Annotated in this window: 343 protein-coding genes, 1 tRNA gene and 3 riboswitches (1 of these 347 cut by a window edge); of the genes, 208 read left to right on the top strand and 136 right to left on the bottom strand. The window is 71.0% G+C overall.

Translation table 11 applies throughout. The annotated features are described in order from the left end of the window. A protein-coding gene (locus tag AC07FA_RS03895; protein ID WP_479073065.1) for an aminotransferase class V-fold PLP-dependent enzyme crosses the window boundary here: on the bottom strand, positions 1-953 show its 5' portion. It extends 430 nt beyond the left edge of the window; the window shows 953 of its 1,383 coding nt (coding positions 1-953); its start codon is at positions 951-953; the stop codon falls past the left edge of the window. Positions 954-1,224: 271 nt separating this feature from the next. Here AC07FA_RS03895 and ctaC point away from each other — a divergent pair, with 271 nt between their 5' ends. From ctaC to AC07FA_RS03915, 4 genes are all read left to right on the top strand, one after another. Beyond that, complete coding sequence (ctaC, locus tag AC07FA_RS03900; protein ID WP_479073066.1) at positions 1,225-2,193, top strand: aa3-type cytochrome oxidase subunit II; 969 nt, start codon at positions 1,225-1,227, stop codon at positions 2,191-2,193. Next, positions 2,190-3,926, top strand: a complete 1,737-nt coding sequence (gene ctaD, locus AC07FA_RS03905; RefSeq protein ID WP_479073067.1) for an aa3-type cytochrome oxidase subunit I — start codon at positions 2,190-2,192, stop codon at positions 3,924-3,926. The genes ctaC and ctaD overlap by 4 nt, the downstream gene beginning before the upstream one ends. After that, a complete protein-coding gene (locus tag AC07FA_RS03910; RefSeq protein ID WP_479073068.1) occupies positions 3,923-4,321 on the top strand; it encodes a cytochrome c oxidase subunit 4 in 399 nt (132 codons plus the stop codon). The genes ctaD and AC07FA_RS03910 overlap by 4 nt, the downstream gene beginning before the upstream one ends. A gap of 131 nt (positions 4,322-4,452) precedes the next feature. Continuing rightward, positions 4,453-5,712: a L,D-transpeptidase gene (locus AC07FA_RS03915; protein ID WP_479073069.1), complete on the top strand. Its 1,260-nt coding sequence runs from the start codon at positions 4,453-4,455 to the stop codon at positions 5,710-5,712. Positions 5,713-5,767: 55 nt separating this feature from the next. Here AC07FA_RS03915 and AC07FA_RS03920 read toward each other — a convergent pair whose 3' ends face one another. Continuing rightward, a complete protein-coding gene (locus AC07FA_RS03920; protein ID WP_479073070.1) occupies positions 5,768-6,169 on the bottom strand; it encodes a response regulator transcription factor in 402 nt (133 codons plus the stop codon). Between the two features lie 187 nt (positions 6,170-6,356). Here AC07FA_RS03920 and ctaE point away from each other — a divergent pair, with 187 nt between their 5' ends. From ctaE to AC07FA_RS03950, 6 genes are all read left to right on the top strand, one after another. Next, the gene (gene ctaE / locus AC07FA_RS03925; protein ID WP_479073071.1) at positions 6,357-6,977 is read left to right on the top strand and encodes an aa3-type cytochrome oxidase subunit III; all 621 of its coding nucleotides are present in this window, start codon (positions 6,357-6,359) and stop codon (positions 6,975-6,977) included. Between the two features lie 55 nt (positions 6,978-7,032). Beyond that, positions 7,033-7,842: a cytochrome bc1 complex diheme cytochrome c subunit gene (gene qcrC, locus AC07FA_RS03930; RefSeq protein WP_479073072.1), complete on the top strand. Its 810-nt coding sequence runs from the start codon at positions 7,033-7,035 to the stop codon at positions 7,840-7,842. After that, entirely contained in the window at positions 7,839-8,891 is a 1,053-nt protein-coding gene (gene qcrA / locus AC07FA_RS03935) for a cytochrome bc1 complex Rieske iron-sulfur subunit (RefSeq protein ID WP_479073073.1), read from the top strand. Before qcrC ends, qcrA begins: the two co-directional genes overlap by 4 nt. Continuing rightward, entirely contained in the window at positions 8,888-10,513 is a 1,626-nt protein-coding gene (gene qcrB, locus AC07FA_RS03940) for a cytochrome bc1 complex cytochrome b subunit (RefSeq protein ID WP_479073074.1), read from the top strand. Before qcrA ends, qcrB begins: the two co-directional genes overlap by 4 nt. Before the next feature lie 124 nt (positions 10,514-10,637). Continuing rightward, a complete protein-coding gene (gene trpD, locus AC07FA_RS03945; protein ID WP_479073075.1) occupies positions 10,638-11,702 on the top strand; it encodes an anthranilate phosphoribosyltransferase in 1,065 nt (354 codons plus the stop codon). Between the two features lie 81 nt (positions 11,703-11,783). Continuing rightward, a riboswitch (SAM riboswitch) is annotated at positions 11,784-11,900 on the top strand. Positions 11,901-12,073: 173 nt separating this feature from the next. After that, entirely contained in the window at positions 12,074-13,450 is a 1,377-nt protein-coding gene (locus tag AC07FA_RS03950; RefSeq protein ID WP_479073076.1) for an aminotransferase class V-fold PLP-dependent enzyme, read from the top strand. A gap of 86 nt (positions 13,451-13,536) precedes the next feature. Here AC07FA_RS03950 and AC07FA_RS03955 read toward each other — a convergent pair whose 3' ends face one another. Beyond that, positions 13,537-13,818 (bottom strand): Lrp/AsnC family transcriptional regulator, encoded by a 282-nt coding sequence (locus tag AC07FA_RS03955; RefSeq protein ID WP_479073077.1) that lies wholly within the window; start codon positions 13,816-13,818, stop codon positions 13,537-13,539. Further along, the gene (locus AC07FA_RS03960; RefSeq protein ID WP_479073078.1) at positions 13,815-14,567 is read right to left on the bottom strand and encodes a rhomboid family intramembrane serine protease; all 753 of its coding nucleotides are present in this window, start codon (positions 14,565-14,567) and stop codon (positions 13,815-13,817) included. The genes AC07FA_RS03955 and AC07FA_RS03960 overlap by 4 nt, the downstream gene beginning before the upstream one ends. 162 nt (positions 14,568-14,729) lie before the next feature. Between AC07FA_RS03960 and AC07FA_RS03965 the strand changes: the two genes are divergently transcribed. The 5 genes from AC07FA_RS03965 (at position 14,730) to AC07FA_RS03985 (ending at position 20,244) form a co-directional block, all read left to right on the top strand. After that, positions 14,730-14,972, top strand: a complete 243-nt coding sequence (locus AC07FA_RS03965) for a hypothetical protein (protein WP_328909734.1) — start codon at positions 14,730-14,732, stop codon at positions 14,970-14,972. 35 nt (positions 14,973-15,007) lie between these two features. After that, a complete protein-coding gene (locus AC07FA_RS03970; protein ID WP_479073435.1) occupies positions 15,008-16,369 on the top strand; it encodes an NYN domain-containing protein in 1,362 nt (453 codons plus the stop codon). Positions 16,370-16,662: 293 nt separating this feature from the next. Then, entirely contained in the window at positions 16,663-17,688 is a 1,026-nt protein-coding gene (locus AC07FA_RS03975) for a C40 family peptidase (protein ID WP_479073079.1), read from the top strand. A 248-nt stretch (positions 17,689-17,936) separates the two neighbouring features. After that, entirely contained in the window at positions 17,937-18,968 is a 1,032-nt protein-coding gene (locus AC07FA_RS03980; protein ID WP_479073080.1) for a C40 family peptidase, read from the top strand. Positions 18,969-18,984: 16 nt separating this feature from the next. Next, a complete protein-coding gene (locus tag AC07FA_RS03985) occupies positions 18,985-20,244 on the top strand; it encodes a Cif family virulence factor (protein ID WP_479073081.1) in 1,260 nt (419 codons plus the stop codon). Here the strand turns inward: AC07FA_RS03985 and AC07FA_RS03990 are convergent. Further along, positions 20,220-21,476 (bottom strand): glycosyltransferase 87 family protein, encoded by a 1,257-nt coding sequence (locus tag AC07FA_RS03990; RefSeq protein ID WP_479073082.1) that lies wholly within the window; start codon positions 21,474-21,476, stop codon positions 20,220-20,222. The genes AC07FA_RS03985 and AC07FA_RS03990 overlap by 25 nt on opposite strands. A gap of 100 nt (positions 21,477-21,576) precedes the next feature. Between AC07FA_RS03990 and AC07FA_RS03995 the strand changes: the two genes are divergently transcribed. After that, positions 21,577-22,719, top strand: coding sequence for a glycosyltransferase family 4 protein (locus AC07FA_RS03995; protein ID WP_479073436.1), 1,143 nt, complete (start codon positions 21,577-21,579; stop codon positions 22,717-22,719). Positions 22,720-22,798: 79 nt separating this feature from the next. Here the strand turns inward: AC07FA_RS03995 and AC07FA_RS04000 are convergent, their stop codons facing one another. Continuing rightward, entirely contained in the window at positions 22,799-24,595 is a 1,797-nt protein-coding gene (locus tag AC07FA_RS04000) for an AMP-dependent synthetase/ligase (protein WP_479073083.1), read from the bottom strand. Between the two features lie 279 nt (positions 24,596-24,874). On the opposite strand from AC07FA_RS04000, the gene AC07FA_RS04005 reads away from it, so the two are divergent. The 6 genes from AC07FA_RS04005 (at position 24,875) to AC07FA_RS04030 (ending at position 29,838) form a co-directional block, all read left to right on the top strand. Continuing rightward, positions 24,875-25,684, top strand: a complete 810-nt coding sequence (locus tag AC07FA_RS04005) for a metallophosphoesterase family protein (protein WP_479073084.1) — start codon at positions 24,875-24,877, stop codon at positions 25,682-25,684. 98 nt (positions 25,685-25,782) lie between these two features. Next, a complete protein-coding gene (locus AC07FA_RS04010; protein ID WP_479073085.1) occupies positions 25,783-26,226 on the top strand; it encodes an SRPBCC family protein in 444 nt (147 codons plus the stop codon). A gap of 4 nt (positions 26,227-26,230) precedes the next feature. Continuing rightward, positions 26,231-27,436 carry an ArsA family ATPase gene (locus AC07FA_RS04015; protein ID WP_479073086.1) on the top strand — a complete coding sequence of 402 codons (1,206 nt, stop codon included), beginning with the start codon at positions 26,231-26,233 and terminating at the stop codon, positions 27,434-27,436. 60 nt (positions 27,437-27,496) lie between these two features. Further along, positions 27,497-27,964: a DUF5304 domain-containing protein gene (locus AC07FA_RS04020; RefSeq protein ID WP_479073087.1), complete on the top strand. Its 468-nt coding sequence runs from the start codon at positions 27,497-27,499 to the stop codon at positions 27,962-27,964. A gap of 86 nt (positions 27,965-28,050) precedes the next feature. Continuing rightward, entirely contained in the window at positions 28,051-28,992 is a 942-nt protein-coding gene (locus AC07FA_RS04025; protein ID WP_479073088.1) for an ROK family glucokinase, read from the top strand. A 72-nt stretch (positions 28,993-29,064) separates the two neighbouring features. Next, positions 29,065-29,838, top strand: a complete 774-nt coding sequence (locus AC07FA_RS04030) for an endonuclease/exonuclease/phosphatase family protein (protein WP_479073089.1) — start codon at positions 29,065-29,067, stop codon at positions 29,836-29,838. Between the two features lie 35 nt (positions 29,839-29,873). On the opposite strand, the gene AC07FA_RS04035 is transcribed toward AC07FA_RS04030, so the two are convergent. After that, the gene (locus AC07FA_RS04035) at positions 29,874-30,557 is read right to left on the bottom strand and encodes a hypothetical protein (protein ID WP_479073090.1); all 684 of its coding nucleotides are present in this window, start codon (positions 30,555-30,557) and stop codon (positions 29,874-29,876) included. Further along, complete coding sequence (locus AC07FA_RS04040; RefSeq protein WP_479073091.1) at positions 30,550-31,329, bottom strand: alpha/beta hydrolase; 780 nt, start codon at positions 31,327-31,329, stop codon at positions 30,550-30,552. The genes AC07FA_RS04035 and AC07FA_RS04040 overlap by 8 nt, the downstream gene beginning before the upstream one ends. A gap of 243 nt (positions 31,330-31,572) precedes the next feature. Between AC07FA_RS04040 and AC07FA_RS04045 the strand changes: the two genes are divergently transcribed. The 4 genes from AC07FA_RS04045 to AC07FA_RS04060 all read left to right on the top strand — a co-directional run bounded on the left by AC07FA_RS04045 (position 31,573) and on the right by AC07FA_RS04060 (position 35,356). Continuing rightward, positions 31,573-32,331: a lysophospholipid acyltransferase family protein gene (locus AC07FA_RS04045; RefSeq protein ID WP_479073092.1), complete on the top strand. Its 759-nt coding sequence runs from the start codon at positions 31,573-31,575 to the stop codon at positions 32,329-32,331. A 32-nt stretch (positions 32,332-32,363) separates the two neighbouring features. Continuing rightward, entirely contained in the window at positions 32,364-33,587 is a 1,224-nt protein-coding gene (macS, locus tag AC07FA_RS04050; protein ID WP_479073093.1) for a MacS family sensor histidine kinase, read from the top strand. Next, positions 33,584-34,279, top strand: coding sequence for a response regulator (locus AC07FA_RS04055; RefSeq protein WP_479073094.1), 696 nt, complete (start codon positions 33,584-33,586; stop codon positions 34,277-34,279). The genes macS and AC07FA_RS04055 overlap by 4 nt, the downstream gene beginning before the upstream one ends. 72 nt (positions 34,280-34,351) lie before the next feature. Further along, positions 34,352-35,356: a 2-hydroxyacid dehydrogenase gene (locus AC07FA_RS04060; RefSeq protein WP_479073095.1), complete on the top strand. Its 1,005-nt coding sequence runs from the start codon at positions 34,352-34,354 to the stop codon at positions 35,354-35,356. Between the two features lie 33 nt (positions 35,357-35,389). Here AC07FA_RS04060 and AC07FA_RS04065 read toward each other — a convergent pair whose 3' ends face one another. After that, the gene (locus AC07FA_RS04065; RefSeq protein WP_479073096.1) at positions 35,390-37,276 is read right to left on the bottom strand and encodes an anthranilate synthase family protein; all 1,887 of its coding nucleotides are present in this window, start codon (positions 37,274-37,276) and stop codon (positions 35,390-35,392) included. A gap of 94 nt (positions 37,277-37,370) precedes the next feature. Continuing rightward, complete coding sequence (locus AC07FA_RS04070; protein WP_356707688.1) at positions 37,371-37,427, bottom strand: trp operon leader peptide; 57 nt, start codon at positions 37,425-37,427, stop codon at positions 37,371-37,373. A gap of 167 nt (positions 37,428-37,594) precedes the next feature. Here AC07FA_RS04070 and AC07FA_RS04075 point away from each other — a divergent pair, with 167 nt between their 5' ends. Together AC07FA_RS04075 and AC07FA_RS04080 are read left to right on the top strand one after the other, a co-directional pair. Next, positions 37,595-38,950: a class II 3-deoxy-7-phosphoheptulonate synthase gene (locus AC07FA_RS04075; RefSeq protein ID WP_479073097.1), complete on the top strand. Its 1,356-nt coding sequence runs from the start codon at positions 37,595-37,597 to the stop codon at positions 38,948-38,950. A 163-nt stretch (positions 38,951-39,113) separates the two neighbouring features. Next, positions 39,114-39,383 carry a (2Fe-2S)-binding protein gene (locus AC07FA_RS04080; protein ID WP_479073098.1) on the top strand — a complete coding sequence of 90 codons (270 nt, stop codon included), beginning with the start codon at positions 39,114-39,116 and terminating at the stop codon, positions 39,381-39,383. Positions 39,384-39,413: 30 nt separating this feature from the next. Here the strand turns inward: AC07FA_RS04080 and bfr are convergent, their stop codons facing one another. Continuing rightward, positions 39,414-39,893 (bottom strand): bacterioferritin, encoded by a 480-nt coding sequence (gene bfr, locus AC07FA_RS04085; RefSeq protein ID WP_383792074.1) that lies wholly within the window; start codon positions 39,891-39,893, stop codon positions 39,414-39,416. A 154-nt stretch (positions 39,894-40,047) separates the two neighbouring features. Here bfr and AC07FA_RS04090 point away from each other — a divergent pair, with 154 nt between their 5' ends. Next, positions 40,048-40,680, top strand: a complete 633-nt coding sequence (locus AC07FA_RS04090) for a sulfite oxidase-like oxidoreductase (protein WP_479073099.1) — start codon at positions 40,048-40,050, stop codon at positions 40,678-40,680. Between the two features lie 18 nt (positions 40,681-40,698). On the opposite strand, the gene AC07FA_RS04095 is transcribed toward AC07FA_RS04090, so the two are convergent. The 6 genes from AC07FA_RS04095 to thiO form a co-directional block, all read right to left on the bottom strand. After that, on the bottom strand, positions 40,699-41,256 hold the full coding sequence (locus tag AC07FA_RS04095; RefSeq protein WP_479073100.1) for a DUF4396 domain-containing protein: 558 nt from the start codon (positions 41,254-41,256) through the stop codon (positions 40,699-40,701). 69 nt (positions 41,257-41,325) lie between these two features. Next, on the bottom strand, positions 41,326-42,189 hold the full coding sequence (locus tag AC07FA_RS04100) for a deoxyribonuclease IV (protein ID WP_479073101.1): 864 nt from the start codon (positions 42,187-42,189) through the stop codon (positions 41,326-41,328). Between the two features lie 6 nt (positions 42,190-42,195). Further along, positions 42,196-44,121: a Stk1 family PASTA domain-containing Ser/Thr kinase gene (gene pknB, locus AC07FA_RS04105; RefSeq protein WP_479073102.1), complete on the bottom strand. Its 1,926-nt coding sequence runs from the start codon at positions 44,119-44,121 to the stop codon at positions 42,196-42,198. A gap of 99 nt (positions 44,122-44,220) precedes the next feature. Continuing rightward, entirely contained in the window at positions 44,221-45,015 is a 795-nt protein-coding gene (locus AC07FA_RS04110) for a thiazole synthase (protein WP_479073103.1), read from the bottom strand. A 4-nt stretch (positions 45,016-45,019) separates the two neighbouring features. Continuing rightward, entirely contained in the window at positions 45,020-45,244 is a 225-nt protein-coding gene (thiS, locus tag AC07FA_RS04115) for a sulfur carrier protein ThiS (protein WP_479073104.1), read from the bottom strand. Further along, positions 45,241-46,431 carry a glycine oxidase ThiO gene (gene thiO, locus AC07FA_RS04120; RefSeq protein ID WP_479073105.1) on the bottom strand — a complete coding sequence of 397 codons (1,191 nt, stop codon included), beginning with the start codon at positions 46,429-46,431 and terminating at the stop codon, positions 45,241-45,243. Before thiO ends, thiS begins: the two co-directional genes overlap by 4 nt. Continuing rightward, positions 46,429-46,541, bottom strand: a riboswitch (TPP riboswitch). Its footprint overlaps the gene before it by 3 nt. A gap of 129 nt (positions 46,542-46,670) precedes the next feature. Between thiO and AC07FA_RS04125 the strand changes: the two genes are divergently transcribed. The 5 genes from AC07FA_RS04125 to AC07FA_RS04145 all read left to right on the top strand — a co-directional run bounded on the left by AC07FA_RS04125 (position 46,671) and on the right by AC07FA_RS04145 (position 51,096). Beyond that, positions 46,671-47,915: an NAD(P)/FAD-dependent oxidoreductase gene (locus AC07FA_RS04125; protein ID WP_479073106.1), complete on the top strand. Its 1,245-nt coding sequence runs from the start codon at positions 46,671-46,673 to the stop codon at positions 47,913-47,915. Positions 47,916-47,985: 70 nt separating this feature from the next. Beyond that, positions 47,986-48,351, top strand: a complete 366-nt coding sequence (locus AC07FA_RS04130; protein ID WP_479073107.1) for an Rv2175c family DNA-binding protein — start codon at positions 47,986-47,988, stop codon at positions 48,349-48,351. Between the two features lie 78 nt (positions 48,352-48,429). Continuing rightward, a complete protein-coding gene (gene thiE, locus AC07FA_RS04135) occupies positions 48,430-49,080 on the top strand; it encodes a thiamine phosphate synthase (RefSeq protein WP_479073108.1) in 651 nt (216 codons plus the stop codon). A gap of 136 nt (positions 49,081-49,216) precedes the next feature. Then, positions 49,217-50,134 (top strand): methylenetetrahydrofolate reductase [NAD(P)H], encoded by a 918-nt coding sequence (gene metF, locus AC07FA_RS04140; protein WP_479073109.1) that lies wholly within the window; start codon positions 49,217-49,219, stop codon positions 50,132-50,134. A 50-nt stretch (positions 50,135-50,184) separates the two neighbouring features. Further along, a complete protein-coding gene (locus tag AC07FA_RS04145; RefSeq protein ID WP_479073110.1) occupies positions 50,185-51,096 on the top strand; it encodes a hypothetical protein in 912 nt (303 codons plus the stop codon). A gap of 16 nt (positions 51,097-51,112) precedes the next feature. Here the strand turns inward: AC07FA_RS04145 and AC07FA_RS04150 are convergent, their stop codons facing one another. The 5 genes from AC07FA_RS04150 to AC07FA_RS04170 all read right to left on the bottom strand — a co-directional run bounded on the left by AC07FA_RS04150 (position 51,113) and on the right by AC07FA_RS04170 (position 57,093). Then, a complete protein-coding gene (locus AC07FA_RS04150; RefSeq protein WP_479073111.1) occupies positions 51,113-52,630 on the bottom strand; it encodes a phytoene desaturase family protein in 1,518 nt (505 codons plus the stop codon). Positions 52,631-52,661: 31 nt separating this feature from the next. Continuing rightward, positions 52,662-53,279: a DUF4126 domain-containing protein gene (locus AC07FA_RS04155; protein ID WP_479073112.1), complete on the bottom strand. Its 618-nt coding sequence runs from the start codon at positions 53,277-53,279 to the stop codon at positions 52,662-52,664. Between the two features lie 367 nt (positions 53,280-53,646). Continuing rightward, positions 53,647-54,261, bottom strand: coding sequence for a TetR/AcrR family transcriptional regulator (locus AC07FA_RS04160; RefSeq protein WP_479073113.1), 615 nt, complete (start codon positions 54,259-54,261; stop codon positions 53,647-53,649). Between the two features lie 29 nt (positions 54,262-54,290). Then, the gene (locus AC07FA_RS04165; protein ID WP_479073114.1) at positions 54,291-56,378 is read right to left on the bottom strand and encodes a YhgE/Pip family protein; all 2,088 of its coding nucleotides are present in this window, start codon (positions 56,376-56,378) and stop codon (positions 54,291-54,293) included. Then, a complete protein-coding gene (locus tag AC07FA_RS04170; RefSeq protein WP_479073115.1) occupies positions 56,350-57,093 on the bottom strand; it encodes an ATP-binding cassette domain-containing protein in 744 nt (247 codons plus the stop codon). Before AC07FA_RS04170 ends, AC07FA_RS04165 begins: the two co-directional genes overlap by 29 nt. 165 nt (positions 57,094-57,258) lie before the next feature. Between AC07FA_RS04170 and AC07FA_RS04175 the strand changes: the two genes are divergently transcribed. The 3 genes from AC07FA_RS04175 to AC07FA_RS04185 all read left to right on the top strand — a co-directional run bounded on the left by AC07FA_RS04175 (position 57,259) and on the right by AC07FA_RS04185 (position 59,293). Continuing rightward, a complete protein-coding gene (locus AC07FA_RS04175; protein WP_479073116.1) occupies positions 57,259-57,786 on the top strand; it encodes an SAV_6107 family HEPN domain-containing protein in 528 nt (175 codons plus the stop codon). Between the two features lie 101 nt (positions 57,787-57,887). Further along, entirely contained in the window at positions 57,888-58,646 is a 759-nt protein-coding gene (locus AC07FA_RS04180) for a methyltransferase (protein WP_479073117.1), read from the top strand. A gap of 248 nt (positions 58,647-58,894) precedes the next feature. Further along, positions 58,895-59,293 (top strand): DUF3040 domain-containing protein, encoded by a 399-nt coding sequence (locus tag AC07FA_RS04185; protein ID WP_479073118.1) that lies wholly within the window; start codon positions 58,895-58,897, stop codon positions 59,291-59,293. Positions 59,294-59,426: 133 nt separating this feature from the next. On the opposite strand, the gene AC07FA_RS04190 is transcribed toward AC07FA_RS04185, so the two are convergent. The 4 genes from AC07FA_RS04190 to AC07FA_RS04205 form a co-directional block, all read right to left on the bottom strand. Continuing rightward, entirely contained in the window at positions 59,427-61,850 is a 2,424-nt protein-coding gene (locus AC07FA_RS04190; protein WP_479073119.1) for a transglutaminase TgpA family protein, read from the bottom strand. Beyond that, positions 61,847-63,217 carry a DUF58 domain-containing protein gene (locus AC07FA_RS04195; RefSeq protein WP_479073120.1) on the bottom strand — a complete coding sequence of 457 codons (1,371 nt, stop codon included), beginning with the start codon at positions 63,215-63,217 and terminating at the stop codon, positions 61,847-61,849. Before AC07FA_RS04195 ends, AC07FA_RS04190 begins: the two co-directional genes overlap by 4 nt. Continuing rightward, complete coding sequence (locus tag AC07FA_RS04200; protein WP_479073121.1) at positions 63,217-64,266, bottom strand: AAA family ATPase; 1,050 nt, start codon at positions 64,264-64,266, stop codon at positions 63,217-63,219. The genes AC07FA_RS04195 and AC07FA_RS04200 overlap by 1 nt, the downstream gene beginning before the upstream one ends. A gap of 229 nt (positions 64,267-64,495) precedes the next feature. Beyond that, positions 64,496-65,059 (bottom strand): beta-class carbonic anhydrase, encoded by a 564-nt coding sequence (locus AC07FA_RS04205; RefSeq protein ID WP_479073122.1) that lies wholly within the window; start codon positions 65,057-65,059, stop codon positions 64,496-64,498. 402 nt (positions 65,060-65,461) lie between these two features. On the opposite strand from AC07FA_RS04205, the gene rsmH reads away from it, so the two are divergent. From rsmH to AC07FA_RS04285, 16 genes are all read left to right on the top strand, one after another. Further along, entirely contained in the window at positions 65,462-66,427 is a 966-nt protein-coding gene (gene rsmH, locus AC07FA_RS04210; RefSeq protein WP_479073123.1) for a 16S rRNA (cytosine(1402)-N(4))-methyltransferase RsmH, read from the top strand. A gap of 49 nt (positions 66,428-66,476) precedes the next feature. Beyond that, complete coding sequence (gene ftsL / locus AC07FA_RS04215; RefSeq protein WP_479073124.1) at positions 66,477-67,148, top strand: cell division protein FtsL; 672 nt, start codon at positions 66,477-66,479, stop codon at positions 67,146-67,148. 4 nt (positions 67,149-67,152) lie between these two features. Beyond that, positions 67,153-69,129, top strand: coding sequence for a peptidoglycan D,D-transpeptidase FtsI family protein (locus tag AC07FA_RS04220; RefSeq protein WP_479073125.1), 1,977 nt, complete (start codon positions 67,153-67,155; stop codon positions 69,127-69,129). Between the two features lie 63 nt (positions 69,130-69,192). Next, the gene (locus AC07FA_RS04225; RefSeq protein WP_479073126.1) at positions 69,193-70,932 is read left to right on the top strand and encodes a UDP-N-acetylmuramoyl-L-alanyl-D-glutamate--2,6-diaminopimelate ligase; all 1,740 of its coding nucleotides are present in this window, start codon (positions 69,193-69,195) and stop codon (positions 70,930-70,932) included. A 4-nt stretch (positions 70,933-70,936) separates the two neighbouring features. Beyond that, complete coding sequence (locus AC07FA_RS04230; RefSeq protein WP_479073127.1) at positions 70,937-72,367, top strand: UDP-N-acetylmuramoyl-tripeptide--D-alanyl-D-alanine ligase; 1,431 nt, start codon at positions 70,937-70,939, stop codon at positions 72,365-72,367. Next, complete coding sequence (gene mraY / locus AC07FA_RS04235; RefSeq protein ID WP_479073128.1) at positions 72,364-73,434, top strand: phospho-N-acetylmuramoyl-pentapeptide-transferase; 1,071 nt, start codon at positions 72,364-72,366, stop codon at positions 73,432-73,434. Before AC07FA_RS04230 ends, mraY begins: the two co-directional genes overlap by 4 nt. Beyond that, positions 73,416-74,858 (top strand): UDP-N-acetylmuramoyl-L-alanine--D-glutamate ligase, encoded by a 1,443-nt coding sequence (gene murD / locus AC07FA_RS04240; RefSeq protein WP_479073129.1) that lies wholly within the window; start codon positions 73,416-73,418, stop codon positions 74,856-74,858. The genes mraY and murD overlap by 19 nt, the downstream gene beginning before the upstream one ends. Positions 74,859-74,968: 110 nt before the next feature. Then, on the top strand, positions 74,969-76,420 hold the full coding sequence (ftsW, locus tag AC07FA_RS04245; RefSeq protein ID WP_479073130.1) for a putative lipid II flippase FtsW: 1,452 nt from the start codon (positions 74,969-74,971) through the stop codon (positions 76,418-76,420). Between the two features lie 6 nt (positions 76,421-76,426). Next, positions 76,427-77,521 (top strand): undecaprenyldiphospho-muramoylpentapeptide beta-N-acetylglucosaminyltransferase, encoded by a 1,095-nt coding sequence (gene murG, locus AC07FA_RS04250; protein ID WP_479073131.1) that lies wholly within the window; start codon positions 76,427-76,429, stop codon positions 77,519-77,521. A 50-nt stretch (positions 77,522-77,571) separates the two neighbouring features. After that, positions 77,572-78,366, top strand: coding sequence for a cell division protein FtsQ/DivIB (locus AC07FA_RS04255; RefSeq protein WP_479073132.1), 795 nt, complete (start codon positions 77,572-77,574; stop codon positions 78,364-78,366). Positions 78,367-78,642: 276 nt separating this feature from the next. Further along, positions 78,643-79,857: a cell division protein FtsZ gene (ftsZ, locus tag AC07FA_RS04260; RefSeq protein WP_479073133.1), complete on the top strand. Its 1,215-nt coding sequence runs from the start codon at positions 78,643-78,645 to the stop codon at positions 79,855-79,857. Next, positions 79,854-80,606: a peptidoglycan editing factor PgeF gene (gene pgeF / locus AC07FA_RS04265; RefSeq protein WP_479073134.1), complete on the top strand. Its 753-nt coding sequence runs from the start codon at positions 79,854-79,856 to the stop codon at positions 80,604-80,606. The genes ftsZ and pgeF overlap by 4 nt, the downstream gene beginning before the upstream one ends. Before the next feature lie 6 nt (positions 80,607-80,612). Then, on the top strand, positions 80,613-81,332 hold the full coding sequence (locus AC07FA_RS04270; protein ID WP_479073135.1) for a YggS family pyridoxal phosphate-dependent enzyme: 720 nt from the start codon (positions 80,613-80,615) through the stop codon (positions 81,330-81,332). A 125-nt stretch (positions 81,333-81,457) separates the two neighbouring features. Continuing rightward, on the top strand, positions 81,458-82,081 hold the full coding sequence (locus AC07FA_RS04275; protein ID WP_073725275.1) for a cell division protein SepF: 624 nt from the start codon (positions 81,458-81,460) through the stop codon (positions 82,079-82,081). Between the two features lie 72 nt (positions 82,082-82,153). Further along, positions 82,154-82,438 (top strand): YggT family protein, encoded by a 285-nt coding sequence (locus AC07FA_RS04280; RefSeq protein ID WP_479073136.1) that lies wholly within the window; start codon positions 82,154-82,156, stop codon positions 82,436-82,438. A 49-nt stretch (positions 82,439-82,487) separates the two neighbouring features. Further along, entirely contained in the window at positions 82,488-83,621 is a 1,134-nt protein-coding gene (locus AC07FA_RS04285; RefSeq protein ID WP_479073137.1) for a DivIVA domain-containing protein, read from the top strand. Positions 83,622-83,874: 253 nt separating this feature from the next. Here AC07FA_RS04285 and ileS read toward each other — a convergent pair whose 3' ends face one another. Continuing rightward, a complete protein-coding gene (gene ileS, locus AC07FA_RS04290) occupies positions 83,875-87,021 on the bottom strand; it encodes an isoleucine--tRNA ligase (RefSeq protein WP_479073138.1) in 3,147 nt (1,048 codons plus the stop codon). A 569-nt stretch (positions 87,022-87,590) separates the two neighbouring features. Here ileS and AC07FA_RS04295 point away from each other — a divergent pair. The 5 genes from AC07FA_RS04295 to AC07FA_RS04315 all read left to right on the top strand — a co-directional run bounded on the left by AC07FA_RS04295 (position 87,591) and on the right by AC07FA_RS04315 (position 92,174). Beyond that, positions 87,591-88,352, top strand: coding sequence for a TraR/DksA family transcriptional regulator (locus AC07FA_RS04295; protein WP_479073139.1), 762 nt, complete (start codon positions 87,591-87,593; stop codon positions 88,350-88,352). A gap of 57 nt (positions 88,353-88,409) precedes the next feature. Next, positions 88,410-89,051 (top strand): signal peptidase II, encoded by a 642-nt coding sequence (lspA, locus tag AC07FA_RS04300; RefSeq protein WP_479073140.1) that lies wholly within the window; start codon positions 88,410-88,412, stop codon positions 89,049-89,051. Positions 89,052-89,074: 23 nt separating this feature from the next. Then, entirely contained in the window at positions 89,075-90,016 is a 942-nt protein-coding gene (locus AC07FA_RS04305; protein ID WP_479073141.1) for an RluA family pseudouridine synthase, read from the top strand. Beyond that, on the top strand, positions 90,013-90,489 hold the full coding sequence (locus AC07FA_RS04310) for a GNAT family N-acetyltransferase (RefSeq protein ID WP_479073142.1): 477 nt from the start codon (positions 90,013-90,015) through the stop codon (positions 90,487-90,489). Before AC07FA_RS04305 ends, AC07FA_RS04310 begins: the two co-directional genes overlap by 4 nt. A 98-nt stretch (positions 90,490-90,587) precedes the next feature. After that, positions 90,588-92,174: a Na+/H+ antiporter gene (locus AC07FA_RS04315; protein WP_479073143.1), complete on the top strand. Its 1,587-nt coding sequence runs from the start codon at positions 90,588-90,590 to the stop codon at positions 92,172-92,174. Positions 92,175-92,190: 16 nt separating this feature from the next. Here the strand turns inward: AC07FA_RS04315 and AC07FA_RS04320 are convergent, their stop codons facing one another. Then, complete coding sequence (locus AC07FA_RS04320; protein WP_479073437.1) at positions 92,191-93,330, bottom strand: mechanosensitive ion channel family protein; 1,140 nt, start codon at positions 93,328-93,330, stop codon at positions 92,191-92,193. Positions 93,331-93,375: 45 nt separating this feature from the next. Here AC07FA_RS04320 and AC07FA_RS04325 point away from each other — a divergent pair, with 45 nt between their 5' ends. After that, a complete protein-coding gene (locus AC07FA_RS04325; RefSeq protein WP_479073144.1) occupies positions 93,376-93,945 on the top strand; it encodes a dienelactone hydrolase family protein in 570 nt (189 codons plus the stop codon). 71 nt (positions 93,946-94,016) lie between these two features. On the opposite strand, the gene AC07FA_RS04330 is transcribed toward AC07FA_RS04325, so the two are convergent. From AC07FA_RS04330 to AC07FA_RS04350, 5 genes are all read right to left on the bottom strand, one after another. Beyond that, positions 94,017-95,009: a zinc metalloprotease gene (locus AC07FA_RS04330; protein ID WP_479073145.1), complete on the bottom strand. Its 993-nt coding sequence runs from the start codon at positions 95,007-95,009 to the stop codon at positions 94,017-94,019. 285 nt (positions 95,010-95,294) lie between these two features. Continuing rightward, entirely contained in the window at positions 95,295-96,947 is a 1,653-nt protein-coding gene (locus AC07FA_RS04335; RefSeq protein ID WP_479073146.1) for an alkaline phosphatase D family protein, read from the bottom strand. 135 nt (positions 96,948-97,082) lie between these two features. Then, on the bottom strand, positions 97,083-97,898 hold the full coding sequence (locus tag AC07FA_RS04340) for a DsbA family protein (protein WP_479073147.1): 816 nt from the start codon (positions 97,896-97,898) through the stop codon (positions 97,083-97,085). A gap of 48 nt (positions 97,899-97,946) precedes the next feature. Next, complete coding sequence (locus AC07FA_RS04345) at positions 97,947-98,666, bottom strand: hypothetical protein (RefSeq protein ID WP_479073148.1); 720 nt, start codon at positions 98,664-98,666, stop codon at positions 97,947-97,949. A 65-nt stretch (positions 98,667-98,731) separates the two neighbouring features. Further along, the gene (locus tag AC07FA_RS04350) at positions 98,732-100,057 is read right to left on the bottom strand and encodes a DUF2252 domain-containing protein (RefSeq protein WP_479073149.1); all 1,326 of its coding nucleotides are present in this window, start codon (positions 100,055-100,057) and stop codon (positions 98,732-98,734) included. A 169-nt stretch (positions 100,058-100,226) separates the two neighbouring features. Between AC07FA_RS04350 and dnaE the strand changes: the two genes are divergently transcribed. Then, complete coding sequence (gene dnaE / locus AC07FA_RS04355) at positions 100,227-103,766, top strand: DNA polymerase III subunit alpha (RefSeq protein ID WP_479073150.1); 3,540 nt, start codon at positions 100,227-100,229, stop codon at positions 103,764-103,766. Between the two features lie 90 nt (positions 103,767-103,856). Here dnaE and AC07FA_RS04360 read toward each other — a convergent pair whose 3' ends face one another. Then, the gene (locus AC07FA_RS04360; RefSeq protein WP_362842782.1) at positions 103,857-104,039 is read right to left on the bottom strand and encodes a hypothetical protein; all 183 of its coding nucleotides are present in this window, start codon (positions 104,037-104,039) and stop codon (positions 103,857-103,859) included. Between the two features lie 255 nt (positions 104,040-104,294). On the opposite strand from AC07FA_RS04360, the gene AC07FA_RS04365 reads away from it, so the two are divergent. From AC07FA_RS04365 to AC07FA_RS04380, 4 genes are all read left to right on the top strand, one after another. Beyond that, a complete protein-coding gene (locus AC07FA_RS04365) occupies positions 104,295-105,548 on the top strand; it encodes an NYN domain-containing protein (RefSeq protein ID WP_479073151.1) in 1,254 nt (417 codons plus the stop codon). A gap of 178 nt (positions 105,549-105,726) precedes the next feature. Beyond that, complete coding sequence (locus AC07FA_RS04370; RefSeq protein WP_479073438.1) at positions 105,727-106,710, top strand: ABC transporter ATP-binding protein; 984 nt, start codon at positions 105,727-105,729, stop codon at positions 106,708-106,710. A gap of 31 nt (positions 106,711-106,741) precedes the next feature. Beyond that, a complete protein-coding gene (locus AC07FA_RS04375; RefSeq protein ID WP_479073152.1) occupies positions 106,742-107,617 on the top strand; it encodes an ABC transporter permease in 876 nt (291 codons plus the stop codon). Between the two features lie 67 nt (positions 107,618-107,684). Further along, a complete protein-coding gene (locus AC07FA_RS04380; RefSeq protein ID WP_479073153.1) occupies positions 107,685-108,350 on the top strand; it encodes an ABC transporter permease in 666 nt (221 codons plus the stop codon). Here the strand turns inward: AC07FA_RS04380 and ybaK are convergent. The 4 genes from ybaK to AC07FA_RS04400 form a co-directional block, all read right to left on the bottom strand. Then, positions 108,347-108,844, bottom strand: a complete 498-nt coding sequence (gene ybaK / locus AC07FA_RS04385; protein WP_479073154.1) for a Cys-tRNA(Pro) deacylase — start codon at positions 108,842-108,844, stop codon at positions 108,347-108,349. The genes AC07FA_RS04380 and ybaK overlap by 4 nt on opposite strands. 17 nt (positions 108,845-108,861) lie before the next feature. Further along, positions 108,862-109,641, bottom strand: a complete 780-nt coding sequence (locus AC07FA_RS04390; protein WP_479073155.1) for an LON peptidase substrate-binding domain-containing protein — start codon at positions 109,639-109,641, stop codon at positions 108,862-108,864. Between the two features lie 5 nt (positions 109,642-109,646). Further along, the gene (locus tag AC07FA_RS04395; RefSeq protein ID WP_479073156.1) at positions 109,647-110,687 is read right to left on the bottom strand and encodes a hypothetical protein; all 1,041 of its coding nucleotides are present in this window, start codon (positions 110,685-110,687) and stop codon (positions 109,647-109,649) included. Between the two features lie 210 nt (positions 110,688-110,897). Then, positions 110,898-112,502 (bottom strand): oxidoreductase, encoded by a 1,605-nt coding sequence (locus AC07FA_RS04400; protein ID WP_479073157.1) that lies wholly within the window; start codon positions 112,500-112,502, stop codon positions 110,898-110,900. A 147-nt stretch (positions 112,503-112,649) separates the two neighbouring features. On the opposite strand from AC07FA_RS04400, the gene hisD reads away from it, so the two are divergent. The 12 genes from hisD (at position 112,650) to AC07FA_RS04460 (ending at position 125,885) form a co-directional block, all read left to right on the top strand. Next, positions 112,650-113,972 carry a histidinol dehydrogenase gene (gene hisD / locus AC07FA_RS04405; protein WP_479073158.1) on the top strand — a complete coding sequence of 441 codons (1,323 nt, stop codon included), beginning with the start codon at positions 112,650-112,652 and terminating at the stop codon, positions 113,970-113,972. Beyond that, entirely contained in the window at positions 113,969-115,111 is a 1,143-nt protein-coding gene (locus tag AC07FA_RS04410; protein ID WP_479073159.1) for a histidinol-phosphate transaminase, read from the top strand. Before hisD ends, AC07FA_RS04410 begins: the two co-directional genes overlap by 4 nt. Beyond that, positions 115,108-115,704 (top strand): imidazoleglycerol-phosphate dehydratase HisB, encoded by a 597-nt coding sequence (gene hisB, locus AC07FA_RS04415; protein ID WP_479073160.1) that lies wholly within the window; start codon positions 115,108-115,110, stop codon positions 115,702-115,704. The genes AC07FA_RS04410 and hisB overlap by 4 nt, the downstream gene beginning before the upstream one ends. Continuing rightward, positions 115,701-115,868, top strand: a complete 168-nt coding sequence (locus AC07FA_RS04420) for a hypothetical protein (protein ID WP_479073161.1) — start codon at positions 115,701-115,703, stop codon at positions 115,866-115,868. The genes hisB and AC07FA_RS04420 overlap by 4 nt, the downstream gene beginning before the upstream one ends. 9 nt (positions 115,869-115,877) lie before the next feature. Beyond that, on the top strand, positions 115,878-116,519 hold the full coding sequence (gene hisH, locus AC07FA_RS04425) for an imidazole glycerol phosphate synthase subunit HisH (RefSeq protein ID WP_479073162.1): 642 nt from the start codon (positions 115,878-115,880) through the stop codon (positions 116,517-116,519). Beyond that, a complete protein-coding gene (priA, locus tag AC07FA_RS04430) occupies positions 116,519-117,244 on the top strand; it encodes a bifunctional 1-(5-phosphoribosyl)-5-((5-phosphoribosylamino)methylideneamino)imidazole-4-carboxamide isomerase/phosphoribosylanthranilate isomerase PriA (protein ID WP_383788347.1) in 726 nt (241 codons plus the stop codon). The genes hisH and priA overlap by 1 nt, the downstream gene beginning before the upstream one ends. Then, a complete protein-coding gene (locus AC07FA_RS04435; protein WP_479073163.1) occupies positions 117,241-117,639 on the top strand; it encodes a RidA family protein in 399 nt (132 codons plus the stop codon). The genes priA and AC07FA_RS04435 overlap by 4 nt, the downstream gene beginning before the upstream one ends. After that, entirely contained in the window at positions 117,636-118,391 is a 756-nt protein-coding gene (gene hisF / locus AC07FA_RS04440) for an imidazole glycerol phosphate synthase subunit HisF (RefSeq protein ID WP_479073164.1), read from the top strand. The genes AC07FA_RS04435 and hisF overlap by 4 nt, the downstream gene beginning before the upstream one ends. Before the next feature lie 202 nt (positions 118,392-118,593). Beyond that, entirely contained in the window at positions 118,594-119,526 is a 933-nt protein-coding gene (bdeA, locus tag AC07FA_RS04445; RefSeq protein WP_479073165.1) for a bis(hydroxyethyl) terephthalate hydrolase, read from the top strand. Positions 119,527-119,715: 189 nt separating this feature from the next. Beyond that, complete coding sequence (locus AC07FA_RS04450; protein ID WP_479073166.1) at positions 119,716-122,523, top strand: helix-turn-helix transcriptional regulator; 2,808 nt, start codon at positions 119,716-119,718, stop codon at positions 122,521-122,523. A 209-nt stretch (positions 122,524-122,732) separates the two neighbouring features. Next, positions 122,733-124,070, top strand: coding sequence for a PucR family transcriptional regulator (locus AC07FA_RS04455; protein ID WP_479073167.1), 1,338 nt, complete (start codon positions 122,733-122,735; stop codon positions 124,068-124,070). A gap of 240 nt (positions 124,071-124,310) precedes the next feature. Then, positions 124,311-125,885: a sodium/solute symporter gene (locus tag AC07FA_RS04460; protein WP_479073168.1), complete on the top strand. Its 1,575-nt coding sequence runs from the start codon at positions 124,311-124,313 to the stop codon at positions 125,883-125,885. A gap of 42 nt (positions 125,886-125,927) precedes the next feature. Here AC07FA_RS04460 and AC07FA_RS04465 read toward each other — a convergent pair whose 3' ends face one another. Continuing rightward, a complete protein-coding gene (locus AC07FA_RS04465) occupies positions 125,928-126,560 on the bottom strand; it encodes a TIGR03085 family metal-binding protein (protein ID WP_479073169.1) in 633 nt (210 codons plus the stop codon). Positions 126,561-126,645: 85 nt separating this feature from the next. Here AC07FA_RS04465 and hisI point away from each other — a divergent pair, with 85 nt between their 5' ends. The 11 genes from hisI to lgt all read left to right on the top strand — a co-directional run bounded on the left by hisI (position 126,646) and on the right by lgt (position 135,484). After that, complete coding sequence (gene hisI, locus AC07FA_RS04470; protein WP_479073170.1) at positions 126,646-127,038, top strand: phosphoribosyl-AMP cyclohydrolase; 393 nt, start codon at positions 126,646-126,648, stop codon at positions 127,036-127,038. Positions 127,039-127,049: 11 nt separating this feature from the next. Continuing rightward, positions 127,050-128,543: an anthranilate synthase component I gene (locus AC07FA_RS04475; protein WP_479073171.1), complete on the top strand. Its 1,494-nt coding sequence runs from the start codon at positions 127,050-127,052 to the stop codon at positions 128,541-128,543. Positions 128,544-128,557: 14 nt separating this feature from the next. Next, positions 128,558-129,217: a TIGR02234 family membrane protein gene (locus tag AC07FA_RS04480; RefSeq protein ID WP_479073172.1), complete on the top strand. Its 660-nt coding sequence runs from the start codon at positions 128,558-128,560 to the stop codon at positions 129,215-129,217. Between the two features lie 94 nt (positions 129,218-129,311). Then, complete coding sequence (locus AC07FA_RS04485) at positions 129,312-129,560, top strand: HGxxPAAW family protein (RefSeq protein ID WP_479073173.1); 249 nt, start codon at positions 129,312-129,314, stop codon at positions 129,558-129,560. Between the two features lie 80 nt (positions 129,561-129,640). Then, a complete protein-coding gene (locus AC07FA_RS04490) occupies positions 129,641-130,129 on the top strand; it encodes a DUF2752 domain-containing protein (RefSeq protein WP_479073174.1) in 489 nt (162 codons plus the stop codon). Positions 130,130-130,253: 124 nt separating this feature from the next. Beyond that, positions 130,254-131,063: an indole-3-glycerol phosphate synthase TrpC gene (trpC, locus tag AC07FA_RS04495; protein ID WP_479073175.1), complete on the top strand. Its 810-nt coding sequence runs from the start codon at positions 130,254-130,256 to the stop codon at positions 131,061-131,063. Between the two features lie 8 nt (positions 131,064-131,071). Continuing rightward, a complete protein-coding gene (trpM, locus tag AC07FA_RS04500; protein WP_362842715.1) occupies positions 131,072-131,287 on the top strand; it encodes a tryptophan biosynthesis modulator TrpM in 216 nt (71 codons plus the stop codon). 139 nt (positions 131,288-131,426) lie between these two features. Beyond that, complete coding sequence (gene trpB, locus AC07FA_RS04505) at positions 131,427-132,665, top strand: tryptophan synthase subunit beta (RefSeq protein ID WP_479073176.1); 1,239 nt, start codon at positions 131,427-131,429, stop codon at positions 132,663-132,665. Further along, positions 132,662-133,483 (top strand): tryptophan synthase subunit alpha, encoded by an 822-nt coding sequence (gene trpA, locus AC07FA_RS04510; RefSeq protein WP_479073177.1) that lies wholly within the window; start codon positions 132,662-132,664, stop codon positions 133,481-133,483. Before trpB ends, trpA begins: the two co-directional genes overlap by 4 nt. 75 nt (positions 133,484-133,558) lie before the next feature. Beyond that, a complete protein-coding gene (locus AC07FA_RS04515; protein WP_479073178.1) occupies positions 133,559-134,383 on the top strand; it encodes a DsbA family protein in 825 nt (274 codons plus the stop codon). 99 nt (positions 134,384-134,482) lie between these two features. Continuing rightward, positions 134,483-135,484 carry a prolipoprotein diacylglyceryl transferase gene (gene lgt / locus AC07FA_RS04520; RefSeq protein ID WP_479073179.1) on the top strand — a complete coding sequence of 334 codons (1,002 nt, stop codon included), beginning with the start codon at positions 134,483-134,485 and terminating at the stop codon, positions 135,482-135,484. 66 nt (positions 135,485-135,550) lie between these two features. On the opposite strand, the gene AC07FA_RS04525 is transcribed toward lgt, so the two are convergent. Genes AC07FA_RS04525 through AC07FA_RS04555 form a run of 7 tightly spaced genes read right to left on the bottom strand, consistent with a single transcriptional unit; the run spans position 135,551 to position 143,418 of the window. After that, entirely contained in the window at positions 135,551-136,357 is an 807-nt protein-coding gene (locus tag AC07FA_RS04525) for an HpcH/HpaI aldolase/citrate lyase family protein (protein ID WP_479073180.1), read from the bottom strand. Next, the gene (locus AC07FA_RS04530) at positions 136,354-137,553 is read right to left on the bottom strand and encodes a CaiB/BaiF CoA transferase family protein (RefSeq protein ID WP_479073181.1); all 1,200 of its coding nucleotides are present in this window, start codon (positions 137,551-137,553) and stop codon (positions 136,354-136,356) included. Before AC07FA_RS04530 ends, AC07FA_RS04525 begins: the two co-directional genes overlap by 4 nt. After that, entirely contained in the window at positions 137,550-138,434 is an 885-nt protein-coding gene (rbsK, locus tag AC07FA_RS04535; RefSeq protein WP_479073182.1) for a ribokinase, read from the bottom strand. The genes AC07FA_RS04530 and rbsK overlap by 4 nt, the downstream gene beginning before the upstream one ends. Next, a complete protein-coding gene (locus AC07FA_RS04540) occupies positions 138,431-139,798 on the bottom strand; it encodes an ADP-ribosylglycohydrolase family protein (RefSeq protein WP_479073183.1) in 1,368 nt (455 codons plus the stop codon). The genes rbsK and AC07FA_RS04540 overlap by 4 nt, the downstream gene beginning before the upstream one ends. After that, complete coding sequence (locus tag AC07FA_RS04545) at positions 139,795-140,979, bottom strand: ADP-ribosylglycohydrolase family protein (RefSeq protein WP_479073184.1); 1,185 nt, start codon at positions 140,977-140,979, stop codon at positions 139,795-139,797. Before AC07FA_RS04545 ends, AC07FA_RS04540 begins: the two co-directional genes overlap by 4 nt. Next, positions 140,924-142,267, bottom strand: coding sequence for an ADP-ribosylglycohydrolase family protein (locus AC07FA_RS04550; RefSeq protein ID WP_479073185.1), 1,344 nt, complete (start codon positions 142,265-142,267; stop codon positions 140,924-140,926). The genes AC07FA_RS04545 and AC07FA_RS04550 overlap by 56 nt, the downstream gene beginning before the upstream one ends. Next, on the bottom strand, positions 142,264-143,418 hold the full coding sequence (locus AC07FA_RS04555) for an ADP-ribosylglycohydrolase family protein (protein ID WP_479073186.1): 1,155 nt from the start codon (positions 143,416-143,418) through the stop codon (positions 142,264-142,266). Before AC07FA_RS04555 ends, AC07FA_RS04550 begins: the two co-directional genes overlap by 4 nt. A 285-nt stretch (positions 143,419-143,703) precedes the next feature. Here AC07FA_RS04555 and AC07FA_RS04560 point away from each other — a divergent pair, with 285 nt between their 5' ends. From AC07FA_RS04560 to AC07FA_RS04570, 3 genes are all read left to right on the top strand, one after another. After that, positions 143,704-144,438, top strand: a complete 735-nt coding sequence (locus tag AC07FA_RS04560; RefSeq protein ID WP_479073187.1) for a VIT1/CCC1 transporter family protein — start codon at positions 143,704-143,706, stop codon at positions 144,436-144,438. Between the two features lie 409 nt (positions 144,439-144,847). Further along, complete coding sequence (gene gltB, locus AC07FA_RS04565; RefSeq protein ID WP_479073188.1) at positions 144,848-149,407, top strand: glutamate synthase large subunit; 4,560 nt, start codon at positions 144,848-144,850, stop codon at positions 149,405-149,407. Further along, the gene (locus AC07FA_RS04570; protein WP_479073189.1) at positions 149,400-150,860 is read left to right on the top strand and encodes a glutamate synthase subunit beta; all 1,461 of its coding nucleotides are present in this window, start codon (positions 149,400-149,402) and stop codon (positions 150,858-150,860) included. Before gltB ends, AC07FA_RS04570 begins: the two co-directional genes overlap by 8 nt. A gap of 152 nt (positions 150,861-151,012) precedes the next feature. Here the strand turns inward: AC07FA_RS04570 and AC07FA_RS04575 are convergent, their stop codons facing one another. After that, positions 151,013-151,927 (bottom strand): rhomboid family intramembrane serine protease, encoded by a 915-nt coding sequence (locus tag AC07FA_RS04575; RefSeq protein WP_479073190.1) that lies wholly within the window; start codon positions 151,925-151,927, stop codon positions 151,013-151,015. Between the two features lie 148 nt (positions 151,928-152,075). Here AC07FA_RS04575 and AC07FA_RS04580 point away from each other — a divergent pair, with 148 nt between their 5' ends. After that, positions 152,076-152,687: a HutD/Ves family protein gene (locus AC07FA_RS04580; protein WP_479073191.1), complete on the top strand. Its 612-nt coding sequence runs from the start codon at positions 152,076-152,078 to the stop codon at positions 152,685-152,687. On the opposite strand, the gene AC07FA_RS04585 is transcribed toward AC07FA_RS04580, so the two are convergent. Further along, a complete protein-coding gene (locus AC07FA_RS04585) occupies positions 152,666-152,953 on the bottom strand; it encodes a hypothetical protein (protein ID WP_479073192.1) in 288 nt (95 codons plus the stop codon). The two genes, AC07FA_RS04580 and AC07FA_RS04585, sit on opposite strands and share 22 nt — an antisense overlap. Before the next feature lie 155 nt (positions 152,954-153,108). On the opposite strand from AC07FA_RS04585, the gene AC07FA_RS04590 reads away from it, so the two are divergent. After that, positions 153,109-153,606 carry a pyridoxamine 5'-phosphate oxidase family protein gene (locus tag AC07FA_RS04590; RefSeq protein WP_479073193.1) on the top strand — a complete coding sequence of 166 codons (498 nt, stop codon included), beginning with the start codon at positions 153,109-153,111 and terminating at the stop codon, positions 153,604-153,606. Positions 153,607-153,631: 25 nt separating this feature from the next. Here the strand turns inward: AC07FA_RS04590 and AC07FA_RS04595 are convergent, their stop codons facing one another. Further along, positions 153,632-154,612 (bottom strand): acyl-CoA dehydrogenase family protein, encoded by a 981-nt coding sequence (locus AC07FA_RS04595; RefSeq protein WP_479073194.1) that lies wholly within the window; start codon positions 154,610-154,612, stop codon positions 153,632-153,634. Next, positions 154,612-155,757 carry an acyl-CoA dehydrogenase family protein gene (locus tag AC07FA_RS04600; RefSeq protein ID WP_479073195.1) on the bottom strand — a complete coding sequence of 382 codons (1,146 nt, stop codon included), beginning with the start codon at positions 155,755-155,757 and terminating at the stop codon, positions 154,612-154,614. Before AC07FA_RS04600 ends, AC07FA_RS04595 begins: the two co-directional genes overlap by 1 nt. A 45-nt stretch (positions 155,758-155,802) precedes the next feature. Here AC07FA_RS04600 and AC07FA_RS04605 point away from each other — a divergent pair, with 45 nt between their 5' ends. The 5 genes from AC07FA_RS04605 (at position 155,803) to AC07FA_RS04625 (ending at position 160,747) form a co-directional block, all read left to right on the top strand. Further along, positions 155,803-156,651: an SDR family oxidoreductase gene (locus AC07FA_RS04605; protein WP_479073196.1), complete on the top strand. Its 849-nt coding sequence runs from the start codon at positions 155,803-155,805 to the stop codon at positions 156,649-156,651. 30 nt (positions 156,652-156,681) lie between these two features. After that, positions 156,682-157,293 (top strand): TetR/AcrR family transcriptional regulator, encoded by a 612-nt coding sequence (locus tag AC07FA_RS04610; RefSeq protein WP_479073197.1) that lies wholly within the window; start codon positions 156,682-156,684, stop codon positions 157,291-157,293. 28 nt (positions 157,294-157,321) lie between these two features. Then, positions 157,322-158,479 (top strand): acetyl-CoA C-acetyltransferase, encoded by a 1,158-nt coding sequence (locus tag AC07FA_RS04615; RefSeq protein WP_479073198.1) that lies wholly within the window; start codon positions 157,322-157,324, stop codon positions 158,477-158,479. Positions 158,480-158,709: 230 nt separating this feature from the next. Beyond that, the gene (locus AC07FA_RS04620; protein ID WP_015607926.1) at positions 158,710-158,913 is read left to right on the top strand and encodes a cold-shock protein; all 204 of its coding nucleotides are present in this window, start codon (positions 158,710-158,712) and stop codon (positions 158,911-158,913) included. A gap of 181 nt (positions 158,914-159,094) precedes the next feature. Then, positions 159,095-160,747: a DEAD/DEAH box helicase gene (locus AC07FA_RS04625; RefSeq protein ID WP_479073199.1), complete on the top strand. Its 1,653-nt coding sequence runs from the start codon at positions 159,095-159,097 to the stop codon at positions 160,745-160,747. Positions 160,748-160,909: 162 nt separating this feature from the next. On the opposite strand, the gene AC07FA_RS04630 is transcribed toward AC07FA_RS04625, so the two are convergent. The 4 genes from AC07FA_RS04630 to AC07FA_RS04645 are packed head-to-tail and all read right to left on the bottom strand — an operon-like array spanning position 160,910 to position 164,311. Continuing rightward, positions 160,910-161,959 carry an NAD(P)H-dependent flavin oxidoreductase gene (locus tag AC07FA_RS04630; RefSeq protein ID WP_479073200.1) on the bottom strand — a complete coding sequence of 350 codons (1,050 nt, stop codon included), beginning with the start codon at positions 161,957-161,959 and terminating at the stop codon, positions 160,910-160,912. Beyond that, positions 161,959-162,696, bottom strand: a complete 738-nt coding sequence (locus tag AC07FA_RS04635; protein ID WP_479073201.1) for a CoA-transferase subunit beta — start codon at positions 162,694-162,696, stop codon at positions 161,959-161,961. Before AC07FA_RS04635 ends, AC07FA_RS04630 begins: the two co-directional genes overlap by 1 nt. After that, a complete protein-coding gene (locus AC07FA_RS04640) occupies positions 162,696-163,550 on the bottom strand; it encodes a CoA transferase subunit A (RefSeq protein ID WP_479073439.1) in 855 nt (284 codons plus the stop codon). The genes AC07FA_RS04635 and AC07FA_RS04640 overlap by 1 nt, the downstream gene beginning before the upstream one ends. Before the next feature lie 11 nt (positions 163,551-163,561). Then, positions 163,562-164,311 carry an enoyl-CoA hydratase family protein gene (locus AC07FA_RS04645; protein ID WP_479073202.1) on the bottom strand — a complete coding sequence of 250 codons (750 nt, stop codon included), beginning with the start codon at positions 164,309-164,311 and terminating at the stop codon, positions 163,562-163,564. Between the two features lie 89 nt (positions 164,312-164,400). Here AC07FA_RS04645 and AC07FA_RS04650 point away from each other — a divergent pair, with 89 nt between their 5' ends. After that, entirely contained in the window at positions 164,401-165,408 is a 1,008-nt protein-coding gene (locus AC07FA_RS04650) for an SDR family oxidoreductase (protein WP_479073203.1), read from the top strand. Positions 165,409-165,456: 48 nt separating this feature from the next. On the opposite strand, the gene AC07FA_RS04655 is transcribed toward AC07FA_RS04650, so the two are convergent. After that, a complete protein-coding gene (locus AC07FA_RS04655; RefSeq protein WP_479073204.1) occupies positions 165,457-166,350 on the bottom strand; it encodes a hypothetical protein in 894 nt (297 codons plus the stop codon). Between the two features lie 242 nt (positions 166,351-166,592). Here AC07FA_RS04655 and AC07FA_RS04660 point away from each other — a divergent pair, with 242 nt between their 5' ends. Further along, positions 166,593-167,366: a S1 family peptidase gene (locus AC07FA_RS04660; protein WP_479073205.1), complete on the top strand. Its 774-nt coding sequence runs from the start codon at positions 166,593-166,595 to the stop codon at positions 167,364-167,366. Positions 167,367-167,379: 13 nt separating this feature from the next. Here AC07FA_RS04660 and AC07FA_RS04665 read toward each other — a convergent pair whose 3' ends face one another. After that, complete coding sequence (locus AC07FA_RS04665; RefSeq protein WP_479073206.1) at positions 167,380-169,188, bottom strand: glycoside hydrolase family 35 protein; 1,809 nt, start codon at positions 169,186-169,188, stop codon at positions 167,380-167,382. Between the two features lie 141 nt (positions 169,189-169,329). On the opposite strand from AC07FA_RS04665, the gene AC07FA_RS04670 reads away from it, so the two are divergent. Further along, positions 169,330-170,208, top strand: coding sequence for a helix-turn-helix domain-containing protein (locus AC07FA_RS04670; RefSeq protein WP_479073440.1), 879 nt, complete (start codon positions 169,330-169,332; stop codon positions 170,206-170,208). A 25-nt stretch (positions 170,209-170,233) separates the two neighbouring features. Further along, the gene (locus tag AC07FA_RS04675) at positions 170,234-170,560 is read left to right on the top strand and encodes a chorismate mutase (RefSeq protein WP_479073207.1); all 327 of its coding nucleotides are present in this window, start codon (positions 170,234-170,236) and stop codon (positions 170,558-170,560) included. A 128-nt stretch (positions 170,561-170,688) separates the two neighbouring features. On the opposite strand, the gene AC07FA_RS04680 is transcribed toward AC07FA_RS04675, so the two are convergent. Next, complete coding sequence (locus AC07FA_RS04680; protein WP_479073208.1) at positions 170,689-172,047, bottom strand: outer membrane protein assembly factor BamB family protein; 1,359 nt, start codon at positions 172,045-172,047, stop codon at positions 170,689-170,691. A 370-nt stretch (positions 172,048-172,417) separates the two neighbouring features. On the opposite strand from AC07FA_RS04680, the gene pepN reads away from it, so the two are divergent. The 3 genes from pepN to AC07FA_RS04695 all read left to right on the top strand — a co-directional run bounded on the left by pepN (position 172,418) and on the right by AC07FA_RS04695 (position 177,974). Continuing rightward, positions 172,418-174,922 (top strand): aminopeptidase N, encoded by a 2,505-nt coding sequence (gene pepN / locus AC07FA_RS04685; protein ID WP_479073209.1) that lies wholly within the window; start codon positions 172,418-172,420, stop codon positions 174,920-174,922. A gap of 227 nt (positions 174,923-175,149) precedes the next feature. Beyond that, complete coding sequence (locus AC07FA_RS04690) at positions 175,150-176,547, top strand: pyridoxal phosphate-dependent decarboxylase family protein (RefSeq protein WP_479073210.1); 1,398 nt, start codon at positions 175,150-175,152, stop codon at positions 176,545-176,547. After that, positions 176,544-177,974 carry a lysine N(6)-hydroxylase/L-ornithine N(5)-oxygenase family protein gene (locus AC07FA_RS04695; RefSeq protein ID WP_479073211.1) on the top strand — a complete coding sequence of 477 codons (1,431 nt, stop codon included), beginning with the start codon at positions 176,544-176,546 and terminating at the stop codon, positions 177,972-177,974. The genes AC07FA_RS04690 and AC07FA_RS04695 overlap by 4 nt, the downstream gene beginning before the upstream one ends. Positions 177,975-178,091: 117 nt before the next feature. Here AC07FA_RS04695 and AC07FA_RS04700 read toward each other — a convergent pair whose 3' ends face one another. Continuing rightward, entirely contained in the window at positions 178,092-179,906 is a 1,815-nt protein-coding gene (locus AC07FA_RS04700; RefSeq protein WP_479073441.1) for a bifunctional metallophosphatase/5'-nucleotidase, read from the bottom strand. Between the two features lie 125 nt (positions 179,907-180,031). Between AC07FA_RS04700 and AC07FA_RS04705 the strand changes: the two genes are divergently transcribed. Continuing rightward, positions 180,032-180,739 carry an SIMPL domain-containing protein gene (locus AC07FA_RS04705; RefSeq protein ID WP_479073212.1) on the top strand — a complete coding sequence of 236 codons (708 nt, stop codon included), beginning with the start codon at positions 180,032-180,034 and terminating at the stop codon, positions 180,737-180,739. 120 nt (positions 180,740-180,859) lie between these two features. Beyond that, on the top strand, positions 180,860-182,287 hold the full coding sequence (gene pyk, locus AC07FA_RS04710) for a pyruvate kinase (protein WP_479073213.1): 1,428 nt from the start codon (positions 180,860-180,862) through the stop codon (positions 182,285-182,287). A gap of 6 nt (positions 182,288-182,293) precedes the next feature. Here the strand turns inward: pyk and AC07FA_RS04715 are convergent, their stop codons facing one another. Both AC07FA_RS04715 and AC07FA_RS04720 read right to left on the bottom strand, forming a co-directional pair. Continuing rightward, entirely contained in the window at positions 182,294-183,052 is a 759-nt protein-coding gene (locus AC07FA_RS04715) for a transcriptional regulator (protein WP_479073214.1), read from the bottom strand. 109 nt (positions 183,053-183,161) lie between these two features. Continuing rightward, positions 183,162-183,236 (bottom strand) — tRNA-Leu (locus tag AC07FA_RS04720). Positions 183,237-183,333: 97 nt separating this feature from the next. Here AC07FA_RS04720 and AC07FA_RS04725 point away from each other — a divergent pair. Then, positions 183,334-183,990: an ANTAR domain-containing response regulator gene (locus AC07FA_RS04725; RefSeq protein WP_479073215.1), complete on the top strand. Its 657-nt coding sequence runs from the start codon at positions 183,334-183,336 to the stop codon at positions 183,988-183,990. An 85-nt stretch (positions 183,991-184,075) separates the two neighbouring features. On the opposite strand, the gene AC07FA_RS04730 is transcribed toward AC07FA_RS04725, so the two are convergent. The 7 genes from AC07FA_RS04730 to AC07FA_RS04760 form a co-directional block, all read right to left on the bottom strand. Continuing rightward, positions 184,076-184,792 carry an ABC transporter ATP-binding protein gene (locus AC07FA_RS04730; RefSeq protein ID WP_479073216.1) on the bottom strand — a complete coding sequence of 239 codons (717 nt, stop codon included), beginning with the start codon at positions 184,790-184,792 and terminating at the stop codon, positions 184,076-184,078. Then, positions 184,789-185,715, bottom strand: a complete 927-nt coding sequence (locus AC07FA_RS04735; protein ID WP_479073217.1) for an ABC transporter ATP-binding protein — start codon at positions 185,713-185,715, stop codon at positions 184,789-184,791. The genes AC07FA_RS04730 and AC07FA_RS04735 overlap by 4 nt, the downstream gene beginning before the upstream one ends. Beyond that, positions 185,712-187,493 (bottom strand): branched-chain amino acid ABC transporter permease, encoded by a 1,782-nt coding sequence (locus AC07FA_RS04740; RefSeq protein ID WP_479073218.1) that lies wholly within the window; start codon positions 187,491-187,493, stop codon positions 185,712-185,714. The genes AC07FA_RS04735 and AC07FA_RS04740 overlap by 4 nt, the downstream gene beginning before the upstream one ends. A gap of 5 nt (positions 187,494-187,498) precedes the next feature. Then, the gene (locus tag AC07FA_RS04745; RefSeq protein WP_382731659.1) at positions 187,499-188,428 is read right to left on the bottom strand and encodes a branched-chain amino acid ABC transporter permease; all 930 of its coding nucleotides are present in this window, start codon (positions 188,426-188,428) and stop codon (positions 187,499-187,501) included. 104 nt (positions 188,429-188,532) lie between these two features. Beyond that, positions 188,533-189,741: a branched-chain amino acid ABC transporter substrate-binding protein gene (locus tag AC07FA_RS04750; protein ID WP_479073442.1), complete on the bottom strand. Its 1,209-nt coding sequence runs from the start codon at positions 189,739-189,741 to the stop codon at positions 188,533-188,535. A gap of 607 nt (positions 189,742-190,348) precedes the next feature. Beyond that, entirely contained in the window at positions 190,349-190,819 is a 471-nt protein-coding gene (locus AC07FA_RS04755; protein ID WP_479073219.1) for a PaaI family thioesterase, read from the bottom strand. Positions 190,820-190,918: 99 nt separating this feature from the next. Beyond that, positions 190,919-193,192, bottom strand: coding sequence for an FdhF/YdeP family oxidoreductase (locus AC07FA_RS04760; protein ID WP_479073220.1), 2,274 nt, complete (start codon positions 193,190-193,192; stop codon positions 190,919-190,921). 182 nt (positions 193,193-193,374) lie between these two features. Here AC07FA_RS04760 and polA point away from each other — a divergent pair, with 182 nt between their 5' ends. Then, entirely contained in the window at positions 193,375-196,086 is a 2,712-nt protein-coding gene (polA, locus tag AC07FA_RS04765; protein ID WP_479073221.1) for a DNA polymerase I, read from the top strand. Between the two features lie 78 nt (positions 196,087-196,164). On the opposite strand, the gene AC07FA_RS04770 is transcribed toward polA, so the two are convergent. After that, a complete protein-coding gene (locus tag AC07FA_RS04770; protein WP_479073222.1) occupies positions 196,165-197,058 on the bottom strand; it encodes a DUF4184 family protein in 894 nt (297 codons plus the stop codon). 195 nt (positions 197,059-197,253) lie between these two features. On the opposite strand from AC07FA_RS04770, the gene AC07FA_RS04775 reads away from it, so the two are divergent. The 3 genes from AC07FA_RS04775 to pgfA all read left to right on the top strand — a co-directional run bounded on the left by AC07FA_RS04775 (position 197,254) and on the right by pgfA (position 200,301). Further along, positions 197,254-198,960 carry a lytic transglycosylase gene (locus tag AC07FA_RS04775; protein ID WP_479073223.1) on the top strand — a complete coding sequence of 569 codons (1,707 nt, stop codon included), beginning with the start codon at positions 197,254-197,256 and terminating at the stop codon, positions 198,958-198,960. 163 nt (positions 198,961-199,123) lie between these two features. Beyond that, positions 199,124-199,261 carry an SPW_0924 family protein gene (locus tag AC07FA_RS04780; protein ID WP_383783522.1) on the top strand — a complete coding sequence of 46 codons (138 nt, stop codon included), beginning with the start codon at positions 199,124-199,126 and terminating at the stop codon, positions 199,259-199,261. A gap of 56 nt (positions 199,262-199,317) precedes the next feature. Continuing rightward, positions 199,318-200,301, top strand: coding sequence for a cell envelope lipid trafficking protein PgfA (gene pgfA / locus AC07FA_RS04785; protein WP_479073224.1), 984 nt, complete (start codon positions 199,318-199,320; stop codon positions 200,299-200,301). On the opposite strand, the gene hrpB is transcribed toward pgfA, so the two are convergent. Both hrpB and AC07FA_RS04795 read right to left on the bottom strand, forming a co-directional pair. Continuing rightward, on the bottom strand, positions 200,288-202,789 hold the full coding sequence (gene hrpB, locus AC07FA_RS04790; RefSeq protein ID WP_479073225.1) for an ATP-dependent helicase HrpB: 2,502 nt from the start codon (positions 202,787-202,789) through the stop codon (positions 200,288-200,290). The two genes, pgfA and hrpB, sit on opposite strands and share 14 nt — an antisense overlap. A gap of 74 nt (positions 202,790-202,863) precedes the next feature. Further along, positions 202,864-203,676 carry a class I SAM-dependent methyltransferase gene (locus tag AC07FA_RS04795; protein WP_479073226.1) on the bottom strand — a complete coding sequence of 271 codons (813 nt, stop codon included), beginning with the start codon at positions 203,674-203,676 and terminating at the stop codon, positions 202,864-202,866. Between the two features lie 395 nt (positions 203,677-204,071). Between AC07FA_RS04795 and rpsA the strand changes: the two genes are divergently transcribed. Continuing rightward, on the top strand, positions 204,072-205,586 hold the full coding sequence (gene rpsA, locus AC07FA_RS04800) for a 30S ribosomal protein S1 (protein WP_328909576.1): 1,515 nt from the start codon (positions 204,072-204,074) through the stop codon (positions 205,584-205,586). A gap of 103 nt (positions 205,587-205,689) precedes the next feature. Here the strand turns inward: rpsA and AC07FA_RS04805 are convergent, their stop codons facing one another. After that, positions 205,690-206,649, bottom strand: coding sequence for a right-handed parallel beta-helix repeat-containing protein (locus tag AC07FA_RS04805; protein ID WP_479073227.1), 960 nt, complete (start codon positions 206,647-206,649; stop codon positions 205,690-205,692). A 326-nt stretch (positions 206,650-206,975) separates the two neighbouring features. Between AC07FA_RS04805 and AC07FA_RS04810 the strand changes: the two genes are divergently transcribed. The 3 genes from AC07FA_RS04810 to AC07FA_RS04820 all read left to right on the top strand — a co-directional run bounded on the left by AC07FA_RS04810 (position 206,976) and on the right by AC07FA_RS04820 (position 209,032). After that, entirely contained in the window at positions 206,976-207,914 is a 939-nt protein-coding gene (locus AC07FA_RS04810; RefSeq protein WP_479073228.1) for a PAC2 family protein, read from the top strand. Between the two features lie 44 nt (positions 207,915-207,958). Continuing rightward, complete coding sequence (coaE, locus tag AC07FA_RS04815) at positions 207,959-208,561, top strand: dephospho-CoA kinase (protein WP_479073229.1); 603 nt, start codon at positions 207,959-207,961, stop codon at positions 208,559-208,561. 102 nt (positions 208,562-208,663) lie between these two features. Beyond that, positions 208,664-209,032: a tetratricopeptide repeat protein gene (locus AC07FA_RS04820; RefSeq protein ID WP_479073230.1), complete on the top strand. Its 369-nt coding sequence runs from the start codon at positions 208,664-208,666 to the stop codon at positions 209,030-209,032. A 9-nt stretch (positions 209,033-209,041) separates the two neighbouring features. On the opposite strand, the gene AC07FA_RS04825 is transcribed toward AC07FA_RS04820, so the two are convergent. Further along, positions 209,042-209,326 (bottom strand): DUF6343 family protein, encoded by a 285-nt coding sequence (locus tag AC07FA_RS04825; protein ID WP_479073231.1) that lies wholly within the window; start codon positions 209,324-209,326, stop codon positions 209,042-209,044. Between the two features lie 135 nt (positions 209,327-209,461). Here AC07FA_RS04825 and AC07FA_RS04830 point away from each other — a divergent pair, with 135 nt between their 5' ends. After that, positions 209,462-210,166, top strand: a complete 705-nt coding sequence (locus tag AC07FA_RS04830) for a class I SAM-dependent methyltransferase (protein ID WP_479073232.1) — start codon at positions 209,462-209,464, stop codon at positions 210,164-210,166. Positions 210,167-210,357: 191 nt separating this feature from the next. Next, positions 210,358-210,816, top strand: coding sequence for a DoxX family protein (locus tag AC07FA_RS04835; RefSeq protein ID WP_479073233.1), 459 nt, complete (start codon positions 210,358-210,360; stop codon positions 210,814-210,816). 26 nt (positions 210,817-210,842) lie between these two features. Here AC07FA_RS04835 and AC07FA_RS04840 read toward each other — a convergent pair whose 3' ends face one another. After that, complete coding sequence (locus AC07FA_RS04840) at positions 210,843-211,196, bottom strand: hypothetical protein (protein WP_479073234.1); 354 nt, start codon at positions 211,194-211,196, stop codon at positions 210,843-210,845. A 205-nt stretch (positions 211,197-211,401) separates the two neighbouring features. Here AC07FA_RS04840 and AC07FA_RS04845 point away from each other — a divergent pair, with 205 nt between their 5' ends. The 3 genes from AC07FA_RS04845 to AC07FA_RS04855 all read left to right on the top strand — a co-directional run bounded on the left by AC07FA_RS04845 (position 211,402) and on the right by AC07FA_RS04855 (position 216,665). Next, positions 211,402-212,286, top strand: coding sequence for a slipin family protein (locus tag AC07FA_RS04845; RefSeq protein WP_479073235.1), 885 nt, complete (start codon positions 211,402-211,404; stop codon positions 212,284-212,286). 246 nt (positions 212,287-212,532) lie between these two features. Continuing rightward, positions 212,533-215,394, top strand: a complete 2,862-nt coding sequence (locus AC07FA_RS04850) for a DEAD/DEAH box helicase (protein WP_479073236.1) — start codon at positions 212,533-212,535, stop codon at positions 215,392-215,394. Further along, positions 215,391-216,665 (top strand): SWIM zinc finger family protein, encoded by a 1,275-nt coding sequence (locus tag AC07FA_RS04855; protein ID WP_479073237.1) that lies wholly within the window; start codon positions 215,391-215,393, stop codon positions 216,663-216,665. Before AC07FA_RS04850 ends, AC07FA_RS04855 begins: the two co-directional genes overlap by 4 nt. A gap of 153 nt (positions 216,666-216,818) precedes the next feature. Here the strand turns inward: AC07FA_RS04855 and AC07FA_RS04860 are convergent, their stop codons facing one another. Both AC07FA_RS04860 and AC07FA_RS04865 read right to left on the bottom strand, forming a co-directional pair. Next, positions 216,819-217,442 carry a cysteine peptidase family C39 domain-containing protein gene (locus tag AC07FA_RS04860; protein ID WP_479073238.1) on the bottom strand — a complete coding sequence of 208 codons (624 nt, stop codon included), beginning with the start codon at positions 217,440-217,442 and terminating at the stop codon, positions 216,819-216,821. Continuing rightward, entirely contained in the window at positions 217,439-218,650 is a 1,212-nt protein-coding gene (locus tag AC07FA_RS04865; protein ID WP_479073239.1) for a pyridoxal phosphate-dependent aminotransferase, read from the bottom strand. Before AC07FA_RS04865 ends, AC07FA_RS04860 begins: the two co-directional genes overlap by 4 nt. A gap of 85 nt (positions 218,651-218,735) precedes the next feature. Here AC07FA_RS04865 and AC07FA_RS04870 point away from each other — a divergent pair, with 85 nt between their 5' ends. Continuing rightward, on the top strand, positions 218,736-219,413 hold the full coding sequence (locus AC07FA_RS04870) for a winged helix-turn-helix transcriptional regulator (RefSeq protein WP_479073240.1): 678 nt from the start codon (positions 218,736-218,738) through the stop codon (positions 219,411-219,413). A 95-nt stretch (positions 219,414-219,508) separates the two neighbouring features. Next, the gene (locus AC07FA_RS04875; RefSeq protein ID WP_479073241.1) at positions 219,509-220,153 is read left to right on the top strand and encodes a nucleoside/nucleotide kinase family protein; all 645 of its coding nucleotides are present in this window, start codon (positions 219,509-219,511) and stop codon (positions 220,151-220,153) included. On the opposite strand, the gene AC07FA_RS04880 is transcribed toward AC07FA_RS04875, so the two are convergent. Together AC07FA_RS04880 and AC07FA_RS04885 are read right to left on the bottom strand one after the other, a co-directional pair. After that, the gene (locus AC07FA_RS04880; protein ID WP_479073242.1) at positions 220,150-221,094 is read right to left on the bottom strand and encodes a carbohydrate kinase family protein; all 945 of its coding nucleotides are present in this window, start codon (positions 221,092-221,094) and stop codon (positions 220,150-220,152) included. The genes AC07FA_RS04875 and AC07FA_RS04880 overlap by 4 nt on opposite strands. Beyond that, a complete protein-coding gene (locus AC07FA_RS04885; RefSeq protein WP_479073243.1) occupies positions 221,091-222,041 on the bottom strand; it encodes a pseudouridine-5'-phosphate glycosidase in 951 nt (316 codons plus the stop codon). Before AC07FA_RS04885 ends, AC07FA_RS04880 begins: the two co-directional genes overlap by 4 nt. Before the next feature lie 101 nt (positions 222,042-222,142). Between AC07FA_RS04885 and AC07FA_RS04890 the strand changes: the two genes are divergently transcribed. Further along, on the top strand, positions 222,143-222,505 hold the full coding sequence (locus AC07FA_RS04890; RefSeq protein WP_479073244.1) for a cupin domain-containing protein: 363 nt from the start codon (positions 222,143-222,145) through the stop codon (positions 222,503-222,505). A 31-nt stretch (positions 222,506-222,536) separates the two neighbouring features. Here AC07FA_RS04890 and AC07FA_RS04895 read toward each other — a convergent pair whose 3' ends face one another. The 3 genes from AC07FA_RS04895 to AC07FA_RS04905 form a co-directional block, all read right to left on the bottom strand. Further along, positions 222,537-223,838, bottom strand: a complete 1,302-nt coding sequence (locus AC07FA_RS04895; protein ID WP_479073443.1) for an MFS transporter — start codon at positions 223,836-223,838, stop codon at positions 222,537-222,539. Positions 223,839-224,004: 166 nt separating this feature from the next. After that, a complete protein-coding gene (locus AC07FA_RS04900; protein ID WP_479073245.1) occupies positions 224,005-224,553 on the bottom strand; it encodes a methylated-DNA--[protein]-cysteine S-methyltransferase in 549 nt (182 codons plus the stop codon). A 47-nt stretch (positions 224,554-224,600) separates the two neighbouring features. Continuing rightward, complete coding sequence (locus AC07FA_RS04905) at positions 224,601-225,476, bottom strand: glycerophosphodiester phosphodiesterase (RefSeq protein WP_479073246.1); 876 nt, start codon at positions 225,474-225,476, stop codon at positions 224,601-224,603. A gap of 215 nt (positions 225,477-225,691) precedes the next feature. Here AC07FA_RS04905 and AC07FA_RS04910 point away from each other — a divergent pair, with 215 nt between their 5' ends. From AC07FA_RS04910 to AC07FA_RS04930, 5 genes are all read left to right on the top strand, one after another. Beyond that, entirely contained in the window at positions 225,692-226,570 is an 879-nt protein-coding gene (locus AC07FA_RS04910) for an MHYT domain-containing protein (protein WP_479073247.1), read from the top strand. A 39-nt stretch (positions 226,571-226,609) separates the two neighbouring features. After that, complete coding sequence (gene uvrB / locus AC07FA_RS04915; protein ID WP_479073248.1) at positions 226,610-228,730, top strand: excinuclease ABC subunit UvrB; 2,121 nt, start codon at positions 226,610-226,612, stop codon at positions 228,728-228,730. Between the two features lie 136 nt (positions 228,731-228,866). Continuing rightward, entirely contained in the window at positions 228,867-229,481 is a 615-nt protein-coding gene (locus AC07FA_RS04920) for a TerD family protein (protein WP_362842502.1), read from the top strand. A gap of 147 nt (positions 229,482-229,628) precedes the next feature. Then, the gene (locus AC07FA_RS04925) at positions 229,629-231,593 is read left to right on the top strand and encodes a TerD family protein (RefSeq protein WP_479073249.1); all 1,965 of its coding nucleotides are present in this window, start codon (positions 229,629-229,631) and stop codon (positions 231,591-231,593) included. Positions 231,594-231,856: 263 nt separating this feature from the next. Then, positions 231,857-232,873 (top strand): TerC family protein, encoded by a 1,017-nt coding sequence (locus AC07FA_RS04930; protein ID WP_479073250.1) that lies wholly within the window; start codon positions 231,857-231,859, stop codon positions 232,871-232,873. Between the two features lie 106 nt (positions 232,874-232,979). On the opposite strand, the gene AC07FA_RS04935 is transcribed toward AC07FA_RS04930, so the two are convergent. Beyond that, positions 232,980-233,636, bottom strand: coding sequence for an MBL fold metallo-hydrolase (locus AC07FA_RS04935; RefSeq protein ID WP_479073251.1), 657 nt, complete (start codon positions 233,634-233,636; stop codon positions 232,980-232,982). Positions 233,637-233,646: 10 nt separating this feature from the next. Continuing rightward, on the bottom strand, positions 233,647-234,333 hold the full coding sequence (locus tag AC07FA_RS04940; RefSeq protein WP_479073252.1) for a maleylpyruvate isomerase family mycothiol-dependent enzyme: 687 nt from the start codon (positions 234,331-234,333) through the stop codon (positions 233,647-233,649). A 175-nt stretch (positions 234,334-234,508) separates the two neighbouring features. Here AC07FA_RS04940 and uvrA point away from each other — a divergent pair, with 175 nt between their 5' ends. From uvrA to AC07FA_RS05010, 14 genes are all read left to right on the top strand, one after another. Beyond that, positions 234,509-237,574 (top strand): excinuclease ABC subunit UvrA, encoded by a 3,066-nt coding sequence (gene uvrA, locus AC07FA_RS04945; RefSeq protein ID WP_479073253.1) that lies wholly within the window; start codon positions 234,509-234,511, stop codon positions 237,572-237,574. 270 nt (positions 237,575-237,844) lie between these two features. After that, complete coding sequence (locus AC07FA_RS04950; RefSeq protein ID WP_479073254.1) at positions 237,845-238,273, top strand: Rieske (2Fe-2S) protein; 429 nt, start codon at positions 237,845-237,847, stop codon at positions 238,271-238,273. A 76-nt stretch (positions 238,274-238,349) separates the two neighbouring features. Then, entirely contained in the window at positions 238,350-240,458 is a 2,109-nt protein-coding gene (gene uvrC / locus AC07FA_RS04955; protein WP_479073255.1) for an excinuclease ABC subunit UvrC, read from the top strand. After that, the gene (gene rapZ / locus AC07FA_RS04960; RefSeq protein WP_479073256.1) at positions 240,455-241,441 is read left to right on the top strand and encodes an RNase adapter RapZ; all 987 of its coding nucleotides are present in this window, start codon (positions 240,455-240,457) and stop codon (positions 241,439-241,441) included. Before uvrC ends, rapZ begins: the two co-directional genes overlap by 4 nt. Beyond that, a complete protein-coding gene (locus AC07FA_RS04965; RefSeq protein ID WP_479073257.1) occupies positions 241,438-242,472 on the top strand; it encodes a gluconeogenesis factor YvcK family protein in 1,035 nt (344 codons plus the stop codon). Before rapZ ends, AC07FA_RS04965 begins: the two co-directional genes overlap by 4 nt. Further along, the gene (gene whiA, locus AC07FA_RS04970; RefSeq protein WP_266745531.1) at positions 242,463-243,452 is read left to right on the top strand and encodes a DNA-binding protein WhiA; all 990 of its coding nucleotides are present in this window, start codon (positions 242,463-242,465) and stop codon (positions 243,450-243,452) included. The genes AC07FA_RS04965 and whiA overlap by 10 nt, the downstream gene beginning before the upstream one ends. A gap of 468 nt (positions 243,453-243,920) precedes the next feature. Then, a complete protein-coding gene (gene gap, locus AC07FA_RS04975; protein ID WP_479073258.1) occupies positions 243,921-244,931 on the top strand; it encodes a type I glyceraldehyde-3-phosphate dehydrogenase in 1,011 nt (336 codons plus the stop codon). Between the two features lie 112 nt (positions 244,932-245,043). Then, the gene (locus tag AC07FA_RS04980; protein ID WP_479073259.1) at positions 245,044-246,255 is read left to right on the top strand and encodes a phosphoglycerate kinase; all 1,212 of its coding nucleotides are present in this window, start codon (positions 245,044-245,046) and stop codon (positions 246,253-246,255) included. 6 nt (positions 246,256-246,261) lie between these two features. Continuing rightward, positions 246,262-247,038: a triose-phosphate isomerase gene (gene tpiA / locus AC07FA_RS04985; RefSeq protein ID WP_479073260.1), complete on the top strand. Its 777-nt coding sequence runs from the start codon at positions 246,262-246,264 to the stop codon at positions 247,036-247,038. Positions 247,039-247,157: 119 nt separating this feature from the next. Next, positions 247,158-247,388 (top strand): preprotein translocase subunit SecG, encoded by a 231-nt coding sequence (gene secG / locus AC07FA_RS04990; RefSeq protein ID WP_362842466.1) that lies wholly within the window; start codon positions 247,158-247,160, stop codon positions 247,386-247,388. A 109-nt stretch (positions 247,389-247,497) separates the two neighbouring features. After that, positions 247,498-247,833 (top strand): RNA polymerase-binding protein RbpA, encoded by a 336-nt coding sequence (locus AC07FA_RS04995; RefSeq protein WP_136207022.1) that lies wholly within the window; start codon positions 247,498-247,500, stop codon positions 247,831-247,833. Between the two features lie 154 nt (positions 247,834-247,987). After that, a complete protein-coding gene (gene pgi / locus AC07FA_RS05000) occupies positions 247,988-249,640 on the top strand; it encodes a glucose-6-phosphate isomerase (RefSeq protein WP_479073261.1) in 1,653 nt (550 codons plus the stop codon). A gap of 5 nt (positions 249,641-249,645) precedes the next feature. Beyond that, a complete protein-coding gene (locus AC07FA_RS05005) occupies positions 249,646-250,149 on the top strand; it encodes a PH domain-containing protein (protein ID WP_479073262.1) in 504 nt (167 codons plus the stop codon). Next, a complete protein-coding gene (locus tag AC07FA_RS05010; RefSeq protein WP_479073263.1) occupies positions 250,146-251,645 on the top strand; it encodes a PH domain-containing protein in 1,500 nt (499 codons plus the stop codon). The genes AC07FA_RS05005 and AC07FA_RS05010 overlap by 4 nt, the downstream gene beginning before the upstream one ends. On the opposite strand, the gene AC07FA_RS05015 is transcribed toward AC07FA_RS05010, so the two are convergent. From AC07FA_RS05015 to tkt, 6 genes are all read right to left on the bottom strand, one after another. Beyond that, complete coding sequence (locus AC07FA_RS05015) at positions 251,642-252,007, bottom strand: VOC family protein (RefSeq protein WP_479073264.1); 366 nt, start codon at positions 252,005-252,007, stop codon at positions 251,642-251,644. The genes AC07FA_RS05010 and AC07FA_RS05015 overlap by 4 nt on opposite strands. A gap of 79 nt (positions 252,008-252,086) precedes the next feature. Then, the gene (pgl, locus tag AC07FA_RS05020; RefSeq protein ID WP_479073265.1) at positions 252,087-252,869 is read right to left on the bottom strand and encodes a 6-phosphogluconolactonase; all 783 of its coding nucleotides are present in this window, start codon (positions 252,867-252,869) and stop codon (positions 252,087-252,089) included. Next, positions 252,866-253,897, bottom strand: coding sequence for a glucose-6-phosphate dehydrogenase assembly protein OpcA (gene opcA / locus AC07FA_RS05025; RefSeq protein WP_479073266.1), 1,032 nt, complete (start codon positions 253,895-253,897; stop codon positions 252,866-252,868). The genes pgl and opcA overlap by 4 nt, the downstream gene beginning before the upstream one ends. Then, a complete protein-coding gene (gene zwf, locus AC07FA_RS05030; protein WP_479073267.1) occupies positions 253,894-255,426 on the bottom strand; it encodes a glucose-6-phosphate dehydrogenase in 1,533 nt (510 codons plus the stop codon). The genes opcA and zwf overlap by 4 nt, the downstream gene beginning before the upstream one ends. 5 nt (positions 255,427-255,431) lie before the next feature. Continuing rightward, on the bottom strand, positions 255,432-256,550 hold the full coding sequence (gene tal / locus AC07FA_RS05035) for a transaldolase (RefSeq protein ID WP_479073268.1): 1,119 nt from the start codon (positions 256,548-256,550) through the stop codon (positions 255,432-255,434). A gap of 34 nt (positions 256,551-256,584) precedes the next feature. Then, positions 256,585-258,672, bottom strand: coding sequence for a transketolase (gene tkt / locus AC07FA_RS05040; RefSeq protein ID WP_479073269.1), 2,088 nt, complete (start codon positions 258,670-258,672; stop codon positions 256,585-256,587). Positions 258,673-258,958: 286 nt separating this feature from the next. Between tkt and AC07FA_RS05045 the strand changes: the two genes are divergently transcribed. The 3 genes from AC07FA_RS05045 (at position 258,959) to AC07FA_RS05055 (ending at position 261,589) form a co-directional block, all read left to right on the top strand. After that, the gene (locus AC07FA_RS05045; protein ID WP_479073270.1) at positions 258,959-259,912 is read left to right on the top strand and encodes a heme o synthase; all 954 of its coding nucleotides are present in this window, start codon (positions 258,959-258,961) and stop codon (positions 259,910-259,912) included. A 97-nt stretch (positions 259,913-260,009) separates the two neighbouring features. After that, positions 260,010-260,366, top strand: coding sequence for a hypothetical protein (locus AC07FA_RS05050; RefSeq protein ID WP_479073271.1), 357 nt, complete (start codon positions 260,010-260,012; stop codon positions 260,364-260,366). Positions 260,367-260,452: 86 nt separating this feature from the next. Further along, positions 260,453-261,589, top strand: coding sequence for an amidohydrolase family protein (locus AC07FA_RS05055; protein WP_479073272.1), 1,137 nt, complete (start codon positions 260,453-260,455; stop codon positions 261,587-261,589). Between the two features lie 27 nt (positions 261,590-261,616). Here the strand turns inward: AC07FA_RS05055 and AC07FA_RS05060 are convergent, their stop codons facing one another. The 3 genes from AC07FA_RS05060 to AC07FA_RS05070 all read right to left on the bottom strand — a co-directional run bounded on the left by AC07FA_RS05060 (position 261,617) and on the right by AC07FA_RS05070 (position 264,352). Further along, a complete protein-coding gene (locus AC07FA_RS05060; RefSeq protein ID WP_479073273.1) occupies positions 261,617-262,588 on the bottom strand; it encodes a COX15/CtaA family protein in 972 nt (323 codons plus the stop codon). A gap of 73 nt (positions 262,589-262,661) precedes the next feature. Beyond that, positions 262,662-263,429 carry an ABC transporter permease gene (locus tag AC07FA_RS05065; RefSeq protein ID WP_479073274.1) on the bottom strand — a complete coding sequence of 256 codons (768 nt, stop codon included), beginning with the start codon at positions 263,427-263,429 and terminating at the stop codon, positions 262,662-262,664. Next, positions 263,426-264,352 (bottom strand): ABC transporter ATP-binding protein, encoded by a 927-nt coding sequence (locus AC07FA_RS05070; RefSeq protein WP_479073275.1) that lies wholly within the window; start codon positions 264,350-264,352, stop codon positions 263,426-263,428. Before AC07FA_RS05070 ends, AC07FA_RS05065 begins: the two co-directional genes overlap by 4 nt. A gap of 168 nt (positions 264,353-264,520) precedes the next feature. Here AC07FA_RS05070 and AC07FA_RS05075 point away from each other — a divergent pair, with 168 nt between their 5' ends. From AC07FA_RS05075 to AC07FA_RS05110, 8 genes are read left to right on the top strand one after another with little or no spacing between them, the layout of a single operon-like run. Next, a complete protein-coding gene (locus AC07FA_RS05075) occupies positions 264,521-265,258 on the top strand; it encodes a helix-turn-helix transcriptional regulator (protein ID WP_479073276.1) in 738 nt (245 codons plus the stop codon). Continuing rightward, a complete protein-coding gene (gene sufB, locus AC07FA_RS05080) occupies positions 265,255-266,676 on the top strand; it encodes a Fe-S cluster assembly protein SufB (RefSeq protein WP_479073277.1) in 1,422 nt (473 codons plus the stop codon). Before AC07FA_RS05075 ends, sufB begins: the two co-directional genes overlap by 4 nt. Before the next feature lie 59 nt (positions 266,677-266,735). Next, positions 266,736-267,917, top strand: a complete 1,182-nt coding sequence (gene sufD, locus AC07FA_RS05085; RefSeq protein WP_479073278.1) for a Fe-S cluster assembly protein SufD — start codon at positions 266,736-266,738, stop codon at positions 267,915-267,917. Continuing rightward, the gene (locus tag AC07FA_RS05090) at positions 267,917-268,234 is read left to right on the top strand and encodes a bifunctional 3-phenylpropionate/cinnamic acid dioxygenase ferredoxin subunit (protein ID WP_185301523.1); all 318 of its coding nucleotides are present in this window, start codon (positions 267,917-267,919) and stop codon (positions 268,232-268,234) included. The genes sufD and AC07FA_RS05090 overlap by 1 nt, the downstream gene beginning before the upstream one ends. A 7-nt stretch (positions 268,235-268,241) precedes the next feature. Further along, on the top strand, positions 268,242-269,006 hold the full coding sequence (sufC, locus tag AC07FA_RS05095) for a Fe-S cluster assembly ATPase SufC (RefSeq protein ID WP_479073279.1): 765 nt from the start codon (positions 268,242-268,244) through the stop codon (positions 269,004-269,006). Further along, a complete protein-coding gene (locus AC07FA_RS05100; RefSeq protein WP_479073280.1) occupies positions 269,003-270,271 on the top strand; it encodes a cysteine desulfurase in 1,269 nt (422 codons plus the stop codon). The genes sufC and AC07FA_RS05100 overlap by 4 nt, the downstream gene beginning before the upstream one ends. Positions 270,272-270,297: 26 nt before the next feature. Then, the gene (gene sufU, locus AC07FA_RS05105) at positions 270,298-270,753 is read left to right on the top strand and encodes a Fe-S cluster assembly sulfur transfer protein SufU (protein ID WP_479073281.1); all 456 of its coding nucleotides are present in this window, start codon (positions 270,298-270,300) and stop codon (positions 270,751-270,753) included. Beyond that, positions 270,750-271,085 carry a metal-sulfur cluster assembly factor gene (locus AC07FA_RS05110; RefSeq protein ID WP_173312305.1) on the top strand — a complete coding sequence of 112 codons (336 nt, stop codon included), beginning with the start codon at positions 270,750-270,752 and terminating at the stop codon, positions 271,083-271,085. Before sufU ends, AC07FA_RS05110 begins: the two co-directional genes overlap by 4 nt. A 151-nt stretch (positions 271,086-271,236) precedes the next feature. Here the strand turns inward: AC07FA_RS05110 and AC07FA_RS05115 are convergent, their stop codons facing one another. After that, the gene (locus tag AC07FA_RS05115; RefSeq protein ID WP_479073282.1) at positions 271,237-272,274 is read right to left on the bottom strand and encodes a DUF7847 domain-containing protein; all 1,038 of its coding nucleotides are present in this window, start codon (positions 272,272-272,274) and stop codon (positions 271,237-271,239) included. 208 nt (positions 272,275-272,482) lie between these two features. Further along, positions 272,483-273,397 carry a winged helix-turn-helix transcriptional regulator gene (locus AC07FA_RS05120; protein WP_479073283.1) on the bottom strand — a complete coding sequence of 305 codons (915 nt, stop codon included), beginning with the start codon at positions 273,395-273,397 and terminating at the stop codon, positions 272,483-272,485. A 51-nt stretch (positions 273,398-273,448) separates the two neighbouring features. Here AC07FA_RS05120 and AC07FA_RS05125 point away from each other — a divergent pair, with 51 nt between their 5' ends. Together AC07FA_RS05125 and dapD are read left to right on the top strand one after the other, a co-directional pair. After that, positions 273,449-274,846, top strand: coding sequence for an MFS transporter (locus tag AC07FA_RS05125; RefSeq protein WP_479073284.1), 1,398 nt, complete (start codon positions 273,449-273,451; stop codon positions 274,844-274,846). Positions 274,847-274,889: 43 nt separating this feature from the next. Beyond that, complete coding sequence (dapD, locus tag AC07FA_RS05130) at positions 274,890-275,888, top strand: 2,3,4,5-tetrahydropyridine-2,6-dicarboxylate N-succinyltransferase (protein ID WP_479073285.1); 999 nt, start codon at positions 274,890-274,892, stop codon at positions 275,886-275,888. A gap of 46 nt (positions 275,889-275,934) precedes the next feature. Here the strand turns inward: dapD and AC07FA_RS05135 are convergent, their stop codons facing one another. Together AC07FA_RS05135 and dapA are read right to left on the bottom strand one after the other, a co-directional pair. Beyond that, positions 275,935-276,105, bottom strand: coding sequence for a hypothetical protein (locus AC07FA_RS05135; RefSeq protein ID WP_479073286.1), 171 nt, complete (start codon positions 276,103-276,105; stop codon positions 275,935-275,937). A 45-nt stretch (positions 276,106-276,150) separates the two neighbouring features. Continuing rightward, entirely contained in the window at positions 276,151-277,056 is a 906-nt protein-coding gene (gene dapA, locus AC07FA_RS05140) for a 4-hydroxy-tetrahydrodipicolinate synthase (protein ID WP_479073287.1), read from the bottom strand. A 147-nt stretch (positions 277,057-277,203) separates the two neighbouring features. Between dapA and AC07FA_RS05145 the strand changes: the two genes are divergently transcribed. From AC07FA_RS05145 to AC07FA_RS05170, 6 genes are all read left to right on the top strand, one after another. Further along, positions 277,204-277,863: a DUF4232 domain-containing protein gene (locus tag AC07FA_RS05145; RefSeq protein WP_479073288.1), complete on the top strand. Its 660-nt coding sequence runs from the start codon at positions 277,204-277,206 to the stop codon at positions 277,861-277,863. Positions 277,864-277,881: 18 nt separating this feature from the next. Further along, positions 277,882-278,676 carry an SGNH/GDSL hydrolase family protein gene (locus AC07FA_RS05150; RefSeq protein ID WP_479073289.1) on the top strand — a complete coding sequence of 265 codons (795 nt, stop codon included), beginning with the start codon at positions 277,882-277,884 and terminating at the stop codon, positions 278,674-278,676. A gap of 59 nt (positions 278,677-278,735) precedes the next feature. Beyond that, positions 278,736-279,449, top strand: a complete 714-nt coding sequence (locus AC07FA_RS05155; RefSeq protein WP_479073290.1) for an antibiotic biosynthesis monooxygenase — start codon at positions 278,736-278,738, stop codon at positions 279,447-279,449. A 75-nt stretch (positions 279,450-279,524) separates the two neighbouring features. After that, on the top strand, positions 279,525-281,009 hold the full coding sequence (locus tag AC07FA_RS05160) for a hypothetical protein (RefSeq protein WP_479073291.1): 1,485 nt from the start codon (positions 279,525-279,527) through the stop codon (positions 281,007-281,009). 239 nt (positions 281,010-281,248) lie between these two features. Continuing rightward, complete coding sequence (locus tag AC07FA_RS05165) at positions 281,249-282,739, top strand: alkaline phosphatase PhoX (RefSeq protein WP_479073292.1); 1,491 nt, start codon at positions 281,249-281,251, stop codon at positions 282,737-282,739. 266 nt (positions 282,740-283,005) lie between these two features. Continuing rightward, positions 283,006-283,236 carry a hypothetical protein gene (locus AC07FA_RS05170; RefSeq protein WP_073720249.1) on the top strand — a complete coding sequence of 77 codons (231 nt, stop codon included), beginning with the start codon at positions 283,006-283,008 and terminating at the stop codon, positions 283,234-283,236. 108 nt (positions 283,237-283,344) lie between these two features. Here AC07FA_RS05170 and AC07FA_RS05175 read toward each other — a convergent pair whose 3' ends face one another. Next, positions 283,345-284,568 carry a TerD family protein gene (locus AC07FA_RS05175; protein WP_479073293.1) on the bottom strand — a complete coding sequence of 408 codons (1,224 nt, stop codon included), beginning with the start codon at positions 284,566-284,568 and terminating at the stop codon, positions 283,345-283,347. 127 nt (positions 284,569-284,695) lie between these two features. Further along, positions 284,696-285,505 carry an NAD-dependent epimerase/dehydratase family protein gene (locus tag AC07FA_RS05180; RefSeq protein ID WP_479073294.1) on the bottom strand — a complete coding sequence of 270 codons (810 nt, stop codon included), beginning with the start codon at positions 285,503-285,505 and terminating at the stop codon, positions 284,696-284,698. A gap of 256 nt (positions 285,506-285,761) precedes the next feature. Between AC07FA_RS05180 and AC07FA_RS05185 the strand changes: the two genes are divergently transcribed. Beyond that, positions 285,762-286,721, top strand: coding sequence for a 5-dehydro-4-deoxyglucarate dehydratase (locus AC07FA_RS05185; RefSeq protein WP_479073295.1), 960 nt, complete (start codon positions 285,762-285,764; stop codon positions 286,719-286,721). After that, positions 286,718-287,908 (top strand): hypothetical protein, encoded by a 1,191-nt coding sequence (locus tag AC07FA_RS05190; RefSeq protein WP_479073296.1) that lies wholly within the window; start codon positions 286,718-286,720, stop codon positions 287,906-287,908. The genes AC07FA_RS05185 and AC07FA_RS05190 overlap by 4 nt, the downstream gene beginning before the upstream one ends. Here AC07FA_RS05190 and AC07FA_RS05195 read toward each other — a convergent pair. Further along, complete coding sequence (locus tag AC07FA_RS05195; protein WP_479073444.1) at positions 287,891-289,117, bottom strand: MFS transporter; 1,227 nt, start codon at positions 289,115-289,117, stop codon at positions 287,891-287,893. The two genes, AC07FA_RS05190 and AC07FA_RS05195, sit on opposite strands and share 18 nt — an antisense overlap. Before the next feature lie 197 nt (positions 289,118-289,314). Here AC07FA_RS05195 and AC07FA_RS05200 point away from each other — a divergent pair, with 197 nt between their 5' ends. The 14 genes from AC07FA_RS05200 (at position 289,315) to AC07FA_RS05265 (ending at position 306,373) form a co-directional block, all read left to right on the top strand. Further along, positions 289,315-289,971: a GntR family transcriptional regulator gene (locus AC07FA_RS05200; protein WP_479073297.1), complete on the top strand. Its 657-nt coding sequence runs from the start codon at positions 289,315-289,317 to the stop codon at positions 289,969-289,971. A gap of 32 nt (positions 289,972-290,003) precedes the next feature. Further along, the gene (locus tag AC07FA_RS05205) at positions 290,004-290,906 is read left to right on the top strand and encodes a dihydrodipicolinate synthase family protein (protein ID WP_479073298.1); all 903 of its coding nucleotides are present in this window, start codon (positions 290,004-290,006) and stop codon (positions 290,904-290,906) included. Then, positions 290,903-292,630 carry an L-arabinonate dehydratase gene (gene araD, locus AC07FA_RS05210; protein ID WP_479073299.1) on the top strand — a complete coding sequence of 576 codons (1,728 nt, stop codon included), beginning with the start codon at positions 290,903-290,905 and terminating at the stop codon, positions 292,628-292,630. Before AC07FA_RS05205 ends, araD begins: the two co-directional genes overlap by 4 nt. A gap of 115 nt (positions 292,631-292,745) precedes the next feature. Beyond that, positions 292,746-293,675 (top strand): carbohydrate ABC transporter permease, encoded by a 930-nt coding sequence (locus AC07FA_RS05215; protein ID WP_479073300.1) that lies wholly within the window; start codon positions 292,746-292,748, stop codon positions 293,673-293,675. Beyond that, the gene (locus tag AC07FA_RS05220) at positions 293,672-294,583 is read left to right on the top strand and encodes a carbohydrate ABC transporter permease (protein ID WP_479073301.1); all 912 of its coding nucleotides are present in this window, start codon (positions 293,672-293,674) and stop codon (positions 294,581-294,583) included. Before AC07FA_RS05215 ends, AC07FA_RS05220 begins: the two co-directional genes overlap by 4 nt. A 17-nt stretch (positions 294,584-294,600) precedes the next feature. Then, positions 294,601-295,941 (top strand): pectate lyase family protein, encoded by a 1,341-nt coding sequence (locus tag AC07FA_RS05225; protein ID WP_479073302.1) that lies wholly within the window; start codon positions 294,601-294,603, stop codon positions 295,939-295,941. Beyond that, complete coding sequence (locus tag AC07FA_RS05230; RefSeq protein ID WP_479073303.1) at positions 295,938-297,113, top strand: Gfo/Idh/MocA family protein; 1,176 nt, start codon at positions 295,938-295,940, stop codon at positions 297,111-297,113. The genes AC07FA_RS05225 and AC07FA_RS05230 overlap by 4 nt, the downstream gene beginning before the upstream one ends. After that, on the top strand, positions 297,110-297,937 hold the full coding sequence (locus tag AC07FA_RS05235) for a DUF6807 domain-containing protein (RefSeq protein ID WP_479073304.1): 828 nt from the start codon (positions 297,110-297,112) through the stop codon (positions 297,935-297,937). The genes AC07FA_RS05230 and AC07FA_RS05235 overlap by 4 nt, the downstream gene beginning before the upstream one ends. Next, positions 297,934-299,472 (top strand): glycoside hydrolase family 43 protein, encoded by a 1,539-nt coding sequence (locus tag AC07FA_RS05240; RefSeq protein ID WP_479073305.1) that lies wholly within the window; start codon positions 297,934-297,936, stop codon positions 299,470-299,472. Before AC07FA_RS05235 ends, AC07FA_RS05240 begins: the two co-directional genes overlap by 4 nt. A gap of 45 nt (positions 299,473-299,517) precedes the next feature. Next, positions 299,518-301,521, top strand: coding sequence for a pectinesterase family protein (locus AC07FA_RS05245; RefSeq protein ID WP_479073306.1), 2,004 nt, complete (start codon positions 299,518-299,520; stop codon positions 301,519-301,521). A 62-nt stretch (positions 301,522-301,583) separates the two neighbouring features. Beyond that, positions 301,584-302,918 (top strand): ABC transporter substrate-binding protein, encoded by a 1,335-nt coding sequence (locus AC07FA_RS05250; RefSeq protein ID WP_479073307.1) that lies wholly within the window; start codon positions 301,584-301,586, stop codon positions 302,916-302,918. A 112-nt stretch (positions 302,919-303,030) separates the two neighbouring features. After that, a complete protein-coding gene (locus AC07FA_RS05255; protein WP_479073308.1) occupies positions 303,031-303,828 on the top strand; it encodes a rhamnogalacturonan acetylesterase in 798 nt (265 codons plus the stop codon). 23 nt (positions 303,829-303,851) lie between these two features. Then, entirely contained in the window at positions 303,852-305,153 is a 1,302-nt protein-coding gene (locus AC07FA_RS05260; protein WP_479073309.1) for a pectate lyase family protein, read from the top strand. Between the two features lie 113 nt (positions 305,154-305,266). Next, complete coding sequence (locus AC07FA_RS05265; protein WP_479073310.1) at positions 305,267-306,373, top strand: pectinesterase family protein; 1,107 nt, start codon at positions 305,267-305,269, stop codon at positions 306,371-306,373. A gap of 50 nt (positions 306,374-306,423) precedes the next feature. Here AC07FA_RS05265 and AC07FA_RS05270 read toward each other — a convergent pair whose 3' ends face one another. The 8 genes from AC07FA_RS05270 to AC07FA_RS05305 all read right to left on the bottom strand — a co-directional run bounded on the left by AC07FA_RS05270 (position 306,424) and on the right by AC07FA_RS05305 (position 313,691). Beyond that, positions 306,424-307,140 carry a hypothetical protein gene (locus AC07FA_RS05270; RefSeq protein WP_479073311.1) on the bottom strand — a complete coding sequence of 239 codons (717 nt, stop codon included), beginning with the start codon at positions 307,138-307,140 and terminating at the stop codon, positions 306,424-306,426. Further along, a complete protein-coding gene (locus tag AC07FA_RS05275; RefSeq protein WP_479073312.1) occupies positions 307,140-307,712 on the bottom strand; it encodes a SigE family RNA polymerase sigma factor in 573 nt (190 codons plus the stop codon). Before AC07FA_RS05275 ends, AC07FA_RS05270 begins: the two co-directional genes overlap by 1 nt. A 151-nt stretch (positions 307,713-307,863) precedes the next feature. Next, a complete protein-coding gene (locus AC07FA_RS05280; protein WP_479073313.1) occupies positions 307,864-309,315 on the bottom strand; it encodes a peptidoglycan D,D-transpeptidase FtsI family protein in 1,452 nt (483 codons plus the stop codon). 64 nt (positions 309,316-309,379) lie between these two features. Then, positions 309,380-310,060, bottom strand: coding sequence for a response regulator (locus AC07FA_RS05285; RefSeq protein ID WP_479073314.1), 681 nt, complete (start codon positions 310,058-310,060; stop codon positions 309,380-309,382). Beyond that, positions 310,057-311,319, bottom strand: coding sequence for a sensor histidine kinase (locus AC07FA_RS05290; RefSeq protein ID WP_479073315.1), 1,263 nt, complete (start codon positions 311,317-311,319; stop codon positions 310,057-310,059). Before AC07FA_RS05290 ends, AC07FA_RS05285 begins: the two co-directional genes overlap by 4 nt. Next, a complete protein-coding gene (locus AC07FA_RS05295) occupies positions 311,316-312,344 on the bottom strand; it encodes a hypothetical protein (RefSeq protein WP_479073316.1) in 1,029 nt (342 codons plus the stop codon). Before AC07FA_RS05295 ends, AC07FA_RS05290 begins: the two co-directional genes overlap by 4 nt. Positions 312,345-312,444: 100 nt before the next feature. Continuing rightward, positions 312,445-312,918 carry a GNAT family N-acetyltransferase gene (locus AC07FA_RS05300; RefSeq protein ID WP_479073317.1) on the bottom strand — a complete coding sequence of 158 codons (474 nt, stop codon included), beginning with the start codon at positions 312,916-312,918 and terminating at the stop codon, positions 312,445-312,447. 2 nt (positions 312,919-312,920) lie between these two features. Continuing rightward, entirely contained in the window at positions 312,921-313,691 is a 771-nt protein-coding gene (locus AC07FA_RS05305) for an IclR family transcriptional regulator (RefSeq protein ID WP_453542491.1), read from the bottom strand. Between the two features lie 157 nt (positions 313,692-313,848). Between AC07FA_RS05305 and AC07FA_RS05310 the strand changes: the two genes are divergently transcribed. Then, positions 313,849-315,369 (top strand): aldehyde dehydrogenase (NADP(+)), encoded by a 1,521-nt coding sequence (locus AC07FA_RS05310; protein WP_479073318.1) that lies wholly within the window; start codon positions 313,849-313,851, stop codon positions 315,367-315,369. Between the two features lie 80 nt (positions 315,370-315,449). Next, positions 315,450-315,830 (top strand): hypothetical protein, encoded by a 381-nt coding sequence (locus AC07FA_RS05315; protein ID WP_479073319.1) that lies wholly within the window; start codon positions 315,450-315,452, stop codon positions 315,828-315,830. Here the strand turns inward: AC07FA_RS05315 and AC07FA_RS05320 are convergent. Beyond that, complete coding sequence (locus AC07FA_RS05320; protein WP_479073320.1) at positions 315,821-317,242, bottom strand: MFS transporter; 1,422 nt, start codon at positions 317,240-317,242, stop codon at positions 315,821-315,823. The two genes, AC07FA_RS05315 and AC07FA_RS05320, sit on opposite strands and share 10 nt — an antisense overlap. A 70-nt stretch (positions 317,243-317,312) precedes the next feature. On the opposite strand from AC07FA_RS05320, the gene AC07FA_RS05325 reads away from it, so the two are divergent. The 4 genes from AC07FA_RS05325 (at position 317,313) to AC07FA_RS05340 (ending at position 320,751) form a co-directional block, all read left to right on the top strand. Continuing rightward, on the top strand, positions 317,313-318,284 hold the full coding sequence (locus AC07FA_RS05325) for a GlxA family transcriptional regulator (RefSeq protein WP_479073321.1): 972 nt from the start codon (positions 317,313-317,315) through the stop codon (positions 318,282-318,284). Between the two features lie 20 nt (positions 318,285-318,304). Continuing rightward, a complete protein-coding gene (locus AC07FA_RS05330; RefSeq protein WP_479073322.1) occupies positions 318,305-318,808 on the top strand; it encodes an N-acetyltransferase family protein in 504 nt (167 codons plus the stop codon). 59 nt (positions 318,809-318,867) lie between these two features. Then, positions 318,868-319,596, top strand: coding sequence for a DsbA family oxidoreductase (locus AC07FA_RS05335; protein ID WP_479073323.1), 729 nt, complete (start codon positions 318,868-318,870; stop codon positions 319,594-319,596). Between the two features lie 93 nt (positions 319,597-319,689). After that, positions 319,690-320,751, top strand: coding sequence for an aminotransferase class V-fold PLP-dependent enzyme (locus tag AC07FA_RS05340; protein ID WP_479073324.1), 1,062 nt, complete (start codon positions 319,690-319,692; stop codon positions 320,749-320,751). 32 nt (positions 320,752-320,783) lie between these two features. Here AC07FA_RS05340 and AC07FA_RS05345 read toward each other — a convergent pair whose 3' ends face one another. Continuing rightward, positions 320,784-321,293: a MarR family winged helix-turn-helix transcriptional regulator gene (locus tag AC07FA_RS05345; RefSeq protein WP_479073325.1), complete on the bottom strand. Its 510-nt coding sequence runs from the start codon at positions 321,291-321,293 to the stop codon at positions 320,784-320,786. Between the two features lie 178 nt (positions 321,294-321,471). On the opposite strand from AC07FA_RS05345, the gene AC07FA_RS05350 reads away from it, so the two are divergent. Continuing rightward, a complete protein-coding gene (locus AC07FA_RS05350; RefSeq protein ID WP_479073326.1) occupies positions 321,472-322,542 on the top strand; it encodes an alkene reductase in 1,071 nt (356 codons plus the stop codon). Between the two features lie 16 nt (positions 322,543-322,558). On the opposite strand, the gene AC07FA_RS05355 is transcribed toward AC07FA_RS05350, so the two are convergent. Genes AC07FA_RS05355 through AC07FA_RS05370 form a run of 4 tightly spaced genes read right to left on the bottom strand, consistent with a single transcriptional unit; the run spans position 322,559 to position 326,804 of the window. Next, on the bottom strand, positions 322,559-323,611 hold the full coding sequence (locus AC07FA_RS05355; protein ID WP_479073327.1) for a LacI family DNA-binding transcriptional regulator: 1,053 nt from the start codon (positions 323,609-323,611) through the stop codon (positions 322,559-322,561). A gap of 42 nt (positions 323,612-323,653) precedes the next feature. Continuing rightward, positions 323,654-324,568 (bottom strand): carbohydrate ABC transporter permease, encoded by a 915-nt coding sequence (locus AC07FA_RS05360; protein WP_479073328.1) that lies wholly within the window; start codon positions 324,566-324,568, stop codon positions 323,654-323,656. Further along, complete coding sequence (locus AC07FA_RS05365; protein ID WP_479073329.1) at positions 324,565-325,491, bottom strand: carbohydrate ABC transporter permease; 927 nt, start codon at positions 325,489-325,491, stop codon at positions 324,565-324,567. Before AC07FA_RS05365 ends, AC07FA_RS05360 begins: the two co-directional genes overlap by 4 nt. Next, positions 325,488-326,804, bottom strand: a complete 1,317-nt coding sequence (locus AC07FA_RS05370) for an extracellular solute-binding protein (protein WP_479073330.1) — start codon at positions 326,802-326,804, stop codon at positions 325,488-325,490. The genes AC07FA_RS05365 and AC07FA_RS05370 overlap by 4 nt, the downstream gene beginning before the upstream one ends. A gap of 180 nt (positions 326,805-326,984) precedes the next feature. Here AC07FA_RS05370 and AC07FA_RS05375 point away from each other — a divergent pair, with 180 nt between their 5' ends. Both AC07FA_RS05375 and AC07FA_RS05380 read left to right on the top strand, forming a co-directional pair. Next, the gene (locus AC07FA_RS05375) at positions 326,985-329,030 is read left to right on the top strand and encodes a beta-galactosidase (RefSeq protein WP_479073331.1); all 2,046 of its coding nucleotides are present in this window, start codon (positions 326,985-326,987) and stop codon (positions 329,028-329,030) included. Between the two features lie 68 nt (positions 329,031-329,098). Beyond that, positions 329,099-330,655 carry a glycoside hydrolase family 53 protein gene (locus AC07FA_RS05380; protein WP_479073332.1) on the top strand — a complete coding sequence of 519 codons (1,557 nt, stop codon included), beginning with the start codon at positions 329,099-329,101 and terminating at the stop codon, positions 330,653-330,655. A gap of 3 nt (positions 330,656-330,658) precedes the next feature. On the opposite strand, the gene AC07FA_RS05385 is transcribed toward AC07FA_RS05380, so the two are convergent. The 6 genes from AC07FA_RS05385 to AC07FA_RS05410 form a co-directional block, all read right to left on the bottom strand. After that, positions 330,659-331,669, bottom strand: a complete 1,011-nt coding sequence (locus AC07FA_RS05385; protein ID WP_479073333.1) for a VOC family protein — start codon at positions 331,667-331,669, stop codon at positions 330,659-330,661. A gap of 85 nt (positions 331,670-331,754) precedes the next feature. Further along, positions 331,755-332,648 (bottom strand): ectoine hydroxylase, encoded by an 894-nt coding sequence (gene thpD, locus AC07FA_RS05390; RefSeq protein ID WP_479073334.1) that lies wholly within the window; start codon positions 332,646-332,648, stop codon positions 331,755-331,757. A gap of 3 nt (positions 332,649-332,651) precedes the next feature. Then, positions 332,652-333,050, bottom strand: coding sequence for an ectoine synthase (locus tag AC07FA_RS05395; RefSeq protein WP_136328578.1), 399 nt, complete (start codon positions 333,048-333,050; stop codon positions 332,652-332,654). Positions 333,051-333,113: 63 nt separating this feature from the next. Further along, on the bottom strand, positions 333,114-334,376 hold the full coding sequence (gene ectB, locus AC07FA_RS05400; RefSeq protein ID WP_479073335.1) for a diaminobutyrate--2-oxoglutarate transaminase: 1,263 nt from the start codon (positions 334,374-334,376) through the stop codon (positions 333,114-333,116). A gap of 76 nt (positions 334,377-334,452) precedes the next feature. Further along, positions 334,453-334,917, bottom strand: a complete 465-nt coding sequence (ectA, locus tag AC07FA_RS05405) for a diaminobutyrate acetyltransferase (RefSeq protein ID WP_479073336.1) — start codon at positions 334,915-334,917, stop codon at positions 334,453-334,455. Between the two features lie 383 nt (positions 334,918-335,300). Next, positions 335,301-336,407 carry a pyridoxal-phosphate-dependent aminotransferase family protein gene (locus AC07FA_RS05410; protein ID WP_479073337.1) on the bottom strand — a complete coding sequence of 369 codons (1,107 nt, stop codon included), beginning with the start codon at positions 336,405-336,407 and terminating at the stop codon, positions 335,301-335,303. A 104-nt stretch (positions 336,408-336,511) separates the two neighbouring features. On the opposite strand from AC07FA_RS05410, the gene AC07FA_RS05415 reads away from it, so the two are divergent. Together AC07FA_RS05415 and AC07FA_RS05420 are read left to right on the top strand one after the other, a co-directional pair. Continuing rightward, positions 336,512-337,612 carry an amidohydrolase family protein gene (locus AC07FA_RS05415; RefSeq protein ID WP_479073338.1) on the top strand — a complete coding sequence of 367 codons (1,101 nt, stop codon included), beginning with the start codon at positions 336,512-336,514 and terminating at the stop codon, positions 337,610-337,612. Between the two features lie 322 nt (positions 337,613-337,934). Further along, the gene (locus tag AC07FA_RS05420; RefSeq protein ID WP_479073339.1) at positions 337,935-338,855 is read left to right on the top strand and encodes an SCO1860 family LAETG-anchored protein; all 921 of its coding nucleotides are present in this window, start codon (positions 337,935-337,937) and stop codon (positions 338,853-338,855) included. A 56-nt stretch (positions 338,856-338,911) separates the two neighbouring features. Here the strand turns inward: AC07FA_RS05420 and cobC are convergent, their stop codons facing one another. Then, positions 338,912-340,453, bottom strand: coding sequence for an Rv2231c family pyridoxal phosphate-dependent protein CobC (gene cobC / locus AC07FA_RS05425; RefSeq protein WP_479073340.1), 1,542 nt, complete (start codon positions 340,451-340,453; stop codon positions 338,912-338,914). A 110-nt stretch (positions 340,454-340,563) separates the two neighbouring features. On the opposite strand from cobC, the gene AC07FA_RS05430 reads away from it, so the two are divergent. Further along, complete coding sequence (locus AC07FA_RS05430) at positions 340,564-341,286, top strand: ZIP family metal transporter (protein ID WP_479073341.1); 723 nt, start codon at positions 340,564-340,566, stop codon at positions 341,284-341,286. 69 nt (positions 341,287-341,355) lie between these two features. On the opposite strand, the gene AC07FA_RS05435 is transcribed toward AC07FA_RS05430, so the two are convergent. The 7 genes from AC07FA_RS05435 to AC07FA_RS05465 form a co-directional block, all read right to left on the bottom strand. Next, on the bottom strand, positions 341,356-342,714 hold the full coding sequence (locus tag AC07FA_RS05435; RefSeq protein ID WP_479073342.1) for a cobyrinate a,c-diamide synthase: 1,359 nt from the start codon (positions 342,712-342,714) through the stop codon (positions 341,356-341,358). Next, the gene (cobO, locus tag AC07FA_RS05440; protein ID WP_479073343.1) at positions 342,708-343,316 is read right to left on the bottom strand and encodes a cob(I)yrinic acid a,c-diamide adenosyltransferase; all 609 of its coding nucleotides are present in this window, start codon (positions 343,314-343,316) and stop codon (positions 342,708-342,710) included. Before cobO ends, AC07FA_RS05435 begins: the two co-directional genes overlap by 7 nt. Continuing rightward, positions 343,316-345,358, bottom strand: coding sequence for a putative cobaltochelatase (locus tag AC07FA_RS05445; protein WP_479073344.1), 2,043 nt, complete (start codon positions 345,356-345,358; stop codon positions 343,316-343,318). The genes cobO and AC07FA_RS05445 overlap by 1 nt, the downstream gene beginning before the upstream one ends. Continuing rightward, positions 345,355-347,025: a cobyric acid synthase gene (locus AC07FA_RS05450; RefSeq protein WP_479073345.1), complete on the bottom strand. Its 1,671-nt coding sequence runs from the start codon at positions 347,023-347,025 to the stop codon at positions 345,355-345,357. The genes AC07FA_RS05445 and AC07FA_RS05450 overlap by 4 nt, the downstream gene beginning before the upstream one ends. Beyond that, positions 347,022-347,966 carry a cobalamin biosynthesis protein gene (locus AC07FA_RS05455; protein ID WP_479073346.1) on the bottom strand — a complete coding sequence of 315 codons (945 nt, stop codon included), beginning with the start codon at positions 347,964-347,966 and terminating at the stop codon, positions 347,022-347,024. Before AC07FA_RS05455 ends, AC07FA_RS05450 begins: the two co-directional genes overlap by 4 nt. A gap of 104 nt (positions 347,967-348,070) precedes the next feature. Further along, positions 348,071-348,260: riboswitch (cobalamin riboswitch) on the bottom strand. A 70-nt stretch (positions 348,261-348,330) separates the two neighbouring features. After that, a complete protein-coding gene (locus tag AC07FA_RS05460; RefSeq protein WP_479073347.1) occupies positions 348,331-348,561 on the bottom strand; it encodes a hypothetical protein in 231 nt (76 codons plus the stop codon). A gap of 19 nt (positions 348,562-348,580) precedes the next feature. Then, complete coding sequence (locus AC07FA_RS05465) at positions 348,581-349,837, bottom strand: inorganic phosphate transporter (protein WP_479073348.1); 1,257 nt, start codon at positions 349,835-349,837, stop codon at positions 348,581-348,583. A gap of 277 nt (positions 349,838-350,114) precedes the next feature. On the opposite strand from AC07FA_RS05465, the gene AC07FA_RS05470 reads away from it, so the two are divergent. The 3 genes from AC07FA_RS05470 to AC07FA_RS05480 all read left to right on the top strand — a co-directional run bounded on the left by AC07FA_RS05470 (position 350,115) and on the right by AC07FA_RS05480 (position 353,478). Continuing rightward, positions 350,115-350,774: a class II aldolase/adducin family protein gene (locus tag AC07FA_RS05470; protein ID WP_479073349.1), complete on the top strand. Its 660-nt coding sequence runs from the start codon at positions 350,115-350,117 to the stop codon at positions 350,772-350,774. A gap of 79 nt (positions 350,775-350,853) precedes the next feature. After that, positions 350,854-351,981 carry an alpha/beta hydrolase gene (locus AC07FA_RS05475; RefSeq protein ID WP_479073350.1) on the top strand — a complete coding sequence of 376 codons (1,128 nt, stop codon included), beginning with the start codon at positions 350,854-350,856 and terminating at the stop codon, positions 351,979-351,981. A 186-nt stretch (positions 351,982-352,167) separates the two neighbouring features. After that, entirely contained in the window at positions 352,168-353,478 is a 1,311-nt protein-coding gene (locus AC07FA_RS05480) for a hypothetical protein (protein WP_479073445.1), read from the top strand. Between the two features lie 32 nt (positions 353,479-353,510). Here the strand turns inward: AC07FA_RS05480 and AC07FA_RS05485 are convergent, their stop codons facing one another. After that, a complete protein-coding gene (locus AC07FA_RS05485; RefSeq protein ID WP_479073351.1) occupies positions 353,511-353,924 on the bottom strand; it encodes a VOC family protein in 414 nt (137 codons plus the stop codon). Between the two features lie 231 nt (positions 353,925-354,155). On the opposite strand from AC07FA_RS05485, the gene AC07FA_RS05490 reads away from it, so the two are divergent. The 3 genes from AC07FA_RS05490 (at position 354,156) to AC07FA_RS05500 (ending at position 357,280) form a co-directional block, all read left to right on the top strand. Next, a complete protein-coding gene (locus AC07FA_RS05490) occupies positions 354,156-355,754 on the top strand; it encodes an ABC-F family ATP-binding cassette domain-containing protein (protein ID WP_479073352.1) in 1,599 nt (532 codons plus the stop codon). 360 nt (positions 355,755-356,114) lie between these two features. Further along, a complete protein-coding gene (locus AC07FA_RS05495) occupies positions 356,115-356,336 on the top strand; it encodes a helix-turn-helix domain-containing protein (protein ID WP_328909431.1) in 222 nt (73 codons plus the stop codon). A 152-nt stretch (positions 356,337-356,488) separates the two neighbouring features. Continuing rightward, entirely contained in the window at positions 356,489-357,280 is a 792-nt protein-coding gene (locus tag AC07FA_RS05500) for an enoyl-CoA hydratase/isomerase family protein (protein WP_479073353.1), read from the top strand. A 13-nt stretch (positions 357,281-357,293) separates the two neighbouring features. Here the strand turns inward: AC07FA_RS05500 and AC07FA_RS05505 are convergent, their stop codons facing one another. After that, the gene (locus AC07FA_RS05505) at positions 357,294-358,004 is read right to left on the bottom strand and encodes a hypothetical protein (protein WP_479073354.1); all 711 of its coding nucleotides are present in this window, start codon (positions 358,002-358,004) and stop codon (positions 357,294-357,296) included. Between the two features lie 93 nt (positions 358,005-358,097). Between AC07FA_RS05505 and AC07FA_RS05510 the strand changes: the two genes are divergently transcribed. From AC07FA_RS05510 to amaP, 5 genes are read left to right on the top strand one after another with little or no spacing between them, the layout of a single operon-like run. Next, positions 358,098-358,568, top strand: a complete 471-nt coding sequence (locus tag AC07FA_RS05510) for an Asp23/Gls24 family envelope stress response protein (RefSeq protein ID WP_479073355.1) — start codon at positions 358,098-358,100, stop codon at positions 358,566-358,568. Positions 358,569-358,603: 35 nt separating this feature from the next. Further along, entirely contained in the window at positions 358,604-358,795 is a 192-nt protein-coding gene (locus AC07FA_RS05515) for a hypothetical protein (protein WP_479073446.1), read from the top strand. Next, positions 358,792-359,145 carry an Asp23/Gls24 family envelope stress response protein gene (locus AC07FA_RS05520; protein WP_479073356.1) on the top strand — a complete coding sequence of 118 codons (354 nt, stop codon included), beginning with the start codon at positions 358,792-358,794 and terminating at the stop codon, positions 359,143-359,145. The genes AC07FA_RS05515 and AC07FA_RS05520 overlap by 4 nt, the downstream gene beginning before the upstream one ends. Continuing rightward, positions 359,142-359,831: a DUF6286 domain-containing protein gene (locus AC07FA_RS05525; protein WP_479073357.1), complete on the top strand. Its 690-nt coding sequence runs from the start codon at positions 359,142-359,144 to the stop codon at positions 359,829-359,831. The genes AC07FA_RS05520 and AC07FA_RS05525 overlap by 4 nt, the downstream gene beginning before the upstream one ends. A gap of 5 nt (positions 359,832-359,836) precedes the next feature. Next, a complete protein-coding gene (gene amaP / locus AC07FA_RS05530; protein WP_479073358.1) occupies positions 359,837-360,415 on the top strand; it encodes an alkaline shock response membrane anchor protein AmaP in 579 nt (192 codons plus the stop codon). Between the two features lie 27 nt (positions 360,416-360,442). On the opposite strand, the gene AC07FA_RS05535 is transcribed toward amaP, so the two are convergent. The 5 genes from AC07FA_RS05535 to AC07FA_RS05555 all read right to left on the bottom strand — a co-directional run bounded on the left by AC07FA_RS05535 (position 360,443) and on the right by AC07FA_RS05555 (position 365,244). Continuing rightward, positions 360,443-361,198 carry an SDR family oxidoreductase gene (locus AC07FA_RS05535; RefSeq protein ID WP_479073359.1) on the bottom strand — a complete coding sequence of 252 codons (756 nt, stop codon included), beginning with the start codon at positions 361,196-361,198 and terminating at the stop codon, positions 360,443-360,445. Between the two features lie 4 nt (positions 361,199-361,202). Further along, positions 361,203-362,996 (bottom strand): glycoside hydrolase family 15 protein, encoded by a 1,794-nt coding sequence (locus AC07FA_RS05540; RefSeq protein ID WP_479073360.1) that lies wholly within the window; start codon positions 362,994-362,996, stop codon positions 361,203-361,205. Between the two features lie 91 nt (positions 362,997-363,087). After that, a complete protein-coding gene (locus AC07FA_RS05545; protein ID WP_479073361.1) occupies positions 363,088-363,897 on the bottom strand; it encodes an SURF1 family cytochrome oxidase biogenesis protein in 810 nt (269 codons plus the stop codon). A gap of 69 nt (positions 363,898-363,966) precedes the next feature. Then, a complete protein-coding gene (locus tag AC07FA_RS05550; RefSeq protein ID WP_479073362.1) occupies positions 363,967-364,200 on the bottom strand; it encodes a hypothetical protein in 234 nt (77 codons plus the stop codon). Between the two features lie 63 nt (positions 364,201-364,263). Next, complete coding sequence (locus AC07FA_RS05555; RefSeq protein WP_479073363.1) at positions 364,264-365,244, bottom strand: DEDDh family exonuclease; 981 nt, start codon at positions 365,242-365,244, stop codon at positions 364,264-364,266. A gap of 194 nt (positions 365,245-365,438) precedes the next feature. Here AC07FA_RS05555 and AC07FA_RS05560 point away from each other — a divergent pair, with 194 nt between their 5' ends. The 4 genes from AC07FA_RS05560 to AC07FA_RS05575 all read left to right on the top strand — a co-directional run bounded on the left by AC07FA_RS05560 (position 365,439) and on the right by AC07FA_RS05575 (position 368,930). Continuing rightward, positions 365,439-366,152, top strand: coding sequence for a VIT1/CCC1 transporter family protein (locus tag AC07FA_RS05560; RefSeq protein ID WP_479073364.1), 714 nt, complete (start codon positions 365,439-365,441; stop codon positions 366,150-366,152). 121 nt (positions 366,153-366,273) lie between these two features. Beyond that, on the top strand, positions 366,274-367,170 hold the full coding sequence (locus AC07FA_RS05565) for a sterol desaturase family protein (RefSeq protein WP_479073365.1): 897 nt from the start codon (positions 366,274-366,276) through the stop codon (positions 367,168-367,170). Further along, positions 367,170-367,865, top strand: coding sequence for a lysoplasmalogenase (locus AC07FA_RS05570; RefSeq protein WP_479073366.1), 696 nt, complete (start codon positions 367,170-367,172; stop codon positions 367,863-367,865). Before AC07FA_RS05565 ends, AC07FA_RS05570 begins: the two co-directional genes overlap by 1 nt. 21 nt (positions 367,866-367,886) lie before the next feature. Continuing rightward, positions 367,887-368,930 carry a zinc-dependent alcohol dehydrogenase family protein gene (locus AC07FA_RS05575; RefSeq protein ID WP_479073367.1) on the top strand — a complete coding sequence of 348 codons (1,044 nt, stop codon included), beginning with the start codon at positions 367,887-367,889 and terminating at the stop codon, positions 368,928-368,930. 80 nt (positions 368,931-369,010) lie between these two features. On the opposite strand, the gene AC07FA_RS05580 is transcribed toward AC07FA_RS05575, so the two are convergent. After that, positions 369,011-370,549, bottom strand: a complete 1,539-nt coding sequence (locus tag AC07FA_RS05580) for a S8 family peptidase (protein WP_479073368.1) — start codon at positions 370,547-370,549, stop codon at positions 369,011-369,013. 300 nt (positions 370,550-370,849) lie between these two features. Here AC07FA_RS05580 and AC07FA_RS05585 point away from each other — a divergent pair, with 300 nt between their 5' ends. From AC07FA_RS05585 to moaA, 3 genes are all read left to right on the top strand, one after another. After that, complete coding sequence (locus AC07FA_RS05585; RefSeq protein ID WP_479073369.1) at positions 370,850-371,209, top strand: DUF485 domain-containing protein; 360 nt, start codon at positions 370,850-370,852, stop codon at positions 371,207-371,209. Next, on the top strand, positions 371,206-372,846 hold the full coding sequence (locus AC07FA_RS05590; RefSeq protein ID WP_479073370.1) for a solute symporter family protein: 1,641 nt from the start codon (positions 371,206-371,208) through the stop codon (positions 372,844-372,846). The genes AC07FA_RS05585 and AC07FA_RS05590 overlap by 4 nt, the downstream gene beginning before the upstream one ends. A gap of 188 nt (positions 372,847-373,034) precedes the next feature. After that, a complete protein-coding gene (moaA, locus tag AC07FA_RS05595) occupies positions 373,035-374,024 on the top strand; it encodes a GTP 3',8-cyclase MoaA (protein ID WP_479073371.1) in 990 nt (329 codons plus the stop codon). Here the strand turns inward: moaA and AC07FA_RS05600 are convergent. Next, positions 374,007-374,255, bottom strand: coding sequence for a hypothetical protein (locus tag AC07FA_RS05600; protein ID WP_479073372.1), 249 nt, complete (start codon positions 374,253-374,255; stop codon positions 374,007-374,009). The two genes, moaA and AC07FA_RS05600, sit on opposite strands and share 18 nt — an antisense overlap. Before the next feature lie 220 nt (positions 374,256-374,475). Further along, positions 374,476-374,853 carry a DUF3099 domain-containing protein gene (locus AC07FA_RS05605; RefSeq protein WP_479073373.1) on the bottom strand — a complete coding sequence of 126 codons (378 nt, stop codon included), beginning with the start codon at positions 374,851-374,853 and terminating at the stop codon, positions 374,476-374,478. A 207-nt stretch (positions 374,854-375,060) separates the two neighbouring features. Between AC07FA_RS05605 and AC07FA_RS05610 the strand changes: the two genes are divergently transcribed. Then, positions 375,061-375,339, top strand: a complete 279-nt coding sequence (locus tag AC07FA_RS05610; protein ID WP_479073374.1) for a GlsB/YeaQ/YmgE family stress response membrane protein — start codon at positions 375,061-375,063, stop codon at positions 375,337-375,339. The last annotated feature ends 108 nt before the right edge of the window (positions 375,340-375,447 follow it).

Genomic DNA, 375,447 nt, shown 5'->3' on the forward strand with positions numbered 1-375,447 from the left:
GAACCGGACGATACGGAGAAGCCGGCCCGGTCCAGTTCGTGGAGCACGGTCTCCCCGTCGACATAGAGACAGGAGAACGTCACCAGGTGCGGCAGCCGTCGCACCGGATCGCCGACCACCTCCACATCGGCCACCAGCTGCGGCACCCGCGTCCTGATCCGGTCCACCAGGCCCCGCAGCCGTACGGACTCGGCGACCGCCTCGGCCCGCACCGCCCGCAACGAGGCCGCCGCCGCCACGATCGCCGGAAGGTTCTCGAACCCGGCCGCGCGCCCCGACTCCCGCTCGTCCGCGGGGCCTTGGGCGGCGAACCGGACGCCCTTGCGTACGGCCAGCAGCCCCACGCCCGCCGGCCCGCCCCACTTGTGGGCGCTGGCGGCCAGCAGCGACCAGCCGTCGGGTACCGGCCCCCAGGCCAGCGACTGGGCCGCGTCCACCAGCAGCGGCACCCCCGCCGAGCCGCAGATCCCGGCGACCTCGGCCACCGGCTGCTCGGTGCCGACCTCGTGGTTGGCGGACTGCAGACAGGCCAGCGCGGTGTCCTCGCGCAGGGCGTCGGCGAACGCCGCGGGGCCGACCGCCCCGGACCGGTCGACGGCCACCTCGGAGAACGAGCCGCCCGCCGCCTCATGGGCGGCGGCCGAATGGAGCACCGACGAGTGTTCGACCGCGGAGACGACCAGGTGGCGGCCGACACGCCGACGCCCCGAAAGGGCCCCGGCGATCCCGGAGTGCACCGCCCGCGTCCCCGAGGAGGTGAACACGAGCTCGTCGGGGCGGCATCCGACGGCCTCCGCGGCGGCCTCCCGGGCGGCGTCCAGCAGCATCCGGGCCCGCCGGCCCTCGCGGTACAGCCGGGCCGGATCGGCCCAGCCCTCGTCGAGTGAGGCAAGCAGCGCCTGGCGGGCGACGGGATGCAGGGGGGCCGAGGAGGCCGCGTCGAAGTAGGGCACGGCGCCACGCTAGCCCGCACCGGGCCCGGCGCACGGAAGGGGATGCCGGGCGGGGCAGGAGAGGGGGCGTCAGATGGCGCCCGGAGGCCAGGATTCCACCCCTTCGGGGAGTCGGACGGCGCGTTGGGCACCCTCCCCGCGCGACCCCAGATAGCGTCCAGTAGGGTTTGGTCCGCATAAACATCCAAACCCCTGCCCGCGACAGGGCCGGCGACCGACCAGAGAGACGGGCGCGCCGACCGTGCGGGCGAGACTCTCGGGAAGGCGCTACGTGAGTCCCAACGGCTCCGACCGCTCGTCGCGGCGCCCGATGCGGCGGAAGCTGCCGCAGGTGCTGACTGCGGGCCTGGTTCTGGCGACGGCCTCCGGTTGTTCGTACAACTGGGAAGATTTTCCCCGCCTCGGTATGCCCACACCGGTAACGGAAGAGGCCCCTCGGATCCTCTCCCTCTGGCAAGGCTCGTGGGCGGCAGCGCTCGTCACGGGTGTCCTTGTCTGGGGGCTGATCCTCTGGAGCGTCATCTTCCACCGGCGTTCGCGCACCAAGGTGGAGGTCCCCGCGCAGACCAGGTACAACATGCCCATCGAGGCGTTGTACACAGTGGTTCCCCTCATCATCGTCTCGGTGCTCTTCTACTTCACCGCGCGCGATGAATCGAAGCTCCTGGCGCTCGACGACAAGCCGGCCCACACCATCAACGTGGTCGGCTACCAGTGGAGCTGGGGCTTCAACTACATCGAGAAGGTGGAGGGCCAGCCCTCCGCCGGCAGCGAGATCCCCAAGGAGCTCGACGCCATCCCCGACCGGTTCCGTGAGGACTTCCCCGAGGGCGCCGGCGGCGTCTACGACGTGGGCGTCCCCGGCACCCGTAACCCGCAGAACGGCAACCCGGGTCCGACCCTGTGGCTGCCGAAGGGCGAGAAGGTCCGCTTCGTCCTGACTTCGCGTGACGTCATCCACTCCTTCTGGGTGGTGCCGTTCCTCATGAAGCAGGACGTCATCCCGGGCCACACCAACGCGTTCGAGGTCACTCCCAACCGGGAGGGCACCTTCATGGGCAAGTGCGCCGAGCTCTGCGGCGTCGACCACTCCCGGATGCTCTTCAACGTCAAGGTCGTCTCCCCCGAGCGTTACCAGCAGCACCTCAAGGAGCTGGCGGAGAAGGGTCAGACGGGCTACGTGCCGGCAGGCATCGAGCAGACGGACCCGGCCAGGAATGCGGAGACGAACAAACTGTGAGCATCCTCAACGAACCTCAGGGTGCCGCGGCAGCAGACGACTCGTACGAGGACGAGCTGCCGGTACGGCGCAAGCAGCCGGGAAACGTCGTCATCAAGTGGTTGACCACCACTGACCACAAGACGATCGGCACGCTCTACCTGGTCACGTCGTTCGCGTTCTTCTGCATCGGCGGACTCATGGCGCTCTTCATGCGCGCCGAGCTGGCCCGTCCGGGCACGCAGATCATGTCGAACGAGCAGTTCAACCAGGCGTTCACGATGCACGGCACGATCATGCTGCTGATGTTCGCGACGCCGCTGTTCGCCGGGTTCGCCAACTGGATCATGCCGCTGCAGATCGGCGCGCCCGACGTGGCGTTCCCGCGGCTGAACATGTTCGCGTACTGGCTGTACCTCTTCGGCTCGATCATCGCGGTGGCGGGCTTCCTGACCCCGCAGGGTGCGGCCGACTTCGGCTGGTTCGCCTACTCCCCGCTGTCGGACGCCGTCCGCTCGCCGGGTGTCGGCGCCGACATGTGGATCATGGGTCTGGCCTTCTCGGGCTTCGGCACGATCCTCGGTTCGGTCAACTTCATCACCACGATCATCTGCATGCGCGCGCCCGGCATGACGATGTTCCGCATGCCGATCTTCACCTGGAACGTGCTGCTCACCGGTGTGCTGGTCCTGCTCGCCTTCCCGGTTCTGGCAGCCGCGCTCTTCGCGCTGGAGGCGGACCGTAAATTCGGTGCGCATATCTTCGACCCGGCCAACGGCGGCGCATTGCTCTGGCAACACCTCTTCTGGTTCTTCGGCCATCCAGAGGTGTACATCATTGCTTTGCCATTCTTCGGAATCGTTTCCGAAGTGATTCCGGTGTTCAGCCGGAAGCCGATGTTCGGCTACATCGGTCTCATCGCGGCGACCATCTCCATCGCGGGTCTTTCCGTGACGGTGTGGGCGCACCACATGTACGTCACGGGCGGCGTGCTGTTGCCGTTCTTCTCGTTCATGACCTTCCTGATCGCGGTGCCGACCGGTGTGAAGTTCTTCAACTGGATCGGCACCATGTGGAAGGGGTCGTTGTCCTTCGAGACACCGATGCTCTGGTCCGTCGGCTTCCTGATCACCTTCGCCTTCGGTGGTCTGACCGGCGTCATCCTGGCCTCGCCGCCGATGGACTTCCACGTCTCCGACTCGTACTTCGTCGTCGCGCACTTCCACTACGTGGTGTTCGGCACCGTGGTCTTCGCGATGTTCTCCGGCTTCCACTTCTGGTGGCCGAAGTTCACGGGCAAGATGCTGGACGAGCGGCTCGGCAAGATCACGTTCTGGACGCTGTTCGTGGGCTTCCACGGCACGTTCCTGGTGCAGCACTGGCTCGGTGCCGAGGGCATGCCGCGACGCTACGCGGACTACCTCGACGCGGACGGCTTCACCGCTCTGAACACGATCTCGACGATCTCCTCGTTCCTGCTCGGCCTGTCGATCCTGCCGTTCTTCTACAACGTGTGGAAGACCGCCAAGTACGGCAAGAAGATCGAGGTCGACGACCCGTGGGGTTACGGCCGTTCGCTTGAGTGGGCCACGTCCTGCCCGCCGCCGCGGCACAACTTCCTCACCCTGCCGCGGATCCGTTCCGAATCCCCGGCGTTCGACCTGCACCACCCGGAGATCGCGGCGCTCGAACAGCTCGAGTACCACTCCGACACCGACAAGGCTCTCGCCGGTGGCAAGGAGGCAGGCAAGTGAAGATCCAGGGCAAGCTGTTCATCTGGCTGAGCGTCTTCATCCTCGCCATGGCCATCACGTACGGCGTGTGGTCGAAGGAGCCGGTCGGTACCACCGCACTGGTCCTGTCCTTCGGGCTGTCCATCATGATCGGCTTCTACCTGGCCTTCACGGCCAACCGGGTCGACGCGATGGCCCAGGACAACAAGGAAGCCGATGTCGCGGACGAGGCCGGCGAGGTGGGGTTCTTCTCCCCGCACAGCTGGCAGCCGCTCGCGCTGGCCATCGGTGGGGCCCTCCTCTTCATGGGCGTCATCTTCGGCTGGTGGCTGGCCTACTTCTCGGCCCCGATCCTGCTGATCGGCCTCTTCGGCTGGGTCTTCGAGTACTACCGCGGCGAGAACCGCACCCAGTGACACCGCACCACCCGTAGGACCCGTTCCACCTCGCAAGGGGCCCGGCCGCTCAGTACCGAGCAGCCGGGCCCTTTCGCTCGTTTGCAGTCATTGAACGCGCTGGATCGGATGAATCTTCTTACGTTGAGTTCATGACGCACACGCCGCGCATCCGCACCGTAGTGAGCTGCACTCTGCTGGTCGTGACCCTGGTTGCAGGTGCGACCGCCTGTGGCGAGCCCGATGGTCATCAGCTGTCTGCCAGGCCGTTCGACGCGGCCGAGCAGGTGTCCTTCAACGGCCCCTCCGGCAAGGAGAAGGCCGACCCGGACAAGCCCCTCGAAGTCACCGTCAAGGGTGAGGACGGCCGCATCACCGACGTGACCGTCGCGGACGCGGAGGGCCGCCGGCTCGCCGGGGAACTCACCGCGGACGGCAAGCGCTGGCACTCCACGGCCCCCCTGGCCGCCGGTGCCCGGTACACCGTCAGGGTCTCCACCGAGGACGAGGACGGCGCTCCCGGCAGCCGTACGTTCTCCTTCGGCACCGCCTCGCCCAAGAAGCTCCTGAAGGTCTCCTTCGGCCCCGAGAAGGGCACCTACGGCGTCGGACAGCCCATTACGGCGGAACTCAGCGCTCCGGTCACGGACAAGGCCGCCAGGGCCACCGTGGAGCGTGCGCTGAAGGTCAGGTCGACACCCGCCGCCACCGGCTCCTGGTACTGGGTCGACGACAAGAACCTGCACTTCCGTCCGCAGGAGTACTGGCCCGCCAACGCCACCATCGACATCCGGAGCAGCCTCGCGGGCATCAAGGTGACCAGCTCCCTCTACGGAGCCGCGGCGAAGCCCCTGAAGCTCACCACCGGGGACCGGATCGAGGCCGTCACCGACGCCTCGGACCACTCGATGACGGTGAAGCGCAACGGAGAAGTGATCAACACCATTCCGGTGACCACGGGCAAGCCCGGCTTCTCCACGCGCAACGGCGTCAAGGTGGTGCTGGGCAAGGAGTACTACGTACGCATGCGCGGTACGAGCATCGGCATCGCCGAGGGCTCGTCCGAGTCGTACGACCTGCCGGTGTACTACGCGACCCGGGTCACCTGGAGCGGCGAGTACGTGCACGCGGCCCCCTGGTCGACCGGCTCCCAGGGCAACGCCAACGTCAGCCACGGCTGTACGGGCATGAGCACCGGCGACGCCGAATGGTTCTACGACACCGTGCGCCAGGGCGACATCGTCAAGGTCGTCGGCAGCATGGGCGACACGATGACACCGTTCGACAACGGCTTCGGCGACTGGAACCTGTCCTGGGAGAAGTGGCAGGAAGGCAGCGCGCTGCACAACGGCACGCCCGACAGCGCGGTCGGGAACACCGTCCAGGCGGCGCGCCTGCGCCCCCACGTCTGACCCGGCCGGAGTGCGCTGCCCCTCAGCGGGACCGCGGACAGGAGACCGGGAACAATCAGGCGTCCACGGACAGTCTGCCCCGCAGCAGGGCCGCGAGGGCGTCCGCGAACTCGACCGGCTCGACCGGCAGGGTCACCGCGGCGTCCGCGCGGCTCCAGGTGGCCAGCCAGGCGTCCTGCGGGCGCCCGATCAGCAGCAGCACCGGCGGGCAGTGGAAGACCTCGTCCTTGATCTGCCGGCAGACACCCATACCGCCCGCGGGGGCCGTCTCACCGTCCAGCACGCAGACGTCGATGCCGCCGTTGTCGAGGGCGGTCAGGACGGCGGGCAGGGTCGCGCACTCGACGAACTCCACCGGGGGCACGTCCGCCGCCGGCCTGCGACCTGCTGCCAGCCTCACCTGCTCGCGGGTGTTGGCGTTGTCGCTGTAGACCAGGACCGTGGCGGTCGGCTGCATTGTTCCTCCGTGACATCTGCGTCTTCGGGGCTCTCCGGGCATGAACCGATGCGCGGATCGTACTCCGACCGACAGCCTGTCAGCACCGGTAATGACACCGATTCGATGGGCCGTTCGGGGAGGACACAGGCGGTTGACACACCGAACGGCACCCCCGGGAGTGAGGGCGGGATAAGCGACCGACATAATGTCGGTCGTGGCGACAGCAACGACAGTAGAAACCGGGCACGCGCACCCGTCGGTCAATCGACCGAACCTCACCAGCGTCGGAACCATCATCTGGTTGAGTTCCGAGCTGATGTTCTTCGCGGCCCTCTTCGCGATGTACTTCACCCTGCGATCGGTGACGGGACCCGAGCACTGGAAGGAGATGGCTCATCATCTGAACTTCCCGTTCTCGGCGACGAACACCACGATCCTGGTGCTCTCCTCACTCACCTGCCAGCTCGGCGTCTTCGCCGCGGAGCGGGGCGATGTGAAGAAGCTCCGCACCTGGTTCATCATCACGTTCGTGATGGGTGCGATCTTCATCGGAGGCCAGGTCCTGGAGTACACCGAGCTGGTCAAGGACGCGGGGCTCTCCCTGTCGTCCGACCCGTACGGCTCGGTGTTCTACCTGACCACCGGCTTCCACGGTCTGCATGTGACAGGCGGTCTCATCGCCTTCCTGCTGGTTCTCGGCAGGACGTACGCAGCCAAGAGGTTCACCCACGAACAGGCCACCGCCGCCATCGTCGTGTCCTACTACTGGCACTTCGTCGATGTCGTGTGGATCGGCCTCTTTGCCACGATCTACATGATCAAGTAACCGGGCTCGCACCCACACACCATCGACGCAGAAGATCCTGACACCGGGGTAATCCGTGAAAAAGCTCTCCGCACGACGACGCCATCCGCTGGCGGCGGTCGTCGTACTACTCCTCGCGCTGGCGGCTACCGGGGGGCTGTACGCCGCTTTTGCGCCTGCGGGTAAGGCGCAGGCAGACGAAACCGCCCAGTCCCTCGCTATCGACGAGGGCAAGAAGCTCTACTCCGTAGGCTGCGCCAGCTGCCACGGAACCGGCGGTCAGGGCACCACCGACGGGCCGTCCCTCGCGGGCGTGGGCTCCGCCGCCGTCGACTTCCAGGTCGGTACGGGCCGTATGCCGGCACAGCAGCCGGGCGCCCAGGTACCGAAGAAGAAGGTCATCTACACCCAGGCACAGATCGACCAGCTCGCGGCGTACGTAGCGTCGCTCGGCGCCGGTCCGATCACGCCGACCGAGAAGCAGGTCAGCCCCGACGGCGCGGACATCGCCAAGGGCGGCGACCTGTTCCGTACCAACTGCGCGCAGTGCCACAACTTCACCGGAGAGGGCGGCGCGCTGACACACGGCAAGTACGCCCCGAGCCTTGAAGGCGTGAGCCCGAAGCACATCTACGAGGCCATGCAGACCGGCCCGCAGAGCATGCCGTCCTTCCCCGACACGACGATGCCGGAGCAGCAGAAGAGGGACATCATCGCGTACGTCAAGACCGTGAACGGAGACGACTCCGAGAGCCCCGGTGGGCTCAAGCTGGGTGGTCTCGGTCCGGTCAGCGAGGGTCTCTTCGGCTGGATCTTCGGACTCGGCGCACTGATCGCAGTTGCCGTTTGGGTCGCGGCCCACACCGCTAAGGCCAAGAAGTCATGAGTAGCCAAGAGATTCCAGAAGAGATCCTGCCGGTCGAGCAGGACACCGCGCACGGCGCGGTAACGGTGGCGGACGACCCGTTCGCCGACCCGGGGCTGCCGGCCCACAAGCCGCGCATCCAGGACATCGATGAGCGGGCCGCGAGGCGCTCCGAGCGCGCGGTCGCGTTCATGTTCACGCTGTCCATGCTGGCGACGGTCGCGTTCATCGCGTCCTACGTCATCTTCCCGGTCGACAAGATCGTCTTCATCTGGCCGTTCGGCCACGTGAGTGCGCTGAACTTCTCCCTGGGCGTGACCCTGGGTCTGGCGCTCTTCTGCATCGGCGCGGGCGCCGTCCACTGGGCGCGCACCCTGATGTCCGACGTGGAGACGGCTGCCGAGCGTCACCCCATCGAGGCCGAGCCCGAGGTCAAGGCGCAGGTTCTCGCCGACTTCGCGGCCGGTGCCGAGGAGTCCGGCTTCGGCCGGCGCAAGCTGATCCGCAACACCATGTTCGGCGCGCTGGCCCTGGTGCCGCTCTCCGGCGTGATGCTGCTGCGCGACCTCGGTCCCCTGCCGGAGAAGAAGCTCCGCACCACCATGTGGGGCAAGGGCAAGCAGCTCATCAACATGAACACGATGGAGCCGCTGCGTCCCGAGGACATCGTCGTCGGCTCGCTGACCTTCGCCATGCCCGAGGGCCTGGAGGAGGACGCGCACGACTTCCAGACGCAGATGGGCAAGGCCGCCCTGATGATCGTCCGGATCGAGCCGGACGACATCAAGAACAAGCGTGAGCGCGAGTGGGCCCACGAGGGCATCGTGGCGTTCTCCAAGATCTGCACCCACGTCGGCTGCCCGATCAGCCTGTACGAGCAGCAGACACACCACGTGCTCTGCCCGTGCCACCAGTCCACCTTCGACCTCTCCGACGGCGCCCGCGTCATCTTCGGTCCGGCCGGTCACCCGCTTCCGCAGCTGCGGATCGGCGTGAACAATGAGGGCAACCTCGAGGCGCTGGGTGACTTCGAAGAGCCCGTCGGTGCTGCATTCTGGGAGCGCGGATGAGTACTGCGACAGACACGAAGCGCAAAGCGCCCGCCGGTGAGCGGGTGGCCGACTGGGCAGACGGCCGGCTCGGCATCTACGGCCTGGCCAAGGCCAACATGCGCAAGATCTTCCCGGACCACTGGTCCTTCATGCTGGGTGAGATCTGCCTCTACAGCTTCATCATCATCATCCTCACGGGTGTGTATCTGACGCTGTTCTTCCACCCCAGCATGAACGAGGTCGTGTACCACGGCTCGTACGAGCCGCTCCAGGGCATCCGGATGTCCGAGGCGTACGCCTCGACGCTGCACATCAGCTTCGACGTCCGCGGTGGTCTGCTCGTCCGGCAGATCCACCACTGGGCCGCGCTGATCTTCCTGGCCGGCATGTTCGTGCACATGATGCGCGTCTTCTTCACGGGCGCGTTCCGCAAGCCGCGTGAGATCAACTGGCTGTTCGGCTTCCTGCTGTTCGTCCTGGGCATGTTCACCGGGTTCACCGGTTACTCGCTCCCGGACGACCTGCTGTCGGGCACCGGTGTGCGCTTCATGCAGGGTGCCGTCCTGTCGGTGCCGGTCGTCGGAACGTACCTCTCGATGTTCCTGTTCGGCGGGGAGTTCCCCGGCGTGGACTTCGTCGGACGGTTCTACTCGGTCCACATCCTGCTGCTGCCGGGCATCATGCTCGGGCTCGTGGTCGCTCACCTGATCCTGGTCTTCTACCACAAGCACACGCAGTTCGCGGGCCCCGGCAAGACGAACAAGAACGTCGTCGGCATGCCGCTGCTGCCGGTGTACATGGCGAAGGCCGGAGGCTTCTTCTTCCTGGTCTTCGGTGTCATCGCCATCATCTCGGCGATCGCCTCGATCAACCCGATCTGGGCCCTCGGCCCGTACCGCATCGACCAGGTGTCGACCGGCGCGCAGCCCGACTGGTACATGGGCTTCTCCGAAGGTCTCATCCGTGTGATGCCGGGCTGGGAGATCAACCTGTGGGGTCACACGCTCGTCCTGGGTGTGTTCATCCCGCTGATGGTCTTCCCGCTGGTCCTGGTCGCGATCGCGGTCTACCCGTTCATCGAGTCCTGGGTCACCCGCGACAAGCGCGAGCACCACATCCTGGACCGCCCGCGCAACGTGCCCACCCGCACGGCGTTCGGCGTCGCCTGGATCACCTGGTACATGGTGCTGCTCGTCGGTGGTGGTAACGACCTGTGGGCCACGCACTTCCACCTGTCGATCAACGCCATCACCTGGTTCGTGCGGATCGCGTTCTTCGTGGCCCCGGTCATCGCGTTCATCGTCACGAAGCGGATCTGCCTCGGCCTCCAGCGCCGCGACAAGGACAAGGTGCTGCACGGACGCGAGTCCGGCATCATCAAGCGCCTGCCGCACGGTGAGTTCGTCGAGATCCACGAGCCGCTCAGCCCGGGTCAGCTGCACACGCTCACCGCGCACGAGCAGTACAAGCCGGCCGAGATCGGCCCCGCGGTCGACGAGAACGGCGTCAAGCGCAAGGTCTCTCCCATGGAGAAGCTGCGCGTCAAGCTCAGCAAGGGCTACTACGGCGAGGACAACCAGGTCGCCAAGCCCACCGCCGAGGAGTACAAGGAGATCACCAGCGGCCACGGCCACCACTGATCACCTGAACTGATCGCCACAGCGAGAGCCCCGTCCATCGAGTGGACGGGGCTCTTTGCCGCCTCCGGGGCTGGATAAGGTGGATGCCATCCCCTTATCGGCTTGTGGACCCCAGGAGCGGACCATGAACGTTGTGACCCCGGTCGGCGGCGACAGCGTGGCGGCTCGTTCCTGGCCGGGCGTGCTGAACCCGCTGCTGCGTGGCGAAAACCTGACCGCGGACGACACCGCGTGGGCCATGGACCGCATCATGAGCGGCGAGGCGACCGACGCGCAGATCGCCGGATTCGCCGTCGCGCTGCGGGCCAAGGGCGAGACGGTCGACGAGGTCACCGGCCTCGTACGGACGATGTACGCGCACGCCAACACCATCCACGTACCGGGCCGTACGGTCGACATCGTGGGCACCGGCGGCGACCTGGCCAAGACGGTCAACATCTCCACCATGTCGGCGATCGTCATCGCGGGCGCCGGTGCCAAGGTCGTCAAGCACGGCAACCGCGCGGCCTCCTCGGCGAGTGGGGCATCCGACGTCCTGGAGAAGCTCGGCGTCAACCTAGAACTGACGCCGCAGCGGGTCGTGCAGGTCGCGGAGGAAGCGGGCATCACCTTCTGCTTCGCGGTGAAGTTCCACCCCGCTCTGCGGTACGCGGCCAAGGCCCGCAAGGAACTCGGTGCGCAGACCACGTTCAACATCCTGGGCCCGCTCACCAACCCGGCCCAGGTGCGCTCCCAGGCCGTCGGCGTCGCCGATCTCCGGATGGCGCCCATCGTGGCGGGCGTGCTCGCGGACCGGGGCAACTCGGCGCTGGTCTTCCGCGGCGACGACGGCCTCGACGAGCTGACCACCACGGCGACCTCACGGGTCTGGGTGGTCCGGGACGGTGCGGTGCGCGAGGAGGCGTTCGACCCGCGTGACGTCGGCCTGGAGATGGTCCCCGTGGAGGCCCTGCGCGGCGCCGACGCCTCGTACAACGCGGACGTGGCCCGCCGGCTGCTCGACGGCGAGACGGGCCCGGTACGCGACGCGGTGCTGCTCAACACAGCGGCCGCGCTGGTCGCCCTGGACGCGGGGGCGGGCACGCTGAACGAGCAGATCGCCGCCGGGATCGTACGGGCCACCGAGTCGATCGACTCCGGTGCGGCCAAGCGGGCGCTGGAGCGCTGGGTGGCGGCCAGCAACGCCTGACACGGGCACGGTGGGCGAGGCGCGGTCCGGATAGCGGACCGCGCCTTGCGTCTGTCCGTACGTATGGCAAGATGCTGCGCAGGTCATGAGTGACAGCGAATAGGCCCCGGCTCGCTGTCCGGCAACCCTCCGTCCGTGGCGGGGTGCCCCGGGTGAAGACCAGGCCGCAGGCAGCGAGGTCTGCGGCAAGCGCGGGCCCCTCGGCATCTGTGAATGCCAACCCCCGGGGTCCTGGTCCCTAGGGAGTCTCTTGTGAGCAAGCGAATGCGTTAGGGCCTCTCCGCCCTCCTCCGCGCACCCTTTTCTCTTCTCCTGCGCTGCCGCGTATCCGTCGGCGCGCGGAATTCGCCTGCCTGTTACGGGAGTTCGCCATGTCTGTCTCCGCCGCTGCCCTCGACCAGTCCGTTTGTGCCCCGCTGCCGGTTCTGGGCAAGGACGTCACTGTTCCTCTCGTTACCGGTGGCGAAGTCACCTATGCCGCCCTCGACTACGCGGCCAGCGCCCCCGCGCTCCAGCGGGTGTGGGACGACGTCGCCGCGTACGCCCCGTACTACGGCAGCGTCCACCGGGGTGCCGGTTACCTCTCGCAGCTCTCGACGGACCTCTTCGAGAACAGCCGCACGACCGTCGCGGAGTTCCTGGGCTGCCGACCGGACGACCAGGTGATCTTCACCCGCTCGACGACCGACTCCCTCAACCTGCTCGCTGCCGCGATCCCCGCGGACTGCCAGGTGTTCGTCTACGAGACCGAGCACCACGCCTCGCTGCTGCCGTGGCGCGACGCCCGGGTGACCTACCTCAACGCCCCCCGTACCCCGGGGCAGGCCGTCGAGGCCCTGGAGCGCGCGCTCGCCGAACGCGACCCGCACGGCCCGGCGCTGGTCTGCGTCACCGGCGCCTCCAACGTCACCGGCGAGCTGTGGCCGGTCAGGGAACTGGCCGCCGCCGCCCACGCCCACGGCGCGCGGATCGTGCTGGACGCCGCACAGCTCGCCCCCCACCACCCGGTGGACATCGCGGAGCTGGACGTCGACTGGGTCGCCTTCTCCGGACACAAGCTGTACGCGCCGTTCGGCTCGGGAGTCCTCGCGGGCCGCGCCGACTGGCTCCAGGACGCGGAGCCGTACCTGGCCGGCGGCGGCGCCTCGCGCAAGGTCGCCCGGCGCACCGACGGCGGTGTGGACGTGGAGTGGCACACCACCGCGGCCCGCCACGAGGCCGGTTCGCCCAACGTCATCGGCGTCTACTCGATCGCCTCCGCCTGCAAGGCGCTCACCGAGGCGGGCTTCGACACCCTCGTCGCCCGCGAGCAGCACCTCGTCTCGGTCGTCCGCGCCGGGCTCGCCGAGGTCCCCGAGGTCCGGGTGCTCTCCCTGTTCGGCGACGACGCCCCGCGGGTCGGCGTCATCTCCTTCGTCGTCGACGGCTGGAACAGCTCGCACTTCGCCGCCGCGCTCTCCGCGGAGTACGGCATCGGCGTCCGCGACGGACTGTTCTGCGCCCACCCGCTGGTGCGGACCCTGCTGGGCAGTGACGCACAGGACCCGGGCGAGTGCGGCGCCCCGGAGGCCGCCCCGGGCGAGCGGTCGCTGAACGCCATCCGGGTCAGCTTCGGTGCCGGTACGCCGGACGAGCACGTCGAGCGTTTCGTACGGGCGGTCAAGGAGCTGGTCCGCGAGGGCGCCCAGTGGAAGTACCGCACGGAGGACGGCCGCTGCGTCCCGGACCGCGGAACGGCTCAGGTCTGACGGGACCACAGCACTTCGGCCGGGTACGGGAAGCCCGTACCCGGCCGGAACGCTGTGGCCCAGGACAGCTCCTGGGCCTGCACGGCCTAGGCGTCCAGGCCGATCGCGAAGGCCGCTTCGAGGTCGTGCTGCGAGTACGTACGGAACGCCACATGCGTGTCGGTTCCCTCGACGCCCGGGATCTTGCTGATCCGGCCGGGGATGACATCGGCGAGATCGTCGTGCTTGGCCACGCGGACCATGGCGATCAGGTCGTACGTACCGGTGACCGAGTAGACCTCGCTGACACTGTCCAGCGCGGCGATGGCCTCGGCGATCTCCGGAATCCGGTCCACGCTGGTTTTGATGAGCACGATCGCGGTGATCACGGCTGGCTTTCTCCCTCGGTGGCCGTGGCTGGAGACTTCACTCTAGCCCCACGGCGATAGCACACCCAGGCGTAGAGGAACCCGGCGGCGAAGCCCGCAACATGGGCGAGATACGCCACGCCCGGACTGTTCCCCACACTCTGTGCCGCCAGCCACTGAAGGATGAACCAGAAGATCAGCACGATCCAGGCGGGGAAGCGCAGCGGCAGGAAGAAGAGGAACGGGAAGATGCTCGTGACCCGCGCTCTGGGGAAGAGACAGAGGAACGCGCCGAGCACCGCGGAGATCGCCCCCGACGCGCCGACCAGCGTCTGGTCGGACTCGGCGTGCGCCGCCGCGTAGACGAGCAGGGCCAGATAGCCGCAGCAGACGTAGAAGACGGCGAACCCGAGGTGGCCCATGCGTTCCTCGGCCATCGCCCCGAAGACGTACAGGAACAGCATGTTGCCCAGCAGATGCAGCCAGCTGCCGTGCACGAAGAGCGCGGTGAGCGGGGTGAGCAGGGCGCGCGCCGAGCCGTCCCACAGTTCGCTGGGGATCACGCCCCACCGCTCGAAGTACGCGGCCTGCGCTGCGAGCAGCCGGTCGGCGGCCCCGTACGAGGGGTTGAACCCGGACAGCGGGCTGATCAGGAACACGGCGCAGCACAGGGCGATGAGCCCGTAGGTGACGGGCGCTCCGTTCGCCGAGGCCGCCCTCCGGATCCTCCTGGCCTTGTCCCGCCAATCGACTTCCCGGCCATCGATCATGCACAGAGCATGACGCACCGGGGGAGAACGGGACAGACCGCCTCGCCGTGTCTATGGGTATGCGCGAGGCCGTAGGGTTACGACAGGACATCCGCAGTTCGACGGCGCACCGCGAGATCGTTGAAACAGACAGCTCGACGCACGACGAAAGAGGACGCAACGATGACGACGGTTCCCATGCCGACCGACGGGACCCGCTGGCGCTGCACGCTCTGCGGAAACCTCACCCGGTTCGACGTGACCCGCTCCTCCAAGGTCGTGGAGTACGTCCATCTGGACCTGGCCGGGGAGTCGAGCGTCGAGGAGCGCGAGGTGGTCAGTGAGACCATCGAGTCGGTGCGCTGCCGTTGGTGCAACGCGGTGGACCAGATCGAACTGGTAGACAGGCCGGGCGCCGACTCCTGACGGAGCCGCGGACAAACATATTGGGGTGACGGATGGTGGAGCAGCCGACTAACGGCGCCGAACCGGCCGATGAGGCCGAGGGCGCCGTCGAGGCACTCGACCGCCCGCTGCCCGAGGGAGTGCGACGGCGGGTCATCGCGCTGGTCTCGGACGCGTTCGGCGGCCTGACCGTCGGCGAGCTTCCCACTCAGCTCAGACAGTACGCCCGTTTCACCCCGACCCGGCGTGCGAAGTTCGCCGGGAACGCGATGGCGGCCGCCCTGGAGAGCGAGCCGGTGTTCCGCCGCCGCATCGGGGAACGGATCGCCCAGGCCCAGCCCGAGCTGGCCGCCGCGCTGGAGACCGGCGCGCCGCCCGCCGCCGCCGATCCCGTCGACGTGGCCGCCGCGGCCTATGTGCTGCGGCCGTCCGGCTGGGTCAAGCTGGTCGCGGCCGCCGGTGAAGAGGTCCAGCGGGCCGACGCCGAGCGGGCCGACGAGGAGACCCGGCGCGAACTCGAGCGGCTGCGCGAGGAGCTGGCCCAGGCCCGCAGCCACACCAGGAGCGAGACCGAGCGGCTGCGCGCCGAACTCGACGCCGCCCGCAAGGAAGCCGAATCACTGCAACGCAAACTCCGCAGCGCCCTCAGCGAGGTGAAGCGCGGCGAGGCCGCCCTGCGCCGCGGTGGCGCCGAGGCCGACAGCGTACGGGCCGAGGCGGCGGCGCAGATCTCGGCGGCCGAGAGCGAGTCCCGGCGGCTGAAGGCGAGGCTCAGTGAGGCGGAGGCGTCCGTCGAGGCGAGCCGCAGGGCCGCCAGGGAAGGGCGCTCGGTCGAGGACATGCGGCTGCGGCTGCTGCTCGACACGGTGCTCGACGCGGCGCAGGGTCTGCGGCGCGAACTGGCCCTGCCGCCCTCGTTCATCCGGCCGGCGGACAGTGTCGAGGCGGTCGAGCCCGGCCGGATGTCGCCCAAGGACATTGCGGCCAGGGCCCTTTCGGAGACCGACCCGGCCCTGCTCGACCAGTTGCTCGCGCTGCCCCAGGCGCATCTGATCGTGGACGGCTACAACGTCACCAAGACCGGGTATCCGCAGATGCCGCTGGAGAAGCAGCGGTTGAGGCTGCTGGGCGGTCTCTCGGTCCTGGCCGCGCAGACCGGGGCGGAGATGACCTGTGTGTTCGACGGGGCGGAGCTGGCCGCTCCGGTCCTGCTCGCACCGCCTCGCGGAGTGCGCGTGCTGTTCAGCAAGGCGGGCGTGACCGCCGACGAGCTGATCCGGCAGCTGGCCCGCGCGGAACCGTCCGGCCGGCCCGTCGTGGTGGTCTCCACGGACCGCGAAGTGGCCGACGGGGTGGCGAAGGCGGGCGCGAGGCCCGTTGCGTCCGCCTTGCTCCTGAAGCGGCTTTCGCGCGTCTGACGCCTTGTGTCCCGCATGTGTGGCATGCCGGGATTCTGGGGAACACACCGTCAAGTCGCCACTACAGGCGGTGCGATGTGAGAAAAGAAGTAGCGGGTGTGGCGAGATTTTGCTCATGAGGATTTGAACTGATCACAAGATGGTCACTAAGGTCGGGCCTCGAACCTTCGCACGGTTGATCACCCATCCGGGGTGGCAGTGAAGGAACCGCCGAGTCCGTGACGTGCACGGAGCCGGGGATTCTCATCCCCCACAGCCCGGTAGGCGGCTCGAGGAAGAAGGAGCTCGCCTTCGTGGCGTCCCACCGTCGTCCCAAGCAGCCGAGCCGCACCCGCGTGACCGTGCTCACCGTTACCGCGGCCGCGGCCGTGGCTCTGACCTCCCAGGCAGCGCATGCCGACCCCAAGCCGACCAAGAACGAGGTCAAGGCGAAGGTCGACAAGCTCTACCACGAGGCGGAAGCGGCCACCGAGAAGTACAACGGGGCCAAGGAGCAGCAGGACAAGCTCAAGAAGCAGGTCGGCGCGCTCCAGGACAAGGTCGCCCGTGGCCAGGACGAGCTCAACACCCTGCGCGGCGAGCTCGGTTCGCTCGCCACCGCGCAGTACCGCTCCGGTGGGATAGACCCGTCCGTCCAGCTCTTCCTCGCCTCGGACCCGGACAGCTTCCTGGACAAGGCCTCGGCCCTTGACCAGCTGACGGCCAAGCAGACCGAATCGCTCCAGACGATCCAGGCGAAGCAGCGCACCCTCGCGCAGCAGCGCAAGGAGGCCCAGGAGAAGCTGGGTGACCTCGCCGACGTGCGCGAGGCGCTCGGTGAGAACAAGAAGAAGTTCCAGGGCAAGCTCGCCGACGCGCGGCAGCTCCTCAACACCTTGACCGCGGCCGAGCGCGCGAAGATGCAGCAGGAAGAGGTGCGCGCCAGCCGGGCGTCGAGCGACCGGGTCAGCCTCGGCAACGAGGTCCCCGCGTCCGCCCGCGGCGCCGCCGCGCTCCAGGCCGCCTCCACGCAGCAGGGCAAGCCGTACGTGTCCGGTGGCACCGGCCCCAGCTCGTTCGACTGCTCCGGCCTGACCCAGTGGGCCTACGCCCAGGCCGGTGTCCAGATCTCCCGTACCACGTACACCCAGATCAACGACGGTGTACGGATCGGGCGCAGCGCGCTGAAGCCGGGCGACCTGGTCTTCTTCAACAACACCTCGCACGTGGGCCTGTACGCGGGCAACAACCAGATCCTGCACGCCCCGAAGCCGGGCGCCGTGGTCCGTTACGAGTCGATGGACTACATGGGCACCTTCCAGTTCGGCGTGCGCGTCTGACGCCCGAACGGGCGAATTGCGGCACCCCTCGCTGACGCCCCGCCCCGCCGGAGACCAAGGTCACCGGCGGGGCGGAGCCTTTTCCCCCTCCGCGACGCCCGGCGCGGTCTTTGGTCACCGTGTAGTCGTCCGATTACTGTCTGCCTGCTGTGCGGCTCCCGGTCGTCGTTCCGCCCGTCCAGGGCGGCAGGGGCCGCGCACCGTCCGCGAACATGCGGGCGGGTACGCGGAAGGGAGTACGGCTTCCTGTGGTGTCCCATCGCCGTTCCACACAGTCCGGCCTCAACCGGACCGTCCGGGTCACTGTCCTCTCGGCCGCCGCGGCGACTGCCGCGGCCACTCTCGGAGCCGCCCCGGCGAGCGCCGACCCGCAGGACACGCACGAGGCGACCAGGGCCCGGGTCGACCGGCTGTACGGCGAGGCGGAGAAGGCCACCGAGCGGTACAACGAGGCCGACGAGAAGGTCGACCGGCTGCGGGGCGTGGTGAGCAGGGCGCAGGACACGGCGGCCCGCGGCCAGGAGCACATCAACCGCATGCGCACGGCCCTGGGCTCGGTCGCCGGCGCGCAGTACCGCACCGGCGGCATCGACCCGTCGATCGCGCTGCTGCTCTCCTCGGACCCGGACACCTTCCTCGACCGGGCCGCCACCCTCGACCGGCTGAGCGCGCGCCGGACCATCGAGCTGCACAAGCTCCAGCAGGCGCAGCGGACCGTCGCCCAGACCCGCGCGGAGGCCACCAGGGCCCTCACCGAGCTGGAGAGCAACCGGGCCGCCGTCGCCCGCCACAAGCGCACCGTCGAGGGCAAGCTCGCCCAGGCCCGGCAGCTGCTGAACTCGTTGCCCGCCAAGGAGCGGGAGACCCTCGACCGGGCCTCCCGCTCAGGACGTGACGAGCCGGTCCAAGCCCTCTCGGACCGGGCGCCGGGCTCGGGGCGGGCGATGGCCGCCCTCTCCGCGGCCAGGCAGGCGCTCGGACTGCCCTACGTGTGGGGCGCCAACGGGCCCAGCGGATTCGACTGCTCCGGGCTCATGCAGTGGGCGTACGCCCAGGCCGGGGTCGGCCTCCCGCGCACCTCCCAGGCCCAGCGCTACGCCGGCCGGATGGTGCCGCTCTCCGACGCCCGCCCCGGGGACCTGGTCGCCTACCGCGCGGACGCCAGTCACATCGGGATGTACGCGGGCAACGGCCAGGTGATCCACGCCCCGTACCCGGGCGCCCCGGTGCGCTACGACCCCGTCGGCATGATGCCCGTCTCCTCGGTCACCCGCCTGTGACCGTACGATCGGCAGGATGGCTGTTCAGCGGCGTGGCACAGGGCGGAAGCGGGCCCGGGCCCGGCGCACGGCGGGTGCCGTGCTCGCCGGGCTGCTGTTCGCGTCCGCCTGCGCGTCCCCCGGCGACCCGGTCCGGGACACGGCCGCCCAGGGGATCCGCGCCACCCTGGACCGCCGCGCGGCCGCGGTCCTGAACCACGACCCCGCGGGATATCTGGCCGTGCTCGCCCCGAAGGCCACGGCCCTGCGGGCCGCCCAGCGCGGCGAGCTGGCCAACCTCACCGACGTACCGCTGAAGTCGTGGTCGTACGAGGTGAGGGCCGTGACCCCGCACGGCGGCGGCCGGGCCACCGCGGACGTCGACCTCCGGTACCGGATCGACGGCTACGACCGGGCACCCGTCTCCGCCGCCCGCACCCTGGAGCTGGCCCGCGACGACGCCGACGGCCGCTGGTACATCGCCGCCGACCGCCCTGCCAAGGGCGCCGCGGGCCAGCTGTGGCAGCAGGGCGACGTCCAGGTCGTCCGGGGCAGCCACAGCCTGGTCCTCGGGGTGGGCCGGTCCGACGCCGAGCTGCGCCGGGTCGCCGACACCGCCGACCACGCCGTGCCCGCCGTCTCCGCCGCCTGGCCGGAGTCCTGGGCGCGCCGGGTGGTCGTGCTCGTACCGGACTCGGTGGAGGACATGGCGGGGCTGCTGGGCTCGCCTCCGGCGAGCTACCGGGGGATAGCGGCCGTCACCACCGGTGAGGTGGGCGGCTCCGGCAGGGCTCCCGGCGCCGCCGACCGGGTGATCGTCAATCCGCAGGCGTACGCGATGCTCGGCACCTTCGGGCAGCAGATCGTCCTCACCCACGAGACCACCCATGTGGCGACCCGTGTCCGCACCTCCCCGGCCACCCCGGTCTGGCTCTCCGAGGGCTTCGCCGACTGGGTGGCCTACCGCGAGGAGAGCCGCCCGGCCGACCTGATCGCGCCCGAGCTGGCCGAAGCGGTCCGCGGGGGCGCACTGCCCGCCGCGCTGCCCGTCGACGAGGACTTCGGCTTCGGGGGCGACGCGGGGAAGCTCGCGAGGGCGTACGAGGGGGGCTGGATGGCCTGCGAGCTGATCGAGGACCGCTGGGGCGAGGAGAGGCTGATCGCCTTCTACAAGGCCGTGGGGGGCCATCCGGGACGGGACGGGGCGGTGGAGCAGGCGATGCACACGGTGCTCGGTACGACGCCCGAGGACTTCACCGCGAGCTGGCGGGACTACGTGGCGGCCCGGCTCGGCTGACGTTCCCCCCGCTCCGGGCCGTCGGCGGCGCCGGTCCGCGGCTCCTTCCCCAATGGGGCGGGCACGGTCTCCCGCCACAGCCGCAGCCCCGCGGCCAGCGTGGCGGCGACCAGCAGCCCGTTGCGTACGAGGAGCAGCGCCACCCCCACCGTGTCACTGGCGACCACGTGCGCGAAGCCGAGGGGGAACTCCAGCAGCGTGACGCCCGTGGCCACCAGCACCAGGCAGGCGGGAAGCACCATCCGGCTGCCCCGGAACACCAGGCAGACGGCCGCCAGGCCGACCAGCCACAGCATGTACTGGGGACTGATGACCCGGCTGGTCGTGGTGAACAGCAGGACCGCCGTGAACGCCGCGTCCGCCGGAGTGCGCACCGTGAAGGTCCGGGCCCGCAGCCGCCACACCAGGAGCCAGCCGAAGGCGAGCACCGTCAGCCCCATGGCGAGCGTGGAGACCAGCGGGACGTACGGGCCGAGGAACTCCATCGAGCCGTAGCGCAGCTCCACCCCGCCCCGCCAGCCGAACTGCCGGGCCACGTGGAACACCAGCGCCCCCAGCGACTCGATCTCGGTGCCCCGGTCTCGCTGGAACGACAGGAAGGCGAACGCGCCGGGCAGTGCCGCCGCGCACAGCACGGCCAGCGTCACCGCCGTCGTCGCGGCGGCCGACCACGCGCTCCGGGTCGCCCGCCCGCGCGCCGTGCCGGCCAGCAGCAGCACAGGCCACACCTTCAGCAGCGCCCCGAAGGCGGCCAGCGCCCCCAGCACCCGTGGGCGGCGCACCCCGGCCAGCAGCGCCGCCACCGCGACGGCGGCGACCATCAGGTCGTAACGGGCGTAGGAGGTCGGGCCGAGGAGCGGCACCCCCGCCACCCACACCCAGGCACCCGCGCCGCTCCTGTCCGGCCCCCGCCCCGCACGCAGCAGCAGTCCGAGGACCAGCGCGTCGCAGAACAGGACCAGGACGTAGAAGGCCGACGGATAGTCCAGGGACGGCAGCAGGGCGGGGGAGAGGACGGCGAGCGCGGCGAGGGGCGGGTACTGCCAGGTGACGTCGTCCACCGGGTAGGTGCCGCTCCTCAGCACCTCGTACCAGCCGTGGTAGATCGCCGACACATCGCTCGTGACGTCCGGCCCCGGGACCGTGAAGACCTTGAGGACACAGAGCAGCAGCACCGCTCGGGTGAGGGCCCACACCGCGAGGGACAGACGTGTACCCATTGCTCCCGTCATGACTGCCTCATCCGGTTCGGCGGTGGTTCCGGTGAGCCATGATGCCGGGCGGGACGGGGCGGGAGCGATGAAGCGGGGCCGTTCGGTACTGTCGGCGGCGATGGACAAGACCCTGATCGTGACGAACGATTTTCCGCCCCGGCCCGGTGGTATCCAGGCGTTCCTGCACAACATGGCGCTGCGCGTGGACCCCGGACAGCTCGTCGTCTACGCCTCCACCTGGAAGCGCGGCGCCGAGGGTGCCGCGGCCACCGCCGCCTTCGACGCCGAGCAGCCCTTCACCGTCGTGCGCGACCGTACGACGATGCTGCTGCCGACCCCGCGCGTGACCCGGCAGGCGGTGCGGCTCCTGCGGGAACACGGCTGCTCGTCCGTCTGGTTCGGCGCCGCGGCCCCGCTCGGCCTGATGGCCCCGGCCCTGCGCAGGGCGGGTGCGCGCCGGATCGTCGCCACCACCCATGGGCACGAGGCGGGCTGGGCCCAGCTGCCGGCCTCCCGGCAGCTGCTGCGCCGCATCGGCGAGGGCACGGACACGATCACGTACCTCGGTGAGTACACCCGCTCCCGGATCGCCGCCGCGCTCACGCCCGGGGCGGCGGGCCGCATGGTCCAGCTGCCGCCCGGGGTCGACGAGAAGACCTTCCACCCGGCCTCGGGCGGGGACCGGGTCAGGGCCCGGCTCGGGCTCTCGGACCGGCCCGTCGTCGTCTGTGTGTCGCGGCTCGTCCCCCGCAAGGGCCAGGACACCCTGATCCTCGCCATGCCCGCGATCCTCGCGCGGGTGCCGGACGCGGTCCTCCTGATCGTCGGCGGCGGACCGTACGCCAGGGAACTGATGAAGCTGGCCGCCGAGACGGGCGTGACGGACTCCGTGCGCTTCACCGGGCCGGTGCCGTGGGAGGAACTGCCCGCGCACTACGGCGCCGGTGACGTCTTCGCGATGCCGTGCAGGACCCGGCGCGGCGGGCTCGACGTCGAGGGGCTCGGCATCGTCTATCTGGAGGCGTCCGCGACCGGCCTGCCGGTGGTGGCGGGCGACTCGGGCGGCGCGCCCGACGCCGTGCTCGACGGCGAGACGGGCTGGGTGGTCCGAGGCGGCTCCGCGGAGGAGTCGGCCGACCGGATCGTCACCCTGCTCGGCGATCCGGAGCTGCGGCGGCGGATGGGGGAGCGGGGCAGGGCCTGGGTCGAGGAGAAATGGCGCTGGGACCTGCTCGCCGAGAAGCTGAAGACACTGCTCTGAGCATCTGGCGGGGCGTCAGTCAGCCTGCGCGAAGGGCCTGTCCCCACGGGGGAGACAGGCCCTTCGCGCAACTGCTGGATCAGGCGCGGTAGATGGACTCGACCTCGTCGGCGAAGTCCTTCGCCACCACGTTGCGCTTCAGCTTCAGCGAGGGCGTGATGTGGCCCGCCTCTTCGGTGAACTGCGCGGCCAGGATGCGGAATTTGCGTACGGACTCGGCCTTGGACACCGCGGCGTTGCCGTCGTCCACGGCACGCTGCACCTCGGCCAGCAGCTCCGGGTCCTCGCGCAGCGACACGGCCGTCGAGCCGACGGGCTTGCCGTGCTCCTCGGCCCAGCGGCTCAGGAACTCCTCGTCCAGGGTGACCAGCGCGCCCACGAACGGACGGCCGTCTCCGACGACCATGCACTCCGCCACCAGCGCGTGCGCGCGAATCCGGTCCTCGATGACGGCCGGGGCGACGTTCTTGCCGCCCGCCGTCACGATGATCTCCTTCTTGCGGCCGGTGATCGCGAGATAGCCGTCCTCGTCGAGCGTGCCGATGTCGCCGGTGTGGAACCAGCCGTCGGCCAGCGCCTCGGCCGTCGCCGTCTCGTTCTTCCAGTAGCCGGTGAACAGGTGCTCGCCGTGCAGCAGCACCTCGCCGTCGTCGGCGATCCGGACGACCGAACCGGGCAGCGGCTGACCGACCGTGCCGATCTTCTGCCGGTCCCACGGGTTGAAGGCGGTGGCCGCACACGTCTCGGTCAGGCCGTAGCCCTCCAGCACCGTGAAGCCGATACCGCGGTAGAAGTGCCCGAGCCGCTCACCGAGCGGCGCGCCGCCGGAGATCGCGTACTCGCCCCGGCCGCCGAGCACGGCCCGCAGCTTGCTGAAGACCAGCTTGTCGAAGACCTTGTGCTTGACCTTCAGACCGAGGGACGGGCCCTGCGGGGTGCTCAGCGCCCGGCTGTACGTGATCGCCGTGTCGGCGGCGCGGTCGAAGATCCTGCCCTTGCCGTCGGCCTGGGCCTTGGCGCGCGCCGAGTTGTAGACCTTCTCGAAAACCCGCGGCACACCGAGGATCAGCGTCGGCCGGAAGGACGCCAGCTCATCGGTGAGGTTCTTGATGTCCGGTACGCAGCCGAGCTTGATCGGGGCCATCACCGAGGCCACCTCGACCAGCCGGCCGAAGACGTGGGCCGCGGGCAGGAAGAGGAGCACGGAGCACTCGCCCGTACGGAAGAGGGGCTTCAGCCGCTCCACCACGTTGCCGCACTCCGCGAAGAAGCTGCGGTGGGTCAGCACGCAGCCCTTGGGGCGGCCCGTGGTGCCCGAGGTGTAGACGATGGTGGCCGGATCGTCGGCCTTGGCGCTCACCGTGCGCAGATCCATGGTCTCCTCCGAGACCTGCGCCCCGGCGGTGGTCAGTTCGCCGACCGCGCCCTTGTCGATCTGCCACACGTGGTGCAGCTCGGGCAGTCCGTCGCGCACGGAGGCGACGGACTCGGCGTGGGCGTCGCTCTCCACGATGACCGCGATGGCACCCGAATCGCCGAGTATCCACTGGACCTGCTCGGGGGAACTCGTCTCGTAGACCGGGACGGTGACCGCGCCCGCGCTCCAGATCGCGAAGTCCAGCTGCACCCACTCGTAGCGGGTGCGCGACATCAGGGCGACCCGGTCGCCGGGCTGGACACCGGACGCGATCAGGCCCTTGGCCGCGCTTCTGACCTCGGAGAGGAACTGGGTGGCGGTGACATCCGTCCACACACCGGCCACCTTGCGGCTCATCACCGCGACTTCGGGATGCTGAGCGGCATTGCGGCGGATGAGATCCGTCAGGTTGCCGTCCGAGGGGACCTCGTACAGGGCCGGAAGGCTGAACTCGCGCAAGACTGCTGCTCCTCATCGGGCTCCGGTGCCACGGCTCTGTGTGACGCACCGGATGCGGTCCAAGACTGGCACGTGCTCCGTGGGGTGAGCACGACTGGACTGCCCGGACGTTACCCACCGGTACGTGGTTCCCGATAGGGGGTTCCGGCCAGATGTCTTATGCATCACACATAGAGGTGGGCCTTGGGCGCACAGTAGTGCACCCATGTGACGACCCGGAAGTAACCGCAGGTCCGGCCGCCCCTACCCACGCGACGGACCGAGATCTAGGGTGATCGGATGCGAGGCAGCGGAGTGGACGGCCGGAGCGCGGCCGTGAAGAGCGGTACGCGGGTCCACGTGGTCAGCGACGTGCACGGCAACACCGAGGCGCTCGCCCGCGCCGGGGACGGGGCCGACGCCCTCATCTGCCTCGGTGACCTGGTGCTCTTCCTCGACTACGCCGACCACTCGCGCGGCATCTTCCCCGACCTCTTCGGGGTGGAGAACGCGGACCGCCTCGTCGAGCTGCGGACCGCCCGCCGCTACGAGGAGGCCCGCGCCTTCGGCCGCACCCTGTGGGCGGGCATGGACCGCAACGCGGCCATCGTCGCAGCGGTACGCAAGCAGTACGCGGAGATGTTCGCCGCCCTGCCCACCCCGACGTACGCCACCTACGGCAACGTCGACATCCCCGCCCTCTGGCCGGAGTACACCGCCCCCGGCACGACCGTCCTGGACGGTGAGCGCGTCGAGATCGGCGGCCGGGTCTTCGGCTTCGTCGGCGGCGGGCTGAAGACCCCGATGAACACCCCGTACGAGATCAGCGACGAGGAGTACGCGGCCAAGGTCGAGGCCCTCGGTCCGGTGGACGTGCTCTGCTCGCACATCCCGCCCGACGTCCCCGAGCTGACGTACGACACCGTGGCCCGCCGCTTCGAGCGCGGCAGCCCGGCCCTCCTCCACGCCATCCGGCGCACCCGCCCCCGGTACGCGCTTTTCGGCCATGTCCACCAGCCCCTGGTCCGCCGGATGCGGATCGGCGTCACCGAGTGCGTCAATGTCGGCCACTTCGCCTCCACCGGGCGGCCATGGGCCCTGGAGTGGTGACGCGGACCGCGGAACGACGACCGTCCCGTACGCGATAGCCTGCACGCGGCAGACCTCTGCCGAACGCGACCGGTACACCGCACTGGAGGGCCACGGCGATGGCTGAACACACCAGCTCGAGCATCATGATCGAGGCGGCACCGTCCGACGTCATGGGAGTGATCGCCGACTTCGACCGCTATCCCGAGTGGACCGGCGAGGTGAAGCAGGCCGAGGTACTGGCCGGCGACGACCGGGGCCGCGCCGAGCAGGTCCGTCTGGTCCTGGACGCGGGAGCGATCAAGGACGACCACGTCCTCGCGTACACCTGGACCGGTGAGAACGAGGTCAGCTGGACGCTGGTGAAGTCCCAGATGCTGCGGGCCCTCGACGGCTCGTACACGCTGGTGCCCGTCGGCGACCGCACCGAGGTCACCTACCGGCTGGCCGTCGACGTGAAGATCCCGCTCCTCGGCATGATCAAGCGCAAGGCGGAGAAGGTCATCATCGACCGCGCCCTCGCCGGACTCAAGAAGCGCGTCGAGTCCGTCCCGCGGGGCTGACCGCGTGCGTACGGTCCTGGTCACCGGTCCCGGCGGTGCGGGCCGTACGACGGTCGCCGCGGCGACCGCACTGGCCGCCGCCCGCGCCGGCCGGCGCACCCTGCTCGTCTCCGCCGACGCCGTACCCGGATTTCCCACCGGTACGGAACCCGTGGAGGTCACCGACGGCCTGCGGTACGCCCGCATCGACTCCGGCGCGCACTTCCGCGACGAACTCGTCGCCCTCCAGGACCGCGCGTCCGGAGTGCTCGGCCTGCTCGGCGCCAACCGCCTCGACGCCGAGGAACTCACCGAACTGCCCGGCAGCGCCCAGCTCGCGCTCCTCCACACCCTGCACCGCGCCGCCGGGGGCGACTGGTCCAAGGACGGCACGCAGGTCCTCGTCGTCGACCTGCCGCCGCTGCGCGAGGCCCTCGCCGTACTCGCCCTGCCCGAGCAGCTGCGCCGCTATCTGCGCCGTCTCCTGCCCCAGGAACGCCAGGCCGCACGCGCCCTGCGCCCGGTCCTCGCCCAGCTCGCCGGGGTCCCCGCGCCCGCGCAGTGGCTGTACGAGGCCGCCGCCCGCAAGGACGCCGAGCTGGCCGCCGTGCAGGCGCTGACCGAGGACGGATCGACGACGGTACGCCTGGTCGCCGAACCCGGCCCGGCCGCCGAGGACACCCTGCGCACCGCCCGTGCGGGACTCGCCCTGCACGGACTGCGCGTCGACGCGCTCGTGGCCAGCCGGGTGCTGCCCCGGCACTCGGCGGACCCCTGGTTCGCCGGTCTCGCCGCCCAGCAGGAGAAGTGCCTCGGACGCTGGTCGCAGGAGTGGGCCCACGGGACGCCTCTGCTGGAGACGGCCCACCTCGGCCACGACCCCCGGGGCCTCGACGATCTGGCCCTCCTCGGCGGCCTCGCGCCCGACGACCGGACACCCGGCCGCGCCGACGGCCCCTGGTGGACCGAGGACACCCGGGCACCGGACACGTCCGGCGAGCCGGCCGACGGAACGCTCGTCTGGTGTCTGCCCCTGCCCGGAGCGGGCAAGGAGGACGTCCAGCTGGTCCGCCGCGGCGACGAACTGCTCCTGACCGTCGGCCCGTTCCACCGGATCGTGCGCCTGGAGTCCGGGCTGCGCCGCTGCACCGTCTCCGGAGCCGCCCTCACGGACGGTGTGCTGCGTGTCCGGTTCACGCCGGACCCGGCGCTCTGGCCGCGGAGCCGATGAACGGTTTACCCCCGTTCGGGTAACGTCGGTAGTACGCCACCCTTGCCGCAGGAGCCCGTCATGAGTGAAGCCACCGATCGTCCCGCCGACGGCGACGCGTGGGCCGATGCCTGCGCCGAGGACCTCGAAGCCGAGAAGGCGAGGCGCCGTGCCCAGCACGGTCCGCAGCCCGGCTCCGCCGCCGAGGAACTGCGCAAGCTGGTCGACGCGGTGGCCGACAAGGTCGCCTCGCTCCAGTCGCCGCTGCTCGGCGTGGCCGCCCAGGGCGCCGTCCAGCAGGTGATCAAGCAGGCGAAGTCCGCGGTCGAGCCCGTCATCGAGCGCAATCCGGACCTCTTCGGTCATCTCGCCGCGGCGGGCAACGAACTTCTGGCCGCCTACCGCTCGGCCGTCGAGGGCCAGGAGGCCCGCTGGACCCGCACCACCGAAGGCGCGGGCGGCACGGAAGGCCCGAAGAAGGCCGCCGACGACGCGTCCGACCCCCGGGACGAGGGCCCGGGCGGCAGCGAGCACATCGACCTGGACTGACCCCGGGCCGTAGGCAGTAGGCCCAGCGCCTTCCCTGCCTCGGGTACGGTTGGCCGTAGCGGGGCTCGACCGAAACTGAGGGATTCATGGGACTCACCATCGGCGTCGATATCGGCGGCACGAAGATCGCGGCTGGAGTGGTCGACGAAGAGGGCCAGATCCTCTCGATGTTCAAGGTACCGACCCCGCCGACGGCCGAAGGCATCGTCGACGCGATCTGCTCAGCCGTGGCCGGAGCGAGCGAGGGACACGATGTCGAGGCAGTGGGCATCGGCGCTGCCGGATATGTCGACGACAAGCGCGCCACCGTGCTCTTCGCACCGAACATCAAGTGGCGGCACGAGCCGCTGAAGGACAAGGTCGAACAGCGGGTCGGCCTGCCGGTCGTCGTCGAGAACGACGCCAACGCCGCCGCCTGGGGCGAATACCGCTTCGGCGCGGGCCAGGGCCACGACGACGTCATCTGCATCACGCTCGGCACGGGCCTGGGCGGCGGCATCATCATCGGCAACAAGCTGCGGCGCGGACGCTTCGGCGTGGCCGCCGAGTTCGGGCACATCCGGGTCGTCCCGGACGGCCTGCTCTGCGGCTGCGGCAGCCAGGGCTGCTGGGAGCAGTACGCCTCCGGGCGCGCGCTCGTCCGGTACGCGAAGCAGCGCGCCAACGCCACCCCGGAGAACGCCGCGATCCTCCTGTCGCTCGGTGACGGGACGGTGGAGGGCATCGAGGGCAAGCACGTCAGCGCCGCGGCCCGGCAGGGCGATCTGGTCGCCGTCGACTCGTTCCGTGAGCTGGCCCGCTGGGCCGGAGCCGGACTCGCCGACCTCGCCTCGCTCTTCGACCCCTCCGCCTTCATCGTCGGCGGCGGTGTCTCGGACGAGGGCGAACTGGTCCTCGACCCGATCCGCAAGTCCTTCCGCCGCTGGCTGATCGGCGGCGAATGGCGCCCGCACGCCCAGGTGCTCGCCGCCCAGCTCGGTGGCAAGGCCGGCCTGGTCGGCGCGGCCGACCTGGCCCGCCAGGGCTGAGTCCGCACAGCGGCACCGGACGCCCGTCGCGCCCTCTGGGGAGCGGCGGGCGTCCGTCGTATCGTGAAGCCCATGGTCATGACGCCGCTGCCCGACTCCCGTACCGAGCCGGACGGTTCGGCCGTCATCAGAGTGCTCAGCTACAACGTCCGGTCGATGCGTGACGACACCGAGGCTCTGGCCCGTGTCATCCGCGCCTGCCGCCCGGACCTGGTCTTCGTCCAGGAGGCCCCGCGCTTCTTCCGCTGGCGCAAGGCGGCCGCCAGGCTCGCCGCCCGTACCGATCTGGTGATCCTCAGCGGCGGTGCCACGGCGGCCGGACCCCTGCTGCTCTGTTCGCTGCGGGCCACGGTGGAACGGACCGAGGACGTACTGCTGCCGCTCACCCCTGGTCTGCACCGCAGGGGCTTCGCCACCGCCGTGGTGCGGATCGCGGGTACCCGGATCGGACTCCTGAGCTGCCATCTCAGTCTCCAGCGCGATGAGCGCCTGGCCCAGGCGGACCTGCTGCTCGAACGGCTGGACGCCATGCGGGTGCCCCACGCGATCGCGGCGGGCGACCTCAACGAGGGGCCGGACGGGCCTGCGTTCACACGGCTGGCCGGGCGGCTCCAGGACTGCCGGGCCGTACGCCCCTGGGGCGGCGAGCACACCTTCTCACCGGACGAGCCCCGGCGGCGCATCGACGCGGTCTTCGCCACACAGGGCGTCGAAGTCCTCGGCTGCGGGGTCCCGTCGGGCCTCACGGGCGTCACGGAAGCAGATCTGCGGGCCGCCACGGACCACCTTCCGGTGCTGGCGGCACTCCGGGTGCCCGCCCTGTCCACGACGGCCCGACAGGCCTGACCGTTCGTTCGCGTCGTCACGTCACGCGGCGCGCCTCAGACCACCGCGCCGCGCCCCGGGTCGTCGTCGTCCTCGTCGTCGTGGGGCATCCGTGCCACCAGCGTCGCGAAGCCGCCGAGGAATCCGCCGATGGAGAGCGTGGTCAGCCACCACGTCATCTCCCACTGCAACAGCACGGCGATCAGCATCAGGACCGGACCACCGACGACCGCGAGCCAGGCGAACTTCGCCGTGACATCGGCCTCCGGCAGCGGCGGCGGCTCCGGCGGGACGAAGTGCCCCTCCTCGCTGTCGTCGGGACCGTCGGTGTCGCCGTCCTTGGGTTCCTCGACCTCGTAGCCACGCGGCCCCGCGACCCCGGGCGCGAAGACGACGGAACTGCCCAGCGCCTTCTTCTCCGGAGGCTTCGCGGGCTTGGGCGACTTCGGCTTGTCCGCACCCTTGTCCGTGTCGTCGCCCGCACCCGCGTCCGGGTCCAGGACGTTGAGCTGGTCGTCCTCCAGCAGCGCCAGATCCTCGATCGACTTGAAGGGCTTGGCGCCCGGCGGGTCCGGCGGCTCGTCGCCGTACCCCGCGACGATGGCCTCCCAGGCCGCGTCCTCGTCGATCGGCCGGCCCTCGTCGATCGGCCGGGCCTCCTCGGGGACGCCGCTGCCCTCCGTGGGACGCGGTTCGCGCTCCTCGTCACTGCCTGTGCGCTCCGCGTCGTGCTCAGCCACCGGACGTGCTCCCCTTCTTCCCGACGCTGGGTGCGAGACGGCCGACGAACGAGTAGCTCTCCTCGAAGATCCGCTCCGCGTCATGGTCCAACGTCGCCACGTGGTAGCTCTGTTCCAGCAGGATCTCCTCGACGTCCGTCGAGGACACCCGGCTCAGGATGCGGGCCGAGTCGGCGGGCGGCACGACGTGGTCCTGGGGACTGTGCAGCAGCAGCAGAGGCTGGGTGACCTGAGGCAGTTCGGCGTCGACCAGGCGGAAGAAATTGCGTACCGAATGGGCCGCGTGCAGCGGCACCCGGTCGTAGCCGGTCTCCTCGACACCCTCCAGCGCGATGTCGCTGGTGAGGCCCTTGGTCGTACGCACGAGATGGCGGGCGACCGGCAGGGCGTACGCCGAGAGGCCGTGCACCTTGTTCGCCGGATTCACCAGCACCAGGCCCGAGACCGCGTCCCCGTGCTTCGCCGCCAGCCGCAGCGACAGCGCACCGCCCATGGAGAGCCCGAAGACGAAGACCTGGCCGCACCGCTCCCGAAGGACGCGCAGCTCCCGGTCCACCTCCGCGTACCAGTCCTGCCAGCCGGTGACGGCCATGTCCTCCCAGCGGGTGCCGTGTCCGGGCAGCAACGGGAGCGAGACGGTGAGTCCCCGCTCCGCGAGGTAGTCGGCCCAGGGGCGCAGCGACTGCGGCGATCCGGTGAATCCGTGGCAGAGAAGGACGCCGACCTCTCCGCCCTCGTGGCGGAACGGCTCGGCTCCAGGGAGGACCGGCACCGGGGGTCTCCTGTTCGTGAGGCTGTGACGGGTGGGTGAAGCACGCGTGACGGGTGGAGCGGTGGGGCTGAAAGGGGAGTGCGGAGAAGGATTACTTCACCGTACGCGACCGGACCGACACCGACCAGGGCCGTCACCGGTCACAGCCGCACGCCCGGCCGCCGGTGCGGCCCCGTGCCGGGCGGAAGCCCGGCCGATCGCACAGGTTAAGGTCTGTCGGACAGCACACAGGAGGCACCCGAGTTGATCTACGGCGCAATGAAGTTCTCCATCGGCGGCCCTCTGAAGTTCGCTTTCAGGCCGTGGGTGGAGGGCCTGGAGAACATCCCCGCACAGGGGCCGGCGATCCTCGCGAGCAACCATCTGTCGTTCTCCGACTCGTTCTTCCTGCCGGCCGTACTCGACCGCAAGGTCACCTTCATCGCGAAGGCCGAGTACTTCACGGCGCCGGGCGTGAAGGGGAGACTGACCGCCGCCTTCTTCAAGGGCGTCGGCCAGCTCCCGGTGGACCGTTCCGGCGCCCGCGGCGCCGGTGAGGCGGCCATCAAGGCGGGCATCCAGGTCATCGAGAGCGGCGGGCTCTTCGGTATCTACCCCGAAGGCACCCGCTCGCCCGACGGCCGTCTCTACCGCGGCAAGCCCGGTGGCCTCGCCCGGGTGGCCCTCGCCACCGGCGCCCCCGTCATCCCTGTCGCGATGATCGACACGGAGAAGATCCAGCCGCCCGGGCAGCTGATGCCCAAGCTGATGCGGCCGGGCATCCGGATCGGCGAGCCGCTCGACTTCAGCCGCTACCAGGGCATGGACGGCGACCGCTTCATCCTGCGTTCGGTGACCGACGAGGTCATGTACGAGATCATGAAGCTCTCCGGCCAGGAGTACGTCGACATCTACGCGACGGCCGCCAAGCGGCAGCTCGCCGACGACGAGAAGCGCGCCCGGAAGCAGCAGCACGAGGCGGAAGCGGCGAACAAGGACGAAACGGACCGGTCCGGCGCGTAGTGGCGTCGCCGTCCGTCCGGGGGGTGGGGGAGATGACCAAGCGCGAGCGGGTCGTGCGGATGTCCGTCGAGCAGCCGTTGTGGCGTGCTCTGACCGCGTACCGCCTGCTGACCATGGCCTACGCGGTGCTCCTCGCGGCCGTCGGCCGGGAGAAGTACGAGCGGCTGTGGGTGGCCGTCGCCTTTCTGGCCGTGATGGTCCTCTGGACCCTCGCCACCCTCCCCAGGGTCGCCAACGCCGCGCGTTGCACCAAGCGTTTCCTCGGCGCGGACCTCGTCATCGCCCTCACGGGCGTCCTCCTCACCCCGCTCGCCGACTTCGACGCCCGGTACGTCGACGGTCCGACCCTCCCCTCGATCTGGACGGCAGGCTCCGTCCTGGCCTTCGCGATCAAGGGCGGCTGGCGGTGGGCGGCCTTCGCCTCCACCTTCGTCGCCGTCGCCAACATCGTCGAGCGCGGCCACCCCAGCCGGGACACCGTGCACAACGTCCTGCTGGTCTGGGTCGCCTCCATCGCGATCGGGTACGTCGTCGAGGTGGCCCGCGCCAGTGAACGCACCCTGGCCCGCGCCCTGGAGATCGAGGCCGCCACCCGCGAGCGGGAGCGCCTGGCCCGCGACATCCACGACAGCGTGCTCCAGGTCCTCGCGATGGTGCAGCGCCGCGGCACGGCACTCGGCGGCGAGGCCGCCGAACTGGGCAGGATGGCCGGCGAACAGGAGGTCGCCCTGCGCACCCTCGTCTCCAGCGGGCTCGTCCCCACCACCCGGGTCTCCGAGGACGCGGCCGACGGCGCCGTGGTCCGTACCGTCGAGATCGACGAGAGCCGGACCGGGGAAGCCGACTGCGATCTGCGCGCCCTGCTCGCCCCGCACGCGGGCTCCCGGGTCAGCTTCGCGGAGCCGGGCGCTCCGGTGCTGCTGCCGCCGGAGGCCGCACGGGAGCTCGCCGCCGCTGTCAGTGCCGCCCTGGACAATGTGCGGGTGCACGCGGGACAGGGTGCCCAGGCGTGGATCCTGGTCGAGGACGAGCGGGACGAAGTGATCGTGACCGTCAGGGACGACGGACCGGGCATCCCGGAAGGCAGGCTCGCCCAGGCGGAGGGGGAGGGCCGGCTCGGGGTGGCGCTGTCGATCCGCGGGCGGCTGCGTGACCTGGGTGGCACGGCCGCGTTGATTTCGGTGCCCGGCCAGGGCACCGAGGTCGAGTTGAAGATTCCGAAAGTTTCACGGGGGAAGGCAGGATCGGCCCGATGAGTACACCGAACGCGCGGGAAGCCCAGGAGCGGCCCACCAGGGTGATGGTCGTCGACGACCACCCGATGTGGCGTGACGCGGTCGCCCGCGATCTGGCCGAGTCGGGCTTCGACGTGGTCGCGACCGCGGGCGACGGCCCCCAGGCGGTGCGCCGGGCGCAGGCCGCCAGGCCCGATGTCCTGGTCCTCGACCTGAACCTGCCGGGCATGCCCGGCGTCCAGGTCTGCAAGGAGCTCGTCGGCTCCCACCCGGGGCTGCGCGTCCTGGTGCTCTCCGCGAGCGGTGAGCACGCCGACGTCCTGGAGGCGGTGAAGTCGGGCGCCACCGGCTATCTGCTGAAGTCCGCCAGCACCCAGGAACTGACCGACGCCGTGCGTTCCACGGCCGCCGGCGACCCGGTCTTCACCCCGGGCCTCGCCGGTCTGGTCCTCGGTGAGTACCGCAGGCTCGCCTCCGACCCGGCGCCCGTGGCGGCCGACGTACCGAAGGCTCCTGAGCTCACCGACCGCGAGACGGAGGTGCTGCGCCTGGTCGCCAAGGGACTCTCGTACAAGCAGATCGCGGAACGGCTCGTCATCTCCCACCGCACTGTCCAGAACCACGTGCAGAACACCCTCGGCAAGCTCCAGTTGCACAACCGGGTGGAGCTCGTGCGGTACGCGATCGAGCGCGGCCTCGACGACGTCGGCTGAGCGGCGCCCCGGGGGCGCGGGCCGTATATTCGCGGGAACCGGCCCGTACCCCTGCGCGCAACGGGAGACGTCGTGGAAATCCTGGCCTTCGGTGTGCAGTCCGACGAGAAGCCCCTGATCGAGAGCGCCTTCGCGGGGCAGCACGAGGTCCGTTGCCTGGACGTCTTCCTGAACAGGGACACCGCACCGATCGCGGCGGGCTACGAGATCATCTCCACCAGCGTCAACGCCGACCTCGGCGGCGCGGTTCTCCAGACCCTGGCCGCGGGTGGCACGCAGATGATCGCCCAGCGCTCCACGGGCTTCAACAACATCGACCTCGACGTCGCCGAACGCCTGGGCCTGCGCGTCGCCCGCGTCTCGTACTACTCGCCGCACTCCGTCGCCGAATTCGCCTGGACGCTCGCGATGGCGGTCAACCGGCGCATCATCCGCGCCGCGAGCCGCACCCGGGACTTCGACTTCCGTCTTGACGGCCTCCTCGGCCGCGACATGCGCGGACGCACGGCCGGAGTGATCGGCACCGGAAAGATCGGCGAGGCGTTCACCCGGATCGCCCACGGTTTCGGCATGAACCTGCTGGGCTGGGACGTCGCGGAGAACCCGGCGTGCCTGGAGCTCGGCATGAAGTACGTCGAGAAGGACCGACTCCTCGCCGAGGCAGACCTGATCAGCCTCCACGTGCCGCTGCTGCCCGCCACCCACCACATCATCGGCAGGGACGCCCTGGCCGCGATGAAGGACGACGCGATCCTGGTCAACTCCAGCCGCGGCGGACTCGTCGACACCACGGCGCTGGTCGCCGAGCTGCGGGCGGGCCGCTTCACCGGCGTGGGACTCGATGTGTACGAGGCGGAGGCCGGGCTCTTCTTCCTCGACAAGTCCCTGGAAGGCGTCGACGACGACACCCTGGCCAGGCTCGTCACCTTCCCGAACGTCGTCGTGACCTCCCACCAGGCGTACTACACCCGGGAGGCGGTGGGCCAGATCGTCGACGCCACCGTGCGCAACGTCGCCGACTACCTGGCCGGCCGCCGCAGCGAGAACGTCCTCGTGCCGTCCCTCCCCGGGAAGTGAGGCCCCGGCGGTGCGCCGGGGCCAGGCCCTCCGTCAGCTGAGCACCGGCAGCCCCGCCAGCAGCTCGGTCACGATCGCGGACCCGCGCAGCGTGAGGACCGACTCCGGGTGGAACTGCACCGAGGCGAAACCCTTCCCGCGCAGCGCGTGCAGCTCGCCGGTCGCCGTGTCCATGCTCACCTCGATGGCGTGGGCGGCCAGCTCGGCGGCCGTCGACTCGTCGCAGCGGGCCGTGAAGCTGTTGTAGAAGCCGACGGTCTCCGGACGGCCGAACAGTTCGATCCGGGTCTGCGCACCCTGGTACGGCACGGTCTTCCGTACGATCTCCACGCCCAGTTCCGCCGCGATCAGCTCGTGCCCGAGGCAGACGCCGAGCAGTCCGTGCCGGTGGTCCCGTAGCAACTCGGCCGCCAGCGCGCGCAGCAGCCGCATCTTGGGATCGGTGGCGTCGGCGGGATTCCCGGGCCCCGGTCCGAGCACGACGGGCCCCTCGTGCGCCCGTACGGCATCGCGCAGCCCCGGCTCGTCGTACCGGCGCACCGACACATCCAGCCCCGACGACCGCAGCAGATGGGCCAGCATCGCGGTGAAGGTGTCCTCGCCGTCCACCACCAGGGCGTGACCGGACAGCTCCCGCGTACGTTCCCGCATCCGCAGCCAGAACGGCGCGAGCCCACCGCGCCGGTCGTCCAGCGCCGCCTGCACCCGGGGGTCGGAAGCCAGCTGCGGGCGTGCCGCCTCCGCGCGGGGCCGCCCCGGCCGCACGCCCAGGGCCGCCAGCACCCCTGCCGCCTTGGCGTGGGTCTCGGCCACCTCGCTCTCCGGGTCCGAATGGCGTACGAGCGTGGCGCCGACCGGCACCTTCAGCCGGCCGTCCGCCGAGATGTCGGCGGTCCGGATCAGGATCGGCGAGTCCAGGGTCTGGGCCCCGTTCGCGTCGAGGCGCAGCAGGGCCAGGGCGCCCGCGTAGTAGCCACGGCCGCCGGGTTCGTACCGCTCGATCACCCGGCACGCGTTCTGCACGGGGGAGCCGGTGACCGTCGCCGCGAACATGGTCTCCTTCAGGACCTCCCGGACATCCAGCGAGGAGCGCCCGCGCAGTTCGTACTCGGTGTGCGCGAGGTGGGCCATCTCCTTCAGCCGGGGGCCGATCACGACCCCGCCCATGTCGCCCACGGTGCACATCATCTTGAGTTCCTCGTCGACCACCATGGAGAGCTCCTCGGTCTCCTTGCGGTCGCCGAGGAAGGCCAGCAGGCTCGTCGCCGTGGGTCCGCCGGCGGGGTAGCGGTAGGTCCCGCTGATCGGGTTCATCACGACCGTGCCGCCCGACATCCGCACATGCACCTCGGGGCTGGCGCCGACCAGTGTGCGGTCCCCGGTGTGGACGACGAACGTCCAGTACGCGCCCCGCTCACCCGACAGCAGCCGTCGGAACAGCGCCAGCGCGTCGCCCCTGCCGAACCCGGGGATCTCACCGCCGAAGGTCCGCCGGATCACGAAGTTCGCGCCCTCGCCCTGCCCGATCTCGTCCTCGATGACCCGCCGGACGGTCTGCGCGTACTGCGCGTCGGGCACGTCGAAAGCCCCGCCCTCCACGCGCACGTCATGGTCGGGCAGCGCGGCGAGCACCTCGTCGAGCGGCAGCGCGTACGACTCCTGGGCGAGGAGTACGGACAGCGGGGTGCCGTCGTCGCGGACGTCGAAGCCCCGCTCCGCGATCTGCCGGAACGGCACCAGGGCGAGCGAGGGCTGCTCGCCCACGGGGATCTCGGCGAGCCGGTCCACCTCCCGGACCCGGCCGATCAGTACGTCGACGGTGTCGTGGTCGTGGCCGGGCGTGCGCCTGCGCAGCAGCGCGAACGGCGGGCAGTCGTCCTGGAGCAGTCTGCGGATGAGGTCGGTCACGCGGTCGGGCATGGGGTGTTCCTTCCGGCAAGGAGGAGGAACGGCCCCGAAACGCAGAGAAGGCCGCCCCCCGGGCGGCCTTCGCGAAGTGTGTACGCGCGATGAGTCAGCGGGCCGCCGGATGAGCGGTCCACCACCAGTTCTGGACTGTCTGCGCGAACATGCCGTGGATCGTAGCGCATGACCGTCGGACGGGGCTTCCCTCACGCCCCGACTCACGCCCCGAGTCACGCCCCGTGGCGCGGACCCTCCATGAGGCGACTTCGGACGGTCTGTCTCACCAGGCGAGCGAGTGCCGGGCGGGGGGCGGCGACCCCGTAGTCTTGCTGTGTGATCGTGAAAGCTGAATCCCAAAGCGTCGCCGACAAGGCGACCTGGCGAGACCTTCCCGCGGCGCAGCAGCCCGAGTACCCCGACTCCGAGGCCCTGCGCGATGTGCTCGCGGACCTCGAGTCGTATCCGCCGCTCGTCTTCGCAGGCGAGTGCGACCAGCTGCGTGCCCGCATGGGAGCCGTCGCCAAGGGCGAGGCATTCCTGCTGCAGGGCGGCGACTGCGCCGAGGCGTTCGACGCCGTGTCGGCCGAGCACATCCGAGCCAAACTCAAGACGCTGCTCCAGATGAGCGCCGTCCTCACCTACGCGGCCTCCGTGCCTGTCGTGAAGATCGGCCGGATCGCCGGTCAGTACTCCAAGCCGCGCTCCAAGTCGACCGAGACCCGCGACGGCGTGACCCTGCCGACCTACCGCGGCGACTCCGTCAACGGCTTCGACTTCACCGAGGCCGCCCGTATCCCGGACCCCCAGCGGCTGAAGCAGATGTACCACGCATCCGCTTCCACGCTGAACCTGGTCCGCGCCTTCACCACCGGCGGTTACGCGGACCTGCGCCAGGTGCACGCCTGGAACCAGGACTTCGTGAAGTCGTCGCCCTCCGGCCAGCGCTACGAGGCACTGGCCCGCGAGATCGACAACGCGCTGAACTTCATGAAGGCGTGCGGCACGGACCCGGCCGAGTTCAAGGCGGTCGAGTTCTACGCCTCGCACGAGGCGCTGCTGCTGGACTACGAGTCGGCGCTCACGCGCACCGACTCGCGTACCGGCAACCTGTACGACACCTCGGGTCACATGGTGTGGATCGGTGAGCGCACCCGTCAGATGGACGGCGCGCACATCGAGTTCGCCTCCAAGATCAGTAACCCGATCGGCATCAAGCTCGGCCCGACGAGCACCGTGGACGAGGCGCTCGGCTACATCGACCGCCTCGACCCCGACCGCGAGCCGGGCCGGCTGACCTTCATCGTCCGCATGGGCGCCGACAAGGTCCGTGACAAGCTCCCCGAGCTCGTCGAGAAGGTCACCGCGTCCGGCGCCACCGTGGCGTGGGTGACGGACCCGATGCACGGCAACACCTTCGAGGCCGCGTCCGGCCACAAGACCCGCCGCTTCGACGACGTCCTCGACGAGGTCAAGGGCTTCTTCGAGGTGCACAAGGGTCTCGGTACGCACCCGGGCGGCATCCACGTCGAGCTCACCGGTGACGATGTCACCGAGTGCGTCGGCGGCGGCCACGAGATCTTCGTGGACGATCTGCACCAGCGGTACGAGACGGCCTGCGACCCGCGCCTCAACCGCAGCCAGTCCCTCGACCTGGCGTTCCTGGTCGCCGAGATGTACCGCGACCAGTAGGAATCACCGGACTGTACGACTGTGGGGCACGGATCGATGTGATCCGTGCCCCACAGGCCGTTCCGGGGCTTTTACCCGCCAGGGGTGGCGGGTAAGGTTAGGTTAGCCTCACCGAAAAGATCGGGGCGGCCTCAGTGATCGACCCCGGCGGGAGGTGAACCGCGTGTACGTCTGCTCGTGCTTCGGAGTGACGGAACAGCAGGTCAAGCAGCATGCGGACGCCGGTGCCTGTACGCCCCGGCAGATAGCCTCCGCCTGCAAGGCCGGCACGGACTGCGGTGGCTGCGTCCGGAGGATCCAGGCCTTGCTGGGGCGCGGTGACTGCCCGCGCCGCGAGCTTCTCGATCAGAAGCAGGAGCCGGTGGCCGGTTCCCTCGGCGCGGCGGCTGTCGTCGCCGGTTCGCCCGGCGTCCGGCTCTCCGACGCGGCCTGAGCCCTTCCAGGTTCTTTTCGGGCCCCTGGCTCAGCTGTCCGGCTGCTCGATCAGCTGGGCGATGTAGAGCGGCTCGCCGAGCTTCTCGACCAGTTCCAGCTGGGTGTCGAGGTAGTCGATGTGGTGCTCCTCGTCCGCCAGGATGGACTCAAAGATATTTGCGGACGTGATGTCGCCCTTGTTGCGCATCAGCTCGATGCCCCGCTTGAGGCGGTCGATCGCCTCGACCTCGACCTGTCGGTCCGCCTGGAACATCTCGGTGACCGTCTGGCCGACCCGTACATGGAAAAGCCGCTGGTAATTGGGCAGGCCGTCGAGGAACAGAATGCGGTCGGTCAGGATCTCGGCGTGCTTCATCTCGTCGAAGGACTCTGCCCGGGTGTACTTGGCGAGCTTCGTCCAGCCGAAGTTGTCCTGCATCTTTGCATGCAGGAAATACTGGTTGATGGCAGTCAGTTCGGCGGTCAGCTGTTCGTTCAGGAACTCGAGGACCTCGGGGTCGCCCTGCATCGCAGAGGCTCCTTCCAACCGGTGTACTGGGCAAGTTGGCCGCATCCTCGCATCGCGCTTCCCGGTCGTCCAGTAAGTGCACGCTTAGTACGAGTTGCCCGAATCAGGTCTGCCCTGGTCATGACCACCCCTGCCTGTCTGTCACCATGGAGACATGGGTCAGCCGGAAAGCCGGGAATACAGCGAATCAGGGCAGTCCGAGCTTCCGCCGGGGCAGCGCCTGCAGCGTGGCTGGCCGGTCACCCACTACGGGCCCGTACCCAAGTTCAAGCCCGACCGCTGGGAGTTCCGGGTCTTCGGGGCCACGGCGGACGGCGAGAAGCGCTGCTGGAACCATCAGGAGTTCACGGCGCTGCCGTTCTCCTCGGTCGTCGCGGACCTGCACTGCGTGACGAAATTCAGCATGGTCGGCGCCGAATGGGGCGGGGTTCTCGCCCGGACCCTCGTGGAACTCGCGCCGCCCGCACCCCATGTCACCCATGTGATGGTGTGGGCCGAGTACGGCTTCAGCTCGAATCTCCGTCTGGATGACTTCGTCGCCGACCGGACCGTGTTCGCCACCCACAAGGACGGCGAACTGCTCACCGCGGAACACGGCTTCCCCGTGCGGCTGGTCGTGCCCCATCTGTACGCCTGGAAGGGACCCAAGTGGGTCCGGGGCATCGAGTACATGACCGCTGACCGCCGCGGTTTCTGGGAAGAGCGCGGCTATCACAACATCGGCGATCCGTGGAGTGAGCAGCGCTACTCCTACCAGGAAGAGCCCGGGGACGGCCCCGAGCTCTGACCGGCGAGGCTCCGTGCCTCAGTGGTGGTACTGGTGCACCACGGCGTGGCCCTTGCCGCGGCCGATCATCCACTTGTTGACCGGCACCGTGATGACGAAGGCGGCGGCCAGCGCGATGGCCAGGACGATCCAGAACATCGCATCGCCCAGATGGGCGTCCATGGCCCCCGGCCACAGGGCGAGCACGCCGTTGTCGATCAGCTCCATCACCGCGATCGAGAGCGTGTCGGCGGCGAGCGCGACCCGGAAGGCCGTACGGAAGTCGACGCCGGCCCTCAGGACGCCGCGCAGGGTCAGCGCGTAACCGAAGACGAACGCCAGGGCGATCGCGAGCACCATCGTCGGCATGTTGCCCCAGCCGAGTGCGGTGCCGATCACCATCCCCAAAATCTCGCCGATGGCGCAGCCGGTGAGGCAGTGCAGCGTGGCCTGGGCGGCCATGGCCCAGCTGGCCTTGCCGGGGCCGGAGCCCGGGTGCGCGTGCCCGCCGTGTCCGGCGTGGGCGTCGTGACCCGTGTGCGCCTGGTGGCCGTGTCCGGCGTGCGGGTCCTGGTGGGTGTCGGGGTCGTGCTGCATGATCTTCCCCCAAAGCCGGATAGCGGTTCCTGTCGACAACAGGAACCGTATACCCCCTAGGGGTATTCCTCAAGCGATCGCGGGACCGCGCAGCTCCTTCAGCCGCGCCACGTCCGCCGCATGCCCCGCCTTGCCGCCGGGCGTCTCGATGACCAGAGGGACGCCGTCGGTCGCCGGGTGGGAGAACAGCTCCCGGAACGGCTCCGCACCGATGTGACCCGAGCCGATGTTCTCGTGCCGGTCCTTGTGCGCCCCCACCACGTCCTTGGAGTCGTTGGCGTGGATCAGCTTCAGCCGGCCCTCGCCGACGGTCTCCACCAGCAGATCGAGGGTCTGACGCATGCCCGCGGGGCCGGTCAGATCGTGCCCCGCCGCGTAGATGTGGCAGGTGTCCAGGCAGATGCCCAGCTTGGGATGGGAGTCCAGCGCCTCGAAGTAGGGCCCGAAGTCCCAGGTGCGTGAGCAGAGCGAGGAGCCCTGACCCGCCGTCGACTCCAGCAGCAGATACGGGTCGTCGTCATGCGTCAGCTCGTCGAGCAGCGGCCTCATGTGCGTGCGCACCTGCGCGAGTGCCTCCGCCGGGGGCCGTCCGCCGGTCGCCGAACCCGTGTGCACCACGACACCCAGCGCGCCGATCTCCCGGGCCCTGCGCAAGGAGTGCCGCAGCGACTCCACGGACCGTTCCACCGTGGCTTCCGTGTGCGAGCCGAAATTGATCAGATACGGCGCGTGGACGTACGCGGGGATCGACGCGGCCGCGCACTCCGTGCGGAACAGCTCGTCCTGCGCCGGATTCCCCGGCGGCGTCGCCCAGCCGCGCGGATTGGCGACGAAGACCTGCACGGCCTCCGCGCTCAGCTCTCGCGCGTAGTCGAGGCCGATCTTGGCGAGACCGCCCGCCACCGGGACATGGGCGCCTACCGGGTTTCGCATGTGGATCTACAGTCCCTTGGTCCTGATCGTGATCGTGGAGCCCTCGGCGGCCTCTTCGCCGCCGTCGACGGACTGCTTCTCGATGGTGTCGCTGAAGGACAGGAACGGCCGGTCGACCTCGACCTCGAACCCCGCCTCTTCCAGTGTGCTTCTGGCCTCGTCGACATCCATACCCGTGACGTCCGGGACGTCGAGCATCCGCGGCCCCTTGGAGACCGTGAGCTCCACGGAGTCGCCCTCGGCGGCCTCCGCGCCTTCGGCCGGTGACTGCTCGGCGATATCGCCCGCGACCTCGGCGGAACTCACCCGGCCAGGCCGCACCTCGGCCTTCAGGCCCTCCTCCGCCAGCGCGGCGGTGGCGTCCTCGACGGACAGGCCGGTGACATCCGGCACGTCGACCGGGCTGCCCTTGCTGACCACCAGAGCGACGGCGGATCCGGTGTGACGCTCGGTGCCGGCTGCGGGGTCCGTACGGACGACTTCGCCCCGCGCCACGTCCTCGCTGAACTCCCGGGTCACCGTCCCGGGCACGAGACCGGCTTCCTTCAGATCACGTCTGGCCTCGGCGAGAGTGACGCCCTCGACATCGGGGACGTCCACCGTCTCCGGGCCCCGGGAGACGACCAGCCGCACGGAGCCGTTGCCCCGGATGCGTTCGCCGGAACGCGGGTCGCTGCTCAGCACCGTGCCACGGGCGGCCGTGTCGCTGTAGGCGCGGTCGACGCGCTTCACGTCCAGACCGGCGTCCTCCAGGCGCTGCTCGGCGGACTTCTGGGTCTGGCCCAGCAGTGCGGGGACCCGGGTGAACTGCCCCGAGTTGATGTACCAGACGCCCCCGCCGACGCCCAGCACCAGCAGGACGGCGGCGAGCGCGGCGGCTATCCCGCGCCGGGGATTGCCGCGGAAGAGGCCGCGGCGGCCGGGGCCGGTCCTCCGGGGCGGCAGGGACGGCGGCATCTCCAGCCGGCTGGTGTGGTGGGTGGTGCCCTGCCCCGGCGGGAGTACCGGCGGGATCACGCTCGTACGGTCGTCGGCGGCGTCGTGCTCCTCGCCGCGGGCCTGCGGGGGCGTCGCGTCGAGCTGCTCGTCGGTGAGGGCGGACCGGTACTCCAGCGTTTCGGCCAGCAGCACCACCGCGTCCTGCGGACGTACCCCGGGGTTGCGGGCGGTGGCGCTCGCCACCAGGGCGTCCAGCTCCACCGGGAGGCCCGGGACGACCGCGGACGGGGCCGGTACGTCCTCGTTGAGGTGCTGGTAGATGACCTGGGCGGCGGTGTCCCCGGTGTGCGGCTTGCTGCCGGTGAGCATTTCGTAGAGGACGACCCCGCACGCGTACACATCGGCCCTGGTGTCGGCCGTGCCGTGCTCGATCTGTTCGGGTGCGAGATACGACACGGTGCCCAGGAGCGACCCCGTGGTCTCGGTGACGGTGCCCACGGCCCGGACCAGCCCGAAGTCGGCGACCTTCACCCGGCCGTCGTCCCCTATCAGGACGTTCTCCGGCTTCATGTCGCGGTGCACGAAGCCCGCGCGGTGCGCGGCGCCGAGGGCGGCCAGGACCGGCTCCATGATGTCCAGAGCGGCCCGGGGCCGCAGGGCACCGCGCTCGCGAAGGACGTCACGCAGGGTGCACCCCGCCACGTACTCCATCGCCAGGTAGACGTACGCCCCCTGGGCCCCCTGGTCGAAGACCGCGACGACATTGGGGTGCGCGAGCCTGGCCACGGACTTGGCCTCGCGGATGAAGCGCTCGACGAACGAGGCGTCGGTCGCGAGTGCCGGGTGCATCACCTTGAGCGCGAGCACCCGGTCGAGCCGGGTGTCCATGGCCCGGTAGACCGTGGCCATGCCGCCGACGGCGATCCGCGCGTCGACGCGATAGCGGCCGTCGAGCAGCTGCCCGACCATGGGGTCCTGGAGGGTCGTATCCACGCACCGAGTCTACGAGCCACCGCTGACACCCCGGACGGTCCGGGCAGCTCCGGGGCGCTACTGCAGCCGAGCCGTGACAGGGACACGTACCCTGCGGTTCTAGAACGCCGGACGCTCCGGATCCAGTACGGCCCGGCCCTCGCCCGGGGACGAGGCCTCCGCGAAGTGGCGGCGGGGAATCCGGCCCGCCCGGAACGCCAGGCGCCCGCCCTCCACCGCGTGCCTCATCGCGCCCGCCATCAGCTCCGGCTCCTGCGCCCGGGTCACCGCGGACGCCAGCATCACGGCCGAGCAGCCGAGCTCCATCGCGAGTGCGGCGTCCGACGCGGTGCCGGCTCCGGCGTCCAGGATCACCGGCACCCCGGCCCGCTCGACGATCAGCTGGAAGTTGTGCGGGTTACGGATGCCGAGTCCGGAGCCGATGGGTGAGCCGAGCGGCATGATCGCCGCGCACCCCACGTCCTCCAGCTTCCGGGCCAGCACCGGATCGTCGTTGGTGTACGGCAGAACCGTGAACCCGTCGTCCACGAGGATCTCGGCGGCGTCCAGCAGCTCGATCGGGTCCGGCAGCAGCGTGCGCTCGTCCGCCACGACCTCCAGCTTGACCCAGTCGGTTCCCAGCGCCTCCCGGGCCAGCCGGGCGGTCAGCACGGCCTCGCCCGCGGTGAAGCAGCCCGCCGTGTTCGGCAGGACGCGGATGGAGAGCCGCTCCAGGACGGAGAGGACCGAGCCCCGCACGGTCGGGTCGAGCCGGCGCATCGCCACCGTGGTCAGCTCGGTGCCGGAGGCGAGCAGGGAACGCTCCAGGACCTCCAGGCTCGGAGCGCCGCCCGTGCCCATGATGAGCCGGGAGGAGAAGGGCGTACCGCCCAGGGTGAAGAGATCGTCGGACATCCGGTCAGCCTCCCTGGACCGCGGTGAGCACCTCGACGCGGTCTCCGTCGGTGAGCGCGGTGGAGGACCACTGGCTGCGCGGGACCACGGTCTCGTTGACGGCGGCGGCCACTCCGGAGTGCGCGGTGGTGAGCGTCGCCACGAGGGTGTCCAGAGGGGTGTCACGGGGAACGCCGCGGTGTTCCCCGTTCACGGAGATCAGAACGGGGCCGGACAGGGACTCGGTCATGCGGGCTGCTCCTGACGTACGGGGGCGGCGGAGGGCGAGGGGGCGAAACGGCTCGGCGTGAAGGCGCGGCCCACCTCCGGCAGCTCGCCGGTGGTCAGCACATGCGCCATCACCTCGCCGGTGACCGGGGTCAGCAGCACCCCGTTGCGGTGGTGGCCGGTGGCGAGGTGGAGACCGGGCAGGGCCGTCGGGCCCAGCAGCGGCGCGTTGTCGGGGGAGGCCGGGCGCAGGCCCGCCCGGGTCTCGGTGAGCGGCAGCTCGGTGATGCCGGGCACCAGCTCGTGCGCGTCGCGCAGCAGCTCGTACACCCCTCCGGCCGTGACGGTGGTGTCCCAGCCCATCTCCTCGCTGGTGGCGCCGACGACCAGCTCGCCGTTCTCCCGGGGTACGAGATAGAGGTGGCTGCCGCGGACCACGGCGCGCACTGTCCGGCTGAGGAAGGGGGCGTACGCGGGCGGCACGGTCAGCCGCAGCACCTGGCCCTTGACCGGGCGGACCGGCGGCACGACCTCGTCGGGCAGCCCCGCGAGCCGGCCGCTGAGGCTTCCCGCGGCGAGGACGACCTGATCGGCGGAGAGCTCCGTCCCTCCCGCGAGCACGGCGCCGGCGGCGCGGCCGTGCGTGACGGACAGCCGCTGCGTCCACGCCCGGTGGAAGACCACCCCGGCGCGTTCACAGGCGGTCAGCAGCGCCGTGGCCAGTCGCCTCGGATCGACCTGGTGGTCGCCGTCGACCCGCAGCCCGCCGCGTACGCCCGGCGCGAGCATCGGTTCCAGGCGGCGGCACTCGCGACCGGTGAGCCACTCGGACTCCAGCCCCGAACGCTGCTGCAACGCGTGCAGTTCGCGCAGATGGGCACGGTCGTCGGAGTCGAGTGCCACGGCCAGGGTGCCGCAGGCGCGGAAGCCGATCTCCTGCCCGCTCGCCTCCTCCAGTTCCGCGGCGAACGCGGGATAGCGGGCGGCGGAGGCGACGTTGAGGCCGAGCAGGGTCTGCTCGCCGTAGTGCAGTTCGGTGACGGCGGCGAGCATCCCGGCCGCGACACCGGCGGCCCCGCCGCCCGGTTCGGGATCGGCGACTGCTGTGCGCAGGCCGCGCTGAGCCGCCCGCCAGGCGGTCACCAGACCGATGATGCCGCCCCCGATGACGAGGACGTCGCATCCGTTCGTGTTCCGTGGAGCACGCATGGGCTTCCAGCCCCTCCCTTCGCCGGCATGACCCGGATCAGGTTCGTACGGTCGGAGGCCGCCCAGCCTCCCTCTCAGCCCGGTACGTCCGGGCTCCCGCGAGTCTTTTACGTGGGCCACCCTAAACCCCGTCACCCGTGGTCAGTAAGACCCACTGGACGACCTGCCCGGGTCACCGCGTCCCGACCGTCGCGAAGGAGCCACTTCCTGACGTGTCGTCAGGTGTTTAAGGTGGACGGGTGAGCGAGCAGACGGAACAGCAGACAGCGGGACGGCGCTCCCGGCACGTCGTGGTCGTCGGGGCGGGGATGGCCGGCGTGCAGACCGCCGTGGCCCTGCGCGAACAGGGCTTCACCGGACCCGTCACACTGATCGGCGCAGAACCGCATCAGCCGTACGACCGGCCGCCGCTCTCCAAGGCGGTCCTGCTCGGCAAGGCCGAGGACTCGGCCTTCGACATCGACTTCGAGGCCCTGGACATCACCCTGCGACTCGGGCTCGACGTGACAGGACTGCGGTCCGGGGCGCACGAACTGGACACCCTGGACGGCCCCGTCCCGTACGACACCCTGGTCGTCGCCACCGGAGCCGAACCGGTCGAGCTGCCCGGCTCCGAGGGTGTCCCGGGCGTCCACCTCCTGCGCACCCTCGACGACGCCGCACGGCTGCGGCCCGTCCTGGAGCGGCAGCACGACATCGTGGTCGTCGGGGCGGGCTGGATCGGCGCGGAATTCGCCACCGCAGCCCGCGCCGCGGGCTGCGCGGTCACCGTGGTCGAAGCGGCCGAGCGGCCCCTCGCGGGCGCCCTGCCCGCCGAGGTCGCCGCCCCGATGGCCCTCTGGTACGCGCGGAGCGGCGCCGAACTCCTCACCGGCGCCCGGGTGGCCCGGATCGAACCAGGCGCCGTCGTCCTGGCGGACGGCCGCGTGATCCCGGCGGGAGCGGTGGTTGTGGGCATCGGTGCCCGGCCCGCCACCGGCTGGCTGGCCGGCTCCGGCATCGCACTCGGCCCGGACGGCTCGGTCATCGCGGACACCGCGCTGCGCAGCTCACTGCCCGATGTGTACGCGGTCGGGGACTGCGCCTCCTTCCCCTCTGCCCGCTACGGCGAACGCCTGCTCGTCCACCACTGGGACAACGCGCTCCAGGGGCCGCGGACCGTCGCCGCGGCCATCGTCGCCACCGACGGTGGCGAGCCGCCGCAGCCGTACGACCCGGTGCCCTACTTCTGGTCCGAGCAGTTCGACCGGTTCGTGCAGTACGCCGGCCACCACGCGGGCGCGGACACCCTGCTGTGGCGCGGGGACCCGGCGGAAGCCGCCTGGTCGGTGTGCTGGCTGCGCGCGGGGGTCCTCGTCGCGGTGCTGGCCGTCGGCCGCCCACGCGACCTGGCACAGGGGCGCAGACTCATCGAGTCGGGCGCCCGCGTCGACCCGGAACGGGCCGCCGACCCCTCCGTACCGCTCAAGACGGCGAAGCTCTGACACCACCTCGTGACCCCCTTACGGTCGGCCCGGCTACCGACTGTCAGTCCGGGATGGCACGCTTGTCCTTGTGACCGAGATTGACGCAAAGATCGATGCTCTCGTCCCTGCCTGGCTCTACCTCCCCGACATCGCGGAAATGCTCGATATCGAGGTGACGCGCGTGCGGCAGCTGGTGAGGGATGGCCAGCTCATCGCCGTACGCCGTGGTGAGAACCGGGCACTCCAGGTGCCTGCCGCCTTCATCGACGGCAACAAGGTGGTCAAGGGCCTCCCGGGGCTCCTGACGGTCCTGAGGGACGACGGCTACAACGACGGAGAGATGCTGGAGTGGCTCTTCACTCCCGACCCGACCCTGCCCGGTACCCCCGCGCAGGCGTTGAGTGAGAATCGCGGTACGGAGGTGAAGCGCCGCGCCCAGGCGCTCGCCGTCTGACCGAGACAACCGCACACGGAGTGCGGGCCGTGCCACAGGCCGGCCCGCACCCCGCCGTACCGACGGGGGAAACTCACCATGTCCACGCCTCGCACGCAGCTGTCCGAAGCCCGGCTCTATCTGTGCACGGACGCACGCAAGCGGCAGGGTGACCTCCCCGCGTTCCTGGACGCCGTCCTCAGCTCCGGCGTGGACATCGTCCAGCTGCGCGACAAGGGCATGGAGGCCGCGGAGGAGCTCGAACACCTCGCGGTGTTCGCCGACGCCTGTAAGCGCCACGGGAAGCTCCTCGCGGTGAACGACCGCGCCGACATCGCCCACGCCATCGATTCCCACGTGCTGCACCTCGGGCAGGGGGATCTGCCGGTGCCCGCGGCCCGCGCCGTCATCGGCCAGGACGTCGTCATCGGCCGCTCCACCCACGCCGAGTCCGAGGTCGACGCCGCGGTCGCCGAGCCCGGCGTCGACTACTTCTGCACGGGCCCCTGCTGGCCCACCCCGACCAAGCCCGGCCGCTACGCACCCGGCCTCGGGCTCGTCCGGTACGCGGCCTCGCTCGACCAGCCGCGCCCCTGGTTCGCGATCGGCGGGATCGACGCGGGCAACCTCGACGAGGTGCTGGACGCGGGCGCCCGCCGGGTCGTCGTCGTACGGGCGATCACCGAGGCCGACGATCCGGCCGCGGCCACCGCCCACCTCGCCGGGCGTATCAGGGCACGTACCAGCTGAGCAGGGCGTTGTCCGGGCCCGCCGTCCGCGCCCGCTGTCCGGGGTGTTGTCCGAAGGGTGGACAACAACCCGTTCAATTCGGGCAAATAGCACCGATCTGGTTGGGGGACCGCTCCGCCCTGGTTAACCTCCCAGTATGGCCCTTGGCACACCCTCCACCAGGACGGATCACGCGCGCACCGTGCGTGAGCTGCTTGCGACCGGCAAGACCTCGTACTCGTTCGAGTTCTGGGCGCCCAAGACCGAAAAGGGCGAGCGGAACCTCTGGAACGCGCTGCGCCGGGTCGAGGCGGTCGCCCCGAGCTTCGTCTCCGTGACGTACGGGGCCGGCGGCTCCACCCGCTCCGGGACGGTCAGGGCGACACAGCAGATCGCCGAGGACTCCACGCTCACGCCCGTCGCGCACCTCACCGCCGTCGACCACTCCATCGCGGAACTGCGCAACATGGTCGGCCAGTACGCGGACGCCGGAATCCGGAACATCCTCGCCGTGCGCGGAGACCCGCCCGGCGACCCGATGGGGGAGTGGGTCAAGCACCCGCGAGGTGTGCGGTACGCGGCGGACCTCGTCCGGCTCATCAAGGAATCCGGCGACTTCTGTGTCGGCGTCGCCGCCTTTCCCGAAATGCACCCGCGGTCGGCCGACTGGGAGACCGACATCGGCCATTTCGTGGACAAGTGCCGTGCCGGTGCGGATTACGCGATCACACAGATGTTCTTCAATCCGGAGGACTATCTGCGGATGCGTGACCGCGTGGTCGCGGCGGGTTGCGAAACGCCCATCATTCCCGAGGTCATGCCGCTCACCAGCGCCCGGCAGCTGGAAAGGTTCGCGCAGCTCAGCAACGCGTCCTTCCCTTCCTCGCTGAAAGAACGCATCCTCGCCGCCAAGGACGATCCGGCCGCTGTACGCTCCATTGGCATCGAGTTCGCAACGGAGTTCTGCGCGAGGTTGCTCTCCGAGGGTGTCCCCGGACTGCACTTCATCACGCTCAACAACTCGACGGCAACGCTCGAGATCTACGAGAATCTCGGACTGCACAAGCAGTCGTGACCGGCCGTACCCGCCACCAACCGGGGCGGTGGCCGTAGGAGGGGGCGGGCGTGGGCTGGACGGTCCTCTACATCGCATTCGGCATCGTGGCGTTGTGGCTGCTCGGTGAGGTGCTTCTGCAGTACAAGGCGCGGCTGCGCTGGCGACTGCTCGCCTTCGGCGGATTCCTCGGTGTGGTCATAGGCGTGCTGATCCCGTCCGTGCCGGTGATCGCCCTCGGCGCGATCGCCTTCGCGACCGGGCAGACCTATGTGACGCTGTCCTTCCGGCGGGGCTTCTCCACGGGCTGGGCCATAGGCGGCAGCCCCGGCGAGAGCCGGCGTCGCCGCCGCGGAGCCGAGCGCGCCGACACCAGGGAGCCCACCCTGGAGGTCTCCGACCTGGAGTACCAGGACGAACCCGAAGCCCCCGCCCCGGTCTACGCGCCGGAGCCGCTGCCCGACGACACCGGGCAGTACGGCGTCTACACCGAGACGGCCCACGCGGCCGCGGGCGGCGTCGGGAGCCGGCCGGAGCAGGACGAGGCCCCGTACGACCCCTACGCGCCCTACCCCGACTACGGCCAGCCCGCCCAGGACCCCTACGCCGGGCAGGACGGCTACGCCCCGCAGGGCACGCCCCCGGGCCAGGACACGTACGCGGGGCAGTACGACTACGGCACGGGCCAGCAGAGCTACGCCGCGTACTCCGACCCGTACATCGGGACCGGCACCACCGCCGGCTCCGCCCCGTACGGCTCGTACGACAGTTACGGCAACGGGTACGACAGCTACGGGGGCCAGCAGCAGTACGCCGAGCCCTACCCGCAGCAGTACGGCTCCGACACACCGCCGGGCGGGGTCTGGGTTCCGCACCAGCGCGAGGCCGGGCAGTACCCGCCGGCGCCGCCGCAGGAACCGGCCGAGCCGGCGCCCTACGGCAACGGGTACGACACCGGTCACAACGAGCCGTACCGCTACTGAGGCGGACTCCCGGGACTCACCGGGAGCCGCGGAAGCCGTCGCCCTCCACGATGAGTCCGGCGACGAGCGCCCCCGACATCCCGGCGTGCGCCAGTCCGCCGCCGGGGTGCGACCAGCCGCCCGCCAGATACAGACCCGGCAGCCGGGTGCGGTTGCCGCTGTGCAGCCAGGCGCCGCCGGCCCCGGCCAGCGCGGGCGCCGGCACCGAACCGCCCTCGGCACCGGTGTCCGCCGCCGTCTCGGCGGGCGTCCGCACCTCCGCGTGGATCACCCGGTCCCGCAGGCCGGGAACGGCCGCGCAGGCCACGCCGACGACCGTGTCCGCGTACCGCTCGCGCAGCGCCGCGTCCGTCCAGTCCACCGGGCCGTGCGGGGCCACCGTCGCCATCAGGGTCACCGCCTCGTGCGCCGCGTCCGGGCGGGTCGAGGGATCGTCGGGCCGGTCCACCGTCACGGTCGGCCGCTCGGCGATCCGGCCTCCGAACACGGCCTCGTGCTCCGCCGCCCCGTCCGCGCCGTGCACCACGGTCCGGTGCACGGCACCGGACTCCCGGGCGCCGCGCAGGGACAGCAGAACCAGGAACCGGCCCGGCACCGGCCCGCTCCCCGGACGCGGCTGCGCCACCACGTCCCCGTCCTGCCACAGCTCCTGACCCGGCACCAGCTCCGCACGCGGCTGCGCGGCCAGCACCACGTGATCGGCCTCGGCGCTCTCCCCGTCCGCCAGCTCGACGCCCGCCGCGCGGCCGTCCTTATCGACGATCCGGACGACCTCGGCCCCGAAGACGAAGGTCACCCGCCGCGCCAGGCACCGCTCGTACAGCGCGTCGGCGAGCGCCCGCATGCCGCCGGTGACGTACCAGCTGCCGAAGGTCTCCTGCATGTACGGCACGAGGGCGGCGCTCGCCGGAGCGCGGCGCGGGTCCAGCCCGTACGACAGGGCGTACCCGTCCAGCAGCGCTGCCAGCCGGGGGTCCGCCAGCTCCCACGCGCCGATCTCCACCACCGTCCCCGCCTGCCGGGGCGAGCGCAGCAGCCTGCGCTGCCGGACGGCGGGGTAGGGATCGCGGCCGAGGACCTGCCAGTCGGGTCGCAGCGGCTCCTCCAGCAGAGGGCGCCGCGAACGGTCCCAGGCGTCTCCGGCCCGGTCCAGGAACGTGCCCCAGCGGGCACCGGCGCCCGCTCCGAGCGCCTCGTCCAGCGCGGCGACCGCGCCGGCCCGCGAGGCGTTGGGCAGGGACACCGCGGTGCCGTCCGCGAAGACATGACGGCTCGCCGGGTCCACCTGGGTCAGCGTGACGCACTGCTCCAGCGACTCCTTGCCGGTCTTCACGAACAGATCGCGGTAGACGGCGGGCAGGTGCAGCAGGGCCGGCCCGGTATCGAAAGCGAAGCCGTCACGGGCATACCGGCCGACCGAGCCGCCGTACGTGGCGGACCGCTCGTACACCGTCACCCGGTGGCCTGCCACGGCGAGCCGGGCCGCCGCCGCCATCGCGCCCGTCCCGGCGCCGATCACCGCAATTCGTGCCATGTCAGTGACCCTAAGGGGTGCCACTGACAGCTCACCCGGGAGGCCGGTGCCCGCCCGCTTCCGCCAGACGTCTCTCCTCGCGCCGCTGCGCCCTGCGGCGCAGGAACCGGCGAATCCGCGAGGCCAGGAAGACGAGTATCACGATCCCCAGAAGCAGCAGCGTCGCGGCGATGGACGCGGCCGCCAGCGGATGGAACATGGCGAAGGTGATGATCCCGGCGACGCCGAGGTCCTCGGCCGTGCTCACCGCGATGTTGCTGAACGGTTCGGGGGAGGTGTTGACCGCCATCCTGGTGCCCGCCTTCACCAGATGGCTCATCAGCGCCGTGGAACCACCGACGGCCCCGGCCGCGAGCTCCGGCAGCGAACCGCTCTCGCCGGCCAGCAGCGCGGCGACGACGGCGCCGGACAGCGGCCGGACGACGGTATGCGCCGCGTCCCAGGCCGAGTCCACGTAGGGGATCTTGTCGGCCACCGCCTCGCACAGGAACAGCACCCCGGCCACCACGAGGACATCGGTGCGCTGCAACGCGGCGGGCACCTCGTCGGTGAGACCGGTCGCACCGAAGACACCGAGCAACAGGACCACCGCGTAGGCGTTGATCCCGCTCGCCCAGCCACTCGTGAACACCAGGGGGAGTACGGACACGGACGCGATCGTAACCAGACACGCTCCGGCGCGGGTGGGGCTGAGCACACAGCTCTGAGTATCCGTACCTAGCGCGGGAGATGAGTAGGGACACGGATAGGCGTTGACCTGCGCAGACGGCAGAGTGTGGGGCACGGAAGGGGCGCGGCTCCGAGACCGCCGACACGGGGCGGCGGAACGGCGCGGTTCCCCTGACGCAACGGGGGTGCACGGCGGAGGGCCCGGGACCACGGGGGAAGCACGGGGTCACGGGGGAAGGGTTCTCCGGCAGCACGGAAAACGCCGGTCCGGTGGAGTTCGAGGGGGATCGAACTCCACCGGACCGGCGTCTTCGTGTCCAGGCCGTACGGTGCTCCCCGGCTCCGGGTCAGCGCCGCCCGCTGACCCGCCCGTGCAGCAGCAGGGAGAGCGCGGAGTGCACATCGTCTATCGACCGCTCCGGCTGGAACGCCTGCCAGTCGAGCGCGGCCACCAGCACCATGCCGACGAGCGCGGCCGCGGTCAGCGGAATGTCGATCTCCTCGCTCAGCTCGCCGTTGCGGACACCCTCCCTGAGCACTCCCTCGACGACGGCCACGGCTTCCTGACGCACCACCAGGAGGGTGCCCTGCCAGGCGCGGTTGGTGCGCCAGAGCTCGGCGACGTACAGCTGGGTGAAGGCCGGGTAGCGGTCGATGAAGACCAGGCCCGCCCGGATCATCGCGTCCAGGGCCTCCACCCGGGTGCCGCCGCGCGCCTCGGTCTCCTCCGACGCGGAACGCAACGAGGCCGTGAGCAGCCCGACGCCGTGCCGCAGCAGCTCCTCGAAGAGCTCGGTCTTGCTCTTGAAGTTGTAGTAGACCGTGCCCTTGGCGACGCCGGCGCGCTCGGCGATCTCGTCCACCGTGGTCGCGGAGAACCCCTTCTCGGCGATGAGGGTCACCGCTGCCTCGTAGAGCTTCTGCCGGGTGGCCCGGCGGCGCGTGGTGCTACTGCTTTCCATGCGGTCGATTCTCACAGGTCCGGGCGCGCTCACAGACTGAGCTCCGGATGCAGCCGGTCCAGGGTCCACACCTGCTTGCGCCGCGCGGAGACGGCGGTCAGGGCCAGCGCTCCGGCGGTGAACGCCGCGAGGACCGCGCACGCCTGCCAGACCGGGCCGAGGCCGCCTCCGGTGATCAGCCGGCGCAGGCCGTCGACGATGTAGCTCATCGGCAGGAACGGGTGGATCGCGCCGAAGAACCCGGGGCTCGTCTGCACCGGGTACGTCCCGCCCGCCGAGGTCAGCTGGAGCATCAACACCGCCAGGACGAGGATGCGGCCCGCGGCCCCGAAGCGTGCGTTGAGCCACTGCACGATCGCCGCGAAGCAGCAGGTGACCAGCGCCAGGAAACCGATCGTCGCGGCGGGGTGCGCCATCTGGAGGCCGAGCCCCCAGTGCAGTACGGACATCAGCGCGGCCACCTGGAGCACACCGATCGCGACCACGGGCAGCCACCCGGCGAAGGCGATCCGCCAGGCGGAGGCCCCGGCGGCGAGCGCCCGCCTGTTCAGCGGCTGGATCAGCATGTACGCCACCATCGCGCCGACCCAGAGGGAGAGCGGGATGAAGTACGGGGCGAAGCCGGTGCCGTAGTTCGGGGCCGCGTGCAGGGACGAGGACGCCAGCTTCACCGGATCGGCCATGACACCCGTCCGCGCGTCACGGTCCTTCTCCGAATAGTCGGGGATCTTGCCGACGCCGTCGTTCAGCCCCTGGGCGAGGGTCGCCGACCCGTCACCGAGCCGGAAGAGCCCGCTGTCGAGGTCCGTGGCACCGGTCTTGAGCTTGCCGACGCCCGTGTCCAGGTCGGACGAGCCCGTCTTCGCGGTGCCCAGGCCGGTGTGGAGGGTGTCGGCGCCCTTGGCGACCTTCTGGGCACCCGTGTTGAGCGCGTTGATCTTCGCGACCGCGGATTCCAGGTCGGTGTCCAGGTGCGGTGAGCGCTGCGCGAGGGCTTCGGCCTGCCCCTGGAGTGTCGTGAGATGGCCACGGAGCTTCTTCAGGTCCCCGTCCTGGTTCTTGACCAGTACGTTCACGTCGTCCGCGACCTTCGCGACGTCGGCCGCGGCGGTCACGGCCCGCTTCAGCGGCGGACAGACGCCGGGGTCGGGCAGCAGCTCGTCCTCGCACCGGGTGCGGTGGATCTCGGTGAGCTCGTCGGCGGCGGTGTGGGCGGCGGTCGCCGCGGTGGGCGCCGTCTTCACCAGCAGGTCGAGGTTGTCCCGCACGGTCTTCGAGGAGTCGGCGACCAGCCGGGCGGTGTCACCGATCGCCCGGCCGTTGTCCTTGAGGAACGGGCGTACGTCCGCGGCGATGCCGTTGACCTTGTCGGCGAGGAGCTGAGTGCCGTTCGCGACCTGTCGTGAGCCGGTTTCGAGATCGCCCGCGCCCTTGTCGAGCTTGGTGATCCCGCCGGCCAGTCTGCCGCTGCCCGCCTTGGTGTCCTTGAGCCCGCTCGCGAGGTCCTCGGACCCCTTCTTGGCCTTGGAGATGCCGCCCTTGAGGTCGTCCGCCCCCTTGGCCGCCTTCTCCGTGGCGTCATGGATGTCCGAGAAGGAGATGAAGATCCGGTCCAGGAACCCGCGGGAGGCGTTCGTCGAAGCCGCCGTGCGCACCTCGGAGAACACCGTCCGGGAGATCTGCCCGACGATGTAGTTGTTCGCGTCGTTCGTCCGTACCTGGAGTGCGCCGGTCTCGGGGGAGTCGCCCGAGCTGGAGGCGATCCGCTTGCTGAAGTCGGACGGCATCGTCAGCGAGAGGTAGTACGTGCCGTCCTCGACGCCCCGGCCTGCCTCGGCGGAACTCACCTCGTGCCAGTCGAAGACCTTGGAGTCGCGCAGCTTTCCGGTGATCTCGTCCCCGGCGGCGAGGCGCTTGCCCGAGACGGTCGCCCCCCTGTCGTCGTTGACCAGCGCGACGGGAATTTTGTCGAGGCGCCCGTACGGGTCCCAGAACGACCACAGGTACAGGGCTCCGTACAGCAGGGGCAGCAGCAGGAGCGCCACCAGTGCGGCGCGCGGCAGCTTTCCCCTGCCGAACCGCTTCAGCTCAAGCGCGGCCAGTTTCGGCGATCGCATCGGCCGTCCCCTCCTCGGTCGTGGTACCGGTACGTACGGTGAGCGCGCCCTCGGGGGCCTCGCTGCACACGGCGAGCACTGTCGTGCCGTCCTCGGCGATGGCGCGCAGCAGTGCCCAGGCCTCGTCGCGCTCGGCGCCGGAGAGCTTGAGGTCGGTGTCGTCCACGGCGAGCAGCCGCGGACGGGCGATCAGGGCGAGGGCGATGGACAGGCGCAGCGCCTCCAGCCGCTCCAGATCGCGTACGGAGGTCCGCTCGGCCTTGGGCAGGGCGGCGGGGTCGAGTCCGGCCGCGTCCAGGGCGGCGTCGATGCGGGCCCGCGCGGTGGCGGCCCGTTCGGCACGGGGCCGGAGCAGTGCGCGCAGCGAACCGTCGAAGCGGCGCTGGAGCAGGGCCCGCTCGCGCAGGTGCTCGGCGACGGTGAACGCCGGATCGAGCTCGCTGACGCCGGGAACCGGCCCGAGGGCGCTGATCCTGCGGACGGCGGCGAGCTTGCCGGGCATGCGCAGGCCGCCCGTCTCGGCGTGGCCCTCCGTGGAGCGCATCCGGCCGGTGAGCGCGAGGAGCAGGCAGGTGCGCCCCGAGCCGGACGGACCCTCGACCGCGACGAGCGAACCGGGCCCGGCGGTGAAGCCGACCCCCCGGAAGGCCCAGCCGCGCGGTCCTCTGAGTCCGAAGTCCTCGGCGCTGACGGCTGCCCCGTGCGGGCTGTCCACAGACCCTCCCCTTTTGAACTGACCAGTCAGTGCAAAAACTTAGCCCGAACTCGCGGTCGAAGCAAAAGACCAGGTCAGCGGCGGGCGGGCAGGAATTGTCAGTGGTGCCCGTCACGATGGATACAGACGGCCACGAAGCCGTCACGCGACGACAGGAGGTTCGTCATGGCCAGCTCGTCCGCAGCCGCCGCTCCGCGGCGCCGCCCAGGCAGCCCTGCCCCCTCACCGACCGGTCCCGCAAGCGACGTCCACCCCGTGCTGCGCCGCGCCACGGCGCCGCCCGCCGCGCTCGACCTGCTCGCCAAGGCCCACGGCGGCCTGGACGAGGCCGCCGTCCTCGACGTGCCGAACGAGCGGTACGCCACCGCCCACCTGGCCGCCCTGCGCACCGCGGCGGCCGTGCTCGCGGCCCGCGGCCGCCCCGAGACCAGCAGGCGGCGGCGGGAGCGGATTCGCAGCGCCTGGGAGGTCCTGCCGGAAATAGCCCCGGAGCTCACCGAATGGAGCGCCCTGTTCGCCTCCGGGGCGGAGCGCAGGGCACGTGCGGAAGCCGGCATACCAGGAGCGGCCACCAGTCGTGACGCCGACGATCTGCTGCGCGACGCCGCCCTGTTCCTGCGGCTGGTCGAGCGGCTGCTGGTGCTCCAGCCGGTGCTTCCCCAGCCGAGAAAAGGGCGGTCCGAAGCGGGGTGAGCTGGGCGGCGGCGCGAGGCAATAAGGTGGACGCACCCGTACCACCTGCACTGTTCACGCTCCGCCGTCAGTGGCGGCACCGTGCCGAGGAGTCAACTGCCGTGTCGGACCAGCCGCGCCCCCGCGCCTCCCTCCGTACCGCCGTGGTCTGGGAGGTCCTGAAGGACGCTCTCGACCGCCGGGTCAAGGCGACCGGCAGGGACACCCTGGACGTCCTGGACACCGGGGGCGGCACCGGCAACTTCGCGGTGCCCGTCGCCCGGCTCGGCCACCGGGTCACCGTCGTCGACCCCAGCCCCAACGCCCTCTTCGCGCTGGAGCGCCGCGCCGCCGAGGACGGCGTGGCCGAGCGGGTCAGCGGGGTCCAGGGAGACGTCCTCGGCCTGTTCGACGTGGTGGAGCCCGGCAGCTACGACGTGGTGCTGTGCCACGGCGTCCTGGAGTACGTGGACGACCCCGCCGAAGGCGTGCGGAACGCGGTCCACGCGCTCCGTCCGTCCGGCGCCCTCAGCCTGCTGGCCGCCGGACTCGGCGGCGCGGTCCTGGCGCGGGCACTCGCCGGTCACTTCACCGAGGCCCGCCACGCGCTGACCGACCCGGCGGGCCGCTGGGGCGAGGGCGACCCGGTGCCCCGGCGCTTCAGCGCCGACCAGCTCACCGGGCTGGTCGCCGCGGCCGGCATGGAGGTGGGAGCGGTCCACGGTGTACGGGTCTTCGCCGACCTCGTACCGGGCGTCCTGGTGGACACCGAGCCGGGCGCGGTCGAGGCGCTTCTCAAGCTGGAGGCCGCCGTGGCCGAACTGCCGTCCTTCCACGCCGTCGCGACCCAACTGCACGTTCTGGGCGAGAAGCGCGCCTGATCAGCAACGCAAGCGCAGACGGAGTACGGCTCCGGGACCCCGATCCGCGCTCCGGCCCCGTATGATCGGGTGACACCATTCGGCATGACGGATCGGACGCCGGGGAATCTACGCCTCAGCAGACGAACCGACATGGCGGTCCGGACTGGTTAATGGCTACAGGGCGGGTTTCACGGGGGCGAATCCCTGCCTATCCTGGAAGGGCCGCATACCGGTCGCCCCCCGCGGCCGACGACTAGGAGGACTCCGTGCCGCTCTCGGAGCACGAGCAGCGAATGCTCGAGCAGATGGAGCGAGCGCTGTACGCCGAAGATCCCAAGTTCGCGACAGCGCTTGAGGGAAGCGGGCTGCGTACGTACACCCGACGACGGGTCTACCAGGCGGTCGCTGGCTTTCTGGTGGGTATCGCGCTCCTCATGGCCGGAATGGTCGCCCAGCAGATCTGGATCAGTGTGGTGGGGTTCCTCGTCATGCTGGGCTGCGCCGTGCTCGCGGTCACCGGGTGGCGCAAAGCGCCCAAGCCCGGGGAGCAACAGCAGACGGGGAGCGGGGCCACAGGCGAACGCCGACAGCCCAAACAGCGCCGGTCAGTGATGAACCGGATCGAACAGCGGTGGCAGCGCCGCCGTGACGAGCAGGGTCAATAAGCACTTCCGTCCCCCGGGAACATGCCGGGAACGGGCTGAATACGTAACGCCGGACACGTACGGGTGAGGGGCGGCCGCATTTCTGCGGCCGCCCCTCAGCTGTTCCCGTGGCCGACTGCTCCGGGCGGGCTGGTCAGCCCCGCTGGCGGGCGAGCCGGCGGAACCGTCCGGCCCACCGGTCGGGCCCCGCCCACTCCGCCCATCTGCGGGCGAGCGCCGCCCAGCGCTCCGAAGCCGCCCACACCACCCGGACAGCCGAGCGGGGTGCGATCACCGCGCGCAGCCGGGCCGGGCGGCCGACGGAGGCGCGCAGAGCGGCCCGAACAGCCAGGACGTCCTCGGTGAGCCCCGTGGCCGCCCGTGGCTGCGGGGCGTACAGCACCTGCTCCACCGCACCTGCCACCCGGTGTGCCGACGCCGCGGCGGTGCCGTCCAGCTCGCCCAGCCGCACGATCCGCGCCGCCGCCTTGCGCGGCGTCTGCGAATCGTCCGGCGGGATGCCGTGGTCCCAGGCCGTGTCCGTGAGTTCACGCCAGGCCGCCATCGTTCTGGCCGTGGCGCCGGCGGGCGTACGGCCCGTGGAGGAGCCCAGCCTGCGTCCGCGCGCCCGGGTCCGCCAGAGCAACGGCACCAGAGGCAGCCCCAGCACCAGCACGGCGCCGAGACTCAGGAGCAGCACCGTGCCCACCGGCATCCCCGGATCGGTGGGACCCACCGCCCCGGGGACCGCCGAGGGACCGCACTCACCCTGTCGGCGCAGCTGCTCCGGGCAGTTCTGCGAGGCGGACGGGGCGGCCGAAGGAGCCTCCGAAGCGCCCGCCGACGGCTGAGCCGGATCGTCCGCACCGCCCGTGGGGGCATCCGGCAGCGTGTACGACGGGGTGGAGCCCCGGGTGGGCGTCGGCTCGAACCGCGTCCACCCCACGCCCTCGAAGTACAGCTCGGGCCAGGCATGGGCGTCCCGCAGTCCGACGGACACCGAGCCGTTCGCCTGGAACGTCCCCGGTGTGAAGCCCACCGCGACCCGGGCCGGGATGCCCAGGGTCCGTGCCATCGCCGCCATCGTGAACGAGAAGTGGACGCAGAAGCCCTGCTTGTCCCTGAGGAACCGGCCGATCGCCGCCGTGCCCGTCCCGGAACTCACCGTCGTGTCGTAGGTGAAGCCGCCCTCCGAGGCGAACCAGTCCTGCAGGGCGACGGCCCTCTCGTACGCGTTGGCCGAGCCGTTCGTCACCTCGGCCGCGGTCCGGCGGACCACGGCCGGCAGCGAATCGGGCACCCTGGTGTACTCACGCGCCAGATCGGAGGGCGGCGGGCCCGCCGAGGCGAGCTGGTCCGCGGTCGGCCGTACCACCAGGCTGCTGACCTCGTACTTCGCGTTGCCCGTCGTCTGCCCGTCGTCGCCGACGAGGGTGCGGCCCTCGGGCTCGTACCGCCAGCGCCCGCCGATCTTCACCTCGGTCGCCGGGTAGGGGAGCGGCAGATACGTCTGCTGGTACGAGGGCGACGAGGAGAGGTTCGTCCTGATCTCCGTGACGGCGACGCCCGATCCCAGCCCGGCGGGCTGCGGGAGCCGTCCCGGCACATCCGTCAGCCGGCGGGTCGAGGGACGCCACTCGCTTCCGTTGAACTGGTCCAGGGCCAGGATGCGCAGATAGAAGTCCTCCGGGGCCCCGGAGCTGGTGCGATACGACATCACCTCCCGGTCCTCCGGCTGGTTCAGATTGTTCTGGAGCGAGACCAGCGGATTGACCGCGGAGATCGTGCCCCCGCCGCCACCCCTTCCCGCCCCTGAGCCCGAGCCGGCCAGGAGCCCGCCGTCGAGCGCGGGCAGGGCCGCCGGGACGACCAGGGCGATCCCGAGCGTCAGTGCCCCGATACGCCGGCCGGTACGGACCGAGGCGAGCGCCCGCCCGCCCGGATCCGCGATACCGGCGGCCAGACCGCCCGACGCCCTGGTCGCGCCGCCGAAGACCCGCCCCCACTGGGAGAGCCGATTGCGGCCCTCGGCCAGCAGCAACAGCAGATAGCCGGAGGCGGCCAGCAGGAACCAGAGCCAGCCCGCGCCGCCTTCGGACAGCCCGGCGGCGACCGAGTAGAGCGCGAGGAGAGGCAGCCCGGCAGGGGCCGCGCTGCGGAAGGTCACCGCGAGCGCGTCCACCGCGAGACCGATCAGCAGTACACCGCCGACCAGCAGCAGCCGGATGCCGTCCGTCGCGGGAGCCGGGATCGCGTACTTGCCGACGTCGTCGGCGCCCGCGGTGAACAGCTCACCGAGCCATCGGACGGCCTCGGGGCCGGGCAGCACGCCGAAGGACGCCTGATCCCTGGCGAACGCCACGGTCAGCAGCACCGCGGTCACCAGAAGCTGCGCGGCGACCGTCAGCGTCCTCGCCAACGGCACCCGGCGGGCCAGCGCGCCCACTCCGCTCTGGATCGCCAGCAGAAGCGCCGCCTGCAGAATCCAGCCGGCGGGGTCGACGAGCGGCAGCAGGGCGCCCGACGCCATCAGCGTCGCCGCGAACGCGCAGAGCGCCAGCCGACCACGACCGCTCATGACCATCCCCCAGAGAAACCCTTGAGTCCGCCGGTCGCGGCGGACTGTGTGTCGCCGTGCTGCTGACCGGCCTGCTGCCACAGGCGGGCGAGCCGCCTGCCGGGCGGAACGGCCACGGCCGTCCACCCCGACTCGCGCAGCAGCCGCAAGCGCGCCTCGACCGGGGCGGGCGGCGTCCCGTCCCCGCCCCGCACCCAGCCCTCGCTGTCCACGACGAACGCCACGGCGGCGCCGCTGCGCTGCCGCATCCGGCTCGCCACAGCGACCTGCTCCTCGTCGAGATCGCCGAAGAACGCGATCAGCAGCCCTTCGTTGCCGCCACGCAGCACGTCGTAGGCGCGCGACAGGCCGCCGCCGTCCGAATGGTCGACGACCGCGAGCGTGTCCATCATCAGTCCCGCGGAATCGGCGGACTCCTGGGTCGATCCGGCGAATCCGTCGGAGCCCTCGCCCGGTACCGAACTGCCGTCGTCCGTGAGCAGCCGCACGGCGAAGCCCCGCTCCAGCATGTGCACCAGCGCCGAAGCGGCTCCCGAGACGGCCCACTCGAAGGCCGAGTCCGGACCGGCTCCCTGGTACGCGATGCGCCGGGTGTCCAGCAGCACCGTGCACCTGGCCCGCTGCGGCTGCTCCTCGCGGCGCACCATGAGTTCGCCGTAGCGCGCGGTGGAGCGCCAGTGGACGCGGCGCAGGTCGTCACCGTGCCGGTAGCCGCGCGGAATCACATCGTCCTCGCCCGCCAGCGCCAGTGACCGCTGACGCCCGTCGCCGTACCCCGACGCCTCGCCGGCGAGCCGCAGGGTCGGCAGCGACTCGGTGCGGGGGATGACGGTCAGGGTGTCGTACGCACTGAACGAACGGGTCAGCTCGCACATCCCGAACGGGTCACTGAGCCGCAGTTGCAAGGGCCCCAGCGGGTAGCGCCCGCGCAGGTCCGAGCGGACCCGGTAGGACACCTCGCGCCTGCCGCCCGCCTCCACGCGGTCCAGTACGAAGCGGGGCCGCGGCCCGAGCACGTACGGAACGCGGTCCTGGAGCATGAGCAGCCCGGTGGGCAGCCGGGAGATGTTGTCCATGCGCAGATGCACCCGCGCCTCCGATCCGGCCGGTACGCGCGACGGCGACAGCCATCGGCTTCCGGTGACCCGGTAGCGGGTGCGGTAGAGCACGGTCACGCAGATCAGCGGCAGCACTGCGAGCAGCAGGCCGACCCGCAGCAGGTCGGCCTGGCCCAGCACATAGGCGCAGACCGCGGCGGCGACGCCGGCCGCGAAGAAGGAGCGGCCGCGTGTGGTCAGCCCGCTGAGGGCGGCCCGGAGGCCGCCCTTGTCGCTGTCGTCCACGGCGCCGGGCCCCCCGGCCGCCATCACAGCCGCCGTGTGCCGGGCGGCTGCTGCCCGTACACCGGGCGGCGGGGCTGATGCGGCGGCGCGGCCGGGGCCGCCCCGCCCCCGGAGGTGGGTACGGGCGTGTGCTGCAGGATCTCCAGCACCACCTGTTCGGCGGTCCTGCGGTTCAGCTGGGCCTGCGCGGTGGGCAGCAGCCGGTGGGCGAGCACCGCCACCGCGAGGGCCTGCACATCGTCCGGCAGGGCGTACTCGCGCCCGCTGAGGGCGGCCGACGCCTTCGCCGCGCGCAGCAGGTGCAGGGTCGCGCGCGGTGATGCCCCGAGTCTGAGATCCGGATGGTTACGGGTGGCGCCCACGAGCTCCACCGCGTACCGCCGGACGGAATCGGCCACGTGGACCGTACGCACCGCGTCGATCAGCTTCACGATGTCGTGGGCGTGCGCCACCGGCTGGAGGTCGTCCAGCGGCGAGACGCCTCCGTGCACGTCGAGCATCTGGAGCTCGGCCTCGGCGCTCGGATAACCGATCGACACCCGGGCCATGAAGCGGTCGCGCTGGGCCTCGGGCAGCGGGTAGGTGCCCTCCATCTCGACCGGGTTCTGGGTGGCGACCACCATGAAGGGATTGGGCAGTTCGTACGTCTGCCCGTCGATGGTGACCTGGCGTTCCTCCATCGACTCCAGCAGTGCCGACTGGGTCTTGGGCGACGCGCGGTTGATCTCGTCGCCGATCACGATCTGGGCGAAGATCGCGCCCGGTTTGAACTCGAAGTCCCGTCGCTGCTGGTCGAAGATCGACACCCCGGTGATGTCCGAGGGCAGCAGGTCGGGAGTGAACTGAATACGCCGCACCGAGCAGTCGATGGACCGCGCCAGGGCCTTGGCCAGCATCGTCTTGCCGACTCCGGGGACGTCCTCGATGAGGAGATGTCCCTCCGCGAGCAGCACGGTCAGCGAAAGCCGTACGACCTCAGGCTTGCCCTCGATCACACTCTCCACCGACCTGCGCACCTGCTCCACTGTGGTGGTCAGATCTGTGAGGCTCGCTCGATCGTCATAGGTCGTCACCCGGCCCTCCTCGGCACCTTTGTGCAGGGCCGGGGCGCATCGCTGCCCGGCCCACCCCGACATACGGACACTCCGCGGAAGGCCCGAGGAGACGTCACACCCGCATTCTTGTTGCCGTTACCGCTTCGTGTCACTCGCCTGTGGATAAGTGGGTGCGATATGTCGGGTGTTGATGCGAATTCGGTGCGCGATGACCGCTCGCGGTATCCCGGGGTGGGAGCCAGGGGCGTCAGGAAGCCGGCGGGATCTCGCGCAGCAGACCGGTGGTCACGTCGAAGACGAAGCCGCGGATGTCGTCCGTGTGCAGCAGGAACGGGGAGGTGCGCACCCGCTGCATCGACTGACGTACGTCCTGGTCGGCGTCGGAGTACGCCTCCACCGCCCAGACCGGCCGCTGTCCGACCTCGAGCTCCAGCTCGTGCCGGAAGTCCTCGGTGAGCGATTCCAGACCGCAGTTGGTGTGGTGGATGAGGATGACGCTGCGCGTGCCGAGAGCGCGCTGGCTGATCGTCAGGGAACGGATCACGTCGTCGGTGACCACGCCGCCCGCGTTGCGGATGGTGTGACAGTCGCCGAGCTCCAGACCGAGCGCGGCGTGCAGGTCGAGGCGGGCGTCCATGCACGCGACCACGGCCACGCGCAGAACCGGCCGGGCGTCCATGCCGGGGTCGCGGAACTTGTCCGCGTAGCGGGTGTTCGCTTCGATCAGCCGATCGGTGACGGTGCCGCCGGAACGGGCCGCGTCCGCGGCGGGTGCTGAGGGTTCGGCGGGGGAGTGCGCGGAAGTCGACATGGATACGACGTTAGCGTTCACGACCTGCCCCGGCGTGCTGAGGAAGGGGACAAAAAACGTCAACGTGGCTTGTTGTGAGGTAACCCACAACCCTCACTGGAGTGCACCCGGTCGAGTGAGCGTCCGCGTGCGAAGAGGCCGGTGCGACGCGCTGTCCGCTTCGTTGATCGGGAATCGATCGAATGGCAGGGTGGACTAAAGTAACGCGAAGTTACCGACACACCCCGCACATTCCTCATATTCCGTACGCCCCCGTGATGTGCGGCGTGCGTGCGGCCCGGCCCTCTCCCGCTCTCCGGTCGGTCGGCGCCCCTTCGGCGGCGCCGGTGGACCTCCCCTTCTGAGCGGGCGGGGACCAGGCCGCACGCGCAAGCCGCGCGTGAACCGAGCCTGAGAGGGCGCATGAGCCAGACCCGACACGTCCCGGTGATGCTCCAGCGATGCCTGGACCTGTTGGCCCCGGCTCTGGAGGACCCGGGCCCCCGGCCACCGGTGGTCGTCGACTGCACCCTCGGCCTCGGCGGACACAGCGAGGCGCTCCTCGCCGCCTTCCCGACGGCCCGGCTGATCGCGCTCGACCGGGACAAGGAGGCACTCAGGCTCTCCGGCGAGCGCCTCGCCCCCTACGGCGACCGCGCCACCCTGGTGCACGCCGTCTACGACGAACTGCCCGAGGTTCTCGACCGGCTGGGCGTCCCGAAGGTCCAGGGCGTCCTCTTCGACCTCGGTGTCTCCTCCATGCAGCTCGACGAGGCCGACCGGGGATTCGCGTACGCCCAGGACGCCCCCCTCGACATGCGCATGGACCAGACGACCGGGATGAGCGCCGCCGAGGTGCTCAACACCTATCCGCCCGGCGAGCTCGTACGGATTCTGCGGCAGTACGGCGAGGAGAAGCAGGCCAAGCGGATCGTCTCCGCCGTCGTGCGCGAGCGCGACAAGGAGCCCTTCACCAACAGCGCCCGGCTCGTCGAACTGATCCGGGACGCACTGCCGCAGGCCGCCAAGCGAACCGGCGGCAACCCGGCCAAGCGCACCTTCCAGGCCCTGCGCATCGAGGTCAACGGCGAACTCACCGTCCTGGAGCGGGCGATCCCGGCGGCCGTGGCCTCCCTGGCCGTCGGCGGCCGCATCGCCGTCCTCTCGTACCACTCGCTGGAGGACCGGCTGGTCAAGCAGGTCTTCGCGGCCGGCGCCGCCAACACCGCGCCCCCGGGCCTGCCCGTCGTCCCCGAGCGTTACCAGCCACGGCTGAAGCTGCTGACCCGGGGCGCGGAACTGCCCACGGAGGAGGAGGTCGCCGAGAACCGGCGCGCCGCCCCCGCCCGGCTGCGCGGCGCCGAGCGCATCCGCGAGGAAGAGCGATGAGCACCTCCGCTCCGGCCGGCCCGGCACCGGGGACGTCCGAGGCGATGCCGTGACCAAACCGGCCGAACAGTTGAAGGGGCGGGCCGCACGGCTCGCCCGGCTGATGCCGTCGGGGCCCAGCAACGCGGCCCGTACCCCCTTCGTCCTGCTGGTCGTCCTGCTGCTCGGCGGCGGCCTGATCACGCTGCTCCTGCTGAACTCCGCGCTCAACGAGGGTTCGTTCAGGCTGAGCGAGCTGAAGCGGGAGACCACGGAACTCACCGACGAGCAGCAGGCCCTCCAGCGAGACGTCGACAGCTCGTCCGAGCCGGACGCACTGGAGCGGCGCGCCAGGGAACTGGGCATGGTGCCGGGCGGCAGCCCCGCCTTCCTCGGCCCGGACGGCAAGGTGCGGGGCACGCCCGTGGAGGCCACCGCGGAGCCGGCACCCGTGGCCCCGCCGCAGCCGCTGGAAACCCCGCTCGACAGCTCGCCCACCCCCTCCGCCGACGCCTCCACGGCCACCTCGGCGGATCCCGCCGCCTCGCGGTCCGCCTCCGGATCGCCTGCCCCGGGCGCGTCGCAGGCCGCAGCACAGTCCGCCTCCACCCAGGGCTCGGGCGCCCCCGGAGCCCTGTCGCGGACCCCCGCCGAACCAGCACCCGAGCCCGCAGCAGAGACCCCGCCGGCCGCGCGGCAGCGCGCCTCGGCGCCCCCGCCCCCGACGAGCCCCGGCAGGTGACGCAGTGCCGTCCAAGGAACCGCCGCGCCGCCGCGTACCCGGCCCGGCACGCCCCCGTAACGCGGCAGGCGGCTCCGGCCGCCCCCGGCCAGGCAGTCGCCGCCCGCGCCCCTCGTCGGGGCGGCCGCGCGGCAGGGCCCCGCGGTCCCTCCGCCTCGGCAGCCCACGCCCGCGTCTGCGCCTGGTCGGTCTCGGTCTGACGGTCGTCATGCTGGCGTTCGTCGTCCGGCTCCTCCAGGTCCAGGCCGTCGACGCCAGTGCGTACGCGGCCAAGGCCGAGCAGAACCGCTACCTCGAGTACACGGTCGCCGCCGAACGCGGAGAGATCACCGACCGCAACGGGATCGCGCTCGCCACCAGCGTCGACGCGCACAACATCACCGCCGACCCCAAGATGTTCACGCCCGAGGACAGCAAGGCCCCGGACGCGCCTCAGCAGGCCGCCGCGCTCCTCGCTCCGATCCTCGGCAAGGACGTCGAGGAGCTGACGAAGAAGCTGTCGGCCCCCAAGAGCCGCTACACGCTCCTGGCGAGCAGGCAGACCCCGCAGGTCTGGAAGCAGATCAAGGACCTCAAGGCCGCCTTCGCGGAGAAGGCCCAGGAGGACAAGGCCAACGGCGGCCCCGGGGCCAACGTGCTGGCGGGCGTCCTCCAGGAGCCCACCACCAGGCGGGTCTACCCGAACGGTGATCTGGCCGCCGGGATACTGGGATTCGTCAACGGCGAGGGCAAGGGCGGCGGCGGCCTCGAATCGAAACTGAACGAGGAACTGGCCGGGCAGGACGGAAAGATCCGGTACGCCCAGTCCGGCGGCCGGCGCGTGCCCACGGCCGGAGCCAGAGAGGTCCCGGCCGTCCCCGGCGCCGACTTCGAGCTCACGATCGACCGTGACATCCAGTGGGCGGCCCAGCGGGCCATCGCCGACCAGGTCAAGAAGTCCAAGGCGGACCGCGGCTACGTGATCGTCCAGAACACGCGGACCGGCGAGGTGCTGGCCATGGCCAACGCTCCGGGCTACGACCCGAACGACCTCTCGCAGGCCAGCGCCGCCACCCTGGGCAACGCGGCGCTCCAGGACGTGTACGAGCCCGGCTCCACCAGCAAGGTCATGTCCATGGCCGCCGTGCTGGAGGAGAAGGCCGCCACGCCCGGCACCCACGTCACGGTCCCCAACCGGCTGCACCGCGGCGACCGGCTCTTCAGGGACGACGTCGACCACCCGACCTGGTACCTCACCCTCAACGGCGTACTCGCCAAGTCCAGCAACATCGGCACGATCCTGGCGACTGGTCAGCTCGGCAAGACCCAGGCCCAGGCGAACAAGGTCCTCCACTCGTATCTGCGCAAGTTCGGCATCGGCTCCGTCACCGGGCTCGGCTACCCGGGCGAGTCGCCCGGGCTCCTCGCGAAGCCGCAGGACTGGTCGACCTCGCAGCAGTACACGATCCCGTTCGGCCAGGGCCTCTCCCTGAACGCCATGCAGGCGGCATCGGTCTACTCGACGATCGCCAACGGAGGCGTCAGGATCACGCCCACCCTCGTACGCGGGACCAAGGACGCGGACGGCGGATACACCGCCGCGCCCGCCCCCGAACAGACCCGGGTGGTCAGCGAGAAGACCGCCAAGACGCTCTCGGTCATGCTCGAGTCCGTGGTCGACGACCACGAGGGCACCGGCACCAAGGCGGCGATCCCGGGATACCGGGTCGCGGGCAAGACCGGTACCGCCAACCGTGTCGACCCGGAGCGCGGCGGCTACCACGGCTACACCGCCTCCTTCGCGGGCTTCGCGCCCTCCGACGACCCGCAGGTCACCGTCTACTGCGCGATCCAGAACCCCACCAGGGGCAGCTACTTCGGCGGCCAGACCTGCGGCCCGATCTACAAGAAGGTCATGGAGTTCGCGCTCAAGACGCTCCAGACCGCACCGTCCGGCAGCAAGCCCGCCCGGCTGCCGGTGTCCTTCCAGCCCGGCGAGTGACAAGGGGCGCGCTGCGGGTCCTGGCCGGGCTCACGATCCGCAGTAGCCCCGAGGGAACCCTCAGTGACAACGATCACCCCTGATCCCGGGAACCGGAACGAGAAGTACCGCGACCCCGGCCCCTCGCTTCGCGAGAGGCCGGGTGAGCCCGGTACGCTCACCGCCGTGCCCCACCCTGATCAGTCCCAGAACACCCAGAAGGACGCGCCTGTGAGCTACCCGGGAGCGCCCCGACCGGACCGGCTCCGGCCCACTTCCCTCGGCGAGCTGGCAGCCATGCTCGGTGTCGAACCACCCGGGTCCGGCGAGGTCACCGGCATCACCCATGACTCGCGGGCCGTGCGCCCGGGCGATGTCTACGCCGCCCTGCCGGGGGCCCGGTTCCACGGAGCCGACTTCGCCGCCCAGGCCGCGGGGCTCGGCGCGGTCGCCGTCCTCACCGACCCGGCGGGCGGCGAGCGCGCCGCCGCCACCGGACTCCCGGTCCTCGTCACCGAGGACCCGAGGGGCCGGATGGGCGAAATCGCCGCAGAGATCTACGGGCGGCCTGGCGCCGCCCTGCTCCAGATCGGGATCACCGGAACGTCCGGCAAGACCACCACGGCGTACCTCGTCGAGGGCGGACTGCGCGGGGCCGGCCGTAACACCGGACTGATCGGCACCGTCGAGATGCGGATCGGTGACGAGCGCATCAAGTCCGAGCGGACCACCCCCGAGGCCACCGACCTCCAGGCGCTCTTCGCCGTCATGCGCGAACGCGGCGCGGAGGCGGTCGCCATGGAGGTCTCCAGCCACGCGCTGGTCCTCGGCCGGGTCGACGGCTGTGTCTTCGATGTCGCCGTCTTCAACAACCTCAGCCCGGAGCACATGGAGTTCCACTCCGGGATGGAGGACTACTTCCAGGCCAAGGCGCAGCTCTTCACCCCGCGCCGCAGCCGGCTGGGGGTCGTCAACTTCGACGACGAGTACGGCCGGCGGCTCATCGCCGAGGCGACCGTCCCGATCGTCTCCTTCTCCGCCGAGGGGCACCCGGACGCCGACTGGCGTGCCGAGGACGTCGAGGTCGGCCCGCAGGACAGCACCTTCCGGGTGGTGGGCCCCAAGGGCGAGCGGATCACCGCCAAGGCCCCGCTGCCCGGCCCGTTCAACGTCGCCAACAGCCTGGCCGCGATCGTCACCCTGGCCGTCGCCGGCGTCGACCCGCAGACCGCCGCCGACGGTGTCGCGGCCGTCCCGGGCGTCCCCGGCCGGCTGGAGCGCGTGGACGCCGGACAGCCGTACCTCGCCGTGGTCGACTACGCCCACAAGACGGACGCGGTCGAGTCGGTCCTGCGCTCCCTGCGCAAGGTCACCGAGGGCAGGGTCCACATCGTGCTCGGCTGCGGCGGCGACCGGGACACCACCAAACGCGTCCCGATGGGCGCCGCGGCGGCCCGCCTCGCCGACACCGCCGTACTGACCTCCGACAACCCCCGCTCCGAAGACCCCCTGGCCATCCTCGCCGCGATGCTCTCGGGCGCCGCCGAGGTCCCCGTCCACGAGCGCGGCGACGTCCTCGTCGACGCCGACCGGGCCGCGGCCATCGCCGCCGCCGTCGCCCGCGCCGAACCGGGCGACACCGTCCTCGTCGCGGGCAAGGGACACGAGCAGGGCCAGGACATCCACGGAGTGGTACGCCCCTTCGACGACCGCAAGGTCCTGCGTGCCGCCATCGCGCGCTCCATGGGCCGCGAGAGCACCGAGGACGCCTCCGAGGGCACCGCGGACCGCGCCCACACCCACGAGAACAACAGTCAGGGATGACCAAGTGATCACCCTTTCCCTCACCGAGATCGCCGAAATCGTCGGCGGGCAGTCGCACGACATACCCGATCCGGCAGTCACCGTCGACGGGCCCGTGGTCATCGACTCCCGGGAGGTGGAGCGAGGCAGCCTGTTCGTCGCCCTGCCGGGCGAGCGGGTCGACGGCCACGACTACGCGCAGCGCGCCGTCGAGGCGGGCGCGGCAGCGGTGCTGGCCGCCCGTCCCGTCGGTGTTCCGGCGATCGTCGTCGACGATGTCGAGGCGGCACTCGGCGCTCTCGCCCGAGCCGTCGTCGGGCGCCTCGGAGCCACCCTCGTCGCGCTCACCGGCTCGGCGGGCAAGACCTCCACCAAGGACCTGATCGCCCAGCTCCTGGAGCGCAAGGCCCCCACCGTCTGGACACCGGGCTCCTTCAACAACGAGCTGGGTCTGCCGCTCACCGCGCTGCGCGCCACCGACGAGACCCGGCACCTCGTCCTCGAAATGGGCGCCCGCGGCATCGGCCACATCCGCTATCTGACCGGCCTCACGCCCCCGAGGATCGGCCTGGTCCTCAACGTGGGCTCCGCGCACATCGGCGAGTTCGGCAGCCGCGAGGCGATCGCCGAGGCCAAGGGCGAACTCGTGGAGGCGCTCCCGGCCGCGGCGGACGGCGGCGTCGCCGTCCTCAACGCCGACGACCACCTCGTGCGGGCCATGGCCGCCCGCACAAAAGCCCGGGTCCTGCTCTTCGGAGAGGCCGCGGATGCGGACGTACGGGGAGAGAACGTCCGGCTCACCGAGGACGGGCGCCCCGCTTTCGAGCTCCACACACCCACCGGGTGCAGCGACGTGACCTTGCGCCTGTACGGTGAGCACCACGTGTCGAACGCGCTCGCCGCGGCCGCCGTCGCCCATGAGTTGGGCATGTCCGTGACTGAGATCGCCGTGGCGCTCTCCGAGGCGGGCACCCTCTCCCGCTGGCGCATGGAGGTCACCGAGCGTCCGGACGGTGTGACGGTCGTCAATGACGCCTACAACGCGAACCCCGAATCCATGAAAGCCGCACTCCGTGCGCTGGCTGCCATGGGCAAAGCCTCACGGGCCGGAGGGGGACGCACGTGGGCGGTGCTCGGTCAGATGGCCGAGCTCGGTGACGCGTCGCTCGCCGAGCACGACGCTGTCGGACGGCTCGCCGTCCGGCTCAACGTCAGCAAGCTCGTCGCTGTCGGAGGAAGAGAAGCCTCCTGGCTGCAACTGGGCGCATATAACGAGGGTTCGTGGGGTGAGGAGTCGGTGCACGTGTCCGACGCACAGGCGGCCGTCGACCTGTTGCGCAGTGAACTGCGCCCGGGAGACGTCGTGCTGGTGAAGGCGTCCCGGTCGGTCGGCCTGGAGAAGGTCGCTCTGGCACTGCTGGAGAACTCGGCCGAGGGCGAGGTCGCCGTCCGATGAGGCAGATCCTCTTCGCGGGGGCCATCGGGCTCTTCCTGACCCTGGTCGGTACCCCGCTGCTGATCAAACTCCTGGCCCGCAAGGGCTACGGGCAGTTCATCCGGGACGATGGCCCGCGCACCCACGGCAGCAAGCAGGGCACGCCCACCATGGGTGGTATCGCCTTCATCCTGGCGACGATCATCGCGTACGTCCTGGCCAAGGTGATCACCGGCGAGGAGATGCGTTTCTCCGGTGTCCTGGTGCTCTTCCTGATGGCGGGCATGGGCCTGGTCGGCTTCCTCGACGACTACATCAAGATCGTCAAGCAGCGTTCGCTCGGTCTGCGGGCCAAGGCGAAGATGGCCGGCCAGCTGATCGTCGGCATCGCCTTCGCGGTGCTCTCGCTCCAGTTCGCCGACATCCGCGGCAACACCCCGGCCTCCACCCGGCTGTCGTTCGTCGAGGACTTCGGCTGGTCCATCGGGCCGGTGCTCTTCTGCGTCTGGGCGCTGTTCATGATTCTCGCCATGTCCAACGGCGTGAACCTGACGGACGGTCTGGACGGCCTGGCCACCGGCGCGTCGGTGATGGTCTTCGGCGCGTACACCTTCATCGGGCTGTGGCAGTTCCAGGAGTCCTGCGCCAACGCGGACACCCTGACCAACCCCAGTGCCTGTTTCGAAGTGCGTGACCCACTCGACCTGGCGGTCGTCGCCTCCGCACTGATGGGCGCCTGCTTCGGCTTCCTGTGGTGGAACACCTCGCCCGCCAAGATCTTCATGGGCGACACCGGTTCGCTCGCCCTCGGCGGAGCCCTCGCGGGTCTGGCGATCTGCTCCCGTACGGAGTTTCTGCTCGCCCTCCTCGGCGGCCTCTTCGTGATGATCACCATGTCCGTGGTCATCCAGGTCGGCTCGTTCAAGATGACCGGCAAGCGCGTCTTCCGGATGGCCCCGCTCCAGCACCACTTCGAACTCAAGGGGTGGTCCGAAGTCCTTGTGGTGGTCCGGTTCTGGATCATCCAGGGCATGTGCGTGATCGTCGGCCTCGGCCTCTTCTACGCGGGATGGGCAGCCAAGAAGTGAGCAACGTGGACTGGCAGGGCAAGCACGTCACGGTCGCCGGGCTCGGCGTCAGCGGTATCCCCGCGGCGCGCGTCCTGCACGGGCTCGGGGCACTGGTCACCGTCGTCAACGACGGCGACGACGAGCGCTCCCGCACCCAGGCCGCCGAGCTGGAGGCGCTCGGTATCACCGTGCGCCTCGGCGACGGGGCGACCCTGCCCCCGTCCACGGAGCTGATCGTCACGGCCCCGGGCTGGAAGCCCGACAAGCCGCTCTTCCTCGCGGCCGCCGAGGCGGACGTCCCCGTATGGGGCGACGTCGAACTCGCCTGGCGGCTGCGGGGGCTCGACGGCAGGGAACCCGCCCCCTGGCTCGCGGTCACCGGAACCAACGGCAAGACCACGACCGTACGGATGCTGGCCTCGATCCTCGAAGCGGCGGGGCTGCGCACGGCCGCGGTCGGCAACATCGGCGTCTCCCTCCTGGACGCGGTCCTGGACGAGAAGCCCTACGACGTCCTGGCCGTCGAACTCTCCAGCTACCAGCTGCACTGGGCGCCCTCCGTGCGCGCCCACTCCGCGGCCGTCCTCAACCTGGCCCCGGACCACATCGACTGGCACGGCTCCATGGAGGCGTACGTCGCCGACAAGGGCCGTGTCTACGAGGGCAACAGCGTCGCCTGCGTGTACAACGTGGCCGACCGGGCGACCGAGGACCTGGTGCGCGAGGCGGACGTCGAAGAGGGCTGCCGCGCCATCGGTTTCACCCTCGCCACCCCCGGCCCCTCGCAGCTCGGCGTGGTCGACGGCATCCTCGTCGACCGGGCCTTCGTGGCCAACCGGCAGAAGCAGGCCCAGGAACTCGCCGAGGTCGGCGACGTCGACCCGCCGGCCCCGCACAACATCGCCAACGCCCTCGCGGCGGCGGCCCTGGCCCGCGCCTTCGGCGTCGAGCCCGCGGCGGTACGCGACGGCCTGCGGGCCTTCCGTCCCGACCCCCACCGCATCGAGCACGTCGCGGACGTCGCGTCGGTGACGTACATCGACGACTCCAAGGCCACCAACACCCACGCCGCCGAGGCGTCCCTCGCGGCCTACGACCCGATCGTCTGGATCGCAGGCGGCCTCGCCAAGGGCGCCACCTTCGACGACCTGGTGAGCGGGGCGGCGAAGCGGCTGCGCGGTGTCGTGCTGATGGGCGCCGACCGGGAACTGATCCGCGAAGCCCTGGCGCGACACGCGCCCGAGGTACCGGTGGTCGACCTGGCCCGGACCGACACTGGGGCGATGTCCGAGGCGGTCAGGGAAGCGGCGGGGCTCGCCCGGCCGGGCGACACCGTACTGCTGGCTCCGGCCTGTGCCTCGATGGACATGTTCGTCAACTACAACAAGCGGGGCGAGGCGTTCGCGGACGCGGTCCGCGCACTCGCGGCCGAGAGCGTCTGACGGGCCGGCCTCCGCGCCGTACTGTCCGGGGAACCGGGACACCGGTGACCGGGCCGCCGCCCCGGCCCCGGCGACAGCCCCGGGCACGAGCAGTGGAGGGGACAGCGACAATGCCGGCCGAAGAGAGTTCCGCGCGCAGCCGGGACCGCTCACGAGCGACCGCACCGGCCCGCCGGGCACTCACCCCGGGCCTCCTGGCCCTCTCCGCCCCCGCAGGCCCCCCGCTCCCCGCGGGCCTCGCCCTGCGGGGGCGGCTGGTCACCGGCTCCCGGCGGCCGGCGGCGCCCCGGGGCGGCCGGGCCGCCGGCAGCCCCCGTCCGCCCCGCGCGGGCGGTGTGCGGCGGCTCTACGAGCAGGCACGCCGGGCCTGGGACCGCCCTCTGACCGCCTACTACCTCATCCTCGGCTCCAGCCTGCTCATCACCGTGCTCGGCCTGGTGATGGTCTACTCCGCCTCGATGATCAAGGCGCTGGACTTCGACAAGCCCGCCACCTACTTCTTCCGCAAGCAGTTCCTCGCCGCCGCCATCGGGGCCGGACTGATGCTGATCGCCTCGAAGATGCCCGTGAAACTCCACCGGGCACTCGCCTACCCCCTGCTCATGATCACGGTCTTCCTGATGGTGCTCGTCCAGGTGCCGGGGATAGGGATGTCGGCGGGCGGCAACCAGAACTGGATCTACCTGGGCGGCCCCTTCCAGCTCCAGCCCAGTGAGTTCGGCAAGCTCGCCCTGATCCTGTGGGGCGCCGACCTGCTGGCCCGCAAACAGGACAAGCGGCTGCTGACCCAGTGGAAGCACATGCTCGTGCCGCTCGTCCCGGTCGCGTTCATGCTGCTCGGGCTGATCATGCTCGGCGGCGACATGGGAACCGCGATGATCCTCACCGCGATCCTGTTCGGCCTGCTCTGGCTGGCGGGCGCACCCACCAGGCTGTTCGTCGGGGTTCTCGCCGTCGCGGCCGCCATCGGTCTGCTGCTCATCAAGACCAGCCCGAACCGGATGGCCCGCCTCGACTGCATGGGTGCCAGCGAGCCGGGCCCCGGCGGCTCGTGCTGGCAGGCCGTACACGGAATCTACGCTCTGGCGTCCGGTGGATGGTTCGGTTCCGGGCTGGGTGCGAGTGTGGAAAAATGGGGTCAACTGCCTGAACCACACACCGACTTCATCTTCGCCATCACCGGGGAGGAACTGGGGCTGGCGGGGACGCTGTCGGTACTCGCCCTCTTCGCGGCTCTAGGCTATGCGGGTATCCGCGTGGCCGGACGCACGGAGGACCCCTTCGTGAGGTACGCCGCGGGAGGCGTGACCACCTGGATCACGGCCCAGGCCGTGATCAACATCGGTGCGGTGCTCGGCCTGTTGCCGATCGCCGGTGTCCCGCTCCCGCTGTTCTCTTACGGGGGGTCGGCCCTGCTGCCGACGATGTTCGCTGTCGGGCTGATGATCGCCTTCGCGCGAGAGGATCCCGCGGCGAAAGCGGCCCTGGCCATGCGGAGGCCCGGGGTGAGATGGAAGACGATGAGACGGCGCGTCAAGAAGCGTCCGTCCGGAGAGCGGTGAATTTCGGTGCATGTCGTACTCGCCGGTGGGGGGACCGCCGGCCACATCGAGCCCGCGCTTGCCCTCGCAGATGCCCTGCGCAGGCAGGACCCGACCGTGGGCATCACTGCCCTCGGCACGGAACGCGGACTCGAGACCAGGCTCGTACCCGAGCGGGGGTACGAACTGGCGCTGATCCCGGCTGTGCCGCTGCCCCGTAAGCCCACCCCCGAACTGATCACCGTCCCGGGACGGCTGCGCGGCACGATCAAGGCCGCCGAACAGATCCTGGAGCGCACCAAGGCGGACTGCGTCGTCGGCTTCGGCGGCTACGTGGCGCTGCCCGGCTACCTCGCCGCCAAGCGCGCCGGGGTCCCGATCGTCGTCCACGAGGCCAACGCACGCCCCGGCCTGGCCAACAAGATCGGTTCGCGGTACGCGCACGGGGTCGCCGTCTCCACTCCGGACAGCAAGCTCCGCGGTGCCCGCTACATCGGCATCCCGCTGCGCCGCACCATCGCCACCCTCGACAGGGCCCGGGTCCGTCCGGAGGCGCGAGCCGCCTTCGGCCTCGACCCCAACCTGCCGACGCTCCTGGTCTCCGGCGGCTCCCAGGGCGCCCGCCACCTCAACGAGGTGGTCCAGCGGGTCGCGCCCCTGCTCCAGCGCTCCGGAATCCAGATCCTCCATGTGGTCGGCCCGAAGAACGAATTGCCGCGTATCGACAACATGCCCGGGATGCCGCCCTACATCCCGGTACCGTACGTGGACCGGATGGACCTCGCGTACGCCGCGGCCGACATGATGCTCTGCCGCGCCGGCGCGATGACCGTCGCCGAACTCTCCGCCGTCGGGCTCCCCGCCGCCTACGTCCCGTTGCCGATCGGCAACGGCGAACAGCGGCTCAACGCCCAGCCGGTGGTCAACGCGGGCGGCGGTCTCCTGGTGGACGACGCGGCGCTCACCCCCGAGTGGGTGCAGGGCCACGTCCTCCCGGTGCTGTCGGACCCGCACCGGCTGTACGAGATGTCCCGCGCCGCCGCCGAGTTCGGACGGCGCGACGCCGACGACCTGCTCGTCGGCATGGTGTACGAGGCGATTGCCGCACGCCGTCAGGCGTGAGGCGGTGCAGGGCCCGGGGCGTGCGCCCCGGGCCCGGCTAAGGAGCGAGCGTGGCCGGACCGACGACCGCCCAGCGCGGCGCAGGGCAGCGGGCGGACACCCCCGCCCGCCCGCCGCACATCGGCCCCGAGAGGCGCCGGATCGGCCGCCGGACGCTGCTGATCCTGATCGCGGTGGTCGTGGCCCTGCTCACCGCGGGCGGAATCTGGGTGCTCTACGGCTCGTCCTGGCTACGGGCCGAGCAGGTACGGATCACCGGTGTCGACGTGCTGACCGAGGCCGAGGTAGAGGACGTCGCCGCGGTCCCGATCGGGGCTCCGCTGATTTCCGTTGACACCGACGCGATGGCGAACAGGTTGCGCCAGAAGTTGCCTCGTATCGATTCGGTGGATGTCGTACGGTCATGGCCGCACGGCATCGGACTTAAAGTGACCGAACGGAAGCCGGTTCTGCTGGTGAAAAAGGGCGCAAAGTTCATCGAAGTGGACGCGAAAGGCGTTCGCTTCGCCACGGTGGACAAAGCGCCCCCGGGCGTACCGCTGCTGGAATTGACACCTGATCAGTCCGCGAGTCTGCGCCGCTTCGGCAGTGACCGGCTGGTGCGGGAAGCGGTCCGGGTCGCGGGTGGGCTCCCGGGTGGCGTCGCCAAGGACACCCGGGCCGTACGGGTCACCTCGTTCGACTCGATCTCCCTGGAACTCTCCAGGGGGCGCACGGTGAACTGGGGCAGCAGCGAGGAGGGCCCGTTGAAGGCGAGGGTCCTCACCGCTCTCATGAAAGCCGCTCCCAAAGCGGGGCACTTCGACGTGAGTGCGCCCATCGCCCCCGCCGTTTCGGATAGTTGACGCACGTTTGGCCTGGCCAGCACCCTGGTTGGTCAGCGCTACGGGTGATCACATAGGGTGAAAAGAAAAACGGGAGGTTCGGCGTGTTCGTTGAACGTGCGCCACTTGTCGACTTAGTGTCCTGTTCGGAAGAGTCCAAGAAGCAGACACACTGGTAACCCTAAACTTCAACGTTAGGGTTCGGGTCGGCGTTCGGACCGTCCCAATCGGCATCCGTCGTCGCGGCGGAATCACCGCAACGCGACGACACGTAACTCGAGGCGAGAGGCCTTCGACGTGGCAGCACCGCAGAACTACCTCGCAGTCATCAAGGTCATCGGTGTCGGCGGCGGTGGTGTCAATGCCATCAACCGAATGATCGAGGTCGGTCTCAAGGGCGTCGAGTTCATCGCGATCAACACTGATGCGCAAGCCCTGTTGATGAGCGACGCCGACGTCAAACTGGACGTCGGCCGTGAACTCACCCGTGGCCTCGGAGCCGGGGCAAACCCGGCCGTCGGTCGCAAGGCGGCAGAGGACCACCGTGAAGAGATCGAGGAGGTCCTCAAGGGGGCCGACATGGTCTTCGTCACCGCAGGAGAAGGCGGTGGCACCGGCACCGGCGGCGCACCCGTCGTCGCCAACATCGCGCGTTCGCTGGGCGCCCTGACGATCGGCGTGGTCACCCGCCCGTTCACGTTCGAGGGCCGGCGACGCGCGAACCAGGCGGAGGACGGCATCGCCGAACTCCGCGAAGAGGTCGACACCCTCATCGTCATTCCCAACGACCGACTGCTGTCCATCTCGGACCGCCAGGTCAGCGTGCTCGACGCGTTCAAGTCGGCCGACCAGGTGCTGCTCTCGGGTGTGCAGGGCATCACCGACCTCATCACGACCCCGGGTCTGATCAACCTCGACTTCGCCGACGTCAAGTCGGTCATGTCCGAGGCCGGATCGGCGCTCATGGGTATCGGATCGGCCCGCGGCGACGACCGCGCGGTGGCCGCCGCGGAGATGGCGATCTCCTCGCCGCTCCTGGAGGCGTCCATCGACGGCGCCCGGGGTGTCCTGCTCTCCATCTCCGGCGGCAGCGACCTCGGTCTCTTCGAGATCAACGAAGCGGCGCAGCTGGTGAGCGAGGCGGCCCACCCGGAGGCGAACATCATCTTCGGCGCCGTCATCGACGACGCGCTGGGCGACGAGGTCAGGGTCACCGTGATCGCCGCCGGGTTCGACGGCGGACAGCCGCCGGCCCGTCGCGAGAACGTCCTGAGCGCCGGTTCCACCAAGCGCGAGGAGCCGGCCACGCCGGTCCGGGCCGCCGAGCCCGCCCGTCAGTCGGGCGGACTGGGTTCCGTGCCCACGCGCGAGGAGGCCCCGGCGCAGGCCGAGTCCGTACCGGTGGTGAACGAGAACCCGCTTCCGCCGGTCTCGCCGCCGCACGTCCCGCCGGCCCGTCCCTACCAGGACACCCAGGCCGAAGAGCTGGACGTTCCGGACTTCTTGAAGTGATAGGTCCGCACGACGCGGTGCCCGCGGTGTCATCGGCGGGAAGCGGCGCCCATTTCGCCTTCACCGACAGGTGGGGCGGGGTGAGCGCCGCTCCGTACGAGGAGCTCAATCTCGGTGGCGCGGTCGGGGACGACCCCGCCGCCGTGCGCGCCAACCGCGGGCGCGCGGCCCGCACCCTCGGTCTCGACCCGGCGCGGGTCGTCTGGATGAACCAGGTGCACGGGCGTGACGTGGCCGTGGTCGACGGACCCTGGGGCGACGCCCCGGACATCCCGGCCGTGGACGCGGTGGTGACGGCCAGGCGCGGACTCGCACTCGCCGTCCTCACCGCCGACTGCACGCCGGTTCTGCTCGCGGACCCGGTCGCGGGAGTCGTGGCCGCGGCACACGCGGGCCGCCCGGGTCTGGTCGCCGGAGTCGTACCGGCGGCCGTCGAGGCCATGATCGCTCTCGGTGCCGAGCCTTCCCGGATCAGCGCGCACACCGGACCGGCCGTCTGCGGACGGTGTTACGAGGTTCCGGCGCCGATGCGGGCCGAGGTCGCCGAGGCCGTCCCGGCCTCGTGGTCCGAGACGAGCTGGGGGACCCCGGCCGTGGACGTCACCGCCGGAGTCCACGCCCAGCTCGACGGTCTCGGTGTGAGTGACCGGCACCGTTCCCCGTTCTGCACCCTGGAATCGGGCGACCACTTCTCGTACCGCCGCGACCGCACCACCGGGCGGCTCGCCGGATATGTCTGGTTGGACTGATAGGGCATGACGGACCGTAGAGCTCAACTCGCAGCAAATCTGGCACAGGTGGAGGCGCGCATCGCTTCCGCCTGTGCCACGGCCGGTCGCAAGCGGGAGGAGGTGACCCTCATCGTGGTCACCAAGACCTACCCCGCGAGCGATGTGCGGATCTTGCACGGACTCGGTGTACGGCATGTCGCCGAGAATCGTGACCAGGACGCGGCCCCGAAAGCAGCCGCTTGTGCGGATCTGTCGCTCACATGGCACTTTGTCGGGCAATTGCAGACGAACAAGGTTCGTTCGGTGGCGAGTTATGCCGATGTGGTGCAGTCGGTGGACCGGACCAAGCTGGTGGCGTCTCTCTCGGCGGCGGCCGTGCGCGGTGAGCGCGAACTCGGATGTCTCATCCAGGTCGCGCTCGACGCCGGAAGCGGCGAGCGCGGTGACCGGGGCGGCGTCGCGCCGGACGGGATCGAGGAGTTGGCCGCCGCGGTGGGCGGGGCTCCCGGGCTCAGGCTCGACGGACTGATGACCGTCGCTCCGCTGGCCGGTCCGTACGCGGGCCGGCAACGGGCGGCGTTCGATCGGCTGATGGAAATCTCATCCCGCCTGCGCGCGGACCATCCGGCTGCGAACATGGTCTCCGCGGGGATGAGTTCGGATCTCGAGGATGCGGTAGCGGCCGGAGCGACACATGTACGCGTCGGTACGGCGGTACTCGGAGTCCGACCCGGCCTCGGGTAACGTCGCGAAGCAAGTCGGACCACAGCAGAAAATATGGTCATTTCCGCCCAAGGCGGTCAGGCCACAGTGGATCGCGGGCACTTGGTGACGAATGCCGATCCACCACAGAGCGGAGGACTCAGAGCATGGCCGGCGCGATGCGCAAGATGGCGGTCTACCTCGGCCTCGTGGAGGACGATGGGTACGACGGTCCGGGGTTCGACCCCGACGATGAATTCGAACCCGAGCCGGAGCCCGAGAGGGACCGGCGGCGGCATCAGCCCGCGCATCAGGTGGAGCGGGAACGCGAGCGCGAACGGGACGAACCGGTACGAGTGGTGCAGCCGCCCGCGCAGCGCGAGCCGGTTCAGCTCCCCGCGGAAAGCGGACGACCCGCCCGAATCGCACCCGTGGCATCCATCACACCTGAACGCCCGAACATGGAGAAGAACGCACCTGTGATCATGCCCAAGGTTGTGTCCGAGCGGGAGCCGTACCGCATCACGACGCTGCACCCCCGGACGTACAACGAGGCCCGTACCATCGGGGAACACTTCCGTGAGGGCACTCCGGTGATCATGAATCTCACGGAGATGGACGACACGGACGCGAAGCGACTTGTCGACTTTGCCGCGGGACTCGTCTTCGGTCTCCATGGCAGCATTGAACGCGTGACGCAGAAGGTGTTCCTGTTGTCGCCTGCTAACGTCGATGTCACGGCGGAGGACAAGGCCCGGATCGCAGAGGGCGGATTCTTCAACCAGAGCTGAGAACACGACACCGGGAACGACCCGGCCGAGAGGCCGGAGCTACGAGAGCCAGGGGAGAGGGAAGCGCGGGTTATGGGCGTCGCACTGGATGTGGTCTATATCGCGCTGATGTGTTTCCTCATCGTGCTGATCTTCCGGCTGGTCATGGACTACGTCTTCCAGTTCGCACGTTCATGGCAGCCGGGCAAGGCGATGGTGGTCGTACTGGAGACCACCTACACAGTCACCGATCCACCGCTCAAGCTTCTGCGGCGGTTCATCCCGCCGCTGCGTCTCGGGGGCGTGGCACTCGACCTGTCCTTCTTCGTTCTGATGATCATCGTTTACATCCTGATCAGCGTTGTGATCAGGCTGTGAGCGATACGGTCTTGCCGACTGCCGACGACTACGTAGAGGTGAAGAAGAGATGCCGCTGACCCCCGAGGACGTGCGGAACAAGCAGTTCACGACCGTCCGCCTCCGAGAAGGCTATGACGAGGACGAGGTCGATGCCTTCCTCGACGAGGTCGAATCCGAGCTGACGCGCTTGCTCCGTGAGAACGAGGACCTGCGCGCCAAGCTGGCCGCCGCCACGCGTGCTGCCGCGCAGAACCAGCAGCAGCAGGGCATGCGTAAGCCGGAGCCGCAGGATCGTCCCGGCGCGCCCGTTCCCGCCGCCATATCCGGTCCGCCGGTGCAGCAGCAGCAGCCCCCGCAGATGGGTCCGCCCCAGCTGCCCGGTGGCGCTCCTCAGCTGCCCGCCGGTCCCAGCGGCCATGGCCCCCAGGGTGGCCACGGCCCCGGTCCGCAGGGCCCGCACGGTCCCGGCCCGATGCAGGGCGGCCCCATGGGTGGTCCCATGGGCGGCCACAACCCGCAGCAGCAGCAGATGCAGCAGATGCAGCAGATGCAGCAGCCGCAGCAGATGCAGCAGCAGGGTCCCGGTGGCGACAGCGCCGCGCGTGTCCTCTCGCTCGCGCAGCAGACCGCCGACCAGGCGATCGCGGAGGCCCGTTCCGAGGCCAACAAGATCGTCGGCGAGGCGCGCAGCCGTGCCGAGGGTCTGGAGCGCGACGCGCGAGCCAAGGCGGACGCCCTGGAGCGGGACGCGCAGGAGAAGCACCGCGTGGCGATGGGCTCGCTGGAGTCGGCCCGCGCGACGCTTGAGCGCAAGGTCGAGGACCTGCGCGGCTTCGAGCGCGAGTACCGCACCCGGCTGAAGTCCTACCTGGAGAGCCAGCTGCGTCAGCTGGAGACCCAGGCCGACGACTCGCTGGCCCCGCCGCGGACCCCCGCGACCGCTTCCCTGCCGCCGTCGGCCTCGCTGGCTCCGGCCGGTGCGGGTGCGATGGGTCACGGCATGGGTGGCAACCACGGTGGTCACGGCAACCAGCAGATGGGCGGCAACCCGTCCATGGGCGGGCCCTCGTACGGCGGCCAGCAGCAGATGTCGCCCGCGATGACGCAGCCGATGGCGCCGGTGCGGCCGCAGGCGCCGCAGCCGATGCAGCAGGCACCGTCGCCGATGCGTGGGTTCCTGATCGACGAGGACGACAACTGAGCGGTTCGCGCTCGCTGAGCGCGTAGCCGTCGGCAGGCTGAAGGGCCGGGCCCCGGGATTTCCCGGGGCCCGGCCCTTTGCCGTGGGCGGGGCGCCCTGCGGCGGCCTGTTTCCCTGCCCGCCCCTTCCCGAACCTGGCGCTCCGCCCCGGCCCCCGCGCCTTCAAACGCCGGCGGGGCTGGATATGGCCGGCCAGGGGGCAAACCGAAGGCCCGGCCGGAGTGTGTCCGGCCGGGCCTCTGGGTGGTGTGGGTTACTGCTGCTTGCGCAGGCGGAACGTGAGGGACAGGCCCTCGTCCTCGAACGGGGTGCCGTACGTGTCGTCGGCCTCGCCCTCCGCGTAGTCCAGGGCCAGCACCTCGTCAGCGATCAGCGGCGTGTGCTCGGTCAGGGCCTCGACCGTGGCCGGGGACGTGGACGTCCAGCGGACCGAGATCCGGTCGGCCACGTCCAGGCCGCTGTTCTTGCGGGCCTCCTGGATCAGGCGGATCGCGTCACGGGCCAGGCCCGCGCGGCGGAGTTCGGGAGTGATCTCCAGGTCGAGGGCGACCGTCGCGCCCGAGTCGGAGGCCACGGACCAGCCCTCTCGCGGGGTCTCCGTGATGATGACCTCGTCGGGGGAGAGGATGACCGTCTCGCCGTCCACCTCGACCGACGCGGTGCCCTCGCGCAGAGCCAGCGAGAGCGCGGCGGCGTCCGTGTCCGCGACGGCCTTCGCCACCGCCTGGACGCCCTTGCCGAACCGCTTGCCCAGCGCGCGGAAGTTCGCCTTCGCCGTCGTGTCGACCAGCGAGCCGCCGACCTCCGAGAGCGAGGCCAGGGAGGAGACGTTCAGCTCCTCCGTGATCTGGGCCCGCAGTTCGGGGGAGAGGGCCTCGAAGCCCGAGGCCGCGACCAGCGCCCTGGACAGCGGCTGCCGGGTCTTGACGCCCGACTCGGCTCGCGTCGCGCGGCCGAGCTCGACCAGGCGGCGCACCAGCGCCATCTGCGTGGACAGCTCCGGGTCGATGGAGGAGAGATCGGCCTTCGGCCACGAGGACAGGTGGACCGACTCGGGCGCGTCCGGGGTGACCGGGACGACCAGGTCCTGCCAGACCCGCTCGGTGATGAACGGGGTCAGCGGGGCCATCAGCCGCGTCACCGTCTCGATGACCTCGTGCAGGGTGCGCAGCGCGGCCTTGTCGCCCTGCCAGAAGCGGCGGCGGGAGCGGCGCACGTACCAGTTGGACAGGTCGTCCACGAACGCGGAGAGCAGCTTGCCGGCGCGCTGGGTGTCGTAGCTCTCCAGGGCCTGCGTCATCTGGTCGACGAGGGCGTGGAGTTCGCTGAGCAGCCAGCGGTCCAGGACCGTGCGGTCCGCCGGGGCCGGGTCGGCCCCGGACGGGGCCCAGTCGGACGTGCGGGCGTACAGGGCCTGGAAGGCGACCGTGTTCCAGTAGGTGAGGAGCGTCTTGCGGACGACCTCCTGGATCGTGCCGTGGCCGACCCGTCGAGCCGCCCACGGCGAGCCGCCCGCCGCCATGAACCACCGCACGGCGTCCGCGCCGTGCTGGTCCATGAGCGGGATCGGCTGGAGGATGTTCCCCAGGTGCTTGGACATCTTGCGGCCGTCCTCGGCGAGGATGTGGCCCAGGCAGACCACGTTCTCGTACGAGGACTTGTCGAAGACGAGCGTGCCGACCGCCATCAGCGTGTAGAACCAGCCGCGTGTCTGGTCGATGGCCTCCGAGATGAACTGCGCCGGGTAGCGGCTCTCGAAGAGCTCCTTGTTCTGGTACGGGTAGCCCCACTGCGCGAACGGCATCGAACCCGAGTCGTACCAGGCGTCGATGACCTCCGGGACGCGGTAGGCCTCCAGCTGGCAGTTCTCGTGGGTGCAGGTGAACGTGATCTCGTCGATGAACGGGCGGTGCGGGTCCAGAGCGGACTGGTCGGCGCCGGTGAGCTCGGTGAGTTCCGCGCGCGAGCCGACGCAGGTGAGGTGGTCGTCCTCGCAGCGCCAGATGGGCAGCGGGGTGCCCCAGTAGCGGTTGCGGGACAGCGCCCAGTCGACGTTGTTGTTCAGCCAGTCACCGAAACGGCCGTTCTTGACCGAGTCCGGGAACCAGTTGGTCTTCTCGTTCTCCTGGAGCAGCCGGTCCTTGATGGCCGTCGTGCGGATGTACCAGGACGGCTGCGCGTAGTACAGCAGCGCGGTGTGGCAGCGCCAGCAGTGCGGATAGCTGTGCTCGTACGGGACATGGCGGAAGAGCTTGCCGCGGGCGTCCAGATCGGCGGTGAGCGCCTCGTCGGCCTTCTTGAAGAAGACGCCGCCGACCAGCGGCAGGTCCTCCTCGAAGGTGCCGTCGGGGCGGACCGGGTTGACGACCGGCAGGCCGTAGGAGCGGCAGACGACGAGGTCGTCGGCGCCGAAGGCGGGGGACTGGTGGACCAGACCCGTACCGTCCTCGGTCGTGACGTACTCGGCGTTGACGACGTAGTGCGCGGGGGCGGGGAAGTCGACGAGCGCGAACGGGCGCTCGTACGTCCAGCGCTCCATCTCGCGGCCCGTGAAGGTCTGGCCGGTGGTCTCCCAGCCCTCGCCGAGCGCCTTCTCCAGCAGCGGCTCCGCGACGACGAGCTTCTCCTCGCCGTTCGTCGCGACGACGTAACGGACGTCGGGGTGCGCGGCGACGGCGGTGTTGGAGACCAGCGTCCAGGGGGTGGTCGTCCAGACGAGGAGGGAGGCTTCGCCGGCCAGCGGGCCGCTCGTCAGCGGGAAGCGGACGAAGACGGAGGGGTCGACGACCGTCTCGTAGCCCTGGGCCAGCTCGTGGTCGGAGAGTCCGGTGCCGCAGCGGGGGCACCAGGGGGCCACCCGGTGGTCCTGGACCAGGAGGTCCTTGTTGAAGATCTCCTTGAGCGACCACCACACGGAGTCGACGTACTGCGGGTCCATCGTGCGGTACGCGTCGTCGAGGTCGACCCAGTAGCCCATGCGGGTCGTGAGCTCGGCGAAGGCGTCGGTGTGGCGGGTCACGGACTCACGGCACTTGGCGTTGAACTCGGCGATGCCGTACGCCTCGATGTCCTTCTTGCCGTTGAAGCCCAGCTCCTTCTCGACCGCGAGCTCGACCGGCAGGCCGTGGCAGTCCCAGCCGGCCTTCCGGCCGACGTGGTAGCCCTGCATGGTGCGGAAGCGCGGGAAGACGTCCTTGAAGACGCGGGCCTCGATGTGGTGTGCGCCCGGCATGCCGTTGGCGGTCGGGGGGCCCTCGTAGAAGACCCACTCGGGACGGCCCTCGGACTGTTCGAGGCTCTTGGCGAAGACCTTGCTGTCGCGCCAGAAGTCGAGCACTGCGTGCTCCAGCGCGGGCAGGTCGACCTGGGCGGGTACCTGGCGGTACTGCGGCGATGTCATGGGCGGGCTTCCTCCGGCGGACGTTTTCCACTTCCGTCGGAGGGACGAGAACCGTGCGGTTCCCGCGGTACCACCCTCCTTGGCCCCGGGCGTGGCGTCGCCCGTGGCCCCCTCATTGGGGTCGCGATGCCGGGTCTACTCGCCTTGCGCCCGTGGGCGGAGCCCACTGTCCAAAGCTTTCTTCCGGCGGCTCCGGGGTGATCTTCACGACGCGCTCGCCCCCGGGCTTCCACCGTCCCCGGGTCGCTCCTGGCTGCGTACGACGCTACTCGTCCCATCCACGCCTCTCGCTGGGGCCAGTGTACGGGCCCGTACGGCCGACGGCCGACCGGTTTAACCGTGGGTCGGGGCGTGACCCGAATGGCCAGATGGGGCCGGACGGAGTCCCGGCGGCCCTCGGAGAGCGGATTACCGGGCGGGGAGCTGGGAACAACGGAGGCAAGCGCGCCGTGACCCGGGTATGGGGAGGGGCGAACGGGCGGCGTGCCCCGTTGCCGCGGGGCTGGGGTCGATTTATCGTCCCAGCACGATTCGCGAGCAAGATCACAATATGTGAAGGGGCCGCGGCCATGGTGGCGAAGAAGACCGCCGTATCGAGAACGGCGTCCGCGAGATCCACGGTGGCGGCAGCCGCGGAGACGACCGAGGAGACAGGGCCGGAACCGGACGGGAAGCCGGCCGCGAAGGCCGTGAAGAAGACGGCGAAGAAGGCAGTGAAGAAGGCCGCGAAAGCGGTGAGGAAGGCCGCGGTGAAGAAGACCGCTGCCGGGAAGCCACCCGCCAAGAAGGCGGCGGCCACGGAGGCGGCCGAGGCCGCCGAGCAGACGGGAGCCCACACGGTGGTAGCCAAGAAGAGCGCGAGCCGGACCACGGCAGCTGCCGGGAAGGGCGCGACAGCGGTGCCCCAGGCCCGTGTCGCCGCCGCGACGGCGCCCGGGGAGCTGGCCGTACGTCCCGGTGAGGACCCCTGGACGCAGGAGGAGGTCACCGAGGCACGCACCGAGCTGTCCAGCGAGGTCATGCGGCTGCGCAGCGAACTGGAGGCGTCGGGCGCCGCGCTCGCCGGGCTGATGCGGGACTCCGGCGACGGGGCGGGTGACGACGACGCCGACACGGGCACCAAGAACATCACCCGCGAGCACGAGCTCTCCCTCGCCGCCAACGCCCAGGAGATGCTGGAACAGACCGAGCGCGCCCTCGCCCGGCTCGACGCGGGGACGTACGGACTGTGCGAGGTCTGCGGGAAGCCGATCGGCAAGGCGCGGATGCAGGCGTTCCCCCGGGCCACACTGTGCGTGGAGGACAAGCAGAAGCAGGAGCGGCGCGGCTGAACGACCGGGGTGTGTCGTACCCTCGTCCTCAGTCAGGCACCTAGTTGAGGGACTCACGTGGCAGAGGCGGAGCGCATCATCGATACGCCGGACATCCCTGATGCCGAGGGGGCTGACGGGGCAGAGGCCCAGCGGCCCGCGGAGGGTACGGCAGCCCCGGCCACGGCGTCGGAGGGCGAGGGCGCGGCCGTCGAGGGCGAGGGGGGCGGCAAGGGCAGGCGGAAGATCCTCGCGCTGTTCGGCGTGGCCGTCGTCGCCTACCTGCTGGACCTGATCAGCAAGATGATCGTGGTCGCGAAGCTGGAGCACCAGGAGCCCATCGAGATCTTCGGTGACTGGCTGAAGTTCGACGCCATCCGGAACGCGGGCGCCGCGTTCGGTTTCGGCGAGGCGTTCACGATCATCTTCACCTTCATCGCGGCGGCCGTGATCGTCGTGATCGCGCGGCTGGCCCGCAAGCTCTACAGCCTGCCGTGGGCCATCGCGCTCGGGCTGCTGCTCGGCGGTGCGCTCGGCAACCTCACCGACCGGATCTTCCGCGCGCCGGGAGTCTTCGAGGGCGCGGTCGTCGACTTCATCGCCCCCGCGCACTTCGCCGTCTTCAACCTCGCAGACTCCGCGATCGTCTGCGGCGGCATCCTGATCGTGATCCTTTCCTTCAAGGGCCTGGACCCCGACGGCACCGTGCACAAGGACTAGCGGGCGCAAGGCATACTCGACAGGTGAGTACGCATCCCGAGGTCCGCACCCTGCCCGTACCCGATGGCCTGGAAGGCGAGCGTGTCGACGCCGCCATTTCCCGGATGTTCGGTTTCTCCCGCACGAAGGCCGCAGAGCTGGCAGCCGCCGGGAAGGTCCAGGTGGACGGCTCGGTGGCCGGGAAGTCGGAGCGGGTGCACGGCGGTGCCTGGCTGGAAGTGGAGATGCCGCAGGCAGCCGCTCCGGTCCAGGTCGTCGCCGAGCCCGTCGAGGGCATGGAGATCGTCCACGACGACGACGACATCGTCGTCATCATGAAGCCGGTCGGCGTGGCCGCCCACCCGAGCCCCGGCTGGACCGGCACCACGGTGATCGGCGGTCTCGCCGCCGCCGGGTACCGGATCTCGACGTCGGGCGCCGCCGAGCGCCAGGGCATCGTGCACCGGCTGGACGTCGGGACGTCCGGGCTGATGGTCGTCGCCAAGTCCGAGCGGGCCTACACGCTGCTCAAGGCGCAGTTCCGCGACCGCGTCGTGGACAAGAAGTACCACGCGCTCGTCCAGGGCCACCCGGACCCGATGAGCGGGACGATCGACGCCCCCATCGGCCGCCACCCCAACCACGACTACAAGTGGGCGGTCACGGCCGAGGGGAAGCCCTCCGTCACGCACTACGACCTCATCGAGGCGTACCGCGCCGCGAGCCTCCTCGACATCAAGCTGGAGACGGGCCGCACCCACCAGATCCGGGTGCACATGTCCGCCCACCGCCACCCCTGTGTGGGGGACCTCACCTACGGCGCCGACCCCACGATGGCCAAGCGCCTCGGCCTGACCCGGCAGTGGCTGCACGCCGTGCGCCTCGGCTTCGAGCACCCCTCCGACGGCAGCTGGGTCGAGTTCGCCAGCACCTACCCGGACGACCTCCAGCAGGCCCTCGACAAGATCGCGGCAGAGAGCGAATGACCGGCTCGCCCGCCCCGTACAGCACCCGCAGGGCCCTCGACGAGGCCGATCTCGCGGCCTGCTTCCGGGTCCGTAAGGACGTCTTCGTGGGCGAGCAGCAGGTGCCCGAGGAGATCGAGTACGACTCCCTCGACGCCACCGCCGTCCATGTGCTCGCGGTAGCCGCCGACGGCTCCGCACTCGGTACGGGCCGGCTGCTGCACGGAGCGGCGGCGGGCGACAGGACCGGCGGCGACCTCACCGTCGGCGCGCTGGGCCGGCTCGCGGTGACCCGGGCCGCCCGCGGTCTCGGCGTAGGCGCGGCCCTGGTGCGCGCCATCGAGGACGAGGCGCGCGCGCTCGGCCTCGCCGCCGTCGACCTGCACGCCCAGACCCATGCGCTCGGTTTCTACGAGCGGCTCGGGTATGTGGCGTACGGCCCCGAATTCCCCGACGCGGGGATCGCCCACCGGTCGATGCGCCGCGCTCTCTGACCCCTTCGGTTCGGTTACTGTCTGTCCTCGATCGCCGGATGCGCGCGCCTGCCGGGCCCGTCCGGCTCTTGAGGACGCGACGCTCCGGAGGGGACCCCGTGGACCAGATGGCCCTTCTGCTCCTGCTTCTTCTCGGAGCCGTGGTCACCGTGCCTCTGGGGGAGCGGCTGGGGCTTCCCGCACCGGTGCTGATGACGCTGGCGGGGATCGGACTGGCCTTCGTCAGCTTCGTACCGGACCTCCACATTCCGCCGGAGATCATTCTTCCCGCGCTGCTGCCGCCCCTGATCTACGCCTCGGTCCAGCGGACCTCCTGGCGGCAGTTCGCCGCCAACAAGCGGCCGATCTTCCTGCTGGCGGTGGCGCTCGTCTTCGTGACGACGGCCGCTGTCGCCGCCGTCGCCGACGCGGTCGTACCCGGCCTGCCCCTCGCCGCGGCCGTGGCGCTCGGCGCGCTCGTCGCCCCGCCCGACCCGGTCGCCGCGACGGCCGTCGCCGGATCGGTCGGGCTGCCACGCCGACTCGTCTCGATCCTTGAGGGCGAGGGCCTCTTCAACGACGTGACCGCGATCGTGCTCTACCACGTGGCGATCGCGGCGGCGCTGAGCGGCACGTTCTCCCTGCCGGAAGCCTTCGGGCTGCTGGTCCTCTCCGCCGTGGTCGCCGTGGCCGTCGGGGTGGCGCTCGGCTGGCTCACCATCAAGCTGATGGGCGTGCTGGGGGATGCCACCCTCCAGATCAGCCTCTCGCTGCTGGTGCCGTTCGTGAGTTACGTACTGGCGGAGGAGCTCGAAGGGTCGGGTGTGCTCGCCGTCCTGACGACCGCGCTCTTCCTCGCCGAGCGCACGGCGGACGCCGACGACGTCCTGGGGCGACTGGCGGGCCGTTCGTTCTGGGAGATCGTCGACACCCTGGTCACCGGTGTCGCGTTCGGCCTCATCGGTCTCGAAGTGCGCAGCGTCTTCGGCTCGGTGGAGGACCGCGGAGGGCAGATGCTCGCGTGGGGGCTGACGATCGTCGCCGTTGTCGTGGGCGTCCGGCTCCTGTGGCTGCTGCCCGCGTCCTGGCTGGCCGCGCGGCTGCACCGCCGGCGCGAATCCAGCGAGGAGATCCCGGCCGGCTGGCGCGAGACCGTCGTCATGTGGTGGTCCGGAATGCGGGGAGTGGCGTCCGTCGCGCTGGCCCTCGCGATCCCGCTGAAGACCGACGACGGGAAGCCGTTCCCCGGCCGGGACGAGATGATCTTCATCGCGTTCGCCGTCATCGTGGCCACCCTCGTCTTCCAGGGACTCACCCTGCCCTGGCTGGTACGGAGGCTCGGCGTCCGCGCGGACACCGACGCCGTACAGGCCATGGAACGGCGACTGGCGGTCCGCGCCGCCAAGGCCGCGAAGCACCGCCTCAAGGAGATCCAGGACGTCGAGGACTTCCCGGAGGACGTCATCGAGCGCCTGCAGCGCGTGGCGTTCGACATCGGCGCGCGGATCAGTCCCGATCTGGTCGACGACGAGCGCCGGGCGGCGTACGCGCAACGGACGAAGAGGCTCAGGGAGGTGAGCCGTGTCCAGCGGGAGATGATGTCGGCCGCCCGCCACGAGGTGCTCTCCGCCCGCAGCGAGCCGGGAGCCGACCCCGAGGTGGTCGACAGGGTGCTGCGGTTCCTGGACGTCCGCAGCCTGCACTGAGGCGGCGGGCCCGGCGTCAGCCCCTGCCTGTACGCGGGGCCTTGCCGGCCACCGTCTCCGCCCCCATGCCGGAGTCCCAGCCGTCCAGCGGTCCCGGCGTCGGCCACTGCTCGCCCGGAGGCAGCACCGCGGGCGAGGTCGCGATCCGCGGCAGCGCGTAGGGGTGGTGGTCGCGCAGCCAGGTCACGAGCTGTTCCCGTACGGCACAGCGCACCGTCCAGACGTCGTCCGCGTCCTTCGCCGTGACCACCGCGCGTACCTGGATCGTCGAGGGGGTGGTGTCCGTGACGGCCAGCGACCAGTCGCGGCCGTCCCAGGCCGCGCACTCGCCGAGAACGGCCCGCAGCTGCTCGCGCATGGCGGCGACGGGCGCCGAGTGGTCGAGGTGGAAGAAGACGGTGCCCGTCATCTGGGCCCCGCCGCGCGACCAGTTCTCGAACGGCTTGCTGGTGAAGTACGACACAGGCATCGTGATCCGCCGCTCGTCCCAGGTCCTCACGCTCAGGAAGGTCAGGGTGATCTCGTCGATGGTGCCCCACTCGCCGTCGACCACGACCGTGTCGCCGATCCGCACCATGTCCCCGAAGGCGATCTGCAGCCCGGCGAAGAGGTTGCCCAGCGTCGACTGGGCGGCGACGCCCGCGACGATGCCCAGCACACCGGCCGAGGCGAGCATCGACGTGCCGACCGTCTGCATCGCCGGGAACGTCAGGAGCATCGCCGCGACCGCGACGGTCGCCACGACGGCTATGACCACCCGCTGGATCAGCGTCACCTGCGTACGGACCCGGCGCACCCTGGCCGGATCGCGGGTCGCCGTCGCGTAGCGGGTGTACGAGGCCTCCACGATCGTCGCCGCGACCCGTACCACCAGCCAGGCCGAGGCCCCGATCAGCACCAACGTGAGGGCCTGACCGATCGCTGCCCGGTGCCTCTGCACCAGGTCGAGCCGGGTGTGGGCGTAGCTGGCACCCAGCAGGGCGGTGCAGAGCACCAGTTGCAGCGGCAGCCGGCAGCGGCGCAGCAGGCCCCACAGAGGGGTGTCCCGGTGCCTGCTGTCGGCGCGCCGCAGCAGCAGATCGACCAGCCAGCCGACCACCAGGGTGATCATCAGCGCACCGCCCACCACGATCAGCGGGCGCAGCACGTTCTCCATCCCCTCGTCCTCCAAGCTCTTGGGCACAGCTGGCACCATGGCCTCATGAACATCATGCTTTTCCACTCGATGTACGGGCTGAGGCCCGCGGTGCACACGGCGGCGGACCGACTGCGGTCCGCCGGGCACGTCGTGCGTGTGCCCGATCTCTTCGAGGGGCACACCTTTGATTCGGCCGAGGAAGGCATGGCCTTCAAGGAGCAGGTGGGCAAGGACGAGCTGCTGCGGCGCGCCGTGCTGGCCGCCGCGCCCTACTCCGACCAGGGGCTCGTGTACGCGGGCTTCTCCTTCGGCGCGTCCACCGCGCAGACCCTCGCCCTCGGCGACGCGAAGGCGCGCGGGCTGCTGCTGTTCCACGGCACCTCGGACATCGCGGAGAACGCGTCGGTGGACGAGCTGCCCGTACAGCTGCATGTCGCCGACCCCGACCCGTTCGAGTCGCACGACTGGCTGACGTCCTGGTATCTCCAGATGCAGCGGACCGGCGCCGATGTGGAGGTCTACCGCTACCCGGGGGCGGGCCATCTGTTCACCGACCCGGAGCTGCCCGACTACGACGAGGCGGCGGCCGAGCAGACCTGGAAGGTCGCGCTGGGTTTCCTGGCCACGCTCTAGCGGGCCGCGAGGAGACAGGGCGAGGGCCCCGCGCGGGTGCGCGGGGCCCTCGTGTCCGTACAGCCGTGCGGTCAGCCCGCGCGGTAGGCGGTCCAGTACTCGCTCATGCGCGCCACCTGGCCCGTGGTGAACTGCGTCATGCAGGCGTCGTAGGTGTAGTCCATGAAGTTGTGGATCGGGTCGACGCCGGTCTTGCTGGCGCAGCTGTCGCGGCCGGTCGGGCACTCGTAGGCGGGGCTCTTCTCGGCCGGGGTGTCGCCGACGTAGTCGCCGTTTCCGTTACAGCCGCCCTGGAAGGTGTGGTAGAGCCCCATCCAGTGGCCGACCTCGTGGGTGGCGGTGTCGCCCTCGTCGTAGTTGGCCGCGGAGCCGCCGGGCAGCGAGGCGTCGAGGATGACCACGCCGTCCATGGACGGGTTGGAGTTGTACGAGCTCGGGAAGGTCGCCCAGCCGAGCAGGCCGCCGCCGAGGTTGGCGCTGTAGACGTTGAGCGCGCCGGCGCCGCCCTTGCGGAGCGAGCTCTTCATGGCCTTCTCGGCCGCGGAGCCGGAGGACAGGTTGTACCAGGAGGCGTTGTCCGTGTAGTCCGTGGCGGCGAGCGTGAAGCGGAAGCCGGAGTCGGTGTTGCCGGTTCCCGCACCGCTGTACGCGGCGTTGAGCACGTTGAGCTGGTTGGTGATCTGAGTCGCGCTGAGCTTGCCCGTCGTCCCGGAGTGGATGACGTGGAAGTAGACCGGGATCGTCGCCCCGGCCGCGAGGGTCGGGCCGGTGACGCGGCGGTCCGCCAGTCTCTTCTGGAGGTCGGCGTCCATGGCCTTGGCCTTGGCGGCGCTCACCTCGTTGGGCTCGGCGGCGTGGTCGGACCCGCCGGGGTGCGCCTCGCGGGCGGTCGCGCTCGCACCGGAGGTCTCCTGGCACTCCTCGGCGGACAGAGCCGTCGAGGGTGCGGCGACGGCGCTGCCGGGCGCGGCGGAGAGCGGAGCCAGTGCCAGAGTTCCGGCCAGTACGGCCGTGCTCAGTGCGTGACGGCGCAGGCGGGGCGATATGCGTACAAGAGCGCGCACGGTGACTCCTTGCGGACATGTGGGGGAGGTACTTCCTCACCCGCCGCCGGGAGATTACGTGGCCATGTCAGGGCTTGAAGAGAATCGATCAGGCCCAATCATTTGTGGCGCGTACAGGGGCAATGGGGAAAAAATCTGCGGTCTGTACCAAGGTTTGAGATACGTACGTAACGCGTGGGGTTACCTCGGCGGGTGGTGTGTCCGCATTAGGCCTACGGCCCCCGCCACCCGCCGTCACGATGTGACCTGTCCTTAACATGACGGCGGATGGCTGGAATTGATCGTTCAGTGCACGGGGCGGTCGGCTCGCTCGATCCGCTGGGTGCCGCTGAGCGTCCGGTAGGAGCGCACCCAGGACGAGGTTGCGTCCGCTTTCGTCTTGTCGGAGACCGCGTAGTAGTCCATCTGCGACCGCTCGGCGGTCACATCCAGCACGCCGTAGCCGTGCGAGTCCAGATCGACCCACTTCACATGGCGGTTGGCGGTTTTGACCGCCGCGGCGGCGACCAGCGAGACGGTCTGCGGCGCGACGTGCAGGATGTCGTCCAGGTTGTCGGAGGTCACCGACGTCACGACGAACTCCGTCGCCGCCGAGGCCGACAGCGGATACGTCGCCGCCTTCACCGGCACGTCGTTGGCCCACGCCATATGGATGTCGCCGGTCAGGAACACCGTGTTCCTGATCGCCCGGTCCCGCAGATGCGCGATCAGTTCCCTGCGGTCGTCCGTGTAGCCGTCCCACTGGTCCACGTTGACGGCCAGACCCTCCCCGGGCAGCCCGAGCAACTCCGCGAGCGGCGCCAGCAGATGGGCCGGCAGCGCGCCGAACGCGACCGGCGAGATCATCACCGACGTGCCGACCAGCTGCCATGCGGCGTCCGACCCGGCGAGGCCCGACTTCAGCCAGTCCAGCTGTGCCCGGCCGGTGAGGGAGCGCTCGGGGTCGTCCACCGAGCCGTCGCCGACGGACGACTGCTCGGAGCGGAAGCTGCGCAGGTCGAGCAGATGCAGATCGGCGAGGGCGCCGAAGCGCAGGCGTCGGTACACGGTGCCCTCGGTGGAGGCGCGCACCGGCATCCACTCGAAGTACGCCTGCTTCGCCGCCGCCACCCGGCCGGCCCACGAGCCCTCGGACGCCGGCGTGTGGTTCTCGGCGCCGCCCGCCCAGGCGTCGTTGGCGAACTCGTGGTCGTCCCAGATCGCGATCACCGGATGGGTGGCGTGCAGGGAGCGGAGGTCCGGGTCCGTCTTGTACTTCCCGTGCCGGGCGCGGTAGTCGGCGAGGGTGAGGATCTCGTGGGCGGGCTCGTGCCGCCGTACGGTATCGGCCTCGGCCGGATACGCCCCCGTCGCGTACTCGTAGATGTAGTCGCCGAGATGCAGCACCGCGTCGAGGTCGGCGCGGGCGGCGAGATGGCGGTACGCGGAGAACCAGCCGGACTCCCAGTTGGCGCACGACACCACACCGAACCGCACCCCGGCGACGGCCGCACCGGCCGCGGGCGCCGTACGGGTGCGGCCGACGGGGGAGAGCACCTGCTCCGCGTCGCCCGCCGCGAAACGGAAGTAGTACGCCGTGGCCGGACGCAGCCCACGCACATCGGCCTTGACGGTGTGGTCCGACGCGGCGCCCGCGACGACCGTCCCCCGCGCCGCGATCCGGGCGAAGGCGGCGTCCTCGGCGATCTCCCAGTGCACGGTGGTGTCGGCGCCGCGGCCCGAACCGGGCACCGCGTCCGCCGACGGGGTCACGCGGGTCCACAGCAGGACACCGTCGGGGAGGGGGTCACCGGAGGCGACCCCGTGGAGGAAGGCCGGGGCCCCGGCGGCGGCCCGGGCACCGGTGGCGCCGGCGAGGACGGGAGCGGCGACCGCGGTGGCGGCGGCTGCCCTGACCACCGTGCGGCGGGTGGGCGAGGAGAAGAGTCGACTGGTCACGGGCGATCACCCTACTGACCGGTACAGCTCCCTGGCAGACGAACGGGCGGGCGAACAACGAAAGTTCGCCCGCCCGACGGGAAATCGCCGTCCGGAGTTACGCCCGGGACGTCTGACGCCCCGTCCCCTCCCCGGTCACGCCTTGAGCGCCTTGGTGATCGCGGCGTTGAAGTCCGCCACCGTCATCGGCGCGTTCTTGCTGCCCTCGGCGGTGACGGTCTTGCCGTCCATCTTCAGCGTCGGCGTGCCCTCGACCCCGCTCTTGTCGAACGCCGCGGACATCTTCATCGCCCAGCTGTCGTACGTACCGTCCTTGACGTCCTTCTCGAACGCCGCGTTGCCCTTCAGCGCGTCCACCGAGTTCGCCACCTCGATCAGGTAGCTGTCCTTGGCGAACTTGTCGTCGCTCTCCTGGGGGTGGTACTTCGCGGAGTACAGCGCGGCCTTGTACTCCATGAACGCCTCGGGGCTCACGTTCAGCGCCGCGCCCAGGGCGCTGAGGGCGTTCTTGGAACCCTCGCCGTTGTCGGTGTTGTCGATGAACGTGGCACCCACGTACTTGACCTTGTACTTGCCCGCCTCGACGTCCTTCGCCACGGTCTCGCCGACCGTCTGCTCGAAGGTGCCGCAGATCGGGCAGCGGGAGTCCTCGTACATTTCGAGCGTCTTCTTGGCGGTCGGCTTGCCGATGACCACCGTCGTGCCGTTGTCGCCCGAGGTGTTCTTCGGCGCGGTCACGTTCTTCGCGTCCGCGGCGGCCTCCCAGCCGGAGGGCTTGTTGAGCTGCATCACGCCGTAGCCGACACCGCCGGCGACGGCCAGCACGCCGACGACCGAGACGGCGACGATGATCTGCTTGCGTGCCTTGTCCTTCTTGGCCTGGCGCTCGCGCTCCGCGCGCAGTCGCTCGCGGGCCGCGGCCTTGTTCGCCTGGGTGTTGCGCTGGCTCATGATGGTTCTCCGTGTGTGCGTGGTGTCGTGTGCGGGGGACGTACGTGCTCAGGCGCGGACCGAGCGCGGTGGTCCCCTCCGTCCCACGCAGTGCCCCAGGAGGCGGGCCGGGAAGAGCGGGTGCGGGTGCCCCGTGGGGAGCGGGTCGCGCCGTACGGGGCGGTGGGCGGCGCCCACCACGGCGAAGGCGGTCAGCAGCGGACGGAACGCGACCGCGGCCGCCGCGCGGAACAGCCCCGCGAGCGCGGCCTCGCCGCGGCTCAGCCACGCGGCGGCCAGCAGGCCCACGGTCACATGGGCCGCGAGCAGCAGCCACGGCACCAGGGGGCCGGGCGACGCGAGCAGGACGGCCGCCCGGTCACCCGCGCCCGTCACCCCGGCCAGCGGGGTGCCGACCGCGCCGACACCGGCCAGCCCGGCCGGTGCCGCGCCGGCCTCGCCACCGCACAGGACGTCCAGACCCACGGAGCGCAGCGGTCCCGCGATCGGGCCGCCCGCCGCTCCGTAACAGAGGTGCTGTCCGGTGGTGAACACCGTGTCGGCGGCCAGTTCCAGCGGGACCAGCAGCCCGGCGATGGCTCCGAAGCCCCGCTCGCGGCCGGCCAGCGCGAAGGCCGCGGCGAAGACGCCGGCGGCCAGCGGGGCGAGCACGGTCAGCGGGAGCGGAACCCGGGACAGCAGCACATGGGACGCAGCGGAGAGCGTCACGACGAGCGCTGTGAAAAGCGCCGCGCGAACCGTCCTGAGCTGCGTCCCTGATACGTCCATCGTCGAGGAGTGTGCCATGTGAACCTGTAGGCGATCGTTAAAACCGCCCAGGCGTGTGGGGAGCCCTACAGGCCGGGGATGCGGCCGTTGCGGAAGAGATCCACGAAGATCTGGTGATCGGCGCGGGCCCGTGCCCCGTAACTGTGGGCGAAGTCGACGAGCAGGCCGGCGAAGCCCTCCTCGTCGGCCGCGATCGCGGCGTCGATCGCCCGCTCCGTGGAGAAGGGCACCAGGGAGTGCCCGCTCTCGTCGTCCGCCGCCGAGTGCATCGTCGCCGTGGCCCGGCCGAGGTCGGCGACGACCGCGGCGATCTCCTGCGGCTCGTCGATGTCGGACCAGTCCAGGTCGACCGCGTACGGCGAGACCTCGGCGACGAGCTGTCCCGCACCGTCCAGCTCGGTCCAGCCGAGCCACGGGTCGGCGTGCGCCTGGAGGGCGCGCTGGGAGATGACGGTGCGGTGCCCCTCGTGCTGGAAGTACTCCCGCACGGCCGCGTCGGTGATGTGCCGGGAGACCGCCGGGGTCTGCGCCTGCTTGAGGTAGATCACCACATCGTTCTCCAGGGCGTCGCTGTTGCCCTCCAGAAGGATGTTGTACGAGGGCAGCCCGGCCGATCCGATGCCGATGCCGCGCCGGCCCACGACGTCCTTCACCCGGTAGGAGTCGGGGCGCGTCAGGCTCGACTCGGGCAGCGTCTCCAGATAGCCGTCGAACGCGGCCAGCACCTTGTACCGGGTAGCCGCGTCCAGGTCGATCGCACCGCCGTCGGCGGCGAACCGGCGCTCGAAGTCCCGGATCTCCGTCATCGAGTCCAGCAGCGAGAATCTCGTCAGCGAGCGGGCGACGCGCAGCGAGTCCAGCAGCGGGCCCTCGGCGGTGTCCAGGGTGAAGGGCGGCACCTCGTCGTTCTTCGCGCCCGTCGCCAGCGCGTGGATGCGCTCCCGGTAGGCGGCGGCGTAGATCCGGACGAGATCGGTGATCTGGTCGTCACCCAGCGCCTTCGCGTACCCGATCAGGGCGACGGAGGCGGCGAAGCGCTTGAGGTCCCAGGTGAAGGGACCGACGTACGCCTCGTCGAAGTCGTTCACGTTGAAGACCAGGCGCCCGTTGGCGTCCATGTACGTGCCGAAGTTCTCCGCGTGCAGATCGCCGTGGACCCATACCCGGCCGGTGCGCTCGTCCACATAGGGGCCGGCGTGCCGCTCACGCGCCAGGTCGTCGTAGAACAGGCAGGCCGTGCCCCGGTAGAACGCGAAGGCCGAACCCGCCATCTTCCGGAACTTGACCCGGAAGGCAGCCGGATCGGCGGCCAGCAGCTCACCGAAGGCGGTGTCGAAAACGGCGAGAATCTGCTCCCCGCGCTGCGTTGCGCCGGTCTGCGTTTCCGACATTTCTTGGTGCCTCCTGGTGCATGGCGTTCATGACAAATGGGACGGGCGTCTCCGCCCCCTTCAACGCGCGACCGTACCCGGGAGTGCCCCTCGGCTGTCACTGCGGAGACGTAGACTTCCACGCTGTCCCCCCAATCCGTCATCGCAGTTCGCCCGGAGGCCCAGAGCCGTGACCAAGCCGCCCTTCACGCACCTTCACGTCCACACCCAGTACTCGCTGCTGGACGGTGCCGCGCGGCTCAAGGACATGTTCGAGGCATGCAATGAAATGGGCATGTCGCACATCGCGATGACGGACCACGGCAACCTGCACGGTGCCTACGACTTCTTCCATTCGGCGAAGAAGGCGGGTGTGACGCCGATCATCGGGATCGAGGCGTACGTCGCGCCCGAGTCGCGCAAGCACAAGCGGAAGGTCCAGTGGGGGCAGCCGCACCAGAAGCGCGACGACGTGTCCGGTTCGGGTGGTTACACCCACAAGACGATCTGGGCGTCGAACAGCACCGGGCTGCACAACCTCTTCCGGCTCTCCTCGGACGCGTACGCCGAGGGCTGGCTCCAGAAGTGGCCCCGCATGGACAAGGAGACGATCTCCCAGTGGTCCGAGGGCCTGATCGCGTCCACCGGGTGCCCCTCCGGTGAGGTGCAGACCCGGCTGCGGCTCGGCCAGTTCGACGAGGCGGTGCAGGCCGCGTCGGACTACAAGGACATCTTCGGCGAGGGCAAGTACTTCCTGGAGCTGATGGACCACGGGATCGAGATCGAGCGCCGGGTCCGCGACGGGCTCCTGGAGATCGGCAGGAAGCTCGACATCCCGCCGCTCGTGACCAACGACTCCCACTACACGTACGCGGACGAGGCCACGGCGCACGACGCGCTGCTCTGCATCCAGACCGGAAAGAACCTCTCCGACCCGGACCGCTTCCGTTTCGACGGCACCGGCTACTACCTCAAGACCACCGACGAGATGTACGGCGTCGACTCCTCCGACGCCTGGCAGCAGGGCTGCGCGAACACCCTGCTGGTCGCCCAGCAGATCGACACCGCCGGGATGTTCGAAGCCAAGAACCTGATGCCGAAGTTCGACATCCCGGAGGGCTACACCGAGATCACCTGGTTCCAGGAAGAGGTCCGGGTCGGCATGAACCGCCGCTTCCCGAACGGTGTCCCCGAGGACCGGCAGAAGCAGGCCGAGTACGAGATGGACATCATCATCCAGATGGGGTTCCCGGGGTACTTCCTGGTCGTCGCCGACTTCATCATGTGGGCCAAGAACCAGGGCATCGCGGTCGGCCCCGGACGAGGCTCGGCGGCCGGCTCGATCGTGTCGTACGCCATGGGCATCACCGACCTCGACCCGATCGAGCACGGACTGATCTTCGAGCGGTTCCTGAACCCCGAGCGCGTCTCCATGCCCGACGTCGACATCGACTTCGACGAGCGCAGGCGCGTCGAAGTCATCCGGTACGTGACCGAGAAGTACGGCGCCGACAAGGTCGCCATGATCGGCACCTACGGAAAGATCAAGGCGAAGAACGCGATCAAGGACTCCGCCCGCGTTCTCGGCTACCCGTACGCCATGGGTGACCGGCTCACCAAGGCCATGCCCGCCGACGTCCTCGGCAAGGGCATCGACCTCAACGGCATCACCGACCCCAAGCACCCGCGCTACAGCGAAGCGGGCGAGATCCGGGGGATGTACGAGAACGAGCCGGACGTCCGCAAGGTCATCGACACCGCGAAGGGCGTCGAGGGTCTGGTCCGGCAGATGGGCGTGCACGCCGCCGGCGTCATCATGTCCAGCGAGCCGATCGTCGACCACGCCCCGATCTGGGTGCGGCACACCGACGGCGTCACGATCACGCAGTGGGACTACCCGCAGTGCGAGTCGCTCGGCCTGCTGAAGATGGACTTCCTCGGCCTGCGGAACCTGACCATCATGGACGACGCCGTCAAGATGGTGGAGGCCAACAAGGGCATCAAGCTCGACCTGCTCTCCCTCCCGCTGGACGACCCCAAGACGTACGAACTGCTCTGCCGCGGTGACACGCTCGGTGTGTTCCAGTTCGACGGCGGCCCGATGCGTTCGCTGCTGCGCCAGATGCAGCCCGACAACTTCGAGGACATTTCCGCCGTCTCGGCCCTGTACCGGCCGGGCCCGATGGGAATGAACTCGCACACGAACTACGCCGAGCGGAAGAACGGCCGCCAGGAGATCACCCCGATCCACCCGGAGCTGGAGGAGCCCCTCAAGGAGGTCCTCGGCCTCACCTACGGCCTGATCGTCTATCAGGAGCAGGTGCAGAAGGCCGCCCAGATCGTCGCCGGATACTCACTCGGCGAGGCCGACATCCTGCGCCGTGTGATGGGCAAGAAGAAGCCCGAGGAGCTGGCGAAGAACTTCGTCCTCTTCGAGGCGGGCGCCAAGGAGAAGGGCTTCTCCGACGCGGCGATCAAGGCACTGTGGGACGTCCTGGTCCCCTTCGCCGGATACGCGTTCAACAAGGCGCACTCCTCGGCGTACGGACTGGTCACCTACTGGACGGCGTACCTCAAGGCGAACTACCCGGCCGAGTACATGGCGGGGCTGCTCACGTCCGTGAAGGACGACAAGGACAAGTCCGCGGTCTACCTCAACGAGTGCCGCCGCATGGGCATCAAGGTGCTGCCCCCCAATGTGAACGAGTCCCTGTCCAACTTCGCCGCCCAGGGCGACGACGTGATCCTCTTCGGTCTGACCGCGATCCGTAACGTCGGTCAGAACGTCGTGGACTCGATCATCAAGACCCGCAAGGCGAAGGGGAAGTACAGCTCCTTCCCCGACTTCCTCGACAAGGTCGAGGCGATCGTCTGCAACAAGCGCACCGTCGAGTCACTCATCAAGGCCGGCGCCTTCGACGAGATGGGCCACACCCGCAAGGGGCTCGTCGCCCACCACGAGCCGATGATCGACAACGTGGTCCAGGTCAAGCGCAAGGAGGCCGAGGGGCAGTTCGACCTCTTCGGCGGCATGGGCGAGGAGGAGTCCGACGAGCCCGGCTTCGGTCTCGACGTGGAGTTCTCCGACATCGAGTGGGAGAAGTCGTACCTGCTCGCGCAGGAGCGCGAAATGCTCGGCCTGTACGTCTCCGACCACCCGCTCTTCGGCATCGAGCACGTGCTGTCGGACAAGTCGGATGCCGCGATCTCGCAGCTCACCGGCGGTGAACACGCGGACGGCGCGATCGTCACCATCGGCGGCATCATCTCCGGCCTCCAGCGCAAGATGACCAAGCAGGGCAACGCCTGGGCGATCGCCACCGTGGAGGACCTCGCGGGCTCCATCGAGTGCATGTTCTTCCCCGCCACGTATCAGCTGGTCTCCACCCAGCTCGTGGAGGACACCGTCGTCTTCGTCAAGGGACGGCTCGACAAGCGCGAGGACGTGCCGCGTCTGGTCGCCATGGAGATGCAGGTCCCCGACGTCTCGTCGGCCGGGACCAACGCGCCGGTCGTGCTGACCATCCCCACGGTCAAGATCACCCCGCCGATGGTCAGCCGCCTCGGCGAGGTCCTCAGCAGCCACCGCGGCGACACCGAGGTGCGGATCAGGCTCCAGGGCCCCCGCAAGACCACCGTGCTGCGGCTCGACCGGCACCGGGTGAAGCCGGACCCCGCGCTCTTCGGCGACCTGAAGGTCCTGCTGGGCCCGTCCTGCCTGGCCGGCTGAGCGTCCGGCGGTCGTACGAGAGGGGCGCCCCGCGAAAGCGGGGCGCCCCTCTCGGCTGTCCGGCCCGCGGCCGGACCGGGAACCGGCCGGTCAGTTGTGGCCGAAGCGCCGCTGGTGCTTACGGGCAACATCAGCGGGGCTGCCCTGAGGCTGCGACTGAGGGGCGCTCTGTGCCTCGAACGACGAGGACTTCGCGTCCTGCGCACTACGCTCCGCGGTGGACGCGGCGCGATCCTGCTGGCTGCCCTGCTTGCGGTTCTTGTTCTTGGCCATGGTGTTCCTCCTATGGGGACTCTCGGGGCCAGGACCGCTGTCAGATTCACATAGCGCAGTAAACGCCGCATTTTGGATCATTACCGTGCGTAGCGAGAGGGTGTGCCGCACCGTTTTCCCGATCCGCCACGCCGATGATCGAGTTCCGGACGTTAACCCCCGCGTGGTCGGGCAGACTCCAGGGAAACCCTGAGTACGCAGGCCCACCCCCCACGACCGGGCCCGCCGAGACCGTTCCCGAATTCCTGGAAGAGGGTGGAACGCGTGGACCGTTGCGTCGTCCTGGTGGACGCCGGATATTTGCTGGGTGCGGCCGCGAGTCTGCTGGCCGGGGAGCCTGCCCGTTCCCGCATCACCGTCGACCACGCGGCCCTGATCCAGGGCCTGCGCGAACGCGCGGAGGCGGACACCCAGCAGCCCCTGCTCCGGATCTACTGGTTCGACGGCGCACCCGACCGCGTCCCGCAGCCGGAACACCGCAGGCTCCGCGTGATGTCCCGTGTGACCGTCCGGCTCGGCGCCCTCACCCGCAGCGACGGACGCTGGGCGCAGAAGGGGGTCGACGCGGCGATGCACGCCGAGCTCACCGAGCTCGCCAGGAACCGCGCCTGCTCCGACGTCGTGCTCGTCACCGGCGACGGCGACCTGCTGCCCGGCCTGATGTCGGCGAAGGAACACGGGGTGGCCGTCCACCTCTGGGCCGTCCAGGCCGCCGACGGCGACTACAACCAGTCCGAGGACCTGGTCGCGGAGGCCGACGAACGGCGGGTGCTGGACCGGGCCTGGATCACCAAGGCCGTACGCGCCAAGGAGATCGGCGGCATCTGCGCGCCGCCACCCGTCCCGCGCCCAGAGATCGCCGCGATCCTCTCCGCGCCCCTCCCGGAAGCCGCGCTGGCGGCCTCGGCGGAGCGGGCCTCCGAGGCCCAGGCCGCCGCCGCGCGCAACGGCGGCTCCGCACCGGCCGGACAGGACACCGGAGCACCGTCCACCCCCGGTCACCGGGGCGTCCCCACGCCCAAGGACCTGGCGAGCCTGCGCGGCCCCGGCAGCCAGGCGGCGCAGCACCCCGCACCGCCGCCCGCCAACGCCACCCTCCGCTGGTCCTCCGACAGGGGCTGGGTCGAGCGCGGCGGACCGCTCGGCGAACCGGCCGAGACCGCCTCGTTGCCGACGCTCGCCCAGCTCACCAGCGCCGAACAGCGCTGGGCGGACCGGGAGGAGGACATCACGACCGTCGGCGGTGATCCGTTCGAGGTCGGCCAGGTCTTCGCCCGCCGCTGGATGGAACGGCTCCCGGAGACCGTCCACCTCCAGAAGCTGTCGACCATGTACCCGCGCATCCCGCACCGGATCGACGGCGAGCTCCTGCGGTACGCGGCACGCTTCGGGCTGCTCGCCCACAAGGACGACCAGATCGACGAACACGACCGTTACGCGATCCGGGCGGGATTCTGGCGCGAGATCGACGTACGGGCCGCCGCCGAGCACGCGCCCGTCGCGGAGTAGCGGCCGGGCGGGGCTCCGGGGCCCCGCGACAGCGCGGTGCCCGGTCCGTAGGGACCGCTCGGCCCGCCGGTCCGTGGCCGGGCCGGCGCGACCCCCGGCGCAATCCGGGGCATCCGACCCCGTACCCTCGTACCTCGTGAGTAAGGGCACAGCACAGGCGCAGACCGGGACCGGGACCGTGTGCGCGGTGCGTGGTCTGGTCAAGACCTATCCCGCCGTCCGCGGACGGCGAGGCGCGGCTGCCACCCCCGAGGTGCGCGCCACCGACGGGATCAGCCTCGATGTCCGGCAGGGCGAGATCTTCGGTCTGCTCGGCCCCAACGGTGCGGGCAAGTCCACTCTGGTGCGCCAGCTCACCGGACTGATGCGGCCCGACTCCGGCAGCGTGGAAGTGCTGGGGCACGACCTCGTGCGCCACCCCGAGCGGGCTTCCCGGCTGATCGGCTACCTCGGGCAGGAATCCACCGCCCTCGACGAGCTGACCGTCTCCCTCGCCGCCGAGACGACCGGACGGCTGCGCGGCCTGCGCGTCCGCGAGGCGCGTGCCGCGCGCGATGCCGTTCTTGAGGAGCTCGGCCTCACGGAACTCGCCGGTCGCCCCCTGAAGAAGCTGTCCGGCGGTCAGCGGCGGCTCGCCTGCTTCGCCGCGGCGCTCGTCGGGGAACGCCCCGTCCTGGTGCTGGACGAGCCCACGACCGGTATGGACCCCGTCGCCCGGCGTGCCGTCTGGGCCGCCGTCGACCGGCGCCGGGCTGAGCGGGGGGCCACGGTGCTGCTCGTCACCCACAACGTGATCGAGGCCGAGACGGTGCTCGACCGGGTCGCCGTACTCGAACGGGGCAAGGTCATCGCCTGCGACACCCCCCAGGGGCTCAAGGAGCAGGTGGCGGGAGAGGTGCGCGTCGAGCTGGTCTGGCGCGAGCGGGCCCCCCTGGACGTGCCCGAGGTGGCGGCGCTGCGAGGGTCCGCCCAGGAGTCCGGGCGGCGCTGGGTCCTGCGGCTCGCGCCCGACGAGGCGCGGGCGGCGGTGGCCGCGGTGACCGGCGGGGCGGCGTTCGCCGCACTCGACGACTTCACGCTGGCCACGCCCAGCCTGGAGGACGTCTACCTGGCGCTCGGCGGGGACGCGGTCAGAGCGACCGAGGGGCTGGTGAAGGCGTGAACGTGCACGTGTCGAAGGGGAGCAGCGCCAGGTGACGAGCATCGTTCGCGCGAAGACGGCGACGGGGGCGGAAGCGGAGCCGGGGACGGCGGCAGGGACGGGGGCGGTGCCCGGACGGTCGCGGACCGCGGCCGGTGTCTCCGCGGCGGCCCCGGCGCCGCTGGCCCCCCGGGCCCGGCTGCTGCCCTCGCTCGCCGCGGTCTACCGGGCCCAGCTCTCGCGCGCGAGGGTCGCCCGGATTCCGCTGCTGTTCGTGGCGACCTTCCAGTCCGTCGGGATCATGGTCCTGATGCGCGGGGTCGTGGACGGGGGGTCCGAGGCGAGAGCCGTCGTCGCCGGGTCCAGCGTGCTGGTCGTGGCCTTCGTCGCGCTGAACCTGCTCGCCCAGTACTTCGGCCAGCTGCGCGCCAGTGGCGGACTCGACCACTACGCCACGCTGCCCGTGCCGCCGGCCGCGGTGGTGCTGGGGGCGGCGGGGGCGTACGCGTCCTTCACCGTGCCCGGCACGGTCGTCACGGCCGTGACCGGCAGCGTGCTCTTCCAGTTGCCGATGACCCATCTCTGGGTGCTCGTCGCCGTGGTGCCGCTGTCCGGGGCGGCGCTGGCCGGTCTCGGAGCGGCGCTGGGGCTGCTGGCGCCGCGTCAGGAACTCGCGACGCTGCTCGGGCAGCTGGGCATGTCCGCCGCGTTGCTGCTGGGCGTGCTGCCGGCCGACCGGCTGCCCCAGCCGGTCGGGTGGGCGCGCGATCTGCTGCCCTCGACGTACGGGGTGGAGGCGCTGGCGCGGTCCTTCGACGCGCATCCGGACTGGCCGGTCATCGCTCTGGACCTCGCGGTGTGCGCGGTGGTGGGGGTGCTGTCGCTGGCGGTGGCGACGTGGGCGTACCGGCGGGCGGCGGTCCGCTAGCGGGTGCGGGTGACCGGGAGAGCGGTCCGGTGAGGCGCCGCACAGGGTCACCTGGCACGATGGCACGGTGACCGCACCTCTGACGCCGCCGCACGAGCCCTCGTCCAACGATCCTTGGCAGACGCCGCCGTCGGGACCCTGGCCCGTGCGCGGCGACGAGCCGTCGCACGGCGCGGAACGGGCGACGGAGCTGCGGCAGGCCGCCGTGATCACCGCCGTGCTCACGGCCGCGGGTGTGCTGCTCGGACTGCTGTGGCTGTGGCTGGCGCCCCGGGTGCCGCTGATCTCCGACGACACGGCGGTCTTCCTGAAGGACAGTGAGGGCGAGGAGGCCGTGGCGGCGGACGGCACGTTCGTGCTGCTGGCGCTCGCCTTCGGTGCCGTCGCCGCGTTCGCGGTGTTCTTCTACCGGCGCCGCGGGGGCATCCTGCTGGTGGCCGGGCTCGCGCTCGGTGGTCTGCTCGGGTCGCTGCTGGCCTGGGGGATCGGCGTCTGGTTCGGGCCTTCGTCGGACGTGGTCGCGCGGGCCAGGGAGGTCGGCAAGGGGGTCACGTTCGACGCACCGCTGGAGCTGCACGCGGTGGGGGCGGTGCTGGCGTGGCCGATTGTGGCGATGCTGGTGCATCTGGGGCTGACGGCGTTGTTCGCTCCGCGGGATCCTGAGGATCCTGAGCCGGAGTGGGGGGTCGCGGAGGGTGCTGAGGGCCCGGCCGGACGGCCCCCGGTGGGCTAGGCGCGGCCGATCGGGGCGAATACCGCGTTCGTCAGGGTTGCCAGGTCCGCGGCCGTCAGTTCCACCTCCAGGCCCCGGCGGCCCGCCGAGACGCAGATGGTCGGGTGGGAGCGGGCCGAGGCGTCCAGGACCGTGCGCAGGGGCTTGCGCTGGCCCAGGGGCGAGATTCCGCCTCGTACGTAGCCCGTCGTGCGTTCCGCCGCCGCCGGGTCCGCCATCGCGGCCCGCTTGCCGCCGACCGCCGATGCCAGTGCCTTCAGGTCCAGGGAGCCGGCCACCGGGACGACCGCCACGGTCAGCTCGCCGTCCACGTCGGCCACCAGGGTCTTGAACACGCGGTCGGGGGAGACGCCGAGGGCTTGGGCCGCCTCCTCGCCGTAGGACGGGGACGACGGGTCGTGCTCGTACGCGTGGACGGTGAAGGCGGCGCCCGCCTCGGTCAGGGCGACCGTGGCCGGGGTGCCGCCCTGCTGTTTCTTCGGCTTCTTCGCCACGGGGCAGGGTCCTCGTGTCAGTTGGGGTGCGTGGGAGCCCGGGTCAGTTCCACCGCGGGCAGCGACGGCAGATGCCGGATGACCGCGGTCTCCTGCCGCAGGAGTGTCAGTTCCTCGCGCAGCCGGGTCGCGGTGTCCGGGGCCTGGAGCAGACGCTGCTTCGACGGGATGTCGAGTACGGCCGCCGCGGCCACCAGGTACGAGACCACCGACGGGTCGTCAGGGAGGTCCGCCCCGGTCGTCAGGGACCGCTCGCTGGCCCCCGCGAGGCGCTTCTGGTAGCTGCGGAAGGCCCGCAGAACGCCCTCGGCGAGCGCACCGGCCTCCTCGGCCCCGCTGGTCCCGCCGCTCTCCTCGTCGCCCGGCTCCTCGGTCAGCTCCTCGACCTCGGCCGTCAGATAGGGGCCGCTCGCGTCCACGGAGAGCAGCTTGACCCTGACCGTGCCGGTGGCCAGGATCTCGAAGCTCCCGTCGGCGCGCTCACGGATCTTCGCGGCGTCCGCGACGCAGCCGACCCGGTGGAAGGACTGGATCGGGTCGGGGCCGAAACCATCGGCCGGTGAGCGGTCGACGGGGACGGCCGCGGCGAGGCTGTCCGGCATTCCGGTGGCGGTCGGGGCGACTTCGCGGCCGTCGCGGATCGCGACCACGACGAAGCGGCGCGGTTCGTCGTCGTCGGTCTGCAGCAACGCGCGCATCATGGCGCGATAACGCTCCTCGAAGACGTTGAGCGGCAGCACGAGGCCGGGGAACAGCACCGCGTTGAGCGGGAAGAGGGGGAGGCGAGCCGTGGTCACAACGGTCAAGCGTAATGGCCACGCGCCCGGCTGCCGCCGTCCCGGTTGCGCAAAGGGGTCAGGGAGGCCACCTGGAGCCGTGCGCCGTCCCTCGCGTCGAGGAACTGACCGAGCGGATCGTCGGACACCGAGGACCACGGGAACGAGGTCGCGTGCGGTCCGATCAGCCGGAATTGTTCCAGGGCCTCGTCCCAGCGCCCGCGCACGACGAGGACGTACGCCAGGAGGTTGCGCGTCTCGGCCGTCCAGAGGTCACCGGGCCGGTAGGCGGCGGAGAGCCTGATCGCGAGATCGGCGGCGGCGTCGATCCGGTCCACCTGCACAGGGCTGGTCCGCGCGGCGAGCTCCGCGTCGAGCAGCAGGGCGAACGCCGCCCGTACCGGCAGCGCCTGCACCAGTGAGTCGGGCAGCGCGTCCTCGGCCGCCCGCTCGGCGAAGTCGAAGCACTCGCGGTGCGAGCCGTACCAGGCGGCGGAGAGGTACTGGAGGGCCGCGACATGGCAGCCGTAGTGGTGCGGGGAGCGCCGTATGGCCTGCTCCCACAGGGCCTCGAACGAGGTGTGCGTGGCGTGCGTACCGCGGGCGTGGTCCAGGGCGAGCCGCCAGGGCACCGGGTCGCCCGGCTGCGCATCGGCCGCCGCCGAGATGAGCGGGCCCACCTCGCGCAGCCGCTCGGCGCGGGCGGGCGACTCCCAGGCCCTGCGGACGGCCAGCCCGGCCTTGACGAGCAGCGCGTCCGGATCGCGGGGGGCGGCGGCCAGCCAGTCGGCGAGCCAGCCGTCGCGGCTGTGCGCGAAGGTGACGAGGCGGGCGAGGCAGCGGTCGCGGGTCTCCCACTCGGCGCCCTCCCGGGTGGCGGCGAGCAGTTCGGCGGCGGGTTCGTACGCGCCGAGGGCGGCGGCCACCAGCGCGGGGGACAGCCGCTCGTCGGGGGCGTCGAGCAGCACCGCGTCATCCACGGGCAGCCCGGCGGACAGCTCGGGGCTGTGCCGGATCATGCGCGTGGTGCTGAGCAGAGCGCGAAGGAATGACATGGTGCAGACCATTGAAAAGCGCTGGTGGGAGGTGCGCCAGAGGGGCGAGGTGAAGCTTCTGTGCCGAGTGGAAGGGTTGCCCCGGCGACGGTCAAGAAAGGGCAAAGGAAATGCCGGATTCTGGCTCGAACACGCCCCACCGGTCACACCTCGCCACCCCGGCGCCACACGCGTACAGCCCTGCCCCCACCGGCCGTTGGGGCAGCCGGCGGGGTACTCCGGTCAGCCGCGGCGCAGCAGTCGCGAGGCGCCCGCCGCGACCGTCGTGGCCAATATCCAGCCCAGCAGGACGAGCGCCGCCCCCGCCCACTGCCAGCCGCCCTCCAGCCGCCAGTAACCGTCCTGCCCGAGGTTGATCACCGGCACCAGCAGATCGAGCGCGTACAGCGCCGCGTTCCACTGCGGGTGCTCGTCCTTCTTGATCGCCGCGGGGTCGTAGTGCGAGAACGCCACCGTGCCCGCCGCCCACAGCACCGCCATCCACACCGCCGCCCGCCCCGGCCGGTAGCCGTACGCCACCGTCCAGTCCTGGAGGTAGCCCCACAGCCGGGCGGCGGGCGGCAGTGTCTCCCGGCGCCGCCGCTGCTTGGCGAGGAGCACCTCGCGGGCGTCCGCGTCCTCGCCGCAGCTGCGCAGGACGGCGGCGAGCCGCTCGTACGGCTCGGGCACGTACTCCGGAGTCGCCGCCAGCACCCATTCCAGCCGCCGGGAGAGCGGGAAGTGCCCGTACGGGACGAGGTTCTCGTACACGAATCCGCCCATCGCCAGACCGCCCGGACCCGGCCAGCTGGTCGACACGTCGATCAGCGTGACGACCTTGGCGCCGTTCAGCACGACCCGGCCCTCCTCCGGGCGCTCCGCGTTGAAGCGCAGCTCCGGAGTGACGATCCTGCGCAGCGACAGCTCCTCGTGCCGGGCCAGCACGAACCGCGCCTTGTGCAGATCCACCGCGTCCCCGAACCTGCCGTCGTCCAGCCGCACCCCGCCCCGGCACTCGAAGACCTGGGAGCGGGTGCCGCGCGCCGGGGTGCCCGACGACCGTGCGATGCCGTACGGGGGAGTGGTGCCCTGGTTCCCCGTGTCCACGCTCACCCACGCCTCGGTCATGTACAGCGTGCGTTCGACGGTCAGCTGCGGGGCGTTCAGCGCCCGCCGCCCCTCCGTGCCGCGCAGCCGGCTGCCGCGCAGACTCAGCGAACCGCCGACCTTCGCGCCGCGCAGGCTCAGCTCCCCGCGCGTCTCGACCATCTCGGCCTGAAGGTCCTGGGCCACGGCGAGTCCGTCGGCGGTCAGGGCGCGGCCCCGCCGGTCGGGGCCGATGCTGATCTGGTTGATCAGCAGATCCGTACCGATCTGGGCGTCCGTGAGCCGGATACCGCTCTCGATCCGGCAGCGCGGCAGATGCAGATCACCCTCGGTGTGCAGCCGGGCCGCCTCAAGGCGCGGCATCGCGCAGCCGACCATCCGCAGGGTCGTGAAGTGGCACTCGGGGAGCACCACCTCCTGCTCGAAGCGGCAGCCCGTCAGCTCGACGTACGGGGAGACACGCCCGCCCGCCATGTCCAGCCGCCCCGTGATCCGTACGCCCCGGAGCTTCAGCGCCGCCACCCGGCCGTGCCGCGCCGTGGGCCCGCTCAGCAGCAGCCGGGCCACCGTCCGGGCGCCGACACTCCGTTCGGGACCCCAGATGTGTGCCGCGAACGGATCGTCGCGCACCGGGTCATGGGTACGCAGGTCGTAGGTGGTGCCGTTCCGGAAGGACTGCCACATGCCCAGCTCCGCTGCGCTGAGGCCGTCCGGGATATCGCCATCCTGCGGCTCGGTCACTGCCGTCCCCTCTGTGCAGATGCCGTACGTCTGTTCTTCCCCCTGTGTGACGGCGTGAACGCTAGTAGTCAGCAGTGACAGCCGGGACATGTATCAGCCAGTGATACGGACGTCCGGGCGCCGGAAGCGGTCTGCGAGAATTGGGGGGTGATCTCTCGAATCGATCTGCGCGGTACTGCCCTCCCCGAGGGCGGCGACCTGCGCGACCTGCTGCCCCGTGCCGAGTTCGACGTGGAAGCCGCCCTGGAAACGGTGCGGCCCATCTGCGAGGACGTACGCCATCGTGGCTCCGCGGCAGTGATCGAGTGGGGGGAGAAATTCGACGGCGTACGCCTCGACTCGATCCGGGTCCCGGCCGCGGCCCTCACCGAGGCGCTGGAGCAGCTCGACCCCGCCGTACGCGCCGCGCTGGAGGAGTCGATCCGCCGCGCCCGGCTCGTCCACCGCGAGCAGCGCCGCACCACGCACACCACCCAGGTCGTCCCGGGCGGCACGGTCACCGAGAAGTGGGTGCCCGTCGACCGCGTCGGGCTGTACGTACCGGGCGGGCGCTCCGTCTATCCGTCGTCCGTCGTCATGAACGTCGTACCGGCCCAGGAGGCGGGCGTCGAGGGCGTCGCTGTCTCCTCGCCGCCGCAGAAGGAGTTCGGCGGGCTGCCGCACCCCACCATCCTCGCCGCCTGCGCCCTCCTCGGCGTCGACGAGGTGTACGCGGCGGGCGGCGCCCAGGCCATCGCGATGTTCGCGTACGGGACGGCCGACTGCCGGCCCGTGAACCTCGTCACAGGTCCCGGCAACATCTACGTCGCCGCGGCCAAGCGCCTCCTCAAGGGCCGCATCGGCATCGACGCCGAAGCCGGCCCGACCGAGATCGCGATCCTCGCCGACTCCACCGCAGACCCGGTGCACGTCGCCGCCGACCTGATCAGCCAGGCCGAGCACGACCCCATGGCCGCCGCCGTCCTCGTCACCGACTCCGAGGAGCTGGCCGCCGCCACCGAGGCCGAGCTGGTCCCGCAGATCGCGGCCACCAAGCACGTCACGGACCGCATCGAGCCCGCCCTGGCCGGCCGCCAGTCCGCGATCGTCCTGGTCAACGACCTGGAGGACGGCCTGAAGGTCGTCGACGCCTACGCCGCCGAGCACCTGGAGATCCAGACCGCGGACGCCGCCGCCGTGGCGGCCCGGGTCCGCAACGCCGGCGCGGTCTTCGTCGGCCCGTGGTCGCCGGTCTCCCTCGGGGACTACTGCGCGGGCTCCAACCACGTCCTGCCCACCGGCGGCTGCGCCTGCCACTCCTCGGGCCTGTCCGTGCAGTCCTTCCTGCGCGGCATCCACATCGTCGACTACACGCGCGACGCCCTCGCCGAGGTCACGCACCACGTCGTGACCCTCGCCGAGGCCGAGGACCTCCCGGCACACGGCGCCGCGCTCAAGGCCAGGTTCGGCTGGAAGGTTCCGCAGGCGTGACAGACGGCAGCACCACCCGCAACCCCTGGGACGCGCTTCCCCTCCGCGAGGAGCTCCGCGGCCAGTCCCCCTACGGGGCGCCACAGCTCGACGTACCCGTACGCCTGAACACCAACGAGAATCCGTACCCGCTCCCCGAGGCGCTGGTCGACCGGATCGCCGAGCGGGTCCGCGAGGCCGCCCGCGACCTCAACCGCTACCCCGACCGGGACGCCGTCGAACTCCGTACCGAACTGGCCCGCTACCTCACCCGCACCGCCGGGCACGAGGTCGGCTTCGCCAACGTCTGGGCGGCCAACGGGTCCAACGAGGTGCTCCAGCAGCTGCTGCAGACCTTCGGCGGCCCGGGGCGCACGGCGATCGGTTTCGAACCCTCGTACTCGATGCACGCACTCATCTCGCGCGGCACCGGCACGGGGTGGATCTCCGGACCGCGCAACGAGGACTTCACCATCGATGTCGCGGCGGCCCGCGCGACCATCGCCGAGCGGCGGCCGGACGTCGTGTTCATCACCTCGCCCAACAACCCCACCGGTACCGCGGTCGACGCCGAAACCGTCCTCGCGCTGTACGAGGCGGCGCAGGCGGCCAAGCCGTCGATGGTCGTCGTCGACGAGGCGTACGGGGAGTTCAGCCACCACCCCTCGCTGCTCCCGCTGATCGAGGGGCGCCCGCACCTGGTGCTCTCGCGCACCATGTCGAAGGCGTTCGGCGCCGCCGGACTGCGCCTCGGCTACCTCGCCGCGGACCCGGCCGTCGTCGACGCCGTACAGCTGGTGCGGCTGCCGTACCACCTGTCCTCCATCACCCAGGCCACCGCGCTCGCCGCCCTGGAACACACCGATACGCTGCTGGGGTACGTCGCGCAGCTCAAGGGCGAGCGCGACCGGATCGTCGACGAGCTGCGCGCACTCGGCTTCGACGTGACCGACTCGGACGCCAACTTCGTCCAGTTCGGCCGCTTCGCCGACAGTCACACCGCCTGGCAGCAGATCCTCGACCGGGGCGTCCTGGTCCGGGACAACGGCGTACCGGGATGGCTGCGGGTCTCCGCGGGGACCCCGGCCGAGAACGACGCGTTCCTCGATGCGGCGCGCACGCTTGTCACTGAGAACGCCAAGAAGGAGCACGAGGCATGAACCCCCGCGTAGGCCGCGTGGAACGCACCACGAAGGAAACGTCCGTGCTCGTCGAGATCAACCTCGACGGCACCGGAAAAGTCGATGTGTCGACGGGGGTCGGCTTCTACGACCACATGCTCGACCAGCTCGGCCGCCACGGACTCTTCGACCTCACGGTCAAGACCGAGGGCGACCTGCACATCGACTCGCACCACACCATCGAGGACACCGCCCTCGCGCTCGGCGCCGCCTTCAAGCAGGCCCTCGGCGACAAGGTCGGCATCTACCGCTTCGGCAACTGCACCGTCCCGCTGGACGAGTCGCTCGCCCAGGTCACCGTCGACCTCTCCGGCCGGCCGTACCTGGTGCACACCGAGCCCGAGAAGATGGCGCCGATGATCGGCGAGTACGACACGACGATGACCCGGCACATCCTGGAGTCCTTCGTCGCCCAGGCGCAGATCGCCCTGCACGTCCACGTGCCGTACGGGCGCAACGCCCACCACATCGTGGAGTGCCAGTTCAAGGCGCTGGCCCGCGCCCTGCGATACGCCTCCGAGCGCGACACGCGCGCCGCCGGAATCCTTCCCTCCACGAAGGGCGCGCTGTGACCGGGCTCAATACGATTCTGATCGTCGTCGGCCTCTTCCTGGCCGGCGGCGTCTACTCCTTCTCGAAACAGGACATGCCCAAGGGCGTCGTCGTCCTGCTCGGGATCGGCTCCGTGATGTGCCTGCTCGCGGGCATCCTGCGGATTCAGGGACTCTGGGACTGAGGAACGGCTGTGAGTGACAAGAAGAAGGTCGTCGTCTTCGACTACGGCTTCGGCAACGTACGTTCCGCCGAGCGGGCACTCGCCCATGTCGGCGCGGACGTCGAGATCACCCGCGACTTCGACACGGCGATGAACGCCGACGGGCTGCTGGTGCCCGGCGTCGGAGCGTTCTCCGCCTGCATGGAGGGCCTGAAGAAGGCCCGCGGCGAATGGGTCATCGGCCGCAGGCTGGCCGGCGGGCGCCCCGTCATGGGCATCTGCGTCGGCATGCAGATCCTGTTCGAGCGCGGCATCGAGCACGGCGTGGAGACGGAAGGGCTGGACGAGTGGCCCGGCACTGTCGGTCCGCTCAGGGCCGACGTCGTCCCGCACATGGGCTGGAACACCGTGGAGGCCCCCGAGGACTCCCAGCTCTTCGCCGGTCTGGACGCCGACGCCCGGTACTACTTCGTGCACTCGTACGCGGCGCACGACTGGTCCCTCGAAGTCACCAACGCCAAGATCCGTGCCCCCAGGGTCACCTGGTCCACGCACGGCGAGCGCTTCGTGGCGGCCGTGGAGAACGGCGCGCTGTGGGCCACCCAGTTCCACCCCGAGAAGTCCGGCGATGCCGGCGCCCAGCTGCTGACCAACTGGATCGAGACGCTGTAATGCCGAAGCTTGAACTGCTCCCCGCCGTCGACGTCCGCGACGGGCAGGCCGTCCGCCTCGTCCACGGCGAGTCCGGCTCCGAGACCTCGTACGGCGACCCGTTGCAGGCCGCCCTCACCTGGCAGCGGGCGGGCGCCGAGTGGCTGCACCTCGTGGACCTGGACGCCGCCTTCGGCACCGGTGACAACCGGGCGCAGATCGCCGAGGTCGCCCGCTCCATGGACATCAAGGTGGAGCTCTCCGGCGGGATCCGCGACGACGCCTCGCTCGCCGCCGCCCTCGCCACCGGCTGCACCCGCGTCAACCTCGGCACCGCCGCCCTGGAGACCCCGGAATGGGTCGCCAAGGTGATCGCCGAGCACGGCGACAAGATCGCCGTCGGTCTCGACGTCCGCGGCACCACCCTCCGCGGCCGCGGCTGGACCCGCGACGGCGGAGACCTCTACGAGACGCTCGCCCGCCTCGACTCCGAGGGCTGCGCCCGCTACGTCGTCACCGACATCGCCAAGGACGGCACGCTCCAGGGCCCCAACCTGGAACTGCTCAAGAACGTCTGCGCCGCCACCGACAAGCCCGTCGTGGCCTCCGGCGGCGTCTCCTCGCTGGACGACCTGCGGGCGATCTCCTCGCTCGTCGCGGAAGGCGTCGAGGGCGCGATCGTCGGCAAGGCGCTGTACGCGAAGGCGTTCACCCTGGAAGAGGCGCTGAAGGCGGTCTCCGCATGACGGACTCCGTACGCCGCCTCTCCACCGGCGCCCCCTGGGAGGACAGGTTCGGCTACTCCCGCGCCGTGGAACTGCCCAACGGACTCGTCCTGGTCGCCGGCTGCACGTCGGTGGTCAAGGGCGAGATCTCGGCGGGCAGCCCGTACGAGCAGACCAGGACCTCTTTCGACGTCGCCTTCGAGGCGCTGAAGGAGCTCGGCCTCGGCCGCGAGGACGTCGTCCGTACCCGGATGTACATCACGCACGCGCGGGACGTCGAGGACGTGGGCCGCGCGCACAAGGAACTGTTCGACGACGTACGGCCCGCCGCCTCGATGATCATCGTGTCCGGGTTCGTCGACCCGAGCCTGGTCGTCGAGGTCGAGGTCGAAGCATTCAGGGCAGGTACGAAGTGAGCCTCGCGGTCCGAGTCATTCCCTGCCTGGACGTCGACAACGGCCGGGTCGTCAAGGGTGTCAACTTCCAGAATCTGCGCGACGCGGGTGACCCCGTCGAGATGGCGAAGCTGTACGACGCCGAGGGCGCCGACGAGCTGACCTTCCTCGACATCACCGCGTCCAGCGGCGACCGGGAGACCACCTACGACGTGGTGCGCCGCACCGCCGAGCAGGTCTTCATCCCGCTCACGGTCGGCGGCGGTGTCCGCACCCCCGACGACGTCGACAAACTGCTGCGCGCCGGCGCCGACAAGGTCGGCGTCAACACGGCGGCCATCGCCCGGCCCGACCTGATCCGCGAGATCGCCGAACGCTTCGGACGCCAGGTCCTCGTGCTCTCGGTCGACGCCCGGCGCACCCCCGCGGGGACGTTCGAGGTGACGACCCACGGTGGCCGCAAGGGCACCGGTATCGACGCCGTCGAGTGGGCGCACCGGGCCGCCGAGCTCGGCGCGGGCGAGATCCTGCTCAACTCGATGGACGCGGACGGCACGAAGGACGGCTACGACACCGAGATGATCGCGGCCGTACGCGCGCACGTCACGGTCCCGGTCATCGCCTCCGGCGGCGCGGGCCGGCTCGCGGACTTCGCGCCGGCCATCGAGGCGGGTGCCGACGCGGTGCTCGCCGCGTCCGTCTTCCACTTCGGTGACCTGCGGATCTCCGAGGTGAAGGACACCCTCCGGGAAGCCGGTCACCCGGTCCGCTGAGGTCTGGTGCACACACGAGGCCCGGAGGGTGCCGGTCGCGAAGACCGGTGATCTCACCGATGTGCGCGCACGGGGTGCACCGCGAAAGTGGCGACCGCCAACGAACAACGGCGGCAGCCACGCGGTGCACCCCGAAGCCTTGGGCGAGGTTCTCGGTCCCCGAGCACGGTGTGGCTGCGCCACGACCGAGAGGACCCCCCTCGTGCACCAGCTCCTCCCCTTTGGCGGCGCCTCCCCGCGCCGGCACCGGATGTCCACGGGCCGCACCCGCACTCTCAGAACCCTGCTGGCCAGCGCCGCCGCCACCGCCGGCCTGTTCACCGCGCTGATCCCCGCCGGTGCCCAGGCCGCCGACAACCCCTACCAGCGCGGCCCCGCGCCGACCGTGTCGAGCATCGAGGCGAGCCGCGGCACGTACGCCGTCTCGGAGACCTCGGTCTCCTCGCTGGTGAGCGGCTTCGGCGGCGGCACCATCTACTACCCGACGTCCACCGCGGACGGCACCTTCGGCGCGGTCGCCATCGCACCCGGCTTCACCGCCTACCAGTCCAGCATGGCCTGGCTCGGACCGCGGCTCGCCTCCCAGGGCTTCGTCGTCTTCACCATCGACACCAACTCCACGCTGGACCAGCCCGCCAGCCGTGGCGACCAGCTCCTGGCCGCGCTGGACTACCTGACCCAGCAGAGCTCGGTCCGCACCCGGATCGACAGCTCCCGGCTCGGCGTGATGGGTCACTCCATGGGCGGCGGCGGCACGCTGGAGGCCGCCAAGGACCGTACCTCGCTGAAAGCGGCGATCCCGCTGACCGGCTGGAACACCGACAAGACCTGGCCGGAGGTGCGGACACCCACCCTGGTGGTCGGCGCGGACGGTGACACCGTGGCGTCGGTCGGCACGCACTCCGAGCCGTTCTACACCTCGCTGCCCAGCACGCTCGACAAGGCGTACCTGGAGCTGCGCGGCGCCACGCACTTCACGCCGAACTCCTCCAACACCACGATCGCGAAGTACAGCATCTCGTGGCTGAAGCGGTTCATCGACAACGACACCCGGTACGAGCAGTTCCTCTGCCCACTGCCGCAGGCGAGCCTGACGATCGCCGAGTACCGGGGCACGTGCCCGCACACCTCCTAGAGCGTGGGGAAGGGGCCGGACCGGTGCGCCCGGTCCGGCCCCTTCCGTATAGCCGCCACCCGGCCGATGCTGTGCCGCCGCACAGCGCCCGGCACCTCCCGTTGGGAGGCTGCCCCGCACCGGGCCGTCCCGGCGGAGCATCCGGATGCCTGCCTTCCGAGGTTGTTTACGCGGAAGTAACGTGACGGCGTGACCTCATCCACGACCGTGCACAGTCCGCTCCGGCTGTACGGCCGCAGCGGTGAACTCGCCATCCTGGACGGGCTGTTGAGTCGGCTGCGGGCGGGTGACGGCGGCGCGCTCGTACTGACCGCGCCGCCCGGCACCGGCCGTACCGCACTCCTGCGGGCGACGGCCGACACTCATCGCGCGTACGAGCGGGGGCCGGTGCTGTACGCGACGGGGGCGCCCGCCGAGCAACGCCTGCCCTACAGCGGGCTGCACGCCCTGCTCTGCTCGGCGCCCGGCGTCCTGCCCGCACAGGCCGACCGGGTACTGCGCTCCGGCATCACCCCGGGCGGCCTGCTCGGCCTGCTGAGGGGCCTCGGCGCCCAACGGCCGCTGCTGGTCTGCGTCGACGACGCGCACGCCTGGGACCCCGACTCGCGGGCCGCGCTCGGCTTCGCGGCCCGCAGGCTCGGCGCGGGCGGCAGGGTCGCCGTGGTCCTCGGCGCCGAGGACGAGACCAGTTTCGCGGGGCTGCCCGCGCTCCGGCTCGGCCCGCTGGACGACGATGCCGCGGCCGCCCTGCTCGACCGGCTCACCGACGGGGGCGGCGGCGTCGACCCGGTCGTACGGAGCGAACTGCTGCGGGAAGCCGCGGGCAACCCGGGCATGCTCACCGGACTCGCCGGCCGCCTCACCCCCGACCAACTGGCCGGGCGCACCGCGCTGCCCTATCCGCTGCCCGGCGGTGAAAGCGTCCTCGACTCCCACGCGGCGCACCTCGACGCCCTCGCGCCGGACACCCGGACCCTTCTCCTGCTGGCCGCGGCGGCCCAGGAACACGAACCCGACGGCGCGGGAGCGGACGCCGCCCTGCTGATGCGGGCGGGCGCCGGGGCCGGGCTCGCCCCCGGCTTCCTGGACCACGTGCTCCTGGGCTCCGCCGGGATCACGGGCATCCTCCAACGCACGGGCAGCCGACTGCACTTCAGCCACCCGCTGCTGCGCCGGGCCGTCCTGCACCGCGCGTCCCCGGCCAGGCGCCGCGCGGTGCACGAACTGCTCGCCACCCTGCTGACGGGTCCCTGCGCGCCGCCGCTGCCCCCGCTCGTCCAGCGGGCCTGCGCCGCGCCGGGCCCCGACGCGGCGCTCGCCGGACAACTGGCGGCGGCGGCCGTCGCACCCCGCCCGCACGCCGAGCGGTCCGCCGCACTCGCCCGGTCCGCCGGGCTCTCCACCGACGACACCTTGCGCGCCACCCGGTTCGCCGCCGCGGCCGAGCACGCCCGGCTCGCGGGCGACGCGGCCCGCTCCCGTGCCCTGCTGGCCCGCACCGGCGCTCACCCGGCGGCCGGCGGCCCCTCCTCGTACGGTGCGGCCCGAGGAAGCGGCACCCCTACCGCCGGAGGGCTCGCCGCCTACGTACGCGGCATGCTCGCCCTGCGCGACGGACCGGCCGCCGACGCCCGGGCAACCCTCGTCGCCGCGGCCTCGCTCCTCGCCGCGCACGATCCGCGCCGCACCCTCGACGCCCTGTTCGGCGCGGCCGAGGCCGCCTGGGCGATGGGGGACGCCGTCGCCTACCTGGACGCCATGACCAGGATTCCCGACTCCCCGCACGACCGGGGCGTGGCCCACTACCGCGCCGGAATGTGCGCCGTGCTCGGCGGACGCACCGCCGAGGGCCACGCTCTCCTCCGGGGCTGTCTCGACTCCGCCGAAGGCACCGAGGACCCGGCCGCCCTGCTGCGGGCGGGGGCCTCGGCCCTGGTTCTGGGCGAGGTCGAGGACGCCTGCCGGGCCGGCGCCCGCACGCTCGCCGCCGTCCGCACCCGCGGGCCCGAAGCGCTGCTGCCTCAGGCGCTGGAGCACCTCGCCTACGCCGAACTGCGGGCCGGCCGGCACGCCAGAGCCCGCGCGCACGCCCTGGAGGGCCTGCACGCCGCCCGCCGTACCGGGCAGCCCAACGCCTCCGCCCATCTGCACGCCGTACTGGCGCTCGCCGCCTCCGTGGAGGGGCCCGCCGAGGCGTGTGCCGCCCACTGCGACGCCGCCCTGGCCGGCGCCGGGCCCCACGGCCTCGTCCAGGCGGCGACGCTCGCCACCTGGGCCGTCGCCCGCGCCGACCTGGCCGCGGGGCGGCCGGGCGAGGCGGCGGCCCGGCTCGCACCCCTCGTCGGCCCCGGCCCCCGGCGCGGCCACTTCGCCACCCGGATGCTGGCCGTGCCCTGCTACATCGAGGCGGCCGTGCTCTCGGGCCGCGCGGACGAGGCGCCGGACGGCCTCACTGCGGCCGTCGAGGAGTTCGCCCGGTGGACCGAACGCACCACCGACCCGCTGGCCCCCGCCCAACTCGCGCGCTGCCGGGCCCTGCTGGCGCCCCCGGAGGAGGCCGCCGCCCGCTACGAGGAGGCCATGGCCCACCACGACCGGGCGGGCGGCGACTTCGAACGCGCCCGTACCCAGCTCCTCCACGGCCAGTGGCTGCGGCGCCGCCGGCAGACCCGCGCCGCCCGGGGGCCCCTGCGCGACGCCCTCGTCGCGTTCGAACGCTGCTCCGCCCGCTCCTGGGCCGACCGCGCGGCCGGAGAGCTCCGCGCGGCCGGGGAGGCGGTCGACGTGCCGGAGGCGACCGGCCCCACGCCGCTCGCCGGGCTCACCCCGCAGCAGCAGCGGATCGCCCGGTACGTCGCGGAGGGCGCCACGAACCGGGAGGTGGCGGTACGTCTCTCGGTGAGTCCCCGGACGGTCGATCACCATCTGCGCAACGTCTTCGCCGCCCTGGGCGTCAGGTCCCGGACCGAGCTCGCCAGGCTGCTGGGCCGCCCGTAGGGACCGTGGTTCCGGGCCGGGCGCGCGGGTGTGTGACCGGGAGGTTGCAGGACCGTGATGATAAGAACGCCGCAGACCCCTAGGTACCGACTGGGCGGTATGCCATTCTGCGGGCGTCAGGATCATTCGGTGTGCTCGTGCCCAAGGCCGGACCGGGTGCACCGGAGCCGGTCTGTCCACGAGCCGGCCGATTCCCGGTGGAGGCCGCCATGCCACAGGTCGTACGTTCACGGATCAGGGCGCTGCACGGACCGCCCCCCGTAGCGCCGTTGCCGCACCGCTTCCGTTCGCTGGCCGACCGCGAGGCCGTCGCCGTACTGCACCGGGCCGCCCGGGTGCTGATCGCGGGCCTGCCCGAGCTGACGGACCGGCTCGTCGAGGCCCTCAGGGAGCAGGAGCCGGCCTACCGCGCGGCCATCGAGAACGAACCGGCCGAGGTCTGGCAGGAGGTGCACCACTCGCTGCGGCACAACGTCGGTTCGCTGATCCAGCCCCGCGAGTTCCGGGAGGCCGCCCACCGGACCTCCCGGTGGATCGGCGAGGCCCGCGCCAAGCAGGGCGTCCCGCTCGACGCGGTGCTGCACGCCTTCCGGATGGGCGGCGCGATGGTCTGGCAGGACCTGGTCGACGAGACCGCGCGCAGGCATCCCGAGGACATCCGGCTGCTCGTCCATGTCGCCGCCGACGTCTGGAACTTCGTCGACGAGCACTGCGCCGTGGTGGCGGACGCCTACCGGCAGGCCGAGCGCCGGCTGGTCTGGCGGCGCGAGAACCAGCAGCGTCTGATGACGGCCGCCCTGCTCGACGGCACGGCCCGGATCGCGGACCTGCCGGATGCCGCGGCGATGCTCGGGCTGCCGGTCGACGGCCGGTACGCGGTGCTCGCGGTCGCCGCCGCCCGCCGCGCGCCGCACGGAGCGGGGGAGCAGCCCGTGACGCTGCCCGAGGGCACGGACGCGCTCTGGCACCCCGGCCAGGAAGCGGAGTTCGCGATTCTGGCACTGACCGCGGGGCCCGCCGCCGCGGAGGCCGGGGACCAGGGCCAGGCGGCGAGCGAGGGCGCCGCCCCGCCCGGACAGGAGGAACTCGCCTCGGTCGCCGCGGAGTTGGTGGCGGCGCCGGGGGCCCGGGTCGGGATCAGCTCCGTGGTCGGCGGACTGGCCGCGCTCGGTGAGGCCCGCCGGCTCGCCGAGACCGCGCTGCGGGCCTGCCCCGCGGCGGGCGGTGTCGTCCTGCTCGACGAGCATCTGCCGACCGCGCTCGTCGTCTCGTCACCGGGCCTCGGCAACGCACTGGCCGCCCGGGTGCTGGGCCCGCTCGACCGCCTCGACCCGGCGGACCGCGACGTACTGATCGAGACGCTCACCGCCTGGCTCGACTCCGACGGGTCGGCGCAACGGGCGGGGGCGCGGCTGTACTGCCACCGCAACACGGTGCTCAACCGCCTGCGGCGCTTCGAGCAGCTGACGGGCCGGTGCCTGACCCGCCCGTCCGACGCGGTGGAAGTGTCCCTGGCGCTGGCGGCCCGGCGCCTGCTCGGCACCTGAGGGCCAGGGGGCCGCGTTCGTCCTCGATCGCCGGACGGGCTTGCAGACCAAGCCCGTCCGGCGACCGGGGTCACAGCGGCGGCCCCGCCCCCGGATCTGTGCCCCCGCACAGACCTCCCCCCGGCCCGCTGTCCCCCCGCCCCCACCCCGCGCCGGCCGCTGTACCCCGCCCCGGCCACCTGGTGGCGTAACCGGCATGTCTTCCTCAACGCCACCCCCTCCGGCCCCGGAGGCCCACCGATGAGCGGCGCGGTCGACGCGCGGTCCCTCGCCGTCGTCATCTTTCTCGGGTTCGTCGCCGTGTCCCTCCTCCTGTGCGGTCTGGCCGCCGCCGACCAGGACGACCCCGAGCACTTCTACGCGGGCGGCGGCGCGGCCCTCGGACCCGTGGGCGGTGGGCTCGCCATCGCCGGGGACTACATCTCCGCCGCCACCCTGCTCTCCACCACCGGCTCCGTCGCGCTCGCCGGATTCGACGGCGTGCTGTTCGCCCTGGCCACCGTCGCCTCCCTGGTCCTCGTCATGCGCGTACTCGCCGAACGGATGCGCCGCAAGGGCGTGTTCACCCTCGGTGACTTCCTGGCCGACCGGCTCGGCGACCGCTCCGTGCGCCGGGCGCTCGGCGTCACCACCCTCGTCGTCCTCGTGCCCCTCCTGCTGGTGCAACTCACCACGGCGGGACGCGTCATGACCGCGATGTTCGGACTGCCGGACGGCGCGCTCACCGGCTGCACCGTCGCCAGCGGCGCCCTGATGGTCTGCTACTCGGCGTTCGGCGGCATGCGCGGCACCGGCTACATCCAGATCCTCAAGGTCGGCGTCGTCCTGGCCGCCGTCACCCTGCTCGCGGGGCTCGTACTCGCCCGGTACGGCTGGTCCCCGTTCGCCCTCTTCGAGGCCGCGCGGAGCGGCAGCGGGCAGGGCGGCGCCTACGCGCTCCCGGGGCTCCAGTTCGGCCACGGGCTCGTGGGCGGCCTCGACCTCATCGGCTTCCAGTGCACCCTCGTCCTCGGCGCCGCCTGCATGCCGCACATCATGATGCGGCTGTATCCGCTGCGGGACGCCTACACCGCGCGCCGCGCCACCGTCTGGTCCGTGGGCCCGGTCGCCCTCCTGTGTGCCGGGATCGTCGTGGTCGGGCTCGGCGCCTCGGCCCTGCTCGGCCAGGGCATCCTGCGCGCCGCCGACCCGGCGGGCAACACCGCCCTGCTCCTGGTCACCGGCGCCCTCGACCCGGGCGCGGACGGCCCCCGGCACAGCCCGCTGTTCGCGCTCGTCGCCTGCGCGGTCTTCGCCACCACCCTGGCCGCCGTCGCCGGCATCACCCTGGCCGCCGCCTCGTCCCTCGCCCGCGACTTCGCCGCGGGGTCCGGCGCCCAGGGCGCGGGAAAGGCGTCCCGCAGGGAGATCCGCCGGGCCCGCTGGACCGTCGTCGCCATCGGCGCGCTCGCGGTCCTGGCCTCCACGTACACCCAGGACCGCAACCCGCAGGTGCTGCTCTCCCTCTCCTTCGCCGCCGCGGCCTCGATCCTGCCGCCCGTGCTGCTGTACGCCCTCTTCCGGCCGGACTTCACCGCCCGCGGGGTGCGCTGGACCGTGTACGGGACGCTGCCGCTGATCCTCGTCCTGATGACACTGTCGCCCGCCGTCTCCGGGACGCCCGTCGCGCTCTTCCCGGAGCGGGACTTCCACTGGTTCCCGCTCCAGACCCCGGGCCTGGTGACGATCCCCGCGGGCTTCCTCCTGGGCCTGCTGGGCTCGCGCAGGCCGGAACCGGTCGCCCGCCGGAACCGCACAGCGTTCTTCGCGCGCTAGAAGTCGCGCGACGAACCAGGGCCGCCCCGAGGCGGCCCGGCCCTACATGCCGAGCTGCGACAGCTGCAGCCGGGCCACCACGTCCTCGTCGCCCTCCAGCCCCACCTTCGCCGTCTCCTGGCGCCCGAACACGAACATCAGCAGCTCGCCCGGCTCCCCGGTGACCGTCACCACCGGGGACCCCTTGCGGGCCACCGCCGTCTGGCCGTCCGGGCGGCGCAGCACCAGTCCGACGGGGGACCGGCGGCCCAGCAGCCGGGCCGTCCGCTCCATGCGCGACCACAGCACGTCGGCGAAGACCGGGTCCACCTCGCGCGGCGTCCAGTCGGGCTGGGCGCGGCGCACGTCCTCGGCGTGCACATAGAACTCGACCGTGTTGGCCGCCTCGTCCAGCTGCTTGAGGCCGAACGGGGACAGCCGCGGGGGACCCGTACGGATGAGCTGGATCAGCTCCTCGTACGGCTTCGCGGCGAATTCGGCCTGCACCCGTTCCAGCCGGTTCTTCAGCGCCGCCAGCACCGTTCCGCCCGCCGCGTCCGGGCGGCGCTCGCGCACCACCACATGGGCGGCCAGGTCACGGGTTCGCCAGCCGTCGCAGAGCGTCGGCGCATCGGAACCCGCCGTCTCCAACAGGTCGGCCAGGAGTAGACGTTCACGCTTCGCATGGGTCGACATGTCCGCCAGCGTACGACCGTGTCCAGCGGTCCGCCCAGTGGACGCACGCCCAAACAGGCCTCCGCGTCACGGCACAATGGGGCACATGACCAGCACGCCCACGCCCGGTACGCCGTCGCCCGGCACACCCGCCAGCAGCCTCGACCCCGCCATCGCCGCCCGCCTCAAGCGCGGCGCCGACGGACTGGTCCCGGCCATCGCCCAGCAGTACGACACGGGCGAGGTGCTGATGCTCGGCTGGATGGACGACGAGGCGCTGCACCGCACCCTCACCACGGGCCGCTGCACCTACTGGTCCCGCAGCCGCCAGGAGTACTGGGTGAAGGGCGACACCTCCGGCCACGTCCAGCAGGTCAAGTCCGTCGCCCTCGACTGCGACGCCGACACCGTCCTCGTCCGGGTGGATCAGACGGGCGCCGCCTGCCACACGGGCGACCGCACCTGTTTCGACGCCGACGTCCTCCCCCTCGCCCAGTAAGGTCACCGGCCATGGATCTTGAGACCTTCCGCAAGCTGGCCGTCGACCGGCGCGTCATCCCCGTCAGCCGCCGGCTCCTCGCGGACGGCGACACGCCGGTCGGGCTCTACCGCAAGCTCGCGGCCGAACGCACCGGCACCTTCCTCCTCGAATCGGCGGAGAACGGCCGGACCTGGTCCCGCTACTCCTTCATCGGCGTCCGCAGCGCCGCCACCCTGACCGCCCGCGACGGGCAGGCCCACTGGCTCGGCACCCCGCCCGTCGGAGTCCCCACCGACGGGGACCCGCTGCACGCCCTGCGCGCCACCATCGAGACCCTGCACACCGCCCGCGACGTGGCCGTCGACGAGAAACTGCCGCCGTTCACCGGTGGCATGGTCGGCTACCTCGGTTACGACGTCGTGCGCAGGCTGGAGCGGATCGAGGAGCACGGCGGCGACGACCTGAAGCTCCCCGAGCTCACCATGCTGCTCACCTCGGACCTCGCCGTCCTCGACCACTGGGACGGCACGGTCCTGCTGATCGCCAACGCGATCAACCACAACGACCTGCAGACCGGTGCCGACGAGGCGTACACGGACGCCGTGGCCAGGCTCGACGCCATGGAGCAGGACCTGCGCCGCCCGGTCGAGAACGCCCCCGCCGCGCTGCCGCCCTCCGAGCTGCCGCCGTACACCGCCCTGTGGGGCGGCCCGGCCTACCAGGACGCGGTCGACGACATCAAGGAACGCATCAGGGCCGGCGAAGCCTTCCAGGTGGTCCCCTCCCAGCGCTTCGAGACCCCGTGCACGGCGAGCGCCCTGGACGTCTACCGGGTGCTGCGCGCCACCAACCCCTCGCCGTACATGTACCTCTTCCGCTTCGACGGCTTCGACGTCGTCGGCTCCAGCCCGGAAGCGCTCGTCAAGGTCGAGGACGGGCGCGCGATGGTCCACCCCATCGCGGGCACCCGGCACCGCGGCGCCACCCCGCAGGAGGACCAGGCGCTCGCGGACGAACTCCTCGCCGACCCCAAGGAGCGCGCCGAGCACCTGATGCTCGTCGACCTCGGCCGCAACGACCTGGGACGGGTCTGCGAACCCGGCAGCGTCGAGGTCGTCGACTTCATGTCCGTGGAGCGGTACTCGCACGTGATGCACATCGTCTCCACCGTCACCGGCCGCGTCGCCGATGACCGCACCGCGTTCGACGTCCTCACCGCCTGCTTCCCCGCGGGCACCCTCTCCGGGGCCCCCAAGCCGCGGGCGATGCAGATCATCGAGGAGCTGGAACCGACCCGGCGCGGTCTGTACGGAGGCTGCGTCGGCTACCTCGACTTCGCGGGCGACTCCGACACCGCGATCGCCATCCGCACCGCCCTGCTCCGCGACGGCACCGCGTACGTCCAGGCCGGAGCGGGCGTCGTGGCCGATTCCGACCCGGTCGCCGAGGACACCGAATGCCGTAACAAGGCCGCCGCGGTCCTCCGCGCGGTCCACACGGCCAACCGCCTCCACGCCTCGTGAGGGCGTAAGGGATAGTGGGGTGCGTGAGTGCTGTGCCCGTACCCCAGACCCGTGTCCCCGCCGCCACCGCGCCCGACAGCGCGGGAAGCCGCCGGAGCCTGGCCGCCGCCCTGCTCCTCGGTGCGGCAGGCGCGACCGTCGTCCTGCTCGCGTCCGGACAGACGTGGGCGAAGGGCGAGGCCGCCGTCGGCGGGGGGATCCTGCCGCTGACGGCCGACGGCCAGGACGTCACCGGCCTCCCCGCGGCCCTGGCCATCGTCGCGCTGGCCGCGCTCGTCGCCGTCTTCGCCGTCCGCGGCGCCGGCCGTGCGCTCGTCGCCGGACTTCTCGCGCTCAGCGGCCTCGGCGCAGGCCTGAGCGCCGGCCTCGGCGCCTCGGACAGCGAGGCCCTCGACGAGAAGGCCGCGCAGACCACCGGCAACGCCTCGGCCACCATCGACGCACTCACCCACACCGCCTGGCCGTACGTCACGGCAGTCGGCGGCCTGCTGATCCTCCTCGCCGGGCTGCTCGCCCTGCGCTACGGAAGCCGCTGGCCCACCATGTCGGGACGGTACGAGCGCGACGGCACGCCCCGCCCCCGCAAGGCCGCACCCGCCGCCCCGGACCCCGACCGGCCCGAGGACCTGTGGAAGGCCCTGGACCGCGGCGAGGACCCGACGCGCGAGGTATGACCCCCAGCTCACGTCCTACCCGCACGTACGGGACAATGAGACCGAGCTTTCTGTACAGCGATACCTTCAGCGCAACACCAACGAGGAGCAACTCATGGCGGGCAGCAGCCACGGACACACCCCGGCCGCCTGGACCGGTGTCATCATCTCGTTCATCGGCTTCTGTGTCGCGGGCGTCTTCATGGTCGCGGCCAACCCGCTCGGCTTCTGGGCCGGTGTCGCCGTCGTCTTCATCGGCGGCATCGTCGGTCTCGCGATGAAGGCCGCCGGTCTCGGCATGCCGAAGGAGTCGGCGGAAGTGGCCCAGGCCAGGGCGCGGGCGGGACAGGCCCAGACCTCCTGACCTCCGGCCACCGGAAACACCACGCGAGGCGCAGCCCGGTCCGGGCTGCGCCTTCTCGTTCGAACGGGGACAATCGCCGGGTGGACGCCTCGCCAGCACAAGACGCCGCCGGGCCCCCGGCCGGCCCGCCGTACGCCCCCGTAGCCGCCCCGCCCCCCGTTCCGGCCCCCGCCTCCCGGCTCAGGCGGCTCGCCACGCCCGTCGGCGTGCTGGCCCTGGTCGTCGGAGCCTTCGCCTACGTGGGCACGGTCGACCCGAACGAGCCGGGCCACTACCCCGTCTGCCCGCTGCTCCGGCTCACCGGCGTGCTCTGCCCCGGCTGCGGCGGACTGCGCAGTGCCCACGCCGTCGCCCACGGCGACCTCGTCACCGCACTCGGCTCGAACGCGCTCGCCGTCGTCGGCTACGCCGTGTTCGGCGTCGTCTGGGTGCTGTGGACGGTCCGCGCGAGCAGGGGCAGGCCTCTGCGCATCACACTCGCCCCCGCCTGCTGGTGGGGCGTCGGGACCCTCGCGGTGATCTTCGCGGTCGTCCGTAACCTGCCCTTCGGCTCGGCTCTGGCGCCGTGAATGCCCAGGTAGTGGGACGCGCGGCGGCACGATGCGGACCCATCGGCCTCCTGCGGATACCATCGGTATGGCTGATCCTGTTCCCTCAGCACCGTCATCACCGTTCCGGAAGGGGGCCGCTCGCGTGAGTGTGCTCGACGAGATCATCGAAGGCGTTCGCGCCGACCTCGCGGAGCGGCAGGCGCGCGTCAGCCTCGACGAGCTCAAGGAGCGCGCGGCCCGCGCTCCCGCGGCGAAGGACGGGGTCGCCGCACTGCGCGGCGAGGGCGTGACCGTCATCTGCGAGGTCAAGCGTTCCAGCCCCTCCAAGGGGGCCCTTGCCGCGATCGCCGACCCTGCCGCGCTCGCCGCGGACTACGAGGCCGGCGGCGCGGCCGTCATCTCCGTCCTCACCGAGGAGCGCCGCTTCGGCGGCTCGCTCGCGGACCTGGAGGCCGTCCGCGCGAAGGTCGACATCCCGATCCTCCGCAAGGACTTCATCGTCACCTCGTACCAGCTGTGGGAGGCCCGCGCCTACGGCGCCGACCTCGCCCTGCTCATCGTCGCCGCCCTCGACCAGGAGGCCCTGGTCTCGCTGATCGAGCGCGCCGAGTCGATCGGCCTGACGCCGCTCGTCGAGGCGCACGACGAGGAGGAGGCGGAGCGTGCCGTCGACGCCGGAGCGAAGATCATCGGTGTCAACGCGCGCAACCTGAAGGACCTCAAGGTCGACCGCTCCACCTTCGAGCGCGTCGCCCCCGAGATCCCCGACCACATCGTGAAGATCGCCGAGTCCGGAGTCCGCGGACCGCACGACCTGATCGCCTACGCCAACGCGGGCGCCGACGCCGTGCTCGTGGGCGAGTCCCTCGTCACCGGCCGCGACCCGCGCGCCGCCGTCGCCGACCTGGTCGCCGCGGGCGCCCACCCGGCCCTCCGGCACGGACGGAGCTGACCCTCCCGATGTCCGCCGACCGTCCCGTCCGCCGCGTCCGGCCGGGCCTGCGCCCCGCCGGGGCGACGGCCCGGGTCCCGCACGCGCCGCTGGCGCGCGGCTGCCGCCCACGCGGCTGCCGCGCCCCCGCCAGGCGTGTGCACGGCCGGCGCGTGCGGTACGTGATCGGCGACGAGCCGGGACAGGTCAACGGCATGCGATGGCGCACGGGGTCCGCGCCGTAGCGAGCCCCGGCCGTCACCCCCCGTCGCACACGGGGGACACGTACGACCGCACCACCCCGACCGCACCCCGGTCGGCGTGGCACTCCGCTCACGGCGCATACGGTGAACCCACCCGTTGCAATGTCGAGGAGCATGTCGGATGTCGTCTGACTTCTTCATTCCGGACCCCGAGGGTCTGATCCCCAGCGCCGAAGGCTATTTCGGCGCGTTCGGTGGCAAGTTCATCCCGGAGGCGCTCGTCGCCGCCGTGGACGAGGTCGCCGTCGAGTACGACAAGGCGAAGAGCGACCCGAACTTCGCCGCCGAGCTCAACGAGCTCATGGTCAACTACACCGGACGGCCCAGCGCGCTGACCGAGGTCCCGCGCTTCGCCGAACACGCGGGCGGCGCACGGGTCTTCCTCAAGCGCGAGGACCTGAACCACACCGGCTCGCACAAGATCAACAACGTGCTGGGCCAGGCACTGCTCACCAAGCGCATGGGCAAGACCCGGGTCATCGCCGAGACCGGCGCGGGCCAGCACGGCGTCGCCACGGCGACCGCCTGCGCGCTCTTCGGGCTCGACTGCACCATCTACATGGGCGAGATCGACACCGAGCGGCAGGCGCTGAACGTGGCGCGGATGCGGATGCTCGGCGCCGAGGTCATCGCGGTGACGTCCGGTTCCAGGACCCTCAAGGACGCCATCAACGAGGCGTTCCGCGACTGGGTCGCCAATGTGGACCGTACGCACTACCTCTTCGGCACGGTCGCGGGCCCGCACCCGTTCCCGGCGATGGTGCGCGACTTCCACCGGGTGATCGGCGTCGAGGCCAGGCGGCAGATCCTGGAGCGGGCCGGCCGGCTGCCGGACGCCGCGGTCGCCTGTGTCGGCGGCGGCTCCAACGCCATCGGCCTCTTCCACGCCTTCATCCCGGACGCCGGGGTCCGTCTGATCGGCTGCGAGCCGGCCGGACACGGCGTGGAGACCGGCGAGCACGCGGCGACGCTGACCGCGGGCGAGCCCGGCATCCTGCACGGCTCGCGCTCCTACGTCCTCCAGGACGAGGAGGGCCAGATCACCGAGCCGTACTCGATCTCGGCCGGACTCGACTACCCGGGCATCGGCCCGGAGCACGCCTACCTGAAGGACCTCGGCCGCGGCGAGTACCGCGCGGTCACCGACGACGCCGCCATGCAGGCGCTGCGCCTCCTCTCCCGCACCGAGGGCATCATCCCGGCCATCGAGAGCGCCCACGCGCTGGCGGGGGCCCTGGACCTCGGACAGGAGCTCGGCAAGGACGGGCTGATCCTGATCAACCTGTCCGGCCGCGGCGACAAGGACATGGACACGGCGGCGCGGTACTTCGGGCTGTACGACGCGGAGGGCGCCAAGTGAGCGGGCACAGCGGAAACAGGGAACTGCTCAGTACGACGCTGGCGAAGGCCGGGTCGGAGGACCGGGCGGCGCTCATCGCCTACCTGCCCGCCGGATTCCCGACCGTCGACGGCGGCATCGCCGCGGTCAAGGCGGTCGTCGCCGGCGGCGCGGACGTCGTCGAGATCGGCCTCCCGCACAGTGACCCGGTGCTCGACGGGCCGGTCATCCAGACCGCGGACGACATCGCACTGCGCGGCGGCGTCAAAATCGCCGACGTGATGCGCACGGTCCGCGAGGCGTACGAGGCGACCGGCGTCCCGATCCTCGTCATGACGTACTGGAACCCCATCGACCGGTACGGCGTCGAACGCTTCACCGCCGAGCTGGCCGAGGCGGGCGGCGCCGGGTGCATCCTGCCCGACCTGCCGGTCCAGGAGTCCGCGCAATGGCGTGAGCACGCCGACAAGCACGGCCTCGCGACCGTGTTCGTCGTCGCGCCGAGCAGCCAGGACAAGCGCCTCGCCACCATCACGGCGGCGGGCTCCGGCTTCGTCTACGCGGCCTCGCTCATGGGGGTCACCGGCACCCGTGAGTCGGTCGGCGAGCAGGCCCAGGATCTGGTGCGGCGCACCCGCGCCACCACGGACCTGCCGGTCTGCGTGGGCCTCGGCGTCTCCAACGCCGAGCAGGCCCGTGAGGTCGCCGGATTCGCCGACGGGGTGATCGTCGGCTCGGCCTTCGTCAAGCGGATGCTGGACGCGGCCGACGAGGCAGCGGGTCTGGACGCGGTCCGCGCATTGGCGGGCGAACTGGCCGAAGGCGTTCGAAAGCGCTGACACCGGGCGTAACCCGTACGGGTGGACCTGGACCGGGGAGGCGCGCACGTGCCTCCCCGGTTCGTTGCTGCGGGTGTGAGCGAGAAGAACCGTGAGGGAAACAGGGCCGCGCGCGAACGGCTCGTCCAGCAGCGTGAGCGGGAGAAGGCGCGCGAGCGCCGTCGGCGCACGCTGATCGTCGCGAGCGCGGTGGTGGGCGTGCTGGGGCTGGCCGCCGTGGTCGGGCTGATCGCCGCCAACGCGGGCAAGGACGACAACGACAGCGAGGCGGGGCCCGCGGTCGCACCATCGGGCGCGACCGGCAAGGACAGCCTCGCCCTCCAGGTCGGTGCGGACGGCGCGCCGTCCACGCTCACGATCTGGGAGGACTTCCGCTGCCCGGTCTGCGCCCAGTTCGAGAACGCCTTCCGCAAGACGATCCACGACCTCCAGAGCAGCGGCCAGATCAAGGTCGAATACCACCTCGCCACGATCATCGACGGAAATCTCGGTGGCAGCGGATCGCTGCGGGCCGCCAACGCGGCGGGCTGCGCGCAGGATGCCGGCGAGTTCCCCGCGTACCACGACGTGCTCTACCGCAACCAGCCCCCCGAGTCCGACGACGCCTTCGGCAAGAACAGCAGGCTGATCGAACTGGCGGGCGAGGTCGAGGGCCTCGACACGCCCGCCTTCCGCAGCTGTGTGGAGAGCGGCACGCACGACACCTGGGTCCAGAAGTCCAACAAGGCCTTCCAGAACGGCGGATTCCAGGGCACTCCGACCGCCCTGCTCAACGGCGAGTCGATCTTTCCCAGCAAGGACGGACAGCAGATCTCCGAGGCGAATCTGAAGAAGTGGGTCGCCGAGGCCAACAAGGGCAAGAAGCCGGCGAAGGTCACTCCGACGCCGTCGGCCTCCTGAGGAGGGCGCGGGGCGGGCCCGTGCGGGCCGCCCCGTTACCCAGAAGTTGCCGGACGGCTTGCCGTACGTCCGGCTCGGCAAGGTAGCGTCGACCCCGTCATGAACCTTGCCTTCATTCCCAGCCCGTCGACCGGTGTGATCGATCTCGGCCCGATCCCCCTTCGCGGCTACGCGTTCTGCATCATCATCGGTGTCTTCGTCGCCGTCTGGTTCGGCAACAAGCGCTGGGTCGCCCGGGGCGGCAAAGCCGGCACAGTTGCCGACATCGCCGTCTGGGCCGTGCCCTTCGGACTTGTCGGCGGCAGGCTCTACCACGTCATCACCGACTACCAGCTGTACTTCAGCGAGGGTGAGAACTGGGTCGACGCCTTCAAGATCTGGGAAGGCGGCCTCGGTATCTGGGGCGCGATCGCGCTCGGCGCGGTCGGTGCCTGGATCGGCTGCCGCCGCCGCGGCATCCCGCTGCCCGCCTGGGCCGACGCACTCGCACCCGGCATCGCGCTCGCCCAGGCCATCGGCCGCTGGGGCAACTGGTTCAACCAGGAGCTGTACGGCAAGCCGACCGAAGTGCCCTGGGCGCTGGAGATCAGCGAGGGCCCGAACCGGGTCGCGGGCACCTACCACCCGACCTTCCTGTACGAGTCGCTCTGGTGCATCGGCGTCGCGCTGCTGGTCATCTGGGCGGACCGCCGGTTCAAGCTCGGCCACGGGCGGGCGTTCGCGCTGTACGTCGCGGCGTACTGCACGGGCCGTGCCTGGATCGAGTACATGCGGGTCGACGAGGCCCACCATGTGCTGGGACTCCGGCTCAACGTGTGGACCGCGATCATCGTCTTCGTGCTCGCCGTGACGTACATCGTGATCTCCGCGAAGGTACGGCCGGGCCGCGAGGAGGTCGTCGAGCCCGAGGAGAGGGGCCGGGTCGAGCTGTCCAAGGACGGTGCCGGCGACGCCGCCGCCGGCACGGACTCCGACACGGACGCGGATGACGCCGCCGCCGATGACGCCGACGCCGAGAAGGTCACCGGTTCCACCGACGCTCCTGCCGACTCCGACGAGCCCACGGCCAATGGTGCTCCGGAGACCGCCGACAAGAGCTGACCGCTCACGGCGCAATCGCTGTCCTCGACGCCGGACGGGCTTGGTTCTCAAGCCCGTCCGGCGTTTTCACGCCCGTCCGGCCAGTGTCAGCGTCCGACGGGCGGAGGCGACCACCGCCGCGTCCACGAACCTCCCGTCCGGCAGCGACTGCGCGCCCGCGTCCAGCAGGGCCGCCGCCATGATCTCCTCGGCCGCCTCGATCTCCTGGGCCGTGGGCCGGAACGCCCGTTCGATGACCGGCAGCTGGCGGGGGTGGATCGCCGCCCGGCCCCACAGCCCCAGGGACCGGCCGCGGGCGCAGGACGACCACAGCCCGTCCAGGTCCTGGACGTCCGGGAACACCGACTGGACGGGCGGGGCGAGTCCGGCCGCACGCGCCGCGACCACGATCCGGCTGCGTGACCAGTCCAGTCCTGCGTCGTCCCGCACCCCCAGGTCCGCCCGGAGATCCGTCTCGCCCAGCGCGATGCCCCGTACCTCGCGATGGGCGGTGGCGATCGTGTACGCGTGCTCGACGGCGAGCGCCGACTCCAGGAGCGGATAGAGCGCGATGCCCGGCGCCAGCGCCGCCAGACGATGGACGCTCGCGGCATGCGTGATCTTGGGGAGCCGGAGCCCGGAGAGGCCGGGCAGCCCCGCCAGGGCCCGTACGTCGTCCTCGTCGTGGACCCGGACGTGCACCGGGACCGCATCCGCCGCCGGTTCGGTCAGGAGCTCGGCCGTGGCCGCCCGCGCGTACTCCTTCCGGCCGGGGGCGACCGCGTCCTCCAGGTCCACGATCACCACGTCCGCGCCCGAACCGAGCGCCTTGCGCACCACATCAGGCCGGTCCCCGGGGACGTACAGCCAGGTCAGGGGCACCGCGGTGGTCACAGGGCACCCTCCGAGCGCAGGGCCGCGATCTGCGGGGCGGAGAGGCCCAACTCGTCGAGGATCTCCGTGGTGTCCGCTCCGTGCGGGCGGCCGGCCCAGCGGATCGAACCGGGGGTCTCCGAGAGGCGGAACAGGACGTTCTGCATGCGCAGCGGGCCCAGTTCCGGGTCGTCGACCTCGGTGACCGAGTCGAGGGCGCGGTACTGCGGGTCCTCCATCACGTCCCGTACGTCATGGATCGGGGCGATCGCCGCCTCCGCCTTCTCGAACGCCGAGACCGCCTCCTCACGGGTGTGCCGGGCGATCCAGTTGCCGACGGCCTCGTCGAGTTCCTCGGTGTGTTCCGCGCGGGTCGTCCCGGCGGCGAACCAGGGCTCGTCGATCAGCTCCGGCCGCCCGACCAGGCGCATCACCCGTTCGGCGATCGACTGGGCCGAGGTGGAGACCGCGACCCAGTGGCCGTCGGACGTGCGGTACGTGTTGCGCGGGGCGTTGTTGCGGGAGCGGTTGCCGGTGCGCTCCTGTACGTAACCGAGCTGGTCGTACCAGAGCGGCTGCGGGCCCAGGACCATCAGGATCGGCTCGATGATCGCCATGTCGACGATCTGGCCCTGTCCTGTGCGGTCCCGGCCCGCGAGCGCCGCCATCACGGCGTACGCGGTGGCGAGCGCGGCGATCGAGTCGGCCAGGCCGAACGGCGGCAGGGTCGGCGGGCCGTCCGGTTCGCCGGTGATGGCCGCGAAGCCGCTCATCGCCTCGGCGAGCGTGCCGAAGCCCGGGCGGTGGGAGTACGGACCGAACTGGCCGAAGCCGGTGACGCGCGCCAGGACCAGCCGGGGGTTCACCGCGTGCAGTTCCGCCGGGCCGATGCCCCAGCGTTCCAGGGTGCCGGGCCGGAAGTTCTCGATGACGACGTCGGTCTCCGCGGCCAGCTTCAGCAGGACGTCGCGGCCTCCCGGGCTGGACAGGTCGAGGGTGAGATTGCGCTTGTTGCGGCCGAGCAGCTTCCACCACAGCCCGATCCCGTCCTTCGCCGGGCCGTGCCCGCGCGAGGGGTCGGGCTTGCGCGGATGCTCGACCTTGATCACCTCGGCGCCGAAGTCACCGAGCATGGTGGCCGCGAGCGGGCCCGCGAAGAGGGTGGCGAGGTCCAGGACCCGGAGGCCGGCGAGGGGCGCGGTCGTCGGAGTGCTCATGAGGCATCGATCTCGATGCGGTACGGCATGGAGGTGGAGGCGCCGGGCTTCTGTACGCAGAGAGCGGCGGCCGACGAGGCCCAGGCCAGCGCCTCCGGTACGGGCCTGCCCTCGCCGAGCGCCACGGCCAGGGTGCCGACGAAGGTGTCCCCGGCACCGGTCGTGTCGACGGCCGTGACCTCGGGGGCGGGGAAGAGGACGGGTTCGCTGCCCCGGGCCGCGTACAGGCAGCCCTTCGCGCCGAGGGTGATGACGACCTCCGGGACGTGGCGGAGCAGCACCTCCGCCGCGGCCCGCGGCTCGGAGACACCGCTGAGCGCGGCGGCCTCGTGCTCGTTGGGGATCAGCAGGTCGACGCAGTCGAGGAGTTCGTCCGGGAGCAGTTGTACGGGGGACGGGGTGAGGATCGTCCGTACGCCCTGGGCGTGCGCCGCCCGGGCCCCCTCGACCACCGCCGCCAGCGGGAGTTCGAGCTGGAGGAGCAGCAGGTCGGCGGCGGCGATGGCGGCCGTCTCGCCGGGGCCGAGCGCCCTCATGGTGCCGTTGGCGCCGGGGATCACCACGATCGCGTTGCCGCCCTGGTCGTCCACGACGATGTGCGCGGTGCCGCTGGGGCCCTCCGCGGTGTGCAGGAGATCGGTGTCGACCCCCGAGTGCTCCAGACCGGCGCGGAGCGCGGTCCCGTACGCGTCGTCGCCGACCGCGCCGATCATCACGACGTCGGCGCCCGCGCGGGCGGCGGCGACGGCCTGGTTGGCGCCCTTGCCGCCGGGGATCGTCCGGAACTCCCGTCCGGTCACGGTCTCGCCGCGTTCGGGAGCCCGTGCGACGTAGGCGACCAGGTCCATATTGGTGCTGCCGAGCACAGCGATACCGGTCATGGGCGCAGTACCTCCTGGTAGGTCAGATCAGCGAGCGTGTCGAAGCCGATGGAGTCGAAACCCGGGACGGACGTGGCCAGGCGGTTCTTGAGCGGGGCGGTCCAGTCGGCGGGAAGAGCGGTGGGACGCCCCGCGAGCAGGCCGGCGAGCGAACCGGCGGTGGCGCCGTTCGAGTCGGTGTCCCAGCCGCCGGACACCGCGCACCCGATGGAGCGGCCGAAGTCCCCGTCGGCGTGGGTGAGGGCCGCGGCCAGCAGCGCGGCGTTGGGCAGCACGTGCACCCAGTGGTGGGTGTCCGCGTAGGTGGTGTGCAGCCGGTCGACGACCTGGTCGAAGTCCGGTTCGGCGCGGGCCGTCTCGATGCCGAGGCGCACCGCGCGCGCGAACCGGGAGCGGGGTGGCACCACACGCAGTCCCACCGCCAGACAGCCGTGCACATCGGTCTCGCCACCCGCCGCCTCGGCGAGGGCGGCGGCCGTGAACATCGCCCCGTACACCCCGTTGGCGGTATGCGTGAGAACGGCGTCCCGGTGGGCCTGCGCGGCGGCGGCGGACGGGTCGCCCGGGTGGGTCCAGCCGTGTACGTCGGCACGGATCTGCGCGCCGATCCACTCCCGGAACGGGTTGCGGTGCCGGGCGGTTTCCGGTGGTTCCACGCCGTCGAGCAGATTGCGGTACGCGACGCGCTCGGCGGTGAAGACGCGGCCAGCCGGGAGTTCGTCGAGCCAGAGGCGGCCGAGGTCGGCCGTGGTGAAGGCGCGTCCATGGCGTTGGAGCAGCAGCAGGGTGAGCAGGGGGTGGTTGAGGTCGTCGTCCTCGGGCATGCCGTCGATGTTCTCGGCGAGGGAGGTGGGAGCGGACCGGCGGTTCCACGGGTACGCGGACAGCAGTTCGGCCGGCAGGCCCTTCTCGGTGAACCAGGTGGTGAGCGGCCAGTTCCCGGCGGCGCGGGCCAGGGCGCGGATACCGGCGAGCGGCAGCTTCTCGACGGGTTTGCCGAGCAGACAGCCCGCGGCCCGCCCCAGCCAGGCCGCGTGCAGCCGGTCGGGCTCGACGAGGACGGGCTCCGTACGGGTGGCGGGCCAGCGTGGGCAGGCGGCCCGGATCTCCTCCAGGCCGGTCGGTTCGTCATCGGCCAAGGGGGAGGTGAGCGCGGCCAGTTCGTCGAGCAGCTGCCCGGCGAGTGCGCGCAGACGGGGCGGTGCGGGGGGTTGTGACGCACCGGCGCGTTCGGGTGCGGGGGCGCCGCCCGCCTCGTACCAGCGCTGTTCGATGTCCCGCGCGTCCCGGCCGTCCTGGGCGGCCTGGCGCAGCTCGTGTCCGAGCAGGTCCTCGGGCTGCACCCAGGTCAGGCGTACGTTCACCGCGAGCCGGCCAGGGTCGCGAAGGCCGACTCGTGGGCGCGCCGCCGGGCGGTGTCCCGTACGAAGATCTCCCGGGCGACCTCGGTCAGGGCCCTGGCCGGGGCGTGCAGATCGAGGCGGCTGGCCTCGGCGACCGTCTTCGCCCAGATGGCGGGGACGGCCCGTTCGCCGTGGAGCGCGCCGGCCAGCGCGCCGCTCATCGTGGCGATCGAGTCGCAGTCGCGGCCGTAGTTGACCGAGCCGAGGACCGCGTGCCGGTAGTCCCCGTCGGCGACGAGCAGCATGCCGAGCGCGATCGGCAGCTCCTCGATGGCGTGCAGCCGGGAGGGGCGGCGGGCGCCGAGGGAGGGGGCACGGTAGTCGGGGCCCACCGTGTCGAAGGGGGCGACGGCGGTACGCAGGGGAGTCAGCGCCGACTCGAAGTCGTCGTATCCCCCGGCGACTTCGCACACCGCCTCGATCGCCGCGCGGGTCCCGTCCTTGGCGAGCGCCAGACAGGCGTCGACCACGCTGGAGGGGGTGGCGCCCGGCGCGCAGGCGGCGGCGACGGCCGCCGCGAAGACGCCCGCCGCCTCCCTCCCGTACGAGGACTGATGCGCTCCCGCGATGTCCAGCGCCTCGGCGTACGCGGCCTGCGGGTGGGCGGCGTTGACCAGGCCCGTGGGCGCCATGTACATCGCCGCCCCGCAGTTGACGATGTTCCCCGATCCCGCCTCGCGCGGGTCGACGTGCCCGTAGTGCAGCCGCGCCACGATCCACTTCTCGGCGAGGAAGATCCGCTGGAGGGGGAGCGCCTCGGCCTCCAGCTCCGGAATCCAGCGGGGGGTGGAGATCAGGTCCGGTACGAGGTGGTTAGCGACGGAGTACGCGTCGAGGTGGTCGCGCACGGTGGCGTAGACCCGTACCAGCGCGTGGGTCATCAAGGTGTCGTCGGTGATGTGCCCGTCGCCCTTGTGGTACGGGGCGATGGGGCGGGCGGTCCGCCAGTCGTCCCCGTACCAGGGGCCCACGATGCCGTTGATCCGGCCGCCGTGGCGTTCGGAGATCTGTTCCGGGGTCCAGCCCTCGACCGGACCGCCGAGCGCGTCGCCGACGGCGGCGCCGACGAGCGCGCCGGTGATCCGTTCATCGAGGGTCAGGGTGGTGGGTGCGGTGGATCTCGTGGATGCTGTGGGCGTCATGTCGGAATTGTCCACCCGGGGTGGCCGGTTCCGTGTCTGCCAGGAGCCCGGCGAGTTCGATGAGATCGGTGCCCGCGAAACGGGGGAGCGCGCACCCCGCGAGCGTGCGGCACGCCTCCCGCCAGCCCGCGGGCACGGTGCCGCTTCCGCCGAGCGCGCCGGTCAGCGCCCCCGCGAGGGCGGGAGCGGAGTCGGCGACCCGCGAGAGGCAGGCCGCGGAGGGAACCGCCTGCGCGAGCTCGCCGCGGGCGGCGGTGGCCAGCGCGAGGGCGACCGGCACGGTCTCGGCGGCGGCGATCCCGTAGCTGTAGACGTGGTCGACGATCTGATGCTCCAGCACCGGGACCAGGGCGAACGCGCCCGCCGGCTCGTCGGCGAACTCCCGCGCGATCCGGACGGCGTGCGCGGCGTTGCGGGCGATCTCGGTGCCCTCCGGGAGCTGGGCGAGTGCCGCGTTCACCGCGGTGTCGACGTCCGCACCCGCGAGGGCCTCGGCGAGCGCGGCGGCGATGGCACGGGCCCCGTGCACCCCGTCGCCGTCCTGTGTGTAGCGGGCGTCGAACTCGGCGAGTGCGGCAGCGGAGGCGGGGTCCCCGGGATGGACGACCGCGAGCACGGCGGCGCGTACGCAGGCGGCGTCGTCGAAGTAGTGCGGGTTGTCGTGCCCGGTGGCGGGCGGGCGCAGACCGGCGGCCAGATTGCCGAGCCCGGCCCGTACGGAGATCCGGGCGCGCAGGGGGAGTACGGCGGCCTCGATCTCGGGCGCACGGGCGCCGGCCTCGGCGACCTTCGCGGCCAGGGCGTTCCAGGCGCGGTCGATGGCGTCGCGCATCCGTCGCTCGCCGGAGAGCCCGAGCCCCCGGTCGGCCGCCGCGGCGAGCACGGTACGGGCCGCGAACGCGGCCCACTCGGCGTCGTCGGACGGCCCGAGCCGGAGGGGTTCGGGCGGCTGGTTCAGGGCGATCGGGACGGGCAGCGTGGTCGTGGCGTTCTGCTCGGCGAAGGTGTCGAGCTCGCGGGTCAGCCGCCGCGTCCACTCCGGCATCCGGGCCGCCCGGTGCCGCGCCGCCGGCCACCCGGCCGCGTCCCCGGCCGCCAGCCCGAGCAGCAGGCCCTCGATCCGGGACCGCCGACCTGGCACACCCTCCGCCCCGGGGGCGTCGACGGGCTCGGGGCCCGAGGCGGCCGCGGACGCGGCGGGCGCGGGCGCGATGCCGGCCGGGGCCGGGGCCGCGGTGGCGGGGGCCGGGCCGGTCCGGGGTGGGGTCGTGGGGCGGGCCGTCGTCATCGTCGTGTTCCCTGTTCGCCGGTGGGCCGGGTGGTGCCGGAGGGGCGGGCGGGGCCGGATTCGTCCTGCTCGTCCGCCTCGTCCGGGGTCAGGAGTTCCGCGATGTCCAGGACGTGATAGCCCCGCATCGACGGCAGGCAACTTCCGCGTACCGGGCCGATCGCCGCACCCCACTCCGGCGGGATCGCCGACGCCCCGTTGAGCGCCCCGGCCAGCGCTCCCGCCACCGCGGCCGTGGTGTCCGCGTCCCGGCCCATGTTGACGGCCGTCAGCACCGCCGTACGGAAGTCGCCGCGCGCCGCGGTGAACGCGCCGAAGGCCAGGCCCACCGCCTCGGGCGCCAGGTCCGTCCAGGGATACCCGCCGATCACCACAGCGGAACGCACCGCACGCTCCATCGTCAGCCGGTCGGGATACGACCGCTGCGCGGCCGACACCGCGCGCCGCAGCGACCGCGCCGTCCAGGAGTCCATCGGTACGACGGACAGAGCGGCGGCGATCACGGACGCGAGCCCGGACCCGACCATCGCGGCGGCCACCCCGGCCGCGACCGCCTGCCCGCCGTAGATGCCCTCCCCGTCATGGCTCACGCCGCCGTCCACCGCCACCAGCCGGGCCGCCTCCGCGGGGCGGCCCGCCGCGAAGACCCCGAACGGCGCCGCCCGCATCGCGAGACCGTCGCTCCAGGCGTGCCGGTGCTGCGCCGAGATCGGTGCGGCCAGCCCCCTGCGCAGATTCTCCAGCGTGCCGCGCTCGCTGAATCCGGCGCCGCGGAACGGCCCCTCGTCCAGATCGGCGATCCAGTGGTGCCAGGCCCGCTCCACATGGGAGACGGTCAGCGCCGAACCGTGCCGGGCGAGCAGGAGGCCCGAGAAGATCGCGTACTCGGTGTCGTCCGTGCCCGCCGGGTCCTCGCTCACGAAGCCCTCGATCCGGCCCCAGCGGCGGCGGATCTCCGAGGGGCGGAGGTTCTCCGCCGGTGCGCCGAGCGCGTCGCCCACGGCCAGGCCGAGCAGCGCGCCGCGGGCCCGGTCGGCCCGTACCGCCGTGGGGCGGGCCGGGGCACGGCCCTCCGTTCCCGCCCGCACCCGCACGTCATCGGCGCCCACACCCCCCTGCGCTTCGGCCGGATTGCCTGCAATCAGCTCCATCGCGTCGACCCTTCGCTCGTACCCGGCCGGTTCGCCGTCGGTGCGGCCACCGGCGGGACCACCTGAGCGATCTGTGCCACGCGAGGGACCCGGCGAGGCCGCCGGGGGCCACAAAAGGGCCACACGGATGACGGCGGCGACCCCTCGCGCTCGGCCGCCCCGAAACGCCTCCCGAGGCAGGTAAGTACGGCCTTCCTTGCTGGCGGGAGACGTTTTTCGTGCGTACTTTCGATGATGTTGGCGAGGGCCGGAACGCGGGCCCCGCTTCCGGAGAAGGGGAGAGCTGTGTCCATCATCGAGACCGACGCCGTCCTGCACGAGGCGCACCGCGACAACCACACCCACCGCGACGTGAACGGTGGCTGGCTGCGTCCCGCGGTGTTCGGCGCGATGGACGGGCTGGTCTCCAACCTCGCGCTGATGACCGGGGTCGCGGGCGGCTCGGTCTCGCAGCAGACCATCGTGATCACCGGTCTGGCGGGCCTGGCCGCGGGCGCGTTCTCCATGGCGGCCGGCGAATACACCTCCGTCGCCTCGCAGCGCGAACTCGTCGAGGCCGAACTCGACGTCGAACGCCAGGAGTTGCGTAAGCACCCCAAGGACGAGATGGCGGAGCTCGCCGCGCTCTACATCTCCCGCGGAGTCGAACCCGCGCTGGCCCGGGAGGTCGCCCGGCAGCTGTCCACGGACCCCGAGCAGGCGCTGGAGATCCATGCCCGCGAGGAACTCGGGATCGACCCCGGTGACCTGCCCTCGCCGCTCGTCGCCGCCGGCTCGTCCTTCGGCGCCTTCGCGCTCGGCGCGCTGCTGCCCGTACTTCCCTATCTGCTCGGCGCCACAGCCCTGTGGCCCGCCGTGCTCCTCGCCCTGACCGGTCTCTTCGGCTGCGGAGCCGTGGTGGCCAGGGTCACCGCCCGCAGCTGGTGGTTCAGCGGTCTGCGGCAGCTCGTGCTCGGCGGCACCGCGGCCGCCCTCACCTACGGGCTCGGCATGGTCTTCGGTGTGGCCGTCGGCGGCTGACCCGGCGGGGCCGCCCTACCGGTAGTCGGGGGCGTTGCCCATGTGTCAGCGGTGTGACGTACGTCTTGATGAACCTCACTGGGCGGAACGGCACCGCGCGGCGTAAAATGAGTCTCTATACAGGACTACACATAAGTAGTCGTTACCCGGCGGTTTCGTTTCCTTGACGGCCGGGCAAGAGCCGTAGACACGTGGGCAACGACGCCCGCTCTCTGCGTCCCCTCCGGGTACTGACCGATGACGGTCCACCCCGACTGTGACTCACCTCCGCCACCTCGTGGCGTCCGCATGCTGGAACGGACTTTCCGCTTTTTGAGAAGCGTTCCATCATGTAACCTGCACGAAATTTCGCAGAGGGCCAACGTCGTCCCTCGGCACTGCATATGCCACGACGACGACGGGAGAGCCGATGCGCATCCACGCCTGGTCGCCCATGGACGGTCGCCCCGCCCAGCAGGGGATGTACGACCCCCGTAACGAGCACGACGCCTGTGGCGTCGGGTTCGTGGCCACTCTGACCGGTGTGGCCAGCCATGAGCTGGTCGAGCAGGCGCTGACCGTACTGCGCAACCTCGAACACCGCGGCGCCACAGGATCCGAGCCCGACTCGGGTGACGGCGCCGGCATTCTGCTCCAGGTTCCGGATGCCTTCCTGCGGGAAGAGGTCGGCTTCGACCTCCCCGAGGCCGGCTCCTACGCCGTCGGAATCGCCTTCCTGCCCTCGGACGACTCCACCGAGTCCGTCCAGAAGATCGAGAAGATCGCCGCCGAAGAGGGCCTCAAGGTCCTCGGCTGGCGCCAGGTCCCGGTCACCCCCGGCCTCCTGGGCAACGGGGCCCGCACCACCATGCCCGAGTTCCGCCAGCTCGTCGTCGCGGACGGCACGAGCGCGGGCGTCGCGCTCGACCGCAAGGCGTTCGTGCTGCGCAAGCGCGCCGAGCGCGAGGCCGGGGTGTACTTCCCCTCCCTCTCCGCGCGCACCATCGTCTACAAGGGCATGCTCACGACCGGGCAGCTGGAGCCGTTCTTCCCGGACCTCTCCGACCGCCGTTTCGCCACCGCGGTCGCGCTGGTCCACTCGCGCTTCTCCACGAACACCTTCCCGAGCTGGCCGCTCGCCCACCCGTACCGCTTCGTCGCGCACAACGGCGAGATCAACACGGTCAAGGGCAACCGCAACTGGATGAAGGCCCGCGAGTCCCAGCTCGCCTCGCGCCTCTTCGGTTCCGAGAAGCTGGACCGGATCTTCCCCGTCTGCACGCCGGACGCCTCCGACTCGGCCTCCTTCGACGAGGTCCTGGAGCTGCTCCACCTCGGTGGCCGCTCGCTGCCGCACTCGGTGCTGATGATGGTCCCCGAGGCCTGGGAGAACCACGCCTCGATGGACCCCGCCCGCCGCGCCTTCTACCAGTACCACTCCACGATGATGGAGCCCTGGGACGGCCCGGCCTGCGTCACCTTCACCGACGGCACCCAGGTCGGCGCGGTCCTCGACCGCAACGGTCTGCGCCCCGGCCGCTACTGGGTCACCGACGACGGCCTCGTCGTCCTCTCCTCCGAGGTCGGCGTCCTGGACATCGACCCCGCGAAGGTCGTCCGCAAGGGCCGCCTCCAGCCCGGCAAGATGTTCCTCGTCGACACCGCCGAGCACCGCATCATCGAGGACGACGAGATCAAGGCGTCCCTCGCGGCCGAGCAGCCGTACCAGGAATGGCTGGAGGCCGGCGAGATCGAGCTCTCCGACCTCCCCGAGCGCGAGCACATCGTGCACACCCACGCCTCGGTCACCCGCCGCCAGCAGACCTTCGGCTACACCGAGGAAGAGCTCCGCGTCATCCTCGCGCCGATGGCCCGCACCGCCGGCGAGCCGCTCGGCTCCATGGGTACGGACTCGCCGATCGCCGCCCTGTCCGAGCGCCCCCGGCTGCTCTTCGACTACTTCACCCAGCTCTTCGCGCAGGTCACCAACCCGCCGCTGGACGCCATCCGCGAGGAGCTCGTCACCTCGCTGCGCTCCACGCTCGGCCCCGCGGGCAACCTCCTGGAGCCGACCGCCGCGGCATGCCGCAGCGTCACGCTGCCGTTCCCGGTGATCGACAACGACGAGCTGGCCAAGCTCATACACATCAACGCCGACGGCGACATGCCGGGCATGAAGGCGGCCACGCTCTCCGGCCTCTACCGGGTCAGCGGCGGCGGCGACGCCCTCGCCGCCCGGATCGAGGCGATCTGCACCGAGGTCGACGCCGCCATAGAGGACGGCGCCCGCCTGGTCGTCCTCTCCGACCGGCACTCCGACGCCGAGCACGCGCCGATCCCCTCGCTGCTGCTCACCTCGGCCGTCCACCACCACCTCATCCGTACCAAGCAGCGCACCCAGGTGGGACTGCTGGTCGAGGCCGGTGACGTCCGCGAGGTCCACCACGTCGCCCTGCTGATCGGCTACGGCGCCGCCGCGGTCAACCCGTACCTGGCGATGGAGTCCGTCGAGGACCTGGTCCGCGCCGGCACGTTCATCGAGGGCATCGAGGTCGAGCAGGCCATCCGGAACCTGATCTACGCGCTCGGCAAGGGCGTCCTGAAGGTCATGTCCAAGATGGGCATCTCCACCGTCGCCTCCTACCGCGGCGCCCAGGTCTTCGAGGCCGTCGGCCTGGACGAGGCGTTCGTCGCGAAGTACTTCAACGGCACCGCCACCAAGATCGGCGGCGCCGGTCTCGACGTCGTCGCCAAGGAGGTCGCCGCCCGGCACACCAAGGCGTACCCCTCCTCCGGCATCGCGGCCTCGCACCGCGCCCTGGAGATCGGCGGCGAATACCAGTGGCGCCGCGAGGGCGAGCCGCACCTGTTCGACCCCGAGACGGTCTTCCGCCTCCAGCACGCCACCCGTAACCGCAAGTACGACATCTTCAAGAAGTACACGAGCCGGGTGAACGAGCAGTCCGAGCGCCTCATGACGCTCCGCGGCCTCTTCGGCTTCTCGTCGGACCGCGAAGCGATCTCCATCGACGAGGTCGAGCCCGTCTCCGAGATCGTCAAGCGCTTCTCCACCGGCGCCATGTCGTACGGCTCGATCTCCGGCGAGGCGCACGAGACCCTCGCCATCGCCATGAACCAGCTGGGCGGCAAGTCCAACACCGGAGAGGGCGGCGAGGACGCGGACCGCCTGTACGACCCGGCGCGCCGCTCGTCCATCAAGCAGGTCGCCTCCGGCCGCTTCGGAGTGACCAGCGAATACCTGGTCAACGCGGACGACATCCAGATCAAGATGGCGCAGGGCGCCAAGCCCGGCGAGGGCGGTCAGCTGCCCGGCCACAAGGTCTACCCGTGGGTCGCCAAGACCCGGCACTCCACCCCGGGTGTCGGTCTGATCTCCCCGCCGCCGCACCACGACATCTACTCCATCGAGGACCTGGCTCAGCTGATCCACGACCTCAAGAACGCCAACCCGGCGGCCCGCATCCACGTGAAGCTGGTCTCCGAGGTCGGTGTCGGAACGGTCGCCGCGGGTGTCTCCAAGGCCCACGCGGACGTCGTCCTCATCTCCGGCCACGACGGCGGCACGGGCGCCTCGCCGCTCACCTCGCTGAAGCACGCGGGCGGCCCCTGGGAGCTCGGCCTCGCCGAGACCCAGCAGACCCTGCTGCTCAACGGCCTGCGCGACCGCATCGTCGTCCAGACCGACGGCCAGCTGAAGACCGGCCGCGACGTCGTCATCGCCGCGCTGCTGGGCGCCGAGGAGTTCGGTTTCGCGACCGCGCCGCTCGTCGTCTCCGGCTGCGTCATGATGCGCGTCTGCCACCTGGACACGTGTCCGGTCGGCATCGCGACGCAGAACCCCGTCCTGCGCGAGCGGTTCTCCGGCAAGGCCGAGTACATCGTCAACTTCTTCGAGTTCATCGCCGAAGAGGTCCGCGAGATCCTCGCCGAACTGGGCTTCCGTACGATCGAGGAGGCCGTCGGCCACGCCGAACTCCTCGACACCGACCGGGCCGTCACGCACTGGAAGGCGCAGGGACTCGACCTCCAGCCGCTCTTCCACGTGCCGGAGCTGCCCGAGGGAGCGGTCCGCCACCAGGTCGTCGAGCAGGACCACGGGCTCGCCAAGGCGCTCGACAACGAGCTGATCAAGCTCGCCGCCGACGCGCTCGGCGCGGAGAGCGCCGAGGCCGCCCAGCCGGTCCGGGCCCAGATCGCGATCCGCAACATCAACCGGACCGTGGGCACCATGCTCGGCCACGAGGTCACCAAGAAGTTCGGCGGTGCGGGCCTGCCCGATGACACCATCGACGTGACCTTCACCGGCTCCGCCGGCCAGTCCTTCGGCGCCTTCGTCCCGCGCGGTGTGACGCTGCGCCTGGAGGGCGACGCCAACGACTACGTCGGCAAGGGCCTCTCCGGCGGACGCATCGTCGTCCGTCCGGACCGCGGTGCCGACCACCTCGCCGAGTTCTCCACCATCGCGGGCAACACCATCGCCTACGGTGCGACCGGCGGCGAGCTGTTCCTGCGCGGCCGGACCGGAGAGCGGTTCTGCGTCCGTAACTCGGGCGCGACGGTCGTATCCGAAGGCGTGGGCGACCACGGCTGCGAGTACATGACCGGTGGCCACGCCGTCGTACTCGGCGAGACCGGACGCAACTTCGCCGCGGGCATGTCCGGCGGTGTCGCGTACGTCATCGACCTGGACCGCGACAACGTCAACATCGGCAACCTCGGTGCGGTCGAGACCCTCGACGACACCGACAGGCAGTGGCTGCACGACGTGGTGCGCCGCCACCAGGAGGAGACCGGCTCCACGGTCGCCGAGAAGCTGCTGGCCGACTGGGACACCTCGGTGACCCGCTTCAGCAAGATCATCCCGTCCGCCTACAAGGCAGTGCTCGCCGCCAAGGACGCCGCTGAGCTCGCCGGTCTCTCCGAGCAGGAGACCACCGAGAAGATGATGGAGGCGGCGACCAATGGCTGACCCCAAGGGCTTCCTGACCACCGGCCGCGAGGTCGCGCAGACCCGCCCCGTCGGCGAGCGCGTCAAGGACTGGAACGAGGTCTACGTTCCGGGCTCGTTGCTCCCGATCATCAGCAAGCAGGCCGGCCGCTGCATGGACTGCGGCATCCCGTTCTGCCACAACGGCTGTCCGCTCGGAAACCTCATCCCCGAGTGGAACGACTACGCCTACCGCGAGGACTGGACGGCGGCCTCCGAGCGCCTCCACGCCACGAACAACTTCCCGGAGTTCACGGGCCGTCTGTGCCCCGCTCCGTGCGAGTCGGCGTGTGTGCTCGGCATCAACCAGCCGGCCGTCACCATCAAGAACGTCGAAGTCTCCATCATCGACAAGGCGTGGGACAGCGGCGACGTCACCCCGCAGCCGCCCGAGCGGCTGTCCGGCAAGACCGTGGCCGTCATCGGCTCGGGCCCGGCCGGTCTCGCCGCCGCCCAGCAGCTGACCCGGGCCGGCCACACGGTCGTCGTCTACGAGCGCGCCGACCGCATCGGCGGCCTGCTCCGCTACGGCATCCCCGAGTTCAAGATGGAGAAGTCGCACATCAACCGCCGCATCGAGCAGATGCGCGCGGAAGGCACCAAGTTCCGTACGGAGGTGGAGATCGGCAAGGACATCGACGCCGCCAAGCTCCGCCGCCGCTACGACTCGGTCGTCATCGCCGCAGGCGCCACCGTCTCCCGCGATCTGCCCGTCCCGGGCCGTGAGCTGAACGGCGTGCACTTCGCGATGGAGTACCTGCCGCTCGCCAACAAGGTGCAGGAGGGCGACCTGACGGTCTCCCCGATCACCGCCGAGGGCAAGCACGTCGTCGTGATCGGCGGCGGCGACACCGGCGCCGACTGCGTCGGTACCGCCCACCGGCAGGGCGCGGCCTCCGTCACCCAGCTGGAGATCATGCCGAGGCCGGGTGAGGACCGGAACGCCAACCAGCCGTGGCCGACCTTCCCGATGCTCTACAAGGTGACCTCCGCGCACGAGGAGGGCGGCGAGCGGGTCTACTCCGTCTCCACCACCCACTTCGAGGGCGACGAGCACGGAGACGTCCAGGCCCTCCACCTGGTCGAGGTGGAGTTCAAGGGCGGTAAGCTGGAGCAGAAGCCCGGGACCGAGCGGCGGATTCCCGCCCAGCTCGTGACCCTGGCCATGGGCTTCACCGGTACCGACCAGGCCAACGGCCTCGTCCAGCAGTTCGGCCTCGACCTCGACGAGCGGGGTAACGTGGCCCGTGACGAGGACTACGCGACCAACGTCGACGGCGTGTACGTCGCCGGTGACGCGGGCCGAGGCCAGTCACTGATCGTCTGGGCCATCGCCGAGGGCCGCTCCGCGGCACGCGGTGTGGACCGGTACCTGACCGGGACCAGCGCACTGCCGGCCCCGATCCGCCCGACGGACCGTTCGCTGACGGTCTGATCGCGGCACACAAAGACGTCCCGTACAACGGCGTACGGAACTGAACGCGGCGCCTGCCTTGTCCCCGACCGGACTCTGGTGGGCGCCGTGGCGCGTCCGGGGGCAGGCGCCCCTCCGGCCCCGCCCCGGCAGGGACGGGGCCGTACGCGTGGTCAGGCGGTGCCCGTCAGCGAGGCGGTCTTCGACGCCACGACGATCGCGAGCAGACAGAGCAGGACCAGCCCCCCGCCGATCTGCGCCGGGGTGGTCTTGAACCTGGCGGGCGCGTAGGCGAGGGCCCACGTGACCAGGCCGCCGGTCAGCAGCCCGCCGAGGTGCCCCTGCCACGAGGTGAACGCGGCCGAGACGACCAGCCAGAGCAGCAGGCCGGTCAGCAGGCGGTTCACCGCCCGCATGTCCCGGCCGAGCCGGCGGCTGATGATGTAGAACGCGGCAGCAAGGCCGAAGATCGCGCCCGAGGCGCCCACCGTCGCCGTATCCGGCGAGACGACGTAGACGAGCACGGAGCCGCCCAGGGCGGAGAGCAGATAGAGCGCCAGATACCGCGCCCGGCCCAGCTGCCCCTCGACGGCCCGGCCCAGGTTCCAGAGCGCGAGCATGTTGAAGACCAGGTGCATCACACCGAACGAGGCGTCGGGCGGCAGATGCAGGAAGGCACCGGTCAGCAGCCGGTACCACTCGCCGTCCGCGATCCCGCTCAGCTCGTACCCGGCGAAGACCCCGCCCTCGTAGTAGTACCGCTCGCCCTGGGCGTCGACCAGTACGGCACCCAGGACGGCGAACCGGTCCACCGCCGAGGGCACGGCCACCTCCGCGATGTACGCGAGGACGTTCAGCGCCATCAGGGCGTACGTCACGACGGGCGCCGTCGCCGTGGACGCCGTGCCACCGAAGATCCTGCGTGCCCGCCGGACGGAGCGCTGTCCCTCCTTCACGCAGTCCACGCAGTGGTGGCCGACCGCGGCCTCTCGCATGCAGTCCGGGCAGATGTAGCGGTCGCAGCGGGTGCAGCTCACATACGTCTCGTACGACGGGTGGCGGTAGCACCGGGTGGCGGCGGCCTCCATGGCCGGCTCCTTCATGGGTCGACTGACAGGAAAGGGGCCGGTGGGGACGGCGGCGATCAAGATAGCGAACGTGCTGAAGGACCGGGGGCCCGGGTACCCGCCGGTGACCTACGCTCAGGAACCGGCAGACCGCAGAACGGAGACCGTCATGACCGGCTCAGGACATCGTCCGACGACGCCCCGCGTGCTGAGGGCGGCCGGGCGCGCACCGGTGCCGTGGAAGAACGGCGGGGGAGTCACCCGGGAGATCGCCGTATGGCCCGAGGACGCCGGATCGGACGCCTTCGACTGGCGGATCAGCCTGGCGGACGTGGCCGCGGACGGGCCGTTCTCCGCGTTCCCGGGGATCGACCGCACCCTGACCGTGGTCGAGGGCGAGGGAATGGACCTGATGGTGGGCGGTGAGCACCACATCGTCGACGAGCCGTTCTGGCCGTACGACTTCCCCGGCGACCGGGAGACCGTCGGCAGCCTCCTCGGCGGCCCGGTCGTCAATCTCAACGTGATGTACCGCAGATGCCGTACGGAAGCGGCGACCGCCGTCGTCCGGGGCACCGTCCGGCTGACGCCGCCGGACGGTGGCGCGGTGCTGGCCCTCGCGCTCGACGACGGCGCGGTCCTCGACGGCACGGACATCGAACTGGGCCGCTACGACGCGGTCCTGGCCACCGGCGCGTCCCCGGGCGTCCTGCGCACGATGGGCTCGGCGGTGGTGGTGACACTCGGGCCTGTGGCCCGCTACGCCCCCGGCACCCAGTAGTTGTGCACCGGGGTGGTGGCAGGCGGCTCGGGGGACTGGGGCAGTCCCAGCCGCTCGGCGACGGGCATGATCACCGTGCCGAATCTGTCCATGGCCTCCTGGGACTCCCAGAGGTCGTAGATCTCCAGACCGGTGTCCGTCGCGACACAGGTGTGCGAGAGGCAGCCGGCGAAGGTGTCGCCGGGCAGCGCCTGGAGTTCGGCGTTGAGTGCGTCGTACTGGGCAGCGGTGATGCCGGGCAGTACCGACTTCATGAAGATCGCCACAGGAATTCACCTCGGTCGCGGAGGCCGGCCCCCCTCCGCCGCACGGCGGCCGTACCCCTTCCAGAACACCACGTCAGCCGTGCGGAGGCATCCGCCCGGGTGACCCGCGGGGAAACAGGACAGAGGATGTCGGGTATCCCGGGTTTCCTGGTCTCATGACATCGAGTTCGTGGGCAGATTTCAGGACGGCGGAACCGGCGTTCGCCGAGACCGTGCAGAAGCGGTTCCAGCTGTACAAGCACCATGTCCTGGCGACCCTCCGCAAGGACGGCTCGCCCAGGGTCACCGGTCTCGAAGTGGACTTCCGCTTCGGCGAGCTGCTGCTCGGCATGATGCCGAACTCACGCAAGGCACTGGATCTGCGGCGCGACCCGAGGTTCGCGGTGCAGGCCAACCCCGGAGCCGGGGCGGAGATGGCGGACGGCGATGTCCGGATCTCCGGCCGGGCGGTCGAGGTGACCGATCCGCAGATGCTGGCGCGCTTCATCGAGGACGCGGCCCCGCCGGTGCCGTTCCACCTGTTCCGTACGGAACTGACGGAGGTGGTGCACACGGGGCTGGAGGGCGGCGACACCCTGGTCGTCCAGGTATGGCGCCCTGGCCGGCCGCTGCGCACGATCCGCCGGACCAACGACGAGAGCCCGGCGGCCTGACGCCCTCGTCCCGTCCCCGGCCGGCTCACCCCGCGAGCACCCGGGCCCGGCACGCCCCCGGTGTTCCCCACGCGTCCCGCAACGGCCGCGCCTTCCGCAGCCACAGCGCGAGGTCCAGCTCCTGCGTGTAGCCCACCGCACCGTGCAGCTGGAGCGCGGTGCGGGCCGCGGCGTAGGCGGCCTCGCCCGCCGCCAGTTTGGCCGCCGCGACCTCCGCCCCCGCCCCGGCCGCTCCCCGCGCCAGCGACACCGCCGCCCCGAACAGCAGCGGCCGGGCGAACTCCAGCCCCAACAGAGCGTCGGCCAGCCGGTGCTTGACCGCCTGGAAGGACCCGATGGCCGCACCGAACTGGGTCCGCCGCTTCACGTACTCCACCGTGGACCGCAGCAGCGACTCCCCGACGCCCAGCGCCTGAGCCGCGGTCGCGAACGCCGCCCAGTCGGCCGCCACCGAGGCCCCCTCCGCCACATGCGCACCACGGGCGAGCAGCGTCCCCCCGTGGTCCGGCGAGAACAGCCGGCGTGCGGGGTCCGCCGACGCACAGAACGCGCCCGGCCCCGACGCGAGCCACAGGTCCTGCCCGGACACCGTGAACACGGCGTCCGCCACATCCGCGTCCAGCGCGTACGGCCCGTCCATGCGCAAGGTCGCCGACGCCGTGCCGCACGCCAGCCGGGGCAGCCACCCCTTCGCCGCGGGACCGCCCACCACGCTCAGCAGCACCGATGCGGCGACCGTCTCGACCACCGGCCCGGGCACCGCGTACCGCCCCAGCTCCACGAAGGCGACGGCGAGTTCCACCGGAAGCGGCCCCACCCCCTCGTACGGCTCCGGGACCGCGAGCGCGAACACCCCCGCGCCCGCCAGCCGCGACCACAGAGCGAGCCCGGGCCCGTGCTCACCGGACCCCCACGCCCGCACCACCGCGGGCGTGCCGGCGGCGCCGAGCATCGCGTCCAGTGACCGGGCGAACTGCCGTTGCTCCTCGTCCAGCAGGAATCGCATCAGCGGCGCCCCTTCGGCAGGCCGAGCAGCCGCTCGGCGATGATGTCCCGCTGGATCTCGTTGGTGCCGGCGTAGATGGGGCCGGCGAGAGCGAAGACGTACCCCTGCGCCCACTCGCCGTCCGCGCGTTCCGCTTCCGGGCCCAGCAGGTCGAGCGCGGTCTCGTGGAGCGCGAGGTCGTACTCCGACCAGAACACCTTGTTCAGGCTCGACTCCGCGCCGATCGAGGCGCCCGCCGCGAAGCGCGAGGCGTGCCCGTACGTGAACAGCTGGTACGCCCGCGCCCCCACCACCGCGTCCGCGAACCGGTCCCGCAGTGCGCCGTCCGAGGGGTCGCCGTGCGTACGCCACAGCGCCGCGAGCCGGTCCGCCGCGGCCAGGAAGCGGCCGGGGGAGCGCAGGGTCAGCCCCCGCTCGTCGCCCGTCGCCGACATGGCGATCCGCCAGCCCTGGCCCGGCTCTCCGATGACGTCCTCGTCCGGTACGAACACCTCGTCCAGGAAGAGTTCGGCGAACGCGGGCTTGCCGTCCAGCCGCCCCACCGGCCGCACCGTGACGCCCGGCGCCGACAGGCCGAACATCAGATACGTCAGCCCGTGATGCGGCTTCGCGGCCTCGGGGTCCGTACGGAAGATCCCGAAGGCGCGGTCGGCGAACGCGGCCCGCGAGGACCAGGTCTTCTGGCCCGACAGCAGCCAGCCGCCGTCCGTGCGCACCGCGCGCGAGCGCAGTGAGGCGAGGTCGGACCCGGATTCCGGTTCCGACCACGCCTGCGCCCAGATCACCTCCCCGCTCGCCATCGGCGGCAGGATCCGTGCACGTTGCTCGGCCGTGGCGTGGTCGAAGAGCGTCGGGGCGAGGAGGCTGATGCCGTTCTGCGAGACCCGGCCGGGGGCGCCCGCCGCGTAGTACTCCTCCTCGAAGGCCAGCCACCCGAAGATGTCGGCGCCCCGTCCGCCGTACTCCTCGGGCCAGGACACGACCGACCAGCGGTCCGCGTACAGCCGTGCCTCCCACTCCCGGTGGGCCGCGAAGCCCTCGGCGGTCTCCAGGGAGGGCAGGGGGCGGGCCGGGACCCGGTCCCGCAGCCACTCCCGGGCCTCGGCGCGGAAGGCGTTCTCCGCGGCGGTGTGCGACAGATCCATCGGCCATCCTTCCCTAACAAGTGTTTGGTAGATTAACGTACGGTCATGAGCACCGTCGAGGAAGCGGGAACCGGGGACGCAGCGGACGGCACGCACCGGTATGGCGCGGATGCGGGCCCACCGCCGCCTGTGTCCGGGCACCGGCTGCTGGCCGGGCGCACGGCCGTCGTCACCGCGGCCGCCGGAGCCGGAATCGGCGGCGCCACCGCCCGCAGATTCCTGGAGGAGGGCGCCCGGGTCGTCATCGGTGACGCCCACGCCCGCCGCCTCAAGGAGACCGAGCGGACCCTCGCCGAGGAGTTCGGCCCCGGCCGCGTCACCTCACTGCCCTGCGACGTCACCGACGAGGCCCAGGTCCAGGCCCTCTTCGCACACGCCGAACACACCCACGGCGGCCTCGACATCGTCGTCAACAACGCGGGACTCGGCGGCACCGCCGAACTCACCGAGATGACCGACGACCAGTGGTCCACCGTCCTCGACGTCACCCTGAACGGCACCTTCCGCTGCACCCGGGCCGCCCTGCGCTCCCTCAGGGCGTCGGGCCGCGGCGGCGTCCTCGTCAACAACGCCTCCGTGACCGGCTGGCGCGCCCAGACCGGCCAGGCCCACTACGCCGCCGCCAAGGCCGGTGTCATGGCGCTCACCCGCTGCGCGGCCGTCGAGGCGGCCGCGTACGGCGTCCGCGTCAACGCCGTCGCCCCCAGCCTCGCCATGCACCCGCACCTGGCCAAGGTCACCTCCGCGGAACTGCTGGCCGAGCTCACCACGAAGGAGGCCTTCGGCCGGCACGCCGAACCCTGGGAGATCGCCAACGTCATCGTCTTCCTGGCGAGCGGCTACTCCTCGTACATGACCGGCGAGGTCGTCTCCGTCAGCAGCCAGCATGCCTGACGCGGTACGGACCGGGCGGACAATGGGCGGGTGCCTACCAAGAAGAAGCCCCAGGTGACCCCCTCGCCCGCGCGGCGCCGTGAACTGCTCGCCACCGCCGCCGAAGTCTTCGCCGCACAGGGATACAACGCCACCACGGTCCGCAGGATCGCGGACGAGGCGGGGATGCTCGCGGGCAGCCTCTACTACCACTTCGATTCCAAGGAATCGATGGTCGACGAGATCCTCTCCACCTTCCTCGACGAGCTCTGGGAGGGCTACGACGCGGTGCTCGGCGCCGGGCTCGGCCCCAGGGAGACCATCGAGGCCCTCGTCACCGAGTCCTTCCGCGAGATCGACCGGCACCGCGCCGCCGTCGCCATCTACCAGAAGGAGTCCAAGCACCTCTCCACCCAGCCGCGCTTCGGCTACCTCGCCGACTCGCAGCAGAAGTTCGAGAAGGCCTGGCTCGGCACGCTGGAGCGCGGCGTCGCCGACCGTGTCTTCCGCGCCGACCTGGACGTCCGGCTCACCTACCGCTTCGTCCGCGACACCGTCTGGGTCGCGGCCTCCTGGTACCGGCCCGGCGGACAGCACAGTCCCGAGGAGATCGCCCGCCAGTACCTCTCGATGGTGCTGGACGGCATCGCCCTGCGCACCTGACCCACCCGAGACCCGAGGAGCGGCAGTGATGGCCGAGGCATACATCGTCGAAGCGGTACGCACCCCTGTCGGCAGACGCGGTGGAGGTCTCGGCGCCGTCCACCCCGCCGACCTCGGCGCACACGTCCTCAAGGCACTCGTCGCACGCAGCGGCATCGACCCGGCCGCCGTCGAGGACGTCGTCTTCGGCTGCCTCGACACGGTCGGACCCCAGGCCGGGGACATCGCCCGCACCTGCTGGCTCGCCGCGGGCCTGCCGGAAGAGGTTCCCGGCGTCACCATCGACCGCCAGTGCGGCTCCTCCCAGCAGGCCGTGCACTTCGCCGCCCAGGGGGTTCTCTCCGGCACCCAGGACCTGGTCGTCGCGGGCGGCACGCAGAACATGACACAGATCCCGATCGCCTACGCCTCACGCAGGGCCGCCGAACCGCTCGGCCTCACCCAGGGCCCGTACGCGGGCAGCGAGGGCTGGCGCGCCCGGTACGGCGACCAGCCGGTCAACCAGTTCCACGGCGCCCAGCTGATCGCCGAGAAGTGGAACATCAGCCGCCGTGACATGGAGGAGTTCGCGCTCACCTCCCACCTGCGGGCGGTCCGCGCCATCGACGAGGGCCGCTTCGCCCGCGAGACGGTGGCGTACGGAGACGTCGCCGCGGACGAGGGCCCGCGCCGCGACACCACCCTGGAGAAGATGGCCGGACTGAAGCCGGTCCTGGACGGCGGCACGATCACCGCCGCCTGCTCCTCCCAGGTCTCCGACGGCGCCGCCGCGCTGCTCATCGCCTCCGAGCGGGCCGTCGCGGACCACGGCCTCACCCCGCGCGCCCGCGTCCACCACCTCTCGGTGCGGGCCGAGGACCCGATCCGGATGCTCTCGGCGCCGATCCCCGCCACCGCGTACGCGCTGAAGAAGGCCGGAATGAGCATCGGCGACCTGGACCTGATCGAGATCAACGAGGCGTTCGCGCCCGTCGTACTGGCCTGGCTCAAGGAGACCGGGGCGGACCCGGAGCGCGTCAACGTCAACGGCGGCGCGATCGCGCTCGGTCACCCGCTCGGGGCGACCGGCGCCAAGCTGATGACGACCCTCCTGCACGAACTGGAGCGCACGGGCGGCCGTTACGGCCTCCAGGCCATGTGCGAGGGCGGCGGCCAGGCCAACGTCACCATCATCGAACGGCTCTGACAGCGAAGATTCTCGTCCGGCGGCGTGGCGTGATCCACCGCCGGACGAGAGGACGTGCTACGGTGGTCCAGTTGCAGTTTTGGTACCCATGAACTTTATGTGCGCCTGACGGGAATGCTTCCATCAGGCGCTTTATTGTTTTCCGGCTTTCTCCGGGTGGGGCTCAATGCGGCGACTTGGAATTCGTAAAGTGCGGATTTCCGGCACTGCACCTCTTTTAGGAGATCGACATGGCTACTGGAACCGTGAAGTGGTTCAACTCGGAAAAGGGCTTCGGCTTCATCGAGCAGGACGGCGGCGGCGCCGACGTCTTCGCCCACTACTCCAACATCGCCACCCAGGGCTTCCGTGAGCTCCAGGAGGGCCAGAAGGTCTCCTTCGACGTCACGCAGGGCCAGAAGGGCCCGCAGGCGGAGAACATCGTCCCGGCCTAATCGCCGGACGCGTACCTCGCAGCCGGGGCCCGCACCGTGAAGGTGCGGGCCCCGGTTTGTGCTGTCTCCGGGACATCCCGCTTTGTGCTGCATCCTGGGGCGCACATCAAGCAGTCCACCAAGCAGTAGCAGTAACCCAAGTCCGCAGTAACCCAGGAATCCCCCAGGAGGGCAATTCCGTATGACCCGCTCCGAACGCCAGGACCGACCGGCCACCCGCACCCGACCGACCAGGGGACGTGGCCCGGCCCAGGCACAGGCAACCGCCAAGGCATCCGGCCGGGGCGCCGGCAAGGCACCGGCCAGGCGCCGTGCCACGTCTCCCCAGGGCGAGTTCGCCCTGCCGGAGACCATGACCCCCGCCCTGCCCGCCGTCGAGGCGTTCGCCGAGCTGGACATGCCCGCAGCACTGCTCAAGACGCTCACCGCACAGGGCGTCACCGAGCCCTTCCCCATCCAGGGCGCCACCCTGCCGAACTCGCTGGCAGGCCGGGACATCCTCGGCCGCGGCCGCACCGGCTCCGGCAAGACGCTCGCCTTCGGTCTGGCCCTGCTGGCCCGCACCGCCGGCCGCCGCTCCGAGCCGCGCGCCCCGCTGGCGCTCGTCCTCGTCCCGACCCGTGAGCTCGCGCAGCAGGTCACCGACGCCCTCACGCCGTACGCGACCTCCGTGAACCTGCGGCTCGCCACCGTCGTCGGCGGCATGTCGATCAGCAAGCAGTCCGGCACGCTGCGCCGCGGCGCCGAGGTGCTCGTCGCCACGCCGGGCCGGCTGAAGGACCTCATCGAGCGCGGTGACTGCCGGCTCGACGAGGTCGCGATCACCGTCCTCGACGAGGCCGACCAGATGGCCGACATGGGCTTCATGCCGCAGGTCGTCGCGCTGCTCAAGCAGGTCGAGCCGGACGGACAGCGGATGCTGTTCTCCGCGACCCTGGACAAGAACATCGACCGCCTGGTCAAGATGTTCCTGACCGACCCGGTCGTGCACTCCGTCGACCCGTCCGCCGGTGCGGTCACCACCATGGAGCACCACGTGCTGCATGTCATGGACGAGACCGACAAGAAGGCCGTCGCCGTCAAGATCGCCGCCCGTGAGGGCCGCGTGATCATGTTCGTCGACACCAAGCGTGCCGCCGACCGCTTCGCCAAGCGGCTGCTCGCCAGCGGTGTACGGGCTGCCGCCCTGCACGGCGGCCGGTCGCAGCCGCAGCGCAACCGGACCCTGGACCAGTTCAAGACCGGCCAGGTCACCGCGCTCGTCGCGACCAATGTGGCGGCCCGTGGCATCCATGTCGACGACCTCGACCTGGTCGTCAACGTGGACCCGCCCACCGACCACAAGGACTACCTCCACCGTGGCGGGCGCACGGCGCGTGCCGGGGAGTCCGGCAGCGTCGTCACGCTGGTGCTGCCGGAGGAGAAGCGCGAGATGACCCGGCTGATGCAGGACGCGGGCATCGCGCCGCATACCACCCGCATCAAGTCGAGCGACGAGGAACTGACCCGGATCACGGGGGCCCGCGAGCCCTCCGGTATCGCGATCGTCGTCGAGGTCCCGCAGCCGACCCAGCCGAAGCCGCGTACGCGGCCGGGGGGTGCCGCGGGCGCGACGTCCGGCGGCTTCCGCTCGGGCAGCCGGGGCCGTGGCCGCCGCGGGGGCGCCGGTGGCGCCGGTGGCGAGGGACGTTCGGGCGGTGCGGGTGCGGGTGCCGGTGCCGTGCGTGGTGGCGCGGGCGCGGGCCGTGGCGGCGGTGAGTCCCGGGGCACCGGGGCAGCCCGTTCCGGCGCTGGCCGCGGCGGCGCCGCGTCACGTGGCCGCCGGGCGGCGTAACGCGAAGACGCGCTGACCGGTCACCCGGTCATCGTTCCGTCCTCACTCGCCGGACGGGCTTGGATACAAGCCCGTCCGGCGAAGGCGTGTGTGGGGGCGGACGCGCGGCACGACCGAGCCCGTCCGGCGAGCGAGGACCGAGCGGCAGCCGGACGGCCCGGCTCACTGCCCCCGCGGCAAGGACCCAAGCGCGCGGCCGGCTTCCTCCATCAGTCGGTCCAGCAGGTCCGCCACGCTCGGCAGGTCCTCGATCACCCCCGCGACCTGGCCCGATGCCATCACCCCGAGATCCGTTCGGCCGTCGACCATCGCGGCCTTGAGCAGCATGGGGGTGTTGGCCGCCAGCAGGAGCTGGGCCCACGACAGGTCTTTGCCGTGTTTCATCGCGAGACCGTCCCGCAGCATCCGGCGCCAACTCAGCCCCGACAGCCGCCGGAATCCGGACGCTCTGCGCGCCGCCGTCGCCAGGGCCCTCACCCGGCCCGCACCCTCCAGCGCGGCCACCATCTCCGTACGCAGCATCCGGTGCGGCAGCCCGTCCACGGCCCGTGTCACCGTGATGTCCTTGACGCCCGCCGCCAGATATCGGGCCTTGACCGCGTCCGGGACCGTCGAGTCGGACGTCAGCAGGAACCGCGTACCCATCGCGATACCCGCCGCCCCGTAGGCCAGCGCCGCGACCAGACCCCGGCCGTCATGGAATCCGCCCGCCGCGATCACCGGGATGTCCACCGCGTCGACGACCTGCGGCAGCAGGACCGTCGTTGCCACCTCCCCCGTGTGGCCGCCACCCTCGCCGCCCTGCACGATCACCGCGTCCGCGCCCCACGCGGCGACCTTCTCGGCATGGCGCCTGGCGCCGACCGACGGGATGACGACCACACCCGCGTCCTTCAGTTCCGCGATCAGGTCCTTCGACGGGGCCAGGGCGAACGACGCCACCTTCACGCCCTCGTCGACGATGACCCGCACCCGCTCGCGCGCGTCACCCGCGTCCGCCCGCAGATTCACCCCGAACGGCGCGTTCGTACGGGAGGCGACCTCCCGTACCGCCGCGCGCAGCTGCTCCGGGGTCATCGTCGCGGAGCCCAGGATGCCGAGTGCGCCCGCCTCGGCGGTGGCGGAGACCAGCCGGGGGCCGGCGACCCAGCCCATGCCCGTCTGCACGACCGGGTGCCGGACCCCGACGAGATCGGTGAGCGGGGTGCGCATCAGGCCCCGACCTCGCGGTCGCGGGTGCCGGCGGGGTCGATGACCTCGCGGATCAGGCCGAGTTCCTCGGCGGTGGGGTCGCGGGTGTCCGGGACGTCGTCCGCGATCGTCAGCGCGAACCCGGTGGCCTCGCGGACCCGTTCCACGGTGACCCCCGGATGCAGCGACGCCAGCCGCATGGAGTGGTCGGGGGTCGCGAAGTCGAAGACCCCCAGATCGGTGACGACACGCGGGATGCGGTGGTAGCGGGCCGCCGAAGGGCCGGCCGCGGCCGCACTGTCGTACCCCACGCCGCAGATCATGTCGACACGCTCGACGAAGACCCGGGGGGAGTGCCTGGGAACCCAGTAACTCACCGGATTGTTCAGGGTGTTGACCGGTGCGCCACGGACCCCGAGGAGCTGGCGGTCGGGCCGGTCCCAGTCGCCGACGCAGGAGATGTTCTGGTTGCCGAACCGGTCGATCTGGCTCGCGCCCATCATCACGTGACGCCGGCCGCCGGTGACCAGGGTGAGGTGCCGGCGGTACGGCAGCCAGCCCTCCGCGGTGCCGTCCGGGCCGACGATCAGAGCCTCGCCGTCGGTGAGCAGGAGCCCGGGGGAGAAGGTCCGCCTGGCGAGGCGGGCGCCGACGGAGGGGATCAGACCCATGGGGCTGGCGAGCACTTCGCCGTTGTCGCGCCAGGCCTCGGCGCACGCGATCACGCAGTACTCGGCCCGGGTGGCGGTCCGCCTCATCACCGTTGCTCCTCGTGCCAGGTCAGGACCGCCGATTGGTAGCCCTTCTCGGTGCCGTGCGCGGGCAGGAAACGCTCGGCGAACGCCGCCCAGGCGCCGGGGTCCGCGGCGGCGGTGGCATACGCCTTCTGGAACGGCTCGTCGCGGGGGTGGTCCGGGGCGCAGGAGGTGAAGTGCGCCCCGTTCGGGGTCTCGATGACGCCGGTGACGGTGTGCCGACTGATCAGGAGGGTCTGCGGGGCGGCGTCCGCGGTCAGTTCGGCGGTCTCCACGAGCCGTTCGCAGGAGACGTACGCGGCGTCGGCGGCCTCGCAGAACAGGTCGTCGAAGTACGGATCGGGGCCCAGGTACTGGCCGTTGCCCAGCCGGTCCGCACGGTTCACGTGCACCAGTGCGGCGTCCATCCGCAGGGCGGGCACCGCCACCAGCTCCTCGCCGTCCTCGTACGGCGAAGTGACCGTCCGCAGCCCGGGGTTGACCCGCATCACGTCGGAACCGAGGCCCGCCCGCACGGGGAGGAACGGCAGCCGGTTGGCGGCGGCGTGCAGCCCCCACATGAACATCGCCTCGTCGATCTCCATCAGTTCGAAGGCGCCGCGCTCGCGGGCGGCCCGGAAGTGCGGTTCGAGGGGGATCGAGTCGAGCGTGACGAAGGCCGCCACCAGCTTGCGGATCTTTCCGGCGGCGGCGAGCAGCCCGACGTCGGGGCCGCCGTACGCGACCACGGTCAGATCGGTGACGGGGGAGCGGAGCAGGGCCCGTACCAGCGCCATCGGCTTGCGGCGCGAACCCCAGCCGCCGATGCCGATGGTCATGCCGCTGTCGAGCCGGGCGACGGCTTCCTCGGGGGTCATGGTCTTGTCGGTCACGGGCGGGCCTCCTTGCCGAAGGTGTCACGGACGCGGTCGGCGATGCCGCTGAGGTTGGCCTCGAAGGTGAAGCCCTGCTCGAAGCGGTAGCTGCGGTGCACGTCCACCGGGTCGATCCCGTTGATCGCGGCCTTGGCCAGCCGGATCAGATCCCCGTCCTTGCGGGCGATCTCCACCGCCAGCTCCACTGCCGTGCGCATCAGTTCGGCGGCGGGCACGACCCTCCAGACCGAGCCGTGGGCGTGCAGTTCGGCGGCGGTCGCGGTGCGCGAGGTGTAGTACAGCGTGCGCATCAGGTGCTGCGGGACCAGGCGGGCGAGATGGGTGGCGGCGCCGAGTGCGCCGCGGTCCAGTTCGGGCAGGCCGAACGTGGCGTCGTCGCTCGCCACGATCGCGTCGGCGTTGCCGACGAGGCCGATGCCGCCGCCCAGGCAGAAGCCGTTCACCGCGGCGACGACCGGGACCTCGCACTCGTACACGGCCGCGAAGGCCTCGAAGCAGCCGCGGTTGGCACCGACGAGGGCGCCGTGTCCCGTATCGGCCTGCATCTCCTTGATGTCGACGCCCGCGTTGAAGCCGCGCCCGGCGGCGGCCAGGACGACGCAGTGGACCTCGGGGTCGCGGCCCTCCCCGCGGACCGCGTCGGCCAGGGCGTACCAGCCCCGCACGGGCAGGGCGTTGACGGGCGGGTAGTCGACGGTGACGACGGAAACGGCTTCGGTGGGGCGTGAGGTGGAGACACCCATGGGCGGATCAGCTACCTTTCCACCAAACATTTGTTAGGTGTGGAAGGTAGCAGCCTGCCTCCGCATCGCCAACAGGGGAGATGTGAGAGATGGCTTCGACCGCGAGCGGAAGCGGACTCTGTGCGGGCCGGGTCGTCGTCGTGACGGGCGCGGGGCGGGGCCTCGGCCGGGCCCACGCGCTGGCCTTCGCCGCCGAAGGGGCCAGGGTCGTCGTCAACGACCTCGGGGTCGGCCCCTCGGGCGACGGCGTCTCGTCCGGGCCGGCCCGTCAGGTGGCCGACGAGATCCTCGCGGCGGGCGGCGAAGCGGTGGTCAACGGCGGGGACATCGCGACGACGGAGGGGGCGGCGTCGCTGGTCGCGGACGCGCTGGAATCCTTCGGGCGACTGGACACCCTGGTCAACAACGCCGGTTTCCTGCGGGACCGGATGCTCGTGAACCTGGACGAGGACGACTGGGACGCGGTGATGAGGGTCCACCTCAAGGGCCACTTCCTTCCCCTGAAGCACGCGGCGGCGCACTGGCGGTCGGAGACCCGGGCGGGCCGGACCCCCGTCGCCCGGGTGATCAACACCAGTTCGGGCGCGGGGCTCCTCGGCAGCGTGGGGCAGGCCAACTACGCCGCCGCGAAGGCCGGTGTCGTCGCCCTGACCCTGGTCGCCGCCGCCGAACTGGGCCGCTACGGAGTGCAGGTCAACGCCATCGCCCCGGCCGCCAGGACCCGGATGACCGAGCAGACGTTCGCGGAGACGATGGCGGCGCCCGGGGACGGGGCGTTCGACGCGATGGCACCCGGGAACGTCTCCCCCCTCGTGGTGTGGCTCGGCTCGGCCGCGAGCGACGGCGTGACGGGACGCGTCTTCGAAGCGGAGGCGGGCCGGATCACGGTGATGGAGGGCTGGCAGCCGGGCCCCACGGCGGAACGGGGGGCGCGGTGGGCCCCGGGAGAGATCGACGGGACGGTCCGCGCGCTGCTCACCGAGGCGGAAGCACCAGCCGCGGTGTACGGAACGAAACCCCCGGCCCGCCCGGCCGGTCCCGCCCCGTCCCCCGCGTCGCCGGCTCAGGCAGTCAAACCCAGCCCGTCCGGCGCGTGAGAACCGGGGCCCCGGGGCGGAGCCCAGGTCACCAAGTGTCCGCGCGCCTCACGTGTCGCACTCCAGCACCGTCCGGCACAACCCGCACCGCGCCCGCACCCGCCCCTGGACCGGGACCCGGATGCGCTGGTGGCAGGTGGGGCAGCTGAAGGCGACCCGCAGCCCCTGCCCCTCGTCCTCGAAGGCGTATGACACCGCCGGGTCGGCCGCGGCCCCCGGATGGTCGCGCGCGTACCGCCGGTCCTTCGCGTAGCGGAGGCGGCCCGCCCACCCCGCCTGGGTCAACGGTGGCTGCCGGCCATCGCGCAGGGCCCGCTCCCGCCCCTTCGCGTACGCCGTGTACGCCTGCGCGCTGGTGAACCAGGGCGACGGGTCCTCGTCGAAGACCAGCGCCCGCTTCGCCAGGACGTACCCGAACTCCTCCGGGGTGAGATAGCCGAGCTTCTGGCTGGAGGTGGCGTCCTCCCGGAACGCGTCCAGCAGCAGCCAGCCGGCACCGAGGTAGGCCGCAGCCGTGTCGGTGAGGATCTCGTTGTCGCGCGTGCCGGGGAACTCGAGCCCGAGCCGGTGCAGCAGCACATGCATGACCTCGTGCGCCAGCGCGGCTCCGATGTCCCGGCGATGCGTACGAAACCGGTCGTTCAGCTCGATGAAGTACTCGGGTCCCGCCGCCAGTTCGACGCTCGCGGCATGCTCCATCCGCCGGAAGCCGACGATCATGCGCGCCTCGGGCAGACGCAGATGCTGGACCATCGCCCGGGCCACCCGCTGGGCTCCCAGATGCAGGTCGTCCGCATCGGAGAAGGCGGCATCGGCGGGCACCAGGCTCGTGGCGTACGCGTGCAAACCGTCGCGGGAGATCCGCCGGTAGAGCGCCGTGATCGAGGACCGGACCGTGTCGATGTGCGGGAAGCCATGGACCACCGGGCTGCCGTCACTCACGCCGGAACCCCCATCCGTAACGCTCAACGGACCCCCACTGTAAGCCGACCGGCGTGTGAGGAAGCCGTTGCGCACCCCACCGCGCGCCGTGGGCATGGCCGGAAAGTGCGCCTTGTGGACGCGGTGATCGCTTCCCGATAATCGACCACGCCTTTGTCGGGGTCATGCCGAGAACTGCCTGTGGCAGGACTCCGGCCAGGGCGCGCAACCCCCGAGAACCCCCCACGAAAGAAGGCAGTCCGTTGAAGCAGCTTCTGCGTGCGCTGAAAAGATGCACCGTCATAGCCGCCGTGGCCCTCGCCACCGTCAGCCTCCAGCCCACCGCCTCCGCGGCCCCCGCCCCCGTCGTCGGCGGAACCCGCGCGGCCCAGGGCGAGTTCCCGTTCATGGTCCGGCTCTCCATGGGCTGCGGCGGTGCGCTCTACGCCAAGGACATCGTCCTGACCGCCGCCCACTGTGTGAGCGGCTCGGGCAACAACACCTCCATCGTCGCCACCACGGGCGTCGTCGACCTTCAGTCGTCCGCCGCCGTCAAGGTCCGGTCCACCAAGGTCCTGCGGGCCCCCGGCTACAACGGCACCGGCAAGGACTGGGCGCTGATCAAGCTGGCCTCGCCCGTCAACCAGCCGACGCTGAAGATCGCCACGACCACCGCGTACAACCAGGGCACCTTCACCGTCGCGGGCTGGGGCGCCGCCACCGAGGGCGGCAGCCAGCAGCGCTACCTCCTCAAGGCGAACGTGCCGTACGTCTCCGACGCCGACTGCCAGGACGCGTACGGCGGCTCCCTCGTCCCCGGTGAGGAACTCTGCGCCGGGTACCTCGCCACCGGCGGCGTCGACACCTGCCAGGGCGACTCCGGCGGCCCCATGTTCCGCAAGGACAGCGCCGGAGCCTGGCTCCAGGTCGGCATCGTCAGCTGGGGCGAGGGCTGCGCACGGGCCGGCTACCCCGGTGTCTACACCGAGGTCTCGACCTTCGCCTCCGCCATCGCGTCCGCGGCGGCCACCCTCTGACCCCGCTGACTGATCACCCCTGAACACCCCCGGGGGTGCCCGTCCGGACGGGCACCCCCGGACCCAGTTCCACGAACGGCTCGCCGGCCCCCTCCAGCTCCAGCACCCACACCTCGTTGGAGCCGGCCCGCAGCACAGGACCCGGCACATACAGCGTCTCCTGCGGCCCGGCCGACCAGTACCGCCCCAGACAGAAACCGTTGACCCACACGAACCCCCGGGTCCACCCCGGCAGTTCCAGCCCGCCGTCGCCGGTACCCGACCCGGGAGCCTCGAACGTCCCCCGGAACAGACCCGTCCGCCCCACCGCGGACCGCCCCACACCCCGGAACGCGACCGCCGAGACCCCGTCCGCCCGGTCGAAGGCCTCCAGCCTCAGCGCACGCGCCCGCACCCCGTGCAGGAACTGCCGCTCGTGCAGCACCCCGCCCGTGATGCCCTTGGACTCACCCAGCCGGCGCCCGTAGTTGACCCGGCCCAGCGACTCCACCCACAGCTCGACCTCCGCGGGCCCCGCGACCGGCTCCACGAGCGTGGCGTCCTCCTCGGTCAGCACACCGGCCCGCACACCGTCCACGTACACCACCGCCCGGTCCCGGAGCCCCACAGCACCCAGCGGATACGGCCGGCGCGGACCCGGCACATCGACCCGGTAACGCACCAGACCACGGTCCACACCGAGCTCCTCGAACGTCGGCGGCACCCCGCTCTCCGCCGTCTCCGGATCACCCAGCGCCTCCAGAACGTCCGCCGGCGGCGCCCACTGCGTCAACTCCACCCGCACCGTTTCCGTGAGGACGGCCGGCGGCGCGGGCACCTCCGGAAGCGGGCCGTCCACGTACCCGGCGAGCACCTCGCGCATCAGCCAGAACTTCTCCGTGGGCCGCCCGTACTCGTCGACCGGCGCGTCGTAGTCGTACGACGTCACCGTGGACCGCAGCTCCTGGTCCTGAAGCGGACCCGAACGGTTCGCACCGGACCAGCCCGCGAAGTTCGTCCCGCCGTGCGCCATGTAGATGTTCACGGACGCCCCGCACTCCAGGATCTCCCGCAACGCCCCGGCCGCCTCCGCCGGATCGCGTACCACCGGGTCGGCCCCCCAGTGCTCGAACCAGCCGCACCAGAACTCCATGCACATCAGCGGCCCCTTCGGCTGATGGCGGCGCAGCACCCGGAACGCCTCCCGCGCACCGGAACCGAAGTTCGCCGTGGCCAGCAGCCCGGGCACCGAACCACCGGTCAGCATGTGATCCTCCGGCCCGTCGGAGGTGAACAGCGGCACCGTGACCCCGCACTGCCGCAGCAGCCCCGTCAACTGCTCCAGATGCACCCGGTCGCTGCCGTAACTCCCGTACTCGTTCTCCGCCTGCACCATGATCACCGGACCGCCACGGGTGATCTGCCGCTGCACCACCTGGGGCAGCACCTCCCGGAACCACCGCTCCACCGTGGCCAGATACTCCGCGTCACGGGTCCGCACCCGCCGCCCGAACCGCCCCGTCACCCAGACCGGCAGCCCACCGTTCTCCCACTCGGCGCAGATGTACGGACCCGGCCGGACGATCGCCCACAGACCCGCCCGCCGCGCCGCGTCCAGGAACCGGCCGAGCGCGCCCACATCACGGAACCGGCCGGGCCGCGGCTCATGGAGATTCCACGGCACGTACGTCTCGACACAGTTGAGCCCCATGGCCCGCAGCATCGACAGCCGGTGGTCCCACTGCTCCTCGTGCACCCGGAAGTAGTGCATCGCCCCCGACAACAGCCGTACGGGCTCGCCGTCGAGCCGGAAGTGGTCGTCCCCCACGGTGAAGTCAGGCATCGTGCTCGTACTCTCCTGTGTGCCTCGGTGTCCCTGGCCAGCCAACCTTCGCCCTCTGGCGTACAGCCGGTCCATGGACAAAGATCACTGCTGTTTGGACACAACGTGAAGCAGAACGAAGAACGGGAGGAAGGCCGGCCGATGTACCACACATGGATGCGCTTCTTCACTCCCAGCCCGCTCCACCACCGGCTGGGCCTGGTCTGTCTCGGCGTGGGCCTCCAGCACGGCGCCCTCCCGCCGGTCGGCCCGCGCACCCTGGACCACCACGTGGCAGTGATAGTCAACTCGGGCAGCGGCTGGTTCATCGGCCCGGACGGCAGACGGGTACCCGTCACCGCGCCCAGCCTCATCTGGCTCACCCCCGGCACACCGCACCACTACGGGGCCGACCCGGCCACCGGCTGGGACGAGAGCTTCGTCGACTTCACAGGCCCCGCCACGACGACGTACACCGAACTCGGCTGCATCGAACCCGACCGCCCCCTCGTCCCGCTCTCCGACACGGCAGGACCCCGCGCCGCCGTCAGCCGCATCGTGCGCGCCGCCCGCCGCGGCAACCCGCTCCTCGAAGTGGAGACGGGGGCCGCCGTCCACGAACTCCTCGTGTCCCTGCGCCGGGCCCGCGCCGACCTCGGCCCCGACGGCGACCCGGTGCTCCAGGCCCTGGCCCGCGACGCGTTCCAGCCGCTGTCCGTCGCCGAACACGCCGCCCGCCACGGCATGACACCCGCCGAACTCCGCTCGGCGGTACGGCGGGGCGCCGGATGCAGCCCCAAGGACTACCTGCTGGGCATCCGGCTCGGCCGCGCCAAGGAACTCCTCGCCGCGACGGACCTCCCCGTCGCCGCGGTCGCCCGCCGCGTGGGGTACGACGACCCCGCGTACTTCTCCCGGCTGTTCGCCCGCCGCGTCGGCACAGCCCCGGTCCGCTTCCGCGAACAGCAGGGGCGCAGCGTCCCGGGCGGCTGGAGCGACCGCATACCCGACCCGGAACACCCGCCGACGATCACCGGCTGAGGTCCGTCGTTTAAGCTCGCTGACCATGACCACGAGCGACATCGACGAGTCCGTACGCGCCGAACTGAACCGGCTGCGCGAGAGCATCGACAACATCGACGCCGCCGTCGTCCATATGCTCGCCGAACGCTTCAAGTGCACCCAGCAGGTCGGCCACCTCAAGGCCGAACACCACCTCCCGCCCGCCGACCCCGCCCGCGAGGGACGACAGATCGCCCGGCTGCGACAGCTCGCCGAAAGCGCGAAACTGGACCCGGCGTTCGCCGAGAAACTGCTGAACTTCGTCGTGGCGGAGGTCATCCGCCACCACGAGCGCATCGCCGAGGAATCGGCGCACGGCGAAACCGCCTAGGAGCTGTCCGGCCGATCACGTGACCGGCCGGCCGGACAGCTGCAGTTCAGCAATAGTCGTCCTCGTCGAGGTCGACTACCCGTGCCTCGACCGGCGACCTGCCTCGCGGCAGGAAAACAGCCGTCGGCTCACCAGCGCTCGAACGCGGTGAAGGCGTGATCGCCGGCCGCCCCGACGACGATGATCCGCCCGTCGTGCTCGAAGAAGTAGCCGGTGGGCGCTTCCTCGCGGAAATGACGCTCGTCGAGCTCCTCGCCGTCGCCGGCGTCGTACACGAGCAGCTCGGTGATGGCGCTGGCCTGGGTCGACCACTCACACAGCACGGTGATCCGGTCGCCCCGCACGGCCAGCCCGGCGGCGGGCTCGTCCAGCTCTTCGTTCCACACCTCCGCGCCGGTCTTCAGGTCGAAGGCGATCAGCCGGTAGTGCCGTCCCTTGGAATAGGTCCACGCCAGCGCGTACATCCGCTCGCCGATGACCTCCGCCGCGTCGATCTGGCCGTAGGCGCCGCTCAACTCGATGCCCGGCCGGGTACGTCCGTCCCGGTCGAAGGGGACGAACGTGCCCGTCTCCTCGCCCGAGTTACCGTTTGAGGACCGCACGACCTTCAGCACCAAGGGGTCGGCCGACTCGATGAACACGGTGGAGTCCGTCGATACGGGGCGGCGGGCGTCGATGGGAACGTTCCAGTTCAGGGCGCCATTCCCGCGATCGAAGGCCGCCGCCATCATCTCGATGTCCCCGCCGCCGTCGGAGCCCGGGTCGTCCGTGTCCTCCCCGCCGCAGGCCAGGACGGCGTGGACCTGTTCCTCGCCCACGACCGTGTCCCACACCCCGCACGTGCCGGGAACGGCTGCCGTCCAACGGGTCTTGCCTGTACGGAGGTCGAGGGCGCGCAGGGAACGGTTGCCGCCGGGCTTCCGTATCTCCTGCTCGGTCCGTTCGTGCTGGATCAACGCCAGGCCACCCCCCGCCTCCAGGAATCCGTCCCCGGGGAACCGGCCGTCCGAGACGGTCCGCGGGAGGCTCCACAGTTCCCGCCCGTCCTTCGTGTCGAAGGCGACGACGGTCGAGCAGCCCTTGCCCTTGCCAGGCGGGGCGGGCTCGCCGCTCCCGCCACTGGTGGCTTTGCCCTCCATGCCGTACGCGACCAGGAGTACCCCCTCGCCCGCACGAGGCGCGCTCCCGCAGATCTGGGCGCGGCCGGGCGGTACGAACTCCCAGAGCTTCTTCCCGTCCTGACCGTCGGCGATGCCGAAGCCGGTCACCGCATCGAACCGGCTGCGGACGGCGACGTCCCCGACAACCCAACTGTCGTTGGGCTTGCCATCGCTGGGCCGGTCTTTCGCGGTGGCCCAGGTCCGCACCATGGCGTCGCCCGGCAGATAGCCCTCAAACGACAGGAACCAGGCGGTGATGGACCCGATCACCCCCAGCACGAGCCCGATCCCCGCCAGCGCCTTGATGAGCCCTGATCTGCCTGACATCACGCGTTCCCCCTGCCGTGCATGGCACATTCCCCTGCGAGCGGCGTTCCGGAGACCCGCCCGACACGTTGATCTTCGAACGACGGTCAGGCTAAGGGCAGGGCCTCCCAGCCGTCCATGCCGATCCGGCGCCGGTGGAGGACATGCCGGCCGAGGGCGAGCTGCGAACGCCGTCGGTGGCGCGGCAGTCAGCGGGACGGGCCCCTCCGACGTCCGGCGGGTGGGCAGATTGGAAGACGGTCTATGTACGCCACCGCCTGTGGTCGGCCGACGGAACCTGGGAACGCCTGCTGTCCTAGCCCCCCGGACCGCCATCCGCCCTGCGAGAACCCGGCTGCGCACCCTCGTACGCGTACGGCAGCATGGGCCCATGTCCGTACTGACGCGCAACGAAGCGCAGACCCGAGCCCAGCTCCTCGACGTACACCGGTACACGATCGACCTCGATCTCACCGCGGGCGAGGAGACCTTCGGCTCCCGCACCGTCATCCACTTCACCGCCCACGCGGCCGGAGACACGTTCGTCGAGCTCAAGCCCGCCACCCTGCGCTCCGTCACGCTTGACGGGCAGCCCCTCGACCCGGACCTCCTTGTCGGGAACCGCTACCCCCTCACGGCACTCACCGAGGGCCCGCACGAACTGCGCGCCGACGCCGCCATGCGCTACTCCCGCACCGGCGAAGGCATGCACCGCTTCACCGACCCGACCGACGGCGAGACGTACGTCTACACCCAGATGTTCATGGACGACGTCCAGCGCGTCTTCGCCGCGTTCGACCAGCCCGACCTCAAGTCCGTCTTCGAGATCACCGTCACCGCCCCCGACGGCTGGACCGTCCTCGGCAACGGCATCGCCGAACACACCGGCAACGGCCGCTGGACCATCGCACCCACCCCCCTCATCTCCACCTACCTCGTCGCCGTGGCCGCGGGCCCCTGGTACTCGGTGACCACCGAACACGCCGGACTGCCCTTCGGTATCCACTGCCGCCGCTCCCTCGCCCCCCACCTCGACGCCGACGCCGACGAGATCCTCGGCATCACGCGCGCCTGCTTCGACCGGTACCACGAGAAGTTCGACGAGCCCTACCCCTTCGACTCCTACGACCAGGCATTCGTCCCCGAGTTCAACGCGGGCGCCATGGAGAACCCCGGGCTCGTCACCTTCCGCGACGAATTCGTCTACCGCTCCGCCGTCACCGACACCGAACGCCAGACCCGCGCCATGGTCATCTCCCACGAGATGGCCCACATGTGGTTCGGCGACCTCGTCACCCTCTCCTGGTGGGACGACATCTGGCTCAACGAGTCCTTCGCCGAGTACATGGGCTACCAGACCCTCACCGAAGCCACCCGCTTCACCGACACCTGGGTCGAATTCGGTGTCGCCCGCAAGGGCTGGGGCTCCGACGCGGACCAGCGCCCCTCCACCCACCCCGTCGCCCCCGACCCCGACGCCGTCCCCGACACCGCGTCCGCCCTCCTCAACTTCGACGGCATCAGCTACGCCAAGGGCGCCTCCGCCCTGCGCCAACTCGTCGCCTGGCTCGGCGAGAAGGACTTCCTGGCCGGCATCAACACCCACTTCGCCCGCCACAAGTTCGCCAACGCCACCCTCGCCGACTTCATCGACAACCTCGCATCCGCCACCGAACGCGACGTCCACGCCTGGGCCGAACAGTGGCTGCGCACCACCGGCATCGACACCCTCACCGCCCGCGTCGCCGAGAGCGACGGCCAGTGGTCCGTCACCGTCGACCGCGACGGCAGCCGCCCCCACCGCATCACCGTCGGCGCCTACGAACACTCCCTCGACACCCAGTCCGGACCCGACCGGCTCGTCCTGCGCGACCGCTTCGAACTCGACGTACCCCAGGGCGAGACCGCCACCACCCGGCCCGGCCGCCGCCCCGCACTCCTCGTCCTCAACGACGGCGACCTGACCTACGCCAAGGTCCGCCTCGACCCCCAGTCCTGGGACACCGTCGTACGGTCCCTCTCCGGCATCCCCGACGCGCTCACCCGCGCCCTCGTCTGGAACACCGCACGCGACATGGTCCGCGACGGCGAACTCGCTCCCGCCGCCTACCTCGCCGCCGCCCGCACCCACCTCCCGCACGAGTCCGACCTCGCCGTCGTCCAGGGCGTCCTCTCCTTCGCGTCCCTCCACATCGCCGACCGCTACCTGGCCCCCGAGGACCGCCCGACCGCCCTGGCCACCCTCACCGCCATCTGCCGTGACCTGATCCGGCGCACCGAGGACGGCTCCGCACCCGGCCTGCGCCTCATCGCCGTACGCCACTTCATCGACGCCGCCACCCAGCCCGACGGCATCCAGGACTGGCTCGCCGGCGGCACCGTCCCCGGCGGACCCGAGCTCGACCCCGAACTCCGCTGGCGCATCCTCACCCGCCTCGCCGTCCTCGGCGCCACCGACGAAAGCGCCATCGACGCCGAACTCGCCCAGGACCCCAGCGCCACCGGACAGGAAGGCGCCGCCCGCTGCCGGGCCGCCCTCCCCACCCCCGGAGCCAAGGCCGCCGCCTGGCAGGCCATGTTCGCCGACGACTCCCTTTCCAACTACCTCTTCACCGCCACCGCCCAGGGTTTCTGGCAGCCCGAACAGGACGACCTCGTACGGGAGTACGTACCCCGCTACTACCCCGACGCGACCGCACTCGCCGTCCGCCGCGGCCCCGCCATCGCCGAAGCAGCGGGCCGCTACGCCTTCCCCGCCACCCGTGTCGACACCGAAAGCCTCGCCCTCGGCACCCGGGCCCTCGACGACCAGGCCCTCATCCCGGCGCTGCGCCGCAAACTCGCCGACCAGCTCGACGACCTCCGCCGCGCCCTCACCGTCCGCGGCGCCCACTGACCCCAGGCCGCCGGTACTCCCCGCAGGCCCCCACGCGACACCCGTGCCCGGCCGCCCTCCCCAAGGGCGACCGGGCACACCCATAGCAGGCGAACCCCCGGCAAACAGACCCCACCGACGACCAGTACCCCTTTAGAGTTCAGATCGTTGTGCTCTTCGGCCGCGCCGACCGAAACCTGGACAAGCTGGCATGTCCACCCCCGCGCACCCGAAGGGCCACATCACCCATGCCCACCCCACCCCTCGCCGGAGGCACCGCGGGCCCCGCCGCCCTGCGCCCGCTCCTCGAAACGGTGCTCAGCGCCCTGGAGCACGGCGCCAACCAGCGCGGCGGGCCGCTCCCCGCGGGCGGGCCCGACACCACCACCTCCCGGATGCGCACCGTCGGCCACCCCCTCATCCCCGACACGGGAACCGGCCCCGAACACGCCCTGCGCACCCTCGTCACCGCACTCGCCGAAGGCGCCGCCGACCCGGCACACCCGCACTGCGCGGCCCACCTCCACACCCCACCGCTCGCACTCGCCGCCGCCGCCGACCTCGCCGCCTCCGTGCTCAACCCCTCCATGGACTCCTGGGACCAGGCCCCCGCCGCCTCCGCCCTCGAAGCCGACCTCACCGCCGTACTCGCCGCCGAGATCTACCCACGGGCCACCACACCCGACGCCGTCATCACCACCGGCGGCACCGAAGCCAACCAACTCGCCCTGCTCCTCGCCCGCGAACGCCACGGCCCCGTACAGACCGTCCACGGAGCCAACGCCCACCACAGCATCACCCGCGCCACCTGGCTCCTCGGGCTCCCCGCACCCGTCGTCGTCCCCACCCCCACAGGCGTCATCGACCCCGCCGCACTCGACGAAACCCTCAGCCGCCTCCACCGCCCCCTCCTCGTCACCGCCACCGCCGGCACCACCGACACCGGACAGATCGACCCCCTCGACACCATCGCCGACCTCTGCGCCGCCCACGGCGCCGAACTCCACATCGACGCCGCCTACGGCGGCCCACTCCTCTTCAGCCCCACCCACCGGAACACACTCCACGGCCTCGACCGCGCCCACAGCGTCACCTTCGACCTGCACAAACTCGGCTGGCAGCCCGCACCCGCCTCACTCCTCGCCGTCCCCGACCACCACGACCTCGACGCCCTCCACCACCGCGCGCCCTACCTCAACGCCGACGACGACACCGAAGCAGGCATCCCCGACCTCCTCGGCCGCTCCCTGCGCACCACCCGCAGACCCGACGCCCTGAAGATCGCCGCCACCCTCCAGGCACTCGGCCGCACCGGACTCGCCGACCTCGTCGACCGCACCCTCACCACCGCCCAGCAACTCGCCGACCTCATCACCAAACACCCCGCCCTCGACCTCTACGACCGCCCCACCATCAGCACCGTCCTCTTCCGCCCCACCGGCGCCCCCGACCACACCATCGCCCTCATCCGCCGCACCCTCCTCAACCGCGGCCACGCCGTACTCGGCCGCGCCGAAGCCCACGGCCGCCGCTGGCTCAAGGCAACCCTTCTCAATCCCCACACCACCCCGGACGACCTCCACACCCTCATCGACCTCGTCACCACCGTCGCAGACGGCCTCGCGGAAGGCAGCACACCCCGATGACCGACCGGCCCGCCCCCGAACCCGACCAGCCACACGACCTCGTCGGCATCGGCATCGGCCCCTTCAACCTCTCCCTCGCCGCCCTCGCCCACGGCGTACCCGGCGCCCCCGGCCACCCCCAGCCACTCACCGCCACGTTCTACGAACAACGCCCCGCCTTCCACTGGCACCCCGGCCTCCTCATCGACGGCGCCAGCCTCCAAGTGCCTTTCCTCGCCGACCTCGTCACCCTCGCCGACCCCGCCAGCCCCTGGTCATTCCTCAACTACCTGCGCAGCCGCGACCGACTCTTCCCCTTCTACTTCGCCGAGCGCTTCCACATCCAGCGCGCCGAATACGACGCCTACTGCCGCTGGGTCAGCGGCCAACTCCCCGGACTCCACTTCGGCCACCAGGTCGACGCCGTCCGCTGGAACACCGAACGCGCCCTCTTCGAGGTCGACTTCACCCAACTCGACCCCGACGGCGAAGCCGAAGCACTCGGCCGCGCCTACACCCGGCACGTCGCCATCGGCGTCGGCACCGAACCCTTCGTCCCCGAACCCCTCAAACCCCTCGCCGAAGCCGACTCCGTCCCCGTCATCCACTCCGCGGACTACCTCGCCCACCGCGAACGCCTCCTCAAAGCCGAACACATCACCGTCATCGGCTCCGGCCAGTCCGGCGCGGAAATCTTCCTCGACCTCCTCCGCGCCCGCCCCGCCGGAGCCGAAAAGATCCACTGGCTCGCCCGCACCGCCGCCTTCGCTCCTATGGAGTACTCGAAACTCGGCCTCGAACACTTCACCCCCGACTACAGCCGCTACTTCCACGCCCTCCCCGAATCCGTACGCGACGAACTCGTCCCCCACCAATGGCAGCTCCACAAAGGCATCGACGCCGACACCATCGCCGCCATCCACGACGAGCTCTACCGACGCACCCTCCACGGCGGCTGGCCCGACGCCACCCTCACCCCCGGCGTCTCCGTACGCACCGCCGGCCGCGTCGCCACCACCCGCGTCGAACTCCACCTCGAACACACCCAGCAAGGCACCCGCTCCCGGCTCACCACCGACGCCGTCATCCTCGCCACCGGCTACCGCGAACGCCCCCTCGACGGCCTCCTCACCGGCCTCGACCCCTACATGCGCCGCGACGCCTCCGCACGCCCCCGCATCGACGACCACTTCCGCCTCGTCCTCGACCCCACCGTCACCGGCCACGTCTACGTACAGAACGCCGAACGCCACACCCACGGAGTCGGCGCCCCCGACCTCGGCCTCGCCGCCTGGCGCAGCGCCACCATCCTCAACAACCTCACCGGCACCGACCCCTACCCCCTCCCCGACCGCACCGCCTTCACCACCTTCGGCCTCACCCCCGCCCACCAGCCCACCATCCCCGCCCAGGGCCCCGCCCTCATCCCCCTCGTCCAGGGCAACTGACCCCGGACCGTCCAGGGCAACTGACCCCGGCCCCCTCCAGGACAACCGAGCCCGGACACACGAAAGCGGCCGTCCCCGACACACCGAGAACGGCCGCTCACCGCTACCACCCACCGCCTAGAACACCGGCGAACCATCCCGCGTCAGCCGCCAGCCCACCGACGCGAACTCCGCCGGATCGACCGACCCCTTTGCCTTCACCCAATTGATGATCGTGTTCCGGATCTCGTCCGAATCGGCCCACAACTGCTTCGCGCCCGGCACATGCGGGAAATTGCCGCCACCACTCGCCCGGTAGTTGTTCACCGCGAACACGAACTGCGCCGCCGGATCGACCGCCTCGCCCCCGAACGTCAGATTCACGATCCGCGAACCCACCGGCTTCGCGATGTCGATGTCGTACACCACCCCCGACACCGCGTCGTAGTTGTAGTCCGGAATGCCCTCGGCATTCGTCAGCTTCGACGTATCCACCGGAACACCCGCAGCCGTCCGCACGTAGTACCGCGCCGAATACTCCAGGTAATCCTTCAGCTGCGCACCCGTCAGCAGCCGCGCCTCAAGCGTGTTCTCGAACGGATACAGCCCCGCCGCGTCCTTGATCGTCACCTCGCCCGCCGGAATACCCGCCGTACGCGAGAAACACGACGCCTGCGACAACACCGGCAGCGCCGCGTACGCACCACCCGCCAGCCCCGCCAGCCCCGCCTTCACCGTCTCCGCCTGCACCTGATTGATCAGATCGATGATCGGCTCGTCCTTCCACGGCGCCTGCGCCGTCGACATCGCCACCACCGACGTACCGATGACCTGATTCACATAGGCCACCACCTTCGTGTGCTCGTCACCGAGCAACGACGTGATCTTCGGGTCCTCGGCCACCGTGTTGGAGTTCAGCACCTCGGCGCCGACCTTCTCGACCGTCCAACGGCCCTTCTCCCACACCAGGTCGAAGTCGAACAGGGTCAGCCGCTGCCCCCACTTCAACGGCTCCGACAGCACGACCTGCTTCCCGGTCTCCTTGTTCGTCACGAAGTACTCGGGAATCTCCGAGTGCGCGTGCCCCACCAGAATCGCGTCGATACCCGGGACCTGCTCCGCCACCAGACCGGCCGCATTCTCGATGTACGGCAACTGATCCCCGTACGACGACGTACCGCTCGAACCCGAATGCGCCGACACGATCACCACGTCCGCGCCCATCGACCGCAGCTTGGGAACCCAGTGCGCCGCCTGCTCCTCAAGACCCGGGAACACAATCTTCCCGCCCACATTGGCCTTGTCCCAGATCGCGATACCGGGATTCGTCAGCCCCAGCACCGCCACCCGCACATCACGCCCGTGCGGGGTACGAAGCCGCTTGATCACATACGGGGCAAACGCCGGCCGCAACGTCTTCGCGTCCAGCGCGTTCGCACCCAGCAGCGGGAAATCACACTGCTCCTCGAACTTCCGCAGAACCGGTATCCCATAGTTGAACTCGTGGTTGCCGAGCGCCGCCGCGTCATAACCGATCGCGTTCATCGCCTGCGCCATCGGATGCACCGGACCACGCTTCGCCGTGATCGGGTCGATCTTCGCGTAGTAGTACGAGAGCTGAGTGCCCTGAATCGTGTCACCCGCGTCGATCAGCAGAGTGTTGCGACGGCCCCGGTCCTCCCGGATCCGGTCCACGAGCGTGGAGATCTTCGCCAGACCGACATCGTTGTGCGCCTTGTCGTCGAACTCCTTGTCCGTGAAGTAGTCCCAGTTGAAGACATTGCCGTGCAGATCGGTCGTACCCATCACGGTGAAGGAGTACCGCTTCGCCGGACGACGCCGGTCCACCGGCTCCACCGCCCCCGCCTGCCCCGCGACAGCACCCCCCGCCATCGCCACACCCGCGCCGGCAGCAGCCGAACGGCCCAGAAACGTCCTACGGTTCAACGGCATTCTTGACTCCTCGTTCAATTGAGCAACGCGCGTAGATTCTGGCCCAGCCACCACCTCCCGCAACACCCCGCGCAGGTTTCGATCTGATGACCACCCCGCACCGACCCCCATGCCACAGTGAACACATGACCGAAGACGAGACCCCCCGCCCCTACGGAACCCCCCGGACCCCCCGCGTCACCGTCCGAGGCGAAGCCCGCATCGAAGCCGACCCCGAAACCGCCCGCATCTTCGTCACCGTCTCCGCCCGCGGCACCGACCGACGCACCGCCCTCGACGACCTCACCCGACGCAACACCCAGGCCATCACCCTCATCAAGAGCTACGGCGAAGCCATCGAGACACTTGAGACAGGCACCCTCTCCATCACCCCCGAACTCACCCGCCACGGCCGCGGCGAACGCGTCCGCGCCTACCACGGCAGCGTCCAGCTCAACGTCACCCTCGCCGACTTCACCGCCCTCGGCGAACTCACCAGCCGCCTCGCCAACCAGGAACTCACCCGTGTCGAAGGCCCCTGGTGGGCCCTGCGCCCCAACTCACCCGTCCACGGACGCGCCCGCCGCCAGGCCGTACGCGAAGCCGTCCAACGCGCCCGCGAATACGCCGAGGCCCTCGACACCGGACTCGGCGCCCTCCTCGAACTCGCCGACACCGGCACAGGCACCGGCCACCCCGCACGCGCCGGCTTCGCGGCCCGCGGCGTCCCCTACGGCGCGGCCGCACCGGAACTCGCCACCGAGCCGGAACCCATCGACCTCGAACCCGTACGCCAGACCGTCCACGCACAGGTCGAGGCATCCTTCACGATCGACCCACCCGCACTCCGATAAACGCTCATCAGAGCACCCCGGTGCACAATTCAACACTTGTCAATAACCCTTCACGCAAAGGTTGTTGAGGAGTCATGCAGAGCCAATTACCTACCCATAGGTAAGGTCTAGGCTCAAACCATGCGCCGAGCAAAAATCGTTTGTACCCTGGGACCCGCAACCGACACATACGACCAGATCAAGGCATTGGTCGAAGCCGGAATGGACATCGCCCGCTTCAACCTCAGCCACGGCACCTACGCCGACCACGAAGCGCGCTACCACCACGTACGCAAGGCATCCGACGAGACCGGCCGCAGCGTCGGCATCCTCGCCGACCTTCAAGGCCCGAAGATCCGCCTCGGACGCTTCCGCGAAGGCCCCGTACTCCTTGAACGCGGCGACGACTTCACCATCACCGTCGAACCCATGGAAGGCGACCGCCACACCTGCGGCACCACCTACGACGGCCTCGCCGCGGACGTCACCACCGGCGAACGCATCCTCGTCGACGACGGCCGCGTCACCCTCGAAGTCACCGACGTCGACGGACCCCGCGTCCACACCACCGTCATCGAAGGCGGCATGGTCTCCGACCACAAGGGACTCAACCTCCCCGGCGTCGCCGTCTCCGTCCCCGCTCTCTCCGAAAAGGACATCGACGACCTCCGCTGGGCCCTGCGCACCGGCGCCGACATCATCGCCCTCTCCTTCGTGCGCAGCGGACGCGACATCGACGACGTCCACCGCATCATGAACGAGGAGAACCGCCACCTCCCCGTCATCGCCAAAGTCGAAAAGCCCCAGGCCGTCGAGAACATCGACGGCATCGTCGCCGCCTTCGACGGCATCATGGTCGCCCGCGGCGACCTCGGCGTCGAAATGCCCCTGGAACAAGTCCCCATCGTCCAGAAGCGCGCCATCAAACTCGCCCGGCGCAACGCCAAGCCGGTCATCGTCGCCACCCAGATGCTCGACTCGATGATCGACAACTCCCGCCCCACCCGCGCCGAGGCCTCAGACGTCGCCAACGCCGTCATCGACGGCACGGACGCCGTGATGCTCTCCGGCGAGACCAGCGTCGGCAAATACCCCGTCGAAACCGTCCGCACGATGTCCCGCATCGTCGAGGCCGCCGAGGAGGACATCCTCGCCAAGGGCCTCCCGCCCCTCACCGACCGCAACAAGCCCCGCACCCAGGGCGGCGCGGTCGCCCGCGCGGCCGCCGAGATGGGCGACTTCCTCGGCGCGAAGTTCCTGGTGGCCTTCACCCAGAGCGGCGACACGGTCAAACGCCTCTCCCGCTACCGCTCCCCGATCCCCCTCCTGGCCTTCACCCCGGACCCGGCCACCCGCTCCCAGCTCAACCTCACCTGGGGCGTCGAGACCTTCCTCGGCCCGCACGTGGAGTCGACGGACGCGATGGTGGCCCAGGTCGACGAGGAACTGCTGCGCATCGGCCGCTGCAAGAAGGGCGACGTGGTGGTGATCACGGCGGGCTCCCCGCCCGGAGTGGCCGGCTCCACGAACCTGGTGCGGGTGCATCACATCGGCGACGACACGAAGTAGGACGCCTCAGTATTTCGGCCCGACGTGAGCATCCATGAGCGCTACGGATGCCCGTCGGGCGACGGAGATATTGCGCGAGTTGGCCTGCTTCCACTCGACGCCGAGGCGGTCCAGCGTGCCGGTGAAGAGGCCCATGATGTCGGTGGACAGATTGGTGAAGAAATAGCGCGGGTATTCGTAGCGGCGCTGCGTTCCACCGACGCGTCGGGTGGTCCAGTTGGTGATCCGGCAGCCATCGGAGTGGATCAGTCCTCGGATGAATTCCCAAGGGTGCGCAGTGACGATGTTCTGCTGCCAGGCTTCGAGAGTGATCTTACGATCGTGCTTCTTGCCGGGACCGTGCTGGGGGAAGAGGCAGGGCCAGTGCTTGCTGAAGCATGTGACGTACTGGCATCCCGGGCTTGAGATTCGGCACACCTTGTTGTCCGGCCGCACCTTCAGGATGGCTTCGGCGCAGGCGTCGATGAGGCCCGGCCATGAGTCGGCGCACGCGATACGGAGTGAGTAGACGCCCCGTCGATTGGCGCTGATGCAGCCATCTCCCAAATACAGGCCGAGTAAGTAGCTGTAAGCGGCCGGGTCTTGGGGCGGCACGGGTGCGTCGGCGCATCTGGGGCACGGAGTGGAACGGTCGATTGGTTCCACTCGGACCAGCCATGAGCGGATCGCGGCACGGGATATGCCGGTCTGCCTGCTTACCGAGTTCTGGCTGAGACCCTGATCGAGGAGGGCCAGCGTGCGTTTGCGTGTTTCGACGTCGTACACATTGCCGAGCCTGGTCGGATCTTGATGCACGGAGACGGGAACGGCACCGCAATCACACGATCACGTGAATGCTTGCCGTTTCCTTGGAACCTTCGAATCGAAGGAAAAGTGCCCCAGGTGGGATTCGAACCCACACTGTCGGCTGTTTGAGAGCCGCCTCTCTAACCAGTTGGAGTACTGGGGCCTTAGAAAGGAAGGGCAACGAGTGCCCCGCGTAGTGACACCATACCGCAGCTAGGTAGGCTCAAGGGAGCTGCATCTGCCCCGCACCGAGGAGCCCCGTGACCACCCCCGAGTCGCCCCAGCCCGTAGACGCCGTCGACGACGACAAGTCGCACGTCCCGCCGCTGACGACCCGCGTCGTCATCGCCGAGGACGAGGCCCTCATCCGCCTCGACCTCAAAGAGATGCTGGAGGAAGAGGGCTACTCGGTCGTCGGTGAGGCCGGTGACGGGCAGCAGGCCGTCGAGCTGGCCCGGGAGCACAAGCCGGACCTCGTCATCCTCGACGTGAAGATGCCCGTCCTCGACGGGATCTCCGCCGCCGAGAAGATCGCCGAGGAGTCCATCGCGCCCGTCCTGATGCTCACCGCGTTCTCGCAGCGCGACCTCGTCGAGCGGGCCCGGGACGCCGGGGCGATGGCGTACCTCGTGAAGCCGTTCAGCAAGAGCGACGTGGTGCCGGCCATCGAGATGGCGGTGTCGCGGTTCGCGGAGCTGAAGGCCCTGGAGGGCGAGGTCGCGGACCTCGCGCAGCGCCTGGAGACCCGGAAGCTGGTCGACCGTGCGAAGAGCATCCTCCAGACCGACTACGGCCTCTCCGAGCCCGCCGCGTTCCGTTGGATCCAGAAGACGTCGATGGACCGTCGGCTGTCCATGCAGCAGCTCGCCGAGGCGCTGATCGAGGACGCCGAGGAGAAGAAGAAGGCGGCCGAGTAGCCCCGTACGAACAACGGACGAAGGAGGCCCGCACCCCGGATCGATCGGGGTGCGGGCCTCCTTCACGTACGGGAGTACGCAGGTGTCAGTCCTCGCCGAGGTACGCCTTGCGGACGGACTCGTCGTGGAGCAGGTCCGCTCCGGTGCCGGAGAGGACGATCTTGCCGACCTCCATGACGTGGCCCTGGTCCGCGAGGGAGAGCGCCGCCTGGGCGTTCTGCTCGACGAGCAGGATCGTGGTGCCCGACGCCTTGAGCTCGACGATGGTCTCCATGATCTTCTGCATCATGATCGGCGAGAGACCCATGGAGGGCTCGTCGAGCATGAGCAGCTTGGGCTGGGACATGAGGGCGCGTCCCATGGCGAGCATCTGCTGCTCGCCGCCCGAGAGGGTGCCCGCGGCCTGCTTGCGGCGTTCCCCGAGGATGGGGAAGAGGTCGTAGGCGCGCTGGACGTCCTTCTCGATGCCTGCCTTGTCGTTGCGGAGGTAGGCGCCGAGGAGGAGGTTCTCGGTGATCGTCAGCCGGGGGAAGATGTGGCGTCCCTCGGGGGAGTGGGCGAGGCCCAGTGCGACGATCTTGTGTGCGGGGATGTTGGTGAGCGGCTTGCCCTCGAAGAGGATGCGGCCGCCGAGTGGCTTGAGCAGTCCGGAGAGGGTGCGCAGTGTGGTGGTCTTACCGGCGCCGTTGGTGCCGATGAGGGTGACCACCTGGCCGGCTTCGACGCTGAAGGAGATCCCCTTGACGGCTTCGATCTTGCCGTAGGCGACGCGGAGGTCCTCGACCTCGAGCAGTGCGGTCATCGGGTGTCCTCCTCCTCGGTGGGGGTGGTGTCGGTCTTGGCCGGTGCCGTCGAGGCGGCTTCCGCTGTGGTCGCCCCGGCGGCTTCCGCTTCCGCCGCTTCGACTTCGGCGACTTCTTCGGCGCCGGGGGCGCCTTCGAAGGGGGTGCCGAGGTAGGCGGCGACGACGCGTTCGTCTCCCTGGACGACGTCGGCGGTGCCCTCGACGAGCTTTTCGCCCTGGACGAGGACGGTGACGCGGTCGCAGAGGTTGAAGATGAACCGCATGTCGTGCTCGATGACGAGGATGGCGATGCCCTGGTCCCGGATGGCGAAGATGAGCTCTTCGGTGACGCGGGTTTCCTGGGGGTTCATGCCCGCGGTGGGCTCGTCCAGGAGGAGGAGTCCGGGGTCGCTGGCGAGTGCGCGCGCGATTTCCAGCTTGCGCTGGTCTCCGTAGGGGAGGTTGCGGGCGAGGTGGTCGGCCTTGTCCTGGAGGCCGATGAACTCCAGGAGTTCCATGGCGCGTTCGCGGCTGGCGTTCTCGGCCTTCTTGTAGCCGGGGAGGCGCAGCAGTGCGGACCAGAGGCCTTCTTCGGTCCTGGTGTGGCGTCCGACGAGGACGTTTTCCAGGACGGTCATGTTGGCGAAGAGCCTGATGTTCTGGAAGGTGCGGGCGATGCCTGCCTGGGTGACGAGGTGGGGCTTGGGCGGCAGGACGGTGCCCTTGTAGCTGACCTTGCCCTCGGTGGGGACGTAGAGGCCGGTGAGGCAGTTGAAGAAGGTGGTCTTGCCGGCGCCGTTGGGGCCGATGAGACCGACGATCTCGCCCGCGTTGACGGTGAGGTCGACGTTGCGTACGGCGGTGAGTCCGCCGAAGCGCATGGTGACGCCGCTGGCGTCGAGCACGGGGGTGGTCGTGGCTGTTGTCGTCATGGTGGTCACGCCCCCGCCTTCGTGGTTCCGGCGGCCGTGTCGGTGAGTGGTTCGTCCGGTGGTACGTCGAGCTGGCCGGTCTCGTGGAATTCGAGCTGCTTCCTGCGGTCGGCGACCAGGCCTTCGGGGCGGAAGCGCATCAGGAGAATGAGCGCGAGTCCGAAGAGGAACAGCTGATAGTCCTGCATGAACTGCAGCTTGGCCGGGATCAGGTAGAGCAGTGCGGCGCCGACGAGGGGTCCGCTCAGGGTTCCCATGCCGCCGAGGATGACGGCGGCGAGGAGGAACGCGGAGTTGGGCGGTACGGATCCGGCGAACTGGTACTGCTCGGGGGTGACCGTGTAGGAGACGTGCGCCTGTACGGTTCCGGCGAGTCCGGCGAGGGTGGCGCCGAGGGCGAAGGCGAGCAGCTTGAGCCGGAAGGCGTTGATGCCCATGGCGGTGGCTGCGGTCTCGTCCTCGCGGATGGCGACCCAGGCGCGGCCGATGCGGGATTCGTTGGAGCGGCGGAACACCATGACGACGACGCCGGTGAAGACGAGCATCAGCAGGTAGTAGTTGGCGGACCTGCCGAGGGTGAAGCCGCCGATGTCGTGGCTGATCCCGAAGTCGAACCCGAGAATGTTGAGGTCGGGGATGCTGGGGATGCCCTGGGAGCCGTTGGTGAGGTCCGGGCCGCTGACGCCGTTGAGGGCGTTGACGGTGAGCCGGAAGATCTCTCCGAATCCGAGGGTGACGATGGCGAGGTAGTCGCCGCGCAGCCGGAGGGTCGGGGCGCCGATGACGACGCCGAAGACGAGTGAGGCTGCGGCGCCGGTGAGGACGGCGGCCCAGAAGGGGAACTGGACGCCGATGGGTGACAGCGGGGAGCCGGAGACCAGGGCGGCGGCGTAGGCGCCGACGCCGAGGAAGGCGACGTATCCGAGGTCGAGGAGGCCGGCGAGGCCGACGACGACGTTCAGGCCGAGTGCGACGGTCGCGAAGATGAGGATGTTCGCGCCGATGAGGGCGTATTCCTCGTTCTGCTGGGTGAAGGGGAAGCAGAACGCCGCGACGAGTGCGGCGGCCAGGGTGACGTTGCGGTGCTTGGTGGTGAGTGCGGTGACGCGGGCGATGAGTCCGGCGCGGCTGACGGCGGTGAAGCCGAAGGCGACGGTGATCATGAAGCCGATGAAGAGTTCGGCGTATTCGGTGTCGATGCCGTACGTGAAGACGTGCAGCCCGATGCCGAATGCTCCGGCGATGATCAGGATCTCGGCCCAGGCGGGAAGGTCCTTGGCGCGGCCCGGGGCGGGTGCGCGGAGGCTGTCGCGGAAGCGTTCCCAGGCGTTCGGCGAGCTGTCCTTGTCGAGGGGCAGGTCGCCGGGGAGTCCGAGCGAGGCGATGACGGCGACGAGTGCGCCGACGCCGCTGACCCAGGCTCCGGGTTCGAGGTTGACGATGCCGCCGAGTTTTACGGTGATGGCGCCGATGGAGTAGCCGACGACGCCGAGGGTGCCGAGGGCGAGGAGACGGGTGGGGCTGTTGGTGCCGCCGGGGGTGAGCCAGCGCAGTCCCTTGATGCCGTATCCGGAGAGCGCGAAGAGCAGGGTGAGCGCCGCGCCGATGAGGGCGAGGACCTGGAGGCCGCCGGGGTAGCCGGTGACGGTGAGGTCGCCGGGGAATTCGTCGGTCCAGGTCCAGGCGAGGAAGGTGCCGACGAGGGCGATGGCCGCGCCCGCCGTGGTGGCGATGCGGGCGGCTGCGGTGGGCAGGGCGAGGAAGGCCGGGGCGTTCTGGGTGGTCATCGGTATCACGCCCTGTCCGCGACGCGTTCGCCCAGCAGGCCCTGGGGCCTGATGAGCAGGACGAGGATGAGGAGGACGAAGGCCCACACGTCCTTCCAGGCGCCGCCGCCGAAGAGTTCCATGCCGGGGACCTCGCTCATGTAGCCGGTGGCGAGTGATTCGGCGACACCGAGGACGACGCCGCCGAGCATGGCGCCGTAGATGTTGCCGATGCCGCCGAGTACGGCTGCGGTGAAGGCCTTGAGCCCCATGATGAAGCCCATGCGGAAGCCGATCTGGCCGTTCTTGAGCCCGTAGGCGACGGCGGCGACGGCGGCGAACGCGGCACCGATGGCGAAGGCCATGACGATGATGCGGTCGGTGTTGATGCCCATGAGCTTGGCGGTGTCGGGGTCCTGCGAGGTGGCCTGCATGCCGCGGCCGGCGCGGGTCTTCGAGACGAAGAGGCCGAGGGCGATCATGCAGAGGGGGGCCACGACGAGGACGAAGAGGTCACCGCGCTGGATGTTCGCGCCGAAGATCTCGAACGCTTCGCCCTTGAACTGGGGGAAGGAACGGTCCTTCGTGGCGTCCGGGTACCACATCCACACTGCCTGCTGGAGAGCGAGCGAGAGACCGATGGCCGTGATGAGGGGGGCTAGGCGTGGCGCTGTGCGCAGGGGCCGGTAGGCGAAGCGTTCAGCGGCCATGCTGATCGCGACGGCGGCGATGACGCCACCGGCGATCATGAGGGGTATCGCAGCTATGAGGGAGAGACCCGACGGAAGGCCGAGGTAGACCGTGAGGGCACCGAAGCCTCCGATCATGAAGATCTCACCGTGTGCGAAGTTGATGAGCTGGATGATTCCGTAGACCATCGTGTAACCGATCGCGATGAGACCGTACATCGCGCCGAGGATGAGTCCATTGGCCAGCTGTTGCGGCAGTTCGTTCACCGCAGGGCCTCCGTGGAGTGGTTCGGATATGGCACCGCGCGGGAGCGCTCGTAGCGCTCCCGCGCGGTCTGGTTGCTATGTGTGACCGGGAGTCCTTGCGGGACCTACTTGACGGCCTCGCTGAGCTTGGAGACCCACTTGCCACCGTCGACCTGGTAGGCGGTCATCATGGTGTTGGTGGTGTCGCCGTACTCGTCGAACGAGACCGGGCCGGTGACGCCTTCGAACTGGACCTTGCTCATCGCGTCGAGGACCTTGACGCGGGCGTCCTCGGGGAGCTTGCCGTCGTTCTCGGCGACAACGGCCTTGACGGCCTCGATGATCGCCCAGGTGGCGTCGTAGGTGCCGCCGCCGTACGCCTCGTAGGCGTCCTTGTAGCCGGCCGTCTTGTAGTCCGCGATGAACTTCTTGGCGGACTCGAGCTCCTCGACGGGCTTGCCGACGGAGGTGGCGATGTCGCCCTGGGACTTCTTGTTCAGCGTGATGAAGTCGGCGCTGTACATGCCGTCGCCGCCCATGAGCGGGATCTTCACGCTGTCCTTGAGCTGCTGGCTCAGGGGCGCGCCGGCGGGGTACTCGCCGCCGTAGTAGACGGCCTTGGCCTTGGAGCCCTTGACCTTGGTGACGACGGAGTTGAAGTCACGGTCGTCGGGGTTGACGTGGTCCGTGCCGACGATCTTGCCGCCGAGCTCGGTGAACGTCGCCTTGAAGGAGGCGGCGAGACCGGCGCCGTAGGGCTTCTGGTCGTCGATGAGGTAGACGTCCTTGATCTTCGCGGTCTTGAAGAGGTAGTTCGCCGCGAAGGCACCCTGGATCGCGTCCGTGGTGGCGGTACGGAAGTACGTCTTGAACGGACGCTTCTTCTCGCCGGTCTTCCAGTCGTTGCCCTGGGTCAGCTCGGTGCCGGTGTTGGCCGGGGAGACCTGGGTGAGGTTGGCGTCGTTGAGCGGCTTCTGCATCGACTGCGAAACGCCGGAGTTCAGCGGGCCGACGACACCGAGGACGTCCGTGTCGCCGATGAACTTCTGGGCGTTCTGCTGGCCGACGGAGGGCTGGGCCTGGTCGTCGAGCGGCTGGATCTCGAACTTGATGCCCGGGACCGTCTTGTCCTTGTTCGCCGTCTTGACGGCGAGGTCGGCGGAGTTCTTGATGCCGAGGCCGAGGGCGGAGAGGTCGCCGGTCAGGGGGGCGTCGACGCCGATGACGACGGTCTGGGTGGCGCCGCCGTCGCTGCTCTTCTTGTCGTCGTTGCGCGAGCCGCAGGCGGTGAGGGTGAGCGCTCCGGTGGTGAGCACTGCGGTGAGCATGATCAAAGAACGGTGTTGCACGAAAGGTCCTTTCCCTGGCGCGGCCTCCTCTGCATGAGGTGCCGTGGCTTCGCCGGGACGTACTGGATTGGTACAGAGCCGTGCAGCAGACACGCCCGGCGGCGCGGTGACTGGCCGTGACTCTATGGGCAGTGCCGGGGGTGCGGGATGGGCAGCGGCAGGATGTGACGCTCTTGTTATGCCTTTGAGGAAGGCTTGAGGTGGCTGTGTGGACATGTGCGGCTTTATCGCTTGACGCCGAAGTGACCGCATGCTGAGAACGCGCAGCTCTGCTAAGGCGCTTGAGCCGATCTTGGTGCTGTCACACGGGGGAGGCGCGGGAGGGCGTGAGGTATCGGCCCCTGTGCCCGGCGCGTCCGCGGCGCCCTGGTGTCTCATTGCGCGCGCGTTACGCAGTGTTACATCGGGGAAGATGTAGGCGGCCGCTATCGCGAGGTCGGCTGACGAGTTCCTCACGGAACGGGCCGTGCAGTCAAGGGAGTTGGCCGAGTCCGCTGGTCAACGGCCTTTTCTGAGCGGGGATATGGGTCTGCCCGGCCGGAATGCGTGGTGCGTTCCGGCCGGGCAGGGAGTGGGTGCGTGCTGTCGGTGACTAGCCGGCGGCGGGCTGGCCCGCGTCGCGGAGCAGGCAGGTGAGGCGGGCGGTGCAGACCCGCTTGTCCTGTTCGTCGGTGATGGCGATCTCGTACGTGGCGGTGGTGCGGCCCCGGTGTACGGGGGTGGCGACCCCGGTCACGAGTCCGTTGCGCACGCCCCGGTGGTGGGTGCAGTTCAGGTCGACGCCGACGGCGAGCTTGGAGGCGCCGCCGTGCAGCATGGCGCCGATGGAGCCGAGGGTCTCGGCGAGGACGGCGGAGGCGCCGCCGTGGAGGAGTCCGTAGGGCTGGGTGTTGCCCTCGACGGGCATCGTGCCCACGACGCGGTCTGCGGAGGCCTCGACGATCGTGACGCCCATGCGCTCACCGAGGTGTCCGGCGGAGAAGAGTGCGGGGAGGTCGACGCCGAGTGCCGCGTACTCGTCGATGATCTCCTGGGGGAACTTTGGTGCGATGTGCTCGCCCATGGGGTCCGGCTCCGATCGTGTGCGCTGACTCATTGCTGTGTGCACTGTTCTTATCAGACTGCTGAGCGAACGCTTAGTGGGTGGCGGCCGCGCGATGCGTCACCGCACGTTCTCGAAGCGGACCACGAGCGACTTGCCGGCCGGGGTGTTGCTGATGTCCGCGGTGGCGCCGAGCGGGACGAGGACGTTGGTCTCGGGGTAGTAGGCGGCGGCGCAGCCGCGGGCGGTCGGGTAGTGCACGACGCGGAAGCCCGGGGCGCGCCGCTCGACGCCGTCCTTCCACTCGCTGACGAGGTCGGTGTATGCGCCGTCGGTGAGGCCAAGGGCCGCGGCGTCCTCGGGGTTGACCATGACGATGCGGCGGCCGCCCTTGATGCCGCGGTAGCGGTCGTCGAGGCCGTAGATCGTGGTGTTGTACTGGTCGTGCGAGCGAAGGGTCTGCAACAGCAGTCTGCCTTCGGGAAGTTGGGGGTATTCGACGGGGGACGCGGTGAAGTTGGCCTTGCCGGTGGCGGTGGGGAAGCGGCGCTCGTCGCGCGGGGCGTGCGGGAGCGTGAAGCCGCCGGGCGCGGCGACGCGGGCGTTGAAGTCCTCGAAGCCGGGGACGACACGGGAGATGCGGTCCCTGATCGTCCCGTAGTCCTTCTCGAACCCCTCCCAGTCCGTGGCGGATCCGGCGCCGAGGACGGCGCGGGCCAGCCGGGCGACGATCGCCGGTTCGGAGAGCAGGTGAGGGCTCGCGGGGGCGAGGTTGCCGCGGGAGGCGTGGACCATGCCCATGGAGTCCTCGACCGTCACGAACTGCTTGCCGCTCGCCTGGGTGTCCTTGTCGGTACGCCCCAGGGTGGGCAGGATCAGGGCGCGGGTGCCGGTGACCGCGTGCGAGCGGTTGAGTTTGGTCGATACGTGGACGGTGAGGCGGGCGCGGCGCATGGCGGCCTCGGTCACGGCGGTGTCGGGGGTCGCCGCGACGAAGTTGCCGCCCATGGCGAAGAAGACCTTGGCGTCGCCGTCGCGCAGGGCCTCGATGGAGCGCACGACGTCGTAGCCGTGGTGGCGGGGTGAGGTGATCCCGAATTCCTTGTCGAGGGCGTCGAGGAAGGCGGTCGACGGCCGCTCGAAGATGCCCATGGTGCGGTCGCCCTGGACGTTGGAGTGGCCGCGCACGGGGCATACGCCGGCGCCGGGCCGGCCGATGTTGCCGCGCAGCAGGAGGAAGTTGACCACTTCGCGGATGGTCGGCACCGAGTGCTTGTGCTGGGTGAGGCCCATGGCCCAGCAGACGATGGTGCGCTTCGAGGCGAGGACCATGGCCAGGGCCTCTTCGATCGCGGTGCGGTCGAGGCCGGTGGCGGTGAGGGTCTCGTCCCAGTCGGCGGTGCGGGCGGCCTTCGCGAACTCCTCGTACCCGTGGGTGTGCGCGTGGACGAAGGTCTCGTCGACGGCGCCTTCGGTCTCCAGGATCATCTTGTTGAGGAGCCGGAAGAGGGCCTGGTCGCCGCCGAGGCGGATCTGGAGGAACAGGTCGGTGAGCGCGGCGCCCTTGATCATGCCGAGCGGGGTCTGCGGGTTCTTGAACCGCTCCAGGCCGGCTTCGGGCAGCGGATTCACCGAAATGATCTTCGCGCCCGCCGACTTGGCCTGCTCCAGGGCGGAGAGCATCCGCGGATGGTTCGTGCCCGGGTTCTGTCCGGCGACGATGATCAGGTCGGCCTGGTGGAGATCCTCCAGGGAGACACTGCCCTTGCCGATCCCGATCGTCTCCGTGAGCGCGGAACCGGACGACTCGTGGCACATGTTCGAGCAGTCCGGGAGGTTGTTGGTGCCGAACTCCCGGGCGAAGAGCTGGAGCAGGAACGCCGCCTCGTTGCTGGTGCGGCCCGAGGTGTAGAAGAGGGCTTCGTCGGGGGAGGCGAGCGCTTTCAGCTCCTCGGCGATGATCGCGAAGGCCTTCTCCCAGGAGACCGCCTCGTACCGCTCGGCGCCTTCGGGGAGGTACATCGGCTGCGTGATCCGGCCCTGCTGCCCCAGCCAGTAGCCGCTGCGGGTGGCGAGGTCCGCGAGCGGGTGCGCCGCGAAGAAATCGGGTGTGACGCGGCGCAGCGTCGCCTCCTCGGCGACGGCCTTCGCCCCGTTCTCGCAGAACTCGGCGGTGTGCCGCTTGTCGCCCTCGGGCCAGGCGCAGCCGGGGCAGTCGAAGCCGTCCTTCTGGTTGACCTTGAGGAGCGTCCGCGCGGTGCGCCGCACGCCCATCTGCTGCTGGGCGACGCGCAGGGTGTGGGCGACGGCGGGCAGCCCGGCCGCAGCGTGCTGGACCGCTTCGATCTGCGGCGCGTCCTGGACCGGGTCACCGGTCGGGGGCTTGGTGGCCATGATGCTCCCCTTTGAGCTTGCGCGGTGCTGCCGAGCCCGCACGGCTGTGCCTGTAGGTGTTCTGTGCCTGTGGGTGTTCCTGCTCACGATCCTGTCACGCACCACCGACAGGACGCCTGGCGCATGCGGTGCGGCGCCGTGCCCGGTCCGGATTGTCAGTGGGCCGTGGCAGGATCGGGGGCGTGGCTGAGACGGCATCGAAGAAGACGGCAGACAACCGACCGCGCCTGCTCCTGATGGACGGGCACTCCCTGGCGTACCGGGCGTTCTTTGCGCTGCCCGCGGAGAATTTCACGACAGGGACGGGACAGCCGACGAACGCCGTGTACGGCTTCGCGTCGATGCTGGCGAACACGCTGCGCGACGAGGCGCCCACGCATTTCGCGGTGGCGTTCGACGTGTCCCGCAAGACCTGGCGTGCCCAGGAGTTCCCTGAGTACAAGGCGAACCGCTCCAAGACCCCCGACGAGTTCAAGGGACAGGTCGAGCTGATCGGCGAGCTCCTCGACGCGATGCGCGCCGACCGGTTCGCGATCGACGGCTTCGAGGCCGACGACGTCATCGCGACGCTGGCCACCCAGGCCGAGGCGGCGGGTTTCGAAGTGCTGATCGTCACCGGCGACCGGGACTCGTTCCAGCTGATCACGGACAACGTCACCGTGCTGTACCCGACCAAGGGCGTCTCGGAGCTGACGCGCTTCACCCCGGCCAAGGTCGAGGAGAAGTACGGGCTCACGCCCCAGCAGTACCCGGACTTCGCGGCGCTGCGCGGTGACCCGTCGGACAACCTTCCGGGTATCCCGGGCGTGGGTGAGAAGACGGCCGCGAAGTGGATCAACCAGTTCGGTTCGTTCGACGACCTCGTGGCGCGCGCGGAGGAGGTCAAGGGCAAGGCGGGACAGAATTTCCGCGACCACCTGGACGCCGTGAAGCTGAACCGCCGGCTGACCGAGATGGTCCGCGACGTGGCGCTGCCGAAGACACCGCAGGACCTGGAGCGCGCTCCGTACGACCGCACGGCGGTCACCGGGGTGCTGGACGTCCTGGAGATCCGCAACCCGAGCCTGCGCGAGCGCCTGCTGGCCGTGGACCCGGGTGCCGTCGAGGACGAGGGCCCGGCGCCCGCCGCGGGCATCGAGCTGGACGGCGTCGTGCTGGGCGCGGGCGCGGTGGCGCCCTGGCTGGCGGCCCACGGCGGGCAGCCGCTCGGCGTCGCCACGGTCGACACCTGGGCCCTGGGCACGGGCACCGTCACGGAGATCGCGCTCGCCGCCGCCGACGGGGCCGCCGCCTGGATCGACCCCACGCAGCTGGACGAGGCGGACGAGCAGGCGCTCGCCGCCTGGATCGCCGATCCGGCACGGCCGAAGGTCATGCACAACGCGAAGAGCGCCATGCGGGTCTTCCCCGACCAGGGCTGGCGCCTGGAGGGTGTCGCGATGGACACCGCGCTCGCCGCCTACCTGGTCAAGCCGGGCCGCCGCTCGTTCGCACTGGACGCGCTGGCCGTGGAGTATCTCGGCCGCGAGCTCGCCCCCGCCGCCGCGGGTGACGGGCAACTGGCCTTCGGCGCGGACGACCAGGCCGAGGCCGACGCCCTGATGGCACAGGCCCGCGCGGTCCTGGACCTCGGTGACGCGTTCACGACGCGGCTGAAGGAGGTCGGCGCCGTCGAGCTCCTGCACGACATGGAGCTGCCCACCTCGATCCTGCTGGCCCGGCTGGAGCGGCACGGCATCGCCGCCGACCGGGCCCATCTGGAAGGCATGGAGCAGCAGTTCGCAGGCGCCGTGCAGCAGGCGGTGAAGGAGGCGCACGCCTCGGTGGGCCGCGAGTTCAACCTCGGATCGCCCAAGCAGCTCCAGGAAGTCCTCTTCGGTGAGCTGGGCCTGCCCAGGACGAAGAAGACGAAGACCGGGTACACCACGGACGCCGACGCCCTGGCCTGGCTCGCGGCACAGACCGAGCACGAGCTGCCGGTCCTCATGCTGCGCCACCGCGAGCAGGCGAAGCTCAGGGTCACGGTCGAGGGCCTGGTCAAGACGATCGCGGCGGACGGCCGTATCCACACCACGTTCAACCAGACGGTCGCCGCGACCGGCCGGCTCTCCTCCACCGACCCGAACCTCCAGAACATCCCGGTCCGGACGGACGAGGGCCGGGCGATCCGCCGCGGCTTCGTCGTCGGTGAGGGCTTCGAGTCGCTGATGACGGCCGACTACAGCCAGATCGAACTGCGTGTGATGGCCCACCTGTCGGAGGACGCGGGCCTGATCGAGGCGTTCACCTCCGGGGAGGACCTGCACACCACGGTCGCCTCGCAGGTCTTCGGCGTCGACAAGTCGGCCGTCGACCCCGAGATGCGCCGCAAGATCAAGGCCATGTCGTACGGACTGGCCTACGGGCTCTCCGCGTTCGGCCTCTCCCAGCAGCTGAACATCGAGGCCGGCGAGGCACGCGGCCTGATGGACACCTACTTCGAGCGCTTCGGCGGAGTCCGCGACTATCTGCACCGCGTCGTGGAGGAGGCCAGGGCCACCGGATACACGGAGACGATCTTCGGCCGCCGCCGCTACCTCCCCGACCTGAACAGCGACAACCGCCAGCGTCGTGAGACGGCCGAGCGGATGGCGCTCAACGCGCCCATCCAGGGGACGGCCGCCGACATCGTGAAGGTCGCGATGCTGCACGTGGACCGGGCCCTGACCGAAGCGAAGCTGGAGTCGCGGATGCTGCTCCAGGTCCACGACGAAATCGTCCTGGAGATCGCGCAGGGCGAGCGCGAGCGCGTCGAGCAGATCCTGCGCCACGAGATGTCGACCGCGGTGGAGCTGCGCGCACCGCTGGACGTCTCGGTCGGCGTGGGGCCGGACTGGGAGTCCGCCGCACACTGACACCCACGTGTTCCCCCGGGCCGGGACCGGCTCCCGGCCCGGGGTGCTCGATCAGCGTGCTCAGCAAGCTCTGCGAGCTCAGCGAGGTCCCGGCCGGGAGCGCTCCGTAACACCGGCGCCCGTCCCCCCAGCGCGCACTGGACGCCCGGTGCGCCCGGTGCCGCCGGTGCGCGCGTCGCTCCGCAGCCGCATCCACGCCCCGTACAGCACGAGTCCGACCGCCAGTCCGGCCCCGGCTCCGAAGCACGCGGTCGGGATGATGTCGAGCGGCGTGGAGATGTGTCCGAAGTAGGCGTACCAGCGTGCGCAGCGGTGGATGACACCGAGGAGTACGCAGACCGCCAGCAGCCCGCCCGCGTACCACCGTTCCCGTCGGCCCAGTACGGGCACGGCCTCCGGTACCGCGACCGCCCCGGCCCTCCGCAGCGCCGACGCCGTGAACCACACGAGCACCGTCAGTGCCACCGCCGAACTGCCGTACTGCGCCAGCTGGTAGGCGGGAAAGCCGCCCACGCTCCGGTTGAGCGCCGGGATCATCTCCGTGCCCCACCGGTCGTGATGGGTGAACGCGTCCCAGCCGACATGGGTGACCGCTCCGATGGCCGCGGACAGCGCGAACCAGAGCGCTTCCAGCGGCCGGGGCCGGCCGGGCTCCCGCCGCCGCCCCCGCAGGAACGCGTACACCCGCCCCTGCGCGCGGGCCGGCAGGAGCGCCACCAGCGGCTCGCGCAGCAGCAGCCACAACGCCACCAGTATCCCCGCGATCAGTACGTCCACGGTGAACACACCCCAGACGGCGTGCGTCACTTGGCCGAATTCCATTGCCCCGGGGATGGCGGTGTCCGCGTAGTAGGTCATATCGGGAGCGAACGAACCGGCGACGAGGGCCGAGGCGACGAGCGGGCCGCGTGCGGCGCCCGTCCTGCGCATTCCCGGCAGCACGGCGGCGGCATGACTGAGCGTGAACGGCATGTCGGCCAGTATGGGCGAGCCGCCGTGGGTCCCTGTACCCCGGCTGGGGCATGCCGTACAACTTGCTGTCGGGAACGTGAAAAAACAGTAAGAACCGGTCAACGCGCGGTGTCCGGGCGGCAGGAGTTGTCGTAGGGTCGCGTGAGTTCGCGCTGGGGAGCGCGAGCAGCCGTCGACGGGGAGGGACCAGAACGTATGGCAGCGCAATTCGGCCGCCGACTGCGCAGGGGGGCCACCACCACAGCGGTGGCCGCGGCTGCCGTGGCAGCTCTCACCGCTTCTCAGGGCCCCGGTGCACCACTGCCCGAGGACGGGGGAAGCGGGGACCAGAAGACCGCCGGTTCCTCGTCCGGCGACAGCGCGGCCACGGGCAACTCGCCCTACTACACGGACCTGCCGCCGCTGACCACGCCCAACAAGCCGGGCACGTCCGTGAATCTGCCGGTCACCGGCAGTACGGAAGCCGGGATACCCGCCTCCATCCTGGCCGCGTACAAGAAGGCCGAGCAGTCCGTCGCCGGCAGTGACGCCGCCTGCCGCCTGCCGTGGCAGCTCCTCGCCGCGATCGGCAAGGTCGAGTCCGGGCAGGCCCGTGGCGGCCGGGTCGACGCGAACGGCACGACCTACTCACCGATCCTCGGACCCGCCCTCAACGGCCAGGGCTTCGCCCTGATCAAGGACACCGACGACGGGGCGTTCGACGGCGACGCGACCCATGACCGCGCGGTCGGCCCGATGCAGTTCATCCCCTCCACGTGGGCCACCTGGGGCCAGGACGGCAACAGCGACGGCCGCGAGGACCCCAACAACATCTACGACGCGGCACTGGCGGCCGGGCTCTACCTCTGCGCCGGCTCCCGCGATCTGGCGGTCGGGGCCGACCTCGACCGGGCGGTGCTGAGCTACAACCACTCGCAGGAGTACCTGCGTACGGTGCGCTCCTGGTTCGAGTACTACAAGCGCGGCACCCACGAGGTTCCCGACGGCACCGGCGTCCTGCCGACCAGTCCCCGCGGCAGCGGAAGCGGCAGCGGCGGCGGCGGTTCGGCGAGTCCCTCGCCCACCCCGCCCGCGACCGGCAACCCGGGCGGCGGGAAGAGCCCGAAGCCCACGCCGCCCGGCGGCTCGACCTCCCCGAAGCCGACACCGCCCCCCACCTCGCCACCGACGTCTCCGCCCACCTCACCCCCCACCTCGCCCCCGACCGTCCCCACGCCCACTCCGCCCCAGAGGCTCGGCAGCCTGGAGAACGCGGGCACCGGCCCGCTGACCGCCACCGCGGGCCAGGCGTTCGGCGAGCGGGTCACGGTGCGGGCGAGGAACACCCTCGGCGCCCCGCTCGCCCGGGCGTCCGTGACCTTCACCATCACCGGTGACACCGACACGCGCTTCGCCGGAGGGCTGACCGCCATCACCTTCCGTACGGGGGCCGACGGCACGGTCACCTCCCCGGTGCTGCGAGCGGGCGAGAAGACCGGCGAGTTCAAGGTGACGGCCGTCGCGGGCACCACCAATCCGCGCACCCTCACCTTCGGCGCGACCGTCACCGCCCGCCAGGCCGACGCGATCGCCAGGACCGGTGAAGCGGCCGTGACGGCCGCCGCCGGCGCACAGTTCGACGCCCTCCAGGTCAAGGCGACCTACAAGGGCGCCGCGGCCGCAGGCGTCGCCGTCACCGCCACGATGATCACCGGCGCCGAGCAGCCGGCCGAGAACGACAAGGGCCCCTACTTCAAGGGCGCGGACGGCGCCCCCGTCCGCACCCTCTCGGGTCTCCAGACCGGCGCGGACGGCCTCCTGACGCTGCCGGCGTTCCACGCCGACAGCACCCCGGGCACGTACAAGCTGCGCCTCACCACCGAGGGCGGCGCCACGCTCGACATCGTGCTGACGGTGTCCTGACCGTCACGCCCCGGCTCCCCGCAGCCGCCCCTCCGCCCGCACGGGCGGAGGGGCGGCTGCGCGTGCTCCCGTCTCGCGCCCGCTTGTTCTCATCTCGCGCCTCTGTTGCTACGGTGCCCCAACCCTGACGCTCCATCAGATCCGTGCTCCCGGGAGGCAGAACATGCGTGCCCTCGTCGCCGCAGCCACAGGACTGGCCGCAGCCCTCGCGCTCGTGTTCACCGTCACCGCGATCGGAGCGCCGCCCGGCGAGACCTCGCCCAAGCCCCTGCTGACCACCGTCCCGGGTCCCAAGAAGTAGCGCGGAAGCACCCGCGGGCAGCACCCGCGGGCAGCACCCAGAGGGAGGACACCCCCATGCGCCGCCGAGCCGGCCTCGTACTTCTGGCCTTCGCCGTCTTCTTCGCCGCCATGTCACCGCTGCTGCGCTGGTACGCCTTCCCCCGGCTGGCGAAGGTCCCGCCGAGCCAGTACCAGGAGATGGTCCTGGAGGCGAAGCCGGCCACCCTCCTCGACTACGGCACCCTCAGGTCCGAGAAGGTCGAGAAGGTCACCATCGTGCAGACCCTCAAGGGCAACGTGGAGGAGTCCGAGAAAATCGAGCGCAGCGCCGGCCGCGATGTCGTCGTCTGGGACTCGCTCTCCTACATCGAGGGCCCCGACGGGGCGATGGTCTCCCAGATCCCCGAGCGCTACATCTTCGACGCCCACAGCCAGGACCCCGTCCACGCCACCGGTGAAATGGTCGACGGCGATCCAGTCCGCCGCGAGGGCATCGAGTACAAGTGGCCCTTCCTCACCGAGAAACGCGACTACGCGTACTTCGACGCCCAGAGCCGCACGACCTCGCCCATCCACTACAAGGGCACCCGCACCTTCCGCGGCATGGACGTCTACTACTTCGAGCAGACCATCCCGTGGACCCGGGTCCCGATGCCGAAGAAGATGCCCATCAAGGGCGTCACCGCGGCGCAGGTGGCCAAGACGGGCATGACCCGGTGGTACTCCACCAAGCGGATGTTCTGGGTCGACCCGGTCACCGGTGCCCCCGTGAACGGTGAGGAGATCCACCGGGAGGAACTGCGCGACGCGAAGAAGATGGGCATGCCGCAGGACACCGTCACCGCGTTCGCCGGCCATGTGAAGATGCGCGAGGACTACATCGTCGACACCGTCGAGCTGGTCAAGTCACAGCGCGTCCTGATCCTCCTGCTCACCTCGTACCTGCCCTGGGGCTTCCTGCTCCTCGCCACCGGGCTCCTCGCGCTCGCCCTCTGGCTGGAGGCACGCTCCCGCCGCCCCGGCACATCCGCGCCGGCCCCGGAAGCTACTGGCGCCTGAGCCGCGCCGAGGTGAAGCGGGTCGCCTCGAACGTCGTCGGGTCCTCGGGCCACGGATGCTTCGGATACCGGCCGCGCAGTTCGGCCCGCACCGCCTTGTAGCCCTCCCGCCAGAACGACGCCAGATCCGCCGTCACCGCCGCCGGGTGCCCGGCGGGGGAGAGCAGATGGACCAGGACGGGCACCCCGGCCACCCGGGGCGTCTCCCGCAGCCCGAACAGCTCCTGGAGCTTCACCGCCAGTACGGGCTGCGCCCCGCCGTACTCCACCCGGATACGGGACCCGCTCGGCACCTGGATGTGCTCGGGCGCCAGCTCGTCGAGCCGGGCCGCCTCGCCCGTGGCCCACGGCAGCAGCCGCCGCACCGCCTGCCCGGCGTCGATCCGCCCCAGGTCCGAACGGCGCCGCGCCCGGGAGAGCTCGGGCTCCAGCCACTCCTCGGTACGGGACAGCAGGGCCTCGTCCGAGACGTCGGGCCACGGCGCCCCCAGCTCCCGGTGCAGAAAAGCGAGCCGTGACCGCAGCTGCTCGCTGTCCCGGCTCCACCGCAGCAGCCCGGTGCCTTCACGCCGCAGACCCTCCAGCAACGCCCCGCGCACCAGCTCCGGCTTCGGCTGCTTCAGCGCGCGCACCGCCAGCTCGACGGCCCCGAGCCGCTCCACGGAACGGGCCACGACATCACCGTCCACCCAGCGCACCTCCTCGCCCGAGAACCGCAGATGCCCCGCCGCGAGCCGCGCCGTGTCCTCGTCGACGACAGCGGCCAGCCGCACCCGCGCGGACGCCGCATGCGCAGGCCGGTCCGCGACCGCGACCGCCAGCCAGAGCGCGCTGCGCAGCCGCGAACCCTCCCGCAGCTCGGCGCCCGTCCCCGACGCCATCAGGAACCCGCCCTCGCCCCGCGCCCGTGCCACCCGCTCCGGAAACGCCAGAGCCGCCACCAGCCCGGCGGCCGCGTCATCCGATCCGTGTCCCTCACCCTTCACCGCCCCCAGCGAGGACGACAGCCGCCGCACTTCCTGCCGCCAGCGCGCCGCGTAACCGTCCTGCCCCCGCCGTGCGGTACGCAGCGCCGCCGCCAGATCGTCCCCGTACTCCCGGGGCGGCTCCTCGCTCAGCAGCGCCACCACCTCGGCGGCCCGCCGCCCGCCCACCTCGGCCGCGCCGTCCAGCAGCGCCCGCGCCAGCCGGGGGTGCAGACCGAGCCGGGACATCCGTACGCCCCGCTCCGTCACCCGCCCCGCCGCGTCCACGGCGCCCACCGCCGTCAGTACCTCGCGGGCCGCGCCCATCGCGCCGGCCGGCGGCGGATCGAGCAGCGCGAGCCCCGAGGCGTCCGCATCGCCCCAGCAGGCCGCCTGCAACGCGAACGCCGCGAGGTCGGCGACCTTGATCTCCGGCGACGGGAAGCGCGCGAGCCGCCCGTCCTCCGCCTGCTCCCAGCACCGGTACACGGCCCCTGGCGCCTCACGCCCGGCCCGCCCCGCCCGCTGCCGCCCCGCCGCCTGCGAGGCCCGTACGGTCGTCAGGGCGCTCAGGCCCCGCGCATGGTCGGTGCGGGGCTCCCTGGCCAGCCCCGAGTCGACGACGACCCGCACCCCCGGCACGGTCAGCGACGACTCCGCGACGGAGGTCGCCAGCACCACCCGCCGGACACCGGACGACCCGGCCAGCACGGCGTCCTGCACGGCCGCCGGGGCCCGGCCGTGCACCTGAAGGACCTCGGCGGCCACCCCGCCGAGCTGCCCGGCGACCCGGCCGATCTCCCCGACACCGGGCAGAAAGCACAGCACGTCCCCCTCCCGCTCCGTCAGCGCACGGCGTACCACCGACGCGACATGCGTCAGCAGGGCGGGATCCACCCTCATCCCGTGCGGCGGCTTCACCGGCCGGGACGGCGGTGCCCACACGACCTCCACCGGATGGGACACGTCCCGCGCCTCCACCACCGGGGCATCGCCCAGCAGCCGCGCCCAGCCCTCCGCGTCCGTCGTCGCCGACGCGGCCACCAGCCGCAGATCCGGGCGCAGGGCAGCCCGTACGTCGAGCAGGAACGCGGCGACCGTGTCCGCGTCCAGATGCCGCTCATGGCACTCGTCGATGATCACCACATCGGTCCCCGCGAGCTCCTGGTCGCGCTGGAGCCGCTGGAGGAGCACCCCGGTGGTGACGACCTCCACCACCGTGTCGCGCCCCACCACGCGCTCCCCGCGGACCGTGAATCCCACCCGCCCGCCCGGCTGCTCCCCGAGCAGCCAGGCCATCCGCCGCGCCGCCGCCCGCGCCGCGATCCGACGGGGCTCGGCGACCACGACCCGCCGCACCGGACCCGGGCCGGTCAGTCCGGCCAGGACGAGCGGGACGAGGGTCGTCTTGCCGGTGCCGGGCGGCGCGCAGAGCACGGCGACGCCCCGCTCGTCGAGCGCACGCTCCAGGGCGGGCACTGCGGTACGTACGGGCAACTGGGCCAGGGCGTCGTCACGGATCACGCCCCCAGTCTCTTACGTGGTGCCGTCGTCTCTGACGTGGTGCACGTGGTGCCCTCGGCTCCGACGCGGTGCGGTCAGTCCCGTTCGCAGACGAAGATCGCCGTCCCGGGGATGAGGTTGCCGCGCAGGGGGGACCAGCCGCCCCATTCCTGGTTGTTCCACGCGGGCCACTCGGGCTCGACGAGATCGACCAGCCGGAAGCCGCCGGCCACCACGTCCCGTACTCGGTCACCGAGCGTCCTGTGGTGCTCGACGTACACGGCGTTGCCCTCCTCGTCCTGCTCCACGTAGGGGACGCGGTCGAAGTAGGAAGCGGCGACCGACAGCCCTTCGGGACCGGGTTCGTCGGGGAAGGCCCAGCGGATCGGATGGGTCACCGAGAACACCCACCGGCCGCCGGGCCGCAGCACCCTGCGCACCTCGCGGAAGACCTGCACGGGATCGGCGACGAACGGCACCGCCCCGTAGGCCGAGCAGGCCAGGTCGAAGGAGCCGTCCCGGAACGGCAGCTTTCCCGCGTCCGCCTCGACCAGCGGGAGGCCCTCGCCGATGCGCAGGGCGTGCTGGAGCTGGCGGTGGGAGAGGTCCAGGGCCACGGGGCGGGCGCCCTGGGCGGCCAGCCAGCGTGAGCACTGGGCGGCGCCGGCGCCGATCTCCAGGATGTCCAGGCCCTTCAGCGCGGCGGCGGGACCCAGCAGCGCCGCGTCGGCCTCGTCGAGCCCTTCCGGGCCCCAGACGAAGCGGTCGTCCCCGAGGAAGGCCCCGTGGTCGCTCTGGTACTCGTCGGCGTTCCGGTCCCACCAGCCGCGACTTGCCCGGCTGCTTTCCGATTCTCCGGCGTTCCGGCGCGTTGCTTCCGGTTCGGCCTCATGGATCTCTTGGCTCATCGTGCCCGTCGTTGTAGTTTGCCTTCACCCGCCGCACGCGGTGTCCACCTGTGGGTACCCGTGGGTACGGACGCGTGTGTCGGACGCATCGCCGTGGCCGATGTGGCCTCGGGGAACCTGAGTTGTGCCGGGAATGGGTTGATGTGCCCCGGGTGTGCGCCTTCGCGCATTGACCCTGTCCGGCTGCCCCCGTATGCTACAAGTTGCGCTGCGAGCCTGCGCGCCTCAGACCTAGCAGGCCGCGCTCGCGTCTGTTGCATGTCCCCTCGGTTGTCGAGGCGCCACCCTGAAACGGGTTGGTCGCTTTCCAGGCTGTCCGGCTTCTGCAGAGGCGATACGGGCTTTCGGCGTAGCAGTACCTACGACTCACTGTCCGTACCGGAGCCCTTTCCCACATGACGAGCAGCACCGAGACCACCGCCACCACTCCGCAGGTTGCGGTCAACGACATCGGCGACGCGGACGCGTTCCTCGCGGCGATCGACGAGACGATCAAGTACTTCAACGACGGCGACATCGTTGACGGTGTCATCGTCAAGGTTGACCGGGACGAGGTTCTCCTCGACATCGGTTACAAGACCGAAGGTGTCATCCCGAGCCGCGAGCTCTCGATCAAGCACGACGTCGACCCGAACGAGGTCGTCAAGGTCGGCGACGAGATCGAGGCCCTGGTTCTCCAGAAGGAGGACAAGGAAGGCCGCCTGATCCTCTCGAAGAAGCGCGCTCAGTACGAGCGTGCCTGGGGCACCATCGAGAAGATCAAGGAAGAAGACGGCATCGTCACCGGTACCGTCATCGAGGTCGTCAAGGGTGGTCTCATCCTCGACATCGGCCTCCGTGGCTTCCTGCCGGCCTCCCTCGTCGAGATGCGTCGTGTCCGCGACCTCCAGCCCTACGTGGGCAAGGAGCTCGAGGCCAAGATCATCGAGCTGGACAAGAACCGCAACAACGTGGTCCTGTCCCGCCGCGCCTGGCTCGAGCAGACCCAGTCCGAGGTTCGCCAGACGTTCCTCACGACCCTGCAGAAGGGTCAGGTCCGCTCCGGCGTCGTCTCCTCGATCGTCAACTTCGGTGCCTTCGTGGACCTGGGTGGCGTCGACGGTCTCGTGCACGTCTCCGAGCTGTCCTGGAAGCACATCGACCACCCCTCCGAGGTTGTCGAGGTCGGCCAGGAAGTCACCGTCGAGGTTCTCGACGTCGACATGGACCGCGAGCGCGTCTCCCTGTCGCTCAAGGCGACGCAGGAAGACCCGTGGCAGCAGTTCGCCCGGACGCACCAGATCGGTCAGGTCGTCCCGGGTAAGGTCACGAAGCTCGTTCCGTTCGGTGCGTTCGTGCGCGTCGACGAGGGCATCGAGGGTCTGGTCCACATCTCCGAGCTGGCCGAGCGCCACGTGGAGATCCCGGAGCAGGTCGTCCAGGTCAACGACGAGATCTTCGTCAAGGTCATCGACATCGACCTCGAGCGCCGTCGCATCAGCCTCTCGCTGAAGCAGGCCAACGAGTCCTTCGGTGGCGACCCGGCCTCGGTCGAGTTCGACCCGACGCTGTACGGCATGGCCGCGTCGTACGACGACCAGGGCAACTACATCTACCCCGAGGGCTTCGACCCCGAGACCAACGACTGGCTCGAGGGCTTCGAGGCTCAGCGCGAGGTGTGGGAGACCCAGTACGCCGAGGCGCAGCAGCGCTTCGAGCAGCACCAGGCCCAGGTCATCAAGTCCCGCGAGGCCGACGAGGCCGCTGCTGCCGAGGGCGCTGCCGCCCCGGCCGGCAGCGCTCCGGCTGCCTCGGGCGGCAGCGGTGGCGGCGGCTCGTACTCCTCGGAGTCCGATGACAACTCCGGCGCCCTGGCGTCGGACGAGGCACTGGCCGCGCTGCGCGAGAAGCTGGCGGGCGGCCAGAGCTGACGCTCTGACCCCGGTCGCTCATCGGCAGTAGCTGTAGAGCGGTAAGTGAGGCCCGCTCCCTTCGGGGGGCGGGCCTCACTCGCGTTTCCGGGGCTCTGCGGGGTTACGGCGTGACGGCGATGTTGGTCAGGCCCTTGCCGCCGGTCACGGCGTTGCTGCTGTGGACGGTGGTCCGGCAGCTCGACGAGTGGTTGGTGACGTTGATGGCGAGCTGCTTGTCACCGTCGGCGCCCGAGAGGTCGGAGACGTTGTCGCGGAAGACGGTGCCGCAGCCCCAGCCGCTCTGCTGGGTGTGCGTCTCGTAGCCGTTGTTGGTCGTACGGGAACCCCTGTTGCCCTCGACCAGGACGCCGTTGCCCTTCACGTCGACCCATGAGTCGTCGTAGTTGGCGCCGGTCAGACCGCTGCCGTCGAAGGTGTTGCCGATGATCCTGGCCCCGGTGGTGCCTTCCTTGATGTCGATGTTCTCGCCGCCGACCCCGGGTCCGATCACGTTGTCCAGGATCTGGGCCTGGTCGCTCCGGTCGGTGAGGTCGCCGGCCGAGCCGACGTACACGCCCTCGCCCATGCCGCGGCCGTCGTGCCCGGTGTCGTAGATGCGGGAGTTCCTGAGGATCCCGTTCCGGCTGGACGTGCGGAAGTGGACGCCCTCCATGTCCAGGTCGTGCACGGTCACCGAGTCGATGACGACGCTGTCCGCGGCGTCGGTCATGATGCCCTTCTGGCCACCGGTGACGGTGACACCCTGGACGGTCCAGTACGAGGCGCCGTTGAGGTGCAGCCCGTAGCCGCCGCCCGCCGTGAGGACCGCCCTGCTGGACCCGGTGAGGGTGATCCGGGCGGTGGACGTGCCGGGGGTGGTCGCCTTGAAGTTGCCGGTGTACGTACCGTCGGCGAGCCGGATCGTGTCCCCGGGTGCCGCGGCGAGGAGTGCCGACTTGAGCTGGGCCGTCGTGGTCACGTCGATGACGGCGGCCTCCGCGGGGCCCGCGGAGGCCAGCGCGATGCCGCCGGTGGCGAGGGCGGTGACCAGCAGGGCGGTGAGAGAGGTGCGGGTGCGCATGTGGGGGTGTCTTCCCGTCGAAGGGTCCGAGACGTCCTCGTACATGAATACGGGGCGAGTGCCTGAACGTGCTGCCCAGTGACGGTAGGTAGGGGGTGTGTCCATGTCAAGGTCTGGACCAATGTTCTCCTCGGGGTGGTGAGCGACGCGAAACGCGCCCGGTACCCGCGCGGCTGACGGGCCGTGACATCACCTCGGCGCGGCGGGCGACGGCCGTCCGGCACGCCGGTTCGCCGGTCTGAACCGGCCATGAATGGGTACGGGGCTGGGAATGCCCGTGCTCTCGGAGGCGTTCTTCTGGGGGAATACGAGGAGGAGCGGTAACCGTGCCTGATCCGCAGAGTCTGTATGAATGGGAGCCGAAGGGCCTGGCCGTCGTCGACATGGCGCTCGCCCAGGAGTCGGCCGGCCTGGTCATGCTCTACCACTTCGACGGGTACATCGACGCGGGTGAGACCGGCGAGCAGATCGTCGACGGCCTGCTCGAAACGCTGCCGCACCAGATCGTGGCGCGCTTCGACCACGACCGGCTCGTCGACTACCGCGCGCGGCGCCCGCTGCTGACGTTCCGGCGCGACCGCTGGGAGTCGTTCGAGGCCCCGACACTGGACGTCCGTGTCGTCCAGGACGCCACCGGCGCGCCCTTCCTCCTGCTGTCCGGGCCCGAGCCGGACGTGGAATGGGAGCGGTTCGCCGTCGCGGTGGAGCAGATCGTCGAGCGGCTCGGTGTACGCCTCGCGGTCAACTTCCACGGCATCCCGATGGGCGTCCCGCACACCCGCCCGGTCGGCATCACCCCGCACGGCAACCGCACCGACCTGATGCCGGGCCACCGCAGCCCGTTCGACGAGGCGCAGGTGCCGGGCTCGGCGGAGGCTCTCGTCGAGTACCGCCTGATGGAGTCGGGACACGACGTACTGGGCGTCGCCGCCCACGTACCGCACTACGTGGCCCGTTCCTCGTACCCGGATGCCGCGCTCACCGCGCTGGAGGCGATCACCGGCGCGACCGGTCTGGTCCTGCCGAGTGTCGCGCACGCGCTGCGCACCGAGGCGCACCGGACACAGACCGAGATCGACCGGCAGATCGGCCAGGGTGACGAGGAGCTCGTCACGCTCGTCGAGGGCCTTGAGCACCAGTACGACGCCGTCGCGGGCGCCGAGACCCGGGGCAATCTCGTGGCGGAGCCCGTCGATCTGCCGTCCGCGGACGAGATCGGCCTCGAATTCGAGCGGTTCCTCGCCGAGCGCGAGGGCGACCTCTGACCGGGCCATGACGGCCCGGCGGGGCGGGGGTTAGGCTGCCGTCCATGCTGAAAGTGGGCCTGACCGGCGGGATCGGCGCCGGCAAGAGTGAGGTGTCACGGCTCTTCGTCGGCCTCGGCGCCGTGCTGATCGACGCCGACAGGATCGCGCGCGAGGTCGTCGAGCCCGGTACCCCCGGGCTCGCGGCCGTCGTGGACGCCTTCGGCCCGGGTGTCCTGAGCGCCGACGGCGCCCTGGACCGGCCCGCGCTCGGTGCGATCGTCTTCGCCGACGCCGGCCGGCTCGCCGCGCTCAACGCGATCGTCCACCCGCTGGTCGGTGCGCGCTCCGCCGAGCTGGAGCGGGCCGCGGGCCCCGACTCCGTCGTCGTGCACGACGTCCCGCTCCTCACCGAGAACGGCCTCGCGCCGCTGTACGACCTGGTCGTGGTCGTGGACGCCACCCCCGAGACCCAGCTCGACCGCCTCGTACGGCTGCGCGGGATGACGGAGTCCGACGCCCGCGCCCGGATGGCGGCGCAGGCGACACGCGAGCAGCGAAGGGCCGTTGCCGACCTGGTCATCGACAACGACGGGCCGCGTGAGGCGCTGGAGCCGCAGGTCCGCACGGTCTGGGCGGAGCTGGTGGAGCGAGCGGCGGCCGGCTGATCCTCCGCCCCCGGGTGGAACGCCCGGTGCCCGCACGGCCGTACGGAATACCGTGACGCGGCCGTACGTTGGAAACCGGCGAGCGAGGGGAAGGATGCGACCGTGCCCGAGACGAACCCGGAAACCCATGTCATCGACTTCCGTGCGGCCGAGCAACTGCTGGCCGCGCGCGATCCACGGGGTGCCGTCAAGCTGCTCGACTCGGTGATCGCCGCCCATCCGGAGAACACGGCGGCCCGCCTGCTGCGGGCCCGCGCCTTCTTCGCCGCGGCACAACTGCGCCCGGCCGAGCTGGAGTTCGAGCTCGTGCTGGAGCGCGAACCGGACAACGCCTTCGCGCACTTCGCGCTGGCCCGCACCTTCCAGCGCGCCGGCCGCCCCGAACAGGCCACCCGTCACTTCCGGCTCGCCGCCGCGCTCGAACCGAAGCCGGAGTACCTGAAGGCCGCGCGCTTCGACGACCGGGCCTGACGCGGCCCTTCAGCGGCTGGGCCTGCCGCGTCCACCGTGATCGGGCTCGTACGGCGGGATGTCCCGCCCGGGCTGGTAGTGCGGCCCCTGCCGGATGTGGTGGACGATGACCGCGACGTCCGTGAGCGTCAGAGCCACCAGGACGCCGCAGGCCGCGGCCCAGCCGGGGCGGCCGGTCAGGGCGAAAGCGATCAGGCCGAAAAGGCCCCAGGTCAGGCCGAACAAGGCCAGAGCCAGCCGCATCCGGAGAGGACTGCGGGCCGTCGCGGGTTCGCTGCCGGTACGCATACGCATCGCCTCACCTACCAGCATGGACCTCCCGGCCGTCGCTGAGAAGCGCGGCGACGGAGTGTGACCGGCCGAGGCCGCCGTGTACCGCTGGACCCGGCCGCCGGGAACGGCCGCCACCGCCCGTACGTTCGGCTGGGCATGAGCGGACAACTGGTACGTGAGGGGCACTCAGGCACCGGACCCGGCGCCATCACTCCGGACGGCTGCGCCGTCGAGCTCTACTCCCGGCTCTCCGCCGGCGACGAACCCGACGTGATCGAGGCGGCCGTGCCCGCCGGGGCGAGCATTCTGGAACTGGGCTGCGGAGCGGGCCGGGTCACCCACGCCCTGGTCGCGCGTGAATTCCGGGTGACCGCCGTCGACGAATCGCCCCAGATGCTGGAGCGCGTTCGGGGAGCCCGCACCGTGCGGAGCCCCATCGAGTCGCTGGATCTCGCCGGAGAGACCTTCGATGTGGTGTTGCTCGCGTCGTTCCTGGTGCATACGAGTGACCACCGGGTCCGCGAGGGGCTGCTGCGGACCTGCCGGAGGCACGTCAAGGACGGCGGGGTCGTCCTCGTCCAGCGGGAAGGCGCCGACTACCGCACGAATCTGCCGCGCGAGCGCGTGGACGCGGAAGCGGGCTGCACCATACGGATCGTCTCGGCCGATCCGGTCGGGGACGGAGTCCGCTCGGTGCGCGCCGAGTACCTCTTCGACGACGAGCGGTGGACTCAGACGTTCCTGTCGCGCGAGCTCTCCGTCGAGGAGTTCGAGGGGCACCTCGGCGCGGCCGGTCTGACGGTGGACCGGTATCTCACCGACGACGGCGCGTGGGTGCTCGCCCGTCCAGAGCAGCCCTGAAAACCGCGCGTGTCCCGAACGGCCCTGAAAACTCGGTGAATGAGGGGCCCGGAAGGCGATGAGTTCCGGGCCCCTCCCCGGTCTACCTCTCTGTAAGCGCACGGAAGCGAAGCGGCGAACTGCCGAAGCGCCGGACATCGCCTCCGGTGCCCGGCTTCCGTACACCGCAGACCCTTGAGGAGACCTCTGTCATGTCCGCAGCAACCCGCGCCGCCACGACCACCGCGGCCGCTTCTTCCGCGACCACGTCCGCCGCTGCGGGACCGAAGCGCGGCCGGGGCGCCGTCGTGCTGACCGGGGCCCGGTATCTCCTCGCGCTCTTCTTCGGGTTCAGCGCGTTCGCCAAGCTCATCGCGCACGAGTCGGCGGTGGAGTCCTTCGGCCGGATGGGCTGGGGCGGTGGCGCGATGTACGCGATCGGCGGTCTGGAGATGGCCGGTGCGATCGCCCTGCTGATCCCGCTGCTGTCCGGAGTGGCCGCGATCGCGCTGGCCGCGTTGTCGGCGGGCGCCTCGATCGTGCAGCTGACACTCCTCGACCCGCCGCTCGCGGTCATGCCCGCCCTGCTCGTCGTCGTGTTCGCGCTGATCGCCCGTGACCGGCGCGACCGGACGACGCGGCTGCTTGCGCTTCTGGGCCGGCGCGCATAAGTACCGTGGAGCGGATTCGCCGTCGCTCAGTGGACGACGGTGTAGCTCCGCCAGGGCCCGCTACGGGGTGCGGTGAAGTCGGTGAGCGTGGTCGGCAGGTACGTCGTGTCGCCGCCGGTGCAGTTGCGGGTCCGGTAGAGGACGACGTCGACCAGAGTGCCGTTGTGGACCTCGTGGGCCCCCAGGGGCAGCCGGTGGCAGCCCCGCACGCTCGGGCTGTGCACGGAGATCACGGCGTGTCGCTCGGTGGTGTACGTGACCGGCCCGACGGCGGTGCGTCCCAGCCCGGAACAGCCCGAGACGGTCAGGGTGAGGAGCGCTGCTCCGGCTGCGATGCCGAGACGGCGTCGACGGTGGCGATCGGGCACGGTCACGGACATGGGCGGGTCCTGTCTGCTCGTCCGGCGCATCTTTACGTCACGGAGACATGCTGGCGCTGGCCACCTTGCCCGCTCCCCACCGGTCCGGCATCCGGTGCGCGGCCGGCCGGGCGACAGCTGTACGGGGCCAGGTTCGATCGGTGGTTGAATCGGGCATACCGTGGTAATAGGGACCAATTCCGAGGTTGGCTGTCAGGGGGCCGTGATGGTCCAGGAGCTCTTGATCGCAGTAGTGGGCGCGGGGTCGGCCGGTGTCGTCTATCTGGCGGCGGCCGCCCGGATCGTCAAGCAGTACGAGCGGGGGGTCGTGCTGCGGCTCGGCCGGCTCCGGCGCGATGTCCGCGGACCGGGCTTCACGATGATCGTTCCCGTCGTGGACCGGCTGCGGAAGGTCAACATGCAGATCGTGACGATGCCCGTGCCCGCCCAGGACGGCATCACCAGGGACAACGTCACGGTCCGGGTCGACGCGGTCATCTACTTCAAGGTGGTCGACGCGTCGAGCGCCGTCATCCAGGTGGAGGACTACCGGTTCGCGGTCTCGCAGATGGCGCAGACCTCGTTGCGGTCGATCATCGGCAAGAGCGACCTGGACGACCTGCTGTCCAACCGGGAGAAGCTGAACCAGGGGCTGGAGCTGATGATCGACAGTCCCGCGGTGGGCTGGGGCGTGCAGATCGACCGGGTGGAGATCAAGGACGTGTCCCTGCCCGAGACGATGAAGCGCTCCATGGCGCGACAGGCCGAGGCGGACCGGGAGCGGCGCGCGCGGGTCATCAACGCCGACGCGGAACTCCAGGCGTCCAAGAAGCTCGCCGAGGCGGCCAAGGAGATGTCGGAGCAGCCGGCGGCGCTGCAACTGCGGCTGTTGCAGACCGTGGTCGCGGTCGCGGCGGAGAAGAACTCCACCCTTGTCCTGCCGTTCCCCGTCGAACTCCTCCGCTTCCTGGAACGGGCCGCGCAGCAGCAGGAACCTGCCCCGGAGCGGCTCGCCGAGAAGCCGCAGCCGCCCGTGTGGCCCCAGCAGCCGCCCGACGCGGCCGCTCCGGTGCCGACACCCACCGACACCCAGCGGCTCACCTCGCACTGACCGCCCAGCGGCTCACCTCGCGGTGACCCCTCACGCACTGCTCTGACCTGCGGTGACAGTGCGGTGGGACGCGTTGTCAGACCACCCGCCTAGACTCGCCAGTCATAAGGAGCCGGTCGCGAATCGAGGCAGAAGGGGGGCGGCATCAGGGTGCGGAACCAACGGGATCAAGAGAACCGATGGAGCGTTCGGGGCAGGCAGGACGAGCGGAGCCAGGCCGCCGACCGCCTGCTGCGCCGTGCCGCCGTGTTCCTTCCCGCGGCCCTTCCGAGAGACGGCCGGATCGCCTTCTGGGACCCGGAAGGACAGGGCGGGGCCGCGACCTTCGACGGTATCGACGACCTGCCCCACACGACCGCCGAGCTCACCGTCGTACGGCGACAGGGGGCGGACGGCGTCCGGCGGCACACGGTGCGGGCCGTGCTGCTGCCCCTGGCCGACGCGGTCCCGCTCCTCGTCCGTGCCCGGTACCTCGCCTCCGCCCACCCCGCCACCCGGTGCTGGGGCGCCGCCGCGCTGCACGCCCTGAATCTGGTGGCGCGCGGCAGGCTCCTGCCCGGTCTGACCGCCGACGACCACGACGCCTGGCGCGCGGGTCCGAGGGACGCCGAGGACGTCGCCCACCTCAGAGCCGTCGCCGCCGCCATGCCGCCCGAAGGCCACGCGGTCCCGCTGCCGGACCGTACGCCGCTCCAGGTGCCCGAGCCCGCGGCCCTGCTCGGCTCCTTCCTCGACGCGGTCGCCGACACCCTGCCGCGTACACCGGCCGCCGCGTACGCGATGGGGGCGCCCTTCGCCGCCCGCGAGGCACAGCACCTGCCCGGTGCGCGCGCCTGGGCCGTCGAGGTGGCGGCGGGTCTGGACGCGGGGGTCCGGGTCTCGCTCCGGCTCGACCTGTCGGCGTACGACCTGTTCGACACCGCAGACACCTACGGGACCAGCGGCGACGGGGACGGGGACGAGGAGAGCGACGGCACGGCCGGTCGCGCGCCCGCCGCCCGCCATGCCGCCGCGGCCATCACACAGGTCCACAGCCTGGCCGACCCGACGTACGTCATCGACGCCGCGGCCCTGTGGCACGGCGGGGGAGGGGAGCCGTTCGGCCCCCGGGCGAGGATCGACGCGGTGCTGGCACTGCGCCGCGCCGCCCGCGTCTGGCCGCCCCTGGAGCGGCTTCTCGACCAGCCGGTCCCCGATGTGCTCGCCCTCACCGAGGACGAGCTGTACGAACTGCTCAGTGACGCGGGGGCACGGCTGGCGGGTGCCGGCGTCGCCGTCCACTGGCCACGGGAGCTGGCCCGCTCGCTCACCGCCGCAGCCGTCGTCCGGACCGCTCCGGGCTCGGCCACCGACGGCACCTCGTTCTTCGACGCCGAGCAGCTGTTCTCCTTCAACTGGCAGCTGTCACTGGGCGACGAACAGCTCACCGAGGCCGAGATGGACACACTGGCCGAGGCCCACCGGCCCGTGGTGCGGCTGCGCGACCAGTGGGTGGTGGTCGACCCCGCGCTCGTACGCAAGGCACGCAAACGCGAACTGGGCCTGCTGGACCCGGTGGACGCCCTGGCCGTCGCCCTCACCGGCAGTGCCGAGGTCGACGGGGAGCAGGTCGAGGCGGTCCCCGTCGGCGCCCTCGCCGCACTGCGCGCACGCATCGTCTCCGACGACGCCACCGTCCCGCCGCCGCCCGGCCTCGACGCGACCCTGCGCGACTACCAACTGCGCGGGCTCGCCTGGCTGGACCGGATGACCTCCCTGGGGCTGGGCGGCTGCCTCGCCGACGACATGGGTCTGGGCAAGACGATCACCGTCATCGCACTCCACCTGCACCGCGCCCACCCCGCGCCCACGCTGGTCATCTGCCCGGCCTCCCTCCTGGGCAACTGGCACCGCGAGATCAACCGCTTCGCACCCGGTGTCCCCGTCCGCCGCTTCCACGGCACCGACAGGACGCTGGCGGAGCCCGACGGCGGCTTCGTCCTCACGACGTACGGCACCATGCGCTCCAGCGCGGCCCAGCTCGCCGCGCACACCTGGGGACTGGTCGTCGCCGACGAGGCCCAGCACGTGAAGAACCCGCACTCCTCCACCGCCAAGGCCCTGCGCACCATCCCGGCCCCCGCCCGCGTCGCCCTCACCGGCACCCCCGTGGAGAACAACCTCTCGGAGCTGTGGGCGCTGCTCGACTGGACGACCCCCGGACTGCTCGGCCCGCTCAAGGCGTTCCGCGCCCGGCACGCCCGGATCGTCGAGAACACCGGGACGGCGGCCGGCCTGGGCAACGAGGAAGCGGTCGAACGGCTCTCCCGGCTGGTCCGCCCCTTCCTCCTGCGCCGCAAGAAGTCCGACCCGGGCATCGCACCGGAACTGCCGCCCAAGACGGAGACCGACCACGCGGTCTTCCTCACCCGGGAACAGGTCACGCTCTACGAGGCCGCGGTGCGCGAGACCATGGCCTTCATCGAGGCGTCGGAAGGCATCGCCCGCCGCGGCCTGATCATGAAGCTGCTGTCCTCGCTCAAGCAGATCTGCAATCACCCCGCGCAGTACCTCAAGGAGGAGCCGACCAGGCTCACCGGCCGCTCGGGGAAGCTGGCCCTGCTCGACGAACTCCTCGACACGATCCTGTCCGAGGGCGGCTCCGTCCTGATCTTCACCCAGTACGTGACGATGGCCCGGATCCTGTCGGCCCACCTCGCCTCCCGCGCCATCCCCTCCCAACTGCTGCACGGGGGTACGCCGGTGGCCGAGCGGGAGCACATGGTGGACCGCTTCCAGTCCGCCGAGGTGCCGGTCTTCCTGCTCTCCCTCAAAGCCGCCGGCACCGGACTGAACCTCACCCGCGCCGCCCATGTCATCCACTACGACCGCTGGTGGAACCCGGCCGTGGAGGAACAGGCCACCGACCGCGCGTACCGCATCGGCCAGACCCAGCCGGTCCAGGTGCACCGGCTGATCGCGGAGGGCACGGTCGAGGACCGGATCGGTGAACTGCTGGAGTCCAAGCGGGCCCTGGCGGACGCGGTGCTCGGCACCGGGGAGACGGCACTGACCGAGCTCAGCGACCGTGACCTGGCCGACCTCGTCTCCCTCCGGAGGCCCGCATGAGCCCCCGCCCGGCCGCCCGCCCCGGCCCCGACGATCTGCGGCGCACCTTCGAAGCGGTCCCGGCTCGCACCCGCGACGACGAGGGGCCGTTCGCGGACAGCTGGTGGGGCCGTGCCTGGGTGGACGCCCTGGAGACCCTGTCGATGGACGAGGGACGGCTCGCCCGCGGCCGTACGTACGCGGACGGTGGTCATGTCGCCGCGATCACCGTCACTCCCGGCCGGGTCATCGCCTACGTCCACGGCAGCCGTCCCCGCCCGTACCGTGCGGAACTGCGCCTGCGCACCTTCTCCGACACCGACTGGGACACCTTCCTCGACGCCGTCGCCGCCCGGCCCGGACATCTCTCCGCGCTGCTCGGCAAGGAGATGCCGCACTCGCTGGTCGACACGGCGGGGGAGACGGGTATCCGGCTGCTGCCGACCGCGGGGGACCTCGACCCGGACTGTTCCTGCCCCGACCGCGGCTGGCCCTGCAAACACGTGGCGGCCCTCTGCTTCCAGACGGCACGGCTCCTGGACACCGACCCGTTCGTCCTCCTGCTGATGCGCGGCAGGGGTGAGCGCGAACTCCTCGACGAGCTGGGCCGGCGCAACGCGGAGCACTCCGCCCGTGAACGTCCCACCGCTCCCCGGACCCCCTCGGTCCCGGCCCGGGAGGCCGTGGCCGACCGTTTCCTGCCGCCCCTTCCGGCGCCCCTCCCGGTCCCGCCGCATCCCGGCCAGCCCCCCTCGTACCCCGGCCTGCCCGGCGCCCGCGACCCGCTCTCGCTGGACCACCTCGCCACGGACGCGGCGGCCCGTGCCCACGTGCTGCTCACCACGGGCGCCGACCCCCTCGCGGGGCTCACGACCTGGCAGGACGCCGTCCGGCTCGCCGCGGCCCGCCCCACCGCCGGACTCACCGCCACCACCCGGGCCCTCTACCGGGAACTGGCCTACGCGACCGGCCGCACCACCACCGACCTGGCACGCGCCGTGGCCGCCTGGCGGCAGGGCGGCGCCGAGGGCCTGGCGGTCCTGGAGACCCCCTGGGACCCACCGGCCGGTCCCTTCGACCGGGCCCGCCCCGCCCTCGCGGCAGCCGACTTCCCGCGCTTCCAGCCCTGGCGCAACCACCTCACCCACCCGCGCGGCACCCTCCAGCTCCGCTTCGGCCACGACGGCCGCTGGTACGGCTACGAATCCGACCCGGGCGAGGACGACTGGTGGCCCCGCGCCGTCCCGGACAACGACCCGGTGGGCGCGCTCACCGCACTGCTGGGCGGCTGACCGCGGCCGGGCGTGCCCGCGTGTCAGAAGTCGGCGCGGGTCGGTTCCTCCAGGCGGGCCACCGGATCCTGGGCGTACGCCTTCTCGTACGCGTCGCGGATCCGCCGATCTGCGCGTCGCGCAGGCGTGCCTCCGACGCGGGGTGGAGCAGGATCAGTGGAACCTCCGATCGCGCAGGGATACGCCGCGGCCGGCGAAGAAGCGCGCGAAGACCGGCAGCGGCAGGTCCGCCGCCCGCGTCCCGGCCGTCGTTCCCGACGGGTTGTGGATATGGACACCGCTTCCGTCGGCCGTACGGGAGGTCAGGAGCACCAGATGTCCGCCCCGCCCGGGGGCCGGCCGTTCCGGGTGCCGGATCCCGTAGTGCACCGAGGCCATCACGGTCCGGCCCTCGTCCAGGAGACCGGGGATCTCGTCCACCGCGAGATGACGGTGCACGGTCGCGTCGAGCCCGTGCACCTCGCGTGCGTACTCCGCGAACGGCGCGTAGACCAGGCCCCGGATGTCCCCGTCCGGATCCTCCGTGTACGCGCCGTACGCGAGTGCCCCGTCCCGCAGGGCGAACAGCGAAGGCGCCTCGCTGCCGAGTGCCATGCGCAGGCAGGTCACACCGCACAGGTGACCTGCCCAGCGCGCGTACTCGGCGGGCGACCCGGCACCCGACCGGGCCCAGCCCGGGTCCTCGGCGGGATCGAGACCGCCCTCGACGATCGGTCCCACCAGTTCCGCAGTGGCGAACTGGGTGTGGACCGGAACCCGGCAGGAGGGGCAGGTCACTGGCGGTACCCGTTCAGGAAGCGGCCGATGCGGCTGATCGCGGCGTCGAGGTCGTCGGCGTGCGGGAGGGTCAGGATGCGGAAGTGGTCGGGGCGCGGCCAGTTGAAGCCGGTGCCCTGCACCACCTGGATCTTCTCCCGCAGCAGCAGATCGAGGACGAACTTCTCGTCGTCGACGATGTTGTGCACCTTCGGGTCGATGCGGGGGAACGCGTAGAGCGCGCCCTTCGGCTTGACGCACGAGACCCCGGGGATCTCGTTCAGCTTCTCCCAGGCCCGGTTGCGCTGCTCGTACAGCCGGCCTCCCGGCACGACGAGTTCCCTGATCGTCTGCCGGCCGCCGAGCGCGGCCTGAATGGCGTACTGCGCGGGCGCGTTGGGGCACAGCCGCATGGACGCGAGCGTCGTCAGCCCCTCCAGGTAGTTGCGGGCGTGCTGCTGCGGGCCCGACACCACCATCCAGCCCGAGCGGAATCCCGCGACCCGGTACGTCTTCGACAGTCCGCTGAACGTGAGGCAGACCAGGTCCGGGGCGAGGACCGCCACACTGTGGTGCTCGGCGTCGTCGTAGAGGATCTGGTCGTAGATCTCGTCGGCGAACACCATGAGTCCGTGCCTGCGGGCCAGGTCGAGGATGCCTTCGAGGATCTCGCGCGGGTAGACGGCGCCGGTCGGGTTGTTGGGGTTGATGATCACGACGGCCCTGGTGCGGTCCGTGATCTTCGCCGCCATGTCGGCGAGGTCGGGGTTCCAGTCCGAGGCCTCGTCGCAGGTGTAGTGCACGGCCTTGCCGCCCGCGAGCGTGGTCACCGCCGTCCACAGCGGATAGTCGGGGCTCGGGATCAGGACCTCGTCCCCGTCCTCCAGAAGTGCCTGTACGGCCATGGAGATGAGCTCGGACACGCCGTTGCCGAGGAAGATGTCGTCGACGCCGACCTCGGTCAGCCCCATCGCCTGATAGCGCTGCGCCACAGCACGCCGAGCCGACAGGATGCCGCGCGAGTCGGTGTAGCCGTGTGCCCGCGGGAGCATCCGGATCATGTCCTGGACGATCTCCTCGGGAGCCTCGAAGCCGAAGAGCGCCGGGTTGCCCGTGTTCAGCCGGAGCACACTGTGGCCCGCCTCCTCCAGGGCGTTGGCGTGCTCGATGACCGGACCCCGGATCTCGTAACAGACCTCGTTGAGCTTGCTGGACTGCCGGAACTCCATGCGGTGCCTCCCCGACGCGATTGCGATACTTGGTTTTACCAAGTTCGGGCTTGGAAAGTCCAACAACATGTCTAGACTGCGTCGCATGCCACGTCAGCAACAGCCGGCAGCACGACCGGCCCGCCGCCGGAGTTACGACCAGTTCTGCGCCACCGCCCGTGCCCTCGACTCCGTCGGTGACCGGTGGACGCTGCTGATCGTCCGTGAACTCCTGGGCGGCCCGCGCCGGTACACGGATCTGCACGCCGATCTGCCGGGTGTCAGTACGGACGTCCTGGCCTCCCGGCTCAAGGACATGGAACAGAACGGCCTGGCCCTGCGCCGCAGGCTGCCACCGCCGACGCCCGCTTCGGTGTACGAACTGACCGAACGCGGTCACGGACTGCTGCCGGTCCTGACGGCCCTCTCGGCGTGGGGGTCCCACGCACTGGACGAGCGCCGCCCCACGGACGCGGTGCGCGCACACTGGTTCGCCCTGCCCCTGCTGCGCGCCCTGGAAGGTCTGACCCACGCGGGCGTCGTCGAAGTCGCCTTGGACGAGGGGGAGTTCCACGTACGCGTCGGCAGTGGCGAGCCGGCGGAGGTCTACGGATACGGCCCCGCGGGGCACCCCGATGTCCGCCTCACCCTCGACGCCGAACTGTGTCCGGAGTTGGGGCGAGGCGACGTGACCCTGGCCGAGGCGGTCAAGGACGGGCGGATCGGGGTGTCCGGCGACAGTCCGCTCGCCGCTGAGATCCGCGGTGAACACGCACGCGGGTGAGCTGATCGCCGTGGTCACGTCGGGCACGCCGAGCCGTACGCCGGCGACTGCGGGCGAGACCGGCCGGCCGCGCGCGGCCGGGGGATGATGGACGGGTGCGACTCGAACCGATCACCTGGGACCGGCTGGCCGAAGCCCTCGCCGTACACGCCGACGCGCTGAAGCCCTCCGACGGCGGGCCCTGGCTCAAGATCGCCGTCGACGGCGCCCCTGCCGCGCGCCCCGGCGAGCTCGCCGAACGGACCGCGGCGGCGCTGCGGGTCCGGGGCCGTTCGGTGCTCACCGTCCCCACCAGCGGCTTTCTGCGCCCGGCCAGCCTCCGGTACGAGTACGGCAAGGAGGACCCCGACTCGTACTTCGAGGGCTGGTTCGACACCGGAGCGCTGTGGCGCGAGGTGTTCGGGCCGCTGGAGGCGGGCGGCAGCGGGCGGGTGCTGCCCGACCTGTGGGACCCGGTGAAGGACCGGGCCACCCGGACTCCGTACCAACTCCTCCCCGAGGGCGGAGTCGTCGTCGTGCACGGCCCGTTCCTGCTCGGGCACTGGTTCCCGTTCGATCTGAGCGTCCATCTGCGGCTCTCGCCCGGCGCGCTGCGCCGCCGCACCGAGGAGAGCGAACGGTGGACCCTGCCCGCGTTCGCGAGATACGAGGACGAGGTGACGCCCGCCGATCGCGCGGACGCGGTCGTACGGGCCGATGACCCGCTTCATCCCGCCTGGTCGCGTCCGGCGACCCCCTAGCGCGCCGGTCTGTCCTCGATCGCCGCACGGGCTTGATTCTCAGGCCCCCGCCCCGGGCGGCCGCCGACCGTCGTGACCGCTTCGGCTCCCGCCCGGCAGGCCTCCGCGGCGGCTTCCGCGTCGTCCGCCCCCGCGAGCCGCGCGGCGAGGAAGCCGCCGGTGAACGCGTCGCCCGCGCCCGTCGAGTCGACCGGCTCCGCGACCGGCACCGCGGCGATGCGCGCGGTCACCGTTCCGGCGGCGGCCAGCAGTGCGCCCCGGCTGCCGAGCGTGACCGCGACCAGCGGGACATGGCGGCTCAGCTTGGCTGCCGCGTCGGCCGGTTCCGGCAGACCGGTCAGCAGGCGCGCCTCGTCCGCGTTCGGCAGCAGCAGGTCCACACCCTCGACCGTGGCCAGGAACCGGTCGACGCCGAGGCCGGTGAGGAACCCGGCGGAGGCCGGGTCCACGCTCACCGGGATGCCCCGCCGCCGCGCTTCCCGCAGGGCGAGCAGCGCGGTGGCCCGGCTCGTCGGCGCGAAGAGCAGGTAGCCGGAGAGGTGGAGGTGGCCGATGCCGTCGAGCAGAGACGGCGACCAGTCGGCGGGGGCCAGGCGCAGTACCGCGCCGCTGTCGGTGAGGAAGGTGCGTTCGGCGCTGCCGTCGACGAGCGCGACCACGGTGGCGGTCGGCACCTGCTCGTCCACGGCCAGCACGGCCCGTACCCCGGCGCGGACCAGGATCTCCTGGTGCCAGGCCGCGGAATCGGTGCCCGCCCGTGCCAGCAGGCGCACGTCACGGCACCCCGAACGCACCGCCCAGCACGCCACGTTGGCGCCCGCGCCGCCTGGCAGCGTGCTGATCCGCGCCGCCGTGTCCGTCCCCCGGGCCGGCGCCGGGCCGTGCCGCACCACCACGTCCGTCACCACGTCCCCGACGACGAGCAGGCCGCCCTCGCTCACCGTGCCGCCGCCGCGATACGGGCGGCCAGTGCCACATTTCCGCGTACGGCCGCCAGGTTGGCCTCCAGGGAGGCGCCATCGGTGTGCCGCATCAGATGGTCGAGCAGGAACGGCGTGACGGCCTGCCCCACGACGCCGCGCTCCCGGCACGCGGCGAGCGCGTCGGCCAGCACACGGTCGTGGACGACAGGGTCCAACTGCTCCTTCTCCGATACGGGGTTGGCGACGATCAGTGCCGCCTCGGGACCGCCCAGCGCCTCCCGGGCCCGCATCACGTCCGCCACCTCCTCGGGGGTGTGCACCGTCCAGTCGACGGGCTCGCCCGAACTGCTGAGATAGAAGCCGGGAAAGTGCGCGGTGCCGAAACCGAGCACGCCGACGCCGAGCGTTTCCAGGCGCTGGAGCGTGGCCGGAACGTCCAGGATCGACTTCACCCCGGCGCAGACCACGGTGATGCCGGTGCGTGCGAGCAGCCGTAGATCCGCCGATTCGTCCTGGGTCTCGGTCCACTCCCGGTGTACGCCGCCGAGCCCCCCGGTCGCGAACACGCGCAGACCGGCCCGGGCGGCCAGGAACGCCGTGGCGGATACCGTCGTCGCCCCGCTCGCACCCGTCGCCAGCGCGGGGGCGAGGTCCCGGTGCCCCAGCTTCCGCATCGCCGGGTCTTCGGCGACCCGTTCCAACTGCGTCTTGTCCAGGCCCACATGGGCCCGTCCGTCCAGCACGGCGATCGTGGCGGGGACTGCCCCTGCGGAGCGTACGAGCTCTTCCAGTTCCAGGGCGACCCGCAGATTGCGCGGGCGCGGCAGACCGTGCGCGATGATCGTCGACTCCAGGGCGACGACGGGGCGATGGGCAGCGACAGCGTCCCGGACCTCGGCGGAGAGCGCCGGTTCGTAACCTCGCGGGCCGTCCTCGGGTGTGTGCTCCGGTGTGTTGGGTGGCATCCCCCATCCCTGTCGCGCGGGAGGTGGCCGCAAACCACGGGATGGGCGTCGGCCTCCCCTGGGGTCGGCCTGTCGCGGGCCGCTCGCTAGGGTGACCGGCCATGACGACTCTTGATCACGCTCCCGCCTCCTTCGCCGTGCACATCCCGGACGCCGCACTCGAACCGGAACCCCTCGACCCGGCGCAGGTGCTCTCGGGTGACCCGGTGGTGAGCGGCAAGGTGCTGTGGGAGTCCGCCGACGGCAAGCAGGTGCGCGGCATCTGGCAGATCACCCCCGGCGTGGTCACCGACACCGAGGCCGACGAACTGTTCGTGGTGGTGAGCGGGCGGGCCACGGTCGTGGTCGAGGGCGGCTCGACACTGGAGATCGGGCCCGGGGACGCCTGCGTACTGCGGGAGGGCGACCGTACGACCTGGACGGTCCACGAGACGCTGCGCAAGGCGTACCACATCAGCCTCTGACAGCTCAGAAGCCTCTGAAGCGTCAGAGGTGTCAGGTCGTGTCCGAGGCCGCGGAGGGGACGGACACGTCGGCGGGCCCGTCGGAAGCCGGGCCGGGCACGGCGGTGGGCCTGCTGAGCACCCGCCGCAGTGCCAGCGCGGCCATCGGCAGCAGCAGACAGGCGCCGACCACGTTCAGCCAGCCGTAACTCCACTGGGAGACGATCACCCCGGCGACCGCGCCGCCGATGCCCGCCGCCGTGTTCATGGTCAGGTCTGACAGACCCTGCACGGCGGCGCGGGCGGGCTGCGGTACGGAGTCGGTGAGCAGCGCGGAACCGGCCACAAGACCGGCCGACCAGCCGAGTCCGAGCACGAACAGACCGGCCGCGGTCCGCCCGTGGCTGGGGCCCGCCGTGCCGGCCAGCAGCGCGGCGCACGACAGCAGGCCGGCCGCGAGGCCGATGACGGAGAGCCGGCCGAACCTGTCGGCCAGCCAGCCCATCACGGGCGAGAACGCGTACATGCCCGCGATGTGACCGCTGATGACCAGCCCGATCAGCTGGATGCCCGCCCCGTGATGGCCCAGATGGACCGGGGTCATCACCATGATCGAGACCATGGCGGTGTGGGACACGGCCACGGTCACCAGCGCCAGCCGGGCCATCGGCGAGGCGCGCACCGCGGCGACGCCCGCGCGCAGCGAGCGGTTCGCCGCGGTCTGGGTGCCCGCGGGAGCCAGCGCCCGCGCCGTGAGCAACGGGTCGGGGCGCAGCAGCACCGCGACGACGAGACCGGTGAGCAGGAAGATGCCCGCCGCCCACACGAACGGGCCCGCCGTCTCGGGGATGGCGGTGTCCCGGAAGGCGCGGCCCGCGGGAGCCGCGATATTGGGGCCGAGGACCGAACCGATCGTGGTGGCCCAGATGACGGTGGAGATCGCCCGGCCACGCCGGTCCGGCTCCGCCAGGTCGGCGGCGGCGAATCTGGCCTGAAGATTGGCCGACGAGCCGGCCCCGAAACCGGCCATGCCGAGGAGCAGCAGCGGAAAACTGTCCACGACGGTGGCGAGGACCACCAGGCCCGCGCCGACCGCACCGATCAGGTAGGCGAGCACGAGGCCGGGGCGGCGGCCCCGGGACGTCATCAGCGCGGCCAGCGGCAGCGAGAGCAGCGCCGTGCCGGCCACCGAGGCGGTGGGGGCGAGACCGGACAGGGCCTCGGAACCGCTCACCTCCGTCGCGAGGACCGGGGCCAGGGCGATACCGATGGGCACGCCGAGGCCGCCGAGTATCTGGCTGGCGATGAGGACGGCGGACGTCCGGCGCTGCAGGGCAGGCAGGTCGGCAACCATGACCGGAGGTGCGGAGAGGGCCTTCTTCACTGGCGCAGTGTGCCAGCTCGTACGCGGGTACGAAAACGGATTCCGCGACTCTCGTCCGATGCGCGTCGGCCCAGGGGCGGCGCCCCAGCAGCGGCGGTCCGGCGGCGGCCCCAGCGCAACGGCTCGGCGGCGAGGTCTAGAACAGTGGCTGCGGCAGGACGCCTTCGAGCGCGAGCAGCTGCCGCTTGGTCTCCAGCCCGCCGCCGAAGCCCCCGAGCCCGCCGTCGCTCTCCACGACCCGGTGGCAGGGCACCACCACCGGCAGCGGATTGGACCCCATGGCGGCCCCCACGGCCTGAGCTGCCCCCGGCTGCCCCACCCGTCTCGCCAGATCGCCGTAACCGACGACGGTCCCGTACGGCACACCGGACGCGAGCTCCCGGAGCACCTCGCGGTTGAAGCCGGACGTCAGCGACCAGTCCAGCTCCAGCGTGAACTCCTTGCGCTCACCCGCGAAGTACGCCGCGAGCTGGCGTATGGGCTCGGCCAGTCTGCCGGAACCGGGCGGCGCCTCCACCGGTGCCGAGCCGAGCCGCGCGGCCACCTGCCCGAGCGCCTTCTCCCGCACCGCCGGACGGGCGTGGAACATCACGCTCACCAGCCCCGTGCCGGTCGCGACAAGAAGCAGTGGCCCGATGTCGCTCCCGACGGCGGACCACTGCACATCCTGCTCGGTGCTCTTCATGCCGTCCACGGTACGACCGGGCACTGACAACGCCCGGCCCTTCCGCGTCAGCGGGTGGCGTCCCGCACCACGTCGGGGTTGTTGGAGATGATGCCGTCGACGCCGAACCCGGCGGCCTTGGCGGCGGTCGCCGCGTCGTTGACCGTCCAGGTGTTCACCTGGAGCGGCTTCCCGTGCGCACCCTTCAGCTCCTGCACGGCGGCCACGTAGTCGGCGCTGAGCGTGCTGTGGGAGGGGTTGATCTGGTCGGTGAACGCCGCGTAGGAGGGCAGGTCGGCCACGGCCGGCGTACCGAGGAACCCGGTGACGACGTCGGGGCGCTGCGCGTGGACCCGCTTCACGCTCTCCGCGCCGAAGCTCTGGATGATCAGCCTGTGCTTGACGTGGTGGCGGTTGAGCCAGCCCTCGTTGCGCAGGACCTGAAGGGTGTCCTTCTCGATGCCCGGGTAGGTCTCCGGGCTCTTGATCTCCAGGAGCAGCTTCTGGTGGTTGCGCTCGACCCGGTGCACGTACTGCTCCAGCGTCGGGACCCGGGCTCCCGCGTACCGCTCCCCGAACCAGCTGCCCGCGTCGAGGCGTGCTATCTCGGCGGCCGTGAAGTCCTTGACCGCCCAGGGCGCGCGGCCGGGGAAGACCTCCTCGGCATCAGTGGTCCGCTTGAGGTTCGTGTCGTGCATGACGACCAGGACGCCGTCCCGGGTGCGCTGCACATCGTTCTCGACCCAGTCGATGCCCAGGTCGTCCGCCGCGTCGACAGCGGCCAGGGTGTTCTCCGGTGCGTACGCCGAAGCGCCTCGGTGCGCGAAGACGACCGGGGTGTCGTGCGTACCCGCGGCCTGCGTCTGGGAAGCGGGCAGCAGCAGAGCACTGCCGCCGAGCAGAGCGGCGACAGTCGTCGAGACGGTTACGGTGCGTACGGACACGGGTTCTCCTCGCGGTCAGAGGTGCGGGCACATCGAGCGTGGCAGCCGATCACCAACGGAGAACAGGGCGGCGATGGCCACCACGTGAACGGAACCTTCGGTACCGGATCACGGACGGGATTCTCTGCCGATACCATGCGATTCCTATGTTTGCCTGCCGGGCCTCGCCCCATGGGCAAGGCCCGGACCCGGGCTTCCGCGAAGGGCTTACCAGCATGCAGGGCACAGTCGACGGATTCAGCTACGGCCTCGTGACCCCGGTCGTCGCTTTCCTCATGGCGTGCCTCGGCGCGGCCCTGGGGCTGCGCTGCACGACCCGGTCCCTGCGAACCGAGGGTTCCGCCAAGGCCCGCTGGCTGGCGCTCGGTGCCACCTCCATAGGCTCCGGCATCTGGACGATGCACTTCGTCGCGATGATGGGTTTCAGCGTCCAGGAGGCACCGGTCGGCTATGACAGGCCCCTCACGTTCGCCAGCCTGGCCCTGGCGATCGTGATGGTCGGTATCGGCATCTTCATTGTGGGTTACCACGGAGCGACCCGCATGGCGCTGATCACCGGCGGCGTCATCATGGGCCTCGGCGTCGCGTCCATGCACTACCTGGGGATGGCGGGAATGCGGCTCCAGGGACGGTTCGAGTACGACACGGTCACGGTGGCCCTCTCCGTGGTCATCGCCGTCGTGGCGGCGACGACAGCGCTCTGGGCGGCCGTGTCCGTCCACGGCTTCCTGCCCAGCCTCGGCGCGAGCGTGGTGATGGGCGTCGCGGTCAGCGGCATGCACTACACGGGAATGGCCGCGCTCAGCGTCCATCTCCACCCCGCGGCCGCGGGCGGCGTGACCTCCGGCGGCGACGACCCCGCCGCGCTGATCATCCCGATGCTGGTCGGCCCGTTCTGCTTCCTGCTGCTCGCCGGGGTGATCGTGATGGTCGACCCCCTGGTGGTTCTGGGCACCCCGGAGCGGGACGAGCTCCGGCATGCCCGCGCCGTCCACGGCACGGGCGGTCGGCCGACCGGAATCCCCGCCCAGCGCGGACACACGCCCAACCGGGCAGCCGCGGGACGGGGCTCCCGTCCGCCACGGAACCGGTGATCCGACCCGGTTGTCAGTGCCGGGTCGTACGGTGGTTGCATGCGGCCCGTTTCGAAGATCGAACGTTCGGTGGCGCCTTTCGAGGTCGTCAGTCCCTACCAGCCCAGTGGCGACCAGCCCGCGGCCATCGCGGAGCTGGAGCGGCGCATCCGCGCGGACGAGAAGGACGTCGTCCTGCTCGGCGCGACCGGCACCGGCAAGTCGGCGACCACCGCCTGGATGATCGAGAAGCTGCAGCGCCCCACCCTGGTGATGGCGCCGAACAAGACGCTCGCGGCCCAGCTCGCCAACGAGTTCCGCGAGCTCCTCCCCAACAACGCCGTCGAGTACTTCGTCTCGTACTACGACTACTACCAGCCCGAGGCGTACGTACCGCAGTCGGACACCTACATCGAGAAGGACTCCTCGATCAACGAGGAGGTCGAGCGGCTGCGCCACTCCGCGACGAACTCGCTGCTCACCCGGCGCGACGTCATCGTGGTGGCATCCGTCTCCTGCATCTACGGCCTCGGTACGCCCCAGGAGTACGTGGACCGGATGGTCCAGCTCAAGGTCGGCGACGAGATCGACCGCGATCAGCTCCTGCGCCGCTTCGTCGAGATCCAGTACACCCGCAACGACCTGGCGTTCGCCCGGGGCACCTTCCGGGTGCGGGGCGACACCATCGAGATCTTCCCGGTCTACGAGGAACTCGCCGTCCGCATCGAGATGTTCGGTGACGAGATCGAGGCCCTGTCCACCCTCCACCCGCTGACCGGCGAGGTCATCAGCGAGGACCAGTCCCTCCACGTCTTCCCCGCCAGCCACTACGTCGCGGGCCCCGAGCGCATGGAGAAGGCGGTCAGGGGCATCGAGCAGGAGCTGGAACAGCGCCTCGCCGAGCTGGAGAAGCAGGGCAAGATGCTGGAGGCCCAGCGGCTCCGCATGCGCACCACGTACGACATCGAGATGCTCCGCCAGATCGGCACCTGCTCCGGCGTCGAGAACTACTCGATGCACTTCGACGACCGCGCGCCCGGCACCGCCCCCAACACCCTCCTCGACTACTTCCCCGATGACTTCCTGCTGGTCCTCGACGAATCGCATGTCACCGTGCCCCAGATCGGTGCGATGTACGAGGGCGACGCCTCCCGCAAGCGGACCCTGGTCGACCACGGCTTCCGGCTGCCCTCCGCCCTCGACAACCGCCCGCTGAAGTGGGAGGAGTTCCTCGGCCGCATCGACCAGACCGTCTACCTCTCCGCCACCCCCGGGAAGTACGAGCTCTCGCGCGGCGACGGCTTCGTGGAGCAGATCATCCGGCCGACGGGCCTCGTCGACCCGGAGATCGTCGTCAAGCCCACCGAGGGCCAGATCGACGACCTGGTGCACGAGATCCGCAAGCGCACCGAGCGGGACGAGCGGGTCCTGGTCACCACCCTCACCAAGAAGATGTCCGAGGACCTCACCGACTACTTCCTGGAGCTGGGCATCCAGGTCCGCTATCTGCACAGCGACGTGGACACCCTGCGCCGCATCGAGCTGCTGCGCGAGCTGCGCTCCGGTGAGTACGACGTCCTGGTCGGCATCAACCTCCTGCGCGAGGGTCTCGACCTGCCCGAGGTGTCACTCGTGGCCATCCTCGACGCCGACAAGCAGGGCTTCCTGCGCTCGGGCACCTCGCTGATCCAGACCATCGGCCGCGCGGCGCGCAACGTGTCGGGCCAGGTCCACATGTACGCGGACAAGATCACTCCGGCCATGGCGCAGGCCATCGACGAGACCAACCGCCGCCGTGAGAAGCAGATCGCCTACAACACCGAGCGCGGTATCGACCCCCAGCCCCTGCGCAAGAAGATCAACGACATCGTCGCGACCATCGCCCGCGAGGAGATCGACACCGAACAGCTCCTCGGCACCGGCTACCGCCAGGCGAAGGGCGCCAAGGCACCCGTCCCCGCTCTCGGCGGCAAGGCGGCCAAGGGCGCCGCGGCGGGCGGGGCCAAGCCGGCCGTCACCGACCGGCCCGCGACGGAACTCGCCGGGATCATCGAGGAGATGACCGACCGCATGCGGGCCGCCGCCGCGGACCTCCAGTTCGAGGTGGCCGCCCGGCTGCGCGACGAGGTGGGCGAACTGAAGAAGGAACTGCGGCAGATGAGGGAGGCGGGGCTCGCCTGACGGCAGGGGCATCCGCTGTGTTGCAGGACCGACACAAAAGCCGCCCGGCCCTCCTGCGCTGTCAGTGCGACTGCGTAGGGTGCGGGGCAACCGCACCCGCAGGTGGTCGCGGGGACACTCTGAGAGGGGACAGCGCGTGGTGGACGTATCCAAGGGCAATGCGCCCGGGGGCCCTGGCGTCAATCTGACCAAGGGGCAGGCCATCAGCCTGGAGAAGAGGGGCGGGGGAGCCCTCACCGCGGTGCGGATGGGGCTCGGCTGGCAGGCGGCTCCGCGCCGCGGCCTGTTCGGCTCACGGACCCGGGAGATCGACCTGGATGCCTCGGCGGTGCTGTTCGCCGACAAGCAGCCCGTCGACGTCGTGTTCTTCCGCCACCTGGTCAGCGACGACGGTTCGGTCAAGCACACCGGTGACAACCTCGTCGGCGGCGCCGGCTCGGGCGGGGACGACGAGGCCATCCTCGTCGACCTCCAGCGGGTCCCGGTCCACATCGACCAGATCGTCTTCACGGTGAACTCGTTCACCGGCCAGACGTTCCAGGAGGTGCAGAACGCCTTCTGCCGCATCGTCGACGAGACCAACGGCCAGGAGCTCGCGCGCTACACGCTCGACGGCGGGGGCCAGTACACCGCCCAGATCATGGCGAAGGTGCACCGCGCGGGCAACGGGTGGCAGATGACCGCCCTCGGGAACCCGGCCAACGGCCGCACCTTCCAGGACCTGATGCCCTCGATCCTGCCGCACCTGTAGGCACCGCAGGACCTGGCACACATCGGTACGAGCAGCTCCCGGAGGCATCCGCCGCCGGGAGCTGCACCGCATACCGACCGGCATCGCACAGCACCGCACAGCAGCACCGCGCACACGGAAACGACGCATCGTCGAGGGGACAGGGCAATGACGGCCGAGCTGGTCCGGGGGCAGAACCACACCTTGCCCCAGACCCGTCTGGAGATCCGGGTGTCGGCGGGCTCCCCCGTCGTGGCCGGTGCCACTCTCGGAGACGAACAGGGCACGGTGCACGGCATCGAGTGGATCGCCCATCCCGGATCGCCTCAGCTGCCCGGCCTCGAAGTGTCCAGGCAGGCCGCCGCCGACCACCGGCTCGCCGTGGACCTCGACGCACTGCCCGCCTCCGTGCACCGCGTCACCGTGCTGCTGGCCCTCCCCGTCGGAGCGGGCGGCCCGGTGCGGTTCGGCGCGGTCGCCGCCCCCTTCGTCGCCGTCACCGGTCTCGACGGCACCGAGATCGCCACCTTCACCCTCACCGGGCTGGACGCCGAATCCGCCGTCAGCGCCCTTGAGCTCTACCGCCGCCAGGGTGTCTGGAAGGTCAGAGCCGTCGGCCAGGGGTACGCGGCCGGGCTGGCCGAGATGCTCGCCGACCAGGGGGTGGCCCAGGCGGCGGAGCTGGCCGGTTCGATACAGGAGGCGGTAGCCCGTGGCCTGGCACGCTCGGTGGCCCCGGCGCCGCCCCGCACGCCCGACGGGGACCGGGTCCGCCACGGAGCGGGCCCCGCACCGTCCTCGGGCGGCCGCCGGCCCCCGGCCGCCCCCTCCGCCGCCCCCGTGACCCCGGAACCACTGCCCGACCCGGCCACCGCGCAGGCCCCGGGCCCCGCCGCCGCGCCCCCGGCGGGCGGCCCCATCAACTACGCCCACCCGCGCCGGGCCACCGCACCGCCGCCGCCGCCTCCCACCGCGCCGCCCGCGCCGCCGGGTTCGCCCGCGCCACCGGTCGCGGGGGACGCCACCGGCTGGTCCATGGACGAGCGCCTCTACAACCAGATCTGGGGCATGTTCGAGGATCTGGCCCGCGCCACCGCGGCGTACCGCAGCGCGGTCGACTTCGCGGATTCCCGCATGGACCAGGAGCTCGACCGCGCCCTTTCCGACCCGCGCAGCCGGATCGGCGGAGCGGGCGACCGGGCCCGCGAGGCGGCCCGCGCCAAGCGCGACGAACTGACCTCCCGGGCCCGCGAAGCCCTCGACCGGGATCTCGCCCAGCTCGCCGCCGAGGCCGCCGTCGTCGAACCGGCACTCCCCGCCGCCTACGCGGGCTGGGCCAACCCCGTCTGGCACGCCTACCAGGTCCCGATGGAGATGCCGATGGCCCTGCGCATCGGCGACCTCCACCTGCCCGAGGCCACCGACCTGCGCATCCCGCTGCTCGTGCGGCTGCCTCTGGAGCGCGGCATCTGGGTCGACAGCGGCCGTACGGCCTCGGAGGCGGCGACGCTGATGGAACCGGACCAGTTGCGACGCCTCGCCATGGAGACAGCGGTCATGCACGCGGCGCGCATGCTCGCCGTCCATCCCGCCGGTGAGTTCTCCGTGCACGTCATCGACCCCGCGGGGTCGGCCGCCCCGGCGCTCGCGCCCCTGGTCCGGTCCGGTGTGCTGGCCGGGCCGCCCGCTGCCGGGCCCGGGGGAGTGACCTCGGTCCTCGCCCACCTCACGCGGCGCGTCGACCTCGTACAGATGGCCGTCCGGGCCGGCGCGGCCGACTCGCTCCCGCCGGACCTGGACACCGGGGAGCAGCTGCTCATCGTCAACGACTTCCCGCACGGTTTCGACGACCGGGCCGTCACCCAGCTGCGCTACCTCGCGGACGAGGGCCCCTCGGTGGGTGTCCATCTGCTGATGGTGGCCGACCGGGAGGACGCCTCCGCCTACGGTCCGGTGCTCGACCCGCTGTGGCGTTCGCTTCTGCGGATCACGCCCGTCGCCGACGACCATCTCGCCGATCCCTGGGTCGGTCACGCGTGGACGTACGAACCGCTCGCGCTGCCCGCAGGCAGCCGTGTGCTGGAGCAGGTGCTCGCCAGGGTCGCGGAGGCGCGTCGCACCGGAGGCCGCTGAACCGTGGGGGCGTAGCGGTGTCCATTCACCGCCCCTGACCTGGCTCTTTAGAGACGCCTTTACCCTTTTCTTTACCTTCTCTTGGGGTTTCCTGTACTGTTCTTTGGACGGAGGGGAGTATTCCCATACGCGACGTTCCCGTCAGTACGGACTGTGACCGGTCCCGGGGCGTCGGCCGACCGCGCATCCCGCGCGTCCAGGTGGAAGAGACCTCCGGCAGCGACGACGCTGATCAGTAGCCGTAGCGAACTGCCGGAGGCGCAGTGGACGTTTCATGGACCCTTTGGGCACTGACCATCTTTGGTCTGAGTGCTTTGATCGCCGTCGACTTCTTCATCGGGCGCAAGCCCCATGACGTGTCGACCAAGGAAGCCGGAATCTGGACGGTCGTCTGGATCGTGCTGGCCGCCCTCTTCGGGCTCGGCCTGCTCGTGTTCGGCGAGAGCCAGGCGTCGGGCGAGTTCTTCGCCGGATTCATCACCGAGAAGTCGCTGAGTGTCGACAACCTCTTCGTCTTCGTCCTGATCATGGCGAAGTTCTCGGTGCCCTCGCATCTTCAGCAGCGAGTGCTCCTCATCGGTGTGCTGATCGCCCTGGTCCTGCGAGCGATCTTCATCGCCGCCGGCGCCGCGGTCATCGCCAACTTCTCGTGGATCTTCTACATCTTCGGCGCGTTCCTCATCTACACCGCCTGGAAGCTCATCCAGGAAGCGCGGGCCGACGAGGACGAAGAGGAGTTCGAGGAGAACCGGCTGCTCAAGTCCGTCGAGCGGCGCTTCGGTGTGGCCGACAGGTACCACGGCACCAAGCTCTTCATCCAGAAGAACGGCAAGCGCGTCCTGACCCCGCTGATGGTGGTCATGCTCGCCATCGGCACCACCGATGTGCTGTTCGCGCTGGACTCCATCCCCGCGATCTTCGGCCTGACCCAGGACCCGTACATCGTCTTCACCGCCAACGCCTTCGCCCTGATGGGTCTGCGCCAGCTGTACTTCCTCATCGGCGGTCTGCTGAAGAAGCTGGTCCACCTCAGCTACGGCCTGTCGGTGATCCTCGGCTTCATCGGCGTCAAGCTGGTGCTGCACGCGCTCCACGAGTCCGGGGTGCACGTCCCCGAGATCTCCATCCCGTTCTCGCTGGCCTTCATCTGCGGCGTCCTGGTGATCACCACGATCACCAGCCTGATCGCCAACAAGAAGCAGGTGGCGGCGCAGGAGGCCGAGGACGCGTCCAAGACGGCCGGGTCGGCCGACCAGGAGACCAAGAGCATCGACGCCTGAACCGGGTGACCCCCGTGGCGTAGAAGAAGATCAACCGGCACCGGCCGGGGTGAGCGGATCGTTCCGCCCACCCCGGCCGGTGTGGTGTCTCAGGCCCCGGGAACGCTCACCAGCCGCGCTCGCGCCACTCCGGCAGCTGGGGCCGCTCGTCGCCCAGCGCGGTGTCGTGCCCATGTCCCGGATACACCCAGGTCTCGTCCGGCAGCGGCTCGAAGAACTTCGTCTCCACGTCGTGGAGCAGGCTCGCGAAAGCCTCCGGGTCCTTGCGCGTGTTGCCGACACCGCCGGGGAAGAGACAGTCCCCGGTGAACAGGTGCGGGGCCCCGTGCGGGTCGTCGTAGACCAGGGCGATGGAGCCCGGGGTGTGCCCGGCGAGGTGGCGGGCGGTCAGGGAGACACGGCCCACCCGGATGGTGTCGTTGTCCTCGACGAGCACATCGGTCGGGACCGGGATGCCCTCGGCGTCGTACCGCCCCGCGTAGGTACGCGCTCCGGTGGCCGCCACGACCTCGGCCAGCGCCTGCCAGTGGTCGCCGTGCCGGTGCGTGGTGACGACGGACACGATGCCGTCGTCACCGATCAGCCGCAGCAGGGTCCCGGCGTCGGCGGCGGCGTCGATCAGGAGCTGCTCGCCGGTGGCCCGGCAGCGCAGCAGATACGCGTTGTTGTTCATCGGGCCGACGGCGACCTTGGAGATCATCAGGTCGGTCAACTCGTGCACATCCGCAGGTCCGCCGACCTTGACTGCTCCGCTGTACGTCATGCGACTCAGCCTATAGCGGGGGCAGTGCGGGAAGCGGTCCTCCTTCCGTGGTCAGTGCGGAGCCGTCACGGCGCCCGCAGAGCCAGCCCAGGACCTCGGGAGCCGTCCCCCGGACCGTGACGGGTCCGCCCGCGGCGCCGCCGCCCGTGGTCCACGTCTGTCCGTCGGCGACCACCGTCGTGGAGACCACCTCGGGGTGGCCGGTGAACCGCTTCGCCAGGAAGTCGTTCTCCCGCGTCACGAACTCCTCCGGCAGATCCTCCAGCTCGTAGCCGATCCCCAGGTCGACGTGGTGCAGTTCGACCTCGATCAGGCGACGGAAGGGGACGCGGGAGGCCGTGTCCGTCACGCCGTTGCGCAGGGTGACCGTACGTGCCCAGTCGGCGGTACCGGCCGCCACCTGCAGGAAGCCGGCCGCGCTCTCGCGCAGGTCGGCCAGCTGCTCGTCGAGCGGCCGGGGGGCGTCACGCTCGATGTCCTGGTCCCGGGTTTCGCTGCTCGCGTACATCGGTCGCCCCTGGAGAACATTTCGGAGCGCGTCGGCGTTACGTGAGAGGTGGGCCAGTACATGGCCCCGGCTCCACCCCGGGAGCCGTGACGGCTCGGCGAGCGAAACATTGTCCATTTTGCCCGTTGCGCTGAGCAGTCGATCGGTTGCCTCGCGTACAGCGCCCAGGTCGCGCACATGATCAATCATGCGGCCGAGCCTAGCTCCGCCACTCAATCGGGTGAAGGAGTCGGAGCACGGCCGTAAATCGAATGTGCGTGCTATACGCTCGGAGTCGAAAGCCTTCTCCATCGCTGTGGCGCCCCCCATATCCTGGGACAGGGGCTCAGTTCCCCCGCTTCTCTCAAGAAAGGTGCGGACCGGCGTGGCCGACCGTCTCATCGTCCGTGGCGCGCGCGAGCACAACCTCAAGAACGTCTCGCTCGACCTCCCCCGCGATTCCCTCATCGTCTTCACCGGGCTCTCCGGGTCGGGCAAGTCGTCCCTCGCGTTCGACACGATCTTCGCCGAGGGCCAGCGACGCTACGTGGAGTCGCTCTCCTCGTACGCCCGGCAGTTCCTCGGCCAGATGGACAAGCCGGACGTCGACTTCATCGAGGGCCTCTCACCCGCCGTCTCCATCGACCAGAAGTCGACCTCGCGCAACCCGCGCTCGACGGTCGGCACCATCACCGAGGTCTACGACTACCTCCGGCTGCTCTTCGCCCGGATCGGCAAACCGCACTGCCCGGAGTGCCGGCGCCCCATCTCGCGCCAGTCGCCGCAGGCCATCGTCGACAAGGTGCTGGGCCTGCCCGAGGGCAGCCGCTTCCAGGTCCTGTCGCCGCTGGTCCGTGAGCGCAAGGGTGAGTTCGTCGACCTCTTCTCCGATCTCCAGACCAAGGGCTACAGCCGGGCCAGGGTCGACGGGCAGACCATCCAGCTCTCCGAGCCGCCCACGCTCAAGAAGCAGGAGAAGCACACCATCGAGGTGGTCATCGACCGCCTCACGGTCAAGGACAGCGCCAAGCGCCGGCTGACCGACTCCGTCGAGACCGCCCTCGGTCTCTCCGGCGGCATGGTCGTGCTCGACTTCGTCGACCTCCCCGAGGACGACCCCGAGCGTGAGCGGATGTATTCCGAGCACCTCTACTGCCCGTACGACGACCTCTCCTTCGAGGAGCTGGAGCCCCGCTCCTTCTCCTTCAACTCGCCGTTCGGCGCCTGCCCCGACTGCACGGGCATCGGCACGCGCATGGAGGTGGACCCGGAGCTGATCGTCCCGGACGAGGACAAGTCCCTCGACGAGGGCGCGATCCACCCCTGGTCGCACGGACACACCAAGGAGTACTTCGGACGGCAGATCGGCGCCCTCGCCGAAGCCCTCGGGTTCCGCACGGACATTCCCTGGGCCGGACTGCCCCAGCGCGCCAAGAAGGCCCTGCTCTTCGGCCACAAGATCCAGACCGAGGTGCGCTACCGCAACCGGTACGGACGCGAGCGCGCGTACACCACCCCCTCCTTCGAGGGCGCGGTGCAGTTCGTGAAGCGGCGTCACTCCGAGGCCGAGAGCGACTCCAGCCGGGAGCGCTTCGAGGGCTACATGCGCGAGGTGCCCTGCCCGACCTGTGAGGGCACCCGGCTCAAGCCGCTCGTCCTCGCGGTCACGGTGATGGAGAAGTCCATCGCCGAGGTCGCCGCGATGTCGATCAGCGAGTGCGCCGACTTCCTCGGCCGCCTCAAGCTGAACGCCCGCGACAAGAAGATCGCCGAGCGGGTGCTCAAGGAGGTCAACGAGCGGCTGAAGTTCCTCGTGGACGTTGGCCTGGACTACCTCTCGCTCAACCGCGCCGCGGGCACCCTGTCCGGTGGCGAGGCCCAGCGCATCCGGCTGGCCACCCAGATCGGCTCCGGCCTGGTGGGCGTCCTGTACGTGCTGGACGAGCCGTCCATCGGACTGCACCAGAGGGACAACCACCGGCTGATCGAGACGCTCGTCAGGCTCCGCGACATGGGCAACACGCTCATCGTCGTCGAGCACGACGAGGACACCATCAAGGTCGCCGACTGGGTCGTCGACATCGGCCCCGGAGCGGGTGAGCACGGTGGCAAGGTCGTCCACTCCGGCTCGCTCAAGGACCTGCTGGCCAACAAGGAGTCGATCACCGGCCAGTATCTGGCCGGCAAGCGCGCCATCCCGATGCCCGAGATCCGGCGCCCGGTCGACCCGACGCGGCAGCTCACGGTGCACGGAGCCCGGGAGAACAACCTCCAGGACATCGACGTCTCCTTCCCCCTCGGCGTGCTCACCGCCGTCACCGGTGTCTCCGGATCGGGAAAGTCGACCCTGGTCAACGACATCCTCTACACGCACCTGGCCCGCGAGCTGAACGGCGCCAAGTCGGTGCCCGGCCGGCACACCCGTGTCGAGGGTGACGACCTCGTCGACAAGGTGGTGCACGTCGACCAGTCGCCGATCGGCCGTACGCCGCGGTCCAACCCGGCCACGTACACCGGAGTGTTCGACCACGTCCGTCGGCTCTTCGCCGAGACGATGGAGGCGAAGGTGCGCGGCTATCTGCCGGGCCGCTTCTCCTTCAACGTCAAGGGCGGCCGCTGCGAGAACTGCTCCGGTGACGGCACCATCAAGATCGAGATGAACTTCCTGCCGGACGTGTACGTCCCGTGCGAGGTGTGCCACGGGGCGCGCTACAACCGGGAGACCCTGGAAGTCCACTACAAGGGCAAGTCCATCGCCGAGGTGCTGGACATGCCGATCGAGGAGGGGCTCGCGTTCTTCGAGGCCGTCCCGACGATCGCCCGCCACCTGCGTACGCTCAACGAGGTGGGCCTGGGATACGTCAGGCTCGGGCAGTCCGCGCCGACGCTCTCCGGCGGTGAGGCGCAGCGCGTGAAGCTGGCGAGCGAGCTCCAGAAGCGCTCCACGGGCCGCACGGTCTACGTCCTGGACGAGCCGACCACCGGTCTGCACTTCGAGGACATCAGCAAGCTGATCACGGTGCTCTCGGGGCTGGTCGACAAGGGCAACTCGGTGATCGTGATCGAGCACAACCTCGATGTCGTCAAGACCGCTGACTGGGTCATCGACATGGGTCCCGAAGGGGGCAACGGAGGCGGTCTCGTCGTCGCCGAAGGCACCCCGGAGCAGGTCGCGTCGGTGCCCGCGAGCCACACCGGGAAGTTCCTCCAGAGCATCCTGGGAGCGGACCGGATCAGCGAGGCCGCCGTGCCGACGGCCCGCAAGTCCACCCGGAAGACGGCTGCCAAGCAGACCGTGGCCGCCAAGGCGGCCCCGGCCCGTAAGACGGCCACGGCCAAGACCGCGGCGCAGCCCGCAGCGAAGAAGACCGCCGCGAAGAAGACGGCGGCCAAGAAGGCCGCGGTGAAGAAGCCCGCCGCGAAGAGGACGGCCCGCGCCCCGAAGGCGTGAGCACCGGCTGACCGGGACAGCGACCCGCTGTCCCGGACGCCCGCCACCTCGCCGTCACGCCCCGGCCACCCGCACACACGCCGACTGCTCCCGACCCCGACCCCGAGCCCGGCCCCGCCCTCGGCCGCTCCGCCCTCGGCGCTTGCCGGACCGGCCCGGTCGCAGGGCCGCCGATCTCCGCCGGTATCGTCGTTTCTGTCGCTGCCGCCTCCGGTTCCCGGCCCCTCGGGCGCCCTGGGCGGCTCTGCCCCCTCACCCCGTGGAGACCGCATGTCCGGCCTGCCCGCCGCCCGCCGTACCGTGCTGAAGGGCGCCGCTCTCGCCGGTGCCGCCGGGCTGGGAGTGGCCGCCTGCTCGACCGAATCGAAGCTGGGCCACGCGAAGACGCCCACGCCCACCGCACCCGTCCCGCTCGGCGCCGTGGACGAGGTCCCGGTCGGCGGGGCCAAGCTCTACCGCGAACAGCGGCTCGTCGTGAGCTGCCCCGCCAAGGGCCAGTACAAGGCGTTCAGCGCCCAGTGCACCCACGGGGGCTGCGTCCTGGACGAGGTCGAGGGCACCGAGGGCCACTGCCCCTGCCACGGCAGCCGCTTCGACATCACGACCGGCAAGGTGCTGCACGGCCCGGCCACCGTGCCGCTGCCCTCCGTCCCGGTCACGGTCGAGGCCGGACAGCTCGTCGCGGGACCCGACGCCTGACGGGACCGCCGCGATCCACGCGGAGCCGTTCGCCGACGAGGCCGCGCTGTCACTGCCCACAAGTAGGGTGTGAGACATGGCAGACCCCTCCAGCTACCGCCCCAAGCCGGGACAGATCCCCGACTCCCCGGGGGTCTACAAATTCCGCGACGAGCACCGCAGGGTGATCTACGTCGGGAAGGCCAAGAACCTGCGCCAGCGCGTGGCCAACTACTTCCAGGACCTGGCCAATCTCCATCCGCGCACCCGCACGATGGTCACGACGGCCGCCTCCGTCGAATGGACCGTCGTCTCCACGGAGGTCGAGGCGCTCCAGCTGGAGTACTCCTGGATCAAGGAGTTCGACCCCCGCTTCAACGTCAAGTACCGCGACGACAAGAGCTATCCGTACCTCGCGGTCACCCTCAACGAGGACTTCCCCCGTGTCCAGGTGATGCGAGGGGCCAAGAAGAAGGGCGTGCGCTACTTCGGGCCGTACGGGCACGCGTGGGCGATCCGCGAGACCGTCGACCTGATGCTCCGCGTCTTCCCCGTGCGTACGTGCTCCGCGGGCGTCTTCAAGAACGCCGCGAGGACCGGCCGCCCCTGCCTCCTCGGCTACATCGGCAAGTGCTCCGCACCCTGCGTCGGCCGGGTCACCCCCGAGGAGCACCGCGATCTCGCGGAGGACTTCTGCGACTTCATGGCGGGCCGGACCGGTACGTACATCCGCCGCCTGGAGAAGGACATGATGCTGGCGGCGGAGGAGATGGAGTACGAGCGGGCGGCCCGGCTCCGCGACGACGTGGAGGCTCTCAGGCGGGCCATGGAGAAGAGCGCCGTGGTCCTCGCGGACGCCACCGACGCCGACCTGATCGCCGTCGCCGAGGACGAGCTCGAAGCGGCCGTCCAGATCTTCCACGTCCGCGGCGGCCGGGTCCGGGGCCAGCGCGGCTGGGTCACCGACAAGGTCGAGGCGGTCGACACCGCGGGCCTGGTCGAGCACGCGCTCCAGCAGCTGTACGGGGAGGAGACGGGGGACTCCGTACCCAAGGAGGTCCTGGTCCCCGCACTCCCCGAGGACGCCGAGGCCATCTCCCAGTGGCTCGCCACGCGCAGGGGAGCGCAGGTCAGCCTGCGCATCCCGCAGCGGGGCGACAAGAAGGACCTGATGGCCACGGTCCAGCGCAACGCGCTCCAGGCGCTCGGGCTGCACAAGACGAAGCGCGCATCCGACCTGACGACCCGATCCCGTGCCCTGGAGGAGATCTCCGAGGCGCTCGGCCTCGACACGGCGCCGCTGCGCATCGAGTGCTACGACATCTCGCACCTCCAGGGCGACGACGTGGTGGCGTCCATGGTGGTCTTCGAGGACGGGCTCGCACGCAAGAGCGAATACCGTCGCTTCCAGATCAAGGGCTTCGAAGGCCAGGACGACGTGCGGTCGATGCACGAGGTGATCGGCCGCCGTTTCAAGCGGTATCTCCAGGACAAGGAACGGACGGGCGAGTGGGAGGAGACCCCCGCCCCGACAGGCCCCGTACCGATCGGCCCCACCCCGACAGGCCCCGTACCGACCGGCCCCGCCCCGGCAGGACCGGCTCCGACCGGCCCCGTGCTGGCCCCCACCGGAGCCGTATCCGCGGGGGACGACGCCGGGAGCGAGCCGCGGGAGGACGACGGCCGGCCCAAGCGCTTCGCGTATCCGCCGCAGCTCGTCGTCGTCGACGGCGGGCAGCCGCAGGTCGCCGCCGCCAAACGGGCCCTGGACGAGCTGGGCATCGACGACATCGCCGTCTGCGGCCTCGCCAAGCGCCTCGAAGAGGTCTGGCTGCCCGATGACGACGATCCCGTCGTGATGCCCCGCTCCAGCGAAGGGCTGTATCTCCTTCAGCGGATTCGTGACGAGGCCCACCGCTTCGCCATCACCTACCAGCGCGCCAAGCGTGCCAAGCGCATCCGCAGCAGCCCCCTGGACGCCGTCGCGGGCCTCGGTGAGACCCGGAAGCAGGCTCTGATCAAGCATTTCGGCTCCGTGAAGAAGCTGCGGCAGGCGACAATCGACGAGATCTGCGAGGTCCCGGGGATAGGACGCAGGACGGCGGAATCCGTGGCCGCCGCCCTCGCCTCGACCGCTCCGGCCGCGCCTGCCGTGAACACGGCCACAGGAGAGATCATTGAAGAGGACGACGGGGGCACGTCATGACTGAGCACCAGAACGAACGCGCGCACGAGACCGAACCAGAGCACCACAGCACCGACCGAGCAGACGGAGCAGCACACGTGAGTACGGGCACCACGAACGAGACGGGTGAGGCCACCGCGCCGGTCATCCCCGAACTGGTGATCATCTCCGGAATGTCCGGCGCCGGGCGCAGCACCGCCGCCAAGTGTCTGGAGGACCTCGGCTGGTTCGTCGTCGACAACCTCCCGCCCGCGCTGATCCCCACGATGGTGGAGCTCGGCGCCCGGTCCCAGGGCAACGTCGCCCGTATCGCCGTCGTCGTCGACGTCCGGGGCCGGCGCTTCTTCGACAACCTCCGGGAGTCCCTCGCGGACCTGGAGGCCAAGCACGTCACCCGGCGGATCGTCTTCCTGGAGTCCTCGGACGACGCCCTCGTGCGCCGCTTCGAGTCGGTCCGCCGCCCGCACCCCCTCCAGGGCGACGGCCGGATCGTCGACGGCATCGAGGCCGAGCGCGATCTGCTGCGCGAGCTGCGCGGCGACGCCGACCTGGTGATCGACACCTCCAGCCTCAACGTGCACGAACTGCGCGCCAAGATGGACGCCCAGTTCGCCGGCGACGAGGAGCCGGAGCTGCGGGCCACGGTGATGTCGTTCGGCTACAAGTACGGCCTGCCGGTCGACGCCGACCTGGTCGTGGACTGCCGCTTCCTGCCGAACCCGCACTGGGTGCCGGAGCTGCGGCCGTTCACCGGGCTCAACGAGGAGGTGTCCGCGTACGTCTTCGACCAGCCGGGCGCCAAGGAGTTCCTCAACCAGTACACGGAACTGCTCCAGCTCATCGCCGCCGGGTACCGCCGCGAGGGCAAGCGCTACGTGACCGTCGCCGTCGGGTGCACGGGTGGCAAGCACCGCTCCGTGGCCATGTCCGAGAAGCTGGCCGCCCGGCTGGCCACGGAAGGCATCGAGACCGTCCTCGTACACAGGGACATGGGGCGGGAGTGACCAATCGCAATCTGCGGCTGCGGCGGTTGAGCAGAGCGACATCGGCGCTGTCCGGCCGCAAGCGCGGGGCCCAGCCCAAGGTCGTCGCCCTGGGCGGCGGCATGGGCCTCTCGGCCTCGCTCACGGCCCTGCGCCGGATAACCGGCGATCTCACGGCCGTGGTCACCGTCGCCGACGACGGGGGCTCCAGCGGCCGGCTCCGCGAGGAGCTGGGCGTGCTGCCCCCGGGCGATCTCCGCAAGGCGCTGGCCGCGCTCTGCGGGGACGACGAGTGGGGCAGGACGTGGGCCCAGGTCATCCAGCACCGTTTCGAGTCCAAGGGCGATCTGCACGAGCACGCCGTCGGCAACCTGCTGATCGTCGCCCTGTGGGAGCAGCTCGGCGACCATGTGCAGGCGCTCGACCTCGTCGGCAAGCTCCTCGGCGCCCACGGCCGGGTGCTGCCGATGTCGGCCGTCCCCCTGGAGCTCCAGGCGCTCGTACGGGGACACGACCCGGAGCACCCCGACGACATCGTCACCGTGCGCGGGCAGGCGACGGTGGCGCTCACCCCGGGCGAGGTGCAGTCCGTGCACGTCGTCCCGGCCGATCCGCCCGCCGTCCCGGAAGCGGTCGCCGCCGTCCTGGACGCGGACTGGGTGGTGCTCGGCCCCGGGTCCTGGTTCTCCTCGGTGATTCCGCACCTGCTCGTGCCGGAACTGCTCGACGCGCTGGTCGCCACGAAGGCCCGGAAGGTCCTTTCGCTGAACCTCGCACCGCAGCCCGGTGAAACAGAAGGCTTCTCACCGCAGCGTCATTTGGAGGTTTTGGGACGACACGCCCCTAAACTCGCCTTGGACGTGGTGTTGGCCGACGAGGCAGCCGTGCCCGACCGCGAGTCCCTCGCCGACGCCGCAGAACGGCTCGGCGCCGCGGTCGAGCTGGCGCCGGTGGCTTCACCCGACGGCGTTCCGATCCATGATCCGGAGCTGTTGGCCGCCGCGTACGACCGTATTTTTCGGATGCATGGAAGGATCGGCCCATGGCGATGACGCCAGCGGTGAAGGACGAAATCTCTCGGCTTCCCGTAACCCGGACCTGCTGCAGGAAGGCAGAAGTCTCGGCGATTCTTCGGTTCGCGGGTGGGCTGCACCTGGTGAGCGGCCGGATTGTGATCGAGGCGGAGCTGGACACCGCGATGGCGGCGCGCCGGCTGAAGCGGGACATTCTCGAGATCTTCGGGCACAGCTCGGAGCTGATCGTGATGGCGCCCGGCGGGCTGCGGCGCGGCTCCCGCTACGTCGTACGGGTGGTGGCGGGCGGCGACCAGCTCGCGCGCCAGACCGGGCTTGTGGACGGCCGGGGCCGTCCCATCCGCGGGCTGCCCCCGCAGGTGGTCTCGGGGGCCACCTGCGATGCCGAGGCGGCCTGGCGCGGGGCCTTCCTGGCGCACGGCTCGCTGACCGAGCCGGGCCGCTCCTCCTCGCTGGAGGTGACCTGCCCGGGTCCGGAGGCGGCGCTCGCCCTGGTCGGCGCGGCCCGCAGGCTCTCCATCGCGGCGAAGGCCCGTGAGGTGCGCGGCGTGGACCGCGTCGTCGTCCGCGACGGTGACGCCATCGGCGCGCTCCTGACCCGTCTCGGCGCACACGAGTCGGTGCTGGCCTGGGAGGAGCGCCGGATGCGGCGCGAGGTCCGTGCCACGGCGAACCGGCTCGCCAATTTCGACGACGCCAACCTGCGCCGCTCGGCACGGGCGGCCGTGGCCGCGGGTGCCCGTGTGGGACGCGCGCTGGAGATCCTCGGCGAAGAGGTCCCCGAGCACCTCGCGGCGGCCGGACGCCTGCGCATGGAGCACAAGCAGGCATCCCTGGAGGAGCTGGGCGCGCTGGCCGAGCCGCCGCTGACCAAGGACGCCGTCGCCGGCCGTATCCGCCGCCTGCTGGCGATGGCCGACAAGCGGGCCCAGGACCTGGGCATCCCCGGGACGGAATCCACCCTGAGCGAGGAGCTGGCCGACGGTCTCGTCGGCTGACCCGCACCTCACGCCCGCATCAGGTGTCCCGAGCCGGGCATCTGGCCGGACACGCCGCTGCCGGCGCCCCGCAAGGGTGCGCCGGCAGCGGCGTGTCCGGGCGCGGACGCTTTTCGGACTTCTCCTTCTCCCGCGGGGCCCCGGCCGCCGTACTGCTCCGATCGGGGCCCGAATACCTCACCGAAGCAGCCGGGCGCAAGCATTTCCTGGGGGAAAGAGGCTGAGAACACAGGGCCGTTGACGCTCCGTAGCGGGCATCCAGGCCCCTCGCAAGCGGGTCGTCGCCCGTGGGGAGGCCCCGGGCCAAGGCGCGGAGACCTACTCGGGAGTACGGACTTCCGGGCCTCGGCCGGCCCCGCTCGATGTCACTCCTGGGCCCTCGGAGGGGTAGGGTCGGAGGCGGTCGGGGACATCCCTATACAACTCGCCGGCGTCGAAAACCGGCGTACCTAACGAGGAGATCGGTTCGTGACGATCCGCGTAGGCATCAACGGCTTTGGCCGCATCGGACGTAACTACTTCCGCGCGCTGCTGGAGCAGGGTGCGGACATCGAGATCGTGGCTGTCAACGACCTGGGTGACACTGCGACCACGGCCCACCTGCTGAAGTACGACACCATTCTGGGTCGTCTCAAGGCAGACGTCAGCCACACCGCCGACACCATCACCGTCGACGGTCACACCATCAAGGTGCTCTCCGAGCGCAACCCGGCCGACCTGCCCTGGGGTGAGCTGGGCGTCGACATCGTGATCGAGTCGACCGGCATCTTCACCAAGAAGGCCGACGCCGAGAAGCACATCGCCGGTGGCGCCAAAAAGGTCCTCATCTCGGCTCCGGCCAAGGACGAGGACATCACGATCGTGATGGGCGTGAACCAGGACAAGTACGACGCCGCCAAGCACAACGTCATCTCCAACGCCTCGTGCACCACCAACTGTGTGGCGCCGATGGCCAAGGTCCTCGACGAGAACTTCGGCATCGTCAAGGGCCTGATGACGACGGTCCACGCGTACACCAACGACCAGCGGATCCTGGACTTCCCGCACTCGGACCTGCGTCGCGCCCGCGCCGCCGCCGAGAACATCATCCCGACCACGACCGGTGCCGCCAAGGCCACCGCTCTGGTCCTGCCGCAGCTCAAGGGCAAGCTCGACGGAATCGCGATGCGCGTCCCGGTTCCGACCGGTTCCGCCACCGACCTGGTCGTCGAGCTGACCCGCGAGGTCACCAAGGACGAGGTCAACGCCGCGTTCAAGAAGGCGTCCGACGACGGCGACCTGGCGGGGTACCTCGCGTACACCGAGGACCCGATCGTATCCTCGGACATCGTCGGTGACCCGGCGTCCTGCACCTTCGACTCGTCCATGACGATGGTTCAGGAAGGCAAGACGGTGAAGATCCTCGGCTGGTACGACAACGAGTGGGGTTACTCCAACCGTCTTGTCGACCTGACCGAGTTCGTCGGCGGCCAGCTCTGATCTTCGGAGTGGCAGGCAACTCGATGTGAGCATGGGGCTCGGATGGCGCAACGCGGCGCCGTTCGAGCCCCGTTGCATGCTCTCTCGCCCTTCCAAGGAGTACCGGAAACAGATGAAGACGATCGACGAACTTCTCACCGAAGGGGTCGCGGGCAAGCGGGTATTCGTCCGCGCCGACCTCAACGTGCCGCTCGACGGCACCACGATCACGGACGACGGCCGCATCCGCGCCGTCGCGCCCACGGTCGCCAGACTTTCCGCAGCCGGCGCGCGGGTCATCGTCGCCTCGCACCTCGGCCGCCCCAAGGGCGCACCCGACCCGGCGTTCTCGCTCGCACCCGCGGCCGCGCGCCTCGGTGAGCTGCTGGGCACCGATGTCGCCTTCGCGACCGACACGGTCGGCGACTCCGCCCGCGCCACGGTCGCCGCTCTCACCGACGGCCAGGTCGCCGTCATCGAGAACCTCCGCTTCAACGCCGGTGAGACCGCGAAGGACGACGCCGAGCGCGGCGCCTTCGCCGACCAGCTCGCGGAGCTCGCCGACGTGTACGTGGGCGACGGCTTCGGTGCCGTCCACCGCAAGCACGCCTCGGTCTTCGACCTCCCGGCCCGGCTGCCGCACGCGGCCGGCGACCTGATCGCCACCGAGGTCGGCGTCCTGAAGAAGCTGACCGAGGACGTCCAGCGGCCCTACGCCGTGGTCCTCGGCGGCGCCAAGGTCTCCGACAAGCTCGGTGTGATCGACCACCTGCTGGAGAAGGCCGACCGCATCCTGATCGGCGGCGGCATGGCGTACACCTTCCTCAAGGCCCAGGGCCACGAGGTCGGCATCTCGCTGCTCCAGGAGGACCAGGTCCCGGCGGTCAAGGGCTACCTCAAGCGGGCCGAGGAGCTCGGGGTGGAGTTCGTGCTCCCCGTCGACGTCCTCGTGGCGCGCGAGTTCCCCGACCTCAAGACGAAGGCCCCGGCCAACCCCACCACGGTCGCGGCCGACGCCATCCCGGCCGACCAGGAGGGTCTGGACATCGGTCCCGAGACCCGTGAGCTGTACGCGGCGAAGCTCGCCGACGCGGCCACGGTCTTCTGGAACGGCCCCATGGGCGTCTTCGAGCACCCCGACTACGCCGAGGGCACCAAGGCCGTCGCCCAGGCCCTCGTCGACTCCTCGGCCTTCAGCGTCGTCGGCGGCGGGGACAGTGCCGCCGCCGTGCGCATCCTGGGCTTCGACGAGAATGCATTCGGCCATATCTCGACCGGTGGCGGCGCCAGCCTCGAATACCTCGAGGGCAAGACGCTTCCCGGCCTCGCCGCACTGGAGGACTGACACTCAATGACTACCCGCACCCCGCTGATGGCGGGCAACTGGAAGATGAACCTCAACCACCTTGAGGCCATCGCCCACACCCAGAAGCTCGCTTTCGCCCTGGCCGACAAGGACTACGACGCCGTAGAGGTCGCCGTCCTGCCGCCCTTCACCGACCTGCGCTCCGTGCAGACGCTGGTGGACGGCGACAAACTGAAGATCAAGTACGGCGCGCAGGACATCTCGGCGCACGAATCCGGTGCGTACACCGGCGAGATCTCCGGCTCCATGCTCGCCAAGCTGAAGTGCGCGTACGTGGCCGTCGGCCACAGCGAGCGCCGTCAGTACCACGGCGAGAACGACGAGATCTGCAACGCCAAGGTGAAGGCCGCGTTCAAGCACGGCCTGACCCCGATCCTCTGCGTCGGCGAGGGCCTGGACATCCGCAAGGCCGGTGACCAGGTCTCCTACACCCTCGCGCAGCTCGACGGCGCCCTCAAGGACATCCCCGCCGAGCAGGCCGAGTCCATCGTGATCGCCTACGAGCCGGTCTGGGCCATCGGGACCGGCGAGGTCGCCACCCCGGAGGACGCCCAGGAGGTGTGCGGAGCGATCCGTCACCGGCTGGCCGAGCTGTACTCGCAGGAGCTGGCCGACGCCGTCCGCATCCAGTACGGCGGCTCCGTGAAGTCCGGCAACGTCGCCGCGATCATGGCGCAGCCCGACGTGGACGGCGCACTGGTCGGCGGCGCGGCGCTGGACGCCGAGGAGTTCGTCAAGATCGTCCGCTTCCGCGACCAGTGAGTATGCGGTAGCGCCGATCCGTCGTACCCTAGCGGGGGCCGAGGGGGGTACCCCTCCGGCCCCCGTTGTCCGTATGTGCAGTCCAAGGGAATTCCGGAAAGTAGGGACCAGCCGTGATTATGGGGTTCTCGATCGCCCTGATCGTCTTCAGCCTGCTGCTGATGCTGCTGGTGCTGATGCACAAGGGAAAGGGCGGCGGCCTCTCCGACATGTTCGGTGGCGGTATGCAGTCGTCCGTCGGTGGCTCCTCGGTCGCCGAACGCAACCTCGACCGCATCACCGTGGTGGTCGGTCTGGCGTGGTTCGCATGCATTGTCGTACTTGGTCTGCTGATGAAGCTGGACAACTGACCCGGCGTCCGCGATTCCCGGTGAGGGTGTAACTCCCTTCACTGGACGCGCGTTGGGCCTTACGTAGACTGGGGCATCTTCGAGCACCATCACGCAGGGAGTTACGACCGTGGCAAGTGGCAACGCGATCCGGGGAAGCCGGGTCGGAGCGGGGCCGATGGGTGAGGCCGAGCGGGGCGAGTCCGCGCCGCGCCTCCGCATCTCCTTCTGGTGCTCGAACGGGCACGAGACGCAGCCGAGCTTCGCCCATGACGCGCAGGTACCGGAGACTTGGGACTGCCCGCGCTGCGGCTTCCCGGCCGGCCAGGACCGGGACAGCCCGCCCGACCCGCCGCGCACCGAGCCGTACAAGACGCATCTGGCGTATGTACGCGAGCGGCGCAGCGACGCGGACGGCGAGGCCATTCTTGCCGAAGCACTCGCGAAACTCCGCGGCGAAATCTAGAAGTCGTTCACCGGCCGGACACCCCCAGGGTGCCCGGCCGGACTGCTTTTCCCGTGCCGTATCCCGCCCTCGCGCCGCACACCTCCCGGATCAATTAGGTTGGAGGGGCAGCGGGGCATGCGCAGGTACGAGAAGAAGTGGGCTGATACCCGGGATGAACGCACAAAGCCGAACGAAGCTCAATCAGACGCCCGAGTGGACGGCTCTCGGCAAGCACCGTGAGGAACTCGGCGGGACCCAGCTGCGACAGCTGTTCGCCGACGCGCCGGACCGCGGAACCGAATACACCGTCCGGGTCGGCGACCTCCTGATCGACTACTCCAAGAACCTGGTCACCGACGAGACGCTCCGCCTGCTGCGTGAGCTCGCCGCCGCCACCGGGGTCGCGGAACTGCGGGACGCGATGTTCCGCGGCGAGAAGATCAACACGACCGAGGACCGCGCCGTCCTGCACACCGCGCTCCGCGCTCCGCGCGACGCCGTGATCGAGGTCGACGGCGAGAACGTGGTGCCCGCCGTGCACGCCGTCCTGGACAAGATGGCGGCCTTCTCCGACCGCGTCAGGTCGGGGGAGTGGACCGGCCACACCGGCAAGCGCATCAAGAACATCGTGAACATCGGCATCGGCGGCTCCGACCTCGGTCCCGCCATGGCGTACGAGGCGCTGCGTTCCTTCACGGACCGCTCGCTCACCTTCCGCTTCGTGTCGAACGTCGACGGCGCCGACCTGCACGAGGCCCTGCAGGGCCTGGACCCGGCCGAGACGCTGTTCGTCATCGCCTCGAAGACGTTCACCACGATCGAGACCATCACCAACGCCACCTCCGCACGCGACTGGCTGCTCACCGGCCTGAGGGCCGGTCAGGAAGCCGTCGCCAAGCACTTCGTGGCGCTGTCGACCAACGCCGAGAAGGTCGCCGACTTCGGCATCGACACGGCCAACATGTTCGAGTTCTGGGACTGGGTCGGCGGCCGCTACTCGTACGACTCGGCGATCGGCCTCTCCCTGATGATCGCCATCGGTCCGGAGCGCTTCCGCGAGATGCTCGACGGCTTCCACCTCGTCGACGAGCACTTCCGCACCGCCCCGCCCGAGGAGAACGCCCCGCTGCTGCTGGGCCTGTTGGGCGTCTGGTACGGCGGGTTCTTCGACGCGCAGTCGCACGCCGTGCTGCCCTACAGCCACTATCTCTCCAAGTTCACCGCGTACTTGCAGCAGCTGGACATGGAGTCCAACGGCAAGTCCGTGGACCGGGACGGCGATCCGGTGGAGTGGCAGACCGGCCCGGTCGTCTGGGGCACGCCCGGGACCAACGGCCAGCACGCCTACTACCAGTTGATCCACCAGGGCACCAAGGTCATCCCCGCCGACTTCATCGGTTTCGCCGAGCCGGTCGAGGATCTGCTGCCCGGACTGGTCGCCCAGCACGATCTGCTGATGGCCAACTTCTTCGCCCAGACCCAGGCGCTGGCCTTCGGCAAGACGCCGGACGAGGTCCGCGCGGAGGGCGTGCCCGAGGAACTGGTGCCGCACAAGACGTTCCGCGGCAACCACCCGACCACCACGATCCTCGCCGACAGGCTGACCCCGTCGGTGCTCGGCCAGCTCATCGCGCTCTACGAGCACAAGGTCTTCGTCCAGGGCGCCGTCTGGAACATCGACTCCTTCGACCAGTGGGGCGTCGAGCTCGGCAAGGTCCTCGCCAAGAAGATCGAGCCGGTCCTGACCGAAGGCACCGGCGGGGAGCAGCTCGACAGCTCCACCGCCGCGCTCGTCGCCGCCTACCGCACCCTGCGGGGACGCTGAGCGGCGTGGTGACGGGGGAGGGGACGGTACGGCTGCGGCCACCGCGCAACACGCTGGACCGCAGGGCCGTCGGCTGGTGGCGGGCCCAGTGGCTGCTGCTGACCGCGGTGCCCGTGCTCGTACTGGGCGTGCTCGGCGCGTTCATCGGGCCCGCCCGGTTCTGGCTGCTGACGCCCGCCGCGGTCCTGGCGGCGGTCGGAGCGGGCTGCGCCGTCCTCTTCCCCCTCTGGTGGTTCCGGACGCACCGCTGGGAGGTCACCGACGAGGCGGTCTACGTCCGCACGGGAGTCCTCCGGCAGGAGTGGCGGATCGCGCCGATGTCCCGGATCCAGACCGTGGACACCGTGCGCGGCCCCCTCGAACAGCTCTGGAGGCTCGCCACGGTCACCGTCACCACCGCGTCCGCCAGGGGCGCCGTGCGGATCGAGGGCCTCGACCACGAGGTGGCGGCGGAGCTGGCCGAGCGGCTGACCCGGATCACCCAGGACACCCCCGGGGACGCCACATGAGCACCCCCGCCGACGACTGGCGGCGTCTGGACCGGCGTACGGTCCTGGTCACCGCACTCGTCACGGCGGGGGTGCTGCTGGGCGCGGCCGTCCCGGTCGCCGTCGCACTCTCCGGGCGCTTCGGGACCGGCACGGCCCTCGTCTGGGTGCCGGCCGCGGTGGTGGCCGTCACCGGCTGCTCGGCGGGGATCGACCACGTACGCTGGCGCCGCACCCGCTACCGGGTGGGCGCCGAGCGCGTCGCCCTGCACACCGGCCTCCTGCTGGTGAAGGAACGCTCACTGGCCCGGGAACGCATCCGCAGCGTCGACCTCACGGCACGCCCGCTGCCGCGCCTCCTCGGACTCGTGACCGTCAGGATCGGCACCGGCGAGCACGCGGGCGGCGACTCGACGCTGGAGCTCGACCCGGTGACCCGCGCCGAGGGCGAGCGGCTGCGCAGGCTGCTCCTGGAACGCGCCGCGACCGGCCCGGCGGGCAGCCACCGCGAAGGGGAGCTGGTCGCTCTGGACCTCCGGTGGATCAGATACGCACCGGTGTCCTTCGTCGCCCCCATGCTGGGCGGCGCGGCGGCCGGTGCCGTGATGCAGGTCAGCGAATGGACCGGGACGCAGGCCCGGGTGATCGCCTGGATCGGCGACCTGTTCCGCGACACCCCGCTGCTCTGGACGGTCCTCGTCCTCGTCGCCGCAGCCGCGATCGCGGGCGTCGTCGGCGCGCTCGGGCTCTGGGTCGAGATGTGGTGGAGCTACCGGCTGGAGCGTGAACCGGGCGGCACCCTGCGGGTCCGCCGCGGACTCCTCACCTCCCGGTCGGTCTCCATCGAGGAACGGCGGCTGCGCGGGGTCGACCTCGTCGAGCCGCTCGGGGTCCGGCTGATGGGCGCCGCCCGGCTGGACGCGATCACGACCGGCCTGGCCAAGGACGACGAGGAACAGCACGGCGCCCACAACACCCTGCTGCCGGCCGTGCCCCGCGAGCTCGCCGGCACGGTCGCCGCCGACGTCCTGCGGGAGCGGGTGACCCCGACGGGCGCGGCACTGACCGGCCACCCGCGTGCCGCCCGCCGCCGGAGGCTGGGCTGGGCCCTGTGGTCCGTGCTGGTGCCCGTAGCGGTCCTGGCCGTCCTCGGCGCCCTGCTGACGCCCGTCCTGCTCTGGACCGCCCTGGCCTGCGCGGCGGTGTTCCTGCCGCTCGCCGTCCTGTTGGCCCTCGACGCGTACCGCGCCCTGGGGCACGCCCTCGGCGGCGGCTACCTGGTGACCCGCTCCGGCACGCTCCGGCGCTCCACGGCCGCCCTGGAACAGGCCGGGGTGATCGGCTGGACGGTGCGGCAGTCCTACTTCCAGCGGAGGGCCGGGCTCCTGAGCGTGACCGCCACGACGGCCGCGGGAGCGGGCGCGTACACGGCGCACGACACCGACGCGTCCGAGGGCCTCGCCTTCGCCTCCGCTGCCGTCCCCGGTCTGCTGGAGCCCTTTCTGGAGCGGACCTAGACCTGACCACGCGTGGTGTCGATGACGCAGAAGCGGTTGCCCTCCGGGTCGGCGAGCACCACGAAGTCCGGGTCCGGCGGGTAGAGCTCCCAGGCCACACGGACCGCCCCGAGCGAGAGCAGCCGGTCCACCTCGGCGTCCTGCTCATCGGTGTACAGGTCGAGATGGACCCGGGGCACCTCCTGCACGGGTGACCGGCTCCGCCCCAGGGACAGACCCACGCCGTCGCCGTCGGCCGGAACCAGCACCACCCAGTCGTCCGTCGGCGCTTCCCGCTCCACATGGCCGAGCGCCGACTTCCAGAACTCCGCCGCACGCCGTACGTCCGACGCGCCCATCACCACTGTTCCGATACGCACCATGGGGCGAGACTTTCACAACGGAGGCCCGGCCCGCTCCTGAGAGCGAACCGGGCCTCCGTACAGCCTTGCTGACGTCCCCTCAGGGAGAGGCCGGCGGGTAGAGCGCGCGCGGCAGCTGCGAGGCCGCCGCCGCGTCCAGCAGCCACAGGGTGCGGCTGCGCCCGTACGCCCCCGCCGCCGGAGCCTGGATCTCCCCGGCGCCCGACAGGGCGATGGCCGCGGCCTCCGCCTTGTCCTCGCCCGCCGCGAGCAGCCACACCTCGCGCGCCGCCCGGATGGCGGGCAGCGTGAGCGAGACACGGGTGGGCGGCGGCTTGGGCGCACCGTGCACACCGACGACGGTGCGCTCGGTCTCCCGTACCGCGGGCAGTTCCGGGAAGAGCGAGGCGACGTGCGTGTCCGGTCCGACGCCCAGCATCAGCACGTCGAACGTCGGTACGGGGCCGTGGTTCTCCGGCCCCGAGGCCGCGGCCAGTTCGGCCGCGTAACCGGCCGCCGCGGCGTCCGCGTCGTCGCCGTACGGGCCGTCCGAGGCGGGCATCGCGTGCACCCGGGCCGGGTCGAGCGCCACCGAGTCCAGCAGCGCCTCCCGGGCCTGCGTGACATTGCGCTCCGGATCGCCCTCGGGCAGGAAGCGCTCGTCGCCCCACCACAGGTCGAGCCGCGACCAGTCGATCGCGTCCCGGGCGGGCGTGGCGGCGAGTGCGGCCAGCAGGCCGTTGCCGTTGCGCCCGCCGGTCAGCACCACCGAGGCGTATCCGCGAGCGGCCTGGGCGTCCACGACCTTCGTGATCAGCCGGGCCGCCGCGGCCTGCGCCATCAGCTCCTTGTCGCGGTGCACGACCAGTTGGGGAGCGCTCACTTCGAGGCCGCCTTCTTGGCAGCGGCCTTCTTGGCGGCCGTTGCCGTGGCGGCCGGGGTGGCGGCCGGGGACTTCTCCCCGGACTCGGCCGGCTTCGTCTCGGGGCCGCCCAGCTTGTCCAGGCCGAACTTCACCGCCGAGGCGTAGGTGTTGTCCGGGTCGAGGCGCCGCAGCTCCTCCGCGAGGAGCTCCGCGGTCTCGCGGCGCTTGAGCGCCACCCCGCGGTCCGGCTGGCCCTGCATGGAGAGCGTGGCCAGCGAACCGTCGGGCCGGTGCAGCGTGATGGTGCCGTTCCTGGTCTCCATACGGACGGCCGTGAGACCGGGACCTTCGGACTGCGTGCGCTCCACCGGGACACCGAGCCGGTCCGCGAGCCACATGGCGAGCAGCTCGCAGCTCGCGTTGTCCGGCTCGCCCTCGACAGAGGCGGCCACGACCTCCGCGGCCTGCTGGTCGAGCGCGGCGGCCAGCATGGAACGCCACGGCGTGATGCGGGTCCACGCCAGGTCGGTGTCGCCGGGGCTGTACGTCGCTCCGCGCACGGCCAGCTCGTCGAGCGGCCGGGCCGCCGAGTAGGTGTCCGTGATGCGGCGCTGGGCCAGCGCGCCCAGCGGGTCCTTCGCCGGGTCCGCGGGCGCGTCCTGCGGCCACCACACCACGACGGGTGCGTCCGGCAGCAGCAGCGGCAGGACCACCGACTGGGCGTGGTTGGCCAGTTCGCCGTGCAGCCGCAGGACGACGGTCTCGCCGGTGCCCGAGTCGGAACCGACCCGCACCTCGGCGTCGAGCCGTGCGTCACGACGGCTGCGCGGTGAACGGCTGACCCGCTTGATCACCGCGATGATCCGCGAAGGGTGCTCGCGGGAGGAGTCGCTCGCCGCCTTGAGGGCGTCGTACGCGTTCTCCTCGTCGGTGACGATGACGAGGGTCAGCACCATGCCGATGGCCGGGGTGCCGATGGCACGACGGGCCGACACCAGCGCCTGATTGATCTTGCTGGACGTGGTTTCCGTGAGATCGATCTTCATGGCCGGCGCCAGCTCCGTCCGTCGCGTGCGAGCATCTCGTCAGCCTCGGCCGGACCCCAGGTGCCGGCCGCGTACTGAGCGGGCTTGCCGTGCTTGTCCCAGTACTCCTCGATCGGGTCGAGGATGTTCCAGGAGAGTTCGACCTCCTGGTGGCGCGGGAAGAGGTTGGCGTCGCCGAGCAGCACATCGAGGATGAGCCGCTCGTACGCCTCCGGGCTGGACTCCGTGAAGGACTCGCCGTACGCGAAGTCCATCGTGACGTCCCGGACCTCCATCGAGGTGCCGGGCACCTTCGAACCGAACCGCACGGTCACGCCCTCGTCCGGCTGGACCCGGATGACCAGGGCGTTGCCGCCGAGCTCCTCGGTCGCGCCGGACTCGAAGGGCAGATACGGGGCGCGCTTGAAGACGACCGCGATCTCCGTGACCCGGCGGCCGAGCCGCTTTCCGGTACGGAGGTAGAACGGGACGCCCGCCCAGCGGCGGTTGTTGATCGTCAGCTTGATCGCGGCGAAGGTGTCGGTCGTCGACTTGGGGTCGATGCCGTCCTCCTCCAGATAGCCGAGGACCTCTTCGCCGCCCTGCCAGGCGTGGCAGTACTGGCCCCGCACGGTGTGCTTGCCCAGGTCGTCCGGCAGCTCCACCGCCGTGAGCACCTTGAGCTTCTCGGCGACCAGGGCCTTGGGGTGGAAGGAGCCGGGCTCCTCCATCGCCGTCAGCGCGAGCAGCTGGAGCAGGTGGTTCTGGATGACGTCACGGGCCGCGCCGATGCCGTCGTAGTAACCGGCCCGGCCGCCGATACCGATGTCCTCGGCCATCGTGATCTGCACGTGGTCCACGTAGGACCGGTTCCAGATCGGCTCGAACATCGTGTTGGCGAAGCGCAGCGCCAGGATGTTCTGGACCGTCTCCTTGCCCAGGTAGTGGTCGATCCGGAAGACCTCGTTGGGCGGGAACACGTCGTGCACGAGCTGGTTGAGCTCCTGCGCGCTGGTGAGGTCGTGACCGAACGGCTTCTCGATGACGGCACGCCGCCAGGAGCCTTCCTTCTGGTCGGCGAGCCCGTGCTTCTTGAGCTGCTGGACGACCTGCGGGAAGAACTTCGGCGGCACGGACAGGTAGAAGGCGAAGTTGCCGCCCGTGCCCTGTGCCTTGTCGAGCTCCTGGATGGTGGCCTTCAGGGTCTCGAAGGCCTCGTCGTCGTCGAAGTTGCCCTGGACGAAGCGCATCCCCTGGATGAGCTGCTGCCAGACCTCTTCACGGAACGGCGTACGGGCGTGCTGCTTAACGGCGTCGTGGACCTCCTGTGCGAAGTCCTCGTTCTGCCACTCGCGACGGGCGAAGCCGATGAGCGAGAAGCCCGGCGGCAGCAGACCGCGATTGGCCAGGTCGTAGACAGCGGGCATCAGCTTTTTGCGGGACAAATCGCCCGTGACGCCGAAGATGACCAGGCCCGACGGCCCCGCGATACGCGGGAGCCGTCGGTCCTGGGCGTCACGAAGCGGGTTGGCTCCGGGAACACCAGACAAGGTGGTCAGCCCTCCGAAGGGGCGAGGCGCTTGAGTTCCGCCTCGGTGGAGTTGAGCAGGTCGATCCAGGACGCCTCGAACTTCTCGACGCCCTCGTCCTCGAGGAGCTGGACGACCTCGTCGTAGCTGACCCCGAGCTTCTTGATCGCTTCGAGGTCGGCACGGCCCTGGTCGTAGCTGCCCGCGATGGTGTTGCCGGTGATCTCACCGTGGTCGGCGACCGCGTCGAGCGTGGCCTCCGGCATGGTGTTGACCGTGTTCGGGGCGACGAGCTCGTCGACGTACAGGGTGTCCTTGAGGGACGGGTCCTTCACGCCGGTGGAGGCCCACAGCGGGCGCTGCTTGTTGGCCTGCGCCTTGTCCAGGGCGGCCCAGCGGTCGCCCGCGAAGACCTCCTCGTACGCCTCGTAGGCCAGGCGCGCGTTGGCGAGGGCGGACTTGCCCTTGGCGGCCTTGGCCTCGTCGCCGCCGATCGCGTCGAGACGCTTGTCGATCTCGGTGTCCACGCGGGACACGAAGAACGAGGCGACCGAGTGGATCTTCGAGAGGTCCAGGCCCGCGGCCTTCGCCTTCTCCAGGCCCGACAGGTAGGCCTCCATCACCTCGCGGTAGCGCTCCAGCGAGAAGATCAGCGTCACGTTCACGCTGATGCCCCGGCCGATGACCTCGGTGATCGCGGGCAGGCCGGCCTTCGTCGCCGGGATCTTGATGAGCGTGTTCGGCCGGTCCACCAGCCAGGCGAGCTGCTTGGCCTCGGCGACCGTGGCCAGGGTGTTGTGCGCCAGGCGCGGGTCGACCTCGATGGAGACCCGGCCGTCCTGGCCGTCCGTCGCGTCGAAGACCGGACGCAGGATGTCGGCGGCGTCGCGGACGTCCGCCGTCGTGATCATGCGGATGGCCTCGTCCACGGTGACCTTGCGGGCGGCGAGGTCGGTGAGCTGCTGCTCGTAACCGTCACCGTGCGAGATCGCCTTCTGGAAGATCGACGGGTTCGTGGTGACACCGACGACGTGCTGCTGGTCGATCAGCTCGGCGAGGTTGCCGGACGTGATCCGCTTGCGCGACAGGTCGTCGAGCCAGATCGCCACGCCCTCGTCGGAGAGGCGCTTGAGTGCGTCTGTCATGGGAAATGCATCTCCTACTAGTCGTATACCGGCGTCAGCGCGCGCTGGCGGCCAGGGATTCCCGGGCGGCGGCAGCGACGTGCTCGGCGGTGAAGCCGAACTCGCGGAAGAGGACCTTCGCGTCGGCGGAGGCACCGAAGTGCTCCAGCGAGACGATCCGGCCGGCGTCACCGACGTACCGGTGCCAGGTCAGGCCGATGCCCGCCTCGACGGCGACACGCGCCTTCACGGACGGCGGCAGAACGCTGTCCTTGTACGCCTGGTCCTGCTCCTCGAACCACTCGACGCACGGCATCGACACGACACGCGTCGGCACACCGTCGGCCTGGAGCTGCTCGCGCGCCTCGACGGCCAGGTGCACCTCGGAGCCCGTGCCGATCAGGACGACCTGGGGCTCGCCGCCCTCGGCGTCGAAGAGCACGTAACCGCCCTTGGCGGCGTCCTCGTTCGCCTCGTACGTCGGCACACCCTGCCGGGTCAGTGCCAGACCGTGCGGAGCGCCCTTGCCGAACACCTTGGTGTAGCGGCGCAGGATCTCGCGCCAGGCGATGGTGGTCTCGTTCGCGTCGGCCGGGCGCACGACGTTCAGGCCCGGGATCGCGCGCAGCGAGGCCAGGTGCTCCACCGGCTGGTGGGTCGGGCCGTCCTCGCCGAGACCGATGGAGTCGTGCGTCCACACGTACGTCACCGGAAGGTGCATCAGCGCGGACAGGCGCACGGCGTTGCGCATGTAGTCGGAGAACACCAGGAAGGTGCCGCCGTAGATGCGGGTGTGGCCGTGCAGCGCGATGCCGTTCATGGCGGCGGCCATGGCGTGCTCGCGGATGCCGAAGTGGATCGTCCGGCCGTACGGGTCGGCCTCGGGCAGCGGGTTGCCCGCCGGGAGGAACGACGACGTCTTGTCGATCGTCGTGTTGTTCGAGCCCGCCAGGTCGGCGGAGCCGCCCCACAGCTCGGGGATGACGTCACCCAGGGCCTGGAGCACCTTGCCGGAGGCGGCGCGGGTGGCGACGCTCTTGCCGGGCTCGAACACCGGCAGCTTCTCTTCCCAGCCCTCGGGCAGCTCGCCCGTGGAGATCCGGTCGAACTCGGCGGCGCGCTCCGGGTTGGCGGTACGCCACGCGGCGAGGGACTTCTCCCACTCGGCCTTGACCTCACGGCCGCGGTCCAGCGCCTCGCGGGTGTGCGCGATGACCTCGTCCGAGACCTCGAAGCTCTTCTCGGGGTCGAAGCCGAGGACCCGCTTCGTGGCCGCGACCTCGTCGTCGCCGAGCGCCGAGCCGTGCGCGGCCTCGGTGTCCTGGGCGTTCGGGGCGGGCCAGGCGATGATCGAGCGGGCCGCGATGAACGACGGACGCTCCGTCTCGGCCTTGGCGGCCTGGAGCGCCTTGTAGAGGCCCGCGGGGTCGAGGTCGCCGCTGGGCAGCTGCTCGACGCGCTGGACGTGCCAGCCGTACGCCTCGTACCGCTTGAGCGTGTCCTCGGAGACCGCGGTCTCCGTGTCGCCCTCGATCGAGATGTGGTTGTCGTCCCACAGCAGGACGAGGTTGCCGAGCTTCTGGTGCCCGGCCAGCGAGGACGCCTCCGCGGAGATGCCCTCCTGGAGGCAGCCGTCACCGGCGATGACGTAGACGTCGTGGTCGAACGGGGAGGTGCCGGGGGCCGCCTCCGGGTCGAAGAGGCCGCGCTCGTAACGGGCGGCCATGGCCATACCGACGGCGTTTGCGACACCCTGGCCGAGCGGCCCGGTCGTCGTCTCCACGCCCGTCGTGTGGCCGTACTCCGGGTGGCCCGGGGTCTTGGAACCCCAGGTGCGGAACGCCTTGAGGTCCTCGAGCTCCAGGCCGTATCCGGCCAGGTAGAGCTGGATGTAGAGGGTCAGGCTGGAGTGGCCGGCGGAGAGCACGAACCTGTCACGCCCGGGCCACTCCGCGTCCGCGGGGTCGTGCCGCATCACCTTCTGGAAGAGGGTGTACGCGGCTGGAGCCAGGCTCATCGCCGTACCAGGGTGGCCGTTTCCGACCTTCTGTACGGCGTCCGCGGCGAGGACACGGACAGTGTCCACGGCCCGCTGGTCCAATTCGGTCCACTGGAGGTCTGTGGTGGTCGGCTTGGTGCTCACCCTGAGTCAGGGCTCCTCTCCACTGTCGTAAGCCGGTGGCTGTTACCGCACCGGGCGATGTCGAGCCTACCCCCGACACAACGCGCTGCTTTCGAGTCGTTACCAGGGTGACGGCGACCTGCGGACTTCGCCTCCTGACGGAGGGTGCCCGTTGAATACCGCGCCACTCCAACACGAGCGCACCCCCGCGAAGGGCGGCGTATCCGCAACGTCTACAGTGGTCTGGTTCGCGCAAGTCTTTACCGGGCCTTCACTCCCGGAGCTTGCTGGGATTTCTCTGTCAGGGGTGTGCGTGACGGCCGTCGAGTCCCGACCCGCAGGGGTCGCCTTGACTCCGAGCCCAGGGGGCCATCGCCCGTTCGGGGCCCGCATCAAGGCATTCGTGGCGTTGACCAAGCCGCGGATCATCGAGCTGCTGCTGATCACCACCGTTCCGGTGATGTTCCTCGCCGCTCAAGGTGTTCCAGACCTGTGGCTCGTACTCACTACCACCATCGGCGGATATCTCTCCGCGGGCGGTGCCAATGCGCTGAACATGTACATCGACCGCGACATCGACGCGCTGATGGACCGCACCTCGCAGCGTCCGTTGGTCACGGGCATGGTGAGCCCCGTCGAGTGCCTGATATTCGGTATCTCGCTCGCGGTGATTTCCACGGTCTGGTTCGGTCTGCTCGTCAACTGGCTCTCGGCGGCGCTGGCGCTCGGGGCACTGCTCTTCTACGTCGTCGTCTACACGATGCTGCTGAAGCGCCGGACCTCGCAGAACATCGTCTGGGGCGGGATCGCCGGCTGCATGCCGGTTCTCATCGGCTGGTCCGCCGTGACCAATTCCCTCTCGTGGGCCGCGGTCATTCTTTTCGCCGTCATCTTCTTCTGGACGCCGCCGCATTACTGGCCGCTGTCGATGAAGGTGAAGGAGGACTACGCCCGGGTCGGCGTCCCGATGCTTCCGGTCATCGCCACCAATCAGGTGGTCGCCCGCCAGATCGTCATCTACAGCTGGGTGATGGTGGCGGTGTCGCTGCTGCTGACCCCGCTCGGCTACACCGGCTGGTTCTACACGGCGGTGGCCCTCCTGACCGGCGGCTTCTGGCTCTGGGAGGCGCACGGCCTGCAGAGCCGGGCCAAGTCCGGAGTGACCGGCGCCAAGCTGAAGGAGATGCGGCTGTTCCACTGGTCCATCACCTACGTCTCGCTCCTCTTCGTCGCCGTCGCGGTGGACCCCTTCCTGCGATAACCCGGCGCAGACGCTTCCGCCGACGGGCGGGTCACGTGGCACAGACCACGTGGCCCGCCCGTCGCCAGTTGATCTACCGCTCGGTAGCATCCAAGGCATGGCAGAGACGGCAGAGACCCAGCAGGTGGACAGCAAGCAGGCGGCCCGCGCGGAGCGCAGGGCGGCGAGGCTCGCCAAGCAGATCGGCGCGTTCGCCAAGGCGCACGGGGGCGCCGAGGGCTACCTCACCCACATCGGACAGGGGGGTACGGCCATCGTCCTCGTCGGCCAGGACGGCCTCTGGGGTGACCTCGTCGCTCCCTCGTACGCGGTGGCCGAGAGCGCGGCGCGGAAGTCCGGGATCACGCTGCACGAGAGCACCGACGGCGACCTGGGCGCCAAGATCCGCACAGGACCGTACGAGTGGACCCGTATGGCCGGCATCCAGCTCGGCGGGCCCTCCGACAACCGCTGAGCCGTTCGGGGCAGCACACGGGCAACACCTGACACGGGGCTCACCCGTTAGGCGGTGCATACGCACGCCATCGCAGGGAGCCCCGGATGACCGACACACTGCCCGTGGCGGACCTGGTCGATCAGCACTGCCACGGGGTGCTCCGCGCCGAGCTGGGCCTCGCCACCTTCGAGGCCCAGCTGTCCACGGCCGGTTCCGGGCCCGCTCCGGGCACCACCTTCTTCGACACCCAGACCGGCTTCGCCGTACGCCGCTGGTGCCCGCCCCTGCTGGACCTGGAGGCGCACTGCGCGCCCGCGCTCTACCTCGCGCGGCGCAGGGAGCTGGGCGTCGTGGAGACCACCCGCCGTCTGCTGCGCGCCACCGGTGTCTCCACGTACCTCGTCGACACCGGGCTTCCCGGAGACCTCACGGGTCCCGCCGAGATCGCGTCGGCGGCCGGGGCCGACGCCCGGGAGGCCGTACAGCTGGAACTGCTGGCCGAACAGGTCGCCGACACCTCCGGCACCGTCGACACCTTTCTGGTGAACCTCGCCGAGGCCGTCCACGCGGCCTCCGTCTCCGCCGTCGCCTTCACCTCCGTGGCCGGCGCACGCCACGCCCCGGCCGATGACGCCGGGCCCCCGGGCCCGGGGGAGGTGCGCACGGCGGCCGGGCGGTGGCTCGCGGGCCGGGAGGCCGGACGCCGCGCGGCCCGCAGTGGCGCGGGAGGCCGCCGCACCGGCTGCGGGCCGCCGTCCGACCCCGTACTGCTGGGGCATCTGCTGTGGAGCGCGGTCGCCTGCGGTCTGCCGCTCCAGCTCCACCTGGGCACCGCCGACCCGGCACGGCTGGCGGGATTCGCCACCGCCACCGCCGGTCTCGGCACCGACCTGGTGCTGCTGCACGGCTATCCGCACCACCGGCGCGCCGCCCAGCTGGCGGCCGAGCACCCGCACGTCTACGCCGATCTGGGCCCCGCGCTCGCCCGTACGGGAGCGCGCGCCGGGGCCGTGCTGGCGGAGATCCTGGAGCTGGCCCCGTTCGGCAAACTGCTGTACTCCAGCGGGGCGCGGGCACTGCCCGAGCTCCATGTGGTGGGGGCGCGGCAGTTCCGCGAGGCGCTCGGCCGGGTGCTGGGCGGCTGGGTGACGGACGGCGCGTGGTCACGTGAGGACGCGGCGCGGGTGGCCGGACTGATCGGTTCGGGCAACGCGCGGCGGGTGTACGGGCTGGACGGCTGACCCCCGCGGAACGGGGGCCGGCCGGGTTCAGCTCGCGACGGTGACGGCGGGGGTCTCCCGCACGGGGACGCCGGCCGTGACCTGCGGACGCTCCCGCATGCTCAGGAACAGTCGCAGCACGGCGATCCACATCAGCGCGGAGCCGAGCATATGGACGCCGACCAGGATCTCGGGGACGTCGCTGAAGTACTGCACGTAACCGACCGCACCCTGCGCCAGCAGCACGATCAGCAGGTCACGGGCGCGCGCACGGGTGTCGACGGGGGCGTCCACCACCCGAAGCGCCAGCCACATGGCGATGGCCAGGGCGCAGACGACCCAGGCGGCGATGGCGTGCACGTGCGCGGCGGCGGCCCAGTCCCACGGCATGCGCGGTACGTCGCTGTTGTCACCGGCGTGCTTGCCGGAGCCGGTCACCGTCGTGCCGAGCGCGATCAGGAGCACCGTGGTGACGAGGATCGCCCAGGACAGGCCGCGCACCGGCCGGGGGGCGCGCGGGCGCGGCGCGCCGTCGCCCTCACCGATCCGCACCCAGGTGATGACGGCGACGGCGAGCAGACAGTTGGCGAGCAGGAAGTGACCGGCCACCGTCCACGGGTTGAGGCCGGCCCAGACCGTGATTCCGCCGATCACGGCGTTCCCCATCACGAGCCAGAACTGCGACCAGGCGAGCCGGGTCAGTGTGCGGCGCCGGGGCTTGGCGGAACGTACCGCGATGATCGCCCAGCCGACGGCGGCCGACAGGACGTAGGTGAGCATCCGGTTGCCGAACTCGATCGCGCCGTGCAGCCCCTGCTCGGGCGTCGCGAAGAGGCTGTCGTCCGTGCACTTGGGCCAGGTGTCGCAGCCCAGACCGGAACCGGTCAGCCGGACGGCGCCACCCGTGACGATGATGAACACGCTCATCACGACTGCGGTGAGAGCGGCGCGCCGGACCACCTCGGTCGACGGAGTCCAGCGCTTGGCGATGTAGGAGAGGGGGGTTTCCACGCGAACCATCGTAGGCGGGGGCTTGTGCATGTTTTCACGAGGGGTGCGTGATGCCCGGATGCCTTCGGTCACAGCCCGGCGCCTACTCCCAGCGGAAGAACTTCGCCGCGGCGCCCAGACCGAGCACGGACCACACCGCGAGGACGCCGGCCTCGCTCCACGGCATCGGGGCGCCGTGCTGGAGGACGTCCCGCAGCCCCTCGGAGAGGGCCGAGACGGGCAGCAGCTCCAGGACCGACCGGACCGCGTCCGGGAACTTGTCGAGCGGCACGATGACACCACCGCCCACCAGCAGCAGCAGGAAGACCAGGTTGGCGGCGGCGAGCGTCGCCTCCGCCTTAAGCGTCCCGGCCATCAGGAGTCCGAGGCCGGAGAAGGCCGCGGTGCCGAGCGCCAGAAGCAGCAGTACGGCGAAGGGGTTGCCCTGGGGGGACCAGCCGAGCGCGAACGCGATCCCCGTCAGCAGCACGATCTGGAGCACCTCGGTGACCAGCACCGACAGGGTCTTCGCGGTCATCAGCGCCCAGCGCGGCAGTGGCGAGGCGCCGAGCCGCTTGAGCACCCCGTAGCGGCGCTCGAAGCCGGTGGCGATGGCCTGGCCGGTGAAGGCCGTGGACATCACGGCCAGCGCGAGGACGCCGGGCGTGAGGAAGTCGACCGGACCGCCCGTGCCCGTGTCCACGATGTCGACCGCGCTGAACAGCACGAGGAGCAGCGTCGGGATGATCACCGTGAGGAGCAGCTGCTCGCCGTTGCGCAGCAGCATCCGCGTCTCCAGCGCGGTCTGCGCGGCGATCATGCGGGGCAGCGGGGCCGCGCCGGGACGGGGGGTGTACGTACCGGCGCTCATGCGCGCAGCTCCTTGCCGGTCAGGTCCAGGAAGACGTCCTCGAGCGTGTGCCGCTCCACGGAGATGCCGGACGGCATCACTCCGTGCTGGGCGCACCAGGAGGTCACGGTGGCCAGCAACTGGGGATCGACGTCTCCCGTGATGCGGTACGTGCCGGAGGCCGGTTCCGCCACCGCCGTACCGTCGGGCAGCGCCTTGAGCAGCGAGCCGAGGTCGAGGCCGGGGCGGCCGGTGAAGCGCAGGGTGTTCTCGGCGCCTCCGCGGCACAGCGACTCCGGGCTGCCCTGGGCGATGACCCGGCCCCCGTCGATGATGGCGACGTCGTCGGCGAGCTCTTCGGCCTCGTCCATGAAGTGGGTGGTCAGGACGACCGAGACACCGTCGGCGCGCAGCTCCCGTACGAGATCCCAGGTGGAGCGGCGTGCCTGCGGGTCCAGGCCCGCGGTCGGCTCGTCCAGGAAGATCAGCTCGGGGCGGCCCACGACGGCCATCGCCAGGGCGAGCCGCTGCTGCTGGCCGCCGGAGAGCCGGCGGTAGGTGGTGCGTCCGCAGCTGCCCAGGCCGAGCCGTTCGATCAGCGCGCCGACGTCCAGCGGGTGGGCGTACAGCCTGGCCATGTGGCGCAGCATCTCGTCGGCCCGCGCGCCGGAGTAGACCCCGCCGGACTGGAGCATCACGCCGACCCGGGGGCCCAGTGCCCCGGCGTCGGCGACCGGGTCGAGGCCGAGGACACGTACGGTCCCGGCGTCGGGCCTGCGATAGCCCTCGCAGGTCTCGATCGTGGTGGTCTTGCCGGCGCCGTTGGGGCCGAGGACCGCGGTGACCGCGCCGGTCCGGACGTCGAGGTCGAGGCCGTCCACCGCGGTCTTGGTGCCGTACCGCTTCACCAGGCCGGTGACCTGGACGACCAGCTCGCTGTTCATGGCCCGAAGTCTAGGCAGTGGCCGGGCCCCCGGGGGGCGCGGGTCCGGTGAACCCGGTCAGTGATCATTTCCGCAGGTCAACTTAGGTATGCCTAAGTGATGAACCCCATCAGGCCATGATCCGGGGGCGGGTTGTCAGGCTCCGGTGAATTACGCAACAATGGCGTTGTGAAATACGTTGGCGAGGCTCCGCAGGAGGATCTCGCGACCGGTGAGCGCTCCACGCGCAACCGGGTCGCGCGCTCCATCCTGGACCACGGCCCGTCCACCGCCGCCGATCTCTCCAAGCGCGTCCGCCTCACCCAGGCCGCCGTCCGCCGTCACCTCGACGCCCTCGTCTCCGACGGTGTCGTCGAGGCCCGCGAACAGCGGGTGTACGGGGCACGGACCCGCGGGCGTCCCGCCAAGGTGTTCGCCCTGACCGACTGCGGCCGGGACGCCTTCGACCAGTCCTACGACAAGCTCGCCGTCGACGCCCTGCGCTGGATCGCCGAGAGCTCGGGCGACGAAGCGGTCCTCGCGTTCGCCCGTGCCCGCATGGCCGCCCAGGCCGAGGGGTACCGCGCCGCGGTCGAGTCCGTGGCCCCTGAGGACCGCACCGAGGCGTTGGCCAAGGCATTGTCGGCCGACGGGTACGCTGCTACGGCGCGAAGTGCGCCCGGCCCGCAGCAGGGCGAGCAGTTGTGTCAGCACCACTGCCCGGTCGCTCATGTCGCCGAGCAGTTCCCGCAGCTGTGCGAGGCGGAGACGGAAATCTTCTCCAGCCTGCTCGGGACCCATGTGCAGCGTCTGGCCACCCTCGCCCACGGCGACGGGGTGTGCACGACGTATGTGCCGCGAAGCGGCCACGCAACACCACAGACCACATCAGCATCCGCAAGCACTGCCGGGAGGAACCCCGCATGACGCTCCCCACGGAGACTGCCCACCCTGAGCTCGAGGGCCTGGGCACGTACGAATTCGGTTGGGCCGACTCCGACGCGGCAGGCGCTGCGGCCAAGCGCGGCCTCTCCGAGGCTGTCGTCCGCGACATCTCGGAGAAGAAGAACGAACCCGAGTGGATGCTGAAGCTGCGGCTCAAGGGCCTGAAGCTCTTCGGCAAGAAGCCCATGCCGAACTGGGGCTCCGACCTCTCGGGCATCGACTTCGACAACATCAAGTACTTCGTGCGGTCCACGGAGAAGCAGGCGGAGTCCTGGGAGGACCTGCCCGAGGACATCAAGAACACGTACGACAAGCTCGGCATCCCCGAGGCGGAGAAGCAGCGCCTCGTCGCCGGTGTCGCCGCGCAGTACGAGTCCGAGGTCGTCTACCACCAGATCAACGAGGAGCTGGAGGCGCAGGGTGTCATCTTCATGGACACCGACACCGCGCTGAAGGAGCACCCGGAGCTCTTCCAGGAGTACTTCGGCACCGTCATCCCGGTCGGTGACAACAAGTTCGCCTCGCTGAACTCGGCCGTGTGGTCCGGTGGCTCGTTCATCTACGTGCCGAAGGGCGTGCACGTGGAGATCCCGCTCCAGGCCTACTTCCGTATCAACACGGAGAACATGGGCCAGTTCGAGCGGACGCTGATCATCGTCGACGAGGACGCCTACGTCCACTACGTCGAGGGCTGCACCGCGCCGATCTACTCCTCGGACTCGCTGCACTCCGCGGTCGTCGAGATCATCGTGAAGAAGGGCGGCCGCTGCCGCTACACGACCATCCAGAACTGGTCGAACAACGTCTACAACCTCGTCACCAAGCGCGCCGTGGCGTACGAGGGCGCGACCATGGAGTGGGTCGACGGCAACATCGGCTCCAAGGTCACCATGAAGTACCCGGCCATCTACCTGATGGGCGAGCACGCCAAGGGCGAGACCCTGTCCATCGCCTTCGCGGGCGAGGGCCAGCACCAGGACGCCGGCGCCAAGATGGTCCACATGGCCCCGAACACCTCGTCCAACATCGTCTCCAAGTCGGTGGCACGAGGCGGCGGCCGTACCTCCTACCGCGGTCTCATCGAGATCGGCGAGGGCGCGCCGGGCGCGAAGTCCAACGTGCTCTGTGACGCGCTGCTCGTCGACACCATCTCGCGCTCCGACACCTACCCGTACGTCGACGTCCGCGAGGACGACGTGTCGATGGGCCACGAGGCGACCGTTTCCAAGGTCTCCGAGGACCAGCTCTTCTACCTCATGAGCCGCGGACTCACCGAGTTCGAGGCCATGGCGATGATCGTGCGCGGCTTCGTCGAGCCGATCGCCAAGGAGCTGCCCATGGAGTACGCCCTGGAGCTCAACCGGCTGATCGAGCTGCAGATGGAGGGTTCGGTCGGCTAGTACGCCCGCCGACCGTGTCCCCCGACTCCTTGACTGAGAAAGCGAGCACTACGACAGCCATGGCTGAGGCTCAGAACATTCCGGCGGGCTCCACCACCGCCGGGTCCATCGCGGTGGCCGCCGAGTCGACCGTCGCCACGCGCATGAGCGCGCCCCCGTCCTTCGACGTCGCGGACTTCCCCGTCCCGCACGGCCGTGAGGAGGAGTGGCGGTTCACGCCGCTGGAGCGCCTTCGCGGGCTGCACGACGGCACCGCCGTCGCCACCGGTGACGGTGTGAAGGTCGCGATCGAGGCCCCGGAAGGGGTCACGGTCGAGACCGTCGGCCGCGACGACTCGCGGCTCGGCAAGGCCGGCACCCCGGTGGACCGCGTCGCCGCCCAGGCGTACACGTCCTTCGAGCGGGCGTCGGTCGTCACGGTCGCCAAGGAGGCCGTGCTCACCGAGCCGATCCGGATCGCCGTGCACGGCGAGGGCGGCGTCGCCTACGGCCACCAGCTCATCGAGCTGGGAGCCTTCGCCGAGGCCGTCGTCGTCATCGACCACACGGGCGACGCGGTGCTCGCCGCCAACGTCGACTACGTCCTGGGCGACGGCGCCAAGCTCACCGTCGTCTCGGTCCAGGACTGGGACGAGACGGCCGTCCACGTCGGCCAGCACAACGCGCTGATCGGCCGGGACGCCTCGTTCAAGTCGATCGTCGTCACCTTCGGCGGCGACCTCGTCCGCATCCACCCGCGCATCAGCTACGCGGCCCCGGGCGGCGAGGCCGAGCTCTTCGGCCTGTACTTCACCGACAAGGGCCAGCACCAGGAGCACCGCCTCCTCGTGGACCACAACACCCCGCACTGCAAGTCCAACGTCGCCTACAAGGGCGCGCTGCAGGGCGACGGTGCGCACGCCGTATGGATCGGTGACGTCCTCATCCAGGCCAAGGCCGAGGGCACCGACACGTACGAGATGAACCGCAACCTCGTCCTCACGGACGGCGCCCGGGTCGACTCCGTGCCGAACCTGGAGATCGAGACCGGCGAGATCGTCGGAGCCGGCCACGCCTCGGCGACCGGCCGGTTCGACGACGAGCAGCTCTTCTACCTCCAGTCGCGCGGAATCCCCGCCGAGGAGGCCCGCCGCCTCGTCGTGCGCGGCTTCTTCGCCGAGCTCGTCCAGCAGATCGGTCTGCCGGACGTCGAAGCGCGTCTGCTCGACAAGATCGAGACCGAGCTGAGGTCGTCCGTCTGATGGCCTTCGTCAAAGCCTGTGCGCTGAGTGAGCTGGAGGACGACACCCCCAAGCGGGTGGAGCTCGACGGCACGCCGGTGTCCGTGGTGCGTACCGAGGGCGAGGTGTTCGCGATCAACGACATCTGCTCGCACGCGAACGTCTCGCTGTCGGAGGGCGAGGTCGAGGACTGCATGATCGAGTGCTGGCTACACGGATCGAGTTTCGATCTGCGTACCGGCAAGCCGTCCGGCCTTCCCGCCACGCGACCCGTTCCCGTTTACCCCGTAAAGATCGAAGGGGACGATGTGCTCGTCTCCGTCACCCAGGAGACCTGAGTCACTCATGGCAACGCTTGAAATCCGCGACCTGCACGTCACCGTCGAGGCCGACAACGCCACGAAGGAGATCCTCAAGGGCGTCGACCTGACCGTGAAGCAGGGCGAGACCCACGCCATCATGGGCCCCAACGGCTCCGGCAAGTCCACCCTCGCGTACTCGCTCGCCGGTCACCCCAAGTACACGATCACCCGTGGCACGGTGACCCTGGACGGCGAGAACGTCCTGGACATGACCGTCGACGAGCGCGCCCGCGCCGGTCTCTTCCTGGCCATGCAGTACCCGGTCGAGATCCCCGGTGTCTCGGTCTCCAACTTCCTGCGTACCTCCGCCACCGCCGTCCGCGGCGAGGCGCCCAAGCTGCGTACGTGGGTGAAGGAGGTCAAGGAGACGATGGCCGGCCTCCAGATGGACCCGGCCTTCGCCGAGCGCAACGTCAACGAGGGCTTCTCCGGCGGTGAGAAGAAGCGCCACGAGATCCTTCAGCTGGAGCTCCTCAAGCCGAAGATCGCCATCCTCGACGAGACCGACTCCGGCCTCGACGTCGACGCCCTGCGCGTCGTCTCCGAGGGCGTCAACCGCGTCCGCGAGTCCGGTGAGGTCGGCACGCTGCTGATCACGCACTACACGCGGATTCTCCGTTACATCAAGCCCGACTTCGTGCACGTCTTCGCCCACGGCCGCATCGCCGAGTCCGGTGGCGCGGAACTGGCCGACAAGCTGGAGAACGAGGGCTACGAGGCATATGTGAAGGGTGGCGCTTCCGCGTGACTGACGCCCGACAGGGTCTCTCCGGCCTCCTCGACACCGAGGCGATCCGCAAGGACTTCCCGATCCTGGACCGCACGGTCCACGACGGCAAGAAGATCGTTTACCTGGACAGCGCGGCGACGTCGCAGAAGCCGCGCCAGGTCCTCGATGCGCTCAACGAGTACTACGAGCGGCACAACGCCAACGTCCACCGCGGTGTGTACACCATCGCGGAGGAGGCCACCGCGCTGTACGAGGGTGCTCGCGACAAGGTCGCGGCCTTCATCAACGCGCCGAGCCGCAACGAGGTGATCTTCACGAAGAACGCCTCCGAGTCGCTCAACCTCGTGGCCAACATGCTCGGCTGGGCCGACGAGCCCTATCGGGTGGACCGTGACACCGAGATCGTCACCACGGAGATGGAGCACCACTCCAACATCGTGCCGTGGCAGCTGCTCTCGCAGCGCACCGGCGCGAAGCTGAAGTGGTTCGGCATCACCGACGACGGCCGCCTCGACCTGTCCAACATCGACGAGATCATCACGGAGAAGACGAAGATCGTCTCCTTCACCCTGGTCTCGAACATCATGGGCACGATCAACCCGGTCGAGAAGATCATCCGCCGTGCCCAGCAGGTCGGCGCGCTGGTCTGCATCGACGCCTCGCAGGCGGCCCCGCACATGGTGCTCGACGTGCAGGCGCTGCAGGCGGACTTCGTGGCCTTCACCGGTCACAAGATGGTCGGCCCGACCGGTATCGGCGTGCTGTGGGGACGGCAGGAACTCCTGGAGGACCTGCCCCCGTTCCTCGGCGGCGGCGAGATGATCGAGACCGTGTCGATGCACTCCTCGACGTACGCCCCCGCGCCGTACAAGTTCGAGGCGGGTACGCCCCCGATCGCCCAGGCCGTCGGCCTCGGCGCGGCCGTGGACTACCTCTCGGCGATCGGCATGGAGAACATCTACCGCCATGAGCACGCGATCACCGAGTACGCGGTGAAGCGTCTCCTGGAGGTCCCGGACCTGAAGATCATCGGTCCGTCGACGGCGGTGGACCGTGGCGCGACGATCTCCTTCACGCTCGGTGACATCCACCCGCACGACGTGGGCCAGGTCCTCGACGAGCAGGGCATCGCCGTCCGGGTCGGGCACCACTGCGCGCGGCCGGTGTGCCTGCGGTACGGAATTCCTGCGACGACGCGAGCGTCGTTCTATCTGTACTCCACGCCCGCCGAGGTCGACGCCCTGGTGGACGGTCTCGAACACGTCCGGAACTTTTTCGGTTAAATGCCACAGCTGGTGAGGGTTGACTGGTGAAGCTTGATTCCATGTACCAGGAAGTGATCCTGGACCACTACAAGCACCCCCACGGGCGCGGCCTGCGGGACGGCGACGCCGAGGTGCATCACGTCAACCCGACGTGCGGCGACGAGATCACACTCCGGGTGAAGTACGACGGCGAGAAGATCGCCGACATCAGCTACGACGGCCAGGGCTGCTCCATCAGCCAGGCCAGTGCCTCCGTACTGAACGAGCTGCTCGTCGGCAAGCAGCTCGGCGAGGCGCAGAAGATCCAGGCCGCGTTCCTGGAACTGATGCAGTCGAAGGGCCAGCTGGAGCCGGACGACGCGATGGAGGAGGTGCTGGAGGACGCGGTCGCGTTCGCCGGTGTCTCCAAGTACCCGGCCCGGGTCAAGTGCGCGCTGCTGAGCTGGATGGCGTGGAAGGACGCGACGGCGCAGGCGCTGTCCGAAGGGAAGACCGCATGAGTGAAGAGACAGTGGCACTGAAGCCGGCCTCCGAGGAGGAGGTCCGTGAGGCGTTGTACGACGTCGTCGACCCCGAGCTGGGTATCGATGTCGTCAACCTGGGCCTCATCTACGGCATCCACGTCGATGACGCCAATATCGCCACCCTCGACATGACGCTGACGTCCGCGGCCTGTCCGCTGACCGATGTCATCGAGGACCAGGCGAAGTCCGCGACCGACGGCATCGTCAGCGAGTTGCGGATCAACTGGGTCTGGATGCCGCCGTGGGGCCCGGACAAGATCACGGATGACGGTCGCGAGCAGCTGCGCGCGCTCGGCTTCAACGTCTGACCGGTCTTCCGCGACCGGCCGCCGCCGGTCCGGTGCGCGTTCGCACGTTTACTGCGGGGCGTCTCCCCCTCCTCGGAGGGGGAGACGCCCCGCAGTGCTGTGCGCGGCGCCGGAATGCCGGGCGGAGCGGGAGACCGAGGGCAGGGCCCGGCTAACCGCCGTAGCGCGGGGCGCTGTCCTGCGGGGGTACGGCGGCGGCCTCGGCGAGGACCGGGCCCAGATTCTCCGAACGTATCCGCCGGTCGACGTAGAGCAGGCCGTTCACCAGCTGCGGGAACGTCGCCGAGACGATCTGGGCGATCATCTGTCCGAGCACCGTCGCGACCAGATAGCCGCTCATCGCGATGATCACGGCGGTGGGGCTCGGGTCGTTGTCCAGGTCCGCGGTGCTGATCATGCCGGGGAACATGCCGAGGACCGAGAACGGCATCTGGATGACGTAGGCGGCGACGGCCGTCATGGCGGATGCCAGCAGTGAGATCCCGAACAGCCGCCACCAGTCCCCGCGCACCAGCTGGGACGAGCGGCGCATCGCGTCGACGGGGCCCTGCCCCTCGAAGACCACGGCCGCCGGGGCCAGCGAGAACCTCACCCAGAGCCAGACCGCCACCGGCGCCGTGAGCAGGGCGCAGAGAGCGCCGAGCGACATGACGGTGAGGGCGCCGGAACTGCTGCCGAGCGTGATGAAGGCGATCATCATGGCGGTGAAGGCGACCATGGCGAGCACGGTCGGGACGGTCGCGATCAGGCCCGTGAGGAACACGGCGCCGATCATGGCCGGCACGCGCGCCCGGGAGCGCCGCCACACGGTGGCGAAGGTGACCCGTCGGCCCAGCACCGCGTCCTGGAGGATCGCCGGGACGGCTCCGTACATCAGGGCGGACGCCAGCACCATGAGGACGATGCCGAGCAGCGCGACGACTCCGAAGGCGGTCAGGAGCGGTACGACGTCGGAGGAGGCGGGCTCCTCGCCGGCGGAGAGCGATACGAGCCGGTCCAGATGGTCGCCGACCGCCGAGTAGGCGATGGCCAGGGCCGCCGCCATCACGAGTACGGCTCCGCCGTAGAGCGCGGCCCCCATCCCGAACAGCTGCTTCCAGTACCGGCCCATGGTGGCGAAGGCGCCGCCCAGCAGGTCGGCGAGCCTCAGTGGTGCGAGGGGTATCACTCCGGGTCTGGGCGGCGGCATCCAGCCGCCCCACCCCGGCGGCCCGGGAGCGCCTCCGTACGGACCGCCCCCGTACGGCGAGCCCCCGAGATGCGCGCCTCCGTATGCGCCGCCCCACCCTGCGTCCTGCGACACTGCTTCTCCGTCGTGTAGTCGTTCGTACAGTCGTCCGATGTACTAGGTCGGGACACCGTAGCGCCCGGCCGACCGGGCTCCTGACGATCGACGGTCACGACCCGGCCGGGGGACGCTCCGCCACCGCCGGCCGGCTCGCGCTGTCGCGGACCACCGCGAGCGCCGTCCGTACGCTCGCCTCGATGTCCGCGATCGGGTACAGGGCCTCGCGGATCCTCCGGTCCCGGTCCACGACCAGGGTCAGCCGCTTGAGCCGGCTGACGCCCGCCGCCCGGAACGTGGGCAGGCGCAGCGCCGCCGTCAGGGTCAGCCCGGCGTCGGAGAGCAGCGGGAAGCGCAGGCCCTCCAGCTCCGCGAACGCCCGTTGCTCGTCCGGTCGTTGGGTGGAGACGCCGTGCACGGTGGCGCCGGCCGCGGTGAACTCGGCCAGCTGGTCCCGGTACGTACAGGATTCGAGCGTGCAGCCGCGCGCGCCCGGGATCTCGCCCCACCCGGGCGGATAGGCGTCCGCGCGGGCGTACGCGCCTGGGAAGCAGTACAGGACGGTGTACGGGGTGTCGGCGACCGGATCGCGCAACTCGCCGTCGTGGCCGAGGAGTCGCAGTTCCGGCAGGCGGGTGCCCACCAGGGCGTGGACCCGGGCCGCCTCCTTGGACGCCTCGCTCGCTGTCGCCATCGTCTCTCCCTCTCCCGACACCCAGGCGTCGCCCCAGTCCTGGAGCGCGATGAGAACGGGAAGCAGTGCGCGGCCGCGTGGGGTGAGCCGGTACTCGTACCGCACCGGCCGGTCCTGGTAGGGCTCGCGCGACAGCACGTCCGCGTCGACCAGCAGCCGCAGCCGCTCGGTCAGCACCTTGCGGGAGACGCCGAGTTCCTGCTGGAGCGCGTCGAAGCGGTGCACCCCGCGTGCCGTGTCGCGCACGATCAGCAGGGTCCACCAGTCGCCGACGACGTCGAGGGCCTGGGCGATCGCGCAGTCGGCGTCGGCCAGGCTTGTTCGCTGGGGCATGGCGTGCCTCTTCCGTTCCTGCTTCCTGCTTCATTTCCCGCGGTCATCTGTATGTGTACTCGGTTGACCTGCGAAAAGCATGCTGCCATAGTCCGTTCCCAAGAGGAACTCACCCGGAGGGCCTCGGGGAGGGCGGTTCGGATGGGGATGCTGCGGGATGTGCCGAAGACGGTGCGCTTCCTGGCGTTCGGGGCGTTCCTCAACACCGTCGTCAGCTTCACCTTCGTCTACCTGTTCGTCTATCTGACGGGCCCGCGCGGGCTGTCCGTCACCCAGGCCGGTGTGATCAGCGGCATCGGCGGAATCGGTCTGGTCGCGGGGAACTTCACCGGCGGCTGGTTCGGCGACCGGTACGGCCACCGCCGGATGCTCCTCCTGGGGGCCTGCGTCAGCGGCGCCGCGCTCGTCACCCTTCCCGTGCTGCCGGTCGCCGCCCTGTACGCGGTCCTGCCGCTCGCCCAGTACGCCTCCGGAGTCGTACGCGCCGCGAACGCCGCACTCGTCGCGGTCTCCGTCCCGGAAGGGAGCCGCCGTCAGAGCTTCGCCCTCACCCGGTTCGCGTCGAACGGGGGCTTCACGGTCGGGCCGCCGCTCGGGGCGCTGGTCGCCGCCCGGTTCTCCTACGACTGGCTCTTCCTCGCCGACGGCCTCGGCACGCTTCTCTTCGCCGCGTACACGGCCAGGGTCCTCCCGGCCCGCGGGACCGCCCACAGCAGGCCCGCGCGTGACCCGGACGCGCCCGGCCTCCGGCGCGAACTGCTGGCCAGGCCGGCCGTGCTGGTGCTGCTGGCCGCGATCGTCTGCGTCGACCTCGTCTACCGGCAGATGTTCTCCACCCTGCCGGTCTTCCTCACCGACCACGGCCGGAGCACCCAGTTCTACGGCTGGCTGCTCGCCATCAACGGCGGCGTCATCCTCTGCCTCGAACTGCCCGCCGCCCACGCGTTGCGCAGACGGGCGCCGCTGAGCATCGTGGGGGCCGGACTGCTGCTCGTGGGGGCTGGCTACGCCGCGCTGATCCCCGGCGCCGGGGCGCTGTTCGCCGTCACCATGATGGTGTCGCTCACCGCGGGGGAGATCCTCTACAAGACCACGGCCACCGCGTACGTCGCCGACCAGGCGCCCGCCCACGCGCAGGGCACCTTCCAGAGTCTGTACGCGGGCGTCTCGATCAGCGGCCAGGTGCTCGCGCCGCCGCTCGGAGGTGCGCTGTACGCGACCGCGCCCGCGCTGCTCTGGCCGGTCTGCGCGGTGCTCGCGGGCGGCGCGGGGGTGGCCGTACTGGCGGCGAGGCGGCTGCGTGAGCCCGGAAGGCCGCCGCGGGCCGGTGCGGCGCCCGGTGGCGCGCCCGGTGTCTCGGTGACGGTGCCGCCTGAAGTCCCGGGCGGGGACGTCCGGCGGGAGGGCCGGAGATCCACCCGGCGGTCCGTCCGGGAGGCCGGACGCTGAGACCGGTTCGCCCGCGCGGGCCCCGGCCGGTTAGGTTTTGGTCATGACCGACACGACTTCCCAGGGTTCCCCCCGCACCACCGGCGCCGTCGCCGCCGGCCTCGCCACCATCGCCGGTGACGGCACCGTCCTCGACACCTGGTACCCCGCCCCGGAGCTCGCCGCCGAGCCCGGCCCGGCGGGCACGCAGCGCCTCACGCCGGACCAGGCCGTGAACCGGCTCGGTGAGGCCGCGGCCCGGGCCATCGGCGTGGACGCCCGCCGAGGGGTGGAGGTCGTCGCCGTCGCCACGGTCATCTCCTCGCTGGACGACAAGATGCTCGACGCGCACGACGCGTACCTGCGTCTGCACCTGCTGTCCCACCGTCTCGTCCAGCCGCACGGGCAGAACCTCGACGGCCTCTTCGGCCTCCTCGCCAACGTCGCCTGGACCTCGCTCGGCCCGGTCGCGGTCGACGAGCTGGAGAAGGTCCGGCTGAACGCCCGCGGCGACGGCCTGCACCTCCAGGTCACCTCCGTGGACAAGTTCCCCCGGATGACGGACTACGTCGCGCCCAAGGGCGTACGGATCGCCGACGCCGACCGCGTCCGGCTCGGCGCGCACCTCGCGGCCGGCACGACCGTCATGCACGAGGGCTTCGTCAACTTCAACGCGGGCACGCTCGGCACGTCGATGGTCGAGGGCCGTATCTCCGCGGGCGTCGTCGTCGGTGACGGCTCCGACATCGGTGGCGGCGCGTCCACGATGGGCACGCTGTCCGGTGGCGGCAACGTGCGCATCACGATCGGCGAGCGCTGCCTGGTCGGCGCGGAGGCGGGCGTCGGTATCGCGCTGGGCGACGAGTGCGTCGTCGAGGCCGGGCTGTACGTCACGGCCGGCACGCGCGTCACGATGCCCGACGGCCAGGTCGTCAAGGCCCGCGAGCTCTCCGGCGCCTCGAACATCCTCTTCCGCCGCAACTCGGTGACCGGCACTGTCGAGGCCCGCCCGAACAACGCGGTGTGGGGCGGCCTCAACGAGATCCTGCACCACCACAACTAGGCCGACGCGGCAGCCGTTCTGTCCTCAGTCGCCGGACGGGCTGGATTCAGCCCGTCCGGCGATGGGCGACAGGGGCCGGGTTCTCCTCGGCGCGCAAGGCCGCCAGTGTGGCCCGTCGCCACCGTGTCACAAGCGTGGCGACGACTCCCAGCAGCACCAGGGCGGCGATCGGCGCGCCCCACATCAGGAGCGCGAGTGCGCGGCCCGCGCTTTCCATGGTTTTCCCCTCCCAGGTGGAGAGCACCCGGCGACGTCAGGGGGCTCAGGGTCTGTCGGTGAGCTTAGCGGCGAGCAGCCGCGCGTGCGTGGCCCTCAGTGCCTCGGCCGCCTCTTCGTCGGCGGGCTGGAGCGGCTCTCGGACCGGGCCCGTGGCCAGCAGGGTCTTTGCCGTTACGGTGCCGGGGAGTCCGGAGGCCATCATCAACTCGACCAGTTCCACGGTGAGTTCGTTGAGGCGGGCGGCCCCCGCGGTGTCCCCGGAGTCGAACGCGTCCAGTACGGCCCGCATCTGACGCGGTGCCACGTTGGCGACCGTACTCACATAGCCCGCGCCGCCCAGCGCGTACAGCGGCAGGTTCAGTTCCTCGCTTCCCGAGTAGTAGGCGAGCGAGGTCCTCGACATCACCTTCGTGGCGCCGAGCAGGTCGTAGCTGCAGTCCTTGACGGCCACGATGCGGGGGTGTTCCGCGAGTCGCAGCAGGGTCCGCGGCTCGATCCTGGTGCCCGTGCGGCCCGGGATGTCGTACAGCATCAGCGGGATGCCGGCGGCGTCCGCGACGCGGGTGAAGTACGTCTCCACGGCGGACTGCTGCGGCCGGCTGTAGTACGGCGCCACCACCAACAGCCCGTCTGCGCCCGCCTCTTCGGCCTCCCGTGCCAGCCGCAGCGTGTGCCGGGTGTCCGGGCTGCCGACGCCGGTGAGGAGGGGGATCGCGTCGCCGACCGCCTCCCGGACCGCCCGCAGCAGGGCGGTCTTCTCGGCGTCGGTGGTGGTCGGTGACTCGCCCGTGGTGCCGCTGAGTACGAGCCCGTCGCAGCCGTCGCCCACCAGCCGGGCGGCGTGCTGCCGGGCGGTGTCCAAATCCAGGTCACCGGTGGCGGTGAAGGGCGTGACCATGGCGCAGAGGGTGCGGCCGAAGGGCCGGGGGGCGGTGGTGTCGGCTGTCATGTTCGCAGTGTCGGTCGTCGCACCGTGAAGGTCTACTTAGTTCTTCTTCGGATGATGGCGTAGGAATGCTGAACATTCCCCGTCGGCTGCCCGCAGTGTCTGGCATGATCGAACGCACGAACGGCAGACCGACGCGGGGGCGGACGTATGGCAGCACGGTCATGCAGGCGGGTACGCGGACCGGTCTCGGCGGTCCTCTTCACGACAGCCGCTCTCGCGCTCTCCGGCTGTGCCGGATTCCTCGTCCCGGCGGGCGAGGGCGAACCGGGGCCGGTGCCGAGCCCGGCGGGCACGACCGCCCCACCCGCGAGCGTCGAGCCGCCCTCCGCACCGCCCACGGCCGACGCCCCCGCCCAGGGGCCCGGCCCCACGCCCACCGCCGGGGGTGACTGCCCCGCCTCCGGTGCGCTCGTGGACATGGGGCAGGTGGAGACGGCGATGTTCCACCGGGCCGTCGTCCTCACCCTCACCAACTGCGGCGACGAGCCGTACCCCGTCAACGGCTATCCGTCGGTCCAGGCCCTGGGTGAGGAAGGCGAACGGCTCCCGGTGAAGATCAACCCCGGCGGCTCGTACTTCGGCAGCGACCCGGGCGCCGAGGCGATCACGCTGAAGCCGGGCGGCACGGTGCGCTCGACCCTCGCCTGGGTGTCCACCCAGGAGGGCGGCGACCTCATCGAGGGCGACGCGCTGGAGATCGCCGCCGCCCCGGACGCGGGGGCCCGCGTCTTCCCCCTGGTCGGGCACGACATCCGGCTGATGGACGAGCTGAACATGACCGCCTGGCGCGCGCAGGAATCCAACTGACCCCAGGAGGGTCCGGGCATGACGAAGAGACACCCCTTCACCCGCTACGTGGCCATCGGCGACAGCCAGACGGAAGGAGTCGGAGACGGCGACGACCTCCGCGGCCATCGCGGTTTCGCCGACCGCCTCGCCGAGATCCTGGCCGCCGACGAGCCCGGACTGCTCTACGCCAACCTCGCGGTACGGGGCAGACTCACCGCCCAGGTGAAGGCGGAACAACTGGAACCCGCGCTCGCCCTGCGGCCCGATCTCGTCACCGTCATGGCGGGGATGAACGACCTGGTACGCCCCGGCTTCGACGCCGCGCGTATCGCCGCCGACCTGGAGGAGATGTTCGCCGCTCCGGCCGCGTCCGGCGCCACGGTGGTCACCGTCACCTTCCCCGACATCGGCCGTATCTCCCCGCTGGCCCGGCGGGCGGTGCCCCGGGTGCTCGACCTCAACGCCCGGATCAGGGAGGCCGCGGCCCGGCACGGCGTCCTGGTCCTCGACACCTTCCCGCAGGCCGCGACGGTGGATCCCCGCCTCTGGAGCCAGGACCGGTTGCACGCCGCGCCGCTGGGCCACTCCCGTATCGCCTCCGGCATGGCCCATACGCTCGGCGTGCCCGGACACGCCGACTGGGCCGCACCGCTGCCGCCCCGACCGGCGCTCTCCGCCGTACGGAGGGCAGCCGTGGAGATGGGCTGGGCGGCGAACTTCCTGGGGCCGTGGGCGGTACGCCGGATCAGGGGACGCTCCTCCGGCGACGGACGCACGGCGAAGCGCCCCGCGCTGGCCCCCGTGCGGCCCCTTGACCTCAAGCGTGCTTGACCTACGAGGGTGGTGACCACAGGCGCACCGCAGGGGCGCGCCGAGAAGGGATCACCGCCATGACCGTGCAGTTCGTCCCCCGGCCCGACCTCACCCGCTCCGACGCCGGGACCATCAAAGCGAGCACCTGGGACGTCGGCACACCCGAGCGGCAGCGGCAGACAATCGACGCCATCCGCACGGCATGGGGCAGCCGTGACTGGCCGCACCCAGGGCTGCTCTCGTACACCGTCCACACCGGGGAGGACGGCAGGACGCTCCTGCACTACTCGCAGTGGTCGGGCGAGGAGAGCTACCGGGCCTTCGTCGCGAGCGGCCGGGACGAGCGGAACGCGGACATCGACGCCGCCGTGCCCGGCATCGAGCGGCTCGGGCTGCATACGTTCGAGCTGTACCGCTCCACGGCCCCGGCGGAAGGCGAAGCACGCGAGCCGGGGGCCGTCGTGATCGTGGACGTCGAGTTCGAAGGCCCCGACCCGGCCCGCCAACGGCACTGGGTGGACACGGTGTTCGAGGCGCTGGGCACCGATCCGGGCCCCGCTCCGGGCGGCATCTCCGGCCACTTCCACCTCGGGACCGACGGGACCCGCGTGCTCAACTACGCGGAGTGGGAAAGCGCGCGGGCGCACATCGACGCACTCGCCGGCCCCGGTGACGGCATCGGGTCCCCGACCCCCCAATGGCAGAAGGTGCAGTCCTTCCCCGGAGTGACCGGCGGCGGGGTGAACCGCTACACGCCCGCGTTGAGCATGGTCCCGGGTGGCGAGGGGTGAAGTGCGTCTAGGGTTGGGCGGACCGAACTCCGTGCCCGTTGGGTACGCCCGAGTCGCCCCTAGGAGAACCACCTGATGTCCGCAGAGCGCCCCTCCCTGCCGCCGGTGCGGCTGCACTCCGAGGCCGAACTGGCACGGGACGCGCTCGCCGCTCCGCTGCTGGCCCGTGCCGTCAGGCTCGCCCGCTGGGCCGGACCCGGGACGCGCGTCGGCGCCGGTGGTGAGCTGGTCGAGGCGCAGCTGCCCGCGGCGGCCGAGCACCTGGGCCTCGACGCCGACGAGGACGGAGCCGCGTACGCCAGTGAGGCGTGGCGCCTCGCGGTCGACACCGGGCTCCTGGACGTCGAGGACCCCGCGGACTCCGAGGACGGCGACGGGGGCCCGGACGGCGGCGAGGCGGAAGGCACGGTCACCGTCGGCGAGAACCTGGCCCTGCTGACCGGCGGCTCCCCGCAGGACGTGCTGGCGATCTGGCTCGACGGTCTTGAAGCCGTGTACGCCGATGCCACCGCACCGGCCTTCGACGACTTCGCCGACCTCGTCAACGAGGACGGTTCGATCGACTTCGACGCCCTGGACTGGGATCCGGAGGCGGAGGCGGAATTCCTCGACGGGGTGCTCGGCAATCTGTATCTGCTCACCGTCTCCGACGCCGGTCCCGGCGAGGGACCGCTGCCGTTGCCCGCCCTCGCCGCCTCGATGATCGTGCCCGACGACATGGACGAGCCCACGGACGACGTCCTGGAGCAGGTGTCGGAGGCGATGATGCGTCTCGACGACCAGTTCCGGGTGCTCGAACCCATCGGCCTCGTCGAATACCGGCCGCTGGACGAGACGTTGCTGACCGAGGAGGGCGAAGACGGCGCGCCGCCTGCCGACGAGGACGACGTCACCCGGTACGGGCTGGTGAAGCTCACCCCCCTCGGCCTGTACGGCGTCCGGGCCCGGATGCTGGAGGCCGGGGTGGACGCCCCCGCGATCGGTGACCTCGCGGAGAAGGGGGCCGAGGAGCTGCTCGCCGGTATCGCGTACTACCCCGAGCCCGCCGCCCGCGCCGAGACGGAGCGGTGGCTCGGCCGGCACGGCAGCGCCGGTGCGGTGACGGCCGCGCGCGAGCTGCTCAGCGCCTCGCGCGGTTCCGACGCGGGCTCGCCGCTGCGCCGGCTCCACTGCCAGCAGGCGCTCGCCCTTGTCGGTCCGGCGGCGGAGCCCGCCGTGCGCGCGGTCCTGGACGACCCGGAACTGGGCGGGCTGGCGCGGGTGTGGCTCGCGGAGCGGGGCGCGGCCGACGTACCCGCACCGCCGGAGTCGATGATCTTCTGGCTGGCCGTCGACACGATCGCGGCCCAGCTCGACGCCGAGGGTGATCTGGACGAACTCCAGGGCCTGGTCGAGGGGCTGTCGGCTCAGCACAGCGGTTTCTTCGACGAGGTGTGGCGGGTGGACCACCCGGGGACGGCCGAGGTCCTGGAGGCGATGGGCCGGCTGCACAGCGACAAGAAGGCGGCGAAGGAAGCGCGGAAGGCGGCGTTCAAGGCGCGGTCGAGGAAGAGCGGCTGACGGGCGGTCCGCCACGCGGCTGACAAGCAGTCCGCCACGTCCGCTGACGGCGGGCACTCTTCGGGCGGCGTCCTCTGTGTGGGCCGGGTCGGCCGATTTGGCAGGTCACAGGCATCCATGGCCATAGCCTCACAGCAAGGATGCCGCTCGAAGTCGTTATTTGTTCAACCTCCGTTGGTGTGAGGGAGGGAGCCTGGGCGCGCAAGCCACCTGGCCCGATACCTCTCATGGAGTCCGCGATGTCCTTCACTCGCAGGGAATTCACCCGGCAGTCCGCCCTCACCGGTGCGGGTATCGCCCTCACCGGCGCGGTGGGCGCGCTGGCCACCGCGCCCGGCGCCCTCGCCGCCGAGGACCCGGAGCACGGCCCGGGCCACGGTTCCGGGAACGGCCACGGGCACGACAAGTCGCCCGGCTACGGGCCGCTGCTCCCCGACCCCGAGGGCATCCTCGCGCTGCCCGCCGGGTTCTCGTACCGGATCGTCACGCACAGTGGTGTCACCACGCTGGAGTCCGGCGAGCCCACCCCCTCCAACCACGACGGCACGGCCGCCTTCGAGGGCCCGCGCGGTGTCACCCTGCTCGTCAACAACCACGAGCTGAAGGGCCCCCGCTCCAAGTGGAAGTACCCCGTCCCGCTCACCGAAGGACTGGTCTACGACCCCGCCGCGGCCGGTGGCTGCACGGTCGTCGAGACCTGTAAGGACGGCCGCACCGCCGAGTGGGTCGGCATCGCGGGCACCTCCACCAACTGCGCGGGCGGCTCCACCGCCTGGGGCACCTGGCTGACCTGCGAGGAGAACTCGGACAAGGCGGGCCAGAACGGGATGACCAAGGACCACGGCTACGTGTTCGAGGTCGACCCCTACGACCGGCGCGCCAACCGCGACCCCCGGCCCGTCAAGGCGTTCGGCCGGTACGACCACGAGGCGGTCGTCATCGACCCGAAGAGCGGTCACGCCTACCTGACCGAGGACGCCTCCGGCCCCAACGGACTGTTCTACCGCTGGGTCCCGCCGCAGGGCTTCCGGCACGGCCGCGGCAAGCTGCGCACCCTCGCCGACGACGCGGGTGTCCTCCAGGCGGCCAAGTGCTTCGACCGCAACGGCGTCTTCGTCGACGACCTGTCCCGCGCCACGAAGATCGGCACGGTGTACGGCGTGGACTGGGTCGACGTACCCGACCGCGACGCGAAGACCGTTCCCGTGCGCAAGCAGTTCGGCCAGCTGGACGTCACCCGGGCCCGCAAGCTCGAAGGCATGTGGTGGGGCGACGGCGGCACGTACCTCGTCTCCTCGTTCGCCCGTGACGAGAGCCCCGTCGCGCACGACGGACAGGTCTGGTTCTACGACCCCAAGCGCCGCACGCTGACCCTCAAGGTGCTCCTCGGTGTGAACCCCGACCCCTCCAAGGACGGCGCCTTCGACAGCCCGGACAACATCACCGTCTCGCCGTACGGCGGTCTCGTCATCGCCGAGGACGGCGAAGGCGTCTCGCACCTCTTCGGTGCCACGGAGAACGGCCGTACGTACCCGATCGCCCGCAACGAGCTCAACGTGGGCACGGAGGACGACCCCGCGTTCAGCGAGTTCGCCGGAGTCACCTTCTCGCCCGACGGGAAGACGCTCTTCGCCAACATCCAGACGCCCGGAATCCTGCTCGCCATCACCGGCCCCTGGAAGCGTCAGCCGAACCGGGCCGGCCACGCGGGCGGCACGACGTCGGACTGATCGTCACCGAGGGGAAGCGTCCGCGCACCACGTGCGAGAACGCCGTCGGGGAGGCCGGTCCGGGGGCCGGCCGCGCCCCGTCGGGAAGCGAGAACCGCCACATCTTCGGGGGGCGTTCCGGGGCGCCGTCGCGCACAGCGCCGCTGGTGGCAGCGGGCAGGAGCGCCGCCGGGCACCGGAACGGCTGATTACGAATCCGGCACTACTGCGCCCCCAGGAGTGGTCGGGCATGGCGTCGGGCGCTCTCAGGGCGCATACTCAAGGTAATGAAACAGTCAGCCGGTTCCCGGCGTCACCTGCCTTCCAGTCCCTTCAACCGCCCGGCCCAGGCGGCCCCACCGGTCGAATGTTTCGATGTGGGCGACAGGGTGTCGCACGACCAGTTCGGGCTCGGCAGAATCCTCGCTGTCGAGGGCGACAACGACGCAGTCCTCATCGACTTCTCTGGGCGACAGGGGAGGATTCTGAGCCCGTACTCCAAGCTGACCAAGCTCTGAGAAGGACCACGAGCTCATACAGCGTCCGCCTGGAGAATCTCCGGACCCGGGGCACCTGAGAGTCATCAGGTGCCCCGGAAGCCGTTTCCGGGGTGGCCCGTCGCCGGGTTACAGGGACTTGGCGGCGGGCTTCACCATGCCCCGGACGGTGCGCGACTTCACGAACTCGCCCATGCCCGTCATCTCCCATTCACCGGAGAACTGCTTGATCAGCTTGGCCATCAGCACGCCGGTCTGCGGCTCCGCGCCGGTCAGGTCGAAGCGCACCAGCTCCTCGCCCGTGGCCGCGTCGATCAGCCGGCAGTAGGCCTTGGCCACCTCGGTGAACTTCTGTCCGGTGAACGAGTTGACCGTGAAGACCAGGCCGGTCGCCTCGGCGGGGATGCGGCCCAGGTCCACGACGATCACCTCGTCGTCACCCGCGCCCTCACCCGTGAGGTTGTCGCCGGAGTGCTTGATCGCGCCGTTCAGGATGGAGAGCTTGCCGAAGTAGCAGCTGTCGAGGTGATTCCGGTTGGGACCGTAGGCGATCACGGAGGCATCGAGGTCGATGTCCTTGCCGCGGAACGCGGGCTCCCAGCCGAGCCCCATCTTGACCTGGGAGAGCAGCGGCTTTCCGCCCTTGACCAGCGAGACCGTCTGGTTCTTCTGGAGACTGACGCGGCCCTTGTCCAGGTTGATCTTGCCGGAGCCCGCGGGTGCCGGTGCGGCGGCCGGCGGGGCAGGCGGAGCCGCCGGGACGGGCGGCGCGATGCGCGGGTCGACGGGCGCGGCCTGCGGGACCGGCGGGGCGGGGGCGGCCTGCGGGGCGGGGGCGGCAGCCGGAGCGGGCTCCTCCACCGAGACTCCGAAGTCCGTGGCGATGCCCGCCAGCCCGTTCGCGTAGCCCTGGCCGACGGCGCGGGCCTTCCAGGCGCCGTTGCGCAGATAGATCTCGATGACCACGAGCGCTGTCTCGGAGCCCAGCCGGGGCGGGGTGAAGGTGGCGAGCGCCGTGCCGTCGTCCGCGTTGCGCACGGTGGCGGTGGGCTCGATGCCCTGGAAGGTCTGGCCCGCGGCGTCGGGGCTCGCGGTGACGACGACCTTCTCGATGCCGGGCGGGATCGCCGCGGTGTCCACCACGATCGCGTCGGGCGCCGAGCCGCCGCCGGACCGGTAGGTCACACCGGAGCCCGAGGGCTGGTTGTAGAAGATGAAGTCGTCGTCGGAGCGCACCTTGCCATCGGCGGTGAGCAGCAGGCCCGAGACGTCGAGCCGCACGGGGGCGGCGACGTCCACCGCCACGCGGGCGGCGGAGAGAGGGATGTTCGAGCCGGGGGTCATTGCGGTCATGCACGGGGTAACGAACGACCCCGCTTTGCCGTTCCCTTACCTTTGCCGCTTCTGCTCCGTACGGGTCAGCGGCCGCTTCGCTGGTCACGCGGGTGGTTGCGGCCGGCGCGGCCGGCCGGGCCTCCGGTCAGTGGGGCCAGATCGGCGGGTCGGTGACGAAGTGGCCGCCGATGCGGGCGTGCTCCGGGTTGGCGGGGTCCAGCTCGCCCTGCTCGGCGAGGAGTCCGGCCGCGTACGGCTCGGAGTCGTCCTGAGGCTCGTACCCGAGGGACCGGGCCGAGCTCAGGTCCCACCACAGGCGGGTGTTGTCCGACGAGCCGTAGACGACGGTGTGCCCGACGTCCTCGGCGGTGAGCGCGGCGTGGAAGAGCCGGGCGCCGTCGGCGGGGCTCATCCAGACCGACAGCATCCTGACCGACGTGGGTTCCCTGAAGCAGGAGCCGATGCGCACGGACACGGTCTCCATGCCGTGCCGGTCCCAGTAGAGCTGGGCGAGATCCTCGCCGAAGGACTTGGAGAGACCGTAGAAGGTGTCGGGGCGGCGGGTGACGCCGACCGGGATCAGCGGGTCGCCGGGGAGCGGGCGCGGGGTGTAGCCGATGGCGTGGTTGGACGAGGCGAACACCAGGCGCCGCACGCCCTCCTCGCGCGCGGCCTCGTAGAGGTTGTACGTCCCCTCGATGTTCGCGCGCAGAATCTTGTCGAAAGAGGCTTCCAGGGAGATGCCCGCGAGGTGGATGATCGCGTCGACGCCCCGCACGGCCTCGCGGAGCGCGTCCTTGTCGCCCAGGTCGGCGACGATCGCGTCCGGTTCGCCCTCGACCGGCGCGAGGTCGAGGAGCCGGAGCTCGTAGCCGTACGCGGGCAGCAGGGCGCGCATCAGGGTGCCGAGGCCGCCGGCGGCGCCGGTGAGCAGGACGGTACGGGGAGCGGGCATTCGGGGATCTCCTCGGTGCGGTCGCGGACGCGAAAGACGCGCGCAACACGTCAAATCCATGGATGACATTCACATGCATGGACAAGCTACGAACGCGCGGCGGATCGCGTCAAGTCCTTCGTGGAGCCGGTGAGTCCGCCTCCGGCTCGGTGTTCCTGTCTTGACCTGCGCACGGTGGCTGCCTTAGCGTGGCCGCGTTCATGAATATGGACATCGATCAGAATTGTGCACGCCTGAACCTGCTCAGGGAGCGCCCGTGACCTCAGCCCCCCTTGCCGCCCGGCTCACCCGAGTCGCCGGGCCGCTCTTCTTCCCCGTCACCGCGTACGGGCCGGACGGTGCCATCGACCTCGATGTCTTCCGCGCCCATGTGCGGGACGGCATCGACGCCGGTGCGGCCGCGGTCTTCGCGTGCTGCGGTACGGGTGAGTTCCACGCGTTGACCCCGGACGAGTTCCGCCTCCTCGTCGCCGCCGCGGTCGAGGAGGCGGCCGGGCAGGTGCCCGTCGTCGCGGGCGCCGGATACGGCACCGCCCTCGCGGTCCAGTACGCGAAGCTCGCCGAGGAGGCGGGCGCGGACGGACTGCTCGCCCTGCCCCCGTACCTCGTCGTCGCCGGTCAGGAGGGCCTGCTGCGCCACTACGCGGCGCTCGCCTCGGCCACCCGACTGGAGACGATCGTCTACCAGCGCGACAACGCCGTCTTCACCCCGCGGACCGTCGTCGCGCTCGCCCGGACGCCCGGAATCATCGGGCTCAAGGACGGATTCGGCGACCTCGACCTGATGCAGCGGATCGTCAGCGCCGTGCGCACCCAGGTGCCCGGCCAGGACTTCCTGTACTTCAACGGGCTGCCCACCGCCGAGCTGACCGGCCTCGCCTACCGCGGTATCGGCGTCGCGCTCTACTCCTCGGCCGTCTTCGCCTTCGCCCCCGATATCGCCCTGGCCTTCTACCGGGCCCTCGACTCGGGCGACGACGAGCTGGTCAACGCACTGCTCGACCGCTTCTACCGGCCGCTGGTCGAGCTGCGCGCCAAGGGGCACGGCTACGCCGTCTCGCTGGTGAAGGCGGCCGTACGGCTCGGAGGCCTGGACGTCGGAGAGGTGCGCACCCCGCTCACCGAGCCGCCCGCCGACCACATCAAGGAGCTCATCGAGATCATCGCCGGCGGACGCGCGCTGCTGGCGGAGCGCGGGGCGGGGGAGCGGGAGTGAGGACGTCCGCCTTCGTCTACCCCTGGGACGTCGTCGGGGACCCGGCCGCGGCGGAGCGCATCGCCGGTCTCGGTATCCAGCAGGTGACCCTCGCCTCCGCCTACCACTCGACCCGGGCCCTGACCCCCCGGCATCCGGGCCGCCGGATCGTCACCGCCGAGTACGCCGCGGTGCTCTACCCGCCGGACCCGGCCCGCTGGTCGGGGCGGGCGCTGCGGCCCTACGCGCAGTCCTGGGTTCCGGGCGCCGACCCGTACGCGGAGGCGGCGCGGGCCCTGACCGACGCCGGTCTCCAGGTGCACAGCTGGGTGGTCCTCGCGCACAACTCCCGGCTGGGCGCCGAGCACCCGGAGACCTCGGTGGTCAACGCCTACGGTGACCGCTATCCGTGGGCGCCCTGCATCGCGCGGCAGGCCGTCCGCGCCTATCTGGTCGACCTGGCCGCCGAGGCCGCGGTCCGCGAGGGGACGCTCGGTACCGAACTGGAGTCCTGCGGCTGGTACGGCTTCGCCCATCTGCACGCCCACGACAAGACCGCGGGTGTGGCTCTGGGGGATGCGGCGCAGTATCTGATGTCGCTCTGCTTCTGTCCGGACTGCCGGGCCGGTTACGGCGAACAGGGCCTGAAAGCCGACGAGGTGGGTGTTTCGGTGCGGCGCGCCCTGGAACCGGTGTGGGCCGGCTCCGCCTCCGCGGGGGCGGGCTGGTCCGGAGTCGTCGAGCTGCTCGGCGCCGAGCTCGCCGAGGCCACCCTCCGGTGGCGCGGCCAGGTCGCCCGGACACTCCAGGAGGCCGCGGTCGCCGCCGTGCGGGAGGCGGCGGGGGCCGGGTTCCAGGTGCTCCTGCACGCCGACCCCGCCGCGTACCGCACAGGCGCCAACGTGGGTGTCGACGCGCGGCACATCCTCTCCGTCGCCGACGGCGTGGTCCTGCCGTGCACCGGTGGTGACGCGGCGCGCGAGGCGGTCCTCGGGCCGTTCGCCGACGAGGGCGGATCCGGGGCCCGTGTGCTGGCCGCCAACTTCGGCGTCGTCTCGGGGATGGGCGGCAGCCCGGGCACACTCGCCGGGGACGCCGCGCACGCGGCCTCGCTCGGTGCGAACCAACTGCGGCTCTACCACGCCGGGCTGGCCTCGGGCCCGGACCTCGAAGCCGTCGCCGACGCGCTCTCACGCATCGGGCGATGACGGGACCGGGCCGGTGGGGGCGCCCGTCAGCCGGCCCCGCCGGCCCGTGACCAGCAGGGCCGCGGCCAGCAGTCCCACCGCCCCGGTCAGGGGCAGCAGGACCCGTACATCGGCCACCGCGACCAGCCCCGCGCCGAGCGCCAGGGCCACCGCGTTCGGCGCCGACATCAGGGAGCCCGCGGTGGCCGCCGCGCGTCCCAGGACCGGGGCGGGCGTCTCCCGCTGCACCGCCGTCATCGCGGCGATCAGCACACAGGGCAGCCCCGCCCCGATCGCCGCGCTCGCCGCCAGGGCCACCGCGTCGTACGGCAGCGCCCGCGCGCCCACGGCCACCGCGAACAGGGCGATCCCGCCCGCCGCGAACACCCGCTCCGGCACCCGCCGCAGCAGCGGCCCCGCCAGCAGCCCGATGGCCACGGAACCGGCTCCCTGGGCCGCGTACAACACCCCGGCGTACGTGGGGGAGTGGCCGAGTCCCTCGTCCACCACCGCGTAGACCGCCGCCCCGTTGAGCCCCGCGAGCAGCATCGTCACGGCCCCGGCGAGGACCAGGGGCCGCAGAACAGGCGAGCGCCACAGCACGCGCGCCCCCGCCGTCGGACCGCCCCGCCGCCACGCCTTCGGAGCCGGGGCGGGCCCCTGGACCCGCAGCCGCGTGAGAATCAGTGCGGCCAGGGCGAACGTCACCGCGTCGAGCACCACCACCACCTCGCCGCCGAAGCGCGCGAACAGGCCCGCGCCCGCCAGCGGTGCGAGGAGCTTCATGCCCTCGTTCGCCGTCGTCCGCAGCCCGTTGAAATCGCCGAGCAGCCGGGCGTCGACCACCTGCCCGACCAGTGAGGACTCGGCCGCGTCGAGCAGCACACCGCTCACCCCGTAGAGGACGAGCACGCCGAAGAGCAGCGGGATCCGGTGCGTCGCGCCGGTCAGTGGCAGCGCGGCCAGCAGCACCGTCATGGCCAGATTCCCCCCGATCAGCAGCGGCTTCCCGGGCAGCCGGTCGGCGAGCGCGCCGAGGGCGGGTCCGGCGAGCACCGGCGCCCACATCGCGAACACCGTCAGCGCCTCCAGACTGTCCGAGCCGGTGAGGGACTTGACCCAGATGCCGGCGGTGAGCCACATCGCGGAGGTCCCGAATCCCGAGACGAGGACGCCGGCCAGGCAGAGGGCGGCGGTGCGGTCGCGCAGTACGTTTCTCACCGCCGTGATGCTGGCCGCTAAGGGGGGTCCGCGACATCGGGAGGACGCCCTAGCCGTGCCCCCGGTCACCGGACGAGCCTGATTTTTCGGCGACTTCTTTTGTCAGAAGCGTTGACGAAACATTCGGGACAGCTCTAGCTTCATCGCGTCGTACTTCGTACGTCATATATGAGACGCGATACGCGAGATGCGAGAGCCCTTCACCCATGACTTTTGCGCCCACCCCGATTCCGTCCCGCACCCAGTACGTGCTGGAGGCGATCAAGCACGCGATCCTCACCGCGCAGCTGAGACCAGGGCAGGCGCTGGTGGAGACCGAACTCGCCGCACAGTTCGGGGTGTCCAAGACCCCGGTGCGGGAGGCGCTGAAGACCCTGGCCGGTACCGGGCTGGTCGTCATGAGCCAGTACAAGGGCGCCACCGTACGGCTCGTCGACGCGACCATGGCCCGCGAGGTCTACGACGTACGGCTCCTCCTGGAGCCCGAGGCGCTGCGCCGCTCCATCACCCGCAGGGCCTCGCTCGACGAAGCCCAGGAGGCCCTGGAGCGCGCCGACTCGGCGCTGGACAAGGCCGAACGCTCCCTGGCCAACCGGGACTTCCACCGCGCGCTCTACCTGCCCTGCGGAAACCCGCTGCTGGCCCGGATGCTCGACGAGATCCGCGACCAGGCCGCCCTCGTGTCGACCGTCGCCTGGTCGGCCATTCCGAGCTGGGAGCGGGAGGCGGCCGAGCACCGGGAGATCCTGCGGCTCGCGCTCGCCGACGACGCGGCGGCCGCCGCCGGGGCTCTGCACGACCACATCGCGTCGTTCGTGCGCCGCGCCTTCCCCGACGACGTAGACGGGGGTGACGCGGCGTGAACCACCAGCACACCGACGAAAGGCGTGTCCGCATGGACCTCACTCCGCTGAAGGCGGCCCTCGCAGATGTCGTGGCCATCCCGGTGACCCCGTTCGCCGAGGACGGGACCATCGACACGACGGCGCACCGCGCCCTGCTGCGACGGCTGCTCGACGGCGGCGTCCGCATCCTCACCCCGAACGGCAACACCGGGGAGTTCTATGCGCTCACGCCGGACGAGCGGCGGGCCGTCACCGAACTGACCATCGACGAGGCGGGCGGCCGCGCCACCGTCCTGGTGGGCGTCGGCCACGACGTGCCGACCGCGGTGGCCGCCGCACGGCACGCCAGGGACGCCGGCGCCGAGATGGTGATGGTGCACCAGCCGGTGCACCCGTACGTCTCGCAGGACGGCTGGATCGACTACCACCGGGCCATCGCCGAGGCCGTACCCGAGCTCGGTGTCGTCCCGTACATCCGCAACCCGCTGCTGGGCGGCGAGGCGCTGGCCACGCTCGCCGACAGCTGCCCCAACGTCATCGGCGTGAAGTACGCCGTGCCGGACGCGGCCCGCTTCGGTGCCTTCGCCCGGGACGCCGGCCTGGAGCGCTTCGTGTGGGTGGCGGGCCTCGCCGAGCTGTACGCCCCCTCCTACTTCGCCACCGGCGCCACCGGCTTCACCTCCGGCCTCGTGAACGTCGCCCCCGGCGTCTCGCTGGCCATGCTGGAGGCCCTGCGGGCCGGGGACTACGCGGCGGCGATGAAGGTCTGGGAGCAGATCCGCCGCTTCGAGGAACTGCGTGCCGACCGGCAGTCCGCCAACAACGTGACGGTCGTCAAGGAGGCCCTGGCCTCGCTCGGGCTCTGCCGCCGCGATGTCCGCGCCCCCAGCAGGGTGCTGCCCGAGGCGCAGCGCGCCGAGGTCGACGACCAGGTCGCCGGGTGGTCCATATGACTGCTCGTCTCACCTCCAAGGAACTGCGCAGCCACCAGTGGTACGGCACGGACGGGCTCCGCTCGTTCAGTCACCGCGCCCGCACCCGCCAGCTCGGCTACCTCCCCGAGGAGCACCTGGGCAAGCCGGTCGTCGCGATCCTCAACACCTGGTCCGACATCAATCCCTGCCACGTCCATCTGCGCGAGCGCGCGCAGGCGGTCAAGCGGGGTGTCTGGCAGGCGGGCGGCTTCCCCCTCGAATTCCCGGTCTCCACCCTCTCGGAGACCTTCCAGAAGCCGACCCCCATGCTCTACCGCAACATGCTGGCGATGGAGACCGAGGAGCTGCTGCGCTCCTATCCGGTCGACGGTGCCGTGCTGCTCGGCGGCTGCGACAAGTCGACGCCCGCGCTGCTGATGGGCGCCGCGTCCGTCGACCTGCCGACCGTGTTCGTTCCCGCGGGTCCCATGCTGCCGGGCCACTGGCGCAACGAGGTCCTGGGCTCCGGCACGGACATGTGGAAGTACTGGGACGACAAGCGGGCCGGGCTCATCGGTGACTGCGAGATGGCCGAACTGGAGAACGGGCTGGCCCGTTCGCCCGGTCACTGCATGACGATGGGCACGGCGTCGACCCTGACGGCCGCCGCCGAGGCGCTGGGCGTCACGGTGCCGGGCGCCTCGTCCATCCCGGCCGTCGACTCCGGGCACGACCGGATGGCGGCGCAGTCGGGCATCCGGATCGTCGAACTGGTGTGGCAGCAGCTGACCTTGTCGAAGATCCTCACGGCGGAGGCGTACGAGGACGCCGTCGCCACGGTCCTCGCGCTCGGCGGTTCCACCAACGCCGTCATCCACCTGATCGCGATGGCGGGCCGCTCCGGGGTGAAGCTCACCCTGGACGACTTCGACCGCGTCGCCCGTACCGTGCCGGTGCTCGCCAACCTGCGCCCCGGCGGGAAGTACCTGATGGAGGACTTCCACTTCGCCGGCGGGCTGCCCGGATTCCTCGCCCGCCTCACCGACGTACTGCACCTGGACCGGCCCACCGTCTCGCACACCTCGATGCGTGAGCAGCTCGACGGGGCGCTCGTGCACGACGCGGACGTCATCCGGGAACGGGACAACCCGCTCGCCGACGAGGGCGGCGTGGCGGTGCTGCGCGGAAACCTCTGCCCGGACGGCGCGGTCATCAAGCACATCGCCGCCGAGCCGCACCTGCTGCGCCACACCGGTCCCGCGGTCGTCTTCGACGACTACAAGGAGATGCAGCGCACCATCAACGACCCGGCCCTGGCCCTCACCGCCGACCACGTCCTGGTGCTCCGCAACGCCGGACCCAAGGGCGGTCCCGGGATGCCGGAGTACGGAATGCTGCCGATCCCCGACTACCTGCTGAAGCAGGGCGTACGGGACATGGTGCGGATCTCCGACGCCCGGATGAGCGGCACCAGTTACGGCGCGTGCGTCCTGCACGTCGCTCCCGAGTCGTACGTCGGCGGGCCGCTCGCCCTCGTCCGCACCGGTGACGCGATCACCCTGGACGTCGGGGCACGCCTGCTCCACCTCGATGTGCCCGAGGAGGAGCTGACACGCCGCCGCGCCGAGTGGACACCGCCGCCCAACCGGTACGGGCGCGGATACGGGGCGCTCTACCAGGACCAGATCACCCAGGCCGACACCGGCTGCGACTTCGCCTTCCTGGCCCGGCAGGGAGACGTGCCCGACCCCTACGCCGGCTGAACCGCCGCAGAGAATTCCTGCGCACCGCCCCGTTCGGCAGGCCGAACGGCATGCGGGAAGCGCTTGCGCACACCACGCACCACACCCGCACACCCGCAGAGAACGGAGACGTGTCATGGCCCAAGCCGCAGCCGTGGCCAAACCGCCCAAGGTGCCCAGGCGCCGATCGGCGAGCCCGCGCCGACTGCCCTACCTGCTGATCGCGCCCGCCGGGCTGCTGATGCTGGGCTTCATCGCCTATCCGGTGATCAGCGTCTTCTACTACAGCCTGCAGAACTACAACGTCACCAAGCCGTGGCGGAACGGCTTCGCCGGCTTCGACAACTTCACGCGCGTCTTCACCGAGGACGACCAGTTCTGGACGACACTCGGCTTCAGCGCACAGTGGGTCGTCGTCCAGGTCGCGCTCCAGCTCACCCTGGGCCTCGCCCTCGCGCTGATCGTGAACCAGAGCTTCATCGGCCGCGGCATCTCCCGGGCGATGGTCTTCTCGCCCTGGGCCGTCTCCGGCGTCCTCACCAGCACCATCTGGATTCTGCTCTACAACTCCTCGACCGGCTTCAGCCGTTACCTCGCGGACGCCGGAATCGGTGACTACGGCACCTCGGTGCTCTCCGACACCGGCACCGTCTTCTGGGCCGCCACGGTCGCCGAACTCTGGCGCGGGGTCCCCTTCTTCGCCATCCTCATCCTCGCCGACCTCCAGTCCGTGTCGAAGGAGCTGTACGAGGCGGCATCGGTCGACGGCGCCGGGCGGATGCGCCAGTTCTTCCACATCACCCTGCCGCACCTGCGGGACGCGATCATCCTCTCCACCCTGCTCCGCGGGGTCTGGGAGTTCAACAACGTGGACCTGCTCTACACCCTCACCGGCGGCGGACCGGCGGGCGAGACCACCACCCTGCCGCTCTACGTCGCCAACACCGGTATCGAGGGCCACGACTTCGGCTACGCCTCCGCGCTCACCACCGTCGCCTTCGTGATCCTCCTCTTCTGCTCGATCGTCTATCTGCGCCTGAGCAAGTTCGGAGGCGACCACAAGTGACTGCCGCACTCGCCGAGAAGCACACGGGCACGGCCCCGGAACCCGTACGCAACCCCCCGCCGCCCCCCGCACGGCGCCGCCGCGGGCGTGAGCGCGCCTTCGACGACGTACCGCGCTGGCAGATCTACGTGCCCCTGGGCATCTATCTGCTCTTCACCCTCGTCCCGTTCTACTGGATGTTCCTCTTCGCCGTACGGCCCGCGGGGTCCACCTCGCTGGTGCCCTGGCCGATGACGGGCGAGCACTTCTCCAAGGTCTGGAACGAGCGCAGCTTCGCCGTCTTCTTCCAGAACAGCATGATCGTCGGGGTCGCCACCCTGTTCACCACGACCCTGGTGGCCCTGGCCGGCGGCTACGCCCTGGCCCGCTTCGACTTCAGGATCAAGAACGCGTTCATGCTGGCGCTGCTCTGCTCCCAGTTCATCCCGGGCGCGCTGATGCTCGTACCGCTCTTCGAGATCTTCAAGAACCTCCAGATGATCAACTCCCTCGGGAGCGTCATCATCGCCGAGACGGTCTTCCAGCTGCCGCTGTCGATCATCCTGATCAGCGGCTTCATCAAGAACGTGCCCATGACGCTGGAGGAAGCCGCCTGGGTGGACGGCTGCTCGCGCTTCCGTGCCTTCTGCGCGGTCGTGCTCCCGCTGCTCAGGCCCGGACTGATCGCCGTCGGCTCCTTCGCCTTCGTCCACAGCTGGAACCACTTCCTGTTCGCCCTGATGTTCCTCAGCGAACAGGACAAGCAGACGATCCCGGTCGGTCTGAACACCCTCATCGGCGCCGACAGCGTCGACCTGGGGGCGCTCGCCGCGGGCGGAGTCATCGCCGCCGTGCCCGTGGTGATCGTCTTCGCCTTCATCCAGAAGTGGCTGATCACCGGCTTCAGCGCCGGCGCAGTGAAGGGCTGACGCACATGACTCCCCCCATGACCCCACCATGGCACCGCACCGGCCGCCGCGCCGCAGCGGCGCTCGTCCTGCTCGCCGGCTGCCTGGCCCTCCAGCCGGGAGCCGAGGCCGCCACCCCGGCCGCGCCCGCGGCCGTCGCACCGGACCTGGGCCGGGAGGTCCTCGCGGCCGGTGACGGCTGGGCCGCCGACGGCGCCGGGACCACGGGCGGCTCGGCCGCCGACGACGCCCACGTCTTCACCGTACGCAACCGGGCCCAGCTCGTCGCCGCGCTGGACGGCGGCAGCTCCGTACCGAAGATCATCCGTATCGCGGGGACCATCGACGCCAACACCGACGACCACGGCCGCGCACTCGACTGCGAGGACTACGCGACCGACGGCTACGACCTGTCGGCCTATCTCGCCGCGTACGACCCCCGCACCTGGGGCGGCGCGAAGCCCTCCGGGCCGCAGGAGGACGCCCGCAAGGCGTCCGCCGCCCGGCAGGCCGAACGCGTCGAGCTGAGCGTCGGCTCCCACACGACGCTCGTCGGCCTCGGCCGCGGCGCCGTGCTCAAGGGCGCGAGCCTCCAGGTGAGGGACGCCGACAACGTCATCGTCCGCAATCTCGAACTCCGCGACGCCTACGACTGCTTCCCCGTCTGGCAGCCCAACACCGGTGGACTCGGCGACTGGAAGACCGCGTACGACACCCTCTGGCTGCGCGGCGCCACGCATGTCTGGGTCGACCACGTCACCGCGAGCGACAAGGGGCACCCGGACGAGAGGGAACCCACGTACTTCGGCCGCAACTACCTGCGCCACGACGGGCTGCTCGACATCACCAACGGCTCCGACCTCGTCACCGTCTCCTGGAGCCGGTTCCGGGGCCACGACAAGGCCATCCTCATCGGCAACGGCGACAACGTCACCACCGACCGGGGCAAGCTGCGGGTCACCCTGCACCACAACGAGTTCGACGCCGTCGTGCAGCGCGCGCCGCGCGTCCGCTTCGGGCAGGTCCACCTCTACAACAACCGCTACGTCGTCCCGGAGGGCGCCGCCTACCGGTACTCCATCGGCGTCTCGACCGAGTCCCGGATCGTGGCCGAGAACAACTCCTTCACCACCCCCGGCCACATCGAGGCCGCCGACCTGCTGAAGAGCTGGAACGGCAGCGCGCTCGCGCAGAGCGGCAACGAGTTCAACGGCTTCCCCGTGGACCTCCTCGCCATCTACAACGCGTACAACTCCGGCAGCGAGCGTGATCTCACCGCGGACGTCGGCTGGACACCCACCCTGCACGGACCGGTCGACAGCGCCGCCCGCGCCGCCACCGACGTGGCACGCGGCGCGGGAGCGGGGAGGGCCCGATGAGCACGGCCACCAGCCCCCTCCCGGTCGTCCTCGCCGGGGCACGCGGTCACGGGCGCTGGCACCTCGCCAACATCCGCCGGCTCCAGCACCAGGGTCTCGTCCGGCTCGCCGGAATCTGCGAACTGACACCGCTCGGCCCCGCCGAACTCGACGCCTTCGCCGGAGAACTCCCGGAGCAGTCCGCCGACTTCGGGGCGCTCCTGGACTCCACCGGAGCCCGCGCCGCCGTCATCTGCACCCCGATCCAGACCCATACCGAACTGGCTCTCACGGCCGCCGCCCGCGGCGTCCACCTCCTTCTGGAGAAGCCGCCCGCCGCCACGTACGCCGACTACACTCGGATGACCGACGGGGTACGGGAAGCGGGCGTCGCCTGCCAGATCGGCTTCCAGTCCTTCGGGTCGCACGCGGTCTCCGCCATCCGCGAGCTCATCCGCACCGGCGCGATCGGCACCGTCCAGGGTTTCGGCGCCGCCGGCGCCTGGGTCCGGGACGAGGCCTACTACCGGCGGGCGCCCTGGGCCGGACGCCGCAGGATCGGCGACACGGACGTGGTCGACGGCGTCCTCACCAACCCCCTCGCCCACGCCGTCGCCACCGCGCTCGAACTCGCGGACAGCGGGACGGCCGAGGACGTCACGGCCATCGACACGCAGCTGTACCGGGCCAACGACATCGAGGCCGACGACACCTCCTGCCTCCGCGTCACCACCGCGGACGGGCCGCCGGTCACCGTCGCCGTCACCCTCTGCGCCGAACGGGCCGCCGAACCCTATGTGATCGTCCACGGCGGCCGCGGCCGGATCACCTTCTGGTACAAGCAGGACCGCGTCCTCGTCCAGCGCGCGGGCCGGGGCCCCGAGGAGTTCGTGCACGGGCGGACCGACCTCCTGGAGAACCTGGCCGGCCACCTCGCCCACGGCACCGCCCTCCTCGTACCCCCGCACCGCACCGGCGCGTTCATGCGGGTCGTCGAGGCCGTGCGTACCGCCCCCGAGCCCACCGCCCTGCCCGCCGACGCCTGGTACACCGAACCGGCCACCGCCACCACGGGCGTACGGCGGGTCGTGCGCGGCGTCGACGCCCTGGTCGCCGCCGGCGCCGACACCCTCAGCCTCTTCTCCGAACTCGGCGCCCCCTGGGCGCACCCCAGCGAGGTGAGTACACCGTGACCACCGCACTCCTCAGCTGCGCGGGCCGCCCCGTCGGCCGCTACAGCTACCTCCCCGCCGCCCATGACGGCCGCCCCTACCTGCACCCCGTCACCACCCTGGCCGGTACCCCCGTCACCGAGGAGCGGCCCGCCGACCACATCCACCACCTCGGTGTCTCCGTCGCGGTGCCCGACGTGGCCGGATACAACTTCTGGGGCGGACGCACCTTCGTCCGCGACCAGGGCCCCACCGAGCTCGACAACCACGGGGCGCAGCGCCACCTCGGCTGGAAGCTCCGCGACCCGGACGGCTTCGTGGAGGAGCTCAGCTGGGAGGCCGACGGCACCGAACTGCTGCGCGAGCACCGCACGGTGGCCGTCACCGGGCTCTCGGACACCGCCTGGGCGCTGGACCTCTCCTTCTCCCTCACCAACCGGGGGACCACCGAGCTCTCCCTCGGCAGCCCCGCCACCAACGGCCGCCCCGGCGCCGGATACGGCGGCTTCTTCTGGCGCGCCCCCAAGGAGCCCGCCGCCCCCGCCGTGTTCAGCTCCGAGCGGGACGGCGAAGAGGCCGTGCACGGCAGCACCGCCGACTGGCTGGCCCTCGCCGGGGACGGCTGGACCCTCGTCTTCGCCGGGGCGACCGAGGAGACCCGGCGCGACCCCTGGTTCGTGCGGAGTACCGAGTACCCCGGGGTGGGTTCCTCCCTCGCCGCCGACCGGCGGCTCAGCGTCGCGGCCGGAGCCACCGTCGTACGCCGCGTCGTCACCGTCGTCGCCGACGGCACACTCGACCGGGACACCGCGCAGGCGTACGTCCGCAAGGTCGTGACGGCATGAGCGGCCCGACGAAGCTCCGCTCCGCCGACCTCGGCGACGGCACCTACCGCAATCCGGTGCTGGACGCCGACTGGTCCGACCCGGACGTCGTGCGCGACGGGGACGACTACTACCTGACCGCGTCCAGCTTCGGCCGGGTCCCCGGGCTGCCCCTGCTGCACTCCCGTGACCTGGTCAACTGGACCCTCATCGGGCACGCCCTGGAGCGTCTGGAACCGGCCGCCGACTTCGCCGTGCCGCGGCACGACTGCGGGGTGTGGGCACCCTCCCTGCGCCACCACGACGGACGGTTCTGGATCTTCTGGGGCGACCCCGACCACGGCATCCAGCAGATCAACGCCGCGGACATCCGGGGCCCGTGGACCGCACCGCACCTCATCAAGGCCGGCAAGGGGCTGATCGACGCCTGCCCGCTCTGGGACGAGGAGACCGGTGAGGCGTACCTCGTGCACGCCTGGGCCAAGTCCCGCTCCGGGATCAAGAACCGGCTCACCGGCCACCGGATGAGCCCCGACGGGCGCGAACTGCTCGACGAGGGCAAGACCCTGATCGACGCCGACCGGATCCCCGGCTGGTTCACCCTCGAAGGCCCCAAGCTCTACCGCCACGACGGCCACTTCTGGATCTTCGCCCCGGCCGGCGGGGTGGAGACCGGCTGGCAGGGTGCCTTCCGGTCGCGGGACTTCTTCGGCCCGTACGAGGAACGCGTCGTCCTCGCCCAGGGGACGACGGAGGTCAACGGACCGCACCAGGGCGGCTGGGTGCGTACGGCGCAGGGCGAGGACTGGTTCCTGCACTTCCAGGCCAAGGGGGCCTACGGGCGCGTCGTCCACCTCCAGCCGATGCGCTGGGACGCGGACGGCTGGCCCGTCATCGGTGACGCGGGGGAACCCGTCTCCGTACACACCAAACCCCTCGCCCCCGCCCAGCCCGCCGAAGTGCCCGCCTTCGACGACGACTTCCCCGGCGGGCGCTTCGGCCGGCAGTGGCAGTGGACGGCCGCACCCCGTTCCGGCTGGACGGTCGAGCACGCCGACGACGGACTGCGGCTCAGCTGCGTACGGACCGCCTACGCCCACGATCTGCGGGCCCTGCCCAATGTGCTGGTCCAGCGCCTGCCCGCCGAGACGTTCACCGTCGAGACGGGGCTCACCCTGCACAGCGACGAGCCGGGCGCCAAGGCCGGACTCGCCGTGCTGGGGGACGCGTTCAGCTGGATCGGCCTGGAGGTGGGGGACGACGGCGCGCCGCGCCTCGTGCACCGGTACGCCGAGACGGTCGCCGAACACGAACGCGACGCCGAGCACCCGCGCCCGGCACCGGAAGGCCGCGTCCGGCTGCGTATCGAGGTCACGGCCGGAGCCCGCTGCCGCTTCCACGCGGACACCGGCGACGGCTTCCGCCCCTCGGGCCAGGTCTTCGCGGCGACGCCCTGGCGCTGGGTCGGCGCCCTCCTCGGGCTGTTCGCCACCGCGCCGGCCGGGCCGGGACCCGCCGGAACGGCCGGCTTCACCGCCTTCCGCACCACGGACTGAACCTCCGCCCACACATCCGCAACCGCCTGTATGGGAGCCGCAACGATGCACCTCCGTACCAAGCGCACCAGAGCCCGTACGCTCGCCTCGGGCCTGGCCCTGGCCGCCGCCCTCCTCGTACCGAGTGCGCCGGTCCAGGCCGCCGGGGCCGGTTCCGCTCCGCAGGACTCCGCCGGCCACCGCACCTGGTCCGACACCCCGCACGGCTTCGCCTCACTGGCGGGCGGGACGACCGGGGGACTCGGCGGCAAGGTCGTCACCGTCTCCACCCCGTCGGACCTCGCGAAGTACGCCGGGGCCGAGGGGCCCTACATCATCCGGGTCGCGGGCTCCCTCGCGGTCGAGCCGTTCGGCGGCGACATCGACGTGACCTCGGACAAGACCATCGTCGGCGTCGGCGACACGGCCGAGATCGTCCACGGCGAGCTGCATCTGAACCCCGGCACCAGCAACGTCATCATCCGCAACCTGACCATCCGCGACTCGTACGTCGAGGGCGACTGGGACGGCAAGACCACCGACTTCGACGCCATCCAGATGGACTCCGCCGACCACGTCTGGATCGACCACAACCGCCTCACGCACATGGGTGACGGCCTGCTCGACATCCGCAAGGACAGCGAGTACATCACCGTCTCGTACAACCACTTCGACCACCACAACAAGGCGCTCGGCATCGGCTGGACCACGAACGTCAAGACGCAGATCACCATCGACCACAACTGGTTCAGCGGCACCAAGCAGCGCAACCCCTCCGCCGACAACTGCGCCTACGCCCATCTCTACAACAACTACCTCTCCGCGCAGGTCGCGGACGGGGACCCGCTGTGGACGTACGGCAACTGGGCGCGCGGCGCCACGAGGATGGTCATCGAGAACAGCTACTACGAGGGCGTCCAGCACCCCTACCAGGCCGACGCCACCGCCGAACTGGTCCAGCGCGGCTCGGTCCTGAAGGACACGACCGGCCGCACCGACGCCTGGGGCGCCGCCTTCACGCCGCGCGACTTCTACCCGTACACCCTGGACCGTGCGGCCGACGTCCCGACGCTGGTCACCCGTTACTCCGGGCCGCAGAAGAACATCGGCACCGACACCGTCCTGCGGGTCCCGGCCCACTACCCGACCGTGCAGGCGGCCGTCGACGCGGTGCCCGCGGGCAACGACGGGCGGATCACGGTGCGGCTCGCCCCCGGCACCTACCGCGAGCACGTCAGGATCGGGAGGAACCAGCATCGCGTCTCCCTCGTCGGCACCGGCCCGCACCGCGACGACACCCTCGTCGTCTTCGGCACCCCGGCCGGTGAGCTCAAGCCCGACGGCTCCACCCAGGGGTCCTGGGGCAGCGCGACCCTGGTCGTCGAAGGGCACGACTTCAGCGCCCGCAACCTGACCTTCTCCAACGACTTCGACGAAGCGGCCGTCGAGCTGAACGGCGAACAGGCCCTCGCCGTGAAGACCACGGGCGACCGGCTGACCTTCACGGACACCGGCTTCCTGGGCAACCAGGACACCCTGATGACCGACACCCCGGCCCTCACCCAGAAGGCCCGTGTCTACATCCGGGACTCCTACATCGAGGGCGACGTCGACTTCATCTACGGGCGCGCCACCACCGTCGTCGAACGCTCCGTGATCAAGGCGCTCAGCCGTGGCTCGGACACCAACAACGGCTACATCACGGCCGCTTCGACCTGGAAGGACAACCCGTACGGCTTCCTGATCACCCGGAGCCGGATCATCAGCGACGCCCCCGCGGGCTCCTTCCACCTCGGCCGGCCCTGGCACCCGGGCGGCAACCCCGACGCGATCGGCCAGGTCCTCGTCCGGGAGACCCTGCTGCCGGCCGCCATCAAGGCGAGCCCCTGGACCGGCATGAGCGGCTTCCCCTGGCAGGAGGCGCGGTTCAGCGAGTACCGGACGTACGGACCCGGGGCCGCCGTCACCGCGGACCGGCCGCAGCTTCCGGCGCGGGACGCCGCACACCACGACGTGGCCGACTACCTCGCGGGCGAGGACGGCTGGACCCCCCACCGCACGCAGCACTGACACTCCCTTCCCGACCCCCCGCACCACAGCACAGCGACCGAACCGAGAGAGAAGAGCCGACCATGAACATCTCGAAGACGTACCGGGGGCGTGCCGCGGCAGCGGTCTCCCTCACGGCAGTGCTCGCGCTGACGGCCACGGCCTGCGGTGACGACGGCAGCGGCTCCGGCAACGAGGGCAGCGGCAAGGGCGAGATCACCTTCTGGGACAACAACGGCGGTCCGCGCACGGCTGTCTGGACCGAGATCATCAAGGACTTCGAGAAGAAGAACCCGGACATCGAGGTCAAGTACGTCCCGATCCCGATCGCCGACGTCCAGTCCAAGTACGACACGGCGATAGCGGGCGGCGGGCTGCCGGACGTCGGCGGTGTCGGCACGGCCTACCTCTCCAACATCGTCTCGCAGGAGGCGCTGGAGCCGGTCAACGACCGGCTGAAGGAGTCGGCGCTGAACGGCAGGCTCGTCGAGTCCATGGTCGACAGCGTCAAGGTCGCGGGCGGCCGGGGCGACGACATGTACACCGTGCCGACCTCGGCGAACAACGGCGCGCTCTGGTACCGCACCGACCTGTTCGAGGCCGCCGGCCTGGAGGCGCCCACCACCTGGGCGAAGTTCTACGAGGCGGCGGAGAAGCTGACCGACGCCAAGAACAACAAGTTCGGGTACACGATCCGCGGTGGCGCGGGCTCCATCGCCCAGGCCATCGACGCCTCGTACGGCCAGTCCGGCATCACGGAGTTCTGGGACGGCGACAAGACGACGCTCAACGACCCGAAGAACGTCGCCGCTCTGGAGAAGTACGCCGCCCTCTTCAAGAGGACGACGCCGTCCGCCGACGTCAACAACGACTTCACCAAGATGGTCGCCCAGTGGGACACCGGCACGATCGGGATGCTCAGCCACAACCTCGGCTCCTACCAGGACCACCTGAAGGCGCTGGGCCCCGACAAGTTCGCCGGAATCCCCAACCCGGTGGGCGACGGCGGCAAGCGGGTCCAGGTCTCCAACCCCGTCGACGGGCTCGGTCTGTTCCGGGCGAGCAAGAACAAGACGGCGGCCTGGAAGTTCATCGAGTTCGCGGCCTCGCACGAGTCCAACAGCAAGTGGAACGAGTCGGCCGGTGCCATCCCCGCCAACACCGAGGCGGCGAAGGACCCCTGGATCTCCGCTTCCGAGCCGACCGCGCTCGGTGCGAAGGCCCTCACCGACGGCTCCACCACGATCGTGCAGCTGCCGTACTACCTGCCCGACTGGAACAACATCAGCAAGGCCGACAACGAGCCGGAGTTCCAGAAGCTGCTCCTCGGCAAGGTCACGGCCAAGGCGTTCCTCGACAAGATCGCCGATGAGCTGAACGCCGCGCAGAAGGAGTGGAAGGAGCTGGGCAACGGCTGATCCGGCCGGCTCCGCCTCCCCTGACCGGGACCGGCGGCGGTACGGGTCGCGCCCCGCCGCCGGTCCCGCTCCACGCAGGACCACCACCTCCCCAGAGAGAGGCAGTCCCCTCGTGTCCCTCACCCGCAGAAGGACGGCAGCCGCACTGTTCGCGCTGCCCCTCGCCTTCGCCGCCACCCCCGCCTTCGCCGGGAGCGGCGGCGGCCGCCCGAGGCCCCGGACCGTGCACATCGCGGGCGACTCCACCGCCGCCCAGAAGTACGCCGACGCCGCACCCGAGACGGGCTGGGGCATGGCCCTGCCCTTCTTCCTCGGCCATGGCGTCGGAATCGCCAACCACGCGGTGAACGGGCGCAGTTCGAAGAGCTTCATCGACGAGGGCCGCCTCGCCGTGCTCCTGGAGGGCGTCCGCGAGGGCGACCTCGTGCTCATCCAGTTCGGGCACAACGACGCCAAGAGCGCCGACCCGACCCGCTATACGGAGGCCTGGTCGACGTACCAGGAGTACCTGCGGCAGTACATCGACGGCGCGCGGACCCGTGGCGCGCTGCCCGTCCTCGCGACGTCCGTGGAGCGCAGGAAGTTCGACGCGAGCGGCACGGCCCTGCCCACCCACGGTGAGTACCCCGCAGCGATGCGGGCGCTGGCCGAGGAGGAGGACGTGACGCTGGCCGACATCCAGGCCCTCTCGATCGCCCTGTGGCAGAAGCTCGGCGCCGAGGAGACCAAGGCGTACTTCCACTGGACCGCGACCGAGCAGGACAACACGCACTTCAACCCGCCGGGCGCGATCGCCGTGGCCCGGCTCGTCGCGGCCGCGCTGCTGGAGCACCGCGCGCTCGCCCCGCGTGAGGTACGCCGCCTCGACGACGAGATCCCCGCGTCCTGGATCACCTGGCCCCAAGCCTGAACCGCACGAAGGAGAGCCGCACGATGAGAACCCCAACATGTCATGGGCGCGTCATGAGTACGCTGGTCGGCTGCACCGCCCTCGTCCTCGCCGCCACCGGAACCGCCCAGGCCGCGGGCCACCACCCCGACCCCGCCCGCCAGACCCTCGCCGCTCAGGACGGCTGGGCCTCCGCGGGCACCGGCACCACCGGCGGTTCGGCCGCCGACGCCGGCCACGTCTTCACCGTCACCACGTGGGCCGGGTTCAAGGCCGCGCTCACCGCCGCCGCGGACGCCCCGTCGATCATCAAGATCAAGGGCACCATCGACGCCACCTCCGGGGGATGCGCGTCCTTCGAGGCGCCCGGTTACGACTTCGACCAGTACCTCGCCGACTACGACCCGGCCGTCTGGGGACTCGACGACCCGCTCACCGGCGAGCAGGAGGAGCTGCGGGCCGCGTCCGCGGACAACCAGAAGCTGGGCATCATGGCGTACGTCCCGGCGGACACGACCATCGTGGGCGTGGGCGGGAACGCCGGGATCAGGGGCGGCAGCCTCCAGATCAAGGGCGTCGAGAACGTCATCCTGCGCAACCTCACCATCGAGGCCCCGCTGGACTGCTTCCCCGCGTGGGACCCGACCGACGGCGCCACCGGCGCCTGGAACTCCGAGTACGACGCGGTCGTGGTCCACGGCTCCCAGCACGTCTGGGTCGACCACAACACCCTCACCGACGGCCGCTACCCGGATTCCACCCTCCCGTCGTACTTCGGCGAGATCTACCAGCAGCACGACGGCCTCCTGGACATCGTCCGCGGCGCCGACCTGGTCACCGCCTCGTGGAACGTCCTCACCGACCACGACAAGACCCTCATGATCGGCAACAGCGACAGCGCGGGCGCTGACGACCGGGGCAAGCTCCGCGTCACCCTCCACCACAACCACTTCGACGGCGTCGTCGAGCGTGCCCCGCGCGTGCGCTTCGGCAAGGTCGACGCGTACAACAACCACTTCACGGTCACCGCCGGCCAGAAGTACGGCTACTCCTTCGGCATCGGCATCGAGTCCCAGCTCGTGGCGGAGAAGAACTCCTTCTCACTGCCGTCGTCGGTGCAGGCGGGCACGGTCCTCAAGAAGTGGAAGGAGGCGCCCCTGACGGCTTCCGGCAACTACGTCAACGGCGCCGCCACCGACCTGATCGCCGTCCACAACGCGCAGTACCCGGCCGAGCAGCTGGCGTCCGGCGCGGGCTGGACCCCCGAGCTGCGCACCAAGGTCAACGACCCGCGCGCGCTCCCCGGCCTCGTCACCAGGAAGGCCGGCGCGGGCAAGGTCTGCTGACCGCCTCCGCCGGGCCGGGGCGGACCGGCCGTTCCGCGTGCCACGCCCGCCCCGGCCTCTCCGCCCCGCCCCGGCCTCTTCTGTTCCCGCGCAGCAACGGAGGTACCTCCCGCATGGCCTCGTACGTCCCTCTCGCCCGCCGCGCCTTCCTCACGGGCGCCGCACTCGCCACCGCCGGACTCGCCCTCGCCCCCCGGGCGTACGCCACGGGCCCCGCACCCTTCGGCCGGTACGGATCACCGGCCCGGCGCCTCACCCCGCAGACCCTCTACGTCGATCCGCGCGGCCGAGGCGACCACACCACCGTCCAGGCCGCCGTCGACGCGGCCTCCGGCACCGGGCGCGTGCTCGTCCTGGCCCCCGCCGTGTACCGCGAGACCGTCTCGGTCCCCGAGGCGCGCACCGGCCTCACCCTGATCGGGGCGGGCGAGGACCCGCGCACCACGGTCATCGTGTACGACAACGCGGCAGGCACCCCCAAGCCCGACGGCTCCGGCACCTACGGAACCAGCGGGTCGGCCACCACCACCGTCAGGGCCGCGGACTTCACCGCGCACCGCGTCACCTTCGCCAACGACTGGCTGCGCGCCGACCACCCGGAGATCACCGGCACCCAGGCCGTGGCCCTCAAGGTCATGGGCGACCGCTCGGCCTTCCACCACTGCCGCTTCCTCGGCCACCAGGACACCCTGTACGCCGACACCCCGGCGCTGTCCGTCTTCTCCCGGCACTACTTCTCGCACTGCTACGCCGAGGGCGACGTCGACTTCGTCTTCGGCCGGGCGACCGCCGTCTTCGAGCACTGCCGCTTCCACGCCCTGGACCGCGACGTCGACTTCACACCCAAGGGAATGTTCTTCGCCCCCTCCACCGCCCGCGCCAACCCGTACGGCTGCCTGGTGGTGAGGTCCCGCTTCACCAGCGGTGCGCAGGACGCGGCCTACAAGCTGGCCAGGCCGTGGGTGCCGAGCTCCGACCCCACCGCCTGGCCGTCCCTCGTCGTACGCGAATCGGTGATCGGTCCGGGAACTGACGCCGTGGCCCCGTACACCAACATGGCGTCCGGCTATCCGTGGCAGGACCAGCGCTTCGCCGAGTACGCCAACACCGGCCCCGGAGCACGCGTCCCGGTCCCCGGGAACCGCCCCCAGCTCACCCGGGAGCAGGCGAGATCCCACACCCGCGCCGCGTACCTGGACGACTGGGACCCGCACAGCTGACGCCCGAGGAGCGCCACGGGGCGGCGGTCCCCCGGCGTGACCCCTCCGGATCAGTGGGCGGGGTCGAAGTCCCCGCCCACGGCCGCCTGCCGGCCCGAGGCGCGGGCGCGGGCGGTGTAGTCGTCGTCCTTGGCGTCGCGGACCCCCTCGGCGTGGTTGTACTGGCCGGCGAACGTGTGCGTACCGACGGGGACGGTCCGTCCCGGCTTCAGCGTCCAGCGGTAGACGAGGAAACCGCCCTCCTCCCGCGCCGACGCGGCGAAGTCCTCGACCGGGAGGGAACGCCAGGAGCCGGTGGTGTTCACCCCGCCCGTCAGCGCGATCCGCAGCTCCACCGTGAGCGCCGAGAGGGCCTTCCCGGTCTTCACCGTGATCTCGCTCTGCGCCCAGTAGCGGTTGCTGTTCGGGTTCACCGAACCGTCCGACCACAGCGGCCCGTCCTCGGTGGGCAGCGCGCGGCCCCGCCCGGCCGCCGGTGCCGACGGTGCGGCCTGTGCCGGGGGGCCCGCCACCCGCTGGCCGCCCCCGTCGTCACGGACGGCCGAGGTGACCGCGAGCGTGCCCGCGGCCAGCACCCCGCACACCGCCACCGTCGCACCCACGACCCGCAGCCACGGCATCGGCCCGCGGAAGGGCCGCGGGGCCCGTCCGGCTCGGGCCGGGCGGCCCCGCGCCATCCCGCGCTCCACCCGGGCCAGCATCCGTTCCCTGTCCGGGTGGTGTGCCCGCGCCGCGTCCTGGAGTCTCTGTCGCAGCTCGTCGTCCATCAGTGCCTTCCTTCGCCGCGCCGCGCCGCGGCGGCCACCCGCACCTGCGCGGCGCCCCCGTGCGGACCGAGCAGGCGTTGCAGCTCCGCGACACCGCGCGAAGTCTGGCTCTTCACCGTGCCGACCGATATCCCGAGGACCAGCGAGGTGTCCCGCTCGGACAGATCGAAGGCGTGCCGCAGCACCACGCACGCCCGCTTGCGGAAGGGCAGCCTGCGCAGCGCTCCCTGGACGTCGACGACCGCCGGCACATCGGGGTCGTCGACCGCGTACCCCTCGCCGTCCCCGCGCGGCGCCCAGAACAGCGCGACCCGGCGGCGCTCCCGCACCGCGCTGCGAATCCGGGTGCGGGCCAGATTCGCGACGACACCCCGCGCGTACGCCACCGGATGGTCGGCCGCCCGCACCCGGTCCCACCGGTGCCAGAGCGCCATCAGCGCGTCCGCCGCGAGGTCGTCGGCGGCATCGGCCTCCCCGGTCAGCAGATGGGCCAGCCGGGCCAGTTCGGCGTAGTGGGCCTCGAAGAACTCATGGAACTCGGCGGCAGCGGCATCGTCGACGGCTCTGCCCACGGGTACCTCTCTCTGCGGTCGGGTCCCTCCCGGCGCACGGCCCCCGCCGCGTACCGTGCCCGGAACACCCGCGGGGAGCGGGCGGGGCGAGAGCGTACCAGCGCACACCGCAAGCGCTTCGACGCGGGTGCACTCCCTCCGCCGCTCCTCGTCACCCGTCGAGCGCCGCCTTCATCATCTTCTGGGCGATCGGCGCCGCGAGCCCGTTGCCGCTGACCTCGGAGCGTGCCGCACCGGAGTCCTCGACGACCACGGCGACCGCGACCTGCTTGCCGGTGGACTCGTCCTTCGCGTACGAGGTGAACCAGGCGTACGGGGTGTTGCTGTTGTCCACGCCGTTCTGCGCGGTGCCGGTCTTGCCGCCGACCTCCGCCCCGGCGATCTTCGCGTTCGTGCCGGTGCCCTCCTCGACGACGGTGACCATCGCACTGCGCAACTGCTCGGCCGTGGACTTTGACACGACCCGCTCGGTGTCCCCGTCCGGGAACTCCTCCAGCGTGGCGCCGTCCGCGTCCGTCACCTGGGAGACCATGTGGGGGGCCGCCAGCTCGCCGCCGTTGGCGAGGGCGGCGGAGACCATGGCCATCTGCATCGGGGTGGCCGTCACCTCGAACTGGCCGATGCCCGTCAGCGCCGTCTGCGCCTTGTCCATGCCGGTCGGGTAGACGCTCTCCGAGGCGCGTACCGGTACGTCCAGTTCCTTGGTGTCGAAGCCGAAGCGGTCCGCCATCGCCTTCACCTTGTCCTGGCCGAGATCGGCGGCGGCCTTGGCGAAGACGGTGTTGCAGGAGTACATGAGCGCGGTGCGCAGTGTGGCGTTCTCGCAGGGGGCGGTGGAGCTCTCGTTCTTCAGGACCGTCCTGGTCCCCGGCAGGGTGTATGGGTCGGGGCTGTCGGTCGGCTCGTCGACGGAGCCGTACAGACCGTCCTCCAGTGCCGCCGCCGCGACCACCAGCTTGAACGTCGAGCCCGGCGCGAGAGGCTGCCTCAGAGCCCGGTTGACCAGTGGCTTGTCCTTGTCGTCCAGCAGCTTCTGCCAGGCGTCGCCGTCCGTCGTCCCGCTGATGTCCGAGGGGTCGTACGAGGGGGAGGAGACCATGCCCAGAATCCGGCCGGTCTCCGGGTCCATCGCGACGGCGGCGCCCTTGTCGTCGCCCAGCGCCTCGAAGGCGGCCTTCTGGACGTCCGGGTCGATCGTGGTCAGGACGCTGCCCGGCGCGGTCCGCTTGCCGGTGATCACATCGCCCGGGTTCTTCAGCCGGTCGTCGGTGCCGTCGAGGACATCGCTGTAGATGCCTTCTAGCTGGGTCGCGCCGTACGCCTGCGAGCTGTAGCCGGTGACGGCCGCGTACAGCTCGCCCTGGGTGTAGGTGCGCTTGTACTGAAGATCGCCGCCGCTGGTCCCCTTCGATCCGGTGACCGGGGAACCGGCCACGATGATGTCACCGAGCGGCCGCGCGTACTGCGCGATGGTGTTCCGCCGGTTGTGCTCGTCGTCTGCGAGCGCCCGGGCCTCGTACGCCTGCACCCAGGTCGCCCGCACCAGCAGGGCGAGAACCATCAGCAGACAGAAGACCGACGCACGCCTGATCGTCTTGTTCATCCTGCTGGGGGGACGAGCGGGGCCGTGCGGGACGTTCCCGTCTGTGCCCCTTCTCACCCTTTTCTCACCTGTCCGAACCGGGCGAAAGGGCAGGTCGGCCGGGGGTGATGAAGCCCGACTCGTAGGCCGTGATCACCGCCTGTGTACGGTCCCTGGCACCCGTCTTCGCGAGCACGGCCGCCACGTGGGACTTCGCCGTCGCCGCTCCCACCCGCAGCCGCCCGGCGATCTCCGCGTTGGTCAGGCCGGCCGCCATCAGCCGCAGCACCTCCGCCTCCCGCCCGGTGAGCCGCGCCACCCAGGGCGCGGACGCCCGTGGCCCGCCGTACCGTTCCGCCAGCCCGCGGACCGCGGCCGGGAACAGCAGGGAATCACCGCGCGCCACCAGCCGCACCGCCTGGACCAGCTCCTCGGCAGCCGCGCGCTTCAGCAGGAAGCCCGCGGCTCCGGCGCGGAGCGCGTCGTACACATAGGAGTCGTTCTCGAAGGTGGTGACGACGACGATCCGCGGGGGAGCGTCGAGCGTGCCCAGGATCTGTTCGGTGGCCCGGATGCCGTCGATCTCCGGCATCCGTACGTCCATGAGCACCACGTCGGGGCGCAGCTGCCGCACGACCGACACCGCCTCGGCGCCGGTGGCCGCCTCGCCGACGACCTCCAGGCCGGCCTCGGCGTCCAGGATCACACGCAACGCCGTACGGACCATGCGCTCGTCGTCGGCGACCACGATCCGGATGGCGCTCATCGTCTCCCCTCTCCGGAGGTCCGTGGGCCCGTCAGCGGAAGCCGGGCGCTCAGCCGCCACACACCGGCCTCGGGCCCCGCCCCGGTACGGCCGCCGAGCAGCACGGCCCGTTCGGCGATACCGCGCAGCCCGCGGCCGCCGCCCGGCCGCACCGCCGAGGGCCGTTCGGGCAGCGCGTTCTCCATCGTGATCTCCAGGTCCTCGCCGTGCGCCGAGATGCGCAGCTCCACCGGCGCACCGGCCGCGCCGTGCCGCAGCGCGTTGCTCAGCCCCTCCTGCACGATCCGGTACGCCTCCCTCGACACGGTCTCCGTGAGCGCCCCCGGATCGACCCGCGCCGCATACGAGACGGGGACCCCGCAGTGCGCCAGCAGCCCGTCCAGTGCGCCGAGACCCGGCCCTGCCGGGCCCTCCGCACCCTCCGCGCCTTCCTCGCCGTGCCGCAACAGGCCGAGCACGGAGTCGAGTTCACCGACAGTGCGCCGGGTGGTCTCCTCGATCGCGGTCAGCGCCTCACGGACGAAACCGACATCGCTGTCCAGGACCCTGCGTGCCGCACCGGCCTGGAGGGTGACCGCGCTGAGCGCGTGGCCGACGGAGTCGTGCAGTTCCCGGGCGAGCCGGTTGCGTACCGCCAGATCGGCGGCCCGGCGCTCGGCGGCCGCCAGCCGGTCGTCGGGGGTCGGGCCCAGCAACGCCGGTGCCCGGCGGGCGAGGAGCGCCGCGGCCGCCGCCGCGCAGCCCGCCATCGCGACCAGCATCGCGACCCCCGCGACCGGTGCCAGGGCCAGGAACCAGGGCCCCTCCAGCGCCTCGGGCAGACGGAGCGCCCGGGAGGTGCGCACCGTCGCGAAGAGAGGGGCGACCATGACGGCCACCGCGTACGGGGTCAGCGCCAGGGTCAGCCCGCTGATGATGCCGCCCAGCGCCAGATGCAGGGTGTACCAGCCCGCGGCCCGGACCTTCGCCTGCCGGGTCCTGGCCGGCCCGTCGGCGAGCAGGTCCGCGCGGACGTCGCACAGGGCGCGGGCCGCGGCCACCGACAGGGGGCGGACGAGCGGGAAGAGGCCGGTGACCGCGGCCATGGGAAGCGCGATCAGGAACGCGGTCAACTGGGCGGCCACGGAGGTGAAGACGGTGTCGCCGCGGTACGAACCGACGATCACCGCGCCGACGAGGAAGTACGGCATGAGCAGCGCGCCGCCGATGATCAGGTGCAGCCAGCGCAGTCGGGCCCGCCGCCCGAGGAGCAGGGTCACGGGCGCGGGCCGGACGGCTTCGCCGCCGCCGCGCGCTCCGCGAAGAAATACGCGCCCTGAGTGACCACCAGCGCCCCGACCAGCATCTGCACAGCGTAGAGCAGGACCATCCCCGTGGTGGGCCGGTCGCCGGCCTCCTCGACCCCGGTCAGCGAGGCGATGCTCATCCAGCCGCCCCAGCAGGCCATGGCCCCCGAGCCGCCCCAGGCGAGGGCGAGCGGGACCCGGAGGGGCAGCCTTCCGCCGCGGCGGAAGGCGAGCAGCAGCACCCCGGCGACGGTCGCGGCGGCGAACAGCGCGTCGACCGCCTGGAGGGCGTGGAAGCCGGTGGTGCGTACGTCGGCCCGGGCCGGGTTGAGTGCGGCCGTGCCGCCGGCGGCCCACAGCAGATGCATCGTGCCGGGCACCAGGGCGAACCCGGTCGCCGCCACGGCGCCGAGGCGCAGGACGGGGGTGGGGGGGCTGTCCGGGAGGTCGCGCAGGGCACCCCGCCAGAGGTGGCCCCAGCGGTCCTCGGCGTAGAGCACGAACAGGGCGCCGAGCGCGAGCCCCTGGACGATGAAGCCCGTGTAGACGACGCCGAAGACCCAGTCGTCGAGGAAGGGGCGCCGGCCGGAGTCCGTCGGCGCCGGTGTCCCGCCGCCGAGGAGCCCGACGAGGAGTTGCACCGGGAAGCCGGTCATGATCGGCAGGAGCAGCCCCGTCGCGACCCACATCGGCAGGGCGAGCAGCCAGGCGGGGACGCGCCGCCCCCAGCCCTGGGTGAGCAGAAGGACGATGACGATGACCGACGCGTCCATCAGCACGGTGGCGGCATTGGCGACGATCATCGTGGTGCGGTGGTCGAGGAGTGAGCTGCCGTCCGGGATGCCCAGGTGACTGCCCGCGATCCAGGCCGCCTTGAGCGCGAGGTACGGCAGGCAGGACGCGATCGCGAGGATCCTGAGCACGGTGCGGGCCCGGCCGGGGCCCGCGGGTGGTGCGACGGGCGCGTGGGGGCGGGATGCGAGCGGTGTCTTCGTCATGACCCCCACGCTCCCGGAGCGGGCACCCCGGCACGTCCCGCGTCGCGACGATCCGTCTCCGCCGTGCGGCGGAGACGGCCCTCGCTCCCAGGTATGCCGCTCAGGCGTCCAGGGTCAGCAGCAGCTCGTCGGTCTCCTCGCCGCGGGCCTGCGCGAAGCCCCGGTCCCGGCCGGTCACGACGAATCCGCACTTACGCAGCACCCGGACCGAACCGGCGTTGTCGGCCGCGGCCCGTGCGTGCAGCGGACGCTCCGGTACGAGGCCGAGCAGCGCGCGCAGGGCAGCGGTCGCGAGACCGCGCCCCCAGTGGGCGCGGTCGATCCAGTACGTGACCTGGCGGTCGTCCGGCGGTCCGTACACCCCGGTATTGCCCACCACGACTCCGTCGGCGAGCACGGTCCGCATCACTATGTGCTCGGCCGAGCGGATGCGGGCCCAGTGGGCGTCGAACGCGGCCCGGTCGGTGGGGTCCTTGCTGGTGAAGGCCGCGATCCGGGTCGCCTCCGGGTCGCTCATGTACGTGAAGAAGAGCGGCAGATCGCCGTCCCGCACCTCGCGCAGCGTCACGTCCATGGTCAGAGCCTCCGCGTCGCGAGGGTGAGCCGGTCGCGGGCGTCGAACAGGGCGTCCTTGACCATCTGTTCGTGCGCGGGCGTGAGGCGGGCCACCGGAACCGAGCAGCTGATCGCGTCACGGGCGGGGGTCCGGTAGGGGATCGCGACGCCGAAGCAGCGCAGCCCGAGGGTGTTCTCCTCGCGGTCCACCGCGTAGCCCTGCTCGCGGATGACGTGCAGCTCCTCGATCAGCTTCTCGCGGTCGGTGAGGGTGTGCTCGGTCAGCGCGGGCAGTGTTTCGGGCAGCATCTTGCGGACCTGCTCGTCGCTGTGGGTGGCCAGCAGCGCCTTGCCGAGCGAGGTGGAGTGGGCGGGCAGCCGGCGGCCGACGCGGGTGAAGGGGCGCAGATAGTGCTGGGACTGCCGGGTGGCGAGATAGACGACGTTCGTCCCGTCGAGGCGGGCCAGGTGGATGGTCTCCGTGGTGTCGTCGGAGAGCCGGTCCAGGGTGGGCCGGGCGGCGGCGACGACCTCGTCCCCGTCGATGTACGAGGTGCCGACGAGCAGGGCCCGTACGCCGATCCCGTACCGCGTGCCCGTGGCGTCGGTCTCCACCCAGCCGAGCTCCACGAGCGTCCGCAGCAGCATGTAGAGGCTGGACTTCGGGTAGCCGACGGCCTCCTGCACGGAGGCCAGCGAGTGCATACCGGGGCGCCCCGCGAAGTATTCGAGCAGCTCAACCGTCCGTACCGCGGACTTGACCTGCGCCCCACCAGACTCGGCAACCGACATGCCCTACGCCCCTTTCAGCCCTCACGCGAAACCCTGCAACTTCTTGCCAACACTGATCGCCCGGAAATAGAGTCCCCCGTAAGTTCACGATCAGGAACGTTGTTCAGAATACCGAACAACTCCTGGTTGTGCGGCAGAGGAGCGGGAAGGAAATACGGTGGCAGCAGCACCAGTCTGGAGCGTCGACCCCCGAACCGGGAACCCGCGTGAGCAGGTTGCGGTGGAGGCTACAGCGGAGGAGGTCGACCGGGCGGTCCGGGCCGCCCACGCCGTACGCGGTTCGCTCGCCGACCGCACGGTGCGCGCCGCGTTCCTGCGTACCGCGGCCGATCTGCTCACGGAGGCCGGAGAGCACGTCGTCGAGGCCGCCGACGCCGAGACGGCACTCGGCCCGGCCCGGCTCACCGGTGAACTCGCCCGTACGGCGGCCCAGCTGAGGGCGTTCGCGGAAGTCGTCGACGAAGGCGCGTTCCTGGACATCCACATCGACCACGAGGACGGCAGCAGGACCCCGCCCTGGCCGGACCTGCGCCGCTACAAGATCCCGCTCGGCGTCGTCGCCGTCTACGCGGCCAGCAACTTCCCGCTCGCCTTCTCCGTCCCCGGCGGTGACACAGCCAGCGCGCTCGCCGCGGGCTGTCCCGTCGTCGTCAAGGCGCACCCGGACCACCCCGCCACCTCCGAACTCTGCGCCTCCGTACTGCGCAGGGCCGCCGTGCGCAACGGCCTGCCCGAGGACGTGGTGGCCCTGGTGCACGGCTTCGAGGCGGGCGTCGAGCTGGTCAGGCACCCGCTCGTCGCCGCGGCCGGCTTCACCGGCTCGATCCGCGGCGGACGCGCCCTGTTCGACGCGGCGGCGGCCCGGCCCACCCCGATCCCCTTCCACGGCGAGCTCGGCTCCCTGAACCCGGTGGTCGTCACCGAAGCCGCCGCCGCCGAGCGCGCCGAGCAGATCGGGGCCGGGCTCGCCGGCTCGATGACCCTGGGCGCGGGACAGTTCTGCACGAAGCCCGGCTTCGTCCTCGTACCGGCCGGCGGCACGGGCGATCAGCTGGTGAAGTCCCTGACGGGTGTGGTCAGCGACAGCGGGTCCGCGGTCATGCTCGACCAGCGCATGCGCGACGCCTTCGTCGAGGGTGTACGGGAACGGGCCGGACTCCCGGACGTGACGGCCCCCGTCACCCCCGGCGCGGGCGGCGAGCACACCGTCTCCCCGGGCTTCCTGACCGTACCGGCACAGCGGCTGACCACCGACGGCCCGCACGACGCCCTGCTGGAGGAGTGCTTCGGCCCGGTCACCGTCGTCGCGCGCTACGAGACCGAGGACGAGATCACCGCGGTCCTCTCCCGCCTCCCGGGCAACCTCACCGCCACGCTCCAGACGGCCACCGAGGAGACCGACGACAGCGCCGCCCGGCTCCTCGCCGCGCTCACCCCGCTGGCCGGACGCGTCCTGGTCAACGGCTGGTCGACCGGCGTCGCCGTCGCCCCCGCCCAGCACCACGGCGGCCCGTACCCGGCGACCACCTCCACCTCCACGTCGGTCGGCGCGACGGCGATCGAACGCTGGCTGCGCCCGGTCACCTACCAGACGACCCCGGACGCCCTGCTGCCCCCGGAACTCCGCGAGTCCAACCCCATGGGGCTGCCCCGCCGCGTGGACGGGCACCGCGAGTAGGCCCTCCGGCCTTCGTACTCACACGAAAACCGAGTAGGAACCCCCGCCCTCCGGCCCCGGCCGGAGGGTGGAATGGCTCCATGAGTCGAACATCCACCGAACAGCGTGAGTGGGCCGTGTCGGGCCGCACCCGGCGCCCCGACCCCGCCGAGCAGGCCGACCGCAAGCTCCGCAGGGCGGCCGCCATCGGCCTGGCGCTGATCGTCCCCGTCGCGCTCCTCTGCGGCATCGCCGCCCTGGCCTCGTCCGACGGCTCCCGCTGTCTCACCTACGGCGAGCGGTGCTCCCACGTGTCAGGCACCGTGATTCTCTCCGTGCTGGCGGCGACGGCGGTGTTCGGCCTCGCGGCATCCGCCTGCCCCCGCCGCCTGCTGCCCTTCTCCCGGGCGCGCGCCTGGCTGCTGTTCCTCCAGTACGCGACCCTGTGCACGGGCGCGTGCCTGATCATGACCTACACCTGAGGTCCGGAGGCGTCGGACCCGGCGGTCGCGCCGCGGCCCAGCCGGGTCGTCGCCAGCGTGGTCAGCGAGAGCAGTACCAGGCAGATCACCAGGGTCGTCCGCAGACCGGCCCCGAATCCGTCCGCGATCAGCGTGCCGAACGCCGCCACGCCCAGCCCGCCCGACACCTGGCGGGCGGCGTTCAGTACCCCGGCGGCGATGCCCGCCCGCTCCGTCGGGACGGCCTCCATCATGGCCGCGGTCAGCGGCGGCAGGGCCAGGCCCGAACCCAGCGCCAGCGGCGCCAGCAGTACGGAGGCCAGCCACAGCGGCGTTTCCGCGTCGACCAGCAGGAGCAGCAACAGGCCGCCCAGCGAAACCAGTTGGCCGATGAGCATGGGAAGCCGCGGCCCGTACCGGTTCGCCAGCCTGCCCGACAGGACGTTCACGACGACGAGCAGCCCCGTCATCGGAAGGAACATCAGCCCGGTGGCGAGCGCCGACTGGTCGCGTACCTGCTGAAAGTAGAGACCGAAGACGAAGAGCAGCCCGTAGAAGGCCACGCTGATCGCGGACCCGGAGGCCACCGCGACCGCGACCGTCCGGTTGCGGAACAGGTTCAGCGGGACGACCGGATGGGGATGCCGCGACTCGACCCGTACGAACGCGGCCAGCCCCACGACCGCGACGCCCAGCGCCACCAGGGCGACGGGTCCGTCCTCGATCACCGCGAACGCCAGTGCCGTCAGGGCCAGTACGGCGGTCAGCTGGCCCGGCAGATCCAGCGGTGCGGGACGGCGGGGCGAACGCGGGACGCGGAACGTCAGCGCCAGGGCGACGAGTCCCAGCGGCAGGTTGATGAAGAAGACGGCCCGCCAGTCCCAGACCGTCGTCAGCGCCCCGCCCGCGACCGGCCCCAGTGCGACCGCCGTCGTCCCGCCCGCCGCCCACAGGGACACCGCACGGGCGCGGCCGGCGGGATCGGTGTACGCCTGGCGCACCAGCGCCAGCGTCGTCGGCAGCACCACGGCGGCCGCGATGCCCTGCACCACCCGGAACCCGATCAGCGCCGGGAGGGTGGGGGCCAGACCGCACGCCATGGACGCCGCGGTGAACAGGGTGATCCCCACGGCGTACGCCCGGGTCGCACCGACCCGGTCCGAGAACGCCCCCGTCGACAGCAGCAGCGCGGCGAAGGCGATCGTGTACGCGTCGACGACCCACTGCATCCCCGGCATGCCGCCGCCGAGGCCGGTGGCCATCGACGGAAGCGCCACGTTCACCACCGACACGTCCAGGGTGATCAGCGCGAAGCCGAGCAACGAGGCGACGAGAGCCGGGGCGGGGGAGGGCCCGGAGGCGGAAGGGCTGTCCCGGACCGGGGGCAACTGTGCGGCGGGACCGGGTGCTTGGGTGATGTCCGTCGGTGGCATGGCCCCAGCCTGACTGCCGTTCGCGGCTTACAGTAGTGGCCTGAATGCCATAGCTCCGGAGGTTCTGGCCATGTTCCGTGCGCATCGCGTGGCTGTGATCGCGACGCCGCCCGTGTCGATGTTCAACATCGCCATCCCCGAGATGCTGTTCAGCAAGGTCGAGGTGGACGGCGCCCCGGGATACGAGACCGTCGTCTGCACGACGGACCCGGGCCCCGTCCGCACCACCGGCGGCCTCGATGTGCAGGTCCCCCTGGGTCTGGAAGCCGTCGCGACCGCCGACACCGTGGTCGTCGCGGGGGCAGGTTCCCGGGAGGAACCCGACCCGCTCATCCTCACGGCCCTGCGCGGGGCGGCCGACGAGGGCAAGCGCGTCGCCTCCATCTGCACCGGCGCCTTCACCCTGGCCGAAGCCGGCCTGCTCGAAGGCCGGGCGGCCACCACGTACTGGACGTACACCGGCGAGCTGGGCGAACGCTTCCCCGGCGTCGAGCTCCAGAAGGACGTCCTGTTCGTCCAGGACGGCCCGGTCCTCACCTCGTCCGGGTACGCGGCGGGTATCGACATGTGCCTGCACATCATCCGCGCCGACTACGGCGCCGCCGTCGCCAACACCGTGGCCCGGCTCGCCCTCGTCGCGCCCGTGCGCCCCGGCGGGCAGACCCAGTTCACCGACACCCCGCTGCCGGCCGAACGGGGCGTCTCCTTCACCTGCACCCGTGCCTGGGTGATGCAGCACCTCGACGAACCGCTCACCCTCACCGACCTCGCGCGCCACGCGGGCGTCTCCGTGCGCACCCTCTCCCGCCGCTTCCATGCCGAGACCGGACTCAGCCCGCTCCAGTGGCTCCTCCACCAGCGCACCGAACGGGCCCGCGAGCTCCTGGAGACCACCACGCTTCCCATGGACCAGGTCGCCCGCGCCAGCGGCCTGGGCACCGCCGACTCCCTGCGCCAGCACATCCAGCGCCGCCTCGGCCTCACCCCGAGCGCCTACCGGGCCTCGTTCAGCAGGCTGCCCGCCGGGGCAACCGCGAGCTGACGCGGAGCGTCCCTTCCACCATGATCAGAACCGCCACACCGGACGACCTCGACGCCGTCGTCCGGCTCCACACCGAGGCCCGCGCCACCTACTACCGCGACCACCTTCCGGTCGAGGAGTACGAGGGGGCGGCCGAGGTCGGCCGCAGCCGGGACGGCTGGGCGCGGGCCATCGCCCGTACCGACGCCACCGTGCTCTGCGCCGAGCGCGCGGGGGCCCTGGCGGGCATCGCGGCCTACGCGGAGCGCGACGGTTCCATGTATCTGTCCCAGCTCCACGTCGCGCCCTCCCAGTGGCGTACGGGAGTGGGCACCGCCCTCCATACCGCCTGCACCGACGCCTGGCGACGGGCCGGAGTGCGGACCGCCCGGCTGGAGGTCTTCGTGCACAACGCCCGTGCCCAGTCCTTCTACGCCCGCCACGGCTGGACCCCCGATCCGGAGAGGCCGCGCGCGGGCAGCCATCTGCTGTTCTTCCTCGACGTGGGGAATCAGCCGGAGCCGTTGAACGTTGAACGGGGGTAGCGGAGGGTACCTCCGTGCCGCACGTCCGTGGTGCCGAGATCCTGGAGAGAAGAAGAGTCATGCGCGTCGAGATCTGGAGCGACATCGCCTGCCCGTGGTGCTACATCGGGAAGGCCCGCTTCGAGAAGGGCCTGGCCGGGTTCGCGCACCGCGACGAGGTCGAGGTGGTGCACCGTTCCTTCGAGCTCGACCCGGGACGGGCCAAGGGCGACACCGCGCAGGTGATCGACATGCTGGCCCAGAAGTACGGGCGCACCCGTGAACAGGCGCAGGCCATGGAGGCCAACGTCGCGGCGAACGCGCGGGCCGAGGGGCTGGGCTACCGCACCGAGGGGCGCGACCACGGAAACACCTTCGACATCCACCGGCTGCTGCACCTCGCCAAGGCGCGCGGCCGTCAGGACGAGCTGCTGACCCTCGCCTACCGGGCGAACTTCGCCGAGGAGCGCTCGGTCTTCGACGCGTACGTGCTCGTGGAGCTCGCCGTCGAGGCGGGGCTCGGCGCGGACGAGGTCCGTGCGGTGCTCGCCGACCCCGGCGCGTACGCGGACGAGGTCCGGGCCGATGAGCGCGAGGCGTCCGAACTGGGTGCCAACGGGGTGCCGTTCTTCGTGCTCGACCGGCGGTACGGGATCTCCGGCGGCCAGCCGTCCGAGGTGTTCCTCCAGGCGCTGGAGCAGGCGTGGAAGGACCGCCCCGTCACCGCGCTCACCACGGTCGGCGGCGACGCGGCGGCCTGCGGCCCCGAGGGCGCGTGCGAGGTTCCGCAGCCCGGCGGCACCGGCTGATCACGGTCTGGCCTGCGCTGATAAGCGTTGCTTAGGGGCACCCCTTGACTTTGGTCAATTGACTATGAGTTGAGGGGGCTCCAGGGTGGGCGCATGGAGATCTCTTCGCTCACACGCGCCGCGCACGCCGAGTTCGCGCCGGAGACCACGTATCTCAACACGTCCACCTGCGGGCTGCTGCCCCGCCGCACCGTCGAGGCGGTGAGGGCGCTCGCCGAGGACAACGCCTCGGGCCGCAGGGCCGGTTCGGGTGACTTCGACGTCGTGGACGCGGCAAGGGCCGGTTTCGCGCGGCTGGCCGGTGTCGGCCCGGACCGGGTGGCCGTCGGCGGCTCGGTCGCCGTACATGTCGGGCTGATCGCGGCCTCGCTGCCCGCAGGGGCCGAGATCCTGGTCCCCGAGGGGGAGTTCAGCTCGGTCGTCACCCCGTTCGCGCTCCGTGGTGATCTCGACGTGCGCCATGTCCCGCTGGAGGGGCTGGCCGACGCGGTACGGCCCGGCACCGCGCTCGTCGCCTTCTCCTCGGTGCAGTCCGCCGACGGCAGGATCGCCGATCTGGACGCGGTGCGGGCGGCGGCCGCCGCCCACGGCGCCCGTACGCTGCTCGACGCCTCCCAGTCCGCGGGCTGGCTTCCGCTGGACGCCGGGGCCTACGACTACACCGTCACCGGCGCGTTCAAGTTCCTGCTCTGCCCGCGGGGTACGTCGTTCCTCACCGTCACCGAGGAGGCCCAGTGGACCCTGCCGCCCCTCTTCGCCGGGATGGCCGCCGCGGAGGACCCCTCCAACAGCACGTACGGGCCGGTCACCCGGCTCGCGCCCGACGCCCGGCGCTTCGACGCACCGCCCTCGTTCCTCTCGTACTACGGGGCGGAGCGCTCCCTCGCCCTGCTGGGGGAGGTCGGCGTCGACACCATCCACGCCCACGTCACCGGGCTCGCCGACCGGTTCCGGTCGGGCCTGGCGGGGCTGGGGCACGAGGCGGTCCCGGGCGCGTCGGCGATCGTCGCCGTGCCCGGACTCGGCGACCGGGAGCCGGAGCTGGCGCGGGCCGGGGTCATGGCCTCCGACCGGGCCGGAAACCTGCGGGCGGCCTTCCACCTCTACAACTCGGCAGCGGATGTGGACCGGGCGCTGGATGTCCTGGGCGGCTGAGGACGACGGGGCCCCGATTCGGGGGAGAGACCCTAGGTCCTCTCGGGGCAGTTGGCGGTCTCCTGGCAGAGGTTCTCCTCGACCTTGCCCAGCAGCCGGGCCAGCTCCGAGCGCTCGGCGGGGTCCAGGCCCACGAGCGTGTGCTCCTCAAGGCTCGCCCACGCGGTCGTCACGTCCGTGAGCAGGGTGCAGCTGTCGTCCGTGGCCTCGACCAGGACGGCCCGGCGGTCGTCCGGGTCGGGGCGGCGGCGCACGTGCCCCGTCTGTTCCAGGCGCTGGAGCATCTTCGTGACCGTCGACGGGTCGAGGTCCATGGCCCTGATCAGGTCCGACTGGCGTACCGCCCCGGAGTCCCAGAGGTGCATCATCAGGTGCTCCTGGCCGGGGTAGAGGCCGAGCCCCTTGAGCAGCTTGCCCGCCGCGATCCGGTGGAGCCGTGCGACCCGGGAGAGGGCATGGCTGACCGGGCCGCCGCGGGCTGCCTCGGGCAGCAGGCCCTCGGTACAGGCGGGGTCTGCGGCGGCTGCGGAATCGGCCTTCATCGGGGCTCCTCGGGGGTGGTGCTCGGTGGTGCTCGGGGTGGTGCCCGGCCGGACCGTGTCGTTCCGGGCCACTTACCGGAAACTTTACCTTGGTCGGCCAAGCATTGCGCTACAGTGACGGCATCGCCATTACTTGGCCGACCGACTATTGGTCGGCCATATATCCCTGGGAGCTTTCATGACCACCGTGTTCGACCCCATCGACCTCGCCGGTACGCAGCTCGCCAACCGGATCGCCATGGCCCCGATGACCCGCAGCCGGGCCGGCGAGGGCGGCACGGCCACCGCTCTCACCACCGAGTACTACACGCAGCGCGCCTCGGCCGGGCTCATCATCACCGAGGGCATCCAGCCCTCGCCCGTGGGTCAGGGCTACCCCTCCACCCCCGGTCTGCACAGCGCCGAGCAGGTCGCCTCCTGGCGCGCGGTCACCGACTCCGTGCACGCGGCCGGCGGCCGGATCTTCGCCCAGATCATGCACGCGGGCCGGATCGGCCACCCGGTGCTGCTGCCGGACGGGCTGGTCCCGGTGGGCCCCTCCCCGGTCGCCGCCGCCGGCCAGGTCTACACCCACGAGGGCCCGAAGGACTTCGTGGAGCCCCACGAGCTGACCGACGCCGAGATCCGCGCCACGATCGCGGACTTCGCCACCGCCGCGCGCAACGCGGTCGAGGCCGGCTTCGACGGCGTCGAGCTGCACGGGGCCAACGGCTACCTGATCCACCAGTTCCTCGCGCCCAACACCAACCGGCGCCAGGACGCCTGGGGCGGTTCGGAGGAGGCCCGCATCCGCTTCGCCGTCGAGGCGGTCAAGGCCGTCGCCGCCGAGATCGGCCCGGAGCGGACCGCGCTGCGCATCTCGCCCTCCAACCCGTACAACGACATCGACGAACCCGCGCCGGACGCCGTCTACACCGCGCTGGTCCGTGAGATCGAGCCGCTCGGTCTCGCCTATCTGCACGTGCTGGAGGGCGTGGACATCCGCGAACTGACGCTCGCGCTGCGCAAGCAGTTCACCGGCACCTTCGTCCTCAACGCCCTGACCGAAGGGCCCACCGGCCCCGGGGACCACACGGTGATCGACGACGGCATCGCGGACATCATCTCCTACGGCGCGCTGTTCCTCGCCAACCCGGACCTGCCGGCCCGGCTGAAGGCCGGCGGCCCCTTCAACACCCCGGACGCCACCACCTTCTTCGGCGGGGACGCCAAGGGGTACGTCGACTATCCGGCGCTGGACGCCGTGTAGCGGCGGCCCGCGATCACTACGCCGAATCCCGTCGCACCAGTTCCGTGGGGAGTATCACCGCCGCCGGGTCCTCCCCGCCGATCTGGGCCAGCAGGACCCGTACCATCTCGGCGCTGATCCGGTCCCACGGCTGCCGGATCGTCGTCAGCGCCGGCCGGGAGGCGAGTGCCGCCGGGGAGTCGTCGAAGCCACCAACGGCGACATCCTCCGGCACCCGCCGCCCCGCCTTCTCCAGCGCGGCGAGCACCCCCTGGGCCATCAGGTCGGACGCCACGAACACCGCGTCCACGTCGGGGGCCCGCTCCAGGAGCAGCTCGGCGGCGGCCTGGCCGCCCGCCCGGCTGTAGTCGCCCGGGACGATCAGCGCGTCGTCGGCGGGCAGCCCGCAGTCGGCGACCGTCTCGCGGTAGCCCGCGAGCCGTTCCACCCCGCCCGGGGTGTCCAGGGGGCCGCTCACCGTACCGATGCGGCGGCGCCCCGACTCGTACAGGTACCGCACCATGTCGCGTGCGCCGTCGCGGTCGGCCGCCGCCACATAGCTGACCTTGGAGCTGTGCCCGAGCGGCTTCCCGCACGCCACCAGCGGCACCCCCGCCTCGTGCAACTGGGCGGAGACCGGGTCCCCTGAGTGGCTGGAGACCAGCAGGACACCGTCCACATGACCGGCGATGTACCGCATGTTCCTGCGGCGTTCCGCCTCCGTGCCCGCGATCATCAGGAGCAGCGGAATGTCGTGCGCGGCCAGCGCCGTGGTGCAGCCGCGCAGCAGCACATTGAAGTTCGGGTCCTCGAAGAACCGCTCCTGGGGCTCGGTCAGCAGGAACGCCACCGAGTCGGACCGGCCGGTGATCAGCGAGCGGGCGTGCCGGTTCACGGTGTACCCGGTCCTGCGGATCGCGGCGTTGACCGCCTCCAGCGCGGCGGGGCTGACGTTGTGACCACCGTTGAGCACCCGCGAGACCGTGCCGCGGGAGAGACCGGCCTCACGCGCCACGTCATGGATCGTCGGCGGCCGGCGGCGTCCCGTACCGGAGTGCCCGGACCGGCCGGGCTGTTCTGAGCGGCTCATGGTGCATGATCTTTCATCAAATGAAGCCCTGGTGAGGAGCTGTCAGGACTTTACGGCGCCGGAGAGCAGGTCGAGGCTCCAGAAGCGCTGAACGACCAGGAACAGAGCGATCAGCGGGATGATCGCCAGCAACGCGCCCGTGATCACCAGCGTATACAGGGCCGGGGTGTTCGACCCCTGCTGGAGCAGGGTGAAGAGACCCAGTGTCACCGGGAACTTCTCGTCGTCGCCGAGCATGATGTAGGGCAGCAGGAAGTTGTTCCAGACCGCGACGAACTGGAACAGGAACACCGTCACCAGGCCCGGCAGCATCATCGGCAGCGCGATGGTCCGGAAGATCCGCCATTCGCCGCCGCCGTCCATGCGCCCCGCCTCGATCACATCGGCCGGCACCGCGGCGCTCGCGTAGATGCGGGCCAGGTAGACGCCGTACGGGGAGAGGATCACCGGCAGCAGGACCGACAGGTACGAGTCGGTCATGTCGGCCTTCGCCAGCAGCAGGTACTGCGGCACGGCGAGGATCACCGGAGGCATCAGCACCCCGGCCATCAGGATGTTGAAGACGCTCTCGCGCCCCCGGAAGCGGTACACGGCCAGGGCGTAGCCCGTGATCGCGGACACCGCCGTGGACAGCAGGGCGCCGACCCCGGCGTAGAAGGCCGAGTTGGCCATCCACTGCCAGTACACGCCGTCCCGGTACGCCGACAGGTCGGCGACGTTGTCGGAGAAACCGGTGCCCGGCAGAAAGGTGAACGTGGAGAACAGCTCGCTGCCGGACTTCGTCGAGGCGACGAGAATCCAGGCGACGGGCAGCAGGCAGTAGGCGGCTCCGAGCAGCAGTACGGCCGTGGGGACGAGCGCGGGACGGCGGCGGACCGGCGGGCCCTGGGGGGTGCCGGGGGTGGTTCCGGCGGCGGGCGCCGCCTTGCGGATGTGCTGGGTGGCCAGGTCACTCATCGGGAATCGCCCTGCTTCGTACGGGAGTTGGCGGCGCGCAGGAAGCCGAAGGAAAGGGCCAGGGTGGCGACGGCGATGATGACGGCCTGCGCCGCGGCCGCGTAGATGTCGTTGTTGACGAAGGCGTCCTGGTAGACCTTCATCAGCGGACTCCACGTGGTGGAGAGCGAGTTGGTCAGGGGCTTCAGGGTCGTCGGTTCGCTGAACACCTGGAGCGTGGCGATGATCGAGAAGAAGAACGTCAGCACCAGCGAGGGCGCCACCATCGGGATCTTGATCCGGAGCGCGATCTGGAGCTGCGAGCAGCCGTCGAGCCGCGCCGCCTCGAACACCTCGGCCGGGATCGCCCGCAGCGAGGTGTAGATCACGATCATGTTGAAGCCGGTGCCGCCCCAGACCGCGATATTGGCCAGGGCGAGGTACAGCGGTCCGCCGTCGAGCAGATCGGGCTGCGGCAGCCCCGCCCTGTCCAGCAGGTAGTAGATCGGGCTGACGTCCGGCAGGTACAGGAAGCCCCACATCAGCGCGGCGACGACGCCCGGAATCGCGTACGGGAGGAAGATCGCCAGCCGGGTGAAGCCGCGCAGCCGGACCCGTTCGGTGTCCAGGAGCAGCGCGAACAGCAGGGCGAGTCCGAGCATGACGGGGACGACGATCACGCCGTACCCGAGGATGCGCAGCGCCCCGTACAGCAGCTCGGAGTCGGTGAGCGCGTCGGTGTAGTTGGCCAGGCCCGCCCAGACCTCGGTACGGGCGCCCTTGCCCAGGCCGAGGCCCGAGACCTCGGTCCTGCGGAAGCTGAGGTGGAGCGCGTAGCCGATGGGCAGGGCGAAGAAGAGCAGGAAGAGCAGGGTGGCGGGGATCAGGAACGCGTACGGGGCGCTCTTGACCCCGTACGGCGTCCTGCGGCGTGCGTGGGTCACTCGGAGACTCCGAAGCCCTGCTTCTTGAGGTCGGCGACGGTCGCGTCCTGCATCGCGGTCACGGCGGCCCCGAAGTCGGACCTGTTCTTGGCGGCCCGGGCGAAGTTGTCCTTGAAGGCGGTGTACGCGACGTTCACGTTCGGGCCCCAGGCGGCCGGGGCGGTGCCCTCGGCGATCTTGGCGGCCGTGGCGTAGAAGTCCGGCTGGTCGGGGAAGAAGGCGGGGGCCTGGGCGAGCGGGCCGCCGGTCTGCGCGGCCGTGGCGGCCGGGTAGATGCCGCTCTCCTTCACCAGGGCGGTGAGGGCGGTGGTGTCGGTGTTCAGCCACTTCGCGAAGGCCGCCGCGGCTTCCTTGTGCTTGGAGTCGTTGGTGACGGCGGTCGAGGAGCCGCCCCAGCTGCCCGTGGCGTTCTCCCCGGCGTTCCACTGGGGGAGCGGGGCCATGGCCCACTTGCCCTTGGTGTCGGGGGCCGCCGTGGTCAGGGTGCCGGGCGCCCAGACCGCGCTGACCCAGGCGACCTGCTTGCCGGTGTTGAGTGCCTTGTTCCAGGCCGGGGTGTACATCGGCTGGTTGTCTATCGCGCCCTCCTTGACCAGACCGCCCCAGAAGTCGGCGACCTTCTGGGTGGCCGGGTCGTCGATCGCGACCTTCCACTTGTCGCCGCCGGTGGTCCACCACTGGGCACCGGCCTGCTGGGCGAGGCCGGCGAAGAGGCCGGAGTCGTTGGACGAGAACGTGGTGAGGTCCTTGTCCGGCGCCTTCTTCTTCAGCGCGCGGGCCGTCTCGGCGAACTCGTCCCAGGTGGTCGGCACGGTCAGTCCGTACTGCTCGAACAGGTCCTTGCGGTAGTAGAACATCAGCGGGCCCGAGTCCTGCGGTATCGCGTACAGGGCGTCCGAGCCGAGCGTCGCCTGCTGCCAGATCCCCTCGGCGAACTCGTCCTCGGCGTCACCGGCCTCCTTGGAGATGTCGGCCAGCACGTCGTTGGAGACGAGTGTGGGGAGCGCCTGGTACTCGGCCTGGACCAGGTCGGGAGCCTTGTGCGCCTTGGCCGCGGTGATGATCTTGGTGACCAGGTCGTCGCCCGATGCCTGCTTCTTCACCGTGACCGTGATGCCGGCCTTCCTGCCCTCGCCCGCGTTCCAGATGTCCGCGACCTTGTCCAGACCGGGTGCCCATCCCCAGTAGGTGAGATCGACCGGGCCCGAGGCGTCCGGGGTCCCGCTGTCCCCGTCCGACGAGCCGCAGCCCGAGAGCAGAGCGGTGGCGGCCAGCACGGCGGCCGTGGACGCCGCGGCGATGCGGTACTTCATGGATTTCTCCCCTGACGAGAAAACGGGCAGTCAGCGACGACATGCGCTGTGAGCGTTCACAGTAGAGAAACGAAACCGACACTTGTCAATGGTTGTTGCTGTGCGGTTATGTTGGCTCCGCGCCACCGAGAGGGTGTGTGCACGTTCCCAGAAGTTGTACCAAGAGCCCAGGAGACACCCATGCCGCACCCCGTCGGCGCGAGCGCCCCGCTCGGCCTGTCCAAGCTGGCCTTCGGCGGTGACTACAACCCCGAGCAGTGGCCCGAGGAGGTCTGGCACGAGGACGTGGCGCTGATGCGGGAAGCCGGCATCACGATGGTCAGCGTCGGGATCTTCTCCTGGGCCCTCCTGGAACCCGAACCGGGCGTCCACGACTTCGGCTGGCTCGACCGGCTCCTGGATCTGCTGCACACCAACGGCATCCGCGCCGACCTCGGCACCCCCACCGTCGTCCCGCCCGCCTGGTTCTACCGCGCCCACCCCGACGCGCTGCCCGTCAGTCGCGACGGGGTGCGGTACGCCTTCGGGTCACGCGGCGCGATCTGCCACAGCTCGCCCGCCTACCGGGCGGCGGCGGCGGACATCACCGAGCGGCTCGCCCGCCGGTACGCGGACCATCCGGCCCTCGCCATGTGGCACGTCCACAACGAGTACGGCGTCCCGGTCAGCGCCTGCTACTGCGACCAGTGCGCCGTCCACTTCCGCCGCTGGCTCGCCGAACGGCACGGCTCGGCCGAGGCCGTCAACGAGGCCTGGGGCACCGCCTTCTGGGGGCAGCGCTACCGCAGCCTCGACGAGATCGACCCGCCCCGCACCACGCCGACGGTCGGCAACCCGGCCCAGCAGCTGGACTACGCCCGCTTCGCCGACGCCACCATGCGCGAGAACTTCTGCGCCGAGCGGGACATCATCCACCGGCTGGCTCCCGGCGTGCCCGTCACCACCAACTTCATGACCGCGCTCAGCCAGTGCGACTCCGTCGACTACTGGGCCTGGGGCCGCGAGGTCGACCTCGTCAGCAACGACCACTACCTGATCACCGACGGACGCCGCACCCATGTGAACCTCGCCATGGCAGCCGACCTCACCCGCTCGGTGGCGGGCGGCGCCCCCTGGCTGCTGCTGGAACACTCCACGAGCGGCGTCAACTGGCAGCCCCGCAACCCCGCCAAGCGCCCCGGCGAAATGGCCCGCAACAGCCTCGCGCACGTCGCCCGCGGCTCCGACGGCGCCATGTTCTTCCAGTGGCGCCAGTCCCGCCGCGGTGCGGAGAAGTTCCACTCGGCGATGGTCCCGCACGCCGGCACGGACTCGCGGATCTGGCGCGAGGTCACCTCGCTCGGTGCCGGCCTAGGCCTCCTGGAAGGCGTCCGGGGGACCCGGACCGTCGCGGACGCCGCGATGCTGTGGGACTGGCAGTCCTGGTGGGCGCAGTCCCTGGAGTGGCGCCCCAGCGACGAGCACGACGCCCGCGAACGCGCCGACGCCTTCTACGCCTCGCTCTACGACCGTCACCTGACCGTCGACTTCGCCCACCCCGAGGCCGACCTCTCCGCCTACCCCCTGATCGTCGTCCCGGCGCTCTACCTCGCCACCGAGGAGACCGGCCGCAATCTGCGCCGGTACGTCGAGGGCGGCGGCACGCTCGTCGTCTCGTACTTCTCGGGCATCGTCGACACCGACGACGCCGTGCACCCCGGACCGTACCCGGGCGTCCTGCGGGACGTACTGGGCCTCCACATCGAGGAGTTCTCCCCGCTCGGCGAGGGCGCAACGGTCCGTCTGATCACCCCCGAGGGCGCACCCCAGGGCCCCGACCTGACCGGCGACCTCTGGTCGGACGTCGTGATCCCACGCGGCGCCGAGACCGTCTGGTCGTACGCCGACGGCATCCCCGCCGGCCGCCCCGCCGTCACCCGCCACCGCCTGGGCGAGGGCACCGCCTGGTACGTCTCCACCCGGCTCTCCGGCCCCCACCTGGACGCCGTCCTGGACCGGGCCTGCGAGGACGCGGGAATCGCCCCCCGCACCGGCCTGCCGCACGACGTCGAGGTCGTACGCCGCGCGGGCGAGGGCGGCACGTACCTCTTCGTGATCAACCACACCGAGGAAGGCACCGAAGTGCCGCTGGACGCCCCCGGCACCGAACTCCTCACCGGAGAGCCCGCCAAGGACCACCTCGCCGTTCCGGCGGGCGCGGTCCGCGTCGTACGGCTCGACGTCTGAGGCGACCGCACCACCCCCGCACCGCCGCACACCTCCCGCACCGCACAACTGTCGAAGGGACATCGACGATGTACGGAACGTCGCACGGAAAGATCAGAGCCGCCGCAGCGGCAGCACTCGGAGGGCTGCTGTTCACCGCGCTCCCCGCCCAGACCGCCCACGCGGCCACCACCCCGGCCAACCCGGGCTTCGAGTCCGGCGCCACCGGCTGGTCCACCTACTCGGCGGGCGGCCAGAGCGCCGCCTCCTTCACCGAGGCGGGCGGCCACAGCGGCGGCACCCGGCTCAGCCACTGGTCCTCCTCCGCCTACAAGGTCGAGACCTACCAGTACCTCTCCGGTCTCACCGACGGCACGTACACCCTGAGCGCCTGGGTCCGTTCCGGCGGCGGGCAGAACTCGGCGTACATCGCCCTGCGCAACTGCGGCAGCGCCGAGCAGCGCACCGACCTGCCGCCCACCGCCGACGGCGCCTGGATACGCCTGGTCACCTCCGTCAAGGTGACCGGCGGCGCCTGCACCATCAGCCTCAACTCCGACGCCCACGCGGGGGAGTGGGCCAACTTCGACGACATCACCTTCACCCGGGGGACGACCGGGCTCGCCGTCAGGGGCGGTGACCTCTCCACCCTCCCGAAGAACGAGGCCCACGGCGCGACCTACCGCAACGCGAGCGGTGCGACCGGCGACGCCATGGGCATCCTGAAGAACTCCGGGATGAACTACGTACGCCTCAAGGTGTGGGTGAATCCGGCCGACGGCTACAACGACAAGGCCCACGTCCTGGCCATGGCCAAGCGCGCCAAGGCGCTCGGCATGAAGGTGCTCGTCGACTTCCACTACTCCGACGCCTGGGCCGACCCGGGCAAGCAGACCAAGCCCGCCGCCTGGGCCGGTCACAGCTACACCCAGCTGCGGACGGACGTCTACAACCACACGTACGACGTGCTGAACGCCCTCAAGGCCCAGGGCACCACCGCCGACATGGTGCAGATCGGCAACGAGACCAACGCCGGGATGCTCTGGCCCGAGGGTTCCACCGACAACTGGTCCCAGCTGGCCGGCCTGCTCACCTCCGGGGCCAACGCCGCGAAGGCCGTCTCCTCGGGTACGAAGGTGGCCCTGCACCTCGCCAAGGGCGGCGACAACGCGGGCACCCGCTGGTGGTTCGACAACGCGGTGTCGCGCGGCGTCCCGTTCGACGTCATCGCGCTCTCGTACTACGGGTACTGGCACGGCTCCCTGGCCGGGCTCCAGAACAACCTGGACGACGCAGCCGCACGGTATGGGAAGCCCGTCCTGATCGCCGAGACGGCCTACGCCCACACCCTCGCCGACGACGACGGCCTGGAGAACAACGTCGCCACGGCCGACCAGCTGGTCACCGGCTACCCGGCGACCCCGGCCGGCCAGGCCGCCAGCCTGCGGGACGTCATGAACGTCGTCGAGGCCGTGCCGAACGGCCGGGGTCTGGGCGCCGTGTACTGGGAACCCTCCTGGACCGCCGTCACCGGAAGCGGCTGGGACCCGGCGGACCCGTCCTCGGGCAACGCCTGGGAGAACCAGGCGGTGTTCGACTACGACGGGAAGCTGCTCCCGGCGGCGAGCTGGTTCTCCCACCGCTAGGAATCAGCCGAGCGGCGCGCCCCGCCACCGCCACGACGTCACGCGCTCACGGCCCGGCAGCTCGGCGCGGCCGGTGGACCAGAGCAGGACGGTCCACCGGTCCTCGTCGGCCGGGGCGTCGGGGAAGAGGCGGGCCAGGACCCGGTCGCACAGGGCGGCGGGCGGCGACCAGGTGATGCCGAGGCCCTCGGCGACGTCGTGGGTGTGCACCAGCGTCTCCACGATGCCCATGGCCGCGAATCCCTCCGCGTCGGAGATCCCGTACGAGTGGTACGAACGGACCTCCGGAGCGGTCGTGCGGACCATCGCCGACAGCAGCGCGCCGCACGCCTCCAGCGTCTGGAGCAGTCCGGCGGTTCCGGAGGCGGGGTCGGTGAAGACGGCGTTCGCGGGACCGCCCTCGCGGCGCCTGTCCCAGTGGAAGGAGACCTCGTCGTCCAACGGCGGCGTCCGGGGGCCGAGCTGGGCCGCGTACGCGAAGAGATCGTCGTTCAGATGCTCCACCGTCTCCCAGCAGGTCCATGTGAGAGTCCCCGCCGGAATGTGCCAGTCGTCCGCCGGGGACTCCTTGAGCGCCGCGACCGCGAGACGCACCGCCGACGTCACGTCGTCCGCGGTGACCGGCAGCCGGGTCCCGGACAGCCGGGCGCGTTCCGCGGCACTGCACTCCACACAGAACTCGTTGCCCTCCGGGTCGGCCAGGGTCGCCCAGCCGCGCCCGTTCGGCTTGCGGTGATCGCCGACCAGCGTGGCGCCGAGCGACAGCAGCCGCTCCACCTCCTCGTCCCGCGTCCGGTCGTCGGGCTGGATGTCGAGGTGGAGGCGGTTCTTGGTGCTCTTGGGCTCGGGCACGGAGATGAACAGCAGGGCCGCGCCGGGCGCCTCGACGAGGGCCTCGGGATCACCGGGCACGTCGTCGTCGGACAGCGGGGCGCCCAGCACCTCGGACCAGAAGGCCGCCAGCTCGTAGGCGTCGGCGCAGTCGATGGTGATATGGCGTACGTGAGAAGTCATGGGCGCCACTGTCGCGTTCCGTGGCGCCCCCGGTCCAGTCGGTTTAGGCGGGGGCGACCGCCCCCGCCCGAACCGTCCCGGTGTGTCACTTCACCGGAGTGAAGTCCCGCGCCCCGATGAACTCCGGGCGGCGGATCGGAGCCGCGAAGGGCTCCTGAGCGGCGTTCTCCACGCTGTTGAAGACGATGAAGACGTTGCTGCGCGGATACGGGGTGATGTTGTCCCCCGAGCCGTGCATGCAGTTGCAGTCGAACCAGGTCGCCGAACCGGCCGCGCCCGTGAAGAGCTTGATGCCGTGCCGCTCGGCCATCTTCGTCAGCGCCTCGTCGGACGGGGTGCCCGCGTCCTGCATCTGGAGGGACTTCTTGTAGTTGTCCCGCGGTGTCTCGCCCGCACAGCCCAGGAACGACTTGTGCGAACCGGGCATGATCATCAGCCCGCCGTTGGTGTCGTGGTTCTCGGTCAGCGCGATCGAGACGGACACCGTCCGCATGTTCGGCAGACCGTCCTCCGCGTGCCAGGTCTCGAAGTCCGAGTGCCAGTAGAAGCCCGAAGCCCCGAAGCCCGGCTTGACGTTGATCCGCGACTGGTGGACGTACACGTCCGAGCCGAGGATCTGGCGGGCCCTGCCCACCACCCGCTCGTCGCTGACCAGCCGGGCGAAGACCTCGCTGAGCCGGTGGACCTCGAAGACAGAACGTACCTTCTGCGACTGCGGCTCGATGATGGACCGTTCGTCGGCCCGCACCGCCGGATCGGCGATCAGCCGCTCCAGTTCGGCGTGGTGGACGGCCACCTCCTCCGGCGTGAGCAGCTGGTCGACGGTGAGGAATCCGTCCCGCTCGAACCCCTGGAGGTCCTTCACGGTGACCGGCCCGGGTGCGCCGGGCGCGGACCAGATGACCGGGTCCTGGCGGGGAGTGGTCATCTCGGCGGCGCCGCGCGACGGGTACAGGTCTGCGCGTACATCGGTGGTCATGGTTCAGCCCTCCTCGGTGAGCAGCGGGTAGACACCGTTCTCGTCGTGGTCCTCCCGTCCGGTGACGGGAGGGTTGAAGACGCAGACGCAGCGGAAGTCGGTCTTGGGCCGCAGCGTGTGGTGCTCGTGCCCGTCCAGCAGGTACATCGTGCCGGGGGAGATCCAGTGCTTCTCGCCGGTCTCGTCGTTGGTGAGCTCGGCCTCGCCCTCGGTGCACAGCACGGCCTCGATGTGGTTCGCGTACCACATCGACGTCTCCGTGCCCGCGTACAGCACCGTCTCGTGGAGCGAGAAGCCCACCTTCTCCTTGGCGAGCACGATGCGCTTGCTCTCCCAGGTGCCGGAGGCGGCCTTCACATGCCGGTCGGTGTTCTCGATGTCACTGAACGATCGGACGATCACGGTGGGTTGGTGCCTTTCTCTCTGCGGTGGTGCTTCTTCGGGCCCGGCCCGGGTCTCCCCGGGTCAGGCGGTCTCTCGGACGCAGCGGGCCAGCGTGCGCAGGCCCTCGTCCAGCTCGTCGGGGGTCACGGTCAGCGGCGGCAGCAGCTTCACGACCTCGCTCTGCGGACCCGAGGTCTCCAGGAGCAGGCCCAGCTCGAAGGCGCGGGCGCAGACCGCGGAGGCGCGGGCGGGGTCGGGGAACTCCATGCCCCAGACCAGGCCGCGGCCACGGAACTGCGCGGTGGCCTCCTCGCCGCAGATCGCCAGCAGTGCCTGCTCGACCTGCTCGCCGCGGGCCAGGGTCTGCTTCTCCATCTGACCGTCCGCCCAGTAGGCGTCGAGCGCGGCGGCGGCGGTCACGAAGGCCGGGTTGTTGCCGCGGAAGGTGCCGTTGTGCTCGCCCGGCTCCCAGATGTCCAGCTCCGGCTTGAACAGGCAGAGGGACATGGGCATGCCGTAGCCGCTGATCGACTTGGACAGCGTCACGATGTCCGGCGTGATCCCGGCCTCCTCGAAGGAGAAGAAGCCGCCGGTCCGGCCGCAGCCCATCTGGATGTCGTCGACGATGAGCAGCATGTCCTGGCGGTGGCACAGGTCCTGGAGCGCGCGCAGCCACTCGGCGCGGGCCACATTGATGCCGCCCTCGCCCTGGACGGTCTCCACGATCACGGCGGCGGGCTTGTTGAGCCCGGACCCCTGGTCCTCCAGAAGCCGCTCGAACCAGAGGAAGTCCGGCACCTGGCCGTCGAAGTAGTTGTCGAACGGCATCGGCGTGCCGTGCACCAGGGGGATACCGGCGCCGGCCCGCTTGAAGGCGTTGCCGGTGACGGCGAGCGAGCCGAGCGACATGCCGTGGAAGGCGTTGGTGAACGAGACGACGGACTCGCGGCCCTTGACCTTACGGGCCAGTTTCAGCGCCGACTCGACGGCGTTGGTGCCGGTCGGGCCGGGGAACATCACCTTGTACGGCAGGTCGCGCGGGCGCAGGATCACGTTCTGGAAGGTCTCCAGGAAGGCGCGCTTGGCCGTGGTGGCCATGTCGAGGCCGTGGGTGATGCCGTCGCGCTCGATGTAGTCGAGCAGCGCGCGTTTCAGCACCGGGTTGTTGTGGCCGTAGTTGAGCGATCCGGCGCCGGCGAAGAAGTCGAGGTACGAGTGGCCGTCCTCGTCCGTCAGCCGGGCGCCCTGAGCACGGTCGAAGACCGCGGGCCAGCCGCGGCAGTAGCTCCGTACTTCCGATTCCAGGGTCTCGAAGACGCTCAATGCCGGCGGGGTGATGGTCACAGCGGATCTCCTGCGTGAGAGGGGGGTGGTGGGACGGGCTGTTCTCGGGGTGCCGCGGGGATGCCCGGGGGCACGCTCAGGTGTGGAACGGGCCGATGCGGTACAGCACTTCCGGCAGGTGTGTTCCCTCGGGGAACAGCCCGCCGTCGAAGAGCACCTCGTGCTCCACGCCCACGTCGTGGCGGAGCGCGTAGGAGGTGAACAGCCGGTCGGACGCGGTGTTGTCCGGGGTGATGGTGGTCTCGACCGAGACCAGCCCCTGGTCGGCGGTGACCCGTGTGGTCAGCGCGTCCAGCAGGGTGGCGGCCAGCCCCTTCCCGCGGTGCGCCTGGTCGACGGCCACCTGCCAGACGACGAGCGTCTGCGGGCGGTCCGGGCGGATGTACCCCGTCACGAAGGCGATGGCGTCGCCGTTCTCGTCGCGGGCGACCACGGAGGTCGCCGCGAAGTCACGGCACCACAGCAGGTAGCTGTACGAGGAGTTGAGGTCCAGGACCTCGGAGTCGCGGGCAATGCGCCAGATCGCGGCTCCGTCCTCCACTCGCGGGGTGTCGATTTTGAGGAATTCGCTTCGGGCACGTGCAAAATCTGCTGGTGCGGCGGTCATGCGAATTGAATTTACCCAGCAAAAATCGAAATTGCATCGAGCAAAGGGGTTGGGTGAGTGGCCTCCTTGTGTTATCACGCGGGCGCGTGCCTTCGCGTGAAACGGCGGCGACTTCTCCCAGTTTGACCGGAATTTATCCGGCATAACGTCCGCCGTGTGGAGTCGGTCACAGGCTTGTAACTCTGGGGAGACGCGTCCGAATCAAGAGGATCGCTCTTGATGAAGCTCTTACGTTTAGGGCCAGGGAAAGCGGGAAGAAGAATGCGGGGAGCTGCTCTCGATAAAGCATCTCCCCGCATTTATGAATTCTTGTGGAGTTATTCGTTCGGCCAGGTTTCCGATACGGCCTTGCGGGCAGCCTCGACATCGACCTGCCTGCCCGTGTCGGCCAGCGCCGACCCCAGAGCCGCGAGCGAGGACAGCACCGCGCCCCGCGTCGCATCCACACCGTAGTGATTGACCCGGATCATCTCCTTGGACAGCGCCCCGCCCCCCGCGATCAGCGGCAGCGACGGGTCGGCGGCGAGCGCCCGCGCGACCAGCGAGGCGGCATCGACCCCCGCGGGGGCGCGCAGCGTCGTGGCGACCGGCGCCGCGTCCCGCGCGTCCTCGACGTACGGCTCCAGGCCCCCGCCGAGCGCCAGGGCGCCCGCCCGGGTCGCCGCCGCGGCCGAGGCATGGCGGGCCATCACCGCGTCCAGGCCCTCGTTCTCGATCCGCTCCACACAGGCTTCCAGCGCCAGCATCTCCAGCTGCGCCGGCGCGTGCAGCAGCGTGGTGCGGCCACCGTCGATCCAGCGCTCCTTCCAGTCCAGCAGCGAGAGGTAGGAACGGCGCGGAGCCCGGGGGTTGGCGGCGATGCGCTCCCAGGCGCGCTCGCTCACCGACACCGCCGACACCCCGGCGGGACCGCCCATCGCCTTCTGCGCGCCGATCACGCACAGGTCGACGCCCCAGGCGTCGGGCAGCAGCGGTTCGGCGCCCACCGAGGCGACGGCGTCCAGCATGAACAGCGCGCCGTGCGCCCGGACCACCTCACCGATCTCCGCGACCGGGTTGGTGTTGCCGGTCGCGGCCTCGGCGTGGACGAGCGAGACGAAGTCGATCTCCGGGTGCTCGGCCAGCGCCCGCGCGACCTGGTCGGCGGTGACCGCCGTGTGGAACGGCACCGAGAGATCGACGACCTCGGCCCCGCAGTCCCGCAGCCAGTTCCCGAAGGTCTGCCCGTAGGGGCCCGTCACGATGTTCAGCGCGGCCGAACCGGGCCGCGCGCCGCCCCGGATGCAGCCTTCGAGGGGAAGCAGCGCCTCGCCCTGCATGATGACGACGTCCGCCTGCGTGGCGAGGAGACCGGCCACCCGCCGCTCGATGGCCGCGAAACGCGCGGCGGTGAGCGGGGCGAGGTCGAGGAAGGGGTGCGTCACGGTGGTGCTCTCTTCGGATCGGTCAGTGGTTCGGCGCACGGTCGGCCGACCGCGTACGAACAGTGCTTGGTCGAGGGTACCGAGGGCCTCGTACAGTGCCGCCTATGAGCGATCACGAAGAGCCGCGGGTGCTGCGGGTGAAGGGGCGGGTGCTCGTCGGCCCGGACGAGATCCGGGACGAACTCTGGGCCGTGGACGGGCGGATCACGTACCGGCGGCCACCGGGCGCGGACGACGCGGTGACCCTCACCGGCTGGGCGCTGCCGGGCCTGGTGGACGCCCACTGCCATGTCGGTCTCGACCGCCACGGCCCCGTCGACGAGGCGACGAGCGAGAAGCAGGCGCTCACCGACCGGGAGGCGGGCACGCTGCTCGTCCGGGACGCCGGATCGCCCTCCGACACCCGGTGGATCGACGACCGCGAGGACCTGCCGAAGATCATCAGGGCGGGCCGTCACATCGCCAGGACCCGCAGGTACATCCGTAACTACGCCCATGAGATCGAGCCCGGCGACCTCGTCGCCTTCGTCGCGCGGGAGGCGCGGCGCGGTGACGGCTGGGTGAAGCTGGTGGGTGACTGGATCGACCGGGACGCCGGGGACCTGACGGCGTGCTGGCCGCGCGGCGAGGTCGAGGCGGCCATCGCCGAGGCGCACCGGCTGGGGGCCCGGGTCACCGCCCACTGTTTCGCGGAGGTGGCGCTGCGCGACCTCGTGGAGGCCGGGATCGACTGCATCGAGCACGCGACGGGGCTGACCGAGGACACCATCCCGCTCTTCGCCGAGCGCGGCGTGGCGATCGTCCCGACCCTGGTCAACATCGCCACGTTCCCGGACCTGGCGGCGGGCGGCGAGGCGAAGTTCCCCCAGTGGTCGGCCCATATGCGCCGGCTGCACGAGCGCCGCTACGACACGGTGCGCGCCGCCTACGACGCGGGTATCCCGGTCTTCGTCGGCACCGACGCGGGCGGCTCGCTGGCCCACGGCCTGGTCGCGGCGGAGGTCGCCGAACTGGTCAAGGCCGGCATCCCGCCCCTCGATGCCCTTTCCGCGACGGCCTGGGGTGCCCGGCAGTGGCTCGGCAGGCCGGCCCTGGAGGAGGGCGCCCCGGCCGACCTGGTGGTGTACGACGAGGACCCGCGTGCGGATGTACGGGTGCTGGCGGCGCCCCGCAGGATCGTGCTGAACGGGCGCGTGGTCGGCTGACCCGATGATCGGGCCGGGTGCGGCGCCGTGTTGACAGCCAGTGACCGGGGCGGGTGCACCTCGTTGAAGCACCTCTGCGCGCACCCGCCTCGGCGGTTGTCCCACCCCGCACGCTCCGTGGAACGGGTGACTCCGGGGAACGCGCGTGCCGAAAGAATCGAATACGCACACGGAAACCCCCCTTTGGGGTGAACTCACTTCAGGTATCCGCCAGTTCACCCTCCGTGCGTAAGGATTCACGGAGTCGAGGCCACCGGCGCCCGCGATGTCCCCCATTGGGCGGCGCCGGTGGCTCCATGTCTCTTGTGGGGGTTCCACCATCTTGAACAGCAACACCTTCCGCCTCGCCGCCCTGGCGGTCGCCGCCGCCCCTGTCGCGCTGCTTGTCGCCGTTCCCGCGCAGGCCGCCACCGCGACCACCGTCACCGGCGACGGAAAGGCGAGCGCGGTCGTGCTCCGTACCGCACTCGATGTCTCACTCGTCAACAAGACGGTCAACGTCCCGCTGAAGGCCACGCTCAACGAGGTGCGGGCTCCCGCGAGCGCCGAGAAGACCGCGCTCAGCGTCCAGCTCGACGGGGTGAACGGGGGGAACCCCTTCAGTCTCCTGAAGGCCGATGCCGCCACGGCGAAGGCGACCGTGGACGAGCACAGGGCCGAGGGCCGGTCGAACGTCGCGAAGGCGACGGTCCACGTGCCAGGACTGCCGCTCCTCTCGCTCATCGAGGTCGAGAAGGTCACCTCCAGCGCCGTGTGCGAGGTCGGGCGGAAGCCGGTCGCGGAGTCCAACGTGCTCGGCCACGTCTCGGTCCTCGGCAAGAAGGTCACGCTCACCGCGGGCGGCACCACCCGTGTGGAGGTGCCGGGCGTCGGAGAGATCACCCTCGACCTGTCGAGGACCGGGACCACCTCGCGTACGGCGGCGGCCGTCGCGCTCCAGCTCAAGGTGTCGGTGAATCCGCTCGAACTCAACGTCGCCGAGGTGCACGGCGAGGTGACGCTGGCCGAGGCGACCTGTGAGACGCCGAAGGCCCCGGAGAAGCCGCGCGGCACCGACGGGGGCTCGACCGGCGGCGAGGTGAAGCCGCAGACGGGGTCCGGCCCCGCCCCGGCCGCCGAGAAGCCGAACCTCGCGGAGACCGGCGGCAGTTCCACCACCCCGTACATCGCGGGCGGCGCGGCGCTGCTGCTGGCCGCAGGCGCCGCGGCCACCGTGGTGGCCCGCAGGCGCGCCCAGGGCTGACAGGGGGCTTGCCGGACGGGCTTGACGCGCAAACGCCCGTCCGGCAAGCACACGGCCTAGCCCACGGGTCTCCAGGGCAGCGCCTGGAGAGCCTGGTCGAAGGCCTGGAGGAAGCGGTTGGTCGTCGCACGGTCCCTAACGGCCAACCGCAGCCACTCGGGCCCCAGCCCAGGGAAGGTGTCACCGCGCCGCGCCGCGAACCCGAGATTCCGCAGCCGCTCCCGGATCTCCGCCGCCCGCTCCACCCGGAGCAGGACGAACGGCCCCTCGGCCGGCTCCACCACCCGTACCTCGCCGAACTCCGCGAGACCGGCCAGCAGATGGGCCCGGTCCACCGCTATCCGGTCGGCCGCCCCGGCCGCCTCGGCCAGCGCCCGCGGCTCCATACACGCCTCGGCCGCCGCCAGCGCGGGGGAGGACACCGGCCACAGCGGCTGCGCCTCCTGAAGGACGGCGATCGTCGCCGGGTCGGCGAGCACATAACCGATCCGGAGCCCGGCGAGCCCCCAGGTCTTGGTGAGACTGCGCAGGACGACGAGCCCGGGAACGTCGGTGCGCCCGCAGAGTGCCTCCCGCTCGCCCGGCACGGCGTCCATGAACGCCTCGTCGACCACCAGCGTCCGCCCCGGGCGGGCCAACTTCTCCAGCGCGCCCGCCGGGTGGAGCACCGAGGTCGGGTTGGTCGGATTGCCGATCACCACCAGATCGGCGTCCTCGGGCACCGCCGCCGGGTCCAGCAGGAAGCCGTCCTCGGGGCGCAGCAGCACCCGCCCCACCTCGTGCCCGGCCGCCCGCAGCGCCGCCTCCGGCTCGGTGAACTGCGGATGCACGACGACCGGCCGCCGGGCGGGCAGCGCACGGGCGATCAGCACGAACGCCTCGGCCGCACCCGCCGTCAGCAGCACCCGCTCCACCGGCAGCCCGTGCCGCGCGGCGACGGCGGCCCGCGCGGGCCGCCCGTCCGGATAAGCGGCCAGCGAGCCCAGCGACACGGCGATCCGCTCGCGCAGCCAGTCGGGCGGCGTCCCGGTCCGTACGTTCACGGCGAGGTCGGTCAGATCGTGGCCGCGTACTTCCGCGTCACCGTGGTGGCGCAGGTCGGGGCCGGTGACGTCGAGGTCCTTCGTGGGGGGGTTCATGGCAGCCATGGTGAACGGCTCCGGCCCGTACGTCACTGGTGGGGCGGGCATCGATTCGGCGACGGACCGCCGGGCCACGGCGCAGGTCACCGAAGAGCCGCCCCCGCCCCCGGGGGCCGACTTCCGTTTGGGGACCAGCAGTTCGCCCCCGCCGATCAGCGCGGCGGCCTCCGCGACCGACGGTGTCCCCACCGAGTCCCGTACCGCGCCGGACGGATGCGGTACGCGGACCAGGGCCAGCTCCCGCGCCCGGTGGACGCGCACCGGCACCCCGAGCGCGGCCGCCGCGTCCACGATCCCCGGCTCGTGGGCCTTCGCGTCGACGGTGGCCAGCTCCACGACATCGGCCGCGTCGAGTCCCGCCGCGCCGAGCGTCGCGACGATCAGCTCCAGGACTTCGTCGGCCGGCACGCCTTTGCGGGCGCCGACGCCCACGACGAGGAAGACGGGGCGGTTCACGGTGCGGAGTCCTTTCGTACGCGGACACCCTGAGTACAGGTCACGGGAGGCGGGCCGGGTGAGGGCGCCCTGAGATGCGCGCGAGGGGGACGATCGGCTAGCAAGGGGCCATGGCGGTGTTCGTCGCGCTCGGCGCGTTCCTGATGACTCTGGCCGGCGGCTGGGTCGCGCAACGCGTCACCGACCGCCGCCACCTGGTGCTCGGCCTCGCGGGCGGGCTGATGCTCGGTGTCGTCGGCCTCGACCTCCTGCCCGAGGCGATCGAGGCAGCGGGCGGCGAGGTCTTCGGCGTGCCGGCCGCCCTTCTGCTGTTCGTGGGCGGCTTCCTGGTGGCCCATCTGGTCGAGCGGCTGCTCGCCGGACGCCAGGCGGCACACGGCGCGGGCGACGCGCGGGTGCCGCAGGTCGGCCTGACCGCGGCGGCGGCGATGGTGGGCCACAGCCTCATGGACGGCGTCGCGCTCGGCGCCGCGTTCCAGGTCGGCGGCGGCATGGGCGCCGCCGTCGCACTCGCCGTGATCACCCATGACTTCGCCGACGGATTCAACACGTACACCCTCACCAGGCTCTACGGGAACGCCCGCCGCAAGGCGATGCTGATGCTCTTCGCGGACGCGCTGGCCCCGATCGTGGGCGCGGCGACGACGCTGCTGTTCACCCTTCCGGAGGAACTGCTCGGCTGCTATCTCGGCTTCTTCGGCGGCGCCCTGCTCTACCTCGCCGCCGCCGAGATCCTGCCCGAGGCGCACCACACCCACCCGGCCCGCTCGACGCTGCTGTGCACCGTCGCGGGGGTGGGCTTCATCTGGCTGGTCGTGGGCGTCGCCGAGTGAGTGCGGCGCCGCCGGACGGACCGCGGCGCCCGCACTCATCCGTTCATCCCCGGTACTTCCCCCTGGAACTCATCCCCGGCACTTCTCCACGAAGCGCCCGGCCACACCGGGCGACGCCGCCCAGTGGGTGTGCAGATAGCTCGCATGCACGCCCCCCTGCACGAACCCTTCCACGCGCCGCTCCGGCTGGTGCATTCCCCAGGCCGGCGTGGCCCCGGCGCCCGGCTCCAGCACCGTCCGGTGGAACTCGTGACCGCGCATCCGGGTCCCCGCCACCGCCAGCACACTGTCCGACACCGCCACCGCCTGCCGGTATCCGAGCGTCAGCCGCTCCGACATCCGGGCCTCCGCGTCCAGCACCCCGCACATCGGCCGGCCGTCCAGCTCGCGCGCCAGATACAGCAGCCCGGCACACTCGGCGGCCACCGGGGCGCCGCTCCGCGCCAGTTCGGTCACCGCCAGCCGCAGGGGCTCGTTCGCCGAGAGCTCCGGCGCGTACATCTCGGGGAAGCCACCCCCCACGACCAGCCCCGAGGTGCCCGCGGGCAGCTTCTCGTCGCGCAGCGGATCGAAGAGCACGACCTCGGCGCCCGCCGCCGTGAGCAGCTCGGCATGCTCGGCGTACGCGAACGTGAACGCCGCCCCGCCCGCAACGGCCACCACCGGCCGCTCACCCGACACCGGTCCGTGTCCCGCGACCGGCTGCGGCTCCCAGACCTCGTCCGGCAGCGGCGGCGCCGAACGGGCCAGCGCCATCAGGGCGTCCAGGTCGCAGCCGGCCCGGACCCGCTCGGCCATCGCCCGTACGGCATCGACGGCGTCCGTGGCCCGCTCGGCCACCGGAACGAGCCCGAGGTGGCGGGACGGCGTCGCCATCTGCGCGGACCGCCGCAGCACCCCGAGCACCGGAAGCCCCGACTCGTCGAGCGCCTCCCGCAGCAGCGCCTCGTGCCGGTCGGACGCCACCTTGTTCAGGATCACCCCGCCGATCCGCACCTGCGGGTCCCAGGAGGCGAAACCGTGCACCAGCGCGGCGACCGAGCGGGACTGCGAGGAGGCGTCGACCACGAGCACCACCGGCGCCCGCAACAACTTCGCCACCTGCGCGGTCGACGCCAGTTCGCCCTGCCCCGAGGCACCGTCGTACAGCCCCATGACGCCCTCGACCACGGCGAGGTCGCAGCCGCTCGCCCCATGGGCGAACAGCGGGGCGATCAGCTCGGGACCGCACATGTACGCGTCGAGATTGCGACCGGGGCGGCCGGTCGCCAGCGCGTGGTACCCCGGATCGATGTAGTCGGGGCCCACCTTGTGCGGGGACACGGCGAGCCCCCGGCCCGCGAAGGCCGCCATCAGACCCGTGGCGACCGTGGTCTTGCCGCTGCCGGACGCCGGGGCGGCGATGACCAGACGTGGAACGCTCACCACTCGATGCCCCTCTGGCCCTTCTGACCGGCGTCCATCGGGTGCTTGACCTTCGACATGTCGGTCACCAGATCAGCGGCCTCGATCAGCTTGTCCGGAGCGTTGCGGCCCGTGATCACCACGTGCTGCGTTCCGGGACGGTCACGCATCACCTGGACCACCTCGTCGGTGTCGATCCAGCCCCAGTGCATCGGGTAGGCGAACTCGTCGAGGACATACAGCTTGTACGTCTCGGCGGCCAGGTCGCGCTTGACCTGCTCCCAGCCCTCGCGGGCCTTCTCCTCGTTGTCAGCGTTGTCGCCGTGAATGCCCCGCTGAACCCACGACCAGCCCTCGCCCATCTTGTGCCAGTCGACGGTGCCGCCCTCGCCGCTCGCGCCGAGCACCTTCAGGGCGTTCTCCTCGCCGACCTTCCACTTCGCCGACTTCACGAACTGGAACACACCGATCGGCCAGCCCTGATTCCAGGCGCGCAGCGCGAGCCCGAAGGCCGCCGTCGACTTCCCCTTGCCGATGCCCGTGTGGACGAACAGCAGCGGCCGGTTGCGCCGCTGGCGGGTGGTGAGGCCGTCCTCCGGCACCGATATCGGCTGTCCCTGTGGCATTACGCGGCCCTCCCGGCTGCAGATACGTCTTTCACGAGCCCGACGATCGTGTCGGCCCGCAGTTCGTCGAGCGTGACGGCGCTGCCGCCGAGATCCCTGGCGAGCTGTCCCGCGAGCCCGAGGCGTACGATCCCCGACTCGCAGTCCACGACGACGGACGCGGTGCCTTCGGCGGCGTGCAGCCGCCCGGCCCGCGCCGCCAGCGCCAGCGGGTCCGGACCGCCCGTGGCCCGCCCGTCCGTCACCACGAGGAGCAGGGGCCGCCGCGAGGGATCACGCAGCCGCTCCACCCGCAGGACGTCGTGCGCCTTCAGCAGTCCCGCGGCCAGCGGGGTGCGCCCGCCGGTCGGCAGCGACTCCAGGCGCGCGGCGGCCGCGTCCACCGACGACGTCGGGGGCAGCACCACCTCGGCGTCCTTGCCCCGGAAGGTGATCAGGCCGACCTTGTCCCGCCGCTGATACGCGTCCAGCAGCAGCGACATCACCGCACCCTTCACGGCGCTCATCCGCTGCCGGGCCGCCATCGACCCGGAGGCGTCCACGACGAACAGCACGAGATTCCCCTCGCGCCCCTCCCGCGTCGCCTGGCGCAGATCGTCGCGCCGGACCACGAGCCCCCGCCCCGACCGGCCCCTGGCCCGCTGGTGCGGTGCGGCCGCCTGCACGGTCGCCGCCAGGTGCAGCTTCGTCAGTGCCCCCTCGGGCCGCCGCGACCCGGTCGTCCGTCCGTGCTCGGTACGCGCCCGGGAGCGTCGCCCCGCCGCCCCCTCGCCGAGACCGGGCACGCTCAGCATCTTGGTGCGAAACGGCTCCGCCGCGCGTACGGGCTGCTGTTCGCCGCCGCCTGACGGCCGGCCCTGTCCGGGAGCGTCGCCGCCGCTCTCCGGCGCGCGCTCCGGCGTGTCGGCCCCGGCGGACCCCTCCGGCCCGTCGGGCCCGTCGCCCTGAGGCGGCACTCCGCCGCCACCACCGCCACCGCCGTCGCCATCCGGCCCGTCGGGGTCCGGGTCGCTGTCGCTCCCGCCCTCGTCCTGGGCGGCGTCCTGGAGCGTGTCGTCCAGCTTGTCCTCGTCGAGCCCCGGCGCGTCGAACGGATTGCGCCGGCGCCGGTGGGGAAGGGCGAGCAGCGCGGCCTGGCGCACGTCCTCGGCGAGCACCTCGTCGCGCCCGGCCCAGGCGGCCAGCGCCGTGGCGGTACGGGCCATGACGATGTCGGCGCGCATCCCGTCCACCTCGAAGGCCGCACAGGTCGCCGCGATCTGCCGCAACACGCCGTCGCCCAGGACGACCTGGGGCAGCAGGGCGCGCGCGGAGGCGATCCGCTCGCGCAACTCCCGCTCCTGGTCCGCCCATCGGGCGGCGAAACCGGCCGGGTCGTCGTCGTAGGCCAGCCTGCGCCGTACGACCTCCACCCGCTGATCGGTGTCACGCGAGGCCGCGACCTCGACGGTGAGCCCGAACCGGTCGAGCAACTGCGGCCGGAGCTCGCCCTCTTCGGGATTCATCGTCCCGACCAGCAGGAAACGCGCCGCGTGCCGTACGGAGACGCCTTCACGCTCCACGTACGAAGCACCCATGGCGGCCGCGTCGAGCAGCAGGTCCACGAGGTGGTCGTGGAGCAGGTTGACCTCGTCGACGTACAGGATGCCGCGGTGCGCGTCGGCGAGGAGACCCGGCTCGAACGCCTTCACACCCTCGGAGAGCGCCCGCTCGATGTCCAGCGCCCCGACGAGCCGGTCCTCGGAGGCCCCGACGGGCAGTTCGACGGTCCGCGCGGCCCGCGGCACACCGCCGGCGCTCTCATGGGGCCCGTCGGGACACGCCGGGTCGGGCACGGCCGGGTCACACGAGAACCGGCACCCCGGAACCACGGAGACCTCGGGCATGAGCGCCGCGAGGGCCCGCACCGCGGTGGACTTGGCGGTCCCCTTCTCCCCCCGCACGAGGACCCCGCCGACGGCCGGACTGACGGCGTTCAGCAGGAGCCCGAGCCGTAGATCGTCCTGCCCGACGATGGCGGTGAACGGATACGGCGTACTCACAAAGTCTCCTTCTCGACATGCGTCACTTGCGACCCGTCCGGCTTCACAGCCGCGTTCCGGGGCGGTTCAAGCCTGTCCGGCGATTGAGGACCGGGGTCCGGGGCGGAGTCCCGGTCACGGGAAGGGGCGGGCAGGGAAAGACCCGCCGCAGGCGCGGCCGCGACCGGCGCCCCCGGCGGCACGAACGGCAGCCCTCCCGGCGCCCCGCCCTCGATCAGCCGCCACAACGCGTCCGTGTCCGCGTGCTCCTCGATCAGATCCCCCAGCCGGTCCAACTGCTCCTCCCGCAGCACCTCGAAGCTCGTGTCGGGCGCGGCCACGAACCGCCGCCCCGCAGCCCGCGCGACCTCCGCCAGGAACCGGCGCCGGAACGCGTCGCTCTCCAGCGACCCGTGCCAGTGCGTCCCCCACACCGCGCCGACCCGGCACCCGTCCAGGAACGGTTCCCCGCCCCGCACATCCGCGACCCCGTGATGGATCTCGTACCCCTCGACGGGCTCCCCGAGCGCCGAACCGACCGGCCTGGCCAGCGTCTTGGCCTTCTCGAAGCGGATACGGACCGGCAGCAGCCCGAGCCCGTCGACGTGCCCGGCCCGCGACTCGACCTCGTCCTCGATGTGCTCACCGAGGACCTGGAAACCACCGCAGATCCCGAGCACCGGGCGCCCCTCGGCGGCCCGCCGCACCAGCGCGTCCGCCAGGCCCCGTTCGCGCAGCCAGGCCAGCGCCTTCACCGTGCCGCGCGTACCGGGCACGATCACCAGGTCGGCGTCGGCCAGCTCCTCGGCCCGGTCCACGAAGCGCACCACGACGCCCGGTTCGGCGGCGAGCGCGTCCACATCGGTGAAGTTCGACATCAGCGGTACGGCGCACACCGCGACCCGCAGGACGTCCTCGCCGTGCGGCGCGGTGACGGCGGACTCCCGTACGGCGCCGCGCAGCGACACCCGCAGCCCGTCCTCCTCGTCGATGCCGAGCCCGTGGGCGAACGGCAGCACCCCGTACGTCCGGCGCCCCGTGAGCTCGTACAGCATGTCGAGGCCCGGCTCCAGCAACGAGACATCGCCCCGGAACTTGTTCACGAGATAGCCGGCGACCAGCGCCTGGTCCTCCGCGCTCAGCAGGGCCGTCGTACCGAAGAACGAGGCGAAGACGCCCCCGCGGTCGATGTCCCCGACCACCAGCACGGGGAAGCGCGCGGCCCGTGCGATGCCCATGTTCACGATGTCCGTACGCCGCAGATTGATCTCGGCCGGACTGCCCGCCCCCTCGCAGATCACGGCGTCATACGTGCCCCGGAGCTGCTCCAGGCAGTCCACGACGGTCCCGAGCAACGACTCCTGCCGCCCCCCGTGGTAGCCGCGTGCGCTCATCTCGCCGACGGGCTTTCCCATCAGGACGACCTGGCTTGAGCGGTCGCTGCCGGGCTTGAGCAGCACCGGGTTCATCAGCGCGGTCGGCTCCACCCGGGCGGCCTGGGCCTGCATGGCCTGGGCGCGCCCGATCTCCGCACCCTCGCGGGTGACGAACGAGTTGAGCGACATGTTCTGCGCCTTGAACGGCGCGACCTTCACCCCCTGCCGTACCAGCCAGCGGCAGATCCCCGCCGTGACGACGCTCTTGCCCGCGTCCGATGTGGTCCCGGCGACCAGCAGTCCGCCGCTCATATCCGTCTCCGTCCCGCGATCAGCCGTCCGGCCACACAGACGCCGAGGGCCAGCGCACTCACCCGGCGCGACAGCCGCACCGCACGTTCGATGTCCGCGGTCTCCACCGCGCGGCCGGCCGCCCCGTTGAGTACCGGCCGGTGTTCGACCCGGCCGCCGTACGCGAGGGTCCCGCCGAGCCGTACGCCGAGCGCGCCCGCGAACGAGGCCTCGACCGGTCCCGCGTTGGGGCTCGGGTGCTTGCCCGCGTCCGCACGCCAGGCCCGTACCGCCTCCCGGGGACGGCCTCCGGCGGCGACGGCGAGCGCGGCGGTGAGGCGGGCTCCGGGCCAGCCGGCGAGGTCGTCGAGACGGGCCGAGGCCCAGCCGTACCGCCGGTACTGGGGCGACTTGTGCCCGACCATGGCGTCGAGGGTGTTGACGGCCCGGAAGCCGACGAGGCCCGGCACTCCGCCGAGCGCTCCCCAGACGAGGGCGCCGACGACGGCGTCCGAGGTGTTCTCGGCGACGGATTCGACCACCGCGCGGGCGATCTGCGGCCCGTCCAGGGAGTGCGGGTCGCGGCCGCACAGATGCGGCAGCCGTTCGCGGGCGATGTCGATGTCCCCGGCGGCGAGGGCGCCGCCGATGGCGCGGGCCTCGCGGCCCAGCGTGGTGCCGCCGATGACGGACCAGGTGGCGGCGGCGGTCAGTGCGACGGCGAGGGCGGGCCGGTCGCGGACGGCACGGGCGGTGAGCGCGGCGGCGCCCGCGGCGCCTCCGGCACAGATCAGCGTGTGGAGCGCGCCCCACCCGCGGTGGTCGCGCCACAGTCGGTTCTCGACCTCCGCGGCGGCCAGCCCGAAGACGGCGACGGGGTGGCCCCGGCGGGGATCACCCAGGACCAGATCGCCGATCAGACCGGCTGCGGCGCCGTACGCGAAGATGCGGTCGGCACGCATGGCTCAGCCCGCCGATGCACGGGACGTTCTGGCGACAGGTGACACAGGATCGGGCGCACAACGGCCAGGCATGGCGTATGTCCTCACTCAGGGTCCGCGCCCTGGTTCGACGTGACCGGCGACGAGAGTCTCCTGGCTTCCGGATCGGCACTTCCCCCGGTCTTCCAGTCCGCGTGCGGACCGTGACTTCCGGTGTGGGGGAGTGCTCCCCGGTGACAGTGGCGGGACCGCGCCGGATTCGCACCGGCTTCCTCTTCTGTCGCCGTAAACGGCACGGGCAGTCCACCACGCTCTGCGAACGCCCGTCAACTCGCCGTTGACCTGCGGGACTCCACGGAGGTCAACGGCGAGGGGATGGTACGGGTCAGGCGACGATCAGATAGATCCCGTAGGCGACCGCCGCGGCGCAGAGCCCGAAGCAGAGGTAGGCGCCGGTGCGGGCCAGTGCGGGAGAGCCACCGGGGCCGCCGGCCGGGGCCGGTGCCGCCTGCTTGGACAGGCCGATGATGCCGAGGGTGAAGAGGCCGACGAGCGCCACGGTTACCACGAGGCTGACGCCGAAGACGGAGGCGAGAGCCGCCCAGTCGATTTTCATGGTGGCAGTTCCCTGACCTTCAGACCGTGGCCGGGTGGGCCGGGTCGGCGGTGGTACCGGCCGGGGCCGGGATGGTGGACTTGATCTCCATGGCCACGGTGCCGGTGGGCGGCGGCGTGACGGCCGCCATGGCCATCGTGACGACACCCGCGGGCTCGGCGTGCTGGCTGTCCGTGACGTTGGTGTGGTCGACCGGCTTGCGGCGCGACAGCAGCCAGATGGCGCCGGAACCCGCGACGAGCAGGACCGCTACGACGGCGACACCCCAGCTGCCCTGCTTGGTGAGGAACTCGGCCCCCGCGCCCACCAGGCCGGCGGCCGGCAGGGTCAGGCCCCAGGCGACGAACATCCGGGTCGCGGTGGACCAGCGGACCACGCCGCCCTTGCGTCCGAGGCCCGCGCCCATGACGGCGCCGGAGCAGGACTGGGTGGTGGAGAGGGAGAAGCCGAGGTGGGAGGAGGCCAGGATGACCGTGGCCGCACTCGTCTGGGCGGCGAAGCCCTGCGGCGGCTTGAGCTCGGTGAGGCCGCTGCCCATGGTGCGGATGATGCGCCAGCCGCCGAGGTAGGTCCCCATGGCGATCGCGACACCCGCGGAGACGATGACCCAGACCGGCGGGTTGGAGCCGGGGGCCAGGACGCCGCCGGTGACCAGGGCCAGGGTGATGATGCCCATGGTCTTCTGCGCGTCGTTCGTGCCGTGGGCGAGCGAGACGAGCCCGGCCGAGGCGATCTGGCCGGCCCGGTAGCCCTTGGCGGTCGATTTCAGCTGCGCCTCGTCGGTGACCTTCCGGTTGATCCGGTACGTCAGCCTGGTGGCCAGCAGGGCCGCGAGGCCGGCGACGAGCGGGGCGGCGATGGCGGGCAGCAGGACCTTGGTGACGACGGTGCCGCCGTCGATCGAGGACCAGCCGGCCGACATGACCGCGGCGCCGATGAGGCCGCCGAAGAGAGCGTGCGAGGAGCTGGAGGGCAGGCCCACCAGCCAGGTCAGCAGATTCCACAGGATGGCGCCGACGAGCGCCGCGAAGATGACCTCGGTTCTGAGGCCGTCCTCGTTGACGATCCCGCCGGAGATCGTTTTCGCGACCTCCACCGACAGGAACGCGCCGATCAGATTGAGAACGGCGGACATGGCCACCGCTGTCTTGGGCTTGAGGGCGCCGGTCGAGATGGTGGTGGCCATCGCGTTGGCGGTGTCATGGAAACCGTTCGTGAAATCGAACACGAGAGCTGTCACGATCACAATCGCAAGCAGCAGTGTGATGTGTTCCATTTACCCAGGCAATCGCTCGACGTCAGTGGCACGTGGACCGTAGGCAACCTGGATGAACGGAAGGTGAACTGGGCGGGGCGCTGTGGTGACCCCAATCGGAGTGCCGCCACTCCGCTTGTGTGGGAGTCGGGGGGCACGGCCCGCCCCACGCCTGGAGGAAGCCATTCCGCGCCGGCTGCTGGGGTGCTATTTCGGCCAATTTCAGGCCCCGAAGAGATCCCGGTCACCTGAGTCACTTCACCGGCGCCCGTCCACCCCGGACTCATAGGATTTCCGTATGAGCGATCAGCATCGGGAAGCGATCCAACGGGCCTGGGACGGCGTGGTCGCGACGGCCCGCAGGACGGCGGCCGACGGCCTCGTCGTCGGGACCTCGGGCAATGTGTCGGCCCGGGTCGGAGACGTCGTCCTGGTCACCCCCAGCGGCGTGCCGTACGACCGGCTCCGGCCCGAGGACGCGGTCGGTGTGGACCTCGAAGGCCGCCAGGTGCTCGGCGACCTGGCGCCCACCAGCGAACTCCCGCTCCACCTGGCCGTATACGACAGCACGGACGCCGCCGCGGTCGTCCACACCCACGCCGTGCACGCCACGGCGGTCTCCACCCTCGTCCCCGAGGTCCCGCTGGTGCACTACGCCTCCGCGATGCTCGGCGGCCCCGTCCGCACCGCGGCCTACGCGCGCTACGGGACACGGGAGCTGGCCGCGAACATGCTCACCGCCCTGCGCGACCGCACGGGCTGCCTGCTCCAGAACCACGGAACGGTCACCTACGGAGACACCCTCGACGAGGCGTTCGACCGCACCGCCCAGCTCGAATGGCTGTGCCGGCTCTGGATCACCGCGAGCTCCGTGCCGGGCCACACGCCGACCCTGCTCTCCAGGGCCCAGCTGAGCGACGTGGAGGAAGCCCTGAAGGGCTACGGCCAGCCGCGCTGAGGTCCCGGGGAGGTGTGCCCGCGGGCATCGGACGGCCCCGCCCACTGGCATCGAGCCGCGGGTACCACGACACTGAAGCATGCGCCCGGCTACAGCGACGGCAGCGGCCGTCACCACGATTCTCGGCGTCGGCTCGGCAGCGGTCGCCGCCGGCCGGTATGCCAGTGACGCCGCCCTCAAGGTGCCGTCCGGACGTCCCTTCCCCGGCGACCGCAGGCTCACCGTGCACTCCACGGCGGCCGGACAGGTCACCCTGACCCGCTCCTTCGCCGCGCTCCGCCCCGGTACGTACGGACTGGTGGGGCCCGGCGTCCACGCCGTCGTCGGCCCGGTGATCGAACAGGCGCGGCACGGCGCCGACACCGTCGTCCGCCGGCTGGAGCGCGTCGTCCACGGAAGCCTGGAACCGGGCGCCAAGGTCCGCATCACTCCCGAGCTGTACAGCGGCGACCCGGGCAGCGCCCTGGGGCTCGACTTCAAAGAGGCCGAGATCCCCGGCGAGCTCGGCGCCCTGCCCGCCTGGTTCGTGCCCGCTCCCCGCGACACCTGGGTCATCACCGTGCACGGCCTCGGGGCCACCCGGGAACACCCCATGAACCTGATGGGCTTCCTGAACGCCCAGCAGCTGCCCGTACTGGACCTGGCCTACCGCGGCGACGCGGGGGCTCCCCGCCCCGCGGACGGCCTCAGCCATCTCGGTGAGTCCGAATGGCGCGACCTGGACGCCGCCATCCGCTACGCCCTGCGCTACGGAGCCGAGAACGTCATCGTCCACGGCTGGTCCACCGGCGCCTCGATGGCCCTGCACGCCGCCGTCAACTGCGCTCTCCGCGACCGCATCAGCGGTCTCGTCCTCGACTCGCCGGTCCTCGACTGGCAGGCCACCCTGCGCGCCCTGGCCGCCGCCCGAGGCGTCCCCGCCGCGCTGCTTCCCCTCGCGGTCCGTGCCGCCCAGGGCCAGACCGGGCTCCACGGCGCCGGGCTGCTGGACACCTCCCTGCCCGAGGCCCTGCGCGTCCCGACGCTGATCTTCCACGGCCCCGACGACACCCTGGCTCCGTGGGCGGCGTCGAAGGCCCTGGCCGAGCTCCGCCCCGGCCTGGTCTCCCTGCACGCCGTGCCGCAGGCTCCGCATGCGGCGATGTGGAATGCCGGCCCGGCACGGTACGAGGAGACGCTCCGGCGCTTCCTCACCCCTCTGATGTGAGACGTTGTGACCGATAGGCCCGGTTGGTGCGCGGCACTCCGGAGGCCTCCACAAACCGTCGAGTCAGCTTCCGTTTGGGCTTTCGGGCCGTCAGAGGCAAGACTGCTCCCCGTGACGTCCCGTACCCCGCGCGACTCCAGGCTGCGACTTGTCCGCCCGCGACCCCTTGCCACCGCCCGCAAGGCCGTGACCACCCGGCGCACCAGGCCGGCCCCCCGCCCTCCCGAGGGCACCCCGCCCCCGGCGGAACTGGCCCGTCAGGCCAGGGCCGTGCTCGCCGACGCCGTACGGATCGCCCACTGGGCGGCGGACGGCGCGAGCCCCGGTACGGCCCCGCTGACCGCCCACGCCCTCGAACGGGCCGCGGCAGCACTGGAACTGTCCCCGGTCCAGGTACGGGCCGGCTGGGACCGCGCCCGGCTCGCCGGCCTGGTCGAGCTGCACGGCGACACCGTGCGCCCCGGCTGGCGGCTGCGTGCCTGGGAACGCGACGACTCCGCCGTGCTCCGCGGCTGGGTCGCGCTCTTCGACGCCTGGTCGCTCGTCCACGCCGCGCCCCGCGACATCGAGGCGACCACCGTCGCCGAGGCGGTCGAGGCGGTCCCTCAGGTGCTCTCCCTGCTCCAGCTCTCGGCGGGCCCGGTCGCGGTGCCCGCTCTCCTCGACCTGCTCGGCCAGCGCGTCGCGGAGCTCCACGAGGAGCGGTGCGAGGTGGCCTACGGCCCGCAGCTGCCCCCCACGTCCTCCGCCGGCCGGCCCGCGGAGGAGTCCGCCGACCTGAACGCGCTGCTGCTCGACTGGGCGCTGGAAGGGCTGGCCGCCGTCGGAGCCCTCACCCTCGGCTCCGGACACGCCACCCTCACCCCGCTCGGCAACTGGGCGGTCTGGGTCAAGCTGGAACAGATCTGCGTCGCCGCCCAGAGCCCGGCCGGAAACATCGAGCAGCCCGCGGCCGACATGCTGCTGGGCTGCGCCCGGCTCACCCCCGGCCCGGCCCGCGCCGAATACCGGGCCTGGCTCGCCGCACGCCCCGTCGGCAGCGCCGTCGCGGAACTGCTCGCCGTGGCCCGCGGCGAGGACGCGCTCCTGCGCGGCCTCGCCTTCGAAGCGCTCCGCGTCGTCGGCGCCCCCGCCGAACCCGTGGTGCGTTCCGTCGTCACCGATGCGTCGCTGCGGCCCTACGCCCTGCTCTGGCTCGCCGAGTACGAGGGCACCGACCCGGACGACGCCCAGGAGGTCCTCAGCCGCGAGGAAGCCACCTGGCTCTGGGTCGACACGGCGGCGGCGGTCGCCGACCACGGCGAGACCGGGCTGCTGGTCCGCCACCTCGACTCCGCCGTCCAGGGCACCGTCCCGGCCCTGCTCGACGAGGTCCGCGCGGTGGGCCACCCGCGCACCGTCCAGGTGCTGGTCGCCCTGGCCGCCGCGCACCCCGACCCCGCCCTGGCCAAGGCCGTGCGCCGCGCCGCCTTCCAGGTCCACACCGGCGGCGCGTGAGCGAGCCCGGACGAACGGCCCCGGGGCCGGGGTCAGTCCGAGGACCCCGGGGCGTACGTACCGAAGCTCCACACGTTGCCCTCCGCGTCCCGGGCCATGTAGTCCCGTGAGCCGTAGTCCTGGTCCGTGGGCGGCATGAGGATCTCCACCCCGTGCTCCACGGCCCGGGCGTGGTGCTCGTCGACCTCGTCCACGACGACGTACACACCGGTCGGCCCCGCCCCCTCCATCGCCTTGGCGAAGACACCCTCACGCCCCTTGGAGCCGAGCATCACCCTGCCGTTGCCGCAGGACAGCTCGGCGTGGAGCACCTGGCCGCCCTCCCCCTCGTACACCGCTTCCTCGGTGAAGCCGAGGGCCTGGGTCAGGGTCCTGATCGCGGCCTTCGCGTCCGCGTACAGAATCGTCGGATAGATGGTCGGTACGCCCTTTGTCGCGCCTGCCATGAAACTCACCCTTTTTTCCGCGTCCCACTGCTCCAGGATGTGATCTGCGTCTCAGTCTTGCACCCGACACTGACACGAGGTGTCGCGGCGGTCCCGCACAGCACGCGGAAAAGAAGTTGCACACCGCCAGTAGAATGGTGCCTATGGCAATTCTCCTTGTGCATTAGACGGCGTCGAGTCGTGCATCCGTAGTCCGCCCTCCGCCGTCCAACCGCCCCTGGAGTTTTCCCCGTGATCACCGCTTCCGGCATCGAGCTGCGCGCCGGCGCCCGCATCCTCATCGAGTCCGCCTCATTCCGTATCGCCAAGGGCGACCGCATCGGTCTCGTCGGCCGCAACGGAGCGGGCAAGACCACGCTCACCAAGTGCCTCGCGGGTGAGGGCACCCCCGCCGGCGGCACCATCAGCCGCTCCGGCGAAGTCGGCTACCTCCCGCAGGACCCGCGCACCGGCGACCTCGACGTCCTGGCCCGCGACCGCATCCTCTCGGCCCGTGGCCTCGACGCCATCCTGCGCAAGATGCGGGAGAACGAGGAGCGCATGGCCAACGGCCAGGGCGCCACCCGTGAGAAGGCGATGAAGAAGTACGAGCGCCTGGAGACGGAGTTCCTCACCAAGGGCGGGTACGCGGCCGAGGCCGAGGCGGCCACCATCGCCGCCGCGCTCAGCCTGCCCGACCGGGTGCTCGGCCAGCCCCTGCACACCCTCTCCGGTGGTCAGCGCCGCCGCGTCGAGCTGGCCCGCATCCTCTTCTCGGACGCCGACACGCTGCTCCTCGACGAGCCCACCAACCACCTCGACGCGGACTCGATCGTCTGGCTGCGCGACTACCTCAAGACGTACCGCGGCGGCTTCATCGTGATCTCCCACGACGTCGACCTCGTCGAGACCGTCGTCAACAAGGTCTTCTACCTCGACGCCAACCGCGCCCAGATCGACGTCTACAACATGGGCTGGAAGCTGTACCAGCAGCAGCGCGAGGCCGACGAGAAGCGCCGCAAGCGCGAGCGTCAGAACGCCGAGAAGAAGGCGGCGACCCTCAACGCGCAGGCCGACAAGATGCGCGCCAAGGCCACGAAGACCGTCGCCGCCCAGAACATGGCCAAGCGCGCCGACCGGCTGCTCTCGGGCCTGGAGGCCGTCCGGGTCTCCGACAAGGTCGCCAAGCTGCGCTTCCCCGACCCCTCGCCGTGCGGCAAGACGCCGCTGATGGCGGAGGGCCTGTCCAAGTCGTACGGCTCACTCGAGATCTTCACCGATGTGGACCTCGCCATCGACAAGGGCTCCAGGGTCGTCATCCTGGGCCTCAACGGTGCGGGCAAGACCACCCTGCTCCGTCTCCTCGGCGGAGCCGAGAAGCCCGACACCGGCGAGATCATCGAGGGGCACGGTCTCAAGCTCGGCTACTACGCCCAGGAGCACGAGACCCTCGACCCGGACCGCACCGTCCTGGAGAACATGCGCTCCGCCGCGCCCGACCTCGACCTCGTCGCGGTCCGCAAGACGCTCGGTTCGTTCCTGTTCTCCGGAGACGACGTCGACAAGCCCGCCGGTGTGCTCTCCGGTGGGGAGAAGACCCGTCTCGCCCTGGCGACCCTGGTCGTGTCCTCCGCCAACGTCCTGCTCCTCGACGAGCCCACGAACAACCTCGACCCGGCCAGCCGCGAGGAGATCCTGGGCGCGCTGCGCACGTACAAGGGCGCCGTCGTCCTCGTCACGCACGACGAGGGTGCGGTCGAGGCGCTCCAGCCCGAGCGGATCATCCTGCTGCCGGACGGTGTCGAGGACCTGTGGGGTGCGGACTACCGGGACCTGGTCGCCCTGGCCTGACCCCTTCCGCGAGGGGCGACGCCGGCTGATCCACTCAATGATCCACTCCGTATGGATCATTCGGCCTACGCGTGATCCATCATCTGTGTGAGTGGCTCTCGTACCTCGGCGTGGCGCCCGGCAGATACCTGCCGGGCGCACCCATTTGGGGCCGCCGGATGCCCACGGCCCTGACCTGGTGGTTCTTCCGGCCTCCTTCCCCGTCTACCCGCGCCGACCTGCGGAATCCAAGATTCCGTTCGTGTGGCCGCACTCCGGGACCGCGAAACCGCCCGCACAGACCTTGCCGAATGGGTGGCCAGGAAGCGCGGGAGGGGTGATCATGAGAGTCCAGAGCGCACTTCCTATGAGGAGGCACGGGTGGCCGAGACTCTGAAGAAGGGCAGCCGGGTTACCGGCGCCGCGCGTGACAAGCTCGCGGCAGACCTGAAGAAGAAGTACGACTCCGGTGCGAGCATCCGGGCGCTGGCCGAAGACACCGGCCGCTCCTACGGGTTCGTTCACCGGATGCTCAGCGAGTCCGGAGTGACGCTGCGGGGACGTGGCGGAGCGACACGAGGCAAGAAGGCCGCTACGGCCTGACCGTCGACAGAGGTCCGGGCGGTTCGTGGAACTGCCCCGGGGCTCACCGGAAATCGTGGTGGCCACCCGGCCGGCCGCAAGGTCGTCCGGGTGGTTACTGTTCAGTCACTTATCAGTGAAGTGCTGACAGCACCCCGATCCGGAGGCGTTCCATGACCTCGCTCGACTCTGTGCTCGACAAGGACGGCGTACGGCTCACCGTCGATGACGCGGTTGCCACAGTGACTCTCACCAACCCGGCCAAGCGCAACGCTCAGTCTCCCGCTCTGTGGCGGGCGTTGACGGAGGCCGGGCGGGCATTGCCCGGCAGTGTGCGGGTCGTCGTGCTGCGCGGCGAAGGCAAGTCCTTCTCCGCGGGGCTCGACCGGCAGGCGTTCACCCCGGAAGGGTTCGACGGTGAGCCGTCCTTCCTCGACATGGCGCGTGGCTCGGAGACCGAGCTCGACGCGACCATCGCCGAGTACCAGGAGGCGTTCACCTGGTGGCGCCGCAACGACATCGTGTCGATCGCGGCCGTCCAGGGCCACGCGATCGGTGCCGGCTTCCAGCTCGCCCTCGCCTGCGATCTGCGGATCGCGGCCGACGACGTGCAGTTCGCCATGCGCGAGACCAGTCTCGGTCTCGTCCCCGACCTCACGGGCACGCACCCCCTGGTGAACCTCGTGGGGTACGCCCGCGCGCTCGAAATCTGCGCCACCGGCCGCTTCGTGCACGCCGACGAGGCCGAGCGCACCGGCCTGGCGAACCTCGTCGTCCCCGCCGACCAGCTCGACGCGGCCGCCCACGACCTGGCCGCCGCGCTCCTGGCCGCCCCTCGCGACGCCGTCGTCGAGACCAAGGCCCTGCTGAGCGGCGCCGCCTCCCGTACGTACGAGGAGCAGCGCACCGCCGAGCGCGCGGCCCAGGGCCGCAGGCTGCGCGACCTGGCGGGCGTCACCGACTGAGAAGGCGTCTCCGTCAGCCCCGGGGGACCACGGCGGTGATGAGTACGCCCACCGGAGGGTGCCCCTCCAGCGCGGCCGTCACCGCCGTGCGCACCGCCTGAGCAACATCGAGCGCCCGGTGGTCCCCGGCCGTCGCCACCTCGATCCGGACGTGGTCCTCGCCCGTGTGCACAGCGCTGCCCAGGACCCGGGTCAGCGCCACGACACCGGGCACGGCCGCCGCGGTGGCGCCCGCCACCCCGTCCGCCCCCGCCGCGCGCACCTCGGCGGCCGGGGCCGGCGTCGGCCCGGGTGCCGTGTCCAGCAGTTCCGTCACCCGGAGGTCGACCTCGGTGACGACCATGCCGAGCCGCTGCCGTGACGCGTCCAGCAGCACCGAGCGCAGTGCCTCGGCCGTGGCGGGCAGCGGCTGGTCCGTCGTGGCCGAGAACTCCGCCTCGATCCGCAGCGGCCCCGCCGGATACGCGCTGGGAGGAGCGGGCACCCCGGCCCCTTCCTGCGCCGGACCGGGGTCCGCGTCGGGGTCCACCGGCCCGATCCTGAGCTTCCCCAGGACCGCCCCCGATCCAGCGGCGGCATCCCGGAGAACCGAGGCCGCCGCCCGTTCCGCGATCCACGTTCCGTCCCCGGGCCCCCCCAGAGGGAGCAACCGGCCCAGTCCGAGTCGTTGCCGCACGGAAGCCGTCCATCCATCGGCCCGCTGGGGGCTGTCAGCCGTCGTCATGGGGCCAGCCTGCCGCATCCACGGCGCGGAATGGGGCAAGCACGCTTAATGTGGGCAGCGAAGTCCAACCCTGTCCCGAAGGGAAGAGCGGCGATGACCGAGAGCCAGCAGCGCACCCCTGACAAGGAAACCGGTGGAGACGGCAGGACGCTGACCAGGCGTGGCGGGGGAGCCCCCGGCACCCGGGGCCGCACCACCATCGCCGACGGCGTCGTGGAGAAGATCGCCGGAATGGCCGCGCGTGACGTGGCCGGAGTCCATGCGATGGGCAGCGGCCTGTCGCGGACCTTCGGCGCGGTGCGCGACCGCGTGCCCGGCGGCAAGTCCGTCACCCGGGGAGTCAAGGCCGAAGTCGGCGAGTCGCAGACCGCGCTCGATCTGGAGATCGTCGTCGAGTACGGCGTGTCGATCGGTGACGTCGCCCGCGATGTACGGGAGAACGTCATCGCGGCGGTCGAGCGCATGACCGGTCTCGAAGTCGTCGAGGTCAACATCGCGGTCAGCGACGTCAAGCTGCCCGATGAGGAGGACGACGAGTCCGAGCCCGAGCCACGTCTTCAGTAGCCCTGCGCCGAAAGGCAGTTGAGGAGCGCACGATGATGAGCATGGCTGTGGTCGGCCTGTTGGCCGGCATGGCGCTGGGATTCGCCGGGTACTTCGGCGGATTCGGGGCCTTTCTGCTGGTGGCCGCGCTGGGCGCGGTCGGCTTCATCGCCGGCCGCTTCGTGGACGGTGACCTGGAACCCGGCGACTTCTTCCGGAGTCGCGAGCGCGGCGACCGGCGACGGTGACGGCGGTGAGTGACCGGGTCGCCGCCGCTGAGCGTGGGGAGACCCGGATCGCCGACCGGGTCGTCGCGAAGATCGCCGCCCAGGCGGCCAAGGAGGCGATCAGCGATCCGCCCGAGGAGGGCGCCGCGCCCCGCGCCACGGTCACCGTGCGCCGGGACGCGGCCCGCGTACGGGTCAGTCTGGAGCTGGGTTATCCGTCCGACATCGGCCGCCAGTGCGGGGCCGTGCGTCGTCATGTCGCGGAGCGGGTAAAGGCATGGGCGGGGATGGAGGTGCCCGAGGTGGCCGTACAGGTCGAGCGGCTCCACACCACAGGACCGGGCGCCGCGGCGCAGGGGAGGATCCGATGAGCGAGCCCCGGCACGGCGAGAGCAGCGGGAGCACACAGCGGCTGCCCACCGCCGACCCCCTGGCCAAGAGCGACGGCCGGGAACTGGACCAGTCGAGCTCGGCCGCCGGACACGACCCCGTGCCCACGCTGGAGCACGGCGGCAGGGCGGGCAGGTTCTGGTCCGCGCGCCGTATCCCCGCGACGGTCCTCGCCCTGGTGGTTCTGGGCGGCGCCGGACTCCTGCTCTACGACATCGCGGCGGTACGGGCCGACCACCCCGCCATGAGCTGGCGGCGCTCGCTCGCGGAGGAGCTGGACCAGCGGCCCCTGGACGACGTGTGGGTGCTGACCGGCGCCGCCGTCGCGGCGGCGATCGGTCTGTGGCTGCTCTTCCTCGCCGTCACCCCCGGACTGCGCGACCTGCTCCCGATGCGCCGCGAACACGCGGACGTCAGGGCGGGGCTCGACCGGACGGCCGCCGCCATGGTCCTGCGCGACCGGGCCGTCGAAGTGGCCGGTGTCCAGTCCGTGCGGGTCCGGATGGGCCGGAGCAAGGTGGCGGTGCGCGCGGTGTCGCACTTCCGTGAACTCGATGACGTACGGGCCGACCTGGACTCCGTACTGGGAACGGGCATCAAGGAGCTGGGCCTGGCCAAGCCGCCGAGCCTCTCCGTGCATGTCCGCCGGCCGGCGAAGAAGGGGTGAACCGCGTGCTCAGGACCGTCAACCGGATACTGCTCGGCCTGGCCGGGCTGGTGCTGGCCGTCGTGGGCGGCGCCGTACTCGCCGTGGGACTCGGCGCGAACCTGCCCTCCTGGTGGCCCTGGGACGGCAAGGACGACGTGCTGCTCAGCGAGGCCGACCGGTACCGCTGGCGCGACAGCGGCTGGTGGTGGCCGACGGTGATCGCGGTCCTCGCGGTCGTGGTCGTCCTCGCCCTGTGGTGGCTGCTGGCCCAGCTGCGCCGTGCCCGCCTCTCCGAGGTGCTGGTCGACAGCGGGGACGGCGAGGGGGCACTGCTGCGGGGCCGAGCCCTGGAGGGTGTGCTCTCCGACGAGGCGGGCACCCTGGACGGCGTCTCGCGCGCCCACGTCATGCTGACGGGCCGACGCTCCGCACCGCGGGCCAGGATCCGGCTGCTGATGGAGCCGCACGCGGCCCCGGACCAGGCGCTGCGCGGTCTCGCCGACGAGTCCCTGGCCCACGCCAGGGACTCCGCCGGGCTGGACGAGCTTCCGGCCGAGGTCCGTCTGAAGGCCGTCAAGCACCGTGCGGAACGGGTGAACTGACGCCCGCGCGGCCCCGGCGCGCGGCGGTCAGAAACCGTGCCGGGAGCCGCCGTCGACGGGGACCATGATGCCCGTCAGATACGAGGCGGCGGGGGAGAGCAGGAAGGCCGCGGTCTTCCCGAACTCCTCCGGCGTGCCGTAGCGGCGCAGCGGGATCCGGGCCTCGTTGGCGGCCCGGGAGGCCTCCGCGTCGCCGGACAGGGCGTCGAGCTCACGCACCCGGTCGGTGTCGATCCGGGCCGGCAGGACCCCCACGACCCGGATGCCGCGCGGCCCCAGCTCGTCGGCCAGCGACTTGGCGAAGCCCGCGAGGCCGGGGCGCAGACCGTTGGAGATGGTCAGGCCGGCGATCGGCTCGTGCACCGAGCCGGAGAGCACGAAGCCGATGACGCCGCCCTCGCCGAGCGCGGCGGCCGTCGTGCGGGCCAGACGTACCGCTCCGAGGAAGACCGATTCGAAGGCCGTCCGCCACTGCTCGTCGCTGTTGTCCGCGAGGAAGCCGGGCGCGGGACCGCCGACGCTGATGAGAATGCCGTCCAGCCGGCCGAACCGTTCCTTCGCGGTGTCCACGAGGAGCTGCGCGGCTGCCGGGTCGGCGTTGTCGGCGGCCAGCCCCACGGCGTCGGGCCCCAGTTCGGCGGCCGCCGCCGAGACGCTCTTCTCGTCCCGGCCGGTGATGACCACCTGCGCGCCGTCCGCGGCCAGGGCGCGCGCGGTGGCGTTGCCCAGCCCACGGGTCGCGCCGGTGACGATGTACACACGGTCCTTCAGTCCCAGATCCATGGCCCTATCCTGCCGGGTCCTGCGCGGCGAGTGCGACCGCGGTGTTCACCAGCCCGATGTGGCTGAACGCCTGGGGGTAGTTGCCGAGCTGACGGCCGGCCACCGGGTCGTACTCCTCGGCGAGCAGCCCCACGTCGTTGCGCAGTGCGAGCAGCCGCTCGAAGAGCTCCTCGGCCTCGGCGGCCCTGCCGGTCCGCAGCAGCGCGTCCGCAAGCCAGAACGAGCAGACGAGGAAGGTGCCTTCACTGCCCGGCAGCCCGTCGAGGGACACGCCGTCGGTGCTGTAGCGGCGCACCAGACCGTCGCTGCCCAGTTCGTCGCGCACCGCGTCGACCGTGCCGATGACCCGGGGATCGTCGGGCGGCAGGAACCCGGTCCGCACGATCAGCAGCGTGGCGGCGTCCAGCGCCTTGGACCCGTACGACTGCGTGAACGTGTTGCGCACGGGGTCGTAGCCCTTCTCGCAGACCTCCGCGTGCACGGCGTCCCGCATCGCCCGCCACCGGTCGGCGTCACCCGGCAGATCCGGTGTCTCCTCCAGGGAGCGCACCGTACGGTCGGCGGCGACCCAGGCCATCACCTTGGAGTGCACGAAGTGGCGGCGCTCCCCGCGGATCTCCCACAGGCCCTCGTCCGGTTCGCGCCAGGTGGACTCCAGGAAGCCGAGCAGGCTGAGCTGGAGCTTCCAGGCGTGCGACTTGTCCTCGAGACCGGCGTCCCGGGCGAGCCTGAGGGAGTCGATGACCTCTCCGTACACATCGAGCTGCCGCTGCCGTACCGCCTCGTTGCCCGTGCGGACCGGCCGGGAGTGCTCGTATCCGCGCAGCCACGGCAGCTCCGTCTCGGGGAGCCTGCGCTCCCCGGCCAGGCCGTACATGATCTGGAGGTCCGCCGGGTCCCCGGCGACGGCCCGCAGCAGCCAGTCCCGCCAGGCGGCGGCCTCGCCCAGATATCCGGCCGCGAGCAGGGCGCCGAGCGTCAGGGTGGAGTCCCGCAGCCAGCAGTAGCGGTAGTCCCAGTTCCGTACGCCACCGATGTCCTCGGGCAGGGAGGTGGTGGGGGCTGCCACGATGCCGCCCGTCGGGCCGTAGGTGAGGGCCTTCAGGGTGATGAGGGAGCGCAGGACGGCCTCGCGGTGCTTGCCCTGGTACGTGCACTGGGCCGACCACTCCGCCCAGTCGGACAGCGTGTGCTTGAGCGCCTTGTACGGATCGATCAGCTTTGGGCGCGGCGCGTGCGAGGCGTGCCAGGTGAGCACGAACGCCACCTGCTCGCCCTCGGCCACCGTGAACGAGGAGCAGGTGGAGAACTGCTGTCCCCAGGTCTTGACCGGCGGGTCGCTGCGCAGCCATACGGAGTCGGGGCCGGCGACCGCCACCCGGTGGCCGTGCGAGCGGCGCATCCAGGGCACGACGGAGCCGAAGTCGAAGCGCAGCCGCAGCACGGAGGCCATGTCCACGCTGCCGCTGACCCCCTCGACGATCCGCATAAGGTCCGGGGCCTTGTCGCGCTGGGGCATGAAGTCGGTCACCTTGACGGTGCCGGTCCGGGTCTCCCAGAACGTCTCCAGGACGAGGGAGTCACCCGCGTAGCCGCGTCGCGTGCAGGTCTCCGAGCTGTCCGTGCCCTGGGGTGCGATGCGCCAGTGGCCGTTGTCCTCGTCACCGAGCAGCGCGGCGAAACACGCGCCGGAGTCGAAGCGGGGCAGGCAGAGCCAGTCGACAGAACCGTTCCTGCCGACCAGGGCGGCAGTCTGGAGATCGCCGATGAGGGCGTAGTCCTCGATACGTGGAGTCACGCTCTGGCGTGTTCCCGAACCTGCGCCTTGTTAAGCAGACCAGGGTGGGCGGCCGCGCTTCCCGGACCGTCGCCTCGGCGGGCGCGACGCGTCAGACCGTCGCGCCGGCGGGCGCGGGCCGACCGGGTTCGTCGGCGCTCTCGCCCCGTGCCGCGGCCTCCTGGAGGTCGCGCTTCTCCCGGCGGACGAGAATCACCCAGCCGACCGGCACACCGGCGGCGAACAGCCACCACTGCACCGCGTAGGCCATGTGCGGGCCGATGGAGCTGTCGTCGGGGGAGGCGATCTGTTCGGGGGAGCCGCCGGAGGGCTCGGGGCCGGTCTGTTCGAGGTAGCCGCCGAGGACCGGCCGGCCCAGCAGCTCGGACTGCTGGTCGCTGTTGATCAGCATGACCTGGCGGTCCGGCAGACCCGACAGGTCCTTGATCCCGCTGCTGCCCGTCGTCTCGTCGGCCTTGAGCCGGCCGGTGACGGTCACCTCGCCGCGGGGCGGGGCCGGTACCTTCGGGAACGCCCGCTGGTCGCCGTCGGTCGCCACCCAGCCCCGGTTGACCAGGACGGTGCCGCCGTCCGTGAGGTCGAGCGGCGTCAGGACGTGTGCCCCGAGCCGGTCGTCATCGGAGGTCCGCCGCCGTACGACCACTTCGTGCGCGGTGTCGAACGTCCCGGTGGCGGTGACCGTGCGCCAGTAGTCGGCTCGCGGGACGGTGTGCCCGGGGGAGGTGAGCCCGGAGACCGGGACCGGCTCCGCCTTGAGGTTCTGGGAGATGAGCGCGTTCTGGGCGACCCGGTGCTGATGCCGGTGCAGTTGCCAGAAACCGAGCTCGACCATCGTCGGAATCAGGACGAGCGCGAGCAGGGTGAGGATCACCCACTGCCGGGTCAACAGGAAGCGGTACACCCCATGACGGTACAACCGGGTCATGGGGTGCGGTACGGAGGGGGTGGGGTGTGGGACTGGGACGGCCCGTCACACTTTGTCCACGATGCCCGCCTTTCCCTCGGCCCGGGCGCAGTGGGCGCCGCAGTACCAGTGGCCATCGGCCTCGATGCCCTGCCCGATGACCTGGACCCGGCAGTGCTCACAGATGGGTGCCATGCGGTGAATGGCGCAGGAGAAGCAGTCGAAGACGTGCACCGCGCCCTGCGCGTGCACCTCGAAGGACATGCCGTAGTCGTTTCCGCAAACCTCGCAACGTGCCATGCGCCACAGGGTGGGACGCGAGACGGCGGCGGGCGAGCGGGTGGCGGGCGAGTCGCGCCCGGTTCACTCCGATGACGGTGCCGGGGCCACGTCCCGCAACAGATGGGTGAAGGCGCTCTCCTCCAGGATCGGCGTGCCGAACGACTTGGCCTTGACCGTCTTCGACGTCGCGGCGTCCGGATCGTTGGTGACGAGCAGGCTGGTCAGTCTGGAGACGCTGGTCGCCACATGCAGCCCCGCCTCCACGGCGCGGTCCTCCAGCAGCTCGCGGTCGATGGAGGTGTCCCCGGAAAATGCCACCCTCATGCCCTGCATGAGAGGTTTGTCCGTCTCGTACCGTCCTGGATTCGGATACGGGCACGCCGGGAGCTTGCGTGAGGCCCGCCAGCTGTTCTGACCGTGCGAAGCCTGGTAGCCGACCCGGGGCGTGACCGGGGAGTCGGACCACTCGGTCAGCGGCCGGCATTCGAGCAGGGGCAGCCGCACTCCGCCGAGGGCCGCCGCGTGCAGACTCGGCCGGAACGCCTCGGCCAGCACCCGGGCGTCGTCGAGCGCGTGGTGGGCGCGCTGCTGCACCACGCCGAAGTGCGCGGCCAGCGACTCCAGCTTGTGGTTGGGCAGCGGCAGCCGCAGTTCCTTGGAGAGGGCGATGGTGCACAGCCGCTGTTCCACGGGAGCGACGGCCGAAGCCCGTGCGTACTCCCGGGCGATCATCGACCAGTCGAACGCCGCGTTGTGCGCGACGAGCACCCGGTCCGCCAGCCGCTCGGACAACTGCGCCGCCACCTCGGGGAAGAGCGGGGCGCCTTCCAGGACGTCGCTGGTCAGCCCGTGGATCCAGACGGGGCCCGGGTCCCGCTCGGGATTGACCAGCGTGTACCAGTGGTCCTCGACATTGCCCTGGGCGTCGAGCCGGTAGACGGCAGCGGACACTATCCGGTCGTCGCGGGCGAGTCCGGTGGTCTCCACGTCGACGACCGCGTACCCCTGTGGGTAGGCGGTCGGCCACGGCGCTGCGGTCTGACGGTCGTCGAGCATGGTCACAGAGAATACGGGCCGCGACTGACAGTCCCCTATTCGGCCGTCTCCGTGAACGGGCAAAAGCCGGGCGGCGGACGCGCCCCGCAGCCGCCCGGGCCCGGCGCGCACGAGCAAGTTCCGCGCGGCGGGGGCGGGTTCGACGGGCCCGGCGCCGCCGGTTCCTCGTCGGCGAACGGCCGCGGTGAGACCATCCCGGGGTGACGGACACACAGGTTCATGACGAAGCCCACGGCAAGGGACTCGGCGCGCGGCTGAACTGGCTCCGCGCCGCGGTCCTCGGCGCCAACGACGGAGTCGTGTCCACCGCCGGCCTGGTGGTCGGCGTCGCCGGAGCGACCGCCGACCGGGGCGCCCTGTTCACGGCCGGCCTGGCCGGGCTGCTGGCCGGGTCCATGTCGATGGCCGCCGGTGAGTACGTCTCGGTCTCCACCCAGCGCGACTCGGAGAAGGCCGCGCTGGCGACCGAGCGGCGCGAGCTGTCGGAGACGCCCGAGGCCGAACTCGCCGAACTCACCGGCCTGCTGGAGGGCAAGGGGCTGAGCGCGGAGGTGGCCCGTGAGGCCGCCCTCCAGCTGACCGAACGCGATGCCCTGCGCGCCCACGCCGAAGTGGAACTCGGCATCGACCCGGACGAGCTGACGGACCCCTGGCGCGCGGCGGGCGCGAGCTTCCTGGCCTTCACGGCGGGGGCGCTGCTGCCGCTGCTCGCGATCCTGCTGCCCCCGGCCTCGCTGCGGCTGCCCGTCACCGTGCTGTCGGTCATGGCCGCGCTGGCGCTGACGGGATGGTGGAGCGCCCGGCTGGGAGCGGCGGCACCGGGCCCCGCCGTCCTGCGCAACACAGGCGGGGGAGCGGTGGCGATGGCGGTCACGTACGCGGCGGGGGCGGCGCTCGGAGCGGCGGGTGTGTGAGCGGCTCGGTCGCCCGCGGCCGCTCTTGGCGGAAGTCTCCAAAGACTGCTGACACCACGTCTCGCATACTTGTGGGTAACAACGTCTAGCGGCGGCCGACCGGCGCCTCTACGGTGCTCGCATGGAGCCGAACCTGCCCGATGTCGTGCTGTGGTCAATACCGGCCTTCGTCCTGCTCACCGTGGTCGAAATGGTCAGTTACCGGTTCCATCCGGACGAGGACGCCGCCGGATACGACACCAAGGACGCCGCCACCAGCGTCACCATGGGGCTCGGCAGCCTGGTCTTCGACCTGCTGTGGAAAATACCCATCGTCGCGATCTACACCGCGGTCTACGAACTGACCCCGCTCCGCGTCCCCGTCCTGTGGTGGACGGTCCTGCTGATGCTGCTCGCCCAGGACTTCTTCTACTACTGGTCCCACCGCGGCCACCACGTCATCCGGATTCTCTGGGCCTGCCACGTGGTCCATCACTCCAGCCGGAAGTTCAACCTCACCACCGCGCTCCGCCAGCCCTGGACCTCGCTCACCGTCTGGCCGTTCTACGTCCCCCTCATCGCCCTCGGGGTCCACCCGGCGGCGCTCGCCTTCTGCTCCGCCGTCAACCTCGTCTACCAGTTCTGGGTGCACACCGAGCGCGTCGGCAAACTGCCCAGGCCCTTCGAGTACGTACTCAACACGCCCTCCCACCACCGGGTGCACCACGCCTCCCAGGGCGGCTATCTGGACCGCAACTTCGGCGGCATCCTGATCGTCTGGGACCGCCTCTTCCGGTCGTTCACCCCCGAGACCGAGCGGCCCGTCTTCGGTCTGACCAAGAACATCGCCACGAACAACCCGCTGCGCGTGGCGACCCACGAATACGCGGCCATCGCCCGTGACGTCCGGGCGGCGCGCACCTGGCGCGAGCGCGCCGGACGCGTCTTCCGGGGACCGGGCTGGCAGCCCGCGGCCACCGGCGCCGTCACCGCCGCCCCCGTCACCGCCTCCGCGGCCGCCGCCCCGGAAAGCACCTGATGAGCACTCCCGCCCCGCGCCGGGACCGGCTCGTCCGCCCCCTGTTCCTCGCGTTTCTCGCAGCCGCGGCCGTCGACCTCATCGGGGTGGCGGCCGACGTTCCCGCCGCGCACCTCGTCGCCAAACCCCTCCTGATGCCGCTGCTCGCCGCGTACGCCGCGGCCCGGGGCGGCCCCCGGCCGCTCGTCGCCGCGCTGCTGTTCGGCTGGGGCGGCGACATCCTGCTGCTGCCCGGCCACGACGTCGCCTTCCTCCTCGGCATGGGCTCCTTCGCCGCCGGTCACATCTGCTACCTGTGGCTGTTCGGCCGTGCCCGCGGCTCGGTGGCCGCCGGCCTCGGATACGCGGCCGTGCTGACCGGCTTCCTCGTGCTGATCTGGCCCGGCCTCCCCGCGGACCTGCGGATTCCGATGGCCGGCTACAGCCTGCTGCTCACCGCCATGGCCTGGCGGGCGGGCACCCTCGGGCGGTACGCGGCACTCGGCGGGGCACTCTTCCTGCTCTCCGACGCACTGATCGCCACCGGTATCGCCGAGTGGCCCCAGCTGCCCGCCCCCGACTTCTGGATCATGCTGACCTACCTCGCCGCCCAGTACCTCCTGACCATCGGGACACTTACGCACCACGGGTATCCGACGGGAAGCGGCCCGGACGGCGGCAGCGGGGCGTACCGTGAGCGGAGTATCAGAATCTGAGATCAGCGAGGACCCCACCGCATGCGCGCCACCGTCATCCACGCTCCCCACGACATCCGTGTGCAGGAGGTGCCCGACCCCACGATCCAGCAACCCACCGATGTGGTGCTGCGGGTCCTGCGGGCCTGCATCTGCGGCAGCGACCTGTGGGCCTACCGGGGTGAATCCCCCCGGCAGCCGGGCCAGCGCATCGGACACGAATTCCTCGGCATCGTCGAGGAGGCGGGTCACGAGGTCAACGGCTTCGCGCCCGGCGACCTCGTCGTCGTCCCGTTCGTCTGGTCCGACGGCACCTGCACGTACTGCGCGGAAGGTCTCACCACCTCCTGCCCGCAGGGCGGCTTCTGGGGGTCGGGCGGCTCCGACGGCGGCCAGGGCGAAGCGGTCAGGGTGCCGTACGCCGACGGAACCCTCGTCAAGCTCCCGGCCGCAGCCGCGTCGGACGACCGGCTGCTCACCTCGCTCCTGGCCCTCTCCGACGTGCTGGGCACCGGCCACCACGCCGCCGTCGGCGCGGGTGTGAGGCCCGGCAGCACGGTCGCCGTCGTCGGTGACGGAGCGGTCGGCCTGTGCGGCGTCATGGCCGCCAAGCGGCTCGGTGCCGAGCGGATCATCGCGCTCGGCCGCCACAGTGCCCGTACCGACATCGCCCGCGCCTTCGGAGCCACGGACGTCGTCGCCGAGCGCGGCGAAGCGGCCCTCGCCGCCGTACGGGAACTGACCCGCGGCGAAGGCGCCCCCTGCGTGATCGAGGCCGTCGGCACCGAGCAGTCGATGCGTACGGCGATCGACATCGTCCGCGACGGCGGCGCCATCGGTTACGTCGGCGTCCCGCACGGCAGCGGCACCGGAATCGACCTCGACGTCATGTTCGACCGGAACATCGCCCTGCGCGGCGGCGTCGCCCCCGTACGGACGTACATTCCGGAGCTGCTCCCCGACGTACTGGACGGCACCATCGACCCGTCGCCCGTCTTCGACCTGACCGTCGGCCTCGACGGGGTGCCCGGAGGCTACAAGGCGATGGACGAGCGTACGGCCCTGAAGGTGCTCATCAAGCCGTAGGCCGTGCCTCCTGGGCACAGGACATGAGGAAGGGCCGGGGACCGCCGTCCCCGGCCCTTCCTCATGTCACTCCGGCCGGGTCAGCGGCGTACGGCGTCCAGCGCGTCCACGACGCCGGCTCCGTAGAAGCCGTTGTACTGGGTGCCGCCTTCGCAGACCGCGTCGACCGTGCCGTCACCGTCGATGTCGTACGGCGCTCCGCACGCGGTGGCATCGGCCTCGTGCGTCAGCAGCGCCTTCACCTGGTACGCCGAGGCGTACGGGTGGGTCGACTTGATCAGGGCCACGACACCCGCGACGTGCGGGGACGCCATGGACGTACCGGCCTTGTAGCCGAACTTGCCCCCGGGCAGCGTGGACAGGATCAGTCCGCTGGTGGCCGGCGGCGCGGGCGTCTGGAATCTCGTCGAGTCGCCACCGGGAGCGGCCACGTCGATGACACCGAGACCGTAGTTCGAGTACGAGGACTTCAGGCCCTTGGCACCCGTCGCGGAGACGGTCACGACACCCGGCAGCATGGTCGGGATGTCGAGGCACACCGACGGGTCGATCGTGCGGGTGACCGGCTGCGTGTCGTTCGGGCTCGTCGTGTCCTCTATCGCGTCGACGGCCAGGTCGTGGTCCGAGTTACCGGCCGCGGCGACATTGACGGTGCCCTTGCGCTCCGCGTAACGCGAGGCACGGCCGACCGCCTCGACCAGGGCACTCTGGTCGGGGTCGTTCTTGCAGTTGAACAGCCAGGGGTCGGTGTAATAACTGTTGTTCGTCACCTCGACGCCCTGCTCGGCCGCCCACATGAAGCCGCACACGACGGCCTCGGTGTAGAAGAAGCCGCTCGGGGTCGACACCTTGATACCGGAGACCTTGACGCCGGGCGCGACACCGGTGACACCGACGCCGTTCTTCGCCGCCGCGATGGTGCCGGCGACGTGCGTGCCGTGGTCGCTCTCGCCGGGCCCCGGCCGCCAGGAACCCTCGGTGGTGTCCGGCGCACCGGTCACACAGTTCGCCGAGGCCGCACGGTCGAAGTTCGGCGCGAGGTCGGGGTGTGTGTCGTCGACACCCGTGTCGATGACCGCGACCGTGACCCTCTTGCTGCCCTCCGAGACCTGGTGGGCCTTGTCCGCCTTGATGGCGGGCAGATCCCACTGCAGGGGCTCCAGCGGGTCCTGATCCGCCGTCGCGTCGGCCGCGGCGGCGGCCGCCTGGTCGGGGTCGAGCGGCTGCGCCGCGCCGCCCACGTCCTTCGTCGCCTGGGGCACGATCGGGTTGGTGCGCGTGGCACCGGCCGAGGAGACGCCCCTGACCTGACGGATCGTCCTGGCGAAGTCCGGATTCTGCGAGTGGACGACGATGACGCCGATCCGGTCGTAGGAGATCACGACCGTGCCGCCCGCGGCGGCAATGGCCTTCTTGACCTGCTTGACCGCTCCCGAGCCGGTCTTGGTGTTCACGACATAGGACAGCTTCGGCCCGTCGGTCGAGACCGCGGCGGTGGACGGTCCGTCCGTCGGAGCGGCCGATGCCGCCGCCGTCGGAAGGAAGCCCAGCGAGGCGGTGAGTGCAAGTCCGACGGGCAGCGCGAGTGCGCGAGTCCGTCTGGATGCCAGATGAGCCATGGGTTCTCCACATCATCCGTGCCAGTCGACCGGACACGGGTGCGTCCGGTCGAGTACATGACGAGTGAAGTTATCGCTGATGATCCCGGCGCATCAATGACTAAGGGCAAGTGAGTTCGACCCGTGTTGTTACGGACATGCGGCCAAAGAGGTGAGCCGGAGAGAGGGACAGCAGCGGTGAACCGCTTCGCACCGCTCTCCGTGCCGTTGTCAGGGGAGTCGTACCACCGCCCCCCGATACAGAGGTCCCCCTTGAACAACACCTTTCCCACCACCGCACCCGCGTCGCGAGGAGATTCCGTGGCTACCGATGCACCCCCGCCCGAGGCCAGTACGGGGCCTGCCCAACCCACCACCGAGGCCTTCATCGAGGTGCAGGAGAGCGCGGAGTTCGGTGACCTGCGCCGCTCGCACCGCGCCTTCGCCTTCCCCCTGACCATCGCCTTCGTGCTCTGGTACCTGCTGTACGTGCTGATGTCCAACTACGCGGGCGACTTCATGGGCACCAAGGTCGTCGGCAACATCAACGTGGCCCTCGTCTTCGGGCTCCTCCAGTTCGTCACCACGTTCCTCATCGCCTGGCTCTACTCGCGCCACGCCTCCACCCAGCTCGACCCGAAGGCCGCAGCGATCAAGTCCCGTATGGAGGCCGACGTATGAGCGCCGCCGCTATCGCCCACCCCAGCGTCCAGCTCGCCGCCGAAGGGGCGAGCGAGCACCGGTCACTGATCATCACCCTGTTCGCCGTGTTCGTCGTGGCCACCCTGTTCATCACCGTCTGGGCCGGCCGCCAGACCAAGAGCGCCTCGGACTTCTACGCGGGCGGACGCCAGTTCACCGCCTTCCAGAACGGCCTCGCGGTCTCCGGCGACTACATGTCCGCCGCGTCATTCCTCGGCATCGCGGGCGCCATCGCGCTCTTCGGATACGACGGCTTCCTCTACTCCATCGGCTTCCTGGTCGCCTGGCTCGTCGCCCTGCTGCTGGTCGCCGAGCCGCTGCGCAACTCCGGCCGCTACACGATGGGCGACGTCCTCGCCTACCGCATGCGCCAGCGCCCCGTCCGGACCGCCGCGGGCACCTCGACGATCGTCGTCTCGATCTTCTACCTGCTGGCCCAGATGGCCGGCGCGGGCGTCCTCGTCTCCCTGCTGCTCGGCATCACCAGCGACGGCGGCAAGATCGCGATCGTCGCCCTGGTCGGCCTGCTCATGATCGTGTACGTCACCATCGGCGGCATGAAGGGCACCACCTGGGTGCAGATGGTCAAGGCAGTCCTCCTGATCGCGGGCACCCTGCTCATCACCTTCCTGATCCTGCTGAAGTTCGACTTCAACGTCTCCGACCTGCTCGGTACGGCGGCGAGCAACAGCGGCAAGGGTTCGGCCTTCCTGGAGCCCGGCCTGAAGTACGGCGCCACCGGTACGTCGAAGCTGGACTTCATCTCGCTCGGCATCGCCCTGGTCCTCGGCACCGCGGGCCTGCCGCACATCCTGATCCGCTTCTACACCGTGCCCACCGCCAAGGCCGCCCGTAAGTCCGTGAACTGGGCCATCGGCATCATCGGCGCCTTCTACCTGATGACGATCGTGCTCGGCTTCGGGGCCGCGGCCCTGCTCAAGCCCGACGACATCATCGCGTCGAACAAGGCGGGCAACACTGCGGCCCCGCTGGCCGCCCTGGAGATCGGCGGCGGCGCGGGCTCCACCGGCGGCGCCATCCTGCTCGCCGTGATCTCCGCGGTGGCCTTCGCCACGATCCTGGCCGTCGTCGCCGGACTGACCCTGGCGTCCTCGTCGTCCTTCGCGCACGACATCTACGCCAACGTCATCCGCAGGGGCAAGGCCACCGAGAAGGAGGAGGTCCGCGCCGCACGGTGGGCGACCGTCGCCATCGGTGTCGTCTCCATCGCGCTCGGCGCGCTCGCCCGCGACATGAACGTCGCCGGCCTGGTCGCCCTCGCCTTCGCGGTCGCCGCCTCGGCCAACCTGCCGACGATCCTCTACAGCCTGTTCTGGAAGCGCTTCACCACCCAGGGCGCCCTGTGGTCCATCTACGGCGGTCTCGCCTCGTCCGTCCTGCTGGTGCTGTTCTCCCCGGTCGTCTCCTCCAAGCCGTCGTCGATGTTCCCCGGTGTCGACTTCGCGTGGTTCCCGCTGGAGAACCCGGGCCTGATCTCCATCCCGCTGGGCTTCCTGCTCGGCTGGGTCGGCTCCCTCATCTCGAAGGAGGAGCCGGACAAGGGCAAGTACGCCGAGCTGGAGGTCAAGTCCCTCACCGGCGTCGGAGCCCACTGAGAGAAGGAGTTCACGGGGCCGTTGCGCTCCGGCTCCGCCCCATCGGCCCGGCCGCGTCGTAGAGTCCTACGACGCGGCCGCGCCGCACCTCGTGGCAATCGGTCCCCCGTCGATGTCGGAGGTCTCGCGTAGGCTCGGAACTGTCAGAACCGCGAATCGCGGGACATCACCGGGGGAGGGGGTCCACAGTGCTCATCGACACCTATGGCCGGGTCGCCACCGACCTGCGCGTATCGCTGACGGACAAGTGCAATCTGCGGTGCACCTACTGCATGCCCGAAGAGGGCCTGCAATGGCTCTCCAAGACCGAGCTGCTGAGCGACGACGAGATCGTCAGGCTCATCCGGATCGCCGTCACCGGCCTCGGCATCACCGAAGTCCGCTTCACCGGCGGCGAGCCCCTGCTCCGCCCCGGCCTCGTCTCCATCGTCGAGCAGTGCGCCGCCCTGGAGCCCCGCCCCAGAATGTCGCTCACGACCAACGGCATCGGACTCAAGCGCACCGCCGCCGCCCTCAAGGCGGCCGGTCTGGACCGGGTCAACGTATCCCTGGACACGCTGCGCCCCGACGTCTTCAAGACGCTCACCCGCCGTGACCGCCATCAGGAGGTGCTCGACGGACTCGAAGCGGCCCGCGACGCCGGCCTCACCCCCGTCAAGGTCAACACCGTGCTGATGCCCGGCCTCAACGACGACGAGGCGCCGGATCTGCTGGCCTGGGCCGTGGCCCACGGCTACGAGCTCCGCTTCATCGAGCAGATGCCGCTCGACGCCCAGCACGGCTGGAAGCGGGACGGGATGATCACAGCCGGTGACATCCTCGCCTCGCTGCGCACCCGCTTCACGCTCACCGCCGAGGGCGAGGACGCGCGTGGCTCCGCACCGGCCGAGCGCTGGACCGTGGACGGCGGACCGCACCGCGTGGGGGTCATCGCCTCCGTCACCCGGCCGTTCTGCCAGGCCTGCGACCGCACCCGCCTCACCGCCGACGGCCAGGTCCGCACCTGCCTCTTCGCCCGCGAGGAGACGGACCTGCGCGGCGCGCTGCGCTCGGCGGCCCCCGACGAGGAGATCGCCAGGATCTGGAAGCTCGCGATGTGGGGCAAGAAGGCCGGCTCCGGACTGGACGATCCGTCCTTCCTCCAGCCCGACCGCCCGATGTCAGCGATCGGCGGCTGAGGACTCCCACTCCGCCAGGGTCACGACATCCTTCAGGAATCCGCGTACGTCGAGGAACGACGAGAGATGCTGCCGGTGCTCGTCGCAGGCCAGCCAGGTCTTGCGGCGCTCGGGGGTGTGCAGCTTCGGATTGTTCCAGGCGAGCACCCACACGGCGGCGTCGCGACAGCCCTTCGCGGAACAGATCGGCGAAGGGGCGGCGCTCTCGGCGTGGGTCTCGAAAAGGTTCACGTGCTCCACCCTAAGTCAGCTGTTCCAGCAGCCGACCGACGCATCCCCGCCGGAGAAATGGCGACGCCGAGCAGCCACGGGGGGAGCTGCCCGGCGTCGGTCCGTCGCTCCGACGGGGGATGCGGAGCGCGTACGAAGTATGCCACGGGGACCGGGGTGCGGTGCACCGGAACCTCATGATTGATCTGAGCTGTTCTTGAGCTTCCTGGACGCCGCAGGCTCAGCCGTGCGCGTGCGGAAACGGAGTCTCTCCGGCCGGTCCCGCTTCCCCGTCGGCTGCCGTCCGGCCCGCCACCGGAGCGGCATCCAGAGCGGGCCGCATCGGCGTGGGAACGAAGGTCGAAGGGAGTGAAGTCGCGCTCTCCCGGCCCGCGTTGGCGATGACGACCGCCACATAGGGGAGCAGGACACCCAGAGCCAGCGCCACGATGGCCACATGCCTCTCGACGTTCCACAGGACGGCCGACAGCACCACCGCGACGGTCCGCACGGACATCGAGATCACATAGCGCCGCTGCCTGCCCCGTACGTCCTCGGCGAGGCCCTGCCGCGCACCCGTGATACGGAAGACCTCCGCGCCGCCTTGCTTCCGCATCATGTTCCACCACCAGATCGCTGTGCCGGACACTCCCCGGACCGGGCCGCCTCTACGGTACGCCGGGCGTGCGCCGAGTTCGAGACCGGGGCGGCTCCACGTGCGTCACCACTCCCGGGTACCCCGTACGGACCCCTCCGGCATGCGCCGTACAGGCACCGCGCGGAGACTGGGCGAACGTGCGCAGACTGCGCCGCACGAGGAGGCGAAATGAGCTGGTTGTGGGCAATCATCGTGGGCCTGGTGCTCGGTGTGATCGCCAGGGCGATCCTGCCGGGCAAGCAGGACATCCCGCTCTGGCTGACGGTTGTGTTCGGCATCATCGGCAGTGTCCTCGGCAATGCCGTCGCGACGTGGATCGGTGTCAATGACACCAAGGGCATCGACTGGATTCGTCACGTACTGCAGCTGATCGGCGCCGTGGTGGTCGTCGGCGTGGGAGACATGCTCTGGGCCTCGGTCCGTGGCCGCGGCCGACGGAGAACCTGACCGATTCGACGGCGCGGCATCGGGGGGGGGGAGGGGGAGGGGGGGGGGGGGGGGGGGGGTGGGGGGGGGGGGGGGGGGGAGGTGTGGAACGAGGTTGAAGGATGGTAG

The sequence above is a fragment of the Streptomyces sp. NPDC045968 genome (genome assembly GCF_056430475.1).

Excerpts from the sequence above, each read along its gene's own strand:
- AC07FA_RS03915 (WP_479073069.1), top strand. The coding sequence starts at position 4,453 with ATGACGCACACGCCGCGCATCCGCACCGTAGTGAGCTGCACTCTGCTG.
- AC07FA_RS03920 (WP_479073070.1), bottom strand. The coding sequence starts at position 6,169 with ATGCAGCCGACCGCCACGGTCCTGGTCTACAGCGACAACGCCAACACC.
- ctaE (WP_479073071.1), top strand. The coding sequence starts at position 6,357 with ATGTCGGTCGTGGCGACAGCAACGACAGTAGAAACCGGGCACGCGCAC.
- qcrA (WP_479073073.1), top strand. The coding sequence starts at position 7,839 with ATGAGTAGCCAAGAGATTCCAGAAGAGATCCTGCCGGTCGAGCAGGAC.
- qcrB (WP_479073074.1), top strand. The coding sequence starts at position 8,888 with ATGAGTACTGCGACAGACACGAAGCGCAAAGCGCCCGCCGGTGAGCGG.
- trpD (WP_479073075.1), top strand. The coding sequence starts at position 10,638 with ATGAACGTTGTGACCCCGGTCGGCGGCGACAGCGTGGCGGCTCGTTCC.
- AC07FA_RS03950 (WP_479073076.1), top strand. The coding sequence starts at position 12,074 with ATGTCTGTCTCCGCCGCTGCCCTCGACCAGTCCGTTTGTGCCCCGCTG.
- AC07FA_RS03960 (WP_479073078.1), bottom strand. The coding sequence starts at position 14,567 with ATGATCGATGGCCGGGAAGTCGATTGGCGGGACAAGGCCAGGAGGATC.
- AC07FA_RS03965 (WP_328909734.1), top strand. The coding sequence starts at position 14,730 with ATGACGACGGTTCCCATGCCGACCGACGGGACCCGCTGGCGCTGCACG.
- AC07FA_RS03985 (WP_479073081.1), top strand. The coding sequence starts at position 18,985 with ATGGCTGTTCAGCGGCGTGGCACAGGGCGGAAGCGGGCCCGGGCCCGG.
- AC07FA_RS03990 (WP_479073082.1), bottom strand. The coding sequence starts at position 21,476 with ATGACGGGAGCAATGGGTACACGTCTGTCCCTCGCGGTGTGGGCCCTC.
- AC07FA_RS03995 (WP_479073436.1), top strand. The coding sequence starts at position 21,577 with ATGGACAAGACCCTGATCGTGACGAACGATTTTCCGCCCCGGCCCGGT.
- AC07FA_RS04005 (WP_479073084.1), top strand. The coding sequence starts at position 24,875 with ATGCGAGGCAGCGGAGTGGACGGCCGGAGCGCGGCCGTGAAGAGCGGT.
- AC07FA_RS04010 (WP_479073085.1), top strand. The coding sequence starts at position 25,783 with ATGGCTGAACACACCAGCTCGAGCATCATGATCGAGGCGGCACCGTCC.
- AC07FA_RS04020 (WP_479073087.1), top strand. The coding sequence starts at position 27,497 with ATGAGTGAAGCCACCGATCGTCCCGCCGACGGCGACGCGTGGGCCGAT.
- AC07FA_RS04025 (WP_479073088.1), top strand. The coding sequence starts at position 28,051 with ATGGGACTCACCATCGGCGTCGATATCGGCGGCACGAAGATCGCGGCT.
- AC07FA_RS04030 (WP_479073089.1), top strand. The coding sequence starts at position 29,065 with ATGGTCATGACGCCGCTGCCCGACTCCCGTACCGAGCCGGACGGTTCG.
- macS (WP_479073093.1), top strand. The coding sequence starts at position 32,364 with ATGACCAAGCGCGAGCGGGTCGTGCGGATGTCCGTCGAGCAGCCGTTG.
- AC07FA_RS04055 (WP_479073094.1), top strand. The coding sequence starts at position 33,584 with ATGAGTACACCGAACGCGCGGGAAGCCCAGGAGCGGCCCACCAGGGTG.
- AC07FA_RS04065 (WP_479073096.1), bottom strand. The coding sequence starts at position 37,276 with ATGCCCGACCGCGTGACCGACCTCATCCGCAGACTGCTCCAGGACGAC.
- bfr (WP_383792074.1), bottom strand. The coding sequence starts at position 39,893 with ATGCAGGGCGACCCCGAGGTCCTCGAGTTCCTGAACGAACAGCTGACC.
- AC07FA_RS04090 (WP_479073099.1), top strand. The coding sequence starts at position 40,048 with ATGGGTCAGCCGGAAAGCCGGGAATACAGCGAATCAGGGCAGTCCGAG.
- AC07FA_RS04095 (WP_479073100.1), bottom strand. The coding sequence starts at position 41,256 with ATGCAGCACGACCCCGACACCCACCAGGACCCGCACGCCGGACACGGC.
- AC07FA_RS04100 (WP_479073101.1), bottom strand. The coding sequence starts at position 42,189 with ATGCGAAACCCGGTAGGCGCCCATGTCCCGGTGGCGGGCGGTCTCGCC.
- AC07FA_RS04110 (WP_479073103.1), bottom strand. The coding sequence starts at position 45,015 with ATGTCCGACGATCTCTTCACCCTGGGCGGTACGCCCTTCTCCTCCCGG.
- thiS (WP_479073104.1), bottom strand. The coding sequence starts at position 45,244 with ATGACCGAGTCCCTGTCCGGCCCCGTTCTGATCTCCGTGAACGGGGAA.
- thiO (WP_479073105.1), bottom strand. The coding sequence starts at position 46,431 with ATGCGTGCTCCACGGAACACGAACGGATGCGACGTCCTCGTCATCGGG.
- thiE (WP_479073108.1), top strand. The coding sequence starts at position 48,430 with ATGTCCACGCCTCGCACGCAGCTGTCCGAAGCCCGGCTCTATCTGTGC.
- metF (WP_479073109.1), top strand. The coding sequence starts at position 49,217 with ATGGCCCTTGGCACACCCTCCACCAGGACGGATCACGCGCGCACCGTG.
- AC07FA_RS04150 (WP_479073111.1), bottom strand. The coding sequence starts at position 52,630 with ATGGCACGAATTGCGGTGATCGGCGCCGGGACGGGCGCGATGGCGGCG.
- AC07FA_RS04160 (WP_479073113.1), bottom strand. The coding sequence starts at position 54,261 with ATGGAAAGCAGTAGCACCACGCGCCGCCGGGCCACCCGGCAGAAGCTC.
- AC07FA_RS04165 (WP_479073114.1), bottom strand. The coding sequence starts at position 56,378 with ATGCGATCGCCGAAACTGGCCGCGCTTGAGCTGAAGCGGTTCGGCAGG.
- AC07FA_RS04175 (WP_479073116.1), top strand. The coding sequence starts at position 57,259 with ATGGCCAGCTCGTCCGCAGCCGCCGCTCCGCGGCGCCGCCCAGGCAGC.
- AC07FA_RS04190 (WP_479073119.1), bottom strand. The coding sequence starts at position 61,850 with ATGAGCGGTCGTGGTCGGCTGGCGCTCTGCGCGTTCGCGGCGACGCTG.
- AC07FA_RS04195 (WP_479073120.1), bottom strand. The coding sequence starts at position 63,217 with ATGGCGGCCGGGGGGCCCGGCGCCGTGGACGACAGCGACAAGGGCGGC.
- AC07FA_RS04205 (WP_479073122.1), bottom strand. The coding sequence starts at position 65,059 with ATGTCGACTTCCGCGCACTCCCCCGCCGAACCCTCAGCACCCGCCGCG.
- rsmH (WP_479073123.1), top strand. The coding sequence starts at position 65,462 with ATGAGCCAGACCCGACACGTCCCGGTGATGCTCCAGCGATGCCTGGAC.
- mraY (WP_479073128.1), top strand. The coding sequence starts at position 72,364 with ATGAGGCAGATCCTCTTCGCGGGGGCCATCGGGCTCTTCCTGACCCTG.
- murD (WP_479073129.1), top strand. The coding sequence starts at position 73,416 with ATGGGCAGCCAAGAAGTGAGCAACGTGGACTGGCAGGGCAAGCACGTC.
- ftsW (WP_479073130.1), top strand. The coding sequence starts at position 74,969 with ATGCCGGCCGAAGAGAGTTCCGCGCGCAGCCGGGACCGCTCACGAGCG.
- AC07FA_RS04270 (WP_479073135.1), top strand. The coding sequence starts at position 80,613 with ATGACGGACCGTAGAGCTCAACTCGCAGCAAATCTGGCACAGGTGGAG.
- AC07FA_RS04275 (WP_073725275.1), top strand. The coding sequence starts at position 81,458 with ATGGCCGGCGCGATGCGCAAGATGGCGGTCTACCTCGGCCTCGTGGAG.
- AC07FA_RS04280 (WP_479073136.1), top strand. The coding sequence starts at position 82,154 with ATGGGCGTCGCACTGGATGTGGTCTATATCGCGCTGATGTGTTTCCTC.
- AC07FA_RS04285 (WP_479073137.1), top strand. The coding sequence starts at position 82,488 with ATGCCGCTGACCCCCGAGGACGTGCGGAACAAGCAGTTCACGACCGTC.
- ileS (WP_479073138.1), bottom strand. The coding sequence starts at position 87,021 with ATGACATCGCCGCAGTACCGCCAGGTACCCGCCCAGGTCGACCTGCCC.
- AC07FA_RS04295 (WP_479073139.1), top strand. The coding sequence starts at position 87,591 with ATGGTGGCGAAGAAGACCGCCGTATCGAGAACGGCGTCCGCGAGATCC.
- AC07FA_RS04310 (WP_479073142.1), top strand. The coding sequence starts at position 90,013 with ATGACCGGCTCGCCCGCCCCGTACAGCACCCGCAGGGCCCTCGACGAG.
- AC07FA_RS04320 (WP_479073437.1), bottom strand. The coding sequence starts at position 93,330 with ATGGAGAACGTGCTGCGCCCGCTGATCGTGGTGGGCGGTGCGCTGATG.
- AC07FA_RS04325 (WP_479073144.1), top strand. The coding sequence starts at position 93,376 with ATGAACATCATGCTTTTCCACTCGATGTACGGGCTGAGGCCCGCGGTG.
- AC07FA_RS04340 (WP_479073147.1), bottom strand. The coding sequence starts at position 97,898 with ATGAGCCAGCGCAACACCCAGGCGAACAAGGCCGCGGCCCGCGAGCGA.
- AC07FA_RS04345 (WP_479073148.1), bottom strand. The coding sequence starts at position 98,666 with ATGGACGTATCAGGGACGCAGCTCAGGACGGTTCGCGCGGCGCTTTTC.
- AC07FA_RS04350 (WP_479073149.1), bottom strand. The coding sequence starts at position 100,057 with ATGTCGGAAACGCAGACCGGCGCAACGCAGCGCGGGGAGCAGATTCTC.
- AC07FA_RS04360 (WP_362842782.1), bottom strand. The coding sequence starts at position 104,039 with ATGGCCAAGAACAAGAACCGCAAGCAGGGCAGCCAGCAGGATCGCGCC.
- AC07FA_RS04395 (WP_479073156.1), bottom strand. The coding sequence starts at position 110,687 with ATGGTCTGCACCATGTCATTCCTTCGCGCTCTGCTCAGCACCACGCGC.
- hisB (WP_479073160.1), top strand. The coding sequence starts at position 115,108 with ATGAACCCCCGCGTAGGCCGCGTGGAACGCACCACGAAGGAAACGTCC.
- priA (WP_383788347.1), top strand. The coding sequence starts at position 116,519 with ATGCCGAAGCTTGAACTGCTCCCCGCCGTCGACGTCCGCGACGGGCAG.
- AC07FA_RS04435 (WP_479073163.1), top strand. The coding sequence starts at position 117,241 with ATGACGGACTCCGTACGCCGCCTCTCCACCGGCGCCCCCTGGGAGGAC.
- AC07FA_RS04455 (WP_479073167.1), top strand. The coding sequence starts at position 122,733 with ATGCCACAGGTCGTACGTTCACGGATCAGGGCGCTGCACGGACCGCCC.
- AC07FA_RS04460 (WP_479073168.1), top strand. The coding sequence starts at position 124,311 with ATGAGCGGCGCGGTCGACGCGCGGTCCCTCGCCGTCGTCATCTTTCTC.
- AC07FA_RS04465 (WP_479073169.1), bottom strand. The coding sequence starts at position 126,560 with ATGTCGACCCATGCGAAGCGTGAACGTCTACTCCTGGCCGACCTGTTG.
- hisI (WP_479073170.1), top strand. The coding sequence starts at position 126,646 with ATGACCAGCACGCCCACGCCCGGTACGCCGTCGCCCGGCACACCCGCC.
- AC07FA_RS04475 (WP_479073171.1), top strand. The coding sequence starts at position 127,050 with ATGGATCTTGAGACCTTCCGCAAGCTGGCCGTCGACCGGCGCGTCATC.
- AC07FA_RS04485 (WP_479073173.1), top strand. The coding sequence starts at position 129,312 with ATGGCGGGCAGCAGCCACGGACACACCCCGGCCGCCTGGACCGGTGTC.
- trpM (WP_362842715.1), top strand. The coding sequence starts at position 131,072 with ATGTCCGCCGACCGTCCCGTCCGCCGCGTCCGGCCGGGCCTGCGCCCC.
- trpB (WP_479073176.1), top strand. The coding sequence starts at position 131,427 with ATGTCGTCTGACTTCTTCATTCCGGACCCCGAGGGTCTGATCCCCAGC.
- lgt (WP_479073179.1), top strand. The coding sequence starts at position 134,483 with ATGAACCTTGCCTTCATTCCCAGCCCGTCGACCGGTGTGATCGATCTC.
- AC07FA_RS04530 (WP_479073181.1), bottom strand. The coding sequence starts at position 137,553 with ATGAGCACTCCGACGACCGCGCCCCTCGCCGGCCTCCGGGTCCTGGAC.
- rbsK (WP_479073182.1), bottom strand. The coding sequence starts at position 138,434 with ATGACCGGTATCGCTGTGCTCGGCAGCACCAATATGGACCTGGTCGCC.
- AC07FA_RS04545 (WP_479073184.1), bottom strand. The coding sequence starts at position 140,979 with ATGACGCCCACAGCATCCACGAGATCCACCGCACCCACCACCCTGACC.
- AC07FA_RS04550 (WP_479073185.1), bottom strand. The coding sequence starts at position 142,267 with ATGACGACGGCCCGCCCCACGACCCCACCCCGGACCGGCCCGGCCCCC.
- AC07FA_RS04555 (WP_479073186.1), bottom strand. The coding sequence starts at position 143,418 with ATGGAGCTGATTGCAGGCAATCCGGCCGAAGCGCAGGGGGGTGTGGGC.
- gltB (WP_479073188.1), top strand. The coding sequence starts at position 144,848 with ATGCGCATCCACGCCTGGTCGCCCATGGACGGTCGCCCCGCCCAGCAG.
- AC07FA_RS04570 (WP_479073189.1), top strand. The coding sequence starts at position 149,400 with ATGGCTGACCCCAAGGGCTTCCTGACCACCGGCCGCGAGGTCGCGCAG.
- AC07FA_RS04575 (WP_479073190.1), bottom strand. The coding sequence starts at position 151,927 with ATGGAGGCCGCCGCCACCCGGTGCTACCGCCACCCGTCGTACGAGACG.
- AC07FA_RS04580 (WP_479073191.1), top strand. The coding sequence starts at position 152,076 with ATGACCGGCTCAGGACATCGTCCGACGACGCCCCGCGTGCTGAGGGCG.
- AC07FA_RS04590 (WP_479073193.1), top strand. The coding sequence starts at position 153,109 with ATGACATCGAGTTCGTGGGCAGATTTCAGGACGGCGGAACCGGCGTTC.
- AC07FA_RS04595 (WP_479073194.1), bottom strand. The coding sequence starts at position 154,612 with ATGCGATTCCTGCTGGACGAGGAGCAACGGCAGTTCGCCCGGTCACTG.
- AC07FA_RS04600 (WP_479073195.1), bottom strand. The coding sequence starts at position 155,757 with ATGGATCTGTCGCACACCGCCGCGGAGAACGCCTTCCGCGCCGAGGCC.
- AC07FA_RS04605 (WP_479073196.1), top strand. The coding sequence starts at position 155,803 with ATGAGCACCGTCGAGGAAGCGGGAACCGGGGACGCAGCGGACGGCACG.
- AC07FA_RS04615 (WP_479073198.1), top strand. The coding sequence starts at position 157,322 with ATGGCCGAGGCATACATCGTCGAAGCGGTACGCACCCCTGTCGGCAGA.
- AC07FA_RS04620 (WP_015607926.1), top strand. The coding sequence starts at position 158,710 with ATGGCTACTGGAACCGTGAAGTGGTTCAACTCGGAAAAGGGCTTCGGC.
- AC07FA_RS04625 (WP_479073199.1), top strand. The coding sequence starts at position 159,095 with ATGACCCGCTCCGAACGCCAGGACCGACCGGCCACCCGCACCCGACCG.
- AC07FA_RS04630 (WP_479073200.1), bottom strand. The coding sequence starts at position 161,959 with ATGCGCACCCCGCTCACCGATCTCGTCGGGGTCCGGCACCCGGTCGTG.
- AC07FA_RS04635 (WP_479073201.1), bottom strand. The coding sequence starts at position 162,696 with ATGAGGCGGACCGCCACCCGGGCCGAGTACTGCGTGATCGCGTGCGCC.
- AC07FA_RS04640 (WP_479073439.1), bottom strand. The coding sequence starts at position 163,550 with ATGACCCCCGAGGAAGCCGTCGCCCGGCTCGACAGCGGCATGACCATC.
- AC07FA_RS04645 (WP_479073202.1), bottom strand. The coding sequence starts at position 164,311 with ATGGGTGTCTCCACCTCACGCCCCACCGAAGCCGTTTCCGTCGTCACC.
- AC07FA_RS04650 (WP_479073203.1), top strand. The coding sequence starts at position 164,401 with ATGGCTTCGACCGCGAGCGGAAGCGGACTCTGTGCGGGCCGGGTCGTC.
- AC07FA_RS04665 (WP_479073206.1), bottom strand. The coding sequence starts at position 169,188 with ATGCCTGACTTCACCGTGGGGGACGACCACTTCCGGCTCGACGGCGAG.
- AC07FA_RS04670 (WP_479073440.1), top strand. The coding sequence starts at position 169,330 with ATGTACCACACATGGATGCGCTTCTTCACTCCCAGCCCGCTCCACCAC.
- AC07FA_RS04675 (WP_479073207.1), top strand. The coding sequence starts at position 170,234 with ATGACCACGAGCGACATCGACGAGTCCGTACGCGCCGAACTGAACCGG.
- AC07FA_RS04680 (WP_479073208.1), bottom strand. The coding sequence starts at position 172,047 with ATGTCAGGCAGATCAGGGCTCATCAAGGCGCTGGCGGGGATCGGGCTC.
- pepN (WP_479073209.1), top strand. The coding sequence starts at position 172,418 with ATGTCCGTACTGACGCGCAACGAAGCGCAGACCCGAGCCCAGCTCCTC.
- AC07FA_RS04690 (WP_479073210.1), top strand. The coding sequence starts at position 175,150 with ATGCCCACCCCACCCCTCGCCGGAGGCACCGCGGGCCCCGCCGCCCTG.
- AC07FA_RS04695 (WP_479073211.1), top strand. The coding sequence starts at position 176,544 with ATGACCGACCGGCCCGCCCCCGAACCCGACCAGCCACACGACCTCGTC.
- AC07FA_RS04700 (WP_479073441.1), bottom strand. The coding sequence starts at position 179,906 with ATGCCGTTGAACCGTAGGACGTTTCTGGGCCGTTCGGCTGCTGCCGGC.
- AC07FA_RS04705 (WP_479073212.1), top strand. The coding sequence starts at position 180,032 with ATGACCGAAGACGAGACCCCCCGCCCCTACGGAACCCCCCGGACCCCC.
- pyk (WP_479073213.1), top strand. The coding sequence starts at position 180,860 with ATGCGCCGAGCAAAAATCGTTTGTACCCTGGGACCCGCAACCGACACA.
- AC07FA_RS04730 (WP_479073216.1), bottom strand. The coding sequence starts at position 184,792 with ATGACCGCACTGCTCGAGGTCGAGGACCTCCGCGTCGCCTACGGCAAG.
- AC07FA_RS04740 (WP_479073218.1), bottom strand. The coding sequence starts at position 187,493 with ATGACCACCCAGAACGCCCCGGCCTTCCTCGCCCTGCCCACCGCAGCC.
- AC07FA_RS04755 (WP_479073219.1), bottom strand. The coding sequence starts at position 190,819 with ATGGGCGAGCACATCGCACCAAAGTTCCCCCAGGAGATCATCGACGAG.
- AC07FA_RS04760 (WP_479073220.1), bottom strand. The coding sequence starts at position 193,192 with ATGGCCACCAAGCCCCCGACCGGTGACCCGGTCCAGGACGCGCCGCAG.
- AC07FA_RS04770 (WP_479073222.1), bottom strand. The coding sequence starts at position 197,058 with ATGCCGTTCACGCTCAGTCATGCCGCCGCCGTGCTGCCGGGAATGCGC.
- AC07FA_RS04775 (WP_479073223.1), top strand. The coding sequence starts at position 197,254 with ATGGCAGCGCAATTCGGCCGCCGACTGCGCAGGGGGGCCACCACCACA.
- AC07FA_RS04780 (WP_383783522.1), top strand. The coding sequence starts at position 199,124 with ATGCGTGCCCTCGTCGCCGCAGCCACAGGACTGGCCGCAGCCCTCGCG.
- pgfA (WP_479073224.1), top strand. The coding sequence starts at position 199,318 with ATGCGCCGCCGAGCCGGCCTCGTACTTCTGGCCTTCGCCGTCTTCTTC.
- AC07FA_RS04795 (WP_479073226.1), bottom strand. The coding sequence starts at position 203,676 with ATGAGCCAAGAGATCCATGAGGCCGAACCGGAAGCAACGCGCCGGAAC.
- rpsA (WP_328909576.1), top strand. The coding sequence starts at position 204,072 with ATGACGAGCAGCACCGAGACCACCGCCACCACTCCGCAGGTTGCGGTC.
- AC07FA_RS04805 (WP_479073227.1), bottom strand. The coding sequence starts at position 206,649 with ATGCGCACCCGCACCTCTCTCACCGCCCTGCTGGTCACCGCCCTCGCC.
- coaE (WP_479073229.1), top strand. The coding sequence starts at position 207,959 with ATGCTGAAAGTGGGCCTGACCGGCGGGATCGGCGCCGGCAAGAGTGAG.
- AC07FA_RS04825 (WP_479073231.1), bottom strand. The coding sequence starts at position 209,326 with ATGCGTATGCGTACCGGCAGCGAACCCGCGACGGCCCGCAGTCCTCTC.
- AC07FA_RS04830 (WP_479073232.1), top strand. The coding sequence starts at position 209,462 with ATGAGCGGACAACTGGTACGTGAGGGGCACTCAGGCACCGGACCCGGC.
- AC07FA_RS04835 (WP_479073233.1), top strand. The coding sequence starts at position 210,358 with ATGTCCGCAGCAACCCGCGCCGCCACGACCACCGCGGCCGCTTCTTCC.
- AC07FA_RS04840 (WP_479073234.1), bottom strand. The coding sequence starts at position 211,196 with ATGTCCGTGACCGTGCCCGATCGCCACCGTCGACGCCGTCTCGGCATC.
- AC07FA_RS04845 (WP_479073235.1), top strand. The coding sequence starts at position 211,402 with ATGGTCCAGGAGCTCTTGATCGCAGTAGTGGGCGCGGGGTCGGCCGGT.
- AC07FA_RS04855 (WP_479073237.1), top strand. The coding sequence starts at position 215,391 with ATGAGCCCCCGCCCGGCCGCCCGCCCCGGCCCCGACGATCTGCGGCGC.
- AC07FA_RS04865 (WP_479073239.1), bottom strand. The coding sequence starts at position 218,650 with ATGGAGTTCCGGCAGTCCAGCAAGCTCAACGAGGTCTGTTACGAGATC.
- AC07FA_RS04870 (WP_479073240.1), top strand. The coding sequence starts at position 218,736 with ATGCCACGTCAGCAACAGCCGGCAGCACGACCGGCCCGCCGCCGGAGT.
- AC07FA_RS04885 (WP_479073243.1), bottom strand. The coding sequence starts at position 222,041 with ATGCCACCCAACACACCGGAGCACACACCCGAGGACGGCCCGCGAGGT.
- AC07FA_RS04890 (WP_479073244.1), top strand. The coding sequence starts at position 222,143 with ATGACGACTCTTGATCACGCTCCCGCCTCCTTCGCCGTGCACATCCCG.
- AC07FA_RS04895 (WP_479073443.1), bottom strand. The coding sequence starts at position 223,838 with ATGGTTGCCGACCTGCCTGCCCTGCAGCGCCGGACGTCCGCCGTCCTC.
- AC07FA_RS04900 (WP_479073245.1), bottom strand. The coding sequence starts at position 224,553 with ATGAAGAGCACCGAGCAGGATGTGCAGTGGTCCGCCGTCGGGAGCGAC.
- AC07FA_RS04910 (WP_479073247.1), top strand. The coding sequence starts at position 225,692 with ATGCAGGGCACAGTCGACGGATTCAGCTACGGCCTCGTGACCCCGGTC.
- uvrB (WP_479073248.1), top strand. The coding sequence starts at position 226,610 with ATGCGGCCCGTTTCGAAGATCGAACGTTCGGTGGCGCCTTTCGAGGTC.
- AC07FA_RS04925 (WP_479073249.1), top strand. The coding sequence starts at position 229,629 with ATGACGGCCGAGCTGGTCCGGGGGCAGAACCACACCTTGCCCCAGACC.
- AC07FA_RS04935 (WP_479073251.1), bottom strand. The coding sequence starts at position 233,636 with ATGACGTACAGCGGAGCAGTCAAGGTCGGCGGACCTGCGGATGTGCAC.
- AC07FA_RS04940 (WP_479073252.1), bottom strand. The coding sequence starts at position 234,333 with ATGATTGATCATGTGCGCGACCTGGGCGCTGTACGCGAGGCAACCGAT.
- AC07FA_RS04950 (WP_479073254.1), top strand. The coding sequence starts at position 237,845 with ATGTCCGGCCTGCCCGCCGCCCGCCGTACCGTGCTGAAGGGCGCCGCT.
- uvrC (WP_479073255.1), top strand. The coding sequence starts at position 238,350 with ATGGCAGACCCCTCCAGCTACCGCCCCAAGCCGGGACAGATCCCCGAC.
- rapZ (WP_479073256.1), top strand. The coding sequence starts at position 240,455 with ATGACTGAGCACCAGAACGAACGCGCGCACGAGACCGAACCAGAGCAC.
- whiA (WP_266745531.1), top strand. The coding sequence starts at position 242,463 with ATGGCGATGACGCCAGCGGTGAAGGACGAAATCTCTCGGCTTCCCGTA.
- AC07FA_RS04980 (WP_479073259.1), top strand. The coding sequence starts at position 245,044 with ATGAAGACGATCGACGAACTTCTCACCGAAGGGGTCGCGGGCAAGCGG.
- tpiA (WP_479073260.1), top strand. The coding sequence starts at position 246,262 with ATGACTACCCGCACCCCGCTGATGGCGGGCAACTGGAAGATGAACCTC.
- secG (WP_362842466.1), top strand. The coding sequence starts at position 247,158 with ATGGGGTTCTCGATCGCCCTGATCGTCTTCAGCCTGCTGCTGATGCTG.
- pgi (WP_479073261.1), top strand. The coding sequence starts at position 247,988 with ATGAACGCACAAAGCCGAACGAAGCTCAATCAGACGCCCGAGTGGACG.
- AC07FA_RS05010 (WP_479073263.1), top strand. The coding sequence starts at position 250,146 with ATGAGCACCCCCGCCGACGACTGGCGGCGTCTGGACCGGCGTACGGTC.
- AC07FA_RS05015 (WP_479073264.1), bottom strand. The coding sequence starts at position 252,007 with ATGGTGCGTATCGGAACAGTGGTGATGGGCGCGTCGGACGTACGGCGT.
- opcA (WP_479073266.1), bottom strand. The coding sequence starts at position 253,897 with ATGAAGATCGATCTCACGGAAACCACGTCCAGCAAGATCAATCAGGCG.
- tal (WP_479073268.1), bottom strand. The coding sequence starts at position 256,550 with ATGACAGACGCACTCAAGCGCCTCTCCGACGAGGGCGTGGCGATCTGG.
- AC07FA_RS05050 (WP_479073271.1), top strand. The coding sequence starts at position 260,010 with ATGGCAGAGACGGCAGAGACCCAGCAGGTGGACAGCAAGCAGGCGGCC.
- AC07FA_RS05055 (WP_479073272.1), top strand. The coding sequence starts at position 260,453 with ATGACCGACACACTGCCCGTGGCGGACCTGGTCGATCAGCACTGCCAC.
- AC07FA_RS05060 (WP_479073273.1), bottom strand. The coding sequence starts at position 262,588 with ATGGTTCGCGTGGAAACCCCCCTCTCCTACATCGCCAAGCGCTGGACT.
- AC07FA_RS05065 (WP_479073274.1), bottom strand. The coding sequence starts at position 263,429 with ATGAGCGCCGGTACGTACACCCCCCGTCCCGGCGCGGCCCCGCTGCCC.
- AC07FA_RS05070 (WP_479073275.1), bottom strand. The coding sequence starts at position 264,352 with ATGAACAGCGAGCTGGTCGTCCAGGTCACCGGCCTGGTGAAGCGGTAC.
- sufB (WP_479073277.1), top strand. The coding sequence starts at position 265,255 with ATGACGCTCCCCACGGAGACTGCCCACCCTGAGCTCGAGGGCCTGGGC.
- sufD (WP_479073278.1), top strand. The coding sequence starts at position 266,736 with ATGGCTGAGGCTCAGAACATTCCGGCGGGCTCCACCACCGCCGGGTCC.
- AC07FA_RS05090 (WP_185301523.1), top strand. The coding sequence starts at position 267,917 with ATGGCCTTCGTCAAAGCCTGTGCGCTGAGTGAGCTGGAGGACGACACC.
- sufC (WP_479073279.1), top strand. The coding sequence starts at position 268,242 with ATGGCAACGCTTGAAATCCGCGACCTGCACGTCACCGTCGAGGCCGAC.
- AC07FA_RS05110 (WP_173312305.1), top strand. The coding sequence starts at position 270,750 with ATGAGTGAAGAGACAGTGGCACTGAAGCCGGCCTCCGAGGAGGAGGTC.
- AC07FA_RS05115 (WP_479073282.1), bottom strand. The coding sequence starts at position 272,274 with ATGCCGCCGCCCAGACCCGGAGTGATACCCCTCGCACCACTGAGGCTC.
- AC07FA_RS05120 (WP_479073283.1), bottom strand. The coding sequence starts at position 273,397 with ATGCCCCAGCGAACAAGCCTGGCCGACGCCGACTGCGCGATCGCCCAG.
- AC07FA_RS05125 (WP_479073284.1), top strand. The coding sequence starts at position 273,449 with ATGTGTACTCGGTTGACCTGCGAAAAGCATGCTGCCATAGTCCGTTCC.
- dapD (WP_479073285.1), top strand. The coding sequence starts at position 274,890 with ATGACCGACACGACTTCCCAGGGTTCCCCCCGCACCACCGGCGCCGTC.
- AC07FA_RS05135 (WP_479073286.1), bottom strand. The coding sequence starts at position 276,105 with ATGGAAAGCGCGGGCCGCGCACTCGCGCTCCTGATGTGGGGCGCGCCG.
- dapA (WP_479073287.1), bottom strand. The coding sequence starts at position 277,056 with ATGACAGCCGACACCACCGCCCCCCGGCCCTTCGGCCGCACCCTCTGC.
- AC07FA_RS05145 (WP_479073288.1), top strand. The coding sequence starts at position 277,204 with ATGGCAGCACGGTCATGCAGGCGGGTACGCGGACCGGTCTCGGCGGTC.
- AC07FA_RS05150 (WP_479073289.1), top strand. The coding sequence starts at position 277,882 with ATGACGAAGAGACACCCCTTCACCCGCTACGTGGCCATCGGCGACAGC.
- AC07FA_RS05155 (WP_479073290.1), top strand. The coding sequence starts at position 278,736 with ATGACCGTGCAGTTCGTCCCCCGGCCCGACCTCACCCGCTCCGACGCC.
- AC07FA_RS05160 (WP_479073291.1), top strand. The coding sequence starts at position 279,525 with ATGTCCGCAGAGCGCCCCTCCCTGCCGCCGGTGCGGCTGCACTCCGAG.
- AC07FA_RS05165 (WP_479073292.1), top strand. The coding sequence starts at position 281,249 with ATGTCCTTCACTCGCAGGGAATTCACCCGGCAGTCCGCCCTCACCGGT.
- AC07FA_RS05170 (WP_073720249.1), top strand. The coding sequence starts at position 283,006 with ATGAAACAGTCAGCCGGTTCCCGGCGTCACCTGCCTTCCAGTCCCTTC.
- AC07FA_RS05175 (WP_479073293.1), bottom strand. The coding sequence starts at position 284,568 with ATGACCGCAATGACCCCCGGCTCGAACATCCCTCTCTCCGCCGCCCGC.
- AC07FA_RS05180 (WP_479073294.1), bottom strand. The coding sequence starts at position 285,505 with ATGCCCGCTCCCCGTACCGTCCTGCTCACCGGCGCCGCCGGCGGCCTC.
- AC07FA_RS05200 (WP_479073297.1), top strand. The coding sequence starts at position 289,315 with ATGACTTTTGCGCCCACCCCGATTCCGTCCCGCACCCAGTACGTGCTG.
- AC07FA_RS05205 (WP_479073298.1), top strand. The coding sequence starts at position 290,004 with ATGGACCTCACTCCGCTGAAGGCGGCCCTCGCAGATGTCGTGGCCATC.
- araD (WP_479073299.1), top strand. The coding sequence starts at position 290,903 with ATGACTGCTCGTCTCACCTCCAAGGAACTGCGCAGCCACCAGTGGTAC.
- AC07FA_RS05215 (WP_479073300.1), top strand. The coding sequence starts at position 292,746 with ATGGCCCAAGCCGCAGCCGTGGCCAAACCGCCCAAGGTGCCCAGGCGC.
- AC07FA_RS05225 (WP_479073302.1), top strand. The coding sequence starts at position 294,601 with ATGACCCCACCATGGCACCGCACCGGCCGCCGCGCCGCAGCGGCGCTC.
- AC07FA_RS05230 (WP_479073303.1), top strand. The coding sequence starts at position 295,938 with ATGAGCACGGCCACCAGCCCCCTCCCGGTCGTCCTCGCCGGGGCACGC.
- AC07FA_RS05240 (WP_479073305.1), top strand. The coding sequence starts at position 297,934 with ATGAGCGGCCCGACGAAGCTCCGCTCCGCCGACCTCGGCGACGGCACC.
- AC07FA_RS05245 (WP_479073306.1), top strand. The coding sequence starts at position 299,518 with ATGCACCTCCGTACCAAGCGCACCAGAGCCCGTACGCTCGCCTCGGGC.
- AC07FA_RS05250 (WP_479073307.1), top strand. The coding sequence starts at position 301,584 with ATGAACATCTCGAAGACGTACCGGGGGCGTGCCGCGGCAGCGGTCTCC.
- AC07FA_RS05260 (WP_479073309.1), top strand. The coding sequence starts at position 303,852 with ATGAGAACCCCAACATGTCATGGGCGCGTCATGAGTACGCTGGTCGGC.
- AC07FA_RS05265 (WP_479073310.1), top strand. The coding sequence starts at position 305,267 with ATGGCCTCGTACGTCCCTCTCGCCCGCCGCGCCTTCCTCACGGGCGCC.
- AC07FA_RS05270 (WP_479073311.1), bottom strand. The coding sequence starts at position 307,140 with ATGGACGACGAGCTGCGACAGAGACTCCAGGACGCGGCGCGGGCACAC.
- AC07FA_RS05280 (WP_479073313.1), bottom strand. The coding sequence starts at position 309,315 with ATGAACAAGACGATCAGGCGTGCGTCGGTCTTCTGTCTGCTGATGGTT.
- AC07FA_RS05285 (WP_479073314.1), bottom strand. The coding sequence starts at position 310,060 with ATGAGCGCCATCCGGATCGTGGTCGCCGACGACGAGCGCATGGTCCGT.
- AC07FA_RS05295 (WP_479073316.1), bottom strand. The coding sequence starts at position 312,344 with ATGACGAAGACACCGCTCGCATCCCGCCCCCACGCGCCCGTCGCACCA.
- AC07FA_RS05300 (WP_479073317.1), bottom strand. The coding sequence starts at position 312,918 with ATGGACGTGACGCTGCGCGAGGTGCGGGACGGCGATCTGCCGCTCTTC.
- AC07FA_RS05305 (WP_453542491.1), bottom strand. The coding sequence starts at position 313,691 with ATGTCGGTTGCCGAGTCTGGTGGGGCGCAGGTCAAGTCCGCGGTACGG.
- AC07FA_RS05315 (WP_479073319.1), top strand. The coding sequence starts at position 315,450 with ATGAGTCGAACATCCACCGAACAGCGTGAGTGGGCCGTGTCGGGCCGC.
- AC07FA_RS05320 (WP_479073320.1), bottom strand. The coding sequence starts at position 317,242 with ATGCCACCGACGGACATCACCCAAGCACCCGGTCCCGCCGCACAGTTG.
- AC07FA_RS05325 (WP_479073321.1), top strand. The coding sequence starts at position 317,313 with ATGTTCCGTGCGCATCGCGTGGCTGTGATCGCGACGCCGCCCGTGTCG.
- AC07FA_RS05330 (WP_479073322.1), top strand. The coding sequence starts at position 318,305 with ATGATCAGAACCGCCACACCGGACGACCTCGACGCCGTCGTCCGGCTC.
- AC07FA_RS05335 (WP_479073323.1), top strand. The coding sequence starts at position 318,868 with ATGCGCGTCGAGATCTGGAGCGACATCGCCTGCCCGTGGTGCTACATC.
- AC07FA_RS05340 (WP_479073324.1), top strand. The coding sequence starts at position 319,690 with ATGGAGATCTCTTCGCTCACACGCGCCGCGCACGCCGAGTTCGCGCCG.
- AC07FA_RS05345 (WP_479073325.1), bottom strand. The coding sequence starts at position 321,293 with ATGAAGGCCGATTCCGCAGCCGCCGCAGACCCCGCCTGTACCGAGGGC.
- AC07FA_RS05350 (WP_479073326.1), top strand. The coding sequence starts at position 321,472 with ATGACCACCGTGTTCGACCCCATCGACCTCGCCGGTACGCAGCTCGCC.
- AC07FA_RS05355 (WP_479073327.1), bottom strand. The coding sequence starts at position 323,611 with ATGAGCCGCTCAGAACAGCCCGGCCGGTCCGGGCACTCCGGTACGGGA.
- AC07FA_RS05360 (WP_479073328.1), bottom strand. The coding sequence starts at position 324,568 with ATGAGTGACCTGGCCACCCAGCACATCCGCAAGGCGGCGCCCGCCGCC.
- AC07FA_RS05370 (WP_479073330.1), bottom strand. The coding sequence starts at position 326,804 with ATGAAGTACCGCATCGCCGCGGCGTCCACGGCCGCCGTGCTGGCCGCC.
- AC07FA_RS05375 (WP_479073331.1), top strand. The coding sequence starts at position 326,985 with ATGCCGCACCCCGTCGGCGCGAGCGCCCCGCTCGGCCTGTCCAAGCTG.
- AC07FA_RS05380 (WP_479073332.1), top strand. The coding sequence starts at position 329,099 with ATGTACGGAACGTCGCACGGAAAGATCAGAGCCGCCGCAGCGGCAGCA.
- AC07FA_RS05385 (WP_479073333.1), bottom strand. The coding sequence starts at position 331,669 with ATGACTTCTCACGTACGCCATATCACCATCGACTGCGCCGACGCCTAC.
- thpD (WP_479073334.1), bottom strand. The coding sequence starts at position 332,648 with ATGACCACCGATGTACGCGCAGACCTGTACCCGTCGCGCGGCGCCGCC.
- AC07FA_RS05415 (WP_479073338.1), top strand. The coding sequence starts at position 336,512 with ATGAGCGATCACGAAGAGCCGCGGGTGCTGCGGGTGAAGGGGCGGGTG.
- AC07FA_RS05430 (WP_479073341.1), top strand. The coding sequence starts at position 340,564 with ATGGCGGTGTTCGTCGCGCTCGGCGCGTTCCTGATGACTCTGGCCGGC.
- cobO (WP_479073343.1), bottom strand. The coding sequence starts at position 343,316 with ATGCCACAGGGACAGCCGATATCGGTGCCGGAGGACGGCCTCACCACC.
- AC07FA_RS05450 (WP_479073345.1), bottom strand. The coding sequence starts at position 347,025 with ATGAGCGGCGGACTGCTGGTCGCCGGGACCACATCGGACGCGGGCAAG.
- AC07FA_RS05455 (WP_479073346.1), bottom strand. The coding sequence starts at position 347,966 with ATGCGTGCCGACCGCATCTTCGCGTACGGCGCCGCAGCCGGTCTGATC.
- AC07FA_RS05460 (WP_479073347.1), bottom strand. The coding sequence starts at position 348,561 with ATGAAAATCGACTGGGCGGCTCTCGCCTCCGTCTTCGGCGTCAGCCTC.
- AC07FA_RS05465 (WP_479073348.1), bottom strand. The coding sequence starts at position 349,837 with ATGGAACACATCACACTGCTGCTTGCGATTGTGATCGTGACAGCTCTC.
- AC07FA_RS05470 (WP_479073349.1), top strand. The coding sequence starts at position 350,115 with ATGAGCGATCAGCATCGGGAAGCGATCCAACGGGCCTGGGACGGCGTG.
- AC07FA_RS05475 (WP_479073350.1), top strand. The coding sequence starts at position 350,854 with ATGCGCCCGGCTACAGCGACGGCAGCGGCCGTCACCACGATTCTCGGC.
- AC07FA_RS05485 (WP_479073351.1), bottom strand. The coding sequence starts at position 353,924 with ATGGCAGGCGCGACAAAGGGCGTACCGACCATCTATCCGACGATTCTG.
- AC07FA_RS05500 (WP_479073353.1), top strand. The coding sequence starts at position 356,489 with ATGACCTCGCTCGACTCTGTGCTCGACAAGGACGGCGTACGGCTCACC.
- AC07FA_RS05505 (WP_479073354.1), bottom strand. The coding sequence starts at position 358,004 with ATGACGACGGCTGACAGCCCCCAGCGGGCCGATGGATGGACGGCTTCC.
- AC07FA_RS05510 (WP_479073355.1), top strand. The coding sequence starts at position 358,098 with ATGACCGAGAGCCAGCAGCGCACCCCTGACAAGGAAACCGGTGGAGAC.
- AC07FA_RS05515 (WP_479073446.1), top strand. The coding sequence starts at position 358,604 with ATGAGCATGGCTGTGGTCGGCCTGTTGGCCGGCATGGCGCTGGGATTC.
- AC07FA_RS05525 (WP_479073357.1), top strand. The coding sequence starts at position 359,142 with ATGAGCGAGCCCCGGCACGGCGAGAGCAGCGGGAGCACACAGCGGCTG.
- AC07FA_RS05535 (WP_479073359.1), bottom strand. The coding sequence starts at position 361,198 with ATGGATCTGGGACTGAAGGACCGTGTGTACATCGTCACCGGCGCGACC.
- AC07FA_RS05550 (WP_479073362.1), bottom strand. The coding sequence starts at position 364,200 with ATGGCACGTTGCGAGGTTTGCGGAAACGACTACGGCATGTCCTTCGAG.
- AC07FA_RS05565 (WP_479073365.1), top strand. The coding sequence starts at position 366,274 with ATGGAGCCGAACCTGCCCGATGTCGTGCTGTGGTCAATACCGGCCTTC.
- AC07FA_RS05570 (WP_479073366.1), top strand. The coding sequence starts at position 367,170 with ATGAGCACTCCCGCCCCGCGCCGGGACCGGCTCGTCCGCCCCCTGTTC.
- AC07FA_RS05575 (WP_479073367.1), top strand. The coding sequence starts at position 367,887 with ATGCGCGCCACCGTCATCCACGCTCCCCACGACATCCGTGTGCAGGAG.
- AC07FA_RS05580 (WP_479073368.1), bottom strand. The coding sequence starts at position 370,549 with ATGGCTCATCTGGCATCCAGACGGACTCGCGCACTCGCGCTGCCCGTC.
- AC07FA_RS05590 (WP_479073370.1), top strand. The coding sequence starts at position 371,206 with ATGAGCGCCGCCGCTATCGCCCACCCCAGCGTCCAGCTCGCCGCCGAA.
- AC07FA_RS05605 (WP_479073373.1), bottom strand. The coding sequence starts at position 374,853 with ATGATGCGGAAGCAAGGCGGCGCGGAGGTCTTCCGTATCACGGGTGCG.
- AC07FA_RS05610 (WP_479073374.1), top strand. The coding sequence starts at position 375,061 with ATGAGCTGGTTGTGGGCAATCATCGTGGGCCTGGTGCTCGGTGTGATC.